We start from the raw sequence: 461373 nt of genomic DNA on the forward strand, positions 1-461373 counted from the left end.
TTGTAAGAAGCGCCCTCAATATACATTTCTCCATTATGAGCAAGCCACTTTGCACCGATATTATGATCGGTTTCATTTGTGCCGTTTGCAATAAACCAAGAATAAGATTCATCTGCTGTGCCGAAGCGCCCCATAATATGGCTACCTGCAAAATGAGCTGTTGATGTATGATTACCTTCCGCATGAGAAGAGAATCCGTTAGCGATAGTCGCGGTTCCTTCTGCATGTGCTGCTTCGCCTAAAGCGATTGTATGTTTACCTTCCGCATGAGAATAGGAGCCACCTGCTGTCGTTTCACTTCCTTCACTATGGGAACTATGTCCAGTTGCTTTTGTTTTTGATCCTTCTGCATGAGAGAAAGAACCTTTTGCATGTGTGAGAAGTCCTTCTGCATGTGAAGCTGTACCCTCTGCATGAGAGTGAAGACCCTCTGCATATGCATACCGCCCATCTTTTTTTACTTTTTTATTTTCAGATGTAGGGGTCTGAATGATAATCGTTTTTTCTGTTTGTATATCACCTGATGGTACTAATGCTTCTTTAATTTTTTTTACTTGATTTATAATAGCAGCTGGAATTTCTGCTTCCGCTTTTTTATTTATTGCTACAGGGCTGTTTTCTTCTGTATTCTTCTCTACTTGCTCAGAAGGCACAATCTGTTCAATATGAGTAGAGAGAGGTTTATTTTTTTGCTGCATCTTTGCTTTTCTATTATCAATTATGCGGCTCATTACAGCATTCTGTAATGAGACATATTTTGGTCTATCTTTGTTTTTTGTGGAAGCCTCTTGTTCTTCCAGTTCTTCTACAGCTGCAGCTCGAATGCTGCACCAGTTGTTAATTCCGTACATGGGCAGATAAAAAGGCGGGCATTTTCTTTTTTGTTTAGAAGATTTTTTCTTCATTCTGTCACCTCCTGCGACAGTATATGCCGTGTCATTAAAAAAAGATGCACTTTATTGCATCTTTTTTTAATGACTTTACCCAATTTTTATCCCACTTTAATGGGCGGGCTGCCCATTAAAGTGGGATTGGTGAGGGCTGATTAAAGTTTCACTTTATATGAGAGACGCCTAAAAGATACGGTAATCCTTACACATATGAGTTATGAAATTGGGCGGAATTTCTCAGGGACAAAAGGCAGGGAGGAAGGAACGGAAACAATCTCCATTTCAGGATAACGTAGTCCAGTTAGTTTGCCACCAAATACAGCACCAGTGTCAATATTGACTGTATGATTTACAAAGCGAGGTTCTTTTACGGGTGTATGTCCATATACAACCCAAGATGTTCCTTTATACTCCTTCGCCCAGTCGCGACGGACAGGTGAACCGTCAGCATGTTTTTCTCCTGTAATATCGCCGTATAATACAAAGGTTTGTACTTTTTTATCTTTTCTTCCTATGTAATCTTGCCGAATGCCGGCGTGACACACAATTAACCTTTTTTCATCGAGTACATGATATAAAGGGGATTGCTTGTAAAGTGTGATGAATTTTTCTTTTATCATGTTTTGTTGATGAGAAGGTAGTGCTTCATATTCGGCAACAGTTGTTTCGAGTCCATGAGCGATTGTCACATTACGTCCAAGGAAAAATCGGTATAGTTTATTGCAGTGATTTCCCGGAGCGTAATACGCTACTTTTTTATTTATGACAAGTTCCCATACAATTTCAATCATACGTAATGAATGAGGACCGCGATCTGTGATATCGCCAACAAAAGCAAGCTTGCGTTGATCAGGGTGAATCGGTAAGTCACTATTCCAGTTATATCCGAGTTTTTTCGTTAAATCTTGAAACTCTTGGAAGCATCCATGAATATCCCCTATAATGTCATATTTCATATTTAAACCTCCATCATATTTTTCATTAGTATATCTAAAAAAGGATAGAGATAAAAATATACCGTTTTTGTGCTTCAGTTGAACATAAAGATTTTCGTTCTTGAGCGGACGTTTAAAACAAATCCAATCGCTATCATGTATGTGAGTAAGGAACTTCCTCCGTAGCTCATAAGGGGTAATGTGATTCCTGTAATAGGTAGTAGTCCGATTGTCATCCCGATATTTTGAAATACTTGAAAAGTAAACATTCCGATTGTACCAGCGCAGATGTAACTACCGAAAGGGTCATTACTTTCTATAGCGATATGAATCATGCGGAAAATAAGTAGGAAAAAAAGTGCAATAATGACGCTTGCGCCTAAAAATCCGAATTGCTCAGCGACATTCGTGAAAATAAAATCTGTATGTGGTTCTGGAAAGTATACTTGTCCATTTTCCCAACCTTTTCCTTGCATTTCTCCTGATCCAGTAGCTAAGAAAGCTTGTCTTAATTGATAGCCTTGCGCATCATATTTGTATGGAGCTAACCAGCCGTAGAAGCGATTTAATTGATATTCTTGTAAAATGTGTGCTTTAAAGAATTTTGTATGAGTAAAAAAAATATACGTTAATGTAACGCCAGCTGCAAAGATACCGGAAGCTATCCCGAAAATAAAACGCCAACGTATACCAGAAACTAATATCATTGCTGCAAGCATAGCTGAAATTACCATTGTGTTTCCTAAATCAGGTTCCTTTGCGATAAGTAGTAGGGGCGGCAAACTTGTTGCGCATATTTTTCCGAGTAATAAAAAATCATCGTGTATTGTTCGGTAAAAATATTTCTCATTGTGATTTGCTATAATTCGTCCGGTGACGATAATTAAAAACAATTTCATAATTTCAGAAGGCTGGAAATTTCCGATGCCTGGGAGCCTGTACCAAGCGGTCGCACCTTTAATTGTAATGGCACCTGGTACTTGAAGTTCTAGTCCAATTAGTAGTACTAATGCAAAGATATATAAATACCAAGCAATTTTTTGATAACGATCGAAATCGATAATCATAATAACACCAATGGCTATGAATCCAATGAAGTACCACTGGATTTGCTTTAATACAAAATTTACATGTTGCAAAAATGGTGGTAAAGAGGCTTGTGCACTTGCAATTGCAAAGCAACTAACAGTCCCAATGGCAAATAAGATGCATAGTAATACGTAGTCTATTTGATATTGAGAATTTGGATCTTTCAATGTATGTATTCCTTTCTATCGCCTAGTAAATATATGGATTATGTCATGAAAAAAATAATATACAAGCAGACTATGCATACATTTATTCCACTATTTGCGGGAAGTCATACATCACAAGGAAGGAATTCCCCCTTGTGATGGATTAGATTGCATGGAGTTCTTTTGTAACTATATTCAAACAATGAGAAAGGCGAGTATGTGTATCGGTCGTTGGAATGAGTTCTGGATATAGCTGATAAAATGTTGTAGCGTTTTTATACCATTCGCAAGCTTTTAACAGACTCGTTTTGTAATAGTCAGTCTCTTGTAGAAAACCATATTTTTTTGAATGTAAAACGAGATGTGAAAAATCTTCGCAACCTTCAAGGTATTTGTGATGTACTTGCTGTCCCGTATGAAGGCGGAAAGAACTTAAAGGTTCCGTAATATAGATTGCATCACCTTTGGAAAGTAAACTGATCCAAGAAGCCATATCCACACTACAATTATAATTTCTACCATTTAAAGTACCGAAAGGTTCTGTTAATAGGCGTTTTCGAAAGAGTACAGTCGTAGGTTCACCAATAATATTTTGCCCTAGTATAAGCATATGGTTTCCAAGATCTTTCCCATTTAATAGAGTATCTTCATCATATAATCTTTTCATGGAGGGGTGTTGTTCAATTATCTCTCCATCATCATTAATCCAAGTACGATAAGATGTAATAAGTGCGAGATTTTGATCTAAGTCTTTTTGGAAATAAAACATCATTTTTTCAATTTTATTATTATAAAATATATCATCGTCCATTAAGAAATTTATGTACTCTCCATGGGACTGCTTTAATAGCATAAGTGAGTTATTAAATTGTCCTAGAGTAGTGGCATTTCGAATGTACGTTATGTGTTTATAATTAGGTAAATAATGTGTCTGCATTAGAATCTCTATTTCATCATTTGTACTATCGTCTCCTACAATAATTTCAATGTTTGGATAGGTTTGTGCTAATGCACTTTCTAGAGCAATTTTAAAATAATGTGGCCGATTATAGGTAGGAATAAGGATGGAAACGAGAGGTACATTTTTTATGTTTTCCATATACAACTACCTTTCAGAAATTTTCTGTGTAAGAATAATATCTTGATAACTTGTGTGTTCAGTTCTGCCACACCATGAACCATAATGGGGAGGAGTCTGCATTTCTAGCCCATATTTATTTAATAGAGTACGAACATCTTCCTCAAGATAGGCAACTGCGAAATTCGGGATATCTTTATTTAGAACATAACAATTGTCAATTTGATGGTAAAAACCTAACGGACTTAGTCCTGCATTTAAGTAATAGGAAGATTCAGGATTAATTAAAAAGAAAGTAATAAAACATCTCCCATCTTTTTTCAGAACTCGTGCAATCTCGCGTACGTAATGTTCTAATTCTTTCGGAAGAAGATGGGTAAATACAGACGTTAAAAAAATAAAATCGAATGATTCATCTTCATATGGAAACTTGTATTGGGAAGCATCGTCTTTTCCATCGGGATTGTAGAATTGGTTATATATATCGACATGTTCAAAATGGAAATTGTTACGGCGTGTTGAAATGTTATTTTTGCACCATGTAATTCCTTTATTAAATAAGTCAAATCCATAATAATTACCATCATCGCTTAAATAGTTCATTAATGGAACCGCCATCCGGCCGATACCACAGCCTACATCTAACACTGTTTCATTTGATTTTAAATTGCCAATTTCAATAAAATACTGCATAAACTCTTTTCCAACTTCTTCAAAATGACCACCTACATATTGAACAAGTTCTGGAGGTGGGATTAATGTGATTTTTTTCTCATTTTCGTTCAAAAAATTCACACCTTTCTTATAGTAAAGTAGGAAATTTCTACTTTATATTGAGGGGAGCTTTGCTTTTATTCATTACAAGATTGGTTTTCATGAATTAGTAGTATAATAGTACCCCTCAACTAAATATTTTTTTGTTCTATTCTTTTCTCCAAAAAATACCGAAATCATCGATTTGAGTCATAGGAGTTTTTATGTTTCTTTCACTTCTGAAATCTGTTACAGCCTCTGCGCATGTTATCAATCCATAATCATCAATAATAATAAAGCCGCCTGTTGAAACTTTATCGTATAAATTTACAAGACTATCCATCGTTGATTCATACATATCACCATCAAGGCGAGCAATTGCAATTTTTTCTACCGGTGCTGAAGGCAATGTATCTTTAAACCAACCCTTTAAAAATTTCACCTGATCATTTAATAAATCATATTTTCTAAAGTTTTCTTGCACTGTTTCTAAAGAAACTCGTAAGTAATCGAATGTGTGCAAATAATCACCGTAATCTTTCGGATATTGTTCTAAGTTAGGTGCGGGCAGACCTTCAAACGAATCGGCAACCCATACAGTACGATCCTTAATGTTGTTTGCTTGTAAAAACCCATTCATAAAAATGCATGATCCTCCGCGCCATACACCAGTTTCAATAAAATCACCTTCTATATTTTCCCTGACTACAGTTTCCATCGCCTCTTGTAATTGATTCATACGTTTTCGCCCAACCATACTATGTGCAGCTCTTGGCCAATCCTTGCCACCTTGACGCTCATTGTTTGAAACGTTAGGATTAACGATTTTTAAATTGTGATTTTCTATATACTGCTTAAGAAATAAAGGAAGGGGAACCGTAACTGGTTCATATGATAGTTCTTTAGAAATATGTAACGAAGCAGGTAAGTATGGTTCGTATTCCAACCATATTTCAAATAAAATTGTTTTCTTTAATAACTCGAGATAAAGCTGGACAGCCGATTTATTTTCCATATAAGTGCCTCCTGAAGAATGTCATACAACATTATGACTATGTAGAAAAGAAGGATTTAATGATTGAATTTACCAATGAAAAAGCAGTAAAACTGATATCAGTTTTACTGCTAAGTAAAAATTTAAGCGATTTTTTCAATAATAATGGATGCACTCGTACCAAGAGCTAATGATAATCCAAGCCCTGTAACAATTACTTCAACTAATGATGGAGTTGTCGTAATTTGCGTAATTGCTTGAATAACGATAGGTGCTCCAAGTGAGATTAAACTTGATCCAGTACCTGGTACAGGTACTCCATTCACTTGGATTGTAAGACCTCCTAATGCACTGACTGTTGCAGTATTAGCGATAACAGTAATTTTATAGAATCCAGTTTCACTAATTACGAAAGTATCAGCATCTAATTGAGAAATTGCTGTACCAAACTGAGATCCAACAGTATTAAATGGTAGTGGATCATTAATTCCTAGATCTAAAGAAATCCCACCGGAGTTAAATGCATATAGTCCTGCTGGAAGTCCTAGCCCGGATGGCCCAGTTGGCCCAGTCAGTCCGGTAGCACCAGTCGGCCCAGTCAGTCCGGTAGCTCCAGTCGGCCCAGTCAGTCCAGTTGGTCCAGTATCTCCAGTTGGCCCAGTTAATCCAGTAGCACCAGTGTCTCCAGTTGGCCCAGTTGGTCCAGTCGTACCAGTTGTACCAGTTGGCCCAGTCGGTCCAGTAGCACCAGTTGGTCCAGTTGTACCAGTTGTACCAGTTGGCCCAGTCGGTCCAGTCGGTCCAGTTGGCCCAGTTGGCCCAGTTGGTACAGTTGGCCCAGTCGGCCCAGTTGGTCCAGTCGGTCCAGTTGGTCCAGTCGGAAGGGTAAACGGTGGTATTGGTGGTAATGTTGGTCCTACAAGATTAGGGTCAAATGCACTAGCTGATAAAGATTCATCGGGATTCAATCCATCTGAATAATTATTATTTGACATAAATTCACCTCCATAAAGCGTTCATTATATAGTAGATGCAAAACCGAAAGAAAATGACACGGACATTTGAATTATTGAAAAGAAATCTTAAACTGCTTGTGCAAGTTAAAAAAGTGGAAAGTTTATTGTATGTATAACATATGATTGATTTGGAAGAGGGTGATTATGTTGAACAAGCAAGGAATTACAATTAGTTTATGTATGATTGTTCGAGATGAGGAAGATACAATAGGTCGATGTTTAGATGCAGTCGAAAAAATTGTTGATGAAATTATTATAGTTGATACAGGTTCCATTGATCGAACGAAAGAAATTGTAGCTCAATATACCTCTAACATATATGACTTTCCATGGATTAATGATTTTGCAGCAGCAAGAAATTTTTCTTTTTCAAAAGCAACGCAAGAATATATATTGTGGCTAGATGCAGATGACGTATTATTAGAAGATGCTCAAGAAGCATTGAAACTTTTAAAAAGAGAATTAGATCCTAAAATTGATGCTGTTTCGATGCCGTATCATCTTGCATTGGATTCTAGCGGGAAACCTTTATATTGTACAAAAAGAAATCGACTTGTAAAGCGTGAAAAACAATTTCAATGGTTTGGAAAGGTTCATGAGTATTTAGCTATTTCTGGTGAAACTTTTAGTAGTAATGTTGCTATTACACATAAAAAAGAAAAAAAGGTAACAAATCGTAATTTGAAAATTTTTCAAAATGCTGTAGCTGCAGGAGAAGAATTGAGTCCGAGAGATTTATTTTATTACGCTAATGAATCTATGGATAACCAAAAATATGATGATGCAGTTATGCTATATGAAACATTTCTTAATCAAGATGAAGGATGGTATGAAGAGAAAATTTATGCATGTGGTAAGTTAGGAGATTGCTATGCAAAGCTTGGATCATGGGAAAAGGCAATTGAATCTTGCGTGAAGTCGTTTCGATATGATGTTCCTAGAGGGGAGAATTGTACAAGAATAGGATATATATATATGGAACAACAAAAATATAACGAAGCGATATTTTGGTTTAAACTTGCAACGGAAGTACCAATGGCGACGGAGAGTCCATTTCATAGTCCAGCGAGCTACACATGGCTTCCCTATTTACAAATGTGTATTTGTTATAGCAAGTTAGGAGATCAAGACAAAGCTTATTATTACAACGAATTAGCGGCTGCTTATGTTCCAAATAATGCTGCAATCGAATATAACCGCAAATATTTTCGGAGTGTTTTTGATAAACAATATAAATCGTTATAGGCAGCTTTTTTTAGAAATGGCTCATCGCGATTCTAACTCTAATAGATTGGCTATATAGTAAAGTATCGGCAATGTAACTAGTACAGGTTACATTTATAGACTTTAAATGAGATTTATATTTCAAATTCAATTTGCATAAGGAGTGTGTAAAATGAATTCCCCAAAAAATTCTTTATACGAAGAAAAGTCTGGGCATTATTATAATGCAGTGAATCCGAATTTATTAAAGCATATAAAAAAGGAATGGAAAGAAGTTCTTGATATCGGTTGCTCGAGTGGTGCATTGGGAGCTGCCATAAAAGAAAATGGCACACGTGTATCTGGAATTGAGGCATTCCCAGAGGCGGCAGAACAAGCAAAAGAAAAACTAGATCATGTCGTTTTAGGCGATATAGAAACAATGGATATGCCGTACGAGGAGGAGCAATTTGATTGCGTTATATTTGGTGACGTATTAGAGCATTTATTTGATCCTTGGGCTGTAATAGAAAAAGTAAAGCCATATATAAAAGAAAATGGTGTGATTTTAGCAAGTATACCAAACGTTGCTCACATTTCAGTATTAGCACCGTTACTTGCTGGAAATTGGACGTATACAGAATATGGTTTATTAGATAAAACGCATATTCGTTTCTTTACATTTAATGAAATGCTCCGAATGTTTTTAAAAGCAGGCTATTCAATTAGTAAAGTAGATCGTGTATATATTGATCATAAAGTGTATGAACCGTTAATTGAGGAGTTATATGGAATTTGTAAGAAATATCGTCTTGGAAGTGGCTTCATGGCTGAGACGGTCGTATTTCAGTATATTATTGAAGCAGAAAAATCACAGTTATGAGTGCTGGTGAAAAAACAATATTATTTGTTACGTGTATAAATGATCGGAAAATGTATGCACAGTGTGTACGGCATATATTGAGATTGGCAGTGCCTCCAGGATATATTGTACAATTTATGCCAATTCGGAATGCGAAAAGTATGACGAGCGGATATAATCAAGCGATTTCGCATCCAGCGAAATATAAAGTATATATACACCAAGATGTTTTCATTATGAATGTGGCATTTTTATACGGATTACTTCAATTATTTAACGAACATGAACATCTTGGAATGATTGGAATGATTGGAGCCCAGTATGTTCCTCCAAACGGGATATGGAATGAAGGCAAGGGAGTTGTTGGGAAAGTAATTGGTTATATGAACGATTTATTTTATATGGCAACGCAAGAACAACCGTACCATGAGTCAAAAACATTTATGCCTGTGGAATGTATAGACGGTTTATTGATGGCAACGCAATACGATATTCCGTGGCGAGAAGACTTGTTTGATGGGTTTGACTATTATGATGTATCTCAGTCATTTGAATTTAGAAAAGCTGGCTATACAGTTGGGGTTCCTGTACAGCGTGATGCGTGGTGCATTCACTATCATATTGATGTAAATATGACCAACTATGACAAGTATAGAAAGATATTTGTGGAGAACTATATGTCAGATGTAAATCAAGACGAATAGAGGGGCTACAAAATGAAGGATCGTACAATATTAGTTGTTGTTTGTGTAAATAATGAAGAGCTATTTGAACAATGCGAGAGACAAATAAGAAACCTTTTTGTTCCCCCTGATTATGTCGTGCAAATTTTTCCGATACGAGATGCGAAAAGTATGGCAAGCGCATATAACCGAGCGCTTTCATATCCCGCGAAGTATAAGGTTTATATACATCAGGACACTTATCTTATTAATCGAGAGATGTTTTATACACTTATTTCTCTGTTTAAAGATAATGAAAAGCTCGGCTTAATTGGAGTAGCTGGAGCCCAATTTTTACCGAGTAACGGGATATGGTGGGAAGGGAAAAATTTAGTAGGGAAAGTGATTGAGTATAGAAGACGGAATTATCAACTATTAAATTTAGATCAGGGGTTTTATGGAAGCCAATCTTTTATGTCGGTGCAGGCAATTGATGGGTTATTCATGGCAACGCAGTATGATATTCCGTGGCGAGAAGATTTGTTTCAAGGGTTCCACTTTTATGATGTATCACAGTCTTTAGAGTTTCAAAGGGCTGGTTATTTAATTGGTATCCCAAACCAATCAAATTTATGGTGTATTCATTATAACGGAGATGAATTTGATGCGGATACATATGAGAAAGATCGAAAAGTGTTTGTAGAACAGTATAAAGATATATTATCTCCATCATAAGGGAGAGATGCAGAGTGAAAGGGATTATTTTAGCAGGCGGTACTGGATCGAGGTTATACCCAATAACGAAAGTAACGAATAAACATTTGCTTCCTGTTGGACGTTATCCAATGATTTATCATGCGGTATATAAGCTAAAACAATGCGAGATTACAGATATTATGATTATTACAGGTAAAGAGCATATGGGAGATGTTGTTAGTTTTTTAGGAAGCGGTCAAGAGTTTGGCGTGTCCTTTACGTATCGTGTGCAAGATAAGGCTGGTGGAATTGCGCAAGCATTAGGGCTTTGTGAAGATTTCGTTGGGAATGACCGCATGGTAGTTATATTAGGTGATAATATTTTTTCGGATGATATTCGTCCGTATGTTGAAGAGTTTGCAAATCAAAAAGAAGGTGCGAAAGTACTGCTGCAATCTGTAGATGATCCGGAGAGATTTGGCGTAGCAAATATTCAAAACGGCAAAATAATTGAAATTGAAGAAAAGCCGAAAGAGCCGAAAAGTTCCTATGCAGTCACAGGAATTTATTTGTATGATTCGAAAGTCTTTTCTTATATAAAAGAATTAAAACCTTCCGCAAGGGGAGAGCTTGAAATTACAGATATCAATAATTGGTATTTAAAACGTGAGGTACTTACTTATAATGAAATGAGCGGTTGGTGGACTGATGCAGGAACTCATGTTTCTCTTCAAAGGGCGAATATGTTAGCGCGGGATATAAACTTTGGTAAACAGTTTAACGGAGAATAGGTGAGAATATGGAAGTTATAGAAACAAACTTTACCGACGCAAAATTGTTAGAACCGAGGTTATTTGGAGATGAGCGTGGCTTTTTTACTGAAAGTTATAATAAGAAGGTGCTAGAAACATTAGGAGTTACGTATTCATTTGTACAGGATAATGTTTCGTATTCGACAGAAGCGGGAACGATTCGGGGGTTACACTTTCAAAAAAATCCGAAAGCACAAACGAAACTTATTCAAGTTATGCAAGGAGCAATTTATGACGTTATCGTTGATTTGCGAAAAGATTCACCAACTTTTAAACAATGGAGAGGATATATTTTAAGCGCGGATAATCATCGGCAATTATTAGTGCCAAAAGGATTTGCACATGGTTTTTGTACACTTGTCCCGCATACTATTGTTATGTATAAAGTAGATGAGTATTATAGTGCTAATCATGACTCAGGGGTACTTTGGAATGATAAAGACTTAGCAATTCCATGGCCGGTAACAAGCCCTATTTTGTCTGATAAAGATCGAATATTACCATCGCTTCAGGAATGTGAAGATAGTTTTTGAGTAGGAGAGTTGTGTATGAATATATTAGTAACAGGTGGGGCCGGATTTATTGGAAGTAATTTTGTGCATTATATGTTACAAAGCTATGAAACATATAAAATTATTAATTTCGATGCATTAACATATAGTGGAAACTTAAATAATGTAAAGTCTATTCAAGATCATCCGAATTACTATTTTGTAAAAGGTGAAATTCAAAATGGAGAGCTGCTGGAGCATGTTATTAAGGAACGTGATGTGCAAGTCATTGTCAATTTCGCAGCTGAATCACATGTGGACCGTAGTATTGAAAATCCGCTTCCTTTTTATGATACAAATGTAATTGGGACAGTCACCTTATTAGAATTAGTAAAAAAATATCCGCATATTAAACTCGTGCAAGTATCAACGGATGAGGTGTATGGCTCTTTAGGAAAAACAGGGCGATTTACCGAGGAAACCCCGTTAGCTCCAAATAGTCCATATTCTTCAAGCAAAGCGAGCGCCGATATGATAGCTTTATCTTATTATAAAACATATCAATTACCAGTTATAGTAACGCGTTGTTCCAATAACTACGGGCCGTATCAATATCCTGAAAAATTAATTCCGTTAATGGTTACGAATGCGCTCGAAGGAAAAAAATTACCGTTATATGGCGATGGATTAAATGTAAGAGATTGGTTACATGTAACGGATCATTGTCGTGCGATTGACGTTGTTTTGCATAAGGGACGTATAGGAGAAGTATATAATATAGGTGGAAATAATGAAAAAACAAATATAGATGTTGTGGAACAAATTATTACTCTCTTAGGAAAAACGGAAAAGGATATTGAATATGTGACAGATCGTTTAGGACACGACCGCCGTTATGCGATTGATGCAGAGAAAATGAAGAATGAATTTGATTGGGAACCGAAGTATACGTTTGAGCAAGGGTTACAAGAAACGGTGCAATGGTATGAGAAGAATGAGGAATGGTGGAAACCATTAAAAAAGTAAGGGGCATATAAATGAGAGAACGGATTATCATAACAGGAGCAAATGGTCAATTGGGAAAGCAACTACAAGAAGAGTTAAATCCTGAAGAATATGACATATATCCATTTGATAAAAAGTTACTAGATATAACAAATATATCCAAAGTGCAGCAAGTGGTACAAAAAATAAGGCCACATATCATTATTCATTGTGCAGCGTATACGAAGGTTGATCAAGCTGAGAAAGAACGAGATCTTGCTTATAGAATAAATGCAATAGGGGCTCGAAATGTAGCAGTTGCCTCACAATTAGTGGAGGCAAAGTTAGTTTATATTAGTACGGATTATGTATTTCAAGGTGATAGACCGGAAGGGTACGATGAATTTCATAATCCGGCGCCGATAAATATATACGGGGCTTCTAAATATGCGGGAGAGCAGTTCGTCAAAGAGTTACATAATAAATACTTTATCGTTCGTACATCATGGTTGTATGGTAAGTATGGAAATAATTTTGTGAAAACGATGATGCGATTAGGGAAAGAAAGAGAAGAAGTATCTGTTGTAGCGGATCAAATCGGTTCTCCTACGTATGTGGCGGATTTAAATGTAATGATTAATAAGCTCATCCATACTTCTTTATACGGTACGTATCACGTATCCAATAGAGGATCATGTTCTTGGTTTGAATTTGCAAAGAAAATATTTTCGTATGCAAATATGAAAGTGGATGTATTACCGGTTTCAACTGAAGAATTTGGATCGGCGGCAGCGAGACCAAAATATTCTATTTTCCAACATAACATGCTGCGATTAAATGGTTTTTTACAAATGCCTTCTTGGGAAGAAGGATTAGAGCGTTTTTTTATAGAAACAAAAAGTCATTAACAATTTTCAGTTAATGACTTTTTTGTTTGCCTTTAAGAGGTTTTATGTTACTATAATTATAGTATCAGGTACTAATAACAAGTATAAGTATTTCTGGGAGGATATATCATGGAACTATTACAAGGGAAAACATTTGTTGTTATGGGCGTTGCGAACCAAAGAAGTATTGCATGGGGAATTGCTCGCTCTTTGCATAATGCAGGTGCAAAATTAATCTTCACATATGCAGGAGAACGTTTAGAGAGAAACGTTCGTGAATTAGCGGATACATTAGAAGGACAAGAGTCACTTGTATTACCTTGTGATGTAACAAATGATGAAGAACTTACAGCTTGCTTTGAAACAATCAAACAAGAAGTTGGTACAATTCACGGTGTAGCACATTGTATTGCTTTTGCAAATCGTGACGACTTAAAAGGTGAATTTGTAGATACTTCTCGCGATGGATTTTTACTTGCACAAAATATTAGTGCATTCTCTTTAACAGCTGTAGCAAGAGAAGCGAAGAAAGTAATGACAGAAGGCGGAAATATTTTAACGTTAACATATCTTGGCGGCGAGCGCGTTGTGAAAAACTATAACGTTATGGGTGTAGCAAAAGCTTCATTAGAAGCGAGCGTGAAATATTTAGCTAACGATTTAGGTCAACATGGCATTCGCGTTAACGCTATTTCTGCAGGTCCAATTCGTACGTTATCTGCAAAAGGTGTAGGCGACTTTAACTCAATCTTAAGAGAAATTGAGGAGCGCGCACCACTTCGTCGTACAACAACGCAAGAAGAAGTTGGGGATACAGCAGTATTCTTATTCAGTGATTTAGCACGCGGCGTAACAGGAGAAAACATTCACGTTGATTCAGGGTATCATATCTTAGGATAAATATAATATTAATTTTAAAGGACAATCTCTACATGTTGAGATTGTCCTTTTTATTTGTTCTTAGAAAGAACGATTTTTAACGAAAGTTCTTACCACGTTATGAATATAAGTATAATAGTACACGATTTATTCAGCTACGTATGGAAGTGGGAGGGACGAGTGTGAAGAATAAAAATAAAAGTTCAACAGTTGGAAAACCGTTGTTATATATTGCGCAAGTAAGTTTGGAACTTGCTGCACCGAAAATCAAAAGAATTATTTTAACAAACTTTGAAAATGAGGATCAAAAAGAGGAAAGTAATAGAAACGAAAATGTTGTAAGTAGTGCGGTGGAAGAGGTAATAGAAGAGCAACAAGAGCAAAAAGAGCAACAAGTAGAAGAGAAAATAGAAGAAGAAGAGGAACTGGAACAGAAACAGAAAGAACCAGTGAGAACTGTCCCGTATAATAAATCATTTAAGGATATGAATAATGAAGAGAAGATTCATTTTTTATTAAATCGTCCTCATTATATTCCGAAAGTAAGGTGCAGAATAAAAACAGCTACAGTCTCATATGTTGGATCAATCATCTCGTATCGTAATGGAATTGTAGCCATTATGCCGCCAAATAGTATGAGAGATATTAGGTTATCTATAGAGGAGATAAAATCGATTGATATGGCCGGCTTTTAAATATGTAAAGGTGGTAGAAATCTTCTACCACCCCAATAGTTTTTTAGTTTACTTCACTTATTAGATAGTAACGTCGCGTAAGCATTGAATCGCACAGAAACAGCTTAAATCAACAGTAATACAAGTAGATGTCGATACTAGTCTTGCATTTGGTACAGCTAAAAACGTACAAATTGGATCGTCAGTAGGTGGTACCGGAGTACCGTCACCTAATACTACACTTAATACACGTAGCACAGCACAGCTATCATCATCTACGCTTTCCACACGGAAAATTGGAGATCGGCAGCTAGTAAGGCTTGATGATGGTGCAAATGCTTCAAAAGGTACTCCAGCTTTTGTGTATAAAATAAAAGGACGTGTATTTGCTACTGATGCAGTATTGTGTGCACCTAAAAATGGAATTTCACAACCAGATCCACACGTTGTTGTAGAACAATCTTGTAATTCATTGATGAATTTTACAACGTCAACTACACAATGAGAAGAGCCATGGTGTTTATTTTCGTTACAACTCATTAATGTCACTCCTTATCTTCTTGTTTGTATTTACATTAATAAGATATTGGAGTTGAGGAGATTTGGTCACAATCTCAAGACCTTTTTTTTTAAATAGGCGAAAGAGGATAAGGGAAGGTGGAATTATGCTGTTTACAAGCTGGCTTTTATTTTTTATTTTCGCGTTAGCTGCTTTTAGGCTCACTCGTTTAATTGTTTATGATAAAATTACAGGCTTTTTGCGAAGACCATTTATTGATGAATTAGAAATTACAGAGCCGGATGGAAGTGTATCAACTTTTACAAAAGTAAAAGGTAAAGGATTAAGAAAGTGGGTTGGCGAATTATTAAGCTGTTATTGGTGTACAGGTGTATGGGTTAGTGCTTTTTTATTAGTCTTATATAATTGGATTCCGATCGTTGCAGAGCCGTTACTTGCATTATTAGCTATTGCAGGAGCAGCAGCAATCATTGAAACGATTACAGGATATTTTATGGGAGAATAATATATTTCCATAATACGAGAAAAAGCGGAGTTTAAAAGAATGAGGGAACGGAAATAAAGAGTTGTTCATATAGTAAATAGACAGAATTGACAGTAGAGGAGATGTTTGCTGTGAGCAATAATCCAAGGCAAAATTCATATGACCTGCAGCAATGGTATCACATGCAGCAACAACACCAAGCACAACAACAGGCATATCAAGAACAATTACAGCAACAAGGATTTGTGAAGAAAAAGGGATGTAATTGTGGAAAAAAAAAGAACACAATAAAACACTATGAAGAATGAAACACTCATGTTACTGTGAGTGTTTTTTATTATACATATAAAAAAGCGGTATTTCTGTATTAGAAATACCGCTTTTTACTAGCTAATTTGTGCAACTGTTAATGCTGCAGCACGGATGTCTACAGTTCCAATTAACTCGACTGGTACAATTTGAATTAAGTCACCAGGGTTTAAGTTAATAAGAATAACACCGCTGGATACGTCTACTTCACCAGTACCAATAACGTTAGAACGAACCGCTGTACCTGATCCAGGAATAATGTTAGCTGGTGTACCTAATGATAAGAAGAAACGACCAGCTTCTGGTGCAGTAGGTACGTTATCAAGACTAATTGTTAATGTATAACTGATTTGATAAATACCAGCTCGTAGAATTCGAATGCCATCTCCGACACTTACTGTATCATTTATTACAGGAACAGGAATATTTGGATTGGGGCTTACGCTAGGTAATAGTAGTGGTGTAAATAGTGAAGCGAACTGAGGTGCAGACGCGTTGAAAGCAAAACCGAAGGCAGGTAGTGTACTAGCTGGTTTTGCCTCGCAATCAATTTTCGTAAATTCGCAATCAGAAGAGAACATGTTTTTCACTCCTTTATCTGTTTCTACTTTCAGTTAATGAAAAGGACAGGTTCTATGTTCTAGACAAGTTCCCAATTTTAAGAAATTTACATAATAATACTCGTTAAGCATGGATTGGGTGGCAGATAATTCTGCCACCCAATCCATGCTTAACTCATTATTTAGTTTTAAATCGTAACATCACGTAAGCATTGAATAGCGCAGAAGCAACTTAAATCAACAGTAATACAAGTGTTAGTCGATATTAATCTTGCATTTGGTACAGCCAAAAACGTACAGATTGGATCGTCAGTAGGTGGTACAGGAGAGGTATCACCTAATACGACACTTAATACACGCAATACAGCACAATCATCATCATCTATACTCTCGACACGGAAAATTGGAGAGCGGCAGCTAGTAAGGCTTGCAGATGGCGCGAATGCTTCAAAAGGTACTCCAGCTTTTGTATATAAAATAAAAGGACGCGTATTTGCTACGGATGCGCTATTATGTGCTCCTAAAAATGGAACCTCGCAACCAGATCCGCATGTTGTCGTTGCACATTCTTGTAGTTCATGTATAAAACGAACGACATTAGATACACAGTTGAAATCAAAATCATGTTGATGATCTTCGTTACAATTGCAGCTCATTATGTTCACTCCTTCTCGTGAGTTCTGACATACACTATTACAATATGAGTGGGATATGGTTGATATTACGTTAATTCTTATGATAAAAAGAGGGAATTTATATAGGAGGGATGTACATATTGCAATATAAAAAAAGACATCCTTATTTCGTGGATGTCTTTTCAGGTAAATCTTTTCGCACAGTATACAAAAAGCGAGATATATCTAATTTTTTTCCTCTAAAAAATTGCGGAGAGGAAATGTACAATTCTTCTTTCGCACGTGTAATTGCGACATAAAGTAGTCGGCGTTCTTCTTCTAAAGCTTCAGAAGTCTCTGTAACACGATCATTTGCATCTTTTAAAGAAGAAGTATGAGGCAGAATACCATCGCTCGCCCCGAGTAAAAAGACACATGGAAATTCAAGTCCTTTTGCGTTATGAATAGACATAAGCGAAACAGCATCTTTTTGCGGCATTGTTTTTAATGCTTCCATTTCTTTTTGCCCTTGAATGGCTTCATCAATAAACTGTAAATAAGCTGGAATGTCGGTGAAACGAGTTGCAGACTCCATTAATTCTTCTAACATTTCTTCTTGTATATCTTTATGCATCGTAAAGGAAGAACGATCGTTACTTTGTAAGTACTCTAAATACTTTCCTTTACCATGAATAATTTCTTTTAATGCTTTTTTCGGTTCTAATTCTTTTATAAATTTAATAAAATCGATACGCTCATTTACCTTTTTCACTTGAAAAGGTTTTAAGTTCGGATTTAATAATAAGAAATGAAGAAGAGAAGGGAAACGGCCTTCACCATATTTCCATTGTTCACGTTCAATAAATGAAATACAATCATCACGCCCGATATACATCGTTGGTAATATGTTTGAAAGTGATTCTAATCGAAATGGTTCAATTACGAGTCGTAAATGATCCAATACAGGCTTAATTAAAGAATGTTCATAAAATGACTGACTCGCACCGTGCTTAATAAACGGGATTTTATGAATGGTAAGCTGATCAAGTAACGAACGGCTTACAGAATGTGTGCGATACAGCAAACAAAAATCTTTATAATTTCGTTCACCACTATCTACTTTTTCTTGAATGAGCTGCAAAATTTGATTTGCTTCATCAAGAGTCGTAGCCGGTCTTGCGTAAAAAGGTTGTACACCTTCTTCACGAACAGAATATAGTTCTTTATCAAACCGTTCTTGATTTAGTTTGATAACTTCATTTCCAAGTCCGACAATAAAAGGATTGGATCGATAATTCGTATTAAGGGCGATAATCGTAGTGTTATCAAATTCTTTTGGAAAAGATAAAATAATTTGGTGACTTGCTCCTCGCCAACCGTATATCGCTTGATCGTCATCACCTGCGATAAATAAATTATTTCTTGGCGAAGCTAACAATTTTACAATTTCATATTGAGCATACGATGTATCTTGGAACTCATCTACTTCAATATAGTGGAAACGTTGTTGTAATTGGGTAAGCAAAGGAGCGTTATTTTCTAACATATAATATGTTTCTAATAAGATGTCATCGAAATCAATATAATTATATCGTTGTTTCACTTCTTCAAAACGCTCGTATACTTTTTTAAATTCTTGTTCAACGGGTGTTTTTGCTTTTACATCTTTCGGACGATTTAATTTGTTTTTCTCAAGTGAAATCATCGCGAGCATCGTTTCAGCATCATAATCGTCTTTTAAACGCAATTCTTTTAAAATTTTCTTTATCATAATTTGTTTATGTTTTTCGTTTGCTAAAATTTGCTGATTATATCCTTGACTACGAAGCAATTTTAAAAAGACAGAGTGGAATGTACCGGCAACAACGTAGCTACTTGCCGCATGATTCATACCCGGTAAATTCGCTACACGATTTCGGATTTCTTCAGCCGCTTTTTGTGTAAATGTAAGTAATAAAATATTTCGCGGATGAACTTGTTTTACATTTACTAAATAACCGACGCGAGTTGTTAAAACAGATGTTTTCCCGCTTCCAGCACCAGCCAGTGTAAGAACAGGGCCTTCTGTCGTTCGTACAGCCTCTAATTGTTTTTCGTTTAAAAATACATTTTGCTGTTCGAGAGCGCGGAAATACGCCGCATCTGCATCTTCTTCCATAATTAAATGGGTAGATGTTTTCGGAATATGATATGTTGCACGTGGAATATCAGCGTGCGTTAATGATTTTTGTGAAAATTTTTCTTGTGTCATATATTCACCTTCAAAACTATAGCATCAACATTTAACTTTAGCGGAAGAAAAAGAAAATAGCAATGTAAAAAACAGGAGGGGATACCTCCTGTTTTCAAATTACAATTCTTTTATCATAACGATGTGAGGAATATTTGCTTCCATAAATACATCAGAATTCGTTACATATCCAAGTTTCTTATAGAAATCTTCTGCATGTGTTTGAGCATGCAGCTTCAATTTTGGTAGCGAGTTTTCCTTCGCATATGCTTCAAGTGCATTCATAACAATTTTTCCGATGCCTTTTTTTCGATGGGAAGCTAGTACGCAAATGCGTTCCATTTTTCCTATTCCATCAATGGTGCGAAAACGCCCAGCACCAACGGGAACATCATTATCATATATAACGACGTGTATGGAAGTTTCTTCAAACTCATCATACTCTTCTTCGGCAGAAACTTGCTGTTCCTTCACAAATACTTGCTTACGTACAGAGAATGCATCTCTTAGTTGTTCGTCCGTTTGTACGATCTGTGCATGCAAATTAGTTGTTCCCCTTTCCAAGGCGGAATGTTTCGTGTACAGTCCATGTTCCGTTTTCTAATTGATATAGAAGGTGGAAGCGGTCAATTGGTTGTTCGTAATAGAAATCTTTCATACGTAATCGACCTAGTACATCAGCATGCTCTGCATCTGATAAGCCTTGTCCAATTGTTAAATGAGGTACAAAAGCGTATTCGCGTTCTTGTGTAAAGAATCCGCTATGCATTTCCTCATTTAAGAAAGTAAGTTCAGGTGTTTTTTCTACTTTAAAATAAATAACATTATTAACAGGTGCGAATGAACCAACTTTTCCAACATGAAGGGTGAAAGGGTTCGTTTTACTTGCGATTGTATGTAACTCGTTTACAATCGATTCTAATTGTTCATCTTGCGTCTCAAAGGGTGTTTTCAATGTAATATGTGGCGGAACTAATGCGTAGTGCGGATCATAACGTTTACGCAATCCGTTCGCTTTATCTTGAATCATTTTAGATGGAAAAATTACAATGCCTAATTTCATGTTCCAATTCCTCCCTTTGTAAGTCTAGTTAGATTTTGAGAAAATAACTCTCTTAATCTATTATATCAAATTATTCTGAATACTGCTCTCTATTATTTCATTGATAGCATATGAGAGAAAGCTTTCGGTAAATCAGTTTGCCAATATTTCCACGTATGATTACCTTCAAACTCCTCGTAATGCGTGATGAAATTTCTATCTGTCAGAAGCGTATTAAGCTCACGGTTCGGCCCTACGAAATCAGATACTTGTCCATCCGTGCGCTTTACAGCTGTTTCTTCTGTCCCAATAACGTGATAAAGCTCTAGCGCCTCCGGATTTTTGAAGTCTTTTGCTAAGTTCATTACTGTTTCATCCACAAATGGTGATTGCATAACGACTTTACCGAATGTATGCGGATACATAAGTGCAGTCATAAAGGAAACTGTTCCGCCAAGAGAATCTCCAATTAGCACGCGACCTTTTCCCATTTGGTACGTTGGATAATTTTCATCGATATATGGCGCAAGTTCATGAGCAAGGAAACGAATATAAGCAGCGTTTTTTACTTCGTTTGGGAAATATTTTTCTTTACGATCGTGGACATTTTTATAGGGAATACCGACAATAATTGTACGGTCAATTTCTTCAGTTTCACGAAGGCGCTCAATTACACGGTGTGCTTTCCCAAGCTGAAAATAATCTCTGCCATCTTGTGCAATGACAACTGTATGTTTGTGCAGCGGTGTGTAATTTACCGGTAAGTAAACGAGAAGTGTAACATCTTCTTGAAGTGATGCACTATAAAATGAAATTTCTTCAATTCTCCCAATTGTTTGATTCATGTAGATCCCCCTAAATAAAAATTTACTGTAATAATTGTAAGAGCGACGCTTGTAGTGAAAAAGAAAGAAATATTCACTAATAGGTGCTTTCGTTTCTATTTTACCATAATGGTACGAAGAATCTAAAAAATTAGTATTTAAGTTAGGAAAGAAAACGGATATAATGAAGTGGGATTTTTGACAGGTGAGAGGGGAGACGGAATTTGAAACAAGAAAGATCAATCGCACTACCATTAGCCATTTCCATTATAGCCATTTCATTCGCAGCAGTTTTTGTAAAGATGTCCTCAGCACCATCTTCCATATTAAGTATGTATCGATTATGGATTATCGTACTTCTTATGCTGCCTATCGTTTGGAAAAAACGGGAAGAGTTTAGTAAGATTCAAATAAAAGATTGGGGATTTTTAATTGGATCTGGTTTCTTTTTAGCACTTCATTTTCTTTTATGGTTTGAATCTTTAAAGCATACAACAGTTGCGAGTTCGACGATTATTTTAGCGCTTCAACCAATCGTATCTTTAGTTGGAGGTTTTTTCTTATTTAAAGAAAGAACAACATACTCAGCCATTGCGACAATGGGAATTGCGATATTAGGTGTAGTGTGTATTGGTTGGGGAGATTTAGGACTAAGTAAACAAGCAATTTATGGAGATATATTATCCTTTTTAAGTGTAATAGCAGTTGTCGGTTATTTATTTATCGGGCAAACGACAGTAAAGAAAGTATCACACTGGATTTACAGCTTTACAGTCTTTGCATTCGCAGGTATTTTTATGGGAATTTATAATATAGTATTGCAAGTGCCTTTTACAGGTTATACAAAGTGGGATTGGACCGTCTTTCTTTTACTTGCGGTCGTGCCGACAGTGTCACACGTCATTAATAATTGGTTATTAAACTACGTAAATGCAACAACAATTTCGATGAGTATTTTAGGGGAACCAGTTGGAGCATCTATACTAGCGTTCTTCTTACTTGGGGAAAGATTAAATGCAATGCAAATGATCGGTAGCATACTCGTATTGTTTGGTGTATCTGTTTTCTTATTGCAGCAACAAAAAAGAACAGCAAAAAATGTCGTAAACGAGCCTGTTTATACACAGGAATTATAATGTTAAGAGAGAAAAGAGAAGTTGTGATACTTCTCTTTTTGTTTTATAGAAATACGGGCGGCGTAGAAGGGGGAGGGAAATGGAGTTTCTATCAAAAAAAGATGCATGGTTATATCCGATTTTTTTCGTTGTCATGGGAGCGTGTTTTGCTCCCATATTTGCAGGAAGAGAATATTTTCTTTTATTTTTCACAATCCCATTAGCCATAGTATTTATTTGGAGTTGGTTTTCAACAAAATATATTGTCGGAGAAGAAACAATTACTATTAGATCCGGTTTCGTGAAAAAGCGCATATTGATACGAGATATAAAACAAATTTCAAATACGAAAAATCCAATAGCAGCCTATGCATTGTCACTTGATCGACTTGAAATTATTTATGGATCACATCAAACAGAAATTATTTCTCCTAAAGATAAAGAGAAATTTATCAATCTCGTTACAAGTAAAAATCCACACATTGAAATAAAGTAAAAGAGTGGCTTCATAGCCACTCTTTTACTTTGGGTTTGTCATATAAGGTTGTACATGAATGTTACATAGGTCCCTGAACTTACCTTCAGCAGTTGTAACAATTACGACTGCTCTACCTGCACTTTTTCCAGTAATCGTTACTGTATCACCTTTTGGATACAGTGTGATAACATCAGCATTCATATTCGTCCAAATAAGTTCGTTATTGGTTGCTTGTACTGGCAAAACAGTGGCGGACAACTCAGTGCTTTGGCCAGTTCTTATTTTCAACTTATTTTTTTCCATATGAACACCGATGACTGAAATAACAGAAGGAGCGATTGAAATTTTAGGTGGATTAGGTTGTATGTTCAAACAAGACGCAGAAGTATTGGTGATAGGTGAAAATTTTCGTGTTTGTTGTTGCTGGAAAGCTGCTAACATGTTGGAGTCCCCTTTCTGTATAAGTGCTGATAGTATTACTATAAAGGAGTAGTGTTACGTTTAATTTAATGAAACATAAAGAAATTGTTAAATTCGAGCAGAAGATTGTCGAACATTGATAAATTGCAAATTTAATTAGTTCTTTACCAATCGGGCAGTTATTTCCCACCTAGCTCCTTCGTATTCGCCGAATTTTGAGGTGTGAGTCTTATTGCCAACAAATAGCGGGATAAAAAGAAAGCTCTGCTATCATAACAGCAGAGCTTTTCCTTTATAGATTATCACTATGTTGTTTTTCGAAATTCTCAAATTGCTCTTCAATTTCTTTTGAAGGCTGTGTTAGTAAACTAACAATTACGATTACTAGTAAACTAATAGTGAAACCAGGAATCATTTCATATAAGAATTCTTTTAAGAATTTGAATTGAGTCCAAATAATGACTGTAGCGGCACCAGAAATCATACCAGCAAGTGCGCCCCACTTCGTCATACGTTTCCAGTATAAGCTTAATAAAATAGCAGGTCCGAATGAAGAGCCAAATCCAGCCCAAGCGTATCCAACAAGAGCTAAAATCGTATCATTTTGTTTAAACGCTAATGCACATCCAACTAATGCAATAACAAGTACAGCCATACGGCCGACAAATACAAGCTCTTTATCAGAAGCAGAACGTTTAAAGAAAGTACGATATAAGTCTTCAGTTATGGCACTAGAAGTAACGAGTAACTGAGATGAGATTGTACTCATAATTGCTGCTAAAATAGCGGCTAATAAAAATCCAGTAATAAGCGGGTGGAATAAAATTTTTCCCAGTTCCAGGAAAATTGTCTCTGGATTGGATAGCTTTAATCCTTTGTCTGAGTAGTATGCAATACCGATAAGACCAGTAAACATAGCTCCAACAACAGAGAAAATCATCCAGCTCATACCAATTCGTCTTGCACTTTTAATTTCTTTTACAGAAGAAATTGCCATAAATCGTACGATAATATGTGGTTGTCCAACATAACCAAGGCCCCATGCGAATAATGAAATAATACCTAATACAGAAGTGCCTTTAAAAATGTCTAATAATGTTGGATCAATTGATTTAATTGTGCTAAATGCTGGACCAAGCCCATTTACATTCATAATTGTAACAGTAGGAACAAGAATAAGAGCAATTACCATAATGATTCCCTGCACGAAGTCTGTCCAACTTACTGCCAAGAAACCACCAAATAACGTGTAAGCGACAACAACGCCTGCAACAATGAATAATCCAACATGGTAGTTCATACCAAATGAATTTTCAAATAATACAGCGCCTGAAACTAATCCTGAAGCTACATAAAAAGTAAAGAAAATCATAATAACAAGTCCAGATACTAAGCGTAGCATATGGGATTTGTCTTGGAATCGGTGTTCCAAAAATTCTGGGATAGTAATAGAGTTGTTTGCAATTTCTGAGTAGGTACGTAAGCGAGGAGCGACATATAGCCAGTTTGCGTATGCGCCTAGTGTTAGGCCGATCGCAATCCAACTACTACTTAATCCAACGCTAAACATTGCACCGGGTAAGCCCATTAAAAGCCAACCACTCATATCGGATGCTCCAGCACTTAATGCCGTTACTGCGGGGCCTAGTGTACGCCCGCCAAGCATATAATCTGTTAAGTTGGACGTTCGTTTATAGGCAAAATAGCCAATTACTAACATCCCGAGCATGTAAATAGAGATAGAAGTTAAAGTTAACATCTGCGTACTCATGTAGTTCCCCTTCCTTTTGTCATGTCTTTTGATGCGTTATGCATATTTATAATCTATCATGATTATTCTGAAAAATCCATATAGAAATATGAATTTTCAGAAATGTAAGCGTTTTTCGATGTCATTTTACTTTTTTAATATATAATATTCATACAAAAAACCTTATTTTTAATAGAGTATTTATTATATTTACATAAAAAGAGGTTGTTTTGTCAATATAATATTGAAAGGAGAGAAAAATAAAATTTTTTAAAAAGTATTGACTTGTGAAAAAAGTTAGGTCTATAATGAGTGCAACTTAAAAAAATGCAAGCGTTGATGAAGAAGAGTACACATGATGAACATGTCAGAGAGCTGATGGTTGGTGCGAATCAGTATGGAATTGATGTGGAATGGGCTTCGGAGCTTCCAAACCGAAACGAAAGAAGTAGGCTTTGGCGACATGATCTCATCGATACAAGAGACACGTATTGTTTTTGATACGGTAAAGTGCGTTACGTTCGTAACGAATTAAGGTGGCACCACGGGAGTACCCGTCCTTTCTATAGGATGAGTACTCCCTTTTTGTGTATAAAAAATTAAATAAATGAAATCGTTTAAGTAAGAAGAGTACGTATATTGGAGACGTTACAGAGAGCCGGGGATAGGTGGGAGCCCGGTGCGGTGTCATATACGGAATGGGCTTACGAGAGGTATGCTGAACAATTATTTTCAGTAGGCAACCCGGGTTCCGCCGTTACAAGGATAAGGTATAAATTTTGTACCTGAACAAAGCGGGATGCTTTTGCATCCAACACGAGGTGGTACCGCGGTATATTTATCGTCCTCTACATATTTTCGATATGTAGAGGACTTTTTTATTTTTCAGGGCGAGGTGAAGGACATGATGACGAAAGAAGAATTTATAAAACAAAAAAGAGAGAGAAAGACATTTTTAGTAATCACTGAAGAAGAAGGAGATAGCATTACGCCAATTTCTTTATATAGACGTATGAAAGGTAAAAAGAAATTTTTATTAGAAAGCTCACAGCTTCATCAAGATAAAGGGCGCTATTCTTACTTAGGTTGTAATCCATATAGTGAAGTGAAAAGTGCTGGTACAGAAGTGGAACGAACTATTTACGGCAGGTCAGAAAAGTTGCAAAGTAACGTACTTCAAGTGTTAGAAGAAGTGATTGCGTCAGCTCAAGTAGATAGTCCATTTCCATTTTGCGGTGGAGCAGTTGGTTATATTGGCTATGACGTCATTCGGCAATATGAAAACATTGGAGCAGATTTATATGATCCATTGAATATTCCAGAAGTACACCTTTTAATATATCGTGAGTTTATCGTTTACGATCATTTACGCCAAAAGTTGTCGTTTGTATATGTATGCAGGGAAGATGATTCAGCAGATTACGAAGAAGTATATGAAAGGTTGCAAATATACAAAGAAGAAGTGCTACAGGGAGAAGAAGCTGAAGTAACCGAAATAAGATCAACACTATCATTCACTTCTTCTATAACGGAAAAAGAATTTTGCGCGATGGTAGAAACGGCGAAAGAACATATTGGGGCCGGGGATATATTTCAAGTTGTATTATCTCAGCGTTTGCAAAGCGAATGTATTGGAGATCCATTCGCGTTATATCGAAAACTTCGAATTGCCAATCCATCACCATATATGTTTTATATCGATTTTCAAGATTATGTTGTACTCGGTTCTTCGCCAGAAAGTTTGTTATCGGTAAGGGAGGATAAAGTAATGACGAATCCAATTGCCGGTACGAGACCGAGAGGGAAAACGAAGGAGGAAGATACGGAGATTGAAAAAGAACTGTTAGAAAATGAGAAAGAGCGAGCGGAGCATATGATGCTTGTAGATCTTGGGCGAAATGATATTGGTAGGGTGAGTGAAATCGGCTCAGTTACGATAGATAAATATATGAAAGTAGAAAAATATTCTCACGTTATGCACATTGTATCTGAAGTTTACGGAACATTACGAAAACGAATGAGCGGATTTGATGCATTAGCGTATTGCTTACCAGCGGGGACGGTATCAGGTGCTCCGAAAATTAGGGCGATGGAAATTATAAATGAGCTAGAGAATGAAAAAAGAAATGTGTACGCCGGTGCAGTTGGATACGTTAGTTTTTCAGGGAATCTTGATATGGCGCTCGCCATTCGAACAATGGTTGTAAAGGATGAAAAAGCATACGTTCAGGCAGGAGCGGGTATCGTTTACGATTCAGATCCAGTAGCTGAATATGAAGAAACATTAAATAAAGCGAGAGCGCTATTGGAGGTAATGAAATGATTGTACTGATCGATAATTATGATTCATTCACATATAACTTGTATCAACTATTAGGCGAATACGAAGAAGAGATTGTTGTCGTAAGAAATGATCAAATAACGATAGAACAATTAGAAGAAATGAACCCAAAAGGAATTGTGCTTTCGCCAGGACCAGGAAAACCAGAGGATGCTGGCATTTGTATTGAAGTGATTCATCATTTTTATAAGAACGTTCCCATGTTAGGTATTTGCCTTGGTCATCAAGCAATTATATCAGCGTTTGGAGGAGAGATTGTAAGAGCAGAGCGCATTAAACACGGAAAAACATCGCGTGTGAAACATAACGGAACGTCAATTTTTTCGTATGTGACGCAGCCGCTAACAGCGATGCGCTACCATTCTCTTGTTGCAGCACAAACGAGCTTGCCACAGTGTTTTGACATATTAGCGACAGCGATGGACGATGGAGAAATAATGGCAGTTCGTCACAATTATTATCCGCTCTTCGGATTACAGTTTCATCCGGAATCAATCGCGACAGAAGAAGGCGGAAAGTTAATACGTGCCTTTTTAGGCGAAGTGAAAGAGGAGGAAAGAGTATGAATAACTATCTTCGTAAATTGGTGGAGGGACAACATTTAACAGAAGAGGAAATGTATAAAGCGGGGATTCTTTTATTAAATGAAAACATATTGGAAAGTGAAATTGCAGCTTTCTTAGTCTTACTGAAAGCGAAAGGTGAAACGGCAGAAGAAATATACGGTCTCGTTCGAGCTCTTCGCGAAAAGGCATTACCGTTTTCGAATCATATACAAGGCGCGATGGACAATTGCGGGACAGGTGGTGACGGTGCCCAAACGTTTAATATTAGCACAACATCAGCATTTGTACTGGCAGGAGCTGACGTAAAGGTTGCAAAACATGGTAATCGTGCTGTTTCTAGTAAAACAGGAAGTGCAGATTTATTAGAAGAACTCGGTGTAAATATTAGTAGTACGCCAAACGAAATTGATTATTTATTAGAGCATGTCGGAATCGCATTTTTATTCGCACCAGCGATGCATCCAGCATTAAAGCGCATTATGAAAATAAGAAAAGAATTAAACGTTCCGACGATCTTTAACTTAATTGGACCGTTAACGAATCCGGTGAATTTAGAAACACAATTTGTCGGCATTTATAAACGAGATATGTTACTACCAGTTGCGCAAGTACTACAGAAACTAGGAAGAAAACAAGCACTTGTCGTAAACGGAAGTGGGTTTTTAGATGAAGCATCATTGCAAGGAGAAAATCATGTTGTCATTTTAAAAGATAATGAAATAGTAGAAACGAGTATTGAACCTGAGAAATATGGATTCTCAATAGTGAAAAACGAAGAGATTAGAGGAGGGAATTCGAAAGAAAATGCAAAGATTACGCTCGGAGTATTAAGCGGAGAGAAGAGTGTTTACCGTGATACTGTTTTATTCAATGCAGGGCTTGCTCTTTTCGCAAATGGAAAAGCAAAGACGATTGAAGAAGGAATAACACTCGCAGCACATAGCATTGACTCTGGAAAAGCATTAGCGAAACTAAACTTATTAATTGCAGCAAGTAACGAAAAATTAGAAAGGGTGAATTAAAGTGGGGACGATTTTAGACAAAATTGTAGATCAAAAGAAAAAGGAAGTTGCGGCATTATATGAAACATATACACCAGTAAAAGAAAAAAGAAAAACGCGCTCACTTGTAAAGGCTCTAGAGCAATTTACTGTCATTGCAGAAGTAAAGCGAGCATCACCATCAAAAGGAGATATTAATTTACATGTTGATGTACGAAAACAAGTGAAGGCATATGAAGAATGCGGCGCTGGTGCAGTTTCTGTTTTAACAGACGGTCAATTTTTTAAAGGATCATTTTATGATTTACAAACGGCAAGAGAAGAAAGTAGCATTCCGCTTTTATGTAAAGATTTCATAATCGATAAGATTCAAATTGATAGAGCGTATGAAGCTGGTGCAGATATTATTTTACTAATCGTAGCGGCGTTAACGAAAGAGAAATTAAAAGAGTTGTATAGCTACTTACTAGAAAAAGGATTAGAAGCGATTGTTGAAGTTCATGATGAACAGGAATTAGAAATTGCAATCCAATTAAATCCGCACGTTATTGGTATTAACAACCGTAATTTAAAAACATTCGAAGTCGATTTAAGTCAAACAGAAAAGCTTGGAAAACGATTAAATGAGGAGAAATTACTTTGGATTAGTGAGAGTGGGGTTCATTCAAAAGAAGACATGATCCGCGTTAAACGAGCTGGGGCAAAAGGTGTACTAGTTGGAGAAGCGCTTATGACATCGTCTTCTATTCATACCTTTTTTGAAGATTGTAAGGTGAACATATGAAAGTGAAAATTTGCGGGATCACTGATATGGAAACAGCAAAACGTGCTTGCGAATACGGAGCTGATGCAATCGGATTTGTTTTTGCAGAAAGTAAGCGGAAAATTACTCCAGGGCTAGCGAAAGAAATCATTCAGGAACTTCCAGCCAACGTGTTAAAAATCGGTGTTTTCGTAAATGAATCAGTAGAAGTAATCCAGATAATTGCAGATGAATGCGGGTTAACACATGTACAACTACATGGGGATGAAGATAATCATCAGATTAGAAGATTGAATATTCCGTCTATAAAAGCACTCGGAGTAACTTCAGAGGCCGATATGAGAAATGCTCAAGCATATGAAACGGATTATATATTGTTTGATAGTCCGAAAGAAAAGTTTCACGGAGGAAATGGAAAGACATTTTCTTGGGAGTTACTTGCGCATATGCCAAAAGAATTACGAGAGAAAACGATATTAGCTGGTGGATTAAACACTCTTAATATAGAAGAAGCAATTCGAACTGTTCGGCCATATATGGTCGATGTGAGCAGCGGAGTAGAGACAGAAGGAAAGAAAGATGTAGAGAAAATAAAACAATTTATTATAAAAGCGAAGGAGTGTTCTAAATGAACTACGCATATCCAGATGAAAAAGGTCACTACGGTATATACGGAGGACGATACGTTCCAGAAACGTTAATGCAATCTGTATTAGAACTAGAAGAAGCATATAAAGAGGCAATGGAAGATGAAGAGTTTCAAAAGGAATTAAATCATTATTTAAAAACGTATGTCGGAAGAGAAACACCGCTTTATTTCGCTGAGAATATGACGGGGTATTGCGGAGGTGCAAAGATTTATTTAAAACGTGAAGATTTGAACCATACAGGAGCTCATAAAATTAACAATACAATTGGTCAGGCACTTCTTGCGGTGCGAATGGGAAAGAAAAAAGTTGTCGCTGAAACAGGAGCTGGACAACACGGAGTCGCAACAGCTACTGTATGTGCCCTTCTCGGTTTAGAATGCGTCATTTTTATGGGAGAAGAAGATGTAAGACGTCAAAAATTAAATGTGTTCCGAATGGAATTACTCGGAGCGAAAGTAGAAAGTGTAGCAGCAGGTAGCGGTACATTAAAAGATGCGGTAAACGAGGCGCTTCGCTACTGGGTTTCACATGTGCATGATACGCACTACATTATGGGATCTGTTCTCGGACCACATCCATTCCCGCAAATTGTTCGTGATTTCCAAAGTGTAATTGGGAAAGAAACAAAAAAACAATATGAAGCATTAGAAGGAAAGTTACCAGAAGCAGTCGTTGCTTGTATTGGTGGTGGTAGTAATGCGATGGGAATGTTTTATCCGTTCGTACACGATAAAGAAGTTGCTCTTTACGGCGTAGAAGCAGCAGGGAAAGGAGTTCATACAGAAAAGCATGCAGCTACTTTAACGAAAGGAAGCGTTGGCGTTCTCCACGGATCGATGATGTATCTTCTGCAAAATGAAGAAGGACAAATTCAAGAAGCTCACTCTATTTCGGCGGGACTTGATTACCCTGGTGTTGGGCCAGAACATAGCTTGCTAAAAGATATTGGCCGCGTTTCTTATCATTCCATTACTGATGATGAAGCGTTAGAAGCATTTCAATTATTAACGAAAAAAGAAGGAATTATCCCGGCGTTAGAAAGCTCGCATGCTGTCGCGTACGCTTTAAAATTAGCGCCGCAAATGAAGAAAGACGAAGGGCTTGTCATTTGTTTATCTGGCCGCGGTGATAAAGATGTAGAGAGTATAAAACGTTATATGGAAGAGGTGTAAACAATGGGAGTAGAAAAAATGAAAGCAGCATTTGAAAATGGCAAGAAAGCATTTATTCCGTACGTAATGGGCGGAGATGGTGGCCTTGAAAAATTAAAAGAAAGAATTCGTTTTCTAGACGAAGCGGGAGCAAGCATCGTTGAAATCGGCATCCCGTTTTCAGATCCAGTCGCAGACGGCCCGACGATTCAAAGAGCAGGGAAACGAGCGCTAGATAGCGGTGTAACAGTAAAAGGCATTTTTCAAGCATTAATAGAGGTAAGGAAAGAAGTGCAAATTCCGTTTGTACTCATGACATATTTAAATCCAGTACTTGCATTCGGGAAAGAACGATTTATCGAGAACTGTATGGAAGCAGGGGTAGACGGTATTATCGTTCCGGATTTACCGTATGAAGAACAAGACATTATTGCACCGCTTCTCCGAACTGCAAATATCGCTTTAATCCCACTCGTTACCGTTACGAGCCCAATTGAGCGAATCGAGAAAATTACGAGTGAATCAGGAGGGTTCGTCTACGCTGTTACAGTAGCAGGCGTAACAGGCGTACGTCAAAACTTTAAAGAGGAGATTCATAGTTACTTAGAAAAAGTAAAATCACATACGCATTTACCGGTAGTGGCAGGGTTCGGTATTTCAACAAAGGAACATGTAGAAGAAATGATTACAATATGTGACGGGGTTGTCGTTGGAAGTAAAATTATTGAACTGTTAGAAAATGAAAAACGAGAAGAAATATGTGAATTCATACAGGCAACAAAACAAAAAGAAGAGGCATAAGTCTCTTCTTTTTGTTTTCTGTAATAAATGTTAAAATATACAGAAAATACATATAATTTAGAGGGTGAGAAAGCATGCTAAGACGTAAACTACTATATCTTCTCTTAACTGTACCACTATACGCTTGGCTCATTAGCATGACGAAAATAGAATTGATGGCTCTATTTTTAGGATATGTATTCATCTTTTCCAACTTAAATCGCATTCAAGAGCAATCTATTTTAGAAATATGTATATTTTCGATTAGTATAGAATTATTTAGTATCGTTTCGATTGTATTGTTAAATGAATTATTCCGATGGATCCACTCATTTGAATTCATGAAATTTGGGAATGTTGTATTGCAAGTCATATGTGCTTATATTGTGTTTGTTGTGTTAGACAAAATAATTGGGCAGCAGACGGTTTTTGAGAATAATAGATAAATTGTTGTGTACTCAAAAAAGGAGCCTATGTTATTAAGATATTTTATTTTGATATGATTTTTAAAACTGAATTTGGATTTTTTATATACATAGGATTTACTATTATAGCTGCAATGCAGATTGACAATAAATTTGTTTTCCATACGTGAAAACAAATTTTGTAAGCAAAAATTCCGTTAATTTTTAAGTGATTGTTTATCATTTAAAATAATTAATTGGAAGATTGTTTTTCAACAACTTATATAGGCATAGAAAAAATTGTGATTATAGGAGGAAAACATTGAAAAAATTAATTGCTTTTTTATTAATTTTTATTCCCATTTTAGGAAGCTGCTCAAAAGAATACAGTGTTTTTTCTGGAGAAAGTCAACATTGGGCAGGAAGATATTCAGTAAACATTGATGGGAATGAAGAACATGGGAATTATGATTTTCATTATAAGAATGGTGATAAAGATACAAAATTTGAGAATTTAGAAATTAGTATTAGCAGTAAATTTGAACAGACTTCTAAAAAGGTAGAGATTCATAAGGGGGCAACTATTTTTTTATCATCTAATTGTCAGGGATGTATGGCAACTGATAAAAAGGAGAGTATAAAAGTTACCATTAAATGGAATGGTAAGAATGAAGAAACGTTCTTGTTGAAATCAAAAAAATAAAATGTTCCAAGTACTATAGAGGGACTGAAAAAGTAATTAATTAAAAAAACAAGAATTTTTATCAAAAGTCTCTTTTTTCTTATAAAATGGGCTTTTTCGGTACCCTTATACTATAACACCTAACTTTTTCATGAATAGCTGTAGTAATAAATTATTCAATTGTGTTTTTATAGGGACGTTGCAACCAACTTACAAACTCTTCTAGTCTCATACGTTTGAGATCTTTCCTAGTTTCTTGTATATATATAAGAAATATTACTTTAATGCATAACAGTATGTTTTCTATGTGTTCCTACTGGCCTCTGTATAATCCAAATACTTAATGCATTATCGCAAAAATACCTTCTTTATCTACCCATATGTACCTTTTCCCATATTCTGGTATTAACTCTTATACACAAATCTTCCTTCCTGAAATTTTTGTACTCGGTCAACTGACCTCAATAACCCTTTTGCTGTGAGTTACTTCTTTGTCTCAAAAACTAATATATGTTCTTTTAACAGGGGATACATAATAAATAATCTCTTTCATTATAATATGTTTAATCACTCGTCTTCTTTTGTGAATCTGTTATATAATAGTTGAAAATTGTATTTTAAACGAAATGAGATGATAACATGGCCATATTTTTGGCACTTATCCCAATTATGATGATTTTCATTTGCTTATTTTTATTGAAACAAACGTCATTAAGATCCTCGTTAATTTCTTATGCGGTATGTGTTGGAATCGTTTTACTCTCGCCAACGTTTCAATTAGGGATAAGTGAAACTGTGCACGCAACGATTAAAGGATGGTTAATTTGTTTTATTGTCGGGTACGTTTTATTTTTCGGTATTTTTTTATTTCACCTCATGAACAAAATGGGGTACATCGACCAAGTAGCGCGTTTTTTAGAAGAAGTGACGCAAGATCGTTTATTACAAATGCTTCTTATGTGTTTTGGTATTTGCCCACTAATTGAATCGGTAAGTGGATTCGGAATTGGTTTTATGGTTGCAGCACCTATTTTTCTTTCATTAGGTTATAAACCGTTCCAAGCTGTACTGCTCTCGTTTATCGGCTTACTAGCTAGTTCATGGGGGGCAATGGCAACTGGTACGATTATCGGTTCGCAACTTATCAATATGCCGCTTACAACACTCGGTACAAATACAGCGCTATTAAGTATCCCGATGTTTGCTTATTTCGTCATTCTTTCTTTACACGTTGTTGGCGGCTGGCAGGCGGTTATTGAAAAGTGGAAGGAAGGATTCAGTTTCTTTCTATTATTTTCTCTCGGAATCTATCTTTCTAACGCATACGTAAGTGTTGAACTAGCAGGTATACTAAGTTCTATCATTACGATTACATTTGGCTTTCTTATCATTAAATTAAAAGGAAAAAGTGGGCAAAATCTTATAACAGAGCATGCGGCTGCAACGGAGAGAGAAGTATCTATTATAAAAATTATTAGCCCTTATATATTTCTAACAGTTTGTATTTTACTTTCTCGCCTCGTTCCAGCATTACATGATTTGTTCAGATCATATGCGGTTCTTGATTTGAAATCATACTCTTACAAACTAGAGTTACTATATTCACCAGGATTTTGGCTCGGTATGACTTGCTTATTTACTATTATTTTCTTCCGCATCCCGTCTAATATTATTAAACAATCACTCTCACAAACGATCAAACAATGGATTCCTTTTGCGATTACGACGACAATGTTTATCGCCATTTCAGAATTAATGGGTGCATCTGGCATGCATTCATTACTTGCAAAAACGGCTGGTGAAACATTTGGAACATTTTTCGTTTTCGTTGCTCCGTTTATCGGTGGTATCGGTGGCTTTTTAACAGGTAGTAATGCAGGCTCAAATGCGATGTTCATAAAACTACAAATGCAAACGGCGCAAAATGTAGCACTCCCGTGGCAATACGTCACAACATTGCAAAACACCGCATCATCAGTAGCGACGATCGCTTGCCCGTCACGGATTACACTAGGTGCGTATTTATGTAACATTCCGTATCGTGAAAATGAACTATTAAAGAAGACGACGTTAATGATTTTTGGTGCGGTGTTGCTTATAGTGGTAGAGGTTGTTGTTTGGTATATGTTGAGAAATTAAAAATCCTCCTGACATAGGAGGATTTTTGTTATGAGTGGATAATGTTTTAAACATGAATAGCTTCTATTAAATGAATAGGAGATGAAATGTATGCCCCTAAAAAACTACGGCGTGTTAAAAGGTACAGTTATACAATCTAAAATCGGAAAAGGGAAAACTCCTCATTATCAAGTTCATTTACAAGGTGAAGCAGAAGTAGATTATCGTATTGCAATTAACGTAAAGTCGCAAAGTTATCCGTCAGAAGTTTTATATTTTGCAAGCGACAATATTCGGTCAGAAGCGATTCATATTTTACCAACATTACCATTTGGTTTTACAGAAATAAAAAACAATGAACCGAAAGTAGCTTTAGACTACGTAAGAGGTAATTTATTTGATTCCAAGCAAATGATTCCTTTACCTGCTGAAAAAGCAGGAGTGGATAATGATTTAAATGAAAAAATAGAACGTTATATAAAACAAGCAATAGAAGAAAAAGCAATTATTTACGCGTTCGGTGAAAGATGGGGACCAGAAGAAAATACACCCGATTCTTACTTTCATTTCGAACCAGGAAACGGGATACATGATATTCACATGAATCAAGGGAATGTAGAAAAATGGAAAGGTGATAATGGTATATGGCAAGACGGAGGAATACTCATTCACTTTGAAAAGGAAGAAAAATGGATCGGTATATTCCTTGCCTTCCAGTCACAGTCATGGTGTACCGATGAAGAGGGACATGCTCGTGTGCCGGTTGAGCATTGTGATTATAAGAGGAATAATTGAGAAGAAGAGGGCGTTCAAAAAGAACGCCCTCCTCTTATTTTATAAAACCCAAAACTAACAAGTGTAGAAATACAAGAGAACAGCAGTGCTACACTAGAAAACGCAATGAGGTACATATTATACTTCATCACTTTTCCAATTAGTTGGTTGCTATCATACTGAAACAATCCCGCTATGATGTTGAATAAAAATAACACGATAAACATGACGATAACACCGTCTATTGATCCTTGAATATCTGGTTTGCTTAAAGCGATATGTGCAGAAATACAAATGGCGATAAATAAAAATAGCCAAAAGGAAGGATTCAATACATTATTTATTGTAAATAAACTTTTCAATAATACGAACGTCGACAAGAGCATGTTTTGAACCATTTCTACATTAATAGAAGTAGAAGTGATTGTTTTTTCGAGAGTTGTATGAAATAAAAAATATGAATTTGGTACGAAATAGCGCATTAAAAGGATTAGTGCGGTAATACCAGAAATAATAGGCCCGATGCCGATAAAGAAGTTTCCAATTCGTTGATATACACTTTTATGATTGTATTGATGTTGTACGTAGCCTAAAGCGCCCTGGCTTGTATCTGTTGGGAAAAACTGCGTTGCTACAATTTTATGACGAAATAGTACGCACATAATGGCATGTCCAAGTTCATGAATAGGAACACCAATCCAAGCAGTCAAAAGGAATCCTTTTCTTCCAAATGCTCTCGACCAATACATCCGTGTTAGTGATTCTAAATAGCCTAATAGAAATCCGATTACAATGATAACGCCAATTAAAGAAAATAATTGGATTACGCTTGTAAGGAGTATTTGAAAAATTGAGTTTACCAATTCCATTGTTTTTCATCCAATCTGTTAAAAATATTATTTATTCTGTTTCATAATAGCATTTTTTTTCAAGATTGCTAGCACATATATTTTCTTTCAGAAGGAGGATTTCAGAATCTTTTTCTTGTAGTCATGTTTTATGTACAAAGTCATATATTGAATTTGTAACACCCTATACGGTATCTGCTTAAGGGGGGAATGCGAGAATGAAATGTCTGGCGTGTCATACAGAAAATAGAGCAGAGGCAAAGTTTTGCGGGAATTGTGGACATTCGTTAACGGAGGAAGCCGTAGCGAGTGAAGGTGAGCAACAGGAACGTGTAGCTTTAGCAAAGAAAACTCGAACAAATGAAACGGTAGAGCAAGCGAAGCGATTTGCGAGTGGATATTTTCAGTTTTTTAAACATGCTTTCAAAGCACCGACAGCGATTATGAAAAGCGGCAAGATTGAAGTACGAAATGGAATTGTAAGTCTTGTTCTTATTTGTTTTTTAGGAGCATGTATTTTTTATAGAATGATGAGCACAGCAGCTGCTGTTACGAGAACATTTGCACCAGATATAACGACTCCTAATTTCTTTTGGGACTCTATAACTGTCTTTTTATTTTTACTAATTTTAACTTTATTTGTCGGATTTATTATTTTTGTAAGTGGAAAGATGATGAAATCTTCATTTTCATTTCTTGAAGTATTCGGTGTGTGGGGAACGATAGCGACGCCAGCTATTGCTATATTAGTTCTTTCTTTTCTGTTTAGCTTTTTATTAATCTTTTTCTTACCAATCTTATTAGGGCTGGCTACAACGTATATGTCAATTAGTATAATTGTCGCTATAGTAAAGCTAGATAACGGCGGATTAGACCTTATTTATACACTTCTTATCGCAAATGTTTTAATTGGAATTGCAACATTCATTGTACTGTGGTCTTACATTAGCACGATAATTCAAACCTTTACACAGGGATTCACTGGCTTCTAACGAAAAGGTGGATGAATGTATGTACAAAGTGTGGCACTCATTTTGAAGACGGTGTTCAATTTTGTCAAAACCTCAGTATATATATAATGGCTTCATCTTTCCTGATATTGATATCCGAAAATTAACGAGTGGGGACTTAACATACTTATCGAAAGAACAATTGAAAATAGAGAGAAACGAAATATACGCAAGGCATGGACATATTTTTCAAAGCAGTCTTGGTATAGAGAAAACAAGTATTATACAGGAGAGCTAACGGATATTGAATCTTATAATGTTGAACTCATTAAATCAAGAGAATAAACACGATAAAAAGGTACAGTACATAACTGTACCTTTTTATCGTTATTTATCTGAACCAGGATCCCTTGAGAAAAAGATGTGAAAGAGAAATGTGACTTTACTGGATCCTCCTGATGTACTAGCTTGTATATGTGATAAAGGACCAGACGTTAGGGCTGCCTCGGAATGGGGTGGGACGACTATTTTGAGCGCATGATCTGATTCTGGTGAAGCAATAACAGTAATTGTATCATCAGAGAAGTTTATAATTTTAACAGAACCGACTGGAAAGATGGACTTGCCAGCATGTGATGCTGAAGCGAATTGGGTAACTTTCCAAATATCTTGCGCAAATGTATCATCGTTAGATAACCAAGCACGAGCGCTATATATTGTTGCATTAATGGAAAATTCTTGGTCAAGTGAGACGGCGGGTTTCGGTTCTTTTGGTTCTTGCGGTTCATCTGGAAGCTGGGCGAGAAGGCCGGCGCACATGTATGTTTCACCTACTTTCAATTGTTACTGTTATAGCATATTAAACATGTTGTTTATAAGGCACGACGGTTACCTATTTAGGCATAGGTTTGTGCACTAAATTTGAAGATGAAATTCTCTTTCTTTACAATAGAAGTAGGTGTTATTTCTATAAAATATGGAAAACGTAAAGAGTATGTAAAAAAGAAGGAGTGGTAAAGTGAACTATGTCATTATTGGCGGAGATGCAGCTGGTATGAGTGCAGCGATGCAAATTGTTAGAAACGATGAAAATGCAAATGTTGTGACGTTAGAAAAAGGTGAAATTTATTCGTACGCGCAGTGTGGGTTACCGTATGTCATTAGTGGTGCTATCGCTTCAACGGAAAAGTTAATCGCGCGTAATGTAAAGACGTTTCGTGATAAATACGGGATTGATGCAAAAGTACGACATGAAGTAACGAAAGTAGATACGGAAAAGAAAATTGTGTACGCAGAGCATACGAAGACGAAAGATGTCTTTGAATTTCCGTACGATCGTTTATTAATTGCGACTGGCGTGCGTCCTGTTATGCCAGAATGGGAAGGTCGAGATTTACAAGGTGTTCATCTTTTAAAAACAATTCCGGATGCTGAGCGCATATTAAAAACGCTAGAAACGAATAAAGTTGAAGATGTAACCATTATTGGCGGCGGTGCAATTGGACTTGAGATGGCAGAAACTTTCGTCGAACTTGGTAAGAAAGTAAGAATGATTGAGAGAAATGATCATATCGGTACAATTTACGATGCAGATATGGCGGAATATATACATAAAGAAGCAGATAAACATCATATTGAAATTTTAACGAATGAAAATGTAAAAGCGTTTAAAGGGAATGAACGAGTAGAAGCAGTTGAAACGGATAAAGGTACGTATAAAGCGGATCTTGTTCTAGTATCTGTCGGAGTGAAGCCGAATACTGATTTTCTTAAAGGAACGAATATACGTACAAATCATAAAGGGGCAATCGAGGTAAATGCATATATGCAAACGAATGTGCAAGACGTATATGCAGCTGGTGATTGTGCGACACATTATCACGTTATAAAAGAAATTCATGATCATATTCCAATTGGAACAACTGCAAATAAACAAGGGCGGCTTGCTGGACTGAATATGCTGGATAAACGAAGAGCTTTTAAAGGAACGTTGGGTACAGGCATTATTAAATTTATGAATTTGACGCTCGCAAGAACAGGCTTAAATGAAAAGGAAGCAAAAGGATTACATATCCCGTATAAAACAGTCAAAGTAGATTCGACAAATATGGCGGGCTATTATCCAAATGCGAAACCACTTTACTTGAAATTACTATACCGTTCTGACACGAAACAATTATTAGGCGGACAAGTAATTGGAGAAGAAGGTGTAGATAAACGGATTGATGTGATCGCAATGGCACTCTTCAATAAAATGAGCATTCACGATTTAGAAGATGTCGACTTAAGTTATGCACCACCATATAACAGCGTTTGGGATCCAATTCAGCAAGCGGCAAGACGAGCGGAATAGCACTTTTTAAGTGCTATTTTTTTCGTTAAAGGGTAATCATCATTTTTGTCGAATGAAGAGGGTTGGGAAATAGTTACATATAGGGAAGGGGATTATTAAAAATGTTTGTAACACTTCAAACTGTTCAAGAATCAGAAAAAGAAATATTGCGTAATTTATATGCACTATATCTGCATGACCTCTCTAAGTTCACACCCAATATAACAATTGAAGCAAATGGATTTTTTGAATACGAAGATTTACATATGTTTTGGGGAAATGATGGAATCACTCCGTATTTTATTAAAAGTGATAATGAGATTGTAGGATTTTTATTAATACTGGAACGTCCATTTTTGAAGAAGGAAAACGATTTTGGTATAAATGACATTTTCATATTGAATCAATACAAGGGGAAAGGAATCGGTAAACAAGTTATTAAGAATGTACTAAAAGAGAAACGAGGGCAATATTTCGTTATCGAACTTGTGAAAAATGTACCAGCTGTTTCTTTTTGGAAGAAAGTATATAGGGAGCTAAACATCGAATTTGATGAGAAAATACAGTTAATCGACGATGAAGAATGCCTCGTGCAAACGTTTAAAATACAATGAGATTGGTGCTCCTAGTATATTACTTTGAAATTTAACTTTATTTTGAATATACCGTTCACCCTTGAAAACATAGTACGTATCGCTTATATTGTCATATAGTATTTAGTTTTTAAACAAAGCAATGAACGAACCAGGGGGCACAGTATGGCAATTAACATGAAAACAATCGAAGAATGGATTGCTGAATCAAACGCAAGACAGGAAGAAGACTTTGGACACGTTATTGAAGAGATGAAAGAAGTATGCGTTGGACTTGATAACGCGACATTAATTTATACGAAAAACGTATTTTGTTTCGGTAAGAAAGTAGAAGTATTTTTCTTCTTCCAAGACCATGTCGTGATCGGACAAGAAAAAGACGAATATGTTGAAATTGAAAAATTAAAGTATGATGCTATTACACATAGTAACTTAAAAACAAACGATAAAAATACAACGTTAGAATTAAAGTTTGCTAACGGACAATCTATCAATTTAGATAGTTTAAATGATAACTACGGTACGAAAAACTGGTTATTTGCGAGACAAATAAAGAGTATTTTTAAATTAATCTAGTAAAAAAAGCAGACCTCAAAGGGTCTGTTTTTTTACTTGGCTCCTATTACACAAAGGCATCCTCTTTCTTCATAACATTTCACGCTTGTAAATCCTGTTTTATAAAATAGGTTTACTAATTCTTCATTCGTTTTGCATTTCTCCATATGATATTGAATTTTGAAAGTTTCAGCCACTAATAAAAAGGATCCTTTCGGTTGCAAGACGCGAAATACTTCTTTTATATCTTGTTCCACATCAGGCCAGAAGTAGTGTGTTTGAAAAGCGGTAATGAGATCGAAGAAGTTTGTATGATAGGGAATAGAAGAAACGCTTGCTTGTTGAACAATGACTTTTTGTTTTTGAACATCCTTTATATTCGTCTGTATCGAATTTTTTACAGCTTGATAGGAGTAATCAATCCCGTATATTTTTCCAAGTGGAGTTCGTTTTGAAAGAGTGTGTATCGTTTTACCGCCGCCACAACCGATATCTAATATAATTGCCTCTTTCTTTATATATACTTTTTGTAATGCCCAATTGGTTAGTCTCGTATGTGCACTGTTCATAATACAAAGCATGGAAGAACCAATTGTCCCCCGAGGATTTTTTGCTTGCTGGATTAATCGTTGTAAAATGCTCAAGTTAAACTCTCCTTTTATGTAAGAATATATACTCACTTCTCTTTTTATTAAGTAAGTCCTTTAAAAAAAGCACGCCGATGAGCGGCGTGCTTCTAAATACGCAAATCCCCTTTTAACCAATTCCGCGCCCGATAAGCTCCAACAGGAATTTGAATAAGTGACGTTTCATTCCCAGCATCTATTCCGTACAACTGATCACATGAATTTGTATCAAAACTAAGTAAAGGATGCCCGCCCATCCCCATTGCGGTCGCTGCAAAAACGAGTTTGTGAACGAGTATACCTGCCTCCATTTGATGAATACGGTACCCTCTATAGCCTAATGCATTTGTATAGTAATCTTTCTTTCCGACTACATGTAAGCAAAGTGGTACTTGAAAAAGGTTTACGTTATCCATCGTCATACTAGATTGAAGGGGATAACGAAGGTCCCCATATCGAAGTGATTGTATGGAATGTGTTTTACTGTTATAAGTGTAAGCGCCGTTTTCTATATCTTTTACATTATAGAAACATCCATATAATGAGACGCGCACATTTTCATTTACATACTGACCATCAATGTCATTGTAATAAGGGAAGGAGAGGCTCGCTTCTTGTAGTAAAGTAGCGAGCTCGGCTGCATCCCATTTTGTTAAAATAAAGTCAGCATCAGGGGAATACCGTTTTCGGCAAAGTTGTAAGAAATCATAAGATAAACGCTCTACTTTCGGCAGTTGTACAGCGTGCACATGATGTTGATAGTGCTCTTCATGAGCTAGTGTTTGGAACTGTGCTGTCGATTCGATCATAGAAGCTGCATTTATTTTTGTTATCATCGGATACTCATTTACATGTTTTGAGCGAACGAAATGTTCATGTGCTAAAGGCGGAATTTGTTGTAATAGCTCATGAGAAGTAATTGTTTTATGTTCACGGTAATCATTGTGAAACCAATTAGATTGCGGTTCTGTACTGAAAGGAACGACAGCATACACGCTTTCTTCTCCTTCTGACAGTCCGAGTAAATGATTGATTGCACGGTCTAGAAACTGAAAATATACACCATTTGTGTAACCAAATTGTTTGGCACATTCCAGTAATTGGCCGATGAGAACACCGCTATCTAACCCTTGAAGCCGATACGAAAAGTTATTGTATTTAAAGTAGTTTTTCCAAAACATAGTGGATACGAATGCAGCACCAAAACAAGATTGTATGTTACAACGATTGCCAAGTGCTTCTGTAAGGTAAGAATCGAAATTTCCTTCGCGAAGTAAAATAAGTCGGTGATGCGCGGCGTCGTAATGGTAAATGCCGTCTGGATAATCGTCAATTTTTAAATATATATACAATTCATTTGGATATAAAGCGCCGCCGGAAGGGATAGATCTTCGAAATAAAATTTTCTCGCTATTTAGCTGACATAACTGGGTTAAACCAAATGAACACCAAAGGTAATGACCAATCTCTTTCAAAGTAGGTGTAGTAGAAGAGTTAGGTAAAGAGAATGGGATTTCTAAAGAGAGAGGAATGATAGGTACATTTCGATATAGTTTATAAGGAAGCGGTGCATCTTCCCAGTCCACTTCATGATTCGGCATAATTTCTTCTATAGAAAAATGGAGATGATGTAAAAAAGTATCCAGCTGCATAGAATCCCTCCTTTACTATGGAAACGGATGCGGATGTGGATTTAATTGTTCATTCGTTAAAGGCTCAGCGGTATATCCAAGCGTCATCGGTACAGTATACACTCTATCCAGTCCTGTAATCCGAGTGAGATGGTGACCGAACGTCATCGGTAGCATGCCTGGAATAATGACTTTTACACAATGCAATCCGTTTTTTTCTATAAGAGGCACTGTTTGATCTACAACGATTACGTCAAGTCCAGATTGCTGCAGGCGGTTTAAAAGTTGATTAAGATCGGATGTTAAATCTAGATCAACTGATTGTAATCCGTTCATTTCTTGGAACGTTTGCACCGGGGCATCCCCGCGTAAAAGAAAGTGAAGACGTTCTTCTGCTTCTTTCAATCCGTACAGCATACTATGGTCTTCCATTTTATTTACGAGATACGGGTCTTGTAAGCAATTTTCGTAGTGCTCTCTTTTTTGTTCGAGTTCATCGTCTGTTATAAGTAACATGCCTGCTATTTCATGGATGGCACTCTTTAAAGCACGGACTGGGTCCAAATGAGAGCCTCCAGCACAAACAACGTTCATTCCATTTTCACGCGTATTTTTCGCGATTACCCATAAGCTTGGGATGCCGTGTTCCATCGTTGCGTTAAAAGCATGCAATTCATAACCGGTAATCGTGTACAGCCGCTGAATCATTAATTGTAATTCCGTATCATTTGCTGAACTAAGATCAAGGCGGGGAAGAGGTAATTCGGCATACCAAGTGAGCAAAAAGGCGTCACGCTCTACAACTTCTAAAATACCGTGAAAAATTGCTTCTTCTAAACTACCACCAATGGCACATCCATTTGATGTTTCATATACGTAAGCATCTCGATGACCGAGGCTATAATAAGCGATTGATTCAGGAACTAAAATTGGACGGTTTTGTGACAATGAATATCCCCATACCCAGTTTTGTTCATAGTCAGGGTCAAACGGTTTAAATGGAAAACCATCACGATTATAGTGTTCATTTGTATGTACACCGAGCGTAAGGGGATTTAGTGCATGATCCTCTACATCATGAAAACTAGCATGCACATTTGTCTTTTTCCCTCGAGGTGACATACCACAATATCGCTCTAAACCTTCTAAAATAGCAGTTGCTTCACTTATTGCAAATGAAAGAGTTCGGCCTGCAACCCCTTCATTTCCAAACATTAATGGCATGTTTATAATAACGTCAGCAAATGGTAATAAAGAATGCTGCATTTTTCCGTTCAACATACCGACTCGGTAATCTAAATAGTCCTTCGTTAAAAATGTGTTTAGTTCATGAATGGAACGACAGCGATATGTTGCATCACTTGTTTTTAAGCTCGGTTGTAATGAAATCGCTGCTGCATCTGCCGTGTCATCAGGCAAATTACTACATACAGGACAGAGGGGATCTGGAAGAAAAGAATGCCGCGTACATTGCAGTGTTTGTAAGTTTAGTAAAATGAGTTCATTTTCTAAAGAAGAATGAGTATGAGTTAATATTTTCTCTGTTTCTGCGCAAATAAGATGGCACATTTGCAGAATGCCATTTTGGGTGGCACGTACATCACGCCTTGTTACGTTTTCTTCTTTTACCGCATATTTTCGTTGTAGCTCCCACATCTCTTTTTGATCAAATCCAGCGATAAAGCGTCGTCCATCGGCACAATGAGTACATCCTGCTGCAAGAGGATGAATATAAGGACCGATAATACCTTCACCAAATGAAGTAAAACCACGTAGCCACGGAATATGATTTGAACGGAAAATTAGCTCAGCGTCATGATGAATAGTAGAAGGAGAGCCGTCGTGTAATACGAGAGCGAGATCGATATTTTCAGGGAGTTCGTCTGCAATTGTATGTTGGCGAACGATGGAATATTGTTTGCATAATCGATCATGTACATAGTCTGCAAGAATGCCATCCCCTATAAGTAATATATTTTGAGTCATAGACCGTCCTCCTTTGCAATTAATACCCCGTACACACCATCTAAGTTTTCTTTCAAAAATGATTCAATCGCTAAATCAAACACGAATGGATAAAAATGATGTTCTTCTAAATGTTGCAGGGCAAGCTGTACAGATTGCGTACTTGGAATTTCTTCTTCTGCTTGTATTTCTAACCTAAAAGAATCCGTGTCATATAAAATAATAGAGGATTCCGGCAAGATATTAGCTCTGTAAGGAGTTTCTTCATTTTGAATATGAAGAAGCGATAGTTGTAGTGCGTTTCGTAACGCTAACGTCATATTAATATTAGATGCACCGTACCATCGATCATGTATACCAACCCAAACGACTGGAAAGCTGAGAATCTCTTCACCCATTGCGATTTTAGGTGTTTCATGAATGGTAGCGAGGGCATCGTAATAAAATCTACAATGTTTATCATAAATGTCCGTTAAGTCGACCGTCGTAATTTCTTCTAGCATATGTGCTTGTCGTTCATACAATTTGTGATTTAAATGTTGTTGTAGTGCCCGGTATACACCCTCTGTCATCGTTTCTCCAGCGCCAATACCGATATCGTTATGTTCAGGGATAAGGCGGTGCATAATTTCTGTTACATAGGTTTCAATTCCTGTTAAACCAGCTTCTCGGCGCGCTTCGTTATGAGTCAAACCAGCGCAAGTCATAAGAGGAAGGAGGGAAGTTGGACCATCTGATAGCGGTGTAGCTACTTGAATATTGCATTGTGATAATGGTAATTGATATAAATCTTGTTCATCCCATACATGGAATATACCAGTTTCTTTAGAAGTTAATGAATCGAAAAAACGGAATAAATCAGTTGAGGTATGTTGGTTAGACCGATGCTCAAGTTGTTCAGAAAGGTTTTCTATCGTATCAATTGTAAAACTTTCATCAGTGGCGAGAGGATGTTTTATAAAAGGATGCCATGCTCCTTCGAGTGTTTCATAATTTAATAAAAAGAATTGAGGTTCTTTTTCTCGGTAAGAATCATTAGCAACGTGCTTAAATAATTCAAAAACGATTATAGTTGCTAGCATTGCAGATGTAATAGGAGAGAAGGCGGCTGATGAATTTTCATTTTGTAAAGTCGTTTCATGTAGCCGATGCCATGCGGATTCCCAGCATTCTTCACGATTAGCCATTACGACAGGACCAGCTATACCAAGTGTTGATAAACAAACGGCTGGTATGAAGTTCTTTCCTACTTCCTTGCAAATCGTGTGAGCTGCTCTTAGTCCTTCGATATCTCCATTTTGCGAAACGTATAAAATCCAGTCGAAAGGCTCGAACACTTCATGCAGGGGACGATCAATTGTTGTATCTATTTCTTGAACAAGTACAGCATCATCTACTTCATGCGCAAGTTCTACTAGCTCGTGAATACGGTCGTAATTCGTTTCTTCATAATCTGTCACAAGGTAATGAAAGGTAGGTAATCCGGATTCTAATAAAGAAGAAACTAAGGAAGTAAGCATATCTCCAGAGCCGATTATAAGTACATTTGCATTGCGGTACGTTTCGAATTTTAAAGCGCCTGAATGAGAATCTGCTTCTAGAAATTCAATTTGCGAAGCATATCTATCAAGTAATGCACTGTTTAATTCATGAGGTGCATCTTGACTTACATCACGGACAAACCCATTTGTATATAAAATCTCTCCAATTTCAAATACACGATTTTGATAGGGGAGAGGGAGACCATCCGTTATTTCTGCTAAAGAATAATTACCGTTAAACATTGGCATTAATTTTTCAATCCAGTTATAAATTCCGTCACCGTCCATACGAAATGAACTGGCGTTATTTCGAAAATAGACACCCCCGTTTGAGTCGGGGAGGAAGAAAGTATCTTTATTTGCTTTTAGTTTTGCATGTGCTGGAAGGTTACTCATTTTAATCCTCCTTACTTTTTAGGCATACATTATTACCTTATGTCATGCGATTTGTCCCGTATGAATGCAATAAAAAAAGCTGTAGAATGATATATTCTACAGCCTGTAATAGATTATGAATCCATCAACCTTCTAATAATAATGATTTTGGATCTTCAAGCATATCTTTAACAGCAACAAGGAAGCTAACTGCTTCTTTACCATCAACAATACGGTGATCGTAAGATAAAGCGATGTACATCATTGGGCGGTTTTCCATACGTTCGTTATCGATTGCAACTGGACGTACTTGGATTTTGTGCATTCCTAAAATACCAACTTGTGGGCTGTTTAGGATCGGTGTTGACATTAGAGAACCGAACACACCACCGTTTGTAATTGTAAATGTACCACCTTGTAGTTCTTTTAGTGAAAGTTTGTTATCACGTGCTTTTTTACCTAATTCACGAATTTCGCTTTCGATTTCAGCGAAGTTTAATTGGTTCGCATCGCGTACAACTGGAACAACTAATCCATCTGGAGCTGCTACTGCAATACCGATATCATAGAATTTTTTAATGATAAGCTCGTCGCCTTGAATTTCAGCATTTAATAATGGGAATTGTTTTAATGCTGCAACAACTGCTTTTGTGAAGAATGACATGAAACCAAGACGTACATCATGTTTTTTCTCGAAAGCATCTTTACGCTCTTTACGTAATTCCATGATTGCAGTCATATCAACTTCGTTAAATGTTGTTAACATTGCAGATGTTTGTTGAACTTCTACAAGACGTTTTGCAATTGTTTGACGGCGGCGGGACATTTTCACGCGCTCAACTGGTTTTTCGAATTCAGTTTTTGCAACTGGAGCAGGAGCTGGACTTTTTGGAGCAGCTGGTGCTTCTTTTGGTGCTGCAGCATGAGCTTGTACATCGTGTGGTCTCACACGTCCAAGTGGATCTGTGCTACGTACGTCGTTTAAGTCGATTCCTAATTCACGAGCCATTTTTCTAGCAGCTGGTGATGCGATAGGACGGTTTGTATTTGGTAAACCTTGTAAAGTTGCAGTTTGTTCAGCACTTGGTGCCGCAGCTTTTGGTGCTTCAGTTGTTTCTTGTTTTGGTTGCTCAGCCAACGGTGCAGGTGTACTTACTGCAACTGGTGCTCCGTTTGCGTCTAAAATTGCGATAGTTGCGCCAACTTCAACTGTATCCCCAGGTTCGCCTAGTAACTTCGATACAATACCTGAATCTTCTGCAATGATTTCTACATTGACTTTATCAGTTTCAAGCTCAACAACGCTGCCACCTTTCTCAACTTTGTCGCCTACGTTGATAAGCCATTGTGAGATAGTTCCTTCAGTAATAGATTCTGCAAGCTCAGGTACTTTAATTTCGATCATTTTAAATGTCCTCCCCTTATTTGCCTAACGGTGTGTTTTTTCTTCTTTTGTCTTCGGTAATCTCCATTTGTTAGCCTGACCTTGGGCAGAATATCTGCCCAAGGAACAAGCTAGAAATCTTCATTGTTACTTTTTAGTTGCTGAAAACTTCAATTTCTAGTTTATCTTGACGGAAGTTATACTTCACGTCTAAAGCGTGTGAAACAATTAGTTCTTGCTCAGCTTTGTGAGCGAATGGATCGCCGCCAGATGGGCTAGAGCTATCTGGGCGTCCAATATAACCTGTTTTCACTTTATCTCCAGCTAGTTCGAACAGAATTGGAGCCATGTAATGCCATGCGCCCATATTACGAGGCTCTTCTTGAACCCAAATAATTTCTTCTAAGTTTTTAAAGCGTTTAATAATAGATTGAACTTTCTCAGCAGGGAATGGGTACAACTGTTCAATACGAACGATATGAATTTCATCTAAGTTGTACTCATGCTTACCAGACTCGATTTCTGCTGCTAAGTCAATCGCCATTTTACCTGTACTTAAAACAAGACGTTTTACTTTGTTTGGTTTCATGCCAAGGTTTTCTTGTTCTAAAGCAGGTTGGAAACGTCCTTCGCTTAACTGACTAGCAGTTGAAAGCGTAAGTGGGTGACGTAATAAACTTTTCGGCGTCATCAATACTAATGGTCGAACAGCTTCTGTTCCTAAGATAGATGCTTGACGACGCAGGATATGGAAATATTGTGCCGCGCTCGTTAAGTTTGCAACTGTCCAGTTGTTCTCAGCAGCTAACTGTAAGAAACGTTCAGGACGCGCACTAGAGTGCTCTGGCCCTTGACCTTCATAACCGTGTGGTAATAGAAGAACTAAACCAGATTTTTGACCCCATTTTGCTCTTCCAGCTGAAACATATTGATCAAATAATGCTTGCGCAGTATTTGAGAAGTCACCATATTGCGCTTCCCACATAACAAGCGTTTCTGGAGCGAATACGTTATAACCATACTCGTAACCAACAACAGCAGCTTCTGATAATGGACTGTTATGAACAGAGAATGAAGCGTTGATGTTTGGTAAGCGATGTAATGGTGAATATGTTTCATTTGTATCCGTATCGTGTAATACGATGTGACGATGCGCGAATGTACCACGCTGTGAATCTTGACCAGTTAAACGAATTGGTGTACCTTCTTGTAAAATAGAAGCAAATGCTAATGATTCAGCAAGTGCCCATTCAATTTTACCGTTCTCTTCAAGAGCGTCTTTACGGCGCTCAAGAATTTTCTTCACTTTCGGATATACGTTAAAGCCTTCTGGCCAAGATAGCAGACCTTCATTAATTGCACGAAGTGAATCAAGCTCAACACCAGTATCAATTGACTGAATGCCCTTTGCAACGACATCTGGCACTTTAACGTGAATTGTTGCATCGCTCGTATCAGCTGGCGGTACTTGTGCATAGTCAGATTTTAATTGCTCTTGCGTAAACTGTGTAATTGTTTCAATTTCATCTGCATTTAGAACACCAGCAGCTTGTAATTGATCTGCATAAATTGCTCTTACAGTTGGGTGATTTTTAATCTTTTTGTACACTTGTGGTTGTGTAACTGCTGGATCATCCATTTCGTTATGACCGTAGCGGCGGTAACCAATTAAATCGATTAAGAAATCTTTTTTGAACAACATGCGATATTGAATCGCAAGATTAGCAGCAGCAAGACAAGCTTCCGGATCATCAGCATTGACGTGAACAATCGGAATATCGAAACCTTTTGCAAGGTCACTTGAATATTTCGTAGAACGAGAATCATAGCTATCAGTCGTAAAACCAACTGCATTGTTTGCGATAACATGAATTGTTCCGCCTGTTTGATATGCATTCAATCTGCTTAAGTTGAGTGTCTCAGATACAATACCTTGACCAGGGAATGCAGCATCACCGTGAACTAAAATTACGAATGATTTTGAAGTATCTTGTTCTGGAAGACCAGATTTTTTACGATTTTCTTGAGCCGCACGTGCGAAACCTTCTACAACAGGATTCACGAACTCAAGGTGACTTGGGTTATTTGCTAATGTAACGCGAGTACTAACTTCTTCGTTACTAACGACTTGTTCTCTACCTAAATGGTATTTTACGTCGCCAGTCCAACCAGAGTTTGCTACTGCGCCTTCTATTTTTGCATGTTTGAACTCAGCAAACATGTGACTATATGGTTTTTCTAATACGTGTGCAAGTACGCTTAGGCGACCGCGGTGAGCCATACCAATCATGACATCTTCTACGCCGTTTTTAGCACCTTCTAGCACAATTTCATCTAGAACGGGTACAAGCATATCAACGCCCTCGATAGAGAAACGCTTTTGCCCAACGAATGTTTTATGCAAGAATTGCTCGAAACCTTCAACAGCTGTTAAACGTTTTAAAAGAGCAGTTCGTTTTTGATTTGATAGTGGTTGACGCAATGAATTTGATTCCACCATTTGATGCAACCACGCGCGTTCTTCACTATCTTGTATATGAGAAAATTCATAAGCTAAAGTTTGTGTATACACTTCTTTTAATCTATGAATTACATCAAGTGCAGTGTGAATACCTTCTGGTGCATCTTGCCATACTGTTTTTGCTGGAATCGCTTTCAAATCAGCGTCGCTCAGTTCGTTCATTGCTTTCTCAAGAAGAGATTGTCCATTTGCAGCATCCTCCATCGGATTGATGTGAGCCAACGTATGCCCGAAAGAACGAATCTGTTCAACAAGCTGAACGACTTTAAGAATCTTTTCAATGTTACCTGTGTTTTGAGGAGAAAAATGTGTTGCTGTGTTGTCCCCTGTTACGACATCATCTTGAAACGAAGGAGCTCCAAAAATTTCAAAAAGCTCTTGTAATTCCGGATCAACAGAACCTGCTCCAGTTACGTAAAGATCATACTGCTCAATAACATAACCAAGGTTCGGACCGTGGAACTTGGCCCAAGGGTTTGTCGTTGTATTCTTCCTCGTCATTTGTTTAAACCTCCCAATGCATATAATCCTTTTTCCATACAAAAAGGTGCATTTTGCTCTTTTCAATAATTGATGAACCAATAATCAATGTAAATGTTTTTCTTTACTCTTATGTTATTACAATAATTTACATAATACCAAACACTATTACTTATCTGTTTTGTAAAAAAACATTCACAATAACTTATCACCCAAGTTAATCTTTCATGTTATAAAGTAATTTTACAGAAAAATAGGGGGGATATATTTGGTATACCTATACGAATAACTAAAATTGTTGCATGTAAATATAAGTATAATAGTTAGAATGTTTCGATAAAAATAAGTTCGAATTATGTATATTGAAATAATAAGCGCTTTCATTGATATTATACAACAATATAACGGAATATAGTATAAAAAATAAAAAATTATGAATTTAGCGTAAACTTTATTTAGATAGTGTTAAATATTGAAAGGAAAGTGAAGGATTTCTACAAAAAAAGTTGCTAAACATAAAAAATGCTTCATAAACAGTTAGTTTCTATAAATATGACGAAAAACACCGTAAAACCAATAACACATTTCGCCGAATAAAGGGATAAATGAAATATTTTAAAAGGATAAAACAAATATGGAGATATTAAATTTTAAAAAAAGAGAGGAGGAGATATAGTAACTGTTAGTTACAGTGTTCCGTATTTTGTTTCAAAATAGACGTGCTGAAATTAAAAAGTTTCTTCTATATAAATAGAACGAAAAATAAACAAAACAGATGTAAAGGAAACTTGACGTAAAGTTTCCTTTACGTATATCCTCGTTATAAGGAAGGAGGGAGAAATTTCCTTGGAAAATAAAATGGTCGAATACCGAAAAAAATTTGGACTATCTCAAGAAAAATTGGCTGAGAAACTTGGCGTTTCCAGACAAACCATCATTTCAATTGAAAAGGGAAAATACGATCCGTCACTTCCGTTAGCATTTGAAATCGCGAAAACATTTCAGACAACGATAGAACATGTATTTATTTATGAAGGAAAAGAAGGGGAGGAATAAAGATGAACTATTCACAAAAGTACTTCGTTATCATGGGAATTATTTTTCTATTCATGAGTGGATTTATGATATTAACAGGTATAATGACGCATTCCGCACCGCCAGAAGCAACTTATCCATTACTTGGTATGATGATTATGTGTTTTTGCTTAAGTTATTTACACCCACAATTTAAAGAAAAAGATGAGCGAATGAAACTTATTCGTTATAAAGGAATGTTCTTCAGCTTTTTTGCATTAACAGCGTATTATCTTCTTTTCTCTATCGGCTTAAACTTAAAAATACTTACACTATCTGCTACTGAACTATTGAACATACTAATGGCACTTACAATGAGTACAGTTTTTATCTCGTTTGTTGTTTTGGCAAAAAGATATTAAGATGGAAAAAAGAAAGGAAGATTAACATATGCAAATGATGTATGCTTTTGGCATTGGGCTTGTATTATTTTTAGCCGTATTCTTATTTATTCGGAAAGACGTGCAAGGCGGGACGTTAACGAAAAGAGGTTTTTATAAAATGATCGGCTGTTTAGTTGTTATGTTTATAGCGATTATCGTAATGATCGTTTTAATAAATCGGTCACTATAGAATATAAAAATGGAACCTTACATCAGTAAGGTTTTTCTTTTTTGTATAAAATCGGAAAATTCCCACGATATCCATTTACTGCATATAATGGATATTATATAATTTAATAAAATGATAGATAGGGAGAATAGTATATGAATAAAAAAACTATCTTCTTTTTATTAATATGTCTATTACTTGTAGCTAGTACTACTTATATAATATGTAACAAACGAGAACAAGTGCCACCTATGTTAGTATGGGAGGGGCAAGAATATTATGTTACGAATGAACCTGCCAAAGCAGAAGAAGTCGGGCAAAGGCTAGGAGAAGTAACAAAGAAAATTGAAACAAGTGAAAAACCTATTAAAAATAGTGAATCCAACATAGTACAGGAAAAAACAGAAGTATTCACAATGATAGAAGAAGAAAAAGGTCCCCACTCATCTTTAATCATAAAGGAGCCTGATGGTGAAGAATATAGAATTGTGAGGCCAATGTTAAAAGTATTATAAAGTGAAAAGGAGATTCCTATGCAGACAGTAACTTCATATCCATGGTCGTTAAGAAAAACGTTTGTCTTTTTCCTTTGTTTTATCCTTCCACCAATCGGTGCAATCTACATTGTAATGAATAGAGGGGCACTACAAAAGAGAGACTTCATTTTATACGTATTATTTGCTGCTATTAATATATCGCTTTGGTTGTCACTTATGATTTTTGATCGGGGCGTGTGGCTGGTGTCGGGGCATTATGTGCTTGGAGCAATTGTAATTGTTTTTTCGAATATAAATAAGAGATAACCTAGCAATTTTAAAGTTGCTGGGTTTTATTTTGCTATTTATAATGAAGAAACAAATTTTTAATAGAGAGTAGTGAGCGTTATGAGATGGAAAGAGGGAACGTTTGAGGAAATTGAAACGAATGACTCATCTATTGAGAAACTCATACATACATTCAAGGAACAAAACGTAAATGGCGGAGCGGTTATAAGCTGTTTTAAAGTACATAATGAAAATTTTTTCAAAGAAATACCACATTTGAAAGATGGATACGATCACTTCTTTAGAAGAATCTTCAACTCTTTAGATATAATGCATAACTTAGAAGAGTTAAAAATACATACGTCAGAAAAATATAAGTTTCATTTTGAAGAACATCTGGCAGTCATGCTTGATGGTAGCATTGCCGCGCAAATTTTGTGGGGCGGAGCATATGAAACATTTAAGGAACGACCAGTTATCGCAAAGCAATTAGCAGTCAATGTATGCCAATATATGTTCCAAGATCGATACGAAGATATTAAAGTTTTTGAAAGCTATCACCCTTGGACAGATTGGTTTTATGATGTTGCGTGGGATGTTACTTGGATGGTGTTGGATAGTAGGGAGCAGAAAATGTGGTTAGTTTGTGCTACTGATACGGATTGATAGATGGGAGAAGTTTTATGCCAATGGTCTTTGCTAGTGCTTTTAGCAAAGATAGAGGTGGTGACTAGAAAATCGTTGCAGATGATAACTTGAAAGAAGTATTGTTTGCCAATGCGAAGTCTTTGGAGAAGAGGTTTGGTGGGAAGTGATTGATTTAGATAAAAAAGAGAAGCCATATCACGTAGAAAGTTGATATGGTTTCTCTTTTTTTATGACCCCGGAGAGGCTCGAACTCACGACCTCCACCCTGTCAAGGTGGCGCTCTCCCTGCTGAGCTACGGGATCTTCAAAAATACTTATGTAATAGCATCTTTACTCATTATGTTAAAGCAATTATATATAATTAACTGAAATTTTACAATATTTTTATAGTAATCTTTTGAACAGGAAGAATTTGGAGTCAATTTAGTAGTGTATTAAGGAATATATAGGTAGGGAATGTAATGAAAAGTGGGTTAAAATAGAGCGGTTATATTATTTTTTTCGATACCAATCCAAAGGACCTTCATCACTCAAATGAACAAGAAAAGGGAATAAGAAGTGTAAAGGTAAGCTTAAAAGTTCTGGCATAGCATTTACGGTCTTCTTTGATAAATATTGCCTTCCGAAACAATACGGACAATCTTTTTCAAATGTTACGAGTATCGACCATACATCTTTTACTTTCCATTTCGTTTTACAATACGTACAGTGCGCCATGAAGTTCCTCCTCGGTTTTAGATATTTTCTAATATATTCCATTTCATTGTAATAAATTCAAGTGTATTTCGTGTGATAAAATGTGAGTTTTTTATAAAAAGATAATAAAGCTATTAAATTTTATCACACGAAACAAGCATACCCTCGTCCTAAATCCAGACCGGGAGTATGCTTGCTTAATTTTCAATATAGTGTACCGCATTGTATTCAACATATACCAATAAAGCTAAGGTTTATTCAATGATCGTGTCCGATTGGTGAGGGTTAATTATATGTCCAGCTGTTTACACATTGCCCAAATAACTTCGCGTTAAGTTTGGAAGAATAATTTTTCCATTCTTACTGTATTTATCGAATAACTCTGATAGGAGAAGAACAAAGCTTTTATACTCTTCGTCATTTTCTTTCGGAGCATAGGACGCTGATAAATTCCTTCCTAAAAAGCCTTCATAATCAAAAAGTAAATCATTTTGATATTCTTTAAACTCGTATTTTCCATCTTTAAAAAAGCTGTTAAACATTTCTGGAGTTTCATCTATTCCACCGCTAAAGCCTTTAAAGGTTGGACAGGTTTTCTGGCAAATTTCTGCGTTCTCTTTAATAAGTGGACTAGTTACATCTCTACTATTCCAAACAAGAGCAACGTTTGCTTTTTGTTTCAAAATTCGTTGGCATTCGATTTTGAAAGCTTCTTTATCAAACCAATGAAATGCTTGAGCAACAGTTACTAAATCCACACTATTTTCTTTTAAAGTGGTATTTTCGGCAGTTGCTTTTATTGATTGAAAATGAGGATATCGTTTTAACGAGTGCTCTGCCATTTTTCTCATGTCGTCATTTGGCTCAACGCCAATAACATGTAAACCACTTTCAAGCAGCTGGCAGCTAAATATCCCTGTACCTGAACCAATATCGGCCACAATTTGATTCTCATTTAATTCGTTAGCTGAAAGCAAATACTCAATATATTCATTGGGATAACTAGGTCGATATTTCGCATATATATCGGCCTTGTCAGTAAAATTTTCTGTTGTTTTCACCTTACTACCTTCTTTCCAGCAATATTATGTATAGAAATAGGAACCAAATAGTAATTTCCGCATCAATCTCTAAGTCTACAACGTAAAAGTTCATCTAAATGGAGCTACCTTAGTGCTCTTATTCAAATTATACTATTTTGCGTGATATCTTCCAAAAGACCATGATTTTTTATTCATCTAAATGGTTTAATTGTTGAATAATATGACCATTTGTATATGGAACGAGAGGTATGTAGGATAAGCGATTTCCATTTTCAATATCTAAATTGGCCAATATATCCTTTTTACAATTTACTTAAAATCATGTATAACAGAGATACAAGATTATTTTATAAATATTCAAAAGTAAAGGGAGAATTATCGTAATGGTAAGGAAAACGTTCAAGATGCGCGTATCTAAAAATAGAACGATTTCAATTAATGGCTCAATTCTTGATGTGGATGTTACACATGATGAGTTTTTGCAAGAGTTTGTTGAGTGGGTCGATTCTAAAGGTTGGTCGTTTATGGGGATGACCGATGAGATTACACCTGAGGAAGCTAGTCAAAATTTAATAGATTCATTGATTGATGAGAAGGATAAGAAAGAATAATTCTTTCTTATTTTTTATTGTATATTTATGTTCTTCATCGTAAAAGTATGATATAGTAAAAAACAGTGAATATTCTTCCAATTTAATGCAAATTACATATAGATTGGTAGATTCAATTTTTAAACTGTGAGAGTATAGTGAAAAGGGAGAGTCATATGGTAAATTTAAAGAAAATTTTGGCTTTTGTTACCGTTATTTGTTTATTTTTTTTGACACCTATGACGTTACGTGCTGAGACGAATATTGGAGTGAATCCAGAACAAGTGGCGCCACCACCTAAGGAAGGACCAAATGTTTTTAGTCAGTTTGCAACTACAATTGATGCGAAAACCGGAGATATTTTGTATGATAAAAACGCACATCACCGTGCATTTCCGGCTAGTATGACGAAAGTGTTAACGGCGATTTTACTTATGGAACATACGAAGCCAGAGGATCAATTTACATTTTCACAATTAGCATTAGATCAAGAGAAGAGTAATTATCAAATTGAGTTTCAACCTGGTGAGACGATTAATAGAAATACTGCACTTATGATTTTAATGGTGCTGAGTGCAAATGATGTGTCGTATGCGATTGCGGAGCGTATTGGCGGAAGTGTTGAGAATTTCGCTAATATGATGAATGAGAGAGCGAAGCAATTAGGCGCTACCGACAGTCATTTTGTAACACCAAACGGATTGCATGATCCGAATCATTATACTACGCCATATGATATGGCTATGATTACGAGAGGTGTGCAAAAGTATCCTGAAATTTTACAAGCGATGAATACGAAAAGAACGACAGTTACGACATCTAGGCAGACGGTGTCTATTTTTAATAAATCTACTTATTTTGAAAATCCATATAGTATTGGTGGTAAGACAGGTTTTACAAATGAAGCGCGCAATACACTCGTTTTATTAAATGAGAAGGATGGAAATCGTATTATAAATGTAGTAATGGCTTCTCAAAGACCTGAAATTTATGAAGATTTAAAGCAGATGGCGGACTATTCTTTCGGTCAATTTGTGAAGCAAACTGTACTGGATAAACATAGTTGGCATCAAAAGACAACGTATTTAAATAAAGATATTGATAGTGAGCTTGAAAAAAGTGCAGAACTAATGCTTAAGAAAGATGAAGGGAAAAATGTGAAGACGACGTTCCGGGCGGCTACATTAGATAAAGATTCTTTGTATCATAAAGGAATCCATCGCGGTGAGGTAGTTGGGGCAGTTGATATTACGAAAAATAATCAAACAATTGCGACGGTAAATGTTCTTTCAAAAGAAGATGTTACTTTTGCGATGCCTAAAAAAGATACGGCTACGCCTGAAGTAAAAGAATCAAATGTGAAAATAATAAGCATTGGGATAGGAGCTGCTGTACTATTTGGAGCTATTTTATTTGTAGTGCTACGCCGAAATACAACAGGAATGAAATCAGAAGAAAAATAAATTACTAATTAAAAGGCAGTTCAGCATGAACTGCCTTTTTTATTTTTAAAATAACTAATAATTGTAAATCTTCTTATTGCATTTTTAGTTTGTTCGTTATATTATTTAGTTGTGTTCTTGTTAAAGAACAAAAATGAATATTGCATACTTCAAATAATATAAAACAACGGAGAGGAAGAGAAACGATGAAATTAATTTGGAAGGTGATTAGCAACGTTATCTCATTTGTTTTATTTGCGTTGATGGTTTGCTTAGCTTTTGTAGTTATTTCTTCAAAAGCGAGTGGTGGTGATCCAACGGTAATGGGATATCAATTTAAGAGTGTTCTTTCAGGATCGATGGAGCCAACATTTTTAACAGGATCAATCATTGCGATAGAGCCGACGAAAGATGGTTCTAAATATCAAAAAGGTGATGTTATTACCTTTAAAGAGAAAGATGAAAAAATTATCACTCACCGTATTATCGGTGTGAAAGATATAAATGGAAAAGTAATGTATGAAACAAAAGGGGATAACAACAACGGCGCTGATTTAGAACCAGTACTTGCGGAGAATGTCATTGGAAAATACGCGGATATTACAGTTCCTTATGCAGGGTATGCATTAAATTATGCAAATTCAAAAGCGGGAGCTGCTTTACTTCTTATTATTCCAGGAGTCTTTTTATTAGGATATTCCGCTATTACTATTTTTGGTGCTATTCGTAGCATAGACGGAGAAAAGAAAGAGAAAAAAGTAGAACAATCTGTCTAGTTCATTTGGTTATACTTTCCGTTTAGGAAGTTGACAAATATATAAATCAAGGGGATATGGACATGACTTTAAAGAAAAAATTAGGAATGGGTATCGCATCAGCAGTATTAGGAGCAGCGTTAGTTGGCGGAGGAACGTTTGCGTTTTTCAGTGATAAAGAAGTGTCAAACAATACATTTGCGGCTGGTACGCTTGATTTAGCATTAAATCCATCAACAGTTGTTAATGTATCGAATTTAAAGCCTGGTGATACAGTCGAAAAAGAATTCAAATTAGAAAATAAAGGGACATTAGATATTAAAAAAGTACTACTAAAAACAGATTACAATGTAGAAGATGTGAAGAAAGATAATAAAGATGATTTTGGTAAACATATTAAAGTAACATTCTTAAAAAATGTAGACAAGCATGAAACAATCGTAAAGGAAACAACGCTAGATAAATTGAAGGGTGACACACTTACTGCGGTAAATAACGATTTAGCTGCTTGGTTCTGGGATGAAAAAGGTATTTCTGCAGGTAAGTCTGATAAATTCAAAGTGAAATTTGAGTTCGTTGATAATAAAAAAGATCAAAATGAATTCCAGGGGGATAAGCTACAATTAACTTGGACGTTTGATGCACAACAAGGTGAAGCTGAAGGAAAATAATAAGGACAAGAAAAAGAGACTATCAAAAATGATAGTCTCTTTTTTGCTAAAAGTGAAATATAAAAAGAAACATAATTTTTATATCATTTTGTAATTCACTTTATTATAATAAAGATATAGTTCTTGATAAAGAACAAGTTGTTCGATAGGAGAGATTAAAATGCTGAAGCAACCGCGTAAATTCAAAAAGATGCTTATATTGCCATGTTTGTGTTCTATTACTTTTTATTTAGGCTCTCAAATGATGACTTATACAGAAGCAGCTTTCGTTCATGAAACGAAAGTAGCGGCTACTATTTCTACAGCAAGTATTTTTCCAAAAACAGTTGATCAATTAATAGAACAAGCTAAGCAGCATAAGGAAGTTATTTTGCATGAGTACGAAGGGATGAAATCAAAATTAAATGTTAGATCCACTCAGGAATTAGAACAGGCGCTTGTTATATGGAAGCAAGGGCGTGAGAAGATAGCTACTGAGAGAGAATCGTTACAAAAAGTATATAAATCAATAGAAGAACCTTATAATCAAGTACAAGAAGAGTTAAAAGGAAATACAACTGAATCGAATAAGCAAGTATTCTCGTATGTGAATGCTGGCTTCCATATAGTAAAAGAAAACTGTGAGTATATTGATAAAGAAGTTAATTTACAAGTGATTGATAAACAAATTCAAGATTTTGAGAAGTTACTAGTAGATGAAACAGCAAAACAAGTGAGTGAGGCTGAGAAGCAAAAAGAACTAGAAGAGAAGAAACAAGAAGAAGCAAAAAAACTAGAAGAGAAAAAACAAGAGGAAGCGAAAAAACTAGAAGAGAAGAAACAAGAAGAAGCAAAAAAACTAGAAGAGAAGAAACAAGAGGAAGCGAAAAAGCTAGAAGAGAAGAAGAAACAAGAGGAAGCAAAAAATCAAGAAGAGAGTAAGAAACAAGAATAGCAAGTAAAATACAGCAACATATAGAGCGAATAGCGGTTATACAGCCGAATAGGTGAGAGAGCATTGCGACTCACCTATTCGGCTGTATCCTCTTTATTTTAACGATACATGTAAAAATCTAGAAGATAGGAGAAAACTAGTTGACAGTATGATAGTGAAGGAGAATAATTAGTTTAAATATTAATTCGCATTTTTTATTTCTCAATATTTTTTGGAAATTTCAGAATAATATTGAGAAATAAAAATAACTGAAAATATTAATAAATATTTGTTGTATTTATATAGGTTTGTTCGTTATAATGAACATAAGGTTTTTAAAAAAGAACAAATATTAGCTAATGCTAATATAGTTTTAGTTACATCTCTTATTTTAAATAAGAGATAGCAATAAAAATATAAAAAAACAGCTAGGGGGAATTGATTGTGAGTCTGAAAAAGAAATTAGGTATGGGAGTTGCATCAGCAGCATTGGGGTTATCTTTAATTGGTGGAGGAACATTCGCATACTTTAGCGATAAAGAAGTATCGAATAATACATTTGCGGCTGGGACGTTAGATCTTACATTAGACCCTACAACGCTTGTAGATATTAAAGATTTAAAACCAGGGGATTCTGTTAAGAAAGAGTTCTTATTAAAGAATAGCGGTTCATTAACAATTAAAGACGTTAAACTAGCGACAAAGTATACTGTGAAAGATGCAAAGGGCGATAATGCTGGTGAAGACTTTGGTAAGCACGTTAAAGTGAAATTCCTTTGGAACTGGGATAAACAAAGTGAGCCTGTATATGAAACAACTTTAGCAGACTTACAAAAAACTGATCCAGATCTTTTAGCTAAAGACATTTTTGCTCCTGAGTGGGGAGAAAAGGGTGGATTAGAAGCTGGTACAGAGGATTATTTATGGGTACAATTTGAATTTGTAGATGATGGAAAAGACCAAAATATCTTCCAAGGTGATTCATTGAATTTAGAATGGACGTTCAATGCTAACCAAGAAGCTGGAGAAGAAAAATAATAAAAAAGCGGGTATCCCCCGCTTTTTTTTATAAAGAAAAAAGAAGTGCCGATTGTAAGCACTTCTTTCTATTTATTATTTTTGATCTTGCTTCCATTTTGTAAATTCAAGAAATTCACGAAACTGTTCTTTGGAGACGCCGGAGTTCATTGCATCTTTAACGAGTTGTGTCCATTCGGAGTCTAAGTGATTTTCCTTTGTTGTTTCATCATGAAGTAGAGTATCAACTGGAATTTGTAGAACTGCTGCAATTTTTTCAAGAAACTGAATGGAAGGGTTTTTTTGTAAATTTCGTTCTATAGAACTAATGTAAGATTTAGCAACACCAGCTTTTTCGGCAAGTTCAGTTAATGAAATACCTTTTTGTAAACGCAGGCGTTTTATACGTTCTCCAATCATATTTGCGCACCTTTCTATCAATATGTCGTCGTCTTATGATGTCATTATTATAACATAAACTTCGCTAAAAAGAACAAACCTATTGAGCCTGGCTTGATGGTTTCATACGTTGGAAAAAATGTTCGATATCTTGCAGAGCGATACCAGCGTCTAGAGCTTCAAGTATTAAATCAATCCATTCTTGATCCAATGCGTCAGTCTTATCTTTGTACAAATGTAATTCCTCCCTAATTATCGGTCATAACTGCTGCTACAGAATACGTGATAATACAATCAGATTTTGTATTTATGTAGTGAATTATCAAATATTTTGTAGATAAAACAAAGATAAAATCCCCATTAAATTCCCTCTATGGCGATTATAAAGTTTCTGACAAATATTTTCAATATTTTCAGAAAACATTGTTGAATTGTGATATATTCGTATGCTAACTATGAAATTTTTACAAATATATTAAAAACATTACATAATATGACTAAATATTGAAAAAATATTGAATTTTTAATAAAATTCAATTTGTAATACATATTATTTATTAGGGGAGGAAATAAGGGATGAACAAGAAACCGTTCAAAGTTTTATCATCGATCGCTTTGACAGCTGTATTAGGTCTTTCATTCGGAGCAGGTGGTCAGTCTGCATATGCTGAAACGCCTGTTAATAAGACAGCTACGAGCCCAGTTGATGATCATTTAATTCCGGAAGAACGTTTAGCAGATGCTCTAAAAAAACGTGGGGTAATTGATTCGAAGGCTTCAGAGACAGAAACAAAGAAAGCTGTCGAAAAATACGTAGAGAACAAAAAGGGTGAAAATCCTGGGAAAGAAGTATCAAATGGGGACCCACTTACGAAAGAAGCATCGGACTTTTTAAAGAAAGTGAAAGATGCAAAAGCAGATACGAAAGAAAAGTTAGACAAACCAGCAACAGGCACACCAGCAGCGACAGGACCAGTTAAAGGTGGTCTAAATGGTAAAGTACCAACATCTCCGGCAAAGCAAAAAGCGTATAACGGTGATGTTCGTAAAGATAAAGTACTCGTTTTACTTGTAGAGTACGCTGACTTTAAACATAACAATATCGATAAAGAACCTGGTTATATGTATTCGGAAGACTTTAACAAAGAACATTATGAAAAAATGTTATTCGGTAATGAGCCATTCACATTAGATGACGGAAGTGAAATCGAAACGTTTAAACAATATTATGAAGAGCAATCTGGCGGTAGTTATACAGTAGACGGAACAGTTACAAAATGGTTAACAGTTCCTGGTAAAGCTGCTGATTACGGTGCAGATGCTGCGAGCGGTGGTCATGATAATAAAGGGCCAAAAGGACCTCGTGATTTAGTAAAAGATGCATTAAAAGCAGCTGTAGATAGCGGCATTGATTTATCAGAGTTTGACCAGTTCGATCAATACGATGTAAATGGTGATGGAAATCAAAATCAACCGGACGGTTTAATCGATCACTTAATGATTATTCATGCGGGTGTTGGACAAGAAGCAGGTGGTGGTAAATTAGGTGACGATGCAATCTGGTCACATCGCTGGACTGTTGGACCAAAGCCATTCCCAATTGAAGGCACGCAAGCAAAAGTTCCATATTGGGGCGGAAAGATTGCAGCATTTGACTACACAATTGAACCAGAAGATGGAGCGGTTGGTGTATTCGCACATGAATATGGTCATGATTTAGGCCTTCCGGATGAGTACGATACACAATATAGCGGTCAAGGTGAGCCAATTGAAGCTTGGTCTGTTATGAGTGGCGGAAGCTGGGCTGGTAAAATTGCAGGAACAACGCCAACAAGTTTCTCACCGCAAAATAAAGAGTTTTTCCAAAAAACAATCGGTGGTAACTGGGCAAATATCGTAGAAGTAGATTACGAGAAATTAAATAAAGGTATCGGTTTAGCGACATATTTAGACCAAAGTGTTACGAAATCTAACCGCCCAGGTATGATTCGTGTTAACTTACCTGATAAAGATGTAAAAACAATTGATCCTGCATTTGGAAAACAGTATTACTACAGCACAAAAGGTGACGATCTTCATACGAAGATGGAAACACCACTGTTCGATTTAACGAATGCAACGACTGCAAAATTTGATTTCAAATCATTATATGAAATCGAAGCAGAGTATGACTTCCTTGAAGTACATGCTGTAACAGAAGATGGTCAACAAACGTTAATTGAAAGACTTGGTGAGAAAGCTAATAGTGGAAATGCAGATTCGACAAATGGAAAATGGATTGACAAATCATATGACTTAAGCCAATTCAAAGGTAAGAAAGTAAAATTAACATTTGATTACATTACTGATGGTGGTTTAGCATTAAATGGATTTGCGCTTGATAATGCTTCATTAACAGTAGATGGTAAAGTAGTATTCTCTGATGATGCAGAAGGGACACCACAATTAAAATTAGACGGCTTCGTTGTATCTAACGGAACTGAGAAGAAAAAACATAACTATTATGTAGAGTGGAGAAACTATGCTGGTGCAGATAACGCATTGAAATTTGCACGCGGTCCAGTATTTAACACTGGTATGGTTGTATGGTATGCGGATTCAGCTTACACAGATAACTGGGTTGGCGTACATCCAGGACACGGTTTCCTTGGCGTAGTTGATTCTCACCCAGAAGCAATTGTAGGAACTTTAAATGGTAAACCGACAGTTAAGAGTAGTACACGATTCCAAATTGCTGATGCGGCGTTCTCATTCGACAAAACACCAGCTTGGAAAGTTGTATCTCCAACGCGTGGAACATTTACGTATGATGGCTTAGCGGGTGTACCGAAGTTTGATGATTCAAAAACATATATTAATCAACAGATTCCAGATGCAGGACGTATTTTACCGAACCTTGGCCTGAAGTTTGAAGTAGTAGGACAAGCTGATGATAATTCTGCAGGTGCTGTTCGTTTATATCGTTAATACAGTAAAACTACCGAGAGATTTTCTTTCGGTAGTTTTTTTGTGAGCAATGAATTTTATATACAAAAAGAAATTATATATAATGTAACTTTACGAATAGAAATTTATTATATATGAAGTCTATATAAATAATGAAAGAATTGGATAAAAATAGTGGGAGAAGGTGAATGAATGAGTGTTTCTTCTATTGTAAATAAACAAAAGGAATATTTTTATAATGGCCATACGAGAAGTGTAGAAGTGAGAAAGAATAATTTGAAGAAGCTTTATGAAGGCATTCAGCGTTTTGAAGAAGAAATATTTCAGGCGTTAAAATTAGATTTAAATAAGTCAGTTCATGAGTCATTTACAACGGAAGTGGGATATGTATTAAAAGAAATCTCTTTTCAATTGAAGCATATTTCATCGTGGAGTAAACCGAAGCGTGTTCGAACAGCACTTACTCATTTTGGATCAAAGGGGAAAGTAGTGCCTGAACCGTACGGTGTGACACTTATTATTGCACCGTGGAACTATCCGTTTCAATTAGCAATTGCACCGCTTGTAGGAGCTCTAGCAGCTGGAAATACAATCGTTTTAAAACCGTCGGAGTTAACGCCAAACGTTTCCAAAGTGATTACAAGGATGTTAGAGGATTTATTCCAAGAAGAGCTTGTAGCGGTAGTAGAAGGCGGCGTTGAAGAGAGTACAGCTTTGCTGAAAGAACCATTTGATTATATTTTCTTCACAGGTAGTGTGGGCGTTGGGAAAGTTGTCATGGAAGCAGCAGCAAAACAGTTGACGCCGCTTACGTTAGAACTTGGCGGGAAAAGTCCATGTATTGTACATAAAGATGCGAAAGTAGATGTAACGGCAAGAAGGATTGTGTGGGGAAAGTTTTTAAATGCAGGGCAAACGTGTGTAGCGCCTGATTATATGTATGTGCATGCTTCCGTGAAAGAACAGTTAATTGAAGCGTTGCGACATGAAATTGAGGAGCAGTATGGAAAAGAGCCACTGCACAATGATAATTATGTAAGAATTGTGAGTGAGCGTCATTTTGAACGTTTATGTACGTTTTTGAAAGATGGTAAAACTGTAATTGGCGGGAACCATAAAAAAGAGACTTTACATATAGAACCAACAGTGTTAACTAATGTTACATGGAAAAGTTCCGTTATGGAAGATGAAATTTTTGGTCCGATTTTACCAATCATAGAGTATGACAATATAGAAGATGTAATTGGCACAATCCAGCAACATCCGAAGCCGTTAGCGTTATATGTATTTTCTGAAGATAAAGAGGTACAAAAGAAAGTGACGAGTAATATTTCATATGGCGGAGGCTGTATTAATGATGTCGTCTATCATCTTGCAACGCCATATTTACCTTTTGGTGGCGTCGGAAGTAGTGGATTAGGGAGTTATCATGGGGAAGAAAGTTTTCGGACTTTTTCACATTATAAAAGCATTTTAGCCCAATCTACGGCATTCGATATGAAAATTCGCTACTCTTCTACAAAAAGTGCTTTAAAATTCATACGAAAGTTGTTAAAATGATGATGGTGTTTATCAGTAGGCGTAGCCGTATGATAAAAGCCCCTTCGCAATGGAAGGGGTTTTTCTGTTCGACATTATGTATCATGCGAAAATGAATCAAACATACTACATAAAGAATAGAAGTGAACGCTTGCTAAATAACCATTTTTGTTTGGATCGAAACAAAAAATAGTCTATAGAACATAAATATGTATTCATGAATATAAAAATTTAAATTTGAGGTAGATAGGACGGGAAAATGAAAAAGATTATTAAAGTTGAAGCAGTAGAAAAACATTTTGGAAATCAAGTGATTATCCCACCGCTTTCTTTAGATATTAAAGAAGGGGAATTTTTAACGATTTTAGGGCCGAGTGGTTGCGGGAAAACGACGTTACTTCGTATGATCGCAGGATTTGAAACTCCAACTAAAGGGAATCTTTTGTTAGATGATGAAAAGATTAACGATTTGCCACCATATAAGCGTCATATGAACTTAGTGTTTCAACACTATGCGTTATTCCCACATATGAATGTGGAGAAAAATATTTGTTTCGGTATGAAAATGCAGAAAGTACCGGCAGCAGAGCAAAAAGAGCGTGCTGAAGAGGCAATGCGTTTAACGCAGTTACTTGAGTTCCGTAATCGTAAACCTGCAAAGCTTTCTGGTGGACAGCAGCAGCGTGTAGCAATTGCGAGAGCGATTGTAAATAACCCGCGTGTATTATTACTAGACGAGCCACTTGGAGCATTAGACTTTAAGTTAAGAAAAGACTTGCAACGTGAATTGAAAAACTTACAACGTAATTTAGGAATTACGTTCATATACGTAACGCACGACCAAGAAGAAGCGATGAGCATGAGTGATCGTATCGTTGTTATGAATAAAGGCCATATTGAACAAATCGGAACGCCGAAAGAAATTTATAATAAGCCGAAAACGTTGTTCGTTGCGACATTTATCGGTGAAAATAATATTGTGAAAAACGGGGAAGGCTATGTAGCAATTCGCCCTGAAAATGTAAAAGTGCGTTCGGTTGAAGAGCAGATTTTAAAAGAATACCACCTTGGACATATTGAAGACATTGAGTTTGTTGGAAATATGGAAAAGCTTTATGTACGTGATGAGAAAACATCAGAATTACTAATGGCATATCAAACTGCTGAAGAAGCAGCGCAGTGGAGCATTGGAGATAATGTATACGTAGGCTGGGAGCAAGAGGACGAGGTGACCTTAAATTGAAAAAAGGGAAATTACTCGCACTACCTACAGTCGCGTGGCTGTTAATATTCTTCCTAATTCCCCTTCTGTTTGTATTGGCATTTGCCTTCATGCAGCGCGGAGCATATGGGACAGTGGAAATGCAATTTACATTAGAGAACATAGCACGTGTATTTGACCCCTTATATATGGGGACGTTATGGGAAACAGTGAAAATTGCGGTTATCACGACAGTAATATGTTTACTGATCGGTTATCCATTTGCATATACAATTACAATTGTTGATCGTAAATATCGTTCCATTCTTTTATTATTGGCAACGATCCCGTTTTGGATTAACTTCCTTGTTCGTTCTTACGCATGGATTGTTATTTTACGTTCACAAGGTCTTGTAAACACATTGCTATTGAAGCTAGGTATTATTAGTGAGCCTTTAAATTTATTATATAATACACCTTCTGTAATACTTGGGATGGTATATTCTTTATTACCATTTATGATTTTACCAGTGTATGCAGCGATTGAGCAGCTTGATAAGCGTAAGCTAGAAGCAGCTTATGATTTAGGAGCAACACCAGTAAAAGCATTTTGGAATGTTACAGTACCAATGACGATGTCAGGGATTGCTACCGGTTCTATTTTAGTGTTTGTTTCTTCTATCGGAATGTTTGTTGTATCAGACGTTATGGGTGGATCGAAAGTAGCATTAATCGGAAACGTAATTCAAAATCAATTCTTAGGAGCGCGTGATTGGCCGTTTGGATCTGCGTTATCTATGATTGTTGTTCTATTCTCTGTTCTGTTAATTTACTTATATTATCGTGCAACGAAAGTATATAAATATGATGGGAACGGAGGGGAATAGGCAAAGATGAAGAAGTTTTTAGTTTCTTATTCTTGGTTAATTTTATTGTTCTTGTATTTTCCAATGATGGTTTTAATGGTGTATTCCTTCAATGATTCTCGCATTAATGCGGAATGGGAAGGATTCACATTCCATTGGTATACAGATTTATTTCAAAAACAAGATGTTATTGATGCGTTTGTAAATAGTATGACGATTGCGGTCGTAACGACGATTGTAACGACTGTTCTTGGTGTGATTTTCGCAATTGCATTACATCGTTATAAATATCGTTATGAAGGTGCTATTAATGGTCTTGTGTATTTACCAATTTTAATTCCTGATATTTTAATGGGATTATCTTTACTTATTTTATTTAGTCAATTAGGTATGGAACTTGGTAAAACAACAATTATTATTGCACACATTACATTTAGTATTTCATTTGTTGTCGTTATTTTAGCAGCACGTCTTTCTGGTATGGGACGTGATTTAGAAGAGGCTGCGAATGATTTAGGAGCAACGCCGTGGCAAACGTTTCGTTTTGTAACGTTCCCAGCGATTGCACCTGGAGTTATTTCGGCTGCATTATTAACATTCACATTATCAATTGATGATTTTGTAATTAGTTTCTTCGTATCAGGACCAGGATCAACAACATTGCCATTATACATTTACAGTATGGTTAAGCGCGGAGTATCACCAGAAATTAATGCACTTTCTACAATTTTAATTGTGGCTATCGTAGGATTAATGGTTCTATCTGAAATCTTCCGTAACAAAGGTGCAGATGGTGAAGAAAACTCTGGAGGACACCTTCCTTTATAATACGAACGATATAGAAAGTACGAGGAGGTAATAAAACCGATGAAATTAATGAAAAGATTAGCCGGCGCAGCAATTAGCTTTAGCCTTGTTGCTGGTGTACTTGCTGGTTGTGGTGAAAAAAAAGAAGAGTTAAACATTTATAGCTGGGCTGACAATTTTGATGAGCAAGTGCTAAGAGATTTTGAAAAGAAATATAACGTGAAAATTAACTATGATAAGTATGCAAGTAATGAAGAAATGCTTGCGAAATTACAAGCAGGTGGCGCGAAGTATGATTTAATTCAGCCGTCGGATTATATGGTTAAAACGATGGCGAAAATGGATTTATTAGCGCCGTTAGATAAAAAGAATATCCCAAATATCGAAAACATGGTTTCTAATTTCAAAACACCTGCGTTTGATCCAGAGAATAAATATTCTTTAGTATATACTTGGGGCGTAACAGGTATTGCATACAATAAAAAGTATGTGAAGGAAGCACCTACAAGCTGGGCTGACTTATGGAATGAGAAATATAAAGGGCATGTAACTTTATTAAATGATTCTCGTGAAGTGTTAGGAATGGGTCTTAAGAAGCATGGATTCTCAAACAGCACGAAAGACGATGCACAGTTAAAGACAGCAGCAACTGATTTACAGAAGCTACTTCCAAACTTATTAGCATTTGATACAGATAATATTAAACAAAAATTCATTACAGAAGATGCTTGGATCGGAACAGTTTGGTCTGGGGATGCAGCATTTATCGCAAAAGATAATAAAGATGTAGAGTACGTTGTACCAAAAGAAGGCGGCACAATTTGGGCTGATACGTTAGCAATTCCAAAAGGTGCAAAAAACAAAGAGCTTGCAGAGAAGTTTATGAACTACTTATTAGATGAAAAAGTAAGTGTGAAAAACTACGAGTCAATTGGATACAGTAATCCAAATGAAAAAGCTCACCCTCTTCATAGTAAAGAATATCGTGATAACCACATGATCTTCTTAACGAAAGAAGAATTAGATCGTACAGAATGGCTTGTTGATGTAGACGATAAGCTAAAAGACTACGACCGTTACTGGACAGAGTTAAAAACAAAAGGTAAATAAGTAAGAAAATGCGGTTTCTACAGTAGAAATCGCATTTTTTCATAGTAGGAGGAAATCGTTTGAAGAAGTTGCATCAATATGAGGTAATGTGTATTGGTTTATTATTTGCTGTATTTGGCATTGTTGCTTGGCGAGTACATGCTGGCGGCGTTACAGTGATGGATACATATGTCCGAGGGGTAGTAAAAGGGTTACAAACAGAAAGTTCGCTTACATTTTTCTCACACTATACAAAATTAGGTTCTGCCATTGGGATTGTAACTGTGCTTATTATAAGTTTACTTGTTTTTTGGAGAAAACGTTATTATGCTGCGATGATTGTATATCCAATGGGCATTTTAACAACACATCTTGTGAATAAAGGGATAAAAGAAATTATGAAAAGGGATCGTCCGTCGTTAAATGAAACGTTGGATGCGCTTGGATATAGTTTCCCTAGTGGGCATGCAATGTTATCTATTATGACATTTGGATTTCTTACTTATATCATTGTGGCAAATTTAAAGAGTGTGATCGGAAAATATGTAATAACGCTTTTCATGGGAATAGTAATCGTATCGATTGGATTAAGTAGAGTCATTTTAAATGTACATTATCCAACTGATATTTTAGCAGGTTATTGTGTAGGTGGTATTTTGTTAATTATGGCGATTTATTGCCATCGTTTACTTACCGAGAGATTGGGACTTAATAAAGAGAGATAAAAAGACGTCTGGAAAAACTATCATTATAGTGTTTCCAGACGTTTTTTGTTTGCATGAAGATGTGATACATTATAAGTAACAATTGAATGATGTAAAGTAGGTGAAAATGTGTGAAAACAAATGTACATAAAGTAGATAAGTGGGGAAAATTAGGAGCTTTTTTGTATCAGTTTCGTTATACAGTAATAGTAGCATTACTATTGGTTGCGATAGCGCTCGGTATTTTCGCTCCAAAGCTACCGGGAGTATTAGGTGGTGACGGTTTCCAAACAGAAGGGGACTATCAAAAAACGAAAGAAATTTTAGATAAAGATTTTAAGAGGTCTCAAGATACGCTCCTACTCGTTTTTGAAAAAAATAAAGGTGTTTCACATGAGGAATTTAAAAAGCAGTTAGAGGAAATTGTAAAGAATGTTCAAGAGAAAGAGACATATGAATCTTTCCATCATCCAGTGCAAAATAAAGAAATGTTACAAGATGATATCGGCTATGCGACAATTTTATTTTCCGGGAAAACAAATAAAGAACGAATGGAAAAGACATTACAATTTGCTGATAAAATTGAAAAGGAAAGTAATACAGCATTAAAAGTAACACCTACAGGGTTTCCGAAAATTAATAAAGAGATTAATGAAAGAACGCAAAATGATTTAAAAGTGGCAGAGATGATTGGGTTACCAATTGCATTTCTCGTATTACTATTTTCATTCGGTAGCCTTTTGGCATCTATTTTACCAATTGTAAATGGGGCACTTAGTGTTATTAGTACGATGGGCATATTATATTTTATAGGTAGTGATAAGGAACTATCTATCTTTGTGCTAAATGTTGCACCGATGATCGGACTTGCGCTATCTATTGATTTTGCGCTATTATTTGTAAATCGTTTTCGAGAGGAAGTTGCAAAGCGAACGGTAAAAGAAGCAATAGCAATTACATATCAGACAGCAGGGCGGGCAATCGTATTTTCAGGATTATGTGTATTCGTTGGCCTATCCGGTTTGTTTTTCTTTAAAATCGATTATATTCAGTCTGTCGCAATTAGTGGAATGATTGTTGTGATTATGAGTATTGTATTCTCGCTCACACTTCTTCCAGCGTTATTATCATTAATTGGTAAACGAATATTAAAAAAGAATCAAGTAGCACATACGCCGGCAAAGGCATGGCGTACATTTGCACAATTTGTAATGAAACATCCAATTGCGATGATTATTGTTGTTACAACATTTATTGTGATTTGTTTATTACCATTACGTACAGCTAATTTACAGTTCCCTGACGTAGAAGCTTTACCTAAACAAAGTGATACAAGAATTGCATATGAGAAGTACGAAGAGGCATTTAATAAAACTGCAAAAACACATGCTGATGTTACGTTAGTGGTAGAGACGAAAAAAGATATGAAAGAAAAAGAAAGTTTACAAAAGGTAGAAGAAGTCGTTCAAAAGTTAAAAGATGATAAGAAAGTATATGAAGTAAGAAGTTTATACGACAGTTTAAATGGAATGAAATCAGAGCAAGTTGCGGGGATGTTACAGTCGCCAGAAGCTGCTAAAATAGCTCCGGTATTTGAATCGTATACGAAAGGAAATAAGACAACAATCGAAGTCTTTTTACATACAAAACCACGTACAGAAATTGCGAAACAGTGGGTGCGTGATTTTAAACAAAATTATAAAGAAACGAACGTTACATATTATCTAGGCGGAATGACGACGTTCCAACAAGAGTTAGAAGATGAAATTAAAGATAAAGTTGCAATTGGTATGTCTGTTATATTTGGATCGACTTTTGTTATATTATTATTTGCATTTCGATCTATACTCATTCCAATTAAGGCGATTATTATGAATATACTTAGTTTAAGCGCAACAATTGGAATTGTTGTTTGGTTATTCGAAGGTGGGCATTTTGGTTTAGAAGCAAGTCCAGTTCTATTTGTTTTACCAATCTTCATTTTCGGCCTCGTCTTTGGGCTTAGCATGGATTATGAAGTCTTTCTTATTTCGCGTATTCATGAACTGTATGAAGAAACAGGGGATAACGATCAGGCGACGTTAGAAGGACTTGTTTCAACAAGTAGAATTATTACATCAGCTGCATTAATTATGATTGTTGTAACTGGTGCGTTTGCTTTTACTGATATTTTACCAGTACGACAAATGGGGCTTGGCGTTGCATTAGCGATATTTCTTGATGCAACAATTATTCGTCTTATGCTCGTACCAAGTTTAATGAAATTGTTTGGAGACTGGAACTGGTGGTTACCATTTCGAAAGAAAAAAGAAAAATCATCGTAAAAAATACTCATCTTATAGATGAGTATTTTTTTATGAATAGCAAGACCTACATTTTGCAAATAGTATGTGATAAGAACATTACATATAAGTAGGTGAAGGCAATGTTTCGTTATTTTAAATTTAAGCTAAATGATACAGTACAGTTTGCAGAAAACGATGGGCATATGTATCGCATTGTCGGTTATCGGTTAGAAAAAGGATTTTATCCAAAAGATGAATGGACTCATATTATTTATGAATTGCTTAGAGATTTTGATGGGTATACGATGGATGCGGAAGAAGAGGAACTTGTAAAGGTCATTCAAGTAGAGGATGAGTATTACAAAATACAAGAAGTATCGGGCTATCGTTATCCGGTAAAAATGAAGCAAAAACAACAAGTGATGAAAGTAGAAAAGATGGATGACTTATTAGATACGTATAACGATTATAAGAGGTTGGCGGATTTCTTTAAAGATTTATCATATGAACAAAAAGCGGAAGAAGTGTTGCAGGAAATGAGAAGGCGTAGAGCATGAGGGGCAGTCTATTATAAGACTGTCCTCTATTTTTGACGGTGCATCAAATTGTATTTTCCGTTACAATGAGAGAATCAATAGAAATAAGGTGATACAGTATGGAAACGAAGAAGAAGGGCGAATGGTGCGAAATGACTGTGCCAGCGAAATGGAATGGTATAAGCATTGAGTCGTTATTAAAAATAGAATGGGAAATACCGAAAAAGTTGTTACATCAGCTTCGTATGGAAAAAGGTGTTACCGTTAATGGAGAACAAAGAAGATGGAATGAGCTTTTAAAAGAAGGCGATAAGTTGCAAGTTCATATGTTTATGGAGGAAGAATACGATGTAGAGCCTGAATATGGTGAATTACATGTAGTATATGAAGACGATCATGTACTCATTGTAAATAAGCCTGAGAAGATGGATACGCATCCTTCTGAAAAAGGCGGGATGGGAACACTTGCAAATCTTGTTGCCTTTCATTTTCAAATGCAAGGTTTAGAGACGAAGGTTCGTCATATTCATCGGTTAGATAAAGATACGACAGGTGGTGTCGTGTTTGCCAAACATAGAATTGCTGGTGCAATTATGGATCGTTTATTAATGGAACGAAAAATTAAAAGAACATATGCAGCTCTTGTAGAAGGCAAAGTGAAAAAAAAGCAAGGAACGATTGACGCGGCTATCGGAAGAGATCGCCATCATGCGACGAGACGACGTGTTTCTCCAAAGGGAGATCAAGCAATTACCTATTATAAAGTAGAGAAGTATTTTAGAAAACAAAATGTTACGCTTGTAACGTTACAATTAGAAACTGGTAGAACCCATCAAATTCGTGTTCATATGAGCTATAATGGTAATCCGTTAGTTGGGGATGTTTTATATGGTGGAGGAACGAAATATATGTCTAGGCAAGCGTTACATGCGATGAAGATAAACTTTTTACATCCAATTACGAAAGAAGAGATTGAAGTGGATGTACCATTTCCTACAAAATTAAATGACACAATGAAAGAATTTCAAAGAGTAAATGCGTAAAGTGTAAGTTTAAAGTTGAGAAAAGTAGATTTTTGCAGGAATTTCTCTAAAAGAAGCGAAGCCGTTAAGAGAAAAGAGGGGTGAGAATCACTTGATCAAATATAAATATATACTAGGAATATTTTTCGCTTGTCTTTTAGTTACTCTATGTCTCTATCCATATTTACAAGAGCATTTGGCGGTACATTGGGATGTAAATGGTCGGCCAAACGAGTTTATGAGTAAACAAGTTGTTATAGCACTTATTCCTTGTCTTATTATTTTCTTACATGGATTGATGTATATTATTTCACATAATATATATAAGTTTAATGAAGACGAGCATGTCATTATAAGTGGATTTCTAAAGACGATTACTTTATTTATGTTGTTTATCCATATGCTCATTCTCTTTATTAATTTTGGAAGCATGATATCCTTTCAAACAGGACTAACAATAGGGATTAGTATGTTTCTTTTTATGCTTAGTAAGGCGTTTAAAAAAGTTCAGAGTACGGAAAAAGACCCAATCAAATTAAAAAAGATCCGTTTAGTGAGTAGACGGATTTTTCAAGTGATGGCATGTAGTATATTGTTTTCATTGTTTTTGAACTTGAAATGGGGATTTTATGTGTTACTTAGCGTAATAAGTGGTGGTTCTATTTTGTTTATGTTCTACGCTTTATACTCATACATAATAGAAAGTTATGAAACGTAAAAAAGAGTCTTCTCATTATGAGAAGACTCTTTTAATCTATTTACTTCGTAATAAATTGTTGTGTCCAGTAGTTGCCGCTTTCTACATAGCCAACACCGATGTGAGTGAATCCATTATTTAAGATGTTTGCACGGTGTCCAGCACTGTTCATCCAAGCTTGTACTACTTCTTCAGGTGTACGTTGGCCTTGGGCGATGTTTTCACCTGCAGATGTATAAGAAATACCAAATTTCTTCATCATGTCAAACGGAGACCCGTATGTAGGGCTGTTATGATCAAAGTAGTTATTTTTTTGCATATCTTCAGATTTAATGCGTGCTACTTTGCTTAATTCAGTGTCGATTTTTAAAGCTGGTAAACCTTGTTTTGCACGCTCAGCGTTTGTTAATTCAACAACACGTTGTTCGAACTCGCTTAAAGATTTTGCTTCTTCAGCAGGCTTTTGCTCAGCTGGTTTTTGTTCAGCCGGTTTTTGCGTATTATTGTTTTCAGCAGGCTTTTGAGCTTCTGGTTTTTGAACTTCTTCAGCAGGCTTTTGCTCGGCAGGTTTTTGCTCAGCAGGCTTTTGAGTTTCTGGCTTAGCTGTCGGTTGCTCAGTTACAACATTTTCAGTAGGTTGTTGACCAGGAATAATGCAATTTGGTTGGAAGTTTCCTTGTTGCCATTGTGCTAATGACTCAACGCCCATAGATTGTAAGAATGCTTGTAATTCTTGTTGGCTCATTTGCTTCATCATCACTTTTGAATGCTGAATATTTTGAACCTTTATGTTAGATGGTTGTACTGTTGCAGCTTGTGCATCTAGAGAAGATACTCCTAAAGTAAGAGCTGTTGCAGCAGCTACAGATAATAAAACACGCTTTTTCATGATGTGTGTCCCCCTATATAAAGTTTTAATTTGTTTTCACACGATTTGTTTTTGACAGCCTGTCTGACTGACAAATTCATCGTAGCATAGATTTTGTGAGAAAAAAGATGGAAAAAAATTCATAGACTTAAAATTTACCTAATTTATCCTAAGAGGGGAAAAGGGGAAAAATAAGAGAAACATAGAGTATAAAAGGAATTTTCAGCATTTTTATACTTGGTTATAAGACGCGTTTTTTGGATAAATGTACCTATATTGAAAATGAAGAATCCTATTGTATCAATGGTTTGAGCGTTTTTTTGAGGAATATACTGGATTGATTTTTACAAAACTGTAATGTTTCTGTTGTTCTTTTTTATAATAAAGTAACATATTTTTAATGTTGTAGCGGACAAAAAAGCGGCTATCTCTTTACATAGACGAAGGAGATAGCCGTTTTCCTATTATTACGTATGTTACGAGTTATTACGAGTTGGTTTCAATTGCTTCTAATAATAAATCAACGATGTGAATTCCTCTCATTTTATGAGAAAGACCTTCTCGTTCAATGCCTAATTTCATTTGTAATAAACAACCTGGATTTGCAGTAACAATGGTTGCTGCTTCTGTTTCATGCACACGGTCCATTTTGTAATCTAGAAATTCCATAGATAGTTCTGAATGAACAATGTTATAAATACCAGCAGAACCACAGCAGCGATCCGCATCTTTCATTTCACGGTATGTTGCGCCTTGAATTGCTTCTAGTAACATACGAGGTTCTGAAGATGTTCGCATAACATTGCGTAAGTGACAAGAGTCTTGATACGTAATAACTTGCGGCGTGACTCGTAAGTCATTACGTTTATGGAAATCTAGTTCTACTAGAATAGCAGTAATATCTTTAATTTTAGAAACGAACTGCTTTGCACGTTCAGCCCACTGTGGATCATCTTTTAACAAGTAATCGTAGTCTACGAGGTAAGCTCCGCAACCACCAGCATTCGTAATAATATAGTCGATGTTTAAATCTTCGAATGCTTTTATATTGCGTTTTGCTAATTCCTTTGCCCCATTTTTCTCACCAGCATGTCCATGTAATGCCCCGCAGCAACTTTGTGTTTTCGGAATAACGATATCACAACCAGCTAACTGAAGCAGTTTCATCGTTGCGTTATTTGTTTCTAAAAACATTGTATCCATTAAACAACCTGTGAAGAATGCAACTTGTTTCTTCTTCGTACTTTCAGCAGGTAAAAATTCAGGGCGATCTTTCATTGCTTTCATTTTAGGGACCTTAGGCAAAACGAGATCCATTGTTGCAAGTGTTTCAGGGAATAACTTCATAATCCCTGTTTTATGTGTTAGCGTTTGTAAACCGGAACGTTGGTAAAATCCGATTAATCCTGTTAATGTTCTCATTCGATTTTGATGCGGGAAAAGTCCTTCAAAAACGACTTTACGAACAGCTCTCACTGGCATTGAAAACTTTTTGTTTTGATTTATAATATCACGAGCTTCTTCTAATAAATGTCCATAATTCACACCAGATGGACAAACAGGTTCACAAGCACGGCAGCCGAGGCAAACATTTAATGTGTTTTCAACATCTTCATCTGGCTCAATTAAGCCGTCAACGACCGCTTTCATTAATGCGATACGTCCACGCGGGGAATGTGATTCTTTATATCCAGATTGAATGTAAGTAGGGCAAGTTGGTAAGCAGAAACCGCATCGCATACAGTTTAGTAGTTCATCTTCACTTAATCGTTCTTTAAATTCCTTTTGAATGTTTTCTTTATTTAATGTTGTCATCGCTCAACCACCACTCTTTTACGAGTGTCCTTCGCGAACATCTTTCCTGGATTCATAATGTTATTTGGATCGAAGGCTTGTTTAATTCCTTGCATAGCAGCAATACCTTCTTTACCTAACTTCATTTCTAAATACGGAGCCTTCATCGCACCAACACCATGTTCACCAGTAATCGTGCCACCAAGTTCAATTGCTTTCGCAAATATTTCAGCAAAAGCTTGTTCAGCTCGGTGCATTTCTTCTTCGTTGCGAGCATCTGTCATACAAGTTGGGTGTAGGTTGCCATCGCCAGCATGGCCAAACGTACAAATAGGAATATTATATTTTTTGGCAATGGCATTAATAGCTTCAACCATCGGAGCAATCTGTGAGCGTGGTACCGTTGCATCTTCTAATATTGTAGTAGGTTTTAATCTTGCCAGTGCTGACAGTGCACTACGGCGAGCTGTTCGAAGCGCATCTGCTTCCGCTTCATCTTTTGCGACGCGAACATCAACTGCATTCATGGAACGACAAACGTTAGCCATTTTTTCAATATCTCGATTAACAACTTCAGGTGGACCGTCTTGTTCAATTAATAAAATTGCTTTTACGTCAGTTGGTAAACCGATTTGAGCAAACTCTTCTACTACTTCAATTGTCGGCTGGTCTAAAAACTCAAGTGTCGCTGGAATGATTTTATTTGCAATAATAGAAGAAACAGCACGTGCAGCTTCATTAATATCTTCATATAGTGCAAGCATCGTTTTCTTCGTTTCAGGCATAGGAACAAGTTTTAATATTGCTTCTGTTACGACGCCAAGTGTTCCTTCAGAACCGATAAATAAACGAGTTAAATCGTAACCAGCTACATCTTTTGCTAATTTACCACCAGTGCGAATCATATCACCATTTGGTAAGACAAGTTCAAGCCCCATCACATAATCACGTGTTACGCCATATTTTAATCCACGTAATCCACCCGAGTTTTCATTAATGTTACCGCCAATTGTAGAAATTTTCATTGAGCTTGGATCTGGTGGATAAAATAAACATTTTTCTTCTACTGCTTTAATAATATCAAGCGTAATAACACCAGCTTGTACAGTAATTGTTAAATTTTCTTCATCAATTTCTAAAATGTTATTCATATGGCGGAAGATAAGGACGATACCGCCTTCAAGTGGACATGTCCCTGCGCAAAGATTTGTTCCAGACCCACGAACATATACAGGGATTTTGTGAGTGTTACATACTTTTAATACTTCAGCTACTTCATTTGTATTACGAGGAGCAATGACTGCATCAGGCATTGCTTGGAAGTTTGGAGTGGCATCATAACTATACGTTAAACGCCCCATATTGGATGTATCTACATTATCTTCGCCAACAATGGATACGAATGAATCAATAATTTGTTTTTCTAACATTGGAAATCCCCCTCAAACTGTTAACGTAATGAGTCATAATAAAAAACGTTGTCACAGTGCTTTCATTATAATGATAAAAAAGTCGGGGGATTCTTTCTATGTATAATCATCTAAAGATTAATCTATTTTATCATTCTTTTTTGTTTGATTATCTAATAAGAGGAGCGAGAAATATAAAATATTTAAGTCTTTGAACTGTTTCGGATCAAGTCCTGTATACTCCTCAATTTTTTTAAGTCTATAATGCAATGTGTTAATGTGTATATGTAATTGCTCCGCTGTTTGTTTATAGGATTGGTTATAATCAATAAATAAACGTAAAGTGTGCATAAGTTCAGGCGATGATAATAAGTTTTCGATGGTGCGCTTTAGAAATTGTTCCCGCGTTTCCGCAGAAATATCTTGTAAGCACATTTCTAAACGTAAATCTTCATTAAATACAATGTTTTTCGTTTCAAGTGATACGGAAAGAGCTTGTAATGCTTGTTCGTATGATAAGTTCATATTGCTTGGTGTAACGGATTGGCCAATCCCGATATATAAAGGAATAGAAAACAAAGTTTCACAGTCTTGTTTTAATCGTTTTAAAAATTGATATGTTTGCTCTTTGGAGTTCGTGGCTGTAAATAAAATGAATCGATCATTTCCCCAGCGAACAAATAGATGCTCCTTTGTTAATAGATTGCGTACGTGTTGCCAAATCTTACGCTGAAGCATCGTGTCATTTTGATCGATAGAGAACAAAATAAGTTGTTTCTTCTTATATAAATCAATACCAAGTGTTTTGGCACGATCGAGAAAGCTTGGAGACCAGTCTGTATTTTGGAGCCAATCAAAGACAAATGCTTCATAAGAACGGTGTTCAAGTTCTAGCTGTTCTAAAAAGTAGTTTTCGTGAATGAGTAGTTCGGTCATTTTACGTAATATTTCTCCGTATTGGGAAATGTTTTCAGGTTCGCCTGTAATTCCAATGACACCAATTACTTCGTCATGGAATAGTAAAGGGAGATTCATACCCGCTTTTACGCCATGCAAACGTCGTTCATCTTCTTTTGTAATAATGACAGTTTTCTTTTGTTTCGCACAGCGGAGTGCGCCTTCATGAAATTGACCGATTCTTTCTATATCTGTACTTGCGATAATAACGCCTTGTATATTAATGATAATAATATTTTCTTTAATTAGTCTGCGTACTTCTCGTACAATTTTATTTGCTAAATCAGGAAAAAGCATAATTGGCACACCTCAAATTCTATTTGTTGTACATTATATATGTAAATGAAGTAGGAAAGGGAAATTTCACACTTTCCACACATTTATTTGTTATTTTACAATTATAACGAAATCATCCGAAGATGGAGGGAATCTTTTGAGAAAGTCTGTTTTTCTTCTCTGTTTTGTATTTCTATTAGTAGGGTGTCAAGGAAGCTCGTATACACCGATTGCTAAAGATAAAAGTGTTATTATAACAACGAATATAAAAGAAGGCAGTATTAGTTTTGTCGATAAGCAAACTAAAAAGTTAATTACGACATGGGAACTTAACGAGCCGATGGCAGGAACCCTACTACTTCCAAATGGTGAAGACATACTTGTATATGGTAAGCAGTTAGAGTACATGTATGTATATTCACTAGTCGAAGGAAGACAAGTGGAGAAATATAAAACTGGAAAAGGTATTGTAAATGTAATCGTATCCGAAGATAAAAAACAATTATTTGCTGCCGATCAAAATGCCCAAAAGGTAAGGTTCTTTACGATAAAAGGTAAAGAGACAGGAAGTGTGTCAACCGGAAAAGGGCCAATAACGATGGTAGAGTACCATAACCAGTTATCTGTATTAAACTTTTATGATACGAAGCTAACGACAATTGATACAAAGAAAAAAGAAGTGATACAAACCTTTATGATTCCACCAGCGTCAACGGGGGCGACAATTAGTCCAGATGGGAAAGAAATATGGATTGGCGGACATGGTGATGGAAATCAGGTAAATGAGAAAGTATTAGTGTATTCTTTGCAGAGCGGAGAAATGGTACGTTCTTTACACGCTCCGTTTATGCCTGTGAATATTACGAAGGATCATAAGTACGTATATGCATTAAGTCACGGTTCGAATACGCTTAGAAAGTTTGATGTTAGCACGTATAAAGAGGTGGCTTCTGTAGAAGTAGGATCAAACCCATTTGCATTTTTGAAGAGCGGAGCAGAAGGGTACGTAGCAAGCTATGATAGTGATGAAGTTTGCGTCATGGATATGAAGAATTTGAAAATAAAACAAACAATTAAAGTCGGAAAAGGACCGTTTCAACTCATAGAGAGAGAAGGGAAGGACAATGAGTAAATATAGGGTGCTAGTTGTAGATGATGAAAGTGATATGAGGCAACTTGTTGGAATGTACTTAGATAATTTCGGATACGAGTGGGAAGAAGCTGAAAATGGAAAAGAAGCTCTAAAAAAATTAGAGACAAATCATTATGATTTCGTTGTACTAGATATTATGATGCCAGAGATGGATGGACTTTCAGTTTGTAAAGAAATTAGAAAAACGTCAGATGTACCAATAATATTTTTAACAGCAAAAGGTGAAGAGTGGAATAGGGTGAACGGCTTACGTATGGGAGCAGATGATTATATTGTAAAGCCATTTAGTCCTGGCGAATTAATTGCTCGTATGGAAGCTGTGTTAAGGCGTTATACAAAGCAAGAGCAACAAGAGGAATTTCAGTTTGGGCCGATCCTTATTAATGAAAAAAGTAGGAAAATTGAGGTGGATGGTGAGCCGATTTCTCTTACAGTAAAAGAGTTTGATTTACTCTATTTTCTTTGCCAACATACAGGACAAGTATTTAGCCGGGAACAATTGCTGGAAAAGGTATGGGGATATGATTATGCCGGAAGTACAAGAACAGTAGATACGCACGTGAAAACGATGCGTTTGAAGCTTGGAGAAAGTGGAAACTACATTCAAACTGTTTGGGGTGTAGGCTATAAATTTGAGGTGTAACGTATGTTTACGATGGTACAGAAGCTTTGGCTGACAGTAGTATGTGCAGTATTTGTAACAGTTTCCTTTCTTTATTTTGTATCTTTATATTCGTATGAAAAACTATACGTTGATAATTTAAAAGATTCATTAGTAATGGAAGGGAAGCGTCTTGCTGCGCAATATGATAAGCGCGAAGGAATATCAATTTTTGAAGAGAAAGTAAGAGCATTTGATCAAATATCTAGTTCAGACGTTCTTTTCGTATCGAACCCACGTGATTTAAGTGCATGTTTACCATTTGATGTGCACCATCATTCTCTTATAAGTGAAGGGGACAGGCAAGCATTATTAGATGGAAAAACTGTGACAAAGATAGGATACGAGGAACATTTTGACCGTAATATTATGGGGGTTGTCATCCCTGTTTTAGAAAATAAAAAATTAGTTGGTATTGTATATTCTTATATTCCTTTAAAAAGTATAAAAGACTTAATATATGATATGGGTCTTATTTTAGCACCGTTAGCACTTGCTATAACTTTACTGACAATATGGGTTGGTAGAAAAATTATTATTGCTATTACGAAACCACTTTCGCAAATGGAACGAGTTGCCAATCATTTGGCTACGGGAGATTTCTCAGAACGAATTACAATTTCTTCTGAAGATGAAATTGGACGATTAGGAAAAGCATTTAATAAGATGGCAAATTCTTTAGAGACAGAAGACGTAAAGCGTAAGGAGTTTTTAGCTAACGTTTCGCATGAACTAAGAACACCGCTTAGTTATATAAAAGGGTATAGCGAGGCTATTTTAGATGGTGTAGCGAAGGGACCGCAGCAGGAAAAAGTAACACAGCTCATTCATAAAGAAGCAGATCGTATGCAGCGTCTCGTTCATGATTTATTAGATTTAGCACAATTAGAAGGGGAACATTTTCCGTTACAGAAACAACCCATCGTTTTTTCACAACTAATTGAAGATGTGTTAGATACGTATGAGATTAAGTTTATAGAAAAGAAAATTCGTATTTCAACAAATTTAAATCCAGAAATCATTGTAATGATTGATGAGGATCGTATGCAACAAGTGCTTCATAACGTGTTAGATAATGCGATACGGTATACAAATCAAAACGGGGATATTATGATAACGCTCAGGCAGATAGATGATTACTGTGAATTGAACATAAAAGATACAGGAATCGGTATTGATACGGAGCATTTAGAAAACCTTGGTGAACGTTTTTACAGAGTTGATAAAGCGAGAAGTCGTCAACATGGTGGAACAGGTTTAGGCCTGGCAATTGTAAGACAAATTGTTCATATACATGAAGGACAGTGGCGAATTGAAAGTGAAAAAGGGAACGGCACGACGGTTAGTATTAAATTGAAAGTACAGGATGAGGAGAGCATGTTCTAATTTTTAGGGCATGCTCTTTTTTAGAAAACAGTTATATGTAAAAGTATTAATTAATATGTAATAAATATCGAAATTTTGACGATTTTATGAACAAAACATTTGTACTTCTTACCAATTCGTTCTAAAATGGTTATGATGCAAAGTTCTTATAAATCGTTTCAATTGTTGTTTGGAAGATACTGAGGTGATTTAACTGGAGTACAAATCTATTAAACCGAAAAAAATTTACGAAGAAGTATCTGAAGCTATTTTAACAATGATTAAAAATGGTACGTTAAAACCTGGTGACAAACTACTTCCTGTACATCAATTAGCTGAGCAGTTTCAAGTTGGCAGATCTGCTGTTCGTGAAGCGCTAAGTGCGCTAAGAGCGATGGGCTTAATTGAGATGAAACAAGGAGAAGGTACATATGTGAAGAATTTTGATTCTTCTTCATTAACAAAATCATTAAACAATAGATTATTGATGAAGAAAGAAGATATTTTGAATTTATTAGAAGTACGAAAGGTGCTTGAAGTGGGGGCAGTTCGAGCAGCTGCGGCAAAACGTACGGAAGATAATTTGCAAAATATGAAGCATTGGTTAGATGAAATGGCAAAGAGCATTGGAGATGAAAAGGCTGGCGAAAAAGCAGATTTTCAGTTCCATATGGGAATTGCGGAGTCTTCGCATAACAACATTTTGCTTGAACTCATGAATCATGTTTCAGAGATGATTGCTGAAACGATTGGTGAATCAAGACGCATTATTTTATATGGTGAACAAACAACATCAGAACGACTTATAGAAGAGCATCAAGTTATATATGATGCAGTGTTAAAGCAAGATGTAGAATTAGCGCAGCAAGCAATGCTAGATCATTTAACAAATGTGGAACATATTGTCACAGGTAGCAACGATATAAATTCTTAATTTAATCTTTTAAAAATCTAATTTTCTGATAAAATAGAGAGAGATTAAGTAAGCGTTTTCTTTAGAAGAGGGAGAGGATAGGCCATGGTTGAGCCTATTTCTTCTCTCCTTAGTCATCTGATGACCATATGTTTGTTGGTGGAGTTGTAAAAAGGGGGAGTAATAATTATGAAAGTTACTTTATTTGTTACTTGTTTAGTCGATATGTTTGAAACAAATGTCGGCAAAGCAACAGTTGAGGTGTTGGAGCGTTTAGGTTGTGAAATTGAATTTCCAGAAGCACAAGTTTGTTGCGGTCAGCCTGCTTATAATAGCGGCCATGTAGAAGCTGCAAAAGAAGCGATGAAACATATGATTGAAACTTTTGAAGATGCAGAATATATTGTTACGCCATCTGGTTCTTGTGCGACAATGTTTCATGAGTATCCGCATGTTTTTAAAGATGATCCGAAGTGGGCTAAACGTGCACAAAAAGTTGCTGATAAAACATATGAATTTACACAATTTATTGTAGACGTTTTAAAGGTTACTGATGTTGGTGCAAGTTTACCAGGGATTGCTACTATTCATAAATCATGTCATATGACACGTATGCTTGGAGTAACAGAGGCACCAGGAATTTTATTATCAAATGTAAAAGGGTTAACTGTGAGAGAGTTACCAAATGTGCAAAATTGTTGCGGGTTTGGGGGAACGTTTTCAGTGAAGATGACTCCAATTTCTGAGCAAATGGTAGATGAAAAGGTAGATAGTGCAATGGAAACAGGCGCTGATTATTTAATCGGTGCAGATTGTGGGTGTTTGTTAAACATTGGCGGACGTATTGAGCGTTTAGGAAAAGAAATAAAAGTAATGCATATTGCTGAGGTACTGAATAGTCGCTCATGAAGGGGGAACATAAGCTATGTCTATGAAAATCAGTGAGAAAAAATTTAATGATCGCGTTGGCGATGGAATTCAAGATTCGTTTATGCGCGGAGCAGTATCTTCTGCACAAACACGCTTATATACGAATCGTTTAAAAGCAGCAGATGAATTAGGAAACTGGGAAGAATGGCGTGAACTCGGTGAAGAAATTCGTCAACATACGTTAGAAAATCTTGATTATTACTTAATGCAGTTAAGTGAAAATGTATCCAAAAGAGGCGGACATGTGTACTTTGCGAAAACGAAAGAGGAAGCAGCAAAGTATATTCAAGACGTTGCAAAAAAGAAGCAGGCAAAAAAGGTAGTAAAATCAAAGTCAATGGTAACAGAAGAAATTAGTATGAACCATGCGCTTGAAGAAATCGGTTGTGAAGTGTTAGAAAGTGATCTAGGAGAGTATATTCTGCAAGTAGATAACGATCCACCTTCACATATTATTGCGCCTGCTCTTCATAAAAATAGAACGCAAATTCGTGACGTATTTAAAGAAAAGCTTGGCTATGAAAATTCTGATGATCCATACGAAATGACAAAGTTTGTTCGTAAACAACTTCGTGAAAAATTTATGGATGCTGAAATTGGTGTGACAGGTTGTAACTTCGCTGTTGCAAATACTGGCTCTCTTTGTTTAGTAACAAATGAAGGTAATGCCGACCTTGTTATGTCGATTCCAAAAACACAAATTGCGGTTATGGGTATGGAACGTATGGTTCCGACAATGGAAGAATTAGATGTTTTAGTTGGTTTACTATGTCGTAGTGCAGTAGGTCAAAAGTTAACAAGTTATGTAACGGTAGCGGGACCAATTCAAGAAGAGGAAGTAGATGGCCCAGAAGAATTCCACTTAGTTGTGGTTGATAATGGTCGTTCTCAAATTCTCGGATCTGAATTCCGTCAAGTGTTGCAATGTATTCGTTGTGCTGCTTGTGTGAACGTATGCCCTGTATATCGACATGTTGGTGGACATTCATACGGCTCTATATACTCAGGACCAATTGGGGCGGTATTAACACCACTTTTAGGTGGATATGATGATTACAAAGAGCTTCCTTATGCTTCTAGTTTATGCGGAGCGTGTACAGAAGCTTGTCCAGTAAAAATTCCATTGCATGATTTATTATTAAAACATCGTCAAGTTATCGTTGAGCAAGAAGGGCGTGCTCCACTTGCAGAAAAATTAGCAATGAAAATGTTTAGTATGGGTGCATCTTCAGCAGCTTTATATAAAATGGGATCAAAGATGGCGCCAGCAGCAATGAGTCCATTTACATCTGGTAACCGCGTATCAAAAGGTGTTGGGCCACTTAAAAACTGGACAGATATTCGTGAATTCCCGGCTCCAAGTAAAGAACGATTCCGTGATTGGTATAAAGATCATAAGAAAGGCGGGGACAAATAATGACAGGATTAATTCAAAACCGTGAGTCCTTTCTAGAAAATATTGCAAAAGAACTTGGACGCACGCGTAAAACGGATGGTGTAAAACGTCCAGTATGGAAAAACAATGTGAATAAAGAAACGTTAAAAAATTATTCACAAGAAGAATTGTTAGAAGTATTTAAAAATCAATGTACAAACATTCATACAACTGTTGTGGAAACGACAAATGACCGTTTACGTGAAGATATTCAAAAAGTAATCGTTGAAAACGGCGGGGGACCTATTATGTTATCGGCAGATGAACGTTTTGATTCTTATGGATTGACTTCTTTATTTAAAGAAGAACTTCCAAAGCAAAATGTTGAAGTGAACGTATGGGATCCTGAGAAAAAAGAAGAGAATATGCGTATCGCGGAAAGAACGAATATTGGAATTGCATTTAGTGATTATACTTTAGCCGAATCTGGTACGATCGTTGTACAAAGTCATAAAGGCCAAGGCCGTTCTTTACACTTTTTACCGACTGTATACCTTGCTATTATTCCACGTGAAACACTTGTACCTCGTATTACACAAGCAGTTGAGGATATGAACAAGCGTGTAGAAAATGGCGAGACAGTGGCATCTTGTATTAACTTTATTACAGGACCTAGTAACTCGGCAGATATAGAAATGAATCTTGTTGTCGGAGTACATGGACCATTAAAAGCAGTATATTTCATCGTATAAAATAGGGGAAAGCAGGCCAGAAAATGGCCTGCTTTTTTAATAGAATAGAGATAATATGAAGTAGAAGTTCTCTCCTTTTTTTGCTATGTTCTTCTGGAAAGGAGAGGAAGGGATGTTCACTTATGTATATGCATTGTTAGCGGGGATGGTGTTTGGTTCTTTTTTTATGGTAATTGCGATGAGAGTTCCGCTAGGGGAGTCTATCATAACCCCGCGTTCATATTGTCATTATTGTAAGTATGTGCTAAAGCCAAAAGAATTGATTCCAATCATTTCTTTTTGTATGCAAAGAGGGCGTTGTACGAATTGTAAGAGGAAAATTTCAATTTTGTACGTAGTATTTGAACTTGTAACTGGAATGATATGCCTTCTTACTGTATATATGATTGGGGTGGAACGAGAGCTTATTATCGTTTTATCACTTTTTTCGTTACTTCTTATTATTTCAGTTACAGATTACATATATATGTTAATTCCAAATCGTATTTTAGCTTGGTTTGCTTGTTTACTCATTTTAGAATGTGCTTTTATACCGTTAGTCACTTGGATAGATAGTATAGTTGGTAGTTGCGTTATATTCATTTTGTTATACTGCATGCAAAAGATATATCCAGAAGGGCTTGGGGGAGGGGATATAAAATTACTTTCGTTACTTGGATTTATAGTGGGACTGAAAGGGATTTTTATCGTTTTATTTTTAGCATCTTGCTTTAGTCTTTGTTTCTTTGGAGCTGGTCTCGTATTAAAACGTATGAAAATGAGGACTCAAATACCGTTTGGTCCTTTTATTAGTCTTGGGGCAATATGTTACATGTTGGTCACGTATGCAAAATAGAGAGGGGATAGAAAATGAATATATATATGGATGATCAAAGAAGTTGTCCGTACGGTTACGTGCTCGCAACTACAGTAGAATGTGCTTTGCAAATGGTACGAGATTATGAGGTGAATGTTCTTTCCCTTGATTTCAATATGGGATGGGGAGAAAAAAGTGGATTAGATTTTGTCGAAGCTTTTTGTAAAGAGGGTTTATATGTAAATGAAATACACTTTCATACGAATGATGTCATCGGTATGCATAAGATGAAACAGAGAATGAATAAGGGAAAGGAAGAAGGAGAGATTAATCCTAATCTTGTTGTTAAATATGTGGGGAGCTAAAAACTCCAAAGTAAAACTTTGGAGTTTTTAATGTTTCATATGCGCTTGCAACGGAATGATTTCTTCTTGTTGAGCTGCTCCTAATTCAGTTTCTTCTTGTTTCACGTCAGGTACTTTCTTTGTTAAGTAATGGTATACCATACCGACAAATACAGACCCACCAATAATGTTACCGATTGTAACTGGAATTAAGTTATGAATAGCACCTGCAAAAGAAATTGTCTCAGGATGCGGTGAAACTAAAGATAAAGCAAACAGTGATAAGTGTGCGATGCTATGCTCGTAACCAGATAAGAAGAATGTGAAAACGAGCATCATCATCATCATAATTTTTGCTGTATCACCTTTAACTTGAGAAGGTAAGAAACAAGCAAGACATACAAGCCAGTTACATAAAATTGCTTTAAAGAATAGTTGCATTGTAGGTGTATTCATTTTTCCTTCTACTACTTTATTCATGAAATGACCGTGATCAATTGCTTCAAAAATGCCAGTTGCGTAAAATAGTAAGGCAAAGAATAAAGCACCAGCTAAATTGCCTGCATAACAAGCAAACCAGTTACGAAGTGTATCAGATAGTGTTGTTTCTTTTCTTAATGTTGCTACAGTGAAGTACATTGTGTTTCCAGTAAACAATTCAGCACCACCATATATAATAAGTACGAGAGCAATTCCGAAAAACATAGAAGCAGCTAAATAAGTTGCTGGTGAATCTGCAATGTGAAAAAAGTTACCTAATTTAAAGCATAGAACAATAATAAAACCGATATAAATACCCGCAAGTGCTGCACGAATGAAATATTGCATCGGGTTTGTATCTAACATTTGTTTTTTGCTCTTAGCCAGTTTGACAACATAATCTAATCCTTGTTCTAGCATGAGTAATACGCTCCTTTAGTACATCATCTATAAATACTCCTTATATGAATAAAGTACATGGATTCTTTTATAGTTTCAATAAGTTTGTGCAATGTTTCACAAAAAGGACATACATATATTAAGAAAGCGTTTACAAAGTATAGTATAATAGAATTTTTTCTGGACATTGAGAGGGGGAAGGGCAAAAAGAAAAAGCACTGTAATTACAGCGCTTTTTCGTCTAAATTCTTTTCTACTTTTGTTTCTACTTCTTTTGAGAAGAACCAACCACCAGCTGCGATTCCAACTAATACAATCCAGAATGTAAGCTTCCATGGTGTAGATTCTGGGAATGAGTGCGGAATTACATTTAATGCAGGGTGTGCTAACGTATAAACTGCTAGTTTCACACCAACCCAACCTACAATTAAGAATGCCGCAGTTTCAAGTCCTGGTTTACGTTTTAAAATTTGTACGAAAGCAGTTGCCGCAAATCGCATAATGATTAATCCGATAAGTCCACCTACAAAGATAACAACGAATTGTCCAGTATCAAGACTACCAATTGTACCTAATCCTGTTTTTGGTAAAGTCATTGCTAATGCAACAGCAGCTAAAATAGAATCAACTGCGAAGGCGATATCTGCAACTTCAACTTTAAATACAGTCCACCAAAAGTTCTCTTGTTTTTTCTTTGCTTCTTTTTCTTCTGTTTCTTTATCTGTATTCTTTTTAACATACGTTTTAAATAAGTGATTACCAGCGATAAACATAAGGTAAATGGCACCGATTGCTTGCACTTGCCATACGTCGACTAGGAACGAAATCATAAATAACGATCCGAAACGGAAAACAAATGCCCCTGCTAATCCATAAAATAGTGCTTTCTTTCTTTTTTCTTCTGGTAAATGTTTTACCATAATTGCAAGAACAAGAGCGTTGTCAGCCGCTAAAATCCCCTCTAGTGCAATTAGGATGAGTAATACCCAACCATACTCCAATAATAATGATACATCCATGTACATTCTCCTCTCATTTCTATAAGTACTAAATAAGTGAAGAATTTCCCCACTATTTAGTTTCCCCATACTCCTGCCTATTAACTTTGGAAGAATTTGGTAATGAATGCAAAAAAGACCTCTGCCGTTAATAGGCAAAGGTCTTGCTAGACATATGTAATGAAAATGCCAACAAAGCCGGAAGAACTAAGTTCTACGTAATGACGACTTTGTTTCCAAGAAATATTCTTGGACGCTACTCCCCTTTGGAGATATGCTATTGTACTCTCATTATATGGATAATTTATACGGTTGTCAACCTGTTAAAATGTCTTCATTCGGATATTTTATTTTCCGGTTCTTTTTACGTGCAAATGAAAAAGCTAATGTTAAAGGCCCCATCTTCCCAAAAAACATCATAAAGATAATAATAGCTTTTCCAATCATCGTTAAGTGTGGTGTGAAATTCATACTGAGACCGACAGTCCCAAATGCTGAAAATACTTCGAAAGCACTCATCAATAGAGGAACTCGCTCAGTAATGCTTAAAATTAAAATAGCAAAAAAAATAAATGAAATAGAAATAATAGCGATGGTTAATGATTTGACAATGAGAGTATCTTTAATGGATTTTTTAAACACGACAATATCATCTTGCTCTTGTAAAAATTTAAATACCCCAAAAAACATGATTAAAAAGGTTGTTAATTTAATCCCACCGCCAGTTGAAGCACTACCGGCTCCGATAAACATTAGAAGCATCATTAATAAAAGGGAAGGCTTTGATAATGCGGAAATATCAACTGTATTAAAACCAGCAGTACGCGTTGAAATAGCTTGGAAATAAGCAGCCATGCCTTCTTCAAATGGAGTAAAGCCTCTCATAGAAAGAGAATTGTGAAACTCGAATATAAAAATAAAAACAGTCGCAATAATATTGATGATTAGAGTAGAAGAGAGCATAAGTTTTGAGTGTAATGTAAGGTTTTTAAAATTTTTCTTTCTTTTTATATCTACGATTACTGTAAAACCAATCCCACCTAAAATAATGAGGGAGGAAATGACGAGATTGACAAGAATGCTGTGAGAGTGGGACATTAAATTATCGCTCCAAACAGAAAAACCTGCATTGTTAAAAGCAGAGATGGAATGAAAAAAGCTATAATAGATCCCTTTAGCAATCCCATATTTCGGTACCCATTCAAAAGAAAGAATGAAAGCAGCGATACATTCGACTGTAAAAGAGAATAAAAATAATGCTTTGGCAAGACGAATGACACCGCCTATATTCGTTTGATTTAATGCTTGTTGCAGTAAAATTCGGTTTTGAAGGCCAATTTTTCTGCCAAGCATAATCGCAATTAAAACGGCAAAGCTCATAATGCCAAGTCCGCCCACTTGTATAAGTGTTAAAATGACACATTGGCCAAATAAGGTAAATACTTTCCCGGTGTCCACAACACCAAGCCCTGTAACCGTACAAGCAGAAACGGTTGTAAATAAAGCATCGAGCCATGAAATAGACGTCGTTGTAGCAATTGGCAATTTTAATAAGCATGTACCGATAATTGATAACATAATAAAAGACAAAGTAAGAACACGGGGAGGACTCATGCGAATGTTAATCCGTTTCATGTTACATATCGTTCCTTTCAGTTTGCTTTTACTAGTATGTGAAAAAGCACCATTATGTATGTTAAAAATAGAAAGAGGCAGAGAATATCTGCCTCTAAGCCATATGTTATATTGTTATCCACGTAATTGTTGTTGAGCTAAAGAAACAAGACGTTTTGTTACTTCACCGCCAACTGATCCGTTAGAACGTGATGCAGTATTAGACCCTAAGCTTACGCCGAATTCTTGTGCAATTTCATATTTAAATTGATCAAGTGCTTGTTCAGCACCTGGAACTAGTAATTTGTTTGTTTTTGCCATGATGATACACATCCTTATGAGTAATCCAGTTCAGCTAAGTATGTATCTGAACTGGTACCGTTATTTTATGTGGAACCGGCGTGCTCATACGCGGAAGTAATCGGTGTGATTAGAAGTTATTGGATAGAAAAAAGAGTAGCAATTTTTGCTACTCTTTTTTTAGTATTGTCGCTGTACCTTCCACGACAATATCATCCGATTGATTATATATATTTGTTTGCAACGTAATGATTTTTTTATCGTCACGTTTTTTGATGACCTCTGCCACAACGCGAAGTGTATCGCCGATTTTGACAGGAGCGCGGAATGAAACGTTTTGAGATAAATAAATCGTATTTTTACCCGGGAGTTTCGTTCCAAGGATGGTAGAAATAAAACTTGAAACGAGCATACCATGAGCAATACGTTCTTTAAACATTGTCGTTTTTGCAAAAGAATCTAAAATATGAATAGGATTCACATCTCCAGTCAATTTTGCAAAATTGATAACGTCCTCATCCGTAATCGTTTTTGTAAGTGATGCTTGATCACCGACTTGAATCTCATCATAACGAAGCTCCGGGACGGTTTGTGCTTCTTGAAATGGATTCATTTTGTCCTCCTTCTTTTCCATATCGAAAAATGCTAGCCATCTTGATGTAGTAGGAGGAAGAAAGAGTTTTGTTTGTGCTGCAGTTAGCTCCCACATTTTTCTTACTTGATGGAAGTAAATAGATTTTTTGAGTTTTCCTCGAACTTTTTTGCGAGTTCCAACTGTTTTGTCTTGAAATCTTCCAAAAAACCTTCTAACTGTTTTTGAGCCTCTTCACGTTGTAATTGTTGTTGTTCAATAAATTGCTTCGTTGTTTCTTCAAATTGACCGCTTGTTTGAGTAAGGATAGACAAAGATGTTTTTGTAGGAGAAACAGTTAGCTGTTGCATATGAGCAGAAAGCTCTTTCCATTTGTCTTGCCACTCATTAATTTGATCATTTAAGGAGTTTCCAGTTAATTGCTTCACGTAATCTGTATACTGATTATTGAATTGAGTAGTAAATTGTTGCAGTTCTTTTTCTAGTTCATCTACTCCTGCTGTTAATTTATGCAAAGCATCTTGTTGTTGTTTTAATGTTTCTAAAGTAAGTTGCTCTAATTGTTTCCCAGCTGAAGAGAAAAGGGAAAGTGATTGAGACCAGTTTTTCCAAAATGCATCGACTAATTCGTATGGTTTAGTTTCCATTGTTTGACCCCCAAATGTTTTTTTACATATTGTGAACGCAGATTATTCTGCTGTATCACCAGGTGAAGATGAAGAATCTTTTTCATCCTTTTCTGGAGAAGTAGAAAATGGAAAGAATGCATTGGTGTATAACGTGAAAAACGTCCGCAACATATTTTGATAATGCTCAAAAGAAGTCGCACATGTTGTTAAATATTGCTCTCCATATTCAGTTAAAGAATAAATTCTTTTGGCTGGCCCTCCGTCGCTTGTGTCCCAAGTAGAAGAAATAAGGTTTTCTTTTTCTAATTTGCGTAGTGTTCTGTACACATTACCTTGGTCAACAGAAGAAAAGCCGATATCCATTAGCATTTGAATAAGTTTGTAACCATGAAGACTCCAGTCTTTAAGACAGAGAAGTAAGAAGGGAACTAAGAAGTTTTTTGGCATGGAGTTTGGTTGTTTTGCTTGGTTGTTCTCCAAACTTTCGCGTTGTTCTGGTTCATTATGTAGCATGATTGTGCATCACCTCATGAATCAGTTAGATGGAATTTTTTGCTTATAAGTGCAATTTACACCTATCTGTTTTTAAAGTCAATACATTTGTTAGAAAATAGAAAAAAATAAAATATAGACTTGAAGTTTTATTCAGAATATTAGAAAATAATGAATAGGTTGAATTGTTTCAAAAACGAAAAAGGGAGTGTAGGTAAAGTGATTGATCAAAAATTCGATCCACTACAAGCATGGAAAAATGCTTATGAACAAACCGAAACATTTTGGGGAAAAGCGCTCAATGAAACAATTAAAACAGAAGAATATTCTGCTTGGATGGGCAGCGTTCTAGATTTGAATTTGTTTTATCAAAAAGCATTAAATGATACGACAAAAAATTATTTAGAGCAGGTAAATGTGCCTACGAAAGAGGATATCGCTAGAGTGGCTACGCTTGTTATTAACTTAGAAAATAAAGTGGATAACATTGAGGAGTTTCTAGAAGATAAGGTAGAGTCAGTAGGACAAGCTCCTACATTAAAGCGCGATGTTACGAAAGTAAAACAAGATATTCGCACATTAGAAACGAAAGTTGATCAAATTTTAGAATTGCTAGAAAAGCAAAATGCAGTACTAGCAAAACTACAAGAACCTGTAAAAGAAGAAGTAAAACCTACGAATAAGCCAGAAAATAAAAAGTGATAATAGCGCTTGTTTATAACATATGAAAGAGAAAGGGAGAATCTCTTTTCTATGTATAAACAGCGAAACATAATTATATAGGGACTCCATAGTATGAGTACCAAAATGATTCATAATAGTCGTTCACAAATTCATTTAAGGGGGAAAAGAAATGGTTCAATTAAATGGCAAAGTAGCAATCGTAACAGGTGGGGCAAAAGGGATTGGAAAAGCAATCACAGTAGCGTTAGCACAAGAGGGCGCAAAAGTTGTTATTAACTATAACAGCAGTAAAGAAGCAGCTGAAAACTTAGTAAATGAACTAGGAAAAGAAGGACATGACGTTTATGCAGTTCAAGCAGATGTTTCTAAAGTAGAAGACGCAAACCGACTTGTAGAAGAAGCAGTGAATCATTTTGGTAAAGTTGATATTCTTGTTAATAATGCTGGTATTACAAGAGATCGTACATTCAAAAAGTTAAATCGTGAAGATTGGGAACGCGTAATTGACGTGAACTTAAGCAGTGTGTTTAATACGACAAGCGCGGTACTTCCATACATAACGGAAGCGGAAGAAGGTAGAATTATTAGCATTTCTTCTATTATTGGTCAAGCGGGTGGATTTGGACAAACAAACTACTCAGCAGCGAAAGCAGGTATGCTAGGATTTACAAAATCATTAGCATTAGAGCTTGCAAAAACAAATGTAACTGTAAACGCTATTTGCCCAGGGTTTATTGATACTGAAATGGTAGCAGAAGTACCAGAAGAAGTACGCCAAAAAATCGTTGCGAAAATCCCGAAAAAACGTTTTGGTCAAGCTGATGAAATTGCAAAAGGTGTAGTATACCTATGCCGTGACGGTGCTTATATCACAGGTCAGCAATTAAACATTAACGGCGGATTATATATGTAATGAAGTAAGAAAAAAGTGCATATCCATAGCAGGAATGCACTTCTTTTTTTAGAAGGAAATTGACCAAAAAGGAGATAGAAAAATGACTACATTCGCAACAGAATGGGAAAAGCAATTAGAGCTATACCCAGAAGAGTACCGAAAAGCATATCGCCGAGTGAAAAGGGCGAGTGAAATTTTATTACGTGAACCAGAGCCACAAGTAGGATTAACGCCGAAAGAGGTTATTTGGACGAAGAATAAGACGAAGCTTTATCGCTACATTCCAAAACAAGAAAAAACACAAAGAGTCCCAATTCTATTAATATATGCTCTTATTAATAAACCATATATTATGGATTTAACTCCTGGAAATAGTTTAGTGGAATATTTAGTGGACCGTGGTTTTGATGTGTATATGCTTGATTGGGGCACATTTGGTTTAGAAGATAGTCATTTGAAATTTGATGATTTTGTGTTTGATTATATTGCAAAAGCAGTGAAAAAAGTAATGCGAACTGCAAAATCGGACGAGATTTCTTTACTTGGTTATTGCATGGGGGGAACGCTAACTTCTATTTATGCGGCACTTCATCCGCACATGCCAATTCGTAACCTAATCTTTATGACAAGTCCTTTTGATTTCTCTGAAACAGGATTATATGGCCCTTTATTAGATGAGAAATACTTCAATCTAGATAAAGCGGTTGATACATTTGGAAATATTCCGCCAGAAATGATTGATTTCGGAAACAAAATGTTAAAACCAATTACGAACTTTGTTGGTCCATATGTTGCTTTAGTAGATCGTTCAGAGAATGAGCGCTTCGTTGAAAGCTGGAGGTTAGTTCAAAAGTGGGTTGGCGATGGCATTCCGTTCCCAGGTGAATCATACAGACAGTGGATTCGTGATTTTTATCAAAATAATAAATTGGTTAAGGGTGAACTTGTGATTCGCGGACAAAAGGTAGACCTTGCAAATATTAAGGCGAATGTCTTAAATATTTCAGGGAAACGTGATCATATCGCCCTGCCGTGCCAAGTAGAAGCGTTGCTAGATCATATTTCTAGCACAGATAAACAATATGTATGTTTACCAACGGGACATATGTCGATTGTTTACGGTGGAACAGCGGTAAAACAAACGTATCCGACGATTGGAGACTGGCTTGACGAGCGCTCTAAGTAAAAATAAAAAATCCAACTAGCATATGTTAGTTGGATTTTTTTATGTAAAATAACAAAACATAGAAAGGAGAAATTTATATTTTAGGAGTATAATTATGAAGCTTATGATTGGTAAGTTGTTTTGGGATACAGGAGCTTCTATGCCTTGTTATCCATCGTTAGAAAATGATATGATATGTGATGTGCTTGTAGTTGGAAGTGGCGAAGCGGGTGCTCAAATAGCGTATTCGTTAGCGAAAATGGGAATGTGCGTTACACTTATTGAAAAAAATATGATTTCATGTGGCAGCACAGCTGCTAATACAGGGTTATTACAATTTCTTCATGATAAATCGTTAACCTCACTTATCCATACATTTGGCGAAGAAAAAGGGGTGCGAGCATATAAGCTTTGTTACGAAGCGTTACGAACAATGGAGAAAGTTGTACCGACTCTCGATATCGATCCCCAGTTTATTCCGCGAAACAGTTTATATTATGCAAGTAAAAGTGAAGATGTCTCATTTTTACAAGAGGAATACAAAACGTTACAGAATTATGAGTTTCCAGTTGAGTATTTTACAGCATCTGATATTAAGGAACGGTATCCTTTTACAAAACAAGCGGCATTATATACACACGGTGATGCTGAGGTAAATCCGTATTTATTAGCGCATAGCCTTTTGCATAAAGCAAATCAAATGGGTGCTACTATATATGAACATACAGAGGCCATATATATAAAAAAACGTCAAAATGATTTAATTTGTTATACGAAAACAGGAAATCAAATTGTAGCAAAGAATATTATTATGGCGACGGGTTATGAAGCACTTTTTGGAAAGAAAGAAAAAAATACAATAGTAGAAACTTCTTATGCAATTGTAACAAATGAAATAGATCAGTTTGAAGGTTGGTATGAGCGATCATTAATTTGGGAAACAGCACGGCCGTATTTATATTTTCGAACGTATAAAAACCGTATTATTGTAGGCGGATTAGATGAAGCAATGCAAATTCAAACAATCGGTGATACGAAATTATTGCATAAGCGTGATGTCCTTATTAACATTATAAAAGAGATGTTCCCGCAGTATAAAGATATACAGGCAGACTACTATTGGGCGGCAGCATTTGGCGGTAGTCATGATGGTCTCCCTATTTTAAAAGAAGATAATAAGATACATAATTTATTTTATGCATTGCCATATGGAGGTAATGGAACTGTGTATGGAATGGTATTTGCTAAAATATTTGAGCAGTTATTTACAAATAAAGAAAGTAAAGATTTTTCTTTATTTAATCGATAGAAAAAAGGTAGCGAAGTGATGGAATGAGAGATATAAAAAAGTTTTTACAAAAATTACGCCCTGTACAACTCATTGTTCTGTTTTATTTATTAGCGGTAGTTGTATCGGTGATATTGCTTAGTTTACCGTTTGTTACGAAGCCTGGTGTCAAATGGACATTTATAGATGCACTTTTTACATCGGTTAGTGCGGTAAGTGTTACGGGCCTGTCTGTTGTTACGATTTCAGATACATTTACTACGGCAGGAATTATTATTTTAGCCCTTATTTTACAATTGGGCGGCTTAGGAATTATGGCGTTAGGTACATTCGTTTGGATTATAACAGGAAAAAAGATTGGTTTGCAGAGAAGAAGACTCATTATGGCAGACCATAATCAAGGGAATTTATCAGGTCTTGTAGAATTGATGCGTTCTATTTTAATTGTAATTATTTCAATAGAGCTTATTGGAGCGATATTATTAGGTACAAGATTCTTACTTTACTTTCCAACTTGGCAAGAAGCTTATTTTCACGGTTTTTTTGCAGCTGTTAGTGCAACTACGAACGGCGGATTTGATTTAACAGGACAATCGCTAATTCCGTATAAAAAAGATTACATTGTTCAAATGATTCATATGTTACTTATTATTTTAGGAGCAATCGGCTTCCCTGTATTAATGGAAGTGAAACAATTCCTTAGTAAAAGGAGACAGCAACTATTTCGTTTTTCGCTATTTACAAAATTGACGACAACAACATTTTTTGCGCTCGTGGTCGTTGGAACGATTATGATTTTTTTACTAGAACGAAATCATTTTTTAGCAGGAAAGTCATGGCATGAAACAGTTTTCTATACACTATTCCAATCTGTGACGACGCGAAGCGGGGGACTTGCTACAATGGATATACTTGAATTGTCACAACCGACGCTTTTATTTATGAGTATATTAATGTTTATAGGAGCATCTCCAAGTTCGGTTGGGGGCGGGATACGTACAACGACATTTGCTGTTAGTATATTGTCACTATACACTTTTGCAAGAGGCGGGAGAACGGTTAGAGTCTTCAAACGTCAGCTACATGAAGAGGACGTGCTGAAAGCATCTGTCGTTATGACAATGGGGATTTTATTATGTGCCACAGCACTATTTATTTTATCTATTACGGAAAATGTACCGCTTATGAGTTTAATTGTTGAAGTCTGTTCTGCTTTCGGGACGACAGGACTATCGACAGGTATTACGCCAGATTTAACAACTGTTGGTAAACTTGTACTCATTGTACTTATGTTTATCGGGCGTGTCGGTATTTTAACATTTATACTAGCTAGTGGCGGAAGAGAACAGCCACCTCGCTATAAATATCCGAAAGAGAGAATTATTATTGGATAGTATGAAACCATTCTACCTAACATAGGTAGAATGGTTTTTTAGTCATTAATGCCAAATTGCGGATGCATAAAAGTATCCTTCTTATTATCTCCTTCTTTTTTTAGTAACTCTTGATTTTCTTCTGAAATCCAACCAATATCATTTGTAGGATGGATCCATTCTTCTCCAGCCATAATGGCAGGATCTACATCATCACTCCAATTGTGAAGTGGACTGTTCTCGGAATCATATTTACTGTCTCCGATTACGACGTCATATTGATTTATGAAAGGTTGTTGCATCTTCTTTCCTGTTCCTTTAAAAGATGGGAAATTCATTTGATGCGGGAGCGTTTCATCTAAAATGGGTGACTGGATTTTATCTTTCTTCTTCAAAATAAGAGCTCCTTTTTATTATGATTTCTTCATATGTAGTATTTCCATCTAACAGTTCTTATGTACTTGTTAACACTTGCCAGTAATAATTATTTTAGCTCGCTTCAAACTAGAGTAGAAAGTGAATTTTTGAGAGCAGGTGAATGTATTGGTAAAAAGAAAAGTGAAACAAAATGCGGCAATCAACAATAATAAAACTCCGAAAGAAAGCTTACCAGATGCAGAATTTGCATTAGAGTATGAAGGAGAAAATAGCGCGAAGTATGCAAATCGTAATTCAAAAAAAGGTAAACAAAAGTGAGGCGTTTTTTACAAACGCCTCATTTTTTTGTGGGATTATAAAGGTTTTTTTAATTATTTGTAAATTTAGTGTTCATTATTAGCAGAAAAATGCGAAAAAACATAGAAGTAGCAACGTATTACACAAAAACAAACAACAAACAAAAGATTAATGTTGGTTTAATACTGCTTTTACACTAGTTGTTTATATTTGAGTTGTACATAAGATTTGTAAAAGGAGAGAGAGACAGTGAAAAAAACAATCTTTAAAGCTGTAGCAACTGGAATGGTATTTTCGTTATTAATGGGGTGTGGTGCAAAGAAAGAAGAAAGTGCTGGGGCAAAAGTAAAAGATGATAAATTATCTGGATCATTAACTGTTTACACAGCAATTGAAGAAGAACTTGTACCAATTTATCTTGATTCTTTTAAAAAGAAATATCCAGATGTGAAGCTGAATATTGTTCGTGATTCAACTGGAGTTATTACAGCAAAATTGCTAGCTGAAGGAAAAAATACACAAGCAGATGTTGTATGGGGAACTGCAGCTTCAAGTCTATTAGCTTTAGATAAAAAAGATATGTTAAAAGGATACTCTCCAAAAGGAGCGGATCGCGTTTTACCGCAATTTAAAGATGATAAACAACCAGAAAAATGGGTAGGAAATACTGCATTTATGACGGGGATTGCTATAAATAAAGAAGAATTAAAGAAGAAAAATTTACCGATGCCAGAATCATACGAAGACTTAACGAAACCAGAGTATAAAGGAACGCTTGTTATGCCGCATCCAGCATCTTCTGGAACAGGATTTTTAACAGTTTCTGCATGGTTACAAATTATGGGTGAAGATAAAGGCTGGGATTACATGAAGAAACTTCATGATAATATGGCAACTTATACTCATTCAGGTTCAAAACCAGCGAAATTAGCGGGGGCGGGTGAATATCCAGTTGGTGTATCGATGGTTTATAGTGCTTTGAAAGAGAAACAAAAAGGTGCACCAGTTGAAGTTGTATTGCCAAAAGAAGGATTAGGTTGGGAAGTAGAAGCGAACGCACTTATTAAAAAAGATAATGCAAAAAATGAAAAATTAGCGCAAGCATTTTTAGATTGGGCAATTACTGATGATGTAATGAAGTTATACTTCGAGAAAAATGGATTTGCGACAATTAAAAATGATTATAAACTTCCAGATGGATTCCCTAAAGATGTGACGGAAAAATTATACAAAAAGAATGACTTTAAGTGGGCAGCAGAAAATCGCGACAAAATTTTAGAAAAATGGGAAAAAGAGTTTGGCCAAAAAGCAGAACCGAAAAAGTAAGTGAGTGGGAGAGAGAAAAAATGAGCGAATATTTATCAATTCAACACATTCAAAAACAGTTTGATGCATTTACAGCGTTAAAAGATATTTCTTTTACTGTGAAAAAAAATGAGTTTGTATGTTTATTAGGCCCAAGTGGCTGTGGGAAAACAACATTGCTTCGAATTTTAGCAGGGCTAGAAGAGGCGACAACAGGCAGTATAGCTGTGAATGGAAAAGATATTACAGCATTACCTCCTGGAAAGAGAAATTTCGGAATGGTGTTTCAATCATATGCATTATTTCCGAATTTAACAGCACTTGAAAACATTGAATACGGCTTAAAGACGAAAAAGTATGGAAAAGCAGAAGTAAAAGAGAAGGCGCTATCGGCGTTAGAACTAGTTGATTTACTGAATGTAAAAGATAAATATCCTGCTCAAATGTCTGGTGGACAACAGCAGCGAGTAGCACTTGCACGTGCGCTCGCTCTGTCTCCGGATATTTTGTTACTCGATGAGCCGTTATCTGCTTTAGATGCAAAAGTACGTGAAAAGTTACGTAGAGAAATGCGTGATTTGCAAGAAAAAGTAGGAGTAACAACTATTATGGTCACGCATGATCAAGAAGAGGCATTAACGATGGCTGATAAAATTGTTGTAATGAATCATGCGGAAATTATGCAGATTGGAACACCAGAGGAGATTTATCAAAGACCAGCCAATCCGTTTGTGGCAGATTTTATTGGTTCTATTAATTTCTTTTCGAAAAATAATGAAGAACATGCAATTCGTCCTGAACATGTAACGATTGTACAAAATGATGGTATTAAAACGGTTGTGGAAAGTATGGAATTTCGTGGATCTGTATACCGGACAGAAGTGCGAGTTATAGATGAAAAAACACATCTATATAATGAGAAAATCGTTGTAGATATATTGGCATCAGAAGTAGAAAAAACAGCTATTAGGAAAGGAAATCCGATTCAAATCTCTTTCTCAGAAAATCATATGTTGTCATATGGAAAGAAGGTTGTTGTATAGATGGAGATGTTAGAAGACTTAAAGGTAGAAAGTACGAAAAAAAAGATTAAGAGACGTATCGGTAAAGAAGAATGGATACAAAGACTATTAATTATTGGTATGATTCTTGCTTTTTTGATTATGCTTGTATTACCACTATTACAATTGTTTACACAAGCTTTTTATGATAAAGATGGAGCTTTCATTGGTGTTGCGAATTTCAGTAAATATTTCACAACCCCAACATTAGTTCAATCATTACAAAATACGATATGGATTTCGGGCGCGACAACAATTATTGCAGTGACACTTGCTTTCGCTTACGCCTATGCGATCGCTCGTACGAATGTATTTGGCAAGCGTGTATTTCAATATGTCGCGTTGTTACCATTATTCGCACCAACGATGATGCATGGTATCGCACTGACATATTTATTTGGTAATCAAGGATTAGTAACGAAAGGGATGTTTGGTTTATTTGAAGGTATACAAATCCCTTTATATGGACCAGTAGGAATTGTAATGGCTGAAGTCATGTATACATTTCCGCAAGCATTTCTTATATTATTAATTGCTTTCCAAGGTTCTGATTATCGTTTATATGAAGCTTCTAATATGTTGGGAGCGAGTAAAACAAAGCAATTTCTCACTGTTACTTTACCTAGTGTAAAGTATGGATTAATTAGTGCGATGTTTGTTGTGTTTACACTTAGTTTTACTGATTTTGGCGCACCAAAAATTGTTGGTGGGCAATATAATGTACTTGCTACTGATGTATACAAACAAGTAATTGGACAACAAAATATGCCGATGGGTGCAACTGTCGGAATGATTTTATTAATTCCAGCTATATTTGCATTTGCAGTTGATCGCATTACGCAAAGAAAGCAGGCAAATTTCTTATCTTCCAAAGCAGTGCCATATAGAATAACGGCTAATAAGAAAAGAGATGTAGTCTCATTCATATATTGTAGTGTGATTACACTTATGATTATTCTTTTATTTGTGGCGGTTGGTATTGCTGCAAGTGTGAAAGTATGGCCATATAATATGAGTTTTACATTTGAGCATTTTAATTTTTCGAGTTTAACAGGTGATGGACTTGAAGCATTTAAAAATAGTGTGATTGTCTCAGCAGTTACAGCAGTTATTGGGGCAATTTTAACATTTATGTTCGCATATGCGATTGAGAAAATAGATCAGCTAAAGTTTTTCCGAAAAACAGGCTACTTTTTCTCGATTGTCCCTTTAGCAATCCCAGGTTTAGTACTTGGATTGGGATACGTCTTTTTCTTTAGTCAACCAACGATTCAAATACTTGGACTTTCAGTAACGAATCCGTTTCATTCTTTATACGGAACAATTGCTGTGCTAGTACTAGTAAACATCATTCATTTTTATTCTGTAACATTCGTTACCGCAACGACTGCTTTAAAGAAATTAGACCGAGAGTTTGAGCTTGTTTCGCAGTCGATGGGCATTCCGTTTTATAAAACATTCTTTAGAGTAACAGTACCGATGTGTTTACCAGCAATTTTAGAAATGGTCATGTACTATTTCGTCAATTCGATGGTAACTGTGTCAGCGGTTGTATTCTTATACGCAGCTGATTTTAAACTAGCTGCCGTATCAATCGTAAATATGGATGATGCAGGAAATGTAGCGCCAGCAGCTGCAATGAGTGTACTTATTGTTGTTACAAATATTGTAGTAAGAGTTGTATATGAATGGGGAACGAAAGCACTTCGTAACCGAACGTCACAATGGCAAAAAAGATAAGTGAGAAGGGTGATGGATTGAATGAAAATAGAAGCAGTTATTTTTGATTGGGCAGGTACGACAGTTGATTACGGATGTTTTGCACCACTGGAAGTATTCATAAAAATTTTTCGTAAACGTGGTGTTAAAATTACAGATGAAGAAGCCCGTAAACCGATGGGATTATTAAAGATCGATCATGTAAGGGCACTAACAGAAATGCCTCGTATTGCGAATGAGTGGGAGCGTGTTTTCGGACATTTACCAACAGAAGCAGACATTCACGAGATGTATGAAGAGTTTGAAGAAATACTCTTTACTATTTTGCCACACTATGCCACGCCAATTGATGGGGTGAAAGAAGTGGTTGCTTCATTACGTAAAAGAGGCCTTAAAATTGGCTCAACAACTGGTTATACGAGAGAAATGATGGACATCGTTGCAAAAGAAGCAGAAATACAAGGATATAAACCTGATGTTCTTGTGACGCCAGATGATGTTTCAGCAGGCCGTCCGTACCCTTGGATGTGTTATAAAAATGCGATGGAACTTGGTGTGTATCCGATGAATCATATGATAAAAGTCGGGGACACAGTGTCAGATATGAAAGAGGGCAGAAATGCTGGTATGTGGACTGTGGGTGTAATTCTCGGTAGTAGTGAGCTCGGCTTAAGCGAGTGGGCAGCTGAAACTATGGATCCGGTAGAACTTCGTGAAAAAATGGAAGTAGTTCGAAAGCGTTTCGTTGAAAACGGGGCTCATTTTACAATTGAAACGATGCAGGGACTCGAAAACGTAATTGAACAAATCGAGAAACAAGAATTTATTATTTCATAAAAGGGGAATAGGATCATGACTGAAAATCACTACTTATTATTAACGCCAGGACCATTAACGACAACAAAAACAGTAAAAGAAGTTATGCTATACGATTGGTGTACGTGGGATGTTGAATATAACATGATGGTGCAACAGGTAAGAGCTAAACTTGTATCGTTAGCAACGAAGGAAGAAGAGAGATATACAACAGTATTAATGCAAGGAAGCGGTACGTTTTCAGTTGAAGCAGTAATCGGTTCTGTCATTCCAAAAAACGGAAAGCTGCTTGTTTGTACAAATGGTGCGTATGGTAAGCGAATTGTACAAATGGCAGAGATGTTACATATAGATGTGGTGGTCAGTCAAACAGAAGAGTGGGAGCCTACTAATATTGTAGAAGTAGAAAAGATATTACAACAAGATAAAGAGATTACACATATTGCAGTTGTTCATTGTGAAACAACAACAGGTATTATCAATCCAATTGTAGATGTATGTAAATTAGGGAAGCAATACGGAAAAGTAACACTAGTTGATGCAATGAGTAGTTTTGGTGGTATTGAAATAGATATCGCTGAGTTGCAAATTGACTTTCTAATTAGTAGTGCGAATAAATGTATTCAAGGGGTTCCAGGGTTCGGATTTGTTATTGCAAAGCGCGATGAATTGTTGAAATGTAAAGGGCAGGCACGTTCATTATCTTTAGATTTATACGATCAATGGGAAACGATGGAAAATCAAAATGGAAAATGGCGTTTTACATCACCTACACATGTTGTACACGCTTTTTATCAAGCACTACTTGAATTAGAAGAAGAGGGCGGAGTAAAAGCACGTTACAATCGATATGATAACAATCAAAAACTATTAGTGAATCGAATGAGAGAAATCGGATTTAAGCCACTAGTAGATGAAAAATATCAATCGCCTATTATTACATCTTTCATTTATCCAGAAGAATGGTTTGATTTTGATCAATTATACAATGAATTAAAGCGTGATGGATTTGTTATATATCCAGGTAAAATTTCAAAAGTAGATACATTCCGCATTGGAAATATCGGTGATGTACATGAGGCAGATATTCATCGCTTAGTTGATAGTATCGCTAAAGGAGTTGTTATAGGTTGAAAGTATTTTGCTTAGGTGGAGCAGGTAAAATTTGTCGTGAGGCAATTTTAGATTTAGTGCAATTTTCATCTTTTGAGACGATTACAGTAGCAGATTTTAACGAAGAAGAGGGGCTTAAAGTAGTAGAATGGCTCAACGATCCTCGCGTTGATTTTGTGAAAGTAGATGTAACGAATCATGAGGATACGGTTGCAAAAATGAAGGGCTATGACATTGTAATGGATGGTACAACAATTAAGTTAAATGGATTATCTACTCGATGTATTGCAGAAGCAGGTTGTCACGGTGTGAATTTAAATGGATTTGGTGAAGAAAATGATTCGCATTCTATATTTGTTCAAAACGGAAAAACATGTTTACCTGGGTTTGGTATGACGCCAGGTGTAACGCAAATGATGGCGATGCATGCAGCAAATCAGTTACATACTGTAGAGTCAGTTCGTGTAAGTCATGGTTCGTATCGTCCTATTGCTTTTTCTGCATCCATTACAGAAACAACGACATATGAATATGATCCACATTTGCCATCGCGTACAGTGTATGAAGATGGTGAGTTTAAGCAAGTGCCTCCGTTTGCGCGTCCAAGAGAAATTGAATTACCGGCGCCTTATGGTAAGACAACGCAGTATATCATACCGCATTCTGAAACGATTACGTTAGCAAAAGCATTAGAAAATAAAGGCGTTAAACTAATAGAGACGAGAGGAACTTGGCCAAAGCAAAATATGCAGCTCGTACGTGCATTGTATGATTACGGTATATTGCGTAATGATCCAGTTGAAATAAATGGAAAAGAAATCGGCATAATGGATTGTATTGCGAAGTATTTATTGCAATCGAAAGAAGGACAAGAAACAGAGATTTACGGTTATGCACTTCATGTAGAAGTAATAGGTATGAAAAATAATGAGAAACAAAGACGTGTATTATATCATACACACCCGTTATCTGATGGATCTGTTGTAGGATGGGAAAAATTAAGAGCTTATACGAGAAACGTCGGTATTCCATTTGGGATTGCTACAGAGCTAATCGCAAATGGGAATGTAAATAAAGTTGGTGTTGTGACACCCGAGGAAGCTTTTGTCAAACCACAAATTATTTTTGATGAACTAAAAAAGCGTGGTATTCATATTCACGAGGAAGTTTTCGTTGAAAAGGAAAGTTATAACTTTGTATAAGTAAGGCAGTGTATGAGGTAGAAATCAATGGGGTGAGGTTATGTCTGTAGTAGGTGAAGAAAGAAAGCGAACCATTCTTGAGAAGGTAGAGTTTAAAGGGAAGGTAAAAGTTTCAGAATTAGCGAGAGAGTTTGCTGTATCAACAGAGACGATTCGTCGTTATTTAGAAGAATTGGATCGTGAAAAGAAGTTGAAGAAAGTGTATGGTGGAGCCGTCCAACTTCCGGGAGCTGGAATAGAGGCACCAATGTTAGAACGAGAGATGCTACATATAGAAGAGAAGAAGCGAATTGGGTATAAAGCAGCAACATTTGTAGAAGATGGAGATGTGATTGCGATTGATGACGGAAGTACACCACTTCAAATGGTACCATATCTTGTACATCGCAAAAATTTAACGATTGTAACAAGTTCATTTCCAGTAGCGACACAATTAATTTCTTCTATTAATAAAAAGATGTTTCACGGTGAAGTTTTATTTATTGGTGGAAAAGTATCTCCAAAACATTCACGCGTATCAGGATCTATTTCGCAGCAAGTTATCCAGCAATTTCATTTTCATAAAGCATTTGTTTCGATTGATGGATTATTACCTGGTTTTGGAGTTTCTAGTTTTGAATTAGAAAAGGCGAAACTGTCAGAAGCGATGATGAAATTAGCAGAGAAAACATATATTTTATGTGATCATACAAAGGTAGGTGTAAAAGGAAATTACCGAATAGCAGCGTTTTCGCGCATTCAACATGTAATTTGTGATAAGAAAATGCCCTATAGTTTTGAAGAGGAAGTTAAAAGGCATAATATTCAATGGACAATTTGTTAAATACGTAGAACTCCCACCTGATTGTGAGGTGGGAGTTTTACTGCCTGCAAATAGCGGGATAAAAGATTTGTATTTATGCAAAAAAAGTGGACACATTTTCCCATCTCTTTCATATAATTTACCAATACAAAAAAAGTTGGTCGAAGGAAAGAAGGGGAAGTATGTCAGAACGGATATATAATAAACTTGTATTGTATGCAAATATTTTGCAAAAAATTGGTGTCATCAATGAGAAGGAGAAAAATGAAATTCTTCATACGATAGGTAAAAAAGCTCTTTGAATAAAGGGCTTTTTTATTTTTTGCCTTTAAAAATATAAATTTAATGTAATATTCTCGTTGACATCGATAATGATATTCATTATCATTTATTTATGAGTAATTGATAATGTTTATCAATTATAAAGATTATATATGATAGGGGATATTATTTTGAAAAAAAATTATATGAAGGCGCTAGTAGTAGCGACAACATTAGCAATTCCATTTGCTGCATACTCTACTCCAGCGTTAGCAGCAATAAAAATTGAAGCAAACCAATCGGTAGCGGCAGCTAGTGAACGTACATACGATACTGAGATTAAAATATATAAGGATCAAAAAGACGAGCCATCTATGGTTTCTCAATATATAAAAAATCCTAAAGTAACGATTGCGGATGGGAAAAAAATTGTAACTGTAACAATGCAAGATAGCGATTATTTTCAATACCTTAGAATAGAGGATAAAAACCAACCTGGCGTATTTCATGATGTGAAAGTTTTGTCAGAAGATAAGAGGAAGAATGGAACGAAAGTAGTTCAATTTGAAATTGGCGAGTTTGAGAAGAAGCACAATATGCAAATGCATATACTTATTCCGGCTATTGGATATGATCACAAATATCAAGTTCAATTTGAAATTAAAGATCCAACTGTAGGTGACAAAGAAACAGAGAAACGAGATGATAACTCTAATTCAGGCAATATGGAGACGGATCATCCAGTTGATAATCAAAATATGATAACAGATAATAAATTAAGAGAGCTTGTTAATAAAAAGGTATTTAATAGAAAAGATTTAAATACACCAATCACGAAAGAAGAGTTATTACAAGTAAAGGACTTGTTTTTAAATACGAATGAGATACTGGATTATAGTGCATTAAAATATATGCCAAATTTAAAATCTTTAACAGTTGCGAATGCGAAGATAAAAGATCCATCATTCTTTACGAGCTTAAAACAATTGAAACATTTAGCTTTACGTGGTAATGAATTTTCAGATGTAACAACACTTGTTAAGATGGATAATTTAGATTCTCTTGATTTAAGTAATAATAAAATTACGAACGTTGCACCACTAATTGAGATGAAAAATGTAAAAAGTTTATATTTATCAGGTAACCAAATAGAAGATGTAACAGCATTAGCGAAAATGGAACAACTAGATTACTTGAATTTAGCAAATAATAAAATTACGAATGTTGCGCCATTAAGCGCGTTGAAAAATGTAACATATTTAACTTTAGCAGGTAATCAAATTGAAGATATTAAACCGTTATATTCATTACCTTTAAAAGACTTAGTATTAACACGTAATAAAGTAAAAGATTTATCCGGTATTGAGCAAATGAAGCAATTAGAAGAATTGTGGATCGGGAAAAATGAAATAAAAGATGTTACTCCTCTAAGTAAGATGACCCAGTTAAAACAATTACACTTACCTAACAATGAGTTAAAGGATATTACTCCATTATCAAGTCTAGTAAACTTACAAAAGCTTGATTTAGAAGCGAATTATATTTCAGACTTAACACCAGCTAGCAATTTGAAAAAGTTAGTATTCTTAAGTTTTGTTGCAAATGAAATTCGTGATGTTCGACCAGTTATAGAACTAAGTAAAACAGCCTATATCAATGTTCAAAATCAAAAAGTATTTTTAGAGGAAACAGAAGTAAATAAAGAAGTAAAAGTACCTATATACGAGAAAGATGGTAAAATCTCTACAAAAGTTCGTTTAAAGAGCGAAGGTGGTACGTATAGTAATGATGCAGTTAAGTGGAGTACACCGGGTGAGAAAGTATATGAATTTGGTGTAAAAGATCCATTTGCGGATACAGGAATCTTCTTCACAGGATCTGTGATTCAAAATGTGGTAGAAAGTAAAGAAGATAACACTTCTAAAGAAGACAATAATTCTAAAGAAGATGAAAAAGTAGGAGTAGTAGAATTTAAAGATGTACCAAAAGGACATTGGTCAGAGGAAGCAATTCATTATTTAGCGAAAGAAAATATTTTTAAGGGATATGGAAATGGACAATTTGGATTTGGGGATCGTATTACTCGTGGACAAGTTGCGTCTTTAGTACAAAGGTATTTGAAATTAGAACATAAAGTAGAGCAGAAAGAGAGATTTACAGATACGAAAGGACATATGTTTGAGCAAGATATTGCTACAGTTGCGCAAGCTGGAATTATGCAAGGAGATGGTACTGGGGAGTTTCGTCCAGATGGAGTATTAACTCGATACGAAATGTCTGTAGTATTATATAAAGTATTTCAGCTAAAAGAAGATGAAAATAATAAAGTGAACTTTAATGATGTACCAACTGGTCATTGGGCAGAAGAATATGTGAAAGCGTTAGCGGACAATAACATATCAAAAGGTGATGGAAAAGGAAACTTTTTAGGTGATGATTTTGTAACACGTGAACAATATGCACAGTTCTTATATAACGCAATGACGAAATAAAAGATGAGAAAATACGTTATTCTTTGATTGAAAAAGAATAACGTATTTTTTATGTATAAAATGAAATAGTCAAGATACATGAGTATAGACATATGAATAGCCCTTTTTAAAGAAGAGACGTGAAACTATATTGACAAAAAGGCGTTCTCATGTGATAATTCAATTAAATTTTTAGAATAATCAAAAAATACTCCTTTTACATAGAAAGGATTCGAACATTATATGAATATTACGCCGGGGGTGACGAAATGTTATTTTTTCTAAAGAAATGGAATGAATTAAAAGATGTGAAATCTGAACTAGCACTTCGTGATTGGTTTTATGGTACAAAAATTAGCTTATCACTTTGTACGTCAAAAGAGCCGTTAACTTTTTTAGTAAACGTTGAAGGAAGAGATAAAGGGTTATTTTCAGAAGAAGATTTTATTGTTGTAAACTGTATGTGTGAACCAGTATTTGAAAATGAAGAAAAACCAGCTGCGGAATCATTTATGCATGCAGATATTTATAAAAAAAGTAGTGCAGAATGTATTTTACAAGTACAGACTGTAGATAGTCATTTAATATCAGAGTTGTATGGAGAAAAAGGGGAAGTAACATTCGATAAACGTAGCGTGGAACGTGTTTTTGGAAAAGAAGGTATAACAGAAATGACAATTCCCATTGTAGAAGATGAGAAAAAATTCGCAGATTTATTAGAGAATAATGTGCCGAATTTTATTGAAGGTGGAGGAGTAGTTCTCGTTCATAATTATGGCATGATTGTGTGGGGAAAAACTCCAGAATACGCGAAAAAATGGTTGGAGGGTATAGAATATTTAATGAACTACCATGTAAAATTGTTAATGATAAAAGGTGCAAAGAGCTCTGTTATATGAAATGTTTGTGATGTCGTTACAAGTCAATAAGTAAATGAAAGCGTTTTAAAAATAATTTTACTCATAAAATATAGGTCTCCTTATTATATATAGATTACATGTTGACATGTAAGGAGGAACATATTTTGCGAGTTAAATATCATTTTCTGCCAAAACAGCAAGTAACATTTTGCAAAATGAACGATTCAGGTAAGAAGGCTCTGCAAATTATGAATGAAACGGGATTTCGAGCAATCCCTGTATTAGCAGAAGATGAAAAGAAATTCATGGGGATTATTTATAAAGTGGATCTTTTAGAAAAGAAGTGTAATGGTGGATTAGAGGAATTAAGTACGGAACATATGCTGGAAGATTCCACTGCATTTATTTTTGAAAAGGACTCTTTTTTCAGAGCATTTTATGTTATTCGTCGTTTGCCGTTTTTAGCTGTATTAAATGATTATAATGAATTTGTTGGCATCTTAACTCATTCCAATATATTTGATGTTATTGAGGATTCATTTGGTATGCGGACGGGTGGTTATATATTAACAATTGCAACACAAGATTGTAAGGGAACGATTAAAGAACTTGGGACATTGTTGAAAGCATTTCATATCGGTGGACTATTTACGCTAGATAACGGCGATCAATATATTCGCCGCGTTATTGTCAATATAACAGATGAGTTAAATGAAAAAAGATTAAAGCAATTAATCGAAAAAATAGAGAAAAAAGGATTCAGGGTGAGTCATGTAGATTATATTTAAGATGAAAAGGAAAGGGAGCAATTTGCTATATGCAGATTGCTCTCTTTTTTAGTTTGAGTCATGAATCTTATTTTGAAACAGGAGGCGGAGATAATGCTAAATCGGATAAAAAAATAAAATCTGCATGTTCACGAATTTTAGGGATAGAGGTTTCTATAACACGTGATGTAATTTCACCTGGAGGCCCAACATGTCCGATAGCTACCATAATCGGTTTTTCTTGAAGTTTTTTAATGAGTAATTGGGCTTGTTTTGAAATATGTGCCGCTGTGTACACGTCATCAAAAAATAATTGATTTTCAATAATTGGTACTCCTAATTCTTTCCCGATTTTTGGGACGACACTCTTAGGATTTGTTTTGCTATCTAAATAAAATAAACCGTGTTTTTTACAAGCTGCGAGTATAAGTCGTACAATTCTTTCGTCTGCAGTCACCTTTGATCCCATATGATTATTCATCCCAATTGCATGTGGTACTTCTTGAATCGCTTGTTCGAGTCGATTATTTATTTCTTCGTCGCTTAAATCAGTTGTAATTGCTTTTGGTCCAAGCCATTCTTTTTTACCTTTAATCGGTTCCATTGGCATATGTATAATAACTTCGTGTCCTTTCTTATGAGCCGCTATCGCATCTTCCTTTGTGGAAGGAAGAAAAGGCATAACAGCAACAGTTAGTGGAATAGGAAGTGATAACATTTTATCAGTTCCTTTCATATTATTGCCGAAGTCATCAATGACAATAGCTACTTTATTTGTATGGGCCTTAGCCTCAATAGGAAACAAGAAGGCTGGTAAAAACATAGTCAAAATAAGCAATGCAATCGTATATTTGCGCATATAACTATTTCCTTTCTATATTATCAATCACCATTATGGTTTGCGTTTTTATATAAATTAAACAAAAAATGTCGAAGAAAAGTATATGGAAAATAGGGAATCCGCTATTTAATTGGTGTTTGTAAAAAAAGGAGATAAAAAAATTGTCTATTATTGCGAATGTATTTACAAAGATAGAATAATTTGTAATAATTCTCAAAGTGAGGGTAAAGATTTGTAAATTACAGGGAGAAAATGTTTAATTTTCTGATTCTTCAAATTCAAATATGATAAGCAGTTAAAAGTTCAATGGAGAAGTGAAGTAGAGAGCATGGAAGTATAATAAGGGGGATATGAATGTTTACTGCAAAAAGGAAGTACACATTAGAAAAGCTTTCACGTGATATTCATATGAAACGTGAAGAGATGATTCAATTAGGTTTAACGAGTGGGTTAAATAGTACGGAGACGATTCAAGTTAGTCAAGAATTGGACAAGCTTATTTTACAGTACCAGTGTTATAAAGAAAAACAAACACCAAAATGGTTATCAATTATAAAGGTACCTATTTTTCAAATTGGGTATGAAGGGAAATCAAGTAATTTTTGGCGAATGCTTGTGGCTGGTTTTATGAAATAAGTATAATTACCCTTTAGGGATAAGGATAATTATACTATGTGTAACGGAATTTCGATATGAACTGTCGTTCCTTCGTTTTCTATACTGTTAATAAAAATATGCCCGTTGTACATCTCTATAATTCGTTTACATATGACAAGTCCAAGACCTGTTCCAGTATCTTTATTAGTAAAGAACGGATGAAAGAGGTGTTTTTGAATATGTTTTGGAATCCCTTTTCCAGTATCTATAATTTGCAATTGTGCGTGTGTTTCATTGTTTGTTACGAAAATAGTTAGTGTATCGCCAAAAGTCATAGCTTCAATTGCATTTTTTGTAATGTTTAAAACCACTTGTTTCATATGGTCTTTCGAGCATCGGATATGAACAGGACGGTCTGGCAAATGTAAATGGAATACAATATTATGTAGATTCGCCTCAGATTGAATAATTAATGCTACCTCATTTAGAATGGTTCTCACATCATATGTTTGTTCAATGATTGCAGTTGGCTTTCCCAGAATAAGAAATTCACTTACAATTTCATTAATTCGTTCTATTTCTTGTTCGATGATGGAAAAATAGAACTGATCTTGTTCATCTTTATATTTCTCTTTTAATAGAGCGACGAGCCCTTTAATTCCGGTAAGTGGATTACGGATTTCGTGGGCAGTACTGGCTGCAAAAGTTCCAACTAATTCAATTTTTTGTAGTTCATTTTGTTGTCTTTCTAGTTTTGTTTGTCGTTTTAACAACATATATTGAGCGAGTAAAAATAAAATTGACATTAAAAATAAAGTAGCTATACATTCTACGGCAACCCACTGGTTTAAAGTTTTTTGATGAATAGGTAACGGAGAAACAGAGACCTTCCAATCTAATCTTTGGAGTGGAGTAGTAAGCATATTAGAATGTGCATCACTTGTTTCGTTATTATCATCGGTTAGAAAAACTACATCATACTTATCAGTTACTTCAAAATGGTATTGTGGCTTAATGGCATTTAAAGATGATGAAATGTAGTCAAAGCGTAAACTTGCTAACAATAAGCCTGAGAGCTCCTTCTGTTTATTAAAAATGGGGGAAGCAATCATAATAGCTTGATGGCCAAGAACACGATCTGTAATGACGGATGATACAGTTGTTTTCTTAGTTTGTAAGGCGTTTTGAATATATTTACGATCTGAGACATCAACAGGTGGTCGGTCACCTTCCGATGCGATTGTAATGATACCTTCTGGTGTAGCGTAATATAGACCAGAAAAACGTGCATCGTTTCCATCTGTATCATGTACAATTTCTTTCATCCCATTAATATTTCCAGTCTCGGTTCCTACGACCTTTGCGAGCATTTCTAGGGCAGAAATTGCTTCGCCAAGGTGGTGATCTAAATAGTCTCTATATAAAAAGAGAACCGTATGGGCAACTTGTTTATTTTCTTGTTTCATTTTATACGAATGATATGAATAAAATGTAGCACCAATCCCTGTTGTTGGTAGGATAACAAGCAATATATATAAAACTATGCTGTGGAATTTGAATTTCAAATTTGGTACTCCTTCTTTTTTATTATCATTATATATAAACTATGTTAAAATTGTCATGTTTTTATTCAAGAATCATTCATAATATATTTGGGGAGAGATAATGAATGAGTGAATACTCATTCGGAATTTATATGAAGTACTATTTTGTTCTTTTTATTATTGAGAATTTAAGTGAAGGGTTGAAAGTTGTATGACATCAAATAATGAACGAGAAGATATTTCTCAATCTTTAAAAGTATTTATTGCATTATCTCGTGTACATCGTTCTGTTATGGATACGACAAATAAGTCTATACAAAGTAACGGTTTAAATCCAACTGAGTTTGCTGTATTAGAACTGCTATATCATAAAGGCGGTCAACCACTTCAGCAAATTGGTGAGCGTATTTTAATAGCTAGTGGCAGCATTACATATGTTGTAGATAAGTTAGAGAAAAAGGGACTAGTAAAGAGAATTCCATGCCCGAATGACCGACGTGTTATTTATGCACAATTAACTGAATCTGGAGAGAACTTTATTTCTTCTATTTTTCCAGGGCATGAGCAAGTTATTCATCAGTCTTTTGAAATGTTAACGAAAGAGGAAAAGGACGAATTACTGGATTTATTAAAAAAGATTGGAAAGTATGAAAAGTAATAATATGTTCCAAAGGAGCTTTGGATAAAGAAATCCAAAGCTTTTTTGTTTACATGTAATGATGACAGTATATGCCGTATTTTGTTGAAGAATAAGAGGAGATTTGGAAGTAAGTATTGAATTATAGTAAAGGATGCATTTAATGGAGAGGAGGCTCGTTCATGTCATTTAAAGACTATGAATATAAAAGGCCAAATATTGAAGAATTAAAAGAGAAGTTTACAGCTGCTTTAGAGAGGTTTGATAACGCAAAAACTGTAGAGGAACAAAAACAAGTCATTCATTCAATTAACGAAATTCGTAACGATTTTGGTACAATGGGGAATCTTTGTTACATTCGTCATTCTGTTGATACAACAGATGCTTTTTATAAGAAAGAGCAAGATTTCTTTGATGAATTCTCTCCAGTTGTACAAGGATATGGTACAAAGTATTATAATGCGTTAATTCATTCTCCATTCCGTGAAGAATTAGAAGCGTATTATGGGAAGCAATTATTTGCTCTTGCGGAGTGTGATTTAAAAACATATTCTGATGAAGTCGTGAAGGATTTACAATTAGAGAATAAATTGTCTTCACAATATACACAATTATTAGCATCTGCAAAAATTGATTTTGCAGGAGAAGAAAGAACTTTATCACAGCTTATTCCATTTATGCAAGGGAAAGAGAGAAGTGAACGTAAAGCAGCAAGTGAGGCGTATTACGGATTTTTAGCTGAGAATGAAGAAGAGTTAGATCGTATTTATGACGAGCTTGTTAAAGTGAGAACGAAAATCGCCAAATCTTTAGGTTTCAAAAACTTTGTTGAACTTGGATATGCAAGAATGTACCGTACAGATTATAATGCGGAAATGGTAGCAAATTATCGTCAGCAAGTGCTAGATTATATCGTTCCCGTTACAACGGAATTAAGAAAACGTCAACAAGCACGTATCGGTGTAGAGAAGTTAGCATATTACGACGAAAACTTTGAATTCCCTACAGGTAACCCAACTCCAAAAGGAGATGCGGATTGGATTGTTAATCATGGAAAAACGATGTATAAAGAGTTATCGGCTGAAACAGATGAATTTTTCAATTTCATGTTAGATAATGATTTATTAGATTTAGTTGCGAAAAAAGGAAAAGCTGGCGGTGGATATTGTACATATATTGAGAATTATAAAGCGCCGTTTATCTTCTCGAATTTTAACGGAACGTCTGGTGATATTGACGTATTAACACATGAAGCAGGCCATGCTTTCCAAGTATACGAAAGTCGTAAATTTGAAATTCCAGAATATAATTGGCCAACATATGAAGCGTGTGAAATTCACTCTATGAGTATGGAATTCTTCACATGGCCATGGATGAAGTTATTCTTTGAAGAAGATGCAGATAAATATTACTTCTCTCACTTAAGTTCAGCACTTCTGTTTTTACCGTATGGTGTATCTGTTGATGAATATCAACATTATGTATATGAAAACCCTGAAGCATCACCAGAAGATCGTAAGACAGCATGGCGTAATATAGAGAAAAAGTATTTACCGCATCGTGATTATGAAGATAATGATTATTTAGAGCGCGGTGGATTCTGGCAACGTCAAGGACATATTTATAGCTCGCCGTTCTACTATATTGACTACACGTTAGCACAAATTTGTGCACTGCAATTTTGGAAACGTGCAAGAGATAATAGACAAGAGGCGTGGGAAGATTATGTGAATCTGTGCCAACAAGGTGGAAGTAAATCATTCTTGGAATTAGTAGAAGTTGCCAATTTAACATCACCATTTACTGAAGGCTGTGTGAAAAGTGTTATTACAGAAATTGAAGCATGGCTACAAGCAATTGACGACACAAAATTGTAAAAAACATGCGCTTTTTTTCACATGTTTAACATCGACATAATGAGAAAATGATGAGATAATAAAAGAAAATTCAGAATACTAAAGAGGTGTTTCTAATAAGGAGCGCCTCTTTTCACCAACAAAAGGGGGGAAAGAAGTATGCTTCAATCTAATATGGATGTGAGTTTAGAAAGTTTAGTGAACTCATTACAGTCTACCCGAAGCACGCTATTGTCAGAAATTGAAATGTTAAATGATACAGAAGTGAATGTAAAGCCACGTCGTGATAAATGGAGTATTATTCAAATTTTGCATCACTTGCATTTAGTTGAACAATCTGTCACGTCTGCCCTTGTATATGCCTTACAAAAAAATGAAAGAAACACGACTCCATTTAAAGACCTCCAACTTACGCTGGATCGCACACATAAACGAGAAGCTCCTCAGCAAATGAAACCAACAGAAACGCTAATGAAAAAACAGCAAGGAATCCAATTACTAGAACATTCACGACAAGAACTATTACATGCGCTTCATAGCGTTATAGATGAAAAAGACCTATTTGAAAATGGGTTAAAGCATCCTGTTTTTAATGATCTGAATTTATATCAGTGGGTTCAATTTCTTGATTTGCATGAACAAAGACATCTTACGCAGTTAAAAGAAGCGAAACACGCAATTTTACAGCGATAATTAGGAAGAAGTGGGAGACCACTTCTTTTTCATATGTGCATAGTTTTTCTTCTTATTTTGGAATACTACAGAGAGAAAGAAAAGAAGGAGTTGAAAAGTATGTCCAATAAAAAGAAAGAAGAAGAGCGCGCTTGGAAAGCACGTAAAGAAAATCAAAAACCACATGGAAAAGTGAAAGCTTTTGCTGAATTAGTTGAAGGAACAGAAAAAACGTGATGAGTATTTCATCACGTTTTTTGTATGAGTGGAAAAGTTAATAAGAAAGTTGTACCTGTACCTTTTTCACTTATAATATCAATTTTTCCGTTCATAGCTTGCACAACACTGAATACGACCATCATTCCAAGACCAGTACCTTTTTCTTTTGTTGAATAGAAAGGGGATCCAAGACGTTTTACTTGTTCTTGATCCATACCAACTCCTGTATCTTTTATATATAATTGAATATGCTTATGATCAGGAACTAATGTGAAATAAAGATCACCGCCTTTTGGCATGGCCTCAATGCAGTTTTTTAAAATATTTAACAAACATTGATTTAGTTTTTGTTTTTCTCCCGCGATAAAAAAAGAAGTACTTTGCTTTATATAATGTGTACGCACATTTGTTAAATTAGCAAGCGGTGTAATTAACGATAATGCATGCAGTAGTTCTTCTTCTAACTGTAATGTTTGTTCTTTTTCAATACTTGGTTTTGCAAAGGTTAAATAATCTGTAAGAACGTGATTTGCTTGTTCGATTCCGTTGATGGCTATGTCAATATATAATTTTCGCTCTTGCTCAGTGCATGTACCTGACTGCAAAAGTTGTAAAAATCCTTTTGTTGAAGTTAACGGATTGCGAATCTCATGAGAGATGGACGCTGCCATTTCGCCAATTAAATGAAATTTTTCAGCATTCATAAGTTCGTTTTGGAGACGAACTTGAGTTTGTAATATGTGTAGTAAATATAAAATAAGAATCGTACCAAGTATCGTACATAACTCATACACAATAATATGTGGTATATAATCAGTCTTATTTGTAACCTTTGAAAGGAAGAAAGGTATCCAACTCAATCCGTATGTGAGACTGTATATAATAGCGAGTATTATTTTTATACGATTAGAAGTTCGATTGAAAAATTTATATGTAAATAGTAGAACAATAAATAGAAGGATAGAACCGATAAGCGATGGGAAAACACCTATTCCTCCTAATAAGAAGCGATATATATTTAATACAACTAATATTGATCCACCAGCAATAGGACCTCCGGTTAATGTACCGACAACTAATACGATATGACGCATATCAAATTGAAATCCATAATTTGTTTTTGCTGCGAAAGTGATACATAGTATAGTAACGAGGCAGCATAATACAATAAATATAGCTGAATTTAATTTAGGAGAGCGTTTCCCTTTTTGATTCCAAAATAAATGGTATACGAGCATTGTAACAAGGATGAATAATATATTTAGAAAGAGATAAATAATAAAGGATTTCAGTGGGATGCCTCCTCTCTTCTTATAGTAAATTAATCATACTATAAAATGAAAGAAATGAAATGAGAAATAGCGGAAAAATCAGAAATTTTTTCTGGTAGTATACAATATGTTACAATAAGCTTTGTCAATGAAAGAAGGAATTCCGTGCAATGCACGGGAGAGGTTCGCGAACTCCCTCTATAAAAAACTATGGAAACAACAATATCTTTAGGTATTGTTTTGTTTTTTTATTGTGACAGTTCAAGAACGTTCTTTCTTCTTATTCGTAGTAGAGAAGGAGAATGAGTGAAATGAAAAAAGAAAAGGCAGTTGTTGTTTTTAGTGGAGGACAAGATAGTACGACATGTTTATTTTGGGCAATGGAGCAGTTTGCAGAAGTAGAGGCTGTAACGTTTAATTACAATCAACGTCATAAGTTAGAAATTGATTGTGCAGCGGAAATTGCAAAAGAGCTAGGAATTAAACATACAGTACTAGATATGAGTCTATTAAATCAACTTGCTCCAAATGCGTTAACGAGAACGGATATGGAGATTACACATGAAGAAGGGGAATTACCATCGACGTTTGTAGATGGACGAAATTTACTATTCTTATCATTTGCTGCTGTATTAGCAAAACAAGTTGGAGCACGTCATATTGTAACGGGTGTATGTGAAACTGATTTTAGTGGTTATCCAGATTGCCGTGACGTGTTTGTGAAATCGTTAAACGTTACTTTAAATTTATCCATGGATTATCCGTTTGTGATTCATACACCACTTATGTGGATTGATAAAGCGGAAACATGGAAATTATCAGATGAACTTGGAGCATTCGAGTTTGTTCGAGAAAAAACATTAACATGTTATAACGGAATCATTGGTGATGGTTGCGGTGAATGTCCAGCATGTCAACTTCGTAAAGCAGGATTAGATACGTACCTACAAGAACGCGAAGGAGCGAGTAACTAATGGATAATTTCTTTGGATTTCGCATCGTAGAAAATTTGCAAAAAATGGACAAGGATATTCAGCGTAAACAGCTCAAATATCATAATAAACGAGTAATGGTCAGCAAGGAATTTACATTTGATGCAGCACACCATTTACACTGTTATGAAGGGAAATGTAAAAACTTACATGGTCACACATATAAAGTTGTATTTGGGATTAGTGGATATGTAAATGAAATCGGTCTTGCAATTGACTTTGGAGATATAAAAGAAATTTGGAAGAATGAAATAGAAATTTATTTAGATCATCGTTATTTAAACGAAACGTTACCAGCGATGAATACAACTGCTGAAAATATGGTCGTTTGGATTTATGAAAAGATGGCAGAAGCGTTAACAAAAGATAATCGTGTGAATGAATATAAAGGAGCTCGTGTTGAATTTGTTCGTCTATTTGAGACTCCGACTAGTTATGCAGAAGTAAGACGGGAGTGGATGCTCGATGAGTAAAATCCCTGTCTTAGAAATATTTGGTCCGACTATTCAAGGTGAAGGAATGGTTGTAGGACAAAAGACGATGTTTATCCGTACAGCTGGCTGTGATTATAGCTGCGCTTGGTGTGATTCTGCTTTTACGTGGGATGGATCGGCTAAAGATCAAATTAGACAGATGACAGCAGAAGACGTTTGGAATGAGCTTGTAGAAATTGGCGGCGAAAATTTTTCTCATGTTACGATTTCAGGTGGAAATCCGGTATTGTTGAAAAATATTGAGTTTCTTCTTTCTATATTAAAAGAGAATGGAATGCGAACGGCAATCGAAACGCAAGGGAGCAAATGGCAAGATTGGTTACTTGAAATTGATGAAATAACGATTTCTCCGAAGCCGCCAAGCTCGACGATGAATACTGATTTTCAGAAGTTAGATGATGTAATTCAGAAGCTAGCAGGAAAAGATATTAGCTTAAAGGTAGTAGTATTTGACGATTATGATTTTGAGTATGCAGTTAAGATGCACGAACGTTATCCAGATGTACCATTTTTCTTACAAGTAGGAAATGATGATACAAAAACTGTGGATGATGCGATGTTGATTAAAAAGCTATTAGATAAGTATGAGTGGCTTATTGAAAAAGCGGTTAACTGCAAAGAAATGAATAATGCAAAAGTATTGCCGCAGCTTCATGCGTTAGTATGGGGAAATAAACGCGGAGTATAATGAGAAGGGATGTTTAAAATGGCAGGAAGATTAGATGAAGATTTAAAAGATGTAACATTATTAGGAAATCAAAATACAAAATATTTATTTGAATATAGCCCAGAAATTTTAGAGGTTTTTGATAATAATCATCCAAACCGTGATTATTTTGTAAAATTCAATTGTCCTGAATTTACAAGCTTATGTCCGAAAACAGGCCAACCAGATTTTGCGACAATTTATATTAGCTACATTCCAGAACAAAGAATGGTAGAGAGTAAATCTTTAAAACTATATTTATTTAGTTTCCGCAATCATGGTGACTTCCACGAAGATTGTATGAACGTTATTATGAATGACTTAATTAAATTAATGGATCCACGTTACATCGAGGTATGGGGTAAATTCACACCACGTGGAGGGATTTCAATTGATCCTTACTGTAACTACGGTCGCCCAGGAACGAAGTATGAACAAATGGCTGACTACCGCATGATGAACCATGATTTATATCCAGAAACAATTGATAATCGTTAATATATAATAGAAAGAAAGGATCTGTATGTTATACAGATCCTTTCTTTCTATTATATTATGCATTTTGATTAATGACAGTATAGTTTTTATGACTAACAACTGTAAGAGGTTCCATATCTAGTTCTCTAAAATTCTCCATAATTGTTATATCTACAATAACAGAGTTTTGATTTACTTTTTGAACACGGCCTTGCATTCCACCTTTAAATTCAATGATATCTCCAGTTTCTGCGATCTGCATAAGCAACTCTCCTTGTTACAGTTTTTCCAAAAAAGAATAATTTGGGATTTTTTATTTTCCTTTATTTTGAACTATGTTTCCTGTTTTGTAAATGTTTTCAAAGTAAAAATTCGAAAAATATTCACTTTTTGTAAGAAAATATGTAGAAAAGCCATGTTTTTTGAGAAAAAAAGGAGAAATGAAAAAATCTTTATATAGAGTTATAATAAAGAAATACAATAACCTATTAAAGTGGGAGAAATTAGAGGCGGTAAAATGATGTTTGAATTTGTGGGGAGTGTTATAGCATTAATTTTATTTGTATTTTCTTATATACATTTAAAAAAGATTCGTCATCATGAAACGACTACATATTTTGATGGGATGGATGGTATAAATGCTGGGGTCACACATGAGAGTGGCGGGGATATGTAAAGGTGTATAACTTTCTTTTTTTGCGTGGTATGATATGTAAAAATAGTACATAATAGAGTTCGTAAGTGATGAATGGAGAGTGGAAAGAATGAAGATTTCTTTTATTCGTCATGGTCGCTTAAATCGTACTATAGAACCAATGACGGTTACATCCTTTCATGAATGGATGAAAGGATATGACTTACATACTATAACAAAAAAAGTACCAATACCTACGGAAACAAGGGAAGCGGTTGAAGCGGCAAAATTGATTGTAACGAGTGATCAAAAGTGCGCTGTACAGTCAGCAGCTGAATTAATGGATTCTTTATCGTTTATACAAAATTCTCTCTTTAGAGAAGCTACAGTTCCGACGAGCTTTTATGCTCCAAAATGGTTGAAGTGTAAACCTAACGTATGGATGTTTATCGGACGAACAGTATGGATACTTGGTTACCATAAAGATGTTGAGTCTTATAAGGAAGTAAGAGAGAGGGCGAGACAAGCGGCTTACTTATTACATCGTTACGCTCTCGTACATGGAAGTATTGCTCTTGTAGGTCATAATTATGTGAATGTAATGATTGGTGCCGAACTGAGAGCGATGGGATGGTCTGGTTCTCCTATTTTGCACAGAGAGCCATGGGGATGTACAACATATACGTTTCATGAGGCGATGAATGGAAATGTATTAAATACGAATTTAACATAAAAGCACACGATTTATATAAATCGTGTGCTTTTTTTAAGATATAGAAATTTTGATGTTTAATGGTTTTACGAGATGTGCATAAGGTTCGCCTACAAGCATAACGATTTGATCTTTTTTATAACCTAGTTTTTCGTATAGTGAATAGGCACGTTTGTTTTCTAAATTAACAAGTAATGCGATTTTTTCATACTCCTTTTCAGTTGCATGTATTTCAGCAGCTTCAATTAATTTAGAACCAATTCCTTTTCCGCCATATACACTTGAAACGGATAAAGTATCAATGTAATATTCATCAAGCTCGGCTTCTTTTTCTAACGTAATCGATTCATCTTTATGTAATTCTCTTAAGTGATGTACGATTGGTGCATCAAGCATTGTTGCTTCACTACCGTGATAAGCGACAATAACTCCAACTGCATCCCCGTCTTGTTCATATACAAAACAGTTTTCATAGCTCAGTCGATTTTTCTCTTTTGAGAACCATGTTTCAAGTCCTAGTAATACTTCTGTCTCAACTGTGCTACCTGTGATTTTTTCAGCAATTTCGTGCAGAGCGTTATACAATAAAGGTGCTACCAGTTTCGCATCTGTCTTTTTTGCTTTCCGAATCATAGTATCCCTCCTAGTTCTATTCATATATTGTAGCATAGCGGTGTGAAACTTTGCATAATTGAATGTCGAAATGTTTGATATAGAGAAGTAGCTATGTTAGTATATGATATTTAGTGGACATATACTAAAGAGATATCTTTTGAAAAATAATGAAAATGAAATGAAGGTATAGCATCTGGATAATTTTACAGTTGTTGACCTATAGAATATAAGTTAAAATAAAATATTGCATAGAGGTGAAATACATGGATAAAGAATTAGCAAATACAATTTTGGATCAGCTGAAAAATGGTGAAATAAAGGAGTATGTTGTTACGAAAGATGTATTTTATACGTTCAGAGAAGTTTTAGTAAATCGAGAAGACTTTAAACATTTCATTGGTAACGCACAGCGCGGCGGACAAGTCATTTATACATACTCAGAAACGCCACGTTCGTAACTAGAAGAATATAGGGAGGAGACTTATGGGCGATTTTAAACAAGGCATATTACCGCATTGGGATTATATGTGGAAAGATAGAGCCGGCAACCGATTTATGGGAATGGTCATGTATCCAGAGAAAAGAAAGTGTTCGACAAAAATGCTTCAGAAAATAAAAAGAGCATATGAAGAGGCTGTAGAAATTAAAGTAACTGTACAAGTTCAACATACATGTCAGTACGTTGAAGGAATGATTGTGTACTTTGATGAAGAAGCTCCTGTATGTACAATGATTGATAAAGATGAAAATCCACATCATATATTTGTAAAAGATATTTTGCGTATTGAGCACTCTGCATAATCTTTTCATAAATAAGTTGAATTTCCATAATAATAATCTTTTTCTATAATAGTTATCTTTTAGTATGTAACGCGAATCGAAAGTATATGTATAATATTTAATAAAGTAAAGTTGATAAATGTAATCGTTTTTTAGAACAGATTATCGTTTCATGTCTGTTCTTTTTTGCGTGATGCTGGAGAAATATATTCCTCCAGCATTTGCCGTTTTATGACAAAATATATTGGTAACTTTTTTAAAAATAAGGTTAAATTCGTTGACAACTTTTTTGAAAAGCACTTTATTGACATGAGTTTTAGAATGTTGTTTCATAGTCATTGTATTGAAAAAAAACGACGGTCTTGTCGAAAAGTAAAAGTTAAAAAAAGAAAGAATTTATACATATATCTTGTGTCTTATTTTGAAACGTAATACAATATATAGAGAAATCAAGAAACAACATACAGAGAGTATAGATTGAAAAGGGAGGGTCGGAAATGTTAGTTGCATATGATTCTATGACAGGAAACGTGAAGCGTTTCATTCACAAATTAAATATGCCGGCCGTTCAAATTGGTGAAGATCTAGTAATAGATGAAGACTTTATTTTAATTACGTATACAACAGGTTTTGGCAATGTACCAGAACGTGTTTTAGAATTTTTAGAGCGCAATAATGAAAAATTAAAAGGCGTATCTGCAAGCGGCAATCGTAACTGGGGAGACATGTTCGGTGCAAGTGCTGACAAAATTTCTGCTAAATATGAAGTGCCTATTGTATCAAAATTTGAGTTATCAGGAACAAATAACGATGTAGAATATTTTAAGGAAAGGGTGCGGGAGATTGCGACACATTGAACTGAATAATGAAATCACGCAAATGCAGGACGGTTTTTATCAGCTTCATAAAGATAAAGAGGCATTAGAAGTCTTTATGGAAGAAGCTAGAGAGAATACCGTTCATTTTAATAGCGTGGCAGAGCGAATGGAGTATATGAAAGAACATGATTACTATTACAACGTTCTGGACGAGTATAACTTGGAGGAAGTAGAAGAGGTATATAACATCGCTTATGGTGAAAACTTCGAGTTCCAATCTTATATGGCAGCATCTAAGTTCTACAAAGATTATGCGTTAAAAACAAATGATCAAAAACAATACTTAGAAAGCTATGAAGATCGTGTAGCAATTGTGTCATTATACTTAGGACGCGGTGATGTTGCGAAGGCAAAACAATTCGCAAGCATGATTGTCAAACAAAACTACCAACCAGCGACACCAACCTTTTTAAATGCGGGAAGAAGCAGAAGAGGAGAAATGGTGTCTTGTTTCTTGTTAGAGATGGATGATAGCTTAAATTCAATCGGCTTTAACATTAATACTGCAATGCAATTATCAAAAATCGGTGGTGGAGTAGCTTTAAACTTATCTAAGCTACGCGCACGCGGTGAGCAAATTAAAGGTATCGACAACGCTGCAAGTGGTGTAGTACCTGTTATGAAGTTACTTGAAGATTCGTTTTCATATGCGAATCAGCTTGGCCAACGAAAAGGTGCTGGCGCAGTATACTTGAACATTTTCCATTGGGACATTATTGAATTCCTTGATACAAAAAAAATAAATGCCGATGAGAAGAGCCGTATTCAGTCTCTATCAATCGGAATTATCGTTCCAAGTAAGTTCTTTGAGCTTGCTGAGAAAAACGAACCTTTCCATGTTTTCGCGCCTTATACGGTGTATAAAGAATACGGAAAGCATTTAGATGATATTGATATCGATGAAATGTACGATGAATTAATGAGCAATCCGAAAGTGAAGAAGAAGCCGCTAGATATTAGTGCACGTGATATGCTTATTAAAATTGCTATGATTCAGCTTGAGTCGGGTTATCCGTACTTAATGTTTAAATCAAATGCAAATAATCAACATCCACTGAAGGATATTGGAACTGTGAAGATGTCGAACTTGTGTTAAATATGTAGCACCTTCTAGTAGAAATGCTAGTCGAAAACTCCGTTAAACGGGGAAAGCCTCAAATTTGAGGTAACCTACCGTGCTAAATCTTATCTTAGAATGAAAATATAAAAGTTCAGAATGTATCTTATTATTTTGTATAGCAGAGTTATGGGACAACATAAAGTAATAAGAGACTTTCTGAAAGATTAAGATAAGTAAAAGCCTAACGACTATCCCTTATGGGAGTAGAGCGCAAGCGATTGGCGTTCGAAAAGCGGAGCACCTAATCAGGTAATGCTGTAGGTGATGATATAGTCTGTCCTGTATGGTGACATACAGCAGTTGCATGAGCAACGGACTGAGGAGTAGCGAACTCGGTTGAACATTCGAGACAGAAATCTTCCAGCTTCAAGAAACTTCTGAAATAAATGATTACGGTACAGATGACATTATTCGTCGTGATATTAACTGTAACTTAGGATCGTTAAATATCGTAAATGTAATGGAAAACAAAGAAATTCGTGAAGCGGTTCATGCGGGAATGGAAGCTTTAACAGCTGTTTCTGATATGACGATTATTCCGAATGCACCAACTGTGAAAAAAGCTAATGATGAGCTTCATTCCGTTGGACTTGGCGCAATGAACTTACACGGATATTTAGCAAAAAATAAAATCGCTTATGAAAGTGCAGAAGCGAAAGAATTCGCTCGTACATTCTTTATGATGTTAAATTACTACTCTATTGAGAAAAGTATGGAAATCGCTAAAGAAAAAGGCGAGACATTTAAAGACTTCGATAAATCTGATTATGCGAGCGGCACATACTTTGAAAAGTATGAAACGACAGATTACAGTCCAGTAACTGAAAAAGTTCAGCAATTATTTGAAGGAATTCATATTCCAACAAAAGAAGATTGGACAAGTTTAAAAGAGCAAGTACAGAAGAATGGTTTATATAACTCATATCGTCTTGCTATCGCTCCAACACAATCAATCAGTTACGTTCAAAATGCAACTTCAAGCGTAATGCCGATCGTAAGTCAAATCGAATCAAGAACGTATGCGAATGCGACAACATATTATCCAATGCCGTATTTATCAAAAGATACGTTCTGGTACTATAAATCTTCTTACGATATGAATCAGTTTAAATTAATTGATTTAATCGCAGAAATTCAAGAACATATTGACCAAGGGATTAGTACAATTCTTTACGTTAATAGTGATATTTCAACACGTGAATTAGCACGTTACTACATCTATGCACATAAAAAAGGCTTAAAGAGTCTGTATTATACGAGAACGCGTAAATTAAGCGTGGAAGAGTGTGTGGCTTGTACCGTTTAATATAAAAAGTGAGACATGATGAGCAGGGTTTTCTGAACCCTGCTCATGCTTAGTTATCATATTTAGAGAAGGGGCGATTGAATGCGTGCGGTAAACTGGAACAAAAAAGAAGATGATTTTAGTTTAATGTTTTGGAAGCAAAACATCGCTCAGTTTTGGACAGAAGAAGAAATCGCAGTGTCTTCTGACAAAAATACTTGGGCGCAATTATCAAAAGAAGAGCAGGTTGCTTATAAGCGTGTATTAGGTGGTTTAACACTTTTAGATACGAAACAAGGCGGCGAAGGGATGCCACTTGTACTTGTTCACCTTGAAAATTTACAAGCGAAAAGTGTATTAGCTTTCATGGGTGCAATGGAAGAAGTACATGCGAAGAGTTACAGTCATATTTTCACGACGTTAGCTACTGAAGAAGAAATCGATGAGATTTTTGACTGGGTAGATACTCATCCGTTACTTGAGAAAAAGGCTGGTATTATTACGAGTTACTATCGTCGTTTATTAAAACCTGAAGTGACGAAAAAAGAGTTATACATGGCAATGGTAGCAAGTGTGTTCTTAGAAAGTTACTTATTCTATAGTGGATTCTTCTATCCGCTTTACTTAGCTGGTCAAGGTAAACTGACGGCAAGTGGTGAGATTATTAACTTAATAATTCGTGATGAGTCAATTCACGGCGTATTCGTCGGTATTTTAGCACAACAAATCTTCGCGGAACTTTCTGCAGAAGATCAACAAGAAGTGCAAAAAGAAACGCAAGAGTTATTAATGGAACTATATGAAATTGAAATGGCATACACAGAAGAAATTTACACTTCTATTGGTCTTGTAGAGGATGTAAATCGTTTCGTTCGTTACAATGCGAATAAAGGACTTATGAACTTAGGACTTGAGCCGAAGTTTGAAGAAGAAGAAATTAACCCAATCGTTTTAAATGGTTTACGTACAGATACGAAAAACCATGATTTCTTCTCTGTAAAAGGAAATGGTTACGTAAAAGCAACGAACGTTGAAAAGTTATCTGATGATGACTTCGTGTTTAATTTTTAATATATGATCATAAAGAAAAGCTGTCTTATTCATTGATAAGGCAGCTTTTCTTTATGGATTTGTTTACATAACATTATTATTTTTGTATAACGATTTCTGTTTGGAAAGTTCTATCTGGCTAATGGATAGAACTTTTTTGTAATTAAATGGGTATTTACAATCCTTTTGTATCGGTGTATTATTTAACTAGTACACCGATACAAAAGGAGGGAAGAAATGAAAATAGAGTTTTCTCCAAATACACCAATTTACATTCAGGTAATGGAATACATAAAAAAAGAAATCGTAACAGGACATTTATTGCCTGGTGATAAAATTCCCTCTGTACGTGAATTAGCGAGTGAATTACAAGTAAATCCAAATACGATCCAGCGTACATTTCAAGAGCTAGAACGAGATGGGGTTGTTGTAACACGTAGGGGAATGGGAAGATATGTAACGAATGAAGGGGAGAAAATTATGGAGCTGCGAAAAGAGATGGCGAAAGAATTACTTCACTCTTTTATAGATGGAATGGACAATTTAGGTTTTTCAGAAGAAGAAATTCTTACAATTCTTCGTTCTTCATTACATGAGAAAAGGGAGGAGAGCGAATGACAGAGCTATTAAAAATAGAAAACTTATGGAAGAGATACGGATTAAAAGCAGTGATTCGTGAATTAAACATAGAGATTACCGAAGGGAAAATTGTTGGGCTTGTTGGAGATAACGGGAGCGGGAAAACGACGTTATTGAAAATGATTGCTGGTCTGCAGCATCCATCGCAAGGTAGTATTACAGTAGCTGGTAAAAAGGTAGGATTAGAAACGAAAGAAATTGTTTCTTTTATGTCTGATAAGTCAGTATTTGATGAGTGGATGACTGTAAAAGATTCTTTGTTTTTCTACCGAGACTTTTATAAAGACTTTGATATTCAAAAAGCGGTAGATACGATAGTAGAATTTAAAATACCACTGGAAGAGAGAATTACAGCATTATCAAAAGGGATGGTTGAAAAACTTCAAATCATTTTAACGTTTTCTCGGAGGGCGAAATTATATGTACTAGATGAGCCGCTTGGAGGGATTGACCTCGTTTCTAGAGAACATGTATTAGATTTAATATTACAATTTTATAGAGAAGATTGTACAATGTTAATTTCCACTCATCTAATAAATGAAATTGAAAATATCTTTGATGAAGTGATCTTTTTAAAAGATGGAGAAATTGTACTATATGAGAATGTAGAAGACCTTCGTTTTCAGAGAGGAAAAGCAGTTCATGAATTGTTTAAGGAGGTGTTTAGTAAGTGAAGTCGTTACTTTCTTATTTATGGAATGTGAATAAGAAAAAATATATTGTTACTTTTTTAATTTTTGTGTTAATTGAAGCGATTTTATTTTCACAAATGATTGTAAAAAAGAGTGAGACAGCTGTTGTGAAACAAGAAGCGATATTCGGATTTATTATTATGATCTTCATGTTTTATGTGTTGTATATGTTTTTACAAACGATGAAGTCATGTTCACGTTTACTAACAAATCCATTGTTACGGGTTGCGGCGATATCTGGGAAACAATATGTTTTTTCTATCCTCACCTTCTTTTTTATTGTAATGGCTATATGTTATGGCATATGTGGAATTCTTTTCTATGTAGGTTATGTATTAGCATTTCCTACAACGTATGTATATATAGATGCACAAGAAATTATGCAAGTAGGTATAGTAAAGAATTTAATATATACAATGAGTGATTTGTTTGAATTTTTATTTGCGGTGTTACAAATTTTCTTAGTAGTTACTCTGGTTAAATTGCTTACTAAGAAGAAAAAGATACAAAAAATATTAATTGTTATTATTTCTCTAATTGTAAGTATAGCGATTACTTTAGTGACAACATTGCTAGGGAAATTAGCCCCAGCTTTCCAAGGATTGCGAAGAGAAGAATATCGTAGTGAAAGTAAAGGTCTATTTATTGATATGTTTCAAGAAAATGGATTAAACATTTTTAATATAAGTTTTATGGTGATTGTTAGTGCTCTAATCGTATATGTAATTGCTTATATAATCGATAAAAAACTAGAAGTCTAAAGGAGGAATCGGCATTGGGAAACGTAGTAGTAAAATTAGAGAAGGTTCGAAAAAAAATTGGTGGAACGGAAATTATTCGTGGTTTATCATTTGAAGTTCGTGAAGGGGAAGTATACGGGTTCCTTGGACCAAACGGTAGCGGTAAGACAACGACGATCCGTATGATGACAGGTCTTATTTCAATGACAGAGGGCGATATTACAATTTGTGGTCATAGTATTCGCACGGAGCGTGAAAAGGCGCTAGAGAAAATTGGAGCGATTGTAGAAAATCCTGAACTATATGATTATATGACAGGAATGCAAAACTTAAAGCATTTTGCGAACATGGCAATTACACAAATTAGTAAAGAGCGCATTGCTGAAATTGTAAAACTGGTTGAATTAGAGCATGCGATTCATAAAAAGGTGAAAACATATTCACTTGGTATGAAACAACGTTTAGGAATTGCACAGGCATTACTTCATCAGCCGAAAATTTTAATTTTAGATGAACCGACAAATGGATTAGATCCAGCTGGTATTCGTCAAATTCGTGATTATTTACAACGTTTAGCGAAAGAAGAGAATATTGCTGTAATCGTATCAAGTCACTTATTAAGTGAAATTGAACTCATGTGTGATCGCGTCGTTATTATTAAGCAAGGTGAGTTTGTACAAGAGTACAACTTACATGAACAAGCAAAACATGATGAGACAGTAGTTGTAGCGTTTGAAGTAGATCAAGTACAGAAAGCAAATGAAATCATTAAAGGTAAGGCGCAAGGAAATGTCATTGTAGTATCTGTAACGAAAGAAGAAATTCCGCAACTTGTAAAGAAACTTGTGAATGACGATGTGCTTGTATACGGAGTTACTGTTCAAAATAAAACGTTAGAGGATGAGTTCTTAGCGATTACAGGGGGAGTGAAAGCGTAATGTTTAAATTAATTCAAAATGAATTTTTAAAGCTGCATGCGAAAAAAGGAATGTATATTTTAATTGGTGTTATTGCAGTATTGGAGATTTTGGGAGTTTTAGCGATGCTGAAATGGGGAGATGGAAGTGAATTTAAAGGATCCTATTTAGATTTTGCAAGTTCAGAGATTGGTTTAATTACTTTGTTTGCAACAATTTTTGGCATTACGATTGCTTCGCGTATGATTACGGATGAGTTCCAAAAAGGTACAATTAAGCAGTTATTAATCCGTCCAAGAAAACGAATGACAGTTTTATTCTCTAAATATATTACAGTGTTACTTACTATAGTATTTATCATATTTGCTAGTACGTTAATTGCTATGATTATTGGATTAATTGTAATGGATGGTAGTAAAACAGAATTAACGTTAGGAATCGTAATGAAATCTACCTTATATCAAGTACTTTCACCGCTCTTCTTTGCGACGCTTGCATTTTTCTTAGCAAACGTATTTAGAAAATCTGTATTACCATTAATTATTACGATGTTCCTGTTCTTCTTACAAGGAGCAATTAATATGGTATTAATGATGTTTGCAAAAGGCGTAGCGAAGTTTATAGTATTCTTCCATTTGGATTTAAGAGCTTACGATGGCAATAAATTAATTAGTGGCGGAGTAGAACCTACATTCACAGAATTTACGTTTACAACTTCATTATTACTTGTAGCTGCATACTTTGTTGTATTGCTTGTAGCATCAAGTGCATTATTCCAAAAACGTGACGTATTATAATAAAAGAAATCCCCGCTTGTAAAAACGGGGATTTTTATTACATAACTTGCTCAGGTAGTGCAACTTGAAGAGCAGTAATATAGTATTTTAATAGATATGTTGTTTGAAAGTAATTGAGAAAAATAGGAAGAGTTCAACTATATTCATATTATAATGTAGTTATCCGCCCATTTACTTTTACTAACTTTGGAGGTGTTCTATATGCACTATGCATTTTCACGTATAAGGCTACGTAGCTTTTTTGGATGGATGATCATAGGGCTGTTCCTTACGATGATCCCATTAGGTCTATCAAATGTTTCTGAGAATACAACGGAGGTTATTTCACAAATAACTGTGTTTTTTGTATTTCCGTTATTTTGGTTATACGTAAAAACCAATAAAAATAATGTTGTATTTAATAGTTTTTTTGATAAGCCAGGACGTTTACCGTGGGGATTAATTGTATTAGCAACGATAATGGGAATGATTTTTTCAGTCGGTATATCTCATATTCAATTTTACATATTAGCACATACGTTACCGAATTTCTTAGTTACTATGTTAGAAGACGGAAATGTTATTAATACGAGTAACATATATATGACGATATTTACTTTCGTTTCAGCATGTGTATTAGCACCAATTATGGAAGAGGTTATTTTTAGGGGCTTCTTTTTACAGCGAATGGCTTATAAATGGGGGATTAAAAAAGCTGTCATTATATCTTCCATTATTTTTGGCTTAGGACATTTTGATGTTATTGGTGCGTTCATGTTTGGTGTTGTTATGTGTCTTTTATACTTAAAGACACAAAATATATGGACGAATATCGCTGTACACGCTCTAAATAATTTAATTGCAACAAGTATGCAATTTGTTGGCGGAGAAGAGAGTAGCGCAATTTCAATTCCTGAATTACAAGCGCAAAGTAATTTATGGATCGGTATCGGTCTTACAGTTGTTGGATTACTTTGGTTAATTCCTTACGTTTGGAAACAATGGCGTACGGTAAAAGAAGTGGGTGTGCCACCAGTGCGCTTCATAAATGAGGAAAAAGTAGTGAGTGCATCACAAGAAAATGAAGTGTATAGTCAAGTGATTGTAACAGATAGATTGATGGCTGTAGAGCTACCAGATGAGGCTGTAAATAAGCTCGGGTTAGAAGAAAATGATTATGTAACAGTATCTGTAGAAGACGATAAAATCGTTATAAAGAAAGCGCATGATAGATAAGTAAAAAGTAGCTCCTTGTGAGCTACTTTTTACTTTGTAATAATTTCCACACGAAAATTATTGCCGTTCTTTACATATTTAATATCTGTAACAGTGCGGACTGCTTTTAAAATCTCAACTTTTTCACCAATTCGAGGGATAGTCGGAACATTGTCCCAAATGCCAAGCAAGTCATCTAATTGTGCCGTTTTTTCATAAAACCAGATTTTCAATGTAAAACCCCTTTCTCGAACTATATGTATTTTAATACATAATATATTATTTTTACTCTTATTGTAAGGGGTTTTTATATATTTTATGAATAAAAATTAATTAATCTTCTGGAAAGATATGTTCAATATCAGGAGTAAGAGATATTTCTGATAATACGATATGAGAAACAGTCGTTGCATATGAAGAAACATCATTAATAAATTCTTCAAGTTCAACGAGTGAAGGAACAGAAATTTTTACAATGTAGCATAAGCTTCCTGTTACGCGGTAACAAAAACTTGCGGACGGATAAGACTGAATAAACTGTTGCATACGCGTTGTATCCCCGTTTTTTAAAGTGATTTCTAAAATACAGTCTAAAACAAGTCCTGCTTTTTTATAATCGATATCGATTGTGTATTTTTGGATAACGCCTTCACTTTCGAGCTTACGAACACGTTCTGCAGTAGACGGAGCAGATAAGTTTACTCGTTTCGCCAATTCACGCATGGAAAGGCGACTATCATTATATAATTCATTTAAAATTTTTCGATCAACACGATCTAGTTGCATGTGTAAATATACCTCCAGTAAAATGATAATTTTTGTAAAGGAAAAATATAAATTAAGATTCATATGAAATGTAAAGAGAACTTTATTTATTTTACAATAAAACTGAAGGGAATAGGAGGAAAAATAATGGAGAGAATTTCATTATCAAATGTAGGAGATACAAAGTTTCAAAGGTTATTAGGTCATAATCCGGAAATATTACATTCGTGGAGTACATTAGAAAATACATTATACAATAAAGGAACTCTTTCAGCAGAGTTAAAGGAGCAAGTGAGAAGAACATTAGCGTATGGGAATGAATGCCCGTACTGTATGGCGAAGGGAAGGCCTGATGATATGCAAAAGGTAGAAGAAATTGGTGTAGCAGTTACTTTTGCGCATACATTTATTCATGACAAAAAGGCGATAGATGATAATATGTTTCATGTATTGAAACAATACTGGACGGAAAAAGAAATTGTAGAGCTTTGTGCGTATATTTGTTTTATTACTGCGTCACAACAATTTGGTTTTCTATTTCAATTACAGCCGAAAGAAGGAGAAAATGATGAATAATCAAATAGCACTTATTATAATTGATGTACAAAAGGCGTTTCAATTACCATACTGGGGTGAGAGAAATAATCTTTTTGCTGAAGAAAATATGAGAATTTTGTTAGCAGAATGGAGAAAAAGGAAACGACCAGTTTTTCATATTCAACATGTAAATAAAGAAAATGATCAGTCGATGTTTTATGAGGGAGCGGAAACAGTCAACTTTAAAGAAGAGTTGCAACCACTACCAGGTGAAGTGGTTATTCAAAAATCTGTTAATAGCGCATTCATTGGGACAAATTTAGAAGAGCAATTAAGAGAGAACAAATGTAATGCAGTAGTGATTGTAGGATTAACGACAAATCATTGTGTGGAGACTACGACACGAATGGCAGGGAATTTAGGATTTAAAACATATTTAGTGAGTGATGCGACGGCTACTTTTAACCGTAATGGTCTAGATGGTAAAGAGTATAGTGCAGAAGATATTCATAATATGACACTTGTAAATTTACATGAAGAGTTTGCTACAATTATGACGACAAAAGAAGTATTGAAATTATTTTAAGAAAATAATTGCGAATTATGTAGAAAAAAATTAGAATATTTCGTATAATCTAAGTACAATCATTTTAAAAATAGGGGTGGCATCGTATGGAGCAAATTCCGGTAAAGAGAATAGAAGAAGTACTTGTTGTAGCAGGGGATGACAAACAAAAGCAAAAGGAATTTTATGAATTGCTCTTATCTACTGAGTTTTATGTTGCTGGCTCATTAGAAGCAGAGGAAGGTGCAACAGAAGGGATACTTCGTTTGCGTCATTTCCAAGGAGAGGGTAGATGGATCGTTCCGTTCTTTACACAAATGGAATTTGTAAAAGATGTGTTGCCAGAAGGAACACCCCTTATTACGATACGTGGGAAAGAATTATTTGGTAGCATTGAGAAAGATGCTACAGCAGTATTAAATGTCGGTACTGATATAAGTAAAACATTTATTCCAGAAGAAATTGCAGATATCGCATCTGGACGAATTTTTAACTATTATAAATAAAGTGAAGCTTTAATCAGTGGGGGTTTTCTTCATCCCCCACTGATTATTAGTTGAACCAATCGGGCTTTAATGGGCAGCCCGACCCCCACCTAACTTCTTTACTTTCGCTGAATTTTGATGTGGGGGTCTTACTGCCCATTAAAGCGGGATAAAAGGAAAAGCTGAATTGCTTTTCCTTTTTAATTTGAACACGGAGTGGCTATGCCAGAAGAAATAGAGAGTGTTTTATTATTTGTATTTATTGTCGCTGTAGCTCCAAGAGGGATTCCGATGTTTGGGCTTATATGTCCAATCGGTAAACCGAATAGGACAGGTATAGCATATGAAGTGAAATATTCATATAGTATTGTTTGCAATGATTGAGATGGTTTAGAAGGAGTGCAGTCATGACAACTTGTAAAAATAACACCACTACATTCATGAAACTTTCCAGATAAAAGTAGCTGATTTAACATACGATCAACGCGATACGGTTCTTCCCCAATGTCTTCAAGCAATAAAAGTTTATTGGCTGTATTTATCTCGTAGGAGGAGCCAATGATACTCGTTAACACCGCTAAATTGCCTCCAACTAACTGACCTGTAACTGTACGGGAAGAGCTAGGTACGATACATTCTGAAGCAGATAAGATGGTTGAATACGGATGAAATAGTTGGTTGAAAGAAGATAAAGAAAGAGAATCTACCCCTTTCCCTAATTCTTCAACCATTGGGCCATGAAAAGTAATAAGCTTTGCATAACGTGAAAAGGCAGTATGTAAAGCTGTAATATCGCTATATCCCCAAAAGATTTTTGGATTTTGCCGAATGATTTCATATTGAATGTGAGGGAGGAGACGAGCGCTACCGTAACCACCCCGTGCACAGAAAACGGCCTTTACCTCATGGTTTGAAAATGCTTCATGTATATCATCAAGCCGGACTTGATCCCTTCCAGCTAAATATCCATATTTCTCATAAACACTCTTCCCGATTACTACAGATAAACCCATTTCTTGTAATACCTTTACACCTTTTAATACATTTTCAATTGTTGGTGGCCCGGACGGTGCAATAATCATTACTGTATCACCTTGTTGTAATGCATTTGGATATATCATTGTTTTCAGCCTCCTTCACTTTCAATATATTCGCTTCATAGGAAGTTCAATCCTTGTAAAAGAAGGGAAAAGTTTGTCAAATAAAGAAGATATAAAGAGAATAGGAGGAGAAACAATGTTTACAAGTCGAGTCATAGATACATTACAAATTAAGTATCCCATCATTCAAGCCGGTATGGCGGGTGCGATTACGACGCCAGAACTCGTTGCAGCTGTGAGTAATAGCGGAGGATTAGGAACGCTTGGAGCAGGCTATATGAGCCCAGAACAAATTCGTGAAGCAATTTATACAATAAGGGAGCTAACAGATAAGCCCTTCGGTGTTAATTTACTTTTAACAAAAGAGATACAGATAGAAGAAGAGAAGATAAACTTGGCAAAGAGATTACTTAGCAGAGTGAATAGAGAATTCGGTATAGAGGAAGAAGAGCAGGTAAAGCTTCCAAAAAGTTATAAAGAACAATTACAAGTGTTAGTAGAAGAAAAAGTACCAGTCGTTAGCTTTGCGTTTCAAACGTTAGAAAAAGAAGAGATAAATGATTTGAAAAGAAGTGGAATAAAAGTCATCGGCACAGCTACTCATGTGGCAGAGGCGAAAGTGCTTGCTGAATTAGGAGTAGACATTATTGTCGGTCAAGGCAGCGAGGCAGGAGGGCATAGAGGAACGTTTATCGGGAAAGAACAGGACGCTATGATTGGTACGTTTGCATTAATTCCGCAGCTAGTAGCAGCAGTTCCGCATATCCCGATTGTTGCAGCAGGTGGTGTAATGAACGGGCAAGGGCTTGTTGCTGCATTTACACTGGGAGCAGAAGCTGTTCAAATGGGATCAGCCTTTTTAACGAGTGAAGAGAGTATTACGCATGACGTGTATAAAAAAGCGGTTTTACGTAGTACAGATACGAGTACAACTGTGACTCGTGCGTTTTCCGGGAAATATGCACGAGGTATTCGTAATGAATTTATAGAGAAGCATGAAGGGAAAGAAGAAGACCTTCCGATGTATCCGGTGCAAAATGTATTAACCTCTAAAATACGCCAACAAGCAGCAAAGCAAAATAATGGAGAATATATGTCACTTTGGGCAGGACAAGCGTCATCATTAGCACGAATAGAATCAGCTCAGCATGTAGTGGAGAGAGTGATGAAAGAAGCAGATAACACAATTGAACAATTGCAAAATGTATATAGAAAAAGACCACTTGAATAATTCAAGCGGTCTTTTCATTAGTTTGCTTTATAAAATTGTTGGATGGCTTCATCGATATAAACCCAGCCTTTCCAACCTAAGTGCATGTGATCTTTTAAGAAGTATTTATCATACTCATGATTTGAGAAGTCAGCAATTGGATAGCCAGCTTTCTCAATTTGCTCATGAACTTTCTTATAGTACAATTCTCGGCGTTCTTTCGGGAAGCCAGCGTAATCGTACCAAGGACCTTTTACAGGAACAGAAATGAAGAGTGGTTTTGCACCAGATTGTTTTAATAAATCAAGTGCAATTTGTAAATCTTCATATTCTGGCGATTGATCATAAGCATCATTTTTTAAGTAGCCTTCACGTTGCTTTAATTTTTTCTTGATTTTGCTGTTGAAGTAACCATCTTCAATACCGTAATTGTTAGATCCAGATTCTGCTGCACCTGTTTGATCTGCATGTTTACGAGCCTCTTCCCAGCTCATTTGTTTTAATGAAGGATCAAGTTTTTCTTTATGCGGTTTAATATTAAACATAGCTGTAAATAAATCTTTACGATCTAAAATGTTACGATAAATATAAGCGAAAGGTTTAGCAGCAAGTGCTTTTACTTTATGCTTTGTATCATCGTAAACGATACCTTCAAGCGAAATTTTTAATAAAGTTTCTTTCTTAACGATCTCAAAGTTTAATAAACGCTTTGCAATTTGCTTTTTCATTTCAGGTTTTACATCATCGTTGAAAATGAAGTGGTAACCTTGTTGCTTTGAAAAGTTAGGTGCAAAGTGTGTTTCATCAATACCTTGTGGTACAAACCATTGCGGAGAAAGAACGAATACCATTTTCTTATCTTTCAATTGATCCATTGTAGATGCAAAGTTTAATACATGTACAAGGTCTTGTGTTCCGCCACGTCCAAGTAGGAATGGTGTGAATCCTTCAGGCTTTACTTTGAAATAATTTGATGGATGGTAAGCATCCATACGTGCGAATTCCGATGAACCATACATCGGAAGGTATTTCGAGTCTGCTAACATCTTTTGCTGTAAAATCATACTTTGAATCTTTTCTTCTTTTAAAGAAGTTGCAGCTTGTTCTACTTTTTCGTCACTTAAAAGCGGGAGTAGAAAGCGCGTCGGAATAAGTAGGAATACAGCAAAAAGGGCCAATGCTAAAAGCATCGGACCAAATTTTGCTTTGTTCATCGGATTTCTTCCAACTTCTTAATAACCATGTTTGGAGTAGCCCACTCGTCACGATCAAAATCAGAAATAGAAACTTCAATATCTAAACGCTCTTGGAATTCAACTAATAAAGATACTACAGCGAAAGAATCAAGAATACCTTCTTCAAATAATTGAACATCTAAGTTTTCTTTTACAATATCGTTTTCACATACTTCTTCTAAAATATCTAATACTTGCTCTTTAAATTCTGCCATTTTTAAAATCTCCTTTATATCCGAAATATATTATATGTGCAACTTCTTAATGGTATAAGAAGGGTGCATTAAAAGTATCTGTTAAGGTGTCCAGAGAAAATTAGGAAACCGAAACATACAACGTGGAACGTAATTACGATCGCAAGGACGTGTGTAAATTTGTTGTTTGGCCAAAACTTATGCTTTTTGTTTTTTCGTTCGAAAATATCGAATAGAATAAACAGTGCGGCATGATAAAGACCATAAATAATGTATTGATACACATGCTCACCAGTAATATGCCAAATTCCCATAATGAAGAAGTTTAAAAACGCCCCGATATACGAAATAGTGTAACGGTTCTTAATTAACTTTTTCTTCGTTGCAAAAAAGACGAAACGCATGTAAATAAAATCACGGAACCAGAATGATAAACTCATGTGCCAGCGGTTCCAGAAGTCTTTAATATTACGACTAATGAACGGTTTATTAAAGTTTTCTGGCGTTTTAATACCCATCATATAACTCACACCAATTACAAATGAGCTATAACCAGCAAAGTCGAAGAATAAATATAAGCTATAGCTATACATGTAAATCATATTGGATAGGATTGTATCTTGCTGTGCAAATGCCGGATCCATAAAATATTGCTTTATTAAGTAAGCGATAATAAATTTATACAAGAAACCTTGGAAAATACGGTTTAATCCAGTATATAGTAAATTTTGATATTCTTCTGCACTAGGTGGCTTTTGAATATCTTTTTGGAATCTACGGTAACGATCGATAGGTCCTGTTGAAATTGCTGGGAAGAATAAAACGAATTCCCAAAAATTAAAGAAGGATAGTTCTTTAATTAAACCATCACGAACTTCAAATACCATTTGTACTGCCCTAAATGTTACATAAGACATACCTAAAAATACAATAAACTTTAGGTCAGGTGCAAATGGTGCGATTTTTGCCAAAATAAGTGGCAAAATTGATAAAATAACAGCTATACAAAACGTGAATGTACTATTATTTTGTTTTCTTAAAAGTAAATAGCCTTTAATTAGGGCATATTGCCAAATAATAAATGCGGCTAACATAATCGCTTGCTTCGGTTTATCTGAGAAGATAATAGCAAGCATGACTAATGTTAAAACGGCATTATATTTACGCAACATTTTACCTTTTAATCCAGCTATGATAGTAGGTATTAACAAAATGCCCACTATAGCGAAAAAATAAAATGATCCATATGCGGTCATGCTGTAACCTCACTCAATAATTTTTTGCGATCTACCTTTCCATTTGGTGTCATTGGAATAGAAGATTGATACATGAATTTACGTGGAATCATGTAGTTTGGTAATCGCTCATTGAGTTCTTTTTTGATTGCAGATGTTAATTTGAATTCTTTTTCAAATGAATGTTCTCCAGGAACAACAACCGCTAATAAATAATCGTATTTCTCACCTTTTTTAATTGGAACGATAACTGCTCCTTCTACGTAAGAACACGCACGAAGGTGATGCTCAATTTCTTCTAATTCCATTCGATAACCATGCAGCTTAATTTGGAAATCAAGACGACCATTATAGAATAGAAGACCATTTTCAACATAGCCAGCATCGCCTGTTTTATAGGCGCGCTCACCGTCAATCATAGTAAATGCTTTTTCTGTTAATTCAGGGCTTCCTAAATATCCAACGCTTACGCTTGGACCAACAATTACGATTTCACCTTTTTCACCATCAGGCGCAATCGTACCATCTTCTTTCATAATAAGAAGGCGGCAGTCTGATTTACAGTAGCCAACTGGAAGTGATTTGTATTGATCAAGCACTTCTTCTGTAACGTGAATACCTGTTACAGCGACAGTAGCTTCAGTTGGACCGTACGTATTCATAATTGTTGCTTTTGGGAAACGCTCAATTAATTTTCTAGCTACTTCATTTGGTAACACTTCACCGCAGAATAAGAATGTTTTCATGTTTGGTAGCATACTCTCAGAGAAAGATGCTTCCATTAAACACATTTCTGCGAAAGATGGTGTGGAAGTCCATACTTGTATATCCGATTGCTCTAAAGAAGCAAACAAGTCTTTTGGACGTGCAATCATATCTTTATCAATTGCCCAAAGTGTACCACCTGTTACTAATGATGGGTAAATATCCATGACAGATAAATCAAATGAGAAAGGTGCTTGGTTTAAGAATACTTGCCCCGTTTGTAAGTTGAAATCTTCTACAGCCCATTTTGTAAAACTTACAAGGCAGTTATAAGTAATCTGAACCCCTTTCGGATTACCTGTGCTTCCTGATGTGTAAATAATGTAGAAGTTTTCATCACCTTTTACCGCATGTTCAGGATTTGGAGTTTTCCCTTTATGAGTAAAGAAAATATCTTTTAAGTTGTCCTCACTTACAATGCGAACTGGTAAATCAGTTACAGTTACTTCAGTTCCTGATAAAAGTAGTTTCGCACCAGAATTTTCAGCGATACGTTGTACACGATCAGCTGGGATAGATAAATCTACAGGAATATAAGCATGTCCAGCTTTTACACATCCTAAAAAGTTAATAATCATTTCAGGTTGCATATGGCCATACACCATAATTGGTGAACGATCATCTGGATACTCAGAAGAAATCCAATGTGCTAACGCATCAGAATCTTCCTTTAATTGTTTGTACGTAATTTTCGCATCTCGCCAAACAAAAGCAGTTTGATCAGGCGTTTCAATAGCCCACTTTTCAATTTGTTCTAATAACTTCATAACGTTCCCACCCTAGAATTCATTGTAAATAAATGTACTTGTGTTTGTATCATGGAATCCATACAACCAAAGTAATGCAAATAAAATTGCAAGGTAATAAACCGTCTTTGCAACCCATTGTGTGAGTGGTCGAGACCATATCTCTTTTAATCTTTCCATGTCTTTCCCTCTCTTAATGAAATAATAGCTCTTTGTAGGTATCATGTCCTACATTATTGTGAAAAAAACAAAATTCCACATTTTAGGTAAAAATAAGTCAAAAGGCTCTTTTCTGATATTAGCACTAAATACTAAAAAAGAAAATCCCTAACTTAGCAATTATATTACATTCAGCATCAATTTGTAATGGATTTGATATGTAAATAGGAAGTGGATTGTGTGAATACATAAAAGTGGACTAGAAGAATACGTAAAATATAGTATTTGTGCTTATGAGTCATTCGAGACAAAGTAAACTTTTACATTTCTAGCCCTTTTAAAAAGGAGGAAATTATCATGGATAGAGTGTGGAAGAATCTAATTTCGGAAGAAAATATCGTGAAATGGAGAAGATATTTCCATAAGTATCCAGAATTATCGTTTCATGAAAAAGAAACTTCACAATTTATATATGATACATTATGCACATTTTCTTCTTTTGAAGTAACGAGACCGACGAAGTATAGTGTACTAGCAATTAAAAGAGGAACGGAACAAGGGAAAGTAGTTGCGATTCGAGCTGATATAGATGCTCTGCCAATTCAAGAGGAGACGAGTAAATCTTATACGTCTGTGAATAAAGGTGTAATGCATGCATGTGGACATGATGCTCACGCAGCTATTTTGTTGGGGACAGCAGAAGTACTGTCAAATATAAAGGAAGATTTTGCAGGGGAGATTCGTCTATTTTTTCAGCACGCAGAAGAGGTATATCCCGGCGGGGGACAAGAAATGGTTGAGGCAGGTGTAATGGACGGTGTTGATTATGTAATAGGTTTACATGTTATGTCAGGACTTGAGAGCGGAAAGATAGGCATTGCGTATGGGCCGATGATGGCGGCACCAGACGTATTTACAGTTGAAATTCAAGGGAAAGGGGGACATGCGGCGAGGCCGGAGGAAACGATAGATCCTATTGCTATCGGAGCGCAGATTATTACAAATCTACAACATATTGTATCAAGAAATACAAGTGCTTTCATGCAAAGAGTCGTTTCAGTTACGCAGTTTCATGGGGGAATGGCTGATAATATTATTCCTAGTGCAGCAACTTTAATGGGCACTGTTCGTTCATTTAATCAAGCATTAAGGTTGGAAGCAGAAGAGAAAATTGAGAAAATCGTGAAAGGAATTACAGAAGCACATGGAGGGTCGTATACATATTCGTATCGATATGGATATGATCCGGTTATTAATGATGAATATATTACGAAAGTAGTAGAAGAAAGTGCACTACATTTGTTTGGAAATGAGCGTGTTGTGAAGCTTGAACCTTCTATGGGAGGAGAAGATTTTTCGGCATATTTAAGAAAAGCACCTGGTTGTTTTATTAAATTAGGGACTGGTAATAAAAAGATAGATACTTGCTACCCGCATCATCATCCAAAATTTGATGTAGATGAATCAGCTCTCATTTATGGAGTGGAATTATTTTTAGAAACAACAATGAGATTATTGAAATCATAGAAAAGTATAAAGTGCAACTTTAATCAGTGGGGGTTTTACTGCCCATTAAAGTGGGATAAAAAAAGGCAACTGCGCTCTATCGCAGTTGCTTTTATTTCTTTCCGTCAGAGAGGGCTGAGAAAGAACTATGCTCATTTATAGTATATGAATAGCTAACGGACAAGCTTGTACATTTTAATCATTTTTTAAAAAAAGTTGTTGACAGTGATAATCAATATCAATTAATCTAAAAATAGTTGAAATTGATAATTATTATCAATAGGATGGATGCGACATGTTAATGAGAAAAAAATTTCACCTTCTACGGAGGGGATTAAAAGATAAAAATAAAGAAGTTGATCAGCATATGGAATGGCAACGAAATGTAATTCGTTCGGAATATGTAGATGAGAAGAAGAGCATTCAAACAGAAAAAGAGATACAAAGTAAGGGGAGAGGTTCAGTTGAGTAAGTTAGTAATGATTTTTGCAAGTATGAGTGGAAATACAGAGGAAATGGCTGATCATATTGCCGGCGTGATTCGTGAAACTGAAAATGAAATTGAAGTGATTGATATTATGGATTCACCAGAAGCTTCTATATTAGAACAGTATGATGGAATTATTTTAGGTGCATACACTTGGGGAGATGGTGACCTTCCGGATGATTTCTTAGATTTTTATGACGCAATGGATTCTATTGATTTAACTGGGAAAAAAGCGGCAGTATTCGGATCAGGTGATTCAGCTTATCCAAAATATGGCGTGGCAGTTGACATTTTAATAGAAAAGCTAAAAGAACGCGGGGCAGAAGTTGTGTCAGAAGGATTAAAAGTAGAATTAACGCCAGAAGATGAAGATGTAGAAAAATGTTTACAGTTTGGAGCTGAATTTGTAAAACACCTTTCTTAATGGCAGAAGGGAGATGAAGAGCAAGTGCATGAGAAAATCGCAATTAAAACGATGACAGATTATCATTTGTATGATTTTATGCGTTGTCCACATAAATTTTATTTTCGTCATATCAAAAGAAGAGAACCTTCTTCGTTTGAATGGCAACAAATCGCACAAATGATTGTGAATCGAATTATTAACGAATATTACACATTACCGGCAGGCCAACAAACGAAAATTGTACTTTTAATATTAATAGAAAAGTATTGGAAAAAAGTAAGGGTTAATATGTTTGCTTCGAAGATGGAGTATTACATTGTGTTAGCGAAGCTAACGGATCACTTATTACAGTTTGTTGAAAGAGATGATAGTCAGACACCACCGTTATTTTTATATGAAAAATTTCAAACATATATGGAAGAGTTAGGTGTCCACATGTCATTGACATTAGAAGTTGGTGAGTGGAGTACTGAGTCGTTTGTAATTAAAAAGTATGTTGTCGATGCGGATGAGGAAATGCTTGCTCTTTGTCAAAAGCTAATGACAGTATTTAGTTATAAAGCTTTTGGCATTCTTCCAGGGAAAATTGAAGTTATTAATTTAATAGAAGGAACTAAGTATGACTACACTCCGAAACAGGAAGATATTATAACTGGAATGGCTCATTTATCTAGAATGAAAGAAATGTTACAGCAACCAGAGCATTATACAGAGCGTCATTTTCGTTCTGAGTGTATAAGTTGTGCATTTCGTAGTGAATGCCAAGGGGAAGAAGTAAAGAAAGAAGCGAAACAGAAGAAAAATATCGTACATTAAAGGATGCAAATTTGCATCCTTTTTTGTTGTTGACATGAAAAGCTTTTCATCATGTACCGTATATTTGTAGCAGATTTTAATAAAGGGAGGAATAATCAATGAAAGATGAAACGAAAGTATTTCAATGGTTAAAAGAACAGAATGCCCCTTTTGGAATTCAACTGCAAATTTTACAGGCATTTCAACTGTATAAAGTCATTGTTGAAATGGATAAAAAGTTAATGTTATATGAGGAGAGAGAATATAGGGAGAGAATGTAATCTCATCCCTGTAGTATTGCTTTCAGTTGTTCTATACCAGCTAAAAATTCAAGTTCATTCTTTGTTTCAAAGTTATAAATTATATTATGTAGTAAAGGACTGTATTGATAAAAACTCGTGATGCGGTGAATGAGTAATGGATCATGGTGTGAAGTAAGTGTACAGTATTGTTCATATACTGATGTAGTAAATTCATGTCCGAAATCATCATATAGCCCAGCAAAGTCAAAGGCAGGATCTCCAATTTGAGCATCACCAAAATCAATGATTCCTGAAATGGTTTTATTTTGTTTATCAAATAAAATGTGATGATGTGTAAAATCAGCGTGAATGATTGTATTTTGAAATTTGGATATAGCTAGACAGGCAAAGAAATTCTCGAATAAACGGTTTAAGGTTGATTTCTGGAACGAAGTTAGACTGTTAGTAACATACTCATTTAATTTAGTTTGTAGCTCTTTCCAGTAGGTAAGTGTTTTTTCGGTAGGGAACCCTAACGCTGTAACACTTTTTAGAGGAATGCTATGTAGAGCCGCAAGGAAAGTAGCTAATTGTGTAATAATTATTTTTCGTTCTTTTTCATCTAAGTTCGCAACTATTTCTGTTTTTAACGGTTCACCATGAATGAGAGTATAGTAGCTACAAAGAGGAACCTCATCAGATTCATTTGTATAAATTAGGTGATATTGTGGAACTTCGATTTCTTGTAGTGATTGAGTGAGAATTGTGCACAGTTCTTTTTCTAACGGAATTCGCATTGCATATTCCTGTTTTCGCGGGAAACGAAACAGCAGCTCATCATTTACTATAATCGCTACATTATCCCATCCTTCTTCATTTTGTTTATAGGAATGTATAGAAAGATTAGGCAAAGCTTCTTTTATATATTGTTTGTAAGAGTCCATAATTGTTCCTCGTTTCTAAGTTATTCCACTTTATGATATCAGAATTTTCTTTCTATATGTTAAAATATAATTATCATTATGAAGAGGGGCGGGAGTGTTATAAAGAAAAGACTATTAATCACTTCTCCCTGTATCGCTTTTGGATTGTTTTGGTCATATAAAGAAGAGGTTTTTGCGGGCTATAAACCGATTGATCAGTACGGATTAAATAAGGAATTAAAAAACAAAGGTATAGAAACTTTAACTCATAATGAAATGAAAAAGGTAGGAGAACATTTTGTGACCGAGCAACTATCAGTTTTTGAGTTTACTAATAAAGAAGATGTGAAACGAAAAGGTGAAGAACTATTTTTAAATAGAGGTTATGAACAATTAATGAAAAATTATTATCCAAATCGTTTTCAGGATTTAGAGTATAAATTTATAAACGAGGAGATACGTGAAGTGACGGATGGAAGTTTTCTCTATCAAACTGTAGCGTACGTGGCGGGTACTGAAAATGGTAAGAGAAGCGAAATGAAATTGAATTATGAAATGAAAATTGTAAAGGTTAATCATACATTTAAGGTATTAGAACAAAAACAGTACGTACAATAAAGAGAAATATGAACCAGTACCATAAATAGCGGTATAAAAAATCCCCCAGTTCTTTGAGGGATTTTAAAGATTTTCATTTTGTTGACCAAGTTCTTTTTGAGCAATATATAAATTTCCTTGCTCGACTTGTTTCTGAGTAAGAACCGAATCACCTGCATACCCTTTTTCTGTTTTCACAATTCTTTTTGAACGATTGGAATTTTGTTTCTTCATATAATAAATCACCTTCCATCAAAAATAAACGAAAATGATAAGCACAAGCAATACAGCGGCAAAAATGGTAATCCCCATTAAAAACGAAGTGTTTTTATATTTAGGTTGTTTATGTACATCTTGCCGATATCCAGGTGAAATTTCAGGGGCGAATTCTTCGTCGAATGATTGCTTTTTTTCTTTTTCGTCCATATGTATCCACCTTTCTTTTTCATTATGTTATACGTTACAAGAAAAAATATGCATAAAGAAAACAACCGCTATATTATGAGCGGCTGTTTTGCGTTGTATATTTTCTCTGAACTTGAAAGAGACGGATAAGGAGGAAGGTTGCTCCAAATGCTAGACCGATAATAAGACCGATCCAATATCCTTTTGCTGCCCAATCAGTATAGGTTGCTAATATGTAACCGAGAGGGAGACCAATTACCCAATAGGCGATTAATGTCATAATTAAGGCGACATTTACATCTTTATAACCACGTAGTGCCCCTTGTACAGGAGTTGCAATTGCATCTGAGATTTGAAATAAAATCGCAAATATAAGAAATTCTTTTGCTAAATGATGAACTTGTATATCTGTCGTATAAATAGAAGCAATTTCATCATCAAAGAAGTAAAGAAGAATGGAATATAATAGGGCGAATGCAAGTGCTAAGCCAATCCCGATAAATCCATATTGTTTTGCGTTATTATATCGTTTCGCTCCAACTTCAAATCCAACAGAGATGGTCATGGCCATTGCTAAACTTAAAGGAGTCATATATAGCAAGGAAGCGAAGTTCATAGCTGCTTGATGAGCTGCGATTGTTGTCGTACTAAAATTACTCATCATAAGTGTTACTGCAGCGAAAATACTCGTTTCAAAAAAGATAGCAAATCCGATAGGGACGCCAAGTTTTAAGAACTCTTTCCAACTAGAAAGAGAAGGGCGATATAACTGTTTAAAAATATGGAAAGATGCAAAAGGCTCTTTCGTACGAATAATCATAACGGTAATAATTAAAATGCACCAATAGGTTGCTGCAGAAGCAATTGCTGCTCCGACACCACCGAGTTTTGGAAAACCGAAATGCCCAAAAATTAATGCATAATTTAATATTACGTTAATAGGTAATGATAGTAACGTAATAATCATCGTTGTGCGAGTTTTTCCTAATGCATCAATAAATCCACGTAAAACAGTGTAAGTAAATAAAGGAATAATTCCCATTGCAATAATACTTAAAAATTGTGCTGCAATACGTTCTACCGGTTCTTCTAATCGCATGCCATTTAAAATGGGTGTAACAGCGAAAAATCCAATAAGCATAACGACGAAGCTAGCGCAAATTGCTAAATAGACTGCTTGTATGACGACTTGGGGAACATCTTCTTTTTTCTTAGATCCAACGAGTTGCGCAACAATTGGAGTTGTAGCCATCAAAATACCTGTTAATCCCGTACTAACTGGAATCCATATACTCGTTCCGATAGCAACCCCTGCTAAATCAATAGGGCTTGCATGTCCTGACATTGTTGTATCAAAAAAGCTCATTGCAAATAATGACATTTGCGTAACAAAAATCGGGAAAAATAGTAATACAAATTGCTTTAATTTTTGTGAGAATGTACTAGTTTCTTTCATAAAATCCCCTTTCTACGTAAAAAAGAAAACTCTTACTATCATACAATTTAATCAAAAAATAGAAAAGGAATAAGCTTATTAAAACTACGGTTTGACTATAAAAAAGGATGCACTTTGAAAGGGGATAAGGTATTATGGTAAGGTATGAAAAAATTACATATTATTAGTTATTAAGGAGGCACTACTCGTGGCTGATTGGTTAATTGGAATAATCATGGGTGCTGTTGAAGGTTTAACAGAGTTTTTACCAGTTTCATCAACAGGGCATATGATTTTAACAGGTCATTTACTTGGATTTGACGATGAGAGAGCGAAAGTTTTCGAAGTTGTTATTCAATTGGGATCGATTTTAGCAGTTGTAGTTATATTTTGGAAGCGTCTATGGTCTTTAGTAGGTATAGGGAAAGTAACAGACGGACCATCGTTAAATTTATTACATATTATTATCGGAATGATTCCTGCCGGCGTACTTGGCGTATTGTTCCATAGTGCGATTAAAGAAGTTTTATTTGGGCCAGGCCCAGTTGTCATTAGCTTAGTGGCTGGTGGTATTTTAATGATTGTTGCTGAGAAGTTTTCAAAACCAAGTACAGCAAGAACATTAGATGAAATCACATATAAGCAAGCATTTACAATCGGAATGTTCCAATGTTTAGCGCTTTGGCCAGGATTTTCTCGTTCTGGTTCTACAATAAGTGGTGGTTTATTAGCTCGCGTGTCACATACAGCGGCAGCTGAATATACATTCATTTTAGCAGTACCAATGATGGTAGCTGCAAGTGGCTTAGATTTAATTAAAAGCTGGGATATATTAAGTGCGGCTGATATACCGCTATTTGCAACAGGATTTATTACGGCGTTCGTTGTTGCAATGCTTGCAATTGTTTCATTCTTAAAATTATTATCTCGTGTAAAACTAACACCGTTTGCTTACTACCGTTTCATTTTAGCTGCGGTATTCTATTTCTTCATTATGTAATAAAAAAACTGCCGAGTTCGGCAGTTTTTTTATTTTACTACTTTTTCCATCATGCTTTCCATTACATGTTCCCAAAGAGAAGTGTCATCAGCTAATGTGGCACGGAAATTAGCGTACATTTCTTTTTGTTTCTCTTCGAATGTTGGATCTTCTTTTTCAGGCAATGTAGCGCGCATTGAAGTTACTAACTCTTGTACTTTTGGAGCACGTGGTCCCCAAACGGCTTGTTCGTTTCCATCTTTATCAATGAAAATAAAGATTGGAATCGCACGTGCTGTTCCGTTTGTTAAATATTGATCCATTAATTCTAAGTTTTCATCGCGAATTAATAATGACATATCAATATTTGCAACTTCAGAAATTCGTTTCATAACAGGCACGCATAAAAGAGCATCGCCACACCAATCAGCTGTTAATACGATAACACGCCAGCCATCATTTTGACGTTCTTCTAATACAGGAAGTAATTCATTTGGAATTAAAAAATTATTGTAAATGTGCAGTAGCTCGTATTGATTTACTTTCATTTCATTCACATATGTATCAAAGGACATACCTTTATCAGCCCATTTTTGTAAGTTCATAAGTAACACCTCTTTAGTATGATTTGTTTTCATTGTACCAATTTTTATATAGAAAAGCTTGTATTCTTACTCTTTCTTGTCACTTAATAATTTACTTAATAGGAAAAAGAATAGTACGACACATAATTCAGCTATGTTGGATAGTTGCACGCTCTCTATCCAATCGTCAGCGGTATGAATGACGAACCAATCTAGCGTAATTTCAATGATTGCAAAAAGAGTAATAGAAAGCCAATTTGGCATGTTTTGTGTCATTGGATATAGCAGTGCCTTGAAGAAAACGAAGATGAAAAATATAATACCGTCTAAGAAAGTAATTAATAAAAAAAATAGAAGTAAGGCAGTGCGCGATCGATACTCTACACCAGTAATATGAAAGATTCCTACATATATAAAAAATATAAATGCAAAAATTACAATGAGGAACAGAATAACAAAACCAATGATCAAAGTTTTATCTTTTAGATTGAAATTCGAAAATTTGTCTTCTTCACCCACTATCCCAACTCCTTTTTTTGGAAATTCAACTTCATTTTATCATGAAATATCTATTAAAAAACTACGAATTATGGGAAAATAAGGTGACAAAAAGTAAGATTTCATGTAGAATTATTAATAAGGTTTTTATTTAACTAAATGAAATAAAAGGGGCTGTCAAAGTTGTCTCAAAATCGAGAGCAATTAATGGAAGAACTATCGACAAATGTTTTTGCTATGTTCCGCACGTTGCGTAATGATATTGGAAAAATATTTGGTGGTTACATACCGTGGAATGAGTTCATCGTCCTTAGAATATTGAATCGTACGAATAAAGAAATGGTATCACGTGTAGCGAATGAATTAAATGTGTCGAATAGTCATATTACAGCTGTTACAGAAAAATTAATTAATAAAGGTTTTGTAACTCGTTCACGTTCTACGTCAGATCGCCGAGTTGTATATTTGGAGATTACTGAACAAGGAAAAGATTTAGTTGCGAAAATGGAAGATGCGAAAAAACAATATTTACAAGAAAGATTTTCTACGCTTTCAGAAGAAGAAATGAATATAATGATATCTATTTCTAAAAAACTTATTTAAGTTATTACAAGTAAGAAAACGCTTACACTTCAAAAAAAAAGACTTTCCTTATATGAGGAAGGTCTTTTTTCGTATGTAAAAGATTATAAAAAAGAAAATATGTAACATACTACTAATAAAGGAAGGGGGCAGAAATATGACAAATCGAAATGGTAGTAAAGGGAGCGGAAATCAAGGCTCACCGAAATCAGGGCAATTTCAACAAGAGTTTAGTGCAGAATTTGAAACTGGTAACGATAATAAAGGAAAAGAATATCGTTCGAAAAAGGGAAGTAAATCAAAAAAGGAGTGAATCATTTCACTCCTTTTTTGATTTAAGATGCGGCAGATTGATCTGTATTATATTTTTCTTCTGATTTTGCGACAATCATTGCGCAAATTGCATCACCAGAAATATTTACAGCTGTTCTTGACATATCTAGAATGCGGTCAATACCGATAATTAAGGCAATACCTTCTACCGGTAGATTTACTTGATTTAAAACCATCGTCAGCATTACAAGCCCAACACCTGGTACACCAGCAGTGCCGATACTAGCTAGTACAGCAGTTAATACGACTACAGCTAGTTGGGAAATAGTAAGTTCAACGCCGTATACTTGAGCGATAAATACAGTTGCTACACCTTGCATAATGGCAGTACCATCCATATTAATTGTTGCACCTAGTGGTTGTACAAAAGAGCTAATTGCTTTTGGAACACCAAGCTTCTCTTGTGCGGTTTTCATTGCAAATGGAAGAGATGCATTAGAGCTAGATGTACTAAATCCAATCGCCATTACTGGTCCGAAATGTTTAAAGAAACGGACAATGCTTTCTTTTGCCAATACTTTTAATAAGCCACCATATACGAAGACACCGTGAATAATAAGTACTAGCATAACGACAATCATATACTTGAACATCGCAGCGACGCCTGCAAGACCCATTTTACCAACGGATGAAGCAAGCAACCCAAATGTTCCGATTGGAGCTAATTTCATAACGAGATTAACGAGATACATCATTAATTCGTTGCCCTGTTCAAGTAATGAATGAATACCTTGGACACGTTTTCCTAAAATAGCTATACCAAGTCCAATTAATACGGCAAAGGCAATAATTTGTAACATGTTTCCATCAGCCATCGCTTTTGCTGGATTATCTGGTACGATATTTAGCAATGTATCGACGAAAGATGTTTCGGTTTTTGCACCTTCATATTTAAGCCCTTCGGTTTTAAAATTACCACCAGATCCTGGTTGTATAATCAGTGCAAATGTAACTGCAATAGAGATGGCAACGGCTGTAGTTACAAGAAAGAATGAAATTGATTTTAAACCAATTCTTCCAAGTTGCTTCGGATCTCCAAGACCAGCAGCTCCAAGTACGATAGAAATGAATACAACAGGGACAACTAGCATTTTAATGAGGCGAATAAACAATTGACCAAGTGGATTGAACACATATTGATTTAATGGTTCAAAAATGGATGGTGCAGCTAAATTTAAAGTGAGTCCGACAACTAAACCGAGAAATAATGCAATTAAGATTGCTTTTGTTTGTTTCAATAAAATCCCCCTTATTTTTTGTAAAATAGCTTTCTACATTAATTGTACCGAAAAAATACCTATTTTGACAATATTTTCTGAATATTTTGTACAAAATATTTATCCCGCTTTAATGGGCAGTAAGACCCCCACCTCAAGATTCAGCGAAAGCAAAGAAGTTAGGTGGGGGTCGGGCTGCCCATAAAAGTCCGATTGGTTCAACTAATAATCAGTGGGGGATGAAAAACTCCCCACTGATTAAAGTTTCACTTTATTTTAATGTAGAGAGGATTACATTTTGTATTTGAAAAACAAATTAGGCCATCACATTGGATGACCTAGGGAAGGGGACAATTTATGTCAATTTAATTAGGGATGGAAGTTGTTCAAGACACTGGGGAATGTCTTATAAATTAGGGAGGAACAACTTCGATACATATACTATAAAATGTGGATGTGACGCCCGTGTGAACATAGAGTGAAAGAGAGAGGGAGTTTTAAATAGAAGATAGAAAGACAAAAAATAAGACCATCACATATGATGGCCTAAGGAAGGGGACAATTTATGTCAATTTAATTAGGGATGGAAAGCTGTTCAAAGACACTGGGGAATGTCTTATAAATTAGGGAGGAACAGCTCCGATACATATACTATAAAAGATAGATGTGACCCCTATGTGAACATAGAGTGAAAGGTATGAGGATTTAAGAAATGATACATATAAAATGATTGTTGCGAGAGTTGTAGAGTAAGGATAAATATAATAGAAAGAGTCTTGTCATAAAATGAAGTGAAGTTCGAGTATAAATAAAAGTTGAAAACTATGAAAAAAAGGATTATGCTCAACTATATTATAAGAATATAAGGTTTATCCTGCTATTTAAGGTTTTTTATAAGCCTTTAGTTATGAGGGGCAAAAAGGGAGTTAGTGAATATGGAAGTAACAAAAAGACAAAGGCTGTATAATCGTTTTATACGATTAAATCCACCACAAATATTAGCATTAGGTTTTTTCTGCTTAATTGTGGTTGGCGGTTTGTTATTAAAGTTACCATTCGCAACGAAAGTACATATTAGTTGGGTAGATGCTTTCTTTACCGCAACGTCAGCAGCGACTGTAACGGGATTGGGAGTAGTAGATACTGCAAGTACGTTTACAATGTTCGGCGAAATTGTAATTATGTTTTTAATTCAAACAGGCGGTCTAGGTCTTATGACAATTGCCATTTTAATTGTTTGGGTATTAGGTAAAAAAATCGGATTACGTCATCGCTTATTAATTGGAGAGGCATTTAATCAGACAAATATAGGTGGTCTTGTAAAATTAGTAAAACGTGTCTTTATATTTTCAATTTGTATTGAGTTTATTGGAGTCATCTTTTTATCATTTCGTTTTATTCCAGAGTTTGGCTTTGGAAAAGGTGTATACTATAGTATTTTTCACGTGATCGCATCTTATAATAATGCTGGATTTGCTCTATGGCCGGATAATTTAACAAGGTATGTAGGCGATCCGATTATTAATATTGGGATTTGCTCTTTAATCGTAATAGGCGGTCTCGGATTTACCGTACTAATTGATATATGGTATAGCCGGAGTTTTCGAAAACTATCGCTTCATTCCAAAATCATGATTATTGGAACGGTAGCGCTAAATGTGATAGCGATGATTGTGATTTTTGTATTGGAATATAATAATGTAAAGACGTTAGGGAATTTACCGTTAAATGAAAAGTTATGGGCTTCTTTTTTCCAAGGGATTACTCCTCGTACGGCTGGATTTAATACAGTTGACTACGGGGGAATGGAAGAATCATCTATATTATTTACGATGGTTTTAATGTTTATTGGTGCAGGAAGTGTATCAACAGGTGGAGGGATTAAATTAACAACGTTTGTTATTTTAGTTACATCTGTTCTTTCTTTCTTTAGAAAGAAAGAGGAAATCGTATTATTTCAGCGCACAATTAAAATGTCGACAGTAACGAGAGCATTAGCAATTGCCGTTGCTAGTCAAATCCTTATTTTTGCAGCAGTATTTATGTTAATGCTTACAGAAGACTTCAGTTTTATTCAGTTACTATTTGAAACAATTTCAGCGTTTGGAACAGTAGGATTAACGATGGGAATTACTGCAAAGTTATCAGCGTTTGGAAAATGTATGATTATGTTTGTTATGTTTTGTGGATTAATCGGACCGTTAACACTTGTATTTTCTTTAGCGCGACCAGCAAAACAAAAAATTAAATATCCGTCAGAAGATGTATTTACAGGATAAGGTATCCCGCATAAGCGAGATACCTTTTTCTTTTTAAAAGAGGGAGAACAATAAGCCGATAAGCGCTACTCGGAATAAAATTGCAATGAGTGCTGCAATTCCACCGACAATCGCAGCGATACCACCAGTTACAGTAGCTCCGCGGTTATAAGCGTAAATACCTAGTAATACAGAAACAAGACCGAATAATGTTGGGAAGGTGAAAAGTGATAAGATAGATAAGGCAAGAGCGATAAAGCCAGCCGTTGATCCAGCAGCGGACGATCTTACATCATCTTTATGTTCCTTCTCATCGTAATCATAATCAATGCGCTGTGGTGCAACCTCAGCTGCATATTCTTCTTTATAGTCACTATAATCACTATCTATTCTATCTCTTTTTTTATACTCATCAAATTTCTCAGTCAAAGTCATGACTCCTTTCATAACAAGGTTCAATAGTAGTATGTATCTCTTTTTCCTTTTTATCCGAGTATGTACAGGGAGTAATATCCATTTAAAAGGTGAAGATTGTTTTTTTGAAATAGGAAAAGTTAGTATGACTTCCTCTATTTTGGAAAGTATAAAAAAGAATAATGAGGAAAGGGTGCAATACATAATGGAACATCCAATTGAAAATTTAATGAAAACAGCAATGACAAATTTAAAAGAGATGGTAGATGTAAATACGATTGTTGGAAGTCCAGTTTCAACAGCTGACGGAAATGTAGTATTAACAGTATCTCAAGTAGCCTTTGGTTTTGGAGCTGGAGGAAGTGACTTTAAAGGTGAATTTATTTCCGAAAAACATAATAATGGACAAGGGCAGCATAAAGAGAATAAGCAAAGTCATCCATTTGGAGGCGGAAGCGGGGCTGGGGTTTCTATTAGCCCAGTTGCTTTTTTAGTAGTTGGTTCTAACGGTGTGCAAGTATTGCATCTCAATAGTAGTACACATTTAATTGAAAAAGCTTTAAATACCGTACCAAGCACTGTAGATAAATTTGTAAATGGTCGCTAAAGGTGAACTTGCATTTTTTAGGAATTATGATATATTAGAAAAAGTGCGCTTTAGGATGATCGGAATAATTGAACTGTAAATATATATGATGTGTGGAATAAGGGAGAGGAATTTATGATTAATATCAAAAACTTAGTAGTTGGCTTATGTATGTTAGTAAGCGGTTTTGTTGTATATGTAATAAAAGAAAAAGCTCCATTCTAAAACAGACAAACCGTTATTGTCTGTTTTAAATTTGTGAAAAATGTTGACAAGTTGCTATATTGATGTTAAAATTTTAATTCGTGTCTCGGTTACAGCTAGTGTAAAGTAAATAAATCTTATAAATATAATACGAAAAGTTTGCGAAAGATCGGGTAGTTTTACCAACAACTTTTGTGAACAAACCCTATAAATTATAATTATAGGCTTTATAGGTATACTAGTGAATCAAGGAGCGGTCAGTGGAACCGTAATGATGAGAGAGAGGTAGGGCTTTCATCCAGTATATGTTACTTTCCCGTTAGGTGAATATAAAAAAGAGGACTCCTTTTCAAAAGGAGTCCTCTTTCTTTTTTGTATTGAATTTAAATGCGGCTCTCAACTTGCTGGCAAATTTCATCTGTTGTTAAACCGTGGGCGTTAATTACCGATCCTTTTATTGATGTATCTGCAATACCCATCATATTAGAATCTTGCCCAGTTACAACGCAACAGTCGCATCCTTGTGCGTCATGTTCCGAGTTAATTGTAATGACTTCATGCCCCTGTTGCTGAAGAGCTTGTTGGACATCTGTTAACGAATTTTCAACACCAATTTTAGCCATAATTCTCACCTCCTACCATCTAGTTGTTAGTATGCTCAAGTTCATCGTATATATTTATATAAAGACGGTAGGAAGCATATATTTATCTTTTATTTACGGGTAGCCTGATTAAAGTACGACTTTATTTAGTCGTTATATACACCAGTAAGCATTTGACTTACGAATTGATCGTTTAGAGTATCTTGGGCGGAAGAAGTATTTGAATGAATGTCGATTGAAGCAATGAAATTGTTATATTCTTTATTATTTGGTTCTACCTCTACATAATTATCAAATTTACAAAAACCTTTCGTATCCATTAGATCAAATAGTTGAAGCATCTCTACTACCTCTTGTCTCGTTCCTTTAATTTGTACACACGCCATATTGATTTCCTCCTTCATTTTGACAAATTGTTTTTTAAAAATAGGATTATGATTCCGAAATGAAAAATATGAATGTTATTTTTAGACAGCGTTATTTTTATTATTTTCCCCCTTTTTCAGCAAAAGTCGTTGTATATTCCCGAATTTATAAAAACGGACGTCCGTTTATTGAATACAATAGATTCGTATCAATTGGCGAAAATCCTTCTTTTAAACAAATATTTTTTTAATGGAAATTGACGAAAAAATTTTTTCGACTTTTTGTAAACGTTAACAATGTTGTTAAATCAATATAATTAAAGATGTACGTACGAATAAAAATTATAAATTTTCTAAAAATTCACTTGATTTATTTAGAAAGGAGAGTAAACTAGGAAACAATAAAAAATTCATAGAACATAGGAGGCGCTTTCCAGTGAACGAGCAATGGATTTTCTTAAATGGAGAATTTGTTCCAAAAGACGAGGCAAAAGTATCAGTATATGATCATGGTTATTTATATGGAGATGGAGTATTTGAAGGAATTAGAGTTTATAGCGGTAATGTTTTCCGTTTGAGAGAGCATCTTGTCCGGTTATATGAATCAGCAAAATCCATCATGTTAGAAATTCCATATTCTTTAGATGAAGTAACGAATATTGTTGTTGAGACGATTCGACAAAATAAATTATCTAATGGATACATTCGCCTAGTTGTATCGAGAGGAGCAGGAAATCTTGGGTTAGATCCTGATTCTTGTAAAAAACCGAATGTAGTAGTAATTGCAGAGCAACTATCTTTATTCCCACAAGAATATTATGAAAAAGGGATTCCAGTTGTAACAGTTGCAACGCGCCGAAACCGTCCAGATGTATTGTCGCCTCAAGTAAAATCTTTAAATTACTTAAACAATATTTTAGTTCGCATCGAAGCGAAATTGGCTGGAGTACAAGAAGCGCTTATGTTAAATGATCAAGGATACGTAGCTGAAGGCTCAGGGGATAACGTATTTATTGTAAAAGGAAATAAATTAATTACACCACCAAGTTCTGCTGGAGCGTTAGAAGGCATTACACGAAATGCTATTTTAGAAATTGGTGAAAAACTTGGATATGACGTTAGAGAAGAGTTATTTACAAGACATGACGTATATGTAGCTGATGAAGTATTTTTAACAGGAACAGCAGCGGAAGTAATTGCTGTTACGACAGTAGATGGTAGAACGATTGGTTTAGGGCAAACGGGTCCACATACGAATCGTTTATTAGAAGAATTCCGAAAGTTAGTTATAGAAGATGGAGAGAAAATTTACGAAGAAAATAAAGTTGGATAACAACTTTTTATAACATAAGAAAGCGTTGATAGGGAGGAGTAGTTGATTGTGAAGCCTCACAGAGAGTCGGTGGTTGCTGGAAACCGATGGTTCACGTCGACGAACATCGCCCTTGAGTGCTAAGCTGAAGCATTTGTCTAGGCTTAGACGGTAGCTCCGTTATTAGCTAGACTCATTTTATGGGTCACTGAGGCAAGAGTATTCTTGCAAAGAAGGGTGGTACCGCGAAATCTTTCGTCCCTTCAGCACATAGCTGGAGTGTGGACGTAGGATTTTTTTTATTGATAAAAGTTTTTAAAAGGGGGCTTATAAGAACAATGTCTTCAAAAACGGAAGAGAAACTGGCAACTGGTGCACAGCTATTGTTAGAAGCGCTAGAAAAGGAAGGAGTAGAAGTGATTTTCGGTTATCCTGGTGGTGCTGTTTTACCTCTTTATGATGCACTCTATGACTGTGAAATTCCGCATATTTTAACAAGGCATGAACAAGGTGCTATTCACGCTGCTGAAGGGTATGCCAGAATTACTGGCAATCCAGGGGTTGTCATTGCAACGAGTGGACCAGGTGCTACAAATGTGATTACTGGTCTAGCAGATGCGATGATTGATTCATTGCCACTTGTTGTATTTACAGGGCAAGTAGCAACAACGTTAATTGGAAGTGATGCTTTCCAAGAAGCGGATATTATGGGGCTTACGATGCCAGTGACAAAACATAACTATCAAGTGCGAAAGGCTTCCGATTTACCTCGAATTATTAAAGAGGCATTTCATATTGCTAGAACAGGAAGACCAGGCCCAGTCGTTATTGATCTTCCGAAAGATATGGTAGTAGAGCAAGGCGAACGATGTAGTGATGTGCAAATGGATTTACCAGGATACAACCCTAATTATGAACCGAATCTACTGCAAATAAACAAATTATTACAAGCAATTCAGGTTGCAAACAAGCCATTAATTTTAGCTGGAGCAGGTGTATTGCATGCGAAAGCTTCGAAAGAATTAACAAGTTTTGCTCGTAAATATGAAATTCCTGTTGTGCATACATTACTTGGTCTCGGTGGGTTTCCACCAGATGATGAACTATTTCTAGGGATGGGAGGAATGCATGGTTCTTACACAGCTAATATGGCGTTATATGAATGCGACTTACTCATTAATATAGGCGCTAGATTCGATGATCGTCTTACTGGAAATTTAGCTTATTTTGCGAAAGAGGCGACTGTCGCGCATATCGATATTGATCCAGCAGAAATCGGAAAAAATGTACCGACTGAAATTCCTATTGTTGCAAGTGCTAAGCAAGCGCTCCAAGTATTACTTCAACCAGAAGGAAGGAAAGAAAATCATCATGAGTGGATCTCTTTATTAAAGAATAGAAAAGAAAAGTATCCATTCTCTTATAAACGAAATTCTGAAAGTATTAAGCCTCAATATGCAATTGATATGTTATATGAAATTACGAAGGGAGAAGCGATTGTAACAACAGATGTGGGGCAACATCAAATGTGGGCAGCCCAATATTATCCGCTGAAAACTCCAGATAAATGGGTAACTTCAGGAGGACTAGGAACGATGGGCTTCGGATTTCCAGCAGCAATTGGTGCCCAAATTGCAAAGCCTGATGAATTAGTTATTGCAATTGTTGGTGACGCTGGATTTCAAATGACTCTGCAAGAATTAAGTGTGTTAAAAGAACACTCTTTACCTGTTAAAGTATTTATTTTAAATAATGAAGCTTTAGGAATGGTAAGACAATGGCAAGATGAATTTTATAACAAAAGATATTCGCACTCTTTACTATCGTGTCAACCAGATTTCGTTGCTCTTGCGAATGCGTATGGCATAAAAGGGGTTCGCATAGATGATCCACTTCTTGCGAAGAAACAATTGCAGCATGCAATTCAATTACAAGAGCCAGTTGTAATTGATTGCCGTGTACTTCAATCAGAAAAGGTAATGCCGATGGTTGCGCCAGGGAAAGGTGTTCACCAAATGGAGGGAGTGGAAAAAAGGTGAAGAGAATTGTTACAGCAACAGTTCGAAATCAAAGTGGTGTGTTAAACCGAATTACAGGTGTTATGACACGAAGACATTTTAATATTGAAAGTATTTCAGTAGGTCATACGGAATCATCGGACATATCGCGGATGACGATTGTTGTACACGTTGAAAATGAACAGCAAGTTGAGCAGTTAATTAAACAACTTCATAAGCAAATTGATGTTTTGAAAGTATCAGATATTACAGAAGAAGCGATGATTGCAAGAGAACTCACACTTATTAAAGTAGCAACATCAGTAGCAAGAGCAGAATTATACAGTTTAATTGAACCGTTTCGAGCCGCTGTAATAGATGTTGGGAAGGATTCCATAGTTGTGCAAGTAACAGGTACGCAGGAAAAAGTAGAAGCATTAATTGAATTACTTCGTCCATACGGTTTGAAAGAAATTGCAAGAACAGGTGTAACAGCCTTTACGCGTAGTATGAAAAAGCAAGATAAGCAAGTAATGTTAATTCAATAATCATTTAAATATAGGGGGAAATGAAAATGGCAAAAGTTTATTATGAAAAAGATGTAACGGTAAATGTATTAAAGGAAAAGAAAGTAGCAATCATTGGATATGGCTCGCAAGGTCATGCGCATGCGCAAAATTTACGTGATAACGGATTTGATGTAGTAGTAGGTTTAAGAAAAGGTAAGTCTTGGGATAAAGCGAAAGAAGATGGATTTTCTGTATATACAGTAGCAGAAGCAGCAAAGCAGGCTGATGTAGTAATGATTTTGCTGCCAGATGAACTGCAACCAGAAGTATATGAAGCGGAAATTGCGCCAAATTTACAGGCAGGAAATTCTCTCGTTTTTGCACACGGATTTAATGTTCACTTTGATCAAGTGAAACCACCAGCGAATGTAGATGTATTTCTAGTAGCGCCAAAAGGTCCAGGACATCTTGTACGCCGTACATTTGTTGAAGGCGGAGCTGTTCCTGCATTATTTGCAGTATACCAAGATGCAACAGGAGTTGCGACTGAAAAGGCACTTTCTTATGCTGATGGAATTGGAGCGACGAGAGCTGGTGTATTAGAAACGACATTTAAAGAAGAAACGGAAACAGATTTATTTGGAGAGCAAGCTGTACTTTGCGGCGGAGTAACTGCGCTGGTGAAAGCTGGATTTGAAACGTTAGTTGATGCCGGATATCAGCCGGAACTTGCATATTTTGAATGTTTACATGAACTGAAACTTATTGTTGACCTTATGTATGAAGGTGGACTTGAAAATATGAGATATTCAGTTTCAGATACAGCGCAGTGGGGCGACTTCGTATCAGGGCCACGCGTTGTAACGGAAGATACGAAGAAAGCGATGGGTACAGTGCTAGCAGAAATTCAAGATGGTACATTTGCAAGAGGTTGGATTGCAGAGCATAAAGCAGGAAGACCGAATTTCCATGCGACAAATGAGAAAGAGAATGAACACGAAATCGAAGTAGTTGGACGTAAATTACGTGAAATGATGCCTTTCGTACAGCCGCGAGTAAAGGTAGGGATGAAATAATATGAAGCAGATTTTGTTCATGGATACGACGCTACGTGATGGCGAACAATCACCAGGAGTGAATTTAAATGAACAAGAGAAATTGCAAATTGCAAGGCAATTAGAAAGACTAGGGATTCATGTTATGGAAGCTGGCTTTGCAGCAGCTTCCGAAGGGGATTTTCAATCGGTAAAACGTATCGCGAATACAATTCAAAATGCTACAGTTATGAGTTTAGCTAGAGCGAAAGAAAGCGATATTCGAAGAGCATATGAAGCTGTGAAAGGTGCGGTATCTCCTCGTTTACACGTATTTTTAGCTACGAGTGATATTCATATGAAATATAAACTTTGTATGTCAAAAGAGGATGTGTTAGATAGTATTCATCGTTCTGTTACACTTGGAAAATCATTATTTCCAACAGTACAATTTTCTGCAGAAGATGCGACAAGAACAGCAAGAGATTTTTTAGCTGAGGCAGTAGAAGTTGCGATTCGTGCAGGAGCCAATGTAATTAACATTCCAGATACAGTTGGATATACGAATCCAGAAGAATATTATTCTCTTTTTAAGTACTTACAAGAATCCGTTCCTTCATATGAAAAAGCAATTTTCTCTTGTCATTGTCACGATGACCTTGGAATGGCTGTAGCAAATTCGTTAGCTGCAGTTGAAGGGGGAGCATTGCAAGTAGAAGGAACAATTAATGGAATTGGAGAGAGAGCAGGGAATGCGGCGTTAGAAGAGGTTGCAGTTGCTCTTCATATTAGAAAAGATTTCTATAAAGCAGAGCCTTCTATGACGCTAAAAGAAATTAAAGCGACAAGTACATTAGTAAGCAGATTAACAGGTATGGTTGTACCGAAAAATAAAGCGATTGTTGGAGCAAATGCATTCGCTCATGAATCAGGCATTCATCAAGATGGTGTATTAAAAGAAGTGACAACATATGAAATTATTGAACCAGCGCTAGTAGGCGAATCTCAAAATCTATTTGTACTTGGAAAACATTCTGGACGTCACGCGTTTACAGAAAAAATGAAAGAGCTTGGCTATGAATTTACAACGGAAGAACGAGATGCAGTGTTTGAAGCGTTTAAAAAATTAGCTGATCGTAAGAAGGAAATTACGGAGGAAGATTTACGAGCACTTATGCTTGGTGAAGCAGCATTTGCGGCTCAGCAATTTAATATTACGCAACTGCAAGTACATTTCGTATCAAATAGTACACAATGTGCGACAGTTGTACTAAAAGATGAGGAAGAAAATGTATTCGAAGATGCAGCTACTGGCTCTGGTAGTATTGAAGCAATTTATAATGCAATCCAAAGAATTTTAGGATTAGAATGTGAATTGGCGGATTATCGCATACAATCTATTACACAAGGTCAAGATGCACTGGCTCATGTTCATGTTGAATTAAAAGAAGGAACACATCAAGTATCAGGTTTTGGTGTTGCGCAAGACGTATTGGAAGCGTCGGCGAGAGCATATGTCCACGCAGCGGGGAAATTGAAATCTTTTATCCAGCTGGTGAAATAAGTGTTTGATAGGTGAGAGGGGCTATTCTCACCTATCGAATTAAAGTTCTGAAAATTCAGTTAAAAGGAGTGTTGAAATTGGAAAAACGTATCGTTTGTTTAGCTGGTGATGGGGTTGGACCGGAAGTTATGGAAAGTGCGAAGGAAGTATTGCATATGGTAGAAAGGTTATATGGTCATCATTTTCATTTGCAAGATGAGTACTTCGGCGGGAGTGCTATCGATTTAAATGGGCAACCATTACCACAACGAACGCTTGCCGCTTGTTTAGCAAGTGATGCGGTTTTACTAGGAGCAGTTGGTGGACCAAGGTGGGATAGTGCGAAAGAAAGACCAGAGAAAGGATTATTAGCTTTAAGAAAAGGGCTCGGTGTATTTGCGAACGTTCGCCCTGTAACGGTAGAAAGTGCAACGGCACATTTATCGCCATTAAAAAAGGCTGATGAAATTGATTTCGTTGTCGTTCGTGAATTAACAGGTGGGATTTATTTTTCTTATCCGAAAGAACGAACCGACGAAGTAGCAACGGATACACTTACGTATCATCGCCATGAAATTGAACGTATCGTTTCTTATGCTTTTCAATTAGCGAGTAAACGGAAGAAAAAAGTAACATCTATTGATAAGGCGAATGTTTTAGAATCTAGTAAACTATGGAGAACTGTAACAGAAGAAGTAGCACTTCGTTATCCAGATGTTGAACTAGAACATATTTTAGTAGATGCAGCTGCTATGGAGTTAATTCGGAATCCAGGACGGTTTGATGTAATTGTAACAGAAAATTTATTTGGGGATATTTTAAGTGACGAAGCTTCCGTATTAGCTGGATCATTAGGAATGCTTCCGTCAGCAAGTCACGCGGAAAAGGGTCCTTCATTATACGAGCCTATTCACGGATCGGCACCGGATATTGCCGGGAAAAATAAGGCGAATCCAATTGCGATGATGCGCTCTGTTGCCATGATGCTTGGACAATCGTTCGGATTAACGAGAGAAGGGTGTGCAATTGAAGAAGCGATTTCAGCAGTCCTTAAATTAGGAAAATGTACAGCAGATATCGGGGGGACTGAAACGACAACTTCATTTACGAAGGCAGTAATGCAAGAAATGGAAGAGCAAGCGCTAGTAGGGAGAGGAAGATAATGGGGAAAAGGTTGCTAGATAAACTTTGGGAAAGACACGTAGTTGCGACAAATGAAAATGGATTAGATTTATTATATATCGATCTGCACCTTGTTCATGAAGTAACGTCACCGCAAGCCTTTGAAGGCTTGCGGCTTACAAATCGAACGGTACGCAGACCAGATTTAACATTCGCAACGATGGATCATAATATTCCAACGAAAGATGTTTGGAATATTACCGATCGCATTGCGAAGCAGCAATTAGATACACTTCGGGAAAATTGTAAACAATTTCAGGTGCCGTTAGCAGATATCGGAGATGAAGAGCAAGGGATCGTTCATGTTATCGGACCAGAACTTGGGCTCACGCAGCCAGGAAAAACAATTGTTTGTGGTGATAGTCATACAGCAACGCACGGTGCGTTTGGCGCGCTAGCATTTGGTATTGGTACGAGTGAAGTGGAACATGTATTGGCAACGCAAACGTTATGGCAAAGAAAACCGAAAGCGATGGGAATTGAGTTAAAAGGAAAATTACAGAAAGGCGTTTACGCAAAAGATATTATTTTGCATCTCCTTTCAAAGTACGGTGTAGCAGTTGGAACTGGATACGTAATGGAATTTTACGGAGAGACGATTCAGGCTATGGAGATGGAAGAGAGAATGACGCTTTGTAATATGGCGATTGAAGGAGGAGCAAAAGCGGGTATTATCGCGCCGGATGAAAAAACAGTTGCTTATGTAAAAGGACGTAAATATGCACCGAGAGACTATGAAACTTTCGAGAAGAAATGGTTTGAACTGTATACAGATGCAGATGCAATTTATGATTTACATATTTCGATAGATGTTACAGATTTAGCGCCATACGTTACGTGGGGAACAAATCCGAGTATGGGAGTTCGTATTGATGAGAAATTGCCAGAAAAACATGATGTAAATGACGAAAGAGCATTTTCTTATATGGGATTAAGCCCTGGACAAAGTACGTATGATATTCCAGTTCAGCATGTTTTCATTGGATCTTGTACAAATTCCAGGCTCTCTGATTTAGAAATTGCTGCATCTGTTGTGAAAGGAAGAAAGGTAAAAGAAGGTGTGCGAGCACTCGTTGTACCTGGATCGAAAAGAGTAAGGGACGCGGCGATGCAAAAAGGACTACATCACATATTTGAAGAAGCAGGATTTGAATGGAGAGAACCTGGATGTTCCATGTGTCTTGGAATGAATCCAGATCAAGTACCTGAAGGAGAGCATTGCGCTTCAACTTCAAATCGTAATTTTGAAGGAAGACAAGGAAAAGGAGCACGAACGCATTTAGTTAGCCCAGCAATGGCGGCAGCAGCTGCGTTATATGGTCATTTTGTTGATACAAGAAAGGAGAGTTATGATGGAGCCATTTCGTATTCATAAAGGTACTGCCGCAGTACTTATGAATAATAACATTGATACGGATCAAATTATTCCGAAGCAATATTTAAAGAGAATTGAAAGAACTGGGTTTGGAAAGTTTTTATTTGATGAGTGGCGATATGATAATGAACGACACGAAAACCCTAATTTCCCACTAAATGCACCAGATAGAAAAGGAGCAAGTATATTAATTACAGGTGATAATTTTGGATGTGGTTCTTCAAGAGAACACGCACCGTGGGCACTTGCTGATTATGGTTTCCGCGTAATTATCGCGGGAGGGTTTGCAGATATTTTTTATATGAATTGTATGAAGAACGGTATGTTACCAATTGTAATGGATAAAGAAATGCGAGAAAAGCTTGCCAAAACGGATGCAAGAGAACCAATAGAAGTAGATTTAGAGAATGAAGTAATTACAACAAGTACGCACAGGTTTCATTTTACAATCGAGAAAATGTGGAAAGAGAAATTATTAAATGGTTTAGATGAAATTAGTATTACAATGCAATATGAACAAGAAATAAAAGAGTATGAAAGAAGGATAGCTGTATATTAAAAGATAACGGAATATTTAAAATGTATTTACATTCAGAATTAAGTATTATATACTATGTAAAAATTAGAGGAGAAAGGGAGTAAGTATTATGAAAACAATGCAATCTATTAAAATGCTTACACAACTACATCATCATACATAAAGCCCTTGAACCTAGCGTGAAAACGTGTAGGTGCAAGGGTTATTCCCGTTGTACCTACACGCTACTAAAGAGCCTTGTAGGTATATTTTATCTACAAGGCTCTTTTTATTTTCGGTTTAGGTGCATGAAATAAGCATACATTAGAAAGGGAAAGGTGTGAGAATTTCGATGACAAAATGGAAACGGGCAAATCCAAATGGAACGAGAGATTATTTATTCGAAGAATGTACGTTAATTGAAGAAGTGGAGCAAAAATTAAGGCGTACTTTTTTAGAGAGAGGTTATGAAGAAATAAGGACACCAACAATTGAATTTTATGATGTGTTCGCCTTTCAAAGCAGGCCGATAGATGAAGAAAAGATGTATAAATTTTTTGATGAAAAGGGAAGGATTATCGTATTGCGTCCAGATATGACAATTCCTTTAGCGAGAGTGATCGGAACGCAGAGGTGTGATACACCACTTAAAGTGACGTATAGCGGAAATGTATTTCGAGCGAATGAGTCCCTTACTGGAAAATATAATGAGATCGTGCAAAGTGGTATTGAAATTATCGGTATTGATAATGTAAGAGCTGAAATTGAATGTGTTATAAGCGTCATTCAATCACTTCAAAAGTTGAAGGTGCAATCTTTTACAATAGAGATTGGGCAAGTACAGTTATATAAATGTATTGTCAAAAAGCTCTCCATTCATGAGGAAGAAGAGAAAGTTCTTAGAACATATATTGAAAGTAAAAATTATGCCGCTTTATCCAATTTTATTAGAGATAAGAAATTAGATCGATGTGATGAAACAGTAAAGTTACTGGAGAAATTACCGAGGTTATTTGGGAATTTAGAAGTGATTGAGGAAGCAGAAAAACTCGCCTCCAGTAATGAAATGAAAATGGCCATTACAAGAGTGAAAGAAATATATGAAGCAATTGACAAGCTAGGCTATGGATCGTACATATCCATTGATTTAGGTATGATTCAACATTTGGACTATTATACAGGTGTTATTTTCAAAGGGTATATATATGAAATTGGGGAAGAAATTGTTAGTGGCGGAAGATATGATGAGTTAATTGGAAATTTTGGAGAAATGTTACCGGCTGTTGGACTCGCGGTGCAAGTTAATCAAATTGTAAAGGCGCTGCAAGAGCAGCAAGAGCCATATGAACGAAAGAGAATAGATATTATGATTCATTACGAGTTAAATAGATTAGCAGAAGCGGAACGATTACGAAATTTACTTCAAAAGGACGGGAAAAAAGTAGCGCTATCTTTATTCTCTAATTTAAATGATACTTTTCAATTTGCTAGAAAAAATCAAATTGTAACGGTCGTTGAGGCAAAGAACGAATCATTAGTGGAATATGTATGGAAAGAGAAATGGGTCGTCCAGAAAGAAGGAGAAACTTCATGCGTAACATTCAAATTGCGTTAACGAAAGGGAGATTAGAAAAACATGTGATTCCGCTCTTTGAGCAGATTGGAATTGATTGTTCAGAGCTCAAAAATAAAGGAAGAAAACTTGTCTTTCAAAGTAAAAATACGGATATCTCATTTATTTTAGTGAAAGCAGTAGATGTTGCTACTTATGTAGAACATGGAGTAGCGGATATCGGAGTCGTTGGAAAAGATATTTTAATGGAAAACGAGAAAGATATTTATGAAATGTTAGATTTAGGAGTAGGCGTGTGTAAGTTTTGTGTCGCTTCTATTCCTACTTATAATCCGAAGAGCTACCGGAAGAAATGCATTGCGACGAAATATCCACATATTACTTCTAACTATTTTCATGATAAAGGAGAGGATGTAGAAATTATTAAAATAGAAGGTTCTGTAGAAATTGCTCCTATTCTTGGATTGGCAGATGCGATTGTTGATATTGTTGAAACAGGAAAAACATTACAAGAAAATGGACTCATTGTATTTGAGGAAATGTATTCTATATCTGCTCGAATGATTGTAAATAAGGCTGCATTAAAAACTAAAAAAGACGAAATATTCAGTATTATAAATATGATGGAGCAAGAAATTTTGTCAGGAAAATAGGGGGACTTGTAATGGAGATCGTTTTTGAAGATTTTCAAAAGGCGTTATCGAAAATAAAATTGCTACGAGAAAACGCTAATATAATAGAAGAAACTGTTCAAAGAAATGTAAGTGAAATCGTTCAAAATGTAAGGGAGAGTAGGGATGAGGCCTTATCTTTTTATACAAAAAAGTTTGATGGTGTAAAGATGAAAGAGTTTCGTGTAAGTGAAGAAGAAATAAAACGAGCGAGTATGTTTGTAGAGAATTCATTTTTAGAAGCGTTACAAGAGGCGAAGAAAAACATTATTTCGTACCATGAAAAGCAAAAAAGACAATCGATGTTCGATTGCGCGAGTAAAGGCATCATTAGAGGACAAATCATTCGGCCATTAGAGAATGTAGGCGTATATGTGCCAGGCGGAACTGCTTCGTATCCTTCGTCAGTATTAATGAATGTATTGCCAGCAAAACTCGCTGGTGTGAAAAAGATTGTAATGGTAACACCGCCAAGAGAAGGAGGAATTGATCCACATATTTTAGTTGCTGCAAGTCTTGCAGGAGTAGATGAAATTTATACGATAGGTGGTGCGCAAGCAATTGCTGCTTTAGCATACGGGACGGAATCGATTCCGAAAGTGGATAAAATAGTTGGACCAGGAAATTTGTACGTCGCTCTAGCGAAACGAGAAGTATATGGAATAGTAAATATTGATATGATTGCTGGACCGTCAGAAATTGTAGTTATTGCAGATGAAACCGGCAATGCAAAATATATTGCTGCTGATTTATTATCACAAGCAGAACATGACGAGAGAGCGACAGCAATTTGTATTACAACAAATATAGAGTTAGCAAAAGAAGTAGAAAAAGAGATAGAAAGGCAGTTAGAAACATTACCAAGAAGCGAAATTGCACGTGAATCAATAAAGAGAAATGGGGCCATTTTTATCGTTCCTTCTTTAGAGGAGGCGCTAAATTTATCGAATGAAATTGCCCCGGAACATTTAGAGTTACATATAAAAGAACCGATGAATGCTCTAGCTTATGTGAAACATGCAGGATCTATCTTTCTTGGACCATATGCACCAGAACCGCTCGGGGATTATTTAGCAGGACCGAATCACGTGTTACCGACAAGTGGAACGGCAAGGTTTTTCTCACCGTTATCAGTCGATGATTTTGTGAAAAAATCAAGCTTTCTGTCTTATACAGAGGAAGCATTAAGAGATGTCCAACATCATATTGTAGAGCTTGCCAATAAAGAAGGGTTACATGCGCATGCGAGAGCAATTCAAATAAGATTTGAGGAGGAAGAATAATGCGTGAGTCTAGTCAAATACGTGAGACGACAGAGACAAAAATAAAATTAAGTTTACAGCTTGATGATGGGAAGAACGTTTCTGTACGAACGGGAGTTGGTTTTTTTGATCATATGCTAACTTTATTTGCAAGGCATGGAAGATTCGGTTTGCAAGTGGAGGCAGAAGGGGATGTATTCGTTGATGCACATCATACAGTTGAGGATGTTGGGATTGTACTCGGAAATTGTTTGAAAGAAGCATTGCACAGTAAAGAGGGGATTAACAGGTACGGCTCAGCATATGTACCGATGGATGAGTCTTTAGGCTTTGTTGCAATTGATATAAGTGGACGCTCATATATTGTATTTCAAGGAGAATTAACGAATCCGAAGCTTGGGGATTTTGATACAGAACTAACGGAAGAATTTTTTAGAGCAGTTGCTCATGCTGCCAATATTACATTACATGCTCGTATTTTATACGGAAGCAATACACATCACAAAATTGAAGCGTTATTTAAAGCGTTTGGTAGAGCGCTTAGAGAAGCAGTCGAAAGAAATGCCAATATTACTGGTGTAAATTCAACGAAAGGGATGTTGTAATTGATTGCCATTATAGATTATGGAATGGGAAACATTCGTAGTGTAGAACAAGCATTAAAGCATATTGGAGCAGCGTATATCGTAACGAGTGATAAAGAAGAGATTTTTAGAAGTGATGGAGTGATTTTACCAGGAGTAGGTGCATTTCCAAAAGCAATGGATGTATTGGAAGAAAAAGATTTAGTACGTGTGTTACAAGAAATTGGGCGTTCCAGAAAACCACTTCTAGGTATTTGCCTAGGAATGCAGCTTTTATTTGAAAAAAGTGAGGAACTACAAGACTGTAACGGGTTAAGTTTATTGCCAGGCGTTATTCGAAAGTTAAAGGTTCCTTATAAAATTCCTCATATGGGATGGAATGAGTTAAAGAAAGAAGGAGAAATAGCGCTTTGGAATGGAGTAGAGGACGGTTCTTTCGTATATTATGTCCACTCTTATTACGCAGATTGTCCAAATGAAATTGTATATGGAATAAGTGAATATGGAGTGAAAGTACCTGGTTTTGTAGCAAAAGGAAATATATACGGTGCGCAGTTTCATCCTGAAAAAAGTGGTGACATTGGCATGCAAATGTTGAAAAATTTTAAAGGAGTGGTAGAAACATGGAAATCTTCCCAGCTATCGATTTAAAAGAAGGGAGATGCGTTAGACTGTATCAAGGAGAATTTAGTAAAGAAACAGTAATGAATGAAGACCCAGTTGCGCAAGCGATTATATTTGAAACATTTGGAGCGAAACGGTTGCACATTGTTGATTTAGATGGTGCAGTTGCTGGTGAGTCGTTAAACTTGTCCGTCATTGAAAGAATTTGCAAGGCAGTACGTATTCCAGTGCAAGTTGGCGGAGGAATTCGATCACTTGTATCCGTAGAGAAATTATTTTCAGTAGGAGTAGATAAAGTGATTTTAGGAACAGCCGCTCTTTATGATAAGCCATTTTTAGAAGAGACAGTTCGTCTATATAAAGAAAAAATCATCGTCGGAATTGATGCGAAAAATGGTTTCGTAGCAACGAGAGGCTGGCTTGATGTGTCTGAAATTTCTTACATTGATTTAGCAAAACAAATGGAGAAGATAGGTGTTCAAACGATTGTGTTTACAGACATTTCGAAAGACGGAACACTTGCAGGACCGAATGTAGAGCAATTGGAGTTACTACAAAAGAACGTTGCTACTCGACTGATTGCTTCTGGAGGAATTGCATCTATACAAGATGTGAAAAAGTTAAATGATATGAACGTATACGGTGTCATAATTGGTAAGGCTCTTTACGAGAAAACGATTGATTTAGAAGAAGTGCTAGAGGTAACAAAGTTATGTTAGCGAAACGCATTATTCCATGTCTAGATGTGAAAGAAGGGCGAGTCGTAAAGGGTGTAAATTTTATAGGACTACAAGATGTCGGGGATCCTGTTGAAATAGCAGCTTTATATAATGATGCGGGAGCAGATGAAATAGTATTTTTAGATATTACGGCAACGCATGAAGGACGAAAAACGATTATAGATGTTGTAGAAAAAACGGCTTCAAAAGTATTTATTCCTCTTACAGTTGGCGGAGGAATTTCAAGTGTGAAAGATATGTACAATTTACTAAGAGCTGGAGCAGATAAAGTTTCAATTAACTCAGCAGCAGTGCGAAATCCAAAATTAATCGAAGAAGGGGCACAGCACTTTGGTTCACAATGTATTGTTGTCGCAATTGATGCTAGAAAAGTAGCGGAGGATAAGTGGAATGTATATGTGAACGGCGGAAGAGTTGATACGGGAATGGATGCAATCGGGTGGGCAAAGCGCGTTACAGAGCTAGGCGCAGGCGAAATTTTATTAACGAGTATGGATGCAGACGGAACGAAAAACGGATATGACCTTCGTTTAACAGAAGAAATTTCAAAAAGTGTTTCCGTACCTGTCATCGCGTCAGGTGGATGCGGTCATGCTGATCACATTATAGAAGTGTTTCAAAAGACAACAGTTGATGCAGCATTAGCGGCATCAATCTTTCATTACGGTGAGGCGACAATAGGGGACGTAAAGAGAAAGTTAAGAAATGCAAATGTTGAGGTGCGGCTATGAAACCTAACTTTTCAAAAGGACTATTACCAGCAGTTGTAATTGAAGAAGATACAAAAGAAGTTTTAATGCTAGCTTATATGAATGAAGAAGCGTATGAAAAAACAATAGAAACGAAAAGAACATGGTTTTATTCTCGTTCAAGAAGGTCGTTATGGAATAAAGGAGAAACATCAGGTAATGTCCAACATGTGCAATCTCTTTATTTAGATTGTGATCAAGATGCAATCGTTGTTGTCGTAAAGCAAGTAGGGCCTGCATGTCATACGGGAGAAAAAACATGTTTTCATTACAAAATTATATAGGGGGATACATATGAAAAACGCCTTTACATTACTATTCGAAACAATTAAAGAACGAAAGAGAAATCCACTTTCTGAATCATATACAAATTACTTGTTTTCAAAAGGAGAAGATAAAATTTTAAAGAAAATTGGTGAGGAATGTACGGAAGTAATTATTGCATCCAAAAATAATGATAACGAAGAGCTAGTGAAAGAAATGGTTGATGTAATGTATCACTGCTTCGTTTTATTAGCCGAAAAAAATATATCATTAGAAGATATTATGGAGGAAGTGACAGAAAGAAATGGGAAGCTTTCGAGAGTAGGGGACAGAAGAGAAATAGATACATTATAGGGGGAATATGTATGAAGGTGGATTATCACATTCATTTAGAAGAAGGGCCATATTCAATAGGATGGCTAGCTAAAATAAATGAATCATTACAACATTATGAACCGCTAAAAGAAGAAAAACATTCTATGGAATGGCTTGTGAAAACACAAGAACGCCTGCAAAGACGTGTGAATGAAGGGCCATTTACAATGAAATGGATTGATTTATATTTAGAAGAAGCTTTGCGAAAAGGGATAAAAGAAGTTGGTATTGTCGATCATTTATATCGTTTTTATGAAGCGAAAGAATACTATGAAACATATGTTGATATTAGTGATTCGGGGCTTGGACGTTTACAAAAGGAATGGTTAGACCAAGTAAGGGTAGCTTCACTACATGATTTTACAAGGGCAATTGAAGAGGCGAAAGAACGGTGGAGTAAAAGAGGTGTTACGCTTAAACTTGGAATTGAAGCAGATTATTTTATTGGTGGTGAACAACAATTACAATCTTTACTTGCATTAGGAGATTTTGATTATGTAATTGGTTCTGTTCATTTTTTAAATGGCTGGGGATTTGATAATCCAGATACGAAAGAATATTTTAAGGAACATGACTTATATGTTTTATATGATACGTTTTTCAAAACGGTTGAGTGCGCAGTTCGTTCTGAGTTATTTGATATTATTGCTCATCTTGACAACATAAAAGTATTTAATTATCGATTAAATGAGAATGAACAACTTTCTTATTATAAGAAAATTGCGCGTGCATTAGTAGAAACAAATACAGCAACGGAAATAAATGCGGGATTGTACTATCGCTATCCTGTGCGCGAAATGTGTCCGAGTCCGCTATATTTACAAGTATTAGCTAAACACGAAGTTCCGATCACACTCTCTTCAGATGCTCATTATCCGAATGATTTAGGAAAATATGTGGAAGAGAATATAAAGACGTTACGTAATCATGATATTGCTCACTTAGCTACATTTACGAAACGAGTTAGAACGATGAGATTACTAGAAGAAGTAACAATTTCAAAATGATCACGATTTTTTGATGAAAACCCATCTTTTTGTTCAAAATAAGAAAGAATAAAAAGGAGGGTAAGAAATGTCGAAACAGCAAAATAAACAAAATGTACAAGGTGCACAGCAACAAGCGTATACTTCTGAAACGAATGCTACATCTCAATCCGTTATTGAGGAACAAATTAGTGATACAGTTGCAGAAGGAACGATCGATGTGAAGCTTGGAAAACAATCGCAAGAAAAAGCATAAGAAGAGGGGGAGACTTGCATCTCCTCTTTTTTTGTGGAAAAGTGTCGATTTTCAAAACTATAATCAAATTCCTTGGTTTTTATATGTGGATTTCTTACAATGAAAGATAAGAGAGATCTTATTTTCTATAGAAGAGGTGTTAGTAGTGGCAAAAATATTAGTAGCAGGGAAAATTCCAGCAATCGGATTAGAACTATTAAAGGATCATGATGTAGAAATGTACGATAAAGAGGAGTTAATTTCTTTAGATGAATTAACAGAGCGTGTAAAAGACAAAGATGCATTGTTAAGCCTACTTTCTACAAAGGTGACAAAAGAAGTGATTGATGCGGCACCTAATTTGAAGATTGTTGCAAACTACGGTGCTGGTTACGATAATATTGATTACTCATATGCCGAAAAAAAAGGGATTGCGGTAACGAATACACCGAAAGTATCAACGGAAGCTACTGCAGAACTAACATTTGCACTTCTTTTAGCAGCGGCACGTAGAATTCCTGAAGGTGATACGCTATGTCGTACAACTGGATTTAACGGATGGGCACCGTTATTTTTCTTAGGCCGCGAAGTACATGGTAAGACAATTGGAATTATCGGCCTTGGAGAAATCGGAAAGGCAGTTGCAAAGCGTGCGAAAGCGTTTGGAATGAATGTTTTATATACAGGACCAAATCGAAAGCCTGAAGCTGAAAGTGAACTGGAAGCAACATATGTAACATTGGAAGAATTATTACAAACAGCAGACTTTATTACAATTAACTGTGCGTATAATCCGAAATTGCACCATATGATTGATGAAGAACAGTTCAAAATGATGAAGAAAACAGCGTATATTATAAATGCTTCACGCGGACCAATTATGCATGAAGCGGCACTTGCTCATGCTTTAAAAACAAATGAAATTGAAGGGGCAGCTCTTGACGTGTTTGAATTTGAGCCGAAAATTACTGAAGAGCTAAAAGGATTAAAGAATGTGGTACTTGCTCCTCACGTAGGAAATGCAACATTCGAAACGCGTGATGCGATGGCCGAAACGGCGGTAAGAAATATTTTAGCTGTATTAAATGGCGAAGAAGCTGTAACGCCTGTCAATCAAAAAGTATTCGTTACAAAATAAAAAGAAACCTTCCGGAATCGGAAGGTTTCTTTTTATTTTTCTTTATTTGCTCTTTTTGATGGTCTTTGTCTAAGGAATTGAGATAGCATGTACAAAATATATAGTGGAATAGCAATGAATAAGAAAACAGAAAAATTACCGAACCCTGTTTGGTACATTGTGATAATGATGCCCACTAAAAATAGTGTAATAATGATGCTATATCGTGGAATTGGTACATCTTTTAAACTTGGGATACGAATGCGGCTCACCATTAAAAATGCGAACGTTACAAATACTGTAATAAGAACGATTTTTGGAATGGTATGTGAAAATAATGTTAAGAAAGCAACAAGCCCTCCCGCTGCTGTAATCGGTACCCCAGTGAAATATTTCATTGAAGTAGAAGATGGTGTTACATTAAATCGTGCTAAACGATATGCTCCGAAAAGAGGGAATAGCCCCGCTATGTATAGTCCGATGATTCCATAATTAGAGAAAGATGTGTAATACATGAGAACAGCAGGTGCTGCACCAAATGTTACGACATCCGCAAGCGAGTCAAGCTCTTTTCCCATTTGTGAATCAACACGTAATAAACGAGCAACACGCCCATCAAGACTATCTAACATCATCCCGATAAGGACTAAAATAGCAGCTGATTTATAATATCCTAAAGATGCATAGCCGATTGACAAGAATCCACTATATAAATTTCCGAGCGTAAATAAGTTTGGAATAGCTGCTCTATACAAAATCTGATCCCTTGCTTTCTGTAATAAATTCTTAATTAGTGTATGAAAGTTTACTTATTTTATCATACCATAAATTTCTTCTTCACACGAAAGAAATTCCCAATTTGTGAAAGATTTCATATCAGAATGATTTGAAAAATAAGTGAAAAAAGAAGGGGCTGTCTCATAAGTCTCTTTCGAAGTAAGATCACATGAAATTGAAAAGGCAGAAACGTTATAAAATTAACATTTCTGCCCTTCACTTTTTATTCGATTTTGGCTAAAAAGCACTTTTTGGGACAGCCTCTTCTTGTATTATTCAAAGTTCGTTATCATAGTTCCAGTTTTATACCGATTGTTAGGATCGAAACGTAACAAATCTCCATAAATGAGTTTGTCGGAAAGTTTCAATTCTGTTTTTGCTTTTTCAATATTCGGTTGACATAATGAGATGTCTGCTTCTTCACCTGTGTTTCGTTTATAGCACATGTTTTTTGTATACACATAATCTTCCGAAACGAAGCTACCATCACGCATTACCATAAGTGGATCTTCTTCTTTAATAAATAAGTCAGTTCCAAATTCAACTGATTTATTTGTTTTAATACCAAGTAAATGAAGTAGCGTTGGTTTAATATCAATTTGACCAGACACTTTAGAAATGACTTTTCCTTCTTGACCAGGTACATGAATAATGAGAGGGACGCGTTGTAATTGCATAGAATCAAATGGTGTAATAGCGTCTTTCCCAAGGAACTGAGCCATAGCTGCGTTATGGTTTTCAGAAATACCGTAATGATCTCCGTAAATGACAATAACAGAGTTGTCATACAGTCCTTCTGCTTTTAATTGTTTAATAAATTGTTTAAGAGCTTCATCCGTATAACGAACGGTTGGGAAGTAACGGTTTACAACGCCACTTTCCGAATTAAACTCATCAACATATTGATCTTCTGGATTTAGAAGAAATGGAAAATGATTTGTTAAAGTAATGAATTTTGTATAGAACGGCTGTGGTAAGGATTTTAACTTTGGAATAGATTGTTCAAAGAACTCTTTATCTTTTAATCCCCAACCGACAGACATTTGTTCTGTGCCTACGTAATCATTCAAATTAAAGTAACGATCATATCCAAGTGCAGGATACATTACATCACGATTCCAAAACGCTTTATCGTTTGAATGGAAGACAGCAGAAGAATATCCGTATTTTTTTAATTGTTCGGGTGTAGCTGTATATTCATTTGTTGCGTGAGTAAAGAATACAGAACCGCGATCTAACGGATAAAGTGAATTTTCAACGATAAATTCAGCATCAGAAGTTTTACCTTGTCCTGTTTGATGATAGAAGTTATCGAAATAAAAACTATCTTTAATAAATTCGTTTAAAAATGGAGTAATTTCTTTTCCATTTATTTTTTTATTAATAACAAAACTTTGTGTAGATTCCATTGAAATCAAAATGACATTTTTACCTTTTGCAGATCCAAATAAGTTCTTATCAACTTGCTTATCTTTTGAGTCTGTATAGTTTTTAATTTCAGAGAACCCATCCCCACTTGCAAATACACGTTCAGCTGAAGATTTTGATTGCAGTGTAATATCAAATAGATGATATGTGTATAAACCTAAATTTTTCACGACAGTTTGACGATCGAATGAGCGTGAGAACATTTGTGGTTTATAAATAACAGAAACAACAATTTGTAGTGCTAATAGAGCTGTTACACCGCTAAAGAAAGTTCTCTTCTCAGAGCGAGAAAGCGGCGTTTTGTCGCAAAATGATGGGAATTTACGCGAAAGAAACATTAAGATGATCGCATCTGCGAATAACAGTAATGTTTTATACGTAAAGAGTTCTTTTATACTCGTCCCTAAATCAGCCATATTATTTGTTTGAAATAATACTGGGAACGTAACGAAATCGTTATAAAACCCATAAAACATTGCATTTCCAAATAAAATGAATGACAGTATAAAACTAATTCCAACTATAATGCGATTTCGGTGTTTAGATGCAAATAATGCAAAACCGAAAAATAAAAGTAACGCAGCTAGTGGATTCATAAAAAGCATAAATTCTTCAAAGAAATTATCAATTTTAATATCAAACGCTAGCTTGTACACAATATATGTTTTTATCCATAATAAAACGACTGCAACGAGTGCGAATCGCAGTTTTGGAAACAGACGTTGTAGCATAATATACTCCTCTCCTAAAAAGCATGACGGTTCTTGTGGGCCTATTTGATTAGCTCCTCATTTTATATATACGAACAGTCCTTTATTATTATGTTTATTATACTATGAGTATCATTATACGAAAATAAAAGAGAGTTGTGGACTTTTTTATAACAATTGAGTAGAAAAAGGGCTGTAGGAGACAATAAAATGGAGTGTCTATGTATGATTATTATCGTGCGCGGAAAGAATCGTGTAACAATACGGAGGTTATAATGCGAAAATTATTATATTTTATAGTATGCAGTAGTGTTATACTTTTTGCTTCACCAAGTGTGTCGGTAGCAGAGTATGATGCACCTCTTATGGAAGATGCCCTTTATTCTGTGTTATTTCCGAAAATAAATAAAGCAATCGAAAAACAATATGGGAGCTTGAAGCCTTATCAATGCCCGAAAATTATTAGTTTAAAAAAAGTGTATAGCGGTACATATTTATTTCAAGCGAGTATTGAAGTGACTAAGTATGAACGTGTTGCAGGGAAAATTGCGCCACCATTTGAGAAGGTAACGATTACATTTAATAACGAAGAAGGTGAATGGGAAGTGACAAAGGTTTCAGTAAAGCGCTTACCAAACGATACGAAACTAAACTGTCAAAAAGCAATATAAAAAATTGTTTGACAAATAAAATGGTCCTTTGGTATTGTTAATAGCAACAATTAGATGTTTGAAAATTAAATAGACTTACCTCATCTACTCTCAAAGGTAGAGGCCGCGATAGGAAAGAGTAAGCTATGGGAGATTTAATGGAATCTGTGATCATAGGTTGAAAGGGACTATTGCCGAAATATAAGAATAACCATCTTATTCATATATTGGGACTGCATTGAATAAATGTAGTACTGTCATAAGATTTATTTTATGGAGAGCTATTTGGAGATGTTGATGCGGTTTCTTATTTTGAGGAGATAACAACTCGTTTATTTTTTCAATATATATTTTTCCTAATAAGAAACGCGTGTGAACATTGTTCCGCGCGTTTTTTGTCTATCTAAAAGCGTGCTGCAATGAATAGAAGATTGGGGTTATGAGTTTTAGAGGAAATAAGGGAGGAATTCAAATGTATTTACACGGCACAAGCCGAATCAATGGGCAAGGACACTTAGAAATTGGAGGGTGCGACACGACGCAGCTAGCAAAACAATATGGAACACCACTTTATGTATACGATGAAGAGTCAATTCGAGGAAAGTGCCGCGCGTTTCATCGTGCTTTTAAAGAAAGTGGGTTCTCTTATCAAGTAGCATATGCAAGCAAGGCGTTCTTGTGCATGGAGATGTGCCGAGTAGCTCGTGAAGAGAATATGTCATTAGATGTTGTTTCTGGAGGAGAATTATATACTGCACTACAAGCGGGATTTCCTGCATCGCGCATTCATTTTCATGGCAATAACAAAACAGATGAAGAAATTGTGATGGCTCTTCAGGCGAATATTGGTTGTTTTGTCGTAGATAACTTCTTAGAATTAGAAATTTTGCATGATTTAGCAGTGCAACATGGGAAATTTGTGAACATATTAATTCGTGTAACGCCCGGAGTAGAGGCGCACACACATGAATATATTACAACAGGTCAAGATGATTCAAAATTTGGATTTGGCGTGTCAAATGGTCAAGCGATGCAGGCAATTGAGCTTGCTTTACAAAAATCAAATTATAACGTGTTAGGAATTCATTCACATATCGGATCACAAATATTTGAAACGGCTGGCTTTGTGCGAGCGATTGAAGTTCTTCGTCAATTTTTAGAAGCAGTGAGAGAGCGAACAAACTATGTAGTAAAAGTGCTAAATGTAGGGGGAGGATTCGGAATACGCTACACAGAGTCCGATACACCATTAACTCTTGAGACGTATGTGCGAGCTGTAACAAGTGCGGTGAGAGAACAATTTACGTTATGTAATTATCCATTGCCAGAAATATGGGTTGAACCAGGCCGTAGCATTGTAGGTGATGCTGGAACGACACTTTATACAGTCGGATCTGTGAAGGACATTCCGGGTATTCGGAAATATGTATCAGTGGATGGTGGGATGACTGATAATTTAAGACCTGCTTTATATAACGCTCGTTATGAAGCGATGTTAGCGAATCGAGGGAATGATGAGAACGAGGAAGTTGTTTCGATTGCAGGGAAATGCTGTGAGAGTGGAGATATGTTAATTTGGGATATTACTTTACCGAAAGTTGCCTCTGCCGATTTACTAGCGATTTCTTGTACAGGGGCATACGGGTACTCGATGGCGAATAATTATAATCGGATTCGTAGACCAGCTGTCGTCTTCGTGAAAGGCGGTACATCACAAATTGTTGTAGAGCGCGAAACATATGAAAATATTATTGGGAACGATCGCATACGTATTAAAGAACTTGTTTAAATGAGGAAAAAGGAGTTGTTCGGATGGGCAATTCCTTTTTTGTAAAATAAAATAATTAAAATATATCGGAAAACTAGGATTGAAAAAAATCAGAATTGTGATAAAATACAAATACAAAGCTTATCAAGAGAAGCGGAGGGAACTGGCCCGGCGAAGCTCGGCAACCTGCTTATAGAAAGCAAGGTGCTAAATCCAGCAAAATGGAATCCATTTTGAAAGATAAGGTAAAATATATTACCGAACAGTCTTTTCGAAATGGGAAAGATTTTTTTTATGAATAAAAAGGGGGGCTGTTCGCGTGAGCGTACGGGAACATTTTGAGGAAGTATCTGAGAAAATTGAAGCGATGCTTGCTGATATGAAATATGGTTCAATTACAATTGTTGTGCAAGATGGAAAAGTCATTCAATTAGAGAAAAGTGAAAAAGTACGTTTAAAGTAAAAAGCGCTGACTAGAAAAACTAGAGGCGGTTTTAACCTATTTTATTAGGTTAAAACCGTCTTTTTGCTTTTACAGGGGGAAAAAACATGTTGACGTATGAAACGTGGGAAGAAAATGATGTTTCATTTTCAGAAGAAGATGAAACGAAAGGCGCGCTATCAGTATTAAGTTGGGCGTATAAAGAATATGAAAATGAAATTGTATACGCATGTAGCTTCGGAGTGGAAGGGATGGTACTGCTGCATCTTATTAACCAAGTAAATCCATCTGCTAAAGTTGTTTTTTTAGATACTAACGTACATTTTCAAGAAACGTATGAATTAATTCAAAAAGTGCGGGAACGATTTCCTTCATTAAATATTATAGAAAAACAGCCAAAACTTACACTTGATGAACAAGCCAAATTGCATGGTAACAAGCTATGGGAAAGCAATCCTAATCTTTGTTGTAAGATTAGGAAAATTTTACCGTTAGAAGAATCATTAGCGAATGAAAAAGCGTGGATCTCGGGGTTGAGGAGGGAACAATCGGAAACGCGTAAGCATACAAAGTTTATAAATCAAGATCATCGCTTTCAATCTATTAAAGTTTGTCCGCTCATTCATTGGACGTGGAAAGAGGTATGGCGATATGTATACAAGCATAGCTTGCCGTATAACCCATTACATGATATTGGATATCCAAGTATTGGGTGTGAGAAGTGTACGTTGCCTGTAGGAGAGGGTGGCGATTCAAGAGATGGTAGATGGGCTGGGAAAGTGAAAACTGAATGTGGTCTTCATTATCAATAAGATGAATCTTGAAATAAAACTAAGAGGGGATATAGAACATGAGTACAGTAAACGAATTAGTAAACCGTGTAGACGAGACATATGACGTATTACAAATTGAAAAAGAAATTGGGCTAGATAACATTGCGTTAAGTGATTTAGAACTATTAGCAACAGGGGGATATAGCCCGCTTACTGGTTTTTTAGGAAAGAAAGATTATGATTCGGTTGTAGAAACGCTTCGTTTAGCTAATGGGAGCGTTTGGAGTATACCAATTACATTACCAGTAACAGAAGAAGTAGCAGAGACGCTAAAAGTTGGAGAGGAAGTAAAACTTGTTAACGGTGGAAATGTATATGGTGTCATTCAAATAGAAGATATTTTTGTGCCTGATAAGGAAAAAGAAGCGTTACTAGTATATAAAACGACGGATGAGGCTCATCCGGGAGTGAAAAAATTATATGAACGACCGAACGTTTATGTCGGTGGGGCTATTGTTCTTACGAAACGCTTTGAAAATAATCCGTTTCCTGCTTATCATTTAGACCCAATTGAAACGAGAGAAGAATTTAAAAAACGTGGTTGGAAAACAGTAGTAGGATTTCAAACGAGGAACCCGGTGCATCGTGCCCATGAATACATTCAAAAATCTGCCCTTGAAATTGTAGATGGACTCTTTTTAAATCCACTCGTTGGGGAAACGAAGTCGGATGATATTCCAGCTGATGTAAGGATGGAAAGCTATGAAGTATTACTTCAAAACTATTATCCGAAAGATCGTGTCTTTTTAAGTGTATTTCCTGCGGCAATGCGTTACGCAGGACCGAGGGAAGCAATATTCCATGCGTTAGTTAGAAAGAATTTTGGATGTACCCACTTTATCGTAGGGCGCGATCATGCTGGGGTAGGAGATTATTACGGAACTTATGAAGCACAAGAAATTTTTACAAACTTTACAGTGGAAGAGTTAGGGATTACACCGTTATTTTTTGAACATAGTTTTTACTGTACGAAATGTGAAGCGATGGCTTCGACAAAAACATGCCCGCACGGAAAAGAAGATCATGTTATTTTATCGGGTACGAAAGTAAGAGAACTATTAAGAAACGGTGAGATTCCGCCAAGTACATTTAGTCGTAAAGAGGTAGTAGAGGTACTAATTAAAGGTTTGAAAAAAGAAGTAGTAACAGAATAGGGAGAGAATGAGATGGATACGAATATTACTTGGCATACAACTTCTGTTTCAAAAGATGAGAGAAGAGTGAAGAATGGGCATCATAGTTTTGTAATTTGGTTTACTGGTTTATCAGCTTCGGGTAAATCTACAGTAGCGAACGCGGTTGCTCGTAAACTATTTGAAAAGAATATTGGAAACTATGTACTTGATGGAGATAATATACGCCACGGTTTAAATAAAGACTTAGGCTTTTCTGAAAGTGATCGTATGGAAAATATAAGACGGATTGGCGAAGTGGCGAAGTTATTTGTAGATCAAGGGACTGTTGTTCTTACAGCGTTTATTTCACCGTTTCGAGTAGACCGAAAACAAGTTAGAGATCTATTAGCTGCAGATGAATTTATAGAAGTGTTTGTAAAATGTCCAATTGAAGAGTGTGAGAAACGTGATCCGAAAGGGCTTTATAAAAAAGCAAGAAAAGGTGATATTAAAGACTTTACAGGTATCGATTCACCGTATGAGGAACCAGAAAAAGCGGAATTAATTGTAGAAACGAATAAGTATTCTATTGAAGAATGTGCAGAACAAATCGTGAAATACTTACAAGAGCGTAGTTTTATATAGGGGGATAAAAAATGAGTTATGAAAAAGTATGGGCTAACAATGAAAAATTAAATCAAACTGAGAAAAATAAATTAAAAAAAGATGGATTGGAAATCTTTAATGATATTCCTTACTATGCAGAGAATGGCTTCGAATCTATTCCGAAAGAAGAGTGGGACGCATTCAAATGGGCAGGGTTGTATTTGCAAAGACCGAAAGAAGCGGGTTATTTTATGATGCGCGTAAATATTCCTTCTGGAATTATTACGAATGCACAGGCAGAAGTGCTTGCTTCTATCGCTGAGGATTATGGACGTGACGTAATCGATATTACGACAAGACAGGCGATTCAGTTTCATTGGTTAGAAATTCATCAAATTCCAGATATTTTTAAAAGGTTAGCAAGAGTTGGGTTATCTTCAGCTGGGGCGTGTGGTGATATAACGCGTAATATTACGGGAAATCCACTTGCTGGCATTGATGCAAATGAATTATTTGATACAACGCATATTGTGAAAGAGGTATATGACTACTTCCAACATAATGAAGAGTTTTCTAACTTACCACGTAAATTTAAAATGTCTATTAGTTCTAACATTTATAACGCAGCAAACGCAGAGATTAACTGTGTTGCATTTACACCTGCTACGAAAGAAATAGATGGTGAGAAAAAAGTTGGTTTTCATATAAAAGTAGGCGGTGGGTTATCGGCTCGTCCATATTTAGCTGATGAATTAGATGTATTCGTTTTGCCAGAAGAAGTCAAAGCGGTAGCGATTGCAATTGCTACGATATTCCGTGATTTTGGATATCGTGAAAAACGTCATTTAGCTCGTTTGAAATTTCTTGTTGCAGACTGGGGAGCAGAGAAGTTTAAAGAGAAACTAATAGAATATACAGGACCATTACAAAGTAAAGGAGAAAGTGCTCTTAAAGGCTGGAATGCGGGATACTTTTATGGTGTCCAAGACCAAAAACAAGAGGGACTAAAATATGTAGGTTTTAATGTGCCGGTAGGACGCCTACATGCAGAAGAAATGTTTGAGATTGCAAGAATTGCTAAACAATATGGAAATGGACAAATTCGTACATGTAATTCACAAAACTTCATTATTCCGAATGTTCCGCCAGAAAATGTAACTGGCTTGCTAAATGAGCCGTTGTTTGAAGCGATATCAGCAAATCCGAAATCGTTTATTGGTCACGCGGTTTCTTGTACTGGTATTGAATATTGCAATCTTGCTTTAGTAGAAACGAAAGAAAGATTACGAAAAATTGCCGAATACTTAGATACGCAAATTGCACTCGATGTTCCGATTCGTATTCATATGGTAGGATGCCCGAATTCATGTGGTCAACGTCAAATTGCTGACATTGGATTACAAGGTGTAAAAATGAAAACGAAGGAAAAAGGAATTGTTGAAGCCTTTGAAATATATGTAGGTGGAACGTTGTTAGATGGTGGTGCTTATAATCAAAAGTTAAAAGGAAAAATAGATGGCGAGGATCTACCTGATGTACTCGCATCATTTATAAGTTATTTCAAAGAAAATAAATTACCAGCTGAAACGTTTTATGATTTTGTAGGCCGTGTTGGTGTAGAGACATTACAAACAGCGTTAAATAACGTGTTAGAAGAAGTAATAGCGTCTTAGGAGGGACAATATGGATTTATATCGATTTGAAGCTGTATTAGAGAATAGTATTGTTCCAATTGTTGTTGTTGCTGAAAGTGAAGAAAAGGCATTTAAGATGGCGGAGATTGAACTTGAAAAACATTTTTTACCGTTACCAGAAGTAAAGGAGATTGCTTTATTTGAAAAAAAGAAGATTCGAAAAAGCGCAGCCTTTGTTATTCATGAGTAAGGAACATTGAAATATGAAGAAATGAAAACTTCCATTCCTATATAAGGATGGAAGTTTCACTTTAATAGTAGAAATGAGGAGAGATGATGGGAAAAGTATATATCGTTGGAGCGGGCCCTGGTGATCCAGATTTAATTACTGTAAAAGGATTGAAATGCATTGAGAAAGCAGATGTTATTTTATACGACCGTCTCGTGAATAAAGAATTGCTTTCTTATGCAAAGCCTGAAGCGGATTTAATTTATTGCGGAAAACTACCAAATTATCACACGATGAAGCAAGAGACAATTAACACGTTTCTTATCAAATATGCGAAAAAAGGAAAAATTGTAACGAGGCTAAAAGGTGGGGATCCATTTGTATTTGGTAGAGGGGGAGAAGAGGCCGAAGCGTTAGCAAAGCAAGGTGTACCGTTTGAAATTGTTCCTGGTATTTCAGCTGGAATAGCTGCACCTGCTTATGCGGGTATCCCAGTGACACATCGTGATGCAAGTGCAAGTTTTGCTATTGTGACAGGGCATAGAAAAGAAGATGCTGAAGAGGAAGTGAAGTGGGAAAATTTAGCGAAAGGTGTAGAGACTTTAGCTGTATATATGGGGGTTAGCAATTTACCCTACATATGTGAGCAACTGATAAAGCATGGAAAAGATAAAAGTACGCCTGCTGCTATTATTGAGCGGGGAACGACATCTATGCAGCGCACAGTTGTTGGGACGTTAGGAACAATTGTAGATGTTGCGAAAAAAGAACAAATCCAAAATCCAAGCATGATTGTAATTGGAGAAGTCGTCCGTTTTAGAGAAAAAATTCATTGGTTTGAGAAACAGACAGAAAGTACGTATCAAGTAAGTGGAGTGTTATAAAATGAAAGCCATCTTATATATATGTCATGGAAGTCGCTTGAAAGCAGCGAAAGAAGAAGCGGTTGCATTTATTACGTCATGTATGAACCGTGTAGAGGCAAGTATTCAAGAAATTTGTTTTTTAGAGTTAGCGAGTCCAACTATTGATGAAGGCTTCCGTACATGTGTGAAGCGTGGTGCTACAGAGATTATTGTTATTCCAGTTTTTTTATTAGCGGCAGGTCATGTGAAAAAAGATATTCCGTTTGAATTGGAAAAGTTAACTAATCAATTTTTGAATGTTAAAGTGACCTATGGTAATCCGTTTGGTGTATCAGAAACACTTGTTAAATCGGTGTATAGCGGAAGTGGCATTGAACAGGAAGATAAGAATGAAGTGACGTTACTTCTCGTTGCAAGAGGGAGCAGTGATCCTGAAGTACTAAAAGATATAAACTGGATCGCTTCTTTATTTCAAACGGAAGAGAAAATTAAAAAAGTAGAAGTTTGTTATTTAGCAGCTGCCGAGCCGAAATTTGAGGAGAAGTTAAAGGAAGTTGTAGAACGAAAAGAAAAGAATATCGTTGTACTGCCTTACTTGTTATTTACAGGTTTGCTTATGAAGCATATTGAAAAAGAAGTACGCCAATATGAGCTAGATGAGATAAAAATAAGTCCATATTTAGGGAAGAATGAAGCGTTTCAGTATATGTTAATTCAGAAAACGAAGAAATTATTGAAGGGAGATCAATATGTATCCACTTACAGTGCGAGTTGAGAAGAAACGTGTTGTTGTCATTGGTGGAGGGAAAGTCGCGGGATTCAAAATTATTCCTTTACTCAAACAAGGTGCAGATATAGTCGTGGTAAGTCCTGAATTGGATGCAAATTTAGTGAAACTTGTAGAAGAAAAGAAAATTCGTTGGTATCAAAGGGAGTATGAAAAAAGTGATATTAAAGACGCCTTTTTAGTTGTTGCAGCGAGTAGTGATGCTGTATTGAATGAACAAATTGCTGAAGATGTCGCAGAGAATCAATTAGTAAATGTTATTACGAATCCGGAAAGTGGTAATGTTCATTTTCCGGCAGCGATTCATCGTGGATTACTGAATGTGGCTGTTTCTACTGGCGGAGCGAGCCCAAAACTTGCAAAAAAAATTCGAGATGATATCGCAAATAAATATGATGAGACGTATGAATCGTATCTTGATTTTTTATACGAAGTTAGAATAAAGGTGAAAGAATTACAAATAGAGAAAAGAGAGAAAAATATATTGTTGCAAGAGGTATTGAAGTCGATATATGTTCAAAATGAACAAAAAAGAGAATTGTTTTTACAAGAATTAGAGAGAAGAGTTCATATAGGATAATGAGTAAATTGTACTTTACAACTATAAAAATATAATTTATAATCACAAGTAACTTCAATAGATGAAATCGATGAGCAAGAAGAGTATGTATATTTGATACGTTCAGAGAGCTGGGGTAAGGTGTGAGCCCGGTACGATAAGATATACAGAATGGGCTTGCGAGAGGTATGTTGAACATTGTAGTAGGCAACCCGGGTTCCGCCGTTAAAAGGATAGAGTATCGGAGTTTTTCCTGTACTTGAACAAGTGGGATTTATCAATCCAATTGAGGTGGTACCACGGTATTAACATTACATATATCGTCCTCTACATGCATATTTGCGTGTAGGGGACTTTTTTATTTTCTAAAGGAGGTGTGCGAGTATGAAATGAAAGTGTATAATTGATAAAAGTTTGAATATTCAGAAAAGGGGAATTTATGATGAAAGAAACACAGCAATGGACGTCGAAAATAGGCTTTGTACTCGCAGCAGCCGGAGCCGCAGTAGGTCTTGGTGCAATATGGAAATTTCCATATGTTGCAGGTAATGGCGGGGGAGGCGCATTCTTCCTTGTATTTTTACTATTAACTTTATTTATAGGTATGCCACTCCTTTTAGCTGAATTTGTTATTGGACGTAGTACGCAAAAAGAGGCAGTTACAGCGTATAAAGTATTGGTGCCAAATAGCAAGTTATATCCTTGGATTGGTCGTATGGGAGTTGTTACTTGTTTTAGTGTACTATCTTTTTATAGTGTTGTAGGTGGATGGATTTTACTTTACTTATACTATAGTGTGACAGGAAGTTTCTGGAATGGAGTGACTGATTATGGGCAATTATTCGGTGAGACGATTTCAAATCCAGTAAGCGCGATTGGAGCGCAATTTGTCTTTATGCTTTGTACGATTTTTGTTGTAAGTAAAGGTGTAGAGAAAGGGATAGAAAAAGCAAGTAAGTATATGATGCCGCTATTATTTATTTTGTTTATTGCAATTATTGTTCGTGCGTTAACACTGGATGGTGCTTTTGCTGGGGTAGAGTTCTTCTTAAAACCAGATTTTTCAAAGCTGACAGCAGATACGATTTTATACGCGATGGGACAATCATTCTTCTCGCTAACAGTTGGGGCCTCGGTAATGGTCACGTATAGTTCTTATTTGAAGAAAGAAGAACATTTAGCAAAATCAGCAACATCTATTGTAAGTTTAACTGTTTTTATTACAGTACTTGCAGGATTAGCGATTTTTCCAGCGATTTTCGCATTAGGTGTTAAGCCGACTGAAGGACCGGGGTTACTATTTATCGTCCTTCCAGCGGTATTTGCGAAAATACCATTTGGACAATTTTTCTTCATTATGTTTTTGGTGTTATTCTTCTTTGCAACGCTAACATCTGCGATTTCCATGCTTGAAATTGTAGTAGCATCTGTTGCGAAAGATAATGAGAAAAAGCGTCCGTCAGCATCATTATTAATTGGTATTCTAATTTTTGCGGTTGGAATTCCGTCAGCGTTATCGTTTGGTATTATGAGTGATGTGAAAATATTTGGGAAAACATTCTTTGACTTAGTCGACTTCTCAGTAAGTAACGTATTGCTGCCGTTAGGGGTACTAGCTATTTCGCTATTCGTACCAAATAAAATGAGTAAAGAAATGTTAATGAAAGAATTAGAAGTTACGGAAACGAAAGGGAAAACATTATTTAATATTTGGTTCTTCTTACTTCGTTATGTTATTCCAGTAACTGTAATTATTGTATTTTTAAATGTGATAGGTGTATTTAAAATGTTTGCATAATAAAAAGACGGAGAAATCTCCGTCTTTTTATTATGTTGTAGGTGTATTTAGTAAGCGATTATATGCTTTGTAGGCTGTGATGACTGCGAGGAATGATCCGATTAAAAATAAAACTGAGCCACCAAATGTAAATATCCGGCCAATAAAAGTCTCTCTAGCTTCTTGTATTTCTTGCTGTAATTGTGTATTCATATAATTCACCACGTAAACTATAGGCATTTAGTTATAGTCTATGTAGAATGCCTATAGTGTGTGAAGTGGAAATAAAAGAACTCGGTATGCACCGAGTTTTTTTTATAATCCTATATAAGGAGATGGATCAACTGCGTTTGTCTTGCCGACATTCCATTCTCCCAGATGAAGTTCGAAGTGTAAATGTTGTCCGTATGATTGGCCAGTATTCCCCATAAATCCAAGTTGAGTTCCTTGTTTTACAGTTTGTCCATTTGATACAGAACGGCTACTCATATGAGCATATACTGTTGTATATGTTTTTCCGTTAATACGGTGAGATAAGTACACAACATTTCCGTAACTAGATGATAATTCTGAGCGAATAACAACGCCATCTGCAGCGGCAATAATTGGAACAGTTCCTGAAGCAGCGATATCGATTCCTTTATGGTTATCTATAGAGCGTACGCCAAAACCAGAAGTTTTTGATCCAGCTGCTGGTTTAATAAATCCTCCGATGTTTGTATCGTGTGGTGTTGGGGCCGCTTGAGCTGTTTGAGCAGATGTAGCAGCTTGTTTACGAGCTTCTTCCGCCTTGCGAGCTTCCTCAGCTTTACGAGCTTCTTCTGCGCGTTTTTCTTCTTCAATTGCCTTTTGAACAGCTTGACGCTGATTTTCTAAAATGCCTTTAGATTCTTCTAATCCTTCAATCTCTGAATCTACTTTTGCTACTTTCGTATGTAGATCGCTAATAAGAGTTTGTTGCTGTTGTTGGTTGTTTTGTAATTCTTGTTGTTTTTGTTCTAATTTTTGCTCGGATTCTTTCAGTTGTTGCTCTTTTTTCTCAACAGCCTCTTTTTCTTTCGTCACAGCATCTTGGTCATTTGTTTGTTTTTTCACAATATCAGTATCATTATTTAAAATTAAACTGACAGAGTACATATTATCAACAAGATCAGCAATGTTTGCAGAATTTGTTAATACTTCCGTAATGATATTTGTGCGAGGTTTTTCTTGCATAGATTGCAGTCGTTGCTTAATAACTTCCTGACGCGTATCTATGTTTGTTTGTAATTGCTCTATATGTTTCTTTTTTTCAGTAATTACTTGTTGTGTCTTACTAATTTCTTTTTTTGTATCGTTTAATTCAGCTTCGTTTTTATTAATAGAAGTAGTTAAATCGTCGATTTTCTTTTGTAATTCTTGAATTTCTTTTTCTATTTGTTCTTTCTCGGCTGATTTATTTTGTAAGTCATTTTGTTTTCCTTCTAATTCAGATTGAATATTAGATAATTTATCTTGATTCGTTTCAGCGTATGCGGGTGAAAGTAACGGGGAAGCAAAAATCGTTCCTGCTGCTAAAACGCTGAACGCTACAAATTTCTTTTTCATGGTTGTCTGGCTCCTTTCCCTATGAATGTTATATATCATAAGAAGAAGAGTGTCTATCGTTGTAACCATAATGTAAAGAAAATTTTATAAAATTACTAAGTTTTGTCGGAATTTATCATTTTTTTACGGTAATTGTAATGGTGATTCTCTTTCTTAATTTGTGTAACAAAGGTGTGTTCTGGATTACGTTTTGTTAAATAAAGGAATAAATAGGTCTATTTTATGTAGTGAAATTTAATTTGGAAACTCAATAAAATACTAGTAAGGAATCGTTCTCATGTTAGGTTTTCTGACATGGGTTTTATTTTTGTCAAGAAAATTATTTGCGTTCGGGCAAACTTATTTTGTTGTCAGATTTTAAATTTTGATTTATGATTTTTAACAGGGACAAAATGTAGTGAATTGTCGAATAATATGTAATACTCTTAATTTCAAGTTTTATAGATATAGAATGAGAGGTAGAGTGACACATCGAAGAGGGGGTTACAACAAATATGAAAAGAATAGGACTTGCATGGCAAATATTAATAGGACTTGTGCTTGGTATTGCGGTTGGTGCGATTTTCTTTGGCAATCCAGCAGTGGTGAGTTACTTACAACCAATTGGTGATATTTTCATCCGACTAATTAAAATGATTGTAGTACCGATTGTTGTAGCAAGTATTGTTGTTGGGGTTGCTGGTGTTGGCGATGTTAAAAAATTAGGTCGACTAGGCGGAAAAACAATTATTTACTTTGAAATTATTACAACAATTGCAATTATTGTCGGTCTATTAATTGCGAATATTTTCCAACCAGGAAAAGGCGTAAATATGGAGCAGTTAACAAAGACAGATATTTCGAAATATACACATACGACAGAGCAAGTACAAAGTCATTCGTTTGCAGATACATTTGTAAATATTGTTCCAACAAACATTGTAAAGTCATTAGCTGACGGAGATATGCTTGCTATTATCTTCTTCTCTGTATTATTTGGTTTAGGTGTAGCAGCAATTGGTGAAAGAGGAAGACCGGTTCTTCAATTTTTCCAAGGTGTAGCTGATGCGATGTTTTACGTAACAAATCAAGTTATGAAATTTGCACCATTTGGTGTGTTTGCACTAATTGGAGTTACAGTTTCTACATTTGGTCTTGCTTCGTTAATTCCATTAGGGAAATTATTAATTGTAGTATACGGGGCAATGATTTTCTTCGTTGTAGTTGTCTTAGGACTTACAGCGAAAATATTTGGAATTAACATTTTCCAATTCTTTAAGATTTTAAAAGACGAGCTGATCTTAGCATATTCTACAGCGAGTTCAGAAACAGTTTTACCGAAAATCATGGAGAAGATGGAGAAGTTCGGTTGTCCGAAAGCAATTACATCTTTCGTTATTCCGACAGGTTATTCATTTAACTTAGATGGATCAACTTTATATCAAGCAATTGCGGCTATTTTCTTAGCGCAAATGTACGGTATTGATTTATCCATTACACAACAAATTACATTATTGCTTGTATTAATGGTTACATCAAAAGGTATCGCAGGTGTACCAGGCGTATCGTTCGTTGTATTATTAGCGACACTTGGTACAGTAGGTATTCCACCTGAAGGTTTAGCGTTTATTGCAGGTATTGACCGTATTCTAGATATGGCTCGTACAGCAGTTAACGTTGTAGGTAACTCTTTAGCAGCTGTAGTTATGTCTAAATGGGAAGGTCAATATGACGCTGAAAAAGGACAAGCCTACTTGAAAGAAATTTCTAATAAGCAAGCAGCTTAATTATAATTTGAACAAGCTCTCACATAATATGTGGGGGCTTTTCTATATAGAAGGGGAGCAGACGTAATGAAACGTAAATATGGTGACGGTTCTTCGTGGAAGCGACTACTAGAGAAGGATTATACTGTTAAGCAAATAGAAGAAGGAATGCTAGGAATACTGGAAATAAAAAAGGTGAGAGAACCTAGTTGTAAAGAATATGACGGTAAAGAGCTATGTATTGCTGGCAATCAGTATACGTGGATTCAATATTTCATAGACGAGAAAAACTTTGCGATTACCGCTATGTTAGATGATCAAAAGGAATTAGTGCAATATTATATCGATGTGGCGAAAGACTATGAAATAGACGAGCGTGGTTTACCGTATTTTGATGATTTATATTTAGATGTAGTATTATTACCGAATGGTAAAATCTATGTATTGGATGAAGATGAGTTAGAGGATGCTTATAAAAGTGGCGATGTTACAAAAGAAGAGTATGAGTTAGCTTGGTACACTACAAAGTGGATTATAGCTGCAATAAAAAATAATGAATTTTATTGGATTTCAATATTGGAAGAAGAAATCAAAAAGTTAAAATGATTATTGTATTCAAATTTTTGTATAATTACCAAAAAAATCTATACAAAAAATAATTGACTTTTGTTTTGTAAGCGAGTAAAGTTAGGGAAGAAATTATTATTAAAAAATAAATATGAAACCTTCTTATAAAGAGAGGCGGAGGGACTGGCCCTACGATGCCTCGGCAGCGGACTCGATTTCAGAGTGCTGTGCCAAATCCAGCAAGCATATGCTTGAAAGATGAGAAGAGCGTTTCTTATAGATGTATAAGACCTCTTCTCGTTGGAAGAGGTCTTTTGTTATTCATTAGAAAAAGGTTGAAACTAGGGAGAGATGGTACTTTGAAAGAAACGAGAGGAAATGGTTTGGCATTATTACCACTTGGGATATTTTTGGCGCTATTTATTGGTTCTGGAATTATTACAGGTGATTTCTATAAATTGCCGATACTTGTAGCAATTTCAATTGCTGTAGGAGTCGCTTTAGCAATGAATCGTAAAGAAAGTTTTCATGTAAAAGTGGAACGATTTGCTAAAGGTGCAGGGAACCCAGACATTATGATTATGGTTCTAATTTTTGTACTGGCAGGAGCATTTTCTGAAACAGCAAAAGGGATGGGTGGCGTTGATTCTACAGTTAACTTAGCGCTATCAATTTTACCACAAGGATTTATCGTAGCTGGCATTTTCGTTATAGGAGCATTTATTTCATTAGCGATGGGAACTTCAATGGGAACAATTGCTGCATTAGCACCAATTGCTGTAGGTATTAGTGGGCAAACTGATATCTCAATTGCACTTACGATGGCTACTGTTGTTGGCGGAGCGATGTTTGGTGATAATTTATCATTTATTTCAGATACAACAATCGCAGCTGTACGTTCACAAGGAACAGAAATGAAAGATAAGTTTAAAACGAACTTTTTAATTGTATTACCAGCGGCTATTATTACAATCGTACTATTAGTAATCATTACTTTAGGAAGTGATACGCAGATTAAAACACATAGCTTTGACTGGATAAAGATTTTACCGTATGCAGGAGTACTTATTACAGCGCTACTTGGTTGGAATGTACTTATCGTGTTAACTGGTGGAACTGTACTATCTGGGGTTATCGGTCTTTTAGATGGAAGTTATACGTTAGAGAGTTTCTTTAAAAGTGTAACGACTGGAATGGGCGGTATGATGGAGTTAGTATTACTCGCTATTTTAATTGGCGGTATGGTCGAATTGATTCAATATAATGGTGGCATTCAATATTTAATGAATATTTTAACGCGTAACATTCGTTCAAAAAAAGGAGCAGAGTTCGGTATAGCTGGTTTAGTAGGTATGACGAATATGTGTACAGCGAATAATACAATTTCTATTATATTTACAGGTCCGCTTGCGAAAAACATTGCAGATCAATATGAAATTGATCCTCGTAAATCAGCGAGTGTATTAGATCTTTTCTCGTGCTGTGTGCAAGGGTTAATTCCGTATGGTGCGCAAATGTTAACAGCAGCAGGATTTGCGGCGTTATCTCCAATTGAACTGTTACCATATGCGTTTTATCCAATCTTAGTTGGAGTATGTGGAATCATTTCTATATTAATTGGTTTCCCGAGGTTTTCTAAAGTAGCGGAAAAGAAAGAGTATCATAAAACAGCATAATGAAAATGAAGTGTATGAAAAGTAACGAAAGCCGTACAGAGAATGTTCTCTGTACGGCTTTTTATGTGCGGGAAAAGAGTGAATGATCCCATGCTACCGTATGTTTTTACAAAAGGCTGAATGCAACTCGGTCTTAAGTCTGAGTTAAAAACGGTTCTTAAGCTCGTTATGGAAAAAAGAAAAAATAGTTAAGATAAGAGTATCAAATCGAAGGGAGGCAAGCACAAGATGAAACAATTTCTAGCGTTTATCGCGGCTGGTATTTTAGCTTTAATTGCTCTTGGTAGTCTTGCTGGTATTGTAGGATTCGCAATCGGAGCAGGAGTTGTGTACTGGAGCTATAAATCATTTGTGCGAGCACAATCATTTTTTGGAAAGTTAGCTTGGGGTATTGTTGGTTTGATCGGCTTGTCCATCGCCCTTTCTCATTCCCCAGCATTAATTGGTATTGCAGCATTAGTAGTTTTATACTACGGATACCGTGAGTGGAAAAAAGAAAAAGATGTAGTTGTTGATTCTGCTCCAGAAAGTTCTAAACCATATAGCAACTTTGAAGATGAGTGGAACAAGTTAATGAAAAACTAATATAAAATCAATCAAATTTATAAAGTAGAAGAGAGGAAGATTATAATGAAACAATCTTTATTCGGACGTGTACGCGATGCAATTTTAGCAGATTTTCATAATGTGTTAGATGAGAAAGAAAGAAAAAATCCAATTGCTATGTTAAACCAATATTTACGTGATAGTGAGCGTGAAATAACAAAAATTGAGAAGTTAATTCAGCGTCATAAAACATTAAAATCTAACTTTGCCCGTGAGCTTGAGCAAGCACGTTATTTCGTGAATAAAAGATCTAAGCAAGCGATCATCGCTCAAGAAGCAGGCGAATTACAACTACATGAGCGTGCATTAGAAGAAGTAGCTTATTATGAAGGGCAAGTAACTCGATTAGAAGAAATGTATACAGGTGTTGTAGAACAAATTGATGAGTTAGAGCGTCGTCTTTCTGAAATGAAAAATAAATTAAAAGAAATGCACGCAAAACGTATGGAATTAATGGCACGTGAAAATATGGCACATGCAAATCGTCGTATGAATACTGCGATGCATAAAATGGATGAAAATAATCCATTCTTACGCTTTGAAGAAATTGAAGATCATATTCGCGACTTAGAAACTCGTATGAATGAGGAGCATGAACGTGATACATTTGATATGAAGATTGCAAAGCTTGAGCGTGAAATGAAAGAAAAGAATGATGTATCGTTAACGAAAGAGTTAACAAAATAATAGTAGTATATTATAAAACAGGCTTATGATATAGTGATAGGAGAAAAGGTGTTGGAAAGCAATGCCTTTTCTTCTATGTATATGTGACAAGAAGGGGGGAGCTGAAATGAAGAAACATTTTTCAAAGACACAATTAATGGGGATGCTCCTCATCATATTTGGATTCGGTCTTTTTCTTGATATGATACTTGGACATTTTGAACCAGGTGGTCTCATTTTTGCATTTATTATGCTTATGTTTGGAAGACATTATCGTAAAAAGAATCGTTATGTACGGGGAAATGTATTTTTATTTATTGGTGGTATCGTATTTTTATTCTTCTTATTTTCATCAGCAGCATTTGTTCTTGTCGTATTTGCTTGTTTAGCTTTAATTGGTTATCAATTGATTCAACAAGGACATAAGCAAAAGGCAATGAAGGTTGAAATTAAAGAAAAAGGGATTATAGACGAAGAGAAGCAAATATATCGTACAGAACCATATTTGAAAAATATGTTTGTAGGCAATGTACGAATGATGGATCATATTTATGAACTTGAGGATATAAATGTTCAATATGGTGCTTGTGATGTGGAAATAGATTTAACAACTGCCATGATTCCAGAAGGAGAAACGGTAATTGTTATTCGGGGTGTCGTTGGTAATATTCGTTTATATGTGCCATATGATATTGAACTGTCTTTAAATCATTCTGTTATTGTCGGACGTGTGCTCTTGCCAGGTCATGAGGAGACAGGGTTTAACCGCAATGTTACATTTAGAACAGAGCAGTATAAAGAGGCTCCTCGTCGTATTAAAATTATTTCTTCGCTTGTCGTAGGCGATACGGAAGTGAGGAAAGTATAATGAAGAAACAAAAAAATATTTCGTGGATGTATATTCGTTATTCTATGTTGTCCTCAGTTAGTATCGCACTCATTTGTACAATTGTATATGTATGGAAAAGTGAGCAACAAGTATATGATTTATTATGGAAGGAATCCATCGCTTCTGTTCCAATTGGCTTGTTTATTATGACTACAAGTTTACTTATCGGGGGAATTGTAGGATATGCAATCGGTTACTATATAGAGCAGCGTATACAAGGGTTAAATACGTTTCTATTTGAAGTGGAGCGAGGGAATTTTCCAAGCGATGTTTCGTTTACTGCAGATGATGAATTTCATGAAGTGGAACGAAAAGTAATCGGTCTGGCTCGTCGATTAGAGGAGCAAGCTGGACTCTTTCAAAAAGTAACGAATGAACGAGCTCATTGGAATGAAGAGATGAGACAAGAAGCGATTTCCCAAGAAAGGCATCGATTGGCGAGGGAGCTGCATGATTCTGTAAGTCAGCAGCTTTTTGCAATGTCGATGATGATGTCGGCTATTAATGAACAAGTAGCTGAATTTCCAGAAACGACGAAAAAGCAGTTGCAACTTGTTGAAAATATGGTTGTAAATGCACAATCAGAGATGAGAGCATTGCTTCTTCATTTACGCCCAGTACAGTTAGAAGGTAAGAAACTAACAGAAGGTATAGAAGAATTATTAACAGAACTATCTAGAAAGCAACATATGAAAATTGAATGGTTAATTGAACCGATTCAATTAAAAAAAGGTGTAGAAGATCACTTATTCCGCATTGTACAAGAGGCGCTATCTAACACTTTACGTCATGCGAAGGCAAAGAAAACAGAAGTGCGTCTTCGAAAAATTGATCAATATGCAATATTGAAAATTATTGATGATGGTGTAGGTTTTAAAGTAGGAGTGAATAAGGCTGGTTCTTACGGATTAAGGTCAATACAAGAGCGTGTTCATGAAATTGGTGGGACATTAAAGGTACTTAGTTTTCCAAATAAAGGTACACAAATAGAAGTAAAAGTACCGATTATGATTGAGAGAGGGGGAGAATCATGATTAAAGTATTACTAGTGGATGATCATGAAATGGTTCGAATGGGTGTATCAGCATATTTATCAACGCAGCCAGATATTGAAGTAGTTGGAGAAGCTGAAAATGGAAGAAAAGGTTCAGAGTTAGCTTTGCAATTAAGGCCGGATATTATTTTGATGGACCTTGTCATGGATGAGATGGATGGTGTTGAAGCAACACGTGCTATTATTCAAGAATGGCCAGAAGCAAAAATTGTAGTTGTAACGAGCTTTTTAGATGATGAGAAATTGTATCCTGTTATTGAGGCCGGAGCGACAAGTTATTTATTAAAAACATCAAGAGCGAGTGATATAGCAGACGCTGTACGAGCTACTTATGATGGAGAAACGGTATTAGAGCCGAAAGTTACTGGTAAAATGATGTCTCGTATGCGTCAGAAGAAAGAACAACCTTTGCATGAGGAGTTAACAGAAAGAGAGTCTGAAATTTTGTTATTAATTGCAGAGGGGAAAAGTAATCAAGAGATTGCAGACGAGTTGTTTATTGCCCTCAAAACAGTAAAGACACATGTGAGCAATATATTAAATAAGCTAAATGTAAGTGACCGCACACAGGCAGTTATTTATGCGTTTCGACATCAATTGACGAAATGAGAAAGTGAAATTTTAACCAGTGGGGTGGTCCCCACTGGTTATTAGTTTGTACAAAATCTTTTTATTGACGCTAATAAATGTAAGCGTTATCATTTAGTTGTTAACAGTACATACAAAGGGGAGAATGTATATGCTAGTTCAAACGATATTTGGCATGGATAAATCAAAAAAATTAGGGGATTATGTGAACGCATTACAAGCGCTTTGTGAACAATATAATGTTGAAACAGATAAAATTGCAATTGTTGAGGCGACAGAAGAGTACTATTTATTTTTAATAAAGCAAGAAGAGTGCTACGATGTTGTCAAAGTAGAAACAGTGGATACAAATATCGACTATTATACGAAAGCGTATAAAATAAGCAGTTTTAATCATACTGCTTATCAAAAGTAAAAAACTCCCTTTTGGGAGTTTTTTTAGGATGCTTTTACTTCACGAGATTCGGTTAGTAAGGGAACTTTTTTCGCGCCACTTAGCTTAGCGATTGCAAGGCCAATAAGAGCTCCAGCTAATGCAGGTACTAGCCAGCCTATGCCTTCATTATATAAAGGGATAAATTCAAAATATGATGTGATAAATGAAACTGAAATACCTCCTTGTTTTAATCCATCAAATACGCTCACTATAGCTGCTCCAATTAAAGCACCTACATAAACAGAACGATATCCACCAAAATATTTATAAAGTAACGATAGTAGAACAAGTACGATTGCAATTGGATATACAACGAGTAGAATTGGAACAGAGATGGCAATGATTTTTGTTAAACCTAAGTTAGCAACTAGTAACCCTAAAGCACAAATGATACTTGCGAATGTTTTGTATGAAAATTTAGTCAATAATGTTGAGAAATATTGACTACATGCAGATACGAGTCCAACACATGTCGTTAAGCAAGCGAGTGTAACGATTAGAGCTAGTAGAAGTAAGCCGTATGGACCGAATAATTGTTGTACGATAACAGTAAGTAATTGTCCACCATTCTTTGCATATCCGAGCGAGACGCTAGTTGTACCGAGCCAGCCAAGCGCACCATATACAAGTACGAGACCAGTAGCGGCAATAAGTCCTGCTTTTGCTGTTGCGATGGCAATGGATTTACGATCATTCACACCTTTAGAGCGAATAGCATTTACAACGATAATTCCAAATGCAAGTGCTGAAATGGTATCCATCGTTAAGTATCCTTCCATAAATCCTTTGAAGATCGGGGAAGTTTGATACTCTTGCATCGCTGGTCCTGATTGCCCGAGTGGTGTAAATACACTTTTAACAAACAATAAGAAAATAGAGAGTAATAAAATAGGTGTTAATATATTTCCAATGCGATCTACAAGTTTAGATGGATTCAAGCTCAGCCAATATACGATAGCAAAGAATATGATTGTATATACAAATAGCACTAGGCTGCTAGAACGGATTGTTTCTGGTAAGAAAGAACTTACACCCATTTCATAAGCGACATTTGCAACGCGTGGAATACCCATAGAAGGACCAATGGCAATGTATACAACTACCGTAAAGAATATTCCGAATAATGGGTGAACATGACTTGCAAGTTGTTGCATACCATTTCCTGATAGAGAAATTGCGATAACAGTTAGTAGTGGTAAACCGACTCCTGTTAGTAAAAATCCAATCATTGCCGGCCAAAAGTTTTCACCTGCATTTTGTCCAAGCATGGGAGGGAAAATTAAATTACCTGCCCCAAAAAATAAAGAAAATAGCATAAGACCCGTGAAAAAAATATGTTTTTTTGATACAGTGTTCATTGTTTTTCCTCCTTTTTTACATTCATTTGTAAGAACACAAAAAACTCGTCCCTAAAGAAAGGGACGAGTTATATTTACCCGCGATACCACCCTAATTTATACATGTAGAAATGAGTCTATATGTATACGGCTTTACAACGTACAACATGATACGTGTTCCTTGTAACGGGGGACAGCCGGTAAGAACTTACTATAACATTCGGTTCTACTTCTCGGAGATGATTTTCGGTTATGCACTGAACGTTGGCTTTCAGCAAATCGCCAACTCTCTGGGGGACAGTCCTATAACGTACTCGTTCTCGTCAATGAATTTTTATTCAAGTATTCTGACAGTATTGTTACATGTTTTTTTTTTGAAAGTCAATATTTTTTTGGAAAAGATATATTTATATGCGGAATTATTTGAGATAATATTCTTTTTTTGAGGTAAAGGGGGATGTAAATTGGATTGTAAAATGGGAGTAAAAAGTTGTAGAGAATTGTAAAGTTTGCGGAGAAAGTTGATATTTATAGGAGTAAAGAAGGGATTATTTGAATTTACAGAGAATAATACAACAATCCACTTGCTGGAAAGAACAAACCAAAAGAGGTGACTGGAATGCTTGCGATGGGAGTATTATTTGGCATTATTGCTATAATTGGTTTTATGTGGTTATATTATTCGCGTTCGTTTAAACAAGCAGAAGTTTTACTCTTTCAAAAAGGTAGTTTGTTGACAAATCAGTCTAGATATTTAGTATGTCCGAAGTGTGGAAGTGCACAGGCCAGAAGTGGAGGGTATCAAGAGTGTTGCAAAATTAGATTATGAAAGAAGGAAGCCTCACATTATTTTGTGAGGCTTCCTTCCTTACAACTTCATGGCGCTCCAAATGGTCCACCTATCCCTTTCGATAATAGGAGAGACGTTTTGTAAGGCAGTCTGTACTTGTTGTAGAAGTTGAGAAAGTTCATAATCTGTTAATTCGTATAGAATGGATCGACCTGTTCGGGGGGATAAATCTTGCAATAATGCTTCGACAGACTCATGTATTTTTCGTACTTCCCATTGTGTTTGAGTGGGGAACACGTGAAGAAAATATTTTTGTAATTCTTGTTGTATCGTGGTGGTTTTTGGTCGTCTTTTTGATTCTATTTCGATAAGTTTCGGAAATATAGAGAAAAAATATCCACGAATGTGTTCAGGGCTTCCAGGAATTGTACAATCTTCAATGGTTCGGTCTTGTACAATAAGTACACCGTTTTTCTTTAATATACGAGAAGCTTCACGTAGAAATGTAGGAATGTCTTGCAAATGATGAATAACCGCACGCGAAATAACAATGTCGAATGTATCGTTAGGATATGGAGTACTATGTGCATCACCGTGAATGAATGAAATATTTGAAAATCCATTACAGTTTTCTTTTGCAGCTTGTAATATTTCTTTTGAAAAATCAAGCCCAACAACACTTTTTGCTCCCATAAGAGCAAGTTCTTTCGTATAAATCCCGCCACCACAGCCGATATCAATTATTCGTTTGTTTTGTATGTCTGTAATATTTTTTATCATTTCTCTCCAAGAAATATGGGCGTTTCGCTGTGCGTATGTGTATTTATTATTTGCATCGTGAAAATTAATGGGCATGAAAAAGACCTCCTTTCAATGCTTAGTATAGCGTATTTTATAGTGTGTCACGTTTTTGTTTTTTATATGAAGATTATAAGAGTTTCTTATTGTAAAAGGGGGATTTAGGTGAAAAGGAAATATGTAGTGCTGTTATTTGCTATGTTACTAGCATCTTGTAGTCAAGTTGAGCCAAAAAAAGAAACAAAAAAAGTGGAAGAGACGGTGAATGAAGTGAAAGAAACAATAGAGGTAACCGTTATACAAAAAAAAGATAAAGAGAAAAAGTTACAAGAATCTGAAGCTAATGTAGTAATAGACATTATCGATAAAGCTGAGAAACAAGAAATAACAGGTAGCTTCGGTGAACCTGAATATGAAATACAAATTAGTAGAGATGGGAAAAAGGAAACATATTATGCATGGCTAAGAGGAGAGGATAGACGAGGATGGATACAACATAAGAAAGCTATGTATATGCTGAATAAAAAAGATACAGAAAAGCTTTTGGCTATATTTCCAAATGTATCAGAACAAAAAGAAGATGAGATACAAGTAGGTCCTTTAACGGAAGTAACGAAAAAAGATTTGCAGATTACCGCGTTTCATATTAAAGCGGGCGATCAAAAAGTGAATTATACAGTACGGTATACGATTTCACAATCACTATACAACAAGTTAGAGAAGGAACAAAAATACTATTTGCAGGTTATTTTTCCAGAAAAAGTTCAAAAATTAATTGGAGCAAAAGAGAGTGAAAAAATCTTAGGAGAAAAGGTAAAGGAAGGATATAAACAGTATGAATTGCATGCTACTGTTCCGGTACAAGGTGCTTCAGAATCACAATTAAAGTCATTAGAAACATATTATGAAAATTATGATTTAAAAATATTAAATAGTAAACAAGAAAAAATAGGTGTTTTTCAAAATATTATTCAAATTGTTAAAGAGTATGGTGAAAAAATGAATTTACAAAGGTAAAGTGAATCTTTATTTAGTTTTTACGGATTGGGGTGAATAAAAATTTGTCAATTTTATATGTACTTTCCTAGGAAATGATAATAGAGAGGGGACGCCCCTCTCTATTACTTTGCTTTTGCAGATGGCTCATTCATTGATTTTCGTGTAATAAGGAAAGAAATCATAAGAGCGGAAAGGATGATAAGGGCAATAAATACGTGATTGGGCAACAAATCTAATAATAATACGTAACTAACAGTATAAAAAATAAGAGTTGAAGCTAAAAACGATAGAGCGCCTATTATGAGAGATTGTAAATTCAATTGTGTGCACCTCCTTTTATTTATATTTTTGGCTAAAAATGGATTATATAAACATTATTTCTAACAATAGAAAAAAATATGTCATAATAGAGAAAAGAACAAGCTTTGATGAATGTATATGATTCATTAATGAAAGATAAAGGAGAGGAATATGAAAAATAATAAAAAAGGATTATGGGGAATTCTTGTTGCAATAGGGCTATTTTTACTTTCTAAGTTAAAGTGGGTATTTGCAATTTTTAAATTAGCAAAGTTTTCAACGGTATTTAGTATGTTTCTATCACTTGGTGCGTACGCGGTTATATATGGTTGGAAATTTGGGGTAGCGCTCATTTATTTGTTGTTTATTCATGAAATGGGCCATTTATGGGCTGCGAAAAGGAAAGGTATACCAACATCGCCAGCAATATTTATTCCATTTATGGGGGCTCTTATTGGGATGAAAGAGATGCCTAAAAATGCAAAAGATGAAGCATATATTGCCTATATGGGACCTCTTTTCGGATTATTTTCATTTTTACCGGCTATTCCACTTTATATGATAACGAAAGAGCCGTTTTGGGCGCTCATTATTTTACTCGGAAGTATGATTAATTTCTTTAATTTAATTCCGGTTTCTCCGTTAGACGGGGGACGGATTATTTCAGTTGTAAGTACGAAAATTTGGGGAGCGGGGCTTGTTTTATTACTTGGGTATTCAATTTATTTTAAAAGTATTTTGGGAGGATTTATTGTTATTATCGGCTGTATGGAATTGTATAGAGTAATAAAAAGAGATGAGCCAATTAAGGAATTAGGATATAAAATTGATGGAATGAAAGAATATGTTGCAAGGCTTGAAGAGGAGTTAAAAGAAACTGGTGCTGTGCATCGAAATATATATATGATGCAACATGAAATAAATGTATTAAGGCAAAAAGAAAGAGAGAAAGAATTAAAAACAGGAGAATTTCAAAAGATTGAAGTGTTAGAGTATTTGTTACCGAAGTTTGAGCCACTGGATTACGTCCCGTATGAAGATGAAAAAGAAACACATACCATTCATATAAGAGAAGCATTTGAAATGTCAGAAAGAAAATTAGAGGAATGGGATGCGGAAAAGAGACAACAGGAAAACTACTATAAAGTGGATACAAAAACGAAATGGACGGTATTTGCTTGTTATATCGGATTAATGGCTATACTTGGCTACGCAGCTTATGAAGGATATATTGTTTTACAAGAACATTTGCCAACGAGAAATGTATAAAAGAATATTGTCGAAATGATAGGAAGAATTTATACAGGAATTATATTTCTACGAGAGAATGTTACAAGTATAGTCATACATTGTAATATCTTTAGTAGAGAAGGAGTTCTGTATATGAAGAAATTGTTAAATGTATTCGTGATTATTATCGTAATGATCATTGCGAGCTATAGTCTTATGAAAGTATTATTACATTATGCGAATAAGCCCGCTGAGGTAAGTACAACAGCTGAAATGGAAGATGTGCAAGAAGAGACAAAAGTACTAGATTTTATTCGTATGACACATGAAAGTTATAATAATTTCTTAAATTATGGTAAAGCAGAGAATTATACGGAAGGGGACTGGAACCAATTTAAACAATGGTTTCAACAACAAGAATCATCGTTAAAAAATATACATACAGACATAAAGAATGAAAAAATAAAACGTGATGTAAATAGAAGCTATGAAATTGTAAAAAAAGGTGTGGAGCTCCAAAATATTGAGTATGTAGTGTATGCACATCGTGTATACCATGATTTAGACATTATTGTAAATAAATATAGGGGTGAAACGAACATCTGGGGGTATACAGAAGTTGGAGATGGGAAAGATATAAGGGTAATTGAACAAGCGATACAGTCTAAATAATAAGCGAGCTAGCATTCTAGTTGGCTTATTTTATTTTGTAAGTTCAATGTTCATATATTTTTCACAAAAACACCGTGTTAATAGTGATTAAAATCACAATCTGTATTATACAATTCAGTTAAACTAAAAACAGTTAAGGAAATAGAGGAGTGGGATACAATGTTAAGTGAAAAAACAATTGAAATCGTAAAGTCAACAGTACCATTATTACAGGAAAAAGGCGTTGAAATTACAACGAGATTTTATGAAATTTTATTTTCGGAACATCCGGAGTTATTGAATATTTTCAACCATACAAATCAGAAAAAGGGAAGACAACAACAAGCGTTAGCGAATGCTGTTTATGCAGCTGCAACGTACATTGATAATTTAGAAGCTATTATTCCAGTTGTAAAACAAATTGGTCATAAGCATAGAAGTTTAGGTATTAAAGCAGAGCATTATCCGATTGTAGGTACATGTTTATTACGTGCAATTAAAGAGGTCGCAGGTGCACCTGATGAAGTATTAAACGCATGGGGAGAAGCGTATGGTGTCATTGCTGATGCATTCATTAGCATTGAAGCAGAGATGTATGAAGAAGCGGCACATAAAGAAGGTGGATGGAAAGATTTCCGTAACTTTGTAGTTGTTAAAAAAGTGAAGGAAAGCGATGTTATTACGTCATTTTATTTAAAACCTGAAGATGGAGGGAAAGTTTCTTCATTCATCCCAGGACAATATGTAACGGTTCAAATAAATATCGAAGGTGAAACATATACACATAATCGTCAATATAGCTTATCAGATGCTCCTGGAAAAGAATATTATCGTATTAGTGTAAAGAAAGAAAAAGGTATAGATACGCCGGATGGTAAAGTATCTAATTACTTACATGATCATGTAAAAGAAGGCGATATGTTACCAGTAAGTGCACCAGCAGGAGATTTCGTATTAAATATGGATTCAACTTTACCAGTTGTCTTAATTAGTGGTGGAGTAGGTATTACACCAATGATGAGTATGCTAAATACGTTAATTGAACAAGATTCAAAACGTAATGTATGTTTTGTTCATGCAGCGATAAATAGTAATACACATGCAATGAAAGAACACGTTGAGGCAGTAGATAATGAATATGAACAAGTTAAAGCATATACTTGTTATTCTGCACCAACTGAAAAAGATTTAGAAATGAAGAACTTTGATAAAGAAGGTTTTGTTGAAAGAGAATGGTTACAAACTATTATTCCGACAACTGAAGCAGAGTTTTATTTCTGTGGTCCAATACCATTTATGAAACATATAAATGCTGTACTAACTGATTTAGGTGTGAAACAAGAACATATTCATTATGAATTTTTCGGTCCAGCAGCAAGTTTACAATAAATTGAGCTTTAAGAAGCAAAAAAAACGAGGTGTTATTTTACCTCGTTTTTTATTTGTTCTCGTAATAGTCGATTTACTGTTTCACGGCGTATACCAATCAGTTGACCAATTTCAGTTTGCGTTAATATTTCATATATAGGAATGTCACCTAAATATAGTGTGAACCATTCTTGTAAGCGATGAAGGCGTTCTTTCGGAGAGACGGTCGTCAATTGGTCGATACGTTGCTGCATCATTCTTAATTTTGACTGTAATTGCATAGCGATATTTGCATATGATGCAGGATCCGCTTGAAGTTGATCATACCATTCATTACTCATTATAGGTTCAACTTCTGTTTTCATTAAAGCGATTGCTGTACCGTGATATTCCTTCGGTGAAATTAAAGAATGGTGAGGTATCGTTTCTCCTGGAACGATAATATTGAATAGAAATGGTGTTCCATTTTCTTCTAACCTTACTACTTTTAATAAACCTGTTTTTATAAAATATAAAGGACCGTCCTCACCTTGACGGAATAGTACATCTCCTTTGTGTAAAATCAATGTTAGCCCCCCATTTAAACATCTCTATTTCTTTTATTTTAGCGTATATGTATAAAGATAATATACTTTACAACAGCAATTTCATTGACGAAATATATGCTATTACAGTAGTATACTATTTAGTGTGTAATAGTACTAGCAATGAATACGCTGTAGGGGGTTTAGTATATTGTTAGATGCGATAAAAATGACGGATATGAGAATTCCAGCGAATGCCATCATTCATGTAGAAGAGATGAAAGGTGGAGTCGTGTTATCCGTTGAAGTAGACGGCCAAATTATTTATACGATGGCTTATGATGAAGAAACAGATAGTTATGCTGAATTATATGATCGAAACGATAAGAGGGCGTGCCAAGTACATGAAGATTTTATGGGATGGTCACTTCTTCATTAAAAAAGATGTCAATATGACATCTTTTTTTATTAAACCGATAGAATATACAAAGAAATGAAATATAAGGATAAAATTTGTAATAAATGATTTTGCATTGTTAGCACTTTGTAACTGCAACTGAATTATTTTTTCGCTATCATAAAGATAACAGTCGCAGTCATAGGAGTGGTCAACGTGAAGAAAGTACATATTTCCAATTACATGTTATTATGTGTTTGTCTAATTTTATTTGTTCTCTTAGGAGGATTTTTATATTCATGTGTATAAAAAAAACGCATTCTAAAAAGAACGCGTTATAAAAAAGAAGTAATGATTAATCTAGTCCCAAGAATAATTAATGTGATACGCAATAAATTAATTACGGCGTTACCGCTTAATTTTGTATTAATATATGCCCCGATTTTTCCACCAATCCATGCACCAGGAATAAGAATTAATGCGTAAATCCAGCTGACATTTCCAAGGGAGATGTGAGTTGCAGAACTTACAATTGCTGATAGAAATACGATAAACATCGAAGTTGCTACAGCAATATGTGCTGGGAATGCAAAAAGTAGCATCATTGCTGGAACAAGTAAAGCACCGCCACCAATTCCAAATAATCCAGATATAAAACCAACTATAAAGGCGATAAAGATAGCGAGAAGCGGTGGGAATTGATAGTGTACAGTGTTTCCTTCGTTATCTGTAAAAGAGCGCTTGATTACAGTCATATTTGATAAAGAAAGGGGTTTTAATTTGTCTCGTAACATAAGAAGAATGGAGACAAAAATAAGAAAAATCCCAAAATATAAAGAAAATGTATCTTGGTTTAAAAATTTATTCGCCCACGAGCCGATGATACCACCAGGGCCACTCCCGATAAATAAAATAAGTCCACTTTTGTAATCTACTCGTTTATGCTTCATATAAGTAAGGGTGGAAGATAGTCCCGTAAAAACGACTGTTACCATTGAAGTTCCTACTGCAAGTTGTGGTGACAGGCTATGTAATCCGATTAATAACGGAACAATAATAATTCCGCCGCCAAGTCCGACTAGACTCCCGACTGTCCCGGCGATTAGCCCGATGAAAAGTAACATGATGTATTCCAAAATTGCCAACTCCTCTATATAACTTATCCACCAATTATTATACACGCTTTTTCATGAGAAAAAGCTTTGTTCACAAAAAAGTCGTCTTCCTAGAAAAATAAGGAAGACGACTTTTAATTAAAAGATTAAGTGTAATAAAGAATAAAATAAAGCAGCTAATGAAGCTGAAATAGGAAGTGTGATAACCCAAGTAATTAACATGCGTTTTGCAGTTCCCCATTTTACACCTTTTACACGATGAGAAGCACCAACCCCTAAAATAGAAGAGGAGATAACGTGCGTCGTACTAACTGGTAAGTGAATGAATGTTGCCCCGAAAATAACAAGAGATGATGATAAATCAGCAGCTACACCATTTACAGGACGAATTTTCATAATTTGTCCACCGACAGTTTTAATAATTTTCCATCCGCCGACAGAAGTACCAAGACCCATTGCAATGGCACAAGATAATTGTACCCAGAACGGGATGTCGCTAGAAGTATGATAACTATTCGCCATAAGAGCCATTGTAATAATTCCCATTGCTTTTTGCGCATCATTCGTACCATGTGTATAAGCTTGTAATGCAGCAGTGAAAATCTGGAATATACGGAAGTTTTTGTTCGTCTTCGTTAAATTAAAGTTTTTAAAGACGACTTTAAAAATACTGTATACGATATAACCAATAACAAATGCGATAATTGGTGAAATGATTAAAGCTTCAATAATTTTTATGAATCCTTTAAAGTTTAATGAACTAAAACCAGCAGCAGCGATAGCTGCACCTGCGATGGAGCCAATGATTGCATGCGAAGAACTACTTGGAATACCGTAGTACCAAGTAATCAAATTCCATGCTATTGCTGCAAGTAAAGCGGCTAAAATTACAAGAGAACCATTTTGTAAAGCGAACGGATCAACGATATCTTTCGTAATCGTTTTTGCTACACCTGTAAATGTCATCGCACCTAAAAAGTTCATAATAGCTGCCATAATAATTGCATGTCTAGGCTTTAGAGCTTTCGTTGAAACAGCCGTTGCAATAGCGTTTGCTGTATCGTGAAATCCATTAATAAAGTCAAAAGCTAAAGCGCAAATGACTACTAAAACGGTCAGTATCAAGAGTGTATCCATGATCAAACTCCTTACGCGTTCTTCATAATAATTGTTTCTAATACGTTTGCAACGCTTTGGCAGCTATCCGCTACTTCTTCAAGCTCTTCGTAAATCTCTTTGTATTGAATGATCTTAATTGGATCTTTTTCACGAGAGAATAAGTGCTTAATCGCGTGACGGCGAATATCATCACATTGTGATTCATAATCTTTAATCTTAATCGCATTTGTACGAATGTCGACTAATTTTTTGTTAGACATTAATTCAACAGAGTTTGCAATTTCAATCGCACATTGATTAATTGCTTCTACGAATTTAATCATGTATTCATCAGCTTCTGTAATAGAATACATTTCGAATAGACCAGCACTATGATCTAATCCGTCTAATACATCATCCATACTCATTGCAAGCTGTAGGATGTCCTCACGTTCAATAGGAGTAATAAACGCTTTGTTTAGCTCCATAATGATTTCGTGAATAAATGAGTCACCTTTTGACTCATACTCTTTCATGCGCATAGAAAACTCTTTTAAATCGCTAGCATTTTTAATTTTATACTCCACGAAAAACTGCGCGCCTTCTTTTAAATTTTCGGAAACATTCATTAACATTTCAGAAAATTTATCTTTTTTTGATTTAAAGACCATTATTAGTTACCCCCACAAAAGTAATATATGTAAAATATATTGGCTAGTCAATTCTAACAAAAAACTGTCGTTTTTTAAAACATTTTATCGAAAAGTTTACAAAAACTTAACATAACTCTTATTGTTGTATTAATAATATTAATAATCAATATTGAATATCTTACTTGTAGAATGTCCTTTTCTTGCAAAAAGTATGAATGTGAAAGAAAAGCTTTACACTACAGGAAAGACTACGTTATTATAATAAATTTAAAAGGAGGTATATTCTTCCTTTTGAAAAGAAGAGTGTAAACAAACGAAGGAAGTGAACGAATGAAATTGAAGAACACTCACTTAAAAAAAATGCAGGAGTGGTTCAACAAGAGGAAGAAGCTTCGTAATTCATTAATTGTATTAGGAAGTTTGCTCGCTACTCTATTTATTGCTATAAATATAATAATTTCTATTCAAGACATATCTGAATTAAAGCAAGCTGTTCCGCAGCCGACCTTAATTTATGATGCAAATAATGAAGTTGCGACTAAATTAGCTTCTTCTAAAACAGAAGGCGTAAAAAAGAAAGATATTCCTGATATTATGGTTCAGGCCATTGTTGCAGTAGAAGATAAGGAATTTTTTAACCATCACGGGATTTACTATAGTGGAATTATAAGTGCAGTTTTTAAAAATATTACAGCAGGAGAAGTTGTAGCAGGGGGAAGTACAATTACACAACAACTTGCGAAAAATGTATTTCTGACACAAGACCGCACATACTCTCGAAAAATTAAGGAATATTTTTTAACAAAAAAAATAGAGCGTACGTATACGAAAGATGAAATCATTGAAATGTATATGAACCAAATTTATTTTGGTGAAGGTGCTTGGGGTATAAAAAGAGCAGCTAAATCTTATTTTGATAAAGATGTAAAAGATTTAACAATTTCAGAAGCAGCAACGATTGCGGGCTTGATTAAAGCACCATCTGCGTATTCACCTTATAAAAACTTTAACAAGTCAATTGAAAGACGTAATGTCGTATTAAGTTTAATGAAAGAGCAAGGGTATATTTCGGACGAACAGTATAATAAAGAAAAAGAGAGTGGACTTGTGTTAAAACGTGGCGTTGATGATAAATACAAGGGAAAATACTCTCAATATGTAGATTATATTGTTAGAGAGGCGATGGACAAGTACGAATTAACACAAAATGAAATTTTAGCAGGTGGTTATCGTATTTATACAGAGCTTGACCCGAAAAAACAACAGGCCGTAGAAGACGTTGTGAATAATGATAGTTATTTCAAAGATAGTGGCTCAGACCAACTCATGCAAACGGGTGTAGTTCTTATGAATCCCAAAACAGGTGGTATACCAGCTTTAGTTGGAGGCAGAGGGCCGTATCAGTTTTTACAGTTTAACCATGCAACCCAATTAAAAAGACAACCGGGCTCAACGTTAAAACCTTTGGCTGTATATGTACCAGCGTTAGAACAAGGATATGAAGTATACGATATATTAAAAGATGAACCATTTAACATTAAAGAATATAAACCACAAAATAGCGATCATACTTTTCACGGTGATGTGACAATGTATGAAGCCGTAGCAAAGTCGTATAATGTTTCAGCTGTGTGGCTATTAGAACAAATTGGATTAGATAAAGGATTGAAATCTTTAGAGCGATTTGGTATTCCATTAGTGCCAGAAGATCGTACGTATCCGATTGCTTTAGGCGGTATGCATGTGGGGACATCTCCATTTGTAATGGCTCAAGCATACAGTACATTTGCAAATGACGGAGTCCAAGTGGAAGCTCATGCAATTAGGGAGATACAAAATGCTGAAGGTGAAACGCTTGGAAAGTGGTATAAGAAAGAGACACGAGTGACGAGTGAGAAAGTTTCTCAAAAAATGACATATTTATTAAAAGGTGTTGTCGAAAAGGGAACGGGCGAAAAGGCAAAAGTTAATAATGTTGATACGGCAGGTAAGACAGGAACTACTCAAATTGTAAATGGCCCGAGCACCGGTGCAAAGGATTCATGGTTTGTTGGATACACACCAGATTTAGTAGGTGCGATTTGGGTAGGATATGATAAAACCGATAGCGATCATTATGTTCCGGGTGGTAGTCAAATTACGACGACAATGTTCCGGGATATTATGAAAAAAGCGAACGCAAATCCAGCTCAAAAAGCATTTCAGTTATCGCTCATATCTGAGGCTGATTATAAAAAACAATTGACTACAATAGAAGAGGAAAAACGAAGAAAAGAAGAAGAGAAGAGAAGGAAAGAAGAGGAACAACAACGAAAACAAGAGCAACAAGAGTGGCTTGATAAAGTGAAAGAATGGATTCCTTCATTTTGGTAAAAGAAAGAGGCGAATAAAAAAATTCGCCTCTTATTTTGTATGAAAACAAAATAAAATTTTAATCGGTAGAGATTTTTGTCTATCTTAATTAGCTATTAATCCATATCCGTTGAGATACATGAGATTACTCGTTAAGTACAATATTCGTACTGCCAAAGGATTCGGAATCGTATGTTACGATTATTTTGCCTTTACTAATAGGTTCGTAAGGTAATTCTTCTTCGTAATTACCGTTATTTTCATTGTGGATAGAAAGTGTAATTTCATCGATTTTTTTATTTGTATACTGATTTTTAATCGTTTCAGCAATTTGGAGTAACGCCTCGGAACTAGAAGCTTTCGTAATAAGCATTCCTTTTATAACCCTTTTTTCATTATTTGTGGAATTGGAATAAGGGATGTTGCTTTGTTTTGTATACAAAAGTTTGTATGGAGCAGTTTTTCTCTCTGCTTTTGATATAGTGGAATATTTTAGAGTTAAAAAAAATCCTACACATAAAATAATGCATACCATAAGTGCAAACCAAATGCGTATTAGTGACATAACTCTCATTTTCATCCCTCTTTCATATCTTTGACTTCACTATTTATCATACAAAATAAGGATTAAGATAGAGTAAATTTGAGGTAAAGAAACGTAAAGAAGGAACACTTATCCTCCCAAATAAGTGCTCCTTTCTATATAAAGAGAGATTTAATGCACGGTTAAACGATACATATTATTATAAATATACTTCTTAAGCGAAAATTAGTAAATTCGGAATACAGATAGTGTTGCTGTTGTATCGCCTGTGTTAGGAATTGAAATAGTGTTTGCTGTAGGCTGTATAGCAATCGTTGTACCAGCTTGTAAAGTAACAATTGTAGAGAAAGAAACAGCACTACCGATAACGTTAGTTGAGAAATTACGAGTAGGTGGTTGACCATTGAATGAAATACCGAATCCAAATGGTGAAGACCCTGGGAAAGTTGTAGACGCTGAGAAACTAATATCATATACGCCTGTTTCTAAAATCGTTAAAGTATCTGAAGTATCATTGAAAGAGATATTAGTTAATTCAAACACTTGATTGAATTGAAGGTTTGTTCCAGGTGATATAGTTTGTGGATTTGAGTTTCCGATTGCCGCGATCGTTACAGGAATTGGTGTACCCGCTGGTCCGGTTGCACCAGTAGCACCTTGAGCACCAGTAGCCCCTGTTGCGCCTGCCGGTCCTTGAGCACCAGTAGCGCCAGTAGCCCCTGCTGGCCCTTGAACACCTTGAGGTCCTTGAGCACCAGTAGCGCCAGTAGCCCCCGCTGGTCCTTGAGGTCCTTGAGCACCAGTAGCGCCAGTAGCCCCCGCTGGTCCTTGAGGTCCTTGAGCACCAGTAGCGCCAGTAGCCCCTGCTGGCCCTTGAACACCTTGAGGTCCTTGAGCACCAGTAGCGCCAGTAGCCCCTGCTGGTCCTTGAACGCCTTGAGGTCCTTGAGCACCAGTAGCGCCAGTAGCCCCTGCTGGTCCTTGAACACCTTGAGGTCCTTGAGCACCAGTAGCCCCTGTTGCGCCTTGAGGTCCTTGAGCACCAGTAGCGCCAGTAGCCCCCGCTGGCCCTTGAACGCCTTGAGGTCCTTGAGCACCAGTAGCGCCAGTAGCCCCCGCTGGTCCTTGAACGCCTTGAGGTCCTTGAGCACCAGTAGCGCCAGTAGCCCCTGCTGGCCCTTGAACGCCTTGAGGTCCTTGAGCACCAGTAGCGCCAGTAGCCCCCGCTGGTCCTTGAACGCCTTGAGGTCCAGTAGCACCGGTAGCCCCTGCTGGCCCTTGAATACCTTGAGGCCCTTGAGGTCCAGTAGCGCCAGTAGCCCCTGCTGGTCCTTGAACGCCTTGAGGTCCAGTAGCGCCAGTAGCCCCTGCCGGTCCTTGAACGCCTTGAGGTCCTTGAGCACCAGTAGCGCCAGTAGCCCCTGCTGGCCCTTGAACGCCTTGAGGTCCAGTAGCGCCAGTAGCCCCTGCCGGTCCTTGAACGCCTTGAGGTCCTTGAGCACCAGTAGCGCCAGTAGCCCCTGCTGGCCCTTGAATGCCTTGAGGCCCTTGAGGTCCAGTAGCGCCTTGAACACCTGCCGGTCCTTGAGCGCCTTGAGGTCCTTGAGGTCCAGTGGCACCTTGAGGTCCTTGAGGTCCAGTGGCACCTTGAGCCCCCGCTGGTCCTTGAGGCCCAGTAGCCCCCGCCGGTCCTTGAGGCCCAGTAGCGCCAGTAGCACCGGTAGCACCGGTAGCACCCGTAGCACCCGTAGCGCCTCCGCCTCCAAGACAACCTGATCCGTATTGAACTAGGATAGCTTGGATCTCTGTTATGAGTTTAACTAGTTTGTCGGTCGTACAACAATCTACTTTGAATAACTTAGCGATATACAATAAATAATTAAGCAGACTTTGTAGTTCAACGTATAATGCTCCGCATGAGAAAGGTGTTGTTCTTAAAATAGTTAATAGATTAGCAATGATAGAATTTCCAATTTGTTTTTGTGCTGGGGATAAATCTAAGCAATTGAGAAATTTTTGTAAGTTATTGAGCGCCGCTATCAAGTTATCAATATTAGTTTGAGAAGGGTTCTGAAAGACAGCTTGAATAGCTTGGCCAAGAGCTTGAAGGAGTCTAACAAATTCTATAAGTTCGGACTTAGAGATGTTAATATGACTACAAGCTCTGACTTCGCAACAGTCATTACCATAAAATACTTTTCCTTTATTTTTATTGTTCATCTTTTCATTCCTTTCTTTCATAGAATCAATAGTCATTACTATATATTAAAATGAAATTTATACTGAATTCGTGATGGACAAACTACCATTTCTAAAAAAATAAGAAATTGGCCCGCTTGGCAAACAAATAAGTAAGATATAGAGAAGGTTTCATATAATGTAAAGAAGAAAAGTTCAACATAAAAAACTGCATGTCGATTGTTAAGGGATTTAACAATTGACATGCAGTTTGTGGATTGGATTTTATTTGTCTTGATTTAATCTTTCAAGGGCTGTTTTAGGTAAGATTGGAATTGAAATAGTAAAAGTAGTACCATCTTCATTGCTAGTCATTTTTAATGTACCATTATGATTTTGAATAATTTTTTTCGTTACTGCCAAGCCGAGTCCTGTACCGGAATCTTTTGTTGAGAAGAATGGATCAAAGATATATTCTTGAATCGCTGGTGGAATACCAGTCCCATTATCAGTGAAAGTAATACGAACAAAATTATCAAGGCGGTAACTAGTAATTTGTATAGAAAGTTTTTTTTCTCCTTGAGCATCGACAGCGTTCTGGAATAAGTTTAAAAAAACTTGCACAAGTTCATGACGATCAATATGAACTAAAATATCATCTAATTCGGTAGAAAAATTATAATCAATTGAAATGTTATGTAAAAAGACTTCACTAGCTAGTAACTGTTGAATATACTCACGTAAAAACGTATTAATGGGAAAGGGTTCTCTTGTAAATTCCCGTGTTTTTGAAATAGATAAAAATTTTGTAATGATACTATTTGCGCGATCTAATTCAGGAATAAGTAAGTTTTTAAATAGTTCTTTATTAGATGGAGAAACATTTTCTTGTAAAAATTGTAAATATCCTCGTACGGTTGTAAGAGGATTACGTACTTCATGCGCAATACCAGCCGCGATTCGCCCTGCTAACGAAAATTTTTCTGCATCACGTTCTGTGTTTAAATAATGAAAAACACTAATAACCCTAAAAATCTCTCCGTTATAATCACGAATAATTCGGTTATTTAAAATGCCATAGTTTTTGTCTAAAACTTCTTCATTATATATTTCTGTGCCTGTTCTTAATGTTTCTAGAGCTTTAATTTTTTCTTCAGGCAATTTTAGTAATTGTTGAATTGGTTTTCCAATTATATCATTTCGTACTACACCAAAATCATCTGCTGCAGCCTGATTACATAAAGTTATATTTCCTTTATTATCAACAAAGGTTACATGATGTGAAAAAGCATCAAAAATATGAATAAAGTATGTTTCAAGTTGTTTAAATAAAAATAATGAATCGCAAGTAAGTTGAAAGTCAGCCTCTTTATTCTCTTTTTGTATGTTTTGAATGGAATGATTCGATCTCGTTTTCTTTATTTGTAAACCAATATGTGGATTTTTATATGTGAAATGATGTGGTAATTGATTTACAAGTTCTTCATAAAAACGTACTTTATTCTCTAGTTCTTCTATTCGTTTTTCATGAGATATAATATCATCGTTTGGAAGCATAAATAAATAACCCCTCAATTTAAAAATTCTTCCATCTAGTATATCATATTTTTATATGAATACTCTTAAAGATGGGACTACTTAATGAAATTGATTGGTCAAAGTGTTCAGAAAGTGGGTAGAATGGATAGAAAGTGAAGTGAAAAAGGGAGGAATATATTTGCTTTTCATTGGAGTAACAGGGTGGGGAGATCATGATTCTTTATATATAGACCCCTATGAAAATAGAAATAAATTACGAACATATAGTGAGTATTTTCCTATAGTAGAAGTGGACAGTTCATTTTATGCGATGCAACCTGAACGAAATTATACAAAATGGGCAATGGAAACACCGAAAGATTTTTCTTTTATCGTAAAAGCATATCAAGGAATGACAGGACATATGAAAGGAGAGATTCCTTTTTCTACGTTCGATGAGATGTTTGATGTATATAAACAATCTATTCTTCCTTTAATTGAAGCTAGTAAATTAAAAACGATTTTATTTCAATATCCACCATGGTTTGATTGTAAAAAGAAGAATGTAGATTTTCTCCGATATACGAAAGAAAAAATGGAAGGTTTGCCGTGTGCGATAGAATTTCGAAATCAAACATGGTTTTATCCAGAAATGAGAGATAAGACGTTACAGTTTCTAGAGCAGGAGAAATGGATTCATACAATTTGTGATGAGCCACAGGCAGGGATGGGGTCAGTACCGCTCGTATTAGAAGTAACGAGTGCAGAGATGGTGTTAATACGCTTCCATGGCCGGAATGTTCATGGCTGGCTTGATAAAGGAGAAAATTGGAGAGCGGTTCGTTGCTTATATCGCTATAACAATAAAGAATTAGAAGAATGGGTAGAAAGACTAGAACAATTAAAAAAGAAGACAAAGGACATATATGTACTATTTAACAATAATTCAGGCGGAGATGCAGCTGATAATGCGAAACAGCTTATGAAAATGATGAACATTACATATGGTGAGCCAAAGCCTGAGCAATTAAATTTGTTTGAGTGATAATAAACAAGAAAGGCACTGTACAAACAGGGGGAATGTACAGTGCCTTTCTATATGAAAAAGAGGGGTAACAATGTTACTGAGCGTTTGGTTGATTCATCAATTGTTGGCTTCGTAATAAATGATAATGGTTATCATTATCATTGTCAATAGTTTTCCTAAAAATAAATAAAAAACTTTTTAGGAGATAGGAGCGATAGGGAGATCTCTAATAGAAGTTTGGCTGAAGTAATGAGTTGTTTCGAGGTAAATTTCTAGCAAGCTCCTGATAACGTATAAAAAAAGAACAGCAATTAATGCTGTTCTTTTCCAGTGATGAATTGTTGTAAATCAAAAGGAGTTATCGCTTGGATAAATTCTTTTGAGATAAGTGTTTGAACAAGAGTGCTCTCAGAAATAGAAGCACCTGTTTTCTTTTCATAAGCTTGTTTTAATAAATCAAGTTTTTCAGCCGTTTCTTTCGGTAATTCAATTGTTAAAGTGTTCATAATTTCTCCCCCTTACTATTAGAGTACCACTACAATATAGGAGAGACAAGAAAAGAGAATGTGAAACATAAAAAAGGTTACCATTTATAAATGGTAACCTTTTTTATGTATAAGAGTTATTAAGCAATACCGATATACTTTAAAGTTTTTGATGGAGTACTATGATCAAAGAAGTGTTGTAAAAATGCGATATCAACACCTGATTTGTATGCACAATATCCCCAAGTTTTTCGAAGTGTATGTGAGCTAATCCCTTCTAATCCAACTTCTTTTGCAGCTTTGTTTAAAATGTACCACGCATGTTGTCTCGTAATAGATTTTGTTCCTTTTTGAGACTTTAATAATGGTTCATTACGTTTCCAAGTTTTACGTTCTTTCATGTAGTCTTCGATTGCGTGCTGTAAGTCTTCATTTACAGCGAACCATTTATGTTTCTTTACTTTTTCATTGTAAAATAAAATGGAATGGCGAACATTTTCATTTTCATCGATTACATCACTAACTTTTAATTGTAAGATTTCACTTACTTTTAAGCCAGAATTTACAGCTAATACGAATAATAAGCCATCACGTTTCGAAGATTGTAAAAGTATATTTTTGATAGTTTCTAATTGTTTTTCATTTTGAATAGGTTGTCCTGCTTGTTTCATTTCACGCACTCTCCTCTTTTATATGTGTAAAGGAAAGGATTAACTTGTTTCTAACTATAAAGGGAGAGTGTGAATTTCATGTGAACTCCTAGTGAAATTAAGACAAATTATTTGACTTCTTTTACTTTTTGTAAATTAAAGTAGAATACAACACTATTAGTCGTATTATATACACCATACTCGGCATGGTGGAGGTCTAAAATATTTTTAACAATAGATAATCCAAGACCAGTACCACCAGTATGACGGCTACGCGATGCATCTAAACGGTAGAAACGATCCCAAATTTTTTCAAGACTGTCTTCTGGAATAGGGTTTCCTGTGTTTTCGATTTCAACTTTTACTGTATCTTCCATTTCTATAACGGAGACTTGTATTTTTTCTCCATCTGGCGTATAGCGAATTGCATTGCTAAGTAAGTTCACAACTACTTGTTCAATTCGACTACGATTCGCTTTCACAAATATAGAAGGGTCTACATCTATATTCACTTGTAAATGTTTTTCCTCCATGCTAAATAATAACTTTGTATAGACTTGTTGAATTAGTTCACCGATTGAGAATGTCGTCATATCTAGCTTGTACGTACCTGATTCTAATTTTGCTAATTCTAACATTTCAACAATAAGTCTGTTCATGTTTTCGGTTTCTTCTAAAATAACATCTGTGTAATACGTCGTATCTTTACTAACGCCATCTTTAATTCCTTCTGCGAAACTTCTAATTACACTAAGTGGTGTTTTTAATTCGTGTGATACACCAGAAATGAATTCTTTTCGCGTTTTCTCTAATTGACGTTCACGTTCAATATCTTGTTGTAATTTTGTATTGGCAACATTTAATCGATCAATTCGGTCTTTTAAATTTACAGATAACGTATTAATACTACCGGAAAGCCCTCCAATTTCATCGTCTGCTGTTACAGGTAATTTCTCGCTAAAATCAAAATTGGCCATTTTTTTTGTAACACGATTCATTTTAATTAATGGTTTCACAATGATTTTTGAGTAGTAGAAGGATAATAAAATAATTACGAGAAATACGATGATTAAGGCATAGACATAATAATCTTTCAAAACGAGCATCGCTTCATTAACAGGTTGCAAGGATGCTATCGCAAAAGCATATTCTGTAATCTCTCCATTTTTCATAATAGGTTTTACAAAGATACTATTCTTTATATTCTCCCCGCTATCTATTATATAAGTGTTTAATTGCTGCGAGTTAGCAGTGCCATTTCTAATAAGCTCTGCAAAATATTGAACGGCTTGCAATGTTTCAATATCATTTGCAAGACGAACCTCCGCTTTCGATGGAAGTTGTAACTTAGAGATCGTACCAGTAAACTCAATTTGAGTAACAGTTTTGTATCGGTTTGTAAGTCTATTTTTAGAAGGGTTACCATTAATAGATGAAAAATCTGAATTGGTATATTCGTTTTGCCATCGATTGTAATTTGTTGTCAATTTTATTGGTGTTATTGTTTTGTTTTGTAGCAAACCGACGACATTTATCACATCGTCTTTTTTCAATCCTAAGTTTTCGAATTTCTTATATTCTTCGGGTGTTAAAAGATTATTGAGCGGAATAGAATATGTCTCATTATTTTTAGGATTAAATACGTCAATATAGTAATTGTTGTCGCTTTTAATAATGCCATTCGTATTTAAAAATTGCATGTCAGCATTTGTTTTATCATGAAATTCTTGTTTTAGTTTTCGAATTTCTTCATAAGTTTTCCCACTTTTTTCGTACGTATCTACGAACTTTTCAAAAGCAGTTTGAACTGTTTTTACTTTTTTATTAATATAAAATTTCTCTAAAAATAGAGATTGTCCTAGGAAAAAGAGGAGGAATATGATTGTAAATAATGTTGATGTTAATAAAAATAGTTTAAAGACGATACTTCTGTTTTTCACTGCGTCACCTCTTGTGAGAAATACTGTAAATGATTTCTTTATTATAACAAACGTTACAAAAAAGTAGAGGAGAAAATCTGTCTCTTCTGAAAGTAGTTTTTAATAAAAAGTCACATAAAAAGAACTCGACAGACGTATGACGAGTTCTTTAATGTATTATTGTTGAATTGCTGCATCTAAAGCGATTTCAATCATTTCGTTAAATGTAGTTTGACGCTCTTCAGATGTTGTTTCTTCACCAGTGAAGATGTGATCACTTACTGTTAAGACAGATAATGCATTTACACCGTATTTCGCTGCTAATGTGTAAAGCGCAGTTGTTTCCATTTCTACTGCTAGTACACCGTAATCTCCAAGCTTTTTCACCATGTCCATGCTCTCACGGTAAAATACATCTGCTGTTAAAACGTTACCAACACGAACGTGTAGGCCTTTTTCAGTTCCAGCATCGTAAGCTTTTTTTAGAAGGTCGAAGTTTGCAGCTGGTGCAAAATCAAATCCTGGGAATGTTAAACGGTTCATATTAGAATCCGTACAAGCTGTCATTGCAATAATAACGTCACGTACTTTTACGTCTTTTTGAATAGCACCGCAAGTTCCAACGCGAATTAAATTTTTAACTCCGTAGCTTTGGATTAATTCGTTTACATAAATAGAAATAGAAGGAACACCCATACCTGTACCTTGCACAGATACACGTTTTCCTTTATAAGTTCCAGTGAATCCTAACATTCCACGTACGTTATTATAGCAAGTAACGTCCTCTAGAAATGTTTCAGCAATATATTTTGCACGCAATGGATCACCAGGTAATAGAATAGATTCAGCGATTTCACCTTGTTTTGCTTCAATATGTACACTCATGAAAAGTCCTCCTTATAATGTATTGATAGAAATCAATATCATTTGCATTATACACTATGAATCCTTTCAATTAAAATCTTTTTTATCCTTTGTAATATGTGCAAAACAGAAGGATTTCATAAATCATAATCTAGAATATATATGAAAGAAGTTTTGTATGAATAGAGACTATAAAAATGGTAGGTGATGTTTTGAAAAATCTTGTCATTGGACTTGTTGCTTTGTTATTTATTGTGGTAGGTGGATTTTACATAAAAAAGTATCAGGAAACTACAGAGACTGTAGGTGATGTTCAGGAAGTAAAATGGGATGTATCAAATGGAAAAGGAAATAAGAAAACGGATATTTCATTTCAATTATTAAATAATAAAAATAGCGAAGTTCGTGGTGTGAATGATCAAATTCGTGCAGTTATTGTAGACGGACAATTAAAACACGTACAACAAATGAAACCTACATTCGCAGGAAATGGATCATATAAAGTATCTTCTAAAATAGCGAAAGATGAAGGCTATACAATATTTTTATATGAAGACAAAAATAAGTCTGTGCAATCATTTGCGAAGAAAGATTTTGGGAAAGAAATAGACGAGAAAAATAAGAAAAAAGTAAAATTTCCAATCGATAGTGTACTTACAAAAAAAATAGGGGAGTATGAAGTTTCTCTATTATTTGGTGCATTGCATCCGAATGAGCCAGTGACGTTAACATTTCAATTTCAAGCGAAAAAGGGTGAGAAATTGAAACTACATGCAGAGAGAGGAGAAGTGGAGGCGCTCTATATCGTGGACGAAACGAGAGAAAACTTTTTATATGCAATCCCTGTTGATACAGATGAGCAATTACAATATCGCATTACATTTCCTGCTGAAGGAACGTATAAAATATGGGGAGATTTCTATATAAATGGAAAGAAATATGAAAAAGAATTCATTGTACAAGTTCAAAAAAGAAAAAACAGCTAACTATTTAGCTGTTTTTTCTTTTTCCTATTAATTTTGTTACAGAGAGCATTGTAATTGGTAAAGAATGATTCTTTCTAAATGCTAAATATTTACCGCTCCATGTTGGTTTATATTTTTCTTTAAAATGTCGTAACCCGCTGAAACTATATGTATAACGAACATTATTAAAGATGGCAGCGGCAACTCGTTCAGACCAGAAAGATTGTGTCGATAAACCTACATTCGAAAGTGGCGCCATGCCAATATTAAAGGAGTGGTATTCATTTTCTTTTGCCCACTGGAATAGGTGGATGAAAATGGCATCCATAATGCCGCTAGGTGCATCTGGATAATACCGCATTAAATCAACAGACAATGATCCGTCTTGATATACTGGCATAAAAGTTGTAAATGCGATGATTTTTCCATCTGCATCAGATAATGTAGCGATAGGTGCTCGGCTAATATATTCATGATCAAAGTATCCGAGTGAGAAGCTTTTCTCTTTTTTTCCACCGAGCCACGCATCTGAAACTTTTCGTAATTCTTCAAATAATTCGTTTGAGAACGGTGGCTGGTGAATAGAGAATGTATAGCCCTCTCGTTCAAAACGGTTGAAAGTTGCTCGCATACCGGCGCGTTTTTTTCCTGTTATTGTAAATGTATTCAAATCAACGACAGCTTCTTCACCAAGCTTAAAGAAGTTGTAACCAAAATCATGATATAAACTCATCCATTTACTTTCGATTTGGTAGAATACACAAATGTATCCAAATCGGTCAGCTTCAGCTAAAAACTCTTGTAACACAGTACGGTAGGAGGAAGGATCTCCAATTGGATCACCTAGTACAACAAGACGTTTTCCAGTTATAGAGAAGAGAAGGAGCGCTTTCCCATCGCTACTGAAGAAGAATTGTTTATCACCTAAAAATCCTAAATGACTAAGTACATTTCCGCCATGTTCATCTAAAAAGTTTTGCAATCTTTTATCATTAGCTGGTTGCCCGGGAAATTCATTTCGATAACGATTAGCAATGAGTGAGCCAATCAATAAAAATGTAGGAACGAAAAAGGCAGCGGCTAATGCACTTCGTTTCACTTGCGTAATATTACGAACGACAAAATCGGGTTTAAAAGCTTCTTTTGCACCTGCAAATAAAATACCTAAGTTTTTATATAAATATAAAGTTATAAGTAAGAATATAAAAACTTTTACGATATCAGAAAGTGAGACTTCCATTTTCTCGCGTACAAATCTTTTACGAAGCATATATAATACAGCGAGTACAATTAATAAAATAAACGTTTCTTCAATATCAATCCCTTTTAGCGTATTAAAGATAGCTGCTCCGATTAAAGAAATAATCGTCATATAGTAAGAACGCTTTGTTCCATAATATATGCCTCGTGAAAGGATCAGGAGGAGAATACCGAATGTTAGTGATAAGCTAAAAGAAAATTGAATAAGATGTTTTGGAGCTAGAATATGTAAGGCGTGTGCTCTGTTTATACTTGTCGGTAGAATGGTCGATAAAATAACCATTAATCCAGCAAATACTGTTAAAGCAGCAGAGGCCCACGAACCTAGTTTTCCTAGAAAATCACGCTGCAAAGTCCATATAACACCAGTTGTTTCTAATGCAGGCGCAATAAAAGGCTTATCTTCAAACTTTTTAATGGCCACGCCTGTCATTTCAAAAGCTGCAAAAATAAGACCAAGGCAGAATGGTAAAATGTAATAGACGAGGCGATATAATAACATAGCAGGTAGTAATACGCCTGTATCAATGCCATATTGTCCGAGCCCAGTTAAAAAGACAAGGTCAAATGAACCAAGTCCACCAGGTACAAGACTAACAACACCAGCTAAAGCAGCGATTACATACACACCTAAAAACTTTTGAAATTCGATATCAATGCCAAATAATATTAGTATGACGTACATAACAATACCAGCAGATACCCACTCAACTAATGAAACTAATGAGTATAAAACAGTTGGATTTTTCTCTTCTTCTCGTTCATCTTGTCCTTCGGTTTGCTTTGGTTTTCTATTTTTTAGTTTAGAAAAGCCAATGTATATAGGGACGAAAAGGGCGAAGAAGATCAAAACAGGCCATAGCCACGGTTTTTCATGCAAAATAAAACTTGTGTCTAATATTCCAATAAGGCCGAGGAATGAAAGAATAGCGAGTCCGTTAATAAAAGCAGTTGTCATCCAGGCGATACTTTTAATCAGCTTGCCATTTTCTTTTATGTATGGACGATAAAGCATCGTACGTACACCCGCTCCAACGAGACCACCAAATCCAATAAATCCATTTAAGGTATTAGCAATCCATGAGATACGAAAAATCTTTTGGACAGGTATATCAGCTTTTAAATAACGAAGCATAACATAGTCGTAAAAGAACATTGTTGATACGGCAAATGCACCAAGTGTAATGGCTAAAAAGACTCCTCCGGTTGGAATGTTTTTAATTGTATTGATTGCTTCTAAAAAAGAAATGCCTGCTAATTCTTTTTTTGCTTGAAAGAATACAATTGTTAATACAACAAATGGGAAGATAATTTTCCAGATTTGTAAGAAACGTTTCCATGAAAACGACATAAATACAACTCTCCTTGTATAAGAAAACTGAGACAATAATATTATTATGACAAACTTCAAGAAAAATAAAAAGGTAAATTCCTGTATAAGGAAGCTATTTTTTATAAGGGTTATATTTAAAAGAGTATTTCGTTTGTCAGAAAATTAAGTTAAAATGAATTGAAAGAAGGAAGAGAGGGGAAGTAGATGATTATAATAGGTTATGCGGGATATGAGCTAGAGAAAGCAAAACCTAATACGTCAGAAGATTTTTTTAATAGATCTGAAGTGACATATATATTAAATGATAAACAAAGAACCTTTTCTGTTTTATATGTTCGGTATTTTGAAGAAGTTGTACAAGAAATTACTCCTTTTGAAGGAAATCCGGTATGTAAAGTAGAAAATCAAGACATATATTTGCGGGATATTGTAGCGATCTGTTGTTTACTGAAAGAGAATGAGCTTCGCATGCAAAAACGTTTGTATTTAAATAATATAGAAGAATTCCAACAATATTTTGATGAGGAAATAGTCGTGAAAGTACAAGAAATATTGGCTGAATTACATAAAAATAAAAGAGTAGAAATAGAGTGAACTGGCAAAGGAGAGGGAAAAATGTCTAATCTAATGGTGGAAAATCAAACAGAACAAGTTTCTATGTTTTTAGAAGATGTTATTCATTTGATAACCAATTATGTAAATTATCATACGTTGCCTTCTTTATTAGAAGAGACACCGGCAGGAAACGAACAATATTATAAAGGGTTATTAGCGTCAATAAGACGTCTTCTCGTTTTTTGTGAAGAAGGGCATGATGCGTGTTTTGTTTTGTTAAATAGCCAGCCATTTCGAAAGACAGCAGCTGAAAAGATTTTATATAAAATTTATCATCAAGTAATTGCAGAGTTTTTTTCACCAAAGAGTGATCATTGGTATGAAAATAGTCGGTCTGCTTATACAGGGAAAAACTCCATCGTTTTTCAACAAACACCACCTGCATCTGTAGAGGAAGTAATGAAGAGCTTAGAGGGGAAATTCCAATTGATGCGTGAAGAATTAGAATATTATGAGACGGATTATCAAACAAAGATGTTACACAAATATTAACTGCGAAAAAGAAGCTGAGGGGACTTAGCTTCTTTTCCTTTTGTACAGTTATATAAGAGATTTCCTTTGAATATATTTAAGGGGATAGCATTAAGGAGGTGTAACATGAGTCAGCAAGGTGTATTCACAGATTACTTTCATGAAGTAGAAAGCTGGTGTGAAAGTGTTCTTCACGTATTAGATAGCCGTGCAATGGAAGTGTATGATGTCCATATGCTTGCTTATAAAATTCAAACGTTATTAGACCGTATGAAAGAGCATGAGTATGATACAGATGCAGAGTTTATGTATGAAATAAGTGATGATGTAGAACATATTCAGCATCATTTGCAGGAAGTATTCGTGCAGGGGGAAGAGGAATATGAACTATGTGAAAGAGGGGATAGTGAACGAGCTGTTCCAATTGGAGGGCATACACTCCCACCACTACCTTATCCATATAATGCGTTAGAACCGTATATTTCTAGAGAAATTATGATGTTACACCATGATAAACATCATCGTAGTTACGTGGAAGGATTAAATAAGGCAGAGAAGATGATGGAAGAAGCGAGAAAAACAAATCAATTTGATTTAATTAAGCATTGGGAAAGAGAAGCTGCTTTTCATGGATCAGGTCATTACTTGCACACAATATTTTGGAATAACATGAAAAAAGGTGGCGGCGGAAGTCCAAGAGGGGCTCTTTCACACCGGATTGAACAAGATTTTGGAAGTTTCTTGCGTTTTCAAAAACATTTTACAGAAGCAGCCTCTAAAGTGGAAGGTTCAGGATGGGCAATTCTCGTTTGGGTTCCGCGATCGGGAAGATTAGAAATTTTACAGAGTACACTTCATCAATTATTTACACAATGGGATACGATACCGCTCCTTGTACTAGACGTGTGGGAACATGCGTATTATTTACAATACCAAAATCGAAAAGATGAATATATTAAAAATTGGTGGAATGTTGTAAATTGGCCGGATGTAGAAAAAAGATTTGAAAGTGCAAAACAAATAGAATGGACACCTTATTAGACGCAGGTTCTCTGCGTCTTTTTTATTGGAAGGAGAGGGAGATTTCGTTCATATTTTAAAAGGCCAAGCATACACTTGTACAAAAAGTGCCAAAAGGACGTGGGGGGAAATATGAGACGAATTTGTGTAATCATTACGCTTCTTATTATGTACGCAAGCGTTATACCAATTCCTACATATGCAAAGATGACCAGCAATGTTAGTGCTCGAAATGCTGTATTAATGGAGCAACAGTCAGGTCGCGTATTATACGGAAAAGCAGAACATGAGCCGCAAAAGATTGCTAGTATAACAAAAATTATGACTGCCTTGTTAGCTGCTGAATCAGGAAAAATGAAAGAAATGGTCTCGGTTAGTAATGAAGCAGTGAGAGTAGAAGGCTCAGCAATTTATTTAAAGCCTGGACAGAAAGTAAAATTAGAGGATTTAGTATATGGACTCATGCTTAGATCTGGTAATGATGCAGCACAAGTAATTGCTGAAAATGTAGGAGGGAGTATAGAAGGGTTTGTATATTTAATGAATGAAAAGGCGAAACAAATTGGAATGAAAGACACTCACTTTTCAAACCCACATGGTTTAGATGGAGATGGATCCCATTATTCGTCGGCCTATGATATGGCACTTTTAACAAGGTATGCAATGGGGAACGAAACTTTTAAGAAAATTTTTGGAACAAAAACGTATAAATCAGATTCGTGGGATTATCCGTGGAAAAATAAACATAAACTTGTGACGTCGTATTATGAATTTGCAACAGGGGGAAAAACAGGTTTTACGAAGAAAGCAGGAAGAACGCTTGTTACAACAGCATCAAAAGATGGACTAGATCTAATTGTCGTAACTTTGAGCGCTTCTAGTGATTGGGATGATCATATGAATTTATTTGATAAAGGTTTTGACCGTTTCGAACAAACAAAAGTTTTAGGACAAGGAGCACTTGCTGAAATAACCGAAAAGAAATACGCCAATCATGTTTACACGAAAAATAGTTTTTCAGTACCTTTAACTGAAGAAGAAAAAAAGAGCGTAGTATTAAAAGTTGAACTAGATAAAAGTGCAAAGCTTGTGGATGGAGTAAAGGTTGGAAAGACAGACGTTTATGTTGGCAATGAGAAAGTTGGAGAACGGAATTTATTTTATAGTAAACGAAAGTTAGTAGCTACAACGGGAATGTACTGGAATAATGTGAAAGAAATTTTTTCTTACATGATAGGTGTTGGGAACGATGGTTAATCTCGTATGGGTAGCGATGGCTGTCATTGGGATTGTGTATGCGATGATAAATGGAACAATGGAAGAAATAAATAAAGCTGTATTTGATGGAGCGAAAGATGCGGTAACGATTTGTATAGGACTCATTAGTGTTTTAGTATTTTGGCTCGGCTTAATGAAAATTGCAGAGGAAGCCGGATTGTTAAAAAAGTTAGTGGCACTTTTTATGCCGATAGTAAAAAGGCTGTTTCCAGAAATACCGAAGGATCATCCGTCAATGGGATTTATTTTATCAAATATGATGGCAAACTTTTTTGGTTTAGGTAATGCAGCGACCCCTCTTGGCATTAAAGCGATGGAACAATTGAAAGAGTTAAATGGAGGGAAGGATTCGGCGAGCCGTTCTATGGTAACGTTTTTGGCATTAAATACATCAGCGATTACTTTAATTCCTACGACCGTCATTTCGATTCGAATGACGTATGAATCAGCAAATCCAACTGAAATTGTTGGGGTAACATTCATTGCACAAGTACTCTCTATGATCGGAGCGATTTGGATTGACCGCTATTTTTACCGAAGAAGGAGTAGGAAGGGGCGGAAAAAATGAGCATTGTCAATACGATATCATTATGGGTAATCCCTTGTGTCATTGGTTTTATCCTTCTATATGGCACGATAAAGAAAGTTCCGACGTATGAATCGTTCGTTGAGGGGGGAAAAGAAGGGATTCAAATTGCAATCTCTATTTTACCGTTTATGGTTGGAATGCTCGTATCTATTTCTATATTTCGAGCTTCAGGTGCATTAGATGCAATGATATCAGTAATGAAGCCGATGTTAGATTTAATTCATGTCCCAGCAGAAATTGTTCCACTAGCACTTATACGTCCTATTTCGGGCTCTGCTGGTTTAAGTATTACGACCGATTTAATTGCGACGTATGGACCGGACTCGTTCATTGGGCGATTGGCTTCTACGATGCAAGGGAGTACAGACACAACTTTTTATATTTTAACAGTATACTTCGGAGCTGTTGGAATTAGAAAAATGGGAGATGCATTAAAAGTAGGACTTTTTGCCGATTTAATCGGAATTATTTGTTCGATTGTATTTGTTTCTCTATTGTTTCAGTAATGCTATTCATTTTTTATGCTATTTCGCTTATAATACGTATACGACCACTATTAAGGTGTTGCTTAATAGTGGTTTTTTTATGCGGTATTTTTGACAAAATAATGAACTTTTATTGTGAGCAATATGAAAAATATGGACAATAATAAAAGGTAAAAACATGATTTGACCTTTATATGTTTATTATCATCGCTATGTTGTTTAAGTAAGATGGAGCAAAAAGCCGTCAAGCGTATGCGGTTGCCAAGTCTTTCTAATGTAAGGTAAGATAAATTCGAGGTGAAAAAAAGAAATGGAACGATTACAAAAAGTGATTGCGCAAGCAGGTATTGCATCGAGAAGAAAGGCTGAGGAATTAATTCAGCAAGGAAAAGTGAAAGTTAACGGAAAAATAGTGAAGGAGTTAGGAACGAAAGTAACTCCTCAAGATAAAGTAGAAGTAAATAACATCCCTCTTGAAAAAGAAGAACCTGTTTATTTTTTACTATATAAACCAACTGGCGTAATTTCAAGTGTATCAGATGATAAAGGAAGAAGTGTTGTAACAGACTTTTTCCCGGAAATTACACAACGTTTATTCCCAATCGGACGTTTAGATTATGATACGTCTGGCGTATTATTAATGACAAACGATGGGGACTTCGCAAACGTATTAATGCACCCTAGATATAAAGTTGAAAAAACATATGTTGCAAAAATAAAAGGGCCTCTAACAGGTGAAAAAATCCGCATGTTAGAACGCGGTGTGATGTTAGAAGACGGAAAAACAGCACCAGCACGTGTGAAGATTATTTCTTGGGACAAGCGTAAAGAAATGGCGATTGTACAATTAACAATTCATGAAGGACGTAACCGTCAAGTACGTCGTATGTTTGAAGCGTTAGATTGTAAAGTAGTGAAACTAAAGCGTGAACGCTATGCTTTCTTAGAAGTAGGAAGCCTGCGACCTGGTGATGCAAGAGAATTGACACCACATGAGGTAAAACAATTACGTGCATTGGCTTCTACAAAGCCTCGCTAATCGATATTGTGAAAATTTCACCAGTGGAATGCTCCGCTGGTGATTTATTAAAAAATACATATATTCATCACTCGTCGAAGAGAGGGGAGACAATATGAAAAAAAATCGCTTATTATTTCGCGTTATTATTCTGCTCATTTTATGTGGTGCTGTAGGATTTACACTTTATCAAGGATATTTCTCTAAAGAAGAGAAAATGGAAATTGGAAAAGAAGCACCTAACTTTGTTGTGACAGATTTAGAAGGAAAGAAAATTGAGCTAAAAGATTTTAAGGGAAAAGGTGTATTTTTAAACTTTTGGGGTACGTGGTGTAAACCTTGTGAGAAAGAAATGCCTTATATGAATGAACTATATCCAAAGTATAAAGAAAAAGGCGTTGAAATCATTGCGTTAGATGCAGATGAAACGGATATTGCTGTTAAGAATTTTGTGAAACAATACGATCTTAAGTTCCCTGTTGCAATCGATAAAGGTGGAGAAATTATAAAAACGTATGGAGTAATACCATTACCAACAAGCTTCTTGATTGATAAAGATGGTAAGGTGATTCAAGAGATTAAAGGTGAACAAACGAAGGAACAATTGGAGGAGTATTTAAAGAAAATCACTCCGTAATAAAGAAAACCTTTACATACAAGGCGCTTACCTATAGTGCCTTTGGTTTAAAAATTCTGAGTATTGCGGTAACTTGAGGTTAGAATATACAATAGTACATATAGATACAGGGGCGGTGAGAGTGTTGAAAGAAATTAAATGTGAATGTGGACATGTGAATCCGATAGGAACTGTTTTTTGTGAAGCTTGCGGGAAACCATTTGAAAGCAATGAAAATATAAAACTATTGGATATGCGCTATGAGGGGAGTGCTCGGAGATCTCTCACGCAAACAAAAACGATTATTGATAAAATTTGGAGCTTTTTCTCTTCTGTAAAAGTCGGTGTATGGCTCATTGTAATCACTTTAGCTGCATCGGCGATAGGGACTATTTTTCCGCAAGAAATGTACATAACTCCAGGAATTGCACCAGCTGAATATTATAAGCAAGAATACGGATTTTTAGGGCAATTATACTATCAATTAGGCTTTAATAATTTATACGGTTCGTGGTGGTATATGATTTTAATTGCTTCAATTGGTATTTCACTTGTGATATGCAGTTTAGATCGTGTCATTCCACTTTATAAAGCTTTAAAGAAGCAAGGGGTGAAAAGACACCCTAGCTTTTTAAAGAGACAAAGATTATACGGTACTGGTACACCGCAAGATGGTGATTTTGAAAGAGTTCAAAAGAATTTAAAGAAAAGAAACTATAACGTAAAAGTGGAAGACGGAAATATTTTGGCGGAAAAGGGACGGTTTTCACGCTGGGGTCCATATGTGAATCATATCGGTCTCATCATCTTTTTATTCGGTGCGATGCTCCGTTTTTTACCAAGTATGTACGTAGACGAAGCGATTTGGTTACGTGATGGAGAAATGAAAGAAATACCAGGGACAGATGGTCAATACTATTTAAAAAACGAGAAGTTTATAAAGGAAGTTTATGATAAAAGTAAGGACAAGGAGGTTTTTGATGAAGCAATTGACCGTGTAGGTGATAAAATGATTGCGAAAAACTTCCAAACGAATGCTGTATTGTATAAAGCAGTAGGGGAAAATATAGCAGGACAAAAGCCGAAATTGGAAAAAGTAAAAGAAGCGGAAATTCGAGTGAATGAACCACTGAAATTTGATAAGTTTGCAGTGTATCAAGTGGATTATAAAGAAAATGAATTTAAAAGTATGTCCTTTAACTTGCAAAATAAAGAAAATAATCAAAAGTGGGGACCGATTAAAGTTGATTTAACAAACCCTGCAGAAAAATATGATTTAGGAAATGGTTATTCTTTAGAACTATTAAGCTATTTCCCTGATTTTTATTTTGATGAGAATGGAAGACCAAATACAAAAACAAAATTACCAAACAACCCTGCATTTGTATTTAAAATGTTTACACCTGAAACACCAGATGGTGAAGTGAGTTTTGTTGGTATTCAGCAAAATATAGAACCTGATGGGAATAACAAATATAAAATGTCCTTTGCAGGTGTGGAAATGCAAAATGCAACAGCACTTACTGTAAGAAAAGATTTAACGCTTTGGATTCTCGGTATTGGAGGGGTTATATTTATGGTTGGTGTCATTCAAGGAATGTATTGGAATCATCGCCGTATTTGGATACAACGCGTTAATGATGAATGGTGGATTGCAGGACATACGAATAAAAACTGGTTCGGTTTAAAGAAAGATATTGAAAGAGTACTAGAAGGTACAGCAATTCCGCAACCAAATGATAAAGTAGTCGATAAAAAAATTAGTTAAGGTGGGGAAACGATATGGTGCAAATAAGTAGTAACTTTCTCTTTACCGCATTTATTTTATATTTAATTGCCACTCTATTTTTTGGGGGAGCAATTAAAGAAAAGGGTCATAAATGGGCAAATGTAGGAATAACGATTACAATTTTAGGGTTTATTGCACAAACGGTATATTTTGTTACAAGATGGATTGCATCAGGACATGCACCGGTTAGTAACTTTTTTGAGTTCGGTACGTTTTTCGGCATGATGCTTGTCGGAGCATTTATTGTCATGTATTTTATGTACCGCGTAAGTATAATTGGGCTCTTTGCATTACCAGTTGCGCTTTTATTAATTGCCTACGCGAGTATGTTTCCGAGGGAAATATCACCGCTTATTCCATCTTTAAAAAGTAATTGGTTACATATTCACGTGACGACTGCGGCTGCAGGACAAGCAATTTTAGCAATTAGTTTTATTACAGGCGTTATGTATTTATTGAAAAATGTAGATCAATCAGTGAAAAGTAAACGTACATTTTGGCTAGAGACGGTAGTATTCACACTTGTTTGTACAGTTGGGTTTATTGGAGTAACAACGGTATATTCTAGTATGAAATATGAAGCAAAGTTTCAATGGATTGATAAAAATGAACAACAAGTGGAAATGAAATACAATCTTCCGGCTTTAGTGGGGCCGCATGAAGGGAAGTTACTGACAGAAAATAAATTAGAGCCGACAGTTGAAGTTCCGGCGATTGTAAATGCGAAAAAATTAAATACTGTTATTTGGTCAGTGTTAGTCGGAACGTTACTCTATATTGTATTAAGGCTAATTTTACGTAAACGAGTATCAGCGGCACTTCAGCCGTTAGTGAAAAATACGAATAGCGATTTGTTAGATGAAATAGGATATCGTTCTATTGCAATTGGATTCCCAGTTTTCACATTGGGTGCATTAATTTTCGCTATGATTTGGGCTCAAATAGCGTGGACACGTTTTTGGGGCTGGGATCCGAAAGAGGTTTGGGCACTTATAACGTGGCTCTTTTATGCGGCGGTATTACATTTACGTTTATCAAAAGGATGGCATGGAGAGAAGTCAGCATGGTTAGCGGTAATTGGTTTTGCAATCATTATGTTTAACTTTATTGTAGTAAACTTAATTATCGCGGGTTTACATTCATACGCATAGAGAAATAAAATAGGAGAGTGTATGTCACTTTCCTATTTTATTTTTGTCAACTTTTCTTCTTTTTTGAGAAAAACATGACAAAGTAGCGGTTGATTTTGTAAAATGATGTCGAGGACATTATATACTGTTCAAAAAAAATACATAGTTTTGGAAAAAAATTGAACGAACTTTATTATTCTTGTGAAGCATAATATGGGAAGTGAAACATTTAGAAGATTGCTTAAATAAACGAGAATAGCGCAACATAATAGTATAGAAGGGTAGGTGTGAACCGTTGTGGTAAAAGTACGCAACGGGTAGAAATGGAAAATGAATCAAGAATTTTAATTGTAGACGATGAGGATCGTATTCGTCGTTTGTTGAAAATGTATTTAGAGAGAGAACAATACACAATTGAAGAAGCAGACAATGGTGATACAGCTTTAGAAATGGCGCTGCAAAATGATTATGATTTAATCCTATTAGATCTTATGATGCCTGGTAAAGATGGTATTGAAGTATGTAAAGGGGTTCGTGAGAAGAAAGCAACGCCAATTATTATGTTGACAGCAAAAGGTGAAGAAGTAAATCGAGTACAAGGGTTTGAGGTAGGAACTGATGATTATATTGTGAAACCATTTAGTCCACGCGAAGTAGTGCTTCGAGTGAAAGCGGTCTTACGCCGTTCTGTACCAACAACATTCTTTACACAAGATACAACGACAAAAGATGTTACTGTGTTCCCTCATTTAACAATTGATAATGATGCACACCGTGTTACAGCAGATGGTAATGAGGTGAATTTAACACCGAAAGAGTACGAATTACTATTATTCTTAGCGAAAGCGCCTGATAAAGTATTCGATCGTGAGCAATTGCTAAAAGAAGTATGGCAATATGAATTCTTCGGAGATTTACGTACAGTTGATACGCATGTAAAGCGTTTACGTGAGAAGTTAAGTAAAAAATCACCCGATGCTGCGAAGATGATTGTTACCGTTTGGGGCGTAGGTTACAAGTTTGAGGTTGTGAACGACTGATGCTTTGGAGAAGTGTAGTAGGGAAGTTATGGATGACCATATTACTTCTCGTTTCGTTCGTGCTTGGATTTGTTGCGATTTTACTTTCACAGTTTTTTAGAACATATTATGTAGATATGAGTGAAGCTAGGCTTCAAAAAGTTGCAACAAGTGTTTCAGAGTTAATTGAAGAAGGTGCCGATGTAAAAACGATTGAGAATATCGCGTACAAATTCTCTGACCCACTTTCAAGGATCATTATTGTAGAAGATGGTAAAGAAATATCTTCTTCACCGAAACAAGAAGGATTAGTCACTCTTACAATGGATGATTTGAAAGAAGATAAAGAATTAGCGGCTGTTTTTACAGACAAAAAAGAAATTAAGAATAACATTAGAAAAGCCTCTAATAGTAGAAAGAATAAAAATACTGAAAATGATATTATGATTGTCGGAAAACCAGTGCAGTCAAAAAATCAAAGTGCAGTGTTTGTATACGAATCTTTACAAGTACCGATACAAGGTATGGAAAGAACGACTGATTTTATATTCTTATCAGCAGGGATTGCGATTATATTAACAACTTTCTTTGCATTCTTTTTATCTACTCGAATTACAGCGCCACTTCGTAAAATGCGTGAGGTTGCTTTTGAGGTGTCGCGTGGGAAGTTTGATGCAAAAGCTCCTATGGTATCCCAGGACGAGATTGGTGAGCTTGCAACGGCCTTAAATCAAATGGGGAAACAGTTGAAGTTTAATATGAATGCCCTGCAGCAAGAGAAAGAACAGTTAGCTAGTATATTAAGTAGTATGGCAGATGGGGTTATTACATTAAATCAAGAAGGTGAAGTCGTTGTAATCAATCCGCCGGCTGAACATTTCTTACAAGTTTGGCAAGAAGAAAAAGAGATAGAGCTCAGTAAAAAACTGCCTTCTGAACTTGTTGAACTATTCCATCTCGTTGTAGAAAGCGAACAACAACAAGTGGTTGAAATTAATTTACAAAAAGGTAACTATGTGGTTCTTATGACGCCGCTTTACAATCAAACGAAAATTCGCGGGGCTGTAGCTGTATTGCGTGATATGACGGAAGAACGCCGTCTTGAGAAGATGCGTCAAGACTTTATTGCGAACGTATCACATGAACTTCGTACACCGATGGTCATGCTCCAAGGGTATAGTGAAGCAATTTTAGATGATATTGTACAAACGAAAGAAGAAATTAATGAGTTTGTTCAAATCATTTATGATGAATCCGTTCGTTTAGGTAAACTTGTAAATGAATTATTAGATTTAGCGCGCATGGAAAGTGGTAATGTAGAGTTACATATAGGTGAAGTTGATATTCATCCTTTCGTTGAAAAAATAGGTCGTAAATTCCAAGGGATTGCGAAGGATAAAGAAGTCGCGTTAACAGTTGATTTCAAAGATCCAATTGAGCAGTACCCGTTTGATGCAGATCGTATGGAACAAGTATTGACGAATTTAATTGATAACGCAATACGTCATACGAACGCAGGCGGACATGTAACGCTTGTAATTGATACGAAAAATAATGGTCTTATTTTTGAAGTGCAAGATTCAGGCGCCGGTATTCCAGAAGAAGATATTCCATTTTTATTTGATCGTTTCTATAAAGCTGATAAAGCAAGAACACGTGGAAAAAAAGGTGGAACAGGACTCGGGCTTGCGATTGCAAAAAATATTGTGCAAGGCCATGATGGGAAAATTGCTGTTTCAAGTGTTGTTGGAGAGGGAACTACATTCTCTGTCTATTTACCGAATCGTATAATTTAGATATTTGTTTTTAAAGTTGATAATGAATAAAGTTCTACTGTTTTTTATTTTTTTGTAAAATCAATTAAATAAATAATAGTAGAACTTTTTTTCTAACTTAGTCGAATGAAGAATAATGAGAGGGGTGTCGTAAAGCGATGAAATTATATACAAAAACAGGAGATAAAGGAACAACAAGTGTAATAGGTGACAGAGTGGATAAAGATAATATCCGAGTGGAAGCATATGGCACGATAGATGAGGCGAATTCTCATATTGGATATGCGATGACTAAACTACAAGGCGGGGTTTTCGGAGATATTTACAATGAACTTGAAACGATTCAACATGAACTATTTGATTGCGGGGGAGACTTGGCGATAGTAGGTGAGAAAATTCCTTATAAAGTAAAAATTGAAATGGTCGAAAACTTAGAAGGTAGAATTGATTCATATATAGAAGAAGCACCGCCGCTAGAGCGCTTTATTTTACCAGGTGGAAGCGAGTCGGCAGCTGCTATTCATATTGCACGTACAGTTGTAAGGCGAGCAGAACGATGTATCGTGTCCCTGCAAAAAGAAGGAGAAATAAATGAAGTTGTTCTAAAGTATGTAAATAGATTATCTGATTATTTATTTGCAGTAGCTAGAGTAATAAACGCTCGATTACAAGTAAAAGATGTAGAGTATAATCGCAGTGCAATCGTTTTTCGTGATAAGAAAGAGAAGGAAGTGGAGTGATTCACTTTCTTTTTTTGTATAGTTTTTTCTGTAATATACCAAAATAGAGAAGGTATGGTCGTAATTAGAAAACGGAGGATGTATATGAAAGCTTTAAAATACGGCGTCATGTTATTGACAGTACTGTTTTTATCTCAATTACATGTGTACGCAGAGGGAAATCAATGGGCATGGCCTGTTGAAGGACAGATAAGTGATTATTTTGGAACAAGGCACGGAAAACACTACGGTATAGATATAGCGGCACCGATCGGCACGCCTGTGTCAGCTATTCAAGAAGGGAAGGTAACAAAGTCTTATTATTCAAGTAGTTATGGAAACGTTATATTTATTAAACATGGAGAATATGAGGCTGTGTATGCACATTTAAATAAGAGATATGTAGTTCAAGGGGATTATATTTCAAAAGGAGAAATAATTGGAGAAGTAGGAAATACAGGAGAATCCCGAGGTGCACACTTACATTTAGAAGTTCATCAAGGAAGATGGACGATGGCAAAAAAGAATGCGATGAATCCATTGCTTGTTTTACATGAACAAAGAAATGAAACAGTTTCTTCATCGTTATACGTTGTCCAAAAAGGTGATACTCTAGTTAGCATTGCACGGAAATTTAGAATGTCCGTTAAGGAAATTCAAGAAAAAAATGGGTTGCAACAAGAGCTCATTTATCCAAATCAACAATTATATGTAAAGTAAAAAAAAGAGCTAGTTTAACTAGCTCTTTTTTACCAAAAAATAAAGACACATATAAATCCAGAAATAGCTAAGTAGCTATATAAGTAAAATACTTTCGCTCTTGTTTTTTCGTTTGTTCGAAATAGTACAATAGTCGGTTCAATTAAACCAATTGTCAAACAAAGTAAACCAAGAAGCATACAACCGATTGAAATAGAGTACAGGGCGATTTGTGGTCCTTGAAATGGAATCATCCATTTTAATAAAAATGCAATGAGTGCAGTATAGCAAATGCTGCCGATGTATTTATTCAACGGTGCATTAGAACGGAAACCAGGAAGTTTTTTTAAGAAAGAGCGGGAAACAACTTCAGTTTGTAAAGATGTATGCTCTTCGATTATTTTTTGAGCTTCTTTTCCTTTTTGGAAAAGGGATAATATCCAGTTTCGCTCACCTTGAAAAATAAATTGTGAAGTTGTTAAATAATGATCCACCTTCACTTTATTCCAACTCTTCCACGGATGACGCTCACATAATTTTAATTTACTTTCTGTCTTTTTATCATACTGATAAATACTGATGCCATCTTCATCGAAAGCAGCATAGTATGTCTCGCTTGAGAATGTGCCTAAATCAATTGGACAGTAGAAAAGTAATTCTTTTTTTAAGTAAAAGTATTCTTTCCTTAAGTTTTTTTTCATTGTTTCTCGAATAGAGTGTCTCTTCTCTTTCTTCATGACATTTCCTCCATAATCCAGAAAATGTTCTTATCTTAACAATTCAACATCTTATCACTTTTAATTATATATGACTAGGGGATTCATAGGAGAAATGCCGAATACTAAAAAATATGGAGTGTATTGTAAAATATAATGAATGATTTTGATTATGTAAAATCAATAACTTATTTTTAATAAGTTACGATTTTTTTGTTCACAATACGATCATGTTGTTGTATAATGAAGTGGAAAATAGAATATCGGTCTATCTTCGGGGCAGGGTGAAAATCCCGACCGGCGGTGATGAACTATATGTGATTTTGTTCTAAGCCCGCGAGCCGTTAAGGCAGGATTTGGTGTGATTCCAAAGCCGACAGTACAGTCTGGATGGGAGAAGATGGAGGTTCAAGCGTTCAAAAAAGATAAGTATTTGAACGTCTGTTTGATGTGCCTTAAATTCTCCCTTTGTGTAAAACACAAAGGGTTTTTTCGTTCTATGAAAAAGTAGGCATAGCAGAACCTTTCCACTTTCCATGAGATGATCGATGGAAAAGGAGAGAGAAAGATGAAACAAAAAAACAGTGTAGTGCAGATGGTGAGTGTAGCGATGCTAAGTAGTATTGCATATTTACTGATGATGTTGGATTTCCCATTCCCAGGGCTTCCGCCATTTTTAAAAATTGATTTTAGTGATGTACCAGCTCTAATTGCTGCAATTATTTTCGGGCCGGTTGCAGGGATAATTGTAGAAGCGATAAAGAATATTTTACATTACGGGATTCAAGGGAGTTTAACGGGAGTACCAGTTGGAGAAATTGCTAACTTTATTGCAGGATGTTTATTTATTGGACCAGCAACTTTCTTATTTAGAAAGTATCGTACTGTTAAGAGTTTAACGACAGGATTAATGCTAGGGACAATTACAATGGCTCTTATTATGAGCGTATTAAATTACATCATCATATTCCCAGCTTACACTTGGTTTTTAAATTCACCAGCTATGTCTAGCGAAGCGATAAAGACAACGGTTGTAACGGCAATCTTACCATTTAATTTGATTAAAGGAATTGTTGTGACAATTGTATTTGTAGCGTTATTCTCACGCCTAAAAGTATGGGTGTTTGCAAAAATGAAAAATGCATAAAATATAAAATAAAACCATTAGTAGTATGTAACTACTAATGGTTTTTTAATAAGGAGAATGAAAATAGAAAACAAAAAATACCCCTCAAAGAAATGAGGGGTATTTTTTGAAGTTAATAAAAGACTATTCGAACTTTAAAGCATCGCCGTCGAATGATTCGTCAGCAACTTTAATTGAGTCAGTTGGACAACCTTCAAATGCATCCATCATATCTTCAAGTAATACATCTGGAATTTCAACAATACCTTGGTTATCGTCTAATGTTACGAATGCAATACCTTCATCATCATAGTCATAAATGTCTGGTGCAGCAGCGCCACAAGCACCACATGCGATACAAGTATCTTTATCAACGATTGTATATTTTGCCATCTTTTTTCCCTCCTGATAATATGTATGTGAAAAGCTCGCCATAAAAATTATAACCTTATTGTAAAACGGTTTTTAAAACTTTTCAACATAAAATTATAATGATAATCCTTATCAATTAGAGTGTCAACTAATTTCTGCATTATGTCATAAGATTTTCAAAATACGTAAATGTTATTTCGTTTGGTACAATAGAATATATACAAGTACATATTGCCCATATGATAAGTTTAATGAGTAACTAAGTTAGATTGAAAGGTGGAAGCGGTAATGCAACTACAATATACTGTATTGTATTGTTTAAAACAATTGAATGGTGAAAGGACCGTTTCTTCTATTTATTATTTATTAAAGGGAAAACGTTCTTCGCAAACGTTACAAGATGGAAATATGTTCCGAATTTCTTTTTTGTTTGGAATATATAAATCGCTAAATAGAGCTGAATATGATCGTGAAGTTGCAAAGTTGTTGCAAGCAGATTTGATTCAAGAAATACATGAAAATACATATTTGTTAACACCTAAAGGTAAAATGCAGTTACATACATGGGAGGAAGGGTATGCTTTTCCAGCGCATTTACATGGTTTGCACTATGGTGAATTAGGTGAAACATTTTGGAAAAGATTATCTTTAATTATTCAAACTATATCTAATTTACAACAGAATAATACGAAGTTTATTCCTATTCAACAAGATACAGAAATAATGGTTTGGGTGAAACGCTTTTTAACAGGTATGCCGTATAGGCGTAGTGAATTGGCAAAAAGATTATGGAAAGAAATATATACTCTTTTAAGGAAATGTGATGTGGTAGAAGCAACGATTGTAACATATAGATTAACAGGATATGAACGTATCGGTTGTACATTGCAGCAGTTAGCAGAAATTACGAAACGAGATGTTTTCAGGGTGTACTTTTTATTTTGGGGTACAATTCATTTCCTTATACAAGAAGTTCGCGATTATGAAAATGAATTTCCGTTATTAGCTGAAATTATTTCTTATCCAAATGAGAGAGCTGAATTATTTAGTTTATCAACAAAAAAAACATATAATTTTTGGAGGCAAGGGCGCTCATTAGAAGAAATAGCGACAATTAGAAATCTAAAGGTTGCAACGATAGAAGATCATTTTGTTGAAATTGCTTTGCGAGAAAGAGATTTTTCAATCGAGATGTTTATGGAAAAAGACAAAATAGATAAAGTAACAGAAGTAATTGATGCATTACAAACACGTAAGCTGCGTGAGTTGAAACAAGCGGTTGGAGAGGATATCTCTTATTTTGAAGTTCGTCTTGTATTGGCGCGGATGGGGGGTATAAATGAAACTTGAGGAATATTTATATAGGTGGTTTGGATATTCTGAATTTCGTCCAGGTCAAAAAGGGGTAATTACAGATTTATTGGAAGGAAAAGATGTTATAGCGATGCTTCCGACCGGAAGAGGGAAGTCTATGTGCTATCAACTTCCAGGGCTCATGCAAGAAGGGACAGTACTTGTTGTATCACCATTATTATCTTTGATGGAAGATCAGGTTACACAATTAAAATATGTTGTGAAAAACCGAGTGATAGCATTTAATAGTTTTCGGACATTACAGGAAAAAAGAGAAGCGATGAAAAGATTAGCTTCTTATAAATTTATTTTTGTATCACCAGAGATGTTGCAGTCGGAATTGTTAATAAGAGAATTGAAGAAAGTTCATATTTCATTATTTGTTGTGGATGAAGCTCATTGTATTTCGCAATGGGGTTATGATTTTAGACCAGATTATAAAAAACTAAATGTAGTTATTAAGAATATCGGGTCTCCTACAGTGCTAGCATTAACTGCAACAGCGACGAAAGATGTACTCCGAGATATAGCAGAGAGTTTGAATTTGGAGAATGTGACGCAGCATGTATACTCTATTGATCGTCCAAATATAGCAATGGAAGTACAATTTGTAGAGACGATAGAAGAGAAGAAAGAGGCGCTTTTGGACCAGGTGATGTATTTACAAGGGCCGGGGATTGTATATTGTTCAAGCAGAGCGTGGACAGAACGTTTAACGGAATATTTAAGAGGAAAAGGCGTTACTGGTGTCGCTTTCTATCATGGTGGTATGGAACATGAAGAGCGTATGTTAATTCAACAGCAGTTTATGAATGACCAATTACAGCTTGTAATATGTACAAGTGCTTTTGGTATGGGAGTAAATAAATCAAACACGAGATATATTATTCATTTTCACTATCCGACTAATATAGCTTCTTATTTACAAGAAATCGGAAGAGCTGGAAGAGATGGTGAACCAAGTATAGCTATTTTACTATGTAGTCCGTTAGATCACGATTTACCAATTTCAATAATTGAAGATGAATTGCCAAGCCAGTCACAAATACAATTTTTATTTTCTTTACTACAGGAAAGAATGTTTCAAACGAAAGAATTACCAATAGAAGAGGTAGAAGAAATTTGTTATAATGCAGCAAGATTTAATGAACAATATTGGCGTTTCATCCGCTATCATCTTGAACAGCTTGGAATCATACAACAACGAAAACTAATATTAGAGAGCTTGTCAGATGAAATTATGAACAGATTAATAGCTGAAGTAGAAATAAGGTTACGTAATAAATATAGTGAGCTAGAAAATATGAAATCATGGATACAAGTGAAAGAATGTAGACGGGAATATTTGCTGCGACAGTTCGGTTACAGAAAAGAGGGCGAGTTAAAGAATTGCTGCGACTATTGTCATATTACAAAAACAGATTATAAAAAAAGACAAGCGCAACAATCGGATTTCGACTATAATTGGGAAACAGAGTTACAAAAGCTTTTCGGTCTAGAAAAGATGGGGGAATGATGAACATTCAAAGGCATAATATTGAAGATATGAGTCCGAAAGAAATAAGGCTGAATCTGTATATCACACAGTTCATTATTATCGGTATCGGTTGTTTACTAGCATATATACTATTCCGAGATATAAAATCGGTGTATAGTCTGTGGAAATGGGAACCGGTGTCTATACTTATAATAGGTGGCTTGTTAGCGATTGGTATTGTGTTATTAGATTATGTTGCAATGCGAGTATTTCCAGAGTCTTGGTTTGATGATGGTGGTATTAATGATAGGATGTTTCAAGGGATGTCAGTTATGCATCTACTCGTTATTACGTTCATTATCGGCTTTGCAGAAGAATTTTTATTTAGAGGTGTAGTGCAGACGCACTTTGGAATTGTAATAGCGAGTTTTGTATTTGCAGTGTTACATATTCGGTATATAAAAAAGCCATTTTTGTTTTGTTTCGTCTGTTTCATTAGTTTTGTCTTTGGTTACGTATTTGAATGGACAGGAAATTTGTTTATAACAATCTTTGCACACTTTCTTGTTGATTTTATAATGGGACTCCAATTAAGAAAATAAATGGAAGGTGGTGGTGAACAACATGAGAAGACGAATTCCTGATTTTGAAGAGGAATTAGAAGTTGAGCGAGTGGAAGAAAAAGAAGGTTTACCGCCGCGTAGTGAAATTCATAGAAATAAAGAAAAAAAACAAAAGTTTAAAATGAATCATATTTTCGTTCGAGTTTTAACATTTCTATTCATATTACTACCAATTAGCATCTTATGGTATACAGATAAATATATTCAGGTGAAAAGTGATAGTAATAACGCTGGAAAAAGTGCATTTGAGGTTATTTTTTTTGATTCAGCTAAATCTGAGTCCGAGGCATCATCTGAGAAAGTCGTCACGCATACGGTGAAAGAGGGAGAAACTTTAGAAAGTATAGCGAAGCAATATTTTTCAGATGAAACTGGGATCGAAGTGATTAAAAAGTATAATGATTTACAAAAAGATGAAGTGAATGTAGGTCAAGAATTAAAAATTCCGATAAAAGATAAGTCCACAAAGCGAAAAAGTTAGTAAAATACTTACTATAAAAACTGAGGATTATCTTTATGAGGAGGGGAGTAAAAATATATGATATGGATTATCTTATTAAGTACTCTCGTTTGTATTGGTATTATAATGCTTCTTGTAATGTATACAGAAGCAATGCGTAATACGGTGCTAGAACATACTTTAATATTTGAAGAATTTCCGAAAAGTTTTCAAAAAGTAAATGTATTTTTTATATCTGATATTCATAGAAGGGTCATTTCGAATTCGTTAATTGAACAAGTAAAAGGAAGAGTTGATCTTGTAATTATTGGTGGTGATTTAGCGGAAAAAGGTGTCCCTTTATCGAAAATCTCTGCAAATATACAAAAGCTAAGAGCAATAGCTCCTGTATATTTTGTATGGGGAAATAATGATTATGAAATTGAATATCATGAATTAGATGCTTTGTTATTAGAAAATAATGTAAAAGTTTTAGATAATACAAGAGTTGTATTTGAGTCTGAATTAGGAGAGAAAATTTGTTTGCTCGGTGTAGATGATGTTGGTTTGGAACGTGATCGTTTAGATTTAGCGTTGGCTGATTGTAAAGAAGATGGTTTTCGCATATTAATTAGCCACAACCCTGATATAATAAATAAAATGTCTGGAAAAGAACAAATTTCACTTGTGCTAAGTGGACATACACATGGAGGGCAGATTCGATTATTCCCATCTAAAAAATATTTAAAAGGTGGCGTATATAAGCATTCAAATATAACTCTTTTTGTTAGTAATGGGTATGGAACAACGTTGATTCCACTTCGCTTCCGAGCACCTGCTCAAACACATATTATTACGTTATGCGGAGGGAAATGATGCCAACTCTAAACGGAAAATATAACATAAAAGCTGTTTCAAAAATAATTGGAGTTCAACCAAGTACGCTTCGTGCATGGGAAAGAAGATATCAAATGATTGCCCCAAAGCGGAATCATGCGGGGCATCGATTATATACAGAAGAGCATATTCAAATTTTGAAATGGTTAATGGACAAGGTTTCTTCCGGCATGATGATTGGACAAGCAGTTCAATTATTAGAAGGGAATCGTTTGCAGAATAGTGTTCAAAATGAAATACATTACGATAGAGAAGTTGTTTTAGTGGACGATTTACTACAAGCTTTGTTAAAATTTGATGAAATTACAACTTCTGCATTGTTAAACGAGGCCTTTAGTATTTATGCAACAGAAAAAGTTATCGCAAGTATTGTTCTTCAAGTGTCAAATAAATTGTTAACGTTAAAAAATAATAATGAAGTTACAATGGTGCAATTCCAATATGTCGTATCATTTTTACAAACGCGTCTAGGGATGGTATATCATAATGCATCATCGTTTTCTTCTATACACAAAGTTGTTGTGTTAGAAAGTAATATGTTGAAAGGGTTTGTTTTCTCAACGTATTTACGATTAAAAGGATATGAGGTGATATATATTAGGGCAAGCTTAGCGGAAGATAGTATTACGTTAGCTGTTGAGCAAATAAGACCTAAATATGTAGTAATCTCTTTTGATGACGGACGAGAACTGAAGAACGCAACGAGCTACTTGAATTTGTTGCAAGAAAAAAGTGAAAACCTTTCTGTTGGGGTTATAGGAGAAATAGGTGCTGGAGATCAGTTGAACATTCAAACAAGCCTAATTGGTGACACGAAAGAAGAATGGGATGATTGGTTAAAAATGTTAGAATAGTTGTTCGAAAAGAACCATCTATTTTCTATTTCATATAATAAAAATTATATTCATTGGTTGCGTAGGGAGGGTATGAGATGAGGCTGGAACGATTAAATTACAATAAGATAAAAATTTTCTTAACATTTGATGATTTATCTGAACGAGGATTAACGAAAGAAGATTTGTGGAGAAATGCACCGAAAGTACAGCAATTATTTCGTGATATGATGCAAGAAGCAAATAAAGAATTGGGATTTGAAGCGGATGGCCCGATTGCAGTTGAAGTATTTTCTCTACAAGCGCAAGGAATGGTCGTAATTGTAACGAAAGAACATCAAGAAGCGGATACAGATGATGAGTTCCGTGACGAGTTTATTGAAATGCAAGTGACTCTAGATGAAAGCGAGCATATCCTTTATGAGTTTGCTACACTAGATGACGTAATTAACCTGTCGAATCGTTTATATAACCTTGATGTAACTGGCGGAAAATTATATACGTGGGATGGGCGTTTCTATCTTTGGATGGAAGAAGAGGAGCAAATACAATTACTGAAGGCAGATTTTATAGCTATTTTAGCGGAATATGGTAATCCGTCTACAGCAACTATTTATCGTCTAATGGAGTATGGTAAAGAATTAATGGCTTCTCAAGCAATTGAACAAATACACAATTACTTTGTGAAAAAACAAAACCTTAGCTAATGTAACATAGCTAAGGTTTTGTTTTTTACCTTACTTAAATGTATTTTTTCAAAGTACTGTACATGAATAAAATAAAAAATATTTAAATATTTAAGTATTTTACTTTTCTAAAAGCGATAAAAGGACTATAATGATAGTGAAAACGCTTGCAAAAGAAAATACTTTGTATATATTTGTTAGCGTTTTCTATTGCATTCCAAATTTAACGGTGTATACTAGGCAATGAAGGTTTACTAAACAAGTGAAATTACAGGGGGTTTACTTACTATGGTAGCCGAAAAGGGAACTCAAACAAAAACACAACAACAAAGGGAACAACATTTTGAACTATTGAATTCAACACAAATTGTTATTAGTGAAGCGTTAGAAAAATTGGGTTATCCAAACGAAGTATATGAATTATTAAAAGAACCAGTTCGTATGATGACAGTGAAAATACCAGTTCGTATGGATGACGGGACTGTTAAAATATTTACAGGATATCGTGCACAACATAATGATGCTGTTGGTCCAACGAAAGGTGGAATTCGCTTCCATCCGAATGTAACAGAAAATGAAGTGAAAGCACTTTCAATTTGGATGAGTTTAAAATGTGGTATTGTTGATTTACCATATGGCGGAGGTAAAGGTGGAATTATCTGTGACCCGCGTGAAATGTCATTCCGTGAGTTAGAAAGATTAAGCCGCGGTTATGTACGAGCAATTAGCCAAATCGTAGGACCGACGAAAGATATTCCAGCTCCAGATGTATTCACAAACTCTCAAATTATGGCATGGATGATGGATGAGTATAGCCGTATTGACGAATTTAATTCACCAGGATTTATTACAGGTAAGCCACTTGTATTAGGTGGATCACATGGACGTGAAACAGCAACAGCGAAAGGTGTTACAATTTGTATTCGCGAAGCTGCAAAAAAACGCGACATTGATATTAAAGGTGCACGCGTTGTTGTTCAAGGATTCGGTAATGCTGGTAGCTTCTTAGCTAAATTTATGCATGATGCAGGTGCGAAAGTTATTGCGATCTCAGATGCTTACGGCGCATTACATGATCCAAACGGATTAGATATTGATTATTTATTAGACCGTCGTGATAGCTTCGGTACAGTAACAAAACTATTTAATAATACAATTTCAAACAAAGAATTGTTAGAACTTGATTGCGACATTTTAGTTCCAGCTGCAATTGAGAACCAAATTACAGAAGAAAATGCTAATGATATTAAAGCAAAAATCGTTGTTGAAGCTGCAAATGGTCCAACAACATTAGAAGCAACTAAAATTTTAACAGATCGCGGAATTTTACTTGTTCCAGACGTATTAGCGAGTGCTGGTGGGGTAACAGTATCTTACTTTGAGTGGGTACAAAATAACCAAGGTTACTACTGGACTGAAGAAGAAGTAGAACAACGTTTAGAAAAAGTAATGGTAAGATCATTTGATTCTATTTATGAAACAGCACAAGTTCGTAAAGTGAATATGCGCTTAGCAGCGTATATGGTCGGTGTTCGTAAAATGGCTGAAGCAAGTCGCTTCAGAGGTTGGGTATAATATTATATTGTGAGAAAACGTGATTCCTTTCGAGGGAATCACGTTTTTTTGTTGAAGTATTAGAGTGAAGTGTTGTAAATGGGAAATGAAATGATGGAACGGGTAGAACAATTAGAAGAAAAGGTTAAGAGGTTAGAGGGAGAACTTGCAAGAACGACGAAAGTCAAAAAGACAAGTATTGTTCGGGTGTTCGGGGAAGGGCTACTGTTTTTAATATTTGGTGCGGTTGTAGTAGGGCCAATTATCGCCTTTGTAATCACGATTCTTACTGGATTTGCTGAAAAATAAAATAAAAACGAAAAGAACGCTTGTTCTACGCGAACAAACGTGCTATACTCTCCTTAGATAAACAAAACGGAAATGATTTTAAGGAGAGATAAATGATGAAAATGACAGTAGACCAAAGATTTATGATGCCAGCGGATGTTGTAGAACGAGTGGAAGTATTAAGAAACAAACAAAGTAAGCGCGGCACATTATTACAATCAGTAAATAAATTTTTCGGTTTAGATACGAAAGAAGATTGTGTTTGGTTTTACGGTTTTTATGGAGTTGCTGTAAGTATTTTATTATTTATGGTGTTCACATCAAATATTTTCGATTTTCTCTTCGCGTAAGAAATATGCTATAAGGACATTGCTACTGAATACATATATAAAGAAGTAAGGTAATCTTCTGAAGCGGGAGTTGGTAGTAATGGCGATGTTTCCTATAGAGCGTAACTATATTGGATATGGAAGTTCACGGCCGGGAATTCCTCTTTCTAAAGTAAGGTTTATTGTAAGCCATGATACGGGGAATCCTGGTAGCAATGCGATTGGGAATCGGGATTATTTTAATGAAATACAACCGAAAGCTTCGGCACATACATTTATAGATGACAAAACAATACTAGAAATTATTCCTATAAATGAAGTTGCTTATCATGTTCGATATGGTGTGCCGACAGATAATGACTTATATGGGTATGATGCCAATAAGGCTGCCATTGGAGTGGAGCTTTGTTATGGCGGTGATGTTAATTTTTGGGAAGCATATACACGTTTTACGTGGTATCATGCGTATTTATGTCAAAACTTCGGCTTGAATCCGAAAAAAGATATCGTATCACATAAAACACTTGATCCAGCCAGAAAGATTGATCCTGAAAATGTTTTAGGGAAACAAGGTATTAAATTTCAGCAGTTTTTAGCAGATGTCTATCGGATGTACGTTTCGTTTAGATGACAAATATATGAAAAATGAATACAATAAAGATAGGTGCCTACTGCTGTAAGTAGGTTTTTTCTTGTTTTTATAAATAGTGTATTGGTAGAAGACTAGGAGTGAACCGAGTATGCAGAAAGAAACAGCTATCATAATTGGAGGCGGTCCGTGCGGATTAGCAGCAGCAATTTCGTTGCAAAAGGTAGGGATAAATCCGTTAGTAATTGAAAAAGGAAACATTGTAAATGCGATTTATAATTATCCAACCCATCAAACATTTTTCTCTTCTAGTGAAAAATTAGAAATTGGTGATGTAGCTTTTATTACAGAAAATCGTAAGCCTGTTCGAAATCAAGCGCTTGCGTATTATCGTGAAGTAGTAAAGCGTAAATCTGTACGTGTAAATGCTTTTGAACGAGTAGAGAAAGTTCAAAAAGATGGAGAAGTTTTTCAGGTTGAAACGACAAAGCGTGACGGAAGTAAAGAAATGTATATAGCGAAATATATTGTTGTAGCAACTGGATATTATGACAATCCAAATTATATGAACGTTCCAGGTGAGGAATTGAAGAAGGTAGCTCACTATTTTAAAGAAGGACATCCTTATTTTGATCGAGATGTAGTAGTTATAGGTGGGAAAAACTCGAGTGTAGATGCCGCGTTAGAGCTTGTGAAAGCTGGTGCGCGTGTAACGGTACTATATCGCGGAAGTGAGTATTCACCAAGCATAAAGCCTTGGATTTTGCCAGAGTTTGAGGCGTTAGTTCGAAATGGTACAATTCACATGCATTTCGGGGCTCATGTGAAAGAAATTACTGAACATACATTAACGTATACAGTTGATGGCGAAGCATATACAATCCAAAATGATTTTGTATTTGCGATGACTGGTTACCATCCTGATCATAGTTTCTTAACAAAGATGGGTGTTCGGATTGATGAAGCGACAGGACGTCCAATTTATGCAGAGGATACGATGGAAACGAACGCTGCAAATATTTTCATTGCAGGTGTAATTGCTGCTGGAAATAATGCAAATGAAATATTTATTGAGAACGGTCGATTTCATGGGGATGCGATTGCGCAAACCATTGCAACAAGAGAAATATAAAAAGAAGCTGTCGGAATAAACTTCGACAGCTTCTTTTTTAATCGTGCATAAACATGTTTTGGATTGCTTCATGAGAAGTTGTATTCTCTAATGCAACTAATAATTTAATACGTGCTTTTTGAGCGTTTAAACCGTATGTGAATACAATACCCATATCTTTTAATTGTTTGCCGCCACCTTCATATGAATATACATCTTGAACGATCCCATTGAAACAGCGAGAAACTAATACGACAGGAATTCCTTTATTTATTAGCCGTTCTAGACTAGGAAGTGTTCTTGGAGGTAAATTACCTTGTCCAAGCGCTTCAATAACAATCCCGTCTACTGGAAGATTTTCAATTGCTGCTAACAATGTATCGTCCATACCAGCGTACGCTTTTAGAACGACTACATTTTTAGAAACCTTATTTACTGAATATGTTTCGTGATGTACTAAAGCATGGTGGAATACAACACCACGTTTTGTTACCATACCGATTGGTCCATACTGTGGACTTTGGAATGTTGCTACATTACTTGTATGTGTTTTCGTTACGTTTGTAGCGCAATGAATTTCGTCGTTTAATACGACTAAAACGCCTTTTTCGGCAGCTTCACTACTGCTAGCGACTTTTACAGCTGATAAGAAGTTATATAGACCATCAGCACCTAATTCATTGCTAGAGCGCATTGCGCCTGTTACAACGATCGGAATAGTTGCTTGTACTGTTAAATCTAAGAAATAGGCCGTTTCTTCTAATGTATCCGTACCATGCGTAATGACTACGCCATGAATGTTGTCTTGTTTTACTCTTTCATCAATGATGACTTGTAATTGTAACATTTCGCTCGGTGTCATATGAGGAGATGGTAGATGAAACACATCTTCAACGATTAAATCAACATCGCCTTCTAAATCAGGAATGAATTTTAAAAGAGGATTTTTTTCACCTGGTTGTACGACCCCAGTTTCTTTATCTTCCTCCATTGCAATTGTTCCACCTGTGTGTAAAACTAGGATTCTTTTCAATGCTTATACCCCTTTCAAGTAAAAAAATACATTTAGAACATAACATGTTTTGAGTAAATTCGACAATGGAAATGTATAAAAGTATGCCTCGAAAATGACAATAAAATGAAATGCTATATGTACGATGTATAAAATTACGAAACGAAATGTGCAAATACAGTATAGGAGGGAGCCATTACGTTGAAAAAGATGGAGAGAATGCTTATTCGTATATTAATAATACAATTCATTTGTCTTTCTGTTGTGCAATTGTTATTTATACATAAGTCATCAGTGAAATATTTATCTAAAATTGTTTATTATGAAGGTGTCATGGTAAAAAACAAAGCAGAAATCTTACAGGTGAATAGGTAGTTTTCATTTTCTTCTATGAAGGATTATGCTACAATAATTGAGGATTTAATGACGTGAAGCAAATGAGAAGAAGCAGGAGAATACCTGCTTTTCGTTTTGTTTTATAAGTGAAAAAATGAGGTGTTACAATGGATAAACGAATTTCAATTGCTATAGATGGTCCAGCAGCTGCTGGAAAAAGTACAGTTGCGAAAGTTGTAGCGAAGAAGCTTTCTTACGTTTATATTGATACAGGCGCAATGTATCGTACGATTACATACGCAGCCCTTGAGCAAAAAGTGGATATTGAAAATGAAGAGCAGTTAATGGAAGTTGTAAAAAATGTGAAAATCGAGTTTCAGCAAGGAGAAAATACACAACTTGTATTTTTAAATGGACAAGATGTTTCTGAAGTAATTCGTACACCTGAGGTAACGAATCGAGTATCGATTGTGGCGAAACATCGCCTTGTTCGTGAAGAAATGGTACGCCGTCAACAAGAGTTAGCGGAAAAAGGCGGCGTTGTAATGGATGGTCGTGATATTGGTACACATGTGTTACCAGATGCTGAAGTGAAGATCTTTATGCTTGCTTCTGTTGAAGAAAGAGCAGAAAGAAGACATTTAGAAAATATGAATAAAGGTTTCGATTCTAATTTAGAGCAATTAAAAGAAGAAATTGCTCAGCGTGATAAATTAGATTCAGAACGCGAAGTTTCTCCTCTAAAAAAAGCTGATGATGCATTGGAATTAGATACAACTTCTTTATCAATTGAAGAAGTTGTCCAAAAAATTATGGGTATTGTTTCGGGAGTGTTTGCGAAATAAAGAAAGGGGGTAGCCTCTTTCTTTTTTGTTTATATAAAAATGTAAAGGATACGTGAATTGTGAGTCTCTTTCCTTGACAAATGACTGGATTTATAAGAAGTTAGTTAAAGAGGAATAAAACTGTCAGAATATATTCGCTATTATATTTCAAAACATACTTTCTTCAACATGATTTTGCTGTATACTATTTATATAGGTTTAATATATTTTCTAGTGAAATGTATGAAGCTTACGTATGTGATGATAAATTCTTAAACATGCAAATGAAAACAATTGTTTTCATTTCGTATATACATAAAAAATGCTTTGTCAATTCTGTAGGGAGGTATTTCCATGGTAGAGAAAATGAATGAAGAAGTTATGGATTCAAAAGAATTACAAGTTGGTGACGTTGTTACAGGTACTGTAACGAAAGTTGAAGAGAAACAAGTGCTTGTAAATGTTGGATACAAAACAGATGGCGTAATTCCAATTAGTGAATTAGCTAACGTTCATATTGAAAAAGCAAGCGATGTTGTAGAATTAGATCAAACACTAGAATTAAAGGTTATTAAGTTAGAAGAGGATGATCTTGTATTATCTAAACGTGCTGTTGATGCAGAAAAAGCATGGGTAGAATTACAAGAGAAATTTACTTCTGGTCACGTATTTGATGTTACCGTAAAAGATATCGTGAATGGTGGATTAGTTGTGGACCTTGGTGTTCGTGGCTTTATACCAGCTTCACTTGTAGAAGTACATTATGTAGAAGATTTTACTGACTATAAAGGCAAAACATTAGCCGTGAAAATTGTTGAATTGGACCGTGAAAAAAATCGTGTAATCCTTTCGCATAAAGCGGTAGTAGAATTAGAACTAGATTCTAAGAAGAAAGAAGCAATTTCTTCATTAAAAGAAGGCGACGTTGTTGAAGGGACAGTACAACGACTAACGGATTTTGGTGCTTTCGTAAATGTTGGCGGTGTGGACGGTTTAGTTCATATTTCACAAATTTCACACGAACGTGTAGAGCAACCTTCTGAAGTATTAGAGCAAGGTCAAAAGGTAAAAGTAAAGGTATTATCTGTTGATGCTGACACACAACGTATTTCTTTATCAATTAAAGCAGCTCAACCGGGACCTTGGGAAAATGTTGGTGGCGAAGTAAAAGCTGGAGATATTCGTGAAGGAGTAGTAAAACGTCTTGTTACATTCGGTGCATTCGTTGAAATTTTACCGGGCGTTGAAGGTCTTGTGCATGTATCTCAAATTGCAAATCGTCACGTGAAAAATCCAAATGAAGTATTGGAAATGGGACAAGAAGTAAAAGTGAAAGTGCTTGAAGTGCATGTAGCAGAGAAACGTATTTCTTTAAGTATAAAAGAAGCGCTTGAGGAAAATAATGTAACTGAAGATTATAGTCAGTATGAACCGAATGCTGATTCTGCTACTTTCCAATTAAGTGACATTATTGGTGAACAACTGAAAAAATTAAAAAAATAAAGAGGGGTACAAGTGGTAAGGGCAAAACGTAAATTAGATCATATTGAATACGCTCTTTCTACTGGTCAGTCTCGTACGCATGGCTTTCATGATATTGATTTTGTGCATCAAAGCTTGCCAAATTCAAATTATGACACAATAACATGTGAAACAAAAATCGGCGAACTTTCACTAAGTTCGCCGATTTTTATCAATGCGATGACTGGTGGTGGAGGAGAGAAAACGTTACATATTAATGAGCAATTAGCATATGTAGCGAAACGTCATAACCTTGCTATGGCTGTAGGATCGCAAATGGCAGCGTTAAAAGATGAAAGTGAGGCTGCTTCTTATAAGATTATTAGAAAGGTAAATCCAAATGGTATTTTCTTTGCTAATTTAGGTAGTGAGGCAACTGTTGAACAGGCAGAGCGTGCTGTTGATATGGTTGAAGCGAATGCATTGCAAATTCATTTAAATGTCATACAAGAGTTAACGATGCCAGAAGGAGACCGTGACTTTACTGGTGTACTTCAGCGTATTGAGAAAATTGTTTTAAATAGTAAAGTTCCTGTCATTGTAAAAGAAGTTGGATTTGGGATGAGTAAGGAAACAATGCAACAGTTAGCGAGCGTAGGTGTAACGGCAATTGATATTGGCGGACAAGGTGGTACGAATTTTGCTGCTGTTGAAAATGAAAGAAGACAGCGAATGCTTTCTTATTTTAATAACTGGGGCATACAAACAGCTACCTCGATTATTGAAGCAACCTCTACAAATAATAACCTCTCTTTTATTGCATCTGGGGGTATACAAACAGCGCTTGACGTAGCGAAAGCAATCGCATTAGGGGCGAATACAACTGCTTTTGCTGGATACTTTTTACGCATTTTAATGCAAGATGGCATCGAGAAGTTAGTGGATGAAATTGATCTATTACATGCAGACTTGAAATTTATTATGACAGCTCTTGGCGCGAAGACGATAGAAGAGTTACAGTCTGTTCCTCTTGTTGTAAAGGGCGAAACGTATCATTGGTTAACGCAGCGTGGCATTGATACGACGCATTATAGTAGAAGATAAAAAATCGACCGTTTGGTTGATTTTTTTGTTTTCTATTCATTTTAGTAATATAAAGCGAGGGATGGAATTGATATTCTAGAAAAATGAAATAATTCCTATATATAAACAGTATCTTGTAAAATTTGCGACTGAGAAATGTAGATAATGTGCCATTGAATTATTGCAGAAGGTTTAATTTTTCTAAGAAAAATAGGTATGGATAAAAATAAAGTTTAGAAAGATTTGTATGTGAAATGTTATTTCAATATGAATAGAAATTATGAAGAAATATGTAAAAGACGGTTTCGTACAATATCGAAACCGTCTTTTTGTATTCATTAGTGCTGATTCTGTTTTCGAGCTTGCTCAGGTGTATCAAGTCCAGTTGCACCCGGATATTGTAGTGATTGGTCACGATCAGATTCAACGCGGCGAGATTCTCTTAGTTTTCGTTCTTGACGATCTTTACCCATAATGAATAGCACCTCCTTATTAAAAGTGTTGCTGTTATATGAAAAAACTATGCGCGAAGAAAGTGGATTAACTTTCATAAAAAGTTCCCATAATGGAAAACATAGGAGGTGAAATGATGGAAGGGAGTACTTTTTATTTTGTAGCTTGGATAGGGTGGATTGTCGTAACATTTTTTATGAAAAAGGACTCTATTCGGTGGAAGATAAGCGCCTGTATATTGATTTTTATTATTTGTTCTCCGTTACATGTAACGATTGCTTCATTTACGGTATCAGTAAATGCACTTTTACTTTCTGGTATAGCTTTTATAGGACTCACGCTCTATTCTATTTGGAAAAAATTATATAGCTTACTTTCGGCACTTATTATTGCAATGTTATATACAAGTTTTCATTTGTTAGAAGTATATGATCCAATTTGGATTGTGGTGGACAGGTTGTTTTTGTTAAGTAGTGCTCTTGTATATGCATCCGTTTTATTACATGAGGATCGCATATTACGACTATGTTCTCTTTATATAGGAATGTTACAGGGAGAATTGTTTGTGACAATTATTTTTCGGAAACTGCATTTTCCTTACGATTACGGTAGTTTAGCGTTTTTTGATATCGTTGCTGTTTCTACATTATTCATGGCAATTTTATTTTGGATTGCGAAAGTCTCCGTACACATGGAACAGTTTAAGAGGAAAACACGTAAAAGAAAGGCGAGGGTAATACATGATTGAATATACACCGGCCATTTTATGCGGCGTAATAGCAGGGACAGTAACGAGAGTGCTCATGCTTCGGACAGATACCCGGCAATATCCGACGAGGCTCCACGGGAAAATTATTCATATTGCGATGGGGTTAATTGCGGCGGCTTTAGGAGCGATTGCAATTCCGTCTATATTGAAAAAAGATTTTTCTGCCATTACGTTTCTTACGTTAGCAGCAACACAGTTTCGTGATGTGCGTAATATGGAAAGAAATACACTTCAACAATTAGATGGTTATGAGCTTGTACCACGTGGGAATACATATATTGAAGGAATTGCATTAGTTTTTGAAAGTCGCAACTATTTGGCGATGTTAACGTCGTTTGTAACGACGTTTGCTTATATAGGGTTCCGTTCATGGATTGCTGGAGTCGTTATGGCTATCATCGCATTTTTTATCGCGAAAACATTAATGTCTGGTAAGAGGTTGCATGATCTTGTTGATATCGAGCATGTTCCACTTCGTTTTGAAGGGGCGGGGCTATATATTGATAATATTTACATTATGAATATTGGATTGCCAGCAAGACAAGAGGAAATTATGAAATATGGAATGGGCTTTATTTTAAGACCGAAATCAATTGATGCGATGGTGACAATCTCAAACTTAGGGCAACGACAAGCTATTTTACATGATGTTTCTGTTGCTTTAGGGATTTATAGAGATTCTGGTACGCCGGCACTTGCGCCGCTAGCAAAGCGTGATTTAGAGGATGGCAGGGTTGGAATCTTTGTCTTACCACAAGATCAAGATGTGGAGAAAGCAATAGGTGTCATAGGGAACGTGCCGACGTTAGAAAGTGCTGTTCATATGTCATCGGAAGCCCCGAAAGGAAGGGGAGATAAGAGATGATGTTAGAAAGTGTAATTCTTGCAGTTATTACAACGACTCCGGAGAAATTTGCTGGTGGTGCCCCTCTGTTTACTTGTGAATCGACAGAGGAGTTAGAATTTGTTGCAAATAATTTAGAGGCAATTCTAGATGGCATTGCGCATCGCTTACAAGAGAATGTATATATTATTGTGAAACATTAGCAACGTGTGTTATAATGTGAGGTGTTTTGATACGCTGAGAAATATTCTGGAATGCAAATCCCTTCTTGCACAAAGAAGGGTTTTTTACATAATAAACAGAAGCAAGTTGAAAGGATGAAAGTATATGCCGAAACCAGTAATAGCAATAGTAGGCCGCCCGAACGTAGGGAAATCTACTATTTTCAATAGAATTGTTGGAGAGAGAGTTTCAATTGTAGAAGATATTCCAGGTGTAACGCGCGACCGTATTTATAGCGCTGGAGAATGGTTAAATCATGAATTTAACATTATTGATACAGGTGGAATTGATATTGGAGACGAGCCATTTTTGACACAAATTCGTCAACAAGCTGAAGTGGCAATTGATGAAGCGGATGTTATCATTTTTATGACAAATGGTCGTGACGGTGTAACAGCAGCTGATGAAGAAGTTGCGAAAATATTATATCGTTCAAATAAACCGGTTGTACTTGCAGTAAATAAAGTGGACAATCCGGAAATGCGCAGTGACATTTATGATTTCTATGCATTAGGATTTGGTGAGCCATTCCCAATTTCAGGTACACACGGATTAGGATTAGGTGACTTATTAGACGAAGCTGCACAGCATTTTCCAAAGATTGAAGAAGACGGATATGATGAAGATACAATTCGTTTCTCTTTAATTGGACGTCCAAACGTAGGGAAATCATCACTTGTAAATGCTCTTCTTGGTCAAGAGCGTGTAATTGTTAGTAATGTAGCAGGAACAACTCGTGATGCTGTCGATACACCATATAGTAAAGATGGAAAAGATTATGTAATTATCGATACAGCTGGTATGCGTAAAAAAGGGAAAGTGTATGAAAGTACAGAAAAGTATAGTGTACTTCGTGCACTAAGAGCGATTGAACGTTCTGACGTTGTTTTAGTCGTTTTAGACGGTGAAGAAGGAATTATTGAACAAGATAAAAAAATCGCTGGATACGCTCATGATTCAGGGCGAGCTGTCGTGATCGTTGTAAACAAATGGGACGCAGTGAAAAAAGATGAGAAAACAATGAAAGCATTTGAAGAAAACATCCGTGCTCATTTCCAATTTTTAGAGTACGCACCGATTGTATTCTTATCTGCAAAAACGAGAAAACGTACACAAACGTTAATACCGGTTATCGATGAGGTAAATGAAAGCCATAGTATCCGTATTCAAACGAACGTATTAAATGATGTAATTATGGATGCGGTAGCGATGAATCCAACGCCAACGCATAATGGTAGTCGTCTGAAGATTTTCTATGCAACACAAGTTGCGGTAAAACCACCAACATTTGTTGTGTTTGTAAACGATCCAGAACTATTGCACTTCTCATATGAGCGCTTCTTAAAGAATCGTTTACGTGAATCATTCGGCTTTGTAGGAACACCGATTCACATTATCGCTAGAGCAAGAGACTAATGGAGAGGATGTGATTTTATGACAAAAATCACAGTAGTTGGAGCAGGTAGCTGGGGAACAGCGTTAGCGATGGTATTAGCTGACAATGGGCATGATGTACGTATTTGGGGAAATCGTTCTGAACTTATGGATGAGATTAATACAAAACATGAGAATAGTCGATATCTCCCAGGAATTACATTGCCAAGCACAATCGTAGCCTACTCTTCTTTAGAAGAAGCATTAGTAGATGTAAATGTAGTACTTCTTGTAGTACCAACGAAAGCGTATAGAGAAGTACTGCAAGATATGAAGAAATATGTAGCGGGCCCGACTACTTGGATTCATGCAAGTAAAGGAATTGAACCTGGTACGTCAAAACGTATTTCGGAAGTGATTGAGGAAGAAATTCCAGAGGACTTGATTAAAGATGTTGTTGTACTGTCTGGACCGAGTCATGCTGAAGAAGTAGGGTTGCGTCAAGCGACAACTGTTACGTCTGCAGCAAAGCGTATGGAAGCGGCTGAGGAAGTACAAGATTTGTTTATGAATAGTTACTTCCGTGTATACACAAATCCAGATATCGTTGGAGTTGAACTTGGTGGTGCGTTAAAAAATATTATCGCATTAGCTGCTGGGATAACTGATGGTCTTGGATTAGGTGATAATGCGAAAGCGGCATTAATGACGCGTGGTTTAACGGAGATTGCTCGTTTAGGAAGAAAAATGGGTGGAAATCCGTTAACGTTTGCTGGACTAACTGGTATGGGTGACTTAATTGTAACTTGTACAAGTGTTCATAGCCGAAATTGGCGTGCTGGAAATATGCTTGGAAAAGGACACTCTTTAGAAGAAGTGTTAGAAAGTATGGGTATGGTTGTCGAAGGTGTAAGAACAACGAAAGCTGCTCATGAATTGGCAGAAAAAATGGAAGTAGAAATGCCAATTACAGCTGCTTTATATGATGTGCTATTCAATGGGAATAATGTAAAAGATGCAGTAGGCTCATTAATGGGGCGTGTTCGAAAACACGAAGTGGAAGCTATACCTGACTTACTTTAAAGAAAAGCGACAGAAGTACATTTGTACTTCTGTCGCTTTTTATTTTTTGGGTCTTTTCACCATTTTTTTATTTTTGCATAGGATGAAGAGTAACTTGAGGAGAGGGTGAAAAGAATGGATAACAACATTTTTAATAACATTGAAAAAGAAGCGAAAGTGAATAAAGAAGATATTTTTAAATTAGCATCATCGGTACAAAATGCGAATTTACGTGATGAGACTGTACTTCGTCAATTGATTCATCAGGTGGCTCTTATGGCAGGACGTGAAGTGCCGAAAGAACAAGAGGATCAAATTGTAAAAGCGATTATTAACAATAATATGCCGACAGATTTTGGCTCGTTAAGCAAAATGTTTAAAAAATAAAATATGAGAAACAAAGAGTTTGTAAATTGCATATGATAGCCATGAAAGTATGGGAATAGAGCTGTTTTGGGCATATTTGGTCAACCGAAGCGAGAGATATGCTCGCTTCGGTTTTATTTTTATCTAGACTGGTGGAAAATGCTGAAAAACCTATTGATTAAAACTACATATTCTCGATTTGTAGTAAAATGTTCTTTTTTGTATTTGTTTAAAGATTTTAATTTGTTAAAATAGTATAAAAATAGATTGATAAAAAGGGGTGTGTATATGTCGGAAGGGCTTATAAAAATGTGGTTTGCTTTAGGGGCAATTGGATTTATGTTTTTTGCAGTAAGTTTTATTTTACTAAGCAGATATAAAATAAAGAATAAAGTTTTGAAAGGGATTACAGCATTGGTAGCGTACACCCTCATGATTGTGTCAGGAATTGTTATTTTTCTTGTTGTATTTAGTGGTCCTGTACAGCAGTAAAGGGCATGGTACGGAGCGAGTTATATTAGTATGAAAAGGTGATTACTAGTGAAAAAATTCCATATTATTTTAATATTTTGTTGTATGAGCATTTTAACAGGGTGTCTGTATCCAAAAGAAAATATGAAACAAAATGCTGTTCCTTATGAAGATCAGCTACAAGTCGTTCAAAAAGCTGTTGCGACATTTAAGGAGCAAAATGACGGGATATTGCCAATTAAGACGCGGGATATGAATACGCCTATTTATCAAAAATACCCAATCGATTTTCAAAAGATTTCTCCGCGTTACATACAAGAAGCACCAGGGAATGCCTATGAAAGCGGGGGAGTATATCAATACGTATTAATAGACGTTGAAACAAACCCAACAGTAAAATTAATTGATGTGAGGATGGCTGAACAAATTCAGCAATTATCATTAAAGCTGAGGATGTATCGAGATGAACATCAATATCCACCTTTTAAAAAGGTAATTTCAGATGGTGTGTATGAATTAGATTTCAAAAAACTTGGATATAAAGATGTACCGCAAGTGACAAGTCCATATTCTGGTAAAGGCCTTCCTTTTGTAATTAATGAGAAGGGAGAAATTTATGTTGATTATAGAATCGACTTATATGAAGCGTTGAAAAAAAATGAAGGGCAATTTAAGGAGGGGGAAGATATTCGAAATATACTTTCGAAAGATTCTCCGTTTGTACCTGCGTATTCTTTACCGTATACGGTAAAGAGTGGAGAACCAATTTTTTTAAAATCATAAGTCATGAACCTTTCTTTTAGTGAATAAGTTCTAGAAGAAAGGTTTTTTATGTTACACAACTTGCGATGCAAACAAAAGGTATTTTTTTAATAGTCATATGAAATTGGACAAAATTATATGATATATTGTCCGAACTTCTAGAATACCATTATATTATATCAGATATTATAGGCAACGTTAGAGAAGGTATTAGTTGACTATAAACGTGGAATTATTCCCAAAAATATTGAGGGAGGGAATCACTTGGAAAAGGTAGATATTTTTAAAGATATTGCGGAACGCACAGGCGGTGATATTTATTTTGGAGTTGTAGGAGCTGTTCGAACAGGGAAATCAACATTCATTAAAAAATTTATGGAACTTGTAGTTATTCCTAATATTGAAAATGAGTCTGACCGTCAAAGAGCGCAGGATGAACTACCTCAAAGTGCTGCTGGCCGTACAATTATGACGACGGAACCGAAATTTGTTCCAAACCAAGCGGTTTCTATCGAAGTAGATGAAGGTCTTGAAGTGAATATTCGATTAGTAGATTGCGTCGGATATACTGTTCCAGGAGCAAAAGGTTATGAAGATGAGAATGGCCCGCGCATGATTAATACTCCTTGGTATGAAGAACCTATTCCATTCCATGAAGCTGCAGAAATCGGAACACGTAAAGTAATTCAAGAACATTCAACAATTGGTGTTGTAATTACAACAGATGGAACGATTGGTGAAATTCCAAGAAGAGATTATATAGAGGCAGAAGAACGCGTCGTAAATGAGCTAAAAGAAGTCGGAAAACCTTTCATTATGATCATTAACACTGTACAGCCGTATCATCCAGATACAGAGCAATTGCGCCAAAGCTTATCTGAAGAATATGATATCCCAGTCATTGCGATGAGTGTTGAAAGTTTAAGAGAAACAGATGTATACAATGTACTTCGAGAGGCGTTATTCGAGTTCCCTGTTTTAGAAGTGAATGTGAACCTTCCGAGCTGGGTAATGGTGCTAAATGAAGGGCATTGGTTACGCCAAAGTTATCAAGAAGCCGTTCAAGAGACTGTGAAGGATATAAAACGTCTTCGTGATGTAGACCGTGTCGTATGGCAGTTTAGTCAGTATGAATTTATTGATCGAGCGAGCCTAGCTGGCATTGATATGGGGCAAGGCGTAGCAGAGATTGATTTATATGCACCAGATGAATTATATGATCAAATTTTAAAAGAAGTAGTAGGAGTAGAAATTCGAGGGAAAGATCATTTATTGAAGCTTATGCTCGATTTATCTCATGCGAAAATAGAATACGATCAAGTGGCGGATGCTCTGCGTATGGTCAAACAAACAGGATATGGTGTAGCGGCGCCTGCGTTAGCTGACATGAGTTTAGATGAACCAGAAATTATTCGTCACGGTTCAAGATTTGGTGTGAAATTAAAAGCTGTAGCTCCATCTATTCATATGATTAAAGTAGATGTGGAGTCTACGTTTGAGCCAATCATTGGTACGGAAAAACAAAGTGAAGAACTAGTTCGTTACTTAATGCAAGATTTTGAAGATGATCCATTATCAATTTGGAATTCTGATATATTTGGACGTTCACTGAGTTCTATTGTTCGGGAAGGCATTCAAGCGAAACTATCTTTAATGCCAGAAAATGCGAGATATAAATTAAAAGAAACGCTAGAAAGAATTATTAATGAAGGATCTGGCGGATTAATTGCGATTATATTATAAGAAAAAATCCCTCTCATCGTAGAGGGATTTTTTAATTTTCGCATATAGAATAGGAAAATAAACAGCTATTATCTAATATATTGTTGTAAATTGTCAAGTTTCATCAGATTTTCACATTTTAAGAGTAACAATTTCCTTAAAAATATTGAATTATAAAGGAGAATCGTATAATATAGGCGTTGATAATGATTTATCTACATCTTTGTAGTATAGAATTTGCAAAAATTGCCTACAAATGAAAGTAAGACTCATTTTATGATCATTATACAGTCTTATCTTTGGGAGGAGGTGAATGGCATGAACAAGACAGATTTAATCAATGCTGTTGCAGAAGCAAGTTCCCTTTCTAAAAAGGACGCAACAAAAGCAGTAGACGCTGTTTTTGATTCTATCTTAGAAGCTTTAAAACAAGGTGATAAAGTACAACTGATCGGATTCGGTAACTTCGAAGTTCGTGAGCGTGCGGCTCGTAAAGGTCGTAACCCACAAACAGGTGAGGAGATTGAAATCGCTGCAAGTAAAGTACCTGCATTCAAACCTGGTAAAGCGTTAAAAGATGCGGTTAAATAATCCTTACATATTAACAGGGAAGAAGAGTTTCCTTTTTGGAAACTCTTCTTTTTGCTTTTAAAAACATAAATATGCTAGAATGTGTTCGTATCACTTTTAGGTTTTCGGGAGGGCTAGCGGATGGCAAAAGTTAATTTAGAACAAATTGAACATGCAGTACGCCTTATTTTAGAGGCAATTGGAGATGATCCTAATCGAGAGGGAGTACTTGATACACCAAAGCGTGTTGCAAAAATGTACGCAGAAGTGTTCTCAGGTATGCATGAAGATCCGAAAGAACATTTACACAAAGTGTTCGGAGAAGATCATGAGGAGCTTGTACTAGTAAAAGATATACCGTTTTATTCGATGTGTGAGCATCATTTAGTTCCATTCTATGGAGTTGCTCACGTTGCATATATTCCGCAAGGCGGAAAAGTGACAGGGTTAAGTAAATTAGCTCGTACTGTAGATACAATTGCACGTCGTCCACAACTGCAAGAACGTATTACATCAACGGTAGCGAACTCTATTATGGAAGTACTAGAGCCGCATGGTGTAATGGTAGTAGTAGAAGCGGAACATATGTGTATGACGATGCGCGGTGTGAAAAAGCCAGGTGCAAAAACAGTAACAACAGCAGTACGTGGTGTGCTAGAAAATGATGCTGCAGCACGTAGTGAAATTTTATCTTTTATTAAAACGAAGTAAAGAAAAGTGGGAAACTGCTTTTCTTTTTTTTTTTTGTAAATAAATGATATAGTTTTAGCGAGGCAGAGTGAGAATAGAAAGATTACTTAAAAGAATAGAAGATGTTATGTAGTTCGGTAGAAGTTTGGAAAGAGTAGCCAAGTTTTGGTTATAGAAAATAGAGTGTATGTGTTATAATAAGTTTTATGAATTAGAAAACAAGGGTGATTTTTGTGTGTGACATCTACGGAGGGTATGCGGGTATAAGAGAGAAATTGATGGTGAAATTACGCCATCCTTATTTTATAAACTATATTGAAGAACCATTTATTGACGAAGAGAAAATCGCATTGTTATATGGTGCTTTAAAAGGTGCAAATTTACATATAGAACAAATTGAGCATTATGTAGTGACGATTATGCTTGTGCAAATTGCGCTTGATACACATGAAAGAGTATCAAATAAAGCAGGGGAAGAAGCGAATGAATCGCATAAGCGTCGCCAGTTAACAGTGCTTGCTGGTGATTACTATAGCGGGTTATATTATTACTTATTGTCTATGAATCGTGATATTGTTTTAATTCGTGCGCTTGCTGAAGGAATTAAAGAAATTAATGAACACAAAATAATGTTATATCAAAAAGCGCATAAAACGGTGGATGACATAATGGAGAGTGTAGTAATGATTGAGTCTGCACTGTTGCAAAAAACATGTGATCATTTTCATTTAGCGCATTGGAAGCCGTTTATAACATATGTACTAGGGAAAAATCGTCTCCAAAAAGAATGTGAACTACATGTTAATAAACAACATTCACCTGTTTTTCAAGCTGTTCAAGGGATTGTGAACGATAAAGCAGATGCAGAAACAGTTATGAATGGATGGATGATGAAACTTAGGAAGAAAGAAAATCAATTTTTAGAAAATCACACAGATATAAGCGAAATAAACTCTGTGTTAAGAGATACATCGAAGACATAAGCAATTTTACATTGGAAGAAGGTACGAGCATGCAACAATCAAAAGAAGAAAGAGTACATGATGTATTTGAGAAAATCTCTGATAAATACGATGTGATGAATTCTGTAATTAGTTTTCAAAGACATAAAGCGTGGCGCAAAGAGACGATGCGCATTATGGATGTAAAACCAGGTAGTAAAGCGCTTGATGTATGTTGCGGAACAGCGGACTGGACAATTGCGCTAGCTGGAGCAGTGGGTGAACAGGGCAAGGTTGTTGGTTTAGACTTCAGCGAAAATATGTTATCTGTTGGTAAGCAAAAGGTAGAGGCGTTACAATTAAAACAAGTAGAACTTCTGCACGGGAATGCAATGGAACTTCCATTTGAAGATAACACGTTTGATTATGTAACGATTGGATTTGGTTTACGTAATGTACCGGATTATATGCACGTATTAAAAGAAATGACGCGTGTAGTAAAACCAGGTGGAAAAGTAATTTGTTTAGAAACATCTCAACCAACAATGATTGGTTTTCGACAAGGTTATATTTTATACTTTAAATATATCATGCCGTTATTTGGAAAGTTATTTGCGAAAAGTTATAAAGAATATTCATGGCTACAAGAATCTGCTAGTACATTCCCAGGTATGAAAGAATTGGCTAATATGTTCGAAAAAGCTGGACTTGAACGTGTGCAAGTGAAGCCATTTACTTTTGGGGTAGCAGCGATGCATTTAGGCATGAAACCAGAATCAAAATAGAAAAAAGAAGTTTTAGGTTAAGGTGAACAATATGAAGTTACAACTTATGTACTCTTTTTTACGATCGGATATTAATGTGATAGAAAAAGAATTAAAAAAGACAGTTGCTTCTGAACAGCCATTAGTAGAAGAGGCGGCATTACAACTTATTGAAGCTGGTGGGAAGCGAATTCGTCCTGTATTTGTGTTGCTTGCGGGGAAATTTGGAGATTATAAGTTAGATGCAATTAAGCATGTAGCTGTTGCGTTAGAACTTATTCATATGGCTTCTCTTGTTCACGATGATGTTATTGATGCTGCGTTTTTACGACGTGGTAGTGCAACTGTGAATGCGAAATGGGGAGATCGTATTGCAATGTATACAGGGGACTATTTATTCGCTAAGTCTCTTGAATGTATAACGAATATTGAAATTCCAGAGGCGCATCAGGCGCTATCGCATACCATTTTAGAAGTTTGTAAAGGTGAAATCGAACAAATTAAAGATAAGTATAACTATGACCAAAATTTAAGAACATATTTAAGAAGAATAAAGCGAAAAACCGCTTTATTAATTGCTGCAAGTTGCCAACTAGGAGCGATTGCTGCTGGCGCTAATCGTGATACGGTAAGCCGTCTGTTTTGGTATGGCTATTTCGTAGGGATGTCGTATCAAATTATTGATGACATTTTAGACTTCGTTTCTACAGAAGAGAAACTTGGAAAACCTGCTGGGGGCGATTTATTGCAAGGAAACATTACGCTTCCTGCCTTATATGCTATGGAAGATCCAATCCTTTGTAAGAAAATCAGATCTGTACATGAAAATACAACAGCGGACGAAATGAAAGAAATTATTGAAGCTGTAAAGAATAGTGCTGCTATTGATAAAGCATTTGCGTTTAGTGAACGTTATTTACATAAAGCATTAGAAATGATAAAACCACTCCCACGTGGACAAGCAAAGTATGCATTACAAAATGTAGCAAAGTATATTGGAAAACGAAAATTTTAGTGTTTTTTCTAAAAAATAAAATAATCTCTCTATTTCAAAACTATTGCACAATTGTGATAAGGGTGTTAATATGTGTGTGGGGATATACAATTACATACATAATTCAGAAGTGGAGAGATTTTTTATGGAAAAAACATTTCTAATGGTTAAACCAGACGGTGTACAACGTGCCTTCATTGGGGAAATTGTAGCTCGTTTTGAGAAGAAGGGCTTTCAATTAGTTGGTGCAAAATTAATGCAAGTCACTCCAGAAATCGCTGGACAACACTATGCTGAGCACACAGAAAAACCTTTCTTTGGTGAATTAGTAGACTTTATTACATCTGGTCCTGTATTCGCAATGGTATGGCAAGGTGAAGGTGTAGTAGATACAGCTCGTAACATGATGGGTAAAACAAGACCACATGAAGCAGCTCCTGGAACAATTCGTGGAGATTTCGGTGTAACTGTTGCCAAAAATATTATCCATGGTTCTGATTCGTTAGAAAGTGCAGAGCGCGAGATTGGTATTTTCTTTAAGGAAGAAGAATTAGTTGACTACTCAAAATTAATGAATGAATGGATTTACTAATTATTTTGAAATAATTTGTAAACGCTTTAATCACTGTGATAATAGTAGAAAGTGCAAGGAGAATAGGGGTATTCTTCTTGCACTTTTTTTATTTCTATTAGTTACGAAGTTAGAGCTGTTATGATATATTGATATGTAAAGTAAAGGCCTATCGGAGAATAAGCGAATGGCTGATGTATGAATAACTCTTTCATATTTTTAGAGTAATGAAAGATAAAATTATTGCTTAATATAGCGAGATAAATACATATACGAAAAGAGGAATAACGTATGCGATATATTACAGCTGGTGAATCTCATGGTCCACAACTTACAACGATTATAGAAGGTGTTCCAGCCGGACTACCATTAGTAGCGGATGATATAAATGAAGAGTTAGCTAGAAGGCAAAAGGGATATGGGCGTGGTAGACGCATGCAAATTGAAACAGATCAAGTGCAAATTGTAAGTGGTGTTAGACATGGAGAGACATTAGGTTCTCCAATTGCACTTGTTGTTGAAAACCGTGATTTTGCACATTGGACAAAAATTATGGGTGCAGAGCCGTTAACGGAACAAGAAGAAAAAGAAATGAAAAGGAAAGTAACAAAACCAAGACCTGGACATGCTGATTTAAATGGTGCGATTAAATATGGTCATAGAGATATGAGAAATGTACTGGAACGCTCTTCGGCACGCGAAACGACAGTACGTGTTGCTGCTGGTGCGGTTGCAAAAAAAGTGTTAGCGGAACTTGGTATTGCAGTAGCAGGCCATGTAATTGAAATTGGCGGTGTACAGGCTAAAGAGACTACGTATCGTTCAATTGAAGAATTAAAAAGTATTACAGAAGCATCACCTGTACGCTGTTTAGATGAAGAAGCTGGTAATCAAATGATAAAAGCAATTGATGATGCGAAATCAAATGGTGATTCAATCGGTGGCATCGTGGAAGTAATTGTGGAAGGAATGCCGATTGGAGTAGGCAGCTATGTGCATTATGATCGAAAACTAGATGCAAAATTAGCAGCCGCAATAATGAGCATTAATGCCTTTAAAGGGGTCGAGATTGGAATTGGTTTTGAAGCAGCACATAGACCGGGTAGCGAAGTTCATGATGAAATTTTGTGGGATGAAGAGCATGGATATACAAGAAGAACAAATAACGCGGGTGGTTTAGAAGGCGGTATGACGACTGGAATGCCAATTGTTGTGCGCGGAGTGATGAAACCGATACCTACACTATATAAACCTCTTCAAAGTGTCGATATTGATACGAAAGAGCCTTTTACAGCAAGTATTGAACGTTCAGATAGTTGTGCTGTTCCAGCAGCTAGTGTCGTTGCGGAAGCGGTTGTAGCTTGGGAATTAGCGACAGCTTTAATAGAACAATTTGGATTAGATCGTATGGACCTTATTCGTGAAAATATTGAGAAACATAATGAATATGCGAGGGGATTTTAATGGGAAACATACATATTCAAACGAAATCAAAAGAATATGATGTATATGTAGGAAAAGAATCGTTGTCACATTTGACAACAATCGTTCAAAACATGCAGCCATCTGTATCAAACATTATGATTATTTCAGATGAGGCTGTTGCACCTTTACATTTACAGACAGTTGTAGATGCGTTGCAAATAGATCAAAAAGTATTTTCATTCGTTGTACCGAGTGGTGAAAAAGAGAAGTCCTTTGAAAATTTCTATGCGGCTCATACGTCAGCTCTTGAAAATAAATTAGATAGAAATTCTTTAATTATCGCACTTGGAGGCGGGATGATTGGAGACTTAGCTGGTTTTGTTGCTGCGTCATTTATGCGTGGAATTCGCTTTGTTCAAGTTCCGACGACTTTATTAGCTCACGATAGCGCGGTAGGTGGGAAAGTAGCAATCAATCATCCGTTAGGTAAAAATATGATAGGTGCATTTCATCAACCGGAAGCAGTTGTATATCATACGCCGTTTTTACAGTCTCTTCCTGAAAAAGAGTGGCGCTCGGGTTATGCAGAAGTGATAAAACATGCTCTAATTGGTGATGTAAAGCTATATCATTGGCTAAAAGAAGAAGTGCAAACATTAGCAGATCTTCGTGATGAGAAATTAATCCACATATTAACGAAGGCAATTCCTGTAAAGGCAAACATTGTAGCGCAAGATGAAACAGAAAAAGGTGTACGTGCTCATTTGAACTTTGGACATACGTTAGGCCATGCTCTAGAAAAAGAACTAGGATATGGAAATATTACTCACGGTGACGGAGTAGCGGTTGGAATGTTATTTGCTATATTCTTAAGTGAGCAGGTGTATAAGGTTAATCTTGCTTATGAAGAGATGAAGCAGTGGTTCTTGAAGTACGGCTATCCAAAAATGCCAAGTGATTTAAGTGTAGAACGCCTCGTCGGGTTGATGAAACAAGATAAGAAAGCGAATGCAGGAACAATTCATATGGTACTTATGCAGGAATATAGGGTAGTGAATGTCGTATCTATTCCTGATGAGACTGTTCATATTGCGTTAGAGGCATTTCAAAAGGATATGGGTATAAGAAGTAGATAACAGCTATGGAGAGCCTATTTAGAAGTATTTTCGTAATAGTGACAGTTATGATAAACGATTATAGTAAGGGAGTATAACCGTATTGTAATCGAATTGAATAAAATGACTGGGGGAAGAAAAATGAGAGTGAAAGAGCAATTGTTAACTTTGAGAGCATATGTGCCTGGGAAAAATATTGAAGAAGTAAAAAGGGAATATGGGTTATCAAAAATTGTGAAATTAGCATCGAACGAAAATCCATTCGGGTGCTCAGCACGCGTAACAGAAGCATTAACTTCTGTAGCGAGTCAATACGCTCTTTATCCAGATGGACATGCCTTTGAACTTCGGACACAAGTAGCAAAACATTTAGGTGTTAAAACGGAACAACTGTTATTTGGTAGTGGATTAGATGAAGTTATTCAAATGATTAGTCGTGCGTTACTACACGAAGGAACAAATGTTATAATGGCGAATCCAACATTCTCACAATACCATCACCATGCTGTTATTGAAGGAGCAGAAGTTCGTGAAGTACCACTTAAAGATGGCGTTCACGATTTAGATGCGATGTTACAGCAAGTAGATGATCAAACGAAGATTGTATGGATTTGTAACCCGAATAATCCGACAGGTACATATGTAGAAAAACAAAAATTACTTTCATTTTTAGAATCAGTTCCTAAGTCAGCGCTTGTTATTATGGACGAAGCATATTATGAATATGCGGGAGCAGAAGACTATCCGCAAACATTACCACTTCTTGAAAAGTATGAAAATCTTATGGTATTGCGTACGTTTTCAAAAGCATATGGTCTAGCTGCTTTCCGTATCGGATATGCAGTTGGTAATACGGAGTTAATCGGGCAGCTAGAAGTAGCGAGGTTACCGTTTAATACATCGACTGTAGCGCAATCTGTAGCACTTGCTGCATTAGAAGATCAAGCATTTTTACAAGAATGTGTGAAAAAGAATGAAGAAGGATTACATCAATATTACGCATTTTGTAAGGAATATAACGTATTCTATTATCCATCTCAAACAAATTTCATTTTCTTAAAACTCGGTATTCCTGGTAATGAAGCTTTTGAACGATTAATGAAAAAAGGATATATTGTTCGTTCTGGTGCTGCATTTGGTATCGATGATGGCATTCGTATTACTGTCGGTTTGAAAGAAGAAAATGATGAAATTATAGAGTTACTGAAAGAACTTGTAAATGAGCAAGTACAGAAAGAGGAAACATATTCTTAAGAGATTGTGAAGGCTCCTATTAGAGGAGTCTTTTTTATCGCATTAAAAAAGTTGAAGTTTAGTAATTAAGTTGTTCTGTAAATCAAGATTGGTATGGCTCGATAATTAGTGGGAGAAGTTATTTGCACGGTCATAAAAGAAAGCGGTACAATAGAAGAAGATAAGAAGGTATCGGTATCATATCCGAACCTTTGAACAATTAACTACTCTGTAAGAAGAAGCATGCTCATTCTAAAGGTTGCGTTCTAACAATGAGTTGCTTATGATAAAGTGAAACTTTAATCAATGGGGGGATGTTTATCCCCCGCTGATTATTAGCCCACACCAATCGGGCTTTTACGGGCAGTTGCCCCCAAAACTAACTTCTTTGTCCTAGCTGAATTTTGAGGTGGGGTCTTACTGCCCGTTAATAGCAGGGTAAATGAACAGAAAAGAATATTTTTTAGAATTAAAGGAGACGTTTATGCAAAAGTTTGAACAAGCTGTTTCATATATTGAAAATGGTGAAGCGGAAAAAGGATTACAATTATTAAAAGAACAATTAAAAATTGCGAATGATGAAGAGAAGTATGATATCGCTCGCTATTATCATACACTTGGATTTACGGATGAAGCGTTAGCTATTACAGAAGATTTGCGTTTATTGTATCCAGAAGAAAGTGAATTCACTGTATTTTTAGCAGAATTATATATTGATCTAGACAAAGAAGATGAAGCAATTGAAGTGCTTCATGATATTCCAGAAAATGATGATTTATATGTTCAATCATTATTACTAGTTGCGGATTTATTCCAAATGCAAGGTTTTGATGATGTAGCAGAACAAAAACTATTAAAGGCGAAAGAAATGATGCCTGACGAGCATGTCATTACGTTTGGATTAGCAGAGTTATATAGTAGTAAAGGTGAAGAACAAAAGGCAATTACTTATTATGAGTCGCTATTAGCGGAGCATAAAGTAATGGGTGGTGTTGTCATTGCACTGCGCCTTGGAGAAACGTTAAGTGCCATTGGAAATTGGGAAGAGGCGATTTCTTACTACGAAGCAGGTTTAGAGGAACAAAAAGATATTCACTCATTATTTGGATATGCATTCACGTTATACCAAGGTGAAGAATACCAAAGAGCAATTGGTGCTTGGCAAGAACTGAAAGAATTAGATCCTGAGTATGCATCTCTTTACATGTATTTAGCGAAAAGCTATGAAAAAGAAGGAATGCTTCAAGAAAGCTATGAAACACTTCATGAAGGAATTAAAGTAGATGAACTTTCTGTACCATTCTATGTAGAATTAGCGAACATTGCAGCGAAATTAGGGAAAATAGCGGAAGCAGAGGAAGTGCTTCAAAAAGCGCTTGAGTTAGATCCAGGACATTTAGGTGCAACATTAAAATATGCATATATATTAAAGGAACAAGAAAAGTATGAAGAGCTAATTGCCGTTGTAGAGCGTGCTATCGATAGCGGAGAACCAGATACACAACTACTTTGGGATCTTGCGTTTGCAAAAAAACAATTAGAAATGTATTCTGATGCATTAAAACACTATGAAAGTGCATATACTTCTTTTAAGAATCATCCAGACTTCTTGGAAGAGTACGGTTATTTCTTATTGGAAGAAGGTATGCGAAAAGAGGCGAAAGAAGTATTTACTCAGTTAATACAACTAGACCCGACACAAATTCATATTGAAGAATTGTTATATAATTTAGAGGATTTTTCATAAGTTGGAAGGAAACTGAATACCGCTTCTTGAATCTAAAAAGAAAAGAGAAAGACAGAGGAGGGACTTAATTGCTATGAATACCCCTGTTTCTGTAAACGAGAAGAAGGATTTTGTAAAATGGTTTTTGAATAATTACCAACTGAAACAGCGTGAATGTGTATGGATTTTGAATTATTTAATGAGTCACGACCAATTGATGCATAAAGTCCACTTCGTAGAGCATGCAAAATATTGTCCGCGTGGCTTAGTAATGTCCGCGAATTGTGTAAAAGACACACCGTTTCACTTTTTTAAACAAAATGTTATGACAACAGATGCTGAAAAATCGTTTCATGATATTCGTTTAAATCGAGATGAGGATATTTATATTCAACTCAATTTTAAATCATCGTTTCAAAATGCCAATTACGTAGCTGTATTAGAAGAAAACCCATATTTACCAAAGCACATTGAAGTAAATGAAAAAGATCGTTTACTTGCAGAAAGGTTTTTAGAAGAAAGTGTATTTTCTTTTAGAAGAGAACGTCTTTTGAAACAAATTGATGAAGCGCTGGATAAGCAAGATAAGGAAGCGTTTCATAGGTTAACAGCGGAGTTAAAGATGTTATAGAATTCATTTGGATTCATAAAATTTTACAAATTTCAGACTTTTTCAAGAAAAACTACCTTAATATAGGTAGTTTTTCTTTTTTTACCTCTTTTAGTATGGTTTAATATATATAAAGTGAAAGTTCTGTCATTTATAGACGGGGGAGGGAAGACATTTGAAATGGATTGTAAAAGATGTGGAACAGTTTGAGCAAGCAAGAGAATATGTAGATACGGGTGTTATACCACTTTTATCAATTTCAGCAGCGAAAGAAATGAAAATGGTAGTAGAACAAGGGGAATTTATCGAATTGTTGAGTATGGAGCTAGAAAGAGAATATAAAGGAAGAGTGCTTTTATTACCTGCATTTACGTATCTAGTAGAAAGTCAAAAAAACGAAAAAGGTCGTTTGCAAGAATGGACAAATCATTTGAAAAAGCAAGGTTTTAAGCATATTGCTTATGTTACAAGTGATTTTTCATGGAAAGAAGATATGCAAGAATTGCAGGGAGATTTATTTTGGTTTCCTTCATTAGCGTTAGAACAATTTAGTGATCAAGCGAAAAGAGAAGTGATTCATGCACATATAAAAAATATAATGGTAATGTTAGAAGAAAAATGGGGAAAATAATAATAAACAGAAAGTTCTTATTATTATGAGTAGTATGATATTGACCTGTGCATGAGCGTATTATATCATGATAGTGTCCTAGTTTTTATTTTTTATATAATTTATCACGAGGGGACAATTTCTGATAGAGGGGGGAAATTTTCGTGAGCGAGAAAGAACATCGTGTGTCAAGAAGACAGTTTTTAAATTACACCCTTACAGGGGTAGGAGGCTTTATGGCAGCGGGTATTTTAATGCCGATGACGCGATTTGCGCTTGATCCGGTGTTAAGAAAAGAAGCGGGAACGGATATGGTTGCTGTTGCACAAGTAAAGGATATTACAACAGAGCCGAAACGTTTCGACTTTAAGGTGAAGCAGGTTGATGGTTGGTACAAGTCCGAAGAGCCAAAATCAGCTTGGGTTCATAAAGATGAAAGCGGAGACATTGTTGCATTCTCTCCAGTATGTAAACATTTAGGATGTACAGTGAACTGGAATTCGGACAAAGCACATCCGAATCAATTCTTTTGTCCATGTCACGGGGGCCGTTACACAAAAGACGGGATAAACATTAAAGGCACGCCGCCCCTTGCTCCACTTGATGTATACGAATCTAAAGTGAAAGATGGAACGCTGTACTTAGGAAAAGCGAAGCCAAGAGGGGGTGCAAAGTAGATGCTAAATAAAATTTATGATTGGGTAGATGAAAGGTTAGATATTACACCAATATGGCGTGATATCGCTGATCATGAAGTACCTGAACATGTAAACCCGGCACATCACTTTTCTGCATTCGTTTATTGCTTTGGCGGACTTACCTTTTTCGTTACTGTAATTCAAATTTTATCTGGAATGTTTTTGACGATGTATTATGTGCCTGATATTAAAAATGCTTGGGAATCGGTTTATTATTTGCAAAATGAAGTTGCATATGGGCAAATTGTTCGTGGTATGCACCACTGGGGTGCTAGTCTCGTCATTGTAATGATGTTTTTACATACACTTAGAGTTTTCTTCCAGGGTGCGTATAAAAAGCCTCGTGAGCTAAACTGGATTGTTGGTGTTCTTATTTTCTTTGTTATGTTAGGTCTTGGTTTTACCGGATATTTATTACCGTGGGATATGAAAGCGTTATTTGCTACGAAAGTAGGGATTCAAATTGCAGAGCAAACGCCGCTCATTGGTCCTTACATTAAAACATTACTCGCTGGTCATTCCGAAATTGTTGGCGCTCAAACATTAACTCGCTTCTTTGCTATTCACGTCTTCTTCTTACCAGCAGCACTTCTAGGTTTAATGGCCTTCCACTTCATCATGATTCGCAAACAAGGTATTTCCGGTCCACTATAAGAGATTGCTAAATTAAAGGGGAAAGAACTAAAGGAGGGAGATTATGCATCGCGGCAAAGGGATGAAGTTTGTAGGAGATTCTCGGGTACCAGTAGCTCGGAAACCAAATATTCCAAAAGACTATTCGGAATACCCAGGGAAAACAGAAGCATTTTGGCCGAACTTCTTGTTAAAAGAATGGATGGTTGGTGCAGTTTTTTTAATCGGTTATTTATGTTTAACAGTGGCGCATCCGTCACCGCTTGAAAGAATGGCGGATCCAACTGATGCTGGGTATATACCACTTCCAGATTGGTATTTCTTATTCTTGTATCAGTTATTAAAGTATTCTTATGCTTCTGGCTCATTTACTGTAATTGGAGCGTTCATTATGCCAGGGATTGCGTTTGGCGCATTACTGTTAGCTCCATTTCTTGATCGAGGCCCAGAAAGACGCCCATTGAAGCGTCCTGTAGCAACGGGATTTATGCTTTTAGCAGTTGCATCGATTATCTTTTTAACTTGGGAATCTGTAGCACACCACGACTGGGAAGCTGCAAAAAAACAAGGAGCAATTGTAAAAACAGCACCAGTTGATAAAAATGATGACGGTTATAAATTAATGCAAAAAAATACTTGTTTAACATGTCACGGTGACAATTTACAGGGCGGCGCAGCAGCACCAGCACTGCAAAATTTAACTTTGAAGCCAGAAGAAATTGCTAAAATTGCGAAAGAGGGAAAAGGTTCCATGCCTAAAGGTGTATTTAAAGGTACAGATGAGGAACTGAAGAAGCTTTCGGAATTCGTTGCAAAGTATAATAAAAAATAATAAAAAGCTGACTACAAAATTTGTAGTCAGCTTTTTATTTTGATGATAGAAAGTTTACTATATAATAGAGTAGAGTTTGATGAAAGAATGAAAGGTGTTGGACATACAGCTTGGTTTACTTGTATGCAATGTTAAGGCAACGCTCCGTATTATTATTTTTATTAGTTGTTAACATATTAGGTACAATATACGGATTCATATGGTATGGAAATCAATTAAAAGAAACTTTACCTATATTTTGGCCGTTTGTACCCGATAGTCCTATGGCAAGTCTTTTTTTTGTCTTTGTTTTAATCGCTTTTTTAATAAAGAGAAATTGGGGATTAATAGAGGCGCTAGCGATTGTTACTTTAATAAAATATGGTATATGGGCTGTTGTTGTAAATGGGGTTATGATTTATGTAAAAGGTCCTATTGGCCTTATCGGGTATATGTTAATGCTTTCGCATTTTGCGATGGCAGTACAAGCAGTGCTATATGCACCGTTTTACCGTATAAAAAAATGGCATTTTGCGGTAGCCGCTATATGGACATTACATAATGATGCAATTGATTATTTGTTCTGGCAAATGCCGAGATACGGAATTATGCATTTGTTTGTAGGAGAAATTGGTTATTTTACGTTCTGGTTAAGCATTGCTGTGCTTTGTATGACATATTATTATTGCTTACGTGAGAATCGAAAACAGTTTTCTTTATGATAGTTAGAATATGTAGGGGGAGAAAATGAAGAAAAATACGAGTGGTACAAAAATATTGGATCGATTGATTACGATAATTGTTTCATATAGCATAGCATTTTCTATATTTGCACTCGCAACAACGGCGGTTGTATATGGAAAATGGCTATATTATTTTGAAATTGATTTTTTGAACATTCCAGATTTAGCAGCTATGACGAAGGATGATATTAAAAGAAATTATGATGTGCTTATCACATATTTATCGCCATTTTATGACGGAGCATTACATTTGCCAACACTAGATATGTCTACAAATGGCCGTGTTCATTTTGTAGATGTGAAAAACATTTTAGTAAAGATTCAATATGTAATGTATGCGACAATTATAATTGCAATAGTAGGCGGCATGTATTTGTTAAAAAAGAAAAATGAAAAGTTTTTACTGCATGGATCTATTTTAACAATCATTTTTCCAATAGCGTTAATGTTACCGATTGCTATTAATTTTGAAAAGAGTTTTGTGATATTCCATAAGCTTTTATTCAGTAATGATTATTGGGTTTTTGATCCTGAGAAGGATCCGATTATATTAATGTTACCAGAAGAGTTTTTTATGCATGCAGCGTGTGCTATTTTATTATTTATTTTATGTGGTAGCATAATTTGTTATAGCTTGTATAAATATTTCGTAAAAAAGAAAAGGATTTCAAAAGAAAAATTCTCTGTTTAAAGAGAATTTTTTTTGTTTGTAAAATGATAATATATTTTTCGGTCCAGTTCTGTTCTATTCTTGTCCACATTAACATATTTTGTACTAGTAGTTATAGGGGGGACCGTGATGAAGAGAACATTAATTGGACTGATTGCATTTCTAATTATCATGTTTCCGTTACGTATATATGCTGAGGAGTGGAGCGAACTAACAGGGTTGTTAGATGACTCATTACAATTAGTGAAGCGTAATGAAGATGAAAAAGCAGTACAAGTACTGCAACATTTCTCGGAGCAGTTTGTGATAAAGGGGAATGAAAAGAAGCAGGAAGTAACGCCAGATCAAGTTAGAGTTATTTCTTTAGCTTACGACAAGGCGAAACAATCTCTCGCGGAAGAAGATGTAAGGAAACAAGTTAAAATTGATAATGTGTTAGCCCTGCAGCTCGCTGTCGATGCGCAAGTATCGAAATATCAACCACTTTGGATGGAAAGAGAAGGAAAAGTAATGGATGCCTTTTCTCAAATGGAAAAAGCGATGAAAAAAGAAGATACGGGACAGTTTCAACAAACGTTAAACACATTTTTACATGAATTTAATATTATTTATCCAAGCTTAATGATTGCCTTGCCAGAAAATGAAGTGCAGCGTGTAAATGCCCATTTATCTTATTTAGATGAATTTCGTAACGTTATGTTAAAAACAAAAGGTGGGCAAATGCAATTAGGAATCATTAAAGGAGATTTGCAAAAAATATTTCATACAGTAAAAAAAGATGAAATTGCACCTTCTCTCATTTGGTTTATGACAATTACTGGAGGTCTTATTTTATTCACATTAACTTATGTTGGGTGGAGAAAGTATAAAGGAGAGAGAGAAAAAAGAAAAAGTAATGTACATTCTAAGAATAGATAATGTAATAAATAAAGATTCGGATTGTAAGGTTTATTCATTGACAATGGTGGCAGAAGAAAATAGAATGAGAAGTACTATAATTAAAACTTCAATGGAGGTTCATGATGTTTTATTTAATTTACTTCGCGATCATTTTGATCATACCGTTGTATGCACAGTCAAAAGTACGTAGTGCCTATAGCAAGTATTCACAAGTTTATTCAACATCAGGTATGACAGGAGCAGAAGTGGCTCGGAAAATCTTAGATGAAAATGGATTATACAACGTAGCTGTAGAAGAAACACCAGGTCATTTATCAGACCATTATGATCCAACTGCCAAAACAGTTCGATTATCAACAGATAACTATTACGGTCATTCAGTTGCTGGTACAGCAGTTGCAGCACACGAAGTAGGACACGCAATTCAAGATGCAAAAGATTATAACTTTATGCGTATTCGTCATTCGTTAGTGCCAGTTGCGAACTTTGGTTCAAATATTTCTTGGATATTTATTATGATCGGTATTTTTGCATCGATGGCCAACATGATATTTTTAGGTATCATTTTAATGGCAGCAGGTGTTGTGTTCCAACTCGTTACATTACCAGTTGAGTTTGATGCATCAAAGCGTGCGATGCAACAAATTGAAGCGTTAGGAATCGTATCAACAGATGAATATGGCCAAGCTCGTAAAGTATTAAATGCGGCAGCATTAACATATGTAGCAGCTGCAGCCGTAGCGGTATTTGAATTATTACGTCTCGTATTAATTTATACTGGTATGCAGCGTAGCGACGACTAAAGACTATCAATTTTGATAGTCTTTTTTGTTTTGTGGATTGAATTATATAATGTATTGCAAATAGAAATAATAGAAGTAATGCGGAAAGGCGGTGGGGAAATGAAATATCCAGACCATTTAGTAAAACAGGTGAAAGAGCGTAGTGCTCCTTATCAATTAGAAGGTTTTTTAAGTGGACAAGGCCCTGAAAATCCGAAATTTATGTTGTTAGGAGAAGCGCCTGGTGAAACAGAAATTCATAATGGGATTCCGTTTAGCGGGAGAGCCGGAAAACAATTAATGGGTTTTTTAGAACGTATTCACGTTACAAGGGAAGAAGTATATATTACGAGTGCTGTTCGGAGTAGACCTTATAAGTGGCGAGAGAAAAAAGAACGAAATGGTGAAATCATACAAAAAAAGTATAATAGAACGCCAAATCAAGGAGAAATAGTTGCCCATGCATCGTTGTTAGATTATGAATTAGAGAAAATAAATCCGAAGCTTATCGTCACGCTTGGCAATATCGGTCTTCAACGTTTAGCAGGAAAAGATAAAAAGATTACAGATGTGCACGGACAATTATTAAAACAGCCCATTCAAAAATTAAAGGATATGCAAAGTGCAGAATTTACATGGTCAGAGAAAGAATATCATATTTTTCCGACCTTCCATCCTGCTTCCATTTTTTATAATCGGGGCTTATTGGAGCTTATTTATGAGGATTTAGAGAAACTTAAGCAATACGTAATAAAAAACTAGAAAAGCTAAAAAGCTTTTCTAGTTGTGTTTATGTATGTAATGGGTTTTTATTTTCATCCAACGTAAAACCTTCACCAACTACATCATGTACGTCACTTACTGCAACAAATGCATGAGGATCTACAGAAGTAATAATATTTTTTAATTTCACGATTTCATTTTTAGCCACAACGCAATACAATACGTTCCGTTCCACTTTTGTATACGATCCAACAGCTTTTAAAAAGGTCGCTCCGCGCTCCATCTCAGATAAAATTTTAGCAGCAATTTCATCGTTTTTATCGGAGATAATAGTTGCTCCTTTTGCTGCATAGGCTCCTTCTTGCATAAAATCAATGACTTTCGCCCCGATAAAAACAGCAACTAACGTATACATACCCTCGCGATATGATAAATAGGTAAGGATAGAGACGATAATGACGATAGCATCAAACATAAACATCGTTTTCCCCATACTCCAGCCAACATATTTATGAGCGAGTCTCGCAATAATATCTACACCGCCAGTAGTTCCGCCGTATTTAAATATGATCCCAAGACCGATACCAATAAATGCCCCAGCAAATAAAGCTGCGAGTGTCATATCATTTTGTAAGTTTACATGTAAGTTGAGAACTTCGTAACGCTGAAAAATCCATAGAAATAAAGATACGCTAAAGGTGCCGATTAGTGTATATATAAATGTCGCTCTTCCAAGTAACTTCCAACCAATAAAAAATATAGGGATATTTAAAATTAAGTTTGAATAAGAAGGGTCAAACTTAAATAGAAAATACAATAATAGTGTAATACCGGTAAATCCACCTTCTGCAAGGTGATTTTCAATATTGATATTCACAATACCGAAAGAAAAAATAGCGGAACCGATTAAAATAAAAATGATATTTCGAATCTTCAAATTTGATGTCATATAGAAATCCCCCTAATTATGTAAATGGCATTGCTCCGCTGAAACGGTAAAACATAATGATAAGTAATTTCTAGTTGCTAGTGAAAATAGTGAAGGCTATAAAAATCGATTGGTTCTGGTTGATTTTTTGCCAAAAACGCAAAAGAAGTTTCACTTTATTATAATCTTTCCCAAAAAGGGTCGCAAATAGGTGTTTGGCGGGGAATAATATTTGTCAAATCGCGATGAATTGGCTAACATGAAAGAGGAAGGATTAGAGGTGAATTGTATGGAAGCGAAAACGATGAAGGATATGCAGAAAGAAGTTGATGCATATATTGGTCAGTTTAAAGAAGGTTATTTCAGTCCACTTGCAATGATGGCTCGTTTAACGGAAGAAATGGGGGAGCTTGCAAGAGAGGTGAATCATTATTATGGTGAGAAACCGAAGAAAACAACTGAAACAGAACGTAGTATTGAAGAAGAGCTTGGAGATGTATTATTTGTTATGATTTGTATGGCAAATAGTTTAAATATTGATTTAGAAACAGCACATAACATTGTAATGAATAAATTTAATACTCGCGATAAAGATCGCTGGACACGTATTGATGAGGGAGAGAAAGAATAATGAAAGAAATTAAAGTAATTATCGCTGGACCAAGAGGACGTATGGGACATGAAGCAGTTCTTCTTATGGGAAGAACGGAACATTTTAATTTAGTAGCAGCAGTGGATTATAAGCATGGTGGAGAGAAAATCTCTGATTTACCGGGAATGCCAGCGCTAGATGCACCTATTTACGCAGATTTACATACTTGTTTAGAGGAAGTAGAAGCAGATGTGTTGTTAGATTTAACAACGCCAGAAGTTGGGAAACAACACGTTACACTAGCAGTTGAGCGTGGACTTCGTTCTGTTATTGGTACAACTGGATTTACAGAAGAAGAGCTAAAACAATTAACCGAGACTGCGAAAGAAAAAGCAGTAGGAACAATTATCGCTCCAAACTTTGCAATTGGTGCAGTTCTTATGATGAAATTCTCACAAATGGCAGCGAAATACTTCCAAGATGTTGAAGTAATTGAATTGCATCATGATCAAAAACTAGATGCACCATCTGGTACAGCGGTAAAAACAGTAGAATTAATCCGTCGAAATCGTGAATCAAAGCAGCAAGGTCATCCAAATGAAGTAGAGCAACTAGAAGGGGCTCGTGGTGCAAATGTAGACGGCATTCATATTCATAGTGTACGTTTACCAGGACTTATTGCACACCAAGAAGTAATGTTTGGTGGAGACGGACAAATGTTAACAGTTCGTCATGATTCATTCAATCGTGCATCATTTATGTCTGGTGTAAAACTATCAATTGAGACAGTAATGAATCTAGATCATCTTGTGTACGGTTTAGAAAATATTATCGACTAAAGGGGAGACAACGGATGAAAATTGCCTTAATCGCACATGACAAAAAGAAAGACGACATGGTTTCGTTTGCATACGCATATAAACCAATTTTTGAACAACATGAATTATTTGCAACAGGAACGACAGGACTTCGTATTATGGAAGCGACCGGCTTAGTTGTAACAAGATATCAATCTGGTCCTCTTGGCGGCGATCAAGAAATTGGTGCAATGATTGCAAAAAATGATTTAGACATGGTAATTTTCTTCCGCGATCCATTAACAGCACAACCGCATGAACCGGATGTGAATGCATTGCTTCGTTTATGTGATGTATATGCAATTCCACTTGCGACGAATATGGCAAGTGCTGAAATGTTAATGCACGCATTAGAGCGAGGAGATTTAGATTACCGCAAGTTAAGAAAATGAGGGGAACAATTATGAGTGGATTACATATATTAGCGTTTGGTGCCCATGCCGATGATGTTGAAATCGGCATGGCGGGTACCATTGCTAAATATACGAAGCAAGGGTATGAAGTAGGTATTTGTGATTTAACAGAAGCTGATCTTTCTTCTAACGGAACGATAGAGTTAAGAAAAGAAGAAGCGAAGGCGGCAGCTCGTATAATGGGAGTAAAAACGAGACTAAATTTAGCGATGCCAGACCGTGGTTTGTATATGAAAGAAGAGTATATACGTGAAATTGTAAAGGTAATTCGTACATATAAACCAAAACTAGTTTTTGCGCCGTATTATGAAGATCGTCATCCAGATCATGCAAATTGTGCAAAACTTGTGGAAGAAGCTATTTTTTCAGCGGGAATTCGCAAATATATGCCAGAGGTTCCACCACATCGTGTGGAGTCTTTTTATCATTATATGATTAATGGTTTTCATAAACCGAATTTTTGTATAGATATTAGTGAATACGTATCGCAAAAGGTGGAAGCATTAGAAGCGTATGAAAGTCAGTTTTCAACAGGGAGTGATGGTGTGAAAACGCCGTTAACAGAAGGTTACGTTGAAACTGTAGTCGCCCGTGAGAAAATGTTTGGAAAAGAAGTTGGAGTTTTATATGCCGAAGGGTTTATGAGTAAGAAACCGGTTTTATTACATGCTGATTTAATAGGGGGATGTAAATGAAATTAAAAATAGGTATTACATGTTATCCTTCTGTAGGTGGTTCTGGAGTTGTTGGAACAGAATTAGGAAAGCAATTAGCGGAACGCGGGCATGAAATTCATTTTATTACATCGGGTTTACCATTCCGGTTAAATAAAGTGTATCCAAACATTTATTTTCATGAAGTGACGGTAAATCAATACTCTGTATTTCAATATCCACCATACGATTTAGCGTTAGCGAGTAAAATGGCAGAGGTTGCACAAAGAGAAAACCTAGACATTTTACATGTGCATTACGCAATACCACATGCCATTTGTGCTTATTTAGCAAAACAAATGATTGGAGAGCGTATTAAAATTGTTACAACCTTGCATGGAACAGATATTACTGTGTTAGGATCCGACCCTTCGCTAAATAATTTAATTCGTTTTGGTATTGAGCAATCTGATGTTGTGACGGCTGTCTCGCATTCATTAATTAACGAAACGCATGAGCTTGTAAAACCAAATAAAGACATTCAAACGGTATATAACTTTATAGACGAACGTGTATATTTCAAACGTGATATGACCCAATTAAAGAAAGAATACGGTATAAGTGAGAGTGAAAAGATACTCATTCACATTTCAAACTTCCGTAAAGTGAAACGTGTGCAAGATGTTGTGCAGGCATTTGCTAAAATTGTTACAGAAGTAGATGCGAAGTTGCTTCTTGTTGGAGATGGACCAGAATTTTGCACGATTTTACAGTTGGTGAAAAATTTACATATTGAAGATCGCGTCTTATTCTTAGGGAAGCAAGATAATGTTGCAGAACTACTTGCGATGAGTGATTTAATGTTGCTTTTATCAGAGAAGGAGAGTTTTGGTCTTGTTTTATTAGAAGCGATGGCGTGTGGTGTACCTTGTATCGGAACAAGGGTTGGAGGTATTCCAGAAGTCATTCAACATGGTGATACAGGATATTTATGTGAAGTTGGCGATACAACAGGAGTGGCAGATCAAGCCATTCAGCTATTAAAGGATGAAGAACTTCACCGTAATATGGGAGAGCGAGCAAGAGAAAGTGTTTACGAGCAGTTTCGCTCTGAAAAAATCGTCTCACAATATGAAACGATTTACTATGATGTACTAAGGGATGACAAAAATGGAAAGATTTAAAAAAGCTAGTTCTATTATTGAGACTTTAAAGCAACAAGGGCATGAGGCTTACTTTGTCGGTGGAAGCGTAAGAGACCTTATTATCGATAGGCCGATTGGAGATATTGATATTGCGACATCTGCTTTACCAGAAGAAGTGATGGCTATATTTCCAAGACATGTTCCTGTTGGTCTTGAACATGGAACTGTAATTGTCGTAGAAAATGGTGAGCCTTATGAGGTAACCACTTTTCGAACAGAGAGTGAATATGAAGACTTTCGAAGACCTAGTAGTGTTCAATTTGTTCGTTCATTAGAAGAGGATTTAAAACGTCGTGATTTCACAATGAATGCAATTGCAATGACAGAAGAAGGAAAAATGGTTGATTTATTTGCTGGACAGGAAGCGATTCAAAAGAGAGAAATTGTGACAGTGGGAAATGCTGCGGATCGGTTTCAAGAAGATGCCCTGCGAATGATGCGTGGTATTCGGTTCGTAAGTACGTTAGGTTTTTCTTTAGAGACGAAAACGAAGCAAGCAATTGAAACATATGGACATTTGCTGGAACATATAGCAATTGAGAGAATTACAGTGGAGTTTGAAAAACTGTTAACTGGCACATATTGTGTGAAGGCTCTCAAAGAATTAGTAGAAACGAAACTATTTTCTCATCTACCATATTTACAGATGTCAGAAGAGAAATTGTTAAAAGCTACGCAGTATAAATGGGATTCTTTTGAAGCAGACATTGAGGCGTGGGCGTTTTTCTTATATTGTATTGGAGAAGAACATCCAGCTGTCTTTTTACGTCAATGGAAGTTTTCGAATAAAAAAATAAAAGATATCGTCGCAGTTTTATTAACAATCCGTAAGAGAAAGGAGAAGGATTGGGATACAGTTCTTCTTTATAAAACGGGAATTCATATAGCTGAAATGGCAGAAAGAGTATATGAAGCGATGATTGAAAGCTATGATCATACAGCTGTTAACCGGGTACAAACGTTGTTTCAAGCATTGCCAATTAAGAGTCGACAAGAGATGAATGTGACTGGGAATGATTTGTTAAACTGGGCAAATAAAAAGCCAGGTCCGTGGGTTGCTGAAATGATTCAAAAAATTGAAGAAGCAATTGTACAAGGAAACGTAGTAAATGAGAAAGAGTGTATAAGGGAGTGGCTACAAGAATGCAATCTACTATAAGAAAGCAGTTATTGCAAGTTTTTTCGGAAGCGGATGGCGAGTTTGTATCTGGTCAAACGATTAGTGATAAACTTGGTTGCTCAAGAACTGCTGTGTGGAAACATATGGAGGACCTTCGGAATGAGGGATATGAACTTGAAGCTGTGCGTCGATTAGGTTATCGAATTGCAAGTAAGCCAGACAAAGTGACTGCGAATGAAATACAGTTAGGGTTACAAACGAAACATATTGGTAGAACAGTGTATTTTGAAGAGTCCGTTGAATCGACGCAACATATTGCAGCAAAGCTTGCTTATGAAGGTGCAGAAGAAGGAACAATTGTTGTGGCAGAAGAACAAACAGCGGGTAGAGGTCGTTTAAGCAGAAAATGGCATTCACCAAAAGGAACAGGAATTTGGATGAGTATTATTTTACGCCCATCAATCCCGGTTCAACATGCACCACAACTTACTTTGTTAGCCGCTGTTAGCGTTGCGCAAGCAATTGAAAAGTGCACAGGTGTAAACGTAGGAATAAAATGGCCGAATGATATTTTAATTCAAGGGAAAAAGGCTGTAGGAATATTAACAGAAATGCAAGCTGATCCTGATAAAATTAATGCTGTCATTATGGGTATTGGTATTAATGCGAATCAAAAGCAAGAACATTTTGATGAGGAAATTCAGCATATTGCTACTTCTTTAGCGATTGAATCTGGTAAGCCAATTGTTCGTGCGGAGCTTATGCAACAAATCTTTTTACAACTAGAAAAATTATATGAAGAGTATTTACAAAATGGTTTCTCTGTCATTAAAATTCTTTGGGAAAGTTACGCTGTAAGCATCGGGAAAGAAATTAACGCTCGAACGATGAGAGAGACAATTACAGGGATAGCAAAAGGAATTACAGAGGATGGTGTATTGCTCCTAGAAGACCATGAAGGAAAAGTACATCATATTCATTCTGCGGATATCGAAATTAAGTAAAAGAAGTTCCTCTTTTGGAACTTCTTTTTTATTTCCATATTAATAAAATCTTTTAATATTTAAGTTTTATTTTAAAAGATCGTCCAGTTGAGTTTGCTTCTTATTTGACGATTACTTTACCTTCCATTCCTTTGAGGAGATGGTATCGACATATTAATTCATATGTACCGGCACTGTTAGGTTTCACGGTAATGTTTTTTTCTTTTCCTGACTCGACGACGACATCAATACCGAGTTTTTTGATTGTAAAGGTATGCTCACTCTTACCTTTATTTTTCAACAGTAATGTTGTTGATTCGTTAATTGGAATCGTGATGACGTTTGGATTAAAGTAATCATCGTTTAGCTCAACTTCAATCACTTTCGCAGACGCAATAGGTTGTGCCAAGTTGTTAACTGAGGCAAATACATTGAGGGAATTTAAAGTTGTTATTACCACAAGCATCACAAGAAAACCGATGAATCGAAATAACCATTTGTTTATAGACATTCGCAATTCTCCTTTTGTAAGTATATCTCCTCAATTAACCTGCATCATTATTTTATGAGTTATACCATGTATTTAAAAAGTTTATCTTTCTATGATTGAATCGTTCACTTATAAATTTCACATACCGTAATAAGAATAAAAATTATTTTTTCAAAAAAATGTAGTAATTCCTTTTTGGAGTTTGCTATAATTAGTTCGAATGTGGGCAGTATCAGAGCGAACTGCACTATGATTCGAAGCAATACGAAAAATAATAACTTGGATTCTGCCTTGATCCAATAACGGACTGGGACAGAGGGATGAATAATGCCGACTAACACACAACCCTTCTGCCCTTTTATGGCCAGAGGGGTTTTTTATATGATTTCGGCCATCTCCTCTCTCCTGTATAAAGGAGGAGTAGTTTTTGAAAACAAAAACAGATTTTTTGAAAATGAAAGAGCAAGGTGAGCCGATTACAATGCTAACGGCGTATGATTATCCATCTGCTAAGTTAGCAGAAGAAGCGGAAGTTGATATGATTTTAGTTGGAGATTCCCTTGGGATGGTTGTGCTCGGCTATGATTCAACAGTACCTGTAACAGTAGAGGATATGATTCATCATACGAAAGCTGTACGCCGAGGAGCGAAAGAGACGTTTATTGTAACTGATATGCCATTTATGTCGTATCATGTGTCGCCTCAAGATACGATGGTGAATGCACGCCGCATCGTTCAAGAGAGTGGTGCTCATGCACTGAAGGTAGAAGGTGCAGGAGAAGTGATATCAACTATTCATTACTTGACGAGTGCGGGAATTCCTGTCGTGGCACACTTAGGCTTAACTCCTCAATCTGTAGGAGTGTTAGGTGGCTATAAAGTACAAGGAAAAGATGCTGAAAGTGCAAAAAAATTAATAGAAGATGCGAAGAGATGTGAGGAAGCTGGTGCGATAGCACTTGTATTAGAATGTGTGCCAATGCAGCTAGCAGAATTTATTTCGAAGCAACTAACAATTCCAACGATTGGAATTGGAGCAGGACAAAAAGTGGATGGGCAAGTACTCGTTTATCATGATCTTATCTCATATGGCGTAAATCGTGTTCCGAAATTTGTGAAGCAATATACGTCTGTTCAAGAGGAGATTGTGCGAGGGATTTCACAATACGTAACTGAAGTAAAGACAGGTCAATTTCCGGAAGAAAAACATTCATTCACAATGAAAGAGGAAGAATGTTTAGCGTTATACGGAGGAAAACAATAATGAAAATCATAAATACAGTGCAAGAGATGCAGCAAATTACAAACGAACTACGTGCAAGTGGAAAAAGTATTGGTTTTGTCCCAACGATGGGTTATTTACATGAAGGTCATGCGACTTTATTACGTAAGGCAAGAGAAGAAAATGAAATTGTAGTTTTAAGCGTGTTTGTTAATCCGCTACAGTTTGGACCAAATGAAGATTTAGATCGATACCCTCGTGATATTGATAGAGATGAAAATGTAGCAAAAGAAAACGGTGTAGATTATTTATTTTATCCGAGCGTAGAAGAAATGTATCCAGCAGAACAAACGACAACGGTAGAAGTTGTGAAGCGTACCGATGTGTTATGCGGAAAACAAAGACCTGGTCATTTCGCTGGTGTTGCGATTGTACTAATGAAACTATTTAATATTACATTGCCAACACGTGCTTATTTCGGTATGAAAGATGCACAGCAAGTTGCTGTCATTGAAGGATTTGTCGCTGATTTTAATATTCCGGTTACAATCGTACCGGTGGATATTGTAAGGGAAGAAGATGGATTAGCCAAAAGTTCTCGTAACGTGTATTTATCACCAGAAGAGCGTGAAGAGGCTCCTCATTTATACCGCAGTCTATGTATAGCGAAAGAAAGAATTGAGACAGGAGAACGTAATGCAGAAATCATTACAACTCTTGTGAAGGAGTATATTGAGACATATACGAAAGGCACTGTAGATTATGCTGATTTATATGCGTATCCTTCACTACAAGTAGTGGATAAAATTGAAGGACGAATCATTTTAGCAATTGCAGTTAAATTTGACAATGTACGATTAATTGACAATATAACATTAACGGTTAAATAAGGGGGAGCATCTATGTTTCGCACAATGATGAGAGCGAAGCTACATCGCGCAACAGTAACAGAAGCAAATTTAAATTATGTAGGTAGTATTACAATTGATGAAGATTTAATGGATGCAGTAAATATTGTAGAAAACGAAAAAGTCCAAATTGTAAATAATAATAATGGTGCTCGCTTAGAGACATATGTTATTAAAGGAGAACGTGGTAGCGGTGTTGTTTGTTTGAATGGTGCAGCTGCAAGGCTTGTACAGCCAGGAGATAAAGTTATTATTATTTGCTACGGTTTAGTGGCAGAAGAAAATATTCATAAACAAGAGCCGAAAATTGCAGTATTAGACGATGATAATCAAATTATTGAAATGTTAGGTGCTGAAAAAGCGGGTACGATATTATAAGTAAGAAGGCTATCTCTATTATGGAGATAGCCTTTTTTGTGCATCTTTTCATTAAGATGAGATAAAACGTGGTATAGTAACATTATATAATTTTCTGTTTGATAGGTAAGAAATTGAGGTGTTACATATATGAGTAAGCGTTATGTCGTTGTGGATTTAGAGACGACAGGGAACTCCTGGAAGGATGGGAAAGATAAAATTACCCAAATTGCAGCTGTTGTAGTGGAAGATGGAGAGATATTAGAGATTTTTTCATCTTTTATTAATCCGAAGAGAGAGATTCCACCATTTATTACAGAGTTAACAGGGATTGATGAGAGTATGGTTAAGCAAGCCCCGTTATTTGAAGATGTAGCCCCAATGGTTGTTGAGCTATTACAAGGTGCAGCTTTCGTTGCACATAACGTTCACTTTGATTGGAATTTTTTAACGGAAGAATTAAGGCAGGCTGGATATACAGAAATACATTGTCCAAAAGTTGATACAGTTGAGTTGGCGCAAATTCTTTTGCCAACGGCTGATAGTTATAAATTACGTGATTTAGCTAAACAACACGAATTAGAGCATGATCAACCGCATCGTGCGGATAGTGATGCTCTTGCAACAGCGGAATTGTTTTTACAATTTTTAAATGAAATTGAGAAGTTACCCCTTGTCACCTTGCAATCGCTTTATGAATTGAGTGATGTGTTTCAAAGTGATATAGCGGATGTGCTTTCTGAAAATATTTTAAAGAAAATGATGCATGGTAAAAAAGGAGCAGAGGGATATGAAGTGTATCGAAATATTGCCCTTCGAAAACGGAATTATTCTTTAAACTTAAGTGAAACATGTGCATTTAAATTTGATGCTTTCTTGCATAAGACAATTGATAAACTTGAGTCGAATATGCCAAAGTTTGAAAAAAGAGAAAGCCAACAGAGTATGATGAAGGAAATATATACAGCGCTAAGAGATTCTAGGTTTTCACTAATTGAAGCAGGAACAGGAACAGGAAAGACTCTTGCATATTTGCTTCCAAGTATTTATTTTGCAAAGAAAAAAGAAGAACCTGTCATCATAAGTACCCAAACTGTACAACTGCAGCAACAAATACTAGAAAAAGAAATTCCATTATTACAGAAAATAATGCCATTTTCATTTGAAGTAGCTCTTCTGAAAGGAAGAAAGCATTATCTTTGTCTACATAAATTTGAATATGCTTTGCAAGAAGAAGAGAAGAATTATGATATGGCGCTCACGAAGGCAAAAATTTTAGTGTGGTTATTGCAAACGGAAACGGGCGATCGTGATGAATTAAATATTCCTGAGGGCGGAAAGTTACTTTGGAACCGGATTTGTAGTGATGTACATAGTCCGAGTGGGATGCAAAGCAACTGGTTTAGTCGTTGTTTTTATCAACGAGCAAAGAATAGAGCATTATTTGCAGATATCGTTATTACAAATCATGCGTTATTATTTCAAGATTTTTCAAGTGAAGAACCACTGTTTGCTTCATGTGAGCATATTATTTTTGATGAGGCTCATCATATCGAGGAAGCAGCGAGTAGAACATTAGGTGAACAGTTCTCCTGTATGTATTTCCAGCTAGTTTTATCTCGTCTTGGTACGCTAGAAACAGATGATGTACTTTCTAAAGTATATAAAATGATGAAAAAATCAGAGCAAGCCTCCCGTTCTACTTTTCGCATGGTAAGTCATAGTTTGAAGGAATTGAAATTTGATGCGGATGAGCTATTCCAAATGTTACGTGCATTCATCTTTAAACAAACAAAGCAGGAACAAGGGATCAGCAATATGCCACTCATTTATCGATATAACACGGAAGTAGAGAAAGGTAAGTTATGGGATAGTATTACCGAGTTAACAAATCGCTTTGTATATGATGTAAGAAAATTACTCTCTACACTTGAGAAGCAAGTTGATATATTGCAAAGTAAATTAGAATGGGAAATGCATGTTGTTACAGGTGAATTTATGCATTTAATTGAGTTGTTGAGAAAGATGGCGCAATCTTTACAAGTACTCATTTTAGAAAAAAATTCATATGTGACATGGATGGAAACTGAAACGAAGGGAACCATTCATTCAACTGTTTTATATGGGCAACCTGTTCATATTGGTGAAAGATTTGCTGATGAATTTTTAACAGAGAAAAAGAGTGTTATTTTCACATCAGCAACGCTAACAGTAAACGATTCATTTGACTATATAAAAGAAGAGCTAGGCTTACATGATTTTGCTCCAAATACATTACAGGTCCCATCACCATTCCATTTTGAAGAACAGATGAAATTAATGGTTTCAACGGATGTGCCCTTTATTAAGCAAGCAAGTAATGAAGAATATATTGAATCTGTGTCGGCTCATATTGCAAAAATAGCGAAAGCTACAGAAGGTAGAATGCTTGTTTTGTTCACTTCGTATGAAATGTTGAAAGAAGCATATACGAATTTGAAAAATGATGAGGAATTAGAAGGCTATTTATTATTAACGCAAAGTGTGAATAATAAGAGCAGAAGTCGTCTCATTCGTAAGTTTCAAGAGTTCGATAAATCAATTTTATTAGGAACAAGTAGTTTTTGGGAAGGGATAGATATACCTGGAGATGCCCTTAGTTGTCTTGTTATTGTCCGTCTTCCCTTTACGCCTCCTCATCAACCGATGATGGAAGCAAAAGGAGAGTGGTTAAAAAATCAAGGAGAGGACGTATTCGCTAAGTTAGCACTCCCGCAAGCAATACTGCGTTTCAAACAAGGATTTGGTCGTCTTATTAGAACAAGTACAGATACCGGAACGGTGTTTGTACTAGATCGTCGTTTGACAAGCGCTTCCTATGGAAAACGTTTTTTACAATCAATTCCAACTGTTCCGCTTTATGAAGGCCCTCTAGAAGAATTGTTAGAACAATTAAAGGAACGGCCAATTGAATAAAATTGGAAGGAAAAATACGCCTGAAGTGCATGTAAACTTCAGGCGTAAAAAATGTGGGTAGGAGGAATTTTATTTTTCTTACTTCTTGTATACAAAATGTATCGGTTTTCGACTTGAAACCTTTTTTTGCTGTACATGTCCTGCTATAATAGATGGGTGATGAAGCAGGGGTTGTAAAGAATGTACTCTTATTGTAACCGCATTGCGTTCTTCTATAATTAGAAATTTTTGTGTAACGGAGGAGTTTTTTCATGGATAAGAAAATCGAAGTCCTATCAACGACGCGTATTAAATATTCGTCTGACTTGTATAAAATCGTTGATAGTTTGAATCGTACGTTAAAAGAGCAGGACCTCATGTTCGGATTGGCATTAGACGAAAAAGATAAAGAAACAGCTGTATTTACGATTTACAGAACGTAGTGATACAATGAAAAAGTGGATCTTTGCAATCGTTATCGTAATCGTTGCTAGCGGAATATATGGGGCGTATGTTTATAATAAAGCAATGGAAAAGAAAATCCCTAAAGAGGCAAAATCTGTAGAAATTGCAAAAGAAAAAGCAAAGCTTGTAAAAGTAAAATCTGTGGATTATTATAACGGAGAATCTTCATATACTGTCGTACAAGGTACAGATGAAAAAGGAGAACAACTTATCGTTTGGGTGCCTGAGAAAAAAGGGGAAACTATAGTAAGGAAAAAGAGTGAAGGTATTTCTGAAAAAGAGGCTTTACAAAGAACGATTGAACAAGTCGGAGATGACAGTAAAGAGCACAAAAGTAAGCCTAAAGAAATTTTAAAAATAAAATTAGGCTTTGAAAACAATATACCATTATGGGAAGTTACATATATTGATGATGAAAATCGTTATAGTTATTACTATCTTGCATTTAAAGATGGGCAGTTTTTACGACGATACAGCATTGAAAAATAGATGTAGGGGGAACTACAAATGAAATTAGCAAAGCGAGTAGCTGCTTTAACACCATCTGCAACTTTAGAAATTACAGCAAAGGCACAAGCATTAAAAGCAGAAGGTCATGATGTAATTGGATTAGGGGCAGGAGAACCTGACTTTAATACGCCAGAACATATTATGGATGCTGCACATAAAGCGATGTTAGAAGGACATACGAAATATACACCAACAGGTGGGTTACAAGCGTTAAAACAAGAAATTGTGAAGAAGTTTACTCGTGATCAAGGAATTGCGTATGATCCGTCTGAAATTATTGTATGTAACGGCGCAAAGCATGCATTATATACATTATTCCAAGTACTACTTGATGAAGGTGATGAAGTTATCATCCCTACGCCATACTGGGTAAGTTATCCGGAACAAGTAAAGCTTGCTGGTGGTAAGCCAGTTTATGTAGAAGGCCTTGAAGATAATGAATACAAAATTACAGCGAAGCAGCTGCGTGAGGCAATTACAGAGAAAACGAAAGCAGTTATTATTAATTCACCGAGCAATCCAACAGGAATGATTTACAGCAAAGAAGAATTACAACAGCTTGGAGAAGTATGTTTAGAACACAATATTTTAATCGTTTCAGATGAAATTTATGAGAAATTAATTTATGGTGGAGCAGAATATACTTCGGTTGCCCAGCTTTCTAATGCATTAAAAGAACAAACACTTATTATTAATGGTGTATCTAAATCTCATTCTATGACAGGATGGCGTATTGGATATGCAGCAGGAAATAAGCAGCTTATTAAAGCGATGACGAACTTAGCGAGTCATAGTACGTCAAACCCTACTTCAATCGCTCAATACGGCGCAATCGCGGCATATGCAGGCTCACAAGAACCTGTAGAAACAATGCGTCAAGCATTTGAAGAGAGATTAAACATTATTTATGATAAATTAATTCAAATCCCTGGCTTTACTTGCATTAAACCACAAGGTGCATTTTACTTATTCCCTAATGTAAAAGAAGCAGTAGCTTTATCAGGATACGAAACTGTTGATGATTGGGCAAAAGCTCTATTAGAAGAGGAAAAAGTAGCTCTTGTACCAGGTACAGGATTTGGTGCTCCAAATAACGTTCGTTTATCATATGCGACATCTCTTGAACAAGTGGAGAAAGCATTAGAACGTATTCACACGTTTATGAAAAGTAAAGTGCAAGCTTAATTGTATATTTTATTAATGTAATACAAAAACCTTCCTACATAATAGGGAGGTTTTTTTGACGAATTGTGGCAAAAAGAAATAGCGAAAGGTGTGTTATACTAGAGAGCGAGGTGTTTGGTGATGAAAAAGAAAATGATGTTACAGTGGTTTGAGCAGGGAAGCATTGCAATTCCAAAATTACTTATGATGCATTATAAAAAATTAGGGTTAAATGAAACAGAATTTATGGTTGTACTTCATGTACATACATTTTTAGAATCGGGCAATTCATTTCCGACTCCGTCAGAGATTTCAGAACGGATGACGATTACCGAAATGAAATGTATGGAAGTAATTCAGGCATTGATTCAAAAAGGTTTTTTATCACTAGAAGGTGGACAAAAATCAGAAGCGATGATGTGTGAAAGTTATTCTTTACAACCGCTATGGGAAAAAATATTGCATTTCTTAATGAATGAATCAATAGAGGAAGAACAAAAAGAAATAAAGCAATTGCAAGTAAATTTATATACAGTATTTGAAAAAGAATTTGGAAGACCACTTTCTCCATTTGAATGTGAAACGTTGGGAATGTGGGAAGATCAAGATCAACATCATCCGAATTTAATTCAAGCGGCCCTCAGGGAAGCTGTAATGAGTGGTAAGCTTAATTTCCGATATATTGATCGTATTTTATTTGAATGGAAAAAGAATGGTATTAAAACAGTAGATCAAGCCCAAAACCAAGGACGGAAATTTAGAGCAAATCAACAACGAACGCAGCAAACGACAAAACAAGAGACGAAATTTACTGGAAAAGTGCCTTTTTATAATTGGTTGGAGCAGTAATGTAGGAGGAAGTATATGTTAAATAAAACGCAAATTCGCTATTGTTTAGACACAATGGCGGATATGTACCCAGAAGCACATTGTGAATTAATTCATGATAATCCATTTGAACTAGTAATCGCGGTAGCATTATCTGCACAATGTACAGATGCACTTGTAAATAAAGTGACGAAAAATTTATTTCAAAAATATAAAACACCAGAAGATTATTTAAGTGTTTCGCTAGAAGAATTACAACAAGATATACGTTCTATTGGTTTGTATAGAAATAAAGCAAAAAACATTCAAAAATTGTGCAGAATGTTATTAGATGATTACAATGGGGAAGTGCCGAAAGATCGAGATGAGCTTACGAAGTTACCAGGTGTAGGTCGGAAAACAGCAAACGTAGTTGTTTCGGTAGCGTTTGGTATTCCGGCAATTGCTGTTGATACGCATGTAGAGAGAGTGAGTAAACGGTTAGCGATTTGTAGATGGAAAGATTCGGTGTTAGAAGTAGAAAAGACATTAATGAAGAAAATTCCGATGGATGAATGGAGCGTTACACATCACCGTATGATTTTCTTTGGACGTTATCACTGTAAAGCGCAGCGACCACAATGTGAAGAGTGCCCTTTACTAGAAGTATGCCGAGAAGGAAAGAAGCGAATGAAGGGGAAATAAAGGATGGAGCGAGTGATAGAAATACCGAGAGAATTTCGGTGCTTACCATTTTTTAAAGAAAGTATAAATTCGATTGCGTATTATACAGAACAGTCATTTGAAGAAACAATACAAAAGACTTATTTTATATATGATATGGAAAGACAATATGAGCCGTGGAATGAAATTGAAAACAGTATTCCGGTAATGTTGAATGTATGGAAAAATAAGCATGAGGACATTGCTACTTTATTTCGAAACAGAAAGAAACAAGAAGCTGAAGGTCCGATGATTCTTTTTGCAGCACATTTATTATCAATTGTATATTGGCTAAATGAGCAACCTGTTCATAGTTTGAATAAAATAGAAGATTTTACGAGTGAATTGGAAGTGCAACCAGTTAATTTTATAGAGCGATATTCGTTCATTATAAAGAAACCGAATAATTATCATTCTTATATTCAGTTAGCGCAGTTGTATATTGAAATAGAAAAACTATATGTAAAGAAAATGATAACAAAAAAGAAGTCCTATTCTCGTTAAGAGAAAGGACTTCTTTTTTTGTATTAAGACTCTGTTGTAACAACATTTCCGTCTGCGTGAGGTGTATCTTCGCCGGTATTTTGTTGTTGTTGTTGTTCTTGTTGTTTCTTAGCTTCTTCTTCAGCTTTTTTTCTAGCTTCCTCTTCAGCTTTCTTTTGAGCCTCTTCTTGCTGTTTACGTTGTTGTTCTTGTTGTTTTTTAGCTTCTTCTTCAGCTTTTTTTCTAGCTTCCTCTTCAGCTTTCTTTTGAGCTTCTTCTTGTTGTTTACGTTGTTGTTCTTGTTGTTTCTGAGCTTCTTCTTCAGCTTTTTTAGTAGCTTCTTCTTGTTTTAATTTGTCTTCATTGGCCTTTTTCTGAGCTTCCTCATCAGCTTTTTTCTTAGCTTCTTCTTCAGCCTTCTTCTTAGCAGCCTCATCTTCAGCTTTCTTCGCGTCTGGAGTTCCTCCAGGCGCAGTGAAGGATGCACCAACGGCAGGGCTTGTTCCAGTACCTTTTTTCGCTACTACAGAGAAGCTGTAAGTAACGCCTGGTTTAATACCACCAAGAGTAGCTGTCGTACCTTTTATTGATAAACTACCACTTGAACCGTCAGTCGCTTTATAGCTTGCGGCATACGCATCAACTTCTGCTGGTCCAGACCAGTTTAGTGTAACTGTGCTAGCGCCATCGAAAGTGACATTAAGACCACTAGGTGCATCTACTTTAATTTGTTTCACTGCATCCTTTTTAGCGCCTTTTACGTACAATTCACCATTTAATTCTTGTACAGAAGAAGGGCGTTCGAAACGAGTTTTATCTGTAGCGAATTTACTCATCATTACTTGGAACATTTGCTGTGCAATTCTAGTATAACGATCACTAATGTAGTTTTCTGGGCCATTTTTTTCGTACCCAGTCCATACTGCCATTGTATATTGCGGTGTATATCCAGCGAACCAGCTATCTCTGTTTGCATCAGCTGGAATACCATATTCTTTTATAACGTCTGCATCAAAGTTTTGTGTTCCTGTTTTACCGGCAACATCAACACCTGAAACGTATGCTGTTGGACCCGTACCACCAGAACCAGGTTTTACTACGTCACGAAGAACGTCAGTCACCATGTAAGCTGTGTAGTCTTGCATCGCACGTTGTTCTTTCGGTTTAAAACTTTTCTTTTTCCCATCTGGGAAAATAACTTCTTTTACGAAGTGCGGTTTATTGTAGTTCCCACCGTTACCAAAGGCTGCATATGCACCTGCTACTTGTAATGGAGAACTATCGTTACTACCAATTGCTGTTGATTCATATGTTTTGCCGTCTTTAAATGTCATACCTAAACCTTCAGCAAACGCTTGTGACTTAGGAAGACCAACCGCTTGAGCTGTCTTTAAAGCGGGAATGTTTAATGATTTTTTCAAAGCTTCACGTAGTGAAACGTCACCTTTGTAACTATTTGTTGCATTTCGTATTTTTTTACCATCGGAATACGTATATTCTGAGTCATTTAATTGATGGTATGTAGACCATTGTAAATTCTCAATTGCTGGACCGTAGTCGAAAATTGGTTTCATTGTTGAACCAACTTGGCGTTTTAAATCAGTGGCCATATTATGACCTTTGAAAGTAGACTTACTTTCTTTACGCCCAGCTCCAATTGCTCGAACTTCTCCAGATTGTGTATCCATAAATACGAATGATCCTTGGAATTGATCGTTCGGATACTTAATAAGATTGCCATCCATAATTTTATCAGCATAATCTTGCGCATCTTGATCAAGTGTTGTATGAATCGTTAAACCATCTGAACCGATATTTACATCGGGATATTCTTTTTCAACTTCTTTTACAACAGCATCTAAAAATGCTTGATACTTCATCTCCGTTACTTCTGAAGATGGTTGAAGACCTTCAGTTACAGGGATTTTCGTTGCGTTATCCATCTCAGCTTTTGTTATATAACCATGTCGATTCATTAATGATAATACGACGTTTCGACGTTGTGTAGCTCTTTCAACGTTGTCTTTTTTTGTAGGATCATAAATATTAGGACCTTGGGGTAAACCTGCAAGCATTGCAGCTTCATGTAACTGTAAGTCTTTTAAATCTTTGTCATAATATTTTTTTGCTGCTGTTGCAATACCGTACGAACGGTTACCTAAGTTAATCTTATTTAAATACATTTCTAAAATTTCATGTTTAGAGTATTGTTGCTCTAATTTGTAAGATAGGTACCATTCTTGCACTTTTCTCTTTGCAGTTTTGTCCATCGTTAGAAAATAGTTTTTGACTACTTGTTGTGTAATCGTACTACCACCTTGAGATCCGAATCCCCCAGTGACATTTTCCATAACTGCTTTTGTAGTTCGTTTAAAATCAATTCCATTATGATCATAGAAACGTGAATCCTCAGTTGCAAGGAATGCATTTTCAACTACTTTTGGAATTTGATCATACGTAACGTGGGTTCGTTTTTCAGCACCGTATTCATAGAAAAAGTTCCCGTTCTTATCAAGAAACTTTGTTGATAAAGGGTTGACAAGTTTTGATTTGTCTAATTTTGGAGCATCCTTCACCATAACAAAGAAAGCGGACACGCCAGCTACAAGACCAACGATACCAAGAAGTAGACAACCTATAAGGAATTTTTTAAAAAAGGAGCCTTTTTTCTTTGGTTTTTTCTCTGTATTTGTTTCTTGCTTTTGATTTTTTACATGATTTCGTTCTGTACGAGAACGATAATTATCTGACATTATACTTTCTCCTACCTTTCATTCTCTCCCCAAAAGTCGAAAAAAGAGCCTTAGTGATGACTCTATCACGAAAAATAAACCGTGTCTAGTACACGGATATAATCAATCCGAGGGTGATAACCGCATGATAATAAGGATCCATGCTCTTCTATTTCTTCTTTCGTAATCGATTTTCTTCCACCTGTATTTTGACGATTCCAAAATGCAATAATATGTTTTGCATCTAATAAATAAAGTTCATCAAAAAGTGTAAATTTAATAATAACAAATGCAATTCCATTATGAGCGATTACTTGCTTCATATGCTCAATTTGATGAAGGTGGAAGTTTTGAAGTGGAAAACTCGTTTTATTTTTTGTTTCTTTCGCTTCAAAATCGATGTATTTCCCTTTATATACACCGTTGTAATCTGTTGTAGAAGGTTGTTTAAAATACGCTTCTTTTACCACTGCAGCACTTCGAGCGGGGTAATCCACTTTTACAATTTGAAGAGGTGTAGGTTTTTTATGTACGCATGCAATATTATGGGTTAAGTAATATTCATTTGTTTCATTCAATTCCTCTTCAAGGGACATACCTCTATTACTGTAAGTATGTTTTTTAATTGGTGTTTTATGAGGTTGTGAAGCTTGATTGTACCGTTTTCCATTTGGGTAACGAATGGTCATAGTGTGTCCACTCCCAACTTGCTAAGAATTACTTACAAAGGTGATTATAACAAAAAATGAAAAAAGATGTGACCTTTTTGCAGAAAGGTATGATGACTTATTCATGTTTACATGGAATGATTATGAAAAAATTAAACAATATCGTAAAAATACGGTCTGTACAGAGAAAGAAAAAACAATGGTTTACAACATGAAGAGGGAAATAGAAATAGCTAATATGGACAACATTTCTCGAACAGAGTGTTATCAAGAATATTATGTAAGAAATAGTGAGATTAGGTGGGCTTTTTTAGCAAGTATGGTCTCAAGAAATGCAGGATGGAATATGACTGATTTAGAAGGGAGATATTATGCTACTGTTTTACCTCAAACAGTAAAAAAACATTTGTTTTTAACTTACGAAGAAGCAAATTGGATTATTTTTTTAGATGCATTTCCTCAGCTGTTGTTATACGAAGAAAGTAAGAGGAGGCAGATCCCACTATTCCATTTGTTACAATATTTTAACGTATCCATTTTTATGGAAAAAGAATGGATATATTTTTGGGAGAAAAAAGATATAAATAGACTTATGACAGCGCTTATTATAAATGAACAAAATAAAATTCAAAAACCAGTTATTGAGAATGCATACTTTAAAAAACATGTATTCCATACAGCCCTTTTTAAATTACAAGAAATGCTTCATATTAGTGCCGTTATATTCCCAACCGTTGAAGGGAAGGTGTATGGTTTTTCAGTTTATCAATTTGAAACGTTACAGAAGCGTATAGAACTAGGAAAGAAATTAGCAGCGTTACTGTTCCATCCGAATTACAAAAGTTTATTCCATAGATTTGCATCGCAAACGATACACACAGGATCAAGAACAGATTATGAATGTTATGTAAGTGAAGCTAGAAAATCTTGTACACCAGCTCTTAGAGAAGTTTATCCTGCTGTTGCACATGATGAAATAAGTATGAGAGATTGGTTTTGTAGAGATACGGAAATAAATGAACTATTTTTACGAGAAGAGTATACGGGTGAAGTTGATATAACAGAATGGTATAAAAGAAAGAGGGAGCAAATCTATATTGCTTCCACCGTAAATCGTTTTGTTAAAAGGATGGATGAGTTCGTGATATAATAAAAAAGAAGTCCCGTCTTCATAAATGAAGACGGGACTTCTTAATGTGAAGTAACCCTACTATGCGTGGTAAACATTTAATCTCAAAACGTAATGAATATAAGAGATTAAAGAAGTTTCACTTTATGTAGCAGGGAAGTTTGGACCATCTAATTTTGGATTGCCAGTTTCGGGTTTATTTTGTTTATTTTGTTTTTTCTTTTTTTCGTTTTTGTTCTTTGCCATTTTCATGCACCTCCTTTTTGTATTGTTACCATTTCTATAAATGACATACAAAATGATTTCTTTGACGAATAACAACTAGTTTTGTCATGTGGGCAGGAGTGAAGAATCATTCGGCGAAATTACATGACAAAGGAAAAGCAAAGAAGGAGGCGTTTTGTATATGGCGATGGTTCAGAAGGAAGATGTAATGAAAACAATGGATCAAATGTTAAGTTCTCTCGATTTGCTGGAAATGAATATAGGGATTAGAATGAATCATGCATTAAAGGATAAGAGTGAAAAAATATGCAACAAGATAGAAATAACAGAAATGCATATTGAGCATATGGAAAATAAATTAGTGCATCACGAAGAAAAAGGGAATTGGGTGAAGGCATTTCAAAACGTCGTAGTGAGTGCATAATAAGGTGGGAATAAAATGAAGTATGAGGCATTAATACAGTCTTCGGAAAAACTTATGCAACATAATAATGAAGCAAATGTGAAAAAAAGAGAAATGATTGAATACGATTTTTATAAGGATATGAAACCGTTTGTAGATATGGTAGATGAGGAATTAAAAGTGTGGAAAGAATTAGCTTATGAATGGATTAAGGAAGAAAAACCGAAGTATATACATGTTCAGCAAATTGATCAAGTGTACGATAATTTACAAACAAATGTGTTGCAATGCTTTGTAAATAAAGGTAAAGGTAAGCGATTCTTTGAAACGCATCAAGCCATTTCGTATACTTTGCAAAATATAATTGAGCAATGTAAGTAACAAGAGGGAAAACCCTCTTGTTTTTTATGCTTCTGTCACTGTTGTAGGTTTTGTTGCCCCGTTTATTTCTAGTTCTTTTATTACTGTTCGGTAATCTGAAATACATATTTTCCCTTCGAGATACCAATGTCTCGCAAAGTCTAACAATTCATTTACATTCTCTGTGTAATACCCCTTTTTTTGAGAAAACGCTTGTTTTAAATCCCCTAATACCATGTTGATTCCTCCCCCATGAGAATCTTCTTCTTTTTTATCATAGCATGGAAGGGTTTTCTTTTATAATTTTTTAAAAATTTAAACTTCCGACAAAAATAGACAGATACTCCGTCACACAAATTATTTTACAAGTACATATTATATATGTAGAAACTTATGTGAAGGAGGAGAGAATGCATGTTTCAACAATCTAACGTATATCAGCAATCTAATCCATATGCACAGCAAAATATGTACCAATATAATGCGGATACATATTTACGTTATAATATGTATCCTTTCGAGCCTCATTATGGAAATCAAAATTATTACCAGCCATTTGAAGTATCGTTTATGAATCAACCGCAGCAACCGTATATGAATCAACAACCGCAACCTTATATAAATTCACAATACTATATGCCACCACCATCTCCCTATGGCAATCAACAAGCGATGTTTTATCCACCAAAACAACCGTATCCGACACAAAATAAACAAAAGCAACAGCAGCAACCAAGTCAATTTTCTAGTTTTGTTTCCCAATTTAAAAATTCAGATGGTAACTATGATGTAAATAAAATGATGAATACAGCTGGACAAATGATGAATGCGATGAATCAAGTGACAGGTATTGTAAAGCAAGTGGGAGGCTTTTTTGGTAAGTAATGTCGAAGGTTTGTCTATAAAAAGCATTGGATAGAAAATCAAAGACTAGACAAATTTCCTTAGAATAAATGGGTATATATAACAAGCGGCTTACCCTCTTTTCTCATACTGTAAAGTGTAATCAGATTTTTTTATGAGAGAGGAGAGAAAAACTATGCATCATTGTCATCCTTGCTTTGGAGGGCATAAGCCTACAGGACCTATTTGTACAACTGCTCCTGTCATTCATCCGACGAAACAATGCGTAACACATTCTTTTTCAACAACGGTGGTGCCACACATTTTCCCGACGCATACAACACATGTACATCATCAACAAATTAAAAACCAAAACTTCTTCCCGCAAACAAATTCAAATGTAAATGTTGTGGACCCAATCGATCCAGGATTCGGCGGATGTGGACCATGTGGCCATGGTCATCATCACCACCACCACGGCCATCAAATATCCCCATTCGGACCAGGACCGAATGTATCGCCGTTTGGACCAGGACCAAATGTATCACCATTTTTACCAAACAATGTATCACCAGTAGGTCCGAATATTGGACCAAACGTTGGTGGAATATTTAAAAAGTAAATGATATGTTAGAACTAGCGAAATGCTAGTTCTTTTTTTGTAATTGGAGTGTTGATATGAAAGTTATTGCAGTAACAGGCTATAAGCCCTTTGAACTTGGAATATTTAAAAATGATCATCCAGGAGTAGAATGTATAAAAAAGGCGTTGCGTCGTAAATTAATTGCTTTTGTAGAAGATGGTTTAGAGTGGGTTATAATAAGTGGCCAGTTAGGTGTAGAATTATGGGCTGCTGAAGTTGTTTTTGAAATACAAGTAGAATATCCAGATTTAAAATTAGCGGTATTTACTCCATTTTTAGAACAAGAAGAAGGTTGGAAGGAAGATAACCGTGAATATTACGAATTTATTCTCTCTCAAGCAGACCATGTTGATAGTATCACAAAACGAAAGTACGAAAGCCCAGAGCAATTTAAATTAAAAAATCAATTTTTTATTGAAAAAAGTGATGCACTTTTAGCTGTATATGATGAAGAAAAACCAGGGAGTCCTAAATATATTGTAGAAGCGGCAAAGAAAAAAGGAGAAATAGAAAATTATCACAGTTATTTCATTCTTTTTTCCGATTTACAAGATATAATAGAAGAGGAACAGTGGAATAATGCTGAGTAATATGTAATATAGTACTCGTATATATGATTGACAAAAAGCATTGTTTCTGAAAAAATTTAGTTAATGAAAGTTTTGGCAAAAATTTGAGGTGAAGAAAATGATTTCGGATAAAATTAAATTAACGGCAAAAGATATTTTAGAAAAAGAATTTAAAACAGGTATGAGAGGTTATCAACAAGAAGAAGTAGACAAGTTTCTTGATATGATCATTAAAGATTACGAAGCTTTTCACAAGGAATTTGAGCAATTAAAGCAACAAAATGCTCGTTTAAAGCGTGAACTAGAAGAACAAAAGCTAGCAGCAACGCAAGTTCCACAACAACCAGTTGTACAAACACCAGTTGCACAACCAGTATATAACAACACGAATACGGACATTTTAAAACGTCTATCGAATTTAGAAAAAGCTGTATTTGGAAGTAAGTTATACGAATAATTTCTGGTGATAAAAAGGTTACAGCATTTTACATAGAAAAAAACATTGCAAAATCTTTTTGTTTCCACTATACTAATGGATGTCATAACGTTTGGGTAATCGCTGCAACGCCAACGTTGTAGAGGAAAGTCCATGCTCGCACGGCCTGAGATGGCTGTAGTGTTCGTGCCTAGCCAATTCATAAGCTAGGGTATTCTGGCTGTAAGGCTGGTTTAACGGCAGGGAAAAAACCTAAGTCCTTTCGGATATGGTTTGACTACCTTTAAAGTGCCACAGTGACGAAGTCCTTGAAGAAATGATAGGAGTGGAACGAGGTAAACCCCACGAGCGAGAAACCCAAATAATGGTAGGGGAATCTTTTCCAAGGAAATGAACGATGGGAAAGGACAGGTTGTATAACCTGTAGATAGATGATTGCCACCGGAGTACGAGGCGTGGGCCGTTTGCAGTACAAAGGAACAGAACATGGCTTACAGAACGTTATGAACCAACTATGAAATAACTCAGCTCTCCTTTGTTAGAGGAGGGCTTTTTATTTGTATGAAGTTATAAATTATGAGTTAAAATGGTTAATGAGAAAATTCTTCGTAAAATGTAATAATTAATAGGATAAATGGCTATTAATTATTGTTTGAATATACATAAGAGGTGAATGCAAATGGGAAAAGTTACTTTAATCGCAACAGCGGCAATGGGTATTGAAGCTTTAGTTGCCCGAGAAGTTCGTGATCTAGGTTATGAATGCCAAGTAGAAAACAGCAAAGTAACATTTGAAGCAGATGAAAAGGCGATTTGTCGCACGAATTTATGGTTACGTACTGCGGACCGTGTGAAAATTAAAGTTGGCGAATTTAAAGCGACAACATTTGATGAGCTGTTTGAGAAAACGAAAGCATTAAACTGGGGAGATTATATTCCAGAGAACGGTGAGTTCCCTGTTATCGGTAAATCTTTAAAATCTGAGTTATTCAGTGTTTCGGATTGCCAACGTATCGTTAAGAAGGCTGTTGTTGAAAAATTAAAAACAACATATAAACGTACAACTTGGTTTGAAGAAGATGGCCCGTTATTCCGTATTGAGATTGCAATGTTAAAAGATATCGCAACATTAACAATCGATGCGAGCGGTGTTGGACTTCATAAACGTGGATATCGTGTGGATCAAGGGGAAGCTCCTTTAAAAGAAACATTAGCTGCGTCTTTAATTAAATTAACAAACTGGAAGCCAGATCGTCCTTTCGTGGATCCTTTCTGTGGATCAGGTACAATTCCGATTGAAGCAGCATTAATTGGACAAAATATCGCACCAGGTTTTAACCGTGGTTTTGCATCGGATGAGTGGGGCTGGGTTGGTAAACAAAACTGGCGTGAAGCTCGTCAAGAAGCAGAAGATTTAGCGAACTATGATCAACCATTGCAAATCATTGGATCAGATATTGATCATCGTATGATCCGTGTTGCTCAAGATAATGCAGAAGAAGTCGGTTTAGGCGATTTAATTACATTTAAACAAATGCAAGTAAAAGATTTCACAACAAAAGAGGATTATGGCTATGTTGTAACGAATCCTCCATACGGAGAACGTTTAAGTGAAAAAGCACTTGTTGAACAACTGTATAAAGAAATGGGACAAGTATTCCGTCCATTAGACACATGGTCGGCGTATGTATTAACAAGTTACGAAGCATTTGAGAAGTGCTACGGAAAAGATGCATCGAAGAAACGTAAACTGTTTAACGGATTTATCCGTACAGATTACTACCAATACTTCGGAAAACGTCCACCTCGTAATTCATAGTATAAAACTCCTCCAGCGCGCATATACTGGCTATTATGTAATGCGTAAAGGAGGAACTGATATGGATAGTTTCCAATTATCAATGATTCAAAAAGCTATTCACCGTACGTATGATGAGCTCGGAAAAGAAGTGGATAGCCAAGGTGCGATTGTAGATGAAATACAAAAAGCACAAGAAGAATATTTGTCAGCTCTTTCACATGAAACAGCGATTGATAAACGGTATTTAAAGTCATTAATATAGAAGAAAATTTTCCTTTTTCGAAAGGAAAATTTTTTTTCGTGTATTTCTATGTATTGCAACAGGGGAAAGTGGCTGCACACATATGAGTAGCAGTTGCTATATCTTTTATAGAAAAACTTTTTGGTTGGAGGCTAAGGATGTTTACTGAGAAGAGATTACCATTTGAAGTAGGGAAACAAGACAATTTTTATGATAAGTTGAATGAGTGGATTGGAGATGTGTTTTACGACATCCTTCCGGAAAAAGGCTTTGAAGAGCGTGATGAACAAATTTTTATGGCGTTTCAATTAGAGCGTGCTTTCCAAGAAAAGAAAGTTATGTTCGCAGAAGCTGGTGTAGGAACCGGGAAAACAATTGTATATCTTCTATATGCAATTTGTTATGCACGTTATACTGGAAAGCCAGCGATTATCGCTTGTGCAGATGAAACGTTAATTGAGCAGCTTGTGAAAGAAGAAGGGGACATTGCTAAATTATCTGAGGCATTAGGCTTATCGGTAGATGTAAGACTTGCGAAATCAATGGATAATTATTTATGTTTACGTAAACTTGAAGATGTTATGAGTGGACGAGCTCCAGAAGTAATTGAAGATGTATACTACGAATTACCGCAGTTTGTATTCGATCATGGTACGATGCAAAACTTTACTCACTACGGTGACCGAAAAGAATTTCCGCTTTTAAATGACGAGGAATGGTCAAAAGTAAATTGGGATTATTTCCAAGATTGCTTCACTTGTGATTCTCGTCATCGTTGCGGGCAGACTCTATCACGTGAACATTATCGTAAAGCAGCAGATTTAATTATTTGCTCTCAAGATTTCTATATGGATCATATTTGGACGTATGATGCTCGTAAGCGTGAAGGACAAATTCCGTTATTACCAGAAAGTAGTTGTGTTGTATTTGATGAAGGACATCTTGTAGAATATGCAGCTCAAAAAGCTTTAACATATCGTTTAAAGCAAACGATGATGGAGCAACTTTTAACGAGATTATTACAAAATGATATTCGCGAGGAGTTTGCGCATTTAGTAGAAGAAACAATTTGGCAAACAGAGCGATTCTTTGATGTGTTACAAGAGAATAAAAAAGAAATTGCTGGTTCTGATCGTTTAGAAATTACTGTGACAGAAAAAGTAACGGCTGAAGCGAAGCGACTTTATGCGAAAATTGGTGAAGTCGGTGATGCATTAGTATTTGAAAGTGAAATGCATACAGTAAACACGTATGATTTAAATATCGTTGATGAACATTTAGATGTATTAGAGCATTCACTTCGTCTGTTTATGCACGAGAAAAATGTAATTACATGGGGTGAAGAAGGTGATGGAGCTTTCACGTTAGTAATTATGCCGCGTGCAGTTGAAGAAGTATTACAAGAGAAAGTATTCTCGAAGAAAATCCCGTATATTTTCTCTTCTGCTACATTATCTAACAACGATTCATTCGCATTTACAGCAAATAGCTTAGGGGTAAAAGATTACTTATCATTCTCAGTTGCCTCCCCGTTTGATTACGAAGAGCAAATGGCAGTAAACTTACTATCTCATACGAAAGAAAATGAATGGGAAAGAAAGTGTCAATATACACTTGAAAATATACAAAAAACAAATGGACGTACACTTGTATTATTCCGTACAACGCAAGAACTTGCAGCGTTTAAAGAATATGTAAGTAAAGAACAAATGTCAGTTCCGTTCCTATATGAAGGGGACCAAGAAATTAGTCAGCTTGTTTCTCGTTTCCAAAATGAAGAAGAGACTGTACTTTGTGCCGTTCATTTATGGGAAGGTTTAGATATTCCTGGTTCATCATTATCACATGTTATTATTTGGTCATTACCATTCCCTCCAAACGATCCTGTGTTTGAAGCGAAGCGTAAGCACGTAAATGATCCATTCTGGGATGTAGATGTACCATATATGATTTTACGTCTTCGTCAAGGGATTGGCCGTTTAATTCGTACGAGCGAAGATAAAGGTGCTATATCAATCTTCTTATCTGATACAGAAGATGAGAAAGTGGTAGAAGCAGTGAAAAACGTACTACCAGTAGAAGGTAAAGAATTATAAGGAGAAAGCTTGGCGCTTGCCAAGCTTTTTTTCTATTATAAAAGGAATTTAGATTTTCATGTCGAATTAAGTTTGAGGTAGAAAAAGGAGGTTTTTATATAATGACAGTAGCTACATATGAAGTAGAAAAACAATTTTTAACATATGTGAAGAAGATACAAAATTACGGAGAAGCGTTAAGCTTAATGTTTTGGGACTTAAGAACAGGTGCGCCTAAAAAAGGTGTAGACCAGCGTTCAGAAGTAATTGGCATGCTTTCATCAGAAGTGTTTGCTATGTCGACTTCAGATGAAATGGGAAATTATTTAACAGAGCTTGAAGATTTAATACGTGAAGACAAGCTTTCTGAAACGACGAAGAAAATGGTGGAAGAGTGCCGTAAAGAATATGATAGAAATAAGAAAATTCCACAAGCGGAATATGAAGCGTATGTGAAATTAGAAGCGAAAGCAGAAAGTGTGTGGGAAGAAGCTCGCGAAAAATCTGATTTCGAAATGTTCCGTCCGTATTTAGAACAAATCGTTGAATTTAAAAAGAAATTTATTACATATTGGGGTTATGAAACATATAAATATAATACATTATTAGATATGTATGAGCCGGGTATTACGGTAGAAGTGTTAGATCACGTATTTGGCCAACTTCGTGAGCGTATCGTTCCGCTCGTAAAAGAAATATCAGAGTCGCAAAAAAGATTAAAGACAAGTGCTTTATCAGAACATTTTTCAAAAGAAAAACAAAAAAGCTTTACATTAGAGCTATTAAAGCAATTAAATTATGACTTTGAAGCAGGTCGTCTTGATGAAACGGTACATCCATTCGAAATCACATTAAATAGGGGGGATGTTCGTATTACGACACGCTATGACGAAAAAGATTTCCGTATGGCTGTGTTTGGCACAATTCATGAATGTGGTCATGCTGTATATGAACAAAATATTGCAGAGAAATTTGAAGGTACACCGCTATGTAGTGGAACATCTATGGGTATTCATGAGTCACAATCATTATTCTTTGAGAACTTTATCGGTCGTAATAAATCATTCTGGAAGAAAAATTATGATTTATTAAAAGAGTATAGCGATGGTCAATTCAATGATATATCAGTAGATGAGTTTTATGATGCGATTAATGAATCAAAGCCGTCGTTTATTCGCATAGAAGCAGATGAGCTTACATACCCGCTTCACGTTATGGTTCGTTATGAACTTGAGAAAGAGTTATTTGATGGCACATTACAAGTGAAAGATTTACCAGCGGCTTGGAACGATAAAATGGAAGCATATTTAGGAATTCGTCCGGCTAACGATGCACAAGGCGTATTACAAGATGTTCACTGGGCTGGTGGTTCATTTGGATACTTCCCATCTTATGCGCTTGGTTATATGTATGCAGCGCAATTTAAGCAAAGAATGGTAAAAGACATTCCGAATTTTGATGCATTATTAGAAGAAGGAAACGTAACGCCAATTCGTGAATGGTTAACAGAAAACATTCACCAATACGGTAAAACGAAAAAGCCACTTGAAATTTTAGAAGATGTAACAGGTGAAGGATTGAATGCAAATTACTTAGCAGATTATTTAGAAGCGAAGTATAGAGAGATTTACGAGTTATAAAAAAGGGCTGCTTACTTGCAGCTCTTTTTTTAAGGGGATAGAAAAATGGAGTATACTTATACAGTAATGACGCAAGAAGAAGCAGAAGAAATTGCATACAACTGGCATTATGAAGGGAAATATTCCTTTTACGATATAGAGGCAGATGAAGAAGATTTAGCCGAATTTTTACAAGATGAGAGTAGAGGGAATCATACATTTTCTGTGAAGGAAAATGGCACTCTCATTGGTTATTTTACTGTTTGTAAAATAAATGATGGAACGGTTGATATAGGTCTTGGAATGAGACCTAATATAACTGGGAATGGATTTGGTTTACAGTTCATAAATGCTATACTAGCTTTTAGTAAAGAAAAATATGGATGCAAGTATATAACACTATCAGTAGCTACATTTAATAAAAGAGCGATTAAAGTGTATAAAAGGGCAGGGTTTGAAGCAGTTGGGACGTTTATACAGAAGACGAATGGTAGTTATTTTGAGTTTTTGAAAATGAATTATATATGTAAAAATGATTAAAAAAACAGAAGAATCTCCTTCTGTTTTTTTATGCAGAAATAAATCTTACTATTTGTAATTGGAAGTTTTGTAATTTTGGAAGAGGATGTGTATGATTGAAGTTTAATGGTAAATAGCAAGTTTAGTAAGGAGAGACAGCATGATTACAATTAAAACGAAAAATGAAATAGGTTTAATGCATGAATCTGGAAAATTACTTGCTTCATGTCATAGAGAAATTGCGAAGATAATGAAACCAGGTATTACAACAAAAGAAATTAATACGTTTGTGGAAGCGTATTTAGAAAAACATGGTGCAACGTCTGAGCAGAAAGGGTACAACGGATATCCATATGCGATATGTGCATCTGTAAACGATGAAATGTGTCATGCATTTCCGGCCGATGTTCCTTTGACTGAGGGTGATATTGTAACAATTGACATGGTAGTAAACTTAAATGGTGGTCTTTCAGATTCTGCTTGGACGTATAGAATTGGAAAAGTTTCTGATGAAGCAGAAAAGTTATTACTAGTAGCTGAGAATGCTTTGTATAAAGGCATTGAGCAGGCGATAATCGGTAATCATGTAGGAGATATTGGTTATGCGATTGAAAGTTATGTAGCTGCTGAAGGTTTTTCTGTCGCAAGAGACTTTACGGGACATGGAATCGGTAAAGAAATTCATGAAGAACCAGCAATTTTTCATTTTGGGAAGCAAGGACAAGGGCCTGAGTTACAAGAAGGAATGGTAATTACAATTGAGCCAATTGTCAATGTAGGTATGCGATATTCGAAAGTAGATTTAAATGGATGGACCGCGAGAACGATGGATGGGAAATTATCAGCTCAATATGAGCATACAATTGCGATTACAGAAGATGGACCAATCATTTTAACGAAGTTATAATTGGGAATGAAAGAGTTTACAAAACTCGAACGAAAATGATGTTTTTATAAAATTTGTACGTGTTTTATGAATAAAAGCTTTTCAAAGTATAAAAAGTGCGTTATAATCCTTCTATAAAATAAATAGTTAGCTACACTCATATAATCGCGGGGATATGGCCTGCAAGTTTCTACCGAAGTACCGTAAATACTTTGACTATGAGTGAGGACGAATATATTTGCTTGTTTAGCATTCTTTTTTGCGAAACTCCAAAAGCGCGTCTCTCACTTGTAAAGAGTGGTGGCGGCTTTTGGAGTTTTTTTATTGCATAAGAGGGGGAACAAACATGAAAGTATTACAAGAAAAGATTTTGAACGAAGGAAAGGTTTTATCTGGTGATGTATTAAAGGTAGATGCATTTTTAAATCATCAAATTGATCCAGTACTTATGCAAGAAATCGGAAAAGAATTTGCTAAACGTTTTAAAGAAGAGAACATTACAAAAATCGTGACGATTGAATCTTCAGGTATTGCACCAGCAGTTATGGCTGCATTAGAGCTTGGTGTAAAAGTAATCTTTGCTAGAAAGCGTAAATCGTTAACGTTACAAGATAATATGTATGTTGCAAACGTATATTCATTTACAAAACAAGAAACGAATGAAATTTCGTTATCTCGAAATCATATTGATGAAAGTGATCGCGTTTTAATTATTGATGACTTTTTAGCAAACGGTCAGGCTGCTTTAGGTTTAATGAGCCTAGTAGAGCAAGCTGGAGCAAGTATTGCTGGACTTGGTATTGTTATTGAAAAAGCATTTCAAGATGGAGGAAAGAAGCTTCGTGAACAAGGCGTTCGTGTTGAATCACTAGCAGAAATTGCATCACTTGATAATAACGCAGTTACATTTGTACAGCAAGAAACTGCGGAGGTGAAATAAACGATGAAGCAACATCCAATTAAAATCGCATCGCTTGGTATGCAGCATATGCTTGCTATGTATGCTGGCGCAATTATCGTTCCGCTTATAGTGGGCGGCGGACTTGGTTTAAATCAAAAAGAGTTAACATATTTAGTCTCAATTGATTTATTAATGTGCGGCGTTGCGACAATTTTACAAGCATTATCAAATCGCTTTTTCGGTATTGGACTCCCAGTTGTACTAGGTTGTACATTTACAGCCGTTGGGCCGATGATTGCAATCGGAAAACAATACGGCGTATCCTCTATTTATGGAGCAATTATTGCTGCGGGGTTATTCGTTGTTATTTTTGCGAAATTATTTGGAAAGCTTGTAAAGCTGTTTCCACCTGTTGTAACAGGATCTGTCGTTACCGTAATTGGAGTTACACTTGTTCCAGCAGCAATTAATGATATGGCTGGAGGAGTAGGAAGTAAGGATTTCGGTAGTCTTGAAAATTTAGCATTAGCATTTGGTGTGTTACTATTTATTATCATTATGTATCGTTTCTTCGACGGATTTATTCGTTCAATCTCTATTTTACTAGGTCTATTGTTCGGTACAATCGTTGCAGCATTTATGGGGAAAGTAAGCTTGCAAGCGGTTGGAGAAGCGGATTGGTTCCATGGTATCCAGCCATTTTATTTCGGTACACCAACGTTTGAATTAACGCCAATTATTACGATGATTCTCGTTGCTTGCGTAGGGATTGTAGAAGCGACAGGTGTTTATTTTGCATTATCTGATATTTGCAATAAAAAGATTGGTGAAAAAGAATTAACAAAAGGGTATCGTGCAGAAGGATTAGCGATGGTGTTAGGTGGTATTTTCAACGCCTTTCCGTATACAACATACTCACAAAACGTAGGGCTTGTTCAATTAACTGGAGTAAGAAATCGCGTGATTATTTACACGTGTGGTGGTATGTTAATCGTTCTTGGATTCATTCCAAAAATCGCAGCTATTACAACAATCATTCCGAAATCAGTACTTGGCGGTGCGATGTTAGCGATGTTCGGTATGGTAATGGCATATGGTATTAAAATGTTAAGTAGCGTTGATTTTGGAAGACAAGAAAACTTATTAATCGTTGCATGTTCTGTTGGGATCGGACTAGGAGTTACTGTCGTTCCTACATTATTCTCACAACTTCCAGAAAGCATTCGTATTTTAACAGATAACGGAATCGTACTAGGAAGTGCGTCAGCAGTCCTTTTAAATATCGTATTTAATATGGTGCCACAGCGTAAAGTGAAAGTAAAAGAAGAGCCGGTGTCTATGCAAAGTGCGGTAAGAGAAGCGTAAAATTGATAAAAGGTTCAAATCGCATGCGATTTGAACCTTTTATTTTTGTGTTGTTTACGAGACCTTGCTTTTCTTTTTTAGTGGCATCATCTTTCCGTACGTACCAAGGCGCCATATATACTCAAGTGGCCCGTATTGGTAACGTGACAGCCACCAGCGGCTAATAAAGATTTGCAGCATGTAGAAACCGATGCAAAATAGTGGTCCTACCCATAATGGAGCAAGATAATCATTTTTGAACAATATTCCGAATACAAGCAACGTAACAATTGTATGCGAGATATAATTTGTTAATGCCATTCGACCAACGTACTGGAACGGACGTAATATCTTTTGCCATTTTTCTTTTTGTAATAAACGCATGAGCGTGAAAATGTAGAATATGAATAATGTCTTTCCGCTTATCATCGTAATACCCATAAGTGAAAATGGTGTGTATGGTTGATTGTTCATAAAGAAGTAAACCATAATAAACCACATCGGTAATGTTAAAACAAACATAATAATTTGCCATTTCTTTAGTTTTGGATCTAATTCTTTCGCACGGCGGAAAATATCTTTTTTACCGGCATATAATCCGAGTAAAAACAATCCTAGTGTTTCAGGAAGCATAATAAGACTGTTACTTATTGCTTCAGAGTAGAAAGAATAGAATCGGTCTGTGATTTGTAAGCCCCAGTTTTCTAACGGCATAATTGCTGTGGAAAGGCCTAACTCCTCTACTGGCACGATTAACATGACAAGAGAACCTAATAATGTGAACAATTGCATGAAACTTAATAGTACAATTGACCATATTAAAATAGTACGTGGCTTTCTTTTGTAAAATAAAAATAAGAAAAACCCGGTAATTGCATAAGTATGTAAAATGTCTCCGTCCCATAAAAGAACGTAATGTAAGAAACCAAATAATAATAAAATAAGTAAGCGACGAACAAATAAAGTTTTTGGTCGATCTGTTTTCGCTTCAGCACGAGTCATAAAAATGTAAAATCCTAGGCCGAATAAAAACGAAAAGATAGTATAAAACTTTGTTTGAATAAACATATCGTAAAATAGACGGATATAGCTATCTAGCCCCTCGTAAACTCCTGTAATATCACGTGAGTCAATCCCGGCGATAACAGGCCAGTTAACAAGAAAAATACCAAGTACAGCTATTCCTCTAATAATATCGATGGAGTGTATCCTCTCGCCTTGTGAAATGTTTTGTGTCATTATTTTCCTCCTTGTTAAGTAATTCCCTTTTATTATACAAAATGTAAGATGGAGGGTATAGGATGGATTTCCATTTTTTTTAACTATTAAGTTATGTAAGATGAGATATAATAAGAGTGCACAACAAGTTTTACCTTTTTTCAAAACAGGCAGTGAAGCTCCTTCTTATAAGGGGCTTTCTTTATGAAAAAGTGTTGATAATGATTCTCTTTAATGATAAAATGTATTCAAAAGTGATAATCATTATCAAAAAGGTTGGTGCATGAGTATGGTATATGCATTAGTAGCAGGTACAGTCGCTGTATATGCAGTTATTGCAAAGTATGTTTTAAATGGAGTAGGAACAGCAAAATGAGTGATATTACATAAAATCCCTTTCATTTGTAAAAAGAATGAAAGGGATTTTTTATTTTTAATGAGAATATGCTGAAAATTTAGTATGATAGTAAAGTGAAAAGGTAATCAATGAGTAGGTGCATTTCTCACTGATTATTAGCTTGCAAATAGCATATACATCTTGGATAAAGGGGAACAAGGGGATGACAAACATAGTACAGACAAACGGTATGAAAAAGCTTGTTTGTTTTTATGAAGAGTGGCAAAAACACGGCGATGCAGAGAATAGTTTAAAGTTGTTTGAAGTAATTCAAAAATATAAACGAGAGCAGCTTATGATAGCATTCTGCGGTCACTTCTCAGCAGGGAAATCAACGATGATGAATCATCTATATAAAGCGCAGTTGTTACCGACAAGTCCAATTCCGACAAGCGCTAACGTCGTTAAAATTGAAAAGGGATTTGATCGTGTTGTTGTAACGATTAAATCTGGAGAGCAGTACGAATATGACGGTGCATATTCAGCAGAAGAATTAAAACAAATTTGTAAAGATGGCGATGAGGTAATTGGTGTTCATATTTATCGGAATGATGCACCAATTCCTGAAGGTGTTATGTTAGTTGATACACCAGGGATTGATTCAACAGATGATGCCCATCAACTAGCGACAGAATCAACGCTGCATCTAGCAGACGTAATTTTTTATATGATGGATTATAATCACGTCCAATCGGAAGTGAATTTACAATTTGTTAAAGAATTGAAACAACGTAATAAAACGGTTTATCTCGTTGTAAATCAAATAGATAAACATAAAGAAAATGAATTATCGTTTGCAGATTATAGCGATAGTGTAAAACAATCATTCTCTAACTGGGATATTGAAGTAGATGGAGTTTATTATACATCATTACGAATGATGAACCATCCACATAATGAAATTGAAAACCTAGAAACGTTAATTACTTCTATTATGAAAGAAAAAGAGCAGTATGTAAGAGATGGAATGGTGCGAGAAACAGAATATTTAATGGGGGAACATTTCTCGTTTATTCTTTCTGAAAATGAAAAAGCTCTTTTGAAATATGAGGAAGAGTTAGCATCATCGCTTTCCATTTCAGAAATAGTTGAAAAGAAAGAAGAGCTAACGGAAATGAAACATCGCGAGGCTAATAAAGAGTCTCAAATGAGAAATGAATTTATAAAAGGCTTACAAGCTATATTAGATAACGCGTATTTAATGCCATTTGAAATGAGAGAATTGGCAAATGCGTACTTAGAAACAAAATTAACAAAATTTAAAGTTGGTTTGCTATTTGCGAAAGGAAAGACTGAGCAAGAAAAACAGAGACGTTTAGATGCTTTTTATGCTGCTTTGCAAAAGACTGTCGAAACGCAACTTGATTTTCATGTGAAAGAATTTATTGTTGCCTTCTTAAAAGAAGAAGGGTTGTTTACAGAAGAGATTGGGAAAGACATATATGATTTAGAAATTGCTTTTGGACCAGAAATGTTAGCAGAAGTAATTAAACAAGGTGCAGGTTTCACAGGTGATTACTTACTTCTTTATACAGCGGATGTAGCGAATGAATTAAAGAAACGTTATTTTACAAAAGCACAGCAAATTTTTGATAAAAGTGCAGTCGTTTTAAAGCAAAAGGTAAAAGAAGCAGTTGATCGTATTGAAGAAGAGATTGAAACATATACGATGTTGCAAACGGCGAAAGAAACGAAATTGCAATACAGTAACAATTTGGAGGCATATGAAGGCTATTTACAAAATGTTTGGCATGATCGTGTTGCTACACCAGAAGGATTGCAAATAGAAGAGATATTGCAAAGTAAAAAACAAATTGTTAGTGAGAAATTCACACTACAAGAGCAGGAAATTGTAAATGATAACGTAACGGCTCGTGAGGAAGAGATAAAAGGAACGGCAGCTTTAAATATTCAGCGTATATTAGAGAAAGTGAAGAAAGCTGAAACGATATTAGAGCCATTGCCAGCGCTAAAACATGTACAGCAAGAGGTAATAGAAAAAAGGCGCCGTGTGGAAACGACACAATTTACAGTAGCATTATTTGGAGCTTTTAGTGCTGGGAAATCATCATTTGCCAATGCATTGCTTGGTGAGAAAGTACTTCCAGTGTCACCAAATCCGACGACGGCAACGATTAATCAAATTTTGCCAGTTACAGAGGAAAAACCACACGGAACAGTAATGGTTCAATTTAAATCAAAGCAAGCCTTATTAGAAGATATGAAAGCTGTTTATAAGCTGTTTCATTATGAGATTACTACGTTAGATGAAGCGTTAGCACAGATTGATAAAGTTATGAAATACCCTTCACCAACTGGGAAGCAAAAAACAACATTTAGCTTTTTACGAGCAGTACAAAAAGGGTATGATACAGTTTCTGCACATTTAGGCGAGAAAGTACAAGTTACATTAGAAGAGTTTTCTGATTATGTAGCGAATGAAGAAAAATCTTGTTTTGTTGAGTACATGGAGCTTTATTATGATTGTGCATTAACAAGGCAAGGAGTAGCGCTTGTAGATACACCTGGAGCGGATTCTATTAACGCCCGCCATACAGACGTTGCGTTCCAGTATATTAAAAACGCAGATGCTATTTTGTTTGTCACGTATTATAATCACGTGTTCTCTCGTGCTGACCGTGAATTTTTAATTCAGCTTGGTCGTGTAAAGGATACTTTTGCTCTTGATAAAATGTTCTTCTTAATTAATGCGGCCGATTTAGCAGAGTCTGAAGAAGAACTTGAAATGGTAAAAGGTTATATCGCAGACCAGCTACTACAATACGGTATTAGAAATCCACGTTTATTTGCAATTTCAAGTTTATGTGCGCTTGAAGAGAAACAAGGAAAAAATATTGAGAAAGAGAAGTACGGTATTTTACAAAACTCTGGGATTGCTAAGTTCGAGGAATCATTTACATCCTTTATGATGAGAGATTTAATGCTCGTATCTGTTCATGCTTTATATGGTGCATTGCAAGGGGCAGATCAGCTGTTAGTAAATATGATAAATGGTGCAAAGCAGGGGAATGAAGAGAAAGAGAAGCAAACGAAAAAATATGAAGCAGAGCGTGATCAACTACTTCATATTATTTCATCATATAGTGTGCTTGCTGAAGAACAGGCGATGCAAAATGAAGTGAAAGAATTGCTTTATTACGTGCAACAACGTCTATTCCTACGTTATAACGATGTGTTTACTGAATTTATTAATCCAGCATCGCTTCGAACGGATGGAAATGTGAAAGTGCAGTTGCAGCAGTGTGTTATGGAATTAGTAGCATTTATTCAGCATGATTTATTACAAGAAATGCGTGCGACATCATTACGCCTTGAAAGATGGATAGATGAAGCGATGAAGCGTGCAAAGAATGAAATTGTGGTGAACTGTAAAGTAGAAAATGAATCAATTTCTATGAATGGAACAGTGGAATATGAATATAAAGATATTACACATAAAGAACCGTTCCCTTCAGTTGAAATAAAAGATTTCAAAAAAGCATTGGCACACTTTAAAAACGAGAAAAGCTTTTTTGAAAAGAATGACAAAGCCTTTATGCAAGAAGACGCTAAATCTGTATTAGAACCTCTCGTATCAAACTATGTAGCTGATGAAAAAGATTTATTTGTTCATCATTATAAGCAAGAGTGGGATTTGAAATGGAACGTATTCCAAAAAGTGATGCAGCAAGATGTGATGAATTATTATGAAAGTGTATTATTTGCATTGGCTGAAACGATTGATGTATCACTATATGAACAAAGTAAAGAACAATTGCAAAAGCAATTAGTAGAGATTGAAAAAGAAATGTATGTGATGTAGTCGTTATGAGAAAAAGATTCGTTCGATTTTCTTTTGTAGTACCGTATCTAAAGATTTGACAAATCCAGCAAATTCATCGGTAGAAATCATATGAGTAAGAACGAGTCGTCTGCCGTCTGGTGTTTCACCGCATAAGACGAACGAAGAAAATTCATATGTTTTATTTTCTACTACTAATTTTGGATAGGAATACGTGTCGCTCTTCTTCTTCTTTCCATCAATAGAGATGACGTTGCATTTTTTCTCATTGTTGTCCATGGTGAATCCCTCCTTTCTATTACTTATGGTAGACAAGGAGGGTTTAGAACAATAGAGAAGGGGGAATTTTTTATGACTGTTGTAATAGAACGTATTTCAAAAGAAGCTATACCGAAGTCTTTATTACTACTTGCTGATCCAAGTGAACAGCAAATTGGTGCATATGTACAAAGAGGATTAACATATGTAGCTAAGCAAGAGGATAATGTAATCGGTGTATATGTAATTTTGGAAACAAGGCCGAAGACGATGGAAATTATGAATATTGCGGTTGTAGAGCATTTGCAAGGAAAAGGGATTGGAAAGAAGCTAATAAGTCATGCTATAGAAACTGCTAAAGGATATGGTATGTCAAAACTTGAAGTTGGTACAGGCAATTCTAGTGTTTCACAACTTGCTTTCTATCAAAAATGTGGATTTCGTATTTTTTCTATTGATTTTGATTACTTTTCGAAGCATTATGAAGAAGAGATTATTGAAAATGGGATTGTATGCCGTGATATGATTCGGCTTGCAATGGAATTAAATCAGAACGTATAACTTATTTAGGGGGAAGAGAAGATGGAAGTACATAAAGCAATTACAGCACATTCTCGTAAACAAAATGAAAGTGTAAAAGCATGTTTACAATTAGATGCGCAGCGTGAAGCAGCTATTGAAGCAGCCGTATCTCTTGCGTCAAATGGGAAAGAATTTTCGGTTGATGTCATTAATGTTGTAACGAAGCAAATTAATGCTCTTGCAAAAAATGGTGTTACACTAGAGCGTAAATATGTTACAAAAGAAATGGTTATGGAGTATGTAAGTCGTTTGAAAGAGAAAGAAGGTCGTTAAAGATGTTAGTTACAGTCGAATGGTTACGTGAGCATATAGAAGATGAGAACGTCCGTATAATCGATTGTCGTTTTGATTTAGCGAATCCTAATTGGGGTAGAGAAAAGTATGAGGAGGAACATATTCCTCATGCATTATATTTTGATTTGAATGTAGATTTATCAAGTCCTATAACAGAACGTGGTGGTCGCCACCCGTTACCAAATATTGAGGAGTTTGCAGACAAGCTGTCGCGAGCTGGTATTGATGAACATACGACAGTGATTGCATATGACAGTGAAGCGGGTGCAAATGCTTCTCGTCTTTGGTGGTTATTAAACTATGTAGGACATGAGAAAGTATATATATTAGATGGTGGATTTCCAGCATGGAAAGAGAATGGACTACCGGTAACAACAGAAATTTCTGTTGCTAAACGAAAAGCATTCAAAGAAAATATACAAAATCATATGCTTGTAACGATGGAAACGGTGAGAGAGAATATCTATGCAGGTGCAGATGTTACGTTAATTGATTCTAGAGAGCCAAAACGTTATGCTGGTGTAGAGGAACTTGTTGATCCGAAAGCAGGACACATTCCAACAGCAGTAAATTATTTTTGGAAGGATGGAATGCTGCAATCAGGACAATTTAAGAATGAAGCTCAGCAACAAGAACGATTCCAAAATCTTTCGAAAGATAAGGAAACAATTGTATATTGTGGTTCTGGTGTTACAGCATGTCCAAATATCGTTGCATTGAAATTAGCTGGATTCCAAAATGTTAAATTGTATGCAGGTAGCTGGAGTGATTGGATTTCTTATCCAGAAAATCAAATTGCAAAAGAAGAAGATTAATCACTTGCATGCAAAAATAATTTGTATTAAAATAAGGTCACAAGCAAGAGATTGCTCGAAAAACTTTGTATTTTACACATTGGAAACAATGTGATAATATAACGACAAGTAAATAATACATCCTGCGGTGTACGTAACTTATTTATGTCTAAAACCGATGTTAGTTATACGGAAGCTCAATATTTAGTGACCATCATCAAGCCTTCCTTGTGGAGGAAGATGTACGGTAACTGTGAGGGCATCCACCTGCGAGTAGCGGGTTTTTGGACATTTACGAGGAGCGGCACGTGCGGGGGTCTTATTTCAACTAACATTATATAAAATTCCTACGGTGTACGTAGCTTATGCATGTCTTAAACCAATAAGTTTAATATGGAAGTTCAATATTTAAATGTAGCTAACATGCCATCTTTTTAAGAAGGAAGTTACAAACATTTGTGAGAGCATCCACCTGTGAGAGCAGGTTTATGGACATCTAGAGATAACGGCATATGTGGGGCTATATAAAAACCTTACGTTTTATACGTAAGGTTTTTTTGTTGTATACATATATCCATGTTATCTCGATTCACCTGTGAAGTTTCCATAATAAATGTAGCACTTTCTGTCTTCATCAATCTCTCTTGAATCTAAAGTAAACTCCATATGCATGCCGTCCTGCTGAATATATATAATATCTGAATGAAGAGATGGTAAAATTTCTTCATAGTTCCATACATCTTTACTTTCAATCAAGTTGGAACTCGTATCCTTTAGCTCTCTAATTTCAAAACCGATGTGGAAGTAAGTAGGATCTGAAGGGTCGTTAGAAAAAGTTTCTTGTTGAATATATATAACTACTGTTCCATCTGGATCTACTGAAGTTGCAGTAACAACATATGTATTTTTATCTTTTATAAAATATTCACAAGTCATGCGTGCGATAATTTCAGAATTAGAAATATTTGTGTAATTCCATAAAGCAGGATACCCTTTTGTTTCATCATTAAGTCGATATTCTAAGCGCATTTCATCCCTCTTCTTCCTTTTTCTTCTACTTTATCATGGCTTCTTATATAATAGAAATATATTTTATAAAGGGGAGTGCGAAGGTGACAAAAACGAAATGGCTAGTAGGTGGTGTCGTAACGTCTTTAATGACTGGCACCTTATTTGGCTGCGCACAAGATTTACCCCCAAAACCGAATGATAAAAGTTGTTCAGATTGGGATTGGGATGATGAACTTGGGGTATGGCAGTGTGATGATAGTAGTTCAGGTTATCGTGGACATTATTTCTATGGCGGAACATACTATCAAAATAAATCCACTTTTAAAAATTCATCGGCATTTAAATCGTATCAATCGTCTGCGGAATTTAAAGGTGGAATTGGAAGCGGTTCAAAGGGAGGATTTGGGGGCTAACATATGTCGCAATACATAAGGGATCGAAAAGAGTTTTATTCAAAATATCCGGATTTCTGGTCGGATTTATATGAATGTGAGTATAGTTTGTTTCATGTTTTTCCTATAACAAATGAGACTATGAAACAATTACAAGTTGCAACTGAACGAATGGGGAAAATATTTTTTAAGACTGCTAGACTTTTGCGTAATTTAAGTGACGAACAGCTTCTTGAACTTGGATTTCCCCCCGCAAGCTTATCGTTCATTAGAATGAAAGGATTATATCCTGAATCTGTTATTTCACGATTTGATTTCGTTTTAACAGGCGATAACCAAATGAAAATGCTTGAGTTTAATAGTGATACACCTACCTTTATTATGGAATGCTTTCAAATGAATGGGGAAGTTTGTAAAAAGCTAGGTTATGATGATCCAAACTTAGGCCAAGAGCGATTGCTATCCTCTGGTGTTACAAAAGCTGTAATGGAAGCGACAAAGGGAATAGACAACCCAAATGTTGTTTTTACAGCGCATCATGAGCATATTGAGGATTGGAATACGACTATGTATTTAAGTCAGTTATGCCGTGTTGAAAATAAAGTCGTGCCAATGTCAGAACTTAGAATTACAAAAGATTCTTTAGTGGATAGGGATGGAGTGCAAATTGATGTTTTATATCGTCAAACATATCCGATAGAAGATTTAATTGAGGATCAAGATCCTGAAACAGGGGATTTGGTAGGTGTGGAGTTGTTGCAACTCGTAAAAGCCGGAAAGCTGTTTATTATAAATCCTTTGTCAGCATTTTTACTTCAGCCTAAATCAGTTCAGTGTCTTATTTGGGGATTAGCAGAAGAAGAGGTCTTTTATACAAATGAGGAACGACAGTGGATTAAAGAATATATGTTACCTACATATTTAGAACCAGATTTATTTTTAGGAAAAGGTTCTTTCGTTCAAAAACCTTCATTTGGTAGAGAGGGAGACACGATTACCATTCGTGATAAGGACGAAAATATTATGATTCAAAATGCACACCAAACGTATAAAGCGTCACTGCCGATATTTCAAAAGTATACAGAACTTCCAGTCGTATCTTTGGAAACAGAGAAAGGGATGGAGAAACTGTCGTATGTGTTTGGTTCGTTTTTAATTGCAGGAAAAGCAAGTAGTATCGGTATTCGTGCTGGTGAAAAAATTACGGGGAATGAATCGTACTATTTACCAGTAGGTATAAAAAAGGAGGAAGTATATGATTAATTTTTTATTATATTTAGCAGTAACACTTGGTCTTTTATGCATAGGTCTTTTCCTGATGGAAGTGACAACGAAAGTAAAAGAATTTAAGTTAATGGCCCAAGGGAATAAGGCAGTAAGCTATGTACTTGGAGGGCGATTACTTGGGTTAGCTATTGTTTTATATTCAACAGCAGCTAATTCCATTTCACTTCTTGATATGGTTTCGTGGGGAGCGGTTGGGATTTTGGCTCAAATTATCGTCTTTTATTTAGCTGAGTGGCTTACACCACGCTTTAATATAAATAAAAGTCTTGAAGAAGATAATCAAGCGGTCGGTCTTTTTCTTATGTTTTTATCGCTTTCAATTGGGATTGTAATTGCTGGTTGTATAACTTATTAAAAACTTTACGTTTAAACGTAAGGTTTTTATTTTTACTAATTTTAAAATATGTGCTTCATTCATTTGATACGTAGAAAGAGAAATAGTATGTATATGAGAGGGAGTTGTTGTAATAAGGAAAAGATTCCATTCAAGGTGTTGACATCTATTTTAAATAAGAGTAACATTTTCTATGTAATAAAAATAAGTCTCTGTTAGGTGAGGCTCCTGTATAGAGAAATGCTACTGCCCAAAAATGTCGAGAGACGCCAATGGGTCAACAGGAATGATCGAATTAAGGTTTTTCTTAATGTAGCTGGTAATGTACCTATGCTATACAGTGCTAAAACTCGGCGAGGGAGAGGTCCGTAGATTTCTAATTGTATTAGGAATCGTTTATTTGTGTATGTCATGGCCTTTACTCTTTTCGGAGTAAGGGTCTTTTTGTTACAAAGCTATGAGTAATTTCATAGTATAAACTATAAAATAAAACGAGGAGGTGAGGAGCATGTCAAATTCTGACTCGGTTCCGTTACCCATATACTTCAAATCAAAAATATATGATGTAGGCAGGAAACGACTTGTTCCTCCCTCTATATTTATCATCATGTAGCGTTTATATGTATGTTTAGGCGCTAGACACTTTCACCGTAAAGTGGATAAATTGAGAAACAAAGCGTTTCTTCCTACGTTGTAAAGGAGGAGACGATAATATGTTATATGCAAACAAAACTGTGGGTAACACGTCATATAAATTAAGCAAAAAATCAATGAAAGAACAAACGATGCTTCAAAAAAATAAAGATTTATTAATTGAAATCGCAACGAGAGATGTAAAATCTGTATTTGCGTATTTTAAAACAACAAGAGATGGATTATCTATGAAAGAGGCACAAAAACGTATTCAAGTATACGGCCGAAATGAATTAACTTCAAAAAGAGCTCGTATTGCAGAAGTGATGATGAAGCTAGGTGGAATGATCCCAGGTTTTTCAAAACAACATGTGAGAGATGGATTACAATGTGAGAAGATTACTGTGTCTCGAGTAGAATGTTCTAGTGTAACAGGTTTAAACGGTGAATTAAAAATGATGGATTTGCCAGTACAAGAGCTTGTTCCTGGAGATATGATTTTCCTTTCGGAAGGTGATACAGTACCAGCAGATGTACGTATCATTTATGCAAATGATCTATTAGTAAATGAATCTGTGCTAACAGGAAACGATGCGAGTATTGAGAAATTTGAAAGTTGCTATCATCTTGAACGCAAACGATTTATTCCTTTGAAAAGAATGAAAGACTATAATCCACTTGAACTTGAAAATGTATGTTTCAAAGGGACGTATATTGTTAGTGGAAATGCAAAAGCTGTAGTAGTTTCAACTGGGAAAAATACGTATACAGGGATTCTTCATACTTGTTGTAGTAAAACGTCTTAATGTGTAAATGATGCTAAATATACAAAAACAATGTATAATAGACAAAGTTGAAAAACGTAGAATGGTAATCTATTTATATAACCTTACGTGATGACGTGGGGTTATTATTTTTTTTGGTAGGAGAGGAATTATGAAAAAAGTATTATTAGTTGATGGTATGGCACTATTATTTCGTGCTTTTTATGCAACAAGTGTCTACGGGCAGTTTATGAAACGACAAGATGGTACCCCTACAAACGGGATTCATGGTTATATGAAACATTTATTAACGGCAATGCAAGCAATTGAACCGACACACATCGTAACATGCTGGGATATGGGAAGTACAACATTTAGAACAGAGTCGTTCTCAAATTATAAAGCGAATCGTGCAGCGCCACCTGAAGAATTAATTCCGCAATTTGATCTAGTGCAAGAAATGACTGCAAAATTATCTGTTCCAGTTATCGGCATGAAAGGGTATGAAGCGGATGATTGTATCGGTACACTAGCAAAACAATACTGCAATGAAGCGGAAGTTTATATTTTAACAGGTGATACGGATTTACTTCAACTTGTTGATAAGAACGTTACAGTTATGCTTCTGCGCAAAGGAATTGGAAATTACGAGTATTACACACCAGAGAAAATTATGGAAGAAAAAGGTGTAGAACCGTGGCAAATCGTGCATGCGAAAGCTTTCATGGGAGATACGAGCGATAATTACCCAGGTGTAAAAGGTATCGGTGAAAAAACAGCGTATAAGCTTATTCAAGAACATGGTACAGTAGCAACTGTACTAGAAAATGTGGCATCATTAACGAAAGCGCAACGTACGAAGATCGAAAGTGATTTAGAGAATTTAAATATTTCATTACAATTAGCGCAAATTCATTGTGAAGTTCCTATTTCCTGTTCACTAGAAGAAGGATTACACACAATAGATGAAGAAAAATTACGATTCGTTTGTGAAGAAATGAATTGGGGAAGACCTGAAATGTTAATCAATATGCTGTAAATAGTTTGGAAAGAAGGATGTTGCATAAGTCGAACTTAGACTAGGTGACACCTTCTTTTTTATTTTGAAAAAAAGAATTTTAGTAGATGAAAGTATATGGAATGCAGCTTAAAATATATAAATATTTCGACAAGGTAAATTGATATAAGATGATGCAAATGGCGATTTATGTAATTGAATGAAACGACTATAAAATTGTTTTAGGAGACTCTTTTTTGAGTGTTCACAAAGTTGTCAGAAAATAAACGGAATTTTCATATGAAGTTCAAATGGAATTCACAACAATCAATTATTATAAGAACAACCAGATAATTCTTTATCTTTTATATAAATCATCCCCCAAGGAGGACAATGAAAATGAGAAAAAAAGTGAGAAAATCTTTTAAACAATTATTAATTGAAAATAAACAATCACTATTAAATAATAAAGAAAATATGAAAGAAATTGAGGAACGAATTGAGAAACGACATGTAGCATATAGTGGTGCTAGTAATTAAATAAAATAAAAAAGATAGCCTATAAAGGCTATCTTTTTTATTTTATATTGGAAAAAATGCTATTCCTATCTTTAATCTTGTAAATATACAAGATATTTTTATAGTGCTTTTCTAGCAATCTTTTTCATTTTTCGAGGTTGAAATTGGTATATACCAATTAAAGGGATTAACTATTCATAATATTACAAAAAATGTTACAATACATTAAAAATTACGCTATAAATCATTTTAATATGAAAAATTGGAATGAAAAGAAAGGAGAGGAATATGAATAATGGTGTCGCTTTGAAATGATTATTATCATTTCATTAGGAGTTGATATAAAGCGATGGATAGGTATGAAGAACTGGATTCAATTAGAGGGATTTCTTCATTAGTAGTAATGATTGGCCATCATTTAATGATTTTTTCAGTATTTCAAAATTACAGTTATGAAGATAATAAACCATTTGTTATGTATCTATTAAAAGAAACACCTGCTCGTCTTGTTTTTAGTAGTGGTAACGAATCTGTTATTATCTTTTTTGTTTTGAGTGGATTTGTTTTGTATGAATCTATTCAAAAAAATTATGATAGCTATAGGTCATTCCTTGTAAAGCGTATATGCAGAATTTATATTCCATATATCGTAGCGATACTTATAGCTATTTTATGCCAAACTACAATGAGTGAATATGGAATTTCTCATTTAAGTGAATGGTTTAATCGCTCATGGACGATTGAAAGTTCTTTAAGCCTAATCGTGCAGCATATATTATTGGTTGGGAAATATAATACAGATGCATATAACGGCGTAATTTGGTCACTTGTTCATGAAATGCGAATATCAATCATTTTCCCGTTAGTTTTGATGGTTTGTTTAAGAAAAACGTTGAGGGATTCGTTATTGACATTGTTTAGTTTTAGTATATGCTCTGTTGCGATATTATTTTTATTTCGCTCGAGTTTAACATTAACAAGCTATATGTTAACACCACATTACACGGTGCTATTTTTACTAGGAGCACTAGTTGCGAAGTATAAAAATAATGTAATAATTTTTTATAGTAATCGTACTAAAAATGAGAAAATTGCATGGTTTTTATTAGCGATTTTACTTTATATGTATGAAGGGCTTATCGGAGAAATTAAAGTGCTCAATAATTTTATATTGCGAGACTACGTAGTAGCGATAAGTGCATGTTTATTTGTCATATTAAGTCTATCAGTATCAACTTTGTCATCGTTGTTGCGTAATAAATACTTGTTATATTTGGGGAAGATTTCTTACAGTCTTTATTTATACCATATCATATCGTTATTTTCCCTTATATACATGCTTCATGAAATATTGCCGTTGCCTATTATTTTAATTTTTTCACTCGTTTTTTCGTTTATACTTGCGATGCTTTCGTATATATTTGTAGAAAAATTTGCATTCAGAGTCGGAAAGTATGTAACAAAGCAAGCGAATAGAAAGAAGAAAGGGTTATCTGTAAAGAATGATGTTCAGAATATGAATCAGACAAAGGCGGTGAAATAATTGAAGCAAGAAATTAGTATGAAGGATTTTCAACAGTTATTGAAAAGAAGGATAGTAACAATTATTTTGACGATGTGCTGTTTAACTGTTTCTCTAATTCTTATCTCTATGTACGTATTAAAGCCTTCATATCAATATTCAACACAAATTCTCGTTGGGAATTTAGATGAGTTTAATAAGGAAAATTCAACAAATAAAACACAGGAAAATAAGCAACTGGTAACATCTTATGTTGATATATTAAAAAGTCCACTCATTATTTCAACAGTGAAAAAAACTTTGAAATTAGAGCAATCAAGTCATGAACTAGCACAAAAAATTTCAGTGGTGAATATGGACAACTCACAAATTGTTACTGTTACAGTAAAAGATTCGGATCCTATAATCGTAAAAGAAATTGTAAAGTCATTGGCAGAACAATCTCAAAAAAGCTTTCAACAGTATACGAATGTGCAGGGGGTAAAAATATTAACTGATCCTGAGTTACAGGAAAAAGCTGAAAAGTTGTTTCCGAAAATTCAACTTATCATTCCTATCTCTTTAATTGTTAGTTTTTTTGTTGGGATAGGTTTAGCCGTATTTCGAGATTATTTTGATGAACGTATATACGTGGAACAGGATTTAGAGAAGATAACAACAGTTCCTGTAATTGGTCACATAAATATGGAACCGAAAAGAAAAAAGGAATCTACAGAAGTTGATCCGCAATCAGCTATATATCGAGGTGAACATGTCGATGTTTAAAACAAAGAAACAGCTTCTATTTAATCCGCATGATGCTCTAATGAAAGAGCAGTTTTATACTGTATATCACGAGTTGAAAAAAACAGGAAAACAAGTATTCACAGTTATTTCAACGAAGGATAGAGGCGTTGTTGCTCAGCTTATAGTAAATATAGGGCTAGTGTTTGCAGAAATGAAAAAAAAGGTGTTACTTATCGATGTGAATTTTTCTGATCCTAAACTACATCTACTATTACAAAGTAATCATACGAAAACAGTGAATGATATAATAAGCGATTTCACCTGTAGTTATGAATCTTTTTCTAGTAATTTATCTAAATACTTATATTGTATTCCTGCCAAAAAAACAGTACACACCGGAACGACTTTAGTTTCTATGGATGAATTTGATCGTGCAATTGCGAAGTGGAGAGAAGATTTTGATTATATTCTCTTGTATTCTTCTGAAGTATTTGAGCTTCCTGTTACGCACATTAGTGCAGGGAAATGCGATGGAGTGATCTTAGCAGTCAAAAAGCGAAAAGATTCCCTACGTACCGTGCAAAAAGCAATAACTGATATAAAAAAGAAAGAATGTGAATTAATGGGTATAGTTTTATATTCTTGAATGTGGGGGTAACGAACTATGATTCGTGAAACAAATCAAGCCAAGTTGTATGCGATTCCGGCCCAAGAAAAGACCAGTATTTTGAATCGAAGTATAAAGCGCTTGTTTGATATTACATTTTCACTCATATTGTTACTAGTAACGCTACCAATTATGTTGTTCTTTTGTATTATGATTGCTTTCGAAACAGCAGGAGCTCCAATCTATTTTCAAGAACGTTTAGGTATTAATGGGAAGAAATTTAATGTATTTAAATTAAGGTCGATGGTAAAAGAGGCTGAAATAAATGGACCACAATGGGCAGATGAAAATGATTCAAGAATTACTAAAGTTGGATCATTTATAAGAAAAACGAGAATTGATGAGTTACCGCAACTTTTAAATATTTTAAAAGGTGATATGTCTTTTGTGGGACCTAGACCAGAGAGAGAGTATTTTTATAAACAATTTGATACGTATATTCCAGAATTCAAAGACCGCTTAATCGTGAAACCAGGGTTAACAGGATGGGCACAAATAAATGGAGGGTATAATCTTGATGCAAAAGAAAAATTGAAGTTGGACATAGAGTATATTGAAATGAAAACGATCAGGATGGATATTCGTATTTTATGTAAAACTGTTTTAATTGTATTGAACGGTAATGGTGCAAGATAAATATATGTAAGTAGGCTAGGTTGCTTGCAAAGGAGAGCAGGTATGGGTAAATCTATTTTAAATAATATTATCCATCTATTTTATAGCACGATTTTAGCTAATCTTTTTCAGGCTGTAAGTTTAATTGCTTTAGCAAATTTTTTTAATGCACAACATTATGGAATGTTTAGTGTTGCCATAGCAGTGACGTTTGTTATGTTATTTTTCACAGATTTAGGACTTACTAACACGTTTCTTCGAGAAGGGGCAAAAGATGGAGTAGACTTAGGGAAGATTTTAACGTCGTATATAAAAATAAGGATGATCCTACTTATTTTTATTTCTATAATCGGTTATATTGCTATTCATTATATGTATGCGGATAGAAATGTAATTTACATGATGATAAACGTAATGTTTTTCATGTTAATAGGATTAACTTTCCAAAATATAGGGAGTGCCTACTTTCAGTTGATGGAACGAATGAAGTATATAGCACTTATTAAAGTTGTATCAGCGTCAGTTGTTATCATCATTACATGTTTTTGTATTTTCGGAGAGTTACCGGTGTATGTAACAGCTCGTTTATATGCTTTTGGGTATATGATCGGTGGTTTGTTCAGCATATATATCATGAGAAAAAAGACGAAAATGAATATGAAAGTCGTAATCCATAAAGCATTATTTTGGCAATTAACATCTTTTATTATTAGCGGTTTTTTAATAATGAGCACCCCGCAATTAGCGCCTATCTTACTTAACTATACATTGCCACTAAGTATGGTCGGTGTTTTTGCAGTGGCGTACCGGATGCCAGCAGCTTTATATCAAGTGCCAGGGGTAATTGCAGGTGCGTTTTACCCAGTGCTTTTTAAGCATTATAATCAAAAAAATTTAGAAGAGCATACGAAATTAAACTTACTTCAAATAAAATCAATGGCGATTGTGGGAGTCTGTATGACAATCGGTTTATATCATTTAGCACCATACTTTATTTCTATATTTTTTTATGAGGAATGGAGCAATGCAGTAGAGCCACTCCAAATATTATCCTTTCTCATTGTGCTACAAAGTTTAAATATTGCTATAGCTGACGGCTTAACAACGAGTGGACGTCAAAATAAAAGAACGGTTGTGCAATGTATAGCATTAGTGATAGGTGGGATTATGCTTTATAGTTTTAGTAGTATTGGTGGAGTGATAGGAGCGGCTTATGCTATGGTTTTATTTGAAATTGTAGCTTTAGTTGGGTATATAGCAGTAAGTGTAGTGAGGAAGAAAATTGTATTCCAAATTGTCATACCTTATACAATTTATTTTGGCGTAACTTTTATTGGGGTGCAATATATGTTGCATACATATCATTTCATTGCGCTCGTTCTGAATACGTTAATCGTAGTAGTTGGTATATTCCTATATGATTATGAGCTGAAAAAACTTCTTTTTTCGTTTATAACAAAAACACGCAAAAAGGATTATATTACGAAACAGGGGATATAGCATATGGAAAATAATATGAAAATGTCGATGAAATGGATTATGCTTCTAATATTATTTGTCATGTTAAGTAAATACAATATATATATTGGATTTTCGTTGAAGATCTATATGATTTTTTTAGTCATATATTTTTGTTTAACAATTAAAAACTTCCATATCCAAAAGCTATATTTTCATGAAGTTGTATTTTTACTATTTTATTTCATCTATTGTTTGAGTGGAATTCTTTCTATATATTTACATGCTAGCATTCGTATGATTTTTGGTGTGTTACTTGTTTTAGGTTGTTATTTTATAATGAGAAATTTATTAGGAAATATTGAAATAGCAACACTTGAATCATCTATTTTTTATGTAGGATTTATATTTAATATTGTAAGCTTAATACTTTATATAGTTGGTTTACAGCACTTTGGGTTATACGGTGGAGAAGAAAGAGAAATTTTTGCCGGACTATTAGTTGATAGAGGATATCCAAGATTAATTGGTTTGCTAGATGATCCTAACATTTTTATTTTTTATAATACAATATTTTTTATGTATTATATGACAAATTTACATAATATGACGAACATTTTAGGATTGATTTTATGTGTTACGACAAGTTTATTAACTTTTTCAAGGGGAGGAATATTAGCGCTTGTGCTTGTCATTTTTGTATATGTATGTACTTCTAGTTTTGCAAAAAAAATAAAAATAATGATGAGTTTACTATTGTTTGGTGTAGTGATCTTTAGTTTATCTAATAGTGTAATGGGTGGCCAATTGGATGACATATTGAATAAACGAATTTCTGATTTTTCGCATGATAATGGAAGTGGCAGATTTACATTATGGGAAGCAGCTTTTAAATATTATTTATCTAATCCATATATCGGAATCGGTGCGTTTAATTTTTCGAATTATTATGAATTTCAATTTAATGAAAAATTATATGTGCACAATACATTTTTAGAAATTTTATCTGAATCGGGTACAATTGGTTTTCTTTTATATAGCGCTTTTTTATTTGTATTAATGTTCAAGTTAACGCAGTATACTTTGTTTCGTGAAAAACCGTATCTTTTCTTGACTATGGTTGCATTTTTATTTCAGATGATGTCATTGTCACTCATTATTAACGAAGCGTTCTTTTTATTTTTAGCAATTGTTGTGAAGTACATTTCAATATATGAAGGAAGGGGAAAGATAGATGGTAAAATGTCTATCAGCACATAATAAGGCGCCTCATGTTTCTGTAATAACACCTTCTTATAATAGTATACGATTTATAGGTGAGACGATTGTATCTGTACAAAATCAATCATATGAAAATTGGGAGATGATTATCGTTGATGACGCTTCAACTGACGAATCTGTTACAAAAATTAAAGAGATAATAGAAGGAGACTCGCGTATTAGGTTAGTATCATTAAAAGAAAATATTGGTGCTGCTAAGGCTCGGAATATAGCAATTCAAGAGGCGAGAGGAAGGTATATTGCCTTTTTAGATAGTGATGATATATGGTTACCGCATAAATTGAAGACACAATTGTTATTTATGGAAGAAATGAGTGTGGCCTTTTCATATGCATCGTATAGTTTAATCGATGAAAACGGTAATGGACTAAATCGAGAAGTGAATGTACCGAAATCTGTTGACTATCATTGTTTGGCAGGAAATACAATTATCGGATGTTTAACAGTAATAATTGATCGTGAAAAAATTCCGCATATTGAAATGCCTAGTGTACAGCCGGAAGATACGGCGTTATGGCTGAAATTATTACATGAAGGGCATGAAGCGAAAGGGATACAGCAAGTATTAGCGAAGTATCGAATTGTAGCAAATTCGGTTTCCAGAAATAAAATTAAAGCAGCTTTTCGGTATTGGAAATTATTAAGAGACCAAAAATGTCTTAATGCAGTGCAAATCTTTTACTATTTTAGTAAGTATGCTTATCATGCCTATAGAAAAAATAAAATCAATGTAGTTGGGAAGACGCAATTATGAATATACTTTTGATGACAGATAAATTGATAACAGGCGGAGCTGAAAGTTATTTCTGTAAATTGGAAAGTAATTTGCGTTATGAGGATTTTAAGGTTTATACAGCTGCAGGTGATGGAGAGCTATATGAATCTCTTACTAGAAAAGAAAATTTTATGTTACTTAGCCGATGGAATCATTTGATAAATATTTATTACTTACGAAACGAAATTTGTAAACGAAAGATAGAACTTATTCATGCCAATAGTTTACGAATGGTATTATATGCTTTTCTACTTCAAAAGTTTATGAAAAAAAAGATGAAAATTGTGTATACGAAGCATAATGTAACGATATTAGAGAAGAAAATGCCAACTCTTTTTCGTTATTTTATGAATAAATATGTGAACAATATTATTACAGTAAGTGAGTTTGAAAAAAATAACTTACTTTCAATGCATGTAGCTGAAGAGAAAGTAAAGACAATTTATAACGGTGTGGATATAGAAAAGTTTTTATTCCAGCAGAAAAAGAAAGAATCTATTTATAAAATAGGGATATTAGCTAGACTATCCAAGGAGAAAAACCATCAACTATTTGTAAAAATTGCAAATGTGTTGAAAAAAAGAGATGATTTTTTGTTTTATATTGCTGGTGATGGGCCAGAAAAAGAATCTATTATGAACGAAATAGAAAAGTATGGATTGCAACAAAGGGTAACAATGTTAGGGAATATTTCAGATCCGCATAGGTTTATAGGAAATATGGATGCCTTACTTTTATTATCTTTTCGTGAAGTGTTTCCAATGGTAGTAATTGAAGCAATGGCTACAGGGACACCAATTGTTTCAATAGATGTTGGCGGAATAAATGAAGCGGTAATAAATGGAGAATCAGGTGTTTTGATACATGAATATTGTGAATCTGAATTTGCAAGTGCACTTGAGGAACTACAGGGGAATGAAGAAAAGGTGAATGATATTAGACTGAAAGCAAGAGAGAAAGCAGAGAGGTATTTCTCGTTAACTAAAATGATAGAAGAAACGAAAGGTATATATGAATTAAACAAATGACCGTACAGGTCGTTTGTTTTTTTTATTATAGAAACTTTTAAGAGAAAACTCACATATTATATGAAAAAGGTAATATGAGGAGTGAATTTATTTTGTCAGAATATATTTCTTCCCAAGAAGATTGTGCACCAGAAAATAGCGTTCATATTGATTGTTTTGGAGCAGTACCGAACTCAGGAAATGATAGCTCATTAGCAATTCAGCAAGCTATAAATTATTGTGTAGCGAATCGAATTTCGACGGTTAGAATTACAGGGGTAAATACGTATAAAATTGTAAAGCCAATTATTATTAAATCAAACGTAAGATTAGAGTTAGATCCTACTGTAACGCTACAAATCGATGGAGATTTTAATGTGTTTGAACTGCAACAAAATGCATCTATAACAGGTGGTACAGTTCAAGTCATAAATCCGGTGTTTCAATCTGCTGTTATTTATGTTTCCGGTTCACAACAAATAGAAGTTCCTAATCACTCTCTTATATCAAATATAAATATAATAAATGCAACGTCGTCATATAAAGGTAAGGCTATACACTTTTATTGTCAAAAAGCATGGGATTATATTAGTTTCTTTCAAGTTAACTTTATTCAAATTAAAAACTTTCAAACTGCAATACATTTAAAGACAGAATATATAGATGATATCAATACACCTTGCTGGATTAACGCAAATGTATTTCAATCTATATTTATTGATGGATGTCAGTATGGGATAGAAGTTGATGGAAACAGTGATTTACCAAATGAAAGTTCAGGAAATACGTTTCATGATATTCAAGTGCAATGTAGACAGCAAACGAAAAAAGTAATTCGTTGTACCGGCGCCTATAATACATTTGATTGTATGATTTGGGATACGTACCGGATGAGTAGTGAACAGATTGTCATTGAATTTTCTTCTAATTCGCATCGTAACTACCTTTTTTCAAATTTACTTTCTACAACTATTGTAGATAAAGGGCAATACAATGTTTGTAAGTCTACCTATGAAGAATCTCTTCGAATTCAGTTACCGATTACGTTAAATAAACCACATTTAATAGGGAATCAAGATGATATTTTAGTAAACGCTCAGCAGAAGTATACTGTTAAGCAAGTAAGTGGGAAATTACCGTACGGGGGGAATCTCGCAAATTGTTTTAATTTAATAGATGAACAAAGTGTAAACTATATTGATGTTCCAGATAGTAATCCAGTTGTGATTGAACTAGATTTCACGAAAAATCCAATCAAAATGTTAAATTGTTTTGGAATGTATTTTGGGTGGGGAGAGAGCCCGAAGAAAATTAAAGTTGAATATGCATTAAGTGCAACTGGAAATTGGGTTGTTGCGTCGGATGTTCCATTAAATGTAGGCGATACAATTATATCGAATATGAAGGCGAATCAGTTATATAAAGTTAGAATTACATTAAGTGGTTATTCTCAAGATCATAAGCGTTTTCGGATTAATCGTATGTTTGCAAGATCGTCGATGGAAAATGGGAATGCTTGGTTAGCGACAACTGGCGGAAGAATGTTTGGAGATATTGAAATAGAGGCAAGTAAAGGTATAATTATGAAGACGGCTAGTGGAGTGAAATGGAAAGTTACTATGAATGAAGCTGGCCAACTTATTACGACTAAAATAACTTGAGACGATGCCTAAGTGTATATCCTTGGACGAGTTATTGAGTAGGACGATAAAGGTAATGAAAAAGAGATTGTAATTTGGTTTCAACCAAACTACAATCTCTTTTTGTTTCATTTAACGCCACCAAATCCAAGTCCAAAGGTAGTTTCGTATATTCCGAGGAGTAATGCGAATAAAACGTTCCCCGTCAAAGAAGCAACTTAAATTTGGAACTATTTCATCTTCGTTTTCTGGAACAAAAGTGACGATGTTTTCGTTACTTGTAACGGTTACTGTAATTGGTGGATCGGTAGGCGAGGCTTGAAGTTGTAACGAAATATCAGCTGTATTTTTAAATTCATTAGTAACAGGTGGACTTATTACTTGTACTGTGAATAACACAATAATTGTTTCGTTTGGCTCCAAATTAGTAGCGACTAGGAAACCGATATTCGGATTCGCTAGTGGAGAGCGTTCTCCGTTAATGGAGACAGTGCCGTTCATAAACTGTAAGCCTGCTGGAATAGTATCTTGTAAAGAAACATTTGAAAGCGAAATCTCGGAAGTATTCGTAATACGCACAGTGTAATCAAAATATTGATTTAAATAAACGGAGCTGACGGAAGCGTTTTTTATGACTGTCACAGTTACAAATTGAACTGGTATACGAACGATATTTGAATTAATAACGAAAGTAATAATCGGAGCCTGTGGTGTCAATTGGAAAGCGGCTGTAACTGTTGCAGAATTTATAATTGTACTGTTTGAAGGAATAGAAGTTACAAGAACTTTAAATGTTATCGTTGCTACTCTATCTGCAGGTAAAGAGCCGATATTCATACCAGTGTCTGGACGGATATTTGGAACTTGAGTACCATTAATTGATACGCTGTTTTCTATAAATGTTGTACCGGCTGGAATTATATCTAGGACGGAAGTACTGATTGTAGGAGTTGGTGAATGATTTATCACCTCTAATGTGAAAGTTATGATGTCCCCTGTCGCCACGATAGATTTATCGGCTGTTTTTTCAATACTAACCATTGGATCAACTATTATTGTTGTAACAGTATTTGTTTGCTTTGTAACGGTATTTATTTGCCTTGTAATCGTAATAGGAGGTTCGGTTGGACCGACAATAGGTGTATAGGAAATAGTAGCATCGTTATTGATTGTAGATTGAAGAGTAGAAGAAGATATTGTCACTTGGAATGTAATAATAACAGATTCGTTTGGAGCAAGGTTGCCTAGCGTAATACCATTTTCAGGATTCGCATTAGGTTGATTGATTCCGTTAATCGTAACACTACCAATAACGAATGTCGTATCTACTGGTGCCGTGTCTACTAGAAGAAGATCTTCAATAGTGATATTACCACTATTAGTAATCGTAATGGTGTACGTTAAAGTTTGACCAGGTAAGGCACTCGTGAAATCAACAGCTTTTATCGCAATGACATTATCATTTTGGACGGTTGTTGTGACTGTATTTGTTGTCGTCGTATTTGTAACAGGTATGTTATTTGGGTTGACTATATAGTTAAAAGTAGTGATTGCTTGGTTGGTGAGTTCGTTTTGTATTGGAATAGAAGTCACAGTTACTTGGAATGAAGTAATAGCGTCTCCACCAACAATTATAGTACCAATTGGTATGCCACTTACTGGATTAACTCCCGGAAGAGTTTCTCCGTTTACAATAACGCTATTTTCTATAAATGTGGTACCTTGAGGAATTATATCTTGAATGACTACATCATTTGCTGCAACATTACCAGTTTGATTGAGTGTAATCGTATACGTTAACGTATCACCGACAGTTGCAAATGCAAGGTCAACAGCTTTATTACTATTTAAAGTCGCGTGATTAATTTCTGTTACGGCAGCTGATGAAATAATAGTTTCGGTAATAGGTGGTCGATCTGGTAACGTGTATTGAAATTCAATTGTACTCGTGTTAGAGATTGGATTTGTTTGTGGAATCGAAGTAACTCGTACTTGGAATAGAATAGTTGCTGTTGTATTAGGCGGAATGTTCTCAATTTGTATCCCGCTAAGTGGATTGTCATTTGGACGAGCGTTGCCATTCACAATAACACTGTTCTCTATAAAGTTCGTATTTGCTGGGATGATATCTGTCACGATAATGTTTTCTACTTGTATATTCCCATTGTTTGTGATGGAAATTGTGTAAGGGATAATCGTTTGTAGGTCAGCGTATTGGATAGGCGTTGTTTTTGTTGCGACTACAGTAGCAGTAATAACTTCAGTGAAGGTAATATTACTAGTCGATATTTGTTCTTCTCCATTTATCGTATAACGAGAAGTTGATTGATTTTGAACATGGCCGCTAGCTGGAAGCGCTATGACGGTAACAGAAAATGTGACTGGGATAGAAATGTTAGGAGCAATCGTTCCTACAAGTATACCGGTACTTGGATTGGCGTTAAGCTGCGGAATGTTATTTACTAAAACGCTACCGTCAATAAAGGTAGTTCCACCAGGAATATTGTCTGTAAATACAACAGCAGTGGCATCTGTATTCCCTGTATTCGTTAAAGTTGTTGTATAAGTTAAAATGTCACCAATTGTTACAGAAGTCAAATCAACAGTTTTAAGTGAAACGATATCAGCATCATTAATTTGAACGAAAGTAGTGTTGGAATTAATCGATTTTTGAATTGGTGCAAAATCAGGGTTGAAAATAAATTCGTAGACGATGTTTGCAGTATTAGGTGTTGGGTTTATAGCAGGTAAATTCGTAACGGAAACTTGGAACGTTATTGTAGTCGCTTGACTTGACGCAATATTAGGAATAGAAAAACCGATATTTGGATCTGCTGCAGGAAGTACCGTGTTGTTAACTATTACACTTCCTGGAATAAAGACTGTTCCATCTTCTATCGTATCTGTAAAAAAGATGGAGTTAGTTGTAGTGGATCCGTTATTTTGAATGAGTACTGTATATTCAATAGTTTCATCAATATTAGCTAATATTGTATTAGCAGATTTTGTAGCGATAAGAATAGCATCAATAAATTGTATATTTGTAGTATTGGAAGATGTCGTTTCTGAAATTGGTGGTAAGCTTGGGTCTGGCTGATACTCATAGTGGATGACGGCGATATTATTAATGTTATTTTGAGGAGGTATAGAGACTACATTTACTTGGAATGTAACGATAATTGTATTGTTTGGAAGGATAATATTAAGGGTGATTCCGGTAATTGGATTCTCGTTAGGTCTTGGTATACCATCTACAAGAATGCTATTTGGAATGAATGTGGTGCCAGCAGAAATTGCGTCAATTAGGAGAGTATTTGTAATAGGTACTGTACCAGCGTTTGTAACTGCGACTGTATATGTGATGATTTGACCTATGCGTGTAATAGATCTGTTAGCAGATTTAAGTGCACTAACATTTGCTGTACGGACTTCAGTAGTTACTGCATTTGATAACGATCTACGCTGAATAATTGGAGAACTAGGCTCAATTTGGTATTCATACGAAGTGTCTGAAATGTTAATGACTGTATTGCCAGGAGGTATACTTGTAAGTTGTACTTGGAATGAAATAGTGACTGTTTCATCTGGTTGTATCGTGCCAAGAGTTATTCCATTTTCAGGGTTCGCATCAGGCTGAATGACATTATTTATTGATAAGCTATCTTCAATGAATATAGTACCTTCTGGAATATCGTCAATGAACAATGTATTGTTAGCCGGAACAGTTCCTATATTTTGTAGTGTATTTGTGTAGGTAATATTTTGCCCGATGGATACGAAAGTAACATCTGCCTGCTTAACAGAAATAATATTTGCATTTTGAAGTGATGTTGTAACGATATTAGAAGTTGCAGAGCGATTCACTGGGGGAGCTGTAGGAATGCTTACATATTGGTACGTTGCTGAAGATTGATTTACAATTTCGGTTTCAGTAGGTGGATTGTTTGTTTGTACTTGAAATAGTATTGTTTTGGAACTATTTGATGGGATCGTTCCAATTGATATTCCGTTTTCTGGATTTGTATCAGGCTGAAGTACACCGTTAATTGTGACACTGTCGGGAACGAATGTAGTCTCAGCTGGAATCGAATCTGTAAAAATAATATTTATTGCGTCAACATTGCCGATATTTTTCACTTCAGAAATATAAAGTATCGTTCCACCAATATCTACAGTTGTTGGATTGGATGTTTTTGTAATTGTTAATTGTGCTTGCACGAAATTTGTAATGACGATATTACTAGTAGATGTTTCCGTAATAGGCGGTTGCCCTGGATCTGGTTGAATTGTATATGTTGTATTGGATTGATTTGTAATCGATTGTTGCGAGAATGGATCGTTAATAAGAATTTGGAACGAAATAAGGTGAGTAGCGTTTGCTGCTAGGTTAGGCAAAGTAACACCTGCATTTGGATTGGCACCAAGTATAGCTGTTCCGTTAAGTGTAAAACTATTGTCTACGAATGTAGTCCCTTCTGGAATCGTATCTGAAAATAAAAGATTAGTAGCTGGAATATTTCCGGTATTTTCTAGTGTTATCGTATAGGTCAAAATATCCCCTGTTGTCGCTTGTGGTGCATTGACTGCTTTTAAAGAAAGAATATTTGCATCTGAAATTTGTGTAAAAGCTGGATTAGACGTAATTGTTCGAGAGATGATAGGAGCAGTTGGATCTGCGATAAAAGTATAGTCAATACGAGCTATATTAGAAATTGGATTCACGCTTGGAATGGATTGAACGATAACTTGGAATGTGACGGTGACGATTTCTGAAGGTGCAATGGCGTTTAAGGGGATTCCTACGTTTGGATCGGCACCTGGAACTGAAATAGTATTAATGGTCACACTATTAGGAATGAATGCAGTTCCTTCTGGTACTAAATCTGTTAAAGTAACTGTATTTGCAGTTGTATTTCCGTTATTTTGAATGACTACAGTGTAAGTGATTGTACCGTCAGTAGACTGTACGAGGGAATCTGTATTTTTAATTACAGATAGCGATGCATCAACGACAGCTGTATTCACCGTATTAGATGAAGATGTTGCTGTAACTGGTGGTTGACTTGGATCGACAATATACGTGTAACTTGTAAGTGCTTGATTTATAATCGCTCCTTGCGGTGGAATAGAACTTGCAAGGAATTGGAATGTAATCGTAGCAGAATCACCTGGTGCGATAATACCAACTGGAATACCGAGAGTTGGACTTGCATCTGGAAGTGAAATCCCGTTAAGCGTAACACTATTTGGAACAAATAATGCTCCTTCAGGAACTCCGTTAATGAGTAATACAGAGTTTGCAGGGAAATTTCCAGTATTCGTTAATGTTGCTGTATACGTAATGGTATCTCCGATAGATACGATTGATCGATTTGCTTCTAAAACAGTTGTAACAGTCGCGTTATTAATTTGTGTGGAAGCACTATTAGAAGTTATTGTGCCGGTAACAGGAGGAGCCGCCGGATCAACGATGAATGCATATTGAATAGATGCAACGTTTGTAATTGGATTCGAAGGTGGAGTAGATGTAACGATGACTTGGAAAGTAACAGTTAAAGAACTACCCGCGCTAACGGTTCCGATATTCACTCCGCTATTTGGATTTGCACCTGGAATGGTACTTCCATTTACAGTAAAACTATTTTCAACAAAGGTCGTTCCTGCTGGAATGAGGTCTGAGAAATTTACATTCGTAGCATTTGTATTGCCGCTATTTTGAATTAAAACGGTATAAGTGATCGTGTCGCCAATATTTGCAAAGGCTGTACTAGCAGTTTTTACAGCTGAAAGTATTGCTGAATGAATAGAAGTAACGAAGACGTTCGTTTCCACGTTGCCAGGCTGAGCCTGTAATGCATTGCCTACGTTATATTGGAAGTTCACAAATCCTAAGTTCTGGAGTTCAGGAGTGAATGTTGTCGGATTGCTTACAATTTGAACTTGGAATATGATTGTTACAGTTTGATCTGGATTGACTGTATTTATGCCAATACCGCTGGTGATAGAAGCGGATGGTAATGAAGTACCGTCAACAACAACTGATCCTGTAACAAATTGTGTCCATGAAGGTAAAGGGTCTGAGAAAACAACGTTGTTAGCTGGAATATTTCCTGTATTCGTAATCGTAGTTGTATACGTAATCGTATCACCAATCGTTGCAAAAGCATTATCTCCGATTTTAATCGTGTTTAAAATTGCACTTTCGATTTTTGTTGAAACAGTAGTAGAAGTAATGTTTTTTGAAACTGGTGGATTAGTCGGATTAACGATATGTTGAAAGTTAACGCTAGCTTGATTGGTAATTGGATTTATAGGCGGGATTTCATCTGCGATAATATTAAATGCCACAATGACAGATTGGTTTGGCGCGATATCACCAATTGGAACCCCTGTAACGATATCTGCAGTTGGGATGCTAGTTCCGTTAAGTGTAAAACTATTCGGTTCAAATGAAGTTCCATCTGGAATAAGATCGGTAAAAATAACATTTGTTGCACTAACATTTCCGCTATTTGTAATTGTAACGGAGTAGACAATATCTTGCCCAATGTCAACCGTAGATACATTTGAATTTTTTTGTGCAGTAAGGATAGCGCTATTAATTTGTGTGGTTGTTGTATTAGATTGATTAGAAGTTGTAATAGATGGTTGGCTAGGGTCAACGACATAATGATATGTGATAGAAGCAGAATTAGAAATAGGATTAAGTGTAGGAAGTGTAGTAACAGTTGCTTGGAATGTGACAATTGCCGTATTACCACCATTAATGGAACCGATATTTACACCAGTAGATAAATCAGCATTTGGAATGGTTTGCCCATTAACTGTGAAACTATTTGGAACGAAACTTAAATTGCTATCAAGTATATCGATGACGGTAACATCAGTTGCAGCCACATTCCCGGTATTAGGGAGGTTAAGTGTAAATGTTATTGTATTACTAACATCCGCAAAGGTAAGATCTGCCGTTTTTGTACTTATAATATTTGCGTTATTTATTTGAAGAAGCGTAGTGTTGGAAGTAGCTGAACTCGACACTGGAGGGTTAACAGGATCAACAGTAAACTCATATGTCGTTGATGCTGTATTCGGTGCTGGATTAATAGGTGGAATGCTGCTAACTGTAACTTGAAAGACGATACTATATATTTCATTTGGTGGAAGTGCTGCAAGTAATACACCTGTATTTGGATTCGCGTTAGGTTGTAAAACGCCATCGACGGTTAATGTGTTAGGAACAAATGTGAGTCCACTTGGTAATACATCTGTGAATACTATATTAGTTGCATCCGTATTTCCTATATTGGAAATAGAAGTAGTATAAAAGGCAGTTTGCCCGATATCTGCAAAGGATGCACTTTCATTCTTCGTCATAGATAATATGGCTTCTTTAATTTGCGTTGAAACAGGATTGCTAATTGAAGTTTCTGTATCAGGCGGTGAGATTAATTGATAAGATGTTGATGAGAAATTTACAATTGGGTTTTCGGTTGGTAATGAGGTCACGTTTACTTGGAAGGAAACATTTACTGTAGCCCCCGCTGTTATCGGTCCAATATTTACACCGTTTACTGGATTCGCACCACTTTGAGGAACTCCATTAATGGAAAATGTATTTGCAATAAATGTAGTTCCGCTCGGCATAGTATCTGTGAAAATAACATTTTGTGCAGATGAATTTCCATTGTTTGTTAAAGTGACAGTATAAGTGAGTGTATCTCCGATGTGGCTAAATGCTTTATCAACTTGTTTAGATGAAAGAATGGTAGCTGTATTAATTGTAGTAAATGTTGTGTTTGAAGTAACATTTCTTGAAACAACTGGTGCATTTGGATCAGCGATAAATGTGTAAGAAGCAGTAGCGGAATTGGCAATAGGATTTTGGGCTGGTGTAGAAGTAGCGGTAACTTGAAATGCTATAGATATTGAGCTGTTAGGAGCAATTGATCCAATTGTTATGCCGGTATTAGGATTGAGCCCGATTTGTGTAATGCCACCTATTGTAACGCTATCAGTAATAAACGTTGTACCATTTGGTATAAGATCAGTGAAAGTAATATTCGTAGCGTTTGTATTACCGATATTTGTCAAAAGTGTCGTATAGGTAATGGTATCACCTAGTGTTACAAGTGTTTGATCTACAGATTTCACCATCGTTATCATAGCATCTAGTACCGGGTTTGTAACAATATTCGTTGAAGTAGAAGTAGTAGCAGGGGCTCCGTTAGGATCAACAGTATAAGAGTATAAAATCGTATCGTTACCCATAATCGAGCTTGAAGGGGGAACAGAAATAACATTTACTTGGAAAGTAACAGTTACTGTTTCACCTGGAGCGATATTTGGTATAGTTACTCCAAGTGCTGGCTGTGCACCAAGTTGTTGGATGCCATTTATTGTGACCGAATCTGGTACGAAAGTAGTGCTAGGAGGAATGGCACTTGTAAAAGTTATATTCGTAGCTGGTGTATTTCCTGTATTCGTAATAGTCGTTGTATACGTAAGTGTATCCCCGACGGAAATAATAGATTTATCAACACTTTTTGTTGTAGTTAATATTGCACTATTAATGGTTGTTGAAACTGTATTTGATATAGTTGTTTGTAATGCAGAAGGTTGGCTAGGATCAACCACATGTTCAAATTGTACGGAACTAAAATTAGAAATTGGATTTATACTTGGAATGTTTGTGACAAGTACGTTTATCGTAATAGCAACCGTACTACCAGGGTTTATATTTCCAATCTGAATTCCGCTAGCTGGATTTCCAATTTGCTGTGTACCAGAATCGTTTGTAAGTGTTCCGGAAATAAATGTTGTTCCTTCAGGTAAAATATCTGTGAAAATTATATTTTGTGAAGTGACATTTCCAGGGTTACTTAATGTAATTGTATAAGAAATTGTATCGCCAATCGTTGCGAAAGTTTTATCTACAGATTTGATTGCCACAACTTCCCCAGAATTTATTTGTGTTGAAACAGAATTAGATGTCGTACTTCGTGAAACAAGTGGTAAATTAGGTCCTGTCATAAATTGATAATCAATCGAAGCGCCGTTTACAACCGGTGAGTTTGGACCTCCAGGTCCAATTGTGAAAACGGGATTTGGAATGCTAACTACTTGCACACGGAAGGTGACGTTTATAAAATCTCCTGCAATAATATCCCCAATTGGTATCCCATTCGCCGGATTTACCCCAGGCAATAAAACCCCGCCTACTCGAACGCTATCTGGTATAAATATCGTATTGTTTGGAATCGGATCTGTAAAAATGATATTCGTAGCAGTTGTATTTCCTATATTTTCTAATAAAACTGTATACGTTAAAAATGAATTTCCAGGTGCTACGTCAGAAAATAGTCGATCCACACTTTTCGTTGCTTGAATAATCGCTTCGTTAATTTGAACTAAAGTTGGATTACTTGTAGCTATTTCTGTCACGGGTGGTTGGGTAGGATCAACAATGATCGAGTATGTTGTGCTAGATTGGTTCAAAGTTGGGTTTGTAGCTGGTATTGAGCCAACTATGGCTTGAAAGCTAATTGTTGTCGTTCCTCCAACTGGAATTGAGTCTAAAGAGATTCCGCTATCGGGTCTAAATCCAAGTTGTGGGATGGAGTTAATTTGTACACTATCAGGAACGAATGAAAGTTCGGGTGGTAATATATCGATAAAAACAGGTGTGTTTGCGGTAGTATTTCCGCTATTAGTGAGGGTAGTTGTATACGTAATTGTATCTCCAACAGCAGCAAATGCGCTGCTTGCAGTTTTTGTTGCGATAACGGAAGCAGTATTTACTTGTGTAAAGGTTTTATTGGATTGAACTGTTCGGGAAACAGGCGGCTCATTTATATCAACAATAAAGTTATATTGAAGCGATGATTTGTTCGGAAGTGGATTCGGGTTTGGCAGCGTTGTAATGTTTACTTGAAAATTGAGTGTAATCGATGCATTTGCATTCAAGTTACCAATATTGATACCGTTTTGCGGATTTGCATTTGGGACGGTTACACCATTTATTTTAAAGCTATTTGGGACAAAGGTAGTACCATTTGGAATGGAATCTGTAAACACAATGTTGTTCGCAGTAGTATTTCCTGTGTTTGTAATAGATGAAGTGAATGTAATCGTATCACCAATTGTAGCGAAAGTTGTACTCGCATTTTTATTTAAAACTAAAGTAGCATCAATAATTGGAGTAACCGTCGTATTCGTAATTGTGCTATCAACAGCAGGTGATTGGTTTGGGTTCACGGTATACTCATAATTTACAAGAGCATTATTTGTTAATGTGCCACTAGGTGGTATCGCTAAAATTTGTGCTTGAAAAGTAATGAATACAGTATCTCCTGGGGGAATATCTGCTAAGTGAATACCAAGTGATGGATCTAAACCCGGCTGCGGAATATTATTGATAGTTACAGAGTTTTGGACAAATGAAGCGCCTGCGCCGAGTCCATCTGTTAAAACTGTAGCACTAGCAGGAATATTTCCTGTATTCGTAACGGCAATCGTATAAGTAACGATATCCCCAATTGCAGCTGTCGGTGTATTTACTGACTTCGTAGCGACGATTGTAGCGTTATTAATTTGAGTTGTTATTACATTACTTAACGCATTAGCGGATGCTGGAGGTAAGTTAGGATCTATGACATATTGGTACGCTGTATTGCTTTGGTTCGGGATTGGATTTGGACTAGGAATGGAATTTACTATTACTTGAAATGAGATTGTTGCACTTGTATTAGGGTTTATTGGATCAATTGCAATCCCACTTGCTGGATTTGTATTAGGGAGTGCATTTCCATTTACTGTTACACTATTAGGGATAAATGATGTTCCGTTTGGAAGTACATCTGTAAAAATTACATTTGATGCAAGTGTGTTCCCGTTATTCGTTAAAGTAGTCGTGTACGTAATCATATCATTTACGTTAGCAAACTGTTTATCTGCCGATTTTACAGCGGCAATTGTAGCATTATTAATAGTCGTCTGTACGGTGTTAGATGCCACCAGCTGCGTTACAATTGGTTTGGATGCGTCGTACATGTATTGGAATGTAGTGCTCGATTGATTCGTAATCGGATTTGGACTAGGAATAGTTGGTACAGAAACTTGGAATGAGACAGTACGTGATGAATTCGCTCCTATTGTACCAATTAAAATGCCATTAGCAGGGTTTGCATTAGCTATAGGAACCCCGTTAATCGTTACAGTGTTAGGAAGGAAGATGGTACCAGCTGGAATGATATCTGTAAACGTTACATTGGAGGCAGGGATATTGCCGTTATTCGTTAAAATCGTTGCATAAGTTATGACATCACCAACATCAGCGAAATTTGTACTTGTTAGTTTCGTAGCGACAATATTAGCAGTATTAATTTGTGTCGTTACTATATTACTAGTAGCATTTCTCACAACAGCAGGTAAATTTGGGTCAGCAATAAAGTTATATTGCAGTGCAGCACTGTTTTGAATTGGATTTTGTGTAGGCAAACTACTTGCGCTTATTTGAAAAACAATCGTTGTAAATCCGCCAGCAGGAATTGTCCCGACTTGAAGACCGGTACTTGGGTCTGCACCTAGCTGTAAAGCACCGCCTATAAAAGTACTATTTGGTACGAGAGTTGTGCCGGAAGGGAGTATATCGGTAACAACTACATTATTCGCTGGAGTATTTCCTGGGTTAGCTAGGGCAATGGTATATGTGATTGGTTGCCCAACATCAGCAATAGTTAAATCTACCTGTTTAACAATAACTACATTTGCTACATTAATTTGTGTACTTACAGTATTACTTAAAGATGTTTCTATAGTTGGTGGATCGCCCGGATTTAGAATAAAGCTATATTGTGTACTAGATGAATTTATTGTTGGGTTTTGTGTTGGTAAAGAGGTGACAGTTACTTGATAAGAGACGGTAAGTGAGCCGTTAGCAGGAATGGAAGGTAACGGAACACCGACATTTGGATCGGCGTTATTTTGGAGTACACCATTAATAAGGAACGTGTTTTGGATAAAGGTAGTCCCGTCTGGATTTGTATCTACGAAAGTAGGACTATCAGCAGAAACACTTCCTGCATTCGTTAAAACGACGGTATAAGTTAATACATCCCCTACAGTAGCGAACCCTTTATCTACTGTTTTAGCTGAAATGACATTTGCATCGTTTACTTGCGTAAATGTAGTAGTTGAAGTAGTGTTCTTACTTACAGGCGAAGCGTTTGGATCAACAATAAAGTTATAAGAAATGGAGGCACTATTTGAAATAGGGTTTGGGTTTGGAATGCTAGTGATTAATACTTGGAATGAAGCTGTAATCGTAGTATTAGCATTGATGCTACCAATATTGATGCTAGCTGGTGTTGCGCCCGGCTGAGTAACACCGTTAACGATAACACTGTTCGGTACAAAGGAAGTCCCGTTCGCTATTGAATCGGATAGTACTACATTGTTTGCTGTAACATTCCCATTGTTTGTAAGAGCAAAGGTGTAAGTTAATACATCTCCAACTTCCGCAAACGTTTTATCTACAGATTTAGTAGCTTGAAGGTTTGCTAGTCTAATTGTTGATGTAACAGAATTAGAATTTGCTGTTTTTGAATTTGGTGGCAGACTAGGATTTACAGTGTATAAATAAGAAGCGAAAGCATTGTTAATGATAGGATTTTGGGCGGTAATATTGATGACAGTTACTTGGAAAGAAAGTGTAAAAGTAGCTCCGCCGGGAATTGTGCCAATAGGCAAAGCAACGAGAGAATTTACATTTTGCAAAACACCGTTTAGTGTTACAGTACCTGGAGTCAATATTGTCCCATTTGGAAGTGGATCTGTTAGTTGTACGTTCGTTGCAGCTGTATTTCCACTGTTTGAGATAAGGATTGTATAACTGATTGTATCGCCGATTGTAGCAAATTGTTTATTTGTTGATTTTGTTAATGCTAAATTCGCATTGTTAATTTGAGTGGAAACGAGATTAGAAGAAATGTTTTTTGTAACGGGTGATTGGCTTGGATTGACAGTGTACTGATAAGAAGCGCTTGATCCATTAGATACGACATTTAGCGTGGGTATTGTATTTACAACTACTTGAAATGAAACATTTTTTGTTGTACCAGTTGGGATCGATCCAATGTTCACACCGTTAGCGGGATTTGCTCCCACTTGTGTTGTGCCATCTATTGTTAAACTGTTAAGGACAAAAGTGGTTCCAGTAGGAATGGCATCTGTAAACATAACATTGTTTGCACTTGTATTACCTGTACCTGTAAAGGAAACGGTGTACGTTAGTGTATCACCAATATCGGCAAAATTTTTATCTACCGCTTTTGTCATTGTTACAGTAGCATTATTCACTTGAGTGGAGACAATATTCGTCGTATCAGTCCCGCTTACTGCCGGTTGATTTGGTACAGGAATGTATTGATAAGTTGTAGTCCCGCTATTTAATATGGGGTTTGTTTGGGGGATAGATGGAACGGATACTTGGAATGAAATAGTAGTCGTAGAATTAGCAGCAATAGACCCAATTGATATACCATTTGCGGGATTCGCTCCAGCTTGCGTAATTCCGTTAACAGTTACACTTCCTGGAACGAAAGTAGTCCCGCTAGGAATCGGATCCGTATATATAACGTTCGTTGCAGCAATATTCCCTATATTAGCTAAGGCGATACTGTAAGTTAACGTTTCACCAATATCGGTAAAAAGTTTGTTAACTGATTTTGTGCCATTAATATCTGCGAGGTTAACTTGTGTTCCAGCAGAGTTGCTTGTTGCAAGACCGTTAAAAGTCGTTCCTCCAGCGATTGGTGTATATTGAAATGTAATATTAGCAGTGTTGGAGATAGGATTTTGATTTGGAAAAGAAACGACAGTAGCTTGGAAAGTTACTGTACGAGAAGCGCTGTTATTAATGGTTCCAAGAGATATACCAGCGGCCGGATTTGCATTCGTTTGCGGGACATTATCTACTGTTACAGTTCCAGGTATAAAGGAAGTACCGTTAGGAAGAATGTCTGTAAAAATAACGTTATTGGCGGGGAGAAGCCCTGTATTAGGGATAGTAACTGTATAAGTGAGAACGTCTCCAATTGCTGCAACACTTTTATTCACGCTTTTTGTTGCTTGTATGTTAGGTGAATTTATGTTGATTTGTAAACCGACTGTATTCAACATATATGCGTCTCCGTTAGTTGTTAAACGGATTGCGGCGGACACTTGAGAATTTGTTAAATAAGGAGAAATATCAATGGAAGTAATGTCCCAGCCCTGTCTTCCAGCGGAGATGTTTGTACCTGTAGAAGCACTTTGATTTCGCGTTCCAAATGTCCCGGTTGTATCTAAGTTTCCAGCGGCATTATTAATTTGAGAACCGAAGAAATTATTTACAGCATTGTTAGGTCCAGATAAGGCATTTAATGAACTGAAATTTGGCCCGAATAGAGCCTGATCCCCAATTAAATCAGCATCTCCTTCGGTAGAACTTAAAAACAATCTCCCGCTTACAGGCCCTCCTGAAGGTGTTAAAAATCCTGAAACAGATACATCGGCACTACCAGTTTCTGCAGAAACCCGGTTGCCTGCTACATAAATGGTTAAATTTCTTGCAGGTAATGTTCCATTTTGGTAAGCGACGATAAGCGTCCACCCAGCTGAATTAATTGTTCCGTTAGAAGCATCTATAGGATCTACAAGTCCAGGGACAGAGCCGGTTGTATAAGAGCCAGATCCTCCTGCTTGAATGAGGGATGTTACATCTGCAGAACGTGTATAGAATCCAAATGTGATAGATCCAGAAACGAATGTTTGATTGGAAGCGGTAACAGCCGATGGAGTAATCGAGTATGTTGAAACAGGTGTTGTAAAAGAAACAGGATTGCCTAATACGTTCGTAATGTTTTGATCACGAGATAAATAGTTTCCGCCCCAAACGAGTTCTGCGTAAAGAATCGTACTACCAGCAGGTATATTTAAAAGAGCGGTAGAACTATTTTGTGTATAGTTTAATGTTGTACCAGCAGGAAAAGAAGTTACTTGTAAAGCGGTATTGGTAGTTATAAATGCGCCAATTGCCCCGATTGTACCAGCACGGTTTTGATTACTGATTTTACTTAAACCGAGTGTGTTTCCTGTAATCGCAAGTGCGCCGTTAGTGGTGGTAGAAAATCGATTTGTAATGGGCATGTTGTCACCTCATTTACAATATAGTCTTGGTCAAAATAGGATATGTGTGTGACAAATAAAGGGTAACATGTACAAGTTGAATTGGGAAGATGGCTAGATAAGGGGTGGAGTATGATTGAATTGGAATTTAGCGTGGATCGTCTTAAGGAAGAACAAATAGGCGATATTGTAGCATTATCATCTTATATTGGTTGGGATTATAATAGGGAAGAAGTTGAAACAATTTTTAACTCAGGTATTGTATACGGCGTATGGAATGAGAGAAAGGAACTTATTGCTAGCGCAGCAATAATATTATATGGGGAGGCGTTGGCATCTATCGGAATGGTAATTGTACATCCAGATTATAAGGGAAGAGGAATTGGAAAGATGATTACAAATTCATGCATGAATAGCGTATCAGCTCAAACTCCATTTATGCTTATTGCTACGGATGAAGGAAAACCTTTATATGAAAAATTAGGATTTAGAGCAGTAAGTTATGTTTCTAAATACATATGTAACTCGTACAATGCGAATGATTATTGTGTAAGAAATGAAGATTATGTGATGAACTATGAAGAGGGTGAGTTAGAAAAAATAATAAAAATAGATGAATATGCGTTTGGAACAAATAGAAAAGAGTTTTTAAAGAAAAGAATTATGCAAAGTGAACAGTGCACTGTTGTAAGGGACAAGGAACAAAATGTATTAGGTTACGGTTTAAGCATACAAACATCAGAAAATAAAATAATAGGACCGGTTGTTGCTAAAAATGATGAGATGGCAATGAGAATTGTACATGATTTAGCAAAAGGGCATAATGGTAAATTAAGAATTGATGTACTAGAAGGAAAGAAAGATTTCATGAAAGTATTAGAGATTACTGGTTTTAAAAAGGTGAATACACCACCAATTATGATGAAAAATAGCGGTCAATTATTAAAAAGGAATAATGAGTTATATAGCATTGCAGCACAAATTTTTGGGTGAAAAAGAATCCTTCTGAACGAAGGATTCTTTTTCGCTAATCACGATATTGATTATGAGTCGGCTGAAAGAGGTCTTCCTCGATATCCCTTACCATAGAAAAATGATCAACATTATAATGACCATGGAGAATTTTATTATGGTGAGAGATAATTTGTTCTGCAGTCAATACGTCAGAATCAGTTGTGGAATGACCGTTTTTAATTAATGTAACATCAAATCCTTGTACAGTTGCTGTTCGAACAGCGGTGTCGATACAATGTTCTGTTTTACATCCACCTATAACGATATGGTTAATTTTTTCTTCTTTTAACAGTTCAAGTAAAGAAGTACCATAGAATGAATTTGTTGCGGCTTTATTAATAAGGATTGCAGATTGAGGTACTTGAATTTGATTATGTACTTCAAAGCCTTCTCCGCTACCAGAAGCAACATCGATATCTCTTACGAAAACAATAAGGGCATTGGCATCTATTGCTTTCTGCACGGCTGTATTGAGTGTAGATAATAATTCGGTTTTACGAAAAACTTCACTTTCTTGTTCATTTCCATCCATTAATTCTTGCTGCGCATCGATAATTAATAGTGCTTGTTTCATCGTGTCTCCCCTTTAATATGAAATAAGTTCCACTGTACATATTCCTCCATATTATAAGGAAATCCTCCATTGCAAGTAGAGTATAGGCTGATTTACAAAGTTGTCAAAGAAATTTCATTCTCATGGCGTATAAAAACATGTATGATAGGAAGTGGAGAATTTTTGAGTAGGTGGGAATAACATGCAAACAGTAGAAGATTATCTTTCATTCTTACATACGAAAGGATTTAAATTATCAGAGGAAGCACAAGGATTTATTATGTTCGGACAAGGATATACGGGTGCATCTGATGGCATTGTAAACGCAGCAATAGAAGCGACAATTAAGCATCAATTGCAGTTTGATGGCAGTTATTTTGTTGCGTTATTAGAACGATTGAAAGAAGAAGAGATTACAGATAAAAAAAGCGCTAAGGCTTTTATGCGGAAGTTACAAGCGTAACTTCACGCAGCCTGCGCTTCTTTTTTTGTTTTAGAAGGTAATTCAACAAAAACCATGCCTAGGAAAATACAGAGGCATCCGATAATAGCGGAAATAGAAAGTTGTTCGTTTGCAACGAGAACGCCTGTTAAGGCAGCGAAAACGGGCTCCATTGCGAAAATAATTGCTACTCTCGTTGGAGACGTATGTTTTTGTGCTGATGTTTGAATGAAAAAAGCAATGGATGTCGCGAACAGAGAAGTTAGAAATAGAGCAAATAAAAAGGAAGAATTCGTCCATAGTGCTACTGAAAATAATTTTTCCCAATCTTCAAACAAAAAGGCGCAAATAGAAGAAAACATACCGACAGCTAATACTTGCGATGTGCTTAACAATAAAGGTGATATTTTTTTAGAGAAGAAGCCGTTAACGAGAATATGAGCAGCGAAAGCAACTGCACAACCGAGAACGAGTATATCTCCAATGTTTAATTGAAAAGAATCACCTGCTGTTAATAAATATAAACCCGCTGTTGCTACAGCAATGCCAATTACGATAAAAATAGTAGCTTTTTGTTTTAAAAAGATAAAAGACAAGATTGGTACCATAACGATACTAAGCCCTGTTAAGAAACCAGCTTTTGAAGAAGTTGTATAAAGTAAGCCGAATGTTTGTAATACATAGCCGACGCATAAAAAGAATCCAACGGTTAATCCAGCGAGGCTACTCTGTTTTATATGTTGTTTTGAAGTTTTTTTTGAGAAAATCATTTGAACGAATAATAAAATGATTCCAGCGAATAAAAAACGTATACCATTAAAAGTAAATGGTCCAACGAAAGACATAGCATTTTGAACGACAACAAATGTAGCTCCCCAAATAAAAGACACAAATAATAAAGCAAGAGGAGCGATCCAATCTTTTTTCACACTCATACCCCCGTTAATTTTGTAAGATAGCTTTTCTAGCTAACTCATCAGCAACTTTATTTTGACTACTTGGAATCCACTTAATAAAAAAGAGATCGAAACTTTTTATGTACTGCAGTGCTTCCTCTAATAGTGGTGCAAACATTTTATTTTTTGCGTATTCTTTTTCGACAGCCCTCTCCACAAGTTGCGAATCTGTACGAAAAGAGACAATGTTATAATTATGCTCCATGCAATATTTTAATGCCGCAAGTAAAGCGTGGTATTCTGCTTCATGATTGGACATTGTCCCAAGGGGCAATGATAATTGTACAGCTGGTTGAACCCCTTTAATAAATACGCCTGCACCAGAAGGACCAGGATTTCCTTTTGATGCACCATCAATATATACTTCAATCAAAATGAGAAACCTCCAAATGATAAGATGATCCCCTACCTATATGTTTCTTTGAAGTAGGGGATAGAGTAACTTAGCCGATTGTAATACTATAACGACATGTAAATGTTTCATTCGCTTGTAAAGATTGAATTCCTTTTTTTTCCTTGAAATCTTTTGTTGGATTTACTTCATCAGCAATTCCGTACCAAGGTTCAATACATAAGAAAGGTGCATTCTCGCCTGGTGTCCATACGCCGACAAATGGGAATCCGTCAAATTCTACTTTTACGAATTTATTATGTTTATGAGAACGGATGGAGATTTCATCTGTATTCATATTTTCAAAAATAAGTGCATCGTTTTTAAATAGGTCGTATGTAAGTGGCAACTCATTCGTACTTTCAGCAATTAGTTGCTTCTTATTTGAAAGGTAAGGTCCTTCTAATACGCTCGTTTCTAAACGCTCTGGACCATTAAAAGATAGATGGTAATCTGTAAATGACTCGCCCTCTAATAACGGGAAATTGAAACCAGGATGTGCTCCGATTGAGAAGAACATCTCTTTTGAAGCAGGGTTATTCACTTCGTATGTTACATGAACGGTTTGTCCGTCTAGTTCATAAGAAACGAGTAATTCGAATTCATATGGGTATTTTTTTAATGTTTCTTCATTACTAGTTACAATGTAGGTGATTTTCGTTTCACTTTGTTCTTCTACAGAGAATGTAAGATCACGAGCAAAGCCGTGTTGTGTTAAAGAATAAGGTTTACCATCTACGTAGTATGTATTATCTACTAATCGGCCGACGATTGGGAATAAAATTGGTGCACGGCGTCCCCAATAAGTAGCATCACCTTGCCATAAGTATTCTGTATTGTCTTCTTTTAAGAGAACGCTTTGTAATTCTGCACCTTTGTCAGAGATGGTAACGATCACTTTTTCATTTTGAATTGTTGCAGTCATGAAATAAAACCTCCTAAATCTTTCATATATTTCATTATACGTTGTCTAAAAGAAAAAGGGTAGTTCATGGTAGGAATCTATTGACGAAAGGGGGGCTAACGCGTAAAATATAATCTTGTTGCTTAAAAAACGAATAACGTGGTTCGAAACCATCCCACGTAAAAAAACTAAGGAGATTTTGTCATGAATATTAGAACTTTAGTCGGTAATGGTATTTTAGCGGCATTATATATTGCTGTTTCTATGCTTATTCAGCCATTTGGCTTTACGAATGTACAGTTTCGTATTTCAGAGATGTTTAATCATCTCGTTGTATTTAATAAGAAAGCAATTTACGGAATTGTATTAGGTGTATTTTTAACGAATCTCTTTTTTTCACCTATGATCGCTTACGATTTAGTATTTGGAGTAGGGCAATCTATTCTTGCATTAGCTGCAACGATTATTTCTATGCGATTTATTAAAGGTGTTTGGGCTCGTATGATTTTTAATACAGTCATTTTTACAATTACAATGTTTATGATTGCAATTGAACTTCATCTTGCATTTGATTTACCATTCATGTTGACTTGGTTAACATGTGCAATCGGTGAATTTGTTGTTATGGCGATTGGTATGCCTGTAATGTACTGGATTAATAAACGAGTACAATTTGAAAGATTTATGTAATAGATGAAAGAGCTATTCCTATAGGGATAGCTCTTTTTGCATGTGATAATATTGAATATAATTCTTTGACTCTTGATAAAATATAATAAAATAAAGTGAGGCTTTCATTAGCTGGATACATATAAGAAGTCTTACATAAGGGGAATCTAGTATGAAATATAAAATTCATTGGTTGTATAAAACAAAACGCGGTTTTCAGACGGAATTAACGACAGATTATATGAACATAGAAGAAGCACTTCAATTTGCGGAGGATTTCGAGAAAACAGGAAGAGTGAAAGAAGTATTATTTTACGATGAAATGGATGCAGAATGGTCATTAAAGGAAATGAAGAAGCTGAGCAAACAAGTGGAGGAAGAACCCCAAGAAATACTCGTTTATTTTGATGGCGGCTATGATGTACAGACGAAAGAAGCTGGTATAGGCATATGTGTATACTATAAAAAAGGAAATACAAAATACCGAATTCGCCGTAATGCATATATAGAAGGCATATATGATAATAATGAAGCGGAATATGCATCATTACTATATAGCATGAATATACTCGAGGAATTAGGGATTAAGTATGAAGCGGTCACGCTTCGCGGAGATTCTCAAGTTGTACTGCAGCAATTGGCTGGAGAATGGCCTTGTTATGATGAACATTTAAATCATTATTTAGACCAAATTGAGCAAAAAGCAAAGCAAATGAAATTAAAACTTGTATGTGAGCCTATATCAAGAAAACAAAATAAAGAAGCACATCAATTAGCTACGCAAGCATTAGAAGGAACAGTGATTGATAGTCATAAAGAAATAACCGAATAGAGAGGTGCAAAGGTGGATAAAAAGCAACTCATTACAGAGGTAAATGACTTATTAGAAACGTATTGTGAAGGATGTTTTTTGCGAGAACATAATCGAAAGACAAATAGTAAGTATTATGCTCATTCCTTTTGTATAAGACAATGTACAGTTGGAGAAACATTGAAAAAATATGGGGAACAGTTGTCATGAAAAAACATCCAGAGAAAACTCTCTGGATGTTTTTTAGTGCTTCGCTTCATTTAATTGATGCTCACACTCGCTTAATTTCTTTTCCTCATTTATTAAAAATGGCTCGTCTAAATCTGTTGCAACAGATTTCATAATTTCAAGCTGAGAGCGAGCTGCTTCTACAGCAGTAGTAGCATGCTCTAATGTATCTGGATCCATTGAAATTGTCGCTGATCCTACCATTTTTTGTGCTGTTTCTACACGGAATTTCACTTCTTCAAAATCATTTACTTCTGATCCCATTAATAATTCCTCCTTTGTATAGTGCGCATTTCACATAGTTTTTGCTCTGGAAAACGGAAATATACAAAGGAATAACAAAGGAGGTTACCAAGTAAGGTAACCTCCTGTCATATGTTGGATTAAAGTTTTACTACGTTAGCAGCTTGAGGTCCACGGTTTCCTTCAGTGATATCGAAAGATACTTCTTGACCTTCTTCTAAAGCTTTGTAGCCTTCGCCTTGAATAGCAGAGAAATGTACGAATACATCGTCAGCGCCTTCAATTTCGATAAATCCAAAACCTTTTTCGTTGTTAAACCATTTTACTTTTCCTTGCATGTTACAATTCCTCCTAAAAACATTTGCTTTTTTCATTTAGTGAAATTCATTTGAAAAGATAATATAAACTAAAAATGCTATAATCTTGAATATTCTGCTAAATGATTAATTTAAATATACACGAATTGGGAGAATTTAGTCAAGTAAGCGATTTTATTTTTTTGTATTTTTAAATAATTTTTTAACCAAATTTTTAAATAGGTATAGGACAGGCCAAGTATGTAATAGTCTTAATTGAATGCTATACATAATGGGGTGAAAGAATGAATGAGTCTTATTTATTAGATAATGAAGGAATGAGAATGAGAAACGACATACCGAATTGGGTTGAAAAGGAATTTGAAAATTTTTCTAACGTCGTATTAGAACCAACTTTCCCATGTTATTTTGGTTTAACTGCTTTGAAAAAGAATGAACTTCGCTATTCCTTTCTATCTCATAATGATTGGAGTCATTTGCCGCATACAATGTTATCTTTTTTAGAGCTAATGAAAGAGCGTCCAATTGTAAGAAGAGGCTTTTTTCTTTTTGTAGAACCGGAATGTGAGGAGCAATCACTGGAATATTACCGCGATTACTTTTGGAAAGTACTACAATATTTACATGAAAACGATAAGGAAACATGGCCAAAGCAAATTCCTAAAGACCCAGACCATTACTTATGGGAATTTTCATTTGGCGGGGAACCGATATTCGCATTTGGAAACGCACCAGCCTATAAACAACGAAAAACTAGGCATTTAGGAAATTCTCTCGTTATTGGATTTCAGCCACGTACTATATTTGATGGATTAGAAGGGGATCGTCCTAAAGGAGCATATTCTAGGCAAACGGTCCGTGAGCGAGTTGAAAAGTGGGATCAGCTGCCGAAACATCCTAACATTAGTCATTATGGTGATCCGGATCATCGTGAATGGAAACAATACTTTATAGGAGACGATGTAGAACCGTTAAAAGGAAAATGTCCTTTTCTTCATAAGATAGAAAAGTAAGAGTCATCATCTGGATGGCTCTTTTGCATATTTTGGATAAAAAAGGGTATTTTAGTAGTAAATATTTTGAGGGAAGCTAGTCTATTTTTAATTATTACATCATTACTTAATAGTAAAGGAAGTAGAAAGGATAGAGTGATGTTTGGAGCGATTATACAACAAATTGTATTAGGTATTTCATTAGCTGCGCCAGTAGGTCCGATTAATATTGAAATGTTAAAACGAGGAATTGAACGAGGTTTTTGGCATGCGTGGGTTGTTGGAATTGGTGGAATGACAGCAGATATTTTGTTTATGCTTCTCATCTATTTCGGTTTATCTTCTCTGTTTATGTATACATATGTACAAGCTTTTATGTATTGCACAGGGTTTTTCTTATTATTTTATTTAGGATTTCAAAGTGTAAAACAAGGAATTTCTCAATCGAATATGGAATATAAAAAAGAAGAGGTAGGCGGCCTTAAACAATCGTTTATGGCAGGTTTTTTAATTGCGATATCCAATCCATTAAATCTTGTTTTTTGGTTTGGTATATACGGAAGTACACTTAGCTCATTGCTTACGAAGGTAACGAAACAAGAAGCCTTTTTGTATAGTCTTTGTATTATCGTTGGTATTATTTTATGGAATGTAAATATTGCTTTTTCTGTCCATTTTGGCAGAACTTTATTAAAGCAAAAAGCACTTGGCTATATAACAGCCGGAGCAGGTATTATTTTAGTAGGATATTCTATCCATTTTGCATACAAAGCTTTACAGTTGTTCACATAAGATTGAAGGGGAGATTTTTATGTATCGAACCACTATTGACGGAAAAGAAATCATTATTACGTTAGCACCAAAAATCAGAAAAGAAATTACTGATAGAAATCCACTATATGAAGCGGTATTTCAGAATGCAGCAAGATTACTACAAACAAAGCAACCAACGTTTGCTGTAAATCATGAAATATTTGGGCTTATCATTGGAGAGGTACAAAGAGGAGAAGTAACAGTGTTTGCGGTGGAACATATTATTCCGAAGCAAAATATATTTGGACCGAACAATTTTTTCTCGACAATAGAGCAACAGGCAAATTTGTAAAGCGTATAGAATAAGATATAGAAAAGAAATGGTCGTAACGATATGTTGCGACTGTTTTTTTGAAAAGGGGGAAGGAAGATGAAGAGGGTGGGGAAAGAGTTCTTTTTACAACATGATATCGTTATTATGTATAGTATTTTATTTGTTTTTATCATTATTTTAAAAATGCAATTTTTCACATGGATCGGTTTGTTAGCTTGTTTGTTTGGTATTATTTTTTATACGCTAAACGAATATATGACACACCGTTTTTTATTTCACTTAAAACCACCTAAAAACGTATTTTTATTAAAAATGCTAAGAAGATTACATTATGACCATCACGTCTATCCAGATGATTTAAAACTGTTATTTTTACCTGTATGGTTTAGTATACCGAGTTTTACTATATATTTACTTATATCATATGCTATAACAAAAAGTGTTACTATTGCACTTTCGTTCGGAATTGGAATGATTATTATGCTTCTCGTTTATGAATGGAAACATTATATTGCACATAAGCCAATTCGTCCTGTTACTAAGTTTGGAAGATGGCTAAAAAAACAGCACATATTACACCATTATAAAAATGAAAAGTTTTGGTTTGGTGTTTCAAATCCAGTATTCGATTTCATATTTGGAACGCTTAAAGATGGAAAAGACGTTGAATTAAGCGAAACAGCTCGTAATTTAGAAAAGGAAAAAAAGAAAAAAGTAGTGCGTTAAGCACTGCTTTTGTTTTAATGAGGAAAAAATAAGTAAGGTGTCACTTTATTTTGAAAAAGTATATTAAAAACTTAGGGGAAAATGCCGAAAAATGTCTATCGAAAAATCTTTGCAGGAATGTATGGATTGTCTAAAATGAAAATAAGTTTCTGAATATTTATAAAATTTAGTCTTTAGGTATACAAGGGGGAATTGCATTTCTAGTAAGAGAGGGGATAAGAGAATGAAAAGAGATGATACGTCAGCACGTAAGTTACAAAATGAGGTGAATTATACAGAGGTTGTTCAGTCAGAAGAATTTCAATTGTTATTAAATAAGAAAAAGAAGTTTATCGTTCCAATGAGTATTTTCTTTTTAAGTTTTTTTATTGCGTTACCTATTTTAACATCGTATTCAAAGGTACTCAATACACCGGCATTTGGTGATGTTACGTGGGCGTGGGTATTTGCTTTTGCACAATTTATTATGACTTGGGCTTTATGTATGATTTATAGCAAAAAGGCGGAATCCTTTGATGAAATCTCGCAAAAAATTCTACAAAATATGCAAAAAGGGAGGGGCTGAACTTGAATACGACGGCATTTGCACTATTTTTAATTATTGTCCTTGGTACGCTCGTCATAACCTATTTTGCATCGAAAAAAACGAAAAATGCGAGTGAGTTTTATACAGCTGGAGGGGGATTAACTGGTTGGCAAAATGGTCTGGCCATTGCGGGAGATTATATGTCTGCTGCGTCTTTTCTTGGTATAGCTGGAGCGATCGCATTAACTGGGTTTGATGGTTTCTTTTATAGTATCGGCTTTTTAGTTGCTTATTTAGTTGTTCTATACCTTGTCGCAGAACCGCTAAGGAATTTAGGGAAGTACACGTTAGCGGATATGATTGCGGCGCGTTTTGACGCGAAAAAAGTTCGCGGAGTTGCAGCGCTTAATACGATGACGATTTCAATTTTTTATATGATTGCACAATTAGTTGGGGCGGGTGCACTTATTAAGTTATTATTAGGGATCGAATATACAACATCCGTTTTAATTGTTGGTACATTAATGACAGTGTACGTTATTTTTGGCGGAATGACCGCGACGAGCTGGGTGCAAATTGTTAAGGCTGTATTACTTATGGCTGGTACATTTATTATTTCTGTTATCGTTTTCGCAAAATTTAATTTTAGTGTGACGGAAATGTTTGCTCAAATGAAAACAGCAACTCCATTAAAAGATTCGTTTTTAAATCCAGGAGTAAAGTATAAAGATGGTCTTGATACACTATCTTTAAATTTAGGACTAGTCCTTGGTACGGCAGGATTACCACACATTCTTGTTCGCTTTTTTACAGTACGTGATGCAAAAACAGCACGTCAATCTGTCGTATACGCTACGTGGTTAATTGGCGCATTTTATATTATGACAATTTTCTTAGGATTTGGGGCAGCGGCGTTTGTAGGAAATGAGGCGATTATGAAAGCAAACCCTGCTGGTAATATGGCAGCACCTTTATTAGCGAAAGCATTGGGCGGAGATTTCTTATTTGCTTTCGTATCAGCAATTGCTTTTGCAACGATTTTAGCTGTAGTGGCAGGCCTTGTATTAACAGCAGCATCCGCATTCGCACATGATTTTTATAATGAAATTATCCGCAAGGGGAAATCAACGGAAAAAGAGCAAGTATCCATGGCTCGTTATGCGTCTATTGGAGTAGCGGTATTGTCTATTATACTAGCGTTATTTGCTCAAACATTGAACGTAGCATTTTTAGTTTCGTTAGCATTTGCAGTTGCAGCGAGTGCAAACTTGCCAGTTATATTATTCACAATATATTGGAAGCGCTTCAATACAACAGGTGCCATCTCTGGTATGATTGCTGGTCTTGTATCAGCTATTGTTCTTGTAGCGTTAAGCCCAAATGTATGGAACCCTGTAGCTGGAAAAGCTATATTTGTCGGGGAAGCGATATTCCCATATACGACACCCGGAATTATTTCGATTCCGCTTGGATTTCTTGCAGCGTATTTAGGAACTGTTTTATCTAGTAAGAAAGAAGATGCAGCGAAATTTGATGAAATTCTCGTGAAATCTAATACTGGGCATGGTATTAGTGACGCGTCTTCGCATTAAAAAAGAGGAGCTTTTCGATAGATAAGAAAAGCTCCTTTTTCTTTTGTCATTTTCTTGTAAATAATACTGCTTTGTAAGTAGGATTTGTCTTAATTTTGTGGAATGAAAATAAGCAGGGAGAAATTTAAATCATCATGGTACCAGCGCAGCTTTTGTGAAAAATAAGTTGTTATGGAAGGTGGAAGAAATGATGAAAACGAAACAGACTGATGAATTATTAGCAAAAGATGAGCAATATGTTTGGCACGGAATGCGTCCCTTTAGTCCAAATAGTACAATGGTAGGGGCAAAAGCAGAAGGGTGCTGGGTTGAAGATATACAAGGAAAAAGATATTTAGATGGTATGAGTGGTCTATGGTGTGTAAATAGCGGGTATGGAAGAAAAGAGCTTGCAGAGGCGGCCTATAAGCAATTACAAACATTATCATACTTTCCGATGTCACAATCACATGAACCGGCTATAAAGCTTGCAGAAAAATTAAATGAATGGCTTGGAGGAGAGTATGTTATTTTCTTCTCTAATAGTGGTTCGGAAGCAAACGAAACAGCTTTTAAAATAGCAAGACAATACTATGCGCAAAAAGGTGAACCACATCGTTATAAATTTATGTCACGTTACCGCGGCTATCATGGGAATACAATGGCAACGATGGCAGCGACAGGGCAAGCGCAGCGTAGATATCAATATGAGCCATTTGCTTCAGGATTTTTACATGTAACGCCGCCAGATTGTTATCGTATGCCTGGAATAGAAAGAGAGAACATTTATGATGTAGAATGTGTAAAAGAAGTAGATCGGGTCATGACATGGGAACTAAGTGAAACGATTGCAGCTTTTATTATGGAACCAATTATTACAGGCGGAGGCATTTTAATGCCGCCACAAGACTATATGAAAGCTGTTCATGAAACGTGTCAAAAACACGGTGCCTTGCTCATTAGCGATGAAGTGATTTGCGGTTTTGGGCGTACAGGAAAGGCATTTGGATTTATGAATTATGATGTGAAACCAGATATTATTACAATGGCAAAAGGGATTACAAGTGCATATTTACCATTATCAGCAACAGCTGTGAAAAAAGAAATATATGAAGAATTTAAAGGAAAGGGAGAATATGAATTCTTCCGTCATATTAATACATTTGGTGGAAATCCTGCAGCTTGTGCACTAGCACTTAAAAACTTAGAAATTATGGAGAATGAAAATTTAATTGAGCGCTCTGCACAAATGGGCTCGCTTTTATTAGAGCAATTAAAAGAAGAAATTGGAGAACATCCACTTGTAGGGGATATTAGAGGAAAAGGACTACTAGTTGGAATTGAACTAGTAAATGATAAAGAGACGAAAGAGCCAATTGATAATGACAAAATTGCAAGTGTTGTAAATGCTTGTAAAGAAAAAGGGTTAATTATAGGACGAAACGGTATGACAACAGCAGGATATAATAACGTTTTAACGCTAGCACCACCGCTTATTATTTCAAGTGAAGAAATTGCCTTTGTTGTTGGAACGTTGAAGACAGCGATGGAACGTATTTAATGAATGAAGCGAGCTGTAATATACAGCTCGCTTTTGTTTATGATGTGAAATATGATAAATTTTCAAAGAGAGGGGAATTTATTATGAAGAAATATGAAACTAGTAAACATTATCACATCGGATATTATGAAGATGGATATGATTTAGAAGTGACAGCGTACAAAAGAATACATGAACCAGTTTGGGATGCGTATATTCCACACTATGAGGTAGACGATTTTTATAAGAAAGTGGAGGAAATGAAGCTAGGTGAATATGTAGATGATTATGGCATTATGGTGTATTCATTTCGTAATGATATTGATGATGATGAAGCACGAATTATTTTTGAAAATGGTTAAAAACGAACGGAATTGTTTAAAGATAAAACGAAAAAGAAGCTTACTATCTTATAAGATAGTAAGCTTCTTTTTTATTAAACTTATTTACTTGCTTTCATTGCTTTATCTTTTGCACCAAAAGTGTATTTTAACATTGGTGGTGTAATCATTGTAGTTAAAATAACGACAATAACGATAGCTGTAAAGTAATCTTGTGCTAGTAGACCTGAAGAAAGTCCTGTTCCTGCGATGATAAGTGCAACTTCACCACGAGAAACCATTCCAGAACCGATAATTGCAGAAGACTTAGCATCAAATCCAGTCATTCGTGCACCTAAGCCACAACCGATTAGTTTCGTTAATACAGCGATTACTGTTAATGCTAGGATGAACCAAATTTGATCGCCAATACCGTCAAATGTAATATTCATACCGATACTTACGAAGAATACTGGAACGAACATAGCGTAAGCGATTGGCTCTACTTTCTTTTCTACTTCATGTTTGTAGTTCGTTTGAGAAATAGCGATACCAGCTGCGAAAGCACCGATAATACCAGCAATTCCTAATAGTTCGCCGAAATATGCGAATGAGAAACAGATGATAAGAGCCGCGCTCACGATAGACTCAGATACGCGTAGCGGTGATAACCAGCGCATAATCGCAGGAACACCTTTCCATCCGATTAAAATAATAGAAGCGAAGAATACAACTTTCTTCAAGATAATCATTGTTAAGTTAACATCGTCTGTACCTAGGAAACTCATTGCAAATGCTAATAAAATAACGACAAGAATGTCATCAAATACAGCTGCGCCCAGCATAGTTGTACTTTCACGTGTTTTCATCTTTCCTAAATCGCGAAGTGTTTGTACGGAAATACTAACACTTGTCGCACATAGAAGTAATCCTAAAAATACAGCATTTCCTTGTTCCATTCCCATAATAAGACCAGAAACGTAACCACCTACGAATGGAAGAATGATACCTCCAAGTGCAACAGCTAAAGAAGAATTACGATTTGCGTTTAATTCCTCTAAGTCTGTTTCAAGTCCTGCCATAAACATTAAAAGAATAACACCAACATTACTTAATTGTGTTAGAAGTTCTGAGTTTTCAATCCAACCTAATACAGCTGGACCGATAACGATACCGACAATTAATTTACCGAGTACAGAAGGTTGGCCTAATCTAACACTAAGATCACCAGCAAGCTTTGTACTTAATAAAATAAGTGCAATTTGAAAGAAAAATTCGAATTCCATCGGATCCTCTCCTTATCATTTTTATTTTTATCATACGATTTCTCGGAATTTGCCTAATGAAAATATGTAAAACCCATTAAACAAAGGGTCTGATTACAAGTTCTTTTGAACTCGTAATTTGAACCTGTAATTAATATATAATATATTTTGTAAAAAATCAATGAAAAAATGGGAGCTTTTTTAGAGAGAGACGGTGTTATTAGGGATATACATATAAGATTAGCGTGTGGATTTTATATGTATGAAATAGTATGAAGTCCTTTTTCATTACAAATAATAAAGCCTAAATGCTATTTCACGAATTATAAATGTGAAAGGGAGGACTTATCATTTGAAGTCATTAAAAAATAACTTGTCTATCGTTGCTTTAGGTGGAGTAAATGAAATAGGGAAAAATATGTACGCTATTCAATATGAAAATGATATTGTCGTTATTGATTGTGGATCTAAATTTCCAGATGAAAGTTTATTAGGAATTGATTTAATCATTCCAGACATCACATACTTACAAGAAAATAAAGAAAAAATTCGCGGGCTAGTCGTGACGCACGGACATGAAGACCATATTGGCGGAATACCATATTTTTTAAAACAACTAAACGTACCAATTTATGCGACGAAGTTAACGTTAGGGTTAATTGAAATTAAATTAAAAGAGCATAATCTTCAAAATGATACAGAATTAATCGTCATTCACGCAGAATCAGAAATTGATCTCGGTTCTATTAAGACGACATTTTTTAAAACGAATCATAGTATTCCAGATTGTCTCGGTATTGTGTTTCATACTCGAGAAGGTAATGTAGTACATACTGGGGATTTTAAATTTGATTTAACACCAGTAAATAACCAACATCCTGATATTCATAAAATGGCTAAAATAGGTAGTGAAGGTGTACTAGCTTTACTATCGGAAAGTACAAATGCAGAACGACCAGGTTTTACTCCATCAGAGAGATCGGTAGGAGAACGGATAGAGGAAATATTTATGAAAGCAAATAGAAAAGTAATTATTTCTACATTTGCTTCTAATGTGAATCGTGTTCAGCAAATAGTTGAAGCTTGTATAAAAACAAATCGAAAACTGGCTTTGCTCGGCAGAAGTATGGTAAATGTAGTAGAAGTTGCTCTAGAGAAAGGGTATCTAAATATTCCAGATGGTATGCTAATTGAAGCAAATGAGGTAAATCATTTAGATTCAAAGCAGGTCGCAATACTTTGTACAGGAAGTCAAGGAGAACCAATGGCAGCTTTAGCGCGTTTAGCTAGTGGAAACTATAGGCAAGTAGATGTTTTACCAGAAGATACAGTTATTATAGCTGCGACTCCTATTCCAGGAAATGAACGTAATGTTTCGCAAATTATCGATAACTTATTTGCATTAGGGGCAAGAGTGATTTACGGATCAGGCAGTTCTACTGGAGTCCATGTATCTGGCCATGCATATCAAGAAGAATTAAAGTTAATGCTCACATTAATGAAGCCAAAATATTTTATCCCAATTCATGGAGAGTTTAGAATGCTACATCACCATAGTTTGTTAGCAGAATCAATTGGTGTTGAAAAAGAGAATATCTTTATCGTTCGTAATGGAGATGTTGTAGATATAAGTAATGAAGTGGCCGTTCAATCGAGAAAAATACAAGCAGGAAATATATATGTAGATGGATTAGGAATTGGTGATGTTGGAAATGCATTATTACGTGATCGAAAACAACTTTCAGAAGATGGAATGCTCGTTATAGTTATTACTTTTAATAAAGTGGATGGAGAAATAATTTCAGGTCCTGATATTATTTCTCGTGGATTCGTCTATGTTCGTGATTCAGAAGAGTTTTTGAAGGAATTAAATAAATTAGCTGTTATTACAATTAATAATTTGAAGAAAGAGAAAGTGAATAGTTGGGGTATTTTGAAAAGAGAAGTAAGAGAAGCTTTAGGGAAGTATATATATACGAATACGAAAAGAAAACCGATGATCCTTCCTATAATTATAGAGGTGTAATAATGAATAAAAAGAATTCTCTTGTGGGAATTCTTTTTTGTTTTGAAGACAGAATGAACATATAATGAAATAAATAGAAATGGAAGGAAATAAAAGATGTTATTAAATAAACGCTTTACAATTGGAGAAATGGCAAAAATGCATAATATAGCGGAATCTACTTTACGCTATTATGATGAGAAGGGAATTTTTCATCCGTCCACTGTGGACCCGCAAACAAATTATCGTTATTATACAATCGATCAATTTTCACTATTAGATACGATTAAGTTTTTACGCCAATTAAACATTCCATTAAAGGAAATTAAGAAATATATTGATGAAAGAAATCCAGCATATGCACTCAATTTACTGGAAAAACAACAAGAGATGATGTTGAAAAAACAAAGAGAAATTGAGTATGCTTTGGCGAAAATGGAGCATAGAATTCATTTAATTAAGGAAGCAACAAAAGCAAAAGCTGAACAAGTGGTAATAAAAGAGATCCCGCAGCGAAAAATAACAGCTATTGCGGTTGCCCCGGATACGACGGATGATATGTTTGAGTACTACATTCATTCGTTGCAAAAAAATATGAGGCAAATGGATGATAGCTTATTTTCTGGAGATATCGGTGTAACAGTCGCGAAAAAAGGATTCATGCAAAATGAGTTTCAAGCATATAGTAGTGTGTTTATTCTTTTGGATTATATGCCGTATGAAGTGCATACTTCAGATGAGATTAAGGAAGGTTTATATGCTTGTTCTTATCATCATGGACCGTATGAAGAAACAGATGCAACGTATAAGGAATTACTTGCATACATTGATCAAGAAGGGTATGAAGTAAGTGGAGATGCGATTGAGATTGGATTAATCGATTGGTCTGTAACAGAAAATCCAGAGGAGCAAGTAACAGAAATTCAAATTCCTATAATGAAAAAATAAAGCAATAAGTTGTAGCACTCGTATCATTACAAATTGGCATGAAACACGATAAGTAAGTTACCTATTTTTCAAATTCTCTATTGACCTTCAAGTTACTTGAAGGTTTAAACTGAGAAAAGAGAGTTGAAAAAAAGGAGCAAAATAGTATGGAAGCAACAGAAAAATTAAGAGAAAAACCGATAAAAAGTTTATTTATTTCTTATTTAATACCAGCCGTTCTTGGAATGGTATTAATGTCAGTGAATATTGTAATTGACGCTGTCATGATTAGTAGAGGAGTTGGAGCAAACGGTTTAGCAGGAGTAAACGTGGCTATTCCAGCGTTTTCAATTTTCTTCTCTATTTCATTATGGATTGGAATGGGCGGGGCAACGTTATATTCCATTGCATTAGGTGAAAATAAAATTGAAAGAGCAAGGTCTATTTTTACTCAATCCATGACGGTAGCAGTCATTATTGTAGGCGTTTTAGCGGCGATTTGCTTATGGAGAATAGAAGACTTAGCATACTTATTCGGTGCAAACGAAGTGATTTTACCGTATGCATTAGACTATTTACACGTATTATTAACATTTGGAATGATATACGTTTTAGAAAATATTTTAAGTACATTTATACGAAATGATGGAAATCCTAATTTAGCAATGGCAGGTTTAGTTGTAACAGCTGTATTAAATATAGTGTTTGACTATATCTTTATTTTCATCTTTAAATGGGGCGTAACAGGAGCTGCTTCAGCAACTATTCTTTCGGCAGCGATTGGTTTCCTTGTATTATTAACGCATTTCTTTAGAAAAAGTAGTATTTTAAAATGGACGAAATTCCATTTTGAATGGGATACAGTAAAACAAATTATGATAATCGGTTTCCCGAGCTTTACAGCCGAAAGTACAGTAGCGATTGTAACGATTGGTTTTAATATTGCATTCGTTCAATATGCAGGAGAAGTAGGAGTAGCTTCCTATGCGATGGTAAACAGTATCCATGCGATGACATTACTACTATTCTTCGGCGTTGGAGCAGCGTTACAACCAATTGCTAGTTTCCATTACGGTGCAAATTTATCAGAAAGATTACGTGAAGGATTACAGTTTGCTGTGAAAATTGCAGTTGTACTTGGAGGCGTTGCAATAATTGTCGGATTATTCTTTGGGAAATATATTATTGGTCTATTTGATGTCCAATCTCCAGAGTTATTGGAGTTAACATTAACGGGTATGAGCTTGTTCTTTATCCAATACGTATTTTTAGGCTATAACATTGTATATGGAGAGTACTTCCAATCAGTGCGACAAACGACAAAATCAGTACTTATTATAATGAGCCGAGGGTTACTATTTATTATTCCATTATTATGGATTATGCCGAAATTATTTGGGATAAACGGAATTTGGCTCGTTATGCCAGTAGCGGAAGTATTGACAGCGATTATAGTATTTACGATGAATCGTATGAAACATCCTGTTCCATTAAATATGGCGGGAAAGAAAGAAGCGATATAATGAAGAAAATCCCCTTAAGAAATGAAGGGGATTTTCTATTTTTTTAAACTAATAGCAAAAGATCCATCAATTTCTTGAACAGACGCAAAGGCAACATTTTTAATGTTTGTAATTCCTTTTTCTTTTAATTCTTTATATAACCACTTTTCGTCCTTATGAATTAACTTTAAGTTATCGTATTGAATTTGTGAATCGACGATAAGGGCAATTGGTAATCCAGCATACTTAACATCTATATTCAAATCTTTCGGAGTTAATGGTACAAGTTCACGCTTTGGTAAAATGCTAATGGCTCCATTCGCTTCTAAAATAGCGTATTCAATTTCATGAACACTCGGGTATCCTGCAACGCGAAGATTAGAAAGTAATTCAGCAATGGGATACCTACTTTTTTGTAAGTTCTCAAAAATAATATCACCATGTTTAATTAAAATAATCGGGTGCCCAAGAATAAAACGATTTAGTTTGTTGAATAGGCTTAATTTTGTAAGGATTAAATGTAAACATGTAATTACAACCATACCGAGAAAAGCTTGCAAAGCACCAGAGACTGGTATGGCTTGAAAAGCTAAATAAGATAAAAAGATAATCGCACCAAAATCATGAGGAGTTAGTTGTGCTAAAGCTGATTTACCGAGCATCTTAAGTGATAGTAAAAATAAAATAAAAAAGAACGATACGTTACATAAAAAGAGAAGCAATAGAGACACTCCTTCGTGCAAAGTTGTACTTACTGTTCCCGAAAGAAATATAAATATTACTTTCTAGAGGATAAATTAGGGTGATTTGGAATTTGTCTGTATACAAACAAATAAATGGATATTATCATGAAAGAAGCAAAGAACATAGGAGTATATAGATATGAGAAAGAAAAAAATAATGAAGTATATGATAGGAATTATAATGGTTTGCGCCGTTTATGTGGGATTTTTACAATATAACATTTATAAGCATGGGCACATGAATGCGACCTATGAAGCTGATTATATCATTGTATTAGGCTCGAAAGTAAACGGAACGAAACCATCGTACTCATTGCAATATCGTATTGATAAAGCAGCTGAGTATTTGAAAGCACATGAGAAAGCAATTGCTATTGTGTCTGGAGGAAAAGGAAAAGGGGAAGATATTTCAGAAGCATTAGCAATGAAAAATGGATTAATGAAACTAAAAATTGCAGAAGATCGCATTATCATGGAAGATAAGTCAACGAGTACAGATGAAAATATTAAATTCTCAAAACCTTTAATTCCGGACAATATGAAAAAAGGAATGATCGTAACAAACGATTTCCACATGTTTAGAGCGAAAAAAATAGCAGCTAAGCAAGGTTTACAATTAGAAGGTCTTCCGGCCGAAACACCGAAGCGAATTGTCATTCCATCGAATATACGTGAATATTTAGCCATTACGCAATATTGGTTTATGAATCGAATATAGTGGAAGTGATTCCGCCTAGCATTCTAGGCGGGATTTTTTGAGAGGAATCTTACAAATATGTCATCTTAATGAAAGGTAAAGCGATAGTTTCTAGAATGGATTCCTGACATAATGAAGATAACAAAAACTATTTAGAGGTGAATCGGATGAAAGGAAATAATATATTATCTTCACTATGTTACTTTAGTATCTTTTTTGCCCCATTTTTATTACCAATTATCGTGTACTTCGTTGCAGAGGATGAAGTGAAATATCACGCGAAAAAAGCATTTTGGTCACATATTTTCCCATATGCAATTTTATTCGGAGGGGTAGCGATATCAGGAATATACGGTTTAGGATTCAATCAATCTGATGGTGCTGGAATTGGGATCATGATCACATATGCAGTATTCATTCTTGTAGGGATTTATTACTTCATTTGGAATATCGTAAAAGGTGTTAAAGTGTTGAAAACAGCGTAATAAGATAAGGAATAATTCGGAGTGAGTTTGTCGTTATTTGTCGGTAAGTCGATATTCTTTGTCGAATCGACGATATATTTGAAAAATCGTCGATATAGTGCAGGGAATCGTTGATATATTGAAAAAATCGACGATATAATTTCATTTACCGTATTAATAGATCTTTTAAAAAGAGCAATTCAAAAAGAATTGCTCTTTTTGTGCTTATAAGTTGTGAATATTGGAAAAGATATGTTAATTTTTCATTATGAAGAGAAAAAGGAGTGATTTTCATGAATGAGATGATACATAAAATGGAGCAACACGTTTCAGTTCGTAAATATAAAGAAGAACCTATTCCGAAAGATGTAGTAGAAAGAATGGTGCAAGCTGCGCAGCATGCTGCTTCCTCGCATTTTGTACAGGCTTACTCTGTTATATATGTAACCGATCAAGACTTAAAGGCGAAACTAGCAGAGTTATCCGGAAATCGTCATGTGAAAGATTGCGCAGCATTCTTTGTTTGTTGTGCAGATTTAAAACGACTTGAAATGGCATGTGAAAAACATGGTACAGAGATAAAGCATGAAGGAGTGGAAGACTTTATCGTAGCAACGGTAGATGCTTCACTCTTTGCGCAAAACTTAGCGTTAGCAGCAGAATCGTTAGGATACGGTATTTGTTATATTGGTGGTATTCGTAATAATCCGGGAGAAGTGAGCGAATTGCTTCATTTACCAGATAAAGTATATCCTGTATTCGGAATGACAGTCGGTGTACCAGATGAAGATCACGGAGTGAAACCACGTTTACCGATAGCAGCTATCCTTCATGAAAATGGATATGATGAAAAGAAATATGATGAATTATTAAACGAATACGACGAAACGATGAGCGCGTATTATAAAGAAAGATCATCAAATCAAAAAAACGTAACATGGACGGAATCGATGAGTTCATTTATGTCTAAAGAAAAAAGAATGCATATGAAAGAGTTTTTAAGTGAAAAAGGATTTAATAAGAAATGAGAAAAAAGGCAAACCTGTGATGCAGGTTTACCTTTTTTTGGAGGAGAAATATAATTGTCTTCGAATAAGTATAGGGGGAGGAGATAATATGAAAAAAGCTTTAATTTTTTTGTTTGATGGATTTGCAGAATTTGAAGTGAATATAGCGAGTTTATTTTTGATAAGTAAGCAATTTGAAATAATAACAGCAACTGTAGACGGAAAAACAGTTACAGGAGAAGGTGGTTTTTTGTGTCAACCACATGTCTCTATTGAGCAAATTAAAATAGAGGACTATGAAGTGTTTATCGTACCAGGCGGACATATTTTTGATCATTTAGAAAATGAACAATTGTTATCTATTGTGAACAAATTACATAAGCAAAATAAATGGATAGCGGGTATTTGTGCCGGAACATCTTTATTACATGCAGCAGGGGTGCTGAATAAGAAGAAATTCTCAACATCATTAACATCAGATGAAAAACAATTAGCTCATTTACATGAATGGGAATATAAACAAAACAAAGATGTAACGGTTGATGGAAAAATAATAACAGCGGTAGGGTCTGCGTACGTTGAATTTGCTACTGAAATAATGAAGCAACTCAATTTATTTAATGAAGCTGAAGCGAAGGAGAACTTGCAATATTTTAAAAACGTAACAGAGACTTGTGATGAAACGTTAGCATAAGTGAATAGTTTGATTGTTAATACCTAAGTTCAGAATGTAGATACTACTTTCTGAACTTAGGTATTTTGTTTGTTATCATATACATAGAAATAAAAATTAAAAAATTTTTACAAAAGTGATAGAAAATGAGAATGAAATACCAATAGTAAGTAAAGGCAGCTGCTAAAGGGGAATTGAGGAAGGAAGATGCTTATGATTTTCAATTCTGAAGAGGATTTCATTATAGCTATGAAAAAACGCGATCAAGATGCTTTGAAAGAAGTGATTGATCAATATGGAAAATTAATTTTGTACATTATTCATAAATCGTTAAGTACCCCTATGGAGAAACAATATGTGGATGATTGTTATAACGATGTATTTACTGTTATTTGGTTTCATATCGACCATTTTGATACAGAGAAGGGCAACTTAAAATCTTGGATGATTGGTATTACTAAATTAAAGGCACTGGAATATAAAAAGAAAGTATATAAAGAGAATAAAATCGATAAAGACGTAGAAATAGATACAGGTGTCCATGATAGGTATGAAATAGAACAAGAAGAAGAGATTATGGAAATAGTTCAAGATTTAAATAAGAAAGATCGATATATCTTTTTAAAGAGGTATATTGATGGGTATTCCATTGATGACATTGCAAAAGAATTAAAAGTAACGGTGGATTATATATATAATCGAATTTCACGCGGGAAGAAAAAAATTCAAAAACTGTGGAAAGGGAGTGTGTAATATGGATAAAAGATTATTATCTATGTTAAATGAGCTCCAATATTCAGAGGAAGAGATTACACGTTTAGAGAAAGAAGCGGATGAGACTATAAATGTAGATAAGTATTATGTGAAAAACGGAGAATTATTGAAGAAATTAACGGTGCAAATGTTGGAAGAATCAGTTCGGAAAGAGTTACAAGAAGGAGAAGAAATTGAATGTGAAATATTAGTGGAAGAGGGGAGCCTTGTGAATTCTAAAGTTATCCCAAGTATAATAACTGCAGGTGCTACTTTTTATTATTACATTGTTTTAACAAATACAAGATTACGAATTAAATCGTTAGATTGTTATTTCAAAAAAATAAATGAGTACAATGTGTTAATCAACTCAATTCAAGCAGTTTCGCGACATAAAAAAATGAAGAATGTATATGGAATTACTATAGATAATAACTATATACAATTAGGAAGTACCGAGCATGAGCAAGAACTGAAAACTGTAATTGAGAAGCTAAAACAACGCGGGGTGAAAGAAGAGAGATATAAAGAGTTTGAAAAAAGTTGGCTGATTTTTTTCAATGTGTTTGTAATAGCGATGGGTGGGCTTCTAGTTTTAAAATATTTAATTTGAAAATAAAAAGCGGCATAATAGCCGCTTTTTATTGTTATCACGTTTAAAAATATTGAAAACTTATCCGCCGTTATGACACATACTAAAGCACCTTTTATAACAAATGCAAACTTTCAATAAGAAGATATATACCTGTACAACTCAAAAGAATATACGTAAATATTTTAAAAACTCGTTGATTAAGCCATTTGAAAATAATTTGACCTATATACAAACCTAGAAATACGATTGGAATAGCGTAAAAACTTGATTCCCAAATTGTCTTGTTTGTGCCAGTAAAGAGTATTTGCGTTAGTAGGCTAATGAAATATATAAATAGATAAAAAGCTAAAGTAGTTGCTCTCAGCTTCTCTTTTTTTGTATCAGTTCCTGTAAAGTACAGTAACAGGGGGGGTCCTGGCATACCGATACTTGTCGTTAAAAGACCGGATAATCCGCCAACTATGAAATCTCTAGATTTTGTTGATTGAATCTTAAAGTTACAGATTAGCATCAAAGTTAATAGTAAGAGTAGGATGCTAATTGCTAATTTAAATGTGTTGATGTTAATAGAAGTGAAAATGATAATACCAAAAGGAACACCAACTATACTGCCGAAAATTAATCTTTTCAGTAGAATACAATCAATGTCCATTCTTATTTTCCAAATGAGTGATATAGAAATAATGAATGATAAAATGATATTTATTTGTATAGCTTCTTGTGGTAGAAATAACATGAGTAAGAAAGGTGTTGCCATAATAGAAAAGCCAAAACCGGTACTTGTTTGTAAAATAGAAGCTACTAATATAATACAAATGAACATGAATATAGTATTCAAAAAAGCCCCCCCACATAATCAAATTTCATTAATATTTTAACATAAAGTAAAACTTTAATCAGTGGAGGCTTACTGGCCTTTCATACGGGGAAAAAAGCGGCAAAGTAGCCGCTTTATATGTTGCAATTAATATTCCAATGATGATCCTGTAGCCTTAAAATATTTTTCTCGTGAAGGCGTCATTACTCGGATTGCTAATAAACAGGAAAGGAAAAGGATGAGTAACGAGCTACTTATTACAGTCATTTGAACGGAAAGAAATTGTGCGGATGCTCCAATTGCTAAAATGAAAAAGATTTGGATAAAACTTTTTATGGAATCAAATACGCTATCGATACGTCCTATCATATGAACCGGGATGTTATTTTGATAAAATGTAAAAAAGCCAGTACCAGCAAATGATGAAGAAATGCCAAGTAAAATGAAACCGCCTGCCGCGACGATAAATGAATTTGAAAAGGCGAAAATTACATAGCCTATTGCTGTGAAAATTGTCCCTAATCCGATACAATATTGAATTGGTAAACGTTTGGCAAAGAGAGAGACAAGAAATGAACCGGAAACGTAAGCAGCGCCAGTTATACTAACAAGCATACTGTATTCTATATCGGTTAAAAACAGTACTTGTCTTGTAAAAACAACTTCTTGTGAATCAAGTGCCATAGCGACAAGCATAGTCGCTTGAAATAAAACGAATATGAGAATAATGTACGTTTCAGTTCGAGCGAATGAAAAAACTTGTTTCCAATCACTTCGTAATGTTTGTACGAAAGTATTTGCAACTTCTTCGCTTTGCTTTGTTTGTAACGTAATATTAGGTAAGAAATAAATGAGAATAGTAGAAAGTAGAAAGGAAAGTGAGTTGCAGTAAATTACAAAGGATGCTGAGTGCGTGGTGAGAAGTATTCCAGCAAGAGCTGGACCGATAATAAAAGCCCCGCTTGTACAAAAGCTACTCCAAGCGTTGAATTGAGCGCGTTCTTCAGCAGGTATAAGCATTGTTTTATAAGAAAATGAAGCTGGATCGAAAAATGATGTAGCAATGCGAGTCAAAAAGATAAAAATATAAATGGCCCAAATAGAATCAAATAGTGGAACGCAGCCAATGAGAACTGCTCGAATGATATCTGTGATAAGCATAATGGACCGTTTGTTTAATCGATCTACTATGCTACCAGACCAAATTTTTGTAACAACGGTCGCAATTGGACCGACAATCCATAATCCTGCTACAGCAGCAGGAGAGTTTGTGCTATGTAACACCATTACGTTTAAGGCGATGAGATACATAAAATCACCTAAACGAGAAATTCCTGTTCCCGACAATAATAATAATTTATTTTTCATGAGCAGCTGAACCTTTCTTTCATTGTTTTTTTATCCTGCAGGAAATAGCGTATTCCTCTTCAGAGTTAGATTGACGAGCGGTTTTGTTTTCCCAGCGTAATAAAACTTGTGTAACCTCCCAAGTAAGCTGTTGTAATTCCTCTGGAGTTAAAAATAAATGAGAAACAATATGACTACCTGTATTCGTTCCCTCTGTGCCGCTTTCTTCAATATAGAAATGAGCAGATTTTGCCTTGTAATATTTTTCAATAATCCCTCGTTTTTCCTTCGTGTCTACTAATTCAAGTAACCCTCCATCATATAAAATTTGAACGTGATAATGTACGCTACCAGTAGATTTGTTTAGTTTAGTAGCTACTTGTTTTGCAGTGAGTGCTTCGTCTTTTAAAAGGTGAAGAATTTGAATACGAGTTGCGTTGGAAATGAGCTTCTGCTGTTCAGCTGAAATAGTAAGTCTATCGTCAAACATTATGGCATCCCCTTTCTTATAATCTAAATTTATTGTACATTCTAAAAAATTAGAATGTAAGGAAAATAAATCGTCTTTTTCCTTTATATTTCGACATAAATAAAAATAGCATGTACATAAACATGCTATTAAGCAATAGTAGATTCTTCATTAAGTTTCCCGCGATAATACAAGAACAGCCATATAAAACTAACAAAAATACAACATGTAGCTAGAAAACTACCAATTATTTGAGGAGAAAGGATTTCTAATAACCATCCTGTCATGAGCATAGATAACTGTATAAGTGAGCTATAAATAGAGTAATGAAAGGAGAAAACTTTACCAATCATATTTTCGTGCGTGTAAGTTTGAAGTAATGTCGTATCAAGTGGAACGATGATTCCTCCTGCTATGCGCATACAGAGTAATGTAATGATACCGAAAATAAGTTGATCGTATAGAATGAATCCAAGAAAGAAAAAGCCTTGTAGGAAGTAGGCCCAACCAAATGCTTTTTTCATTTTTTCTTTATTGCTGGATATGTAAAGATTAACGAGAAGGCTTCCTATCATAAGCCCAGCCCCTTGAACCGTATATAAAATCCCAATGTTCGTGTGGAAAATTTTTTCGGCATAGATTGTTAGAAGTAGCTGATAAGCACCTCCAATAAGTCCCCATGAAATGCCTACAAGAATTAATATTAAAATGATTTTTGTTTGTAATATGTATGTGTAACCATCTTTTATATCAGTAAAAAATGCTTTTTTCTTCTTACAAGCATCATAAGAGGGAACACTCATATTATAAATAAAATAGGCTGAAATAAAGTATGATAGGCTATTTACTAAAAAAGCGAACTCAATATGTAAAGATTGTGCAATTATCCCGCCTACAGAAGCACCCATAATAGACATAAAACCATTCATTGTACTAGAAAGAGAGTTAGCAGTTACGAAATGATTTTGATGTACGATGTTTTTTAAGGTTGCTTGTTTAGCCGGCTCAAATAAACAAGAAAGTACGGATAAACATATATTAGAAATGAAAATAATCTCAATTTTATATAGTGCGAATAAGTAAGTGAGGACGATTATGCCTCGTAAAATATCGGTAAAAATCATAATATTCTTTTTAGAAAAACGATCTACAACTCCGCCTATGAAAGGACTAAGCAGAAGCTGAGGTAAACCTTTACTTATAAAGGTGAGTGCGATCATAAATGGAGATTCCGTTATGCTATAGACGAACGTTAATAAAGCTACAGTATGAAACCAATCTCCAAGCACACTTAATGTTTGCCCATAAAATAGTTTTTTGAAGTTATTATTTGTTTTAAGAAGCGCGGAATAAGAAACTGACATAAAAAGATTAATCCTTATGTAATGATGATGCTTGAACTTGTTTTTTCCACTCACTTAAATACACTTTCTCCTCTGTAGGGAGTCCAACAGGTAATTGTGCAATCAATTCTAAACTATTTCCGTCAGGATCGTTAAAGTATACGGCGGCATGCGCTAACTCTGGAAAAACAATTGGTTCAATTGGCTCCATTCCAAAATCTTTTCGTGCTGAAATGCCTTTTTGGTTTAGCCAATGTATTGCATGTTCTAAATCATGTAAGCTTACTTGAAAGGCGATGTGTCGTAAAGAGGGATGATAATTTACTTTGTATTCTGTACCTTCCCAAAGACCGAGCCAACTTTCATTTTCCTTAATCCAAAAGAAAGCAATATCGTCTCCTCTTTTATATAATTTTAGTCCTAGCGATTCGTAAAAAGGTATAGACACTTCTAAGTTACGGACAGGTAAATGTGCTTCGTAAAGACCTTTAATCATTGTAATCCTCCTAAGTAAAAATGTTTCTTATTTCATAGTAAACGTTTTTTTATTAGTTGAAATCACAAAAAAGAGGGACATAACTTCATACGAAAGTATGAAAAAAACAGCTCAAATATGAGCTGTTTTCTTATAGTTTTTCGTTCATTTGTTAAGGATAGGATATATTAGTATCCGTATCCGCCGCCACCCCAACAGCTACATCCGATGATGATTAGAAGGATGAATAGTACGATAAGCAAAGCAAATCCACCGCCGAAACCAGCGCAACTTCCACCATAGCTCATATGTTTTCCTCCTTTTGAGTAAGTTAATCTATATAATTCATGGACTACTGTATACAGTATGTTTTTTTTGTGGAAAAGGAGCCAGTCTCTTTTGTAATTAGACAAACGCCTGTGTGGTCATTTTAAGTGTATATTGAGTTACTGATGTATGAATGAATCGTTATATATTTTGCGATTTGTTCATAAAAAAATATAAAAATTGTAAAAAAAACCATTTTTATATTTTTTTATGAGAGGATTTGTACTATAATTTTACAAGTAATATTATGGGAAAAGGGAGTTTTAGTGAAGAGATGGAGATGGGACAACTACAAAATAAAATAGAAACTAAAAAGAAAGAGCTAATTCAACTTGTTGCTAGACATGGATTGGATCATGATAAAGTTTTGTTATTTAGCCGAGATTTAGATATACTTATTAATAAGTTTATGAATGTGAAAGATAAAGTACATAAGTAAATAATTTGTAGTTTTTTATATTAAGATATTCAACAAAGAGGAGAGAGATATATTTGGAACATTTACAAGAAGAGCTATATAAACAAATAAAAGAAGAAAAAGGTATTGTTACAATTTTTTTAAAGAGTGGCGTTAGAATAGTAGGAGAAGTTGTTGCAATAGACAAATTTACCGTTTTAATGTTAGTTGATGGAAAACAACAACTTATTTACAAGCAGGCTGTATCAACAATAATGAAATAAGACACTCGTACTGAGTGTCTTATTTCATTATTGCTTGCAGGCTTCAACGTCAATGCCAGCAGCTAATAATTTTTTTTCACCATCTTGCTCAATGATTTTTTGTAATTTAGATAGGAAAGAATCAAAGTTTGTATGCTTTGCTACTTGGAATGTCATTTTATGCTCAATTGGTAGCCACGTATCAATATCAGCTTCGTTATGCTGAATTTTTACCTCAAGCTTATCAAGTGCGTTAGCAACTTTTGCTTCGTACGTTTCTTTCGCTTCAAACTCCATCCATAAATCATATAATTCCTCGCCGAGAGAACCTTTTAATGTTCGTTTAATATTTGAAATTGCTTCTTGTTCATTTATTTGTTTTTGTAATTGTAATTCATGACTATTCATTGTATCAAAAGCAGGAATATCACCAGCTTCTGCTTCGACTAGATCGTGAATAATAACCATTTTAAGTAATTTTTCAATATTTACTTTCTGATCTAAATAAGGTTCAACTAAAATGGCCATTAGAGACATGCGCCACGTATGTTCAGCAACACTTTCTTGACGTCCGTTAGAAAGCCAGCTATGTCGCATTTCATATTTTAGTTTTTCTGCTAGTGCAATGACTTGTAAAATGTTATGTTCCATCGTGATCCTCCTCGTATTTCCATACTATAATTCTAATATGGAAATGAAATGTGTCAATTTTATGAGTATATTGCGATAAATAGATGATGAGCGTATAATAAGCATTATATGTGAAAACGCATTATTAAAATAAAAAAATGTTTTATAAAAATGAAAAGGAAAGGGCAGGAATATGGGAGACGAAAATCAAGGATTTGCTAGACCAGAAAGAAAAAAAAGGAAGTTTGACATTTCTAGCCCATTTGGCATTTTAGTAGGTTTTGCCATAGTGATAGCGGCAATTATGCTTGGTGGAGGCGGAATAAAAGCTTTTAAAAACTTTTTAGATGTTTCATCTATTTTAATTGTCATAGGGGGAACAACTGCGACAATTGTTGTAGCATATCGATTTGGAGAAATAAAAAAATATACGAAAAGTATTTTTACTGTTTTACATAGAAAAGAAGAAGATTTAGAACAGTTAACGGATTTGTTTGTTGATTTTTCAAAAAAATCTAAAAAACACGGTTTACTTTCTTTAGAGGTTGATGGAGAGCAGGTGGACAATCCTTTTATTCAAAAAGGAATTCGATTAATGTTAAGTGGTTACGATGAAGATGAATTAAAAGAAGTGTTAATGAAAGATGTTGAAACGGAAGTGTATGAATTAAGAAAAGGGGCAGTATTATTAGATAAAATTGGCGATTTCGCTCCGGCTTGGGGTATGATAGGGACTTTAATTGGTCTTATCATTATGCTTCAAAACTTGCAAGACACATCGCAAATTGGTACAGGGATGGCAGTTGCGATGTTAACGACATTGTATGGATCAGTACTTGCAAATATGATTGCAATCCCTCTTGCTGAAAAAGTGTATCGTGGTATTGAAGATTTATATACAGAGAAGAAGTTTGTTATTGAAGCAATTTCAGAATTGTATCGTGGACAAATTCCGTCTAAATTAAAGTTAAAACTCGATACGTATGTATACGAAACAAAGATAAAAAAAGTAAAACGAGCAGCCTAATATTGCAAGGAGTGGTATGGTGATGATAAAACGACCGCAAAAGGGATCGCCTCGTTGGATGACGACTTTTACAGATTTAACGATGTTATTATTAACTTTCTTTGTATTACTAGTTGCTACTTCAAAGCAGGATGCAGTAAAATTGTCAAAGATGCTTGAAAAGTTTAGTGATACGGAGCAAGTTGATGCAAAAGTAATGGAAAATACTATACCAGATATTTCACATGAAAAAAATGATGAAAAAATGGTCTCAAAAAAGCGAATGGACGACTTGTACAAAAAGTTAAAAGCATATGTAGATAATAACGGTATTAGTCAAGTGAATGTATATCGAGAAGATACAGGGGTAAGCGTTGTTATAGTAGATAATTTAATATTTGATACAGGTGATGCGAACGTTAAGCCTGAAGCAAAAGAAATTATTAGCAAATTAGTCGGATTTTTTCAATCCGTACCAAACTCAATTGTTGTGGAGGGGCATACAGATAGTAGACCGATCCATAATGAAAAGTTCCCTTCTAATTGGGAATTATCTTCAGCACGAGCAGCTAATATGATCCACCATTTAATTGAAGTGTATAATGTGGAGGATAAAAGGTTAGCTGCGGTAGGATATGCAGACACAAAGCCAGTTGTACCGAATGATTCACCGCAAAATTGGGAGAAAAACCGTCGCGTTGTCATTTACATTAAAGAATAGTATTTTAGTATTTTAGTAATAAAATACTAAAATGAAGAAATTCTTTTAAAAAAATATTAAATTTTATCGTTTTATTTTGTATAATGAGTGAGAATGATAAGGTGAAATATTAAGATATATTTATACATAGAAGGAGAGAATCAAAAAGAATGGCACATAAAATTTTAGTTGTAGATGATGCGATGTTCATGCGAACAATGATTAAAAACTTATTAAAAAGTAATTCTGAATTTGAAGTAATCGGAGAAGCGGAAAATGGAGTGGAGGCAATTCAAAAATATAAAGAACTTCAACCTGATATTGTAACATTAGATATTACTATGCCAGAAATGGACGGACTTGAAGCATTAAAAGAAATTATGAAAATTGATTCAAGTGCAAAGGTTGTTATTTGTTCAGCAATGGGACAACAAGGTATGGTATTAGATGCAATTAAGGGCGGGGCAAAAGACTTTATTGTAAAGCCATTCCAAGCAGATCGCGTAATCGAAGCTTTAACAAAAGTAGCAAATAGCTAATATAAAAGGGGTGCCACAAGGAATCAAAACAGTGATAACGGATAGATGTGTGGCCCCTTTTTTCTCATTTTAAAACACTAAATTGTTATACATAAATGAAATGTTTGTTAGACAGGTAGGGGATGAAAATGCAAACAGATCTATTAAATATATTTTTTGAAGAGTCGGAAGAACATTTACAGTCGCTAAATGAAAATGTGCTAATTTTAGAGCAGAATCCTACAGATATGGATGTAGTGGGAGAAATATTCCGCTCAGCTCATACGTTCAAAGGTATGTCTGCGAGTATGGAATTTACGGAAATGGCGGATTTAACGCATAAAATGGAAAACGTTTTAGATGAAATTCGTCATGGGAATATAGTAGTACATGCGGATATTATTGATGTGATTTTTGAATGCATTGATAATTTAGAGAAAATGGTTGCAGATGTGCAGCAAGGCGGAATGGGTAATATTGATGTAGTCGCAACGAAGCAAAAATTAGAAGCGTTATTGAACGGAAATGTAGAAACTTCTATGGAACATATAGAGCAAGAGTCTATAAACAATGATGATGCAGTTTCGCATGAAGTGCATATAACCGTTGAACAGCAAGCTATTTTAAAAGCAGTACGTGCCATTATGTGTATTGAAGCACTGCAAAATATAGGCGATATACAAAAAACGGTTCCTAGTATTGAAGAAATCGAAGCGGATGCTTTCGGTTTTGAGTTTACAGTATTTATGAATACGGATCGTAGTGAAGAAGAAGTGAAACAGGTAGTGCTTCACGTTTCTGAAATTGAGAAAGTAGTAGTGAAACAAGGAGAATCATTACAGGAAGTAGATTCGATGGTTGCTACGCAAGAAACTACGCGAGTAGAAGAAATGATACAGTCGTCTGTAGTTGCGCAGGTGGAAGCACCTATTGAGACAGCGAAGCAACCTGCAAGTGCTATGCCAACTAAAAGCACTGCAAAAACGAAAAATGCTAAAGGTGAGAATCGTTCCATTCGTGTGCAGCTAGAGAAAATTGAACGATTAATGAACATGTTTGAAGAGAGTGTAATTGAGCGTGGTCGCATAGATGAATTGGCACAAGCAATTCAAAACAAAGAATTAATTGAGCATTTAAATCGATTAGGCGATATTTCAAAAGATATTCAAAATGTACTTCTAAACATGCGTATGGTGCCGATTGAAACAGTCTTTAATCGTTTCCCGCGTATGGTGCGTATGTTAGCGAAAGATTTAGGGAAGAAAATCGATTTGCAAATTACGGGTGAAGATACAGAAGTTGATAAAATTGTTATTGATGAAATCGGTGATCCACTCGTTCATTTAATTCGTAATGCAATTGATCATGGTATTGAGACTGTTGAAAAACGTCGTGATGCAGGGAAAAATGAGACGGGTACAATTAAATTAGAAGCGTTCCATAGTGGAAATCATGTCGTAATTCAAATTACGGATGATGGAAATGGAATTCATAAAGGGAAAGTATTAGAAAAAGCAATTAAAAATGGTGTTGTAACAGAATCTGAGGCAAATAAATTAACGGATCGTGAAGTGTTTGATCTCATTTTCCAACCAGGATTTAGTACAGCAGAAGTAGTATCAGATCTTTCAGGGCGCGGGGTTGGATTAGATGTTGTAAAACATACAATCCATAGTTTAGGTGGACATTTAATTATTGATTCAGAAGAAGGAAAGGGAAGTACATTTAGAATTGAACTTCCATTAACGTTGTCCATTATTCAATCTATGCTTGTTCAAACGAATGATAAACGTTATGCTCTACCTCTTGGTAACATTGTTGAAGCGATTCGTATTAAGAGAGAAGACATCCAAACCTTACAAGGAAAAGACGTGTTAAACTATCGTGATCAAATTATTGAAGTGAAGCATTTGAGTACTGTATTTGGTGAAAAATCAGTAGATGAGGCATTTGAATCATATGAAAGTCAAATGGTTCCTGTGTTAATCGTTCGTAATACACATCGTAGCTATGGACTTATTGTAAACACAATTATCGGCCAAAGAGAAATTGTTTTAAAGTCATTAGGCGATTTCTTTGCAGAAAGTTCGAACTATTTCTCTGGCGCGACGATTCTCGGCGATGGACGAGTGGTCCTCATTTTAAACCCAGAAGGTTTATAATAGGAATGAAGGAAAGCTCCCCACTTGTATACAATTGGGGAGCTTTTTGGTTAATTACATACTAATATATATAACAGGAAATAAATACATGTTCACGATTTACGTAATAAATTTGTTAAAATGTAATGAGTGTATTCATTTAATAGAAAAACAAAAATGAGGAGGCAGGGAAAATGCCTGAGCAACACACAAAAGGGGATACGAGCACAATTGTGCTAGAAAAAGAAAAGGAGCTTTTAACGCCTCAAGAATGTGATATTCTTGGCGAAATTGCAAATATATCATTTGGCTCTGCTTCGACAGTATTATCAACAATTTTAAATAGGCAAGTAAGTATAACTGCTCCTCATGTAGAGTTAGTGGATTTATACGATACAAGTGATGTTGAGGTTCCTCATGTTGTATTAAATATTCATTTTACAAAAGGATTAGATATGGAAAATCTACTTGTCCTTCAGCAAGATGTTGCTTTATCTATTGCTGATTTAATGATGATGGGGACAGGTGAAGTGGAAGAGGGAAAAGAACTTGGCGAATTAGAGCTAAGTGCTGTACAAGAAGCGATGAACCAGATGATGGGATTCGCAGCGACGTCTATGTCGGAATTCTTCCAAGATACAGTAGACATGTCACCGCCGACAATTAAAGTTGTAAAGTTATTAGAAGAGATGGAGAAAATCTCTGGAATAACTGGAAATAACACGATTGTGAAAGTGTCGTTTGACCTTAAAATAGATAATCTTGTAAACTCTAAACTCGTACAAATTGTTTCAGTTGAACATGCGAAACAAATGATAAATAAATTACTACAATTATCTGGTGGCGTAGAAGAGCAAGACGAGCCAGCAGAAGTAGCGGAAGCCGAGATTGTAGAAGAACATGTTGAAAAAGAGCAGTTAACGCAAGAGGAGAAAGATGTACTTGGGGAAATTGCCAATATTTCCATCGGTTCAGCCTCAACGGTATTATCAACGCTTTTAAATCAGCCGGTTACGATTAGTACACCCAATGTAGAAGCGATTAATGTGCGTCATTATGACGGTGTACCGGTTCCCTTTGTGATTTTAAATGTCGATTTTGTTGAAGGTTTAAAGAATGAGAACGTATTCGTATTTACGAAAGATGTTGCTTTGACAATGGTAGATTTAATGATGATGGGAACAGGGGAGATTGATCCAGAGAAAGAGCTTAGTGAATTAGAGCTGAGCGGTATTAAAGAAATCATGAACCAAATGATGGGGCATGCGGCAACAGCGATGTCAGAAATGTTTAAAGAGAAGATGGACATGACGCCGCCAGACGTCAAATTTGTCACGTTAAAAGAAGAAATGGAATATTTGGGAGAGTCAATGGAAGTGGATGAACTTGTTCAAATTACGTTCAATCTTGAAATTGGCGACTTGCTTCAATCGAAAATGTATCAAATTTTACCGATTTCAGAAGCGAAAGAAATGGTAAGACGACTGCTATATCCAATGGTGGAAGCAGAAGAAGAAGAGATTGCAGAGGAAGAAATGGAAGAAGAGGTTGTAGAACCTGTTGTACAACCTATTGAATTTAAAGAAGTGAAACAAATTGAGCCAGTGTATATGGATACATCTATTCTACAAAATGTAGAAATGAATGTGAAATTTGTATTTGGAAGTACAGTGAAAACGATTCAAGATATATTAAGTTTACAAGAAAATGAAGCTGTTGTATTAGATGAAGATATTGATGAACCAATTCGAATTTATGTAAATGATGTATTGGTGGCGTATGGTGAACTTGTAAATGTAGATGGATTTTTCGGAGTAAAAGTGACAAAATCACTATAAGGCGTTGAAATAGTAGATGAAAAGCGTAAAGTTTTTTCTAATTTGCTGGCTATGCATACATGTGTGCTTGCTCTTCCCACTGCAAAGTCAGGCGGAAGAGCAAAATGTGCCAGAACAAAATATAAATGAAGTGGATGTACAAGAAGAGAATAAGGAAGTTCAAGAACAGCCAGAACAAGTGGAAATAAAGCAAGATAAAGAGGAACAAAAAGAAGTAAAGAATGAGCAAGAAACCGAAAAAAAGATAGAGACGGATCAAGGGATTATTACAATAAATAAGCGAGAATTAAAAGTTGGCGAAGAAATACGGATTATTGTAGAGCCAAAAGAGACAAATACTCAAAGTATAAAAGGTATGTTGCGTTTGCCAAAAAACAGTAATCTGTATGAGCAAGAAAGAATGATACCTTTTGACTATGAAGAAGAGACGAAGCGATGGGTTGCTAACTATAAGATTGGGATTTTTGATTTGCAAGGTGATTGGAACCTTCAGCTTATTCAAAGTTTTAAAGAAAATGAGAAAGAAGAGCTGATAGAAAATGAAGTGAAAGTCCCACTTATTCGTATAAATAATGAAACGCCAACAATAGATAAAGAGATGCCGAAGTTGCATAAGGTTACGATTGACGAGGCGAAGGAGAATGTAATCGAACGAAAACGAGGCGATTTTATACGTGTAAGAGTGAAGGCGGCAGACGTGGAATCGGTTGTGAAAGAAGTTCGTGTTACATTAAAAGGAAAAGAAAATAAAGAGATTACATTTTTATTAGATTACAATAAGCGCGACATGGAATGGCAAAAAGTATTTGAAATAACGGATGCACTATCAAATGGGACATACGAGCTACTTGTAGAGGTAGTAGATGCGGCTGGAAATAAACTCGTTGAAGAAAGTGAGTATGTCGTTTCTGTTTTGGAACAAAAAACAGAAGAGGATAAAAAGACAGAAGAACGAGAGAAAGAAGATAAATTAGAAAATAAACTAGAAGATAAGAAAGAAACTGAGAAGCAGGAAGACACGAAAATAGAAAGCCCGCTTCAGGAAGAAAAACAGCCAGTTGTTCAAATTCCGAAAAAAGAAGAGAAAGTAAACGACCTTATAAAAGAACCATTGAAAGAGAAAGAAAAAATTACTTATGTTATAAAAGAGCCTCTCACAGACAACAAGGAAGTAAATAATACGAAGGCTCAAAAAGATAAAGATAATAACAATCAAGTCATTTTGAAGAAGAAAGAAAAAAAAGAAGAGCCAGAAGATAAGAAAGAAACTAAAAGTGACCATGGAATACAAGCTTCTAATGTATTTGCTATTATGTCAGGTTTATTCGTACTATTTTTAGTTTTAAAGAGCAATAAAGAATGGGGCTAATTAATTTCATCATAGTGGAGGCGCTTAAATGGAAATTAAACGTACGACAATTGAAAATAAGACGCTACAACCATTAAAACAGCCTACAGCTATTTCAGAACATGAAATCCAGAAAGAACGAAAGTATAGTAATCTAGTGTTTACTGGACAGTCTAAAATTATTTCGAAAAATAACGAAATAGGGATTTTACTTGCGAGTTTAGGTGATGGAAAGGTTATGAAGGAAATGCTTTCTAAAGAGATGGATACAGTATTACAACTCTTTAAAAAGTTACATACATTATCTGGAGAAGGAAAGCAAACAGATAAAATATTTGAACAAGTAATGAGAAGCTTACAAGGGCTTGTGAAACAGGCGCATATAAAAGAACTGCCTTTATTAGATGGAACGTATGATTTCGCTGAAGTACAACTATCATTTGGTAGAAAGGTACACATTCCGTTATTAGATGTAAGTGCACTCCTCTCTAGCGTGGAGAGTGACTCGTCAGAAGGAAATATAAATTTAATGGTAACGGTTATTACTGCGTATATCACGAAATTGTCTAACGAAACCATTTTAATTAGCGTCACGGATCGCACAGCTAAAGAGCGGGATGCAAGTGTATGGAGAGCACTTGCAGAAATGAATATGACACAATTATCACAGGCATTGAAACAAACGGTGCAAGAACATAAATGGTCTATGACGTTTCTTTTTCTCTTTATATGGGTTGCTTGTATTATTTTAATTCGAGTTATATAAAAAATGAACGGAATCACGCAATTCTTTGTTATGATTTTAGTAAATAAATACAAAAAAAGCAGGGTGCAATAATCCTGCTTTTTTCTATATTTTTTCATAAAAGAATGTATCAAAACGCTGAAGATTGAATCGTTCAGGTGTTAAAATTTGTTCTGTGCTACCGACAAATAGCACACCGCCTTTTCGTAAAGAACGGCTAAACTTTTCATACAGCTTGACTCTTGCTTCTTCAGTGAAATAGATCATTACATTACGACAAACAATTAAATCGTAATTTGTATCGAACGATTGCATTAATAGGTCATGCTGTTTAAACGTGACGTGTTGTTTAATATGTTGATGTAATGAATATATATCATCTTCTTTTGTGAAATGACGTTCTTTCAAATCGCTAGGTAATTCTTTCAAAGAACGTTCCGTATATTGACCACGTTTTGCACTCTCTAAAATATGAAAATCAAGATCCGTTGCTAGTATTTCATAGCGAAATGGAGAGAGATGTTTCGATAAAATTAAAGAGAGTGTATATGGTTCTTCACCAGCAGCGCAAGCGGCACTCCATACTTTTAATTTTCCGTTATTTTGTTCGAGTAATTTTGGCAGTGCTTTCGATTCTAACGTTTGCCAACGTTCTTTATTTCTAAAAAACTCTGAAACGTTAATTGTAATATAGTCAATAAAACTTAAAAATAAGTTTTGATCAACACGTAAAGTACTTAAAAATGTAGTGTAGTTTTCAAAACCTTTTCTTGAAATAAAAGCATCGATTCTACGGCGCATCCTATCTTGTTTATACGAAGCGATATCCATATTGAATTGTTGTTTAAAACTCGCGATAAAATGATCATAATCTTGTTCAATTATCATATTTACAATGGGCACAATAACGATATTGTGCCGCCCCCTTTACATCATACGAATTTTTTGTTCAAAGCTTTTTTTCATTTGTTTTTCATGTAAACCTGGTAAATCATAAATGACAGCATCAATCCCAGCTTCTTTTGCAATGTCAACGGGAATGACAGATGTATGTTTGTCTCCGTTATAAAAACAGAGAACTAAATCGGTATCTTCAATAATTTGTTTCACAAAAAACATATAATCAGATCGATAAATAGAGTCGGAAGGATGATTAAAAGCAACATACTCGGCTCCGTGTGATTTTAAATAATCTACGATTTCTTGGAATTCATCTGTTACTGCTTGTAACGGTTGGAGCGTGTAAAGGCATAAATTTTGAGCGAGCCTTTCGTTTTCAACGAAAAAACGAAGTACCTCATTTTCAATAGATTTATAACATAATATGTAAATTTTATGTTTGTGAGCATAGTCAGTTAAAAATTTTTTAATTTCTTCTTGATCTAATGCTGTTAATTGATTTGAACCACAAAGAAAAATATTCATAGAATTGTGCCACCTCATGCTAAATTGTAACATATCTTCTATAAAAAATAACTGCAAAATATTAGTGTTCAGAGTATAATTATAAATAACTAGATTTTACGATTAACTTTTGGAAGAAATAAAAAAATAAATAGGTGATATATATGCTGCGTTCAATCTCGCATAATCCAATCTTATCGCATATACCGCCTGCTACTCAAATGCCGAAAGAAGCAAATGTCAGGACTGGACTTGCATTTTCGGATAATTTGCATGCAGATCCGAAAAAAGATAAGTTGTTAGAACAAATGGAAGCGTTTGTTGATAATATTGGAGAAATTAAAGAAAAAATCGAAATGGAATTAACACTTGATAACGTAATGGAATACAAAAATACAGTAAAATCATTTTTGAATTTTTACGTTGATAATGTATTGCAATATAAAGATGTCATGTCTCGTCATCCGCGTTATGGCTATTCACAGAAAATGACGATTGTAAAACAGGCGGAAATGGGATTGAATGAGTTAGAAGATGTTATGAACTTAATTAATACAAAAACAGGACATTTAGAAATGTTAAATCAAATTGGAGAAATCCACGGTTTAATTGTAAATTTAGTCTTGTAAAAGGGAAGGAAGCTATATGTATATACAATTATATGAAAAGCTCGTTATTATTCAAAAAGCATATGAAAACATTCAAACGCTTGGAGAACAAATATATGAGAATTTAAAAAATAAAAATGTAAATGCAGTTCAAAAGTTACAAGTAGAGCAATTGCAGTACATTGAAGGTTTAAAACAATTATCGAGATCATTTGAAGAAATGGTTGTTCAGTTTTGTAAAGAACAGGGAGTGGAATCATTTCGCGTAAGTGCGTTATTTTCGTATTTTTCTCAAGAAGAAATTGAGAAAATGGAAAAATTACAAAAAAACTTAATTGGATTAGAAGAAAATGTAAAAATGCTTCTTTTGAAAAATCAATATTACTTAAACGTACTATTAAAAACTACAGAAAGTATTGTGGATTCAGTTTCTGAATATAACTTAGAACGAAACAATAATTCGCAAATCTTTATGAATGAACTATTGTAAAGGGGAAGTGAAGCATTATGAGATTATCTGATTACAATACCCCGTTATCGGGTATGTTAGCGGCACAAATGGGGTTACAAACAACAAAGCAAAACTTATCTAACATTCATACTCCTGGGTATGTACGTCAAGCAGTGAATATTACCTCTGCTGGAGCGGGTAATGGCCATATACCAGCACAAAGAATTGGTTACGGTGTACAAGTATTAGGTGTTGATCGTATTACGGATGAAGTGAAGACGAAACAGTTTAACGATCAATTATCTCAGCTCTCTTACTATAATTATAAGAACTCGGTTTTATCACGAGTAGAGTCTATGGTAGGAACGACAGGCAAAAACTCACTATCTAGTTTAATGGATGGATTCTTTAATGCTTTTCGAGAAGTTGCAAAAAATCCAGATCAATCAAACTATTATGATACGCTAATTTCTGAAACTGGGAAGTTTACAAGTCAGGTAAATAAACTTGCGAAAAATTTAGATTCAGTAGAAGCGCAGACGACAGAAGATATTGAAGCGCATGTCAATGAATTTAATCGTCTTGCTGACAGTTTAGCAGAAGCGAATCAAAAAATTGGGCAAGCTGGTACACAAGTGCCAAATCAACTTTTAGACGAACGTGACCGTATCGTTACAGAAATGTCTAAGTATGCCAATATAGAAGTATCTTATGAATCTATGAATCCTAATATCGCAAGTGTTAGAATGAATGGCGTTTTAACAGTGAATGGACAAGATACATATCCATTGCAATTAAATAAAACGAAAGAACCTATGTCTGTTGAAATTTACGGTTCGGAAATTCCTTTAACTAGTGGGGCAATAAAATCTGCAATCGATACGAAAGGGCAGATTGCTAGTTATAAGAAAAATCTTGAAGAGTTAATGGGTTCAGTGAAAAATCAAGTAAATACAGTGATGGGAAAAGACTTCTTCGTTGGAGATTATGCGAAAGAGTTGAAATTAAATCCAGAATTTGCGAATGATTTTTCGAAAATGAAAATATCTGCTGAAACTGCAAATAAATTGGCAGGAATTACAGATGAAGATTATAAAGATGGTCTTTCATATAAAAAAGCATTAGACCAATTCATAGTGAAGGTAGCATCTGATAAAAGTGAAGTGAACGGTTATCAAAAAATTCATGGAGACTTATTAGAAGGTATTCAGCAAGAAAAGATGAGTATCGAAGGCGTGAATATGGAAGAAGAAATGGTTAATTTAATGGCCTTCCAAAAATACTTCGTTGCGAATTCTAAAGCTATTACTACAATGAATGAAGTGTTTGATAGTCTGTTTTCAATTATTAGATAATGAGAGGTAAAAACAAAAGCTTTTTCTTTTATGTTTGAAGAGAGGGCCAGCAGAGTGTAGAAGCGGTCAGTGCCTAATAGAGGACCTATCGGTGTGAGACCAGAGATATGGAGCGGGTGCCAGATAAAGTAGAAGAAGAAACAACTTTGATTTGAGAATGGAACGCTTTGTAGCACCTTTTGTATAACGATGAATGAGAGGTAAAAGCAAAACCTTTTTCTTTTATGTTTGAAGAAAGAGCCAGCGGAGTATAGTTCCGGTTTCAGCTTCCAATCAATTTTCAATAGATAAAGGAGGAGATAGAAATGAGAGTATCTACATTTCAAAATGCAAACTGGGCAAAGAACCAGTTAATGGATTTGAATGCCCAACAGCAATATCATCGAAATCAAGTAACTTCAGGGAAGAAAAATCTTCTTATGAGTGAAGATCCACTTGCAGCAAGTAAATCATTTGCAATTCAACATTCGTTGGCGAATATTGAACAAATGCAAAAAGATATAGCGGATTCTAAAAACGTGTTAAGTCAGACAGAAAATACATTGTCAGGCATTGTGAAATCTTTAACGAGAGCGGATCAATTAACAATACAAGCATTAAATGGACCAAATGGTGAAAAAGAATTAAAGGCAATCGGTGCCGAAATCGATCAAATTTTAAAACAAGTTGTATATTTAGCGAATACGAAAGAACAAGGTCGTTATCTTTTTGGTGGAAATAGTGCAGAGAAACCTCCATTTGCAGATGATGGGACATACCAAGGTGGCGAAAAAGATGTAATGTGGAAGCTAAATGACGGTTATGAAATTAAAGCTTTTCGTAATGGCGAGAACTTACTAACTCCTGTTATTCAAACGTTAGTAAAGATGAAAGATGCGATGCAAAGTGGTGATCAAAAGGCGCTGCAACCGATTTTAACGGAAAATAAGAAAAACTTGGATAGTGTTATTAACCGTACAACAGAAGTGGGAGCAACGATGAACACTGTAGAGACGTTTAAGACAATTTTAAGCGAGCAAAATCTAGCACTTCAAGAAAATCGTAAAGAAATTGAAGATGTTGATTTAGCGGTAGCAATTTCTGACTTGGCGTATATTAACGCGACGTATGAAGCGACGCTTAAAGCGGTTAGCACGATGAGTAAAACGAGTATTTTAGACTACATGTAAAGAATAAGGAGTGAGAAATATGGCAGGAACGATAACAGGTATTGGCGGTAGACAACAGATTTGGAATCTCGGAAATAACATGATCGATACTTCTAACTTCGTTGAATTAGAAATGAATGCGTTAGATATGAGAAAAACACCGTATACAACTGAAAAGAATAGCCTTTCACAAGATAAACTTTTATATACAAGTTTAAAATCGGAATTCAGTTCTTTCACGCAAACATTTAAAAATTTAGCGGCTTTTAAAGGGAATGAGAAAAAGGTAACAACATCACAAGACGGTTATATTAATGTCAAAGCTGATGGTGGAGCTATTGCGGGAACTTTTAATATGAAGATTACACAGCTTGCGCAGCGCCATCAAATAGCTTCTGACGAAATTAAAGATATAGATGCAAAGCTTAATAGAGATGAAACATTAAAAATAGGTGATAAAGAACTAAAAATAACATCTGATATGACATATAAGGATTTAATTAATAAAATTAATGATGGAGATTATGGTGTATCAGCTTACACACTTGGAAATAAAATTTTTATGACCTCAAAAAAAGAAGGAAAAGATGGAGTAATTAATTTTGAGGGGAACACATCTAAATTTTTTCAAGATATAGGGTTAGCTAATGAGAAGGGTGCAGCGATCCATATAATCAATGAAGCGCAAAATGCTGAATATACGATTAATGGTATTACAGGTAGCAGCTCCACCAATACAGTTGAAGCCCTTCCAGGTGTGAAAATTGAATTATTAAAAGTAACTGAGCAAAAAGTAGAGGAAAAGCCAGTAGAAAATCCGGACGGAGAAAGTACAGAGGTTGATCCAAAGACAACAGAGGCACAAGCAAAAGGGATAGAGCTGAAGTTTACAGTAAGTGACTCAAATGTAACAGACGCATCAAATGTTATTAAAAAAATGGTTGCGGATTATAATAAAGCTGTTTCTACAGTAGATATCTTTGCTGGTAAAGGCGGGGCGTTCCAAGGTCAAGCTATTATGCAAAGTGTACGCCAAGCGATGAATAGCGTCGTAACATTTTCTCAAGATGGTAATTACTTATTCTCATTTGGTATTCAATTAAAGCAAGATGGAACGATGGAAGTTAATGATGAAGCATTAACGAAAGCGTTAAAAGAGAAGCCGGATGCAGCGAAGCAATTTTTCTTTAGTTCTAACGGATTAGGGAAAATGATGGAAGAACCACTTGAAAAATTATTTGGTGATAAAGGTGTAGTAGGAGAACGAGTAAAAAGTATTGATTCACGTGTAAGTGATTTAGATAAAAAGATTAAAGATATTGAAGCACAAAACTTGCAAAAACAAGATGAAATTGTGAAGAAGTATCAAAAGCTAGAAAGTACATTAGCGGCACTAGATAGCCAATTAAAAACAATTAAAGCAATGACAAAACAAAAAAGTGATGATTAATGAAAGTTGAGGAAGTGATCGTATGCAAGCATGGCAACGTTATATGCAAAATGATATTATGACGAGTAATCCGATTAAAAATACAATTTTTATTTATGAAAGATGCATTGTAGAGTTTCGTAATTTAGAAGAGCTTTTACATACTTTTAAACTACAAGAGGGAGATGCGCTTCTTGAGAAGTTAGAACGTATTTTTGAAGAATTAAAGCTTCAATTAAACCCTGAGATTACGAAAGATTTATATGATAGTCTTTATGGTTTATATGATTGGATAAGTGTTCAAATTCAAACGATGAAAGTAACACGTGAAGCGAAAGATATTGATGCGATTGTGAAAGTGTTACAAGATTTAATAGACGGTTATCGCGGAGCGCTTGAAAATGAACAATGATATTTATCGAGCATTTGTCGGCTGTTTTAATGAAATCGGTGAATTGCAAGTGTCAGATGAAGAGTTTGCTGAGAAGAGCGCGATGTTAAATCGCTGGATGATGACATTGGATGAAGAAACGCGCGCACAAGTTGCGGCAGAAGTAAGTCCATTTATTATTAAGGCAGCACAGCATATTCGAGATAAGCAAAAGATTTTGGAAGAAATGATTATGACAAATGATGGGCGAATGAAAGCCAATTCATTTTACGGTAAATATTAATTATAAAGTGTGGAAACGGATCCCCCTTATTACAAGGGGGTCCATTCCTTCATGTAAATAAAGAGTTCCGCTGATTGAGGTTTCATTTTATGACTGTAAAAAATAGAAGTAATCTAAATAATATAAAAATAATCTACAGCTAGTCGTAAATATGTTCAAATATTATATAGATTACTACGCGTATACAGCTTTTTTGTATTCTTTTTTATATTTTTGTATTTTTCTAAAGACAACAATGTAAAAATGGAATAAAATATGTAAGGGTACATAATAGTTAATATTTTAATAAATACATATAAGAAATTAAATAATGAAGTGAAACTTCCATCAGTGGATTATTATGCCAAAATGATAAGTTAAAAAGGAAGGGTGTGGAGTATGCCAGATTTAGTGACTGATGTAAGCCATTATATGAATTATTTAGTGACGAAACGAAATGCTGTTTCTAGTAATATTGCAAATGCGAATACACCTGGCTATAAAGCACAAGACGTTACATTTGCTGAGCAAATGAATAAAAGTAGTGCATTATATAAGAGTAATACTGCGGATTTAAAAACTAATGCAGATTTATATCAAACGAATGAAATGCACTTACCGACAGTAAATGCGAAAAATACATATGCAAAGATTCAAACGAAGTCAATGCAAACGAATAAAGATGGAAATAGTGTGGATGTAACGACAGAAATGCTAGATTTAATGAAAGCAAACCAATTGTATGGGATCTCAATTAATGCAATTAATACACAATATGCAATTAACCAAGCAGCTCGCGGACGTTAATAGTAGAAGGAGAGACAACGATGTTTCAGGCAATTAATGCAAGTGGATCAGGGCTAACAACAGCGAGAAAATGGATGGAAGTTACTTCAAATAATATTGTAAATGCAAATACAACGGCAGCTCCGGGGGCAGATTTGTATGAGCGCCGTAGTGTAGTGCTTGAATCAAATAATAGTTTTGCGAATATGTTAGACAGTGCACCGACTAACGGGGTGAAAATAAAAAGTATTGAGGCAGACAAAACTGAAAACTTAGTGTATGATCCGACGCATCCGCATGCAAATGAAGAAGGATATGTACGTTATCCGAATGTTGATGTGACTGCTGAAATGACGAATGTAATGGTTGCTCAAAAAATGTATGAAGCAAATACAAGTGTATTAAATGCGAATAAAAAAATGCTGGATAAAGATTTAGAAATCGGCCGAGGATAAAGGGGGAATATGGGAAGATGAAAATCCAACCAATGTTACATACACAACCATTTGGCGCGATTCAGTCAATTGGTGTACCGAAAAATACACAAACATCTGTAGTTGAGGGGAAGAAGTTTATCGATTTATTGGAAGATATGAATCAAACGCAAAATAATGCGCAAACAGCGGTATATGATTTACTAACAAAAGGAGTAGGAGAAACACATGACGTTTTAATTCAGCAAAAGAAAGCTGAGTCTCAAATGAAAACGGCTGCTCTTGTACGTGATAATCTTATTGAAAATTATAAGTCACTAATTAATATGCAAATTTAGGAAAATGGACGGGTGTGTTTAAATGGAAAAGTTAAAAAATGTTTTCCAATCGTTAAAAACGTGGCATAAGTTAGTCATTGGTGCTGCGCTTTTAGCAATTGTAACAGGAGCACTTTTATACTTCACCTTGCCAGATAAATATGTTGTTGTATATCAAAATTTAAATGATGCAGACAAGCAAGAGATTACAGCAGAATTATCGAAGCTAGGTGTCGATTACCAATTAGCAACCGATGGTTCGATTCGTGTGCAAAAAAATGATGCTCCATGGGTTCGAAAAGAAATGAATGGAATGGGCTTACCGTTTAACTCAAAAAGCGGTGAGGAAATTTTATTAGAAAGCTCGCTCGGTTCAAGTGAGCAAGATAAAAAAATGAAGCAAATTGTCGGTACGAAAAAGCAATTAGAGCAAGACATTGTAAGAAACTTTGCGACAGTTGAAACGGCAAATGTTCAAATTACATTACCTGAAAAAGAAACAATTTTTGATGAAGAAAAAGCAAAAGGAACAGCCGCAATTACGGTTGGTGTAAAGCGTGGTCAACTATTAACGGCTGATCAAGTTGCGGGTGTACAGCAAATGATCAGTGCAGCAGTTCCTGGTGTAAAAGCAGAAGAAGTAAGTGTTATTGATAGCAAAAAAGGTGTTATCTCAAAAGGGGCAGATGAAGCACATTCTACTAGTTCCTCTTCTTATGAGAAAGAAGTAGAGATGCAACACCAAATTGAAGGTAAATTAAAGCAAGATATCGATGCAACATTAATGACGATGTTTAAACCAAATGAATATAAAGTGAATACGAAAGTATCTGTAAACTACGATGAAGTTACACGTCAGTCTGAAAAATATGGCGATAAAGGTGTGCTTCGTAGTAAACAAGAGCAAGAGGAAAGCTCTACTGCGCAAGAAGGTGCAGATACGAAGCAAGGTGCTGGTATTACAGCGAACGGTGAAGTGCCGAACTACGGTACGAACAATAATCAAAATGGCAAAATCGTCTACGATAATAAAAACGGTAACAAAATCGAAAACTATGAAATAGATAAAACAGTTGAAACGATTAAGAAACACCCAGAGTTAACGAAAACAAATGTTGTTGTATGGGTGGATAATGATACGTTAGTAAAACGAAGAATTGATATGACGACTTTCAAAGAAGCGATTGGTACAGCAGCTGGACTTCAAGCTGATCCAAATGGGAACTTTACAAATGGTCAAGTTAACGTTGTAACTGTTCAGTTTGATCAGCCGAAAGAAGAGAAGAAGAAAGAACCAGAAGAAAGTGGTATAAACTGGTGGTTAATCGGTGGTATTACAGGTGGCTTATTAGCGCTCTTTGGTCTAATATGGTTCTTCTTAGCTAGACGTAAGAGAAAGAAAGAAGAAGAGGAATATGAAGAATACTTAGCAGAAGAGGAAGTTGCTGCAAGTAGTGAAAGTATTATGGAAATTCCGGAAGAGAAAATAGTACCAGAGCCAAAACCTGAGCCAGAACAACCGAAAGAACCAACGTTAGATGAACAAGTGCAGGATGCTACGAAAGAACATGTAGAAGGTACTGCAAAAGTAATTAAAAAATGGTTAAACGGACAGTAAGGGAGGAACAACGATGTTAGATGAAATCTCCTCCAAAGAAAAAGCTGCCATTCTCATTCGTACATTAGATGAAGAGGTGGCAGCAAAAGTCATTGAATATATGACGGCTGAGGAAAAAGAAGTGTTGCTTCGTGAAATCGCGAAGTTTCGTGTATATAAACCAGAAACGTTAGAGAATGTGCTAGGGGAGTTCTTATATGAACTAAATGTAAAAGAATTGAACTTAGTCACTCCAGATAAAGAGTACATTCGTCGCATATTTAAAAATATGCCAGAAGACGAGCTTGAAAAATTATTGGAAGACCTTTGGTACAACAAAGATAATCCATTTGAATTCTTAAATTCACTTACAGATTTAGAGCCACTTCTTACAGTGCTTAATGATGAATCACCACAAACAATTGCAATTATCGCTTCTTACATTAAACCGCAACTTGCTTCTCAATTAATTGAGAGATTGCCAGATCATAAGCGAGTAGAAACGGTAATGGGTATTGCGAAACTAGAACAAGTTGACGGTGAACTCATTAATCAAATTGGTGAGCTATTAAAAGCTAAATTAAATAATATGGCGTTTAGTGCAATCAATAAAACAGACGGCTTAAAAACAATTGTGAACATTTTAAATAATGTTTCACGAGGCGTTGAAAAAACAGTCTTTCAAAAGCTGGATGAAGTTGATTATGAGTTATCTGAGAGAATTAAAGAAAATATGTTTGTCTTTGAAGACTTACTTGGTCTTGAAGATCTTGCGCTTCGCCGTGTGTTAGAGGAAATTACAGATAACGGTGTCATTGCAAAAGCGCTTAAAATTGCAAAAGAAGAAATTAAAGAGAAATTATTTACATGTATGTCTTCAAACCGTAAAGAGATGATTCTGGAAGAATTAGATGGCTTAGGACCACTTAAGATGACAGATGCTGAGAAAGCGCAGCAAATGATTACAGGTACGGTGAAAAAGCTAGAGAAAGAAGGAAGAATTATCGTTCAAAGAGGTGAAGATGATGTCCTTATTTAAAAACAGAATTCCGAAGAATTCTGTTTCTTTTTCTGAAGAAACGTATGAATTACAATTTCCAAAACCAATACCAGTTTACGCTGAAGAAGAAATACAAGTAGATCATGAAGAGCTTCGTGCACAGCAAGAATCGTTACATATTGAAATGCGCCAACTAAGGCAAGAGCAGCAAGTGTTAGAACGAGAGCGTCAACAGCTATTGCAAGATAAGGAACAATTTCAAATGCATGTTCAGCAGCAAATGGAACAGATAGAATCTGCACGTTTGCAGTTTCAAAAAGAGCAACAAGAAACAGCATACGAATGGACAGAATTATTATGGGATCAATCTTTCCAACTAGCAGAAAAAATTGTGAACCAAGCAGTAGATTCGCGATTACTTGATGTATTACCTATTTTAACTGGCATTGTTCAAACATTGCCTACTTCGTTTGAAAAACTAGTCATTACAGTACATCCAGAAACATTTGAACGTATTCAAGAAGAGAAGGAAAATACGAAAGAGTATTGGCTACTACAATTAGTAGAATGGAAATATGATTTTACCTTACAGTTTGGTGAATTTGTTCTGGAAGAAGAGAAAGAGTTCTTTGAATTTAAATTTGCACCTATATTTGCGAAACTTCGTCAAAAATGGGAAGAAGAGAAATTATTTGAGGAGCAAAATGTATGAACAACCAGCTCATAATCGAACATAGTAAATGGAATACGTTTATTGAAACGCCGTTCTATACGAAAGTCGGTAAAGTTCATAGTGTACAAGAACAGTTTTTCGTAGCGAAAGGACCGAAAGCAAAAATTGGAGATGTTTGCTTCGTTGGGGAACATAATGTTTTATGTGAAGTAATTGCGATTGAGAAAGAAAACAATATGTTACTTCCATTTGAACAAACAGAAAGAGTATGTTACGGAGATTCAGTTACATTAATTGCAGAAGATGTTGCTGTACCTCGTGGCAATCATTTACTTGGAAAAGTGTTAAGTGCAAATGGTGAAGTGTTAAATGAGAATGCTGAAAACATTCCATTACAAAAAATAAAATTAGATGCTCCGCCGATTCATGCATTTGAACGTGAAGAGATTACTGAAGTATTTGAAACGGGAATAAAATCAATTGATTCTATGTTAACAATAGGTATCGGTCAAAAGATTGGTATTTTTGCTGGGTCAGGTGTTGGTAAATCTACTTTACTTGGAATGATTGCAAAAAACGCAAAAGCGGATATTAACGTTATTAGTTTAGTAGGAGAACGTGGCCGGGAAGTAAAAGATTTTATTCGAAAAGAATTAGGCGAGGAAGGTATGAGGAAAAGCGTCGTTGTTGTAGCGACGTCAGATGAAAGTCACCTTATGCAACTTCGCGCTGCTAAGCTTGCGACATCTATTGCGGAATACTTCCGAGACGAAGGCAATAACGTACTACTTATGATGGACTCTGTTACTCGTTTTGCAGATGCGCGTAGAAGTGTTGATATTGCTGTTAAAGAGTTACCGATTGGTGGTAAAACACTTTTAATGGAAAGTTATATGAAGAAGCTGTTAGAGCGATCTGGGAAAACGCAAAAGGGGTCTATAACAGGTATTTATACTGTACTCGTTGATGGAGACGATTTAAACGGTCCTGTACCGGATTTAGCACGTGGTATTTTAGATGGACATATTGTATTAAAACGTGAACTTGCAACGCTCAGTCATTATCCTGCTATTTCAGTGCTAGACTCAGTAAGTCGGATTATGGAAGAAATCGTGTCGCCAACTCATTGGCAACTGGCAAATGAAATGCGAAAAATTTTATCTATTTATAAAGAAAATGAATTGTATTTCAAATTAGGAACGATTCAAGAAAATACAGAAAATGCTTATATTTTTGAATGTAAAAATAAAGTAGAAGGTATAAATACGTTTTTAAAACAAGGTCGATCTGATAGTTTCCAATTTAACGATATTGTTGAAGCAATGCACCATATAGTATAAGACCTTGCGCTTCGCAGGTCTTATTTTTTTGTTTTTTAATATTTCACAGATTTTTTTGGAAAAAAACTATATAATAGAAAAAGAGAACGTTATAATAGGAAGGGGCTATGAAAACAGGTGGATAAGCAGCAGTACGACACGATAAAATTGCAAATAAATCAAGAAAAAGAACAGATTTTGAAAGAAGTGTATGAATTAACAGCTGAAAAAAGAAAAATAGAACAAAAAAAAGAATATGATTTATATGTTGTAAAATCGCGTAGTAAAGTTGTACAAGCTGGGCAACGTATAATGGCTGGCATGCTTTCGTCACATACGTTTTCACCTGAAAGAATAGAAGAATGGAATCGGAAAATTAAAAAAACAGAGGATTTTATTCGAAAAAATGAAAGCCTTTTAGAACAAGTAAAAGAAAAAGAACGTGTCATTGATGAGATGTATCAAGAAGATTGTAGAAAGCTTGCGAAAATACGAGAAAAGCAGGAAGAAAAAATGCTTCTTGATTTGAAAATGTGTATGAATGGATGAGGTGAATGTAGTGATACAGTCTGTATTACCGGTGCAACAAAGTTTACCTCCGCAAAAAGAAAAAGGGCTAGAAGTACAATCTAAAAGTGAAGATTCTTCATTCGATCGTGCGATGAGAATGGAAAACAAAAAGCAGCCGAAAACGGAGAAAACAAAGCAAGAAAATGCACCAGGGGATAGAAAAGAAAACATTCTTTCTAAAAAATCGGCAACGAAAGAAGAGCCTAATGTAAAGAAAGAAGAAAAAAAAGAGACAGAACAGTTATTGTTAGCTGTATCTGAGCAAATGGTTGCAATTGAGCAATTACGTGTGCAGCCAGAATTGTTATATCAATACATACAAAAAATACAAGAGCTATATAAAGAATATGGAAATATAAAACTTAACGAATTACCCGCAGGTGAATTACAACAATTACAAGAACTCATTTCTAATATAAATATCAAAAATGCTATATGTTTAGAAGATACAATGCAAATGGCATTAGACAAAGTGAAGATGCCAGAGCAAATGATGCAAATATTGAACGTTGTAGAAAAAGAAGCTTGTAATATTGCAAAGCAACAGGAAGAGTTCAAAGACTTAGATGGAGATCTTCCGAAAGCTGAGAGCGAAGATGTCAAGGTAGAGTTGCCAGAAGGTGATGTATTCAACGATTCGAATTCTGCCGGTGCAGAGTTATTAAATAAAGCGATAAGTACCGATCACATAGGGAAATCAAATAGTGGCGCTGAGAAAGTTTCATTGCCTGACTTAGGAAAGAAAATGGAAGCACAAGTAGAAGCCTTGCAAAAGTTTGTAGTGAAACAAGAGCGTGTTTTATTCCAGTTAAATCCAGAAAAACTTGGTACATTGACAGTGTTTATGAAAAAACATGGAGATCAAATTGATGTTCATGTGGAAATGGAAAAACACGATGCGAAGAAACGTGTTGAAATCATTTTTGATGAATTGAGACTGAAGTTAAAAGAAAAAGAAATTAATATTCAAATTAGCTATTCAGATAAAGATGAAAATCGTAAAGAACAGCGAGAACAAGAGCAAAGGCAAAAGCAGCAATTAGCAAGTACGAAACATGAGAAACAAGAATCAAAAGAATTTGCGGGATTATTGGAGGAATAAAGCGTGCCAACAGTTGGATTAAATACAACGAGTACAAATCATATTCCGTTGCAAGCAGGAGCGCAGAATAGGAACGCACCTGTTAACGGTGCACAACCGGCAGTAGGGCAAATGAATGGAGTATCAGCAGGAGAACAAAAAACTCCTGGAGTAATGGGAAAAGATGATTTTCTGAAATTGTTTTTATCGAGTTTCCAGCACCAAGATCCATTTAATGCGATGGATATGAATCAAATGATGAACCAAACAGCGCAGTTATCTCTTATGGAACAAGTACAGAATATGACGAAGGCGGTAGATAAACTGCAATCAACGATGTATTCAACAGCGCTTGATGGTGGGATGAAGTTTTTAGGGAAGTACGTAAGAGGTATTGACGGTGACGGTAAAAAAGTAACTGGTCAAGTAGAGACAGTTCGCCTCGCAGAAAATAACGAGGTACAGCTCGTTATTGATAATAAAGTTGTCTCTCTTCGTTTCGTTGAGAGAGTGTCTGATAAACCAATTGGAGAAACAAATCCAGAAGATGCGAAGAAAGATGATCAAAAAGTAACGGAAGAAGAAAAAACTACAAATTCATAAGGAGTGTCCATACGTTATGATTAAAGCGTTATATACAAGTATTACAGGAATGAATGCAACACAAAATGCATTAAGTGTAACTTCAAATAATATCGCCAATGCACAAACGGTTGGTTATAAAAAACAAAAAGCTATGTTTGATGATTTACTGTACAACAATTCAATTGGTGCGAAAGGCGACGATAGATACGCAGGGACGAACCCAAAAAGTATTGGTAACGGTGTGAAAATGAGCGGGACGGTGACGGATTATACCGATGGTACAATTACGTTAACTGGTGGTAAAACACAAGCGGCAATGGAAGGTAATGGTTTCTTCGTCGTAGGTGATTCAAAAGCTGGAAATATGGAATTTACACGTAAAGGGACATTTACAATATCTTCAGATTACTATATTACGAATACAGAAGGGCAATATGTATTCGCTTATCCAGCAGATCCATCAACTGGTAATGTTGATTTAACTGGTATTCCGGGACCATTGCAAGTTCCAATGGGATCAGCAATCGGTGGTATTCGTACGTCAAAAGGAGTCGTTGGTGGGAACATTCCAGCTGATGCAAAACAGATTACGCAAGAATTGCCTGTATACGATAATGCCGGTAATACATGGACAATGCGCGTGGAGTTTAAACAAGATGGTGAACATAATTATAAATATAAAGTATATATGCGTAACGACTCGAAAAAAGAAACAGCGTTTAACGAGGTTGATGGCGCAGGTGGTGAGGTGAAATTCGATGCGGTAGGGAAGCCGAATCCGGTAAACCCTGAAGCGAATATTCCATTTAATGGTGGAACAGTAAAAATAGATTTTAGTAAATTAACAAACCACCCGACAGAGAAAACATTAGCAGTAACAGATGTAGATGGTAGAGCAGCAGCGACTGTAAAAGATTGCTTTATTGCTGACGGTGGATATGTGATGGTAAAATACTCGGATGGAAGTATGAAAGCTGCGGGGCAATTAGCTGTTGCGATGTTCCCGAACGAAGGTGGCTTAATGAAAACTGGTAATGGTAACTATACAGCGACGAATACAACTGGTATTTTAGCAATGGGTGTATCTGGTCAAAATGGTGCAGGAAAAGTACGTGGTGGTGCACAAGAAGGTGCAAACGTAGATTTATCTGTAGAATTCGTTGACTTAATGCTATACCAACGCGGTTTCCAAGGGAATGCGAAAGTAATTAAAATTTCAGATGAAGTATTAAATGAAGTTGTAAACTTAATTCGATAATATATAATAAAGAAAAATTGTAATGTAGTAGAAAGGGTTTTTTATTCGTATGACAAGACAAGAACGAATTTTACAATTGCCTTTTTTCGAAAATAAACGTGAACTTGCAGAGCAAGTGTTAAAAATGGAACGAGAAGAGCATGTATATTTACCAGATCAATTTGAAATTAAGCAAGTACCTCCGTACTCATTTGGTGAAAAACAAGCAATCATTGGCCGTATTCATGAATTTTATTTCGTAAGTGTTGGTAGTGAGGGCGAGTGGAAGTATCAACTGTTTAAAGATGAGATGAAGTGCCGTGAGTTTTTTGTTACGTTATCAGGGATAACGGATCAGCAAATTGCGTTTTGGTTTAATAACATCGAGTTACTGAAAAGATCTTAAAAGATTTTAAAAGCTCTTTTTTTAGGTTTTGAGAGAGGACCTGGCGATGTGTGGTGGCGGTCAGTGCCTAATAGTGTCTCGACCGGTGTGTAAGACCAGAGATATGGAGAGTCGTTAGGTTAGTTGAAGAAGAGGTAAGTGAAGTGTAGTTGGAAAAGCTCTTTTTTAGGTTTTGAGAGAGGGCCTTGCGGTGTGTGGTAGCGGTTAGTGCCTATGTAGGTGCTCGACCGTTGTGTAAGACCAGAGATATGAAGAGTTACTAGGTTAGTTTAAGAAGATTTAAGCGAAGTGTAGTATGAATAATACCTGTGGTTTTAACGTGTTAGATGGACTAATAAGTTTATTTGTGATGATAGATTTTTATAAAAGGAGAGGTGAGGAGGATGGCGCAAAATAAGTATCGCGTTACATTCATTTCGCCGAGTGAGGTTGAGCAGCGGACTGTAATGACAGCGAGTAGTTTGCCAGATTTAATTCGTAAAGTAGAGAGTATTATTGCAGATCCTAACGGTTATTTTGTAAATGATAAAAAAAATAATTGCTATTTTAAAGTTATTAAAGAAAATGTTACTTTCATTCAATATGAGTTGCTATTTTCAGATAAAGAGATTCATATTGAAAAATTAAAACATATAGCACCGGCAGTATTAAAACGATTATTTGAAAAAATAAATGATCCGGAACTATATGCACTTGCGCTACTGGATGTTGATATAGCAACGAAAGAATATGTGCTAGAAGTAATGAATACAGAGTTAAGAATAAGAGTTGAAACAGAGCTTTCGAAAAAATGGGAAGCGATGCCGACAGAAATTGTAGGAGCGCAAGAAGTGTTATTAGAGGCCCTTGCTTCGTTTATAAAAGATTAATCGCCTGTTTAAATAAAGAAATGAATTGTTCGACTATCTATATTTTTTATATAGGTAGTTGACTTTTTCGTTTTAATAAAGCTTAATAATTAGATATACGGAAATAATGAAAGGGGAGCGACACCTTTATGTCACAAGCACAAAGTATTTTATTAGAAAGCGGAACAAATGAATTAGAGATTGTTACATATACTGTTGGTGAAAACCTATTTAGTATTAACGTAATGAAAGTACGTGAAATCATTAATCCATTCCCTGTTACAACTGTGCCAGAATCTCATCATGCAGTTGAAGGTGTTGTTCAAGTACGCGGTGAAATTTTACCAGTTATTAACTTAGCGACAGCTCTTAATTTAAAATCGACAAAGCCACTTGATCAAACGAAATTTATCATTTCAGAATTAAACCAAATGAAAGTTATTTTCCGCGTGGATGAAGTGCATCGTATTCAACGTATTTCATGGGAGCAAATTGATGAGCCAGCTTCATTATCTATGGGATTAGAAGAAACGACATCTGGTATTGTAAAACTAGATGGAAAAATCATCTTACTATTAGATTACGAGAAAATTGTATGTGAAATTAGCGGTACTGGTTATGATAATAAATCACTTTCAAAATTAGAACAAAAAACAGATCGCGGTGAAAAAATTATTTATATTGCGGAAGATTCAGCAATGCTTCGTCAAATATTAGAAGAAACATTATCATCAGCTGGATATACGAAAATGAACTTCTTTAGCAATGGTGCAGAAGCGTTAGCGCAAATTGAAAAGCTAGCGAAAGAGCAAGGAGAAAAAATGTTTGAACATATTCACATGTTAATTACGGATATTGAAATGCCGAAAATGGATGGACACCATTTAACGAAAGTAATTAAAGATAGTGAAATCATGAATCGTTTACCAGTCGTTATTTTCTCTTCCTTAATTACAAATGAATTATTCCATAAAGGCGAAGCGGTAGGGGCAAATGCGCAAGTAAGTAAGCCAGATATTCAAGAGTTAATCGGTTTAGTAGATAAGTTAGTGCTTTAAAAGCTTTTTTAGCTGGAATAGAGGAACTAGCCATGTGTGGGAGCGGTCAGTGCTTAATAGAGCCCTATGCGATGTGAGATTTCAATTAAAGGTTTGTAGATTCTATTTATAACTCTAGTCTTTTAGTGGGAGAAGGGAACTAGCCATGTGTAGTATTGGTTAGTTCCTTTTTGGTGTTCTATATGCTGTATAGTTGGAAAGATGGAACGTTGTTGGAGTGGTTGTATGTGTAAACAATCTTCATTTAAAGATTTTTGATTTGAAAATATAAAAAAATATTCTTGGATTATTTTAGTGAATTTTCGTGATAACGCAAATTTTTTCGGTGAAATTACATTCTAAATACCATATAATATAATTAAAAGTGATTAATATGCAATTATGCATATGAATGAAAAAATCTTTTTCTATTTCTATACTTTCTATACATTTTTATATGTTTATTATTTGACAGACAATTTTGAAATGTTATAATATGGATATGAAAAAATTTCTATTTTCTAAAAAGACATGGGAGTCAGATGAGAATTGTGAAAGGATGAGGGGGAGTGGCACAGATTATGTATCACCACACAGCAATCAATGTATTAAGTCTCTTACAAAACATGTCAAATAATAAAATGAACGATATGCAACTAGAAGCGGAATTTAAAAAAATAGAAAAACAATTCCAAGTAAAATATGAAGAACTAGTTGATTTACATAATAGAATGGTATTATTTCAAATAGATATAGAAAAACATGGCGGGATGCGAGCATATGAAAAATCAACGATTACATGGCTCAAGTCTGAACTAGAGTTACTGCATGAAGTGTATCAATTTTGCCAACGTCACAGTTTAAACATTATTAATATTTCAAAATATGTTAGTAAAAACGAACTAAATCTTTTTCCGAAAACAGAAAGTCAGTTACAAAATACGTATTACAAATTAAAAAAACGTGAAATACCGTTTGAAAATATTGAAAAACAAAAACCTGGACGAAAACGAAAATATACACCTGTAAAAGAAACAATCGTTGAAATGAAAAAAGAAAACAATCAAGTATTAAAAGAGGAAATCCAGCATAAAGAGAGTGAAAAAAGCCTCGTAACAGTTATATCTGGTATCGTTGATAACTTTGAGACAATTAGTCAACATAGTGAAAGAAAAGAAGATGAACTGCATCAGTTTATGGAAGGGATTTATAAGCTTTCTAGCATGGCTGCAGGGCATTTTAAAGAAGAGTCTAATAGAAGTAGTCTAGAAAGTGAATTGCGTGCGCTACAATTGGAAAACGAAAGGTTAAAACGAGAAAAAGAAGAACTCGTGCAAGATGTGAAAGATATGACGCAACATTTAATTAGTTTTATTAAAAGTTCGGATGTCAATCAAATTCGTAAATTACCAACCTTCGTACAAGAATGCAAAATAGAATTAAATAAGCTAGGTTTATATAATCCACAAGACGGAAAAATGAAAATAAGGATCGACCGTAGAGGACAAGTTATGACGGTAGCGCCATAAAAGTATTGGGTACAAAATAAAAGGGAAATACATGGTGTATATGTATTTCCCTTTTATTTTGTATGGAATCGTTTTAAAGAGTGGAAAGACAATTATAATTGCAGTAATTTAGAAACCATTTGCGGAATTTGATTTGCTTGTGAAACCATACTAAGTGCAACTTCAGTTAACAATTTAAACTTTAAAAAATCACTCATCTCTTGCGCCATATCCGCATCCTCAATTCGAGAAGCAGCATCTGTTAATGCTGTACTTTGGCTATTTAAATTTTCGATATTAAATTGCAGTCGGTTAATCATAGCCCCGAGATCAGCACGATGAAGTGATACATTTTGTAAAGCTTCTTCCATTTTACGAATCGCCGCTCTTGCTTCTTGTTCTGTTGAAATCTTGATGTCATGTTGTGTAGGGGAAGGGGGAATATGTTTCGTTACATTTACTGTATGACCAATATCATCTAATGTAACAGGACGGTTTTCATCGGCGAATACAGATAAATCATTAAACTCAGTCGTCTCGCCAATATAGCTAATTTGCTCTGTTAAAGACTGAAACTCTCTATTTAACGAATCACGGTTTTTATTTGAATTTGTACCATTTGCAGATTGAACAGCTAAATCACGCATACGCTGCAAAATATTCATCACAGTTTGAAGAGCAGCTTCTGCTGTACGTAGCATAGATATCGCATCCTCATTATTACGAATTGCTACACGCATACCACTTGCTCGTGCATGCATACGAGTCACAATCGCAATATTAGCTGGATTGTCAGAAGCGTTATTTAACTTCTTACCAGTCGCCAAATGCTCCATCGCAACATTCATACGCTTCTCATTCTCATACAACGACTGCCTAGCATTCAAACTTAAAACATTCGTACCAATACGCATAATAGACACTCCTTATAGATTGATATAGTCGGTATCTCTTAATCTAATAAACAGCTATAAACAGAAAAAGAGACTTATGCTTATCTTCTAGTTGTGTTTTAACATGAAAGGGGGATAAAGATAGGCACTGACCGCTTCTACGCCACGCGGATGCTCTCTTCCACTTAAAAAAAGAAAGATTTTACAAATAATTCGTTTATATAGAAAAAATAAACCTCTCCGCAAGCAGAGAGGTTTATTTGTGAAACTAACTCAAATGGATTATTGTAATAATTTAGAAACCATTTGTGGAGTTTGGTTTGCTTGAGAAAGCATGCTGATACCAGCTTCGTTCAAGATTTTGAACTTAGTCATTTCAGACATTTCTTTCGCCATGTCAGCGTCTTCGATTTGAGAAGCAGCTGAAGCCATGCTAGATTGTTGGCTCTTTAGGTTGTTTACGTTAAAGTCAAGACGATTTAATGTAGCACCTAATTCTGCACGATTGTTTGCAATCATTTCAAGAGCATCATCGATAGCAGTTATTGCTTGTAATGCTGCTGGTTTTTCAGATGCACTGCTATCTGGAGCTGGAGCTGGAGCTGCTGATGTTGTTTTTGCAGCAAGTGCTCCTATTTTTTCCTTAATTGAATCAATACTATCACCTTCATTAAAACCTTTTAGCACAGTATCAAGTTCTTGTGCACTTTCATCTGTATATCCAGCTTTATTAGTTGTAAATGTTTGTTTGAACGCTTGAACAGCAGTATTGATTTTTCCATCATCATTGCCAGCTTCCTTAATTGCTTCGTTAAATGTATTAATTGCTTCTTCTACATTTAAAACCTCTTGAGATTTGTTGTTAGCTGGTTTATCAGGTTGTGTAATAGCGTCTGTTCCACCAATATTTAATGTGTCAATTCCTAAAGCCTTAGTTGTAGCACTTCCTAGTGTAATATCTAGTTGTTTATCTTCAGCATCGGAATCTAAAGTTTGGATTTTAATTACAGTATTGCCCTTTTGTGTATCTCCAACACCATTTAATAGAGTTTTATCATTAAACTGAGTATTCTTTGCGATGTAATCAATTTGTCCTTTTAACGCAGTGAATTCTTTGTTTAAAGCATTTTGGTTTTCTTTTGTATTTGTGCCAGTTGCAGATTGGTTGGCGATGTCACGCATACGAAGTAAGATGTTTGAAACAGAGTTTAAAGCTGAGTCAGCTGTACGGATTAAAGACATACCGTTTTGCGTGTTGTCAGCTGCAACACCTAATCCGCTTTCACGTGCACGCATACGAGTTGCGATTGCAAGACCTGCTGCATCGTCAGAAGCGTTGTTGATACGTTTACCGCTTGATAAACGGTCCATAGCGTTGCTCATTTTAGCTTGGTTTTGGCGCATGTACTCTTGTGTACGCATGCTATTAATGTTTGTATTAATTCTCATGTTAAGAACCCCCATTTTTTTATATTGACTTTTCTGCAAATTGAAAAACGGTAATATGCAAAAAAAACAATTTCGAATTTATTGTAAGCCTTGCTATAATGGGTGTCAACTGAAAATTTGAATTAATAAATATAAAAAAATAACAGTTTAACAATTTAGTCGTTTTTTTATTACAATATAATTGCAAAGGATTATTGCAAACTTTACGAAAAAACTCTAATATTAGATTATCTTTGTTTACCGAAAAGGTGATATTATGGTAATTGGAAATATAGTAAAAGAAGTACTTGCATATAAAAAAGGACAGTTTCAGCAAAAGTTAAGTAGTCCGGAGGCTTTTGTTAGTAGTCGCTTTCAAGAAAAGTTGCAGAGCGAACCTATGAAGGAGACGAAGGCTACTACGCAGCCGGCTAAAGTAGAAGATATGAGTCAGCCGGTACAATCTACGAAAATAGAAGCGGTTGTGAATAAACCGGAAGCATCTATTCATAAAGTAGAGGAAGTAAGTAAGCCGGAAGAAAAGCCTGAAACGAAGAAAGTTGATGACGTGCAAGTCGCGCAAAAAGAGTTTGAACGACGTTTCCCGGAAACGAAAAATGAGGCAGTTGATACGTGGGGATTAACGAAGAAGTATAATATTCAAAAAATACGTTCTTCAAATGAAGGGAAGTATGAGGATATTATAGGTAGAGTAAGTCGTACATACGGAATTCCGAAAACGTTAATTCAAAAAATGATTGAAGTAGAGTCTAATTTTAATCCGAAAACGGTGTCGCATGCAGGGGCGATGGGCCTTATGCAACTTATGCCAGCGAATGTGAAAGAGATGGGTATAAAAAATCCATTTTCACCAGCTGAAAGTATTGAAGGCGGTGTGAAAGAGTTAAGCGGTTATTTAAAGAAAAATAACGGTGACTTAGTATTGGCGCTTGCTTCTTATAATGCTGGTCCTGGTAATGTGAGAAAGTACGGAGGGGTGCCTCCATTTAAAGAAACGCAAGGATATATTAAAAAAATATTAAATATCGACGTTTCAAAATAAGAGATTTCATTATATAGAGAGAACATGAAATTTTCGTGAACATGATATGGGAGTTGGCTAGATTTGAAATTACAAGATGATATTCCGTTAACAATTTATTTTGAAATCGGAAATACGAAAAAGAAAATTGAAGATCTGCTTCATATTACGAAAGGTACATTGTATCGTCTTGAAAATTCAACGAAAAATACGGTGCGTCTTATGCTTGAGAATGAAGAGATTGGAACCGGGAAGATTTTGACGAAGAATGGAAAAATGTACGTTGAAATCGTTGAATTGAAAAGGTAGGGAAGGGGATTTTCATGAGTGGCGATAAATTAAGCCAAGAGCAAATTGATGCCCTGCTGAAGGCGGTAAATGAAGGCGAGGAAATGCCAGCTTTCGCACAAGAAGCAGGGAAGCAAGATAAATTTCAAGAGTATGATTTTAATAGACCGGAGAAGTTCGGTGTTGAACATTTACGTAGTTTGCAAGCGATTGCTTCTACGTTTGGTAAACAGACGTCACAGACGTTATCTGCGCGTATGCGTATTCCGATTGACTTAGAGCCTTCGACAGTGGAGCAAGTTCCATTTACGAGTGAGTATGTGGAGAAAATGCCGAAAGATTACTATTTATATTGCGTCATTGATCTCGGACTTCCAGAGCTTGGAGAAATTGTTATTGAGATTGATTTAGCATTTGTTATTTACATTCATGAGTGCTGGCTTGGCGGAGATAGTAAGCGTAATTTTACGATGCGTAGACCACTGACGGCATTCGAGTTTTTAACGCTTGATAATATTTTTGCGCTTCTATGCAAAAATTTAGAGCAATCGTTTGAAAGTGTTGTAGCGATTAAACCGACATTTGTAACGACAGAGACAGATCCAAATGCACTTAAGATTACGACAGCGAGTGATATTATTTCATTAATGAACGTAAATATGAAAACAGATTTTTGGAATACGACAGTTCGTATCGGTATTCCGTTCTTATCTGTTGAAGAAATTATGGATAAGTTAACGTCTGAAAATATTGTTGAACATTCTTCAGATAAACGTAAAAAGTATACGTCTGAAGTGGAAGTGAAAGTAAATCAAGTGTATAAACCAGTTCACGTTGCGATTGGTGAGCAGAAGATGACGATGGGCGAGATTGAACAAATTGAAGAAGGCGATATTATCCCGCTTCATACGAAAGTTTCGGATGAATTGCTTGGTTTTGTAGATGGAAAACATAAATTTAATTGTTTTATTGGAAAAGATGGAACGCGTAAGGCGCTCCTATTTAAAAGTTTTGTAGAGTAGGAGGATCCATATGAAGCATGAAGTATCTCCTGTGTCATTAATGGGGTTAGAAGAATTTGCAGGAAAGCGAAATGAAGCAAGTAAAGCACATATTGATACCGTTTCAGATATTTCCATTGAACTTGGTGTAAAGCTTGGGAAAACATCTATTACGCTCGGTGATGTGAAACAGCTAAAAGTGGGTGATGTTCTAGAAGTAGAGAAAAACCTAGGACATAAAGTAGATGTGTATTTAAGTAATATGAAAGTCGGCATTGGGGAAGCGATCGTAATGGACGAGAAGTTCGGTATTATCATTTCTGAAATTGAAGCTGACAAGAAGCAAGCTGCGCTTATGAAAGCGCAAAGTCAAATGCAAGATAAAGAGTAGAGGAGGAGTCATATGTCGTATATGACGACCTTATTTCAAGTCGTTTTACTGTTTGGTGCGCTCGGCTACGGTGCATATTATATGACGAAAAAGACGCGCAAACAGCAGTTTTTTAAACAAGGTGAAAATGGCCATATTCAAGTGAAGGACGGTGTTTATTTAAATCATCAAACGAGCGCCTTTTTATTTGAAGTGGATGGTAAGCAAGTGTTCACTGTTATTAGTAATAACGGTGTTCAATCTGTGCAATTAACAGGAACAGGAAATCAGTTTCAACAAGCGCTAGAAGACGCGGTGAAGAGTGAAACGAAAAAAGTAGAGGATCCATCATGAGAATAAAGAAACAGTTATCGTTATTAGCCGTTATTTTCGTATTTTCTATCGTTTTTTCAATTATTTTTGTAAATCCAGCGTATGCAGCCCAAAACGGTTTTATTAATTTCGAAAATGGAAAAGAGTTTACGAGTAACTCAAGTGTACAGTTATTTGCGCTCGTTACCCTTTTATCATTATCTTCATCTATCGTTCTATTATTTACACATTTTACTTATTTTATGATCGTTCTTGGGATTACACGTCAAGGACTCGGGGTAATGAATTTACCGCCGAACCAAGTGCTCGTTGGGCTTGCCTTGTTTTTATCACTCTTTACGATGCAGCCTGTTCTTGGGCAGCTAAAGAGCGATGTGTGGGATCCGATGACAAAAGAGAAAATAACAGTAAGTCAAGCTGCGGAAACGACAGCGCCGATTATGAAAGAGTATATGTCAAAGCATACGTATAAGCATGATTTAAAAATGATGCTGAAAGTACGCGGAGAAGAGTTGCCGAAAGATTTAAAAGATCTTTCACTATTTACGCTTGTCCCATCCTTTACGTTAACGCAAATCCAAAAGGGATTATTAACGGGGATGTTCATTTATTTAGCGTTTGTATTTATAGATTTGATTATTAGTACACTGTTAATGTACCTCGGAATGATGATGGTACCGCCGATGATTTTAAGTTTACCATTTAAAATACTCGTTTTCGTATATTTAGGTGGATATACAAAAATCGTCGACATTATGTTTAAAACGGTCGCCTGAAGCGTTTGATGCTATGTGATAGGAGTCATATAAATGAATACGTCACCAATTATAGATATTTTTCAAACCTTTTTTTATAAAGGGGTTATGATTTTAATGCCGGTTGCCGGCGTTAGTATGATTGTCGTTATTATCATCGCTGTTATTATGGCAATGATGCAAATTCAAGAGCAAACGCTGACGTTTTTACCGAAAATGGCGAGTATTGTACTCGTTATTATCATTTTAGGTCCGTGGATGTTTCAAGAATTAACGACGCTTATTTTAGATTTATTTGATAAAATTCCATCGCTATTGCGTTCGTACTAAGATAGGGGAACTGAAATGAATATGGAATTATGGGCGGCGACGTTTTTTGCGTTTTGCCGCATTACTTCATTTTTATATTTTTTACCGTTTTTCTCAGGGCGATCCATTCCAGCTATGGCGAAGGTTACATTTGGACTTGCTCTTTCCATTACTGTTGCCGATCAAGTGGATGTCTCTCACATAAAGACAACTTGGGACGTTGCAGCTTATGCTGGTACGCAAATTGTAATTGGATTATCACTTTCAAAAATTGTAGAAATGCTGTGGAACATTCCAAAAATGGCCGGGCATATTTTAGACTTTGATATCGGTTTATCACAAGCAAGTTTGTTTGATGTAAATGCAGGCTCACAGTCTACTTTACTATCAACCATTTTTGATATATTTTTTCTTATTATTTTTATTTCACTTGGCGGCATTAATTATTTCGTTGCCACGATTTTAAAGTCGTTTCAATATACAGAGGCGATTTCAAAATTGCTGACGACTAGTTTTTTAGATAGTCTACTCGCAACGTTATTATTTGCGATCACATCAGCGGTTGAAATTGCTCTTCCGCTCATGGGAAGTTTGTTCATCATTAACTTTGTTTTAATTTTAATCGCAAAAAACGCTCCGCAATTAAACGTTTTTATGAATGCGTACGTTATTAAAATTACGTGTGGTATTTTGTTTATTGCAATGAGTGTACCGATGCTCGGTTATGTGTTTAAAAATATGACGGATGTATTGCTTGAGGAATATACGAAACTATTTAACTTTTTCTTAACGAAGTAGGGGGACGCGCATGGCAAAGGATAATAAAACAGAAAAGGCCACCCCGCAGAAGCGTAAAAAATCGCGTGAAGAAGGGAATATTGCCCGGAGTAAAGATTTAAATAATTTATTTTCCATTCTTGTATTAGCAGTTGTCGTTTACTTTTTTGGAGATTGGCTAGGGTTTGAGATTGCCAATTCCGTATCGGTGCTGTTTGATCAAATTGGAAAAAATACAGATTCGACCGAGTACTTTTATTTAATGGGGATTTTACTATTAAAAGTATCAGCTCCCATATTAATACTCGTATACGCTTTTCATTTATTCAATTATATGATTCAAGTCGGTTTCTTATTTTCTTCTAAAGTTATTAAGCCGAAAGCGTCACGTATTAACCCAAAAAACTATTTTACGAGATTGTTTAGTCGTAAAAGTTTAGTAGATATTTTGAAATCACTATTTTATATGGGATTAATCGGTTATGTTGCTTACGTTCTTTTTAAAAAGAATTTAGAGACAATCGTTAGTATGATTGGATTTAACTGGACAGCGTCACTTACTGAAATTATTAGGCAAATTAAATTTATCTTTTTAGCTATTTTAATTATATTAATCGTTCTTTCTATTATTGATTTTATTTATCAAAAATGGGAGTACGAACAAGATATTAAGATGAAAAAAGAAGAAGTAAAACAAGAGCATAAAGATAATGAAGGGGACCCGCAAGTAAAGGGGAAACGAAAAAACTTTATGCATGCCATATTGCAAGGAACAATTGCGAAGAAGATGGATGGCGCAACGTTTATTGTAAACAATCCGACTCATATTTCGGTCGTACTCAGGTACAATAAACACGTTGATGCAGCACCAATTGTCGTTGCAAAAGGGGAAGATGAACTCGCATTATATATACGAACGCTTGCCCGTGAACAAGAAATACCAATGGTGGAAAACCGTCCGCTTGCTCGTTCTTTATATTATCAAGTCGAGGAAGATATGGCGATTCCAGAAGATTTATACGTAGCTGTAATTGAAGTTATGCGCTATTTAATTCAAACGAATGAACTTGAAGTATAATAGCGCGTTTGGAGGAGATCTCTTTGTTTAAGATAGATTCTGCAAGAACCTATTTTTCTATCTTTTTAGCAGCGTCATTCGTAGTGGCGCTCTTAATTCCACTTCCACCATTTATACTTGATATCATTATCGTTTTTCTACTAAGTATGTCAGTGCTTATTTATATGCGAGCGACAAGTATTAACGAGTGGGATGAATTAAAGTCATTTCCGACGATGTTGTTATTAATCGGGATTTTCCGCGTATCGATTAACGTATCGACGACGCGAGCGATTTTGACAAACGGAAATGCGGGTCATGTTATTGAAGAGTTCGGCCAGTTCGTAATTGGCGGGAACTTATTAATTGGTATCGTTATTTTTACAGTATTAATCATATTCCAGTTTATCGTTGCAAACGGTGCATCTCGTACAGCTGAAGTTGCAGCTCGTTTTACACTTGATTCTTTACCAGGGAAACAAATGTCAATCGATGCTGATTTAAACCAGCGTATTATTACAGAAAAAGATGCACAAGCAAAACGAAAAAAATTAAATATGGAAACAGAGTTTTACGGAGCGATGGATGGTGCCGGGAAGTTCATTAAAGGGGACGTTATTTTCGGGATCGTCATTTTATTCGTAAACATTATTTTCGGTTTAATTGTCGGCATGATGCAGCAAGGAATGAGCTTTGGTGAAGCAGCTCTTCATTACACGCAGTTAACTGTTGGTGACGGAATTGTAAACCAAATCGGTTCGTTAATGCTTGCGATTTCAACTGGTATTATCGTAACGCGTGTATTTGACGGCTCACCGGATACGGTAACGGAAGGTATCTTTAAAGAGTTATTAGCGCATGAAGTCGTTGTATATGCGCTTGGCGGTTTATTTATCGCAATGGGTATTTTTACTCCGCTACCATTTCTACCGTTCGCACTCGTTGGGGGAACAATTATCTTCTTAGGAATTCGAAATAAAAACCGAATGAAGAAAGAAAAAGAAGATGAGCTTCAAAAAGAATTAGAAATGATTCAAGGCGAAGATGAGCAACTGCAACAAGTGGAAGATTCATTTGGCGTATTTACAGATAAATATCCAATTATTGTAGAACTCGGCTTAGATTTAGCAGCACTTGTAAAGCAGAAAATTAACGGGGAAACAGCTCGTGATAAAGTTGTTCTTATGAGGAAATCAATTATTACCGACCTTGGTATTAACGTTCCTGGAATTAATTTTAAAGATAATACGAGTTTTAGGCCGCGCGGACGTTACATTATTCGCATTAAAGGTGCGAAGGCAGCTGAAGGTGTTTTGAAATCAGGTTACTTATTAGCGCTGAAAACACCGAATGTAATGGCCGATTTAGATGCAGAACCAGCGAAAGATCCGATTTTTGGCGAGGATGGATATTGGATTTTAGAACATATGGTACAAGATGCACAAATGAAAGGCTATCAAGTATTAGAGCCACTTAGCATATTAATTACACATTTAGATGTTGTCGTTAGACGTAACCTGCATGAGTTAATTCAGCGTCAACATGTAAAAGACTTAATTAACTCCCTTGAAAATGATAACGGCGTTTTATTAGAAGAGATTAAGAAGAAAGAAATCGACTTATCACTCGTTCAAAATGTGATTAAACAATTGCTAAAAGAAGGTATTTCTATTCGTGATTTACCAACCATTATTGAAGGTATTATTGACGGAAAAGAAATTTATCAAAACCATGTTGACGGCGTAACGTCATTCGTCCGTGAATGTATTTCAAAAGTGATTTGTGAAAATGCGAAAAATCCTGACGGTAAAATATATGCGGCACTCTTCTCAGATACAATTGAGTTAGACGCAGACGTTGTGAACAATTCTTATCAAGGTTATTTATTAAACTGGGATTTAGATTTAGAAACGCGAGTCGTTGAGCAAGTACAACGCGTATTGAAACAAGCGAGGTTAATGGGAAGAGAACCAGTATTATTAACGCGTAGAAAAGATTTCAGATTTGCGATTGTAAGACTTCTTGAGCGCTATCAAGTAGAAGCGCAAGTACTTTGTATTAGCGAATTAGCACCAGAAATTGTTGTAGATCAAATTGCCTATATTGAATAGTAGGGGGTGAAGTAATGGAAAGTACAGAAAAGAAAGAAGCGTTAATGCGAATAAAAGCAGCTTCGAAAAATGAATTGTATCGAAAGTTATTTGACCAATATGGTACAGATTATTATTACGTTGTCGATGAAAGTGTAAAACGAAATATCCCGTTTTTTTGGAAAAAGAATTATGAAATGTTAGTTGCTTTTCCAGAGGATAAACAGGAAGAAGTGAACGAAGGTACAGCTGAATTTCATGAACAATTAATGGATGTTGTGAATGATCCTTCAGAACAAATTGTGAAGGCGAACGGAATTCAATCGGTACTGCACAATTTAGAAAACGTGACGACTCCTATGGCGTACGCGGCAATGCAAACAGGAAATAGTGAAGAATGGGCAAGAAAGAAAGAGAAACTATTAAAGCTGTTTGAAAAAGGTATCGTCGTTGTGAAACAGACGGAAGAAACGAAAAAGCAAAAAGCTGTGAAAAAAGTCGTTCCTGTCAAGAAAGAAGAAGTAGTTGTAAAAAAAGAAAAGCAAGAATCTGTACCATTTATTATTCAAAAAGTAATTCGCATGCTAGAGCAAAACGATGTAGAACAATATTTCATTCATGCATATGCTGAAAAGCTAAAAGTGAAGTTTGAGAATGCAACGATGATTACAGAAGAAGAAGTAATCGAATATATATTGGAAGATATGAGATCTCATTTCAACACAGAAAACGTATTTGAAAAAGAAGTACAAACAATTGCATTAATCGGTCCAACTGGTGTTGGAAAAACGACGACACTTGCGAAAATGGCGTGGCAATTTCACGGTATGAAAAAAACGGTTGGTTTTATTACGACAGACCATTCGCGCATTGGGACAGTACAGCAACTGCAAGATTACGTAAAGACAATTGGATTTGAAGTAATCGCTGTGCGTGATGAAGCTGCAATGACAAGAGCGCTTACGTATTTTAAAGAAGAAGCGCGCGTCGATTATATTTTAATTGATACAGCTGGGAAAAATTATCGTGCGTCAGAAACTGTGGAAGAAATGATTGAAACGATGGGACAAGTAGAGCCAGATTATATTTGTTTAACGTTATCAGCTTCGATGAAAAGTAAAGACATGATCGAAATCATTACGAACTTTAAAGATATTCATATTGATGGTATCGTCTTTACGAAATTTGATGAAACAGCAAGTAGTGGTGAATTGTTGAAAATTCCAGCAGTATCATCAGCTCCTATTGTATTAATGACAGACGGACAAGACGTGAAGAAAAACATACATATCGCTACAGCGGAACATTTAGCGAAACAAATGTTGCAAACATCATAGAAAAGAGGTGAAGGATAAGGCAACTGCCTTATTCAAACGAGTATGAACGGTCTTTATATAGGTTCTATGGGTATGATGAATTACATGCAGCGCATTAATGTTCATTCGAATAACGTTGCAAATGCGCAAACGACAGGATTTAAAGCAGAAAATATGACTTCTAAAGTATTTGATGTACAAGATACATATCGCCGAGGAGATGGTGCTGTAACAAATATCGGTTCGGTCGATTACGCTGTAGTACCAGCCGCAACGCATGTGAATTTAGTACAAGGAAATATACAAATGACAAATAGTGCTACAGATTTCTTTTTAGATGACGGTGCAAACGGTACAACATCATTTTTCGTTACATCTAAAAACGATGAAACGTTTTTAACGAGAGATGGTAGTTTTACAATAAATAGTGATCGTTACTTGCAAACATCTTCAGGTGCTTATGTTATGGGAGAGAATAATGAACGTATTCGTATTCCTGAAGGAGCAAAGGTAGCTGTACAACCAGATGGTACATTATATGATGAGGGAACACAAAATAATATTGCTCGCCTGCAAACAAAAACAGTAGATGCAGAAGCGAATTCTCGTCTAATGCAAAGAGAAAACAAAAGCTTTACACTAGCAGAAGGAAACATTGCTGATTTACCGAACGGAACAGGATTAGTGAAAAATCATATGCTAGAAAATTCAAATGTAGATATGACGAAAGAGATGGCAGATCTTATGACGGATCAAAGAATGATTTCAGCATCACAACGCGTTATGACTTCGTTTGATAAAATTTATGAAAAAGAAGCGAATGAAATATTGAGATAGGGACTTCCGTTAGCGGAAGTCTTTTTTATTTTTCATTTAAATTTCAGAATTCTCAATTGACTTTGCAGGTCTGTTTTTTTATATTAGTAGGTATACTAATAACTACTAATGTGCATACATCGTTTTGAAATGAGAGTTATATAGATTGTGAGGAGTACTAATGGATGAAATTATAAAAGAATTACAAAAGTTAGGTTTTTCCCAGTACGAATGTAAAGCGTATATTGGACTACTAAAACATTCCCCAGTAACTGGGTATGAAGTGAGTAAACAAACAGGAGTACCTCGTTCTATGATTTACGAGGTACTCGGTAAGTTAATGGATAAAGGAGCGGTACATATTGTACCTTCTGAACCAGTTAAATATGTACCAGTACCAGCTACCGAATTAATGAATCGAATGCGAAAAGACTTTGAAAAGTCCTTTGAATTTTTAGATGAGAAATTAAATAGTTTAGAACAAGAGCGACAAATAGATGTAATTTCGCATATTCGCTCAAATGATCGGGTTTTGAAGGAAATATGCAATATAATTAATAGAGCGAAGGAAGAGTTATGGATTTCTGTATGGGAAGATCAAGTGCATGAAATTGAGCCATACATTCATCAAAAGGAAGAGGAAGGTGTACATATATTTTCAATCTTATTTGGCGCTCCTGATACAAAAATAGGCGCGACGTTTCACCATAATTATATGACGCCTCACGTTGTTGAAAAGAGAATGGGTGGTCATTTAACTGTAATCGCGCGTGATGGGGAAGAAGTATTAATTGCGAACTTCTCAAATGATAGCACTTCATGGGCTGTTACAACGTATGATCCAGCTCTAGTTCTCGTTGCTACAGAGTATGTGCGACACGATATTATAGTTGAAGAAATTACGAAGGAATTTGGAGCTGATAAGTTAGATACGTTGTGGCGTGAAAATATAGATTTAGTTCATGTCGTAACAGGAAAACGAACTTTAGAAGAAATGGAGGATGATAGAGATGAGTAAAGCTGAGGCTCATGTAGCTTTGCAGAGCGATGATACATTTCAGCAAGGAGTAAAAGATTGTTTACCAACTGTATTTGGTTATTTAAGCATCGGCATAGCAGCTGGTGTAATTGCAAAAACAGCTGGTTTCTCCATTATTGAAATTGCGTTTATGTCCACTTTAATTTATGCAGGTTCTGCCCAATTTATATTAGCAGGTATGTATGCAGCTGGTGCCCCTGCTTCCGCAATTATTTTTACCGTATTTTTTGTTAATTTGCGCCACCTTCTTATGAGTGCTGCACTTGCGCCGTACTTTACGAAACTGCCTCTATTTAAAAACTTACTAATCGGTTCGCAAATTACAGATGAAACGTTCGGCGTTGCAGTACAGCATGCAGCGCAAAAAGGATATTTAGGCGAAAGATGGATGATTGGGCTAAATGTAACGGCTTATTTAAACTGGATTCTTGCTACTATTATCGGCGGGCTATTTGGTGAATGGATACCAGATCCGCATACGTACGGTATGGATTATGCATTACCAGCGATGTTTATCGGATTATTTGTACTTCAGCTTATAAGTAGTAAACCGAAGCTAGCAATTCATCTTACTGTTGCAATTGTAGCGATTATAATTGCGTACGTTTCACACTTATTTATGCCAGATAGTATAGCGGTTATTATCGCAACATTACTAGCTGCGACGATTGGAGTGGTGATTGAAAAATGGAAATGAGATTAGACGTATTATTACTTTTATTAGCAGCAGGAGCTGTCACACTCGTGCCACGTATTTTACCTCTACTCGTATTTAGCAAACTACAAATTCCAGACTGGGGTTTAAAATGGTTAAATTACATACCAATCGCGATATTAGCAGCACTTTTAGCGCAAGTTTTATTTATGCATGACACGATGCAGTGGGATTACTTGATTGCAGCAATTCCAACATTTCTTGTAGCGATATATACTCGTAGTTTATTAGGTACAGTATTAACTGGTGTGATTGTGATTATTTTGTTACGTTTCTTTTTCTAAAAAGGATTACGCTCATATAATAGCGAAAAGTGTAATAACATGAAAAATATAGGGGTGGTGTTATGATACTTTTAACGATAGGAGCAATTTTGTTAACGTTGTTTATTTTCTTTATTATCGGCTTTATTACGTTTATGATGTTTGTTGATAAGGCGACACCTCAAATATATTATACACCTTGTGAATCAGTGACAGTGAAAGCTAAAGGTAAACATAAAAGGAAGAAAAGTTGAATGCTGGCTTTTCTTCCTTTTATTTTATCTGATTTTTCTGTATATTTTAAGTTAGTTATCCAACTAACTTAAAAGGGGGGCATAGAAATGGCAAAACCGAATGTTGTTAATAAAGAGAAGTTACTACAAGCAGCAAAAGAAATTATTGCAGAGCATGGGATGGAAAAGTTGACATTAAAAGCAGTTGCAGAGAGTGCTCAAGTTACTCAAGGTACCGTATATTATCATTTTAAAACGAAAGATCAATTATTACTTGAAGTAACTGAATCGTTTTGTAAAGCGTCGTGGGAACAAATAGGAAAGGATGTACAGTTAGAAAAGGCTTTACAGTCTGCTGAAAGTAGATGCGTGAAAGATTCAATGTATCATCATTTGTTTTTTCAATTAGTAGCTAGTGGATTACAAAATGATGCGATGAAAAATAAAATTGGTGGATTGTTACATTATGAAAACCAAGAATTGACAAGAGTGTTAAATAAAAAAATAGGAGGTACAATGACATCTCAAATTTCAACTGAAACGTGGAGCGTTTTATGTAATGCATTAATTGATGGATTGGCATTGCAAGCGTTATTCAATCCATCTTTTTCTACAGACAAAGTATATGGTGATTTATATATGCTCTTTGAAAAGTTTACAGTGCTACAAAAGGGAGGTAATGTCAGTGAATAATAGACTTTGGCTCACTATTTTATTTTCTATCGGCATTTGGCTTTTTGCCTCAGCGTTCTTCATTATTTTCGGTTCTTCTGTTTTATTAGAATACACTTCAAATAGATTTTTTCTACAAATGGCGTTGCTTGAATTAGGGACAGCTATAGCTTTATATTTTGTAATGTGGTTATATCAAAAACTGGATACCTCGAAATATGCAGTTATTAAGTTAGGTATATGTGGCACAGCGATTGGTTTAACTTTAGATTCTTACATCTTGTATCATTCTTCTAATATATTCTCACAATTAACCTCACAGCAAATCATGTCATTTACCATTTGGATGGTAATTGCTTACGCTCTTTATTTAATAATTCCTTTCGTTATGGAACGAAAAAGTCTGTTATAAAGAGGATTTTTATCCTCCTTATAACAGTCACATCCCCGAAAGAACTAACAACAATAAACCAAATAAAAAACTAATAAAGGAAAGAAAACCGATACATATCGAGAACACACGATTGTTTCTCCATTCGCGCCAGAAAGTGATAAAACCTAATATACAAAGGGAAAACCAAATGGGTAGAAATAGGAACTCACTAATTTTTTCGGGAAGTAACGCATAAAAAGTTGATAAATATAAGATCCAATTTGTAAAAAATAAAATGCAAACGATAATAGATTGTAAGTAGGGGCGTTTGGAAAACGCTCCCTTTTTTACGGTTACTAAAATAATAGTTAACACGGAGAAAAAGGCAATGAATAGGAAAATAAGTAGAGTAATGTAAGTGTCATTTACATCTCCTTTATAAGAGTGTTTTTTACAAGAAATGAATCTATTATATTGTATGCTTGATTTGTAGAGTGCCCGTTATATTTTTCGGTGTACGGATTTAGAAAACCATGTTCACCGTGTAGTTGGTGTATTTCTAATAAAGGATTTTTTTGTTGCTGCAACGATTGAATGAAAGAGGATACTGAAAAACTAGCTTCTTTTTCAGGGAATATAAGTAAGGTAGCACATGTTGGTTTCATATGAATATAGTCACGTATACGGGAACCGTAGCATCCGATAATAAAATCTATTTTCGGATTGTTACTACATAGCCATGAGATGGTAGCACCAACACTAAAGCCGATAAGTCCAATATGTGTGTAACGACTAGAAAGATGAGTAATGAATGTTTCAATTTGCTTTTTTCCATCTTCAAATCCAATATGATTCATAAAAAAATGATATGCTTTTTCTTCATCACTATAAGGAAATACAGGTTGCGATTGTAGCAGATTAGGACAAAATACATCTATATGAGATGAAGTGAAGTGGTCGGTAACGTGATGCATATGGTCGTTCACACCATATATTTCATGAACAACAACGAGAGCTAATTTTTTCTTCATCGTTATAAAGTACCTCTATGAAATTTAAATTCTTTCTCAACAAGGCAGATACGAAGGTGGAAGTTTTCATACCATTGCTCACGGCCCCTTTCTTTCGCTTCTTTATGTAAGGCATTCTGTTTCCAATTTTCAATCGCCTCAAGTGATTCCCAATAAGAAATTGTGATTCCGAGCCCTGAATGATTTCGTGCACTTTCTACACCTAGAAATCCAGGTTGCTGCTTTGCAAGTTCCTCCATTTTGTCAGAAGTGGCATTATAGTCTGTTGTATCATTTGATAAATTAGAAGTGAATATAACTGCATAATAATGACTTGTTTTTTGTAAATTATTTTTCATATACATTCCCCCTTTTCATCTAGTTTAGCATGTAATAAATAGAAAAGAAGTTATGGCTTCTTATTAATATTTCGTTTTTTTATTGTCACTTGAATGAAGTAAGATGGTTTCTATATTGATATTTGAAATTATTTATCATTAGATATAAATATCATTATATATAAATGTTTAAAATAGGAAAAAATCACATATTTTGTTAACAAAATATGTGATTTATATTAGAATAATACATATAAAGTATATATATATAATATGTTAGTAAAATTTATTGAAGACCTGCGGTAGTATGTCAACTTAGAAATAACAAAGTTTAAAGTTGTCAAAGGTCAATTTGTTTAAAAAAGGCATCACAAAACTAAACCAGTAACGAATGTAATTTACTGGAAAATAATGAAAGGTAGCGATGACAAAATTTTATGTCATTCTTTCACACACCTTCCAGGCGTAAAAAGTTGGTGGCTACGTAGTAGCGCATCCACCAATCGCACAAATTTTCTTGCGGTTAGAACGAGTGCACGTTTGTGTTGATGTTTTGGTACTTCATTATATTTTTTCACGTAATACTCTTGATAATCTGATACATGCTTTCTTACTGAATTGGCGGCTTCAACTAAGTAATAACGCAAGTAATGATTACCTGTACGGGATAATGAAGTATCTTCGGCTGTAAAACGACCGGATTGGTGCTTTCGCCAGTATAATCCAGCGTATTTGGCTATTTTTGTTTCATCGTCAAATCTTTCGATTTGGCCAATTTCAGCAATGATACCGGCAGCGAAAACAGGGCCTACTCCAGGAATAGATTCAAGTGTTTGGGTCAAACCAGCCATGATTTTTTTAATAGACTTTTCTAATTCCTTGATTTGCTGTTGAAACGTACGAATGACTGCGATGGATGTACCTAAGATGACATCTATTGAATCTTCTACAACCTTATCCAAGCGATAAGAAACTTTCACAGCTTTGTGAATGGATGCTGCTACGCATTTTGGATCACCAAAACGGTTTCGACTTTTTTTCTGTAGGAACTCAGCGAGTTCTTCTAAAGGCATATTAGCGAGTTCCTCTAAGCTGAATTTTTCAAGAAATAGTTCTGTCATGGCGCTACCGAATACGGAAGTATCCACCTCTTGTGAAAATGTATTACATTTAAAACTTAGGTGTTGAAGAAAGTGTTGTTTTTCTTTCGTTAACATTTTGACAAGTTGGTATCGTGATCGAGTTAATTGCTGCAGTGCCACGTACTGGCTTTCTTTTACGATAGACATTTGATTACGGCCAAATCGTAAGTAATCAGCAATGACAAAGGCATCAATCTCATCGGTTTTATTCATGTCAGAATAACTTTTCTTAAAATTTGCGACTTGCTTTGGGTTTAGGAGAAATACTTTTGCTCCAAAACGCTGTAAATCTATATCATGGTGAAGAAACATAGAAGGATGAAAGCTGTAAACAGAGGTGGATTCTAGACCAATCTTAAGGATGTCGACCTCTTTACCTGCAACACACTGTAATAATTTTTCTTTGAGTGTAGTAGCTCCCGGTAGGTCATTACTGACCGAAAAAGAATCCAGTTTTTCTCCATCACCATTTAAAAAGCAAACTTTCATATCAAACGAACTTACATCTAAACCAACAAATAATCTCATGTAAGAGACCTCCCTTCTATATTAGAATCATTTCTTGGACGTCTCGAGATATCTCTAGTGTGTACGCCGACCAACAACCTCGTGTATGAGAGCTAGTCCTGAATCGAAAGCCGCCCTAGAGCTACTATCATCTAGGTTCGAGGGTCAGGCTGCTCAGCCTGCGAGTAGGGAGTCCCGCACGTTCACTGAGAAACACTCTTCAAATGTGGTAAATCCACAGGAGGTGAAAGAATTGTCCCAAATGATCCTAAAATCATTATCTAGAAATATCTTGGGACGTCCAAGTATTTTTATTTATAGGGCTCTTATTAAGAAGAAAATCTAAGCCTGTAATAGGGCTTAAATATTAATATACGAGGAGGTGATCTCTTTGCACAGTAGGATAAAAGAAAATAAAAAAGTATTAAATGCATTTGTAGTTGTTATGAGTTTACTCTTGCTATTATCCCAATTACAGTTTTTAAGTCCGATTGATACAGCAACGGCAGCAGTTACAGATGAAGAAGGGTTTGACACACCAACTTATCAATCCATTCATAAAGGTGATATGTATTCTACTGGTAATGTCAATTTAGGTATTAAAGCCACTGAATCTCAAAAGAAAACGGCGTTGTATTCTGATATAACGAATACTGCGTATACAGCACCGAATGGCTATACCCGTGAACTCATTGATGTAGATGATGACCCAACAACTACAAATTCATCTAAGGCATATATTCCTGTTCCAGAAGATGCTGAAATTGAATGGGCTGGATTATATTGGAGTTCCACACGTTATGAATTAACGCAGCAACAGTATGTAGCACCAGTTAAGTTCACGACTCCGGCGGGGAAGAGCTTTCAAGTAAAACCAAGTAATACGTATTACGGAAGTGGCTTGCTTTATGGTTTCGGTATTGATGGTACTTATTATTCTAACTATGCAGATGTTACAAAGCTTTTACAGTCCTCTAATTCAAAAGGAGGAAGCTATACTGTAGCAAATATTCCTTATCCAAATACAAAGCTTGCGTATAATTATGGATATTATTCTTTTGCCGGATGGTACATGCTAGTGATCACGAAAGATAAGTCAAAAACAAGAAAAGCATTTACTGTTTATGATGGTGGATTGAAAAGAGCTACTGGATCTGGTGAAAAAGAATTCACTGTGAAAAACTTTCTTGCTTCCAAAACTGGAGATTTAGATCCAAAAGTTTCTGTTTTTGCTGTCCAAGGTGATAGATATTGGCAAGGTGATAAACTCTTTGTTCATACAGATAATACTTGGAAGGAAGTTACTGATAAGCTGAATCCAACAGGTAATATATTCAATTCCACTATTTCTGAATATGAGGAACATATGCGAGATAAGTATCCAGGTACATTTAATCCAGATTATAAAAATAATTTGGGAGTTGATGCAGATTTAATCAAGTTACCAGCAGGATATATTAAACCAGAGCAAAAAGAAATACGCCTAAAAGCTGCGACAGCTGGTGATGACTACGTATTAAACACATTAGCCTTTGCAGTAAATGCAACAGCGCCAGAGCTTGTCATCGATAAGGAAGTAGTAGATGCAAAAGAAAAGTATGAGCCAGGTGATGAGGTTACATATCGTTTAAGGGTGAAAAACATTGAACCGAATTCGAGTTCTGTTGATACAAAAATTGAAGATGTTTTAGATTCACGTCTAGAATTTGTACCAAATTCGGTGAAAATCATTTCTGGTCCGAATGCTGGAAATGAAACAGAACAAGTTGACTATGATGCAAAGACAAGAAAGTTAACAATAAGAATTGGTGAAGGAGCAATTGCTACAAAAGGTGGAATCTATACGGATAAAACACCTGAGACAATCATTGAATTTAAAGCGAAACTAAGGGGAGAAAAGGTAGAAACAGAAATTCCTAATATCGCTGTCGTTCAAGGGATTGATGAGTTAACAGGAAGTCAGGTTGAAGCTAACGATTCTAATAAAGTAGTGGTTAAAGTATTACCCGAACGAGAAGAGAAACCTGGGAAGTTAGTAGCTACTAAACTAGCTAAAGATATAAACGGTGGTACGCTGAAAGTTGGCGACAAACTAGAATATACAATTCATGCTAAAAATAGTGTTCCAGATTCTATCTTAAAGGCAGTTAAAATTACGGATAACCTTCCTGAAGGAGTAGAGTATGTTCCGAACACGTTAAAGATAAACGGAAAGGAACAAACTGATGTTGAAGATGAAGATTATGCACATATAAAAGATGGAACGATTTATGCTCATTTCGGCGATCTTAAAGGTGAGGAAGAGAAAGCAATTACGTTTGAAGTTGTTGTAAAGCCGGAGATGGCAAATAAGAAAATAAAAAATATAGCAATAGTTGAGACTGATAGTTCGAAAGATAAGGAAAAGCCTGAAGTTGAAACACCGGTTGATCCGTTGTCTGGACAACTAGAATCGAAGAAAGAGATTATTGGTATTAAGCAAGAAAAATTCCATGTCAATGATGAATTAGAGTATCAAATTAAACTTCGAAATAAGGTAGAAAATGGGCTTATTAAAGATATGCGTCTAACGGATAAGCTTCCTGAAGGTATAGAGTATATAACTGGTAGCATGAAGTTAAATGGAAATTTATTGACAGATGCAGTTGACGAGGATGAGGGGTCGTATGAGGATAACACGATTAAATTAAACTTTGGTGACGTACTTGATACAGAAGAACGAACGGTAACTTTTAAAGTGAAAGTTACGCAAGATGCATTAAAAACGAAGGAAATTGAGAACATAGCGGTTGTTGAGGGAAAAACACCAGATAATGAAGATTTACCTCCACAAAAACCGAATGTAAAAACGAATGTGGAAGCAAAGGAACCTAAAGTAAGAAAGATGGTTTCGGATGCAGATGAAAAAGAAGTGGAAAAAGCGACATTACAAAGCATAGATGAAGAGTTTACGTGGCATGTAAACTATCATTTTGGTAATGACATTATGAACCTTGAAAAAGTAGTATTGCAGGATGACTTAGAGGATATTTTAACTATCTTACAAGTAAAACTTGTAAACAGCGATGGAGAAGAAATAGAAGTTATACCGCAAATTGATGAACAATTAAAGAAAGTAAGTATTGAGTTACCGAAGCAGGACGGAAATTATGCTTACCTTGCGAATCAATCGTATACAATGCATATTAAGTCAAAATTAAGCGCGAATGTAAATGCAGATATACTAACGAAATACAATGCGAATGATGGTATTCCAAATAAAGCAGAGTTACTGTTTGACCAGAAGAAATTCGTATCAAATGAAGTGTTGGTAGTACCGCCAGCATTAGGGGAATTTGAGATTGAAAAAGTAGATGCGAATGATGAAAATCTCAAATTGGAAGGCGCAGTATTTGAAGTGATTAGTAAAGATGGAAATATAGTATGTAAATTAACAACCGATAAAGATGGTTTGGCAACTTCTATTCCATTAATCGTTGGCAAATATACATTAAAAGAAGTACAAGCACCAAAAGGATATATGTTGATGAGGGAACCAGTAGAAATAGAAGTGAAATCTGGAATGGATTCACAAAGAATAAGAGTAGTAAATAAAAAGAGTGAATTTGTTATTCCAGATACTGGTGGAATAGGGACAATAATTTATTATGTAATTGGTGGAATATTGATGTTTGTTACATTGTTCCTCTTTGTTAGAAAGAGAAATAATGAGAGATAGAAAAAACAAAAGTAATACAAACAATAGGGAGTGGACAACAATGAAAAGGATTTTTAGTTTATTTTTAATCTGTATGTTAGCTTTTTCGACGTTATCTAACATGATTGTTAGTGCGGAATCAAAAAGTACAGGTACTTTAACGATTCACAAGTTTGAACAAAGTAAAGATTCTAAAACAACTACAGAAGGTAATGGAAAAGAAGGACAAACTGTTCCAGAAGATGCAAAACCTTTAGAAGGTGTAACTTTTGAAATTAAACGAATTGAGTCATTTGAAAAAATTTCAAATGATGGAACTGTTATAAAAGAAGATGCAAAGCCAGTAAAAGACGCTGCAATAACAAAGGTAACAAACGCAAAAGGGGAAGCTGTTTTTTCAAATCTTCCGCTAGGACGTTATGAAGTAAAAGCAATTGAGGGTCCAAAACATATTGCGTTGGATAAGACTACTTTTATTGTCGATATTCCAATGACAAGTACAGACGGTAAAGATTTAAATTACGATGTTCATATTTACCCTAAAAATGAAACAAAAAGAGGTTCAGTAGAATTCGTAAAAATAGGTGAAGCTGGTCAAGTGTTAAAAGATGCAGAGTTCCATTTGTTTAAAAAGAATAAAGATGGAACAAGCACACAAGTGAAGACACCAAGTTCATTAGTAACAGGGGAAGATGGTAAAGTTCGTGTAGATTCTCTAGAATATGGGGATTATTATTATTTTATTGAGCATAAGGCTCCAAACGGTTATATAACTAGTAAAGAAGAGCGTCCTTTCTCTATTAAGGAGTCTGGTGAAGTGGTTAAGCTAGAAGATATAAAGAACTATAAAGAACCTACCATTACTAAAAGTATAAATAATGGTTCAAAAGTAGCTGGAATCAATAAAGAGACAGATTATACGTATGATATCAAAACATTACTTCCAGAAGATATTAAATTATATAAAAAATATGTCGTAACAGATATTTTAGATGATCGTTTGGAAATAAAAGGCCAACCAATTGTTATGGTTGATGGAAAGAAAGTTGAAGATGGTAGTGTAAAAGTAGTTGTAGAAGGTCAAAAAGTAACCGCTACAATTGAAGATTTTTCAAAAATAAATGGAAAAGAGCTTCATTTACAAATTACTGCAAAAATTAAAAGTGATGTTGAATCTGGAGTGAAAATTCCAAACAAAGCAGTACTTGATTTTGTAAACAAAGATGATGTTTCATCAGAAAAAGATGGAAAGCCATCTAATGAAGTGGTGGTCACACCGACAGCGGGAAATATTAAAATTGAAAAAGTTGATGGTAAGGATAAGACGCTTAAATTAGAAGGTGCGAAGTTCCAATTACAAGATAAAAAAGGTAATGTTATAAAAGTTAATGGGAAAGAAATGAATGATATAACAGATGCAAATGGTATTATTACATGGAATGAAATCCCGTACGGTGAATATCAAATTGTTGAGACGGAAGCACCAAAGTATAAAGATAAAGACGGTGCAGTCGAACACTATCAAAAGTTAAGAGATCCGATTAATATTACACTTGATGAAAAACACCAAAAAATAGAGCTACAAGTCGAGAATAATAAGAGCGGTTGGATTATTCCAGCAACAGGTGGTATGGGTACAATTCTCTTCACAGTAGTGGGCCTTATACTAATGGCGGTAGCGACATTTATTTTCTTTAGAAAAAAACCTGTAAAAAATTCTTAATTTATATGTTTATAATAATTGAGTTTAGAAAAGAGGAAAGGCATATTGCTTTCCTCTTTTCCACATTTTATCCGTAGTGAAAGAGGCTATTATGAAACGAAATATAATTTTTGGAAGTATTTTTTTACTAGGATTAAGTATATTTCTCTATCCAACTGTAAGCAATTGGTTTGCAACAAGAACACATTATTCAGAAGTAAGTACATATGATGAAGCGATAAAGAGGCTGGAGCAGGAAGAGATTGATCGTAAAGAAATGGAAGCACGAGAGTATAATAAGAAGGTCCAAAATACAACGCAAACATTTTCAGATCCTTTTCGGGAAAAGGATGGTGAACGTAAAAGTTCTACTGTGGATATGTTAAATGTTGGTGATGTTATGGGGTATATTGAAATTCCAAAAATTGATGTGAACCTTCCGATTTATCAAGGGACAACAGAAGAAGTGTTAAGCCGTGGGATTGGTCAGTTGAATGAAACCTCATTACCAGTAGGAGGAGAAAATACGCATACAGTTTTAACGGGACATCGCGGTTTACCTTCAGCGCTAATGTTTACTCATTTAGACAAAATTGAAAAGAAAGATATATTTTATATTCATACATTAGATAAAGTACTTGCCTATCAGGTAGATCAAATAAAAGTTGTGTTACCAAATGAGACAGAAGATTTATTAGTAGTACAAGGACAAGATTACGCAACATTAATTACGTGTACCCCTTATGGAGTGAACACGCACAGGTTACTAGTGAGAGGACACCGTGTTCCATATGATGCTGGAGAAAAAGAAATGATTACAAAACCTTTCATTTTAGAAGATTGGATGATTGTTTTTCCTATTGGTATTATTTGCACTATCCTTCTAATAATCTATTTAAAAAAACGAAAATAGTATGTATTGTGTGGTGAGTGTGTGAGAAGGGGAGTTATAAGCGTAGTATTGTTTCTTACAGGATTATCCCTGCTTTTATATCCAATAATTGCTAATTATATAAACAAGTATGTATATAAGACAGAAGTGATACGTTATGAAAAAATGGTTGATGATTTAAAAATAGAAGATGTAAATGAGAAGTTTCGAAAGATGGAAACATATAATAAATCGTTAGGGAAAACTATTTTCAAAATGAGTGACCCATTTGTACAGGATGATGAAATAAGTACGGAACCGTTAAATTTTATAAACAAAGATGAAATATTTGGTACGATTTCTATTCCGAAAATAAATGAGGAATTGCCAATTTACTTAGGAGCAAGTCAAGAAAACTTAAGTAAAGGAGTAGGGCAAATTGAAGGGACTTCTTTACCGATTGGCGGGAAAGATACACATGCTGTATTGGCAGGACATCGTGGATATCACGGAGCAACGATGTTTCGTCATCTGGATCGGTTAAGTGATGGAGATGTATTCTATGTAAAGGTATTTGGAAAGAAGCAAGTGTATAAAGTAATTGGCCGTGAAATTATTAATCCAAATCAAGTGGATAAATTAAATGTAATAAAAGGAAAAGACAAAGTTACACTGCTTACATGTGAGCCATATACATCAAGTAAATATCGTTTGTTAGTATATGGGGAGCGAGTAGAAAGTGAGCAAAAGGAAATGAAACGTCTTAAAAAGAGTGTAGTCGAAGTTAGAAGCTATGAAACAAGAGACATATTTATAAAACTAGCTTGTGGAATAGTAGGCTTTATTGTAATTTGTATTGGTTTGTATGGATTACTAAAGAGAAAATAGGAATGACATTTATATAGAAAAAGAAAAATGCCACTTCAAAAAATGAAGTGGCATTTCTTATATTTCCTCTAAGCTATTAACTGGAACTGTTAATTCGCGTCCTGGGTTTTTTACTTCATATATGCGGGCGGTTTCATTGCTTTCGTCGACGTGTTGAATCATAACAGGCATGCCTTGAAAACTAACATTCGCTTGCTCCGCTGACACAGAAAGCTCTTTTGCACGTTGAATATTCATTTATATTCCTCCCATCATTATTATCTTTGCTAAAAAAGAGGAATAATATACCATTTCGAGACATTCTTAAAGTTTTTGTATTATTTGTAATGTTTCTTTAATAAATGAAGTGAAGATGGAGTCGGGATAACCATCTATCGTTTGAACTGCTTCTTTTGCTTCTTGCAAAGCAGCTGGTTTATCTTGCAGTTCTATATGGCACAGGGCACGATAGGATCCAGCTGTTAATAACCACGATTGATCAAGTGGATGACTCATATAATCTGGTATGGTAGCGTGTTTTAATGTTTCCAAAGCTTCCTCGTAACGTTTTAAACCATACAGAGATTTTCCTTTTTCAAGATAATACAATCCATTGTCTTGAAAAATTGGTTCGTCTTTTAGTTTTTCGCGAAATTGTTCTAGATGTTCTAATGCGATTGTATATTCATTAGTAATTGTATTGTAGTAATAAGCTTTTAATATATCTATATTTGCAGCGGATAAAGTATCTTCTGTAAAAATGGCAAATTGCTCTGACTTTTTTATGTAATATAAATATCGTTCTTTATCAGTTGTAATGATTTTTTGATAAGATAAAATACGGTAAAATTCATCTGTTTTATAATACACTTGATGTTTTTTTGAAAATGCAAGTGCATCTAAAATGACTTTTTCACATTTATCATAATTGCCGTATGCGAGTAAAATAATTGCTTCTTTTAAATATAATTGTATATGTGTAATCAAATCCATTTCTAAATTCTTCGTTTTATATTCATCGCGAACTTTGGTAATCAACTGTAAACATTCTTTATATTTTTTCCGTTTGTAGAGCATATAGTAAAACAGTAGTTTCGTTTCAGTACTTTCGCGATACAAAGTATATTTTTCAAATATAGAAACAGCTGTTTCAACGTAATATTCAATATTATAATCGTTCATAACAGCTGCTGCTGTTATGAACTGTTTATATAAACGAGCTGTATTTAAAGTTGGAGGTAAATCTGTTTGAACGATAGGTAGTAAAGTTTTGTATACTTCATCGCCATTTGCCTTTATTAGTGGCTCCATTTTTTGAATGAGTTCTACAATTTTTCCTTCATCTTCTTCTAATAAAAAGCTCGGTTCACATTCAAGTTTTTCTGCAATATATTGTAATGTTTTCATAGAAGGTGTAGCTTTTCCATTTTCAATTTGACTAAGCATACTTTTTGTCAATTCTGAACCTGCTAGCTCAGTTTGTGTAAGTTTTTTTTCTTTACGTAATGCTTTAATTTTTTCTCCGAGAGTTGCCATATTGTAGCTCCTTTATAATCAAAAGTTAAATACAATTAAACTTTTTGTTGTAATAATTGGAAAGTTGATTATATAATAAGTTTAACACAATTTAACTTTTAAAGGGAGAGTGTCATAATGGAAGATGTAAGTATAGATCAAAATGATTCAAGAATGAAGATTGCAACGAGAAATATCATTTTAATGATGATTGGAAAAATGACGTCTTTATTAGGCGCAGGTATTTATACGTTCGCAATGGGGTTATATGTATTAAAGACGACTGGTTCAGGGATGGGGTTTGCAACTACGCTCGTTTGCGGATCACTTCCAAGGATGATCTGTGGTCCGATTGCGGGTGCTGTAGCTGACCGTGTGAATCGAAAATGGCTTGTCATCGGTACTGATTTATTAAGTAGTTTAACGATGCTTATTATGTTTATTCTTGCGATTACTTTTGGGCCGTCACTTCTTTTTATTTATGTTTCAGCAGCATTATTATCAATTTGTGCAAGTTTTTATTCTGTAGCATTAACTTCTTCTATTCCGAGTTTAGTAGATGAGGGGCGTATTCAAAAAGCGAGTGCTTTAAATCAAACGGCAGCTTCTTTATCAAATATTTTAGGGCCGATTATTGGCGGAGTTGTATTTGGTTTCTTTTCCATTCAGTCGTTCTTTTTATTAAATAGTATTACGTTCTTTTTAGCGGTGATTTTGCAATTGTTTATCGTATTTGATTTATATAAAAAAGAAGTGGCTGAAAGAAAAGAACATTTCTTGACGAGTATAAAAGAAGGTTTTTCATATGTAAAACGACAACATGAAATATACGGTTTAATGAAAATAGCATTGTGGGTAAACTTTTTTGCTTGTGGGCTAACCGTTGCACTGCCATACATTATCATACGTACATTACATTTATCTTCAAAGCAACTCGGTACTGTAGAGGGAATGTTAGCGGTCGGGATGCTAATGGGTGCGATTACTTTATCAGTGCGTAAAGAAGTGAATAATCCGTTTCGTTCTATTTATACTGGACTGTTTTTGTTTGCAGGTTTAAGTTTATGTACAGTATTCCCGTTGTTAGTTACCATTCCAAAAGTAGCAAGTTTTATTTACTATATTGCTTTCATGATGTTAACTGGTATAGCAATTATGATTGTCAATATTCCGATGCAAGTACATATGCAAAAGACGACAGATCCGAGCTACTTAGGGCGTGTGTTTGGTCTACTTGAAACAATTGCGACTGCAATCGCACCGCTCGGTATGATTGTATATGGATTATTGTTAGACATGTTGCCAACTAGCATTGTTATGATGACAATAGGCGGAGGTTTATTGTTAGTTGTATTAGTTGGAGTAAGGCAACATATGGCGAAAAAACAAGTGAATGTGTCGGCTTAAAAACAAGAAAATAATAAAAATGACCAAATTAGTATTTTAGTTTTTGAAACTCTTTTTCATGTATGTTACAGTATAGTGAGCAGGTAAAGAAAAGGAGACAACAGCATGAAAAAATTAAGTTTTGTTATGCTTTTTCTGTTAGTCGTAATGGCTGGATGTAGTAATTATGACACATATATTGAAACAGGTATGCAATCATTGAAAGATGAAAAATATAGTGATGCAACAATGTGGTTTGAAAAAGCAGAAAAAGAGAAATCGGGAAATGAAGCGAAATCATATAAAGAAATGGCCGAGAAAATGGATAATGGAGCAACGGCATTAAAAGACGGTAAGTATTTAGAAGCGAAAGACATTGCAAATGAAGTGTTACAAATGAAAAAAGACGATGCACTTGAAACAGCTGTAACATCAAATGCAGAGAATATGCTTCAAAAAGCAAAAGATGTAGAAGAGAAAGTAAATGAAAGAGTAGCAAAACGTAGAAAAGTAGAAGAAGAAGGAATTGATAAACTCATTAAAGCTGTAGATAGTATAGATGATGTGAAAGAAAAAGAGAAAAAAGTTTCAGAAGCATTAGATAAGGCTGAAGAGGCGCAAGCAAAAATTGAAGCGAAGAAAAATAAATAGAGTTATAGCTTAAAAGACTGTCGTGTAAAGCGACAGTCTTTTAATTTTTTGTTGCATAAGAAGTGATGTTATGTAGTAAAAAAGAAATAATTTTAGAATTCCACCTGTCCTCATGATGAATCGTATAAATGTTACGTTGAAATTCAAATTCAGGGATGGGTATGTAGCGTAGTTCATTTCGTTGTACTTCTTGTTCAATAGCAAGTTTAGAAATAAAGGCAACCCCATTACCGTATTTTAAAATTTGTTTCATCGTTTCTAATGAATCTAATTCAATTTCTGATTGGAATGTAATGTTATGAGCTAACATCCATTTTGTAAGTAAATCTCTCGTTGTAGATGGATTACGATGTAGTAATATGCGTTCCTTTTCGATATCTTGTAATGATACATTTTCTTTTTTTGAAAAATGATGTTCTTTGGAGAAAGCAAGAACAAGTGTATCAGGCATTACATTCGTCTGTTTTAAAAGTGATTCATCAAACGGTGCTGCTGAAATTACACCGAGATCAATTTCATGATTTTGTAGCATCGTTCGAATTTCAGGAGCTGTTTTTACCATGAGTGTTATTTTTATATTTGGAAATTCACATTGAAATTGATGAACAATTTCTGGTAAAAGATAAGTCGCTGGTACATAACTAGCTCCAATTGTTATAGCTCCTTTATGAAAATCTTTAAACTCTTGCGTGACTCGCCTAGCTTCTTTCATAAGCGCATCTATTTTACAAGCATAATGATGCAATGCCTCACCAGCCTCTGTTAAGAAATATCTTCCAGAACGTAATTCAAATAAAGGTACACCGAGTTCCTCTTCTAAGCTTTTTATATGGAATGTAATAGTAGGTTGTTTAACTCCAAGCTGTTCTGCAACAATCGTGAGCTTTTTGTATTTCTTAATAAGCACTACAATTTCTAATTTTAAGAGATTCATGGCAAGTTGCCCCTTTTTCTTCTAACTATAGAAAAAATCTATAGAAATAAATAGTTTATTAGAAGTTTTTTAATTTAATCTTTACAGTACATTAACATTCAGTATAAATCTTCCATATAGAATGAAAGCAGGTTAAGAGTGAGGGGAGAGAGGTGAAACGATGGATATTAAAATTAGTGGATTAGAAAAATCATTTGGAAAAGTACAAGCGTTAAAGCCGTTACAAATTATGATGAAACAAGGTGAATTCACCACACTGTTAGGACCTTCGGGATGCGGGAAAACGACATTACTCAGAATGATTGCAGGACTGGAAGAGCCAGATAAAGGTGAAATATATTTTGGAGATACGTGCATGTATTCTTCTTCTAAAAAAATAAAAACATCTCCTCATGAACGTAATATCGGTATGGTATTTCAAGATTTTGCTTTATGGCCACACATGACTGTATTTGAAAATGTTGCATTTGGTTTAAGAGCTACAAAGCAAACGAATCAATTACGGGAAAAAGTAGAAGAGGCAATAAAGCGAGTTCGCTTGCAAGGGATGGAGAAAAGATATCCGCATGAACTCTCTGGCGGACAGCAGCAACGTGTCGCATTTGCGAGAGCAATTGTAACGAAGCCACATTTCATTTTGTTTGATGAACCGCTCAGTGCACTCGATGCAATTTTGCGAGAAGAAATGCGGTTAGAGCTTATGGATATCGTTCATTCCATTGGTTTAACGGCATTGTATGTAACGCACGATCAAACAGAAGCTATGTCAATGTCAGACCAAATTATTGTCATGAAACAAGGAGAAGTATTACAAAAAGGAACACCAGAAGATATTTATGTGAAGCCATCTCATGAATTTGTTGCAAAATTTGTTGGTAAGGCAAATTGGCTTGTAGAGGGTAAACAAATGGTTCGTCCAGAGCATGTGAGCTGGACAAAAAATGAAGTGTGTGAAATGTATACAGGTGAAGTCCAGCACGTTACATATGTAGGAGAGCGTTATGAAGTGAAAGTAAATATGGGGACACTCGGAATATGGACAGCTTATCACAATAGTAAGATAAGCATCGGAAAGCCAGTATCGTTATATGTACCGAAAAAATGTATTCATCATATAGGGGGAGAATCGTATGAAGAAATTCAGTTCGCTTAAGTCGTTATTTGTATGTACTTTATTATTTTCTGCCGTAGTAACAGGGTGTAGTTCAAAGACAGGTAATGCAGATGCAAAAAGTAAAACTACGAATGAAAAGAAGATTGTTGTATATAGTGCAGGACCAAAAGGATTAGCAGAAAAAATTCAAAAGGACTTTGAAAAGAAAACGGGTATAAAAGTGGAAATGTTTCAAGGAACAACAGGTAAAATTTTAGCGAGAATGGAAGCCGAAAAGAAAAATCCAGTCGTTGACGTAGTCGTACTTGCATCTTTACCAGCGATGGAAGGATTAAAAAAAGATGGACAAACGTTAGCTTATAAAGAAGCGAAACAAGCTGATAAGCTTCGTTCTGAATGGTCGGATGATAAAGGACATTATTTTGGATATAGTGCTTCAGCGTTAGGAATTGTGTATAACACAAAAAATGTGAAGACAGCGCCTGAAGATTGGAGCGATATAACAAAAGGAGAATGGAAAGGGAAAGTGAATCTTCCAGATCCAGCACTTTCAGGTTCAGCTTTAGACTTTGTGACAGGATATGTGAAAAAGAATGGAAAAGATGGATGGAATTTATTTGAACAGCTTAAGAAAAATGAAGTTACAGTAGCAGGGGCAAACCAAGAAGCGTTAGATCCAGTTGTAACAGGAGCAAAAGATATGGTCATTGCGGGTGTTGATTATATGACGTACAGTGCAAAAGCAAAGGGTGAACCAGTTGATATTGTTTATCCAAAAAGCGGAACAGTTATTAGCCCACGTGCAGCAGGTATTATGAAGGATAGTAAAAATGTAAAAGGTGCAAAAGAGTTTATTGATTATTTATTATCAGATGATGTACAAAAACAAATTTCTAAAGCGTATTTATTACCCGGTAGAACAGATATAAAAGCGGAAAATAGACCAAATGTGGAAGAGATTCCAGTATTACATATTGATTGGAAAACAGTTGAGAAAGAACAAGATGAAATAGGAAAACAATTTAAGAAAGTATTTCAATAAGATGGTGATTACATGGTAAATCGATTTGGATCAGTAAGGCAAGTTGGGATGACGGTAGCGTTGTTACTTGTGGCGATGTTAATCGTCATTCCGCTTTTTCTCATTTTACTTTCTAGTGTATATGAAAATAGTAGTTGGAATTTTTTAAAGCCGTTTGAAGTGATGCAGAGTGGTGGATTAGCTGGGATTTTTCTAAATTCGATGCTTCTAGGTGTACTCGTAGTAATAGGGGCAACTATCTTTGCATTTCCACTAGCTTTCATTATGAGCAAAACAGATGTTGGAAAGCATAGCAAGTTAGATATTGTTTTTATGATTCCATTTATGACACCGCCGTATATTGGATCGATGGGCTGGATTTTGTTCATGCAACCGAACGGCTATTTTGAACAGTTTTTTCCGATGCTAAAGATGGTTTCATCTTCGTTCTTTAGCTTAGGAGGTATGGTTTTAATTATGAGTCTGCATTTATTCCCATTTCTTTACTTCATGTTGAAGAATACATTACTTCAAATTGGGAGTAGTAAAGAAGAAGCGGCAGCAGTTCATGGTGGAAGCTTTTTCTATCGTTTAAGAAAAATAATATTACCGTTATTAGTATCAAGTTATGTAATGGGTGCTTTACTCATTTTCGTAAAGACGATTGCTGAATTTGGAACACCGGCTACATTTGGACGAAGAATCGGATTTCATGTGTTAACATCAGAGATTCATAAATTTATTTCGAGTTGGCCAATTGATTTTAGTAGTGCAACAGCATTATCTTCTTTATTACTTAGTGCATGTATGCTCATTTGGTATATGCAAAACGTATTAAATCGAAAGTATTCATATGCAATGGTTAGTGGAAAAGGTGTGAAATCTAAAAGGTACACTTTGTCTATATATGTGCGCGTTGTAGCATGGGTTTATGTAATTGGTTTATTAATCGTATCAATTGGAATCCCGTATTTTTCTATACTGATTGCTTCTTTGTCAAAATTAAGAGGCGGAGGCTTACAGTTACATAACTTTACAACGAGTCATTATGAAGCATTATTTACAATCGGATCTCCAGGATTAGAAGCTCTATGGAACAGTTTTCTTTTTTCACTTATAACAGCGATTATTGCTGTTATGATTGGCGTCTTTTTAGCACTTATGATTCGAAAGGGGAAAAAGTCCTCTGAAAAATGGCTGGATATGTGCGGTATGTTACCGAACATGGTACCAGGAATCGTAATGGTTGTAGGGCTTATTTTATTTTGGAATTCCCCCTATATGCCCCTGTCCATTTACAATACACCAGTCATGGTAATCGTAACGTACGTTGTTCTTTTTTTACCTTATACAGTGCAGTATGTAAAAGCATCGCTCGGGCAAATTGATGATTCTCTCGTGCAGGCAGGAAGTATTTTTTCTGGGAATTATATGTATATTTTTAGAAAAATAATATTCCCTCTTATTATCCCGGGTATTCTTGCCGGATGGGCGATGACATTTACAATCTCGATAAGGGAGTTAGTAGCATCGCTTCTCGTACTACCTCCATCGGTAGAAACGTCAGCAACATTTATTTTTGCTCAATTTTAACAAGGAGAAGTATCTATTGGAATGGCGATGGCTGTCGTTTCAGTTGGACTTACAACACTATGTTTATTACTTCTGCAGCATATGGAGCACAAACGAAAAGGGGTAGCATGATGAGGGTAGAAGTATGGGGAGGAGCGGGAGAATACGGTCGCTCCTGCTACTTCGTAAAAAATAAAGAGACAAAAATATTATTTGATTGTGGTATTAATCGGTCATATAAGGATAGTTATCCAAAAATAGAACGAGAAGTTGTACCGTTTTTAGATGCAGTATTTTTGTCACATATTCATGAAGATCATACGATGGGCTTACCTTTATTAGCGAAGTATGGATATAAGAAAAAAATATGGACAACTCGTTATACGAAGGAGCAACTCCCAGCTTACTATGAAAAATGGAGAAACTACAATTTGGCGCAAGGATGGCATGTACCTTATACCGACCAAAATGTGAAAGATTTAAATTATGTATATATTGATGAGATTAGCAATCCGAATGAATGGGTACAGATTACTCCTACATTGCGTTTTCAATGGGGGTATAGTGGGCATGTATTAGGAGCTGTTTGGTTTTTAGTGGACATGAGTCATACATATGTATTCTATTCTGGCGATTACTCAGCAGAGTCTAACATATTGCGAGCTAATTTACCTGAGAAGTTGCACGGCGATATAAAAGTCGCAATCGTAGATGCCGCTTATCATACTGATGATGTTTCGCAACATGAACGAATAAACGAACTATGTACAGAAATTGAACGCGCCGCCGGGAATAAAGGGATAACATTACTACCATTGCCCCCCCTTGGTAGGGCGCAAGATATCGTATTGTATTTATATAAAAAATATAAAGAACTCCCTATTATAGTAGATCAAGAAATTTTGGATGGATTTCAACAGATGTTCGCATATAAAGATTGGATCAAAAATAATGAAGAACTTGAAGAGCTAATGGAGAGTTTAAAAAGAAACATAATAGTTATGGATGATGACAGCGGTACGCAACATAGTTATGGAATAGTTGTAATGAGTGATGCGAATATGCAAACGAAGCGAGCGCAGTTATATTATGAACAACTTCGGCATGACGAACGAAATTCTATTATCTTTACTGGACATATTGCGAAAGGGAGTTTTGCAGAAAAAGTTTTGAAGGAACGTGTAGGTAAAGAATGTAGGGTGAAGCGAGTTCTATATAAAGTTCACCAAAGTATAAGAGATGTGAAAGAGATGTTAAATACATTATCACCAGAACATACGGTGTTAGTACACGCTTTGAAAGAGGATACGGATCGATTACAGAAAAAGCTTAGCACCGCAGGGTATGAAAATGTATATTCACTTACTATGGAACGAATAGAAGTCATTTGAAATGTAAAGGGGATAGGTATATGAAAAGCGTATTTGTATTCGTAAGTATTTTCTTTTGTTGTTTCCTTTATAACGTTAAGGAAGGATTTGCCGCTAGTCCAATGACACCTAGTTTTGAAGTGAAGTTATTATTAAAGCCAGAACAAGTACTAGGTCCTAACAAAGAGATGAAGCAAGATGTACTAGAGCATTTCCAGGCTGGTACAAATTATGAAAGAATACAAGTACAGTTTTTAGATACTGCAAATAAAAATTTAAGTAATGAAGGCTGGTTTGCCAGAATACGAAAGAAAGAATTTAGTAAAGATTTTGAGCTAACATATAAAAAAAGATATCCTATTCCAAATGGTGTAATTCAAGATGCACTAGAAGTAGCTAAAAAAGAAGGATTCGATAGTAATACGGATAGTTATGAGGCGGAAATAGACTGGGGATTTGAAAAGAAAACGTTAAGTATTTCAAATAAGAAAAGTTACAGTGCGAAAGGATATGGAGTACTTGATTTACCAAACGAAAAAGCTGCTCAAAACATGTTAGTAGAAAAGTTACCGGGGAAAATGAACAAATGGTTGTATACGAATTGGGGAGAAGAGATGTTAAGGGATTCCCGTATTTACGGTCCTGTATTAATGAAAAGGTATACAGGGGAGTTTAAAAATAGTAAAACGAATATTGAAGTTTGGCCACTAAGTAATACAGGGAAAATAGAAGATGATTTCGTAATAGAAGTGTCGTTTAAAACAAATGAGGAAAGTATAGCAAAAGAAAAAAGAGAATTATTAATGAAGAGTTTAGACCAAAAAGGCTGGTTGTTACCGAAAGATAGTTTGAAGACAGAGCTTATTTTTCAGTAAATAGTAAAAAGGAATCCATATGCCATGGATTCCTTTTTATATATGAGTATTAAGCTAAATCATGTACAGAGATAATAAAGTTGTTTAATTTACAATAAAGTCATTTAAAAAATAATATAGTTGTTTAAAAATCCTTCTTCTACTAACGAGGCAGGTTAGTGGAAGAAATAGCAAGTGGGTTTAACTAGGAGAAGTGTCGATGACATTAAAGAAGACACCGAGGTGTCTTCTGTTTTTTAAATTAAAAATATCGATAAATTAGGATTTGTTTACTTAACATTATACTTCTTTTTGGACCGAGGCATCTAATCGCTGAGTATATACAAACCAAGTAATGCTTGTTGTTAATAATGTTGACGAAATTAAAGCTGTAAGAACACTATATGTTTGCCAAATAAGTATCGTTGACCAATCGAAGGCAAAAAACATTATACACTGGGCAATCGTAGCGATTAGGAAAATAATTGTTACGATTGTTCTCTTTTTTGTCATCGGCTGCTGCTCATTCGTTTTCCTTTTTCTTAATCCTAAGAAAAATAACAGAACGGCTAATAGGCAAAGAATAATTGTGGTAGACGACAAAATGATGTCCAAAAGCTGTGTGCCGCTTATCTCATATGACTGAGTTAGATTGCCGTTTAATATATTTTTAACTTTTAGTACCAGGTTTATATTGGTATTTGCGCCGTTGCTCAGTAAGCAGATGGCTGTTCTTTCATTTGTCAGTATGGCTACTTTGGTACTAAAATTTGGATTACCCCCATTGTGTTCTATAAAAGTTTGTTCGGCGTTTACCGACCAACCTGCCGCATAATACATATCATTGACAGCCGAAACAGACATATCACCCCTATGTGATTTTTCGATGGCCCTGTGAAATATTTCGGGTATGTCCTGCACGATACCCATCTGTATGCCCATCCAACGCGCCATATCTTTTGTATTAGAAATGATATAGCCGGCAGGTTTATTCCCAGCATAATCCGGAGCGTTAAATGGAGTTGTTATAAAAAAGAAGAACGGTAGCCCTGTGCTAACTGTCCAGTGGCTTGAGCATCTTCTTTATAAACATACGTCTGGTGAAGACCTAAGGGTAGAAATACCTGTTCCTTCATAAAGTCTTCATAGCTTTGTCGTGATACAATCTCAATAACCAAACCCAATACATCATAATTAACGGTTCCATAGTTATATTGTTCACCGGGAGAGAACGCCAATTCTGCATCTACCAGCGTTTCCACAGTCTTTTGCAACATATCAGGCGTATTACCTTGTGGAATATTTTGAGTATGTCTAATATTTGTTAGGCCGCTGGTATGGTGAAGAAAATTATTTAGTGTAAGGTTTTGCATATCAACAGGTTTACCTTGATACTTTAACGTAAACCAAGGTAAATATTTTTGGATAGGATCAGTCATTGATAGCAGCCCTTGCTCTTCCAATAGCAAAATCCCCATACCAGTAAAAGCTTTACTCACCGAGGCCAACTCATAGAGTGTATTTTCACTTGCAGACAATCCCTTTTCAAGATCTGCATACCCAGAAGAAAAGTAGAACACTTCACCATCAGCAAGTATTGAGATTGACATTCCAGGCACACCTGATGTACGACGGGCATCATCTAGCAATGCTTGTATTGCCTCAGATTTCGAATCTGACAACGCATAACTTTGTGATGCGAATCCTGGGAATAATATAAATATCGTTAATACAAAAACAATAGTCTTTTTCATACACTCTCCTTTTTGAAGAATTATAAGGATATAAATAACTTATTTTTATAACTATAAACTAAATTCTAATTCATCTTTCTATTTACCTATATAATATGAAATAATTGTGAAGAGTTACACTTAAACTAACGGGGGCGTTAGTTCAATAAGAAGTAAACAACTTTATTATTCGTTTTTTAAGCATTACATAAGCAGATGGATATAATTTGAAACAACTTTAAAGAGGCTTGCTGCATATAGAATGTAGTAAGCCTCTTATCTTTTTTAGTCAAAATTCAATAACTTTATTATCACTATACAAATCAGCTGACACGAACATATCACTATTTTGAAGATTTTTAGAGCGTAAACTATAAGCAACTACCTTCTTTTTATATTGTTTTACAACATCAACATGCTCTTCATGACTGTAAATATAAAATGTGAAATCTTTTTTACCACGTTTTGCATGGATAATTAAAGGAGTGCCTTCATTATGGGGTGGTGCATAATAGCGATCTAAAAATAAACCTTCGTTAAAATCATGAATAATTTTTGATTTCTGTTCGCCTTCTACGTTATTTCCGTGAATTGTAATAGTCACATTCTCTTCTTCAAGTTTTGGATGTGTTTCGTACTTGCTAATAATGGATTCAATAACAGTGTTAGGAAGGCTAGAAACGATAATTTTAAATGCTCCAAATACAACTAACATTACAATAAACCAAGTCGTCATAGTATATCATCCCCTTTATTCTATTTAATAATATAACTCATATGGTAATAGTACATAAGGTGAAGTTTTGTATAATTTGTGAAAAATATGCCATTTTTATGAACGAAATATTAGAAAAATCAATTTTGTTACAAAAAGTTGAAATCGAAGTATTTTAAAAGAAAAAGGTTTATAATAAAAATATAACTAATAACCACATTACTAATTATAAGGAAGTGTAACTATGAGTACTGTAACAATCGTGTATGGTATTATTCTTTCCACAATTATCGTTTTATTTTTCGTTGGGGTTTCACGTTACATTCACAAATGGAAAGAAGGCGTTGCGAAATTAAATCACATTGAAGAAGAACTTAGTGATTTAATGTTACATCATGGTAAGTAAAAGGTTTATTTTTAGCTAAATAATGTGAAGGATATCACAAAACATGTTCTCATTATGAGGCATGTTTTTTTGTTATGTGAATGATAGGCACATTCATACATTTTTTCCATACGATACAGTGTGAAAGCCGAAATGTTCGGAGTGGAAAAGAGGGATAAAATGAGTAGTTCAGGTTATGTTCCAGATAATAAAAATTTAAAGAAAAGTTCAGGAACTCCAAATCTTTTCTTTGATTCACGAAAAAATATCTTTTTTAAGAGGAATGAGAAAAACGTTGCATATGAAGTTACGTCAACGCAGTTACCAGCAATGATAGGTGGTGCGTTTGTTGATTTATTTATGACAAAAGGGCATATGCGGGAACCACATTGGCATCCGAATGCGTGGGAATTGGATGTTGTAGTATCAGGAGAAGCAGTTACATCCATCTTAAATCCCGAAACGAATCAATTGCAAAATTATCATGTGAAAGCGGGGCAAACTGTCTTTATTCCAATGGGATGGTGGCATTGGATCACAGCGGTAACAGAAGAAGTGCAATTACATTTGTTCTTTAATAACGATCAGTTTGAAACAGCAGAAGGATCAGACATACTTAGATTAACACCGCCAGAAGTATTTCAAGCTGCATATGGTGTAAGTGCAGAAAAATTAGAGAAGGACCTTTCGCCAATTAAGGAATCAGTTGTAATTAGTCCTACTAACTCAAATCGAATAAATAGTGTGAAAAAAAGTGACGAATCAAATATAGTCGTTACGTTAAATGGACAAATAACATCATGTGAAATAGAGTAACTCTTTCTTTTTAGGAAGATTTACTCTATTTGTATAATTTTGTAATTTAATTCGTTATAATTATGAGATAGAAGGGAATGTATTAGAGGGGGTATATTGTGAACATATTAAAGGTTATAGGAATAATTGTAGGAGTCATTATAGTAGCTGTTATAGCTTTCTTCGTTATTATGAATTACTATTTGTCAAAAGAAGATCCTGATTACGTATTAAAGTACATAAAAGAACATAAAGAAGATGAAACATGTTCATTACTTATTAAAAGAAATGGAGAAGTATTAACTTCTATAAATGAAAATAAAAAATTGCCATTAGCGAGTATGGCAAAAATCGTAATAGCAGTTGAATTTGCTAAGCAAGTGTCAGAAGGAAAAATAAGTCGTGATGAACAAATTTCATTGCACGAGCTAGAAAAATATTACGTTAAAGATACTGATGGTGGAGCACATCCTGACTGGTTAGAAGATGCTAGAGAGAGAGAATTAGTGAAAAATGGACAGATTAATTTAGAAGAAGTAGCTAAAGGCATGATTCATTATAGTTCTAATGCAAATACAACATATTTGTTAGATAAGCTTGGAATAGAAAGAGTAAATGAGAGTATAAAAGAGTTAGAGCTTACTAGTCATGATAAGTTTACTTCTTATACGGCTGCACTATATATGAGAGGATACGTAGAAAAAGAACTTCATGTGCCAGAAAATCAGTCATTAAAAACGTTACGTAACATGTCAAAAGATGAATATAATAAACATGTGTTACAAATACAGGAATGGATGAAAGATGAAGAAGAATGGAAAAAACGGGATATTCCATTAAAGGTAGATATGGAATTTCAGCGAATTTGGTCAGATCGATTAGTGGGTGCAAACGCTAAAGATTATATGAGTATAATGGAAAAGATGAATAGTAGAAAGTATTTTCCAAAATCAATGCAAGAAGAAATCGAGAACATTTTCCAAGGAACAGTTAAAAATAGTAAGTTCGAATATGCTGGTCAAAAAGGTGGTTCTACCGCATTCGTATTGACAAAAAGCTTGTATACTACAGATAAGAAAGGGAATAAAGTAGAAGTTGTCATTATGTTTAACGATATAGAAGATCAAGTTGCATATCAAAAGCTGCGAAATAATATAGATTATTTTATTCGAGACATTATAACAAGTGAGGAATTTAGAATAAAATTATAATAGAATAATTTTATTATGTAAACAAGATGCTATTAAAGGTAGGTGTTGAGATGAGGTTGAGGGAGTATATGCTTGAAACGTTTCCAAATTTAGAACTTAGACCACCTCTATTTTATAATGGGGATATTGGTATTCGCTTTAAATTAGGTGTGAACTATGATTGCACTAATATTTATGAAAACTGTCCATATTTAGAAGGCGTTTATAATAGAGCCATTACTTTATTTCAGTCTTTACATTCCAAAACAGACGATATTTATATTGTAGTGGATGTAAATGATTTTGCAGACGGTGAAACTTTCAAACACAAATTGAATATCTTTTCTAAGTATGTAAAAGAGAAGTCTGATTTGTTTAAGTTACAGAAAAATACAATCCCTTATGTTTTTCCAGAAGATGATGAAGATGGATTGTATAAAACACATAGATTTACTTTGAAATGTAAAGTTTCAGACTTGAAATATATTCCTATGCTAAAAGCAATTTGTAATCAAGATATGGGAATCAAACCGCGTATTTTTCATATGGTGTATTTCATAAATGTTAACAAGAATACTATATTTCACATTTATGATGATAGAGGTTGTGATGTATTAGCTACCTCTCCTAATACAATTAGGGATATGTATCATACATATAATGATTGGATATTAGATTACGATCGAAATAAAATCGATAAAGTATTTAATTGAATGTAGTCTATTTTAAATGAGGGAAACACCATATGGGGTGTTTCCCTTTTATTAATATGAAAATCAACATTTAAAATTGACAGTACTTATTATAAAGGTAAAGGGATTTGATAATAATGTATTGAATTTGGGTAGAAACGGAAAAAGGAGATGAATAAATGACAACAATATATTTCGTTCGCCATGCCCATTCTACCTATACAAAAGAAGAACGGGAGCGACCTTTATCTGAAAAAGGACAATTGGATGCAGAGAATGTAACACACTTATTAAAAGATAGACATATTGATGTAGTGATTTCTAGCCCGTACAAAAGAGCAATTCAAACTGTACAAGGAATTGCGAATACATATGATGTATCGATACAAATAGAAGATTTACGAGAAAGGTTATTAAGTTCAGAGTCAGTAACAGATTTTAATGATGCAGTCCAAAAGGTGTGGGAAGATTGGGATTTTGCACACGAAGGCGGAGAATCGAATGATGTAGCGCAAAGGCGTGCTGTAATATGTATGCAAAATATATTAAAAAAATATAAAGATAAGAATATTGTAATAGGAACTCATGGGAATATTATGGTATTACTCATGAATTATTTTGATTCAAAATATGATTTTCGATTTTGGAAAACAATTCGTATGCCTGATATATTTAAGTTGAATTTTCATAATGAAGATTTAGTTTCTGCCGAAAGGATAGAGAATACGGGTCATCAGATAAATAATTTGTAAAAGTTTATCAAAAAAAGAGGAAAGAGAGATGTTATTGTAGAAGTATGACTTTGTAACATAAAAAATATATGTTAAAGGAGGCTGTTTACATGTTTGAGAAAGAGAAAGAAGGGCTTATTGAAGTTCACAACGTATATGAAATTGCACCAGCAGATGGAACAATTATAGGTATGGCAACGGAAGAAGAAATGGAAATTGCTGCTGAGCTAGAGCTGCAGTACTATGCCCATTCTCGTTTGTTAGAAACAAATATTCAGTTAGACGGTTCCTCCTACAAAGAGTTACTTCAGGAGTTCCAGGAGTACGAAAGAAAATCAATGAGCTTTTGGCGAGCAATACATAAGCGTTTAGCTGTGCCATGGGCATGGGTATTACGTATTGACGTTGCGAATGGTCCTATATATGTAAGTAATGGGAATGCGTATTACGAAGAAATCGATGATGAAGAAGATTATGAATAGATAAGTAAGGAAGCAACTTTAGTTGCTTCCTTTTTTTATTCGTACAGATTGAACAGCCTCAATAATAATATCTGGTCGATCATTTTCTATTCCGTGACCAGCATGTTCAGCAAGTATATATTGGCTGTTTATTGAGAGTTGTAATTGTTCATCAATCAGTTCTTGCCACATTGCTTCAAGTTGTGTCGCTTCCTCTTTTTGCATGCCGCCCTCAGTCAACTGAGTAATAGAATATTGAGGGTCTCTACCGATAACGATTAAAGGTACTTCTAATGTTTTATAGAGTTCTTTTATTGAGCGAGCACAATTTTTCCACGTAGATAGTTCAGAAGCTGTCGCTTTATATAATGTAGGAGAGGTAGAAAATTCAATGTACTGTCTTGATTGATTAGCGAGTATTGGCTTTAGTTCATTAGAAAGCATGTCTACATCCATTTTAGAGTATGTATTATATTTTTGAAGCCACATATCATCCGAATCAGTCTGATCAGAAATTGGTAAATGAAGTTCATCTAATCGGTGTAAGTTCATGGATGTAGAATCAACTAAAATAAGTGCTTGCAACTTATCTTCATGTAACATCGCAAAATGTTGTGCACATAAGCCTCCGTAGGAATGACCAATTAGAATGATAGGCTCGTGAATAGCTAATTTCTGTAGTAACATATGTAATTCTTTTGTCACTTGCCTTATAGTACGCGAATCATTTCCTAGTTCACTTTTTCCGTAACCAGGGCGATGGTAGGAAACGACTGTAAAGTGCTGTGAAAGCTTTTCGATAATAGGAAGCCAATCATAAAATGAGCAAGTCATTCCGGTTTGAATGACTACCGTTTGTTTACTACTTCCTTTTATATATACTTCTATAGTTTGCCCTAATACCTCTACAAGTTTATAAATAATAAACCCTCCTAACTAAGCTTGAAATAATTTTTGACAAGCAAAAACGATACACCAAACGCTTATACCAAACAGGACCGATGTACTAAGTGAAAAAGAGTTTTTTAGACCAATATAGACGATAAATAATAGTAGTGCGGATGCAGGAAATCCATATAATACGCCTATAGCAAATTGACTTAATTCTTGTTTGTTCCCGCCTTCGAAAGAAATCCAAAACAGGCTCAGTAAACTAACGAGAGGAAGGGCAGCGATAAACCCGCCAATCGTACTATAATGTTTAGCTACTTCAGTAATAACACCGATAATAAGTGCCGAAACGATTACTTTAACGAGGAAATGCATACTTTGCCTCCTTCGCTAATAATGAAAAAGCTTTTTCAATTAATTGTTGTTCTTCTTTCGATAACTGCGATTCTAATATTTTTATCTTTTCTTTATCTAGTAAAGTATGCTTTTCTAATACTTCAATGCCTTCTTTCGTTAAAGTAAGGTTCACAACTCTTTCATCTTGTTTGTTTCTTTCTTTCATGATATAGCCTTTTTGAATAAGGCGCTTTACGTGTTCAGAAGCTGTGTTATGAGAGAGAGTAAGCTCAGTAGCAACTTTTCCAATTGTTATTTCTTTCTCACGAGAAACGATTTGTAAAATACGAATAGCTTGGTGAGAAAGATTGTCTTCATATTCATATCGTAAGTGATAATAAATGTTCTCCCAATGCTGATTGATGTCTTTCATAATAATAAATCCTCCTG

At 35.4% G+C, this 461373-nt stretch carries 488 protein-coding genes, 1 tRNA gene, 3 other RNA genes, 6 pseudogenes, 9 riboswitches and 5 other annotated features (1 of these 512 cut by a window edge); of the genes and pseudogenes, 370 read left to right on the forward strand and 128 right to left on the reverse strand.

What is annotated here, in order from left to right; genetic code table 11:
* The 7 genes from PSR14_RS07160 to PSR14_RS07190 form a co-directional block, all read right to left on the reverse strand.
* Window positions 1–905: the 5' portion of a peptidase G2 autoproteolytic cleavage domain-containing protein gene (locus PSR14_RS07160; RefSeq protein ID WP_000730496.1), read on the reverse strand. Its footprint begins 484 nt before the window's first position; 905 of the gene's 1389 nt are visible here — the first part of the coding sequence; the start codon lies at window positions 903–905; the stop codon falls past the left edge of the window.
* 200 nt (window positions 906–1105) lie between these two features.
* Window positions 1106–1846, reverse strand: a complete 741-nt coding sequence (prpE, locus tag PSR14_RS07165) for a bis(5'-nucleosyl)-tetraphosphatase PrpE (RefSeq protein ID WP_098487027.1) — start codon at window positions 1844–1846, stop codon at window positions 1106–1108.
* A gap of 74 nt (window positions 1847–1920) precedes the next feature.
* Window positions 1921–3081 carry an FtsW/RodA/SpoVE family cell cycle protein gene (locus PSR14_RS07170; protein WP_098487026.1) on the reverse strand — a complete coding sequence of 387 codons (1161 nt, stop codon included), beginning with the start codon at window positions 3079–3081 and terminating at the stop codon, window positions 1921–1923.
* Window positions 3082–3223: 142 nt separating this feature from the next.
* A complete protein-coding gene (locus tag PSR14_RS07175) occupies window positions 3224–4159 on the reverse strand; it encodes a glycosyltransferase (RefSeq protein ID WP_098487025.1) in 936 nt (311 codons plus the stop codon).
* A 6-nt stretch (window positions 4160–4165) separates the two neighbouring features.
* A complete protein-coding gene (locus PSR14_RS07180) occupies window positions 4166–4924 on the reverse strand; it encodes a class I SAM-dependent methyltransferase (RefSeq protein WP_142328636.1) in 759 nt (252 codons plus the stop codon).
* Between the two features lie 136 nt (window positions 4925–5060).
* Window positions 5061–5906, reverse strand: a complete 846-nt coding sequence (locus PSR14_RS07185; protein WP_000428849.1) for a TylF/MycF family methyltransferase — start codon at window positions 5904–5906, stop codon at window positions 5061–5063.
* A gap of 122 nt (window positions 5907–6028) precedes the next feature.
* Window positions 6029–6880 (reverse strand): BclA C-terminal domain-containing protein, encoded by an 852-nt coding sequence (locus PSR14_RS07190; protein ID WP_048557233.1) that lies wholly within the window; start codon window positions 6878–6880, stop codon window positions 6029–6031.
* Between the two features lie 165 nt (window positions 6881–7045).
* Here PSR14_RS07190 and PSR14_RS07195 point away from each other — a divergent pair, with 165 nt between their 5' ends.
* The 10 genes from PSR14_RS07195 (at window position 7046) to PSR14_RS07240 (ending at window position 15072) form a co-directional block, all read left to right on the forward strand.
* Window positions 7046–8146: a glycosyltransferase family 2 protein gene (locus tag PSR14_RS07195; protein ID WP_000932900.1), complete on the forward strand. Its 1101-nt coding sequence runs from the start codon at window positions 7046–7048 to the stop codon at window positions 8144–8146.
* A 151-nt stretch (window positions 8147–8297) separates the two neighbouring features.
* On the forward strand, window positions 8298–8987 hold the full coding sequence (locus tag PSR14_RS07200) for a bifunctional 2-polyprenyl-6-hydroxyphenol methylase/3-demethylubiquinol 3-O-methyltransferase UbiG (RefSeq protein ID WP_001087862.1): 690 nt from the start codon (window positions 8298–8300) through the stop codon (window positions 8985–8987).
* Window positions 8984–9670, forward strand: a complete 687-nt coding sequence (locus PSR14_RS07205) for a glycosyltransferase family protein (protein WP_001272381.1) — start codon at window positions 8984–8986, stop codon at window positions 9668–9670. Before PSR14_RS07200 ends, PSR14_RS07205 begins: the two co-directional genes overlap by 4 nt.
* Window positions 9671–9682: 12 nt before the next feature.
* On the forward strand, window positions 9683–10363 hold the full coding sequence (locus PSR14_RS07210; RefSeq protein WP_000654997.1) for a glycosyltransferase family protein: 681 nt from the start codon (window positions 9683–9685) through the stop codon (window positions 10361–10363).
* A gap of 14 nt (window positions 10364–10377) precedes the next feature.
* Window positions 10378–11115, forward strand: a complete 738-nt coding sequence (locus PSR14_RS07215) for a sugar phosphate nucleotidyltransferase (protein ID WP_000676174.1) — start codon at window positions 10378–10380, stop codon at window positions 11113–11115.
* An 8-nt stretch (window positions 11116–11123) separates the two neighbouring features.
* Window positions 11124–11669 carry a dTDP-4-dehydrorhamnose 3,5-epimerase gene (gene rfbC / locus PSR14_RS07220; RefSeq protein ID WP_000451992.1) on the forward strand — a complete coding sequence of 182 codons (546 nt, stop codon included), beginning with the start codon at window positions 11124–11126 and terminating at the stop codon, window positions 11667–11669.
* Between the two features lie 15 nt (window positions 11670–11684).
* Window positions 11685–12653 (forward strand): dTDP-glucose 4,6-dehydratase, encoded by a 969-nt coding sequence (rfbB, locus tag PSR14_RS07225; protein WP_001024147.1) that lies wholly within the window; start codon window positions 11685–11687, stop codon window positions 12651–12653.
* 11 nt (window positions 12654–12664) lie between these two features.
* Complete coding sequence (gene rfbD, locus PSR14_RS07230; protein WP_001209175.1) at window positions 12665–13519, forward strand: dTDP-4-dehydrorhamnose reductase; 855 nt, start codon at window positions 12665–12667, stop codon at window positions 13517–13519.
* Window positions 13520–13627: 108 nt separating this feature from the next.
* Window positions 13628–14398: an enoyl-ACP reductase FabI gene (gene fabI / locus PSR14_RS07235; RefSeq protein ID WP_000421886.1), complete on the forward strand. Its 771-nt coding sequence runs from the start codon at window positions 13628–13630 to the stop codon at window positions 14396–14398.
* A 140-nt stretch (window positions 14399–14538) separates the two neighbouring features.
* A complete protein-coding gene (locus PSR14_RS07240) occupies window positions 14539–15072 on the forward strand; it encodes a spore coat CotO family protein (protein WP_074532198.1) in 534 nt (177 codons plus the stop codon).
* Between the two features lie 60 nt (window positions 15073–15132).
* Here PSR14_RS07240 and exsY read toward each other — a convergent pair whose 3' ends face one another.
* Window positions 15133–15591 carry an exosporium assembly protein ExsY gene (exsY, locus tag PSR14_RS07245; RefSeq protein WP_001277736.1) on the reverse strand — a complete coding sequence of 153 codons (459 nt, stop codon included), beginning with the start codon at window positions 15589–15591 and terminating at the stop codon, window positions 15133–15135.
* A 125-nt stretch (window positions 15592–15716) separates the two neighbouring features.
* Here exsY and PSR14_RS07250 point away from each other — a divergent pair, with 125 nt between their 5' ends.
* Both PSR14_RS07250 and PSR14_RS07255 read left to right on the forward strand, forming a co-directional pair.
* On the forward strand, window positions 15717–16076 hold the full coding sequence (locus PSR14_RS07250) for a DUF1360 domain-containing protein (RefSeq protein ID WP_000899670.1): 360 nt from the start codon (window positions 15717–15719) through the stop codon (window positions 16074–16076).
* A 101-nt stretch (window positions 16077–16177) separates the two neighbouring features.
* Window positions 16178–16363, forward strand: a complete 186-nt coding sequence (locus PSR14_RS07255; protein WP_011181560.1) for a hypothetical protein — start codon at window positions 16178–16180, stop codon at window positions 16361–16363.
* Between the two features lie 78 nt (window positions 16364–16441).
* Here PSR14_RS07255 and exsF read toward each other — a convergent pair whose 3' ends face one another.
* The 6 genes from exsF to PSR14_RS07285 all read right to left on the reverse strand — a co-directional run bounded on the left by exsF (window position 16442) and on the right by PSR14_RS07285 (window position 21655).
* Window positions 16442–16945 carry an exosporium protein ExsF gene (gene exsF, locus PSR14_RS07260; RefSeq protein WP_000492931.1) on the reverse strand — a complete coding sequence of 168 codons (504 nt, stop codon included), beginning with the start codon at window positions 16943–16945 and terminating at the stop codon, window positions 16442–16444.
* A gap of 167 nt (window positions 16946–17112) precedes the next feature.
* The gene (cotY, locus tag PSR14_RS07265; protein WP_001277716.1) at window positions 17113–17580 is read right to left on the reverse strand and encodes a spore coat protein CotY; all 468 of its coding nucleotides are present in this window, start codon (window positions 17578–17580) and stop codon (window positions 17113–17115) included.
* 142 nt (window positions 17581–17722) lie between these two features.
* A complete protein-coding gene (locus tag PSR14_RS07270; protein WP_406644180.1) occupies window positions 17723–19789 on the reverse strand; it encodes an ATP-dependent helicase in 2067 nt (688 codons plus the stop codon).
* A gap of 99 nt (window positions 19790–19888) precedes the next feature.
* Complete coding sequence (locus PSR14_RS07275; protein WP_000543279.1) at window positions 19889–20311, reverse strand: GNAT family N-acetyltransferase; 423 nt, start codon at window positions 20309–20311, stop codon at window positions 19889–19891.
* A 1-nt stretch (window position 20312) separates the two neighbouring features.
* Window positions 20313–20831, reverse strand: a complete 519-nt coding sequence (locus tag PSR14_RS07280; protein WP_000765876.1) for a YjcG family protein — start codon at window positions 20829–20831, stop codon at window positions 20313–20315.
* A gap of 92 nt (window positions 20832–20923) precedes the next feature.
* Entirely contained in the window at window positions 20924–21655 is a 732-nt protein-coding gene (locus PSR14_RS07285) for an esterase family protein (RefSeq protein WP_001076848.1), read from the reverse strand.
* A 203-nt stretch (window positions 21656–21858) separates the two neighbouring features.
* Between PSR14_RS07285 and PSR14_RS07290 the strand changes: the two genes are divergently transcribed.
* Together PSR14_RS07290 and PSR14_RS07295 are read left to right on the forward strand one after the other, a co-directional pair.
* Window positions 21859–22770, forward strand: a complete 912-nt coding sequence (locus PSR14_RS07290) for a DMT family transporter (RefSeq protein ID WP_048557232.1) — start codon at window positions 21859–21861, stop codon at window positions 22768–22770.
* 79 nt (window positions 22771–22849) lie between these two features.
* Entirely contained in the window at window positions 22850–23245 is a 396-nt protein-coding gene (locus PSR14_RS07295) for a PH domain-containing protein (protein WP_048557231.1), read from the forward strand.
* A gap of 24 nt (window positions 23246–23269) precedes the next feature.
* Here the strand turns inward: PSR14_RS07295 and PSR14_RS07300 are convergent, their stop codons facing one another.
* Together PSR14_RS07300 and putP are read right to left on the reverse strand one after the other, a co-directional pair.
* Entirely contained in the window at window positions 23270–23668 is a 399-nt protein-coding gene (locus PSR14_RS07300; RefSeq protein WP_098487023.1) for an Ig-like domain-containing protein, read from the reverse strand.
* Window positions 23669–23939: 271 nt separating this feature from the next.
* Window positions 23940–25418: a sodium/proline symporter PutP gene (putP, locus tag PSR14_RS07305; RefSeq protein ID WP_000107220.1), complete on the reverse strand. Its 1479-nt coding sequence runs from the start codon at window positions 25416–25418 to the stop codon at window positions 23940–23942.
* A gap of 306 nt (window positions 25419–25724) precedes the next feature.
* Window positions 25725–25962, forward strand: a binding site (T-box leader).
* Window positions 25963–26004: 42 nt separating this feature from the next.
* Window positions 26005–26249, forward strand: a binding site (T-box leader).
* Window positions 26250–26301: 52 nt separating this feature from the next.
* Here putP and trpE point away from each other — a divergent pair.
* From trpE to PSR14_RS07360, 11 genes are all read left to right on the forward strand, one after another.
* The gene (gene trpE, locus PSR14_RS07310; protein ID WP_048557230.1) at window positions 26302–27720 is read left to right on the forward strand and encodes an anthranilate synthase component I; all 1419 of its coding nucleotides are present in this window, start codon (window positions 26302–26304) and stop codon (window positions 27718–27720) included.
* Window positions 27717–28304, forward strand: a complete 588-nt coding sequence (locus tag PSR14_RS07315) for an aminodeoxychorismate/anthranilate synthase component II (protein WP_048557229.1) — start codon at window positions 27717–27719, stop codon at window positions 28302–28304. The genes trpE and PSR14_RS07315 overlap by 4 nt, the downstream gene beginning before the upstream one ends.
* A complete protein-coding gene (gene trpD / locus PSR14_RS07320; protein WP_001067335.1) occupies window positions 28301–29326 on the forward strand; it encodes an anthranilate phosphoribosyltransferase in 1026 nt (341 codons plus the stop codon). The genes PSR14_RS07315 and trpD overlap by 4 nt, the downstream gene beginning before the upstream one ends.
* Window position 29327: 1 nt before the next feature.
* Window positions 29328–30089, forward strand: coding sequence for an indole-3-glycerol phosphate synthase TrpC (gene trpC / locus PSR14_RS07325; RefSeq protein ID WP_000536685.1), 762 nt, complete (start codon window positions 29328–29330; stop codon window positions 30087–30089).
* Window positions 30086–30700 carry an N-(5'phosphoribosyl)anthranilate isomerase gene (gene trpF / locus PSR14_RS07330; protein ID WP_000865097.1) on the forward strand — a complete coding sequence of 205 codons (615 nt, stop codon included), beginning with the start codon at window positions 30086–30088 and terminating at the stop codon, window positions 30698–30700. The genes trpC and trpF overlap by 4 nt, the downstream gene beginning before the upstream one ends.
* The gene (gene trpB / locus PSR14_RS07335) at window positions 30697–31890 is read left to right on the forward strand and encodes a tryptophan synthase subunit beta (protein WP_061535909.1); all 1194 of its coding nucleotides are present in this window, start codon (window positions 30697–30699) and stop codon (window positions 31888–31890) included. The genes trpF and trpB overlap by 4 nt, the downstream gene beginning before the upstream one ends.
* 3 nt (window positions 31891–31893) lie before the next feature.
* Complete coding sequence (trpA, locus tag PSR14_RS07340; protein ID WP_000537856.1) at window positions 31894–32670, forward strand: tryptophan synthase subunit alpha; 777 nt, start codon at window positions 31894–31896, stop codon at window positions 32668–32670.
* 74 nt (window positions 32671–32744) lie between these two features.
* The gene (locus PSR14_RS07345; protein WP_000946146.1) at window positions 32745–33095 is read left to right on the forward strand and encodes a DUF4029 domain-containing protein; all 351 of its coding nucleotides are present in this window, start codon (window positions 32745–32747) and stop codon (window positions 33093–33095) included.
* 280 nt (window positions 33096–33375) lie between these two features.
* Entirely contained in the window at window positions 33376–33756 is a 381-nt protein-coding gene (locus PSR14_RS07350; protein WP_000733134.1) for a hypothetical protein, read from the forward strand.
* 618 nt (window positions 33757–34374) lie between these two features.
* Window positions 34375–35874, forward strand: coding sequence for an L-lactate permease (locus tag PSR14_RS07355; RefSeq protein WP_000974169.1), 1500 nt, complete (start codon window positions 34375–34377; stop codon window positions 35872–35874).
* A gap of 90 nt (window positions 35875–35964) precedes the next feature.
* Window positions 35965–36648 (forward strand): DUF2278 family protein, encoded by a 684-nt coding sequence (locus tag PSR14_RS07360; RefSeq protein WP_001128586.1) that lies wholly within the window; start codon window positions 35965–35967, stop codon window positions 36646–36648.
* Between the two features lie 14 nt (window positions 36649–36662).
* Here PSR14_RS07360 and PSR14_RS07365 read toward each other — a convergent pair whose 3' ends face one another.
* Entirely contained in the window at window positions 36663–37496 is an 834-nt protein-coding gene (locus PSR14_RS07365; RefSeq protein ID WP_000424508.1) for a hypothetical protein, read from the reverse strand.
* Between the two features lie 197 nt (window positions 37497–37693).
* On the opposite strand from PSR14_RS07365, the gene PSR14_RS07370 reads away from it, so the two are divergent.
* Both PSR14_RS07370 and PSR14_RS07375 read left to right on the forward strand, forming a co-directional pair.
* Complete coding sequence (locus PSR14_RS07370) at window positions 37694–38467, forward strand: zinc ribbon domain-containing protein (protein ID WP_000649876.1); 774 nt, start codon at window positions 37694–37696, stop codon at window positions 38465–38467.
* Window positions 38468–38543: 76 nt separating this feature from the next.
* Window positions 38544–38770 (forward strand): annotated as a pseudogene (locus PSR14_RS07375) (YARHG domain-containing protein); the annotation flags it as partial.
* Between the two features lie 42 nt (window positions 38771–38812).
* Here PSR14_RS07375 and PSR14_RS07380 read toward each other — a convergent pair.
* Window positions 38813–39244: a hypothetical protein gene (locus PSR14_RS07380; protein WP_098487022.1), complete on the reverse strand. Its 432-nt coding sequence runs from the start codon at window positions 39242–39244 to the stop codon at window positions 38813–38815.
* A gap of 199 nt (window positions 39245–39443) precedes the next feature.
* On the opposite strand from PSR14_RS07380, the gene PSR14_RS07385 reads away from it, so the two are divergent.
* From PSR14_RS07385 to PSR14_RS07395, 3 genes are all read left to right on the forward strand, one after another.
* Complete coding sequence (locus tag PSR14_RS07385; protein ID WP_098487021.1) at window positions 39444–40778, forward strand: FAD-dependent oxidoreductase; 1335 nt, start codon at window positions 39444–39446, stop codon at window positions 40776–40778.
* Window positions 40779–40879: 101 nt separating this feature from the next.
* On the forward strand, window positions 40880–41371 hold the full coding sequence (locus PSR14_RS07390) for a GNAT family N-acetyltransferase (protein ID WP_095842666.1): 492 nt from the start codon (window positions 40880–40882) through the stop codon (window positions 41369–41371).
* 144 nt (window positions 41372–41515) lie between these two features.
* A complete protein-coding gene (locus tag PSR14_RS07395; protein WP_000996789.1) occupies window positions 41516–41926 on the forward strand; it encodes a DUF3908 family protein in 411 nt (136 codons plus the stop codon).
* 32 nt (window positions 41927–41958) lie between these two features.
* Here PSR14_RS07395 and PSR14_RS07400 read toward each other — a convergent pair whose 3' ends face one another.
* From PSR14_RS07400 to odhA, 6 genes are all read right to left on the reverse strand, one after another.
* Window positions 41959–42549 (reverse strand): class I SAM-dependent methyltransferase, encoded by a 591-nt coding sequence (locus PSR14_RS07400; protein WP_098487020.1) that lies wholly within the window; start codon window positions 42547–42549, stop codon window positions 41959–41961.
* 92 nt (window positions 42550–42641) lie between these two features.
* A complete protein-coding gene (locus PSR14_RS07405) occupies window positions 42642–44183 on the reverse strand; it encodes a SagB family peptide dehydrogenase (protein WP_001175559.1) in 1542 nt (513 codons plus the stop codon).
* A gap of 15 nt (window positions 44184–44198) precedes the next feature.
* On the reverse strand, window positions 44199–46148 hold the full coding sequence (locus PSR14_RS07410) for a TOMM precursor leader peptide-binding protein (protein ID WP_095842669.1): 1950 nt from the start codon (window positions 46146–46148) through the stop codon (window positions 44199–44201).
* The gene (locus PSR14_RS07415; RefSeq protein ID WP_098487019.1) at window positions 46145–48064 is read right to left on the reverse strand and encodes a putative thiazole-containing bacteriocin maturation protein; all 1920 of its coding nucleotides are present in this window, start codon (window positions 48062–48064) and stop codon (window positions 46145–46147) included. The genes PSR14_RS07410 and PSR14_RS07415 overlap by 4 nt, the downstream gene beginning before the upstream one ends.
* A gap of 124 nt (window positions 48065–48188) precedes the next feature.
* Window positions 48189–49448, reverse strand: coding sequence for a 2-oxoglutarate dehydrogenase complex dihydrolipoyllysine-residue succinyltransferase (gene odhB, locus PSR14_RS07420; RefSeq protein ID WP_000569916.1), 1260 nt, complete (start codon window positions 49446–49448; stop codon window positions 48189–48191).
* Between the two features lie 133 nt (window positions 49449–49581).
* On the reverse strand, window positions 49582–52449 hold the full coding sequence (gene odhA / locus PSR14_RS07425; protein ID WP_098487018.1) for a 2-oxoglutarate dehydrogenase E1 component: 2868 nt from the start codon (window positions 52447–52449) through the stop codon (window positions 49582–49584).
* A gap of 825 nt (window positions 52450–53274) precedes the next feature.
* On the opposite strand from odhA, the gene PSR14_RS07430 reads away from it, so the two are divergent.
* The 6 genes from PSR14_RS07430 (at window position 53275) to PSR14_RS07455 (ending at window position 55484) form a co-directional block, all read left to right on the forward strand.
* Window positions 53275–53484, forward strand: coding sequence for a helix-turn-helix transcriptional regulator (locus PSR14_RS07430; RefSeq protein WP_000428510.1), 210 nt, complete (start codon window positions 53275–53277; stop codon window positions 53482–53484).
* A gap of 2 nt (window positions 53485–53486) precedes the next feature.
* The gene (locus tag PSR14_RS07435; RefSeq protein WP_001109908.1) at window positions 53487–53864 is read left to right on the forward strand and encodes a hypothetical protein; all 378 of its coding nucleotides are present in this window, start codon (window positions 53487–53489) and stop codon (window positions 53862–53864) included.
* A 28-nt stretch (window positions 53865–53892) separates the two neighbouring features.
* Window positions 53893–54075 carry a DUF3976 domain-containing protein gene (locus PSR14_RS07440; protein ID WP_001178301.1) on the forward strand — a complete coding sequence of 61 codons (183 nt, stop codon included), beginning with the start codon at window positions 53893–53895 and terminating at the stop codon, window positions 54073–54075.
* 134 nt (window positions 54076–54209) lie between these two features.
* Window positions 54210–54569: a hypothetical protein gene (locus PSR14_RS07445; RefSeq protein ID WP_095842670.1), complete on the forward strand. Its 360-nt coding sequence runs from the start codon at window positions 54210–54212 to the stop codon at window positions 54567–54569.
* 18 nt (window positions 54570–54587) lie between these two features.
* The gene (locus PSR14_RS07450; protein WP_001195388.1) at window positions 54588–54857 is read left to right on the forward strand and encodes a hypothetical protein; all 270 of its coding nucleotides are present in this window, start codon (window positions 54588–54590) and stop codon (window positions 54855–54857) included.
* Window positions 54858–54938: 81 nt separating this feature from the next.
* A complete protein-coding gene (locus PSR14_RS07455) occupies window positions 54939–55484 on the forward strand; it encodes a hypothetical protein (RefSeq protein ID WP_113732393.1) in 546 nt (181 codons plus the stop codon).
* 212 nt (window positions 55485–55696) lie between these two features.
* On the opposite strand, the gene PSR14_RS07460 is transcribed toward PSR14_RS07455, so the two are convergent.
* From PSR14_RS07460 to PSR14_RS07470, 3 genes are all read right to left on the reverse strand, one after another.
* Window positions 55697–55769: transfer RNA gene (locus PSR14_RS07460), tRNA-Val, on the reverse strand.
* A 189-nt stretch (window positions 55770–55958) separates the two neighbouring features.
* Window positions 55959–56183 carry a hypothetical protein gene (locus tag PSR14_RS07465; RefSeq protein WP_000929655.1) on the reverse strand — a complete coding sequence of 75 codons (225 nt, stop codon included), beginning with the start codon at window positions 56181–56183 and terminating at the stop codon, window positions 55959–55961.
* A gap of 284 nt (window positions 56184–56467) precedes the next feature.
* Window positions 56468–57223 (reverse strand): class I SAM-dependent methyltransferase, encoded by a 756-nt coding sequence (locus PSR14_RS07470; protein WP_000858642.1) that lies wholly within the window; start codon window positions 57221–57223, stop codon window positions 56468–56470.
* 365 nt (window positions 57224–57588) lie between these two features.
* Here PSR14_RS07470 and PSR14_RS07475 point away from each other — a divergent pair, with 365 nt between their 5' ends.
* From PSR14_RS07475 to calY, 6 genes are all read left to right on the forward strand, one after another.
* Window positions 57589–57816 (forward strand): hypothetical protein, encoded by a 228-nt coding sequence (locus PSR14_RS07475; protein ID WP_000251858.1) that lies wholly within the window; start codon window positions 57589–57591, stop codon window positions 57814–57816.
* Window positions 57817–57971: 155 nt separating this feature from the next.
* Window positions 57972–59258, forward strand: a complete 1287-nt coding sequence (locus PSR14_RS07480; protein ID WP_000247652.1) for a D-alanyl-D-alanine carboxypeptidase family protein — start codon at window positions 57972–57974, stop codon at window positions 59256–59258.
* A 185-nt stretch (window positions 59259–59443) separates the two neighbouring features.
* A complete protein-coding gene (gene sipW / locus PSR14_RS07485; protein ID WP_000767809.1) occupies window positions 59444–60013 on the forward strand; it encodes a signal peptidase I SipW in 570 nt (189 codons plus the stop codon).
* A gap of 62 nt (window positions 60014–60075) precedes the next feature.
* The gene (locus PSR14_RS07490) at window positions 60076–60663 is read left to right on the forward strand and encodes a CalY family protein (protein ID WP_000172834.1); all 588 of its coding nucleotides are present in this window, start codon (window positions 60076–60078) and stop codon (window positions 60661–60663) included.
* Between the two features lie 160 nt (window positions 60664–60823).
* A complete protein-coding gene (locus tag PSR14_RS07495) occupies window positions 60824–61597 on the forward strand; it encodes a DUF4047 domain-containing protein (protein ID WP_098487017.1) in 774 nt (257 codons plus the stop codon).
* A gap of 423 nt (window positions 61598–62020) precedes the next feature.
* On the forward strand, window positions 62021–62614 hold the full coding sequence (calY, locus tag PSR14_RS07500) for a biofilm matrix protein CalY (protein ID WP_000053740.1): 594 nt from the start codon (window positions 62021–62023) through the stop codon (window positions 62612–62614).
* Between the two features lie 75 nt (window positions 62615–62689).
* Here the strand turns inward: calY and PSR14_RS07505 are convergent, their stop codons facing one another.
* Both PSR14_RS07505 and PSR14_RS07510 read right to left on the reverse strand, forming a co-directional pair.
* Entirely contained in the window at window positions 62690–63013 is a 324-nt protein-coding gene (locus tag PSR14_RS07505; protein ID WP_000578880.1) for a helix-turn-helix domain-containing protein, read from the reverse strand.
* Between the two features lie 79 nt (window positions 63014–63092).
* The gene (locus tag PSR14_RS07510) at window positions 63093–63227 is read right to left on the reverse strand and encodes an anti-repressor SinI family protein (RefSeq protein ID WP_000276217.1); all 135 of its coding nucleotides are present in this window, start codon (window positions 63225–63227) and stop codon (window positions 63093–63095) included.
* A gap of 341 nt (window positions 63228–63568) precedes the next feature.
* On the opposite strand from PSR14_RS07510, the gene inhA1 reads away from it, so the two are divergent.
* The 11 genes from inhA1 (at window position 63569) to PSR14_RS07565 (ending at window position 76705) form a co-directional block, all read left to right on the forward strand.
* Window positions 63569–65959, forward strand: coding sequence for a M6 family metalloprotease immune inhibitor InhA1 (inhA1, locus tag PSR14_RS07515; RefSeq protein WP_001035918.1), 2391 nt, complete (start codon window positions 63569–63571; stop codon window positions 65957–65959).
* A gap of 171 nt (window positions 65960–66130) precedes the next feature.
* A complete protein-coding gene (locus PSR14_RS07520) occupies window positions 66131–67498 on the forward strand; it encodes an aldehyde dehydrogenase (RefSeq protein WP_000116809.1) in 1368 nt (455 codons plus the stop codon).
* A 238-nt stretch (window positions 67499–67736) separates the two neighbouring features.
* Window positions 67737–68720: a spermidine/putrescine ABC transporter ATP-binding protein PotA gene (gene potA / locus PSR14_RS07525; protein ID WP_000720320.1), complete on the forward strand. Its 984-nt coding sequence runs from the start codon at window positions 67737–67739 to the stop codon at window positions 68718–68720.
* Window positions 68717–69565 (forward strand): spermidine/putrescine ABC transporter permease PotB, encoded by an 849-nt coding sequence (gene potB / locus PSR14_RS07530; RefSeq protein ID WP_000715494.1) that lies wholly within the window; start codon window positions 68717–68719, stop codon window positions 69563–69565. Before potA ends, potB begins: the two co-directional genes overlap by 4 nt.
* A gap of 6 nt (window positions 69566–69571) precedes the next feature.
* Window positions 69572–70372: a spermidine/putrescine ABC transporter permease PotC gene (gene potC / locus PSR14_RS07535; protein WP_000714204.1), complete on the forward strand. Its 801-nt coding sequence runs from the start codon at window positions 69572–69574 to the stop codon at window positions 70370–70372.
* Window positions 70373–70411: 39 nt separating this feature from the next.
* Complete coding sequence (gene potD, locus PSR14_RS07540) at window positions 70412–71461, forward strand: spermidine/putrescine ABC transporter substrate-binding protein PotD (RefSeq protein ID WP_000772498.1); 1050 nt, start codon at window positions 70412–70414, stop codon at window positions 71459–71461.
* Between the two features lie 86 nt (window positions 71462–71547).
* Window positions 71548–72165: a phosphatase PAP2 family protein gene (locus PSR14_RS07545; protein WP_001996991.1), complete on the forward strand. Its 618-nt coding sequence runs from the start codon at window positions 71548–71550 to the stop codon at window positions 72163–72165.
* 110 nt (window positions 72166–72275) lie between these two features.
* A complete protein-coding gene (locus PSR14_RS07550; protein ID WP_061185641.1) occupies window positions 72276–74468 on the forward strand; it encodes an MMPL family transporter in 2193 nt (730 codons plus the stop codon).
* A 101-nt stretch (window positions 74469–74569) separates the two neighbouring features.
* Complete coding sequence (locus PSR14_RS07555; protein ID WP_000490297.1) at window positions 74570–74986, forward strand: hypothetical protein; 417 nt, start codon at window positions 74570–74572, stop codon at window positions 74984–74986.
* Window positions 74987–75084: 98 nt separating this feature from the next.
* Window positions 75085–76008 (forward strand): RluA family pseudouridine synthase, encoded by a 924-nt coding sequence (locus PSR14_RS07560; RefSeq protein WP_000448363.1) that lies wholly within the window; start codon window positions 75085–75087, stop codon window positions 76006–76008.
* Window positions 76009–76099: 91 nt separating this feature from the next.
* Window positions 76100–76705, forward strand: coding sequence for a DUF1648 domain-containing protein (locus PSR14_RS07565; RefSeq protein WP_000598992.1), 606 nt, complete (start codon window positions 76100–76102; stop codon window positions 76703–76705).
* A gap of 40 nt (window positions 76706–76745) precedes the next feature.
* Here PSR14_RS07565 and PSR14_RS07570 read toward each other — a convergent pair whose 3' ends face one another.
* The 4 genes from PSR14_RS07570 to PSR14_RS07585 form a co-directional block, all read right to left on the reverse strand.
* The gene (locus PSR14_RS07570; protein WP_000747582.1) at window positions 76746–77573 is read right to left on the reverse strand and encodes a CAP domain-containing protein; all 828 of its coding nucleotides are present in this window, start codon (window positions 77571–77573) and stop codon (window positions 76746–76748) included.
* A 465-nt stretch (window positions 77574–78038) separates the two neighbouring features.
* Window positions 78039–79367 carry a (Fe-S)-binding protein gene (locus tag PSR14_RS07575; protein ID WP_000209638.1) on the reverse strand — a complete coding sequence of 443 codons (1329 nt, stop codon included), beginning with the start codon at window positions 79365–79367 and terminating at the stop codon, window positions 78039–78041.
* Entirely contained in the window at window positions 79364–80776 is a 1413-nt protein-coding gene (glcD, locus tag PSR14_RS07580; protein ID WP_098487016.1) for a glycolate oxidase subunit GlcD, read from the reverse strand. Before glcD ends, PSR14_RS07575 begins: the two co-directional genes overlap by 4 nt.
* A gap of 117 nt (window positions 80777–80893) precedes the next feature.
* Window positions 80894–82009 (reverse strand): sugar diacid recognition domain-containing protein, encoded by a 1116-nt coding sequence (locus PSR14_RS07585; protein ID WP_000898624.1) that lies wholly within the window; start codon window positions 82007–82009, stop codon window positions 80894–80896.
* Between the two features lie 136 nt (window positions 82010–82145).
* Here PSR14_RS07585 and PSR14_RS07590 point away from each other — a divergent pair, with 136 nt between their 5' ends.
* The 9 genes from PSR14_RS07590 to PSR14_RS07630 all read left to right on the forward strand — a co-directional run bounded on the left by PSR14_RS07590 (window position 82146) and on the right by PSR14_RS07630 (window position 90298).
* Window positions 82146–83120 carry a YncE family protein gene (locus tag PSR14_RS07590; protein ID WP_001232401.1) on the forward strand — a complete coding sequence of 325 codons (975 nt, stop codon included), beginning with the start codon at window positions 82146–82148 and terminating at the stop codon, window positions 83118–83120.
* On the forward strand, window positions 83113–83784 hold the full coding sequence (locus tag PSR14_RS07595) for a response regulator transcription factor (protein WP_000049872.1): 672 nt from the start codon (window positions 83113–83115) through the stop codon (window positions 83782–83784). The genes PSR14_RS07590 and PSR14_RS07595 overlap by 8 nt, the downstream gene beginning before the upstream one ends.
* A 3-nt stretch (window positions 83785–83787) precedes the next feature.
* Window positions 83788–85188, forward strand: coding sequence for a cell wall metabolism sensor histidine kinase WalK (locus PSR14_RS07600; RefSeq protein ID WP_098487015.1), 1401 nt, complete (start codon window positions 83788–83790; stop codon window positions 85186–85188).
* Between the two features lie 223 nt (window positions 85189–85411).
* Window positions 85412–86101 (forward strand): FadR/GntR family transcriptional regulator, encoded by a 690-nt coding sequence (locus PSR14_RS07605; protein WP_255256540.1) that lies wholly within the window; start codon window positions 85412–85414, stop codon window positions 86099–86101.
* Between the two features lie 168 nt (window positions 86102–86269).
* Window positions 86270–86989 (forward strand): (Fe-S)-binding protein, encoded by a 720-nt coding sequence (locus tag PSR14_RS07610; RefSeq protein WP_000869149.1) that lies wholly within the window; start codon window positions 86270–86272, stop codon window positions 86987–86989.
* A gap of 16 nt (window positions 86990–87005) precedes the next feature.
* The gene (locus PSR14_RS07615) at window positions 87006–88427 is read left to right on the forward strand and encodes a LutB/LldF family L-lactate oxidation iron-sulfur protein (RefSeq protein WP_000061914.1); all 1422 of its coding nucleotides are present in this window, start codon (window positions 87006–87008) and stop codon (window positions 88425–88427) included.
* Window positions 88427–89137 (forward strand): lactate utilization protein C, encoded by a 711-nt coding sequence (locus PSR14_RS07620; RefSeq protein WP_000147210.1) that lies wholly within the window; start codon window positions 88427–88429, stop codon window positions 89135–89137. The genes PSR14_RS07615 and PSR14_RS07620 overlap by 1 nt, the downstream gene beginning before the upstream one ends.
* 112 nt (window positions 89138–89249) lie before the next feature.
* The gene (locus PSR14_RS07625; RefSeq protein WP_000495748.1) at window positions 89250–89972 is read left to right on the forward strand and encodes an A24 family peptidase; all 723 of its coding nucleotides are present in this window, start codon (window positions 89250–89252) and stop codon (window positions 89970–89972) included.
* Window positions 89973–89986: 14 nt separating this feature from the next.
* Window positions 89987–90298, forward strand: a complete 312-nt coding sequence (locus tag PSR14_RS07630) for a cyclic-phosphate processing receiver domain-containing protein (protein ID WP_098487014.1) — start codon at window positions 89987–89989, stop codon at window positions 90296–90298.
* Window positions 90299–90325: 27 nt separating this feature from the next.
* Here PSR14_RS07630 and PSR14_RS07635 read toward each other — a convergent pair whose 3' ends face one another.
* The 7 genes from PSR14_RS07635 to phaQ form a co-directional block, all read right to left on the reverse strand.
* Window positions 90326–91177 carry a formate/nitrite transporter family protein gene (locus PSR14_RS07635; RefSeq protein ID WP_406644184.1) on the reverse strand — a complete coding sequence of 284 codons (852 nt, stop codon included), beginning with the start codon at window positions 91175–91177 and terminating at the stop codon, window positions 90326–90328.
* Between the two features lie 203 nt (window positions 91178–91380).
* Window positions 91381–92175: a TerC family protein gene (locus PSR14_RS07640; protein ID WP_113732842.1), complete on the reverse strand. Its 795-nt coding sequence runs from the start codon at window positions 92173–92175 to the stop codon at window positions 91381–91383.
* Between the two features lie 91 nt (window positions 92176–92266).
* Window positions 92267–92431: riboswitch (yybP-ykoY riboswitch) on the reverse strand.
* Window positions 92432–92469: 38 nt separating this feature from the next.
* Window positions 92470–93789, reverse strand: a complete 1320-nt coding sequence (locus tag PSR14_RS07645; RefSeq protein ID WP_000822333.1) for a TrkH family potassium uptake protein — start codon at window positions 93787–93789, stop codon at window positions 92470–92472.
* Between the two features lie 114 nt (window positions 93790–93903).
* Window positions 93904–94089, reverse strand: a complete 186-nt coding sequence (locus PSR14_RS07650) for an alpha/beta-type small acid-soluble spore protein (RefSeq protein ID WP_001140707.1) — start codon at window positions 94087–94089, stop codon at window positions 93904–93906.
* A 148-nt stretch (window positions 94090–94237) separates the two neighbouring features.
* On the reverse strand, window positions 94238–94681 hold the full coding sequence (locus PSR14_RS07655; protein ID WP_001067916.1) for a MaoC family dehydratase: 444 nt from the start codon (window positions 94679–94681) through the stop codon (window positions 94238–94240).
* Window positions 94682–94782: 101 nt separating this feature from the next.
* On the reverse strand, window positions 94783–95307 hold the full coding sequence (phaP, locus tag PSR14_RS07660; protein ID WP_000448576.1) for a polyhydroxyalkanoic acid inclusion protein PhaP: 525 nt from the start codon (window positions 95305–95307) through the stop codon (window positions 94783–94785).
* Between the two features lie 42 nt (window positions 95308–95349).
* Window positions 95350–95802 carry a poly-beta-hydroxybutyrate-responsive repressor gene (phaQ, locus tag PSR14_RS07665; RefSeq protein WP_000903020.1) on the reverse strand — a complete coding sequence of 151 codons (453 nt, stop codon included), beginning with the start codon at window positions 95800–95802 and terminating at the stop codon, window positions 95350–95352.
* A gap of 198 nt (window positions 95803–96000) precedes the next feature.
* On the opposite strand from phaQ, the gene phaR reads away from it, so the two are divergent.
* The 5 genes from phaR (at window position 96001) to PSR14_RS07690 (ending at window position 101207) form a co-directional block, all read left to right on the forward strand.
* The gene (gene phaR / locus PSR14_RS07670; protein ID WP_000566940.1) at window positions 96001–96483 is read left to right on the forward strand and encodes a polyhydroxyalkanoic acid synthase subunit PhaR; all 483 of its coding nucleotides are present in this window, start codon (window positions 96001–96003) and stop codon (window positions 96481–96483) included.
* A gap of 151 nt (window positions 96484–96634) precedes the next feature.
* Entirely contained in the window at window positions 96635–97378 is a 744-nt protein-coding gene (locus PSR14_RS07675; RefSeq protein ID WP_000250412.1) for an acetoacetyl-CoA reductase, read from the forward strand.
* Between the two features lie 82 nt (window positions 97379–97460).
* Window positions 97461–98546, forward strand: a complete 1086-nt coding sequence (phaC, locus tag PSR14_RS07680) for a class III poly(R)-hydroxyalkanoic acid synthase subunit PhaC (RefSeq protein ID WP_000206335.1) — start codon at window positions 97461–97463, stop codon at window positions 98544–98546.
* A 94-nt stretch (window positions 98547–98640) separates the two neighbouring features.
* The gene (locus PSR14_RS07685) at window positions 98641–99834 is read left to right on the forward strand and encodes an FAD-binding oxidoreductase (RefSeq protein WP_000772473.1); all 1194 of its coding nucleotides are present in this window, start codon (window positions 98641–98643) and stop codon (window positions 99832–99834) included.
* Between the two features lie 23 nt (window positions 99835–99857).
* The gene (locus tag PSR14_RS07690) at window positions 99858–101207 is read left to right on the forward strand and encodes a TrkH family potassium uptake protein (protein WP_001204709.1); all 1350 of its coding nucleotides are present in this window, start codon (window positions 99858–99860) and stop codon (window positions 101205–101207) included.
* A gap of 38 nt (window positions 101208–101245) precedes the next feature.
* Here the strand turns inward: PSR14_RS07690 and PSR14_RS07695 are convergent, their stop codons facing one another.
* Window positions 101246–101581 (reverse strand): DUF3905 domain-containing protein, encoded by a 336-nt coding sequence (locus tag PSR14_RS07695; RefSeq protein ID WP_000725962.1) that lies wholly within the window; start codon window positions 101579–101581, stop codon window positions 101246–101248.
* Window positions 101582–101729: 148 nt separating this feature from the next.
* Here PSR14_RS07695 and PSR14_RS07700 point away from each other — a divergent pair, with 148 nt between their 5' ends.
* The 11 genes from PSR14_RS07700 (at window position 101730) to cbpA (ending at window position 114259) form a co-directional block, all read left to right on the forward strand.
* On the forward strand, window positions 101730–101882 hold the full coding sequence (locus PSR14_RS07700; protein WP_000240799.1) for a hypothetical protein: 153 nt from the start codon (window positions 101730–101732) through the stop codon (window positions 101880–101882).
* 228 nt (window positions 101883–102110) lie between these two features.
* On the forward strand, window positions 102111–103187 hold the full coding sequence (locus PSR14_RS07705; RefSeq protein WP_000750887.1) for a putative 2-aminoethylphosphonate ABC transporter substrate-binding protein: 1077 nt from the start codon (window positions 102111–102113) through the stop codon (window positions 103185–103187).
* Window positions 103188–103207: 20 nt separating this feature from the next.
* Window positions 103208–104209: a putative 2-aminoethylphosphonate ABC transporter ATP-binding protein gene (locus tag PSR14_RS07710; protein ID WP_000006183.1), complete on the forward strand. Its 1002-nt coding sequence runs from the start codon at window positions 103208–103210 to the stop codon at window positions 104207–104209.
* Window positions 104210–105967 carry a putative 2-aminoethylphosphonate ABC transporter permease subunit gene (locus tag PSR14_RS07715; protein ID WP_000425420.1) on the forward strand — a complete coding sequence of 586 codons (1758 nt, stop codon included), beginning with the start codon at window positions 104210–104212 and terminating at the stop codon, window positions 105965–105967. It begins immediately after the preceding gene.
* A gap of 21 nt (window positions 105968–105988) precedes the next feature.
* Complete coding sequence (phnX, locus tag PSR14_RS07720) at window positions 105989–106783, forward strand: phosphonoacetaldehyde hydrolase (RefSeq protein ID WP_000687359.1); 795 nt, start codon at window positions 105989–105991, stop codon at window positions 106781–106783.
* 15 nt (window positions 106784–106798) lie between these two features.
* Entirely contained in the window at window positions 106799–107896 is a 1098-nt protein-coding gene (gene phnW / locus PSR14_RS07725; protein ID WP_000138244.1) for a 2-aminoethylphosphonate--pyruvate transaminase, read from the forward strand.
* On the forward strand, window positions 107893–109077 hold the full coding sequence (locus PSR14_RS07730) for a saccharopine dehydrogenase family protein (RefSeq protein WP_000862149.1): 1185 nt from the start codon (window positions 107893–107895) through the stop codon (window positions 109075–109077). Before phnW ends, PSR14_RS07730 begins: the two co-directional genes overlap by 4 nt.
* A 40-nt stretch (window positions 109078–109117) precedes the next feature.
* Window positions 109118–109900: a DeoR/GlpR family DNA-binding transcription regulator gene (locus PSR14_RS07735; protein WP_000117662.1), complete on the forward strand. Its 783-nt coding sequence runs from the start codon at window positions 109118–109120 to the stop codon at window positions 109898–109900.
* 413 nt (window positions 109901–110313) lie between these two features.
* Window positions 110314–112632 (forward strand): NEAT domain-containing leucine-rich repeat protein, encoded by a 2319-nt coding sequence (locus PSR14_RS07740; RefSeq protein ID WP_074604387.1) that lies wholly within the window; start codon window positions 110314–110316, stop codon window positions 112630–112632.
* A gap of 248 nt (window positions 112633–112880) precedes the next feature.
* The gene (locus PSR14_RS07745; RefSeq protein ID WP_000895995.1) at window positions 112881–113510 is read left to right on the forward strand and encodes a class II aldolase/adducin family protein; all 630 of its coding nucleotides are present in this window, start codon (window positions 112881–112883) and stop codon (window positions 113508–113510) included.
* Window positions 113511–113635: 125 nt separating this feature from the next.
* The gene (gene cbpA, locus PSR14_RS07750; protein ID WP_001264219.1) at window positions 113636–114259 is read left to right on the forward strand and encodes a cyclic di-AMP binding protein CbpA; all 624 of its coding nucleotides are present in this window, start codon (window positions 113636–113638) and stop codon (window positions 114257–114259) included.
* Window positions 114260–114326: 67 nt separating this feature from the next.
* Here cbpA and PSR14_RS07755 read toward each other — a convergent pair whose 3' ends face one another.
* Window positions 114327–115097, reverse strand: a complete 771-nt coding sequence (locus PSR14_RS07755) for a divergent polysaccharide deacetylase family protein (protein WP_001234121.1) — start codon at window positions 115095–115097, stop codon at window positions 114327–114329.
* A 336-nt stretch (window positions 115098–115433) separates the two neighbouring features.
* On the opposite strand from PSR14_RS07755, the gene PSR14_RS07760 reads away from it, so the two are divergent.
* Window positions 115434–115715: an aspartyl-phosphate phosphatase Spo0E family protein gene (locus PSR14_RS07760; RefSeq protein ID WP_000493391.1), complete on the forward strand. Its 282-nt coding sequence runs from the start codon at window positions 115434–115436 to the stop codon at window positions 115713–115715.
* A 29-nt stretch (window positions 115716–115744) separates the two neighbouring features.
* Here PSR14_RS07760 and PSR14_RS07765 read toward each other — a convergent pair whose 3' ends face one another.
* Window positions 115745–117241 carry a DUF3149 domain-containing protein gene (locus PSR14_RS07765; RefSeq protein WP_000669145.1) on the reverse strand — a complete coding sequence of 499 codons (1497 nt, stop codon included), beginning with the start codon at window positions 117239–117241 and terminating at the stop codon, window positions 115745–115747.
* Window positions 117242–117431: 190 nt separating this feature from the next.
* Between PSR14_RS07765 and PSR14_RS07770 the strand changes: the two genes are divergently transcribed.
* The 4 genes from PSR14_RS07770 to PSR14_RS07785 all read left to right on the forward strand — a co-directional run bounded on the left by PSR14_RS07770 (window position 117432) and on the right by PSR14_RS07785 (window position 120622).
* A complete protein-coding gene (locus PSR14_RS07770; protein ID WP_000203341.1) occupies window positions 117432–117878 on the forward strand; it encodes a MarR family winged helix-turn-helix transcriptional regulator in 447 nt (148 codons plus the stop codon).
* Window positions 117879–118039: 161 nt separating this feature from the next.
* The gene (locus tag PSR14_RS07775) at window positions 118040–119734 is read left to right on the forward strand and encodes a M3 family oligoendopeptidase (RefSeq protein ID WP_000008563.1); all 1695 of its coding nucleotides are present in this window, start codon (window positions 118040–118042) and stop codon (window positions 119732–119734) included.
* 138 nt (window positions 119735–119872) lie between these two features.
* Window positions 119873–120406, forward strand: a complete 534-nt coding sequence (locus tag PSR14_RS07780; protein WP_000941973.1) for a DinB family protein — start codon at window positions 119873–119875, stop codon at window positions 120404–120406.
* Window positions 120407–120505: 99 nt separating this feature from the next.
* On the forward strand, window positions 120506–120622 hold the full coding sequence (locus PSR14_RS07785; protein ID WP_000066280.1) for a DUF6254 family protein: 117 nt from the start codon (window positions 120506–120508) through the stop codon (window positions 120620–120622).
* An 11-nt stretch (window positions 120623–120633) separates the two neighbouring features.
* Here the strand turns inward: PSR14_RS07785 and kinB are convergent, their stop codons facing one another.
* Entirely contained in the window at window positions 120634–121842 is a 1209-nt protein-coding gene (gene kinB, locus PSR14_RS07790; RefSeq protein ID WP_001993722.1) for a sporulation sensor histidine kinase KinB, read from the reverse strand.
* 207 nt (window positions 121843–122049) lie between these two features.
* Window positions 122050–122093: riboswitch (PreQ1 riboswitch) on the forward strand.
* A 93-nt stretch (window positions 122094–122186) separates the two neighbouring features.
* Here kinB and queC point away from each other — a divergent pair.
* From queC to queF, 4 genes are read left to right on the forward strand one after another with little or no spacing between them, the layout of a single operon-like run.
* Window positions 122187–122849, forward strand: coding sequence for a 7-cyano-7-deazaguanine synthase QueC (gene queC, locus PSR14_RS07795; protein WP_000711607.1), 663 nt, complete (start codon window positions 122187–122189; stop codon window positions 122847–122849).
* Window positions 122849–123340, forward strand: a complete 492-nt coding sequence (gene queD / locus PSR14_RS07800; RefSeq protein ID WP_000368413.1) for a 6-carboxytetrahydropterin synthase QueD — start codon at window positions 122849–122851, stop codon at window positions 123338–123340. The genes queC and queD overlap by 1 nt, the downstream gene beginning before the upstream one ends.
* Window positions 123333–124049, forward strand: a complete 717-nt coding sequence (queE, locus tag PSR14_RS07805) for a 7-carboxy-7-deazaguanine synthase QueE (RefSeq protein WP_000036283.1) — start codon at window positions 123333–123335, stop codon at window positions 124047–124049. Before queD ends, queE begins: the two co-directional genes overlap by 8 nt.
* 18 nt (window positions 124050–124067) lie before the next feature.
* Window positions 124068–124565 carry a preQ(1) synthase gene (gene queF / locus PSR14_RS07810; RefSeq protein WP_000918895.1) on the forward strand — a complete coding sequence of 166 codons (498 nt, stop codon included), beginning with the start codon at window positions 124068–124070 and terminating at the stop codon, window positions 124563–124565.
* Between the two features lie 55 nt (window positions 124566–124620).
* Here queF and PSR14_RS07815 read toward each other — a convergent pair whose 3' ends face one another.
* Window positions 124621–124806, reverse strand: a complete 186-nt coding sequence (locus tag PSR14_RS07815) for a DUF2187 family protein (RefSeq protein ID WP_001165081.1) — start codon at window positions 124804–124806, stop codon at window positions 124621–124623.
* Between the two features lie 231 nt (window positions 124807–125037).
* Between PSR14_RS07815 and PSR14_RS07820 the strand changes: the two genes are divergently transcribed.
* Together PSR14_RS07820 and PSR14_RS07825 are read left to right on the forward strand one after the other, a co-directional pair.
* Window positions 125038–125220 (forward strand): hypothetical protein, encoded by a 183-nt coding sequence (locus PSR14_RS07820; protein WP_113732933.1) that lies wholly within the window; start codon window positions 125038–125040, stop codon window positions 125218–125220.
* An 88-nt stretch (window positions 125221–125308) separates the two neighbouring features.
* On the forward strand, window positions 125309–125911 hold the full coding sequence (locus tag PSR14_RS07825; RefSeq protein ID WP_000703127.1) for a phosphoglycerate mutase: 603 nt from the start codon (window positions 125309–125311) through the stop codon (window positions 125909–125911).
* Between the two features lie 33 nt (window positions 125912–125944).
* Here PSR14_RS07825 and PSR14_RS07830 read toward each other — a convergent pair whose 3' ends face one another.
* Window positions 125945–126523 (reverse strand): GNAT family N-acetyltransferase, encoded by a 579-nt coding sequence (locus PSR14_RS07830; RefSeq protein WP_000619530.1) that lies wholly within the window; start codon window positions 126521–126523, stop codon window positions 125945–125947.
* A 245-nt stretch (window positions 126524–126768) separates the two neighbouring features.
* Here PSR14_RS07830 and PSR14_RS07835 point away from each other — a divergent pair, with 245 nt between their 5' ends.
* The 12 genes and pseudogenes from PSR14_RS07835 (at window position 126769) to PSR14_RS07890 (ending at window position 136618) form a co-directional block, all read left to right on the forward strand.
* Window positions 126769–126963 carry a hypothetical protein gene (locus tag PSR14_RS07835; RefSeq protein WP_000356683.1) on the forward strand — a complete coding sequence of 65 codons (195 nt, stop codon included), beginning with the start codon at window positions 126769–126771 and terminating at the stop codon, window positions 126961–126963.
* Window positions 126964–126988: 25 nt separating this feature from the next.
* Window positions 126989–127306: a hypothetical protein gene (locus PSR14_RS07840; protein WP_000502211.1), complete on the forward strand. Its 318-nt coding sequence runs from the start codon at window positions 126989–126991 to the stop codon at window positions 127304–127306.
* Window positions 127307–127782: 476 nt separating this feature from the next.
* The gene (gene nrdI, locus PSR14_RS07845; protein WP_000959450.1) at window positions 127783–128142 is read left to right on the forward strand and encodes a class Ib ribonucleoside-diphosphate reductase assembly flavoprotein NrdI; all 360 of its coding nucleotides are present in this window, start codon (window positions 127783–127785) and stop codon (window positions 128140–128142) included.
* Window positions 128129–129256: pseudogene (locus tag PSR14_RS07850) on the forward strand (ribonucleotide reductase N-terminal alpha domain-containing protein); the annotation flags it as partial. The gene nrdI and the pseudogene PSR14_RS07850, both read left to right, overlap by 14 nt.
* A gap of 382 nt (window positions 129257–129638) precedes the next feature.
* Window positions 129639–130589: a ribonucleotide reductase gene (locus tag PSR14_RS07855; protein ID WP_073536430.1), complete on the forward strand. Its 951-nt coding sequence runs from the start codon at window positions 129639–129641 to the stop codon at window positions 130587–130589.
* An 81-nt stretch (window positions 130590–130670) separates the two neighbouring features.
* Entirely contained in the window at window positions 130671–131639 is a 969-nt protein-coding gene (gene nrdF, locus PSR14_RS07860; protein ID WP_001203021.1) for a class 1b ribonucleoside-diphosphate reductase subunit beta, read from the forward strand.
* Between the two features lie 216 nt (window positions 131640–131855).
* Complete coding sequence (locus PSR14_RS07865; protein WP_000687513.1) at window positions 131856–132236, forward strand: GntR family transcriptional regulator; 381 nt, start codon at window positions 131856–131858, stop codon at window positions 132234–132236.
* Complete coding sequence (locus PSR14_RS07870) at window positions 132233–132931, forward strand: ABC transporter ATP-binding protein (RefSeq protein WP_046197214.1); 699 nt, start codon at window positions 132233–132235, stop codon at window positions 132929–132931. The genes PSR14_RS07865 and PSR14_RS07870 overlap by 4 nt, the downstream gene beginning before the upstream one ends.
* Window positions 132928–133710 (forward strand): hypothetical protein, encoded by a 783-nt coding sequence (locus tag PSR14_RS07875; protein ID WP_000838770.1) that lies wholly within the window; start codon window positions 132928–132930, stop codon window positions 133708–133710. The genes PSR14_RS07870 and PSR14_RS07875 overlap by 4 nt, the downstream gene beginning before the upstream one ends.
* 14 nt (window positions 133711–133724) lie before the next feature.
* Window positions 133725–134627, forward strand: coding sequence for an ABC transporter ATP-binding protein (locus PSR14_RS07880; protein ID WP_000528779.1), 903 nt, complete (start codon window positions 133725–133727; stop codon window positions 134625–134627).
* Entirely contained in the window at window positions 134627–135403 is a 777-nt protein-coding gene (locus PSR14_RS07885) for an ABC transporter permease (protein ID WP_000475445.1), read from the forward strand. The genes PSR14_RS07880 and PSR14_RS07885 overlap by 1 nt, the downstream gene beginning before the upstream one ends.
* A gap of 201 nt (window positions 135404–135604) precedes the next feature.
* The gene (locus PSR14_RS07890) at window positions 135605–136618 is read left to right on the forward strand and encodes a CPBP family intramembrane glutamic endopeptidase (protein ID WP_073542008.1); all 1014 of its coding nucleotides are present in this window, start codon (window positions 135605–135607) and stop codon (window positions 136616–136618) included.
* A 29-nt stretch (window positions 136619–136647) separates the two neighbouring features.
* Here the strand turns inward: PSR14_RS07890 and PSR14_RS07895 are convergent, their stop codons facing one another.
* Both PSR14_RS07895 and PSR14_RS07900 read right to left on the reverse strand, forming a co-directional pair.
* A complete protein-coding gene (locus PSR14_RS07895; protein WP_000707103.1) occupies window positions 136648–136830 on the reverse strand; it encodes a DUF3913 family protein in 183 nt (60 codons plus the stop codon).
* A gap of 100 nt (window positions 136831–136930) precedes the next feature.
* Entirely contained in the window at window positions 136931–137383 is a 453-nt protein-coding gene (locus PSR14_RS07900; RefSeq protein WP_001175495.1) for an Lrp/AsnC family transcriptional regulator, read from the reverse strand.
* A gap of 63 nt (window positions 137384–137446) precedes the next feature.
* Between PSR14_RS07900 and PSR14_RS07905 the strand changes: the two genes are divergently transcribed.
* From PSR14_RS07905 to PSR14_RS07915, 3 genes are all read left to right on the forward strand, one after another.
* Window positions 137447–137938, forward strand: coding sequence for a carboxymuconolactone decarboxylase family protein (locus PSR14_RS07905; protein WP_001997023.1), 492 nt, complete (start codon window positions 137447–137449; stop codon window positions 137936–137938).
* Window positions 137931–138485 (forward strand): cysteine hydrolase family protein, encoded by a 555-nt coding sequence (locus tag PSR14_RS07910; protein WP_001064616.1) that lies wholly within the window; start codon window positions 137931–137933, stop codon window positions 138483–138485. Before PSR14_RS07905 ends, PSR14_RS07910 begins: the two co-directional genes overlap by 8 nt.
* An 86-nt stretch (window positions 138486–138571) precedes the next feature.
* The gene (locus PSR14_RS07915; RefSeq protein WP_000435208.1) at window positions 138572–138970 is read left to right on the forward strand and encodes an SseB family protein; all 399 of its coding nucleotides are present in this window, start codon (window positions 138572–138574) and stop codon (window positions 138968–138970) included.
* A gap of 179 nt (window positions 138971–139149) precedes the next feature.
* Here PSR14_RS07915 and PSR14_RS07920 read toward each other — a convergent pair whose 3' ends face one another.
* On the reverse strand, window positions 139150–140070 hold the full coding sequence (locus tag PSR14_RS07920; protein WP_000640088.1) for an LD-carboxypeptidase: 921 nt from the start codon (window positions 140068–140070) through the stop codon (window positions 139150–139152).
* A 115-nt stretch (window positions 140071–140185) separates the two neighbouring features.
* Here PSR14_RS07920 and PSR14_RS07925 point away from each other — a divergent pair, with 115 nt between their 5' ends.
* Window positions 140186–141280, forward strand: a complete 1095-nt coding sequence (locus PSR14_RS07925) for a nitronate monooxygenase family protein (RefSeq protein ID WP_073542007.1) — start codon at window positions 140186–140188, stop codon at window positions 141278–141280.
* Window positions 141281–141297: 17 nt separating this feature from the next.
* Here the strand turns inward: PSR14_RS07925 and dltD are convergent, their stop codons facing one another.
* From dltD to PSR14_RS07950, 5 genes are all read right to left on the reverse strand, one after another.
* Window positions 141298–142473, reverse strand: a complete 1176-nt coding sequence (gene dltD, locus PSR14_RS07930; RefSeq protein ID WP_001030285.1) for a D-alanyl-lipoteichoic acid biosynthesis protein DltD — start codon at window positions 142471–142473, stop codon at window positions 141298–141300.
* Window positions 142470–142709 carry a D-alanine--poly(phosphoribitol) ligase subunit DltC gene (gene dltC, locus PSR14_RS07935; RefSeq protein ID WP_000807310.1) on the reverse strand — a complete coding sequence of 80 codons (240 nt, stop codon included), beginning with the start codon at window positions 142707–142709 and terminating at the stop codon, window positions 142470–142472. The genes dltD and dltC overlap by 4 nt, the downstream gene beginning before the upstream one ends.
* A gap of 68 nt (window positions 142710–142777) precedes the next feature.
* A complete protein-coding gene (gene dltB / locus PSR14_RS07940; protein ID WP_000127947.1) occupies window positions 142778–143944 on the reverse strand; it encodes a D-alanyl-lipoteichoic acid biosynthesis protein DltB in 1167 nt (388 codons plus the stop codon).
* Window positions 143941–145455 (reverse strand): D-alanine--poly(phosphoribitol) ligase subunit DltA, encoded by a 1515-nt coding sequence (gene dltA / locus PSR14_RS07945; protein ID WP_000770523.1) that lies wholly within the window; start codon window positions 145453–145455, stop codon window positions 143941–143943. The genes dltB and dltA overlap by 4 nt, the downstream gene beginning before the upstream one ends.
* Before the next feature lie 12 nt (window positions 145456–145467).
* Window positions 145468–145614: a teichoic acid D-Ala incorporation-associated protein DltX gene (locus tag PSR14_RS07950; protein WP_000440293.1), complete on the reverse strand. Its 147-nt coding sequence runs from the start codon at window positions 145612–145614 to the stop codon at window positions 145468–145470.
* Window positions 145615–145950: 336 nt separating this feature from the next.
* Here PSR14_RS07950 and amaA point away from each other — a divergent pair, with 336 nt between their 5' ends.
* From amaA to PSR14_RS07975, 5 genes are all read left to right on the forward strand, one after another.
* Window positions 145951–147120 (forward strand): N-acyl-aliphatic-L-amino acid amidohydrolase, encoded by a 1170-nt coding sequence (gene amaA, locus PSR14_RS07955; RefSeq protein ID WP_000376382.1) that lies wholly within the window; start codon window positions 145951–145953, stop codon window positions 147118–147120.
* 274 nt (window positions 147121–147394) lie between these two features.
* A complete protein-coding gene (locus PSR14_RS07960) occupies window positions 147395–147571 on the forward strand; it encodes a hypothetical protein (RefSeq protein WP_000929012.1) in 177 nt (58 codons plus the stop codon).
* Window positions 147564–148010 carry a flavodoxin gene (locus PSR14_RS07965; RefSeq protein ID WP_000041156.1) on the forward strand — a complete coding sequence of 149 codons (447 nt, stop codon included), beginning with the start codon at window positions 147564–147566 and terminating at the stop codon, window positions 148008–148010. The genes PSR14_RS07960 and PSR14_RS07965 overlap by 8 nt, the downstream gene beginning before the upstream one ends.
* Before the next feature lie 24 nt (window positions 148011–148034).
* Window positions 148035–148808 carry a hypothetical protein gene (locus PSR14_RS07970; protein WP_000544556.1) on the forward strand — a complete coding sequence of 258 codons (774 nt, stop codon included), beginning with the start codon at window positions 148035–148037 and terminating at the stop codon, window positions 148806–148808.
* A 98-nt stretch (window positions 148809–148906) separates the two neighbouring features.
* Window positions 148907–149068 (forward strand): hypothetical protein, encoded by a 162-nt coding sequence (locus PSR14_RS07975; RefSeq protein WP_000651089.1) that lies wholly within the window; start codon window positions 148907–148909, stop codon window positions 149066–149068.
* A gap of 2 nt (window positions 149069–149070) precedes the next feature.
* Here the strand turns inward: PSR14_RS07975 and PSR14_RS07980 are convergent, their stop codons facing one another.
* Entirely contained in the window at window positions 149071–149973 is a 903-nt protein-coding gene (locus tag PSR14_RS07980; RefSeq protein WP_098487587.1) for an aminoglycoside phosphotransferase family protein, read from the reverse strand.
* A 78-nt stretch (window positions 149974–150051) separates the two neighbouring features.
* On the opposite strand from PSR14_RS07980, the gene PSR14_RS07985 reads away from it, so the two are divergent.
* Window positions 150052–150570, forward strand: coding sequence for a hypothetical protein (locus PSR14_RS07985; protein ID WP_000820144.1), 519 nt, complete (start codon window positions 150052–150054; stop codon window positions 150568–150570).
* 63 nt (window positions 150571–150633) lie between these two features.
* Here the strand turns inward: PSR14_RS07985 and PSR14_RS07990 are convergent, their stop codons facing one another.
* From PSR14_RS07990 to PSR14_RS08000, 3 genes are all read right to left on the reverse strand, one after another.
* The gene (locus PSR14_RS07990; RefSeq protein WP_000744620.1) at window positions 150634–150783 is read right to left on the reverse strand and encodes a hypothetical protein; all 150 of its coding nucleotides are present in this window, start codon (window positions 150781–150783) and stop codon (window positions 150634–150636) included.
* 18 nt (window positions 150784–150801) lie between these two features.
* Window positions 150802–150975 carry a hypothetical protein gene (locus PSR14_RS07995; protein WP_000343560.1) on the reverse strand — a complete coding sequence of 58 codons (174 nt, stop codon included), beginning with the start codon at window positions 150973–150975 and terminating at the stop codon, window positions 150802–150804.
* A 73-nt stretch (window positions 150976–151048) separates the two neighbouring features.
* Window positions 151049–152410, reverse strand: a complete 1362-nt coding sequence (locus PSR14_RS08000; protein ID WP_000665528.1) for an MATE family efflux transporter — start codon at window positions 152408–152410, stop codon at window positions 151049–151051.
* A 187-nt stretch (window positions 152411–152597) separates the two neighbouring features.
* Between PSR14_RS08000 and uppP the strand changes: the two genes are divergently transcribed.
* Window positions 152598–153389, forward strand: a complete 792-nt coding sequence (gene uppP, locus PSR14_RS08005; RefSeq protein ID WP_000796248.1) for a bacitracin resistance undecaprenyl-diphosphatase — start codon at window positions 152598–152600, stop codon at window positions 153387–153389.
* Window positions 153390–153418: 29 nt separating this feature from the next.
* Here the strand turns inward: uppP and PSR14_RS08010 are convergent, their stop codons facing one another.
* Both PSR14_RS08010 and PSR14_RS08015 read right to left on the reverse strand, forming a co-directional pair.
* Window positions 153419–154006, reverse strand: a complete 588-nt coding sequence (locus tag PSR14_RS08010) for a thioredoxin family protein (protein ID WP_001997033.1) — start codon at window positions 154004–154006, stop codon at window positions 153419–153421.
* 33 nt (window positions 154007–154039) lie between these two features.
* Window positions 154040–154471 (reverse strand): YrvL family regulatory protein, encoded by a 432-nt coding sequence (locus PSR14_RS08015; RefSeq protein WP_000503434.1) that lies wholly within the window; start codon window positions 154469–154471, stop codon window positions 154040–154042.
* Window positions 154472–154633: 162 nt separating this feature from the next.
* On the opposite strand from PSR14_RS08015, the gene PSR14_RS08020 reads away from it, so the two are divergent.
* Window positions 154634–155053, forward strand: a complete 420-nt coding sequence (locus tag PSR14_RS08020; protein WP_000081435.1) for a MarR family winged helix-turn-helix transcriptional regulator — start codon at window positions 154634–154636, stop codon at window positions 155051–155053.
* Window positions 155054–155189: 136 nt separating this feature from the next.
* Window positions 155190–155345, forward strand: coding sequence for a hypothetical protein (locus tag PSR14_RS08025; RefSeq protein ID WP_000184931.1), 156 nt, complete (start codon window positions 155190–155192; stop codon window positions 155343–155345).
* A gap of 22 nt (window positions 155346–155367) precedes the next feature.
* On the opposite strand, the gene PSR14_RS08030 is transcribed toward PSR14_RS08025, so the two are convergent.
* Complete coding sequence (locus tag PSR14_RS08030) at window positions 155368–156603, reverse strand: dicarboxylate/amino acid:cation symporter (protein WP_000814817.1); 1236 nt, start codon at window positions 156601–156603, stop codon at window positions 155368–155370.
* Between the two features lie 914 nt (window positions 156604–157517).
* Here PSR14_RS08030 and PSR14_RS08035 point away from each other — a divergent pair.
* On the forward strand, window positions 157518–158861 hold the full coding sequence (locus tag PSR14_RS08035) for a TrkH family potassium uptake protein (RefSeq protein ID WP_000454130.1): 1344 nt from the start codon (window positions 157518–157520) through the stop codon (window positions 158859–158861).
* Between the two features lie 33 nt (window positions 158862–158894).
* Here PSR14_RS08035 and PSR14_RS08040 read toward each other — a convergent pair whose 3' ends face one another.
* Entirely contained in the window at window positions 158895–159287 is a 393-nt protein-coding gene (locus PSR14_RS08040; protein ID WP_001997037.1) for an imidazole glycerol phosphate synthase, read from the reverse strand.
* 112 nt (window positions 159288–159399) lie between these two features.
* Here PSR14_RS08040 and ytfJ point away from each other — a divergent pair, with 112 nt between their 5' ends.
* On the forward strand, window positions 159400–159861 hold the full coding sequence (gene ytfJ, locus PSR14_RS08045) for a GerW family sporulation protein (RefSeq protein ID WP_001997038.1): 462 nt from the start codon (window positions 159400–159402) through the stop codon (window positions 159859–159861).
* A gap of 114 nt (window positions 159862–159975) precedes the next feature.
* The gene (locus PSR14_RS08050) at window positions 159976–160065 is read left to right on the forward strand and encodes a hypothetical protein (protein ID WP_000608225.1); all 90 of its coding nucleotides are present in this window, start codon (window positions 159976–159978) and stop codon (window positions 160063–160065) included.
* A 362-nt stretch (window positions 160066–160427) separates the two neighbouring features.
* Here the strand turns inward: PSR14_RS08050 and PSR14_RS08055 are convergent, their stop codons facing one another.
* Both PSR14_RS08055 and PSR14_RS08060 read right to left on the reverse strand, forming a co-directional pair.
* Window positions 160428–160667 carry a YkuS family protein gene (locus PSR14_RS08055; RefSeq protein ID WP_001062580.1) on the reverse strand — a complete coding sequence of 80 codons (240 nt, stop codon included), beginning with the start codon at window positions 160665–160667 and terminating at the stop codon, window positions 160428–160430.
* A gap of 125 nt (window positions 160668–160792) precedes the next feature.
* On the reverse strand, window positions 160793–161032 hold the full coding sequence (locus PSR14_RS08060; RefSeq protein ID WP_000752508.1) for a DUF3911 family protein: 240 nt from the start codon (window positions 161030–161032) through the stop codon (window positions 160793–160795).
* A 415-nt stretch (window positions 161033–161447) separates the two neighbouring features.
* Between PSR14_RS08060 and ilvE the strand changes: the two genes are divergently transcribed.
* From ilvE to PSR14_RS08160, 20 genes are all read left to right on the forward strand, one after another.
* A complete protein-coding gene (gene ilvE, locus PSR14_RS08065) occupies window positions 161448–162344 on the forward strand; it encodes a branched-chain-amino-acid transaminase (protein WP_001005497.1) in 897 nt (298 codons plus the stop codon).
* 16 nt (window positions 162345–162360) lie between these two features.
* Window positions 162361–162589: a binding site (T-box leader), on the forward strand.
* Window positions 162590–162661: 72 nt separating this feature from the next.
* Complete coding sequence (gene ilvB / locus PSR14_RS08070; RefSeq protein ID WP_000095855.1) at window positions 162662–164362, forward strand: acetolactate synthase large subunit; 1701 nt, start codon at window positions 162662–162664, stop codon at window positions 164360–164362.
* Window positions 164359–164868 (forward strand): acetolactate synthase small subunit, encoded by a 510-nt coding sequence (ilvN, locus tag PSR14_RS08075; RefSeq protein ID WP_098487268.1) that lies wholly within the window; start codon window positions 164359–164361, stop codon window positions 164866–164868. The genes ilvB and ilvN overlap by 4 nt, the downstream gene beginning before the upstream one ends.
* A gap of 26 nt (window positions 164869–164894) precedes the next feature.
* The gene (gene ilvC, locus PSR14_RS08080; protein WP_001151736.1) at window positions 164895–165905 is read left to right on the forward strand and encodes a ketol-acid reductoisomerase; all 1011 of its coding nucleotides are present in this window, start codon (window positions 164895–164897) and stop codon (window positions 165903–165905) included.
* 1 nt (window position 165906) lies between these two features.
* On the forward strand, window positions 165907–167427 hold the full coding sequence (leuA, locus tag PSR14_RS08085) for a 2-isopropylmalate synthase (protein ID WP_098487267.1): 1521 nt from the start codon (window positions 165907–165909) through the stop codon (window positions 167425–167427).
* 77 nt (window positions 167428–167504) lie between these two features.
* The gene (gene leuB / locus PSR14_RS08090) at window positions 167505–168569 is read left to right on the forward strand and encodes a 3-isopropylmalate dehydrogenase (RefSeq protein WP_000415369.1); all 1065 of its coding nucleotides are present in this window, start codon (window positions 167505–167507) and stop codon (window positions 168567–168569) included.
* Window positions 168569–169963: a 3-isopropylmalate dehydratase large subunit gene (leuC, locus tag PSR14_RS08095; protein ID WP_073541083.1), complete on the forward strand. Its 1395-nt coding sequence runs from the start codon at window positions 168569–168571 to the stop codon at window positions 169961–169963. The genes leuB and leuC overlap by 1 nt, the downstream gene beginning before the upstream one ends.
* The gene (gene leuD / locus PSR14_RS08100; RefSeq protein ID WP_073536434.1) at window positions 169941–170522 is read left to right on the forward strand and encodes a 3-isopropylmalate dehydratase small subunit; all 582 of its coding nucleotides are present in this window, start codon (window positions 169941–169943) and stop codon (window positions 170520–170522) included. The genes leuC and leuD overlap by 23 nt, the downstream gene beginning before the upstream one ends.
* Window positions 170523–170832: 310 nt before the next feature.
* Complete coding sequence (gene hisZ, locus PSR14_RS08105) at window positions 170833–172095, forward strand: ATP phosphoribosyltransferase regulatory subunit (RefSeq protein WP_048557198.1); 1263 nt, start codon at window positions 170833–170835, stop codon at window positions 172093–172095.
* Complete coding sequence (hisG, locus tag PSR14_RS08110) at window positions 172071–172706, forward strand: ATP phosphoribosyltransferase (protein ID WP_001244470.1); 636 nt, start codon at window positions 172071–172073, stop codon at window positions 172704–172706. The genes hisZ and hisG overlap by 25 nt, the downstream gene beginning before the upstream one ends.
* An 11-nt stretch (window positions 172707–172717) precedes the next feature.
* Window positions 172718–174007 (forward strand): histidinol dehydrogenase, encoded by a 1290-nt coding sequence (gene hisD, locus PSR14_RS08115; RefSeq protein WP_000407007.1) that lies wholly within the window; start codon window positions 172718–172720, stop codon window positions 174005–174007.
* A complete protein-coding gene (gene hisB / locus PSR14_RS08120) occupies window positions 174007–174591 on the forward strand; it encodes an imidazoleglycerol-phosphate dehydratase HisB (protein ID WP_001209290.1) in 585 nt (194 codons plus the stop codon). The genes hisD and hisB overlap by 1 nt, the downstream gene beginning before the upstream one ends.
* The gene (hisH, locus tag PSR14_RS08125; RefSeq protein ID WP_000560333.1) at window positions 174592–175221 is read left to right on the forward strand and encodes an imidazole glycerol phosphate synthase subunit HisH; all 630 of its coding nucleotides are present in this window, start codon (window positions 174592–174594) and stop codon (window positions 175219–175221) included.
* On the forward strand, window positions 175194–175913 hold the full coding sequence (hisA, locus tag PSR14_RS08130) for a 1-(5-phosphoribosyl)-5-[(5-phosphoribosylamino)methylideneamino]imidazole-4-carboxamide isomerase (RefSeq protein WP_073541085.1): 720 nt from the start codon (window positions 175194–175196) through the stop codon (window positions 175911–175913). The genes hisH and hisA overlap by 28 nt, the downstream gene beginning before the upstream one ends.
* Window positions 175907–176665, forward strand: coding sequence for an imidazoleglycerol phosphate synthase cyclase subunit (gene hisF / locus PSR14_RS08135; protein WP_061535657.1), 759 nt, complete (start codon window positions 175907–175909; stop codon window positions 176663–176665). The genes hisA and hisF overlap by 7 nt, the downstream gene beginning before the upstream one ends.
* A complete protein-coding gene (gene hisI, locus PSR14_RS08140; protein ID WP_000803968.1) occupies window positions 176662–176967 on the forward strand; it encodes a phosphoribosyl-AMP cyclohydrolase in 306 nt (101 codons plus the stop codon). Before hisF ends, hisI begins: the two co-directional genes overlap by 4 nt.
* Window positions 176968–176977: 10 nt before the next feature.
* On the forward strand, window positions 176978–177301 hold the full coding sequence (gene hisE, locus PSR14_RS08145; protein ID WP_000786132.1) for a phosphoribosyl-ATP diphosphatase: 324 nt from the start codon (window positions 176978–176980) through the stop codon (window positions 177299–177301).
* 11 nt (window positions 177302–177312) lie between these two features.
* Entirely contained in the window at window positions 177313–178329 is a 1017-nt protein-coding gene (locus PSR14_RS08150; protein ID WP_000861820.1) for a histidinol phosphate phosphatase domain-containing protein, read from the forward strand.
* Window positions 178330–178396: 67 nt separating this feature from the next.
* Window positions 178397–178564, forward strand: coding sequence for a YozQ family protein (locus PSR14_RS08155; RefSeq protein WP_000043572.1), 168 nt, complete (start codon window positions 178397–178399; stop codon window positions 178562–178564).
* 145 nt (window positions 178565–178709) lie between these two features.
* Complete coding sequence (locus PSR14_RS08160; protein WP_001062823.1) at window positions 178710–179681, forward strand: NAD(P)-dependent oxidoreductase; 972 nt, start codon at window positions 178710–178712, stop codon at window positions 179679–179681.
* 32 nt (window positions 179682–179713) lie between these two features.
* On the opposite strand, the gene pssA is transcribed toward PSR14_RS08160, so the two are convergent.
* Entirely contained in the window at window positions 179714–180415 is a 702-nt protein-coding gene (gene pssA / locus PSR14_RS08165) for a CDP-diacylglycerol--serine O-phosphatidyltransferase (RefSeq protein WP_000285422.1), read from the reverse strand.
* A gap of 294 nt (window positions 180416–180709) precedes the next feature.
* Window positions 180710–182596, reverse strand: a complete 1887-nt coding sequence (locus PSR14_RS08170; RefSeq protein WP_000941733.1) for an LTA synthase family protein — start codon at window positions 182594–182596, stop codon at window positions 180710–180712.
* A 200-nt stretch (window positions 182597–182796) separates the two neighbouring features.
* On the opposite strand from PSR14_RS08170, the gene PSR14_RS08175 reads away from it, so the two are divergent.
* The 12 genes from PSR14_RS08175 (at window position 182797) to PSR14_RS08230 (ending at window position 193862) form a co-directional block, all read left to right on the forward strand.
* Complete coding sequence (locus tag PSR14_RS08175; RefSeq protein WP_002091837.1) at window positions 182797–183246, forward strand: DUF3888 domain-containing protein; 450 nt, start codon at window positions 182797–182799, stop codon at window positions 183244–183246.
* A gap of 89 nt (window positions 183247–183335) precedes the next feature.
* A riboswitch (Lysine riboswitch) is annotated at window positions 183336–183517 on the forward strand.
* A 180-nt stretch (window positions 183518–183697) separates the two neighbouring features.
* Window positions 183698–185014: a diaminopimelate decarboxylase gene (lysA, locus tag PSR14_RS08180; protein ID WP_000280639.1), complete on the forward strand. Its 1317-nt coding sequence runs from the start codon at window positions 183698–183700 to the stop codon at window positions 185012–185014.
* A gap of 117 nt (window positions 185015–185131) precedes the next feature.
* Window positions 185132–185240, forward strand: a riboswitch (SAM riboswitch).
* Window positions 185241–185312: 72 nt separating this feature from the next.
* Window positions 185313–185456 (forward strand): YezD family protein, encoded by a 144-nt coding sequence (locus PSR14_RS08185; protein ID WP_000116161.1) that lies wholly within the window; start codon window positions 185313–185315, stop codon window positions 185454–185456.
* An 86-nt stretch (window positions 185457–185542) separates the two neighbouring features.
* Window positions 185543–186247: a phosphoadenylyl-sulfate reductase gene (cysH, locus tag PSR14_RS08190; RefSeq protein ID WP_000958985.1), complete on the forward strand. Its 705-nt coding sequence runs from the start codon at window positions 185543–185545 to the stop codon at window positions 186245–186247.
* A 38-nt stretch (window positions 186248–186285) separates the two neighbouring features.
* Entirely contained in the window at window positions 186286–187422 is a 1137-nt protein-coding gene (sat, locus tag PSR14_RS08195; RefSeq protein WP_000108787.1) for a sulfate adenylyltransferase, read from the forward strand.
* Window positions 187423–187434: 12 nt separating this feature from the next.
* Window positions 187435–188028 (forward strand): adenylyl-sulfate kinase, encoded by a 594-nt coding sequence (gene cysC, locus PSR14_RS08200; RefSeq protein WP_000380525.1) that lies wholly within the window; start codon window positions 187435–187437, stop codon window positions 188026–188028.
* Window positions 188029–188039: 11 nt separating this feature from the next.
* Window positions 188040–189662 carry a nitrite/sulfite reductase gene (locus PSR14_RS08205; protein WP_000119641.1) on the forward strand — a complete coding sequence of 541 codons (1623 nt, stop codon included), beginning with the start codon at window positions 188040–188042 and terminating at the stop codon, window positions 189660–189662.
* A 10-nt stretch (window positions 189663–189672) separates the two neighbouring features.
* Window positions 189673–189873 carry a DUF3906 family protein gene (locus PSR14_RS08210; RefSeq protein WP_000366909.1) on the forward strand — a complete coding sequence of 67 codons (201 nt, stop codon included), beginning with the start codon at window positions 189673–189675 and terminating at the stop codon, window positions 189871–189873.
* An 86-nt stretch (window positions 189874–189959) separates the two neighbouring features.
* Window positions 189960–190736 carry a uroporphyrinogen-III C-methyltransferase gene (gene cobA, locus PSR14_RS08215; protein WP_000521270.1) on the forward strand — a complete coding sequence of 259 codons (777 nt, stop codon included), beginning with the start codon at window positions 189960–189962 and terminating at the stop codon, window positions 190734–190736.
* Between the two features lies 1 nt (window position 190737).
* Window positions 190738–191493: a sirohydrochlorin chelatase gene (locus PSR14_RS08220; RefSeq protein ID WP_000644366.1), complete on the forward strand. Its 756-nt coding sequence runs from the start codon at window positions 190738–190740 to the stop codon at window positions 191491–191493.
* Entirely contained in the window at window positions 191468–192085 is a 618-nt protein-coding gene (locus PSR14_RS08225; protein WP_000283343.1) for an NAD(P)-binding protein, read from the forward strand. The genes PSR14_RS08220 and PSR14_RS08225 overlap by 26 nt, the downstream gene beginning before the upstream one ends.
* A gap of 61 nt (window positions 192086–192146) precedes the next feature.
* Window positions 192147–192395, forward strand: a binding site (T-box leader).
* Window positions 192396–192506: 111 nt separating this feature from the next.
* On the forward strand, window positions 192507–193862 hold the full coding sequence (locus tag PSR14_RS08230) for a sodium-dependent transporter (RefSeq protein ID WP_000665448.1): 1356 nt from the start codon (window positions 192507–192509) through the stop codon (window positions 193860–193862).
* A gap of 30 nt (window positions 193863–193892) precedes the next feature.
* Here PSR14_RS08230 and PSR14_RS08235 read toward each other — a convergent pair whose 3' ends face one another.
* Both PSR14_RS08235 and PSR14_RS08240 read right to left on the reverse strand, forming a co-directional pair.
* Complete coding sequence (locus PSR14_RS08235; RefSeq protein ID WP_001095993.1) at window positions 193893–194054, reverse strand: hypothetical protein; 162 nt, start codon at window positions 194052–194054, stop codon at window positions 193893–193895.
* A gap of 102 nt (window positions 194055–194156) precedes the next feature.
* Window positions 194157–195428 (reverse strand): murein hydrolase activator EnvC, encoded by a 1272-nt coding sequence (locus PSR14_RS08240; RefSeq protein ID WP_000726431.1) that lies wholly within the window; start codon window positions 195426–195428, stop codon window positions 194157–194159.
* A 494-nt stretch (window positions 195429–195922) separates the two neighbouring features.
* On the opposite strand from PSR14_RS08240, the gene gltP reads away from it, so the two are divergent.
* From gltP to PSR14_RS08285, 9 genes are all read left to right on the forward strand, one after another.
* Entirely contained in the window at window positions 195923–197194 is a 1272-nt protein-coding gene (gene gltP, locus PSR14_RS08245) for a glutamate/aspartate:proton symporter GltP (RefSeq protein WP_000821149.1), read from the forward strand.
* Window positions 197195–197260: 66 nt separating this feature from the next.
* Window positions 197261–197779: a DUF402 domain-containing protein gene (locus PSR14_RS08250; RefSeq protein ID WP_000824677.1), complete on the forward strand. Its 519-nt coding sequence runs from the start codon at window positions 197261–197263 to the stop codon at window positions 197777–197779.
* A 120-nt stretch (window positions 197780–197899) separates the two neighbouring features.
* Window positions 197900–198005: riboswitch (SAM riboswitch) on the forward strand.
* Window positions 198006–198099: 94 nt separating this feature from the next.
* Window positions 198100–199416, forward strand: coding sequence for a Na+/H+ antiporter NhaC family protein (locus PSR14_RS08255; protein ID WP_000665478.1), 1317 nt, complete (start codon window positions 198100–198102; stop codon window positions 199414–199416).
* Window positions 199417–199644: 228 nt separating this feature from the next.
* The gene (locus PSR14_RS08260; protein WP_000808648.1) at window positions 199645–200001 is read left to right on the forward strand and encodes a hypothetical protein; all 357 of its coding nucleotides are present in this window, start codon (window positions 199645–199647) and stop codon (window positions 199999–200001) included.
* A 45-nt stretch (window positions 200002–200046) separates the two neighbouring features.
* Window positions 200047–200709 carry a PspA/IM30 family protein gene (locus tag PSR14_RS08265; RefSeq protein ID WP_000814144.1) on the forward strand — a complete coding sequence of 221 codons (663 nt, stop codon included), beginning with the start codon at window positions 200047–200049 and terminating at the stop codon, window positions 200707–200709.
* A gap of 106 nt (window positions 200710–200815) precedes the next feature.
* A complete protein-coding gene (gene liaF, locus PSR14_RS08270) occupies window positions 200816–201556 on the forward strand; it encodes a cell wall-active antibiotics response protein LiaF (protein ID WP_000716087.1) in 741 nt (246 codons plus the stop codon).
* Window positions 201556–202611: a sensor histidine kinase gene (locus PSR14_RS08275; RefSeq protein ID WP_000744320.1), complete on the forward strand. Its 1056-nt coding sequence runs from the start codon at window positions 201556–201558 to the stop codon at window positions 202609–202611. The genes liaF and PSR14_RS08275 overlap by 1 nt, the downstream gene beginning before the upstream one ends.
* The gene (locus PSR14_RS08280; RefSeq protein WP_000598709.1) at window positions 202608–203240 is read left to right on the forward strand and encodes a response regulator transcription factor; all 633 of its coding nucleotides are present in this window, start codon (window positions 202608–202610) and stop codon (window positions 203238–203240) included. The genes PSR14_RS08275 and PSR14_RS08280 overlap by 4 nt, the downstream gene beginning before the upstream one ends.
* A gap of 124 nt (window positions 203241–203364) precedes the next feature.
* On the forward strand, window positions 203365–203634 hold the full coding sequence (locus PSR14_RS08285; RefSeq protein ID WP_001997062.1) for a DUF3992 domain-containing protein: 270 nt from the start codon (window positions 203365–203367) through the stop codon (window positions 203632–203634).
* 23 nt (window positions 203635–203657) lie between these two features.
* Here PSR14_RS08285 and brnQ3 read toward each other — a convergent pair whose 3' ends face one another.
* On the reverse strand, window positions 203658–205013 hold the full coding sequence (brnQ3, locus tag PSR14_RS08290) for a branched-chain amino acid transport system II carrier protein BrnQ3 (protein ID WP_098487266.1): 1356 nt from the start codon (window positions 205011–205013) through the stop codon (window positions 203658–203660).
* 56 nt (window positions 205014–205069) lie between these two features.
* Window positions 205070–205328: a binding site (T-box leader), on the reverse strand.
* Between the two features lie 283 nt (window positions 205329–205611).
* On the opposite strand from brnQ3, the gene PSR14_RS08295 reads away from it, so the two are divergent.
* Window positions 205612–205821, forward strand: a complete 210-nt coding sequence (locus tag PSR14_RS08295; RefSeq protein ID WP_000880630.1) for a hypothetical protein — start codon at window positions 205612–205614, stop codon at window positions 205819–205821.
* Window positions 205822–205860: 39 nt separating this feature from the next.
* Here the strand turns inward: PSR14_RS08295 and PSR14_RS08300 are convergent, their stop codons facing one another.
* A complete protein-coding gene (locus PSR14_RS08300; protein WP_001122121.1) occupies window positions 205861–206637 on the reverse strand; it encodes a class I SAM-dependent methyltransferase in 777 nt (258 codons plus the stop codon).
* A gap of 108 nt (window positions 206638–206745) precedes the next feature.
* Here PSR14_RS08300 and PSR14_RS08305 point away from each other — a divergent pair, with 108 nt between their 5' ends.
* Complete coding sequence (locus PSR14_RS08305) at window positions 206746–207597, forward strand: hypothetical protein (protein ID WP_000824720.1); 852 nt, start codon at window positions 206746–206748, stop codon at window positions 207595–207597.
* A 104-nt stretch (window positions 207598–207701) separates the two neighbouring features.
* Here the strand turns inward: PSR14_RS08305 and PSR14_RS08310 are convergent, their stop codons facing one another.
* The gene (locus PSR14_RS08310) at window positions 207702–207899 is read right to left on the reverse strand and encodes a hypothetical protein (protein WP_001053353.1); all 198 of its coding nucleotides are present in this window, start codon (window positions 207897–207899) and stop codon (window positions 207702–207704) included.
* 151 nt (window positions 207900–208050) lie between these two features.
* Between PSR14_RS08310 and PSR14_RS08315 the strand changes: the two genes are divergently transcribed.
* The 3 genes from PSR14_RS08315 (at window position 208051) to hmpA (ending at window position 211149) form a co-directional block, all read left to right on the forward strand.
* Window positions 208051–209148 carry a site-2 protease family protein gene (locus PSR14_RS08315; protein ID WP_000794507.1) on the forward strand — a complete coding sequence of 366 codons (1098 nt, stop codon included), beginning with the start codon at window positions 208051–208053 and terminating at the stop codon, window positions 209146–209148.
* A 114-nt stretch (window positions 209149–209262) separates the two neighbouring features.
* A complete protein-coding gene (locus PSR14_RS08320) occupies window positions 209263–209781 on the forward strand; it encodes a hypothetical protein (RefSeq protein WP_048557193.1) in 519 nt (172 codons plus the stop codon).
* A gap of 159 nt (window positions 209782–209940) precedes the next feature.
* Window positions 209941–211149, forward strand: coding sequence for an NO-inducible flavohemoprotein (hmpA, locus tag PSR14_RS08325; protein WP_000947704.1), 1209 nt, complete (start codon window positions 209941–209943; stop codon window positions 211147–211149).
* Between the two features lie 32 nt (window positions 211150–211181).
* On the opposite strand, the gene PSR14_RS08330 is transcribed toward hmpA, so the two are convergent.
* Complete coding sequence (locus tag PSR14_RS08330) at window positions 211182–211694, reverse strand: Crp/Fnr family transcriptional regulator (RefSeq protein ID WP_000600590.1); 513 nt, start codon at window positions 211692–211694, stop codon at window positions 211182–211184.
* Window positions 211695–211863: 169 nt separating this feature from the next.
* On the opposite strand from PSR14_RS08330, the gene PSR14_RS08335 reads away from it, so the two are divergent.
* Window positions 211864–212091 (forward strand): hypothetical protein, encoded by a 228-nt coding sequence (locus PSR14_RS08335; protein WP_000882907.1) that lies wholly within the window; start codon window positions 211864–211866, stop codon window positions 212089–212091.
* Window positions 212092–212384: 293 nt separating this feature from the next.
* Here the strand turns inward: PSR14_RS08335 and PSR14_RS08340 are convergent, their stop codons facing one another.
* The 3 genes from PSR14_RS08340 to PSR14_RS08350 form a co-directional block, all read right to left on the reverse strand.
* Window positions 212385–213185 carry a sulfite exporter TauE/SafE family protein gene (locus PSR14_RS08340; RefSeq protein WP_000455758.1) on the reverse strand — a complete coding sequence of 267 codons (801 nt, stop codon included), beginning with the start codon at window positions 213183–213185 and terminating at the stop codon, window positions 212385–212387.
* 117 nt (window positions 213186–213302) lie between these two features.
* The gene (locus PSR14_RS08345; RefSeq protein WP_000380271.1) at window positions 213303–214301 is read right to left on the reverse strand and encodes an inorganic phosphate transporter; all 999 of its coding nucleotides are present in this window, start codon (window positions 214299–214301) and stop codon (window positions 213303–213305) included.
* Between the two features lie 11 nt (window positions 214302–214312).
* Window positions 214313–214933, reverse strand: a complete 621-nt coding sequence (locus tag PSR14_RS08350; RefSeq protein ID WP_000231448.1) for a DUF47 domain-containing protein — start codon at window positions 214931–214933, stop codon at window positions 214313–214315.
* A 312-nt stretch (window positions 214934–215245) separates the two neighbouring features.
* Here PSR14_RS08350 and PSR14_RS08355 point away from each other — a divergent pair, with 312 nt between their 5' ends.
* Entirely contained in the window at window positions 215246–217288 is a 2043-nt protein-coding gene (locus PSR14_RS08355; protein WP_000769281.1) for a transglycosylase domain-containing protein, read from the forward strand.
* Between the two features lie 124 nt (window positions 217289–217412).
* Here the strand turns inward: PSR14_RS08355 and PSR14_RS08360 are convergent, their stop codons facing one another.
* From PSR14_RS08360 to PSR14_RS08370, 3 genes are all read right to left on the reverse strand, one after another.
* Window positions 217413–217841 carry a hypothetical protein gene (locus PSR14_RS08360; protein ID WP_001265565.1) on the reverse strand — a complete coding sequence of 143 codons (429 nt, stop codon included), beginning with the start codon at window positions 217839–217841 and terminating at the stop codon, window positions 217413–217415.
* Between the two features lie 195 nt (window positions 217842–218036).
* On the reverse strand, window positions 218037–220031 hold the full coding sequence (locus tag PSR14_RS08365; RefSeq protein ID WP_406644187.1) for a Gly-Xaa-Xaa repeat protein: 1995 nt from the start codon (window positions 220029–220031) through the stop codon (window positions 218037–218039).
* Between the two features lie 243 nt (window positions 220032–220274).
* On the reverse strand, window positions 220275–221546 hold the full coding sequence (locus PSR14_RS08370; RefSeq protein WP_000937251.1) for an ATP-binding protein: 1272 nt from the start codon (window positions 221544–221546) through the stop codon (window positions 220275–220277).
* 160 nt (window positions 221547–221706) lie between these two features.
* Here PSR14_RS08370 and PSR14_RS08375 point away from each other — a divergent pair, with 160 nt between their 5' ends.
* Window positions 221707–222552, forward strand: a complete 846-nt coding sequence (locus PSR14_RS08375) for a DUF72 domain-containing protein (protein WP_000897346.1) — start codon at window positions 221707–221709, stop codon at window positions 222550–222552.
* A 293-nt stretch (window positions 222553–222845) separates the two neighbouring features.
* On the opposite strand, the gene PSR14_RS08380 is transcribed toward PSR14_RS08375, so the two are convergent.
* From PSR14_RS08380 to deoD, 4 genes are all read right to left on the reverse strand, one after another.
* Entirely contained in the window at window positions 222846–223040 is a 195-nt protein-coding gene (locus tag PSR14_RS08380; RefSeq protein ID WP_001094858.1) for a DUF3924 domain-containing protein, read from the reverse strand.
* 119 nt (window positions 223041–223159) lie between these two features.
* Window positions 223160–223690, reverse strand: coding sequence for a tyrosine-type recombinase/integrase (locus tag PSR14_RS08385; protein ID WP_000806236.1), 531 nt, complete (start codon window positions 223688–223690; stop codon window positions 223160–223162).
* Between the two features lie 107 nt (window positions 223691–223797).
* Complete coding sequence (locus PSR14_RS08390; RefSeq protein WP_000797533.1) at window positions 223798–225609, reverse strand: HAMP domain-containing sensor histidine kinase; 1812 nt, start codon at window positions 225607–225609, stop codon at window positions 223798–223800.
* A 156-nt stretch (window positions 225610–225765) separates the two neighbouring features.
* A complete protein-coding gene (gene deoD, locus PSR14_RS08395) occupies window positions 225766–226473 on the reverse strand; it encodes a purine-nucleoside phosphorylase (RefSeq protein WP_000110707.1) in 708 nt (235 codons plus the stop codon).
* A 176-nt stretch (window positions 226474–226649) separates the two neighbouring features.
* On the opposite strand from deoD, the gene PSR14_RS08400 reads away from it, so the two are divergent.
* Window positions 226650–227438, forward strand: a complete 789-nt coding sequence (locus PSR14_RS08400) for a hypothetical protein (RefSeq protein WP_000232619.1) — start codon at window positions 226650–226652, stop codon at window positions 227436–227438.
* A gap of 4 nt (window positions 227439–227442) precedes the next feature.
* On the opposite strand, the gene mprF is transcribed toward PSR14_RS08400, so the two are convergent.
* Entirely contained in the window at window positions 227443–230028 is a 2586-nt protein-coding gene (gene mprF, locus PSR14_RS08405; protein WP_098487257.1) for a bifunctional lysylphosphatidylglycerol flippase/synthetase MprF, read from the reverse strand.
* A gap of 186 nt (window positions 230029–230214) precedes the next feature.
* On the opposite strand from mprF, the gene PSR14_RS08410 reads away from it, so the two are divergent.
* From PSR14_RS08410 to PSR14_RS08475, 14 genes are all read left to right on the forward strand, one after another.
* A complete protein-coding gene (locus PSR14_RS08410; RefSeq protein ID WP_098487256.1) occupies window positions 230215–230604 on the forward strand; it encodes a hypothetical protein in 390 nt (129 codons plus the stop codon).
* 21 nt (window positions 230605–230625) lie between these two features.
* A complete protein-coding gene (locus tag PSR14_RS08415) occupies window positions 230626–231117 on the forward strand; it encodes a YpuI family protein (RefSeq protein ID WP_000067567.1) in 492 nt (163 codons plus the stop codon).
* 105 nt (window positions 231118–231222) lie between these two features.
* Window positions 231223–232137, forward strand: a complete 915-nt coding sequence (locus tag PSR14_RS08420) for a superoxide dismutase (RefSeq protein WP_000082669.1) — start codon at window positions 231223–231225, stop codon at window positions 232135–232137.
* A 111-nt stretch (window positions 232138–232248) separates the two neighbouring features.
* A complete protein-coding gene (gene dacB / locus PSR14_RS08425) occupies window positions 232249–233373 on the forward strand; it encodes a D-alanyl-D-alanine carboxypeptidase DacB (protein WP_001252622.1) in 1125 nt (374 codons plus the stop codon).
* Complete coding sequence (gene spmA, locus PSR14_RS08430) at window positions 233366–233962, forward strand: spore maturation protein SpmA (protein WP_000247808.1); 597 nt, start codon at window positions 233366–233368, stop codon at window positions 233960–233962. The genes dacB and spmA overlap by 8 nt, the downstream gene beginning before the upstream one ends.
* Window positions 233959–234489 carry a spore maturation protein SpmB gene (spmB, locus tag PSR14_RS08435; protein ID WP_000029510.1) on the forward strand — a complete coding sequence of 177 codons (531 nt, stop codon included), beginning with the start codon at window positions 233959–233961 and terminating at the stop codon, window positions 234487–234489. Before spmA ends, spmB begins: the two co-directional genes overlap by 4 nt.
* 289 nt (window positions 234490–234778) lie before the next feature.
* A complete protein-coding gene (gene rluB / locus PSR14_RS08440; RefSeq protein WP_000440555.1) occupies window positions 234779–235507 on the forward strand; it encodes a 23S rRNA pseudouridine(2605) synthase RluB in 729 nt (242 codons plus the stop codon).
* A 94-nt stretch (window positions 235508–235601) separates the two neighbouring features.
* Entirely contained in the window at window positions 235602–236123 is a 522-nt protein-coding gene (gene resA / locus PSR14_RS08445) for a thiol-disulfide oxidoreductase ResA (protein WP_000742198.1), read from the forward strand.
* Between the two features lie 121 nt (window positions 236124–236244).
* The gene (gene resB / locus PSR14_RS08450) at window positions 236245–237870 is read left to right on the forward strand and encodes a cytochrome c biogenesis protein ResB (protein WP_000910528.1); all 1626 of its coding nucleotides are present in this window, start codon (window positions 236245–236247) and stop codon (window positions 237868–237870) included.
* Window positions 237871–237884: 14 nt separating this feature from the next.
* The gene (resC, locus tag PSR14_RS08455; protein WP_000250096.1) at window positions 237885–239042 is read left to right on the forward strand and encodes a cytochrome c biogenesis protein ResC; all 1158 of its coding nucleotides are present in this window, start codon (window positions 237885–237887) and stop codon (window positions 239040–239042) included.
* Window positions 239043–239344: 302 nt separating this feature from the next.
* Window positions 239345–240061, forward strand: a complete 717-nt coding sequence (resD, locus tag PSR14_RS08460; protein ID WP_000426862.1) for a DNA-binding response regulator ResD — start codon at window positions 239345–239347, stop codon at window positions 240059–240061.
* Window positions 240061–241836: a sensor histidine kinase ResE gene (resE, locus tag PSR14_RS08465; protein ID WP_000964679.1), complete on the forward strand. Its 1776-nt coding sequence runs from the start codon at window positions 240061–240063 to the stop codon at window positions 241834–241836. The genes resD and resE overlap by 1 nt, the downstream gene beginning before the upstream one ends.
* A gap of 137 nt (window positions 241837–241973) precedes the next feature.
* Window positions 241974–242555, forward strand: a complete 582-nt coding sequence (locus PSR14_RS08470; protein WP_000781263.1) for a cob(I)yrinic acid a,c-diamide adenosyltransferase — start codon at window positions 241974–241976, stop codon at window positions 242553–242555.
* 84 nt (window positions 242556–242639) lie between these two features.
* Complete coding sequence (locus PSR14_RS08475; protein WP_000645703.1) at window positions 242640–243254, forward strand: peptidoglycan DD-metalloendopeptidase family protein; 615 nt, start codon at window positions 242640–242642, stop codon at window positions 243252–243254.
* A gap of 29 nt (window positions 243255–243283) precedes the next feature.
* On the opposite strand, the gene PSR14_RS08480 is transcribed toward PSR14_RS08475, so the two are convergent.
* Window positions 243284–243970: a hypothetical protein gene (locus tag PSR14_RS08480; RefSeq protein ID WP_000711807.1), complete on the reverse strand. Its 687-nt coding sequence runs from the start codon at window positions 243968–243970 to the stop codon at window positions 243284–243286.
* A 245-nt stretch (window positions 243971–244215) separates the two neighbouring features.
* Window positions 244216–244355: riboswitch (FMN riboswitch) on the forward strand.
* A 162-nt stretch (window positions 244356–244517) separates the two neighbouring features.
* Between PSR14_RS08480 and PSR14_RS08485 the strand changes: the two genes are divergently transcribed.
* Entirely contained in the window at window positions 244518–245096 is a 579-nt protein-coding gene (locus PSR14_RS08485) for an ECF transporter S component (protein WP_000810854.1), read from the forward strand.
* A gap of 123 nt (window positions 245097–245219) precedes the next feature.
* Here the strand turns inward: PSR14_RS08485 and PSR14_RS08490 are convergent, their stop codons facing one another.
* A complete protein-coding gene (locus PSR14_RS08490) occupies window positions 245220–245468 on the reverse strand; it encodes a ferredoxin (RefSeq protein ID WP_001151996.1) in 249 nt (82 codons plus the stop codon).
* A gap of 267 nt (window positions 245469–245735) precedes the next feature.
* Here PSR14_RS08490 and PSR14_RS08495 point away from each other — a divergent pair, with 267 nt between their 5' ends.
* The 12 genes from PSR14_RS08495 to PSR14_RS08550 all read left to right on the forward strand — a co-directional run bounded on the left by PSR14_RS08495 (window position 245736) and on the right by PSR14_RS08550 (window position 255647).
* Window positions 245736–246797, forward strand: coding sequence for a helix-turn-helix domain-containing protein (locus PSR14_RS08495; RefSeq protein WP_073541930.1), 1062 nt, complete (start codon window positions 245736–245738; stop codon window positions 246795–246797).
* Window positions 246787–248316 carry an ATP-dependent DNA helicase RecQ gene (locus tag PSR14_RS08500; RefSeq protein WP_000762996.1) on the forward strand — a complete coding sequence of 510 codons (1530 nt, stop codon included), beginning with the start codon at window positions 246787–246789 and terminating at the stop codon, window positions 248314–248316. The genes PSR14_RS08495 and PSR14_RS08500 overlap by 11 nt, the downstream gene beginning before the upstream one ends.
* Window positions 248316–248879 (forward strand): CPBP family intramembrane glutamic endopeptidase, encoded by a 564-nt coding sequence (locus PSR14_RS08505; RefSeq protein ID WP_001025765.1) that lies wholly within the window; start codon window positions 248316–248318, stop codon window positions 248877–248879. The genes PSR14_RS08500 and PSR14_RS08505 overlap by 1 nt, the downstream gene beginning before the upstream one ends.
* Before the next feature lie 22 nt (window positions 248880–248901).
* Entirely contained in the window at window positions 248902–249381 is a 480-nt protein-coding gene (locus tag PSR14_RS08510; protein WP_001254346.1) for a LysM peptidoglycan-binding domain-containing protein, read from the forward strand.
* 57 nt (window positions 249382–249438) lie between these two features.
* Window positions 249439–250215, forward strand: a complete 777-nt coding sequence (locus tag PSR14_RS08515; RefSeq protein WP_000637818.1) for a metallophosphoesterase — start codon at window positions 249439–249441, stop codon at window positions 250213–250215.
* Entirely contained in the window at window positions 250215–251090 is an 876-nt protein-coding gene (locus PSR14_RS08520) for a MerR family transcriptional regulator (protein ID WP_001142636.1), read from the forward strand. Before PSR14_RS08515 ends, PSR14_RS08520 begins: the two co-directional genes overlap by 1 nt.
* A gap of 77 nt (window positions 251091–251167) precedes the next feature.
* Window positions 251168–251776, forward strand: a complete 609-nt coding sequence (locus PSR14_RS08525; protein WP_001235392.1) for a genetic competence negative regulator — start codon at window positions 251168–251170, stop codon at window positions 251774–251776.
* 267 nt (window positions 251777–252043) lie between these two features.
* Entirely contained in the window at window positions 252044–253330 is a 1287-nt protein-coding gene (gene gudB, locus PSR14_RS08530) for an NAD-specific glutamate dehydrogenase (protein WP_000225176.1), read from the forward strand.
* A gap of 78 nt (window positions 253331–253408) precedes the next feature.
* On the forward strand, window positions 253409–253618 hold the full coding sequence (locus PSR14_RS08535; RefSeq protein ID WP_061536311.1) for a hypothetical protein: 210 nt from the start codon (window positions 253409–253411) through the stop codon (window positions 253616–253618).
* 92 nt (window positions 253619–253710) lie between these two features.
* A complete protein-coding gene (locus tag PSR14_RS08540) occupies window positions 253711–253947 on the forward strand; it encodes a DUF3961 domain-containing protein (protein WP_001983018.1) in 237 nt (78 codons plus the stop codon).
* Between the two features lie 79 nt (window positions 253948–254026).
* A complete protein-coding gene (locus tag PSR14_RS08545) occupies window positions 254027–254557 on the forward strand; it encodes an N-acetylmuramoyl-L-alanine amidase family protein (RefSeq protein WP_001240643.1) in 531 nt (176 codons plus the stop codon).
* A 109-nt stretch (window positions 254558–254666) separates the two neighbouring features.
* Window positions 254667–255647 (forward strand): YpdA family putative bacillithiol disulfide reductase, encoded by a 981-nt coding sequence (locus PSR14_RS08550; protein ID WP_001168493.1) that lies wholly within the window; start codon window positions 254667–254669, stop codon window positions 255645–255647.
* A 37-nt stretch (window positions 255648–255684) separates the two neighbouring features.
* Here PSR14_RS08550 and ansA read toward each other — a convergent pair whose 3' ends face one another.
* Window positions 255685–256659 carry an asparaginase gene (ansA, locus tag PSR14_RS08555; RefSeq protein ID WP_000822020.1) on the reverse strand — a complete coding sequence of 325 codons (975 nt, stop codon included), beginning with the start codon at window positions 256657–256659 and terminating at the stop codon, window positions 255685–255687.
* Between the two features lie 180 nt (window positions 256660–256839).
* On the opposite strand from ansA, the gene PSR14_RS08560 reads away from it, so the two are divergent.
* The 4 genes from PSR14_RS08560 to PSR14_RS08575 all read left to right on the forward strand — a co-directional run bounded on the left by PSR14_RS08560 (window position 256840) and on the right by PSR14_RS08575 (window position 260363).
* Window positions 256840–257013, forward strand: coding sequence for a YpfB family protein (locus tag PSR14_RS08560; protein ID WP_000738061.1), 174 nt, complete (start codon window positions 256840–256842; stop codon window positions 257011–257013).
* A 128-nt stretch (window positions 257014–257141) separates the two neighbouring features.
* On the forward strand, window positions 257142–257819 hold the full coding sequence (gene cmk / locus PSR14_RS08565) for a (d)CMP kinase (protein ID WP_000361264.1): 678 nt from the start codon (window positions 257142–257144) through the stop codon (window positions 257817–257819).
* A 333-nt stretch (window positions 257820–258152) separates the two neighbouring features.
* Window positions 258153–259301 carry a 30S ribosomal protein S1 gene (rpsA, locus tag PSR14_RS08570; RefSeq protein WP_000229577.1) on the forward strand — a complete coding sequence of 383 codons (1149 nt, stop codon included), beginning with the start codon at window positions 258153–258155 and terminating at the stop codon, window positions 259299–259301.
* A 12-nt stretch (window positions 259302–259313) separates the two neighbouring features.
* Window positions 259314–260363 (forward strand): type 2 isopentenyl-diphosphate Delta-isomerase, encoded by a 1050-nt coding sequence (locus PSR14_RS08575; RefSeq protein WP_000251042.1) that lies wholly within the window; start codon window positions 259314–259316, stop codon window positions 260361–260363.
* Between the two features lie 317 nt (window positions 260364–260680).
* On the opposite strand, the gene PSR14_RS08580 is transcribed toward PSR14_RS08575, so the two are convergent.
* Entirely contained in the window at window positions 260681–260815 is a 135-nt protein-coding gene (locus tag PSR14_RS08580; protein ID WP_000513900.1) for a YpzI family protein, read from the reverse strand.
* Window positions 260816–260931: 116 nt separating this feature from the next.
* Between PSR14_RS08580 and PSR14_RS08585 the strand changes: the two genes are divergently transcribed.
* The 29 genes from PSR14_RS08585 (at window position 260932) to PSR14_RS08725 (ending at window position 285635) form a co-directional block, all read left to right on the forward strand.
* Window positions 260932–261543 (forward strand): hypothetical protein, encoded by a 612-nt coding sequence (locus PSR14_RS08585; protein ID WP_000399224.1) that lies wholly within the window; start codon window positions 260932–260934, stop codon window positions 261541–261543.
* The gene (locus PSR14_RS08590; RefSeq protein WP_000575282.1) at window positions 261536–262429 is read left to right on the forward strand and encodes a YIEGIA family protein; all 894 of its coding nucleotides are present in this window, start codon (window positions 261536–261538) and stop codon (window positions 262427–262429) included. The genes PSR14_RS08585 and PSR14_RS08590 overlap by 8 nt, the downstream gene beginning before the upstream one ends.
* Entirely contained in the window at window positions 262426–262611 is a 186-nt protein-coding gene (locus tag PSR14_RS08595) for a capping complex subunit for YIEGIA (protein WP_000979054.1), read from the forward strand. Before PSR14_RS08590 ends, PSR14_RS08595 begins: the two co-directional genes overlap by 4 nt.
* A gap of 124 nt (window positions 262612–262735) precedes the next feature.
* On the forward strand, window positions 262736–264046 hold the full coding sequence (gene engA, locus PSR14_RS08600; RefSeq protein WP_001125893.1) for a ribosome-associated GTPase EngA: 1311 nt from the start codon (window positions 262736–262738) through the stop codon (window positions 264044–264046).
* A gap of 18 nt (window positions 264047–264064) precedes the next feature.
* A complete protein-coding gene (locus PSR14_RS08605) occupies window positions 264065–265087 on the forward strand; it encodes an NAD(P)H-dependent glycerol-3-phosphate dehydrogenase (protein WP_000161776.1) in 1023 nt (340 codons plus the stop codon).
* Window positions 265088–265201: 114 nt separating this feature from the next.
* Window positions 265202–265453, forward strand: coding sequence for a stage VI sporulation protein F (locus PSR14_RS08610; protein ID WP_000369754.1), 252 nt, complete (start codon window positions 265202–265204; stop codon window positions 265451–265453).
* Between the two features lie 267 nt (window positions 265454–265720).
* Window positions 265721–265924, forward strand: coding sequence for a DUF2768 domain-containing protein (locus tag PSR14_RS08615; protein ID WP_001288998.1), 204 nt, complete (start codon window positions 265721–265723; stop codon window positions 265922–265924).
* Window positions 265925–265972: 48 nt separating this feature from the next.
* Complete coding sequence (locus PSR14_RS08620; RefSeq protein ID WP_113732598.1) at window positions 265973–266686, forward strand: hypothetical protein; 714 nt, start codon at window positions 265973–265975, stop codon at window positions 266684–266686.
* Window positions 266687–266929: 243 nt separating this feature from the next.
* Complete coding sequence (spoIVA, locus tag PSR14_RS08625; protein WP_000416519.1) at window positions 266930–268408, forward strand: stage IV sporulation protein A; 1479 nt, start codon at window positions 266930–266932, stop codon at window positions 268406–268408.
* Between the two features lie 297 nt (window positions 268409–268705).
* Window positions 268706–268978, forward strand: a complete 273-nt coding sequence (locus PSR14_RS08630) for an HU family DNA-binding protein (protein WP_001043860.1) — start codon at window positions 268706–268708, stop codon at window positions 268976–268978.
* Between the two features lie 120 nt (window positions 268979–269098).
* Window positions 269099–269668, forward strand: coding sequence for a GTP cyclohydrolase I FolE (gene folE / locus PSR14_RS08635; RefSeq protein WP_001151482.1), 570 nt, complete (start codon window positions 269099–269101; stop codon window positions 269666–269668).
* A 212-nt stretch (window positions 269669–269880) separates the two neighbouring features.
* The gene (locus PSR14_RS08640) at window positions 269881–270630 is read left to right on the forward strand and encodes a heptaprenyl diphosphate synthase component 1 (protein ID WP_002163716.1); all 750 of its coding nucleotides are present in this window, start codon (window positions 269881–269883) and stop codon (window positions 270628–270630) included.
* A 29-nt stretch (window positions 270631–270659) separates the two neighbouring features.
* Entirely contained in the window at window positions 270660–271373 is a 714-nt protein-coding gene (gene menG, locus PSR14_RS08645) for a 2-heptaprenyl-1,4-naphthoquinone methyltransferase (protein WP_001187667.1), read from the forward strand.
* 31 nt (window positions 271374–271404) lie between these two features.
* Window positions 271405–272367, forward strand: coding sequence for a heptaprenyl diphosphate synthase component II (gene hepT, locus PSR14_RS08650; RefSeq protein WP_000776082.1), 963 nt, complete (start codon window positions 271405–271407; stop codon window positions 272365–272367).
* Window positions 272368–272491: 124 nt separating this feature from the next.
* Window positions 272492–272938 (forward strand): nucleoside-diphosphate kinase, encoded by a 447-nt coding sequence (gene ndk, locus PSR14_RS08655; protein ID WP_000415887.1) that lies wholly within the window; start codon window positions 272492–272494, stop codon window positions 272936–272938.
* A 270-nt stretch (window positions 272939–273208) separates the two neighbouring features.
* Window positions 273209–274381, forward strand: a complete 1173-nt coding sequence (aroC, locus tag PSR14_RS08660; RefSeq protein WP_001269362.1) for a chorismate synthase — start codon at window positions 273209–273211, stop codon at window positions 274379–274381.
* On the forward strand, window positions 274381–275478 hold the full coding sequence (gene aroB / locus PSR14_RS08665) for a 3-dehydroquinate synthase (RefSeq protein ID WP_098487254.1): 1098 nt from the start codon (window positions 274381–274383) through the stop codon (window positions 275476–275478). Before aroC ends, aroB begins: the two co-directional genes overlap by 1 nt.
* Window positions 275479–275598: 120 nt before the next feature.
* Window positions 275599–276711 carry a histidinol-phosphate transaminase gene (gene hisC / locus PSR14_RS08670; RefSeq protein ID WP_073541932.1) on the forward strand — a complete coding sequence of 371 codons (1113 nt, stop codon included), beginning with the start codon at window positions 275599–275601 and terminating at the stop codon, window positions 276709–276711.
* Window positions 276712–277174: 463 nt separating this feature from the next.
* Window positions 277175–278437 carry a tetratricopeptide repeat protein gene (locus PSR14_RS08675; RefSeq protein WP_098487258.1) on the forward strand — a complete coding sequence of 421 codons (1263 nt, stop codon included), beginning with the start codon at window positions 277175–277177 and terminating at the stop codon, window positions 278435–278437.
* Window positions 278438–278510: 73 nt separating this feature from the next.
* The gene (locus PSR14_RS08680) at window positions 278511–279047 is read left to right on the forward strand and encodes a ReoY family proteolytic degradation factor (protein WP_001095923.1); all 537 of its coding nucleotides are present in this window, start codon (window positions 278511–278513) and stop codon (window positions 279045–279047) included.
* Window positions 279048–279201: 154 nt separating this feature from the next.
* Window positions 279202–279657, forward strand: coding sequence for a YpiF family protein (locus PSR14_RS08685; protein WP_000871307.1), 456 nt, complete (start codon window positions 279202–279204; stop codon window positions 279655–279657).
* 143 nt (window positions 279658–279800) lie between these two features.
* The gene (gene qcrA, locus PSR14_RS08690) at window positions 279801–280313 is read left to right on the forward strand and encodes a menaquinol-cytochrome c reductase iron-sulfur subunit (protein ID WP_001290418.1); all 513 of its coding nucleotides are present in this window, start codon (window positions 279801–279803) and stop codon (window positions 280311–280313) included.
* Complete coding sequence (gene qcrB / locus PSR14_RS08695; protein WP_000932700.1) at window positions 280314–280988, forward strand: menaquinol-cytochrome c reductase cytochrome b subunit; 675 nt, start codon at window positions 280314–280316, stop codon at window positions 280986–280988.
* 43 nt (window positions 280989–281031) lie between these two features.
* The gene (gene qcrC, locus PSR14_RS08700; RefSeq protein ID WP_000554606.1) at window positions 281032–281799 is read left to right on the forward strand and encodes a menaquinol-cytochrome c reductase cytochrome b/c subunit; all 768 of its coding nucleotides are present in this window, start codon (window positions 281032–281034) and stop codon (window positions 281797–281799) included.
* Between the two features lie 110 nt (window positions 281800–281909).
* Window positions 281910–282500: a DUF1405 domain-containing protein gene (locus tag PSR14_RS08705; protein ID WP_000262820.1), complete on the forward strand. Its 591-nt coding sequence runs from the start codon at window positions 281910–281912 to the stop codon at window positions 282498–282500.
* 25 nt (window positions 282501–282525) lie between these two features.
* Entirely contained in the window at window positions 282526–283212 is a 687-nt protein-coding gene (locus PSR14_RS08710) for a TIGR01906 family membrane protein (protein ID WP_073541933.1), read from the forward strand.
* Window positions 283213–283320: 108 nt separating this feature from the next.
* The gene (gene ypjB, locus PSR14_RS08715; RefSeq protein ID WP_000831595.1) at window positions 283321–284109 is read left to right on the forward strand and encodes a sporulation protein YpjB; all 789 of its coding nucleotides are present in this window, start codon (window positions 283321–283323) and stop codon (window positions 284107–284109) included.
* 104 nt (window positions 284110–284213) lie between these two features.
* The gene (locus PSR14_RS08720) at window positions 284214–284894 is read left to right on the forward strand and encodes a zinc metallopeptidase (RefSeq protein WP_000499536.1); all 681 of its coding nucleotides are present in this window, start codon (window positions 284214–284216) and stop codon (window positions 284892–284894) included.
* Between the two features lie 99 nt (window positions 284895–284993).
* Window positions 284994–285635 carry a uracil-DNA glycosylase gene (locus PSR14_RS08725; protein ID WP_000876855.1) on the forward strand — a complete coding sequence of 214 codons (642 nt, stop codon included), beginning with the start codon at window positions 284994–284996 and terminating at the stop codon, window positions 285633–285635.
* A gap of 28 nt (window positions 285636–285663) precedes the next feature.
* On the opposite strand, the gene PSR14_RS08730 is transcribed toward PSR14_RS08725, so the two are convergent.
* On the reverse strand, window positions 285664–286545 hold the full coding sequence (locus PSR14_RS08730; RefSeq protein WP_000203301.1) for a YitT family protein: 882 nt from the start codon (window positions 286543–286545) through the stop codon (window positions 285664–285666).
* 268 nt (window positions 286546–286813) lie between these two features.
* Between PSR14_RS08730 and PSR14_RS08735 the strand changes: the two genes are divergently transcribed.
* The 7 genes from PSR14_RS08735 to PSR14_RS08765 are packed head-to-tail and all read left to right on the forward strand — an operon-like array spanning window position 286814 to window position 292368.
* Entirely contained in the window at window positions 286814–287155 is a 342-nt protein-coding gene (locus PSR14_RS08735; RefSeq protein ID WP_001992677.1) for a nucleotide pyrophosphohydrolase, read from the forward strand.
* Entirely contained in the window at window positions 287155–287955 is an 801-nt protein-coding gene (gene dapB, locus PSR14_RS08740) for a dihydrodipicolinate reductase (RefSeq protein WP_000658821.1), read from the forward strand. The genes PSR14_RS08735 and dapB overlap by 1 nt, the downstream gene beginning before the upstream one ends.
* 14 nt (window positions 287956–287969) lie before the next feature.
* Window positions 287970–288365, forward strand: a complete 396-nt coding sequence (gene mgsA / locus PSR14_RS08745) for a methylglyoxal synthase (RefSeq protein ID WP_000684755.1) — start codon at window positions 287970–287972, stop codon at window positions 288363–288365.
* An 11-nt stretch (window positions 288366–288376) separates the two neighbouring features.
* On the forward strand, window positions 288377–289081 hold the full coding sequence (bshB1, locus tag PSR14_RS08750) for a bacillithiol biosynthesis deacetylase BshB1 (protein WP_000015666.1): 705 nt from the start codon (window positions 288377–288379) through the stop codon (window positions 289079–289081).
* A complete protein-coding gene (gene bshA, locus PSR14_RS08755; protein WP_000768296.1) occupies window positions 289078–290223 on the forward strand; it encodes an N-acetyl-alpha-D-glucosaminyl L-malate synthase BshA in 1146 nt (381 codons plus the stop codon). Before bshB1 ends, bshA begins: the two co-directional genes overlap by 4 nt.
* Window positions 290210–291403 (forward strand): CCA tRNA nucleotidyltransferase, encoded by a 1194-nt coding sequence (locus PSR14_RS08760; protein ID WP_000439308.1) that lies wholly within the window; start codon window positions 290210–290212, stop codon window positions 291401–291403. The genes bshA and PSR14_RS08760 overlap by 14 nt, the downstream gene beginning before the upstream one ends.
* Complete coding sequence (locus PSR14_RS08765; protein ID WP_001192048.1) at window positions 291388–292368, forward strand: biotin--[acetyl-CoA-carboxylase] ligase; 981 nt, start codon at window positions 291388–291390, stop codon at window positions 292366–292368. Before PSR14_RS08760 ends, PSR14_RS08765 begins: the two co-directional genes overlap by 16 nt.
* Before the next feature lie 100 nt (window positions 292369–292468).
* On the opposite strand, the gene PSR14_RS08770 is transcribed toward PSR14_RS08765, so the two are convergent.
* A complete protein-coding gene (locus PSR14_RS08770; protein ID WP_000026412.1) occupies window positions 292469–292858 on the reverse strand; it encodes a cupredoxin domain-containing protein in 390 nt (129 codons plus the stop codon).
* A 406-nt stretch (window positions 292859–293264) separates the two neighbouring features.
* Between PSR14_RS08770 and panB the strand changes: the two genes are divergently transcribed.
* The 10 genes from panB to PSR14_RS08820 all read left to right on the forward strand — a co-directional run bounded on the left by panB (window position 293265) and on the right by PSR14_RS08820 (window position 302431).
* Window positions 293265–294101: a 3-methyl-2-oxobutanoate hydroxymethyltransferase gene (gene panB / locus PSR14_RS08775; protein WP_000853114.1), complete on the forward strand. Its 837-nt coding sequence runs from the start codon at window positions 293265–293267 to the stop codon at window positions 294099–294101.
* A complete protein-coding gene (gene panC, locus PSR14_RS08780) occupies window positions 294101–294949 on the forward strand; it encodes a pantoate--beta-alanine ligase (RefSeq protein ID WP_000691778.1) in 849 nt (282 codons plus the stop codon). Before panB ends, panC begins: the two co-directional genes overlap by 1 nt.
* A 12-nt stretch (window positions 294950–294961) precedes the next feature.
* Entirely contained in the window at window positions 294962–295345 is a 384-nt protein-coding gene (gene panD / locus PSR14_RS08785) for an aspartate 1-decarboxylase (RefSeq protein ID WP_000490176.1), read from the forward strand.
* Window positions 295346–295474: 129 nt separating this feature from the next.
* Entirely contained in the window at window positions 295475–298279 is a 2805-nt protein-coding gene (gene dinG, locus PSR14_RS08790) for an ATP-dependent DNA helicase DinG (protein WP_073541934.1), read from the forward strand.
* 251 nt (window positions 298280–298530) lie between these two features.
* Window positions 298531–298701 carry a YpmA family protein gene (locus PSR14_RS08795; RefSeq protein ID WP_000358352.1) on the forward strand — a complete coding sequence of 57 codons (171 nt, stop codon included), beginning with the start codon at window positions 298531–298533 and terminating at the stop codon, window positions 298699–298701.
* Between the two features lie 7 nt (window positions 298702–298708).
* On the forward strand, window positions 298709–299212 hold the full coding sequence (locus PSR14_RS08800; RefSeq protein WP_000758749.1) for a DUF5590 domain-containing protein: 504 nt from the start codon (window positions 298709–298711) through the stop codon (window positions 299210–299212).
* A gap of 18 nt (window positions 299213–299230) precedes the next feature.
* A complete protein-coding gene (gene aspB / locus PSR14_RS08805; protein ID WP_000761548.1) occupies window positions 299231–300418 on the forward strand; it encodes an aspartate transaminase AspB in 1188 nt (395 codons plus the stop codon).
* Between the two features lie 120 nt (window positions 300419–300538).
* Window positions 300539–301246, forward strand: coding sequence for a DNA replication protein DnaD (gene dnaD / locus PSR14_RS08810; protein ID WP_000728540.1), 708 nt, complete (start codon window positions 300539–300541; stop codon window positions 301244–301246).
* Between the two features lie 15 nt (window positions 301247–301261).
* A complete protein-coding gene (nth, locus tag PSR14_RS08815; protein ID WP_000933025.1) occupies window positions 301262–301909 on the forward strand; it encodes an endonuclease III in 648 nt (215 codons plus the stop codon).
* A gap of 3 nt (window positions 301910–301912) precedes the next feature.
* Window positions 301913–302431 carry a YpoC family protein gene (locus PSR14_RS08820; protein WP_000442682.1) on the forward strand — a complete coding sequence of 173 codons (519 nt, stop codon included), beginning with the start codon at window positions 301913–301915 and terminating at the stop codon, window positions 302429–302431.
* Between the two features lie 23 nt (window positions 302432–302454).
* On the opposite strand, the gene PSR14_RS08825 is transcribed toward PSR14_RS08820, so the two are convergent.
* Both PSR14_RS08825 and recU read right to left on the reverse strand, forming a co-directional pair.
* Window positions 302455–305163: a PBP1A family penicillin-binding protein gene (locus PSR14_RS08825; RefSeq protein ID WP_001283134.1), complete on the reverse strand. Its 2709-nt coding sequence runs from the start codon at window positions 305161–305163 to the stop codon at window positions 302455–302457.
* 65 nt (window positions 305164–305228) lie between these two features.
* Window positions 305229–305831: a Holliday junction resolvase RecU gene (recU, locus tag PSR14_RS08830; protein ID WP_000155592.1), complete on the reverse strand. Its 603-nt coding sequence runs from the start codon at window positions 305829–305831 to the stop codon at window positions 305229–305231.
* Between the two features lie 103 nt (window positions 305832–305934).
* Between recU and PSR14_RS08835 the strand changes: the two genes are divergently transcribed.
* The gene (locus PSR14_RS08835) at window positions 305935–306960 is read left to right on the forward strand and encodes a DUF2515 domain-containing protein (protein WP_033688403.1); all 1026 of its coding nucleotides are present in this window, start codon (window positions 305935–305937) and stop codon (window positions 306958–306960) included.
* Between the two features lie 123 nt (window positions 306961–307083).
* On the opposite strand, the gene PSR14_RS08840 is transcribed toward PSR14_RS08835, so the two are convergent.
* Window positions 307084–307260: a hypothetical protein gene (locus tag PSR14_RS08840; protein WP_001982922.1), complete on the reverse strand. Its 177-nt coding sequence runs from the start codon at window positions 307258–307260 to the stop codon at window positions 307084–307086.
* Between the two features lie 85 nt (window positions 307261–307345).
* On the opposite strand from PSR14_RS08840, the gene PSR14_RS08845 reads away from it, so the two are divergent.
* Together PSR14_RS08845 and PSR14_RS08850 are read left to right on the forward strand one after the other, a co-directional pair.
* Entirely contained in the window at window positions 307346–307588 is a 243-nt protein-coding gene (locus PSR14_RS08845; protein ID WP_001252039.1) for a hypothetical protein, read from the forward strand.
* A 15-nt stretch (window positions 307589–307603) separates the two neighbouring features.
* Entirely contained in the window at window positions 307604–307948 is a 345-nt protein-coding gene (locus PSR14_RS08850) for a YppE family protein (RefSeq protein WP_000872959.1), read from the forward strand.
* A gap of 24 nt (window positions 307949–307972) precedes the next feature.
* Here the strand turns inward: PSR14_RS08850 and PSR14_RS08855 are convergent, their stop codons facing one another.
* A complete protein-coding gene (locus PSR14_RS08855; RefSeq protein ID WP_000242664.1) occupies window positions 307973–308164 on the reverse strand; it encodes a YppF family protein in 192 nt (63 codons plus the stop codon).
* A gap of 177 nt (window positions 308165–308341) precedes the next feature.
* On the opposite strand from PSR14_RS08855, the gene PSR14_RS08860 reads away from it, so the two are divergent.
* From PSR14_RS08860 to pbuX, 13 genes are all read left to right on the forward strand, one after another.
* A complete protein-coding gene (locus tag PSR14_RS08860; protein WP_098487253.1) occupies window positions 308342–308812 on the forward strand; it encodes a YppG family protein in 471 nt (156 codons plus the stop codon).
* 154 nt (window positions 308813–308966) lie between these two features.
* Complete coding sequence (locus tag PSR14_RS08865) at window positions 308967–309392, forward strand: CotD family spore coat protein (RefSeq protein WP_000546265.1); 426 nt, start codon at window positions 308967–308969, stop codon at window positions 309390–309392.
* A gap of 56 nt (window positions 309393–309448) precedes the next feature.
* The gene (locus tag PSR14_RS08870; protein ID WP_000862920.1) at window positions 309449–310003 is read left to right on the forward strand and encodes a DUF1273 domain-containing protein; all 555 of its coding nucleotides are present in this window, start codon (window positions 309449–309451) and stop codon (window positions 310001–310003) included.
* A 97-nt stretch (window positions 310004–310100) separates the two neighbouring features.
* Window positions 310101–310439, forward strand: a complete 339-nt coding sequence (gpsB, locus tag PSR14_RS08875) for a cell division regulator GpsB (protein ID WP_000622430.1) — start codon at window positions 310101–310103, stop codon at window positions 310437–310439.
* An 87-nt stretch (window positions 310440–310526) separates the two neighbouring features.
* An RNA gene (rnpB, locus tag PSR14_RS08880) (RNase P RNA component class B) lies at window positions 310527–310917 on the forward strand.
* Between the two features lie 180 nt (window positions 310918–311097).
* Window positions 311098–312237 carry a class I SAM-dependent RNA methyltransferase gene (locus PSR14_RS08885; RefSeq protein WP_000521234.1) on the forward strand — a complete coding sequence of 380 codons (1140 nt, stop codon included), beginning with the start codon at window positions 311098–311100 and terminating at the stop codon, window positions 312235–312237.
* Between the two features lie 61 nt (window positions 312238–312298).
* Window positions 312299–312481 (forward strand): DUF3921 domain-containing protein, encoded by a 183-nt coding sequence (locus PSR14_RS08890; protein WP_000376895.1) that lies wholly within the window; start codon window positions 312299–312301, stop codon window positions 312479–312481.
* 137 nt (window positions 312482–312618) lie between these two features.
* Window positions 312619–314556: an ATP-dependent DNA helicase gene (locus PSR14_RS08895; RefSeq protein WP_000493701.1), complete on the forward strand. Its 1938-nt coding sequence runs from the start codon at window positions 312619–312621 to the stop codon at window positions 314554–314556.
* Window positions 314557–314657: 101 nt separating this feature from the next.
* Window positions 314658–316175, forward strand: a complete 1518-nt coding sequence (ypwA, locus tag PSR14_RS08900) for a carboxypeptidase (RefSeq protein ID WP_073541935.1) — start codon at window positions 314658–314660, stop codon at window positions 316173–316175.
* Between the two features lie 45 nt (window positions 316176–316220).
* Window positions 316221–316694 (forward strand): GNAT family N-acetyltransferase, encoded by a 474-nt coding sequence (locus PSR14_RS08905; RefSeq protein ID WP_048557435.1) that lies wholly within the window; start codon window positions 316221–316223, stop codon window positions 316692–316694.
* A 139-nt stretch (window positions 316695–316833) separates the two neighbouring features.
* On the forward strand, window positions 316834–317580 hold the full coding sequence (locus PSR14_RS08910; RefSeq protein ID WP_048557436.1) for a type I methionyl aminopeptidase: 747 nt from the start codon (window positions 316834–316836) through the stop codon (window positions 317578–317580).
* A gap of 116 nt (window positions 317581–317696) precedes the next feature.
* A riboswitch (purine riboswitch) is annotated at window positions 317697–317798 on the forward strand.
* Window positions 317799–317905: 107 nt separating this feature from the next.
* Entirely contained in the window at window positions 317906–318499 is a 594-nt protein-coding gene (locus PSR14_RS08915) for a xanthine phosphoribosyltransferase (RefSeq protein ID WP_000866490.1), read from the forward strand.
* A 3-nt stretch (window positions 318500–318502) separates the two neighbouring features.
* The gene (pbuX, locus tag PSR14_RS08920) at window positions 318503–319825 is read left to right on the forward strand and encodes a xanthine permease PbuX (RefSeq protein WP_000809240.1); all 1323 of its coding nucleotides are present in this window, start codon (window positions 318503–318505) and stop codon (window positions 319823–319825) included.
* A gap of 54 nt (window positions 319826–319879) precedes the next feature.
* On the opposite strand, the gene PSR14_RS08925 is transcribed toward pbuX, so the two are convergent.
* A complete protein-coding gene (locus PSR14_RS08925; RefSeq protein WP_048557437.1) occupies window positions 319880–321043 on the reverse strand; it encodes a DUF418 domain-containing protein in 1164 nt (387 codons plus the stop codon).
* 539 nt (window positions 321044–321582) lie between these two features.
* Here PSR14_RS08925 and PSR14_RS08930 point away from each other — a divergent pair.
* Window positions 321583–325242, forward strand: coding sequence for a dynamin family GTPase (locus PSR14_RS08930; protein ID WP_098487252.1), 3660 nt, complete (start codon window positions 321583–321585; stop codon window positions 325240–325242).
* A gap of 3 nt (window positions 325243–325245) precedes the next feature.
* Here PSR14_RS08930 and PSR14_RS08935 read toward each other — a convergent pair whose 3' ends face one another.
* Window positions 325246–325500, reverse strand: coding sequence for a DUF3931 domain-containing protein (locus PSR14_RS08935; protein WP_000369740.1), 255 nt, complete (start codon window positions 325498–325500; stop codon window positions 325246–325248).
* 72 nt (window positions 325501–325572) lie between these two features.
* On the opposite strand from PSR14_RS08935, the gene PSR14_RS08940 reads away from it, so the two are divergent.
* From PSR14_RS08940 to ssrS (PSR14_RS08960), 5 genes are all read left to right on the forward strand, one after another.
* Window positions 325573–326040 (forward strand): N-acetyltransferase, encoded by a 468-nt coding sequence (locus PSR14_RS08940; RefSeq protein WP_000219274.1) that lies wholly within the window; start codon window positions 325573–325575, stop codon window positions 326038–326040.
* 21 nt (window positions 326041–326061) lie between these two features.
* Window positions 326062–326334, forward strand: a complete 273-nt coding sequence (locus tag PSR14_RS08945) for a YpbS family protein (RefSeq protein WP_000451811.1) — start codon at window positions 326062–326064, stop codon at window positions 326332–326334.
* Between the two features lie 2 nt (window positions 326335–326336).
* Window positions 326337–327170 carry a sulfurtransferase gene (locus PSR14_RS08950; RefSeq protein ID WP_048557439.1) on the forward strand — a complete coding sequence of 278 codons (834 nt, stop codon included), beginning with the start codon at window positions 326337–326339 and terminating at the stop codon, window positions 327168–327170.
* 116 nt (window positions 327171–327286) lie between these two features.
* Window positions 327287–327469: non-coding RNA, 6S RNA (ssrS, locus tag PSR14_RS08955), on the forward strand.
* Window positions 327470–327490: 21 nt separating this feature from the next.
* Window positions 327491–327674, forward strand: a non-coding RNA gene (gene ssrS / locus PSR14_RS08960) — 6S RNA.
* Between the two features lie 54 nt (window positions 327675–327728).
* On the opposite strand, the gene PSR14_RS08965 is transcribed toward ssrS (PSR14_RS08960), so the two are convergent.
* On the reverse strand, window positions 327729–328178 hold the full coding sequence (locus tag PSR14_RS08965) for a hypothetical protein (RefSeq protein WP_001235530.1): 450 nt from the start codon (window positions 328176–328178) through the stop codon (window positions 327729–327731).
* Between the two features lie 83 nt (window positions 328179–328261).
* Here PSR14_RS08965 and PSR14_RS08970 point away from each other — a divergent pair, with 83 nt between their 5' ends.
* The 15 genes from PSR14_RS08970 (at window position 328262) to PSR14_RS09040 (ending at window position 342798) form a co-directional block, all read left to right on the forward strand.
* A complete protein-coding gene (locus PSR14_RS08970; protein ID WP_000169022.1) occupies window positions 328262–328573 on the forward strand; it encodes a hypothetical protein in 312 nt (103 codons plus the stop codon).
* A 3-nt stretch (window positions 328574–328576) separates the two neighbouring features.
* A complete protein-coding gene (locus PSR14_RS08975; RefSeq protein WP_074604035.1) occupies window positions 328577–329815 on the forward strand; it encodes a glutathionylspermidine synthase family protein in 1239 nt (412 codons plus the stop codon).
* On the forward strand, window positions 329808–330194 hold the full coding sequence (locus PSR14_RS08980; RefSeq protein WP_000606860.1) for a DUF350 domain-containing protein: 387 nt from the start codon (window positions 329808–329810) through the stop codon (window positions 330192–330194). Before PSR14_RS08975 ends, PSR14_RS08980 begins: the two co-directional genes overlap by 8 nt.
* Window positions 330195–330377: 183 nt before the next feature.
* Window positions 330378–330541: riboswitch (M-box (ykoK) riboswitch) on the forward strand.
* Window positions 330542–330886: 345 nt separating this feature from the next.
* On the forward strand, window positions 330887–331612 hold the full coding sequence (locus PSR14_RS08985) for a cation-transporting P-type ATPase (RefSeq protein ID WP_000964968.1): 726 nt from the start codon (window positions 330887–330889) through the stop codon (window positions 331610–331612).
* A gap of 130 nt (window positions 331613–331742) precedes the next feature.
* The gene (locus PSR14_RS08990; RefSeq protein WP_000757054.1) at window positions 331743–332609 is read left to right on the forward strand and encodes a 5'-3' exonuclease H3TH domain-containing protein; all 867 of its coding nucleotides are present in this window, start codon (window positions 331743–331745) and stop codon (window positions 332607–332609) included.
* Between the two features lie 357 nt (window positions 332610–332966).
* Window positions 332967–333107: an FbpB family small basic protein gene (locus tag PSR14_RS08995; RefSeq protein WP_001228048.1), complete on the forward strand. Its 141-nt coding sequence runs from the start codon at window positions 332967–332969 to the stop codon at window positions 333105–333107.
* Between the two features lie 328 nt (window positions 333108–333435).
* Window positions 333436–334629, forward strand: a complete 1194-nt coding sequence (locus PSR14_RS09000; protein WP_000376427.1) for an acyltransferase — start codon at window positions 333436–333438, stop codon at window positions 334627–334629.
* Window positions 334630–335373 (forward strand): YveK family protein, encoded by a 744-nt coding sequence (locus PSR14_RS09005; RefSeq protein WP_000806898.1) that lies wholly within the window; start codon window positions 334630–334632, stop codon window positions 335371–335373. It abuts the gene before it with no gap.
* A complete protein-coding gene (locus PSR14_RS09010; RefSeq protein ID WP_002163715.1) occupies window positions 335360–335980 on the forward strand; it encodes a CpsD/CapB family tyrosine-protein kinase in 621 nt (206 codons plus the stop codon). The genes PSR14_RS09005 and PSR14_RS09010 overlap by 14 nt, the downstream gene beginning before the upstream one ends.
* A gap of 18 nt (window positions 335981–335998) precedes the next feature.
* A complete protein-coding gene (locus tag PSR14_RS09015) occupies window positions 335999–336637 on the forward strand; it encodes a sugar transferase (RefSeq protein ID WP_000617630.1) in 639 nt (212 codons plus the stop codon).
* Window positions 336638–336679: 42 nt separating this feature from the next.
* Window positions 336680–338116: an oligosaccharide flippase family protein gene (locus PSR14_RS09020; protein WP_113732811.1), complete on the forward strand. Its 1437-nt coding sequence runs from the start codon at window positions 336680–336682 to the stop codon at window positions 338114–338116.
* A 3-nt stretch (window positions 338117–338119) separates the two neighbouring features.
* Complete coding sequence (locus PSR14_RS09025; protein ID WP_000429864.1) at window positions 338120–339334, forward strand: O-antigen ligase; 1215 nt, start codon at window positions 338120–338122, stop codon at window positions 339332–339334.
* Window positions 339309–340109, forward strand: coding sequence for a glycosyltransferase family 2 protein (locus tag PSR14_RS09030; protein ID WP_000237692.1), 801 nt, complete (start codon window positions 339309–339311; stop codon window positions 340107–340109). Before PSR14_RS09025 ends, PSR14_RS09030 begins: the two co-directional genes overlap by 26 nt.
* Complete coding sequence (locus PSR14_RS09035) at window positions 340106–341158, forward strand: glycosyltransferase family 4 protein (protein WP_001023713.1); 1053 nt, start codon at window positions 340106–340108, stop codon at window positions 341156–341158. The genes PSR14_RS09030 and PSR14_RS09035 overlap by 4 nt, the downstream gene beginning before the upstream one ends.
* Before the next feature lie 92 nt (window positions 341159–341250).
* The gene (locus PSR14_RS09040; protein WP_000006048.1) at window positions 341251–342798 is read left to right on the forward strand and encodes a hypothetical protein; all 1548 of its coding nucleotides are present in this window, start codon (window positions 341251–341253) and stop codon (window positions 342796–342798) included.
* A 111-nt stretch (window positions 342799–342909) separates the two neighbouring features.
* Here the strand turns inward: PSR14_RS09040 and PSR14_RS09045 are convergent, their stop codons facing one another.
* The gene (locus PSR14_RS09045; protein WP_169509255.1) at window positions 342910–357963 is read right to left on the reverse strand and encodes a DUF11 domain-containing protein; all 15054 of its coding nucleotides are present in this window, start codon (window positions 357961–357963) and stop codon (window positions 342910–342912) included.
* A gap of 111 nt (window positions 357964–358074) precedes the next feature.
* Here PSR14_RS09045 and PSR14_RS09050 point away from each other — a divergent pair, with 111 nt between their 5' ends.
* Window positions 358075–358935, forward strand: coding sequence for a GNAT family N-acetyltransferase (locus tag PSR14_RS09050; protein ID WP_098487352.1), 861 nt, complete (start codon window positions 358075–358077; stop codon window positions 358933–358935).
* A 34-nt stretch (window positions 358936–358969) separates the two neighbouring features.
* Here the strand turns inward: PSR14_RS09050 and PSR14_RS09055 are convergent, their stop codons facing one another.
* On the reverse strand, window positions 358970–359530 hold the full coding sequence (locus PSR14_RS09055; RefSeq protein WP_000806354.1) for a cysteine hydrolase family protein: 561 nt from the start codon (window positions 359528–359530) through the stop codon (window positions 358970–358972).
* Between the two features lie 181 nt (window positions 359531–359711).
* Here PSR14_RS09055 and PSR14_RS09060 point away from each other — a divergent pair, with 181 nt between their 5' ends.
* On the forward strand, window positions 359712–359972 hold the full coding sequence (locus PSR14_RS09060; protein WP_001195212.1) for a DUF6123 family protein: 261 nt from the start codon (window positions 359712–359714) through the stop codon (window positions 359970–359972).
* A 2-nt stretch (window positions 359973–359974) separates the two neighbouring features.
* Here the strand turns inward: PSR14_RS09060 and PSR14_RS09065 are convergent, their stop codons facing one another.
* From PSR14_RS09065 to PSR14_RS09075, 3 genes are all read right to left on the reverse strand, one after another.
* Window positions 359975–360880, reverse strand: a complete 906-nt coding sequence (locus tag PSR14_RS09065) for a DMT family transporter (protein WP_000711159.1) — start codon at window positions 360878–360880, stop codon at window positions 359975–359977.
* A 13-nt stretch (window positions 360881–360893) separates the two neighbouring features.
* A complete protein-coding gene (locus tag PSR14_RS09070) occupies window positions 360894–361280 on the reverse strand; it encodes a reverse transcriptase-like protein (RefSeq protein ID WP_000573871.1) in 387 nt (128 codons plus the stop codon).
* 70 nt (window positions 361281–361350) lie between these two features.
* The gene (locus PSR14_RS09075; protein WP_098487353.1) at window positions 361351–362223 is read right to left on the reverse strand and encodes an aldose 1-epimerase family protein; all 873 of its coding nucleotides are present in this window, start codon (window positions 362221–362223) and stop codon (window positions 361351–361353) included.
* A 132-nt stretch (window positions 362224–362355) separates the two neighbouring features.
* Window positions 362356–362400: riboswitch (PreQ1 riboswitch) on the forward strand.
* 6 nt (window positions 362401–362406) lie between these two features.
* Between PSR14_RS09075 and PSR14_RS09080 the strand changes: the two genes are divergently transcribed.
* From PSR14_RS09080 to PSR14_RS09090, 3 genes are all read left to right on the forward strand, one after another.
* Entirely contained in the window at window positions 362407–362892 is a 486-nt protein-coding gene (locus PSR14_RS09080) for a QueT transporter family protein (protein ID WP_001026465.1), read from the forward strand.
* 151 nt (window positions 362893–363043) lie between these two features.
* On the forward strand, window positions 363044–363703 hold the full coding sequence (locus PSR14_RS09085) for a ribonuclease H family protein (protein ID WP_000875519.1): 660 nt from the start codon (window positions 363044–363046) through the stop codon (window positions 363701–363703).
* A gap of 12 nt (window positions 363704–363715) precedes the next feature.
* Window positions 363716–363892: a zinc-finger domain-containing protein gene (locus tag PSR14_RS09090; protein WP_000358801.1), complete on the forward strand. Its 177-nt coding sequence runs from the start codon at window positions 363716–363718 to the stop codon at window positions 363890–363892.
* A 33-nt stretch (window positions 363893–363925) separates the two neighbouring features.
* Here PSR14_RS09090 and PSR14_RS09095 read toward each other — a convergent pair whose 3' ends face one another.
* The gene (locus PSR14_RS09095) at window positions 363926–364174 is read right to left on the reverse strand and encodes a DUF2564 family protein (RefSeq protein ID WP_000534391.1); all 249 of its coding nucleotides are present in this window, start codon (window positions 364172–364174) and stop codon (window positions 363926–363928) included.
* Window positions 364175–364293: 119 nt separating this feature from the next.
* Window positions 364294–364491 (reverse strand): cold shock-like protein CspB, encoded by a 198-nt coding sequence (gene cspB, locus PSR14_RS09100; RefSeq protein ID WP_001161727.1) that lies wholly within the window; start codon window positions 364489–364491, stop codon window positions 364294–364296.
* A 263-nt stretch (window positions 364492–364754) separates the two neighbouring features.
* Between cspB and PSR14_RS09105 the strand changes: the two genes are divergently transcribed.
* From PSR14_RS09105 to PSR14_RS09140, 8 genes and pseudogenes are all read left to right on the forward strand, one after another.
* Window positions 364755–365483: a YqcI/YcgG family protein gene (locus PSR14_RS09105; RefSeq protein ID WP_098487354.1), complete on the forward strand. Its 729-nt coding sequence runs from the start codon at window positions 364755–364757 to the stop codon at window positions 365481–365483.
* A 138-nt stretch (window positions 365484–365621) separates the two neighbouring features.
* Entirely contained in the window at window positions 365622–366254 is a 633-nt protein-coding gene (locus PSR14_RS09110) for a LysE family transporter (protein WP_000466557.1), read from the forward strand.
* Window positions 366255–366273: 19 nt separating this feature from the next.
* Window positions 366274–366567: a hypothetical protein gene (locus PSR14_RS09115; RefSeq protein ID WP_000286373.1), complete on the forward strand. Its 294-nt coding sequence runs from the start codon at window positions 366274–366276 to the stop codon at window positions 366565–366567.
* Between the two features lie 78 nt (window positions 366568–366645).
* Entirely contained in the window at window positions 366646–367275 is a 630-nt protein-coding gene (locus PSR14_RS09120) for a sterol desaturase family protein (protein WP_000832150.1), read from the forward strand.
* A gap of 223 nt (window positions 367276–367498) precedes the next feature.
* Complete coding sequence (locus PSR14_RS09125) at window positions 367499–367840, forward strand: DUF485 domain-containing protein (protein WP_000817360.1); 342 nt, start codon at window positions 367499–367501, stop codon at window positions 367838–367840.
* Between the two features lie 2 nt (window positions 367841–367842).
* Window positions 367843–369393, forward strand: coding sequence for a cation acetate symporter (locus tag PSR14_RS09130; protein WP_001098246.1), 1551 nt, complete (start codon window positions 367843–367845; stop codon window positions 369391–369393).
* Between the two features lie 190 nt (window positions 369394–369583).
* Entirely contained in the window at window positions 369584–370933 is a 1350-nt protein-coding gene (locus tag PSR14_RS09135) for an aspartate aminotransferase family protein (protein ID WP_000850972.1), read from the forward strand.
* Window positions 370933–371294 (forward strand): annotated as a pseudogene (locus tag PSR14_RS09140) (DUF3986 family protein). Before PSR14_RS09135 ends, PSR14_RS09140 begins: the two are co-directional and overlap by 1 nt.
* A 60-nt stretch (window positions 371295–371354) precedes the next feature.
* Here PSR14_RS09140 and PSR14_RS09145 read toward each other — a convergent pair.
* Window positions 371355–372518, reverse strand: coding sequence for a cation:proton antiporter (locus PSR14_RS09145; RefSeq protein WP_000393887.1), 1164 nt, complete (start codon window positions 372516–372518; stop codon window positions 371355–371357).
* A 331-nt stretch (window positions 372519–372849) separates the two neighbouring features.
* On the opposite strand from PSR14_RS09145, the gene PSR14_RS09150 reads away from it, so the two are divergent.
* The 3 genes from PSR14_RS09150 (at window position 372850) to PSR14_RS09160 (ending at window position 376952) form a co-directional block, all read left to right on the forward strand.
* On the forward strand, window positions 372850–374523 hold the full coding sequence (locus PSR14_RS09150; protein ID WP_098487356.1) for a ribonuclease J: 1674 nt from the start codon (window positions 372850–372852) through the stop codon (window positions 374521–374523).
* A gap of 96 nt (window positions 374524–374619) precedes the next feature.
* Window positions 374620–375450: a MerR family transcriptional regulator gene (locus tag PSR14_RS09155; protein ID WP_074532067.1), complete on the forward strand. Its 831-nt coding sequence runs from the start codon at window positions 374620–374622 to the stop codon at window positions 375448–375450.
* Between the two features lie 146 nt (window positions 375451–375596).
* Window positions 375597–376952 carry an MATE family efflux transporter gene (locus tag PSR14_RS09160; RefSeq protein WP_000388378.1) on the forward strand — a complete coding sequence of 452 codons (1356 nt, stop codon included), beginning with the start codon at window positions 375597–375599 and terminating at the stop codon, window positions 376950–376952.
* Window positions 376953–376987: 35 nt separating this feature from the next.
* Here the strand turns inward: PSR14_RS09160 and PSR14_RS09165 are convergent, their stop codons facing one another.
* Window positions 376988–377653 (reverse strand): DUF421 domain-containing protein, encoded by a 666-nt coding sequence (locus PSR14_RS09165; protein WP_000923930.1) that lies wholly within the window; start codon window positions 377651–377653, stop codon window positions 376988–376990.
* 187 nt (window positions 377654–377840) lie between these two features.
* Between PSR14_RS09165 and PSR14_RS09170 the strand changes: the two genes are divergently transcribed.
* The 6 genes from PSR14_RS09170 (at window position 377841) to PSR14_RS09195 (ending at window position 381881) form a co-directional block, all read left to right on the forward strand.
* Window positions 377841–378392, forward strand: coding sequence for a YdcF family protein (locus PSR14_RS09170; protein ID WP_306447215.1), 552 nt, complete (start codon window positions 377841–377843; stop codon window positions 378390–378392).
* A 146-nt stretch (window positions 378393–378538) separates the two neighbouring features.
* Window positions 378539–378856 carry a DUF4870 domain-containing protein gene (locus PSR14_RS09175; protein WP_000678046.1) on the forward strand — a complete coding sequence of 106 codons (318 nt, stop codon included), beginning with the start codon at window positions 378539–378541 and terminating at the stop codon, window positions 378854–378856.
* Window positions 378857–379128: 272 nt separating this feature from the next.
* Entirely contained in the window at window positions 379129–379863 is a 735-nt protein-coding gene (gene nfsA, locus PSR14_RS09180) for an oxygen-insensitive NADPH nitroreductase (protein WP_001004521.1), read from the forward strand.
* An 88-nt stretch (window positions 379864–379951) separates the two neighbouring features.
* Window positions 379952–380536, forward strand: a complete 585-nt coding sequence (locus PSR14_RS09185; protein ID WP_074532064.1) for a type 1 glutamine amidotransferase family protein — start codon at window positions 379952–379954, stop codon at window positions 380534–380536.
* A 186-nt stretch (window positions 380537–380722) separates the two neighbouring features.
* Window positions 380723–381268: a sigma-70 family RNA polymerase sigma factor gene (locus PSR14_RS09190; RefSeq protein WP_002170295.1), complete on the forward strand. Its 546-nt coding sequence runs from the start codon at window positions 380723–380725 to the stop codon at window positions 381266–381268.
* A gap of 1 nt (window position 381269) precedes the next feature.
* The gene (locus tag PSR14_RS09195; RefSeq protein WP_000361347.1) at window positions 381270–381881 is read left to right on the forward strand and encodes a flagellar motor switch protein FliG; all 612 of its coding nucleotides are present in this window, start codon (window positions 381270–381272) and stop codon (window positions 381879–381881) included.
* Between the two features lie 94 nt (window positions 381882–381975).
* Here PSR14_RS09195 and PSR14_RS09200 read toward each other — a convergent pair whose 3' ends face one another.
* The 6 genes from PSR14_RS09200 to PSR14_RS09225 all read right to left on the reverse strand — a co-directional run bounded on the left by PSR14_RS09200 (window position 381976) and on the right by PSR14_RS09225 (window position 386622).
* The gene (locus tag PSR14_RS09200) at window positions 381976–382701 is read right to left on the reverse strand and encodes a sulfite exporter TauE/SafE family protein (protein ID WP_001092070.1); all 726 of its coding nucleotides are present in this window, start codon (window positions 382699–382701) and stop codon (window positions 381976–381978) included.
* 126 nt (window positions 382702–382827) lie between these two features.
* Window positions 382828–384048 carry an MFS transporter gene (locus PSR14_RS09205; RefSeq protein ID WP_000791689.1) on the reverse strand — a complete coding sequence of 407 codons (1221 nt, stop codon included), beginning with the start codon at window positions 384046–384048 and terminating at the stop codon, window positions 382828–382830.
* A gap of 19 nt (window positions 384049–384067) precedes the next feature.
* Window positions 384068–384517, reverse strand: coding sequence for a transcriptional regulator (locus PSR14_RS09210; protein ID WP_000459093.1), 450 nt, complete (start codon window positions 384515–384517; stop codon window positions 384068–384070).
* A gap of 128 nt (window positions 384518–384645) precedes the next feature.
* Window positions 384646–385860, reverse strand: coding sequence for an MFS transporter (locus tag PSR14_RS09215; RefSeq protein ID WP_098487357.1), 1215 nt, complete (start codon window positions 385858–385860; stop codon window positions 384646–384648).
* Window positions 385861–385867: 7 nt separating this feature from the next.
* Window positions 385868–386335, reverse strand: a complete 468-nt coding sequence (locus PSR14_RS09220; protein WP_000589699.1) for a VOC family protein — start codon at window positions 386333–386335, stop codon at window positions 385868–385870.
* A gap of 167 nt (window positions 386336–386502) precedes the next feature.
* Complete coding sequence (locus tag PSR14_RS09225) at window positions 386503–386622, reverse strand: YjcZ family sporulation protein (RefSeq protein ID WP_000120179.1); 120 nt, start codon at window positions 386620–386622, stop codon at window positions 386503–386505.
* Between the two features lie 239 nt (window positions 386623–386861).
* Between PSR14_RS09225 and PSR14_RS09230 the strand changes: the two genes are divergently transcribed.
* Complete coding sequence (locus tag PSR14_RS09230) at window positions 386862–387080, forward strand: aspartyl-phosphate phosphatase Spo0E family protein (RefSeq protein WP_002091864.1); 219 nt, start codon at window positions 386862–386864, stop codon at window positions 387078–387080.
* 53 nt (window positions 387081–387133) lie between these two features.
* Window positions 387134–387322 (forward strand): RNA chaperone Hfq, encoded by a 189-nt coding sequence (gene hfq / locus PSR14_RS09235; RefSeq protein ID WP_000400661.1) that lies wholly within the window; start codon window positions 387134–387136, stop codon window positions 387320–387322.
* Window positions 387323–387349: 27 nt separating this feature from the next.
* Here the strand turns inward: hfq and PSR14_RS09240 are convergent, their stop codons facing one another.
* The gene (locus tag PSR14_RS09240; protein ID WP_000400760.1) at window positions 387350–387952 is read right to left on the reverse strand and encodes an HD domain-containing protein; all 603 of its coding nucleotides are present in this window, start codon (window positions 387950–387952) and stop codon (window positions 387350–387352) included.
* 172 nt (window positions 387953–388124) lie between these two features.
* Here PSR14_RS09240 and PSR14_RS09245 point away from each other — a divergent pair, with 172 nt between their 5' ends.
* The 7 genes from PSR14_RS09245 (at window position 388125) to PSR14_RS09275 (ending at window position 396248) form a co-directional block, all read left to right on the forward strand.
* Window positions 388125–388958, forward strand: a complete 834-nt coding sequence (locus PSR14_RS09245) for a flagellar motor protein MotP (protein WP_000502135.1) — start codon at window positions 388125–388127, stop codon at window positions 388956–388958.
* A gap of 22 nt (window positions 388959–388980) precedes the next feature.
* Window positions 388981–389658: an OmpA family protein gene (locus PSR14_RS09250; RefSeq protein ID WP_000596046.1), complete on the forward strand. Its 678-nt coding sequence runs from the start codon at window positions 388981–388983 to the stop codon at window positions 389656–389658.
* Window positions 389659–389807: 149 nt separating this feature from the next.
* Entirely contained in the window at window positions 389808–390176 is a 369-nt protein-coding gene (locus PSR14_RS09255; RefSeq protein WP_000940577.1) for a response regulator, read from the forward strand.
* 128 nt (window positions 390177–390304) lie between these two features.
* A complete protein-coding gene (locus PSR14_RS09260; protein ID WP_098487359.1) occupies window positions 390305–392317 on the forward strand; it encodes a chemotaxis protein CheA in 2013 nt (670 codons plus the stop codon).
* Window positions 392318–392490: 173 nt separating this feature from the next.
* A complete protein-coding gene (locus tag PSR14_RS09265) occupies window positions 392491–394134 on the forward strand; it encodes a flagellar motor switch protein (RefSeq protein WP_048557454.1) in 1644 nt (547 codons plus the stop codon).
* A gap of 16 nt (window positions 394135–394150) precedes the next feature.
* Window positions 394151–395503 (forward strand): transglycosylase, encoded by a 1353-nt coding sequence (locus tag PSR14_RS09270; RefSeq protein ID WP_098487360.1) that lies wholly within the window; start codon window positions 394151–394153, stop codon window positions 395501–395503.
* Between the two features lie 28 nt (window positions 395504–395531).
* A complete protein-coding gene (locus PSR14_RS09275; RefSeq protein ID WP_098487361.1) occupies window positions 395532–396248 on the forward strand; it encodes a hypothetical protein in 717 nt (238 codons plus the stop codon).
* A gap of 84 nt (window positions 396249–396332) precedes the next feature.
* Here the strand turns inward: PSR14_RS09275 and PSR14_RS09280 are convergent, their stop codons facing one another.
* Window positions 396333–397115: a protein-glutamate O-methyltransferase CheR gene (locus PSR14_RS09280; RefSeq protein WP_000582895.1), complete on the reverse strand. Its 783-nt coding sequence runs from the start codon at window positions 397113–397115 to the stop codon at window positions 396333–396335.
* Window positions 397116–397154: 39 nt separating this feature from the next.
* Entirely contained in the window at window positions 397155–397652 is a 498-nt protein-coding gene (locus tag PSR14_RS09285) for a flagellar motor switch protein FliG (protein ID WP_001020116.1), read from the reverse strand.
* A gap of 143 nt (window positions 397653–397795) precedes the next feature.
* On the opposite strand from PSR14_RS09285, the gene PSR14_RS09290 reads away from it, so the two are divergent.
* The 22 genes from PSR14_RS09290 to PSR14_RS09395 all read left to right on the forward strand — a co-directional run bounded on the left by PSR14_RS09290 (window position 397796) and on the right by PSR14_RS09395 (window position 416694).
* Window positions 397796–398260, forward strand: coding sequence for a YaaR family protein (locus PSR14_RS09290; RefSeq protein ID WP_000946323.1), 465 nt, complete (start codon window positions 397796–397798; stop codon window positions 398258–398260).
* Window positions 398261–398276: 16 nt separating this feature from the next.
* Window positions 398277–398729, forward strand: coding sequence for a hypothetical protein (locus PSR14_RS09295; protein WP_000275907.1), 453 nt, complete (start codon window positions 398277–398279; stop codon window positions 398727–398729).
* A gap of 17 nt (window positions 398730–398746) precedes the next feature.
* Complete coding sequence (flgK, locus tag PSR14_RS09300; RefSeq protein ID WP_098487362.1) at window positions 398747–400045, forward strand: flagellar hook-associated protein FlgK; 1299 nt, start codon at window positions 398747–398749, stop codon at window positions 400043–400045.
* A 305-nt stretch (window positions 400046–400350) separates the two neighbouring features.
* Window positions 400351–401214, forward strand: a complete 864-nt coding sequence (locus PSR14_RS09305) for a flagellar hook-associated protein 3 (protein ID WP_001266392.1) — start codon at window positions 400351–400353, stop codon at window positions 401212–401214.
* 19 nt (window positions 401215–401233) lie between these two features.
* Window positions 401234–402643 carry a flagellar hook-associated protein 2 gene (locus tag PSR14_RS09310; protein ID WP_001992657.1) on the forward strand — a complete coding sequence of 470 codons (1410 nt, stop codon included), beginning with the start codon at window positions 401234–401236 and terminating at the stop codon, window positions 402641–402643.
* 22 nt (window positions 402644–402665) lie between these two features.
* Entirely contained in the window at window positions 402666–403034 is a 369-nt protein-coding gene (fliS, locus tag PSR14_RS09315) for a flagellar export chaperone FliS (RefSeq protein ID WP_001149522.1), read from the forward strand.
* On the forward strand, window positions 403024–403296 hold the full coding sequence (locus tag PSR14_RS09320) for a hypothetical protein (RefSeq protein ID WP_001058066.1): 273 nt from the start codon (window positions 403024–403026) through the stop codon (window positions 403294–403296). Before fliS ends, PSR14_RS09320 begins: the two co-directional genes overlap by 11 nt.
* A 378-nt stretch (window positions 403297–403674) precedes the next feature.
* Complete coding sequence (gene flgB / locus PSR14_RS09325) at window positions 403675–404082, forward strand: flagellar basal body rod protein FlgB (protein WP_001113117.1); 408 nt, start codon at window positions 403675–403677, stop codon at window positions 404080–404082.
* 20 nt (window positions 404083–404102) lie between these two features.
* Window positions 404103–404516, forward strand: a complete 414-nt coding sequence (gene flgC, locus PSR14_RS09330; protein ID WP_000484677.1) for a flagellar basal body rod protein FlgC — start codon at window positions 404103–404105, stop codon at window positions 404514–404516.
* 17 nt (window positions 404517–404533) lie between these two features.
* Window positions 404534–404833: a flagellar hook-basal body complex protein FliE gene (gene fliE / locus PSR14_RS09335; RefSeq protein ID WP_000701675.1), complete on the forward strand. Its 300-nt coding sequence runs from the start codon at window positions 404534–404536 to the stop codon at window positions 404831–404833.
* Between the two features lie 22 nt (window positions 404834–404855).
* Window positions 404856–406430, forward strand: coding sequence for a flagellar M-ring protein FliF C-terminal domain-containing protein (locus tag PSR14_RS09340; RefSeq protein ID WP_000413185.1), 1575 nt, complete (start codon window positions 404856–404858; stop codon window positions 406428–406430).
* Between the two features lie 13 nt (window positions 406431–406443).
* Window positions 406444–407448, forward strand: coding sequence for a flagellar motor switch protein FliG (gene fliG, locus PSR14_RS09345; protein ID WP_000883350.1), 1005 nt, complete (start codon window positions 406444–406446; stop codon window positions 407446–407448).
* Window positions 407435–408121 carry a FliH/SctL family protein gene (locus tag PSR14_RS09350; protein ID WP_000051728.1) on the forward strand — a complete coding sequence of 229 codons (687 nt, stop codon included), beginning with the start codon at window positions 407435–407437 and terminating at the stop codon, window positions 408119–408121. Before fliG ends, PSR14_RS09350 begins: the two co-directional genes overlap by 14 nt.
* Window positions 408118–409422 carry a flagellar protein export ATPase FliI gene (locus PSR14_RS09355; RefSeq protein ID WP_001064657.1) on the forward strand — a complete coding sequence of 435 codons (1305 nt, stop codon included), beginning with the start codon at window positions 408118–408120 and terminating at the stop codon, window positions 409420–409422. The genes PSR14_RS09350 and PSR14_RS09355 overlap by 4 nt, the downstream gene beginning before the upstream one ends.
* A gap of 117 nt (window positions 409423–409539) precedes the next feature.
* On the forward strand, window positions 409540–409950 hold the full coding sequence (locus tag PSR14_RS09360; RefSeq protein WP_000360867.1) for a hypothetical protein: 411 nt from the start codon (window positions 409540–409542) through the stop codon (window positions 409948–409950).
* Window positions 409943–411073 (forward strand): flagellar hook-length control protein FliK, encoded by a 1131-nt coding sequence (locus PSR14_RS09365; RefSeq protein WP_000344732.1) that lies wholly within the window; start codon window positions 409943–409945, stop codon window positions 411071–411073. Before PSR14_RS09360 ends, PSR14_RS09365 begins: the two co-directional genes overlap by 8 nt.
* Before the next feature lie 3 nt (window positions 411074–411076).
* Complete coding sequence (locus PSR14_RS09370; protein WP_098487363.1) at window positions 411077–411655, forward strand: flagellar hook assembly protein FlgD; 579 nt, start codon at window positions 411077–411079, stop codon at window positions 411653–411655.
* Window positions 411656–411671: 16 nt separating this feature from the next.
* Window positions 411672–412895, forward strand: coding sequence for a flagellar hook protein FlgE (gene flgE, locus PSR14_RS09375; RefSeq protein WP_001992744.1), 1224 nt, complete (start codon window positions 411672–411674; stop codon window positions 412893–412895).
* Between the two features lie 49 nt (window positions 412896–412944).
* Window positions 412945–413280 (forward strand): DUF3964 family protein, encoded by a 336-nt coding sequence (locus tag PSR14_RS09380; protein WP_000198182.1) that lies wholly within the window; start codon window positions 412945–412947, stop codon window positions 413278–413280.
* Between the two features lie 383 nt (window positions 413281–413663).
* Window positions 413664–414149 carry a LysR family transcriptional regulator gene (locus PSR14_RS09385; RefSeq protein WP_098487364.1) on the forward strand — a complete coding sequence of 162 codons (486 nt, stop codon included), beginning with the start codon at window positions 413664–413666 and terminating at the stop codon, window positions 414147–414149.
* 128 nt (window positions 414150–414277) lie between these two features.
* Window positions 414278–415186 (forward strand): chemotaxis protein, encoded by a 909-nt coding sequence (locus tag PSR14_RS09390; RefSeq protein ID WP_000075952.1) that lies wholly within the window; start codon window positions 414278–414280, stop codon window positions 415184–415186.
* Between the two features lie 560 nt (window positions 415187–415746).
* Window positions 415747–416694, forward strand: coding sequence for a DNA-binding domain-containing protein (locus PSR14_RS09395; RefSeq protein WP_406644236.1), 948 nt, complete (start codon window positions 415747–415749; stop codon window positions 416692–416694).
* A gap of 92 nt (window positions 416695–416786) precedes the next feature.
* Here PSR14_RS09395 and PSR14_RS09400 read toward each other — a convergent pair whose 3' ends face one another.
* Both PSR14_RS09400 and PSR14_RS09405 read right to left on the reverse strand, forming a co-directional pair.
* Window positions 416787–417587, reverse strand: a complete 801-nt coding sequence (locus PSR14_RS09400) for a flagellin (RefSeq protein ID WP_098487365.1) — start codon at window positions 417585–417587, stop codon at window positions 416787–416789.
* A gap of 261 nt (window positions 417588–417848) precedes the next feature.
* Window positions 417849–419015 (reverse strand): flagellin, encoded by a 1167-nt coding sequence (locus tag PSR14_RS09405; protein WP_098487366.1) that lies wholly within the window; start codon window positions 419013–419015, stop codon window positions 417849–417851.
* 256 nt (window positions 419016–419271) lie between these two features.
* Here PSR14_RS09405 and PSR14_RS09410 point away from each other — a divergent pair, with 256 nt between their 5' ends.
* The 18 genes from PSR14_RS09410 to PSR14_RS09495 all read left to right on the forward strand — a co-directional run bounded on the left by PSR14_RS09410 (window position 419272) and on the right by PSR14_RS09495 (window position 432482).
* The gene (locus PSR14_RS09410) at window positions 419272–420057 is read left to right on the forward strand and encodes a lytic transglycosylase domain-containing protein (RefSeq protein ID WP_061535819.1); all 786 of its coding nucleotides are present in this window, start codon (window positions 419272–419274) and stop codon (window positions 420055–420057) included.
* Window positions 420058–420120: 63 nt separating this feature from the next.
* Window positions 420121–420345 (forward strand): flagellar motor switch protein FliN, encoded by a 225-nt coding sequence (locus PSR14_RS09415; RefSeq protein WP_000775712.1) that lies wholly within the window; start codon window positions 420121–420123, stop codon window positions 420343–420345.
* 14 nt (window positions 420346–420359) lie between these two features.
* On the forward strand, window positions 420360–421346 hold the full coding sequence (fliM, locus tag PSR14_RS09420) for a flagellar motor switch protein FliM (RefSeq protein WP_074532045.1): 987 nt from the start codon (window positions 420360–420362) through the stop codon (window positions 421344–421346).
* A 10-nt stretch (window positions 421347–421356) separates the two neighbouring features.
* Window positions 421357–421716: a flagellar motor switch protein FliN gene (fliN, locus tag PSR14_RS09425; RefSeq protein ID WP_000680025.1), complete on the forward strand. Its 360-nt coding sequence runs from the start codon at window positions 421357–421359 to the stop codon at window positions 421714–421716.
* A gap of 12 nt (window positions 421717–421728) precedes the next feature.
* The gene (locus PSR14_RS09430; protein ID WP_000121176.1) at window positions 421729–422049 is read left to right on the forward strand and encodes a hypothetical protein; all 321 of its coding nucleotides are present in this window, start codon (window positions 421729–421731) and stop codon (window positions 422047–422049) included.
* Window positions 422046–422804 (forward strand): flagellar type III secretion system pore protein FliP, encoded by a 759-nt coding sequence (locus PSR14_RS09435; RefSeq protein WP_001220586.1) that lies wholly within the window; start codon window positions 422046–422048, stop codon window positions 422802–422804. Before PSR14_RS09430 ends, PSR14_RS09435 begins: the two co-directional genes overlap by 4 nt.
* A gap of 33 nt (window positions 422805–422837) precedes the next feature.
* Window positions 422838–423113, forward strand: coding sequence for a flagellar biosynthetic protein FliQ (locus PSR14_RS09440; RefSeq protein ID WP_001098085.1), 276 nt, complete (start codon window positions 422838–422840; stop codon window positions 423111–423113).
* A 15-nt stretch (window positions 423114–423128) separates the two neighbouring features.
* Window positions 423129–423890, forward strand: a complete 762-nt coding sequence (locus tag PSR14_RS09445; protein ID WP_001055694.1) for a flagellar biosynthetic protein FliR — start codon at window positions 423129–423131, stop codon at window positions 423888–423890.
* 10 nt (window positions 423891–423900) lie between these two features.
* The gene (flhB, locus tag PSR14_RS09450; protein WP_001030102.1) at window positions 423901–424947 is read left to right on the forward strand and encodes a flagellar type III secretion system protein FlhB; all 1047 of its coding nucleotides are present in this window, start codon (window positions 423901–423903) and stop codon (window positions 424945–424947) included.
* Between the two features lie 23 nt (window positions 424948–424970).
* Window positions 424971–427037, forward strand: coding sequence for a flagellar biosynthesis protein FlhA (flhA, locus tag PSR14_RS09455; RefSeq protein WP_061535821.1), 2067 nt, complete (start codon window positions 424971–424973; stop codon window positions 427035–427037).
* Between the two features lie 14 nt (window positions 427038–427051).
* Window positions 427052–428353 (forward strand): flagellar biosynthesis protein FlhF, encoded by a 1302-nt coding sequence (flhF, locus tag PSR14_RS09460; RefSeq protein ID WP_098487367.1) that lies wholly within the window; start codon window positions 427052–427054, stop codon window positions 428351–428353.
* Window positions 428354–428395: 42 nt separating this feature from the next.
* Window positions 428396–429169 (forward strand): flagellar basal-body rod protein FlgG, encoded by a 774-nt coding sequence (locus tag PSR14_RS09465; RefSeq protein WP_001013947.1) that lies wholly within the window; start codon window positions 428396–428398, stop codon window positions 429167–429169.
* 160 nt (window positions 429170–429329) lie between these two features.
* Window positions 429330–430166, forward strand: coding sequence for a TrmB family transcriptional regulator (locus PSR14_RS09470; RefSeq protein WP_098487368.1), 837 nt, complete (start codon window positions 429330–429332; stop codon window positions 430164–430166).
* A complete protein-coding gene (locus PSR14_RS09475) occupies window positions 430159–430884 on the forward strand; it encodes an AzlC family ABC transporter permease (protein ID WP_000029966.1) in 726 nt (241 codons plus the stop codon). Before PSR14_RS09470 ends, PSR14_RS09475 begins: the two co-directional genes overlap by 8 nt.
* On the forward strand, window positions 430875–431186 hold the full coding sequence (locus tag PSR14_RS09480) for an AzlD domain-containing protein (RefSeq protein WP_000425940.1): 312 nt from the start codon (window positions 430875–430877) through the stop codon (window positions 431184–431186). Before PSR14_RS09475 ends, PSR14_RS09480 begins: the two co-directional genes overlap by 10 nt.
* A 62-nt stretch (window positions 431187–431248) precedes the next feature.
* Window positions 431249–431419 carry a DUF3951 domain-containing protein gene (locus PSR14_RS09485; RefSeq protein ID WP_000602230.1) on the forward strand — a complete coding sequence of 57 codons (171 nt, stop codon included), beginning with the start codon at window positions 431249–431251 and terminating at the stop codon, window positions 431417–431419.
* 87 nt (window positions 431420–431506) lie between these two features.
* On the forward strand, window positions 431507–432091 hold the full coding sequence (locus tag PSR14_RS09490) for a TetR/AcrR family transcriptional regulator (RefSeq protein WP_098487369.1): 585 nt from the start codon (window positions 431507–431509) through the stop codon (window positions 432089–432091).
* A complete protein-coding gene (locus tag PSR14_RS09495; protein WP_113732985.1) occupies window positions 432084–432482 on the forward strand; it encodes a DUF5367 family protein in 399 nt (132 codons plus the stop codon). Before PSR14_RS09490 ends, PSR14_RS09495 begins: the two co-directional genes overlap by 8 nt.
* A gap of 27 nt (window positions 432483–432509) precedes the next feature.
* On the opposite strand, the pseudogene PSR14_RS09500 reads toward PSR14_RS09495, so the two are convergent.
* The 4 genes and pseudogenes from PSR14_RS09500 to PSR14_RS09515 form a co-directional block, all read right to left on the reverse strand.
* Window positions 432510–432868 (reverse strand): annotated as a pseudogene (locus PSR14_RS09500) (hypothetical protein).
* Window positions 432869–433474 carry a dienelactone hydrolase family protein gene (locus PSR14_RS09505; protein WP_098487372.1) on the reverse strand — a complete coding sequence of 202 codons (606 nt, stop codon included), beginning with the start codon at window positions 433472–433474 and terminating at the stop codon, window positions 432869–432871.
* Window positions 433475–433476: 2 nt separating this feature from the next.
* On the reverse strand, window positions 433477–433812 hold the full coding sequence (locus tag PSR14_RS09510; RefSeq protein ID WP_000794575.1) for an antibiotic biosynthesis monooxygenase: 336 nt from the start codon (window positions 433810–433812) through the stop codon (window positions 433477–433479).
* Between the two features lie 419 nt (window positions 433813–434231).
* Complete coding sequence (locus PSR14_RS09515) at window positions 434232–435461, reverse strand: IS110 family transposase (RefSeq protein ID WP_098487274.1); 1230 nt, start codon at window positions 435459–435461, stop codon at window positions 434232–434234.
* Window positions 435462–435831: 370 nt separating this feature from the next.
* On the opposite strand from PSR14_RS09515, the gene PSR14_RS09520 reads away from it, so the two are divergent.
* From PSR14_RS09520 to PSR14_RS09535, 4 genes are all read left to right on the forward strand, one after another.
* Window positions 435832–439158, forward strand: coding sequence for an isopeptide-forming domain-containing fimbrial protein (locus PSR14_RS09520; RefSeq protein ID WP_098487011.1), 3327 nt, complete (start codon window positions 435832–435834; stop codon window positions 439156–439158).
* A 40-nt stretch (window positions 439159–439198) separates the two neighbouring features.
* Window positions 439199–440860 carry a SpaH/EbpB family LPXTG-anchored major pilin gene (locus PSR14_RS09525; protein WP_000821081.1) on the forward strand — a complete coding sequence of 554 codons (1662 nt, stop codon included), beginning with the start codon at window positions 439199–439201 and terminating at the stop codon, window positions 440858–440860.
* Window positions 440861–440951: 91 nt separating this feature from the next.
* Window positions 440952–441752, forward strand: a complete 801-nt coding sequence (locus PSR14_RS09530) for a class C sortase (RefSeq protein ID WP_098487010.1) — start codon at window positions 440952–440954, stop codon at window positions 441750–441752.
* Window positions 441753–441773: 21 nt separating this feature from the next.
* On the forward strand, window positions 441774–442598 hold the full coding sequence (locus tag PSR14_RS09535) for a class C sortase (protein ID WP_033674042.1): 825 nt from the start codon (window positions 441774–441776) through the stop codon (window positions 442596–442598).
* A 57-nt stretch (window positions 442599–442655) separates the two neighbouring features.
* Here the strand turns inward: PSR14_RS09535 and PSR14_RS09540 are convergent, their stop codons facing one another.
* Window positions 442656–442835, reverse strand: coding sequence for an H-type small acid-soluble spore protein (locus tag PSR14_RS09540; RefSeq protein ID WP_001025740.1), 180 nt, complete (start codon window positions 442833–442835; stop codon window positions 442656–442658).
* Window positions 442836–442901: 66 nt separating this feature from the next.
* Window positions 442902–444113: a helix-turn-helix transcriptional regulator gene (locus tag PSR14_RS09545; protein WP_000212358.1), complete on the reverse strand. Its 1212-nt coding sequence runs from the start codon at window positions 444111–444113 to the stop codon at window positions 442902–442904.
* Between the two features lie 117 nt (window positions 444114–444230).
* On the opposite strand from PSR14_RS09545, the gene PSR14_RS09550 reads away from it, so the two are divergent.
* Together PSR14_RS09550 and PSR14_RS09555 are read left to right on the forward strand one after the other, a co-directional pair.
* Window positions 444231–445499, forward strand: a complete 1269-nt coding sequence (locus PSR14_RS09550; protein ID WP_000390433.1) for an MFS transporter — start codon at window positions 444231–444233, stop codon at window positions 445497–445499.
* Between the two features lie 105 nt (window positions 445500–445604).
* A complete protein-coding gene (locus PSR14_RS09555; RefSeq protein ID WP_000736435.1) occupies window positions 445605–446129 on the forward strand; it encodes a DUF4398 domain-containing protein in 525 nt (174 codons plus the stop codon).
* Between the two features lie 40 nt (window positions 446130–446169).
* Here PSR14_RS09555 and PSR14_RS09560 read toward each other — a convergent pair whose 3' ends face one another.
* Window positions 446170–447063 (reverse strand): LysR family transcriptional regulator, encoded by an 894-nt coding sequence (locus tag PSR14_RS09560; RefSeq protein ID WP_001050629.1) that lies wholly within the window; start codon window positions 447061–447063, stop codon window positions 446170–446172.
* A gap of 160 nt (window positions 447064–447223) precedes the next feature.
* Here PSR14_RS09560 and PSR14_RS09565 point away from each other — a divergent pair, with 160 nt between their 5' ends.
* The 5 genes and pseudogenes from PSR14_RS09565 to PSR14_RS09585 all read left to right on the forward strand — a co-directional run bounded on the left by PSR14_RS09565 (window position 447224) and on the right by PSR14_RS09585 (window position 453015).
* Window positions 447224–448216 (forward strand): ABC transporter ATP-binding protein, encoded by a 993-nt coding sequence (locus tag PSR14_RS09565; protein WP_000351825.1) that lies wholly within the window; start codon window positions 447224–447226, stop codon window positions 448214–448216.
* On the forward strand, window positions 448194–449219 hold the full coding sequence (locus PSR14_RS09570) for an ABC transporter substrate-binding protein (protein WP_000714696.1): 1026 nt from the start codon (window positions 448194–448196) through the stop codon (window positions 449217–449219). Before PSR14_RS09565 ends, PSR14_RS09570 begins: the two co-directional genes overlap by 23 nt.
* A 12-nt stretch (window positions 449220–449231) precedes the next feature.
* A pseudogene (locus tag PSR14_RS09575) lies at window positions 449232–450902 on the forward strand (ABC transporter permease).
* The gene (locus PSR14_RS09580) at window positions 450899–452161 is read left to right on the forward strand and encodes an MBL fold metallo-hydrolase (protein WP_113732568.1); all 1263 of its coding nucleotides are present in this window, start codon (window positions 450899–450901) and stop codon (window positions 452159–452161) included. Before PSR14_RS09575 ends, PSR14_RS09580 begins: the two are co-directional and overlap by 4 nt.
* Window positions 452162–452181: 20 nt before the next feature.
* Window positions 452182–453015 (forward strand): hypothetical protein, encoded by an 834-nt coding sequence (locus PSR14_RS09585; protein WP_074532031.1) that lies wholly within the window; start codon window positions 452182–452184, stop codon window positions 453013–453015.
* Between the two features lie 279 nt (window positions 453016–453294).
* On the opposite strand, the pseudogene PSR14_RS09590 reads toward PSR14_RS09585, so the two are convergent.
* Window positions 453295–454748: pseudogene (locus PSR14_RS09590) on the reverse strand (serine hydrolase domain-containing protein).
* Between the two features lie 268 nt (window positions 454749–455016).
* Window positions 455017–455463: a YfmQ family protein gene (locus tag PSR14_RS09595; RefSeq protein ID WP_000214587.1), complete on the reverse strand. Its 447-nt coding sequence runs from the start codon at window positions 455461–455463 to the stop codon at window positions 455017–455019.
* A 41-nt stretch (window positions 455464–455504) separates the two neighbouring features.
* Between PSR14_RS09595 and PSR14_RS09600 the strand changes: the two genes are divergently transcribed.
* The 7 genes from PSR14_RS09600 (at window position 455505) to PSR14_RS09630 (ending at window position 459717) form a co-directional block, all read left to right on the forward strand.
* On the forward strand, window positions 455505–455621 hold the full coding sequence (locus tag PSR14_RS09600) for a hypothetical protein (RefSeq protein ID WP_002052063.1): 117 nt from the start codon (window positions 455505–455507) through the stop codon (window positions 455619–455621).
* 65 nt (window positions 455622–455686) lie between these two features.
* Complete coding sequence (locus tag PSR14_RS09605) at window positions 455687–455848, forward strand: hypothetical protein (RefSeq protein WP_000109006.1); 162 nt, start codon at window positions 455687–455689, stop codon at window positions 455846–455848.
* Window positions 455849–456007: 159 nt separating this feature from the next.
* Window positions 456008–456643, forward strand: a complete 636-nt coding sequence (locus tag PSR14_RS09610) for a cupin domain-containing protein (protein WP_000098971.1) — start codon at window positions 456008–456010, stop codon at window positions 456641–456643.
* 98 nt (window positions 456644–456741) lie between these two features.
* Entirely contained in the window at window positions 456742–457833 is a 1092-nt protein-coding gene (locus tag PSR14_RS09615; protein WP_048557477.1) for a serine hydrolase, read from the forward strand.
* A gap of 50 nt (window positions 457834–457883) precedes the next feature.
* Window positions 457884–458525, forward strand: a complete 642-nt coding sequence (locus tag PSR14_RS09620) for a DUF3885 domain-containing protein (RefSeq protein ID WP_001239358.1) — start codon at window positions 457884–457886, stop codon at window positions 458523–458525.
* A 158-nt stretch (window positions 458526–458683) separates the two neighbouring features.
* Window positions 458684–459256: a histidine phosphatase family protein gene (locus PSR14_RS09625; protein WP_098487007.1), complete on the forward strand. Its 573-nt coding sequence runs from the start codon at window positions 458684–458686 to the stop codon at window positions 459254–459256.
* A gap of 89 nt (window positions 459257–459345) precedes the next feature.
* A complete protein-coding gene (locus PSR14_RS09630) occupies window positions 459346–459717 on the forward strand; it encodes a hypothetical protein (RefSeq protein ID WP_000461770.1) in 372 nt (123 codons plus the stop codon).
* 18 nt (window positions 459718–459735) lie between these two features.
* Here the strand turns inward: PSR14_RS09630 and PSR14_RS09635 are convergent, their stop codons facing one another.
* The 3 genes from PSR14_RS09635 to PSR14_RS09645 are packed head-to-tail and all read right to left on the reverse strand — an operon-like array spanning window position 459736 to window position 461356.
* Entirely contained in the window at window positions 459736–460572 is an 837-nt protein-coding gene (locus PSR14_RS09635; protein ID WP_249265469.1) for an alpha/beta fold hydrolase, read from the reverse strand.
* 60 nt (window positions 460573–460632) lie between these two features.
* On the reverse strand, window positions 460633–460962 hold the full coding sequence (locus PSR14_RS09640; RefSeq protein ID WP_000545633.1) for a DUF3147 family protein: 330 nt from the start codon (window positions 460960–460962) through the stop codon (window positions 460633–460635).
* The gene (locus PSR14_RS09645; RefSeq protein ID WP_000651919.1) at window positions 460946–461356 is read right to left on the reverse strand and encodes a MarR family winged helix-turn-helix transcriptional regulator; all 411 of its coding nucleotides are present in this window, start codon (window positions 461354–461356) and stop codon (window positions 460946–460948) included. The genes PSR14_RS09640 and PSR14_RS09645 overlap by 17 nt, the downstream gene beginning before the upstream one ends.
* Window positions 461357–461373 lie beyond the last annotated feature (17 nt).

The sequence above is a fragment of the Bacillus sp. A01H genome, assembly GCF_045277205.1.
Taxonomy (GTDB): domain Bacteria; phylum Bacillota; class Bacilli; order Bacillales; family Bacillaceae_G; genus Bacillus_A; species Bacillus_A paranthracis.

Excerpts from the sequence above, each read along its gene's own strand:
- prpE (WP_098487027.1), bottom strand. The coding sequence starts at position 1,846 with ATGAAATATGACATTATAGGGGATATTCATGGATGCTTCCAAGAGTTT.
- PSR14_RS07175 (WP_098487025.1), bottom strand. The coding sequence starts at position 4,159 with ATGGAAAACATAAAAAATGTACCTCTCGTTTCCATCCTTATTCCTACC.
- PSR14_RS07185 (WP_000428849.1), bottom strand. The coding sequence starts at position 5,906 with ATGGAAAATAAATCGGCTGTCCAGCTTTATCTCGAGTTATTAAAGAAA.
- PSR14_RS07190 (WP_048557233.1), bottom strand. The coding sequence starts at position 6,880 with ATGTCAAATAATAATTATTCAGATGGATTGAATCCCGATGAATCTTTA.
- PSR14_RS07195 (WP_000932900.1), top strand. The coding sequence starts at position 7,046 with ATGTTGAACAAGCAAGGAATTACAATTAGTTTATGTATGATTGTTCGA.
- PSR14_RS07200 (WP_001087862.1), top strand. The coding sequence starts at position 8,298 with ATGAATTCCCCAAAAAATTCTTTATACGAAGAAAAGTCTGGGCATTAT.
- PSR14_RS07205 (WP_001272381.1), top strand. The coding sequence starts at position 8,984 with ATGAGTGCTGGTGAAAAAACAATATTATTTGTTACGTGTATAAATGAT.
- PSR14_RS07210 (WP_000654997.1), top strand. The coding sequence starts at position 9,683 with ATGAAGGATCGTACAATATTAGTTGTTGTTTGTGTAAATAATGAAGAG.
- rfbC (WP_000451992.1), top strand. The coding sequence starts at position 11,124 with ATGGAAGTTATAGAAACAAACTTTACCGACGCAAAATTGTTAGAACCG.
- rfbB (WP_001024147.1), top strand. The coding sequence starts at position 11,685 with ATGAATATATTAGTAACAGGTGGGGCCGGATTTATTGGAAGTAATTTT.
- rfbD (WP_001209175.1), top strand. The coding sequence starts at position 12,665 with ATGAGAGAACGGATTATCATAACAGGAGCAAATGGTCAATTGGGAAAG.
- fabI (WP_000421886.1), top strand. The coding sequence starts at position 13,628 with ATGGAACTATTACAAGGGAAAACATTTGTTGTTATGGGCGTTGCGAAC.
- PSR14_RS07240 (WP_074532198.1), top strand. The coding sequence starts at position 14,539 with ATGGAAGTGGGAGGGACGAGTGTGAAGAATAAAAATAAAAGTTCAACA.
- exsY (WP_001277736.1), bottom strand. The coding sequence starts at position 15,591 with ATGAGTTGTAACGAAAATAAACACCATGGCTCTTCTCATTGTGTAGTT.
- PSR14_RS07250 (WP_000899670.1), top strand. The coding sequence starts at position 15,717 with ATGCTGTTTACAAGCTGGCTTTTATTTTTTATTTTCGCGTTAGCTGCT.
- PSR14_RS07255 (WP_011181560.1), top strand. The coding sequence starts at position 16,178 with ATGTTTGCTGTGAGCAATAATCCAAGGCAAAATTCATATGACCTGCAG.
- exsF (WP_000492931.1), bottom strand. The coding sequence starts at position 16,945 with ATGTTCTCTTCTGATTGCGAATTTACGAAAATTGATTGCGAGGCAAAA.
- cotY (WP_001277716.1), bottom strand. The coding sequence starts at position 17,580 with ATGAGCTGCAATTGTAACGAAGATCATCAACATGATTTTGATTTCAAC.
- PSR14_RS07270 (WP_406644180.1), bottom strand. The coding sequence starts at position 19,789 with ATGACACAAGAAAAATTTTCACAAAAATCATTAACGCACGCTGATATT.
- PSR14_RS07280 (WP_000765876.1), bottom strand. The coding sequence starts at position 20,831 with ATGAAATTAGGCATTGTAATTTTTCCATCTAAAATGATTCAAGATAAA.
- PSR14_RS07285 (WP_001076848.1), bottom strand. The coding sequence starts at position 21,655 with ATGAATCAAACAATTGGGAGAATTGAAGAAATTTCATTTTATAGTGCA.
- PSR14_RS07295 (WP_048557231.1), top strand. The coding sequence starts at position 22,850 with ATGGAGTTTCTATCAAAAAAAGATGCATGGTTATATCCGATTTTTTTC.
- PSR14_RS07300 (WP_098487023.1), bottom strand. The coding sequence starts at position 23,668 with ATGTTAGCAGCTTTCCAGCAACAACAAACACGAAAATTTTCACCTATC.
- putP (WP_000107220.1), bottom strand. The coding sequence starts at position 25,418 with ATGAGTACGCAGATGTTAACTTTAACTTCTATCTCTATTTACATGCTC.
- trpE (WP_048557230.1), top strand. The coding sequence starts at position 26,302 with ATGATGACGAAAGAAGAATTTATAAAACAAAAAAGAGAGAGAAAGACA.
- PSR14_RS07315 (WP_048557229.1), top strand. The coding sequence starts at position 27,717 with ATGATTGTACTGATCGATAATTATGATTCATTCACATATAACTTGTAT.
- trpD (WP_001067335.1), top strand. The coding sequence starts at position 28,301 with ATGAATAACTATCTTCGTAAATTGGTGGAGGGACAACATTTAACAGAA.
- trpF (WP_000865097.1), top strand. The coding sequence starts at position 30,086 with ATGAAAGTGAAAATTTGCGGGATCACTGATATGGAAACAGCAAAACGT.
- trpB (WP_061535909.1), top strand. The coding sequence starts at position 30,697 with ATGAACTACGCATATCCAGATGAAAAAGGTCACTACGGTATATACGGA.
- trpA (WP_000537856.1), top strand. The coding sequence starts at position 31,894 with ATGGGAGTAGAAAAAATGAAAGCAGCATTTGAAAATGGCAAGAAAGCA.
- PSR14_RS07345 (WP_000946146.1), top strand. The coding sequence starts at position 32,745 with ATGCTAAGACGTAAACTACTATATCTTCTCTTAACTGTACCACTATAC.
- PSR14_RS07355 (WP_000974169.1), top strand. The coding sequence starts at position 34,375 with ATGGCCATATTTTTGGCACTTATCCCAATTATGATGATTTTCATTTGC.
- PSR14_RS07360 (WP_001128586.1), top strand. The coding sequence starts at position 35,965 with ATGCCCCTAAAAAACTACGGCGTGTTAAAAGGTACAGTTATACAATCT.
- PSR14_RS07365 (WP_000424508.1), bottom strand. The coding sequence starts at position 37,496 with ATGGAATTGGTAAACTCAATTTTTCAAATACTCCTTACAAGCGTAATC.
- PSR14_RS07370 (WP_000649876.1), top strand. The coding sequence starts at position 37,694 with ATGAAATGTCTGGCGTGTCATACAGAAAATAGAGCAGAGGCAAAGTTT.
- PSR14_RS07380 (WP_098487022.1), bottom strand. The coding sequence starts at position 39,244 with ATGTGCGCCGGCCTTCTCGCCCAGCTTCCAGATGAACCGCAAGAACCA.
- PSR14_RS07390 (WP_095842666.1), top strand. The coding sequence starts at position 40,880 with ATGTTTGTAACACTTCAAACTGTTCAAGAATCAGAAAAAGAAATATTG.
- PSR14_RS07395 (WP_000996789.1), top strand. The coding sequence starts at position 41,516 with ATGGCAATTAACATGAAAACAATCGAAGAATGGATTGCTGAATCAAAC.
- PSR14_RS07405 (WP_001175559.1), bottom strand. The coding sequence starts at position 44,183 with ATGCAGCTGGATACTTTTTTACATCATCTCCATTTTTCTATAGAAGAA.
- PSR14_RS07410 (WP_095842669.1), bottom strand. The coding sequence starts at position 46,148 with ATGACTCAAAATATATTACTTATAGGGGATGGCATTCTTGCAGACTAT.
- PSR14_RS07415 (WP_098487019.1), bottom strand. The coding sequence starts at position 48,064 with ATGAGTAACCTTCCAGCACATGCAAAACTAAAAGCAAATAAAGATACT.
- odhB (WP_000569916.1), bottom strand. The coding sequence starts at position 49,448 with ATGATCGAAATTAAAGTACCTGAGCTTGCAGAATCTATTACTGAAGGA.
- odhA (WP_098487018.1), bottom strand. The coding sequence starts at position 52,449 with ATGACGAGGAAGAATACAACGACAAACCCTTGGGCCAAGTTCCACGGT.
- PSR14_RS07435 (WP_001109908.1), top strand. The coding sequence starts at position 53,487 with ATGAACTATTCACAAAAGTACTTCGTTATCATGGGAATTATTTTTCTA.
- PSR14_RS07440 (WP_001178301.1), top strand. The coding sequence starts at position 53,893 with ATGCAAATGATGTATGCTTTTGGCATTGGGCTTGTATTATTTTTAGCC.
- PSR14_RS07445 (WP_095842670.1), top strand. The coding sequence starts at position 54,210 with ATGAATAAAAAAACTATCTTCTTTTTATTAATATGTCTATTACTTGTA.
- PSR14_RS07450 (WP_001195388.1), top strand. The coding sequence starts at position 54,588 with ATGCAGACAGTAACTTCATATCCATGGTCGTTAAGAAAAACGTTTGTC.
- PSR14_RS07455 (WP_113732393.1), top strand. The coding sequence starts at position 54,939 with ATGAGATGGAAAGAGGGAACGTTTGAGGAAATTGAAACGAATGACTCA.
- PSR14_RS07465 (WP_000929655.1), bottom strand. The coding sequence starts at position 56,183 with ATGGCGCACTGTACGTATTGTAAAACGAAATGGAAAGTAAAAGATGTA.
- PSR14_RS07475 (WP_000251858.1), top strand. The coding sequence starts at position 57,589 with ATGGTAAGGAAAACGTTCAAGATGCGCGTATCTAAAAATAGAACGATT.
- PSR14_RS07480 (WP_000247652.1), top strand. The coding sequence starts at position 57,972 with ATGGTAAATTTAAAGAAAATTTTGGCTTTTGTTACCGTTATTTGTTTA.
- sipW (WP_000767809.1), top strand. The coding sequence starts at position 59,444 with ATGAAATTAATTTGGAAGGTGATTAGCAACGTTATCTCATTTGTTTTA.
- PSR14_RS07490 (WP_000172834.1), top strand. The coding sequence starts at position 60,076 with ATGACTTTAAAGAAAAAATTAGGAATGGGTATCGCATCAGCAGTATTA.
- PSR14_RS07495 (WP_098487017.1), top strand. The coding sequence starts at position 60,824 with ATGCTGAAGCAACCGCGTAAATTCAAAAAGATGCTTATATTGCCATGT.
- PSR14_RS07505 (WP_000578880.1), bottom strand. The coding sequence starts at position 63,013 with ATGATTGGAGAACGTATAAAACGCCTGCGTTTACAAAAAGGTATTTCA.
- inhA1 (WP_001035918.1), top strand. The coding sequence starts at position 63,569 with ATGAACAAGAAACCGTTCAAAGTTTTATCATCGATCGCTTTGACAGCT.
- PSR14_RS07520 (WP_000116809.1), top strand. The coding sequence starts at position 66,131 with ATGAGTGTTTCTTCTATTGTAAATAAACAAAAGGAATATTTTTATAAT.
- potA (WP_000720320.1), top strand. The coding sequence starts at position 67,737 with ATGAAAAAGATTATTAAAGTTGAAGCAGTAGAAAAACATTTTGGAAAT.
- potC (WP_000714204.1), top strand. The coding sequence starts at position 69,572 with ATGAAGAAGTTTTTAGTTTCTTATTCTTGGTTAATTTTATTGTTCTTG.
- potD (WP_000772498.1), top strand. The coding sequence starts at position 70,412 with ATGAAATTAATGAAAAGATTAGCCGGCGCAGCAATTAGCTTTAGCCTT.
- PSR14_RS07545 (WP_001996991.1), top strand. The coding sequence starts at position 71,548 with ATGTGTATTGGTTTATTATTTGCTGTATTTGGCATTGTTGCTTGGCGA.
- PSR14_RS07555 (WP_000490297.1), top strand. The coding sequence starts at position 74,570 with ATGTTTCGTTATTTTAAATTTAAGCTAAATGATACAGTACAGTTTGCA.
- PSR14_RS07560 (WP_000448363.1), top strand. The coding sequence starts at position 75,085 with ATGGAAACGAAGAAGAAGGGCGAATGGTGCGAAATGACTGTGCCAGCG.
- PSR14_RS07570 (WP_000747582.1), bottom strand. The coding sequence starts at position 77,573 with ATGAAAAAGCGTGTTTTATTATCTGTAGCTGCTGCAACAGCTCTTACT.
- PSR14_RS07575 (WP_000209638.1), bottom strand. The coding sequence starts at position 79,367 with ATGACAACATTAAATAAAGAAAACATTCAAAAGGAATTTAAAGAACGA.
- glcD (WP_098487016.1), bottom strand. The coding sequence starts at position 80,776 with ATGTTAGAAAAACAAATTATTGATTCATTCGTATCCATTGTTGGCGAA.
- PSR14_RS07585 (WP_000898624.1), bottom strand. The coding sequence starts at position 82,009 with ATGCTTTTTCCTGATTTAGCAAATAAAATTGTACGAGAAGTACGCAGA.
- PSR14_RS07595 (WP_000049872.1), top strand. The coding sequence starts at position 83,113 with ATGAGTAAATATAGGGTGCTAGTTGTAGATGATGAAAGTGATATGAGG.
- PSR14_RS07600 (WP_098487015.1), top strand. The coding sequence starts at position 83,788 with ATGTTTACGATGGTACAGAAGCTTTGGCTGACAGTAGTATGTGCAGTA.
- PSR14_RS07610 (WP_000869149.1), top strand. The coding sequence starts at position 86,270 with ATGAAAGTTACTTTATTTGTTACTTGTTTAGTCGATATGTTTGAAACA.
- PSR14_RS07615 (WP_000061914.1), top strand. The coding sequence starts at position 87,006 with ATGTCTATGAAAATCAGTGAGAAAAAATTTAATGATCGCGTTGGCGAT.
- PSR14_RS07620 (WP_000147210.1), top strand. The coding sequence starts at position 88,427 with ATGACAGGATTAATTCAAAACCGTGAGTCCTTTCTAGAAAATATTGCA.
- PSR14_RS07625 (WP_000495748.1), top strand. The coding sequence starts at position 89,250 with ATGTTCACTTATGTATATGCATTGTTAGCGGGGATGGTGTTTGGTTCT.
- PSR14_RS07630 (WP_098487014.1), top strand. The coding sequence starts at position 89,987 with ATGAATATATATATGGATGATCAAAGAAGTTGTCCGTACGGTTACGTG.
- PSR14_RS07635 (WP_406644184.1), bottom strand. The coding sequence starts at position 91,177 with ATGCTAGAACAAGGATTAGATTATGTTGTCAAACTGGCTAAGAGCAAA.
- PSR14_RS07640 (WP_113732842.1), bottom strand. The coding sequence starts at position 92,175 with ATGGATGTATCATTATTATTGGAGTATGGTTGGGTATTACTCATCCTA.
- PSR14_RS07645 (WP_000822333.1), bottom strand. The coding sequence starts at position 93,789 with ATGAAACGGATTAACATTCGCATGAGTCCTCCCCGTGTTCTTACTTTG.
- PSR14_RS07650 (WP_001140707.1), bottom strand. The coding sequence starts at position 94,089 with ATGGCAAAAACAAACAAATTACTAGTTCCAGGTGCTGAACAAGCACTT.
- PSR14_RS07655 (WP_001067916.1), bottom strand. The coding sequence starts at position 94,681 with ATGAATCCATTTCAAGAAGCACAAACCGTCCCGGAGCTTCGTTATGAT.
- phaP (WP_000448576.1), bottom strand. The coding sequence starts at position 95,307 with ATGGAAACTAAACCATACGAATTAGTCGATGCATTTTGGAAAAACTGG.
- phaQ (WP_000903020.1), bottom strand. The coding sequence starts at position 95,802 with ATGCTACATAATGAACCAGAACAACGCGAAAGTTTGGAGAACAACCAA.
- PSR14_RS07675 (WP_000250412.1), top strand. The coding sequence starts at position 96,635 with ATGGTTCAATTAAATGGCAAAGTAGCAATCGTAACAGGTGGGGCAAAA.
- phaC (WP_000206335.1), top strand. The coding sequence starts at position 97,461 with ATGACTACATTCGCAACAGAATGGGAAAAGCAATTAGAGCTATACCCA.
- PSR14_RS07685 (WP_000772473.1), top strand. The coding sequence starts at position 98,641 with ATGAAGCTTATGATTGGTAAGTTGTTTTGGGATACAGGAGCTTCTATG.
- PSR14_RS07690 (WP_001204709.1), top strand. The coding sequence starts at position 99,858 with ATGAGAGATATAAAAAAGTTTTTACAAAAATTACGCCCTGTACAACTC.
- PSR14_RS07710 (WP_000006183.1), top strand. The coding sequence starts at position 103,208 with ATGAGCGAATATTTATCAATTCAACACATTCAAAAACAGTTTGATGCA.
- PSR14_RS07715 (WP_000425420.1), top strand. The coding sequence starts at position 104,210 with ATGGAGATGTTAGAAGACTTAAAGGTAGAAAGTACGAAAAAAAAGATT.
- phnX (WP_000687359.1), top strand. The coding sequence starts at position 105,989 with ATGAAAATAGAAGCAGTTATTTTTGATTGGGCAGGTACGACAGTTGAT.
- phnW (WP_000138244.1), top strand. The coding sequence starts at position 106,799 with ATGACTGAAAATCACTACTTATTATTAACGCCAGGACCATTAACGACA.
- PSR14_RS07735 (WP_000117662.1), top strand. The coding sequence starts at position 109,118 with ATGTCTGTAGTAGGTGAAGAAAGAAAGCGAACCATTCTTGAGAAGGTA.
- PSR14_RS07740 (WP_074604387.1), top strand. The coding sequence starts at position 110,314 with ATGATAGGGGATATTATTTTGAAAAAAAATTATATGAAGGCGCTAGTA.
- PSR14_RS07745 (WP_000895995.1), top strand. The coding sequence starts at position 112,881 with ATGTTATTTTTTCTAAAGAAATGGAATGAATTAAAAGATGTGAAATCT.
- PSR14_RS07755 (WP_001234121.1), bottom strand. The coding sequence starts at position 115,097 with ATGCGCAAATATACGATTGCATTGCTTATTTTGACTATGTTTTTACCA.
- PSR14_RS07760 (WP_000493391.1), top strand. The coding sequence starts at position 115,434 with ATGTTTACTGCAAAAAGGAAGTACACATTAGAAAAGCTTTCACGTGAT.
- PSR14_RS07770 (WP_000203341.1), top strand. The coding sequence starts at position 117,432 with ATGACATCAAATAATGAACGAGAAGATATTTCTCAATCTTTAAAAGTA.
- PSR14_RS07775 (WP_000008563.1), top strand. The coding sequence starts at position 118,040 with ATGTCATTTAAAGACTATGAATATAAAAGGCCAAATATTGAAGAATTA.
- PSR14_RS07780 (WP_000941973.1), top strand. The coding sequence starts at position 119,873 with ATGCTTCAATCTAATATGGATGTGAGTTTAGAAAGTTTAGTGAACTCA.
- PSR14_RS07785 (WP_000066280.1), top strand. The coding sequence starts at position 120,506 with ATGTCCAATAAAAAGAAAGAAGAAGAGCGCGCTTGGAAAGCACGTAAA.
- kinB (WP_001993722.1), bottom strand. The coding sequence starts at position 121,842 with ATGCTCGTATACCATTTATTTTGGAATCAAAAAGGGAAACGCTCTCCT.
- queC (WP_000711607.1), top strand. The coding sequence starts at position 122,187 with ATGAAAAAAGAAAAGGCAGTTGTTGTTTTTAGTGGAGGACAAGATAGT.
- queD (WP_000368413.1), top strand. The coding sequence starts at position 122,849 with ATGGATAATTTCTTTGGATTTCGCATCGTAGAAAATTTGCAAAAAATG.
- queE (WP_000036283.1), top strand. The coding sequence starts at position 123,333 with ATGAGTAAAATCCCTGTCTTAGAAATATTTGGTCCGACTATTCAAGGT.
- queF (WP_000918895.1), top strand. The coding sequence starts at position 124,068 with ATGGCAGGAAGATTAGATGAAGATTTAAAAGATGTAACATTATTAGGA.
- PSR14_RS07815 (WP_001165081.1), bottom strand. The coding sequence starts at position 124,806 with ATGCAGATCGCAGAAACTGGAGATATCATTGAATTTAAAGGTGGAATG.
- PSR14_RS07825 (WP_000703127.1), top strand. The coding sequence starts at position 125,309 with ATGAAGATTTCTTTTATTCGTCATGGTCGCTTAAATCGTACTATAGAA.
- PSR14_RS07830 (WP_000619530.1), bottom strand. The coding sequence starts at position 126,523 with ATGATTCGGAAAGCAAAAAAGACAGATGCGAAACTGGTAGCACCTTTA.
- PSR14_RS07835 (WP_000356683.1), top strand. The coding sequence starts at position 126,769 with ATGGATAAAGAATTAGCAAATACAATTTTGGATCAGCTGAAAAATGGT.
- PSR14_RS07840 (WP_000502211.1), top strand. The coding sequence starts at position 126,989 with ATGGGCGATTTTAAACAAGGCATATTACCGCATTGGGATTATATGTGG.
- nrdI (WP_000959450.1), top strand. The coding sequence starts at position 127,783 with ATGTTAGTTGCATATGATTCTATGACAGGAAACGTGAAGCGTTTCATT.
- nrdF (WP_001203021.1), top strand. The coding sequence starts at position 130,671 with ATGCGTGCGGTAAACTGGAACAAAAAAGAAGATGATTTTAGTTTAATG.
- PSR14_RS07865 (WP_000687513.1), top strand. The coding sequence starts at position 131,856 with ATGAAAATAGAGTTTTCTCCAAATACACCAATTTACATTCAGGTAATG.
- PSR14_RS07870 (WP_046197214.1), top strand. The coding sequence starts at position 132,233 with ATGACAGAGCTATTAAAAATAGAAAACTTATGGAAGAGATACGGATTA.
- PSR14_RS07885 (WP_000475445.1), top strand. The coding sequence starts at position 134,627 with ATGTTTAAATTAATTCAAAATGAATTTTTAAAGCTGCATGCGAAAAAA.
- PSR14_RS07890 (WP_073542008.1), top strand. The coding sequence starts at position 135,605 with ATGCACTATGCATTTTCACGTATAAGGCTACGTAGCTTTTTTGGATGG.
- PSR14_RS07900 (WP_001175495.1), bottom strand. The coding sequence starts at position 137,383 with ATGCAACTAGATCGTGTTGATCGAAAAATTTTAAATGAATTATATAAT.
- PSR14_RS07905 (WP_001997023.1), top strand. The coding sequence starts at position 137,447 with ATGAAATGTAAAGAGAACTTTATTTATTTTACAATAAAACTGAAGGGA.
- PSR14_RS07910 (WP_001064616.1), top strand. The coding sequence starts at position 137,931 with ATGAATAATCAAATAGCACTTATTATAATTGATGTACAAAAGGCGTTT.
- PSR14_RS07915 (WP_000435208.1), top strand. The coding sequence starts at position 138,572 with ATGGAGCAAATTCCGGTAAAGAGAATAGAAGAAGTACTTGTTGTAGCA.
- PSR14_RS07920 (WP_000640088.1), bottom strand. The coding sequence starts at position 140,070 with ATGATATATCCAAATGCATTACAACAAGGTGATACAGTAATGATTATT.
- PSR14_RS07925 (WP_073542007.1), top strand. The coding sequence starts at position 140,186 with ATGTTTACAAGTCGAGTCATAGATACATTACAAATTAAGTATCCCATC.
- dltD (WP_001030285.1), bottom strand. The coding sequence starts at position 142,473 with ATGAACAAAGCAAAATTTGGTCCGATGCTTTTAGCATTGGCCCTTTTT.
- dltC (WP_000807310.1), bottom strand. The coding sequence starts at position 142,709 with ATGGCAGAATTTAAAGAGCAAGTATTAGATATTTTAGAAGAAGTATGT.
- dltB (WP_000127947.1), bottom strand. The coding sequence starts at position 143,944 with ATGACCGCATATGGATCATTTTATTTTTTCGCTATAGTGGGCATTTTG.
- dltA (WP_000770523.1), bottom strand. The coding sequence starts at position 145,455 with ATGAAGTTATTAGAACAAATTGAAAAGTGGGCTATTGAAACGCCTGAT.
- PSR14_RS07950 (WP_000440293.1), bottom strand. The coding sequence starts at position 145,614 with ATGGAAAGATTAAAAGAGATATGGTCTCGACCACTCACACAATGGGTT.
- amaA (WP_000376382.1), top strand. The coding sequence starts at position 145,951 with ATGGATAGAGTGTGGAAGAATCTAATTTCGGAAGAAAATATCGTGAAA.
- PSR14_RS07960 (WP_000929012.1), top strand. The coding sequence starts at position 147,395 with ATGTTAATGAGAAAAAAATTTCACCTTCTACGGAGGGGATTAAAAGAT.
- PSR14_RS07975 (WP_000651089.1), top strand. The coding sequence starts at position 148,907 with ATGAAAGATGAAACGAAAGTATTTCAATGGTTAAAAGAACAGAATGCC.
- PSR14_RS07980 (WP_098487587.1), bottom strand. The coding sequence starts at position 149,973 with ATGGACTCTTACAAACAATATATAAAAGAAGCTTTGCCTAATCTTTCT.
- PSR14_RS07985 (WP_000820144.1), top strand. The coding sequence starts at position 150,052 with ATGAAGAGGGGCGGGAGTGTTATAAAGAAAAGACTATTAATCACTTCT.
- PSR14_RS07990 (WP_000744620.1), bottom strand. The coding sequence starts at position 150,783 with ATGAAGAAACAAAATTCCAATCGTTCAAAAAGAATTGTGAAAACAGAA.
- PSR14_RS07995 (WP_000343560.1), bottom strand. The coding sequence starts at position 150,975 with ATGGACGAAAAAGAAAAAAAGCAATCATTCGACGAAGAATTCGCCCCT.
- PSR14_RS08000 (WP_000665528.1), bottom strand. The coding sequence starts at position 152,410 with ATGAAAGAAACTAGTACATTCTCACAAAAATTAAAGCAATTTGTATTA.
- PSR14_RS08010 (WP_001997033.1), bottom strand. The coding sequence starts at position 154,006 with ATGAAAACAAATCATACTAAAGAGGTGTTACTTATGAACTTACAAAAA.
- PSR14_RS08025 (WP_000184931.1), top strand. The coding sequence starts at position 155,190 with ATGACAAATCGAAATGGTAGTAAAGGGAGCGGAAATCAAGGCTCACCG.
- PSR14_RS08035 (WP_000454130.1), top strand. The coding sequence starts at position 157,518 with ATGGAAGTAACAAAAAGACAAAGGCTGTATAATCGTTTTATACGATTA.
- PSR14_RS08040 (WP_001997037.1), bottom strand. The coding sequence starts at position 159,287 with ATGAAAGGAGTCATGACTTTGACTGAGAAATTTGATGAGTATAAAAAA.
- ytfJ (WP_001997038.1), top strand. The coding sequence starts at position 159,400 with ATGACTTCCTCTATTTTGGAAAGTATAAAAAAGAATAATGAGGAAAGG.
- PSR14_RS08050 (WP_000608225.1), top strand. The coding sequence starts at position 159,976 with ATGATTAATATCAAAAACTTAGTAGTTGGCTTATGTATGTTAGTAAGC.
- PSR14_RS08055 (WP_001062580.1), bottom strand. The coding sequence starts at position 160,667 with ATGGCTAAAATTGGTGTTGAAAATTCGTTAACAGATGTCCAACAAGCT.
- PSR14_RS08060 (WP_000752508.1), bottom strand. The coding sequence starts at position 161,032 with ATGGCGTGTGTACAAATTAAAGGAACGAGACAAGAGGTAGTAGAGATG.
- ilvB (WP_000095855.1), top strand. The coding sequence starts at position 162,662 with ATGTCTTCAAAAACGGAAGAGAAACTGGCAACTGGTGCACAGCTATTG.
- ilvC (WP_001151736.1), top strand. The coding sequence starts at position 164,895 with ATGGCAAAAGTTTATTATGAAAAAGATGTAACGGTAAATGTATTAAAG.
- leuA (WP_098487267.1), top strand. The coding sequence starts at position 165,907 with ATGAAGCAGATTTTGTTCATGGATACGACGCTACGTGATGGCGAACAA.
- leuC (WP_073541083.1), top strand. The coding sequence starts at position 168,569 with ATGGGGAAAAGGTTGCTAGATAAACTTTGGGAAAGACACGTAGTTGCG.
- leuD (WP_073536434.1), top strand. The coding sequence starts at position 169,941 with ATGGAGCCATTTCGTATTCATAAAGGTACTGCCGCAGTACTTATGAAT.
- hisZ (WP_048557198.1), top strand. The coding sequence starts at position 170,833 with ATGACAAAATGGAAACGGGCAAATCCAAATGGAACGAGAGATTATTTA.
- hisG (WP_001244470.1), top strand. The coding sequence starts at position 172,071 with ATGCGTAACATTCAAATTGCGTTAACGAAAGGGAGATTAGAAAAACAT.
- hisD (WP_000407007.1), top strand. The coding sequence starts at position 172,718 with ATGGAGATCGTTTTTGAAGATTTTCAAAAGGCGTTATCGAAAATAAAA.
- hisB (WP_001209290.1), top strand. The coding sequence starts at position 174,007 with ATGCGTGAGTCTAGTCAAATACGTGAGACGACAGAGACAAAAATAAAA.
- hisA (WP_073541085.1), top strand. The coding sequence starts at position 175,194 with ATGGAAATCTTCCCAGCTATCGATTTAAAAGAAGGGAGATGCGTTAGA.
- hisF (WP_061535657.1), top strand. The coding sequence starts at position 175,907 with ATGTTAGCGAAACGCATTATTCCATGTCTAGATGTGAAAGAAGGGCGA.
- hisI (WP_000803968.1), top strand. The coding sequence starts at position 176,662 with ATGAAACCTAACTTTTCAAAAGGACTATTACCAGCAGTTGTAATTGAA.
- hisE (WP_000786132.1), top strand. The coding sequence starts at position 176,978 with ATGAAAAACGCCTTTACATTACTATTCGAAACAATTAAAGAACGAAAG.
- PSR14_RS08150 (WP_000861820.1), top strand. The coding sequence starts at position 177,313 with ATGAAGGTGGATTATCACATTCATTTAGAAGAAGGGCCATATTCAATA.
- PSR14_RS08155 (WP_000043572.1), top strand. The coding sequence starts at position 178,397 with ATGTCGAAACAGCAAAATAAACAAAATGTACAAGGTGCACAGCAACAA.
- PSR14_RS08170 (WP_000941733.1), bottom strand. The coding sequence starts at position 182,596 with ATGCTACAACGTCTGTTTCCAAAACTGCGATTCGCACTCGTTGCAGTC.
- PSR14_RS08175 (WP_002091837.1), top strand. The coding sequence starts at position 182,797 with ATGTATGATTATTATCGTGCGCGGAAAGAATCGTGTAACAATACGGAG.
- lysA (WP_000280639.1), top strand. The coding sequence starts at position 183,698 with ATGTATTTACACGGCACAAGCCGAATCAATGGGCAAGGACACTTAGAA.
- cysH (WP_000958985.1), top strand. The coding sequence starts at position 185,543 with ATGTTGACGTATGAAACGTGGGAAGAAAATGATGTTTCATTTTCAGAA.
- sat (WP_000108787.1), top strand. The coding sequence starts at position 186,286 with ATGAGTACAGTAAACGAATTAGTAAACCGTGTAGACGAGACATATGAC.
- cysC (WP_000380525.1), top strand. The coding sequence starts at position 187,435 with ATGGATACGAATATTACTTGGCATACAACTTCTGTTTCAAAAGATGAG.
- PSR14_RS08205 (WP_000119641.1), top strand. The coding sequence starts at position 188,040 with ATGAGTTATGAAAAAGTATGGGCTAACAATGAAAAATTAAATCAAACT.
- PSR14_RS08210 (WP_000366909.1), top strand. The coding sequence starts at position 189,673 with ATGGATTTATATCGATTTGAAGCTGTATTAGAGAATAGTATTGTTCCA.
- cobA (WP_000521270.1), top strand. The coding sequence starts at position 189,960 with ATGGGAAAAGTATATATCGTTGGAGCGGGCCCTGGTGATCCAGATTTA.
- PSR14_RS08220 (WP_000644366.1), top strand. The coding sequence starts at position 190,738 with ATGAAAGCCATCTTATATATATGTCATGGAAGTCGCTTGAAAGCAGCG.
- PSR14_RS08225 (WP_000283343.1), top strand. The coding sequence starts at position 191,468 with ATGTATCCACTTACAGTGCGAGTTGAGAAGAAACGTGTTGTTGTCATT.
- PSR14_RS08230 (WP_000665448.1), top strand. The coding sequence starts at position 192,507 with ATGAAAGAAACACAGCAATGGACGTCGAAAATAGGCTTTGTACTCGCA.
- PSR14_RS08235 (WP_001095993.1), bottom strand. The coding sequence starts at position 194,054 with ATGAATACACAATTACAGCAAGAAATACAAGAAGCTAGAGAGACTTTT.
- PSR14_RS08240 (WP_000726431.1), bottom strand. The coding sequence starts at position 195,428 with ATGAAAAAGAAATTTGTAGCGTTCAGCGTTTTAGCAGCAGGAACGATT.
- gltP (WP_000821149.1), top strand. The coding sequence starts at position 195,923 with ATGAAAAGAATAGGACTTGCATGGCAAATATTAATAGGACTTGTGCTT.
- PSR14_RS08250 (WP_000824677.1), top strand. The coding sequence starts at position 197,261 with ATGAAACGTAAATATGGTGACGGTTCTTCGTGGAAGCGACTACTAGAG.
- PSR14_RS08260 (WP_000808648.1), top strand. The coding sequence starts at position 199,645 with ATGAAACAATTTCTAGCGTTTATCGCGGCTGGTATTTTAGCTTTAATT.
- PSR14_RS08265 (WP_000814144.1), top strand. The coding sequence starts at position 200,047 with ATGAAACAATCTTTATTCGGACGTGTACGCGATGCAATTTTAGCAGAT.
- liaF (WP_000716087.1), top strand. The coding sequence starts at position 200,816 with ATGAAGAAACATTTTTCAAAGACACAATTAATGGGGATGCTCCTCATC.
- PSR14_RS08275 (WP_000744320.1), top strand. The coding sequence starts at position 201,556 with ATGAAGAAACAAAAAAATATTTCGTGGATGTATATTCGTTATTCTATG.
- PSR14_RS08280 (WP_000598709.1), top strand. The coding sequence starts at position 202,608 with ATGATTAAAGTATTACTAGTGGATGATCATGAAATGGTTCGAATGGGT.
- PSR14_RS08285 (WP_001997062.1), top strand. The coding sequence starts at position 203,365 with ATGTATATGCTAGTTCAAACGATATTTGGCATGGATAAATCAAAAAAA.
- brnQ3 (WP_098487266.1), bottom strand. The coding sequence starts at position 205,013 with ATGAACACTGTATCAAAAAAACATATTTTTTTCACGGGTCTTATGCTA.
- PSR14_RS08295 (WP_000880630.1), top strand. The coding sequence starts at position 205,612 with ATGCTTGCGATGGGAGTATTATTTGGCATTATTGCTATAATTGGTTTT.
- PSR14_RS08300 (WP_001122121.1), bottom strand. The coding sequence starts at position 206,637 with ATGCCCATTAATTTTCACGATGCAAATAATAAATACACATACGCACAG.
- PSR14_RS08315 (WP_000794507.1), top strand. The coding sequence starts at position 208,051 with ATGAAAAATAATAAAAAAGGATTATGGGGAATTCTTGTTGCAATAGGG.
- PSR14_RS08320 (WP_048557193.1), top strand. The coding sequence starts at position 209,263 with ATGAAGAAATTGTTAAATGTATTCGTGATTATTATCGTAATGATCATT.
- hmpA (WP_000947704.1), top strand. The coding sequence starts at position 209,941 with ATGTTAAGTGAAAAAACAATTGAAATCGTAAAGTCAACAGTACCATTA.
- PSR14_RS08345 (WP_000380271.1), bottom strand. The coding sequence starts at position 214,301 with ATGGATACACTCTTGATACTGACCGTTTTAGTAGTCATTTGCGCTTTA.
- PSR14_RS08350 (WP_000231448.1), bottom strand. The coding sequence starts at position 214,933 with ATGGTCTTTAAATCAAAAAAAGATAAATTTTCTGAAATGTTAATGAAT.
- PSR14_RS08355 (WP_000769281.1), top strand. The coding sequence starts at position 215,246 with ATGAAATTGAAGAACACTCACTTAAAAAAAATGCAGGAGTGGTTCAAC.
- PSR14_RS08360 (WP_001265565.1), bottom strand. The coding sequence starts at position 217,841 with ATGAGAGTTATGTCACTAATACGCATTTGGTTTGCACTTATGGTATGC.
- PSR14_RS08365 (WP_406644187.1), bottom strand. The coding sequence starts at position 220,031 with ATGAACAATAAAAATAAAGGAAAAGTATTTTATGGTAATGACTGTTGC.
- PSR14_RS08370 (WP_000937251.1), bottom strand. The coding sequence starts at position 221,546 with ATGCTTCCAAACGATGATATTATATCTCATGAAAAACGAATAGAAGAA.
- PSR14_RS08380 (WP_001094858.1), bottom strand. The coding sequence starts at position 223,040 with ATGAACACTTTAACAATTGAATTACCGAAAGAAACGGCTGAAAAACTT.
- PSR14_RS08385 (WP_000806236.1), bottom strand. The coding sequence starts at position 223,690 with ATGAAACAAGCAGGACAACCTATTCAAAATGAAAAACAATTAGAAACT.
- deoD (WP_000110707.1), bottom strand. The coding sequence starts at position 226,473 with ATGAGTGTACATATTGAAGCAAAACAAGGTGAAATCGCTGAATCTATT.
- PSR14_RS08400 (WP_000232619.1), top strand. The coding sequence starts at position 226,650 with ATGGTAGGTGATGTTTTGAAAAATCTTGTCATTGGACTTGTTGCTTTG.
- mprF (WP_098487257.1), bottom strand. The coding sequence starts at position 230,028 with ATGTCGTTTTCATGGAAACGTTTCTTACAAATCTGGAAAATTATCTTC.
- PSR14_RS08410 (WP_098487256.1), top strand. The coding sequence starts at position 230,215 with ATGATTATAATAGGTTATGCGGGATATGAGCTAGAGAAAGCAAAACCT.
- PSR14_RS08415 (WP_000067567.1), top strand. The coding sequence starts at position 230,626 with ATGTCTAATCTAATGGTGGAAAATCAAACAGAACAAGTTTCTATGTTT.
- PSR14_RS08420 (WP_000082669.1), top strand. The coding sequence starts at position 231,223 with ATGAGTCAGCAAGGTGTATTCACAGATTACTTTCATGAAGTAGAAAGC.
- dacB (WP_001252622.1), top strand. The coding sequence starts at position 232,249 with ATGAGACGAATTTGTGTAATCATTACGCTTCTTATTATGTACGCAAGC.
- spmA (WP_000247808.1), top strand. The coding sequence starts at position 233,366 with ATGGTTAATCTCGTATGGGTAGCGATGGCTGTCATTGGGATTGTGTAT.
- spmB (WP_000029510.1), top strand. The coding sequence starts at position 233,959 with ATGAGCATTGTCAATACGATATCATTATGGGTAATCCCTTGTGTCATT.
- rluB (WP_000440555.1), top strand. The coding sequence starts at position 234,779 with ATGGAACGATTACAAAAAGTGATTGCGCAAGCAGGTATTGCATCGAGA.
- resA (WP_000742198.1), top strand. The coding sequence starts at position 235,602 with ATGAAAAAAAATCGCTTATTATTTCGCGTTATTATTCTGCTCATTTTA.
- resC (WP_000250096.1), top strand. The coding sequence starts at position 237,885 with ATGGTGCAAATAAGTAGTAACTTTCTCTTTACCGCATTTATTTTATAT.
- resD (WP_000426862.1), top strand. The coding sequence starts at position 239,345 with ATGGAAAATGAATCAAGAATTTTAATTGTAGACGATGAGGATCGTATT.
- resE (WP_000964679.1), top strand. The coding sequence starts at position 240,061 with ATGCTTTGGAGAAGTGTAGTAGGGAAGTTATGGATGACCATATTACTT.
- PSR14_RS08470 (WP_000781263.1), top strand. The coding sequence starts at position 241,974 with ATGAAATTATATACAAAAACAGGAGATAAAGGAACAACAAGTGTAATA.
- PSR14_RS08475 (WP_000645703.1), top strand. The coding sequence starts at position 242,640 with ATGAAAGCTTTAAAATACGGCGTCATGTTATTGACAGTACTGTTTTTA.
- PSR14_RS08480 (WP_000711807.1), bottom strand. The coding sequence starts at position 243,970 with ATGAAGAAAGAGAAGAGACACTCTATTCGAGAAACAATGAAAAAAAAC.
- PSR14_RS08485 (WP_000810854.1), top strand. The coding sequence starts at position 244,518 with ATGAAACAAAAAAACAGTGTAGTGCAGATGGTGAGTGTAGCGATGCTA.
- PSR14_RS08490 (WP_001151996.1), bottom strand. The coding sequence starts at position 245,468 with ATGGCAAAATATACAATCGTTGATAAAGATACTTGTATCGCATGTGGT.
- PSR14_RS08495 (WP_073541930.1), top strand. The coding sequence starts at position 245,736 with ATGCAACTACAATATACTGTATTGTATTGTTTAAAACAATTGAATGGT.
- PSR14_RS08500 (WP_000762996.1), top strand. The coding sequence starts at position 246,787 with ATGAAACTTGAGGAATATTTATATAGGTGGTTTGGATATTCTGAATTT.
- PSR14_RS08505 (WP_001025765.1), top strand. The coding sequence starts at position 248,316 with ATGAACATTCAAAGGCATAATATTGAAGATATGAGTCCGAAAGAAATA.
- PSR14_RS08510 (WP_001254346.1), top strand. The coding sequence starts at position 248,902 with ATGAGAAGACGAATTCCTGATTTTGAAGAGGAATTAGAAGTTGAGCGA.
- PSR14_RS08515 (WP_000637818.1), top strand. The coding sequence starts at position 249,439 with ATGATATGGATTATCTTATTAAGTACTCTCGTTTGTATTGGTATTATA.
- PSR14_RS08520 (WP_001142636.1), top strand. The coding sequence starts at position 250,215 with ATGCCAACTCTAAACGGAAAATATAACATAAAAGCTGTTTCAAAAATA.
- PSR14_RS08525 (WP_001235392.1), top strand. The coding sequence starts at position 251,168 with ATGAGGCTGGAACGATTAAATTACAATAAGATAAAAATTTTCTTAACA.
- gudB (WP_000225176.1), top strand. The coding sequence starts at position 252,044 with ATGGTAGCCGAAAAGGGAACTCAAACAAAAACACAACAACAAAGGGAA.
- PSR14_RS08535 (WP_061536311.1), top strand. The coding sequence starts at position 253,409 with ATGGGAAATGAAATGATGGAACGGGTAGAACAATTAGAAGAAAAGGTT.
- PSR14_RS08540 (WP_001983018.1), top strand. The coding sequence starts at position 253,711 with ATGATGAAAATGACAGTAGACCAAAGATTTATGATGCCAGCGGATGTT.
- PSR14_RS08545 (WP_001240643.1), top strand. The coding sequence starts at position 254,027 with ATGGCGATGTTTCCTATAGAGCGTAACTATATTGGATATGGAAGTTCA.
- PSR14_RS08550 (WP_001168493.1), top strand. The coding sequence starts at position 254,667 with ATGCAGAAAGAAACAGCTATCATAATTGGAGGCGGTCCGTGCGGATTA.
- cmk (WP_000361264.1), top strand. The coding sequence starts at position 257,142 with ATGGATAAACGAATTTCAATTGCTATAGATGGTCCAGCAGCTGCTGGA.
- rpsA (WP_000229577.1), top strand. The coding sequence starts at position 258,153 with ATGGTAGAGAAAATGAATGAAGAAGTTATGGATTCAAAAGAATTACAA.
- PSR14_RS08580 (WP_000513900.1), bottom strand. The coding sequence starts at position 260,815 with ATGGGTAAAGATCGTCAAGAACGAAAACTAAGAGAATCTCGCCGCGTT.
- PSR14_RS08585 (WP_000399224.1), top strand. The coding sequence starts at position 260,932 with ATGGAAGGGAGTACTTTTTATTTTGTAGCTTGGATAGGGTGGATTGTC.
- PSR14_RS08590 (WP_000575282.1), top strand. The coding sequence starts at position 261,536 with ATGATTGAATATACACCGGCCATTTTATGCGGCGTAATAGCAGGGACA.
- PSR14_RS08595 (WP_000979054.1), top strand. The coding sequence starts at position 262,426 with ATGATGTTAGAAAGTGTAATTCTTGCAGTTATTACAACGACTCCGGAG.
- engA (WP_001125893.1), top strand. The coding sequence starts at position 262,736 with ATGCCGAAACCAGTAATAGCAATAGTAGGCCGCCCGAACGTAGGGAAA.
- PSR14_RS08605 (WP_000161776.1), top strand. The coding sequence starts at position 264,065 with ATGACAAAAATCACAGTAGTTGGAGCAGGTAGCTGGGGAACAGCGTTA.
- PSR14_RS08610 (WP_000369754.1), top strand. The coding sequence starts at position 265,202 with ATGGATAACAACATTTTTAATAACATTGAAAAAGAAGCGAAAGTGAAT.
- PSR14_RS08615 (WP_001288998.1), top strand. The coding sequence starts at position 265,721 with ATGTCGGAAGGGCTTATAAAAATGTGGTTTGCTTTAGGGGCAATTGGA.
- PSR14_RS08630 (WP_001043860.1), top strand. The coding sequence starts at position 268,706 with ATGAACAAGACAGATTTAATCAATGCTGTTGCAGAAGCAAGTTCCCTT.
- folE (WP_001151482.1), top strand. The coding sequence starts at position 269,099 with ATGGCAAAAGTTAATTTAGAACAAATTGAACATGCAGTACGCCTTATT.
- menG (WP_001187667.1), top strand. The coding sequence starts at position 270,660 with ATGCAACAATCAAAAGAAGAAAGAGTACATGATGTATTTGAGAAAATC.
- hepT (WP_000776082.1), top strand. The coding sequence starts at position 271,405 with ATGAAGTTACAACTTATGTACTCTTTTTTACGATCGGATATTAATGTG.
- ndk (WP_000415887.1), top strand. The coding sequence starts at position 272,492 with ATGGAAAAAACATTTCTAATGGTTAAACCAGACGGTGTACAACGTGCC.
- aroC (WP_001269362.1), top strand. The coding sequence starts at position 273,209 with ATGCGATATATTACAGCTGGTGAATCTCATGGTCCACAACTTACAACG.
- aroB (WP_098487254.1), top strand. The coding sequence starts at position 274,381 with ATGGGAAACATACATATTCAAACGAAATCAAAAGAATATGATGTATAT.
- hisC (WP_073541932.1), top strand. The coding sequence starts at position 275,599 with ATGAGAGTGAAAGAGCAATTGTTAACTTTGAGAGCATATGTGCCTGGG.
- PSR14_RS08675 (WP_098487258.1), top strand. The coding sequence starts at position 277,175 with ATGCAAAAGTTTGAACAAGCTGTTTCATATATTGAAAATGGTGAAGCG.
- PSR14_RS08680 (WP_001095923.1), top strand. The coding sequence starts at position 278,511 with ATGAATACCCCTGTTTCTGTAAACGAGAAGAAGGATTTTGTAAAATGG.
- qcrB (WP_000932700.1), top strand. The coding sequence starts at position 280,314 with ATGCTAAATAAAATTTATGATTGGGTAGATGAAAGGTTAGATATTACA.
- qcrC (WP_000554606.1), top strand. The coding sequence starts at position 281,032 with ATGCATCGCGGCAAAGGGATGAAGTTTGTAGGAGATTCTCGGGTACCA.
- PSR14_RS08710 (WP_073541933.1), top strand. The coding sequence starts at position 282,526 with ATGAAGAAAAATACGAGTGGTACAAAAATATTGGATCGATTGATTACG.
- ypjB (WP_000831595.1), top strand. The coding sequence starts at position 283,321 with ATGAAGAGAACATTAATTGGACTGATTGCATTTCTAATTATCATGTTT.
- PSR14_RS08720 (WP_000499536.1), top strand. The coding sequence starts at position 284,214 with ATGTTTTATTTAATTTACTTCGCGATCATTTTGATCATACCGTTGTAT.
- PSR14_RS08725 (WP_000876855.1), top strand. The coding sequence starts at position 284,994 with ATGAAATATCCAGACCATTTAGTAAAACAGGTGAAAGAGCGTAGTGCT.
- PSR14_RS08730 (WP_000203301.1), bottom strand. The coding sequence starts at position 286,545 with ATGACATCAAATTTGAAGATTCGAAATATCATTTTTATTTTAATCGGT.
- PSR14_RS08735 (WP_001992677.1), top strand. The coding sequence starts at position 286,814 with ATGGAAGCGAAAACGATGAAGGATATGCAGAAAGAAGTTGATGCATAT.
- dapB (WP_000658821.1), top strand. The coding sequence starts at position 287,155 with ATGAAAGAAATTAAAGTAATTATCGCTGGACCAAGAGGACGTATGGGA.
- mgsA (WP_000684755.1), top strand. The coding sequence starts at position 287,970 with ATGAAAATTGCCTTAATCGCACATGACAAAAAGAAAGACGACATGGTT.
- bshB1 (WP_000015666.1), top strand. The coding sequence starts at position 288,377 with ATGAGTGGATTACATATATTAGCGTTTGGTGCCCATGCCGATGATGTT.
- bshA (WP_000768296.1), top strand. The coding sequence starts at position 289,078 with ATGAAATTAAAAATAGGTATTACATGTTATCCTTCTGTAGGTGGTTCT.
- PSR14_RS08760 (WP_000439308.1), top strand. The coding sequence starts at position 290,210 with ATGGAAAGATTTAAAAAAGCTAGTTCTATTATTGAGACTTTAAAGCAA.
- PSR14_RS08765 (WP_001192048.1), top strand. The coding sequence starts at position 291,388 with ATGCAATCTACTATAAGAAAGCAGTTATTGCAAGTTTTTTCGGAAGCG.
- PSR14_RS08770 (WP_000026412.1), bottom strand. The coding sequence starts at position 292,858 with ATGTCTATAAACAAATGGTTATTTCGATTCATCGGTTTTCTTGTGATG.
- panC (WP_000691778.1), top strand. The coding sequence starts at position 294,101 with ATGAAAATCATAAATACAGTGCAAGAGATGCAGCAAATTACAAACGAA.
- panD (WP_000490176.1), top strand. The coding sequence starts at position 294,962 with ATGTTTCGCACAATGATGAGAGCGAAGCTACATCGCGCAACAGTAACA.
- dinG (WP_073541934.1), top strand. The coding sequence starts at position 295,475 with ATGAGTAAGCGTTATGTCGTTGTGGATTTAGAGACGACAGGGAACTCC.
- PSR14_RS08795 (WP_000358352.1), top strand. The coding sequence starts at position 298,531 with ATGGATAAGAAAATCGAAGTCCTATCAACGACGCGTATTAAATATTCG.
- PSR14_RS08800 (WP_000758749.1), top strand. The coding sequence starts at position 298,709 with ATGAAAAAGTGGATCTTTGCAATCGTTATCGTAATCGTTGCTAGCGGA.
- aspB (WP_000761548.1), top strand. The coding sequence starts at position 299,231 with ATGAAATTAGCAAAGCGAGTAGCTGCTTTAACACCATCTGCAACTTTA.
- dnaD (WP_000728540.1), top strand. The coding sequence starts at position 300,539 with ATGAAAAAGAAAATGATGTTACAGTGGTTTGAGCAGGGAAGCATTGCA.
- nth (WP_000933025.1), top strand. The coding sequence starts at position 301,262 with ATGTTAAATAAAACGCAAATTCGCTATTGTTTAGACACAATGGCGGAT.
- PSR14_RS08820 (WP_000442682.1), top strand. The coding sequence starts at position 301,913 with ATGGAGCGAGTGATAGAAATACCGAGAGAATTTCGGTGCTTACCATTT.
- PSR14_RS08825 (WP_001283134.1), bottom strand. The coding sequence starts at position 305,163 with ATGTCAGATAATTATCGTTCTCGTACAGAACGAAATCATGTAAAAAAT.
- recU (WP_000155592.1), bottom strand. The coding sequence starts at position 305,831 with ATGACCATTCGTTACCCAAATGGAAAACGGTACAATCAAGCTTCACAA.
- PSR14_RS08835 (WP_033688403.1), top strand. The coding sequence starts at position 305,935 with ATGTTTACATGGAATGATTATGAAAAAATTAAACAATATCGTAAAAAT.
- PSR14_RS08845 (WP_001252039.1), top strand. The coding sequence starts at position 307,346 with ATGGCGATGGTTCAGAAGGAAGATGTAATGAAAACAATGGATCAAATG.
- PSR14_RS08850 (WP_000872959.1), top strand. The coding sequence starts at position 307,604 with ATGAAGTATGAGGCATTAATACAGTCTTCGGAAAAACTTATGCAACAT.
- PSR14_RS08855 (WP_000242664.1), bottom strand. The coding sequence starts at position 308,164 with ATGGTATTAGGGGATTTAAAACAAGCGTTTTCTCAAAAAAAGGGGTAT.
- PSR14_RS08860 (WP_098487253.1), top strand. The coding sequence starts at position 308,342 with ATGTTTCAACAATCTAACGTATATCAGCAATCTAATCCATATGCACAG.
- PSR14_RS08865 (WP_000546265.1), top strand. The coding sequence starts at position 308,967 with ATGCATCATTGTCATCCTTGCTTTGGAGGGCATAAGCCTACAGGACCT.
- PSR14_RS08870 (WP_000862920.1), top strand. The coding sequence starts at position 309,449 with ATGAAAGTTATTGCAGTAACAGGCTATAAGCCCTTTGAACTTGGAATA.
- gpsB (WP_000622430.1), top strand. The coding sequence starts at position 310,101 with ATGATTTCGGATAAAATTAAATTAACGGCAAAAGATATTTTAGAAAAA.
- PSR14_RS08885 (WP_000521234.1), top strand. The coding sequence starts at position 311,098 with ATGGGAAAAGTTACTTTAATCGCAACAGCGGCAATGGGTATTGAAGCT.
- PSR14_RS08890 (WP_000376895.1), top strand. The coding sequence starts at position 312,299 with ATGGATAGTTTCCAATTATCAATGATTCAAAAAGCTATTCACCGTACG.
- PSR14_RS08895 (WP_000493701.1), top strand. The coding sequence starts at position 312,619 with ATGTTTACTGAGAAGAGATTACCATTTGAAGTAGGGAAACAAGACAAT.
- ypwA (WP_073541935.1), top strand. The coding sequence starts at position 314,658 with ATGACAGTAGCTACATATGAAGTAGAAAAACAATTTTTAACATATGTG.
- PSR14_RS08905 (WP_048557435.1), top strand. The coding sequence starts at position 316,221 with ATGGAGTATACTTATACAGTAATGACGCAAGAAGAAGCAGAAGAAATT.
- PSR14_RS08910 (WP_048557436.1), top strand. The coding sequence starts at position 316,834 with ATGATTACAATTAAAACGAAAAATGAAATAGGTTTAATGCATGAATCT.
- PSR14_RS08915 (WP_000866490.1), top strand. The coding sequence starts at position 317,906 with ATGAAAGTATTACAAGAAAAGATTTTGAACGAAGGAAAGGTTTTATCT.
- pbuX (WP_000809240.1), top strand. The coding sequence starts at position 318,503 with ATGAAGCAACATCCAATTAAAATCGCATCGCTTGGTATGCAGCATATG.
- PSR14_RS08925 (WP_048557437.1), bottom strand. The coding sequence starts at position 321,043 with ATGACACAAAACATTTCACAAGGCGAGAGGATACACTCCATCGATATT.
- PSR14_RS08930 (WP_098487252.1), top strand. The coding sequence starts at position 321,583 with ATGACAAACATAGTACAGACAAACGGTATGAAAAAGCTTGTTTGTTTT.
- PSR14_RS08935 (WP_000369740.1), bottom strand. The coding sequence starts at position 325,500 with ATGGACAACAATGAGAAAAAATGCAACGTCATCTCTATTGATGGAAAG.
- PSR14_RS08940 (WP_000219274.1), top strand. The coding sequence starts at position 325,573 with ATGACTGTTGTAATAGAACGTATTTCAAAAGAAGCTATACCGAAGTCT.
- PSR14_RS08945 (WP_000451811.1), top strand. The coding sequence starts at position 326,062 with ATGGAAGTACATAAAGCAATTACAGCACATTCTCGTAAACAAAATGAA.
- PSR14_RS08950 (WP_048557439.1), top strand. The coding sequence starts at position 326,337 with ATGTTAGTTACAGTCGAATGGTTACGTGAGCATATAGAAGATGAGAAC.
- PSR14_RS08965 (WP_001235530.1), bottom strand. The coding sequence starts at position 328,178 with ATGCGCTTAGAATATCGACTTAATGATGAAACAAAAGGGTATCCTGCT.
- PSR14_RS08975 (WP_074604035.1), top strand. The coding sequence starts at position 328,577 with ATGTCGCAATACATAAGGGATCGAAAAGAGTTTTATTCAAAATATCCG.
- PSR14_RS08980 (WP_000606860.1), top strand. The coding sequence starts at position 329,808 with ATGATTAATTTTTTATTATATTTAGCAGTAACACTTGGTCTTTTATGC.
- PSR14_RS08985 (WP_000964968.1), top strand. The coding sequence starts at position 330,887 with ATGTTATATGCAAACAAAACTGTGGGTAACACGTCATATAAATTAAGC.
- PSR14_RS08990 (WP_000757054.1), top strand. The coding sequence starts at position 331,743 with ATGAAAAAAGTATTATTAGTTGATGGTATGGCACTATTATTTCGTGCT.
- PSR14_RS08995 (WP_001228048.1), top strand. The coding sequence starts at position 332,967 with ATGAGAAAAAAAGTGAGAAAATCTTTTAAACAATTATTAATTGAAAAT.
- PSR14_RS09000 (WP_000376427.1), top strand. The coding sequence starts at position 333,436 with ATGGATAGGTATGAAGAACTGGATTCAATTAGAGGGATTTCTTCATTA.
- PSR14_RS09010 (WP_002163715.1), top strand. The coding sequence starts at position 335,360 with ATGTCGATGTTTAAAACAAAGAAACAGCTTCTATTTAATCCGCATGAT.
- PSR14_RS09015 (WP_000617630.1), top strand. The coding sequence starts at position 335,999 with ATGATTCGTGAAACAAATCAAGCCAAGTTGTATGCGATTCCGGCCCAA.
- PSR14_RS09020 (WP_113732811.1), top strand. The coding sequence starts at position 336,680 with ATGGGTAAATCTATTTTAAATAATATTATCCATCTATTTTATAGCACG.
- PSR14_RS09025 (WP_000429864.1), top strand. The coding sequence starts at position 338,120 with ATGGAAAATAATATGAAAATGTCGATGAAATGGATTATGCTTCTAATA.
- PSR14_RS09030 (WP_000237692.1), top strand. The coding sequence starts at position 339,309 with ATGGTAAAATGTCTATCAGCACATAATAAGGCGCCTCATGTTTCTGTA.
- PSR14_RS09035 (WP_001023713.1), top strand. The coding sequence starts at position 340,106 with ATGAATATACTTTTGATGACAGATAAATTGATAACAGGCGGAGCTGAA.
- PSR14_RS09045 (WP_169509255.1), bottom strand. The coding sequence starts at position 357,963 with ATGCCCATTACAAATCGATTTTCTACCACCACTAACGGCGCACTTGCG.
- PSR14_RS09050 (WP_098487352.1), top strand. The coding sequence starts at position 358,075 with ATGATTGAATTGGAATTTAGCGTGGATCGTCTTAAGGAAGAACAAATA.
- PSR14_RS09055 (WP_000806354.1), bottom strand. The coding sequence starts at position 359,530 with ATGAAACAAGCACTATTAATTATCGATGCGCAGCAAGAATTAATGGAT.
- PSR14_RS09060 (WP_001195212.1), top strand. The coding sequence starts at position 359,712 with ATGCAAACAGTAGAAGATTATCTTTCATTCTTACATACGAAAGGATTT.
- PSR14_RS09075 (WP_098487353.1), bottom strand. The coding sequence starts at position 362,223 with ATGACTGCAACAATTCAAAATGAAAAAGTGATCGTTACCATCTCTGAC.
- PSR14_RS09080 (WP_001026465.1), top strand. The coding sequence starts at position 362,407 with ATGAATATTAGAACTTTAGTCGGTAATGGTATTTTAGCGGCATTATAT.
- PSR14_RS09085 (WP_000875519.1), top strand. The coding sequence starts at position 363,044 with ATGAAATATAAAATTCATTGGTTGTATAAAACAAAACGCGGTTTTCAG.
- PSR14_RS09095 (WP_000534391.1), bottom strand. The coding sequence starts at position 364,174 with ATGGGATCAGAAGTAAATGATTTTGAAGAAGTGAAATTCCGTGTAGAA.
- cspB (WP_001161727.1), bottom strand. The coding sequence starts at position 364,491 with ATGCAAGGAAAAGTAAAATGGTTTAACAACGAAAAAGGTTTTGGATTT.
- PSR14_RS09105 (WP_098487354.1), top strand. The coding sequence starts at position 364,755 with ATGAATGAGTCTTATTTATTAGATAATGAAGGAATGAGAATGAGAAAC.
- PSR14_RS09110 (WP_000466557.1), top strand. The coding sequence starts at position 365,622 with ATGTTTGGAGCGATTATACAACAAATTGTATTAGGTATTTCATTAGCT.
- PSR14_RS09115 (WP_000286373.1), top strand. The coding sequence starts at position 366,274 with ATGTATCGAACCACTATTGACGGAAAAGAAATCATTATTACGTTAGCA.
- PSR14_RS09120 (WP_000832150.1), top strand. The coding sequence starts at position 366,646 with ATGAAGAGGGTGGGGAAAGAGTTCTTTTTACAACATGATATCGTTATT.
- PSR14_RS09125 (WP_000817360.1), top strand. The coding sequence starts at position 367,499 with ATGAAAAGAGATGATACGTCAGCACGTAAGTTACAAAATGAGGTGAAT.
- PSR14_RS09135 (WP_000850972.1), top strand. The coding sequence starts at position 369,584 with ATGAAAACGAAACAGACTGATGAATTATTAGCAAAAGATGAGCAATAT.
- PSR14_RS09145 (WP_000393887.1), bottom strand. The coding sequence starts at position 372,518 with ATGGAATTCGAATTTTTCTTTCAAATTGCACTTATTTTATTAAGTACA.
- PSR14_RS09155 (WP_074532067.1), top strand. The coding sequence starts at position 374,620 with ATGTTATTAAATAAACGCTTTACAATTGGAGAAATGGCAAAAATGCAT.
- PSR14_RS09160 (WP_000388378.1), top strand. The coding sequence starts at position 375,597 with ATGGAAGCAACAGAAAAATTAAGAGAAAAACCGATAAAAAGTTTATTT.
- PSR14_RS09170 (WP_306447215.1), top strand. The coding sequence starts at position 377,841 with ATGATAGGAATTATAATGGTTTGCGCCGTTTATGTGGGATTTTTACAA.
- PSR14_RS09175 (WP_000678046.1), top strand. The coding sequence starts at position 378,539 with ATGAAAGGAAATAATATATTATCTTCACTATGTTACTTTAGTATCTTT.
- nfsA (WP_001004521.1), top strand. The coding sequence starts at position 379,129 with ATGAATGAGATGATACATAAAATGGAGCAACACGTTTCAGTTCGTAAA.
- PSR14_RS09185 (WP_074532064.1), top strand. The coding sequence starts at position 379,952 with ATGAAAAAAGCTTTAATTTTTTTGTTTGATGGATTTGCAGAATTTGAA.
- PSR14_RS09190 (WP_002170295.1), top strand. The coding sequence starts at position 380,723 with ATGCTTATGATTTTCAATTCTGAAGAGGATTTCATTATAGCTATGAAA.
- PSR14_RS09195 (WP_000361347.1), top strand. The coding sequence starts at position 381,270 with ATGGATAAAAGATTATTATCTATGTTAAATGAGCTCCAATATTCAGAG.
- PSR14_RS09205 (WP_000791689.1), bottom strand. The coding sequence starts at position 384,048 with ATGAAAAATAAATTATTATTATTGTCGGGAACAGGAATTTCTCGTTTA.
- PSR14_RS09210 (WP_000459093.1), bottom strand. The coding sequence starts at position 384,517 with ATGTTTGACGATAGACTTACTATTTCAGCTGAACAGCAGAAGCTCATT.
- PSR14_RS09215 (WP_098487357.1), bottom strand. The coding sequence starts at position 385,860 with ATGTCAGTTTCTTATTCCGCGCTTCTTAAAACAAATAATAACTTCAAA.
- PSR14_RS09220 (WP_000589699.1), bottom strand. The coding sequence starts at position 386,335 with ATGATTAAAGGTCTTTACGAAGCACATTTACCTGTCCGTAACTTAGAA.
- PSR14_RS09225 (WP_000120179.1), bottom strand. The coding sequence starts at position 386,622 with ATGAGCTATGGTGGAAGTTGCGCTGGTTTCGGCGGTGGATTTGCTTTG.
- PSR14_RS09240 (WP_000400760.1), bottom strand. The coding sequence starts at position 387,952 with ATGGAACATAACATTTTACAAGTCATTGCACTAGCAGAAAAACTAAAA.
- PSR14_RS09245 (WP_000502135.1), top strand. The coding sequence starts at position 388,125 with ATGGGAGACGAAAATCAAGGATTTGCTAGACCAGAAAGAAAAAAAAGG.
- PSR14_RS09250 (WP_000596046.1), top strand. The coding sequence starts at position 388,981 with ATGATAAAACGACCGCAAAAGGGATCGCCTCGTTGGATGACGACTTTT.
- PSR14_RS09255 (WP_000940577.1), top strand. The coding sequence starts at position 389,808 with ATGGCACATAAAATTTTAGTTGTAGATGATGCGATGTTCATGCGAACA.
- PSR14_RS09260 (WP_098487359.1), top strand. The coding sequence starts at position 390,305 with ATGCAAACAGATCTATTAAATATATTTTTTGAAGAGTCGGAAGAACAT.
- PSR14_RS09265 (WP_048557454.1), top strand. The coding sequence starts at position 392,491 with ATGCCTGAGCAACACACAAAAGGGGATACGAGCACAATTGTGCTAGAA.
- PSR14_RS09270 (WP_098487360.1), top strand. The coding sequence starts at position 394,151 with ATGAAAAGCGTAAAGTTTTTTCTAATTTGCTGGCTATGCATACATGTG.
- PSR14_RS09275 (WP_098487361.1), top strand. The coding sequence starts at position 395,532 with ATGGAAATTAAACGTACGACAATTGAAAATAAGACGCTACAACCATTA.
- PSR14_RS09280 (WP_000582895.1), bottom strand. The coding sequence starts at position 397,115 with ATGATAATTGAACAAGATTATGATCATTTTATCGCGAGTTTTAAACAA.
- PSR14_RS09285 (WP_001020116.1), bottom strand. The coding sequence starts at position 397,652 with ATGAATATTTTTCTTTGTGGTTCAAATCAATTAACAGCATTAGATCAA.
- PSR14_RS09290 (WP_000946323.1), top strand. The coding sequence starts at position 397,796 with ATGCTGCGTTCAATCTCGCATAATCCAATCTTATCGCATATACCGCCT.
- PSR14_RS09295 (WP_000275907.1), top strand. The coding sequence starts at position 398,277 with ATGTATATACAATTATATGAAAAGCTCGTTATTATTCAAAAAGCATAT.
- flgK (WP_098487362.1), top strand. The coding sequence starts at position 398,747 with ATGAGATTATCTGATTACAATACCCCGTTATCGGGTATGTTAGCGGCA.
- PSR14_RS09305 (WP_001266392.1), top strand. The coding sequence starts at position 400,351 with ATGAGAGTATCTACATTTCAAAATGCAAACTGGGCAAAGAACCAGTTA.
- PSR14_RS09310 (WP_001992657.1), top strand. The coding sequence starts at position 401,234 with ATGGCAGGAACGATAACAGGTATTGGCGGTAGACAACAGATTTGGAAT.
- fliS (WP_001149522.1), top strand. The coding sequence starts at position 402,666 with ATGCAAGCATGGCAACGTTATATGCAAAATGATATTATGACGAGTAAT.
- PSR14_RS09320 (WP_001058066.1), top strand. The coding sequence starts at position 403,024 with ATGAACAATGATATTTATCGAGCATTTGTCGGCTGTTTTAATGAAATC.
- flgB (WP_001113117.1), top strand. The coding sequence starts at position 403,675 with ATGCCAGATTTAGTGACTGATGTAAGCCATTATATGAATTATTTAGTG.
- flgC (WP_000484677.1), top strand. The coding sequence starts at position 404,103 with ATGTTTCAGGCAATTAATGCAAGTGGATCAGGGCTAACAACAGCGAGA.
- fliE (WP_000701675.1), top strand. The coding sequence starts at position 404,534 with ATGAAAATCCAACCAATGTTACATACACAACCATTTGGCGCGATTCAG.
- PSR14_RS09340 (WP_000413185.1), top strand. The coding sequence starts at position 404,856 with ATGGAAAAGTTAAAAAATGTTTTCCAATCGTTAAAAACGTGGCATAAG.
- fliG (WP_000883350.1), top strand. The coding sequence starts at position 406,444 with ATGTTAGATGAAATCTCCTCCAAAGAAAAAGCTGCCATTCTCATTCGT.
- PSR14_RS09350 (WP_000051728.1), top strand. The coding sequence starts at position 407,435 with ATGTCCTTATTTAAAAACAGAATTCCGAAGAATTCTGTTTCTTTTTCT.
- PSR14_RS09355 (WP_001064657.1), top strand. The coding sequence starts at position 408,118 with ATGAACAACCAGCTCATAATCGAACATAGTAAATGGAATACGTTTATT.
- PSR14_RS09365 (WP_000344732.1), top strand. The coding sequence starts at position 409,943 with ATGGATGAGGTGAATGTAGTGATACAGTCTGTATTACCGGTGCAACAA.
- flgE (WP_001992744.1), top strand. The coding sequence starts at position 411,672 with ATGATTAAAGCGTTATATACAAGTATTACAGGAATGAATGCAACACAA.
- PSR14_RS09380 (WP_000198182.1), top strand. The coding sequence starts at position 412,945 with ATGACAAGACAAGAACGAATTTTACAATTGCCTTTTTTCGAAAATAAA.
- PSR14_RS09385 (WP_098487364.1), top strand. The coding sequence starts at position 413,664 with ATGGCGCAAAATAAGTATCGCGTTACATTCATTTCGCCGAGTGAGGTT.
- PSR14_RS09390 (WP_000075952.1), top strand. The coding sequence starts at position 414,278 with ATGTCACAAGCACAAAGTATTTTATTAGAAAGCGGAACAAATGAATTA.
- PSR14_RS09395 (WP_406644236.1), top strand. The coding sequence starts at position 415,747 with ATGTATCACCACACAGCAATCAATGTATTAAGTCTCTTACAAAACATG.
- PSR14_RS09400 (WP_098487365.1), bottom strand. The coding sequence starts at position 417,587 with ATGCGTATTGGTACGAATGTTTTAAGTTTGAATGCTAGGCAGTCGTTG.
- PSR14_RS09405 (WP_098487366.1), bottom strand. The coding sequence starts at position 419,015 with ATGAGAATTAATACAAACATTAATAGCATGCGTACACAAGAGTACATG.
- PSR14_RS09410 (WP_061535819.1), top strand. The coding sequence starts at position 419,272 with ATGGTAATTGGAAATATAGTAAAAGAAGTACTTGCATATAAAAAAGGA.
- fliM (WP_074532045.1), top strand. The coding sequence starts at position 420,360 with ATGAGTGGCGATAAATTAAGCCAAGAGCAAATTGATGCCCTGCTGAAG.
- fliN (WP_000680025.1), top strand. The coding sequence starts at position 421,357 with ATGAAGCATGAAGTATCTCCTGTGTCATTAATGGGGTTAGAAGAATTT.
- PSR14_RS09430 (WP_000121176.1), top strand. The coding sequence starts at position 421,729 with ATGTCGTATATGACGACCTTATTTCAAGTCGTTTTACTGTTTGGTGCG.
- PSR14_RS09435 (WP_001220586.1), top strand. The coding sequence starts at position 422,046 with ATGAGAATAAAGAAACAGTTATCGTTATTAGCCGTTATTTTCGTATTT.
- PSR14_RS09440 (WP_001098085.1), top strand. The coding sequence starts at position 422,838 with ATGAATACGTCACCAATTATAGATATTTTTCAAACCTTTTTTTATAAA.
- PSR14_RS09445 (WP_001055694.1), top strand. The coding sequence starts at position 423,129 with ATGAATATGGAATTATGGGCGGCGACGTTTTTTGCGTTTTGCCGCATT.
- flhB (WP_001030102.1), top strand. The coding sequence starts at position 423,901 with ATGGCAAAGGATAATAAAACAGAAAAGGCCACCCCGCAGAAGCGTAAA.
- flhF (WP_098487367.1), top strand. The coding sequence starts at position 427,052 with ATGGAAAGTACAGAAAAGAAAGAAGCGTTAATGCGAATAAAAGCAGCT.
- PSR14_RS09465 (WP_001013947.1), top strand. The coding sequence starts at position 428,396 with ATGAACGGTCTTTATATAGGTTCTATGGGTATGATGAATTACATGCAG.
- PSR14_RS09470 (WP_098487368.1), top strand. The coding sequence starts at position 429,330 with ATGGATGAAATTATAAAAGAATTACAAAAGTTAGGTTTTTCCCAGTAC.
- PSR14_RS09475 (WP_000029966.1), top strand. The coding sequence starts at position 430,159 with ATGAGTAAAGCTGAGGCTCATGTAGCTTTGCAGAGCGATGATACATTT.
- PSR14_RS09480 (WP_000425940.1), top strand. The coding sequence starts at position 430,875 with ATGGAAATGAGATTAGACGTATTATTACTTTTATTAGCAGCAGGAGCT.
- PSR14_RS09485 (WP_000602230.1), top strand. The coding sequence starts at position 431,249 with ATGATACTTTTAACGATAGGAGCAATTTTGTTAACGTTGTTTATTTTC.
- PSR14_RS09490 (WP_098487369.1), top strand. The coding sequence starts at position 431,507 with ATGGCAAAACCGAATGTTGTTAATAAAGAGAAGTTACTACAAGCAGCA.
- PSR14_RS09505 (WP_098487372.1), bottom strand. The coding sequence starts at position 433,474 with ATGAAGAAAAAATTAGCTCTCGTTGTTGTTCATGAAATATATGGTGTG.
- PSR14_RS09510 (WP_000794575.1), bottom strand. The coding sequence starts at position 433,812 with ATGAAAAATAATTTACAAAAAACAAGTCATTATTATGCAGTTATATTC.
- PSR14_RS09515 (WP_098487274.1), bottom strand. The coding sequence starts at position 435,461 with ATGAGATTATTTGTTGGTTTAGATGTAAGTTCGTTTGATATGAAAGTT.
- PSR14_RS09525 (WP_000821081.1), top strand. The coding sequence starts at position 439,199 with ATGAAAAGGATTTTTAGTTTATTTTTAATCTGTATGTTAGCTTTTTCG.
- PSR14_RS09530 (WP_098487010.1), top strand. The coding sequence starts at position 440,952 with ATGAAACGAAATATAATTTTTGGAAGTATTTTTTTACTAGGATTAAGT.
- PSR14_RS09540 (WP_001025740.1), bottom strand. The coding sequence starts at position 442,835 with ATGAATATTCAACGTGCAAAAGAGCTTTCTGTGTCAGCGGAGCAAGCG.
- PSR14_RS09545 (WP_000212358.1), bottom strand. The coding sequence starts at position 444,113 with ATGGCAACTCTCGGAGAAAAAATTAAAGCATTACGTAAAGAAAAAAAA.
- PSR14_RS09550 (WP_000390433.1), top strand. The coding sequence starts at position 444,231 with ATGGAAGATGTAAGTATAGATCAAAATGATTCAAGAATGAAGATTGCA.
- PSR14_RS09555 (WP_000736435.1), top strand. The coding sequence starts at position 445,605 with ATGAAAAAATTAAGTTTTGTTATGCTTTTTCTGTTAGTCGTAATGGCT.
- PSR14_RS09560 (WP_001050629.1), bottom strand. The coding sequence starts at position 447,063 with ATGAATCTCTTAAAATTAGAAATTGTAGTGCTTATTAAGAAATACAAA.
- PSR14_RS09565 (WP_000351825.1), top strand. The coding sequence starts at position 447,224 with ATGGATATTAAAATTAGTGGATTAGAAAAATCATTTGGAAAAGTACAA.
- PSR14_RS09570 (WP_000714696.1), top strand. The coding sequence starts at position 448,194 with ATGAAGAAATTCAGTTCGCTTAAGTCGTTATTTGTATGTACTTTATTA.
- PSR14_RS09580 (WP_113732568.1), top strand. The coding sequence starts at position 450,899 with ATGATGAGGGTAGAAGTATGGGGAGGAGCGGGAGAATACGGTCGCTCC.
- PSR14_RS09585 (WP_074532031.1), top strand. The coding sequence starts at position 452,182 with ATGAAAAGCGTATTTGTATTCGTAAGTATTTTCTTTTGTTGTTTCCTT.
- PSR14_RS09595 (WP_000214587.1), bottom strand. The coding sequence starts at position 455,463 with ATGACGACTTGGTTTATTGTAATGTTAGTTGTATTTGGAGCATTTAAA.
- PSR14_RS09600 (WP_002052063.1), top strand. The coding sequence starts at position 455,505 with ATGGTAATAGTACATAAGGTGAAGTTTTGTATAATTTGTGAAAAATAT.
- PSR14_RS09605 (WP_000109006.1), top strand. The coding sequence starts at position 455,687 with ATGAGTACTGTAACAATCGTGTATGGTATTATTCTTTCCACAATTATC.
- PSR14_RS09610 (WP_000098971.1), top strand. The coding sequence starts at position 456,008 with ATGAGTAGTTCAGGTTATGTTCCAGATAATAAAAATTTAAAGAAAAGT.
- PSR14_RS09620 (WP_001239358.1), top strand. The coding sequence starts at position 457,884 with ATGAGGTTGAGGGAGTATATGCTTGAAACGTTTCCAAATTTAGAACTT.
- PSR14_RS09625 (WP_098487007.1), top strand. The coding sequence starts at position 458,684 with ATGACAACAATATATTTCGTTCGCCATGCCCATTCTACCTATACAAAA.
- PSR14_RS09630 (WP_000461770.1), top strand. The coding sequence starts at position 459,346 with ATGTTTGAGAAAGAGAAAGAAGGGCTTATTGAAGTTCACAACGTATAT.
- PSR14_RS09640 (WP_000545633.1), bottom strand. The coding sequence starts at position 460,962 with ATGCATTTCCTCGTTAAAGTAATCGTTTCGGCACTTATTATCGGTGTT.
- PSR14_RS09645 (WP_000651919.1), bottom strand. The coding sequence starts at position 461,356 with ATGAAAGACATCAATCAGCATTGGGAGAACATTTATTATCACTTACGA.